Origin of the sequence: Larkinella sp. VNQ87 (assembly GCF_049445795.1) — a bacterium.
Lineage (GTDB): Bacteria > Bacteroidota > Bacteroidia > Cytophagales > Spirosomataceae > Larkinella.
The window spans coordinates 115,343-554,268 of sequence record NZ_JBMSDT010000003.1; the positions used below are offsets into that span (position 1 = coordinate 115,343).

General features: G+C 53.6%; 352 protein-coding genes and 6 tRNA genes (1 of these 358 cut by a window edge). 224 read left to right on the top strand and 134 right to left on the bottom strand.

Features of this window, described 5'->3' with window-relative positions; all coding sequences use genetic code 11:
* The 6 genes from ACO2Q8_RS05600 to ACO2Q8_RS05625 all read left to right on the top strand — a co-directional run.
* Positions 1-698, top strand: the final stretch of a protein-coding gene (locus ACO2Q8_RS05600) for a sulfatase family protein (RefSeq protein ID WP_423343807.1). It extends 769 nt beyond the left edge of the window; 698 of the gene's 1,467 nt are visible here — the last part of the coding sequence; the start codon falls outside the window, past its left edge; the stop codon is at positions 696-698.
* Positions 699-802: 104 nt separating this feature from the next.
* Positions 803-3,274 carry an alpha-L-rhamnosidase C-terminal domain-containing protein gene (locus ACO2Q8_RS05605; RefSeq protein ID WP_423343808.1) on the top strand — a complete coding sequence of 824 codons (2,472 nt, stop codon included), beginning with the start codon at positions 803-805 and terminating at the stop codon, positions 3,272-3,274.
* A 42-nt stretch (positions 3,275-3,316) separates the two neighbouring features.
* Entirely contained in the window at positions 3,317-4,558 is a 1,242-nt protein-coding gene (locus ACO2Q8_RS05610; RefSeq protein WP_423343809.1) for an MFS transporter, read from the top strand.
* Between the two features lie 135 nt (positions 4,559-4,693).
* Positions 4,694-6,343, top strand: a complete 1,650-nt coding sequence (locus ACO2Q8_RS05615; RefSeq protein WP_423343810.1) for a sulfatase-like hydrolase/transferase — start codon at positions 4,694-4,696, stop codon at positions 6,341-6,343.
* 2 nt (positions 6,344-6,345) lie between these two features.
* Entirely contained in the window at positions 6,346-7,986 is a 1,641-nt protein-coding gene (locus ACO2Q8_RS05620; protein WP_423343811.1) for a ChbG/HpnK family deacetylase, read from the top strand.
* 155 nt (positions 7,987-8,141) lie between these two features.
* Complete coding sequence (locus ACO2Q8_RS05625) at positions 8,142-9,497, top strand: NAD-dependent succinate-semialdehyde dehydrogenase (protein WP_423343812.1); 1,356 nt, start codon at positions 8,142-8,144, stop codon at positions 9,495-9,497.
* Between the two features lie 86 nt (positions 9,498-9,583).
* Here ACO2Q8_RS05625 and ACO2Q8_RS05630 read toward each other — a convergent pair whose 3' ends face one another.
* From ACO2Q8_RS05630 to rpmG, 6 genes are all read right to left on the bottom strand, one after another.
* Positions 9,584-11,533: a sensor histidine kinase gene (locus ACO2Q8_RS05630; RefSeq protein WP_423343813.1), complete on the bottom strand. Its 1,950-nt coding sequence runs from the start codon at positions 11,531-11,533 to the stop codon at positions 9,584-9,586.
* A 70-nt stretch (positions 11,534-11,603) separates the two neighbouring features.
* Positions 11,604-12,914, bottom strand: a complete 1,311-nt coding sequence (gene rimO, locus ACO2Q8_RS05635; RefSeq protein WP_423343814.1) for a 30S ribosomal protein S12 methylthiotransferase RimO — start codon at positions 12,912-12,914, stop codon at positions 11,604-11,606.
* Positions 12,915-13,121: 207 nt separating this feature from the next.
* Complete coding sequence (locus ACO2Q8_RS05640) at positions 13,122-13,610, bottom strand: hypothetical protein (protein ID WP_423343815.1); 489 nt, start codon at positions 13,608-13,610, stop codon at positions 13,122-13,124.
* A 30-nt stretch (positions 13,611-13,640) separates the two neighbouring features.
* On the bottom strand, positions 13,641-14,600 hold the full coding sequence (ftsY, locus tag ACO2Q8_RS05645) for a signal recognition particle-docking protein FtsY (RefSeq protein ID WP_423343816.1): 960 nt from the start codon (positions 14,598-14,600) through the stop codon (positions 13,641-13,643).
* Positions 14,601-14,836: 236 nt separating this feature from the next.
* Positions 14,837-14,992, bottom strand: a complete 156-nt coding sequence (locus ACO2Q8_RS05650; RefSeq protein WP_111626371.1) for a DUF4295 domain-containing protein — start codon at positions 14,990-14,992, stop codon at positions 14,837-14,839.
* Between the two features lie 33 nt (positions 14,993-15,025).
* Entirely contained in the window at positions 15,026-15,208 is a 183-nt protein-coding gene (gene rpmG / locus ACO2Q8_RS05655) for a 50S ribosomal protein L33 (protein ID WP_423343817.1), read from the bottom strand.
* A gap of 221 nt (positions 15,209-15,429) precedes the next feature.
* On the opposite strand from rpmG, the gene ACO2Q8_RS05660 reads away from it, so the two are divergent.
* Positions 15,430-16,665, top strand: a complete 1,236-nt coding sequence (locus ACO2Q8_RS05660) for an NADH-quinone oxidoreductase subunit D (RefSeq protein WP_423343818.1) — start codon at positions 15,430-15,432, stop codon at positions 16,663-16,665.
* Here the strand turns inward: ACO2Q8_RS05660 and hpt are convergent.
* On the bottom strand, positions 16,662-17,189 hold the full coding sequence (hpt, locus tag ACO2Q8_RS05665) for a hypoxanthine phosphoribosyltransferase (protein WP_423343819.1): 528 nt from the start codon (positions 17,187-17,189) through the stop codon (positions 16,662-16,664). The two genes, ACO2Q8_RS05660 and hpt, sit on opposite strands and share 4 nt — an antisense overlap.
* Before the next feature lie 122 nt (positions 17,190-17,311).
* Between hpt and ACO2Q8_RS05670 the strand changes: the two genes are divergently transcribed.
* The gene (locus tag ACO2Q8_RS05670; RefSeq protein WP_423343820.1) at positions 17,312-18,532 is read left to right on the top strand and encodes a tetratricopeptide repeat protein; all 1,221 of its coding nucleotides are present in this window, start codon (positions 17,312-17,314) and stop codon (positions 18,530-18,532) included.
* Positions 18,533-18,620: 88 nt separating this feature from the next.
* Here ACO2Q8_RS05670 and ACO2Q8_RS05675 read toward each other — a convergent pair whose 3' ends face one another.
* The gene (locus tag ACO2Q8_RS05675) at positions 18,621-19,091 is read right to left on the bottom strand and encodes an Lrp/AsnC family transcriptional regulator (RefSeq protein WP_134031615.1); all 471 of its coding nucleotides are present in this window, start codon (positions 19,089-19,091) and stop codon (positions 18,621-18,623) included.
* Positions 19,092-19,549: 458 nt separating this feature from the next.
* On the opposite strand from ACO2Q8_RS05675, the gene ACO2Q8_RS05680 reads away from it, so the two are divergent.
* On the top strand, positions 19,550-21,058 hold the full coding sequence (locus ACO2Q8_RS05680) for a glycoside hydrolase family 10 protein (RefSeq protein WP_423343821.1): 1,509 nt from the start codon (positions 19,550-19,552) through the stop codon (positions 21,056-21,058).
* A 113-nt stretch (positions 21,059-21,171) separates the two neighbouring features.
* On the opposite strand, the gene ACO2Q8_RS05685 is transcribed toward ACO2Q8_RS05680, so the two are convergent.
* The 3 genes from ACO2Q8_RS05685 to ACO2Q8_RS05695 all read right to left on the bottom strand — a co-directional run bounded on the left by ACO2Q8_RS05685 (position 21,172) and on the right by ACO2Q8_RS05695 (position 24,983).
* Positions 21,172-22,014 carry a sugar phosphate isomerase/epimerase family protein gene (locus tag ACO2Q8_RS05685; protein WP_423343822.1) on the bottom strand — a complete coding sequence of 281 codons (843 nt, stop codon included), beginning with the start codon at positions 22,012-22,014 and terminating at the stop codon, positions 21,172-21,174.
* A gap of 136 nt (positions 22,015-22,150) precedes the next feature.
* A complete protein-coding gene (locus ACO2Q8_RS05690; protein WP_423343823.1) occupies positions 22,151-23,389 on the bottom strand; it encodes a 4-hydroxy-3-methylbut-2-enyl diphosphate reductase in 1,239 nt (412 codons plus the stop codon).
* 64 nt (positions 23,390-23,453) lie between these two features.
* Positions 23,454-24,983, bottom strand: a complete 1,530-nt coding sequence (locus ACO2Q8_RS05695) for a GH3 auxin-responsive promoter family protein (RefSeq protein ID WP_423343824.1) — start codon at positions 24,981-24,983, stop codon at positions 23,454-23,456.
* A gap of 199 nt (positions 24,984-25,182) precedes the next feature.
* Here ACO2Q8_RS05695 and ACO2Q8_RS05700 point away from each other — a divergent pair, with 199 nt between their 5' ends.
* From ACO2Q8_RS05700 to rpoC, 39 genes are all read left to right on the top strand, one after another.
* On the top strand, positions 25,183-27,618 hold the full coding sequence (locus ACO2Q8_RS05700) for a penicillin acylase family protein (RefSeq protein WP_423343825.1): 2,436 nt from the start codon (positions 25,183-25,185) through the stop codon (positions 27,616-27,618).
* Between the two features lie 4 nt (positions 27,619-27,622).
* The gene (locus tag ACO2Q8_RS05705; protein ID WP_423343826.1) at positions 27,623-27,970 is read left to right on the top strand and encodes a hypothetical protein; all 348 of its coding nucleotides are present in this window, start codon (positions 27,623-27,625) and stop codon (positions 27,968-27,970) included.
* 68 nt (positions 27,971-28,038) lie between these two features.
* Positions 28,039-28,635, top strand: a complete 597-nt coding sequence (locus ACO2Q8_RS05710) for an OmpH family outer membrane protein (protein ID WP_423343827.1) — start codon at positions 28,039-28,041, stop codon at positions 28,633-28,635.
* A 534-nt stretch (positions 28,636-29,169) separates the two neighbouring features.
* Positions 29,170-29,631, top strand: coding sequence for an SsrA-binding protein SmpB (gene smpB, locus ACO2Q8_RS05715; protein WP_423343828.1), 462 nt, complete (start codon positions 29,170-29,172; stop codon positions 29,629-29,631).
* 129 nt (positions 29,632-29,760) lie between these two features.
* The gene (locus ACO2Q8_RS05720; RefSeq protein ID WP_423343829.1) at positions 29,761-30,273 is read left to right on the top strand and encodes an HNH endonuclease; all 513 of its coding nucleotides are present in this window, start codon (positions 29,761-29,763) and stop codon (positions 30,271-30,273) included.
* A gap of 193 nt (positions 30,274-30,466) precedes the next feature.
* The gene (rpsA, locus tag ACO2Q8_RS05725; protein ID WP_423343830.1) at positions 30,467-32,248 is read left to right on the top strand and encodes a 30S ribosomal protein S1; all 1,782 of its coding nucleotides are present in this window, start codon (positions 30,467-30,469) and stop codon (positions 32,246-32,248) included.
* 144 nt (positions 32,249-32,392) lie between these two features.
* A tRNA-Cys gene (locus tag ACO2Q8_RS05730) sits at positions 32,393-32,463 on the top strand.
* Between the two features lie 354 nt (positions 32,464-32,817).
* Positions 32,818-34,002, top strand: coding sequence for a cytochrome c3 family protein (locus ACO2Q8_RS05735; protein WP_423343831.1), 1,185 nt, complete (start codon positions 32,818-32,820; stop codon positions 34,000-34,002).
* A gap of 45 nt (positions 34,003-34,047) precedes the next feature.
* Positions 34,048-37,146 (top strand): TAT-variant-translocated molybdopterin oxidoreductase, encoded by a 3,099-nt coding sequence (locus ACO2Q8_RS05740; protein WP_423343832.1) that lies wholly within the window; start codon positions 34,048-34,050, stop codon positions 37,144-37,146.
* 57 nt (positions 37,147-37,203) lie between these two features.
* Positions 37,204-38,631 carry an NrfD/PsrC family molybdoenzyme membrane anchor subunit gene (gene nrfD / locus ACO2Q8_RS05745; RefSeq protein ID WP_423343833.1) on the top strand — a complete coding sequence of 476 codons (1,428 nt, stop codon included), beginning with the start codon at positions 37,204-37,206 and terminating at the stop codon, positions 38,629-38,631.
* A gap of 72 nt (positions 38,632-38,703) precedes the next feature.
* Positions 38,704-39,240 carry a DUF3341 domain-containing protein gene (locus tag ACO2Q8_RS05750; RefSeq protein ID WP_423343834.1) on the top strand — a complete coding sequence of 179 codons (537 nt, stop codon included), beginning with the start codon at positions 38,704-38,706 and terminating at the stop codon, positions 39,238-39,240.
* 14 nt (positions 39,241-39,254) lie between these two features.
* Complete coding sequence (locus ACO2Q8_RS05755) at positions 39,255-39,866, top strand: c-type cytochrome (RefSeq protein WP_423343835.1); 612 nt, start codon at positions 39,255-39,257, stop codon at positions 39,864-39,866.
* A 42-nt stretch (positions 39,867-39,908) separates the two neighbouring features.
* Positions 39,909-41,246, top strand: a complete 1,338-nt coding sequence (locus ACO2Q8_RS05760) for a quinol:cytochrome C oxidoreductase (protein ID WP_423343836.1) — start codon at positions 39,909-39,911, stop codon at positions 41,244-41,246.
* 42 nt (positions 41,247-41,288) lie between these two features.
* A complete protein-coding gene (locus ACO2Q8_RS05765; protein ID WP_423343837.1) occupies positions 41,289-42,416 on the top strand; it encodes a cytochrome c oxidase subunit II in 1,128 nt (375 codons plus the stop codon).
* A 39-nt stretch (positions 42,417-42,455) separates the two neighbouring features.
* On the top strand, positions 42,456-44,336 hold the full coding sequence (locus tag ACO2Q8_RS05770) for a cytochrome c oxidase subunit I (protein ID WP_423343838.1): 1,881 nt from the start codon (positions 42,456-42,458) through the stop codon (positions 44,334-44,336).
* Positions 44,311-45,333 (top strand): COX15/CtaA family protein, encoded by a 1,023-nt coding sequence (locus tag ACO2Q8_RS05775; RefSeq protein WP_423343839.1) that lies wholly within the window; start codon positions 44,311-44,313, stop codon positions 45,331-45,333. Before ACO2Q8_RS05770 ends, ACO2Q8_RS05775 begins: the two co-directional genes overlap by 26 nt.
* Position 45,334: 1 nt before the next feature.
* Positions 45,335-46,222 carry a heme o synthase gene (gene cyoE / locus ACO2Q8_RS05780; protein WP_423343840.1) on the top strand — a complete coding sequence of 296 codons (888 nt, stop codon included), beginning with the start codon at positions 45,335-45,337 and terminating at the stop codon, positions 46,220-46,222.
* A 6-nt stretch (positions 46,223-46,228) separates the two neighbouring features.
* Positions 46,229-46,819, top strand: a complete 591-nt coding sequence (locus ACO2Q8_RS05785; protein ID WP_423343841.1) for a cytochrome c oxidase subunit 3 — start codon at positions 46,229-46,231, stop codon at positions 46,817-46,819.
* A gap of 17 nt (positions 46,820-46,836) precedes the next feature.
* Positions 46,837-47,613, top strand: coding sequence for a cytochrome c oxidase subunit 3 (locus ACO2Q8_RS05790; RefSeq protein ID WP_423343842.1), 777 nt, complete (start codon positions 46,837-46,839; stop codon positions 47,611-47,613).
* Positions 47,614-47,630: 17 nt separating this feature from the next.
* Positions 47,631-47,960: a cytochrome C oxidase subunit IV family protein gene (locus tag ACO2Q8_RS05795; RefSeq protein WP_423343843.1), complete on the top strand. Its 330-nt coding sequence runs from the start codon at positions 47,631-47,633 to the stop codon at positions 47,958-47,960.
* Position 47,961: 1 nt separating this feature from the next.
* On the top strand, positions 47,962-48,648 hold the full coding sequence (locus tag ACO2Q8_RS05800) for an SCO family protein (protein ID WP_423343844.1): 687 nt from the start codon (positions 47,962-47,964) through the stop codon (positions 48,646-48,648).
* A gap of 15 nt (positions 48,649-48,663) precedes the next feature.
* Positions 48,664-49,206 (top strand): DUF420 domain-containing protein, encoded by a 543-nt coding sequence (locus ACO2Q8_RS05805; RefSeq protein ID WP_423343845.1) that lies wholly within the window; start codon positions 48,664-48,666, stop codon positions 49,204-49,206.
* Positions 49,207-49,446: 240 nt separating this feature from the next.
* Complete coding sequence (locus ACO2Q8_RS05810; RefSeq protein ID WP_423343846.1) at positions 49,447-49,836, top strand: DUF983 domain-containing protein; 390 nt, start codon at positions 49,447-49,449, stop codon at positions 49,834-49,836.
* 113 nt (positions 49,837-49,949) lie between these two features.
* Positions 49,950-50,537 carry an RNA polymerase sigma factor gene (locus tag ACO2Q8_RS05815; protein WP_423343847.1) on the top strand — a complete coding sequence of 196 codons (588 nt, stop codon included), beginning with the start codon at positions 49,950-49,952 and terminating at the stop codon, positions 50,535-50,537.
* Positions 50,518-51,351: a hypothetical protein gene (locus ACO2Q8_RS05820; RefSeq protein ID WP_423343848.1), complete on the top strand. Its 834-nt coding sequence runs from the start codon at positions 50,518-50,520 to the stop codon at positions 51,349-51,351. Before ACO2Q8_RS05815 ends, ACO2Q8_RS05820 begins: the two co-directional genes overlap by 20 nt.
* 4 nt (positions 51,352-51,355) lie before the next feature.
* Entirely contained in the window at positions 51,356-52,378 is a 1,023-nt protein-coding gene (locus tag ACO2Q8_RS05825) for an outer membrane beta-barrel protein (protein WP_423343849.1), read from the top strand.
* A 189-nt stretch (positions 52,379-52,567) separates the two neighbouring features.
* Positions 52,568-52,650: transfer RNA gene (locus tag ACO2Q8_RS05830), tRNA-Tyr, on the top strand.
* A gap of 74 nt (positions 52,651-52,724) precedes the next feature.
* Positions 52,725-52,800: transfer RNA gene (locus tag ACO2Q8_RS05835), tRNA-Gly, on the top strand.
* Positions 52,801-52,884: 84 nt separating this feature from the next.
* Positions 52,885-52,956: transfer RNA gene (locus ACO2Q8_RS05840), tRNA-Thr, on the top strand.
* 58 nt (positions 52,957-53,014) lie between these two features.
* Positions 53,015-54,202: an elongation factor Tu gene (tuf, locus tag ACO2Q8_RS05845; RefSeq protein ID WP_423343850.1), complete on the top strand. Its 1,188-nt coding sequence runs from the start codon at positions 53,015-53,017 to the stop codon at positions 54,200-54,202.
* 166 nt (positions 54,203-54,368) lie between these two features.
* A tRNA-Trp gene (locus ACO2Q8_RS05850) sits at positions 54,369-54,442 on the top strand.
* Positions 54,443-54,454: 12 nt separating this feature from the next.
* Positions 54,455-54,646, top strand: coding sequence for a preprotein translocase subunit SecE (gene secE / locus ACO2Q8_RS05855; RefSeq protein ID WP_423343851.1), 192 nt, complete (start codon positions 54,455-54,457; stop codon positions 54,644-54,646).
* Between the two features lie 77 nt (positions 54,647-54,723).
* The gene (gene nusG, locus ACO2Q8_RS05860; protein WP_423343852.1) at positions 54,724-55,281 is read left to right on the top strand and encodes a transcription termination/antitermination protein NusG; all 558 of its coding nucleotides are present in this window, start codon (positions 54,724-54,726) and stop codon (positions 55,279-55,281) included.
* Positions 55,282-55,367: 86 nt separating this feature from the next.
* Entirely contained in the window at positions 55,368-55,811 is a 444-nt protein-coding gene (gene rplK, locus ACO2Q8_RS05865; protein WP_423343853.1) for a 50S ribosomal protein L11, read from the top strand.
* 27 nt (positions 55,812-55,838) lie between these two features.
* Complete coding sequence (rplA, locus tag ACO2Q8_RS05870) at positions 55,839-56,537, top strand: 50S ribosomal protein L1 (protein ID WP_423343854.1); 699 nt, start codon at positions 55,839-55,841, stop codon at positions 56,535-56,537.
* Position 56,538: 1 nt separating this feature from the next.
* On the top strand, positions 56,539-57,075 hold the full coding sequence (gene rplJ / locus ACO2Q8_RS05875; protein ID WP_423343855.1) for a 50S ribosomal protein L10: 537 nt from the start codon (positions 56,539-56,541) through the stop codon (positions 57,073-57,075).
* Between the two features lie 113 nt (positions 57,076-57,188).
* Entirely contained in the window at positions 57,189-57,575 is a 387-nt protein-coding gene (rplL, locus tag ACO2Q8_RS05880) for a 50S ribosomal protein L7/L12 (RefSeq protein ID WP_423343856.1), read from the top strand.
* A 209-nt stretch (positions 57,576-57,784) separates the two neighbouring features.
* On the top strand, positions 57,785-61,648 hold the full coding sequence (rpoB, locus tag ACO2Q8_RS05885; protein ID WP_423343857.1) for a DNA-directed RNA polymerase subunit beta: 3,864 nt from the start codon (positions 57,785-57,787) through the stop codon (positions 61,646-61,648).
* Positions 61,649-61,737: 89 nt separating this feature from the next.
* Positions 61,738-66,066, top strand: a complete 4,329-nt coding sequence (rpoC, locus tag ACO2Q8_RS05890) for a DNA-directed RNA polymerase subunit beta' (RefSeq protein ID WP_423343858.1) — start codon at positions 61,738-61,740, stop codon at positions 66,064-66,066.
* 76 nt (positions 66,067-66,142) lie between these two features.
* Here the strand turns inward: rpoC and ACO2Q8_RS05895 are convergent, their stop codons facing one another.
* The 5 genes from ACO2Q8_RS05895 to ACO2Q8_RS05915 form a co-directional block, all read right to left on the bottom strand.
* Positions 66,143-67,168, bottom strand: a complete 1,026-nt coding sequence (locus ACO2Q8_RS05895) for a DUF2278 family protein (protein WP_423343859.1) — start codon at positions 67,166-67,168, stop codon at positions 66,143-66,145.
* A 133-nt stretch (positions 67,169-67,301) separates the two neighbouring features.
* Positions 67,302-68,435: a redoxin family protein gene (locus ACO2Q8_RS05900; RefSeq protein WP_423343860.1), complete on the bottom strand. Its 1,134-nt coding sequence runs from the start codon at positions 68,433-68,435 to the stop codon at positions 67,302-67,304.
* A 263-nt stretch (positions 68,436-68,698) separates the two neighbouring features.
* On the bottom strand, positions 68,699-70,000 hold the full coding sequence (locus ACO2Q8_RS05905; RefSeq protein ID WP_423343861.1) for a RagB/SusD family nutrient uptake outer membrane protein: 1,302 nt from the start codon (positions 69,998-70,000) through the stop codon (positions 68,699-68,701).
* A gap of 57 nt (positions 70,001-70,057) precedes the next feature.
* Positions 70,058-73,105, bottom strand: a complete 3,048-nt coding sequence (locus ACO2Q8_RS05910) for a SusC/RagA family TonB-linked outer membrane protein (RefSeq protein WP_423343862.1) — start codon at positions 73,103-73,105, stop codon at positions 70,058-70,060.
* A gap of 148 nt (positions 73,106-73,253) precedes the next feature.
* The gene (locus ACO2Q8_RS05915; protein WP_423343863.1) at positions 73,254-75,062 is read right to left on the bottom strand and encodes a serine hydrolase domain-containing protein; all 1,809 of its coding nucleotides are present in this window, start codon (positions 75,060-75,062) and stop codon (positions 73,254-73,256) included.
* Between the two features lie 208 nt (positions 75,063-75,270).
* Here ACO2Q8_RS05915 and ACO2Q8_RS05920 point away from each other — a divergent pair, with 208 nt between their 5' ends.
* The 3 genes from ACO2Q8_RS05920 to rpsG all read left to right on the top strand — a co-directional run bounded on the left by ACO2Q8_RS05920 (position 75,271) and on the right by rpsG (position 76,681).
* The gene (locus ACO2Q8_RS05920) at positions 75,271-75,591 is read left to right on the top strand and encodes a DUF3467 domain-containing protein (RefSeq protein WP_423343864.1); all 321 of its coding nucleotides are present in this window, start codon (positions 75,271-75,273) and stop codon (positions 75,589-75,591) included.
* Positions 75,592-75,712: 121 nt separating this feature from the next.
* Positions 75,713-76,138 carry a 30S ribosomal protein S12 gene (rpsL, locus tag ACO2Q8_RS05925; RefSeq protein ID WP_111626164.1) on the top strand — a complete coding sequence of 142 codons (426 nt, stop codon included), beginning with the start codon at positions 75,713-75,715 and terminating at the stop codon, positions 76,136-76,138.
* Between the two features lie 75 nt (positions 76,139-76,213).
* Positions 76,214-76,681 carry a 30S ribosomal protein S7 gene (gene rpsG / locus ACO2Q8_RS05930; protein ID WP_423343865.1) on the top strand — a complete coding sequence of 156 codons (468 nt, stop codon included), beginning with the start codon at positions 76,214-76,216 and terminating at the stop codon, positions 76,679-76,681.
* 54 nt (positions 76,682-76,735) lie between these two features.
* Here rpsG and ACO2Q8_RS05935 read toward each other — a convergent pair whose 3' ends face one another.
* Positions 76,736-79,519: a triple tyrosine motif-containing protein gene (locus tag ACO2Q8_RS05935; RefSeq protein WP_423343866.1), complete on the bottom strand. Its 2,784-nt coding sequence runs from the start codon at positions 79,517-79,519 to the stop codon at positions 76,736-76,738.
* Between the two features lie 199 nt (positions 79,520-79,718).
* On the opposite strand from ACO2Q8_RS05935, the gene ACO2Q8_RS05940 reads away from it, so the two are divergent.
* From ACO2Q8_RS05940 to ACO2Q8_RS05950, 3 genes are all read left to right on the top strand, one after another.
* Entirely contained in the window at positions 79,719-82,691 is a 2,973-nt protein-coding gene (locus tag ACO2Q8_RS05940) for a SusC/RagA family TonB-linked outer membrane protein (RefSeq protein WP_423343867.1), read from the top strand.
* Positions 82,692-82,710: 19 nt separating this feature from the next.
* Positions 82,711-84,189, top strand: coding sequence for a RagB/SusD family nutrient uptake outer membrane protein (locus ACO2Q8_RS05945; protein WP_423343868.1), 1,479 nt, complete (start codon positions 82,711-82,713; stop codon positions 84,187-84,189).
* A gap of 90 nt (positions 84,190-84,279) precedes the next feature.
* Entirely contained in the window at positions 84,280-85,887 is a 1,608-nt protein-coding gene (locus ACO2Q8_RS05950; protein WP_423343869.1) for a glucoamylase family protein, read from the top strand.
* Positions 85,888-85,935: 48 nt separating this feature from the next.
* Here ACO2Q8_RS05950 and ACO2Q8_RS05955 read toward each other — a convergent pair whose 3' ends face one another.
* The gene (locus ACO2Q8_RS05955; RefSeq protein ID WP_423343870.1) at positions 85,936-87,306 is read right to left on the bottom strand and encodes an enolase C-terminal domain-like protein; all 1,371 of its coding nucleotides are present in this window, start codon (positions 87,304-87,306) and stop codon (positions 85,936-85,938) included.
* 374 nt (positions 87,307-87,680) lie between these two features.
* Between ACO2Q8_RS05955 and ACO2Q8_RS05960 the strand changes: the two genes are divergently transcribed.
* The 36 genes from ACO2Q8_RS05960 (at position 87,681) to ACO2Q8_RS06135 (ending at position 116,441) form a co-directional block, all read left to right on the top strand.
* Complete coding sequence (locus tag ACO2Q8_RS05960; RefSeq protein ID WP_423343871.1) at positions 87,681-87,806, top strand: hypothetical protein; 126 nt, start codon at positions 87,681-87,683, stop codon at positions 87,804-87,806.
* A 204-nt stretch (positions 87,807-88,010) separates the two neighbouring features.
* Positions 88,011-93,080, top strand: coding sequence for a translocation/assembly module TamB domain-containing protein (locus ACO2Q8_RS05965; RefSeq protein ID WP_423343872.1), 5,070 nt, complete (start codon positions 88,011-88,013; stop codon positions 93,078-93,080).
* Positions 93,081-93,166: 86 nt separating this feature from the next.
* Positions 93,167-95,407 (top strand): BamA/TamA family outer membrane protein, encoded by a 2,241-nt coding sequence (locus ACO2Q8_RS05970; RefSeq protein WP_423343873.1) that lies wholly within the window; start codon positions 93,167-93,169, stop codon positions 95,405-95,407.
* A gap of 179 nt (positions 95,408-95,586) precedes the next feature.
* Positions 95,587-97,689: an elongation factor G gene (gene fusA / locus ACO2Q8_RS05975; RefSeq protein ID WP_423343874.1), complete on the top strand. Its 2,103-nt coding sequence runs from the start codon at positions 95,587-95,589 to the stop codon at positions 97,687-97,689.
* A gap of 182 nt (positions 97,690-97,871) precedes the next feature.
* Positions 97,872-98,177, top strand: coding sequence for a 30S ribosomal protein S10 (gene rpsJ, locus ACO2Q8_RS05980; RefSeq protein ID WP_111626176.1), 306 nt, complete (start codon positions 97,872-97,874; stop codon positions 98,175-98,177).
* Between the two features lie 326 nt (positions 98,178-98,503).
* Positions 98,504-99,124 (top strand): 50S ribosomal protein L3, encoded by a 621-nt coding sequence (rplC, locus tag ACO2Q8_RS05985; RefSeq protein WP_423343875.1) that lies wholly within the window; start codon positions 98,504-98,506, stop codon positions 99,122-99,124.
* 2 nt (positions 99,125-99,126) lie between these two features.
* Positions 99,127-99,753 carry a 50S ribosomal protein L4 gene (gene rplD, locus ACO2Q8_RS05990; protein ID WP_423343876.1) on the top strand — a complete coding sequence of 209 codons (627 nt, stop codon included), beginning with the start codon at positions 99,127-99,129 and terminating at the stop codon, positions 99,751-99,753.
* Between the two features lie 6 nt (positions 99,754-99,759).
* Positions 99,760-100,053 carry a 50S ribosomal protein L23 gene (gene rplW / locus ACO2Q8_RS05995; RefSeq protein WP_423343877.1) on the top strand — a complete coding sequence of 98 codons (294 nt, stop codon included), beginning with the start codon at positions 99,760-99,762 and terminating at the stop codon, positions 100,051-100,053.
* 37 nt (positions 100,054-100,090) lie between these two features.
* Complete coding sequence (gene rplB, locus ACO2Q8_RS06000) at positions 100,091-100,915, top strand: 50S ribosomal protein L2 (protein ID WP_423343878.1); 825 nt, start codon at positions 100,091-100,093, stop codon at positions 100,913-100,915.
* Between the two features lie 7 nt (positions 100,916-100,922).
* The gene (rpsS, locus tag ACO2Q8_RS06005; RefSeq protein ID WP_111626181.1) at positions 100,923-101,201 is read left to right on the top strand and encodes a 30S ribosomal protein S19; all 279 of its coding nucleotides are present in this window, start codon (positions 100,923-100,925) and stop codon (positions 101,199-101,201) included.
* Positions 101,202-101,277: 76 nt separating this feature from the next.
* Positions 101,278-101,667 carry a 50S ribosomal protein L22 gene (rplV, locus tag ACO2Q8_RS06010; RefSeq protein WP_423343879.1) on the top strand — a complete coding sequence of 130 codons (390 nt, stop codon included), beginning with the start codon at positions 101,278-101,280 and terminating at the stop codon, positions 101,665-101,667.
* 12 nt (positions 101,668-101,679) lie between these two features.
* On the top strand, positions 101,680-102,531 hold the full coding sequence (rpsC, locus tag ACO2Q8_RS06015; RefSeq protein WP_423343880.1) for a 30S ribosomal protein S3: 852 nt from the start codon (positions 101,680-101,682) through the stop codon (positions 102,529-102,531).
* A gap of 52 nt (positions 102,532-102,583) precedes the next feature.
* Entirely contained in the window at positions 102,584-103,012 is a 429-nt protein-coding gene (gene rplP, locus ACO2Q8_RS06020) for a 50S ribosomal protein L16 (RefSeq protein WP_423343881.1), read from the top strand.
* A 64-nt stretch (positions 103,013-103,076) separates the two neighbouring features.
* Positions 103,077-103,271: a 50S ribosomal protein L29 gene (gene rpmC / locus ACO2Q8_RS06025; RefSeq protein WP_423343882.1), complete on the top strand. Its 195-nt coding sequence runs from the start codon at positions 103,077-103,079 to the stop codon at positions 103,269-103,271.
* Positions 103,272-103,288: 17 nt separating this feature from the next.
* Positions 103,289-103,552 (top strand): 30S ribosomal protein S17, encoded by a 264-nt coding sequence (rpsQ, locus tag ACO2Q8_RS06030; RefSeq protein ID WP_111626185.1) that lies wholly within the window; start codon positions 103,289-103,291, stop codon positions 103,550-103,552.
* Between the two features lie 2 nt (positions 103,553-103,554).
* The gene (gene rplN / locus ACO2Q8_RS06035) at positions 103,555-103,923 is read left to right on the top strand and encodes a 50S ribosomal protein L14 (RefSeq protein ID WP_111626186.1); all 369 of its coding nucleotides are present in this window, start codon (positions 103,555-103,557) and stop codon (positions 103,921-103,923) included.
* A gap of 3 nt (positions 103,924-103,926) precedes the next feature.
* Complete coding sequence (gene rplX, locus ACO2Q8_RS06040) at positions 103,927-104,265, top strand: 50S ribosomal protein L24 (RefSeq protein WP_423343883.1); 339 nt, start codon at positions 103,927-103,929, stop codon at positions 104,263-104,265.
* Positions 104,266-104,301: 36 nt separating this feature from the next.
* Entirely contained in the window at positions 104,302-104,856 is a 555-nt protein-coding gene (gene rplE, locus ACO2Q8_RS06045) for a 50S ribosomal protein L5 (RefSeq protein ID WP_423343884.1), read from the top strand.
* A gap of 20 nt (positions 104,857-104,876) precedes the next feature.
* Positions 104,877-105,146 (top strand): 30S ribosomal protein S14, encoded by a 270-nt coding sequence (gene rpsN, locus ACO2Q8_RS06050; protein ID WP_423343885.1) that lies wholly within the window; start codon positions 104,877-104,879, stop codon positions 105,144-105,146.
* A 103-nt stretch (positions 105,147-105,249) separates the two neighbouring features.
* Positions 105,250-105,648: a 30S ribosomal protein S8 gene (gene rpsH, locus ACO2Q8_RS06055; protein ID WP_111626190.1), complete on the top strand. Its 399-nt coding sequence runs from the start codon at positions 105,250-105,252 to the stop codon at positions 105,646-105,648.
* A 9-nt stretch (positions 105,649-105,657) separates the two neighbouring features.
* Positions 105,658-106,215: a 50S ribosomal protein L6 gene (rplF, locus tag ACO2Q8_RS06060; RefSeq protein ID WP_423343886.1), complete on the top strand. Its 558-nt coding sequence runs from the start codon at positions 105,658-105,660 to the stop codon at positions 106,213-106,215.
* A 38-nt stretch (positions 106,216-106,253) separates the two neighbouring features.
* Complete coding sequence (rplR, locus tag ACO2Q8_RS06065) at positions 106,254-106,610, top strand: 50S ribosomal protein L18 (RefSeq protein ID WP_423343887.1); 357 nt, start codon at positions 106,254-106,256, stop codon at positions 106,608-106,610.
* Positions 106,611-106,618: 8 nt separating this feature from the next.
* Complete coding sequence (gene rpsE, locus ACO2Q8_RS06070; protein WP_423343888.1) at positions 106,619-107,134, top strand: 30S ribosomal protein S5; 516 nt, start codon at positions 106,619-106,621, stop codon at positions 107,132-107,134.
* 22 nt (positions 107,135-107,156) lie between these two features.
* Positions 107,157-107,336: a 50S ribosomal protein L30 gene (gene rpmD / locus ACO2Q8_RS06075; RefSeq protein WP_423343889.1), complete on the top strand. Its 180-nt coding sequence runs from the start codon at positions 107,157-107,159 to the stop codon at positions 107,334-107,336.
* A gap of 4 nt (positions 107,337-107,340) precedes the next feature.
* Positions 107,341-107,787 carry a 50S ribosomal protein L15 gene (gene rplO, locus ACO2Q8_RS06080; RefSeq protein WP_423343890.1) on the top strand — a complete coding sequence of 149 codons (447 nt, stop codon included), beginning with the start codon at positions 107,341-107,343 and terminating at the stop codon, positions 107,785-107,787.
* Between the two features lie 84 nt (positions 107,788-107,871).
* Complete coding sequence (gene secY / locus ACO2Q8_RS06085; RefSeq protein ID WP_423343891.1) at positions 107,872-109,185, top strand: preprotein translocase subunit SecY; 1,314 nt, start codon at positions 107,872-107,874, stop codon at positions 109,183-109,185.
* 4 nt (positions 109,186-109,189) lie between these two features.
* Entirely contained in the window at positions 109,190-110,002 is an 813-nt protein-coding gene (gene map, locus ACO2Q8_RS06090; protein WP_423343892.1) for a type I methionyl aminopeptidase, read from the top strand.
* Between the two features lie 3 nt (positions 110,003-110,005).
* Entirely contained in the window at positions 110,006-110,224 is a 219-nt protein-coding gene (infA, locus tag ACO2Q8_RS06095) for a translation initiation factor IF-1 (protein WP_038119936.1), read from the top strand.
* Between the two features lie 118 nt (positions 110,225-110,342).
* Positions 110,343-110,459, top strand: a complete 117-nt coding sequence (rpmJ, locus tag ACO2Q8_RS06100) for a 50S ribosomal protein L36 (RefSeq protein ID WP_038119933.1) — start codon at positions 110,343-110,345, stop codon at positions 110,457-110,459.
* Positions 110,460-110,468: 9 nt separating this feature from the next.
* The gene (gene rpsM / locus ACO2Q8_RS06105) at positions 110,469-110,846 is read left to right on the top strand and encodes a 30S ribosomal protein S13 (protein ID WP_423343893.1); all 378 of its coding nucleotides are present in this window, start codon (positions 110,469-110,471) and stop codon (positions 110,844-110,846) included.
* 88 nt (positions 110,847-110,934) lie between these two features.
* The gene (gene rpsK, locus ACO2Q8_RS06110; protein WP_134032152.1) at positions 110,935-111,330 is read left to right on the top strand and encodes a 30S ribosomal protein S11; all 396 of its coding nucleotides are present in this window, start codon (positions 110,935-110,937) and stop codon (positions 111,328-111,330) included.
* Between the two features lie 112 nt (positions 111,331-111,442).
* Entirely contained in the window at positions 111,443-112,048 is a 606-nt protein-coding gene (gene rpsD, locus ACO2Q8_RS06115; protein WP_423343894.1) for a 30S ribosomal protein S4, read from the top strand.
* A 111-nt stretch (positions 112,049-112,159) separates the two neighbouring features.
* Positions 112,160-113,149: a DNA-directed RNA polymerase subunit alpha gene (locus ACO2Q8_RS06120; protein ID WP_423343895.1), complete on the top strand. Its 990-nt coding sequence runs from the start codon at positions 112,160-112,162 to the stop codon at positions 113,147-113,149.
* Between the two features lie 61 nt (positions 113,150-113,210).
* Positions 113,211-113,936, top strand: a complete 726-nt coding sequence (gene rplQ, locus ACO2Q8_RS06125) for a 50S ribosomal protein L17 (protein WP_423343896.1) — start codon at positions 113,211-113,213, stop codon at positions 113,934-113,936.
* Between the two features lie 94 nt (positions 113,937-114,030).
* On the top strand, positions 114,031-115,146 hold the full coding sequence (carA, locus tag ACO2Q8_RS06130; RefSeq protein WP_423343897.1) for a glutamine-hydrolyzing carbamoyl-phosphate synthase small subunit: 1,116 nt from the start codon (positions 114,031-114,033) through the stop codon (positions 115,144-115,146).
* A gap of 98 nt (positions 115,147-115,244) precedes the next feature.
* Positions 115,245-116,441 (top strand): DUF1624 domain-containing protein, encoded by a 1,197-nt coding sequence (locus tag ACO2Q8_RS06135; RefSeq protein WP_423343898.1) that lies wholly within the window; start codon positions 115,245-115,247, stop codon positions 116,439-116,441.
* Here the strand turns inward: ACO2Q8_RS06135 and ACO2Q8_RS06140 are convergent.
* Complete coding sequence (locus ACO2Q8_RS06140) at positions 116,438-116,638, bottom strand: hypothetical protein (protein WP_423343899.1); 201 nt, start codon at positions 116,636-116,638, stop codon at positions 116,438-116,440. The genes ACO2Q8_RS06135 and ACO2Q8_RS06140 overlap by 4 nt on opposite strands.
* 134 nt (positions 116,639-116,772) lie before the next feature.
* Complete coding sequence (locus ACO2Q8_RS06145; RefSeq protein WP_423343900.1) at positions 116,773-119,685, bottom strand: hybrid sensor histidine kinase/response regulator transcription factor; 2,913 nt, start codon at positions 119,683-119,685, stop codon at positions 116,773-116,775.
* 259 nt (positions 119,686-119,944) lie between these two features.
* On the opposite strand from ACO2Q8_RS06145, the gene eno reads away from it, so the two are divergent.
* The 7 genes from eno to ACO2Q8_RS06180 all read left to right on the top strand — a co-directional run bounded on the left by eno (position 119,945) and on the right by ACO2Q8_RS06180 (position 129,032).
* The gene (eno, locus tag ACO2Q8_RS06150; protein WP_423343901.1) at positions 119,945-121,222 is read left to right on the top strand and encodes a phosphopyruvate hydratase; all 1,278 of its coding nucleotides are present in this window, start codon (positions 119,945-119,947) and stop codon (positions 121,220-121,222) included.
* A gap of 60 nt (positions 121,223-121,282) precedes the next feature.
* Positions 121,283-121,597, top strand: a complete 315-nt coding sequence (locus tag ACO2Q8_RS06155) for an FtsB family cell division protein (protein WP_423343902.1) — start codon at positions 121,283-121,285, stop codon at positions 121,595-121,597.
* 36 nt (positions 121,598-121,633) lie between these two features.
* Positions 121,634-122,161, top strand: coding sequence for a low molecular weight protein-tyrosine-phosphatase (locus ACO2Q8_RS06160; protein WP_423343903.1), 528 nt, complete (start codon positions 121,634-121,636; stop codon positions 122,159-122,161).
* A gap of 108 nt (positions 122,162-122,269) precedes the next feature.
* Positions 122,270-123,220, top strand: a complete 951-nt coding sequence (locus ACO2Q8_RS06165) for a UTP--glucose-1-phosphate uridylyltransferase (RefSeq protein WP_423343904.1) — start codon at positions 122,270-122,272, stop codon at positions 123,218-123,220.
* 3 nt (positions 123,221-123,223) lie between these two features.
* Entirely contained in the window at positions 123,224-126,562 is a 3,339-nt protein-coding gene (locus tag ACO2Q8_RS06170) for a UTP--glucose-1-phosphate uridylyltransferase (protein ID WP_423343905.1), read from the top strand.
* Positions 126,563-126,735: 173 nt separating this feature from the next.
* Entirely contained in the window at positions 126,736-128,271 is a 1,536-nt protein-coding gene (gene gpmI, locus ACO2Q8_RS06175; RefSeq protein WP_423343906.1) for a 2,3-bisphosphoglycerate-independent phosphoglycerate mutase, read from the top strand.
* 209 nt (positions 128,272-128,480) lie between these two features.
* Positions 128,481-129,032, top strand: a complete 552-nt coding sequence (locus ACO2Q8_RS06180; RefSeq protein ID WP_423343907.1) for a hypothetical protein — start codon at positions 128,481-128,483, stop codon at positions 129,030-129,032.
* Positions 129,033-129,105: 73 nt separating this feature from the next.
* Here the strand turns inward: ACO2Q8_RS06180 and ACO2Q8_RS06185 are convergent, their stop codons facing one another.
* From ACO2Q8_RS06185 to ACO2Q8_RS06195, 3 genes are all read right to left on the bottom strand, one after another.
* Positions 129,106-129,906, bottom strand: coding sequence for a TPM domain-containing protein (locus ACO2Q8_RS06185; RefSeq protein WP_423343908.1), 801 nt, complete (start codon positions 129,904-129,906; stop codon positions 129,106-129,108).
* Positions 129,907-130,341 (bottom strand): TPM domain-containing protein, encoded by a 435-nt coding sequence (locus ACO2Q8_RS06190; RefSeq protein WP_423343909.1) that lies wholly within the window; start codon positions 130,339-130,341, stop codon positions 129,907-129,909.
* 80 nt (positions 130,342-130,421) lie between these two features.
* Positions 130,422-131,003 (bottom strand): LemA family protein, encoded by a 582-nt coding sequence (locus tag ACO2Q8_RS06195; RefSeq protein ID WP_423343910.1) that lies wholly within the window; start codon positions 131,001-131,003, stop codon positions 130,422-130,424.
* Between the two features lie 218 nt (positions 131,004-131,221).
* Here ACO2Q8_RS06195 and ACO2Q8_RS06200 point away from each other — a divergent pair, with 218 nt between their 5' ends.
* The 4 genes from ACO2Q8_RS06200 (at position 131,222) to ACO2Q8_RS06215 (ending at position 134,237) form a co-directional block, all read left to right on the top strand.
* The gene (locus tag ACO2Q8_RS06200; protein WP_423343911.1) at positions 131,222-132,010 is read left to right on the top strand and encodes an SDR family oxidoreductase; all 789 of its coding nucleotides are present in this window, start codon (positions 131,222-131,224) and stop codon (positions 132,008-132,010) included.
* Between the two features lie 137 nt (positions 132,011-132,147).
* Positions 132,148-132,924 carry an SDR family oxidoreductase gene (locus ACO2Q8_RS06205; RefSeq protein ID WP_423343912.1) on the top strand — a complete coding sequence of 259 codons (777 nt, stop codon included), beginning with the start codon at positions 132,148-132,150 and terminating at the stop codon, positions 132,922-132,924.
* A gap of 47 nt (positions 132,925-132,971) precedes the next feature.
* The gene (locus tag ACO2Q8_RS06210) at positions 132,972-133,316 is read left to right on the top strand and encodes a hypothetical protein (RefSeq protein ID WP_423343913.1); all 345 of its coding nucleotides are present in this window, start codon (positions 132,972-132,974) and stop codon (positions 133,314-133,316) included.
* A gap of 12 nt (positions 133,317-133,328) precedes the next feature.
* Positions 133,329-134,237 carry a helix-turn-helix domain-containing protein gene (locus tag ACO2Q8_RS06215; RefSeq protein WP_423343914.1) on the top strand — a complete coding sequence of 303 codons (909 nt, stop codon included), beginning with the start codon at positions 133,329-133,331 and terminating at the stop codon, positions 134,235-134,237.
* Between the two features lie 17 nt (positions 134,238-134,254).
* Here the strand turns inward: ACO2Q8_RS06215 and ACO2Q8_RS06220 are convergent, their stop codons facing one another.
* From ACO2Q8_RS06220 to ACO2Q8_RS06230, 3 genes are read right to left on the bottom strand one after another with little or no spacing between them, the layout of a single operon-like run.
* Positions 134,255-134,986, bottom strand: coding sequence for a DUF4129 domain-containing protein (locus tag ACO2Q8_RS06220; protein WP_423343915.1), 732 nt, complete (start codon positions 134,984-134,986; stop codon positions 134,255-134,257).
* On the bottom strand, positions 134,970-135,851 hold the full coding sequence (locus tag ACO2Q8_RS06225; protein WP_423343916.1) for a hypothetical protein: 882 nt from the start codon (positions 135,849-135,851) through the stop codon (positions 134,970-134,972). The genes ACO2Q8_RS06220 and ACO2Q8_RS06225 overlap by 17 nt, the downstream gene beginning before the upstream one ends.
* 59 nt (positions 135,852-135,910) lie before the next feature.
* Complete coding sequence (locus ACO2Q8_RS06230) at positions 135,911-136,915, bottom strand: stage II sporulation protein M (RefSeq protein WP_423343917.1); 1,005 nt, start codon at positions 136,913-136,915, stop codon at positions 135,911-135,913.
* Between the two features lie 270 nt (positions 136,916-137,185).
* Here ACO2Q8_RS06230 and ACO2Q8_RS06235 point away from each other — a divergent pair, with 270 nt between their 5' ends.
* The 6 genes from ACO2Q8_RS06235 to ACO2Q8_RS06260 all read left to right on the top strand — a co-directional run bounded on the left by ACO2Q8_RS06235 (position 137,186) and on the right by ACO2Q8_RS06260 (position 142,602).
* Complete coding sequence (locus ACO2Q8_RS06235; RefSeq protein WP_423343918.1) at positions 137,186-138,289, top strand: glycosyltransferase family 4 protein; 1,104 nt, start codon at positions 137,186-137,188, stop codon at positions 138,287-138,289.
* A complete protein-coding gene (locus ACO2Q8_RS06240) occupies positions 138,286-139,476 on the top strand; it encodes a glycosyltransferase (protein WP_423343919.1) in 1,191 nt (396 codons plus the stop codon). The genes ACO2Q8_RS06235 and ACO2Q8_RS06240 overlap by 4 nt, the downstream gene beginning before the upstream one ends.
* A gap of 14 nt (positions 139,477-139,490) precedes the next feature.
* Entirely contained in the window at positions 139,491-140,189 is a 699-nt protein-coding gene (locus tag ACO2Q8_RS06245) for an RDD family protein (RefSeq protein ID WP_423343920.1), read from the top strand.
* Between the two features lie 104 nt (positions 140,190-140,293).
* Entirely contained in the window at positions 140,294-141,490 is a 1,197-nt protein-coding gene (locus tag ACO2Q8_RS06250) for a M20 metallopeptidase family protein (RefSeq protein WP_423343921.1), read from the top strand.
* A gap of 48 nt (positions 141,491-141,538) precedes the next feature.
* Positions 141,539-142,045 (top strand): SixA phosphatase family protein, encoded by a 507-nt coding sequence (locus tag ACO2Q8_RS06255; RefSeq protein WP_423343922.1) that lies wholly within the window; start codon positions 141,539-141,541, stop codon positions 142,043-142,045.
* A gap of 95 nt (positions 142,046-142,140) precedes the next feature.
* Positions 142,141-142,602, top strand: a complete 462-nt coding sequence (locus ACO2Q8_RS06260) for a hypothetical protein (RefSeq protein WP_423343923.1) — start codon at positions 142,141-142,143, stop codon at positions 142,600-142,602.
* A 43-nt stretch (positions 142,603-142,645) separates the two neighbouring features.
* On the opposite strand, the gene ACO2Q8_RS06265 is transcribed toward ACO2Q8_RS06260, so the two are convergent.
* Genes ACO2Q8_RS06265 through ACO2Q8_RS06275 form a run of 3 tightly spaced genes read right to left on the bottom strand, consistent with a single transcriptional unit; the run spans position 142,646 to position 145,741 of the window.
* Positions 142,646-143,557, bottom strand: a complete 912-nt coding sequence (locus ACO2Q8_RS06265; protein ID WP_423343924.1) for a TonB family protein — start codon at positions 143,555-143,557, stop codon at positions 142,646-142,648.
* Between the two features lie 7 nt (positions 143,558-143,564).
* Positions 143,565-145,373: a TonB family protein gene (locus ACO2Q8_RS06270; RefSeq protein WP_423343925.1), complete on the bottom strand. Its 1,809-nt coding sequence runs from the start codon at positions 145,371-145,373 to the stop codon at positions 143,565-143,567.
* The gene (locus ACO2Q8_RS06275) at positions 145,370-145,741 is read right to left on the bottom strand and encodes a BlaI/MecI/CopY family transcriptional regulator (protein WP_423343926.1); all 372 of its coding nucleotides are present in this window, start codon (positions 145,739-145,741) and stop codon (positions 145,370-145,372) included. Before ACO2Q8_RS06275 ends, ACO2Q8_RS06270 begins: the two co-directional genes overlap by 4 nt.
* 218 nt (positions 145,742-145,959) lie before the next feature.
* Between ACO2Q8_RS06275 and ACO2Q8_RS06280 the strand changes: the two genes are divergently transcribed.
* The gene (locus ACO2Q8_RS06280) at positions 145,960-146,562 is read left to right on the top strand and encodes a Fic/DOC family protein (RefSeq protein ID WP_423343927.1); all 603 of its coding nucleotides are present in this window, start codon (positions 145,960-145,962) and stop codon (positions 146,560-146,562) included.
* Here the strand turns inward: ACO2Q8_RS06280 and ACO2Q8_RS06285 are convergent.
* Positions 146,546-146,698 carry a hypothetical protein gene (locus ACO2Q8_RS06285; protein ID WP_423343928.1) on the bottom strand — a complete coding sequence of 51 codons (153 nt, stop codon included), beginning with the start codon at positions 146,696-146,698 and terminating at the stop codon, positions 146,546-146,548. The genes ACO2Q8_RS06280 and ACO2Q8_RS06285 overlap by 17 nt on opposite strands.
* Before the next feature lie 164 nt (positions 146,699-146,862).
* Between ACO2Q8_RS06285 and ACO2Q8_RS06290 the strand changes: the two genes are divergently transcribed.
* A complete protein-coding gene (locus tag ACO2Q8_RS06290) occupies positions 146,863-147,873 on the top strand; it encodes an LLM class flavin-dependent oxidoreductase (protein WP_423343929.1) in 1,011 nt (336 codons plus the stop codon).
* A 175-nt stretch (positions 147,874-148,048) separates the two neighbouring features.
* On the top strand, positions 148,049-148,570 hold the full coding sequence (locus ACO2Q8_RS06295; protein WP_423343930.1) for a Spy/CpxP family protein refolding chaperone: 522 nt from the start codon (positions 148,049-148,051) through the stop codon (positions 148,568-148,570).
* 243 nt (positions 148,571-148,813) lie between these two features.
* Here the strand turns inward: ACO2Q8_RS06295 and ACO2Q8_RS06300 are convergent, their stop codons facing one another.
* Positions 148,814-150,034, bottom strand: coding sequence for a PQQ-dependent sugar dehydrogenase (locus ACO2Q8_RS06300; RefSeq protein WP_423344142.1), 1,221 nt, complete (start codon positions 150,032-150,034; stop codon positions 148,814-148,816).
* Positions 150,035-150,180: 146 nt separating this feature from the next.
* On the opposite strand from ACO2Q8_RS06300, the gene ACO2Q8_RS06305 reads away from it, so the two are divergent.
* Positions 150,181-151,788 carry a serine hydrolase domain-containing protein gene (locus ACO2Q8_RS06305; RefSeq protein ID WP_423343931.1) on the top strand — a complete coding sequence of 536 codons (1,608 nt, stop codon included), beginning with the start codon at positions 150,181-150,183 and terminating at the stop codon, positions 151,786-151,788.
* Between the two features lie 90 nt (positions 151,789-151,878).
* Here the strand turns inward: ACO2Q8_RS06305 and ACO2Q8_RS06310 are convergent, their stop codons facing one another.
* Positions 151,879-152,286, bottom strand: coding sequence for an EthD family reductase (locus ACO2Q8_RS06310; RefSeq protein ID WP_423343932.1), 408 nt, complete (start codon positions 152,284-152,286; stop codon positions 151,879-151,881).
* A gap of 125 nt (positions 152,287-152,411) precedes the next feature.
* On the opposite strand from ACO2Q8_RS06310, the gene ACO2Q8_RS06315 reads away from it, so the two are divergent.
* Positions 152,412-153,278 (top strand): LysR family transcriptional regulator, encoded by an 867-nt coding sequence (locus ACO2Q8_RS06315; RefSeq protein WP_423343933.1) that lies wholly within the window; start codon positions 152,412-152,414, stop codon positions 153,276-153,278.
* Positions 153,279-153,494: 216 nt separating this feature from the next.
* The gene (locus tag ACO2Q8_RS06320; protein WP_423343934.1) at positions 153,495-154,457 is read left to right on the top strand and encodes a methylenetetrahydrofolate reductase; all 963 of its coding nucleotides are present in this window, start codon (positions 153,495-153,497) and stop codon (positions 154,455-154,457) included.
* A 20-nt stretch (positions 154,458-154,477) separates the two neighbouring features.
* Here ACO2Q8_RS06320 and ACO2Q8_RS06325 read toward each other — a convergent pair whose 3' ends face one another.
* A complete protein-coding gene (locus tag ACO2Q8_RS06325) occupies positions 154,478-154,786 on the bottom strand; it encodes a winged helix-turn-helix transcriptional regulator (protein WP_423343935.1) in 309 nt (102 codons plus the stop codon).
* A 196-nt stretch (positions 154,787-154,982) separates the two neighbouring features.
* Between ACO2Q8_RS06325 and ACO2Q8_RS06330 the strand changes: the two genes are divergently transcribed.
* The gene (locus tag ACO2Q8_RS06330) at positions 154,983-155,360 is read left to right on the top strand and encodes a DoxX family protein (RefSeq protein WP_423343936.1); all 378 of its coding nucleotides are present in this window, start codon (positions 154,983-154,985) and stop codon (positions 155,358-155,360) included.
* Between the two features lie 4 nt (positions 155,361-155,364).
* On the opposite strand, the gene ACO2Q8_RS06335 is transcribed toward ACO2Q8_RS06330, so the two are convergent.
* The 7 genes from ACO2Q8_RS06335 to ACO2Q8_RS06365 form a co-directional block, all read right to left on the bottom strand.
* On the bottom strand, positions 155,365-158,196 hold the full coding sequence (locus ACO2Q8_RS06335; RefSeq protein ID WP_423343937.1) for a T9SS type A sorting domain-containing protein: 2,832 nt from the start codon (positions 158,194-158,196) through the stop codon (positions 155,365-155,367).
* A gap of 120 nt (positions 158,197-158,316) precedes the next feature.
* Complete coding sequence (locus ACO2Q8_RS06340; protein WP_423343938.1) at positions 158,317-159,777, bottom strand: M20 family peptidase; 1,461 nt, start codon at positions 159,775-159,777, stop codon at positions 158,317-158,319.
* 4 nt (positions 159,778-159,781) lie between these two features.
* Entirely contained in the window at positions 159,782-161,122 is a 1,341-nt protein-coding gene (locus tag ACO2Q8_RS06345) for a DUF58 domain-containing protein (protein ID WP_423343939.1), read from the bottom strand.
* Entirely contained in the window at positions 161,119-162,090 is a 972-nt protein-coding gene (locus ACO2Q8_RS06350) for an AAA family ATPase (protein ID WP_423343940.1), read from the bottom strand. The genes ACO2Q8_RS06345 and ACO2Q8_RS06350 overlap by 4 nt, the downstream gene beginning before the upstream one ends.
* An 11-nt stretch (positions 162,091-162,101) precedes the next feature.
* A complete protein-coding gene (locus ACO2Q8_RS06355; RefSeq protein WP_423343941.1) occupies positions 162,102-162,764 on the bottom strand; it encodes a DUF4276 family protein in 663 nt (220 codons plus the stop codon).
* Positions 162,761-163,852 carry an AAA family ATPase gene (locus ACO2Q8_RS06360; RefSeq protein WP_423343942.1) on the bottom strand — a complete coding sequence of 364 codons (1,092 nt, stop codon included), beginning with the start codon at positions 163,850-163,852 and terminating at the stop codon, positions 162,761-162,763. Before ACO2Q8_RS06360 ends, ACO2Q8_RS06355 begins: the two co-directional genes overlap by 4 nt.
* Complete coding sequence (locus tag ACO2Q8_RS06365; RefSeq protein WP_423343943.1) at positions 163,849-165,036, bottom strand: DUF4350 domain-containing protein; 1,188 nt, start codon at positions 165,034-165,036, stop codon at positions 163,849-163,851. Before ACO2Q8_RS06365 ends, ACO2Q8_RS06360 begins: the two co-directional genes overlap by 4 nt.
* A gap of 126 nt (positions 165,037-165,162) precedes the next feature.
* On the opposite strand from ACO2Q8_RS06365, the gene ACO2Q8_RS06370 reads away from it, so the two are divergent.
* The 6 genes from ACO2Q8_RS06370 to ACO2Q8_RS06395 all read left to right on the top strand — a co-directional run bounded on the left by ACO2Q8_RS06370 (position 165,163) and on the right by ACO2Q8_RS06395 (position 172,084).
* Positions 165,163-165,699: a DUF2911 domain-containing protein gene (locus tag ACO2Q8_RS06370; RefSeq protein WP_423343944.1), complete on the top strand. Its 537-nt coding sequence runs from the start codon at positions 165,163-165,165 to the stop codon at positions 165,697-165,699.
* Positions 165,700-165,790: 91 nt separating this feature from the next.
* Positions 165,791-167,770, top strand: a complete 1,980-nt coding sequence (locus ACO2Q8_RS06375) for a M1 family metallopeptidase (RefSeq protein ID WP_423343945.1) — start codon at positions 165,791-165,793, stop codon at positions 167,768-167,770.
* A 108-nt stretch (positions 167,771-167,878) separates the two neighbouring features.
* Positions 167,879-168,706: a hypothetical protein gene (locus ACO2Q8_RS06380; RefSeq protein ID WP_423343946.1), complete on the top strand. Its 828-nt coding sequence runs from the start codon at positions 167,879-167,881 to the stop codon at positions 168,704-168,706.
* A gap of 117 nt (positions 168,707-168,823) precedes the next feature.
* Positions 168,824-170,089, top strand: a complete 1,266-nt coding sequence (locus tag ACO2Q8_RS06385; protein WP_423343947.1) for an MFS transporter — start codon at positions 168,824-168,826, stop codon at positions 170,087-170,089.
* Between the two features lie 97 nt (positions 170,090-170,186).
* Positions 170,187-171,419, top strand: coding sequence for an MFS transporter (locus tag ACO2Q8_RS06390; RefSeq protein ID WP_423343948.1), 1,233 nt, complete (start codon positions 170,187-170,189; stop codon positions 171,417-171,419).
* Positions 171,420-171,658: 239 nt separating this feature from the next.
* Positions 171,659-172,084, top strand: a complete 426-nt coding sequence (locus ACO2Q8_RS06395) for a DUF3244 domain-containing protein (protein ID WP_423343949.1) — start codon at positions 171,659-171,661, stop codon at positions 172,082-172,084.
* A gap of 10 nt (positions 172,085-172,094) precedes the next feature.
* On the opposite strand, the gene ACO2Q8_RS06400 is transcribed toward ACO2Q8_RS06395, so the two are convergent.
* On the bottom strand, positions 172,095-172,901 hold the full coding sequence (locus tag ACO2Q8_RS06400; RefSeq protein ID WP_423343950.1) for a FecR domain-containing protein: 807 nt from the start codon (positions 172,899-172,901) through the stop codon (positions 172,095-172,097).
* A 111-nt stretch (positions 172,902-173,012) separates the two neighbouring features.
* A complete protein-coding gene (locus ACO2Q8_RS06405; protein WP_423343951.1) occupies positions 173,013-173,555 on the bottom strand; it encodes an RNA polymerase sigma-70 factor in 543 nt (180 codons plus the stop codon).
* Positions 173,556-173,989: 434 nt separating this feature from the next.
* Between ACO2Q8_RS06405 and ACO2Q8_RS06410 the strand changes: the two genes are divergently transcribed.
* Positions 173,990-174,286: an SCP2 sterol-binding domain-containing protein gene (locus ACO2Q8_RS06410; RefSeq protein WP_423343952.1), complete on the top strand. Its 297-nt coding sequence runs from the start codon at positions 173,990-173,992 to the stop codon at positions 174,284-174,286.
* A 34-nt stretch (positions 174,287-174,320) separates the two neighbouring features.
* Complete coding sequence (locus ACO2Q8_RS06415; RefSeq protein WP_423343953.1) at positions 174,321-175,763, top strand: Gfo/Idh/MocA family oxidoreductase; 1,443 nt, start codon at positions 174,321-174,323, stop codon at positions 175,761-175,763.
* A gap of 106 nt (positions 175,764-175,869) precedes the next feature.
* Here the strand turns inward: ACO2Q8_RS06415 and ACO2Q8_RS06420 are convergent, their stop codons facing one another.
* A complete protein-coding gene (locus ACO2Q8_RS06420; RefSeq protein WP_423343954.1) occupies positions 175,870-176,256 on the bottom strand; it encodes a RidA family protein in 387 nt (128 codons plus the stop codon).
* Between the two features lie 98 nt (positions 176,257-176,354).
* Positions 176,355-177,068: a pyridoxine 5'-phosphate synthase gene (locus tag ACO2Q8_RS06425; protein WP_423343955.1), complete on the bottom strand. Its 714-nt coding sequence runs from the start codon at positions 177,066-177,068 to the stop codon at positions 176,355-176,357.
* A gap of 136 nt (positions 177,069-177,204) precedes the next feature.
* Between ACO2Q8_RS06425 and ACO2Q8_RS06430 the strand changes: the two genes are divergently transcribed.
* The 4 genes from ACO2Q8_RS06430 to ACO2Q8_RS06445 all read left to right on the top strand — a co-directional run bounded on the left by ACO2Q8_RS06430 (position 177,205) and on the right by ACO2Q8_RS06445 (position 180,974).
* Positions 177,205-177,657 carry a GatB/YqeY domain-containing protein gene (locus ACO2Q8_RS06430; protein WP_423343956.1) on the top strand — a complete coding sequence of 151 codons (453 nt, stop codon included), beginning with the start codon at positions 177,205-177,207 and terminating at the stop codon, positions 177,655-177,657.
* A gap of 78 nt (positions 177,658-177,735) precedes the next feature.
* Positions 177,736-178,323 (top strand): CvpA family protein, encoded by a 588-nt coding sequence (locus tag ACO2Q8_RS06435; protein WP_423343957.1) that lies wholly within the window; start codon positions 177,736-177,738, stop codon positions 178,321-178,323.
* Positions 178,320-179,375: a 23S rRNA (adenine(2503)-C(2))-methyltransferase RlmN gene (gene rlmN, locus ACO2Q8_RS06440; protein WP_423343958.1), complete on the top strand. Its 1,056-nt coding sequence runs from the start codon at positions 178,320-178,322 to the stop codon at positions 179,373-179,375. Before ACO2Q8_RS06435 ends, rlmN begins: the two co-directional genes overlap by 4 nt.
* A 183-nt stretch (positions 179,376-179,558) precedes the next feature.
* Positions 179,559-180,974, top strand: coding sequence for an inorganic phosphate transporter (locus ACO2Q8_RS06445; protein ID WP_423343959.1), 1,416 nt, complete (start codon positions 179,559-179,561; stop codon positions 180,972-180,974).
* Between the two features lie 83 nt (positions 180,975-181,057).
* Here the strand turns inward: ACO2Q8_RS06445 and ACO2Q8_RS06450 are convergent, their stop codons facing one another.
* Entirely contained in the window at positions 181,058-181,870 is an 813-nt protein-coding gene (locus ACO2Q8_RS06450) for a lysophospholipid acyltransferase family protein (protein ID WP_423343960.1), read from the bottom strand.
* A 224-nt stretch (positions 181,871-182,094) separates the two neighbouring features.
* Here ACO2Q8_RS06450 and ACO2Q8_RS06455 point away from each other — a divergent pair, with 224 nt between their 5' ends.
* Entirely contained in the window at positions 182,095-182,787 is a 693-nt protein-coding gene (locus ACO2Q8_RS06455) for a porin family protein (protein ID WP_423343961.1), read from the top strand.
* A 197-nt stretch (positions 182,788-182,984) separates the two neighbouring features.
* On the opposite strand, the gene ACO2Q8_RS06460 is transcribed toward ACO2Q8_RS06455, so the two are convergent.
* Positions 182,985-183,605, bottom strand: coding sequence for a hypothetical protein (locus tag ACO2Q8_RS06460; RefSeq protein WP_423343962.1), 621 nt, complete (start codon positions 183,603-183,605; stop codon positions 182,985-182,987).
* Between the two features lie 319 nt (positions 183,606-183,924).
* On the opposite strand from ACO2Q8_RS06460, the gene ACO2Q8_RS06465 reads away from it, so the two are divergent.
* Entirely contained in the window at positions 183,925-184,299 is a 375-nt protein-coding gene (locus ACO2Q8_RS06465) for a DUF3244 domain-containing protein (protein ID WP_423343963.1), read from the top strand.
* A 57-nt stretch (positions 184,300-184,356) separates the two neighbouring features.
* Here ACO2Q8_RS06465 and ACO2Q8_RS06470 read toward each other — a convergent pair whose 3' ends face one another.
* Positions 184,357-185,388 (bottom strand): aldo/keto reductase, encoded by a 1,032-nt coding sequence (locus tag ACO2Q8_RS06470; protein WP_423343964.1) that lies wholly within the window; start codon positions 185,386-185,388, stop codon positions 184,357-184,359.
* A gap of 176 nt (positions 185,389-185,564) precedes the next feature.
* On the opposite strand from ACO2Q8_RS06470, the gene ACO2Q8_RS06475 reads away from it, so the two are divergent.
* Complete coding sequence (locus ACO2Q8_RS06475) at positions 185,565-185,864, top strand: hypothetical protein (protein WP_423343965.1); 300 nt, start codon at positions 185,565-185,567, stop codon at positions 185,862-185,864.
* Here ACO2Q8_RS06475 and ACO2Q8_RS06480 read toward each other — a convergent pair.
* Positions 185,861-188,173: a glycosyl hydrolase family 95 catalytic domain-containing protein gene (locus ACO2Q8_RS06480; RefSeq protein ID WP_423343966.1), complete on the bottom strand. Its 2,313-nt coding sequence runs from the start codon at positions 188,171-188,173 to the stop codon at positions 185,861-185,863. The genes ACO2Q8_RS06475 and ACO2Q8_RS06480 overlap by 4 nt on opposite strands.
* Before the next feature lie 125 nt (positions 188,174-188,298).
* On the opposite strand from ACO2Q8_RS06480, the gene ACO2Q8_RS06485 reads away from it, so the two are divergent.
* From ACO2Q8_RS06485 to ACO2Q8_RS06495, 3 genes are all read left to right on the top strand, one after another.
* Positions 188,299-189,807, top strand: coding sequence for a sulfatase family protein (locus ACO2Q8_RS06485; protein ID WP_423343967.1), 1,509 nt, complete (start codon positions 188,299-188,301; stop codon positions 189,805-189,807).
* Positions 189,808-190,095: 288 nt separating this feature from the next.
* Positions 190,096-191,688, top strand: coding sequence for a Na+/H+ antiporter (locus ACO2Q8_RS06490; RefSeq protein ID WP_423343968.1), 1,593 nt, complete (start codon positions 190,096-190,098; stop codon positions 191,686-191,688).
* Positions 191,689-191,838: 150 nt separating this feature from the next.
* On the top strand, positions 191,839-192,345 hold the full coding sequence (locus tag ACO2Q8_RS06495; RefSeq protein ID WP_423343969.1) for a GNAT family N-acetyltransferase: 507 nt from the start codon (positions 191,839-191,841) through the stop codon (positions 192,343-192,345).
* Between the two features lie 103 nt (positions 192,346-192,448).
* On the opposite strand, the gene ACO2Q8_RS06500 is transcribed toward ACO2Q8_RS06495, so the two are convergent.
* The 3 genes from ACO2Q8_RS06500 to ACO2Q8_RS06510 form a co-directional block, all read right to left on the bottom strand.
* Complete coding sequence (locus ACO2Q8_RS06500) at positions 192,449-194,929, bottom strand: hypothetical protein (RefSeq protein ID WP_423343970.1); 2,481 nt, start codon at positions 194,927-194,929, stop codon at positions 192,449-192,451.
* Positions 194,930-194,993: 64 nt separating this feature from the next.
* Complete coding sequence (locus tag ACO2Q8_RS06505; RefSeq protein ID WP_423343971.1) at positions 194,994-196,676, bottom strand: RagB/SusD family nutrient uptake outer membrane protein; 1,683 nt, start codon at positions 196,674-196,676, stop codon at positions 194,994-194,996.
* A 148-nt stretch (positions 196,677-196,824) separates the two neighbouring features.
* Positions 196,825-199,848, bottom strand: a complete 3,024-nt coding sequence (locus tag ACO2Q8_RS06510; RefSeq protein ID WP_423343972.1) for a SusC/RagA family TonB-linked outer membrane protein — start codon at positions 199,846-199,848, stop codon at positions 196,825-196,827.
* Between the two features lie 174 nt (positions 199,849-200,022).
* Here ACO2Q8_RS06510 and ACO2Q8_RS06515 point away from each other — a divergent pair, with 174 nt between their 5' ends.
* A complete protein-coding gene (locus ACO2Q8_RS06515) occupies positions 200,023-201,357 on the top strand; it encodes a hypothetical protein (RefSeq protein WP_423344143.1) in 1,335 nt (444 codons plus the stop codon).
* A 14-nt stretch (positions 201,358-201,371) separates the two neighbouring features.
* On the opposite strand, the gene ACO2Q8_RS06520 is transcribed toward ACO2Q8_RS06515, so the two are convergent.
* The 3 genes from ACO2Q8_RS06520 to ACO2Q8_RS06530 are packed head-to-tail and all read right to left on the bottom strand — an operon-like array spanning position 201,372 to position 205,169.
* The gene (locus ACO2Q8_RS06520) at positions 201,372-202,472 is read right to left on the bottom strand and encodes a mevalonate kinase family protein (RefSeq protein ID WP_423343973.1); all 1,101 of its coding nucleotides are present in this window, start codon (positions 202,470-202,472) and stop codon (positions 201,372-201,374) included.
* Between the two features lie 18 nt (positions 202,473-202,490).
* Entirely contained in the window at positions 202,491-203,786 is a 1,296-nt protein-coding gene (locus tag ACO2Q8_RS06525) for a DUF3472 domain-containing protein (RefSeq protein ID WP_423343974.1), read from the bottom strand.
* 6 nt (positions 203,787-203,792) lie between these two features.
* A complete protein-coding gene (locus ACO2Q8_RS06530; protein WP_423343975.1) occupies positions 203,793-205,169 on the bottom strand; it encodes a Gfo/Idh/MocA family protein in 1,377 nt (458 codons plus the stop codon).
* Between the two features lie 337 nt (positions 205,170-205,506).
* Here ACO2Q8_RS06530 and ACO2Q8_RS06535 point away from each other — a divergent pair, with 337 nt between their 5' ends.
* The 3 genes from ACO2Q8_RS06535 (at position 205,507) to ACO2Q8_RS06545 (ending at position 208,568) form a co-directional block, all read left to right on the top strand.
* Positions 205,507-206,529 carry a LacI family DNA-binding transcriptional regulator gene (locus ACO2Q8_RS06535; protein WP_423343976.1) on the top strand — a complete coding sequence of 341 codons (1,023 nt, stop codon included), beginning with the start codon at positions 205,507-205,509 and terminating at the stop codon, positions 206,527-206,529.
* A gap of 82 nt (positions 206,530-206,611) precedes the next feature.
* A complete protein-coding gene (locus ACO2Q8_RS06540) occupies positions 206,612-207,145 on the top strand; it encodes a DUF6265 family protein (RefSeq protein ID WP_423343977.1) in 534 nt (177 codons plus the stop codon).
* A gap of 289 nt (positions 207,146-207,434) precedes the next feature.
* Positions 207,435-208,568, top strand: a complete 1,134-nt coding sequence (locus tag ACO2Q8_RS06545; protein ID WP_423343978.1) for an MBL fold metallo-hydrolase — start codon at positions 207,435-207,437, stop codon at positions 208,566-208,568.
* Here the strand turns inward: ACO2Q8_RS06545 and ACO2Q8_RS06550 are convergent.
* Entirely contained in the window at positions 208,565-210,514 is a 1,950-nt protein-coding gene (locus tag ACO2Q8_RS06550) for a sensor histidine kinase (RefSeq protein ID WP_423343979.1), read from the bottom strand. The two genes, ACO2Q8_RS06545 and ACO2Q8_RS06550, sit on opposite strands and share 4 nt — an antisense overlap.
* A gap of 181 nt (positions 210,515-210,695) precedes the next feature.
* Complete coding sequence (locus ACO2Q8_RS06555; RefSeq protein WP_423343980.1) at positions 210,696-212,045, bottom strand: neutral/alkaline non-lysosomal ceramidase N-terminal domain-containing protein; 1,350 nt, start codon at positions 212,043-212,045, stop codon at positions 210,696-210,698.
* Between the two features lie 201 nt (positions 212,046-212,246).
* On the opposite strand from ACO2Q8_RS06555, the gene ACO2Q8_RS06560 reads away from it, so the two are divergent.
* The 4 genes from ACO2Q8_RS06560 to murI all read left to right on the top strand — a co-directional run bounded on the left by ACO2Q8_RS06560 (position 212,247) and on the right by murI (position 215,870).
* A complete protein-coding gene (locus ACO2Q8_RS06560; RefSeq protein ID WP_423343981.1) occupies positions 212,247-213,062 on the top strand; it encodes an MlaE family ABC transporter permease in 816 nt (271 codons plus the stop codon).
* Positions 213,063-213,065: 3 nt separating this feature from the next.
* Positions 213,066-213,842: an ABC transporter ATP-binding protein gene (locus ACO2Q8_RS06565; protein WP_423343982.1), complete on the top strand. Its 777-nt coding sequence runs from the start codon at positions 213,066-213,068 to the stop codon at positions 213,840-213,842.
* A 144-nt stretch (positions 213,843-213,986) separates the two neighbouring features.
* A complete protein-coding gene (locus tag ACO2Q8_RS06570) occupies positions 213,987-215,030 on the top strand; it encodes an MlaD family protein (RefSeq protein ID WP_423343983.1) in 1,044 nt (347 codons plus the stop codon).
* Positions 215,031-215,051: 21 nt separating this feature from the next.
* Entirely contained in the window at positions 215,052-215,870 is an 819-nt protein-coding gene (murI, locus tag ACO2Q8_RS06575; protein WP_423343984.1) for a glutamate racemase, read from the top strand.
* A 90-nt stretch (positions 215,871-215,960) separates the two neighbouring features.
* Here the strand turns inward: murI and ACO2Q8_RS06580 are convergent, their stop codons facing one another.
* Positions 215,961-217,103 carry a hypothetical protein gene (locus tag ACO2Q8_RS06580; protein WP_423343985.1) on the bottom strand — a complete coding sequence of 381 codons (1,143 nt, stop codon included), beginning with the start codon at positions 217,101-217,103 and terminating at the stop codon, positions 215,961-215,963.
* 246 nt (positions 217,104-217,349) lie between these two features.
* Here ACO2Q8_RS06580 and ACO2Q8_RS06585 point away from each other — a divergent pair, with 246 nt between their 5' ends.
* Entirely contained in the window at positions 217,350-218,846 is a 1,497-nt protein-coding gene (locus tag ACO2Q8_RS06585) for a capsule assembly Wzi family protein (protein ID WP_423343986.1), read from the top strand.
* 304 nt (positions 218,847-219,150) lie between these two features.
* Positions 219,151-219,672, top strand: a complete 522-nt coding sequence (locus tag ACO2Q8_RS06590) for a hypothetical protein (protein WP_423343987.1) — start codon at positions 219,151-219,153, stop codon at positions 219,670-219,672.
* Between the two features lie 35 nt (positions 219,673-219,707).
* Here the strand turns inward: ACO2Q8_RS06590 and tatC are convergent, their stop codons facing one another.
* The 3 genes from tatC to ACO2Q8_RS06605 form a co-directional block, all read right to left on the bottom strand.
* Complete coding sequence (tatC, locus tag ACO2Q8_RS06595) at positions 219,708-220,583, bottom strand: twin-arginine translocase subunit TatC (protein ID WP_423343988.1); 876 nt, start codon at positions 220,581-220,583, stop codon at positions 219,708-219,710.
* 107 nt (positions 220,584-220,690) lie between these two features.
* On the bottom strand, positions 220,691-221,983 hold the full coding sequence (gene glyA, locus ACO2Q8_RS06600) for a serine hydroxymethyltransferase (protein ID WP_423343989.1): 1,293 nt from the start codon (positions 221,981-221,983) through the stop codon (positions 220,691-220,693).
* Between the two features lie 141 nt (positions 221,984-222,124).
* The gene (locus ACO2Q8_RS06605; RefSeq protein WP_423343990.1) at positions 222,125-222,994 is read right to left on the bottom strand and encodes a helix-turn-helix domain-containing protein; all 870 of its coding nucleotides are present in this window, start codon (positions 222,992-222,994) and stop codon (positions 222,125-222,127) included.
* 144 nt (positions 222,995-223,138) lie between these two features.
* Here ACO2Q8_RS06605 and ACO2Q8_RS06610 point away from each other — a divergent pair, with 144 nt between their 5' ends.
* From ACO2Q8_RS06610 to ACO2Q8_RS06625, 4 genes are all read left to right on the top strand, one after another.
* On the top strand, positions 223,139-223,975 hold the full coding sequence (locus ACO2Q8_RS06610; protein ID WP_423343991.1) for a phytanoyl-CoA dioxygenase family protein: 837 nt from the start codon (positions 223,139-223,141) through the stop codon (positions 223,973-223,975).
* A gap of 434 nt (positions 223,976-224,409) precedes the next feature.
* Positions 224,410-226,590: a protein-disulfide reductase DsbD family protein gene (locus ACO2Q8_RS06615; protein ID WP_423343992.1), complete on the top strand. Its 2,181-nt coding sequence runs from the start codon at positions 224,410-224,412 to the stop codon at positions 226,588-226,590.
* 93 nt (positions 226,591-226,683) lie between these two features.
* A complete protein-coding gene (locus ACO2Q8_RS06620) occupies positions 226,684-227,607 on the top strand; it encodes a TIGR01777 family oxidoreductase (RefSeq protein ID WP_423343993.1) in 924 nt (307 codons plus the stop codon).
* A gap of 121 nt (positions 227,608-227,728) precedes the next feature.
* Positions 227,729-229,675: a polysaccharide biosynthesis protein gene (locus ACO2Q8_RS06625; RefSeq protein WP_423343994.1), complete on the top strand. Its 1,947-nt coding sequence runs from the start codon at positions 227,729-227,731 to the stop codon at positions 229,673-229,675.
* Between the two features lie 17 nt (positions 229,676-229,692).
* Here the strand turns inward: ACO2Q8_RS06625 and ACO2Q8_RS06630 are convergent, their stop codons facing one another.
* Positions 229,693-230,115: a hypothetical protein gene (locus ACO2Q8_RS06630; RefSeq protein WP_423343995.1), complete on the bottom strand. Its 423-nt coding sequence runs from the start codon at positions 230,113-230,115 to the stop codon at positions 229,693-229,695.
* Positions 230,116-230,413: 298 nt separating this feature from the next.
* Here ACO2Q8_RS06630 and ACO2Q8_RS06635 point away from each other — a divergent pair, with 298 nt between their 5' ends.
* Both ACO2Q8_RS06635 and ACO2Q8_RS06640 read left to right on the top strand, forming a co-directional pair.
* Positions 230,414-232,567, top strand: coding sequence for a 3-hydroxyacyl-CoA dehydrogenase NAD-binding domain-containing protein (locus tag ACO2Q8_RS06635; RefSeq protein ID WP_423343996.1), 2,154 nt, complete (start codon positions 230,414-230,416; stop codon positions 232,565-232,567).
* A 30-nt stretch (positions 232,568-232,597) separates the two neighbouring features.
* The gene (locus tag ACO2Q8_RS06640; RefSeq protein ID WP_423343997.1) at positions 232,598-234,094 is read left to right on the top strand and encodes a M28 family peptidase; all 1,497 of its coding nucleotides are present in this window, start codon (positions 232,598-232,600) and stop codon (positions 234,092-234,094) included.
* Between the two features lie 115 nt (positions 234,095-234,209).
* On the opposite strand, the gene ACO2Q8_RS06645 is transcribed toward ACO2Q8_RS06640, so the two are convergent.
* The 3 genes from ACO2Q8_RS06645 to ACO2Q8_RS06655 form a co-directional block, all read right to left on the bottom strand.
* Complete coding sequence (locus ACO2Q8_RS06645; protein ID WP_423343998.1) at positions 234,210-234,848, bottom strand: porin family protein; 639 nt, start codon at positions 234,846-234,848, stop codon at positions 234,210-234,212.
* 333 nt (positions 234,849-235,181) lie between these two features.
* Positions 235,182-236,420 carry a TonB family protein gene (locus ACO2Q8_RS06650; RefSeq protein ID WP_423343999.1) on the bottom strand — a complete coding sequence of 413 codons (1,239 nt, stop codon included), beginning with the start codon at positions 236,418-236,420 and terminating at the stop codon, positions 235,182-235,184.
* Positions 236,417-237,007: an RNA polymerase sigma factor gene (locus tag ACO2Q8_RS06655; protein ID WP_423344000.1), complete on the bottom strand. Its 591-nt coding sequence runs from the start codon at positions 237,005-237,007 to the stop codon at positions 236,417-236,419. Before ACO2Q8_RS06655 ends, ACO2Q8_RS06650 begins: the two co-directional genes overlap by 4 nt.
* A gap of 111 nt (positions 237,008-237,118) precedes the next feature.
* On the opposite strand from ACO2Q8_RS06655, the gene ACO2Q8_RS06660 reads away from it, so the two are divergent.
* The gene (locus ACO2Q8_RS06660) at positions 237,119-238,978 is read left to right on the top strand and encodes a YfbK domain-containing protein (RefSeq protein WP_423344001.1); all 1,860 of its coding nucleotides are present in this window, start codon (positions 237,119-237,121) and stop codon (positions 238,976-238,978) included.
* A gap of 86 nt (positions 238,979-239,064) precedes the next feature.
* Entirely contained in the window at positions 239,065-239,769 is a 705-nt protein-coding gene (locus ACO2Q8_RS06665) for a hypothetical protein (RefSeq protein ID WP_423344002.1), read from the top strand.
* 57 nt (positions 239,770-239,826) lie between these two features.
* Here ACO2Q8_RS06665 and ACO2Q8_RS06670 read toward each other — a convergent pair whose 3' ends face one another.
* A complete protein-coding gene (locus ACO2Q8_RS06670; RefSeq protein ID WP_423344003.1) occupies positions 239,827-240,099 on the bottom strand; it encodes a helix-turn-helix domain-containing protein in 273 nt (90 codons plus the stop codon).
* Positions 240,100-240,381: 282 nt separating this feature from the next.
* Here ACO2Q8_RS06670 and ACO2Q8_RS06675 point away from each other — a divergent pair, with 282 nt between their 5' ends.
* The 6 genes from ACO2Q8_RS06675 to ACO2Q8_RS06700 all read left to right on the top strand — a co-directional run bounded on the left by ACO2Q8_RS06675 (position 240,382) and on the right by ACO2Q8_RS06700 (position 247,632).
* Positions 240,382-240,585, top strand: coding sequence for a hypothetical protein (locus tag ACO2Q8_RS06675; protein ID WP_423344004.1), 204 nt, complete (start codon positions 240,382-240,384; stop codon positions 240,583-240,585).
* A gap of 19 nt (positions 240,586-240,604) precedes the next feature.
* Positions 240,605-240,799: a hypothetical protein gene (locus ACO2Q8_RS06680; protein ID WP_423344005.1), complete on the top strand. Its 195-nt coding sequence runs from the start codon at positions 240,605-240,607 to the stop codon at positions 240,797-240,799.
* A 195-nt stretch (positions 240,800-240,994) separates the two neighbouring features.
* Positions 240,995-241,531, top strand: coding sequence for a type II CAAX prenyl endopeptidase Rce1 family protein (locus ACO2Q8_RS06685; RefSeq protein WP_423344006.1), 537 nt, complete (start codon positions 240,995-240,997; stop codon positions 241,529-241,531).
* A 26-nt stretch (positions 241,532-241,557) separates the two neighbouring features.
* Positions 241,558-242,709: an HlyD family efflux transporter periplasmic adaptor subunit gene (locus ACO2Q8_RS06690; protein WP_423344007.1), complete on the top strand. Its 1,152-nt coding sequence runs from the start codon at positions 241,558-241,560 to the stop codon at positions 242,707-242,709.
* A gap of 42 nt (positions 242,710-242,751) precedes the next feature.
* Positions 242,752-244,908 carry a peptidase domain-containing ABC transporter gene (locus tag ACO2Q8_RS06695; protein WP_423344008.1) on the top strand — a complete coding sequence of 719 codons (2,157 nt, stop codon included), beginning with the start codon at positions 242,752-242,754 and terminating at the stop codon, positions 244,906-244,908.
* Positions 244,909-245,172: 264 nt separating this feature from the next.
* Positions 245,173-247,632, top strand: a complete 2,460-nt coding sequence (locus ACO2Q8_RS06700) for an OmpA family protein (RefSeq protein ID WP_423344009.1) — start codon at positions 245,173-245,175, stop codon at positions 247,630-247,632.
* Positions 247,633-247,812: 180 nt separating this feature from the next.
* On the opposite strand, the gene ACO2Q8_RS06705 is transcribed toward ACO2Q8_RS06700, so the two are convergent.
* The gene (locus tag ACO2Q8_RS06705) at positions 247,813-255,258 is read right to left on the bottom strand and encodes a putative Ig domain-containing protein (protein WP_423344010.1); all 7,446 of its coding nucleotides are present in this window, start codon (positions 255,256-255,258) and stop codon (positions 247,813-247,815) included.
* 315 nt (positions 255,259-255,573) lie between these two features.
* On the opposite strand from ACO2Q8_RS06705, the gene ispE reads away from it, so the two are divergent.
* Positions 255,574-256,380, top strand: coding sequence for a 4-(cytidine 5'-diphospho)-2-C-methyl-D-erythritol kinase (gene ispE, locus ACO2Q8_RS06710; RefSeq protein ID WP_423344011.1), 807 nt, complete (start codon positions 255,574-255,576; stop codon positions 256,378-256,380).
* 85 nt (positions 256,381-256,465) lie between these two features.
* Here the strand turns inward: ispE and ACO2Q8_RS06715 are convergent, their stop codons facing one another.
* Positions 256,466-262,501, bottom strand: a complete 6,036-nt coding sequence (locus ACO2Q8_RS06715) for a putative Ig domain-containing protein (RefSeq protein ID WP_423344012.1) — start codon at positions 262,499-262,501, stop codon at positions 256,466-256,468.
* Positions 262,502-262,893: 392 nt separating this feature from the next.
* On the opposite strand from ACO2Q8_RS06715, the gene ACO2Q8_RS06720 reads away from it, so the two are divergent.
* Positions 262,894-263,499 (top strand): cytochrome c oxidase subunit 3, encoded by a 606-nt coding sequence (locus ACO2Q8_RS06720; RefSeq protein WP_423344013.1) that lies wholly within the window; start codon positions 262,894-262,896, stop codon positions 263,497-263,499.
* A 62-nt stretch (positions 263,500-263,561) separates the two neighbouring features.
* Here ACO2Q8_RS06720 and ACO2Q8_RS06725 read toward each other — a convergent pair whose 3' ends face one another.
* The 7 genes from ACO2Q8_RS06725 to ACO2Q8_RS06755 all read right to left on the bottom strand — a co-directional run bounded on the left by ACO2Q8_RS06725 (position 263,562) and on the right by ACO2Q8_RS06755 (position 270,052).
* Positions 263,562-264,146, bottom strand: a complete 585-nt coding sequence (locus ACO2Q8_RS06725) for a YceI family protein (RefSeq protein ID WP_423344014.1) — start codon at positions 264,144-264,146, stop codon at positions 263,562-263,564.
* 24 nt (positions 264,147-264,170) lie between these two features.
* The gene (locus ACO2Q8_RS06730; RefSeq protein WP_423344015.1) at positions 264,171-264,857 is read right to left on the bottom strand and encodes a hypothetical protein; all 687 of its coding nucleotides are present in this window, start codon (positions 264,855-264,857) and stop codon (positions 264,171-264,173) included.
* A gap of 3 nt (positions 264,858-264,860) precedes the next feature.
* Entirely contained in the window at positions 264,861-265,340 is a 480-nt protein-coding gene (locus ACO2Q8_RS06735) for a ubiquinol-cytochrome c reductase iron-sulfur subunit (protein WP_423344016.1), read from the bottom strand.
* Positions 265,341-265,436: 96 nt separating this feature from the next.
* On the bottom strand, positions 265,437-267,086 hold the full coding sequence (locus ACO2Q8_RS06740; RefSeq protein WP_423344017.1) for a hypothetical protein: 1,650 nt from the start codon (positions 267,084-267,086) through the stop codon (positions 265,437-265,439).
* Positions 267,058-267,627 (bottom strand): RNA polymerase sigma factor, encoded by a 570-nt coding sequence (locus tag ACO2Q8_RS06745; protein ID WP_423344018.1) that lies wholly within the window; start codon positions 267,625-267,627, stop codon positions 267,058-267,060. The genes ACO2Q8_RS06740 and ACO2Q8_RS06745 overlap by 29 nt, the downstream gene beginning before the upstream one ends.
* Before the next feature lie 161 nt (positions 267,628-267,788).
* Complete coding sequence (locus ACO2Q8_RS06750; RefSeq protein WP_423344019.1) at positions 267,789-268,640, bottom strand: hypothetical protein; 852 nt, start codon at positions 268,638-268,640, stop codon at positions 267,789-267,791.
* A 161-nt stretch (positions 268,641-268,801) separates the two neighbouring features.
* Complete coding sequence (locus ACO2Q8_RS06755; RefSeq protein WP_423344020.1) at positions 268,802-270,052, bottom strand: bifunctional 3,4-dihydroxy-2-butanone-4-phosphate synthase/GTP cyclohydrolase II; 1,251 nt, start codon at positions 270,050-270,052, stop codon at positions 268,802-268,804.
* A gap of 244 nt (positions 270,053-270,296) precedes the next feature.
* Between ACO2Q8_RS06755 and ACO2Q8_RS06760 the strand changes: the two genes are divergently transcribed.
* From ACO2Q8_RS06760 to ACO2Q8_RS06770, 3 genes are all read left to right on the top strand, one after another.
* Entirely contained in the window at positions 270,297-272,246 is a 1,950-nt protein-coding gene (locus tag ACO2Q8_RS06760; protein ID WP_423344021.1) for a gliding motility-associated C-terminal domain-containing protein, read from the top strand.
* A 144-nt stretch (positions 272,247-272,390) separates the two neighbouring features.
* Entirely contained in the window at positions 272,391-272,726 is a 336-nt protein-coding gene (locus tag ACO2Q8_RS06765) for a YbaB/EbfC family nucleoid-associated protein (protein WP_423344022.1), read from the top strand.
* A 3-nt stretch (positions 272,727-272,729) separates the two neighbouring features.
* Positions 272,730-273,755 (top strand): glycosyltransferase family 2 protein, encoded by a 1,026-nt coding sequence (locus ACO2Q8_RS06770; RefSeq protein WP_423344023.1) that lies wholly within the window; start codon positions 272,730-272,732, stop codon positions 273,753-273,755.
* 23 nt (positions 273,756-273,778) lie between these two features.
* Here the strand turns inward: ACO2Q8_RS06770 and ACO2Q8_RS06775 are convergent, their stop codons facing one another.
* Positions 273,779-274,000, bottom strand: coding sequence for a PspC domain-containing protein (locus ACO2Q8_RS06775; RefSeq protein ID WP_265993500.1), 222 nt, complete (start codon positions 273,998-274,000; stop codon positions 273,779-273,781).
* Positions 274,001-274,422: 422 nt separating this feature from the next.
* On the opposite strand from ACO2Q8_RS06775, the gene ACO2Q8_RS06780 reads away from it, so the two are divergent.
* Positions 274,423-274,629, top strand: a complete 207-nt coding sequence (locus ACO2Q8_RS06780; protein ID WP_114410025.1) for a cold-shock protein — start codon at positions 274,423-274,425, stop codon at positions 274,627-274,629.
* 106 nt (positions 274,630-274,735) lie between these two features.
* On the opposite strand, the gene ACO2Q8_RS06785 is transcribed toward ACO2Q8_RS06780, so the two are convergent.
* Positions 274,736-275,212: a 3-oxoacyl-ACP synthase gene (locus tag ACO2Q8_RS06785; RefSeq protein WP_423344024.1), complete on the bottom strand. Its 477-nt coding sequence runs from the start codon at positions 275,210-275,212 to the stop codon at positions 274,736-274,738.
* Positions 275,209-276,939 carry a lysine--tRNA ligase gene (gene lysS / locus ACO2Q8_RS06790; protein WP_423344025.1) on the bottom strand — a complete coding sequence of 577 codons (1,731 nt, stop codon included), beginning with the start codon at positions 276,937-276,939 and terminating at the stop codon, positions 275,209-275,211. The genes ACO2Q8_RS06785 and lysS overlap by 4 nt, the downstream gene beginning before the upstream one ends.
* A gap of 191 nt (positions 276,940-277,130) precedes the next feature.
* Between lysS and ACO2Q8_RS06795 the strand changes: the two genes are divergently transcribed.
* Both ACO2Q8_RS06795 and ACO2Q8_RS06800 read left to right on the top strand, forming a co-directional pair.
* A complete protein-coding gene (locus ACO2Q8_RS06795) occupies positions 277,131-277,982 on the top strand; it encodes an SPFH domain-containing protein (RefSeq protein WP_423344026.1) in 852 nt (283 codons plus the stop codon).
* A gap of 99 nt (positions 277,983-278,081) precedes the next feature.
* Positions 278,082-278,273 carry an Arc family DNA-binding protein gene (locus tag ACO2Q8_RS06800; protein ID WP_423344027.1) on the top strand — a complete coding sequence of 64 codons (192 nt, stop codon included), beginning with the start codon at positions 278,082-278,084 and terminating at the stop codon, positions 278,271-278,273.
* 70 nt (positions 278,274-278,343) lie between these two features.
* Here the strand turns inward: ACO2Q8_RS06800 and ACO2Q8_RS06805 are convergent, their stop codons facing one another.
* Positions 278,344-279,177 carry a type III pantothenate kinase gene (locus ACO2Q8_RS06805; RefSeq protein WP_423344028.1) on the bottom strand — a complete coding sequence of 278 codons (834 nt, stop codon included), beginning with the start codon at positions 279,175-279,177 and terminating at the stop codon, positions 278,344-278,346.
* 149 nt (positions 279,178-279,326) lie between these two features.
* Here ACO2Q8_RS06805 and ACO2Q8_RS06810 point away from each other — a divergent pair, with 149 nt between their 5' ends.
* The 3 genes from ACO2Q8_RS06810 to ACO2Q8_RS06820 all read left to right on the top strand — a co-directional run bounded on the left by ACO2Q8_RS06810 (position 279,327) and on the right by ACO2Q8_RS06820 (position 281,559).
* Positions 279,327-280,574 (top strand): serine hydrolase domain-containing protein, encoded by a 1,248-nt coding sequence (locus ACO2Q8_RS06810; protein ID WP_423344029.1) that lies wholly within the window; start codon positions 279,327-279,329, stop codon positions 280,572-280,574.
* Positions 280,575-280,733: 159 nt separating this feature from the next.
* Complete coding sequence (locus tag ACO2Q8_RS06815) at positions 280,734-281,210, top strand: Panacea domain-containing protein (RefSeq protein ID WP_423344030.1); 477 nt, start codon at positions 280,734-280,736, stop codon at positions 281,208-281,210.
* On the top strand, positions 281,197-281,559 hold the full coding sequence (locus ACO2Q8_RS06820) for a hypothetical protein (RefSeq protein ID WP_423344031.1): 363 nt from the start codon (positions 281,197-281,199) through the stop codon (positions 281,557-281,559). Before ACO2Q8_RS06815 ends, ACO2Q8_RS06820 begins: the two co-directional genes overlap by 14 nt.
* A gap of 121 nt (positions 281,560-281,680) precedes the next feature.
* Here ACO2Q8_RS06820 and ACO2Q8_RS06825 read toward each other — a convergent pair whose 3' ends face one another.
* The gene (locus ACO2Q8_RS06825) at positions 281,681-284,878 is read right to left on the bottom strand and encodes a carboxypeptidase regulatory-like domain-containing protein (protein WP_423344032.1); all 3,198 of its coding nucleotides are present in this window, start codon (positions 284,876-284,878) and stop codon (positions 281,681-281,683) included.
* Positions 284,879-285,186: 308 nt separating this feature from the next.
* Here ACO2Q8_RS06825 and ACO2Q8_RS06830 point away from each other — a divergent pair, with 308 nt between their 5' ends.
* The 3 genes from ACO2Q8_RS06830 to ACO2Q8_RS06840 are packed head-to-tail and all read left to right on the top strand — an operon-like array spanning position 285,187 to position 289,570.
* Positions 285,187-287,613, top strand: a complete 2,427-nt coding sequence (locus ACO2Q8_RS06830; RefSeq protein WP_423344033.1) for a TonB-dependent receptor domain-containing protein — start codon at positions 285,187-285,189, stop codon at positions 287,611-287,613.
* Positions 287,610-288,788 (top strand): sensor histidine kinase, encoded by a 1,179-nt coding sequence (locus ACO2Q8_RS06835; RefSeq protein ID WP_423344034.1) that lies wholly within the window; start codon positions 287,610-287,612, stop codon positions 288,786-288,788. The genes ACO2Q8_RS06830 and ACO2Q8_RS06835 overlap by 4 nt, the downstream gene beginning before the upstream one ends.
* On the top strand, positions 288,785-289,570 hold the full coding sequence (locus tag ACO2Q8_RS06840) for a LytR/AlgR family response regulator transcription factor (protein WP_423344035.1): 786 nt from the start codon (positions 288,785-288,787) through the stop codon (positions 289,568-289,570). The genes ACO2Q8_RS06835 and ACO2Q8_RS06840 overlap by 4 nt, the downstream gene beginning before the upstream one ends.
* Before the next feature lie 22 nt (positions 289,571-289,592).
* Here the strand turns inward: ACO2Q8_RS06840 and ACO2Q8_RS06845 are convergent, their stop codons facing one another.
* From ACO2Q8_RS06845 to ACO2Q8_RS06880, 8 genes are all read right to left on the bottom strand, one after another.
* On the bottom strand, positions 289,593-290,039 hold the full coding sequence (locus tag ACO2Q8_RS06845; RefSeq protein ID WP_423344036.1) for a nuclear transport factor 2 family protein: 447 nt from the start codon (positions 290,037-290,039) through the stop codon (positions 289,593-289,595).
* A gap of 125 nt (positions 290,040-290,164) precedes the next feature.
* Positions 290,165-292,798, bottom strand: a complete 2,634-nt coding sequence (locus ACO2Q8_RS06850) for a putative Ig domain-containing protein (RefSeq protein ID WP_423344037.1) — start codon at positions 292,796-292,798, stop codon at positions 290,165-290,167.
* A 415-nt stretch (positions 292,799-293,213) separates the two neighbouring features.
* Positions 293,214-294,281 (bottom strand): cytochrome-c peroxidase, encoded by a 1,068-nt coding sequence (locus ACO2Q8_RS06855; protein ID WP_423344038.1) that lies wholly within the window; start codon positions 294,279-294,281, stop codon positions 293,214-293,216.
* Positions 294,282-294,285: 4 nt separating this feature from the next.
* Positions 294,286-294,798 carry a molybdopterin-dependent oxidoreductase gene (locus tag ACO2Q8_RS06860; RefSeq protein ID WP_423344039.1) on the bottom strand — a complete coding sequence of 171 codons (513 nt, stop codon included), beginning with the start codon at positions 294,796-294,798 and terminating at the stop codon, positions 294,286-294,288.
* Entirely contained in the window at positions 294,798-296,675 is a 1,878-nt protein-coding gene (locus tag ACO2Q8_RS06865; RefSeq protein ID WP_423344040.1) for a TonB-dependent receptor plug domain-containing protein, read from the bottom strand. Before ACO2Q8_RS06865 ends, ACO2Q8_RS06860 begins: the two co-directional genes overlap by 1 nt.
* 229 nt (positions 296,676-296,904) lie before the next feature.
* Positions 296,905-297,192, bottom strand: coding sequence for a hypothetical protein (locus ACO2Q8_RS06870; RefSeq protein WP_423344041.1), 288 nt, complete (start codon positions 297,190-297,192; stop codon positions 296,905-296,907).
* Between the two features lie 150 nt (positions 297,193-297,342).
* On the bottom strand, positions 297,343-298,068 hold the full coding sequence (locus ACO2Q8_RS06875; RefSeq protein WP_423344042.1) for a DUF4386 domain-containing protein: 726 nt from the start codon (positions 298,066-298,068) through the stop codon (positions 297,343-297,345).
* Positions 298,069-298,088: 20 nt separating this feature from the next.
* Positions 298,089-299,033, bottom strand: a complete 945-nt coding sequence (locus ACO2Q8_RS06880) for a universal stress protein (RefSeq protein ID WP_423344043.1) — start codon at positions 299,031-299,033, stop codon at positions 298,089-298,091.
* A gap of 526 nt (positions 299,034-299,559) precedes the next feature.
* Here ACO2Q8_RS06880 and ACO2Q8_RS06885 point away from each other — a divergent pair.
* A complete protein-coding gene (locus tag ACO2Q8_RS06885; RefSeq protein ID WP_423344044.1) occupies positions 299,560-299,691 on the top strand; it encodes a transposase in 132 nt (43 codons plus the stop codon).
* 371 nt (positions 299,692-300,062) lie between these two features.
* Here the strand turns inward: ACO2Q8_RS06885 and ACO2Q8_RS06890 are convergent.
* Positions 300,063-300,133: transfer RNA gene (locus ACO2Q8_RS06890), tRNA-Gln, on the bottom strand.
* 129 nt (positions 300,134-300,262) lie between these two features.
* Positions 300,263-301,177: an ACP S-malonyltransferase gene (fabD, locus tag ACO2Q8_RS06895; RefSeq protein WP_423344045.1), complete on the bottom strand. Its 915-nt coding sequence runs from the start codon at positions 301,175-301,177 to the stop codon at positions 300,263-300,265.
* A gap of 468 nt (positions 301,178-301,645) precedes the next feature.
* Between fabD and ACO2Q8_RS06900 the strand changes: the two genes are divergently transcribed.
* The 5 genes from ACO2Q8_RS06900 (at position 301,646) to ACO2Q8_RS06920 (ending at position 306,418) form a co-directional block, all read left to right on the top strand.
* Complete coding sequence (locus tag ACO2Q8_RS06900; RefSeq protein ID WP_423344046.1) at positions 301,646-302,380, top strand: succinate dehydrogenase cytochrome b subunit; 735 nt, start codon at positions 301,646-301,648, stop codon at positions 302,378-302,380.
* A gap of 77 nt (positions 302,381-302,457) precedes the next feature.
* Positions 302,458-304,395 carry a fumarate reductase/succinate dehydrogenase flavoprotein subunit gene (locus ACO2Q8_RS06905; RefSeq protein WP_423344144.1) on the top strand — a complete coding sequence of 646 codons (1,938 nt, stop codon included), beginning with the start codon at positions 302,458-302,460 and terminating at the stop codon, positions 304,393-304,395.
* A 60-nt stretch (positions 304,396-304,455) separates the two neighbouring features.
* Complete coding sequence (locus tag ACO2Q8_RS06910; RefSeq protein WP_423344047.1) at positions 304,456-305,208, top strand: succinate dehydrogenase/fumarate reductase iron-sulfur subunit; 753 nt, start codon at positions 304,456-304,458, stop codon at positions 305,206-305,208.
* A 174-nt stretch (positions 305,209-305,382) separates the two neighbouring features.
* Positions 305,383-305,643 (top strand): GlsB/YeaQ/YmgE family stress response membrane protein, encoded by a 261-nt coding sequence (locus tag ACO2Q8_RS06915; protein ID WP_423344048.1) that lies wholly within the window; start codon positions 305,383-305,385, stop codon positions 305,641-305,643.
* 106 nt (positions 305,644-305,749) lie between these two features.
* Complete coding sequence (locus ACO2Q8_RS06920) at positions 305,750-306,418, top strand: TetR/AcrR family transcriptional regulator (protein ID WP_423344049.1); 669 nt, start codon at positions 305,750-305,752, stop codon at positions 306,416-306,418.
* Positions 306,419-306,507: 89 nt separating this feature from the next.
* Here the strand turns inward: ACO2Q8_RS06920 and ACO2Q8_RS06925 are convergent, their stop codons facing one another.
* The 7 genes from ACO2Q8_RS06925 to ACO2Q8_RS06955 all read right to left on the bottom strand — a co-directional run bounded on the left by ACO2Q8_RS06925 (position 306,508) and on the right by ACO2Q8_RS06955 (position 321,457).
* On the bottom strand, positions 306,508-307,599 hold the full coding sequence (locus ACO2Q8_RS06925; RefSeq protein WP_423344050.1) for a hypothetical protein: 1,092 nt from the start codon (positions 307,597-307,599) through the stop codon (positions 306,508-306,510).
* Positions 307,596-308,240 (bottom strand): ABC transporter ATP-binding protein, encoded by a 645-nt coding sequence (locus tag ACO2Q8_RS06930; protein WP_423344051.1) that lies wholly within the window; start codon positions 308,238-308,240, stop codon positions 307,596-307,598. Before ACO2Q8_RS06930 ends, ACO2Q8_RS06925 begins: the two co-directional genes overlap by 4 nt.
* Complete coding sequence (locus tag ACO2Q8_RS06935; protein ID WP_423344052.1) at positions 308,237-309,592, bottom strand: vanadium-dependent haloperoxidase; 1,356 nt, start codon at positions 309,590-309,592, stop codon at positions 308,237-308,239. The genes ACO2Q8_RS06930 and ACO2Q8_RS06935 overlap by 4 nt, the downstream gene beginning before the upstream one ends.
* Before the next feature lie 93 nt (positions 309,593-309,685).
* Positions 309,686-313,177, bottom strand: a complete 3,492-nt coding sequence (locus tag ACO2Q8_RS06940; protein WP_423344053.1) for a VCBS repeat-containing protein — start codon at positions 313,175-313,177, stop codon at positions 309,686-309,688.
* Positions 313,178-313,301: 124 nt separating this feature from the next.
* On the bottom strand, positions 313,302-316,760 hold the full coding sequence (locus ACO2Q8_RS06945) for a VCBS repeat-containing protein (protein ID WP_423344054.1): 3,459 nt from the start codon (positions 316,758-316,760) through the stop codon (positions 313,302-313,304).
* A 159-nt stretch (positions 316,761-316,919) separates the two neighbouring features.
* Complete coding sequence (locus ACO2Q8_RS06950; RefSeq protein ID WP_423344055.1) at positions 316,920-318,404, bottom strand: RagB/SusD family nutrient uptake outer membrane protein; 1,485 nt, start codon at positions 318,402-318,404, stop codon at positions 316,920-316,922.
* 29 nt (positions 318,405-318,433) lie between these two features.
* Positions 318,434-321,457 carry a SusC/RagA family TonB-linked outer membrane protein gene (locus ACO2Q8_RS06955; protein ID WP_423344056.1) on the bottom strand — a complete coding sequence of 1,008 codons (3,024 nt, stop codon included), beginning with the start codon at positions 321,455-321,457 and terminating at the stop codon, positions 318,434-318,436.
* A 654-nt stretch (positions 321,458-322,111) separates the two neighbouring features.
* Between ACO2Q8_RS06955 and ACO2Q8_RS06960 the strand changes: the two genes are divergently transcribed.
* The 4 genes from ACO2Q8_RS06960 (at position 322,112) to ACO2Q8_RS06975 (ending at position 329,044) form a co-directional block, all read left to right on the top strand.
* Positions 322,112-325,147 carry an FAD-binding and (Fe-S)-binding domain-containing protein gene (locus ACO2Q8_RS06960; protein ID WP_423344057.1) on the top strand — a complete coding sequence of 1,012 codons (3,036 nt, stop codon included), beginning with the start codon at positions 322,112-322,114 and terminating at the stop codon, positions 325,145-325,147.
* Positions 325,144-326,820, top strand: a complete 1,677-nt coding sequence (locus ACO2Q8_RS06965) for a hypothetical protein (protein ID WP_423344058.1) — start codon at positions 325,144-325,146, stop codon at positions 326,818-326,820. Before ACO2Q8_RS06960 ends, ACO2Q8_RS06965 begins: the two co-directional genes overlap by 4 nt.
* Before the next feature lies 1 nt (position 326,821).
* Complete coding sequence (locus tag ACO2Q8_RS06970; RefSeq protein ID WP_423344059.1) at positions 326,822-327,025, top strand: hypothetical protein; 204 nt, start codon at positions 326,822-326,824, stop codon at positions 327,023-327,025.
* A gap of 63 nt (positions 327,026-327,088) precedes the next feature.
* Positions 327,089-329,044: a M1 family metallopeptidase gene (locus ACO2Q8_RS06975; RefSeq protein WP_423344060.1), complete on the top strand. Its 1,956-nt coding sequence runs from the start codon at positions 327,089-327,091 to the stop codon at positions 329,042-329,044.
* A 106-nt stretch (positions 329,045-329,150) separates the two neighbouring features.
* Here the strand turns inward: ACO2Q8_RS06975 and ACO2Q8_RS06980 are convergent, their stop codons facing one another.
* The 3 genes from ACO2Q8_RS06980 to secA all read right to left on the bottom strand — a co-directional run bounded on the left by ACO2Q8_RS06980 (position 329,151) and on the right by secA (position 334,329).
* Positions 329,151-330,095, bottom strand: coding sequence for a 3-oxoacyl-ACP synthase III family protein (locus ACO2Q8_RS06980; protein ID WP_423344145.1), 945 nt, complete (start codon positions 330,093-330,095; stop codon positions 329,151-329,153).
* 176 nt (positions 330,096-330,271) lie between these two features.
* Entirely contained in the window at positions 330,272-330,853 is a 582-nt protein-coding gene (locus tag ACO2Q8_RS06985; protein WP_423344061.1) for a Uma2 family endonuclease, read from the bottom strand.
* A 101-nt stretch (positions 330,854-330,954) separates the two neighbouring features.
* The gene (secA, locus tag ACO2Q8_RS06990) at positions 330,955-334,329 is read right to left on the bottom strand and encodes a preprotein translocase subunit SecA (RefSeq protein ID WP_423344062.1); all 3,375 of its coding nucleotides are present in this window, start codon (positions 334,327-334,329) and stop codon (positions 330,955-330,957) included.
* 286 nt (positions 334,330-334,615) lie between these two features.
* On the opposite strand from secA, the gene ACO2Q8_RS06995 reads away from it, so the two are divergent.
* From ACO2Q8_RS06995 to ACO2Q8_RS07030, 8 genes are all read left to right on the top strand, one after another.
* Positions 334,616-335,659: an endonuclease/exonuclease/phosphatase family protein gene (locus tag ACO2Q8_RS06995; RefSeq protein WP_423344063.1), complete on the top strand. Its 1,044-nt coding sequence runs from the start codon at positions 334,616-334,618 to the stop codon at positions 335,657-335,659.
* An 85-nt stretch (positions 335,660-335,744) separates the two neighbouring features.
* Positions 335,745-337,070, top strand: coding sequence for a Gfo/Idh/MocA family protein (locus tag ACO2Q8_RS07000; RefSeq protein WP_423344064.1), 1,326 nt, complete (start codon positions 335,745-335,747; stop codon positions 337,068-337,070).
* A gap of 94 nt (positions 337,071-337,164) precedes the next feature.
* Positions 337,165-338,181, top strand: a complete 1,017-nt coding sequence (locus ACO2Q8_RS07005) for a T9SS type A sorting domain-containing protein (RefSeq protein WP_423344065.1) — start codon at positions 337,165-337,167, stop codon at positions 338,179-338,181.
* 221 nt (positions 338,182-338,402) lie between these two features.
* Positions 338,403-338,741, top strand: a complete 339-nt coding sequence (locus ACO2Q8_RS07010) for a PadR family transcriptional regulator (protein WP_423344066.1) — start codon at positions 338,403-338,405, stop codon at positions 338,739-338,741.
* Positions 338,738-341,455 carry an ABC transporter permease gene (locus tag ACO2Q8_RS07015; protein WP_423344067.1) on the top strand — a complete coding sequence of 906 codons (2,718 nt, stop codon included), beginning with the start codon at positions 338,738-338,740 and terminating at the stop codon, positions 341,453-341,455. Before ACO2Q8_RS07010 ends, ACO2Q8_RS07015 begins: the two co-directional genes overlap by 4 nt.
* A 119-nt stretch (positions 341,456-341,574) precedes the next feature.
* Positions 341,575-344,217, top strand: coding sequence for an ABC transporter permease (locus ACO2Q8_RS07020; protein WP_423344068.1), 2,643 nt, complete (start codon positions 341,575-341,577; stop codon positions 344,215-344,217).
* Positions 344,218-344,326: 109 nt separating this feature from the next.
* On the top strand, positions 344,327-346,966 hold the full coding sequence (locus ACO2Q8_RS07025) for an ABC transporter permease (RefSeq protein ID WP_423344069.1): 2,640 nt from the start codon (positions 344,327-344,329) through the stop codon (positions 346,964-346,966).
* Between the two features lie 116 nt (positions 346,967-347,082).
* On the top strand, positions 347,083-349,731 hold the full coding sequence (locus ACO2Q8_RS07030; protein ID WP_423344070.1) for an FtsX-like permease family protein: 2,649 nt from the start codon (positions 347,083-347,085) through the stop codon (positions 349,729-349,731).
* 104 nt (positions 349,732-349,835) lie between these two features.
* Here ACO2Q8_RS07030 and ACO2Q8_RS07035 read toward each other — a convergent pair whose 3' ends face one another.
* Positions 349,836-352,346: an ABC transporter permease gene (locus tag ACO2Q8_RS07035; protein WP_423344146.1), complete on the bottom strand. Its 2,511-nt coding sequence runs from the start codon at positions 352,344-352,346 to the stop codon at positions 349,836-349,838.
* A gap of 65 nt (positions 352,347-352,411) precedes the next feature.
* Positions 352,412-353,110, bottom strand: coding sequence for an ABC transporter ATP-binding protein (locus tag ACO2Q8_RS07040; RefSeq protein WP_423344071.1), 699 nt, complete (start codon positions 353,108-353,110; stop codon positions 352,412-352,414).
* Between the two features lie 165 nt (positions 353,111-353,275).
* Here ACO2Q8_RS07040 and ACO2Q8_RS07045 point away from each other — a divergent pair, with 165 nt between their 5' ends.
* From ACO2Q8_RS07045 to ACO2Q8_RS07055, 3 genes are all read left to right on the top strand, one after another.
* Positions 353,276-354,001 carry an arylesterase gene (locus tag ACO2Q8_RS07045; RefSeq protein WP_423344072.1) on the top strand — a complete coding sequence of 242 codons (726 nt, stop codon included), beginning with the start codon at positions 353,276-353,278 and terminating at the stop codon, positions 353,999-354,001.
* A gap of 100 nt (positions 354,002-354,101) precedes the next feature.
* Positions 354,102-355,376, top strand: coding sequence for a dicarboxylate/amino acid:cation symporter (locus tag ACO2Q8_RS07050; RefSeq protein WP_423344073.1), 1,275 nt, complete (start codon positions 354,102-354,104; stop codon positions 355,374-355,376).
* A gap of 121 nt (positions 355,377-355,497) precedes the next feature.
* The gene (locus ACO2Q8_RS07055) at positions 355,498-356,739 is read left to right on the top strand and encodes a serine hydrolase domain-containing protein (protein ID WP_423344074.1); all 1,242 of its coding nucleotides are present in this window, start codon (positions 355,498-355,500) and stop codon (positions 356,737-356,739) included.
* Here the strand turns inward: ACO2Q8_RS07055 and nadB are convergent.
* The 8 genes from nadB to nadC all read right to left on the bottom strand — a co-directional run bounded on the left by nadB (position 356,736) and on the right by nadC (position 363,339).
* Complete coding sequence (gene nadB, locus ACO2Q8_RS07060; RefSeq protein ID WP_423344075.1) at positions 356,736-358,331, bottom strand: L-aspartate oxidase; 1,596 nt, start codon at positions 358,329-358,331, stop codon at positions 356,736-356,738. The two genes, ACO2Q8_RS07055 and nadB, sit on opposite strands and share 4 nt — an antisense overlap.
* Positions 358,332-358,333: 2 nt before the next feature.
* Positions 358,334-359,086, bottom strand: coding sequence for a hypothetical protein (locus ACO2Q8_RS07065; protein WP_423344076.1), 753 nt, complete (start codon positions 359,084-359,086; stop codon positions 358,334-358,336).
* Positions 359,087-359,089: 3 nt separating this feature from the next.
* Positions 359,090-360,436, bottom strand: coding sequence for an AAA family ATPase (locus tag ACO2Q8_RS07070; RefSeq protein ID WP_423344077.1), 1,347 nt, complete (start codon positions 360,434-360,436; stop codon positions 359,090-359,092).
* Positions 360,437-360,515: 79 nt separating this feature from the next.
* Entirely contained in the window at positions 360,516-360,722 is a 207-nt protein-coding gene (locus tag ACO2Q8_RS07075) for a DUF2281 domain-containing protein (protein ID WP_423344078.1), read from the bottom strand.
* Between the two features lie 12 nt (positions 360,723-360,734).
* A complete protein-coding gene (gene nadA / locus ACO2Q8_RS07080) occupies positions 360,735-361,658 on the bottom strand; it encodes a quinolinate synthase NadA (RefSeq protein ID WP_423344147.1) in 924 nt (307 codons plus the stop codon).
* A 114-nt stretch (positions 361,659-361,772) separates the two neighbouring features.
* On the bottom strand, positions 361,773-362,204 hold the full coding sequence (locus ACO2Q8_RS07085) for a nucleotidyltransferase substrate binding protein (RefSeq protein WP_423344079.1): 432 nt from the start codon (positions 362,202-362,204) through the stop codon (positions 361,773-361,775).
* The gene (locus ACO2Q8_RS07090; RefSeq protein ID WP_423344080.1) at positions 362,156-362,503 is read right to left on the bottom strand and encodes a nucleotidyltransferase domain-containing protein; all 348 of its coding nucleotides are present in this window, start codon (positions 362,501-362,503) and stop codon (positions 362,156-362,158) included. Before ACO2Q8_RS07090 ends, ACO2Q8_RS07085 begins: the two co-directional genes overlap by 49 nt.
* 2 nt (positions 362,504-362,505) lie before the next feature.
* Positions 362,506-363,339: a carboxylating nicotinate-nucleotide diphosphorylase gene (nadC, locus tag ACO2Q8_RS07095; RefSeq protein WP_423344081.1), complete on the bottom strand. Its 834-nt coding sequence runs from the start codon at positions 363,337-363,339 to the stop codon at positions 362,506-362,508.
* A 124-nt stretch (positions 363,340-363,463) separates the two neighbouring features.
* Between nadC and ACO2Q8_RS07100 the strand changes: the two genes are divergently transcribed.
* The 5 genes from ACO2Q8_RS07100 to ACO2Q8_RS07120 all read left to right on the top strand — a co-directional run bounded on the left by ACO2Q8_RS07100 (position 363,464) and on the right by ACO2Q8_RS07120 (position 370,993).
* Positions 363,464-363,844 (top strand): hypothetical protein, encoded by a 381-nt coding sequence (locus tag ACO2Q8_RS07100; RefSeq protein WP_423344082.1) that lies wholly within the window; start codon positions 363,464-363,466, stop codon positions 363,842-363,844.
* A 144-nt stretch (positions 363,845-363,988) separates the two neighbouring features.
* A complete protein-coding gene (gene secDF / locus ACO2Q8_RS07105) occupies positions 363,989-366,994 on the top strand; it encodes a protein translocase subunit SecDF (RefSeq protein ID WP_423344083.1) in 3,006 nt (1,001 codons plus the stop codon).
* A gap of 206 nt (positions 366,995-367,200) precedes the next feature.
* Complete coding sequence (locus tag ACO2Q8_RS07110; protein WP_423344084.1) at positions 367,201-368,688, top strand: amino acid permease; 1,488 nt, start codon at positions 367,201-367,203, stop codon at positions 368,686-368,688.
* 128 nt (positions 368,689-368,816) lie between these two features.
* Positions 368,817-369,614, top strand: a complete 798-nt coding sequence (locus ACO2Q8_RS07115; RefSeq protein WP_423344085.1) for a sulfite exporter TauE/SafE family protein — start codon at positions 368,817-368,819, stop codon at positions 369,612-369,614.
* Complete coding sequence (locus ACO2Q8_RS07120; RefSeq protein ID WP_423344086.1) at positions 369,611-370,993, top strand: MBL fold metallo-hydrolase; 1,383 nt, start codon at positions 369,611-369,613, stop codon at positions 370,991-370,993. Before ACO2Q8_RS07115 ends, ACO2Q8_RS07120 begins: the two co-directional genes overlap by 4 nt.
* Positions 370,994-371,055: 62 nt before the next feature.
* Here ACO2Q8_RS07120 and nuoK read toward each other — a convergent pair whose 3' ends face one another.
* From nuoK to ACO2Q8_RS07140, 4 genes are all read right to left on the bottom strand, one after another.
* Positions 371,056-371,364 (bottom strand): NADH-quinone oxidoreductase subunit NuoK, encoded by a 309-nt coding sequence (gene nuoK, locus ACO2Q8_RS07125; protein WP_423344087.1) that lies wholly within the window; start codon positions 371,362-371,364, stop codon positions 371,056-371,058.
* A 4-nt stretch (positions 371,365-371,368) separates the two neighbouring features.
* On the bottom strand, positions 371,369-371,896 hold the full coding sequence (locus ACO2Q8_RS07130; protein WP_423344088.1) for an NADH-quinone oxidoreductase subunit J: 528 nt from the start codon (positions 371,894-371,896) through the stop codon (positions 371,369-371,371).
* A 12-nt stretch (positions 371,897-371,908) separates the two neighbouring features.
* Positions 371,909-373,261, bottom strand: coding sequence for a 4Fe-4S binding protein (locus ACO2Q8_RS07135; protein ID WP_423344089.1), 1,353 nt, complete (start codon positions 373,259-373,261; stop codon positions 371,909-371,911).
* A 75-nt stretch (positions 373,262-373,336) separates the two neighbouring features.
* Positions 373,337-375,760 carry an alpha-ketoacid dehydrogenase subunit alpha/beta gene (locus ACO2Q8_RS07140; protein ID WP_423344090.1) on the bottom strand — a complete coding sequence of 808 codons (2,424 nt, stop codon included), beginning with the start codon at positions 375,758-375,760 and terminating at the stop codon, positions 373,337-373,339.
* Between the two features lie 286 nt (positions 375,761-376,046).
* Here ACO2Q8_RS07140 and ACO2Q8_RS07145 point away from each other — a divergent pair, with 286 nt between their 5' ends.
* Complete coding sequence (locus ACO2Q8_RS07145; RefSeq protein ID WP_423344091.1) at positions 376,047-376,484, top strand: DUF1573 domain-containing protein; 438 nt, start codon at positions 376,047-376,049, stop codon at positions 376,482-376,484.
* A 297-nt stretch (positions 376,485-376,781) separates the two neighbouring features.
* Here the strand turns inward: ACO2Q8_RS07145 and ACO2Q8_RS07150 are convergent, their stop codons facing one another.
* Positions 376,782-379,715: a putative LPS assembly protein LptD gene (locus tag ACO2Q8_RS07150; protein ID WP_423344092.1), complete on the bottom strand. Its 2,934-nt coding sequence runs from the start codon at positions 379,713-379,715 to the stop codon at positions 376,782-376,784.
* Between the two features lie 225 nt (positions 379,716-379,940).
* Here ACO2Q8_RS07150 and ACO2Q8_RS07155 point away from each other — a divergent pair, with 225 nt between their 5' ends.
* From ACO2Q8_RS07155 to ACO2Q8_RS07165, 3 genes are all read left to right on the top strand, one after another.
* Positions 379,941-380,738, top strand: a complete 798-nt coding sequence (locus ACO2Q8_RS07155) for an N-acetylmuramoyl-L-alanine amidase family protein (RefSeq protein WP_423344093.1) — start codon at positions 379,941-379,943, stop codon at positions 380,736-380,738.
* A gap of 45 nt (positions 380,739-380,783) precedes the next feature.
* Positions 380,784-381,773 (top strand): MlaD family protein, encoded by a 990-nt coding sequence (locus ACO2Q8_RS07160; RefSeq protein WP_423344094.1) that lies wholly within the window; start codon positions 380,784-380,786, stop codon positions 381,771-381,773.
* 125 nt (positions 381,774-381,898) lie between these two features.
* Positions 381,899-383,524 carry an acyl-CoA carboxylase subunit beta gene (locus ACO2Q8_RS07165; protein WP_423344095.1) on the top strand — a complete coding sequence of 542 codons (1,626 nt, stop codon included), beginning with the start codon at positions 381,899-381,901 and terminating at the stop codon, positions 383,522-383,524.
* Between the two features lie 64 nt (positions 383,525-383,588).
* Here the strand turns inward: ACO2Q8_RS07165 and ACO2Q8_RS07170 are convergent, their stop codons facing one another.
* The 9 genes from ACO2Q8_RS07170 to ACO2Q8_RS07210 all read right to left on the bottom strand — a co-directional run bounded on the left by ACO2Q8_RS07170 (position 383,589) and on the right by ACO2Q8_RS07210 (position 394,242).
* On the bottom strand, positions 383,589-384,125 hold the full coding sequence (locus ACO2Q8_RS07170; protein WP_423344096.1) for an RBBP9/YdeN family alpha/beta hydrolase: 537 nt from the start codon (positions 384,123-384,125) through the stop codon (positions 383,589-383,591).
* A 2-nt stretch (positions 384,126-384,127) separates the two neighbouring features.
* Positions 384,128-385,291 (bottom strand): sensor histidine kinase, encoded by a 1,164-nt coding sequence (locus ACO2Q8_RS07175; protein WP_423344097.1) that lies wholly within the window; start codon positions 385,289-385,291, stop codon positions 384,128-384,130.
* A gap of 49 nt (positions 385,292-385,340) precedes the next feature.
* Entirely contained in the window at positions 385,341-385,778 is a 438-nt protein-coding gene (locus tag ACO2Q8_RS07180; RefSeq protein ID WP_423344098.1) for a hypothetical protein, read from the bottom strand.
* A 115-nt stretch (positions 385,779-385,893) separates the two neighbouring features.
* Positions 385,894-386,916 carry an alkaline phosphatase D family protein gene (locus ACO2Q8_RS07185; protein WP_423344099.1) on the bottom strand — a complete coding sequence of 341 codons (1,023 nt, stop codon included), beginning with the start codon at positions 386,914-386,916 and terminating at the stop codon, positions 385,894-385,896.
* A gap of 94 nt (positions 386,917-387,010) precedes the next feature.
* Complete coding sequence (locus ACO2Q8_RS07190; RefSeq protein ID WP_423344100.1) at positions 387,011-387,451, bottom strand: PIN domain-containing protein; 441 nt, start codon at positions 387,449-387,451, stop codon at positions 387,011-387,013.
* Positions 387,448-387,651 (bottom strand): hypothetical protein, encoded by a 204-nt coding sequence (locus ACO2Q8_RS07195; protein ID WP_423344101.1) that lies wholly within the window; start codon positions 387,649-387,651, stop codon positions 387,448-387,450. The genes ACO2Q8_RS07190 and ACO2Q8_RS07195 overlap by 4 nt, the downstream gene beginning before the upstream one ends.
* Positions 387,652-387,739: 88 nt before the next feature.
* Positions 387,740-388,651: a DUF1338 domain-containing protein gene (locus ACO2Q8_RS07200; protein WP_423344102.1), complete on the bottom strand. Its 912-nt coding sequence runs from the start codon at positions 388,649-388,651 to the stop codon at positions 387,740-387,742.
* Positions 388,652-388,687: 36 nt separating this feature from the next.
* Positions 388,688-391,003 (bottom strand): family 20 glycosylhydrolase, encoded by a 2,316-nt coding sequence (locus tag ACO2Q8_RS07205; protein ID WP_423344103.1) that lies wholly within the window; start codon positions 391,001-391,003, stop codon positions 388,688-388,690.
* A 77-nt stretch (positions 391,004-391,080) separates the two neighbouring features.
* On the bottom strand, positions 391,081-394,242 hold the full coding sequence (locus tag ACO2Q8_RS07210) for a sensor histidine kinase (RefSeq protein ID WP_423344104.1): 3,162 nt from the start codon (positions 394,240-394,242) through the stop codon (positions 391,081-391,083).
* A 653-nt stretch (positions 394,243-394,895) separates the two neighbouring features.
* On the opposite strand from ACO2Q8_RS07210, the gene ACO2Q8_RS07215 reads away from it, so the two are divergent.
* The 3 genes from ACO2Q8_RS07215 to ggt all read left to right on the top strand — a co-directional run bounded on the left by ACO2Q8_RS07215 (position 394,896) and on the right by ggt (position 401,205).
* The gene (locus ACO2Q8_RS07215) at positions 394,896-397,937 is read left to right on the top strand and encodes a SusC/RagA family TonB-linked outer membrane protein (RefSeq protein WP_423344105.1); all 3,042 of its coding nucleotides are present in this window, start codon (positions 394,896-394,898) and stop codon (positions 397,935-397,937) included.
* 12 nt (positions 397,938-397,949) lie between these two features.
* Positions 397,950-399,437: a SusD/RagB family nutrient-binding outer membrane lipoprotein gene (locus tag ACO2Q8_RS07220; RefSeq protein WP_423344106.1), complete on the top strand. Its 1,488-nt coding sequence runs from the start codon at positions 397,950-397,952 to the stop codon at positions 399,435-399,437.
* Positions 399,438-399,513: 76 nt separating this feature from the next.
* On the top strand, positions 399,514-401,205 hold the full coding sequence (ggt, locus tag ACO2Q8_RS07225; protein ID WP_423344107.1) for a gamma-glutamyltransferase: 1,692 nt from the start codon (positions 399,514-399,516) through the stop codon (positions 401,203-401,205).
* A 98-nt stretch (positions 401,206-401,303) separates the two neighbouring features.
* Here the strand turns inward: ggt and ACO2Q8_RS07230 are convergent, their stop codons facing one another.
* Together ACO2Q8_RS07230 and ACO2Q8_RS07235 are read right to left on the bottom strand one after the other, a co-directional pair.
* Positions 401,304-401,618, bottom strand: a complete 315-nt coding sequence (locus tag ACO2Q8_RS07230; protein WP_423344108.1) for a 2Fe-2S iron-sulfur cluster-binding protein — start codon at positions 401,616-401,618, stop codon at positions 401,304-401,306.
* Between the two features lie 179 nt (positions 401,619-401,797).
* The gene (locus tag ACO2Q8_RS07235; RefSeq protein WP_423344109.1) at positions 401,798-402,802 is read right to left on the bottom strand and encodes an NAD(P)/FAD-dependent oxidoreductase; all 1,005 of its coding nucleotides are present in this window, start codon (positions 402,800-402,802) and stop codon (positions 401,798-401,800) included.
* Positions 402,803-403,183: 381 nt separating this feature from the next.
* Here ACO2Q8_RS07235 and ACO2Q8_RS07240 point away from each other — a divergent pair, with 381 nt between their 5' ends.
* The 4 genes from ACO2Q8_RS07240 (at position 403,184) to ACO2Q8_RS07255 (ending at position 408,562) form a co-directional block, all read left to right on the top strand.
* The gene (locus tag ACO2Q8_RS07240) at positions 403,184-404,680 is read left to right on the top strand and encodes a right-handed parallel beta-helix repeat-containing protein (protein WP_423344110.1); all 1,497 of its coding nucleotides are present in this window, start codon (positions 403,184-403,186) and stop codon (positions 404,678-404,680) included.
* Between the two features lie 508 nt (positions 404,681-405,188).
* A complete protein-coding gene (locus ACO2Q8_RS07245) occupies positions 405,189-406,472 on the top strand; it encodes an O-antigen ligase family protein (protein WP_423344111.1) in 1,284 nt (427 codons plus the stop codon).
* Positions 406,473-406,588: 116 nt separating this feature from the next.
* The gene (locus tag ACO2Q8_RS07250) at positions 406,589-407,095 is read left to right on the top strand and encodes a GNAT family N-acetyltransferase (protein ID WP_423344112.1); all 507 of its coding nucleotides are present in this window, start codon (positions 406,589-406,591) and stop codon (positions 407,093-407,095) included.
* 3 nt (positions 407,096-407,098) lie between these two features.
* On the top strand, positions 407,099-408,562 hold the full coding sequence (locus tag ACO2Q8_RS07255) for a sulfatase family protein (RefSeq protein WP_423344113.1): 1,464 nt from the start codon (positions 407,099-407,101) through the stop codon (positions 408,560-408,562).
* Positions 408,563-408,582: 20 nt separating this feature from the next.
* Here ACO2Q8_RS07255 and ACO2Q8_RS07260 read toward each other — a convergent pair whose 3' ends face one another.
* From ACO2Q8_RS07260 to ACO2Q8_RS07270, 3 genes are all read right to left on the bottom strand, one after another.
* On the bottom strand, positions 408,583-409,305 hold the full coding sequence (locus ACO2Q8_RS07260) for a DUF72 domain-containing protein (protein WP_423344114.1): 723 nt from the start codon (positions 409,303-409,305) through the stop codon (positions 408,583-408,585).
* 36 nt (positions 409,306-409,341) lie between these two features.
* Positions 409,342-410,589 carry a ComEC/Rec2 family competence protein gene (locus ACO2Q8_RS07265; RefSeq protein WP_423344115.1) on the bottom strand — a complete coding sequence of 416 codons (1,248 nt, stop codon included), beginning with the start codon at positions 410,587-410,589 and terminating at the stop codon, positions 409,342-409,344.
* Positions 410,590-410,671: 82 nt separating this feature from the next.
* Positions 410,672-411,490: a glycoside hydrolase family 16 protein gene (locus ACO2Q8_RS07270; RefSeq protein ID WP_423344116.1), complete on the bottom strand. Its 819-nt coding sequence runs from the start codon at positions 411,488-411,490 to the stop codon at positions 410,672-410,674.
* A gap of 96 nt (positions 411,491-411,586) precedes the next feature.
* On the opposite strand from ACO2Q8_RS07270, the gene ACO2Q8_RS07275 reads away from it, so the two are divergent.
* The 4 genes from ACO2Q8_RS07275 (at position 411,587) to ACO2Q8_RS07290 (ending at position 415,645) form a co-directional block, all read left to right on the top strand.
* Complete coding sequence (locus ACO2Q8_RS07275; RefSeq protein WP_423344117.1) at positions 411,587-412,111, top strand: class I SAM-dependent methyltransferase; 525 nt, start codon at positions 411,587-411,589, stop codon at positions 412,109-412,111.
* 238 nt (positions 412,112-412,349) lie between these two features.
* The gene (locus ACO2Q8_RS07280; RefSeq protein ID WP_423344118.1) at positions 412,350-414,614 is read left to right on the top strand and encodes an ATP-binding protein; all 2,265 of its coding nucleotides are present in this window, start codon (positions 412,350-412,352) and stop codon (positions 414,612-414,614) included.
* Between the two features lie 15 nt (positions 414,615-414,629).
* Positions 414,630-415,055 carry a response regulator gene (locus ACO2Q8_RS07285; RefSeq protein WP_423344119.1) on the top strand — a complete coding sequence of 142 codons (426 nt, stop codon included), beginning with the start codon at positions 414,630-414,632 and terminating at the stop codon, positions 415,053-415,055.
* A 2-nt stretch (positions 415,056-415,057) separates the two neighbouring features.
* Positions 415,058-415,645 carry a biliverdin-producing heme oxygenase gene (locus tag ACO2Q8_RS07290; RefSeq protein WP_423344120.1) on the top strand — a complete coding sequence of 196 codons (588 nt, stop codon included), beginning with the start codon at positions 415,058-415,060 and terminating at the stop codon, positions 415,643-415,645.
* Here the strand turns inward: ACO2Q8_RS07290 and ACO2Q8_RS07295 are convergent.
* Positions 415,642-416,751 carry an ATP-binding protein gene (locus tag ACO2Q8_RS07295; RefSeq protein WP_423344121.1) on the bottom strand — a complete coding sequence of 370 codons (1,110 nt, stop codon included), beginning with the start codon at positions 416,749-416,751 and terminating at the stop codon, positions 415,642-415,644. The genes ACO2Q8_RS07290 and ACO2Q8_RS07295 overlap by 4 nt on opposite strands.
* A gap of 259 nt (positions 416,752-417,010) precedes the next feature.
* Between ACO2Q8_RS07295 and ACO2Q8_RS07300 the strand changes: the two genes are divergently transcribed.
* A complete protein-coding gene (locus ACO2Q8_RS07300; RefSeq protein WP_423344122.1) occupies positions 417,011-417,349 on the top strand; it encodes a cupin domain-containing protein in 339 nt (112 codons plus the stop codon).
* 87 nt (positions 417,350-417,436) lie between these two features.
* Here ACO2Q8_RS07300 and ACO2Q8_RS07305 read toward each other — a convergent pair whose 3' ends face one another.
* Positions 417,437-418,573: a redoxin family protein gene (locus tag ACO2Q8_RS07305; protein ID WP_423344123.1), complete on the bottom strand. Its 1,137-nt coding sequence runs from the start codon at positions 418,571-418,573 to the stop codon at positions 417,437-417,439.
* Between the two features lie 217 nt (positions 418,574-418,790).
* Here ACO2Q8_RS07305 and ACO2Q8_RS07310 point away from each other — a divergent pair, with 217 nt between their 5' ends.
* Positions 418,791-419,870 (top strand): sensor histidine kinase, encoded by a 1,080-nt coding sequence (locus tag ACO2Q8_RS07310; RefSeq protein WP_423344124.1) that lies wholly within the window; start codon positions 418,791-418,793, stop codon positions 419,868-419,870.
* A gap of 93 nt (positions 419,871-419,963) precedes the next feature.
* Here ACO2Q8_RS07310 and ACO2Q8_RS07315 read toward each other — a convergent pair whose 3' ends face one another.
* Positions 419,964-420,743: a phytanoyl-CoA dioxygenase family protein gene (locus ACO2Q8_RS07315; RefSeq protein WP_423344125.1), complete on the bottom strand. Its 780-nt coding sequence runs from the start codon at positions 420,741-420,743 to the stop codon at positions 419,964-419,966.
* Between the two features lie 360 nt (positions 420,744-421,103).
* On the opposite strand from ACO2Q8_RS07315, the gene ACO2Q8_RS07320 reads away from it, so the two are divergent.
* From ACO2Q8_RS07320 to ACO2Q8_RS07360, 9 genes are all read left to right on the top strand, one after another.
* Complete coding sequence (locus ACO2Q8_RS07320) at positions 421,104-421,775, top strand: hypothetical protein (RefSeq protein ID WP_423344126.1); 672 nt, start codon at positions 421,104-421,106, stop codon at positions 421,773-421,775.
* Positions 421,776-421,865: 90 nt separating this feature from the next.
* Positions 421,866-422,393 carry a hypothetical protein gene (locus ACO2Q8_RS07325; protein ID WP_423344127.1) on the top strand — a complete coding sequence of 176 codons (528 nt, stop codon included), beginning with the start codon at positions 421,866-421,868 and terminating at the stop codon, positions 422,391-422,393.
* A gap of 72 nt (positions 422,394-422,465) precedes the next feature.
* Positions 422,466-423,041: an RNA polymerase sigma factor gene (locus ACO2Q8_RS07330; RefSeq protein WP_423344128.1), complete on the top strand. Its 576-nt coding sequence runs from the start codon at positions 422,466-422,468 to the stop codon at positions 423,039-423,041.
* Positions 423,022-424,395 (top strand): porin family protein, encoded by a 1,374-nt coding sequence (locus ACO2Q8_RS07335; RefSeq protein WP_423344129.1) that lies wholly within the window; start codon positions 423,022-423,024, stop codon positions 424,393-424,395. The genes ACO2Q8_RS07330 and ACO2Q8_RS07335 overlap by 20 nt, the downstream gene beginning before the upstream one ends.
* Before the next feature lie 108 nt (positions 424,396-424,503).
* On the top strand, positions 424,504-425,718 hold the full coding sequence (locus ACO2Q8_RS07340; RefSeq protein WP_423344130.1) for an FG-GAP repeat domain-containing protein: 1,215 nt from the start codon (positions 424,504-424,506) through the stop codon (positions 425,716-425,718).
* 190 nt (positions 425,719-425,908) lie between these two features.
* Positions 425,909-427,078: a DUF4856 domain-containing protein gene (locus ACO2Q8_RS07345; protein ID WP_423344131.1), complete on the top strand. Its 1,170-nt coding sequence runs from the start codon at positions 425,909-425,911 to the stop codon at positions 427,076-427,078.
* 127 nt (positions 427,079-427,205) lie between these two features.
* Positions 427,206-428,372, top strand: a complete 1,167-nt coding sequence (locus ACO2Q8_RS07350) for an imelysin family protein (protein ID WP_423344132.1) — start codon at positions 427,206-427,208, stop codon at positions 428,370-428,372.
* Positions 428,372-429,721, top strand: coding sequence for an HTTM domain-containing protein (locus ACO2Q8_RS07355; RefSeq protein WP_423344133.1), 1,350 nt, complete (start codon positions 428,372-428,374; stop codon positions 429,719-429,721). The genes ACO2Q8_RS07350 and ACO2Q8_RS07355 overlap by 1 nt, the downstream gene beginning before the upstream one ends.
* An 85-nt stretch (positions 429,722-429,806) precedes the next feature.
* Complete coding sequence (locus tag ACO2Q8_RS07360) at positions 429,807-432,227, top strand: TonB-dependent receptor domain-containing protein (RefSeq protein WP_423344134.1); 2,421 nt, start codon at positions 429,807-429,809, stop codon at positions 432,225-432,227.
* 49 nt (positions 432,228-432,276) lie between these two features.
* Here ACO2Q8_RS07360 and ACO2Q8_RS07365 read toward each other — a convergent pair whose 3' ends face one another.
* A complete protein-coding gene (locus tag ACO2Q8_RS07365) occupies positions 432,277-432,717 on the bottom strand; it encodes a carboxymuconolactone decarboxylase family protein (RefSeq protein WP_423344135.1) in 441 nt (146 codons plus the stop codon).
* 399 nt (positions 432,718-433,116) lie between these two features.
* Here ACO2Q8_RS07365 and ACO2Q8_RS07370 point away from each other — a divergent pair, with 399 nt between their 5' ends.
* Entirely contained in the window at positions 433,117-436,137 is a 3,021-nt protein-coding gene (locus ACO2Q8_RS07370) for a putative Ig domain-containing protein (protein WP_423344136.1), read from the top strand.
* A gap of 115 nt (positions 436,138-436,252) precedes the next feature.
* On the opposite strand, the gene ACO2Q8_RS07375 is transcribed toward ACO2Q8_RS07370, so the two are convergent.
* Together ACO2Q8_RS07375 and ACO2Q8_RS07380 are read right to left on the bottom strand one after the other, a co-directional pair.
* Positions 436,253-436,828 carry a Crp/Fnr family transcriptional regulator gene (locus ACO2Q8_RS07375; RefSeq protein ID WP_423344137.1) on the bottom strand — a complete coding sequence of 192 codons (576 nt, stop codon included), beginning with the start codon at positions 436,826-436,828 and terminating at the stop codon, positions 436,253-436,255.
* A 122-nt stretch (positions 436,829-436,950) separates the two neighbouring features.
* Entirely contained in the window at positions 436,951-438,381 is a 1,431-nt protein-coding gene (locus tag ACO2Q8_RS07380) for a glycoside hydrolase family 125 protein (RefSeq protein WP_423344138.1), read from the bottom strand.
* A gap of 265 nt (positions 438,382-438,646) precedes the next feature.
* Between ACO2Q8_RS07380 and ACO2Q8_RS07385 the strand changes: the two genes are divergently transcribed.
* On the top strand, positions 438,647-438,926 hold a 280-nt coding region (locus tag ACO2Q8_RS07385), incomplete at its 3' end, for a PadR family transcriptional regulator (RefSeq protein WP_423344139.1).

The window sequence follows — 438,926 nt, forward strand, 5'->3', positions numbered from 1 at the left end:
ACAACACCATCGTGATCTATTTATCCGACAACGGCATGCCGGTGCCGGGAGCCAAGACAACCCACTACGAACCGGGGGTACGGTTGCCGCTGATTGTCTGTAATCCGTTTTCCACGCTGAAAGGGCAGGTTTGTCACGAGCTGGTGTCGTGGGTGGATGTAGCACCGACCATTCTCGACTTCGCCGGACTCAACCCGCCCGTGCTGGCGACGGCCCCGCGCCCAGCCGGAGGGGGCGAATTTGCGGAACGCGGGCCGACAAGTTTCTTCCACGGCAAATCCTGGAAACCGTATTTCGAAAAACCGGCTCAGTTTAAGGCCGATACACTCTTTTTGTCACACACCTTCCACGAAGTGACGATGTATTACCCGATGCGGTCGGTGGTGACGAAGCGGTACAAGCTCATTCACAACCTGGCCCATGCGCTGCCGTTCCCGTTTGCGGCCGATCTGTGGGCCTCGTCCACCTGGCAGGGCTTTATGCGGTCGGGCAAGACGCAGTATGGCCCCCGTTCGCGGCAGGCGTATGAACAGCGCCCGGCCTTTGAACTGTATGACCTGGAAAAAGACCCGCAGGAGCGCGTCAATCTGGCGAAAAGCAAAGCGCATCAGGCCATTTTCAACACCCTGCTGGCGTCGCTGAAGCAGTTTCAGGAACAGACCAACGACCCCTGGCGGGTCAAATGGCGACACGAGTAATTGATCAATTCCTAACGTCATACCCCACCCCAACCCCTCCCCCGTAGGGAGGGGTTGGGGTGGGGTAAAATCTGATCAACCAATACACTAAACCCTTTCTCTTTGTGAAAAAACTGCTTGCTCTTTGGCTGGCGCTGGGCTGGCTATGTCCCGGTTACGCCCAGACGGACCGGATTTCGGTCACCGAATTGAACGTGCCGACGCCCCGGTATGCGCCCACGGTCATGAAAGCCCAGTGGATTATGCACCCCGATTTGTCGGGTGGTGAGTCGGCAGTGGTTTTGTTCCGGCGGGTTTTCGAGTTGCCGGAAAAACCGGCGCGGTTTGTCGTCAACGTGTCGGCAGATAATCATTACACGCTGTATGTCAATGGCAAACAGGTCTGTTTTGGGCCGCAGTTGTCCGACATTCGGCACTGGCGCTACGAAACCGTCGATCTGGCCCCGTGGCTCGAAGCGGGCCGAAATGTCATCGCGGCAGAAGTGGTCAACTACGGCCCTGACCGGTTTTTCGGGATTCAGTCGTACCGCACGGCGTTTTTCCTGAACACGCCCGAACTGACTGAAAAAAGCCCGGTCCATACGACAGCTCAGAACGGCTGGCGGGTGTTGCACAACCGGGGCGTGGCCCACAAGGCGGTGCGCTGGCGGGTGCGGCCCGAAGACCGCGACATCATTGGCGGTCTTTACGCGGCCAATCCTACCGACAGCCTCAACACGGCGGCTTATCCCTGGGGTTGGGAGCAGGCCGGTTTTAACGATGCCGACTGGAAACCGGCCGTTTTCTGCGAAAGCGCCAGCGCGTATGGGGGCGGTTTTGCCTGGCTCCTCGAACCGCGCAACACCGCCCTGCAACACCAGCGCACCGAACGGCTGGCCCGCATTGCCCGGTTTTCCGGGGGCACCGTCGACGCCGGTTTTCTGCAAGGGAAAGCCGTCACGATCCCGGCCAAAAGCCGCCTGACGCTGTTGCTCGATAATACCGTGCTGACCATCGGCTATCCCCGGTTCCGGTTTTCGGGTGGGAAGGGCGGTTTGGTCCGGATTGGGTACGCCGAAAACCTGTTCGTTCCGAAAACACTGGTTAAAATCAACCGGAACCAGATCGAGGGGCAGCAGTTTCTGGGCCTGAAAGACATCATCGTGCCCGACGGTTCGGCCGACCGGACGTTCCGCCCGACCTGGCTGCGGGCGTTCCGGTTTGTGCAACTCGAAATCACGACCGGGACCGAGCCGTTGATCATTCACGATTTTTACAACGACTACACATCCAATCCATACCCGGTCAAAGCCAGTTTTTCGGCCAATAATCCCGATTACGCCGGTATTTTTGCCCTCTGCCGCCGAACCGCCGAAGTCTGCACCCAGGATTATTTTCTGAGCGACGCCTATTACGAAACCATGCAATACCTGGGCGACTCGAAAGTGCACGACCTAACCTGGCTGGCGCTGACCGGCAATGATCACCATGTGCGGAATGCGCTCGAACAATTTCACTACTCGCGGCTCTGGGATGGTAATCTGACGAGTTGTTACCCCTTGCGGTCGACGTTTGTTCTTCCGACGTATTCCGTTATCTGGGTCGATATGCTCTGGGATTACCTGCTCTGGTCGGGCGATAAAGCGTTTATTCGCCAATTTGTTCCCGGTATTCACCAGACGTTAGCCATGTTTGACGGGCTGATGAAACCGGACGGCATCGCCGGAGCGACCCGCTGGGCGCATTTTGTCGATTGGTACCAGGATTCGAGCCGGGGTGGGCTGGCGGGTGGGCAGGACGGGTCCAATTCGGCCGTCGTGACGCTGCATTACGTGTATGCCCTGCAAAATGCCGCCCGGATTTTTGATGCGCTGGGCGACCCGGCTTCGGCGACCACCTACCGGCAACGCGCCGACCGGATCAAAAAGCAGGTATATGCTGCCTGCTTTGATGCCCAACGAGGTCTGCTTTCCGAGCGGCCGCTCTCGGCCCAACCGGTCGGCAAGAGGTATTTCGACCAGCATACAAACATCATGGGGGTGCTGACCGACGCGCTGCCCGCTGACCGGCAAGTGGCGGCTCTGCAAACGATTTTGAGCGATACCACCATCAGCCAGGCCACGTACTACTACCGGTTTTATCTGTTTGAGGCCTTGCAGAAAGCGGGCGGTGGGGTGGCCGCTGGTCAGCAGGAGAAGGTAGCGGCCCTAATAGCACCTGCACTGGCTCCCTGGAAGAAGTTGCTGGCCGACGGGTTGACGACGACGCCTGAACGGTTTGCATCGGCGGGGAAAGCCATGCGCTCCGAGTGCCACCCCTGGAGTACGGCACCGGCTTACCATTTCTTCAGTACCATCGCCGGTGTTCGCCCGGCTGAACCCGGTTTTAAAACGCTGTCGATGCGGCCGCTGTTCGGCGAGCTGAACCAGATTGAGGGGACTTATCCGCATCCGGCGGGCGAACTGACGTTCCGCCTGGAGCAGCAAGGCCAAAAACTGACTGGTTCGGTGACGTTACCCGCTGGCGTAAGCGGAACCTTGGTCTGGAAAGGCCGCACACTGCCGTTAAAAGCCGGTCGTCAATCGGTGGGTCTTTGAGAAAAACCGTATCTTCATCACCCATTCGTAGACCCTTTTCGTATGAAATTTCGCTACCGGGTGCTGGCCGGGTTGTTTCTGCTCTCCACCATTACCTTCCTCGACCGCGTCTGCATGAATGTGGTCAGCAAATACATCAAAGCCGACCTCGGCCTCGACAACCAGCAGTTTGGGTATGTGCTGGGCGCGTTCTCGCTGGCGTATGCCTTGTTCGAAATTCCGACCGGCGTGCTGGGCGACCGAATCGGCCCGCGCCGGGTGCTGACGCGCGTGGTGCTGTGGTGGTCTGGTTTTACGGCCCTGACCGGCGCGGCCGTCAACCTGGCGTATCTGCTGGTCATGCGGTTTTTGTTCGGCGCGGGCGAAGCCGGGGCTTACCCGAATGCCTCGATTGTGATCGGGCGCTGGTTTCCGGCGGTGGAGGTTGGCCGGGCGCAGTCGGTGATCTGGGCGGCCGGGCGGCTGGGCGGGGCCTTGACGCCCCTGCTCGTGATTCCGCTGGTTCACTGGGCGGGCTGGCGCTGGGCGTTCGTGATTCTGGGGCTGGTGGGGGCGGTTTGGGCGGCTGGCTGGTTCCGCTGGTTTCGCGACGAACCCGCCGAACAACCGGGCATCCGTCCGGTCGAGGTGGACGAAATCGAAACCGGTCGCCGGATTGCGCACACCAAACACCAGCTTCCGTGGCTGTCGGTGATCCGAAACCCGGATTTGTGGGCGCTGATGCTGATGTGTCATTTATTTTTTTACGGTTCGTATTTCTTTACCAACTGGTCGTCGGTGTATTTTCAGGAAGGACGCGGATTGAACGAAGAACAAACCAAGAACTTTATTTCGCTTTCGTATTTTCTGGGGGCCATTGGCTGTGTGTTGGGGGGCGTTTTGAGCGATGTTTTGACGAAACGCTATGGGTTGAAAACCGGTCGCCGGGCGGTGGGGGTAGGTGGGCTGGGCCTGTCGGGACTGTGCTTTGCCTTCGCCGGTGCGACGACGGACAACCAACTGGCGGGGTATCTGCTGGCCACCTGCGTCCTGCTGAAAGACCTGGCGTTGCCCGTCGCATTTGCGGTTTGTATCGATATTGGACAGCGCAACGCCGGAACGGTGGCCGGCGCGATGAATTTTGCCGGGCAATTGGGCGGTTTTTTCATCACCATCCTATTCGGCATCATCGTGGAGCAGACGCAGAATTTCAATTTCCCGCTGTATCTGATCGCCGGTTGTCTGTCGGTGAGCGCCCTGCTCTGGCTGCGGATTGATCCTACGCGGGTGGTGGCGGTAAAATGAAGGTTTACGGTTTATAGTCTATAGTTTACAGTTTGCTGTAATGGGCTATAAGTCAGTACTTTATTCGAAACCATAAACTATAGATTATAAACCATAAACTATATACCCTTTCCCGACGCTTTTTAAACTTTCTTTATGAAATACCTCTTCGTCGCTTTGCTCGTCGCCGGTCTTTCGGCCTTTCTCCGCCCGGTTGGGCTTCCGGTTGCTGATCCCAAAACCGCTCCGCCGACCGCGCCTAATATTCTCTGGATTTCCTGCGAGGATATGTCGCCCCGGCTGGCTTGTTACGGCGATACCACCATTCCGACCCCAAACATCGACCGGCTGGCCCGCGAAGGCATCCGGTTCAGCAACGCTTTCTGCACAGCGGGTGTCTGCGCGCCCAGCCGCAACGCCATCATTACGGGAATGTACCAGACCAGCACGGGCGGCCACAACATGCGGACGTTGTACAGCACCTATCCGGAAAAAACCGGATTACCCAAACAGTACTCCATCGTGCCGCCCCCCGATGTGCGGGCCTTTCCGGAATACCTGCGGAAGGCGGGCTACTACACCACCAACAACGTCAAAACCGATTCCCAGTTTGAAGAGCCGTCCACGGTTTGGAACGAGGTCAGTACGAAAGCACATTGGCGCAATCGCCGGGCCGATCAGCCGTTTTTTGCGATTTTCAACAACACGGTCACGCACGAATCGCAGGTCTGGCAGCGGAAAGACTTGCCGTTGCGGGTCGATCCGGCGCGGATTAAGGTACCGCCGTATTACCCCGACACCAAAACCGTTCGGCAGGATATGGCCCGGTTTTACAGCAACATTCGCGACATGGACGATTGGGTGGGCGATTTGCTGAAGCAACTGGAAGACGATGGCTTGCTCGATAAAACGATTATCTTTTTCTGGTCGGATCACGGCGATGGCCTGCCGTTTGTGAAGCGCGAAATTTACGACCGGGGGCTCCGGGTGCCGCTCATCGTGCGGTTTCCCGACGGACAGAGGGCCGGGACGGTTCGCCCGGAACTGATTTCCATGATCGACCTGGCGCCTACGGTTTTGTCGCTGGCCGGTTTGCCGACGCCCAAACCCATGCAGGGACGGGCGTTTCTGGGAAAATTTGCCGAAAAAAAGCCCCGTTCGTATGTGTTTGCTGCCCGCGACCGGCTCGACTCCGAGTACGACCGCGTGCGAACCGTACACGACGGACGGTACCAGTACATCCGCAATTTTTACCCCGACCGACCGCTGTACATGGACATTGCGTTTCGGAAACAGCAGCCGATGATGGCCGAGATGCTTCAGATGCGCGACGAAGGAAAGCTGAACGCGGTCCAGATGAACTGGTTCCGGCCCACGAAACCGGCCGAGGAACTCTACGACCTGCAAACCGATCCGTACGAGCTGACTAACCTGGCCGACCAGCCCGCCTATTCGGAACACCTCAAACGCCTGCGCCGGGAGATGGACCGCTGGCTGACGGACACCCGCGATTTGGGCGGAGTTCCGGAGAAAGAACTGGTGCGGCAATGGTGGCAGGGCCGCGACGAACCGCCCGTGACGGCAGCACCCACGATCCGGCAGCAGGGCGGACGTCTGGTCTTCACCTGCGCGACGCCGGGCGCGTCCATCGCCTACAAAACCGCCGACAGCCCGGCTGGCAACTCATGGCAGGTGTATTCCGAACCGCTTCGGCTGGCTCAACCCACCTCGGTTACGGCGGTGGCCCAGCGCATTGGTTATTCCCGCAGCGCAGAAACCGCCTTTACTTTTCAATCTGTAAAATGACCATGAAGGTTACAAAACCGGTTTTCTTTTTCTTCGTATTCAACGTACTCGTGCTGGCGGGGACCGTTCAGGCCCAGTGGCCCATCGGAATTCAGTTGTCGAGCATGAAGGGCAGTAAGGACATTCCGAGTATGATGGCCCAACTCCGGCAATGGGGCGTTACTGAACTGGAAGGCGGTTGGCCCCGCACCATGCCGGTGAAGGAATACCGCAGACAAATGAAGGAAAACGGCCTGCGGATGGTGGGGATCGGGGCCGATTTCAAACAATTGCAAGACAGCGTGGCCCTTGTCGCCGACCGCGCCCGGCAGTTGGGGGCCGAGTACGTCGTTTGCTACTGGATTCCGCACGGGCAAACGTTTACCCTGGCCGATGCCGACAACGCCATTGCGGTTTTTACAAAGGCCGGGCGGTTTTTGCGGAAAAAAGGACTGACGCTCTGTTACCACAACCACGGTTATGAGTTTGTTCGACACGGCAGCGGAAACCTCTTCGACTACCTGGTTGAGCGAATGCCCGCCGAGGCCGTGCAGTTTGAATTGGATGTGATTTGGGCCAAAAACACGCGCCAAACCGCCCAGCCGCAGAACCCCACTGCCCTGCTCCGAAAGTATGCCGGACGGTTTCCGCTCGTGCACCTGAAAGACCGGCGGCCCGGCACGCCCTCCACCCTGGAAAACCCAGCCTTACGACCGCATCAGGTGGCGCTGGGACAGGGCGATATTGGCCTCAGCCGGTTTTTGCAGGAAGCCTGCCGGAGCGGGGTGAAGCACCTGTTTATCGAAGACGAATCCCTGAAACCGTTCGAGCAGATTCCGCAAAGCATTTCGTTTTTGCGGCAGTGGGAAGCGCACAAAGACGAAATTCGGCTGCTGGTGCGGGCCGACGATCTGGGCATGGCCCACAGCGCCAATCGCGCCTGTCTGGATGCATTGACCACCGGGATTGCCCGTTCGGCCGAGGTGATGGCCCCGACGGCCTGGCTGCCCGAAGCGCTGGGCGAACTGGCGAAGCAGCCGACAGCGGATGTGGGCGTCCACCTGACGCTGACGAGCGAATGGCCGGTGGTGAAGTGGCGTCCGCTAACCACCGCGCCCAGCCTGACGGATTCGGCAGGGTATTTTTTCCCGACCTGCTGGAAAGGAAACCCGGCCATGCCGTCTTTTCTGGACCATGAGCTGAATCTGCTCGAGGTCGAGCAGGAGTTGCGGGCGCAGATTGAGCGCGTTCGGCAGGCGCTGCCCCGGCAGGTGTCGCATCTATCGACGCATATGGCCTTCGACCGGGCGGACCCGCGTTTGCGCGAACTAGTCGAAAAACTCGCGGTCGAGTACGGACTACCCACGCTCGAACCGTCGATGGCCGAACCATTTCCGAAATTTGACGGCCAGCAGGCCACGGACCCCGCCGAACGGACGAAAGCGTTTGCCGCAGCCCTCGAAAAACTGGAACCCGGCACGTATCTGCTCGTTACGCACCCGGCCTACCACACCGACGACATGAAACCGCTGGGCGAAAAAGAGTCGGTGGCTCTCAGCCGGAATGCCGATACGGCCATGTTGAAAAGCCCGGCGGTGCAGGCTGTGATCGCGAAAAAAGGCATTCAACTGGTCAATTACCGCGACGTGCTGGGTGTAAAGTGAGTTAATAAACCCGGGTTTGAGTTCGAGAAAGCCTTGTAGAGCCATTTCTTGTTTCCATTCAAGACCGGGTTATGCCGGTCTTTTGCTTTTTTTTGTGGTTACTGGTCGCCTTCCTACAGTCAAATTTTGTTTACCAGGAAACCAAGCTAATTCCTATGCGCTTCACATCCGTCAACCCCTATACCCAAGAAAAGATCAAATCCTACCCGGTTTTAAGCACGCAATCGCTTGACCGGAAGCTCAAACAGGCCGACCGGGCATTTGCCGATTGGGCGGCCTTGTCGCTGGAAGAACGGATGGCATATTTCCGCAAGGTAGCGGCTCATCTGCGCAGCGAGAAGCAGCGGTACGGCGAACTGATCACGGCCGAAATGGGCAAAACACTCAAGGAAGCAATGGCCGAAGTGGAAAAATGCGCCGTCGGCTGTGACTATTACCTCGAACATGCTCCCCGGTTTCTGGCGGATCTGACGATCAAGACCGAGGCCCAAAAGAGTTTCGTGGCCTACCAGCCGCTGGGTACGGTGTTAGCCGTGATGCCCTGGAATTTTCCGTTCTGGCAAGTGTTCCGGTTTGCCATTCCGTCGCTGCTGGCCGGAAATGTGGGGGTGCTGAAGCACGCTACCAACGTCAGTGGCTGTTCGCTGGCGATTGAGCAGGTTTTCCGGTCCTGCGGTTTTCCGGAAGACGTTTTTCAATCGCTGCTGATGGAGTCAAAAACCGTCGAACACGTGTTGAAAGATGCCCGTGTGAAAGCCGTTACGCTAACCGGGAGCGAAAAAGCCGGAGCGTCGGTGGCGTCGATTGCCGGGAGCCAGATCAAGAAATCGGTGCTGGAACTGGGCGGGAGCGATGCGCTGATTGTGTTGGCCGACGCGGATCTGGCAAAAGCCGCCGAGGTAGCGGCTCACTCGCGGATGCAGAACGCCGGTCAAAGCTGCATTGCCGCCAAGCGGTTTATTATTGAAAAAACCGTCAAACAAGAATTTACAGAGCGGGTTTTGAGTCACATTCAAGCGATTCAGCAGGGCGACCCGAGGGCCGAAGCGACCACGATGGGGCCGGTTGCCCGGCTGGATCTGGCCGATGAGATCGAGCGGCAATGCGCCGAAACCGTTCGACAGGGCGCGCGTCTGCTGCACGGCGGAAACCGGGACGGTTGTAATATACAGCCGATTTTGCTTGATAAGGTAAAACCGGGAATGACGGCCTTTCAGGAAGAAACCTTCGGGCCGCTGGCTGTCATCATCGAAGCGAAAGACGAACAGGACGCCATCAAACTCGCCAACCAGTCGAACTACGGCCTGGGCTCGGCACTCTGGACGCAGGACCGCGAGCGGGCCGACCGGCTGGCGCGGCAGATTCAGGCGGGGTCGGTGTTTGTCAATTCGCTGATGCGCTCCGATCCGCGTGTGCCGTTCGGGGGCGTCAAACTGTCGGGCTTTGGGCGGGAACTGGCCGAGGTCGGTATGAAGGAATTCCTGAACATTAAAACCGTCTGGATCGACTAACGTACCCACGGACTTTAGTCCGTGAGTTGCTATTTACTCAATGAGGTAGCTAACTCTCACGGACTAAAGTCCGTGGGTACGGAACACTAGACGGCGACTTCGACGACGGTGCCCCGGTCGGAGTAGATGCGGAAATGACCACCCAGTTCCTCGGCCCGTTTTTTCATGTTTTGTAGGCCGTAGTGGTTGTCGAACGAATCGTTCTGGAGGGATAAGCCGTTGCCGTTGTCGCTGACACTTAATTGGAATGTGCCGTCGGGTCGGGCGCTGAGCAACACCGTTACTTCGGTCGCCTGGGCGTGCTTCACGACGTTGTGCAGCGCTTCCTGCATAATTCGGAACATGTTCAGCGCCTGCACCGAGGTCAGCGGCTGAACCAACTGGCCTTCGGTTTGAATCGTAATCCGAAGCGGCTCCATCTGCTGAAAATACCGGCTGACGTAATGCGTAATGCGCTCTTCGAATTCCTCGAGCGTAAAGCTTTCCTGGTGAATGGCCCAGATCGTGTCGCGGAGCATTTTGATGGCTTCGCGCGTATAATCGACCACCGAACGGAGTTGCGCCGAGAGTTGGTAGGGGTTCGGAATAGGCTGTTTTTCGGTCTGTCGTCCGATTTGCTGTAAGCTGTTGACAATGAACGACAACTGAGCACCCACGTTGTCGTGCAGGTCGCGGGCGATGCGCTCCTTCTCCTGCAACGACTCATTTTTCAACTGCAACGCCTGTACTTCCGCTTCATACACCAGCCGTTGCTGCTCGTTGCGTTCGTCGTTCAGTTGCTCGTTGCGGTCGCGGATGAGTTTGTAGCGGTAGGCCAGGCCGAAGGTCAAAACCAGGACTTCAAACAGCGACGCCAGCGCGTAGTTCTCGTAGCTTTCCAGAAACGGATACGTCGGGATGACGGTCAGGTTGCAGAGGATAATCAGGAAATTTAGGGCATAAAACGGGCTGACGGCCACCAGATACAACCAGGCTTCTTTCACCCGATACCGCTGAATGAGGTTGATGATGATAAAGGCCCAGATTAGCGGCATCGGGAGCCAGTAAAAGAAAATAAACAGCCGCATGATAATCTGCTCGACGGCGGGCGGGACATACAAAATCCACTCGACCAGCAACGAAATCAGGCAAAATACCCCGCCGACCAGCGCAACGGTGGCCACACGGTCCCACAGGCGGCTTGGGGTATGTTGCAGCGACAGGAACGACCGGACAAACAACAATTGGAAGAAGAACAGCAGGAGCGGAAACACGAAATAGACGTTGCGATTCGGCATCCGGAACTGCCCGTCGAAAAAGAATTGGTACAAAAAACCGTCGTTGATGAAAAAATAACCGGCCAACCCCAGCACGCACAGGATGTATTTCCCGTAAATCCGGTCGAAGGTGGTGAAATAAAAGAAAAGGCTGATTAAGGTGACAAACAGGAAAATCGAAAAAATACCGCCCCAGAAGGCGTAATCGGCCAATACAAACGTATTGAATTCCGTCTGGGCACGAATCGTAATCGGCACCACCTGCACCCCCCGGCGTTTGAGCGCCCGGACGTAGCAGGTCATCGTTTTCCCAATGGGCAAGGTAAACGGAAACCAGTAGTTGCGGTGGTAGACCATCTTCTGGTCCACGGGCGTTTTCCAGCCGTAAACCGGCGAGGTATAAACCAACTGCTGGCCGTCGCTGATAAACAGTTGGAGTTCGTCGAATGCCCAGAAATCGACCTCACAAAACAGCGCCCGGGCGTCGGGCGAGTCGGTCTGGAGTTGAAACCGCACCCAGACCGGATAAGCCTGCTGCTTGCCGCTGGTGTAGCCAACATTCGGGATCGGCGACATGCTGGCCCGAAACAACCGGTCGGCTTCGGGGCGCATAACCTGCCCGATGGTCAGCCGGTGCGTGGTGTCCTGTAACGTCCAGAGATCGTGGTCGAGAACGAGCGGAAGCCGATCCGCCGAAAGGGGTATGACGGGTTGGCTCGCTCGGGTCAGAACCGGAGACAGCAACAAGGTAAGGACAAAAAACCGGTAGAGATGGGCCATACCGTTGCGAGGTTGGGTTCCAAAGATACGTAAAAACCGGCTTGTTGATGAGGAAGTTACCGGTTTTTGTTCACAGCACAACCTCGCCGTACAGATCGAATTCGTGGGCTTCCGTGATGCGGACGTTGGCAAAGTCGCCCTGACGTACATACTGGCTGGCCGGAACCAGCACCTCGTTGTCGACTTCCGGCGAATCGAACTCCGTCCGGCCGATGAAAAAACCGCCTTCCTTCCGGTCGAAGAGCACTTTATACGTTTTGCCGAGTTTTTCCTGATTCAGTTCGGCCGAAATGCCCTGCTGAAGTTCCATGATCGCGTCGGCGCGTTCCTGTTTGATGTCGGCCGGAATATCGTCGGACATCGTGTACGAATGGGTGTTGTCTTCGTGGGAATACGTAAAAGCGCCCAGCCGGTCGAAGCGCATCCGTTCGACAAATTCGTACGTTTCGTCGAACATCGCTTCGGTTTCGCCGGGGTGGCCGACGATGAGCGTCGTCCTGAGCGCGATGTCCGGCACTTTCTCCCGAATGCTGTGAATGAGGGCCTCGGTTTTTTCGCGGGTGATGCCCCGGCGCATCAGTTTGAGCAGTTCCGTCGAGCCGGTTTGCAGCGGCATGTCGAGGTAGTTGCAGACGTTCGACCGGTCGCGCATGACGTCCAGGACGTCCATCGGAAAACCGGACGGATACGCGTATTGCAACCGAATCCAGTCGATGCCTTCGACGTCGGCCAGGCGGTTGATGAGGTCGGCCAGCGTGCGTTTTTTGTAAAGGTCTAACCCGTAATAGGTCAAATCCTGGGCAATCAGAATCAGTTCTTTCGTGCCGCGCCGGGCGAGCGACTGCGCTTCTTTGACCAGCTCCTCGGCCGGGCGCGAGACGTGGTGGCCGCGCATGAGCGGAATGGCGCAGAACGAACACGGGCGGTCGCAGCCTTCGGCAATTTTCAGGTACGCAAAATGGGCCGGAGTCGTCAGCAACCGTTCGCCCACCAGCTCGTGTTTGTAGTCGGCCTTCAGCGTTTTGAGCAGACGCGGCAGTTCGTTGGTGCCGAACCAGGCGTCGACGGTCGGGATTTCAACTTCCAGCTCGTCTTTATAGCGGTGTGACAGACAGCCGGTTACGTAGACTTTATCGACCACGCCCGCTTCCTTGGCGTCGACGTACCGCAGGATGGTATTCACCGATTCTTCCTTCGCGTTGTCGATAAAACCGCAGGTGTTGATGACCACAATGTTGGCATCGTCTTTCTTCGATTCGTGCGTCACATTGTAGCCGTTGCCTTTCAGTTGGGTAAACAGCACTTCGGAGTCGACCAGGTTTTTGGAGCAACCCAGCGTGACAATATTAATTTTATTCGAGCGTAAGCCTTTCGTTTTCAAAACAGACTAAGATTAAAAGGATTCTTCCTGATCGACAGGATGATCCGGGTGCCGGAGGGCGGTTTTAGATGAACGGAGTAAACCGTCTTGGCAGAACACTACTATTTTTTACAAAGTTCGGAAAAGTACAATTCAGGAGAAAGTTATGCAGCCACAATCCACGGAATTTTATGCGGCACGTAGCAGCAAAAAAAGCGTTCATGACGGTTAAAATACCGCCTGATACGAAATTTCAAAGGTGATCGTGGACCGGCGGTTTTTCTCAACCTTTACCGGATAAATGTTGTTTTGACCATCGGACAGGTTGGCGTACAAACCTTTTTCTTCCTGCACAAAAACCGAATAGTCGCCCGGTGGCAGGCTGACGCAAAATTGCCCGTCTTTCCCGGATTTCACTTTCTTGACAAGTCGGGTTTTGACGTTGGCGTAAAAACCGTCTTCGCCGGGCTCGGTCTGATTCATCTTTGTCAGTTCGTAAATCAGCACCTCCCGAACCACGGGCTGGCCTTTAGGCTGCGGACGGTCGGGGCCGGGCATGTGGTTGCCGGATTTGAAAATCACCGTTCCGCAAATGCCCTGCGCCAGTTTCTGATTTTCGCTGGATTTGCAGGCAATCACAAATACCAATCCATACAGCCAACTTATTAAGAAGAAAAGCCGTTGCAGAGCGTGTAGTTTGGTTCTAATGCGCATCATAAACCCGCCGTCTTTGAATCCTGAAAACAATCAGACTTTCTTAAAGAATGAATCCACGAACTCCATCTTGCTGAAGGTCTGTAAATCGTCGATTTTTTCGCCAACACCGATGTATTTCACCGGAATCTTGAACTGGTCGGAAATACCGATCACCACGCCCCCTTTGGCCGTGCCGTCGAGCTTCGTGATCGCCAGGGCCGTCACGTCCGTGGCTTTCGTAAATTCGGTGGCCTGAATAAACGCGTTCTGACCGGTCGAACCGTCGAGCACCAGCAAGACTTCGTGCGGGGCTTCAACGAGGAATTTCTGCACAACCCGCTTGATTTTCGATAGCTCGTTCATCAGGTTGACCTTCGTGTGCAACCGGCCCGCCGTGTCGATAATCACTACGTCGGCGTTCATGTCGACGGCTTTTTTGACGGCATCGAAGGCCACGGCCGAGGGGTCGGTGTTCATGCCGTGGTCGATCACCGGGACGCCTACGCGATCCCCCCAGAGTTTGAGTTGCGCCACGGCGGCCGCCCGGAAGGTATCGCCCGCGCCCAGCACCACTTTGTAGCCGCGCTTGTGGTATTGGGCCGCCAATTTGCCGATGGTGGTGGTTTTGCCCACGCCGTTGACGCCGACCACCATGATGACATACGGTTTTTTTCCGGTCGGCAGCGCAAAATCGTCATCAACATCCTCGGATTTGTTTTCGGCCAAAAGTGCGGCAATTTCTTCGCGGAGAATGCGGTCCAGTTCGCTGGTATTGACGTACTTATCGCGGGATACGCGCTCTTCGATGCGCCGGATAATCTTGACGGTTGTTCCAACGCCCACATCGGAGGTAATCAGGACTTCCTCCAACTCATCCAGCACTTCGTCATCGACGGTCGATTTACCGACGACGGCGCGGTTGAGTTTCGAAAAGAAGCTTTCCTTGGACTTTTCCAGCCCTTTATCGAGTGATTCTTTTTTTTCCTTCGAGAAGAAATCAAACAGACCCATTGCGTTGACGTTAGAACTGTGGATTTACCCCCAACCCCTGAAGGACGGTCGGCCGCTGCCGGGCTTAGAAAATCCAGGTTTTTAAGCCCGGCAGCGGCCGACCGTCCTTCAGGGGGTTGGGGGTAAAATATAAAACTGGCTGATGCACTTATTCGCTCTACTGCCTTGAGCAACAAAGATAAAAACAAAAAAGTCCCTCCGAGGGGACTTTCCATAAATGCCATAAAACGGGAAGACTAGCCTTTCAATGCGGCCTGTACTTCTTCCAGCGGGACCATTTCTTCTCTGAAGGTGTACGCACCGGTTTTCGGTGATTTCACGGCTTTGATAATCTTTGCGAAGTTCTTACCGCCACCTTCCTTCTTCAGGGTTGCAACAACTTTCTTTGCCATCTTGGATCGTCGGGAATTGTCCCGGAGTTACAATTATTTAATTTCTTTGTGTACGGTTACGCGCTTCAGATTCGGATTGTACTTTTTCAGCTCAATCCGGCTCGGCGTATTCTTACGGTTTTTGGTCGTTACGTAGCGCGAAGTACCCGGTATGTTCGTGTCCTTCTGCTCCGTACACTCCAGAATTACCTGAATTCTATTGCCTTTCTTAGCCATTGCTGTATATAGTTTCTCAAACAGGAACGCAAAGGTAAGATAAAGTCTTAAGAACCACAACGGTTAGTTGTTAAATAATTACAAACTCATACCCACGGACTTTAGTCCGTGTGAGTTAGTGTAAACAGCCAGAGTTAGTAAACTCCCAAAACACGGACTAAAGTCCGTGGGTACGATCGGGTTTTGACTTTTGCACGATCAGTCCCGACCTTTGCCGTACGATGACGACACAAACCGTTCAGTACGACTACCAGCCTGGCTTGTTTCAGGCTTCCGAGCCGAACAAATACACGCCCGAAGCCCTCGCACCGGGCGAGATGATCCTGAACATGGGGCCGCAGCACCCCTCGACGCACGGCGTTCTCCGAATGGAAGTCGTGACCGACGGGGAGATCATTGTCGATGTCGTGCCGCACCTAGGTTATCTGCACCGTTGCTTCGAGAAACACGCTGAATCGTTGCCCTACAACCAGACCCTGCCGTTTGTCGACCGGCTGGATTACATGGCCGCCATGAACAGCGAGCATGTGTTTTGCATGGGCGTGGAGCGGATGCTCGGCATTGATAAGGAGCTTTTAAGTCGGCCCGACGGTCGGCGGATTGAATACATCCGGGTGCTGGTGGCCGAATTAAACCGCCTGGCGTCGCACTTTGTCGCCATCGGCACCTACGCGCTCGACATTGGCGCGTATACGCCGTTTTTGTGGATGATGCGCGACCGCGAGCACCTGCAACGGATGCTCGAATGGGTCAGCGGGGCGCGGATGCTCTATAATTATATCTGGATTGGCGGGTTGTATTATGACCTGCCGGTCGGTTTTGAGGAGCGTTGCCGGGAGTTTTTGAACTACCTGAAGCCGAAACTGCTGGAATTGCAGCAACTCGTAGTCGACAACAAGATTTTCGTCAAACGGACGGCGGGCGTGGGTGTGTTGCCGCTGCCGGTGGCAATCAACTACGGCTGTTCGGGACCGGTGTTGCGGGCGTCGGGGTTGCGGTACGACCTGCGCCGGGTCGATGGTTACTCGGTGTATCCCGAACTGGATTTCGATATTCCGATTGGCGAAGGAACCGTCGGTAAGCTCGGCGACTGCTGGGACCGCAACTACGTCCGGGTGCTGGAATGCTGGGAGTCGGTGAAAATTGCCGAACAATGCCTGGTGCAACTGACCGGTGACCTGAAGCGGACCCGCGATTTCGATCCGCAGGCCATTGTTCCGAAGAAAATCCGTCCGAAAGCGCAGGAGTTTTACATCCGGGGTGAAATTCCGAAGGGTGAACTCGGCTTCTTTTTCCGGGCCGACGGACGCTCGGATGTGCCCTTCCGCTGCCGGGCGCGCTCGTGTTCGTACCACAACCTGTCGGTGATCAGCGAAATTTCGAAAGGCGCCATGATTGCCGACCTGGTGGCCATTATCGGCTCCATCGACGTGGTCATGGGCGAGGTCGACCGCTAGGCCAGCACCAAAATCTCTTTCGTATTGCGCCCCAGTTCGTCGTAATCCAGGCCGTAGCCGATCACAAAACGGTTTTCGATTTCAAAACCAACGTATTGAATGTTTACCGGAACCTTCAGGGCGTCCGGTTTAAACAGCATCGTAGCAATCGCCAGCGACGCGGGTTGCTGCCCGGTCAGTTGCCGCGAAACGTCCTGAATCGTCAGGCCGGTGTCGATAATGTCTTCAATCAGAATGACATCCTGCCCGGTCACAGGCTCGCCCAAACCGAGTACTTCCCGCACGACGCCCGTCGAGGCCGTTTGCTGGTACGAACTGACACGAATAAAAGTCACGCGGCACGGAATGGTCAGGTGGGTCATCAGTTCGGCGGCAAAGATGAACGCGCCGTTCAGCACCACCACCAGCAGCGGTTCCTTGTCTCGATAATCCTGGTTGATTTGCTCAGCTAATTGAAAAATGCGGTTTTTCAGCCGGTTTTCGTCGATGAACGGGACAAAGGTTTTGTCTTTGATAGTCAGCATACGGGGTCGTTGACGCAAAAACCAAAGGTACGGCATCCGGCGGGTTCCTAAAAACTTTTGATTCGGTAAACTGGAATTTCAAAAACTTCGTTGATAAGGGACAATCCCAGTATCCTGAAAAAATGAAAAAAAGCATTCTTGTTTTGATCGGCTTTCTGATGACTTTGACCGTACGCGCTCAGGTCTATTCGCTGGCTGATTTTGACAAAAAGTACGACATGTTGTTGAAGCACCCCGGCGTTCAGATCGAGTCGGCGGAGGCTATCAACAGCTTGTATAATTACAAATTTTACGAAGCCGACAAGGAGTTTCGCTGGCTGCGAACACGGTACCCGGATCACCCGATGCCGTACTTTCTGATGGCCTTGGCCGAGTGGTGGAAAATTGTGCCGAATACCGAAAATACCGACTTTGACGACAAGTGCCTGGCTTACCTGGATACGACGATCACGAAGGCGGAGAAGTTATATGATCTCAAGGAAGATAAAGTCGAAGCTTCGTTTTTCCTGGCGGCTGGCTACGGCTTTAAAGGACGGTTGTACTCGGAACGGAAAAAGTGGACTAAGGCAACCTGGGCCGGAAAAAATGCGCTGAAATACTTCGAGAAATGCAAAGGCAACGGTGATTTAACCCCGGAATTGCTGTTTGGCGACGGTTTGTATAACTATTACGCCCAGTGGATTCCGAAAAACTACCCGGCGCTGAAACCGATCCTGATGTTTTTCCCGAAAGGTAACAAAGCGCAGGGTATTCAACAGTTGGAAAAAACCGCCAACAACGCCTTTTACACCCGAACGGAGGCCCGGTATTTCCTGCTCCAGATTTACAGCATGGAAAATGAATACGGCAAGGCGTATGATCTGGCGAAATACATGTGGCAGCAATACCCGGACAACCCGTATTTTGAGCGGTATTACGCCCGGACGGCCTTTGTGCGTGGTTATACCAACGAAGCGACAGCGGCTTCCAACAGCATTTTAAACAAAATTGAGCGGGGCATGGATGGCTACGAGGGCGTCGGCGGTCGGACGGCGGCTTACATTTTAGCTTATACCAATCATCACTACACCCGCGATCTGGCGAAGGCCAAACAATATTACCAGAAAACCATCGATTTTGCGAAACAGACCAACTCGTACGATGCCGCGTATTACTGGGCCTCGGTGCTGAGTCTGGGCAAGATTGCTGCGGCTGAGAAAAACTACGATCAGGCACAAACCTACTTCAAAGAGGTCCTCGACAAAGCCGACCGCAAATCCAGCCAGCACAAAGAAGCCAAAGAAGGGCTGGATAACCTCAAAAAACAGCGGAGGGAAGAACGGAGGAAGGCGAGAAAGAGTTAAGAGTTATGAATTAAGAGTTATGAGTTGGCTGACGCATTCTATACTGCGGAGCCAACTCTTAACTCTTAATTCATAACTCTTAACTCATTTAAGGGATTGGGAGCACTTTGCTTTCCTTGAACGTCGAGAGAATCACCATCGTTTGGGTGCTGGCAACTTCCTCGATTTCGTTGATTTTTTCGAGCATCAGCACTTGGTACGAAGCAATGTCTTTTGCGATTACTTTCAGTAGAAAGTCGCCGGATCCGGTGATGTGGTGGCACTCAATAATTTCCGGAATGTTCTTTACGGCGTTGACAAACGATTCGGTCACCTGCTTTTTGTGGCCGACCAGGGATACCTGCACAAACGTGGTGACGCCCAAGCCAACCCGATCCCGGTTCAGTTGGGCGTGATAGCTCTGAATGATGCCGGATGTTTCTAATTTTTTAACGCGCTCGAGCGTCGGGGCAGGTGATAAACCGATTTCTTTCGACAGTTGAGCGTTGGTGATTTTAGCGTTTGTCTGTAAAATTTCTAATACTTTCCGATCAATCTGATCGAGTTTGATTCCTGACATGGTAGTAATGACCTTAAAACTTTATCCAACCAAGAGTAAGAGGACACAAAACTAAACACTATCCTTGTATTTTTATAAAAAAATATGGATTTTTTACTAAAAAGGAAAATAATGATTGGTTTCGTAATCCATTTATCGGCTCAAAATTACTGGAAACAATAGTTATACCAAATACTATTCGACATCAAAATAGTCCGTCCTTCCCTTTTTCTCCAAATAATATTTTGTTGCAAAATCGCCCGATTGCCAGACACAACACTAAAAATAAAACCGGGCTCTTCCTAAAATACAAAATGTTATCTCTGCTCGACATTGAACCGGGAAAATAACAACGCAATAAACCGGGTGTCAATAAAGTTTGAAAGTGGATAAGCTTGTTGCATATCTTTGACGTTCCCATTCTCTTTTTGACCAGTCGTTTGTGCATGTGCTGCTGTTACCGGACTCTTTTACTCCTTTTGCTCTGTCTTTTTGAAAAACCGCTGGCCGGAAAGGCACAGATTCCGCCAAAACGCGAGTTTCGAGCCGTCTGGATTGCCACAGTGGATAATATCGACTGGCCGAGCGTGCGCGGAATGCCCGCCGATAGCCAGCGTTCGGAGTTCGTCAAAATTCTGGACATGCACCAGCGGGCGGGGATCAACGCCGTAGTCGTGCAAATTCGGGCGGCAGCGGATGCCTTTTACGCCAAAAGCACCGAACCCTGGTCCTTCTGGCTGACGGGACAACAGGGCCGTGCACCGGAGCCGTTCTACGATCCGCTGGAGTTCATGATCCGCGAAACCCACGACCGGGGCATGGAATTTCACGCCTGGTTCAACCTCGACCGCGCTACGTTTAGTAAGCTCTCCGTCGTAACGCCCGACCACATCAGCAACCGAAAACCGGACTGGATGCTTACCTACGGCGGCCGAAAACTCTTCAACCTCGGACTGCCCGAAGTCCGGAGTTACGTAACCAGTATTGTCACCAACATCGTCCGGAATTACGACGTGGACGGGATTCATTTCGACGATTATTTTTACCCCTATGGCGTTGCCGGTCAAGTCATTCGCGACGAAGTAACGTTCCGAACCTACGGCAACGGCATGACGCTTCAGAACTGGCGACGCGAGAACATCAACCAGTTGATTCACCAGCTTCACGATTCGATTCAGGCCATCAAACCGTACGTGAAGTTTGGCGTGAGTCCATTTGGTGTCTGGAAAAACCGCAGCCAGGATCCGGAAGGCTCCGAGACAACGGGCGGTTTAACGTCGTATTTTGACTTGTATGCCGATACGCGCAAGTGGAGCCGCGAGGGCTGGGTCGATTACATGGCTCCGCAGGTGTATTTCAGCACCGATTTTCAGAAAGTGCCGTACCGCCTGCTGGTCGACTGGTGGGTGAAAAACGGTTTTAACCGGCATTTGTACATCGGGCAGGGCGCGTTCCGGATTAACCGCTCGACCCCGCGCGACCGGGCCTGGAATGATCCGAACGAAATGTCGACCCAACTGGTCTATAACCGCCAGTTTCCGCAAATTCACGGCAGCATCTTCTTCAGTTCCAAATCATTGACTGATAACCTGAACGGTGTCCGGGATACATTGCTGACCAACTTTTACCGCTATCCGGCGCTGATTCCACCCATGCCGTGGAAAGATCCCGAACCGCCCCTGGCTCCGAAAGATCTGAAAGCGCATCCGTCGCCCGAAGGCGTTGAACTGTTCTGGCAGGAACCCGACCCGGCATCCGACGGCGACAAAGCCCGCTACTACGTTGTTTATCGGTTTGAGCGAAAGGATAAAATGAACCTGGACGACCCGACCCGGATTGTTGCCATCTGCGTGGGCGAGCAAACCACGCGGTTTATCGACCGCACCGCCGAACCGGAAAAGCGCTATGTCTACGCTGTTACGGCCTTCGACCGGCTGCACAACGAAAGTACGCCCAGCCAAGTTAATGTGCGGGTGTCGGAACAATAAAACATAACCGTACCGTAGAGACGCGATTAATCGCGTCTCTATCAACGTGCGGGTGCCGAAACCATAAAAAAAAGACGCGATTAATCGCGTCTCTACCGGATACCGGACTGGAATTACACCGTTTTCAAAAATGCCAGGCCTTTCACGGCAATGTCTTCGCCGGACGATTCAATGTCGCGCCAGATGGCGGCTGCTTTGGCGATGGCTTTTACTTCCGGTGTGAACGATTCGATGACCAATTGTCCTTTGAAATCAATGTCTTTCAGCGCCTGCCGGATGGAATCCCAATCGATGTGGTCGTTGCCCGGAATGCCCCGGTCCGAGCCGCAGCTATGCAGCAATTCAAGCCGCGAACCGGCTTTGCGAATGGCGTCGGCCTGGAATTTCTCCTCAATGTTCATGTGGAACGTATCGAGATGCAGCCGTACATTGTCGTTGCCGACCAGGTCCGCTAGCTCGATCACCTGATCGCAGGTGTTGATAAAGTCGGTTTCGAAGCGGTTGAGCGGTTCGAGCGCAATTTTCAGCCCTTTGCTTTGGGCATATGCGGCCAGTTCCTTCAAATGCTTGACCACGGTTTTTTGCTGTTCTAGGTACACATCTTTGGGGGTAGCTTCGGCACGTCCGACGCTCGAATACAGCGGCCCAACGAGCATTTCGGCTCCGATAATCTCCATCACATCGAGCAAGCCTTTCAGGTACGTCATCGCGTTTTGCTGCTGTTCTTCGTCTCCCCGGAAGTCGCGGTCGGGGCCCATCGCGGCACAAACCGTTTTGCAACCCAGCCCGGCGTCGGCCAGGGCTTGTTTAACCCGTTGAGGATCAATGTTAGCGGGATCTTCCAGCCCGATTTCGACCGTGTCGAATCCCCATTCAGCAAATTTTGAAAACCACTTCACGCTTTCGTTCGTGAAGGGCGACGTAAACAGAAACGTGTTAATCCCGATGGTGTACATGCGATTGAATAGTTAAATCTAGTCTTTTGTTCCGACGAATGGTGAAAGCCGGAGCCGTTGCTTTTCGTGAAAAAAAAGAAGGCCAAGCGTTTTTTTTACTCGAAGGTATCTCCGATTACTGGAATTTAGGCGGTTTTCAGGCGTATTGTTGCCGAACATCGGCCATGACGGTATCGACTGACCGGGCCTGCGGAAAGAACGACACCACTTTCATCAGCACCCCTTCCACCACCGCATCAGGGCAGGAAGCGCCACAGGTCAGCAGGATCGTTACCGGCTCGTGGTTTGGGATAAACCGCTCCGTTACTACCTCCTGTTTGGTGTGCGGATTAAAGTGCCGGATCAACTCCGGCGACAGGATTTTCTGTTCGGTTTCGATAAAATACGTCGGCAGCTTTTCTTCGCAAAGTTCAACCAGGTGCAGCGTGTTGGAACTGTTGTAGCCACCGGCCACGAGCGCAAAATCGGCCGGATGGGTCAGCAGCGCGTAGGTCGAATCCTGGTTGTCGTTGGTGGCGTAGCAGAGCGTGTCGCGGGTGTTGGCAAAGCGGGTGTCGACTTCGTCGGGCTGAAGCTGGTAATGCTCAGTCATCACCTGTTTCAGAAAATCGGCAATCTGCTGCGTATCGGACGCCAGCATGGTCGTCTGGTTGACAACGCCGATGCGCTGTAAATCCCGCTCTGGGTCAAAACCGTCCGAAAACTGCCCCTTGAATTCGGTATAAAACTGTTCTTTGGACGATTCGCCGGTCAGGTAGGTCGCCAGCCGCCGGGTTTGGGCCATGTCGCGGACTACCACCGTCGGCGCTGATTCCTTGCTGTGCGAGAACGTCGCCCGGGTTTCTTCGTGGGTCGGTTTGCCGTGAACCACCACCGTGTACTCCTTCTGCCCGATCTGGCTGGCTTTGTTCCAGACTTTCTCGACAAACGGGCAAGTCGTGTCGTACTGTTCGACGTTCAGGCCGATGCTGGCCAGCTTTTGCTGAATTTCGAGCGTCGTTCCGAAAGCCGGAATCACCACCACATCCTCCGGTTTCAGTTCTTCCCACGGAATGATCGGTTTCCCCGAAGTTTCCAGGATAAACCGCACCCCGCGTTCCTGCAAATCCCGGTTTACATCCGGGTTATGAATCATTTCACTGAGCAGAAAAATGCGTTTGTCGGGATTTTCGGCGATGGCTTTGTAGGCAATCTCAATCGCATTTTCGACGCCGTAACAAAAACCGAAGTGCCGGGCAATCAGAAACCGGACCGGGCCGAAGTCGAGCAGCGTGGGCGTAAAATCGCGTTTCAGCTTATCGCGCTTCCGGCGAATTTCCTTGAGCGGACTAATGATCTGGCTCCGGTAATAGGCCGGGATATTGAAGGATTTCATGCAGCAAAAGTAGACAGGCTTCGTGGGAACAACAACCGTGGGAATCGCTTCGTTCAGCAGGCGATTAATCCGAAAGCGTCGTCATGCGACCCAGAATATCGTCGAGGTATTCGCGGCTGTTGCTCAAACGCGGCACTTTATGCTGCCCGCCGAGTTTGCCCCGGTTTTTCATCCACTCGTAAAAGGTGCCGCGCGGCACGGCGTGAACGATGGGCGGCTGCAACACCATGTCGTTGTAGCGCTTGGCGTCGTAGTCGGAGTTGACCTGCCGGAGCGTCTGGTCGAGAACCGTGCAAAAAGTGTCGAAATTGCGGGGTTCGTGCGAGAACTCGATCACCCATTCGTGCCGGCCGTTGGTGCCGTTACCCATGTAAACCGGCCCGGCGGTATAGTCGCTGACGGTGGCTCCGGTTTCCTCGCAGGCCCGCGTGATGGCGGTTTCGGCGTTTTCGATGATCACTTCTTCGCCGAAGGCATTAATAAAGTGCTTCGTGCGCCCACTGACTTTCAGCCGGAACGGGAACCGCGAGGTAAACCGAACCGTATCACCGACGCGGTACCGCCAAAGGCCGCCGTTGGTCGAAATGACCAGCGCGTAATTTTTATTCAACTCCACTTCTTCAATCGTCAGCGCTTTCGGGAACGGTTTTTCGGCTTCCTCTACCGGTACAAACTCATAGAACGTGCCGTAGTCAAGCATGAGGAGCATTTCGCCCACTCGTTTCAGGTCGTCCTGAATGGCAAAGAACCCTTCCGAAGCGTTATAAATTTCGAGGTATTTGATGCCGGGCGATGGAAAAATCTCGTTGGCGAACAACTCCCGATAGGGCTGGAAGGCCACCGCGCCGTGGATGAACACTTCAAAATTCGGCCAGACTTCCAGAATGTTCTGCTTACCGGTCAAGGCCAGCACGCGCTCCAGCAACACCAGCGCCCAGGTCGGCACGCCCAGAATGCTCGTCACGTTTTCGCGGGCGGTAATTTCGGCCATTCGGTCGATTTTGTCCTCCCATTTGCTCATCAGGGCGACCTCGATGGGTGGAGTCCGGATGTATTGCGCCCAGGACGGCAGGTTTTTCATCACCACCGCCGACACATCCCCGGCAAAACCGTGCTGGTTATACGGATTTTCGTGCAGGCTACCACCGATGGACAGGCCTTTGCCTTCAAACGTTTTGGTTTCCGGACGGTTGGCCACGTACAGCGCCATCATGTCCTTGCCCCCCCGAAAATGGCTCTCGTCCAGCGACTCCTGCGAAACCGGGATGAATTTGCTCCGGGCGTTGGTGGTGCCCGACGATTTGGAAAACCAGTGAATGCGCGAGGGCCAGAGAAGTTTTTGCTCGCCCTTCATCGTCCGCTCAATGTACGGAAATAGATCTTCGTAGGACGAAACCGGTACCCGTTCCTGAAAATCCCGTACTGTCCGGATCGAATCGTACTGATGTTGCCGCCCCCAATGGGTGTGACGGCCTTTGCTGATCAATTGACGAAAAACCGCCTGCTGGGTTTCACCGGGGCGCGCCATCATCGCTTCGATGCGGGGCACGCGCCGTTGCAACAGCCATTTGAGTGTCGTATTCAGCAAAGTCATACGCGAAGCGGTAAATCTGATCCAAACTTACTAAAAATGTTGTATTTAGCAGAACTTTGCTTTAGAACCTGATTAGCCGGAGATTGTTCCTTCTGTAGATCAATCAACCGGAGCAATCCGACAAGATGTAAGACGATTTTTTGGATAAAAGAAGGAATAAATTTTCTTTGTAAGCGATCCGGTTTGAAGCCCACCTTTTATGAAAATCGCAAAAGCTGTTTTATGCCTGTTGCTCGCCCTGGGCGTGACGATTACTCTGAATCAGTCCTGGGGCAGTATTCCGGCGTTGGGCCGTTTGCTGAGTCCATTTGAGGGTTTCTGGCAAAATGCTGAAACCGCCAATCAAGTGGGCGAACGAACGGTGACGGTTCAGGGCGCACGCGAAGAAGTGACGGTTTTGTACGACGACCTGCATGTGCCGCATATTTTCGCGAAGAACGATTATGATGCCTATTTTACTCAGGGCTACATAACGGCCCGCGATCGGCTCTGGCAAATGGAGTTTCAGACACACGCAGCCGCCGGGCGGGTATCCGAACTGGTCGGGGAGCGGGCGCTCGAACTTGATCGCTACAACCGGCGGCTCGGCATGGCCTACGGGGCCGAAAAATCGCTGGCAGGAATGGCGAAAGACCCGGTTTCGAAACAAGTCATCGAGGCTTATACGGCCGGGATCAACGCCTACATTCGCCAGCTAAAACCGGCCGATTATCCGCTCGAATACAAATTACTGGGTTACGCGCCCGAACCGTGGACGCCGATTAAAGTAGCTTTTCTGCTAAAGCAAATGACGCAGACGCTGGCCGCCGGGGCCGACGATCTGATGATGACCAACGTACGGAACCTGCTTGGTCCGGCGCTGACGGCCAGTCTGTTCCCCGATTATCCGTTTCAGGAAGACCCCATCATTCCGCCCGGAACACGCTGGGACTTCTCGCCCGTGAAAATACCGCCTATACCAAAGGATGTAGAAACCGACAGCAGCGTGGCTCTGAACTGGCAACCGCATGACCCGGCCATTGGCAGCAACAACTGGGCCGTCGGGGCGCAGAAAACCGCCAGCGGTTACCCAATTCTGGCCAACGATCCGCACCTGACGCTGAGTTTACCGTCGATCTGGTATCAGATTCAACTTGTAACGCCGACGATGAACGTCTACGGCGTGTCGCTGCCTGGGTCGCCCGCCGTGATCATAGGGTTTAACAAGGATGTGGCCTGGGGCGTCACGAACGTGGGGGCCGATGTGCTGGACTTCTACAAAATCCGGTTTCGGGACAACCGGCGGCAGGAATACTGGCACGACGGTCGCTGGAAACCGGTTCGTCGGCGGGTGGAAGTGATTAAAGTGAAGGGAAAACCGGATGTGGCCGATACGGTTTTGTACACGCACCACGGCCCGGTGGTATACCAGCCAAACGAAAAGCCGTTCCGCGACAACATCCCGACTGGCTATGCCGTGCGCTGGATTGCCCACGAAGCCGATAACAGTCTGAAAACGTTTTATTTACTGAACCGTGCCAAAACCTACGACGACTACGTGACAGCCTTGTCGCATTACGTGGCTCCGGCGCAGAATTTTGTTTTTGCCAACGCGTCGAAAGACATTGCCATTTCACCAAACGGCCGGTTTCCACTGAAATGGCGCGATCAGGGCAAGTTTCTGCTCGACGGGGCCAACCCGGCGCACGACTGGCAGGGCTGGATTCCGGCGGCCCAAAATCCGCGCGTCAAAAATCCGCCGAGGAATTTCGTCAGTTCGGCCAACCAGTTCCCGACCGACCCGACCTACCCGTATTACATCAATTGGGAGTTTGAAACCTCCGAACGCGGCACGCGCATCAACCAGCGGCTGGCGGCCATGCAGCGCGTGACGGTCGACAGCCTACGCCGGTTGCAAAACGACATCTACAACCTCCGGGCGGCCCGGTTCCTGCCGGTTTTACTGCCCCGGCTCCGCGAAAATGACCTGACCGACTCGCAAAAGCAGGCGTTAACGCTGATTCGTCAGTGGAATTACCAGCAGGATACGGCTTCGGTGGCCGGAACGGTTTTTACAAACTGGATTAGTCGGTTGCAGGATGCGATTTGGGCGGATGACTTCCCGGATGCAGAAAACCGGCCAATGCGTTTCCCGAACGTGGACCGAACGCTGCAACTGCTCACCGAAGAACCCACCGCCCGCTGGTTCGACGATAGCCGGACTCAAAACCGGACGGAAACGATCGGGGATGTTGTCACCGGCAGTTTCCGGGCAACGGTTGATTCGCTCACGAAGCAATACGGCGCTATTGGGAAGTCCTGGTTCTGGGGGAGTTACAAAGGCACGGCGGTGCGGCACCTGATTCCGGGGCTGGATGCCTTCAGTGCGTTGAATGTGCAGATCGGCGGGGGAAGCGCCATCGTCAACGCGGCCGGTCGGCGGGCGGGGCCGTCGTGGCGAATGATCGTGCAAACCGGGCCAGAGGTCCAGGCTTATGGCGTTTATCCCGGCGGGCAATCCGGCAACCCTGGCAGTCCCTATTACCTGAACATGCTCGAAACCTGGCGGAAAGGGGAGCTGTACGAACTGCTTTATTTGCAATCGCCAACCGAATCAAATGCCCGCGTCAAATCCAGTCTTAAACTGACTCATTAAAATCATGCTGCCCTTTTTATTGATCGCCGGGCTGAGCGCCGTAGCCCAGTTATTTTTGCCCTGGTGGAGCATTGCCCTGGTGGCTTTTGCGGTTTGCTTCTGGCGGAGCCGAACGGGCTGGCGGGCCTTTGGCAACGGTTTTCTGGGTATCGCGGTGATCTGGTTGCTCTACGCGCTGGCGATTCACCTGCAAACGGACGGGATTCTGACGGGCCGGATGGCGACGCTTTTTTTCCAAAAACCGCTATCGGGTTTATTGCTGGTGATTACACCCCTGATTGGCGGTCTGGTGGGAGGGCTGGCGGGGCTGGCCGGACAGCAAGTGCGGGCGGTTTTTGCTCCAGAGCTCTAACCGGATTGCGGGGTAAGGAGTAAATTGTACCTTTGTAAAATCATTAAACTATTAATTAACTGTTTCTTGTGAAAAACGCATCTCTTGTTTTGAATGCCGTACTGGCGGTGGCTGTCGCGGTTTTGTATTACCTGCATTTCTCGGATAAGAAGGCTACTGAACCGGTGGTAGCCGGAACGATGAAAGCAGCTCCCGTCCGCAAGACGGTTTATGTCAATGTCGATTCGCTCCTGACTAATTACGACTATTTTAAGGATACCCGGAAGGTTCTGGAAAGCAAACGCTTCCAGCTTGACAACGAATTGAACAACAAAGGCCGCTCACTGCAAAACGAAGTCGCCTTTTTTCAGCAGCGGGCACAAACCATGACCATGGAGCAGGGCCGGGCGACGGAAGCCGCTTTGCAGAAGAAGCAACAGGATTTAATAGCTTACCGCGACCGGGCCGTGCAGCAATTGGCCGAAGAAGAGCAGAAAAAAAACGAGGAACTGTATAATTTAATTTACGATTACCTGCGGAAAATGAACAAACAGAATCAGTATGATTTTGTGATGGGCTATTCCAAGGGGGGCGGTATCCTTTATGCCGACAGTACACTCGACGCCACTAAATCAATTATTGCGGGACTGAACAAAGACTATCAGCAGAAACAACCTAAGAAATAAGCGGGTTTGGCTTCAGGCTCGCCCTGATGCATTCTTGCATCAGGGCTTTTTTTTGCCGTTTACTATAATTACAGCTCCTTTTTCGCTTTTTAAAAACGGCACTCGGAATGCGGCACAGTATTTGTAAATACAAAAATGTTGTCAACTGTATGAGCAACCAAATTGATTTTTTGATGAGTTGAATCCGTTCCCTGAGGGCAAGACAGGCAGCGTTATCGTTAGCCTACACAGGTAAGCCTGCTGGGTATACGGATAAAAAATCCTGGGGAACGCCGGTGTGTACAGAAGGGTCTTGAGGCTGTGATTCGGCTGTACAGCCTGCCTTTTCGGGTACGGTAAACCACCGGCTTCACCAGGGCTCTTACTTAAATGGACGTAAACCGTTCGATACCCCAGCGTTCACTCCGGGGTATTTTTGTTTCTAAATCGGTACTTTTGACGCAAAGTTTGAGAACAAACCGGCAACGATCCAGCAGGAACCGACGTTATCGTTGGAACCGGGAAAACCGGGTTATAGCAATCGAGCGAAATAGTATGTCTGATAAAACACTGGCGAAACAGATCGAGATCCGGAATCGACGGGCGTCCTTTGAGTACTTTTTTCTGGAAACGTACGTGGCAGGAATCATGTTAACGGGCACGGAGATTAAATCCGTCCGGCAGGGGAAGGTGAATCTGGGCGATGCCTACTGTCTTTTCCTGAATGAAGAATTATATGTCCGGCAAATGCACATTTCCCAATATACGGAAGGGACCTACAATAACCACGAACCCCTCCGCGACCGGAAGCTGTTGCTGCAAAAGCGTGAACTCAAACGACTGGTCAACAAACTGACCGATCAGGGGCTGACGATCATTCCGACCCGGCTGTTTATCAACGACCGGGGATTTGCCAAGCTGGAAATTGCGCTGGCAAAAGGGAAGAAGTTGTATGACAAGCGCGATTCGATCAAGGAACGCGATGTGACTCGTGAAATGAGCCGGGAACGGTATTAATGCTTAGAAGCCTGATTGTCATGACCCTTGGGCGGGTTAAAAAAAAGTGAATAATTCGTCAAAAGGCTGTTTTTTATTGTGAAATATCGTTAACTTGCTCAGAAAAGAAAGGAGTCTGATACATTCTTTATGGGTAGGAAAGTCCTGGTGTTGAATCAAGATTACAGCGCATTAGGCATCTGTTCGGTACCAAAAGCGTTCTTGTTAGTCTACCTGAACAAAGCGGAACTGGTGGCTCAATCTCAGATGTTCGTCCTGCGCACAGTAGACGATGAATATCCGTCTCCAACCGTCATCCGGCTTCATCGCTACATCCATTTGCCCTATAAGGGCGTCATGCTGAACCGGCAAAACATCTTCAAACGCGACAGCAACCGGTGCCAGTACTGCGGCAAGCATGAAGACCTGACGCTCGATCACGTCCTTCCGAAGTCGCGGGGTGGAAAAACCAACTGGGACAACCTGATTACAGCCTGTAAGCGCTGCAACTCGCAGAAAGGCGATCTGACGCCGGAAGAAGCTGGCATGAAGTTGTTTCAAAAACCGTTCAAGCCCTCTTTCCTGGTTTTTCTGCGTGATTTTTCAGGCTCCGTCGAGGAAAGCTGGATGCCCTTCCTGGCCAAGCGGGAAAAGATGTATTGATCCCGACGGCCGCACTTCGTACTACGGGTCCACAGGACGCAAAAAAAGACACTTTTTTTGCGTAGTGAATGTATTTCCCAAAAAACTTGCTATTTTTGCACCTCCTTTTTTGGAGCAGTGTCTCCATTCGTCAACTAATTTCAGCCAGGAAGGCCCGGGGGCTGATGTATCAATGGGTCACAACCAAACATTTATGAGCAAAACGCAAACACTGCCTGATTTTGATTGGGATAAGGCAGACAACCGGGGTTTTGGCAGCGGCTACTCAGCAGCAGAACGCGATCGGCTGGCCGAGCTGTACGATAACACCCTGGCGCAAGTAAACGAGAAAGAAGTAGTGATCGGGACCGTCGTCGGGATTACCGAGCGGGAAATTATCTTGAACATTGGCTTTAAATCAGACGGTCTGGTTCCGGCATCGGAATTCCGGGATCTGCCGGATTTGAAGATTGGGGATGAGGTTGAGGTTTACGTAGAAAATCAGGAAGACCCCAACGGTCAACTGGTGTTGTCGCGCAAGAAAGCTAAAGTCATCACGGCCTGGCAGAAAATTCAGCGTGCGCTGGACGAAGACCTGGTGATCGAAGGTTTCGTTAAACGCCGGACTAAAGGTGGTTTGATTGTCGATATTTATAGCATTGAAGCGTTCTTGCCCGGTTCGCAGATCGACGTGAAGCCGATTCGCGACTTCGACGTGTTCGTTGGCAAGAAAATGGAAGTGAAAGTGGTGAAAATCAACTACGCCAACGACAACGTAGTGGTTTCGCACAAAGTCCTGATCGAGAAAGATCTGGAAGCCCAACGCCAGCAAATCCTGAACAACCTGCAAAAAGGTCAGGTTCTGGAAGGGGTGATCAAAAACATGACCAACTTCGGGGTGTTTATCGACCTCGGTGGCGTCGATGGTCTGCTGCACATTACGGATATTTCGTGGGGCCGCATCAGCCATCCGTCCGAACTGCTGCACCTCGACCAGAAAGTCAACGTGGTGGTTTTGGATTTCGACGAAGACAAGAAACGGATTTCGCTGGGTATGAAGCAATTGCAGGCTCATCCGTGGGATTCGCTGGAAGAAACCATCCAGGTTGGCTCGAAAGTAAAAGGCCGCATTGTCAATGTTGCTGATTACGGTGCATTCCTCGAAATCATGCCGGGTGTGGAAGGCTTGATCCACGTATCCGAAATGTCGTGGTCGCAGCACCTGCGCAACCCGCAGGACTTCCTGAAAGTGGGCGACGAAGTAGAAGCCGTGGTGTTGACGCTGGATCGCAACGACCGCAAGATGTCGCTCGGTATCAAACAACTGACGGCTGACCCCTGGTCACGTCCGGAACTGGTTGAGAAATATGCGGTCGGTACCAAACACAAAGGGATCGTTCGGAACCTGACGAACTTCGGTTTGTTCCTCGAACTGGAGGAAGGCATTGACGGTCTGGTACACGTATCCGACCTGTCGTGGACGAAAAAAATCAAGCACCCGTCAGACTTCATCAAAGTAGGTGAAGAACTGGAAGTGGTGGTTCTGGAACTGGACGTTGACAACCGTCGTCTGGCGCTGGGTCACAAACAACTGGAAGAAAACCCCTGGGATACGTTCGAAAGCGTATTCGTACCGGGTTCTGTTCACCGCTCAACGATCCTGTCGAAAAACGACAAACTGGCAACGCTGGAACTGCCCTACGGAATCGAAGGTTTTGCCGCGCTGAAGAGCCTGCAGAAAGAAGACGGTTCGTGGGCCGAAGTCGGCGAGACGCTGGACTTCCGCGTACAGGAGTTCTCGAAAGAAGAAAAACGCATTATGCTGTCGCATACGAAAACGTGGCAGGAGAAAGGCGAAGATCGCAAACCCGAGAAAAAACCAGCTGCTGTGAAGGCGCCGACGTCGAACAAGGAACCCGAGCGTGCAACGCTAGGTGATCTCGACGCCCTGGCTGCCCTGAAAGAGCAGATGGAAGGCCGCTCGAAAGGCGAGTAAGTTGCCGAATTTTCAAACGCCGTGCTTGCTGGAATGAAAATTGTAGTAAGTTTGCGGCACGATAAGGTGTCGGGGAGTTGGGAAGACCGGAGAAGAAGTAAGTAGATTTCTTTAAAACCGGTTTTCTCAGCTCCAGGACAAAAGGGTTCCGTGGCCGAGTGGCTAGGCAGAGGTCTGCAAAACCTTTTACAGCGGTTCGAATCCGCTCGGAACCTCTTCTGAACCGTTAGTATATATAGGTATGAAATGCCATCCGAAAAGGAGCCAGCCAGCCCGTCGGATGGCATTTTTTTTAGATTTTATTTAGGGATAAAAGGGGTAAAAAACGTATAAATCAGCACGAAAAACATAGTTGCTTAGAAAAAGTATAAATAAAAAAGTGGATTAAAATATCAAACCGCAAGTGTTTGATCGAAACCGTTCCTGTACTACTTTTGTGCGTTAATGGAAAATAATTAGTAGGTATGCATACTGATTTTGTCGGTTTCTCATTGCTTCATAAATACTCTCGAAGTATACTAAGTAGCTGCGTAATTGCACTCACGTTGCTACTTGGCAGCTATCAATCAATGGCTCAGGATGCCGCAGCAGCGGGTGGTGGAGGTGCAGGTGGCGACGCGGCAAAAGGAAAGGAATTATTCTCTACGTTGTGCCAGCAGTGCCACGCCGTTACGGACGAGAAAGTCATTGGTCCGGGATTGAAGGGCATCAACCAGCGTCGCGATGAGGCCTGGTTGATCAAGTGGATTAAAAACCCGCAGGCGATGATTTCAAGTGGGGATGCTTACGCCGTTGCGCTTTATAACAAGTTTCAGCCGGTTGTGATGCAGAGCTTCCCGGATTTGTCGGATGACGATATCCGGAATATTCTGGCGCACGTCGAAGCAGCTAATGCAGCTCCGGCACCCGCCGATAACGCGGGAGCAGCGCCCGCAGGTGGAGGACAGGTTACCGCAGGTGCCAGTGAGAGTCCATCCGGTTTGTTCATGGCGGTGCTGGTTGCGCTGCTGGTGGTGATGGTCCTGGTGCTGGTGGTTCTGCTGGTGCTGGTCACGATCTTGTCGAAAGCCGTTGGCCCCGCTACGGGTGACACAACGGGCGGAACCTCATTCGGGGAGCGTCTGAAAGCGGGTTTGGCTGCGGCCGCCGGTAACAGCACACTCCGATCGATCATCCTCTGGTTGTTTGTCTTTGTGGTTACGAAACAAACCTTCGACGGCTTGTACAGCGTTGGTATCTCACAAGGCTACGCGCCGAAGCAACCGATTGCCTTCTCGCACAAACTCCACGCCGGTCAGTATCAGATCAATTGTAACTACTGCCATACGGCGGTTTACAAAGGTAAACTGGCTACGATTCCTTCGGCGAATATCTGTATGAACTGTCACGGTGAGATCAAACGCGAATCACCGGAAATTCAGAAGATCTACAAAGCCATTGAAACAGATACCCCGATTGAGTGGGTACGGGTGCACAACCTGCCGGATCTGGCGTACTTCAACCACGCCCAGCACACCAACGTGGGCCAGGTTCAGTGCCAGAGCTGCCACGGCGAAGTCGAGAAGATGGAAGTGATGGAGCAACGGTCTTCGCTGACGATGGGCTGGTGTATCGACTGCCACCGGAAAACCGAAGTGGCTACGAAGGATAATGCTTACTACGATAAGTTAGTTACCCTCCATAAGAAGTCGAGCAAAGAGCCGTTACGTGTGGCTAATATTGGTGGCCTGGAGTGCTCGAAATGCCATTATTAATCACATCGAATCCCACTAAACAGTTGAACGAACCTTAAGGGCTGTATGGAAAGTACAAATAAACGGTATTGGAGGGGTCTGGAAGAACTGCGCAACGACGAATCTTTTGTTAAAAACGCGTATAAGGAGTTCTCAGAAGCCGATGATACCAAATCTACCGAATCAGGGAGTATTGTCGACGGTATTGGCAGTGATCGTCGGGATTTCTTAAAAGTACTAGGATTTGGCATGGCTGCCGTTTCACTGGCGGCTTGCGACACGCCCGTTCACCGGGCTATACCCTATATTAACAAACCGGAAACAACTTTTCCGGGTATTGCCGATTATTACGCATCCACTTTTACGGAAGGTGGCGAGTACGTGCCGGTGCTGGTGAAAACCCGCGAAGGGCGGCCCATTAAGATTGAAGGAAACACCTCATCGAGCGTAACGAAAGGCGGGACCTCCGCACGGGTGCAGGCATCGGTTTTAGCGTTGTATGACATCGATAAACTGAAAGGCCCGAAACGGGGAGAAGCAGATAGCGAGTGGGGTGCCGTTGATAAGGAGATCATCAGCCAGTTACAACGCGGTGGTGCCATCCGGATCGTTTCATCAACCCTGTTAAGTCCGTCTACCAAAGCGGTAATCAATCAGTTCATCGCTAAATACCCGACGGCTACGCACATTCAATACGATGCTAACTCGGCATCCGGGATCGTGCAGGCCAACCAGACGTCCTTTGGTCAGGCCGTGATTCCGTCGTATGATTTCAGCAAAGCCAGAACGATTGTCAGCATCGGTGCCGATTTCCTCGGTAGCTGGATTGCTCCGCTGGAATACACAACGCAGTACGTTGAAACGCGGAAAGTAGGAGCCATCGGTGGTGGCAAAAAAGAAATGTCGCGGCACTACCAGTTTGAAACCGGTTTGTCGATTACGGGTTCCAACGCCGACTATCGGACGCCCATCAAACCGTCGCAGGAAGGTCTGGTTGTGGCGGCACTCTACAATAAAGTAGCCGCTAAATTGGGCGGATCGCCGGTCAGCACGGCGGCTATCGACGTACCGCATCTGGACAAAGCAGCCGCTGATCTGTCGGCTTCCCGGGGCGCTGCGCTGGTAGTTTCTGGCTCCAACGATCCGAACGTCCAGATTCTGGTCAACGCGCTGAACAACCTGCTCGGCAGCTACGGTACGACGATCGACCTGACCCGGCCGGTTAATTACCGCCAGGGGAACGATGCCGCGATGAACACCTTCATCAGTGATGCCAAAGCCGGACGGATTCAGGGCGTTATCTTCTACGCTGCCAACCCGGTTTACGATCACCCCCGGGGTGCCGAACTGAAAGAAGCGTTGCCGAAAATTGGTCTGTCGGTATCCTTCTCCGATCGTGCCGACGAAACGGCTTCCCTCTGTAAATACATTTGTCCGGGTTCTCATTACCTGGAATCGTGGGACGATGCGCAGCCGAAACCCGGTTTCTACAGCCTGACGCAGCCTACGATCAATACAATCTTCAAAACCCGTCAGCCCCAGTCATCGCTGTTGACTTGGGCCGGGTTGAATCCGAATTACGAGGCTTTTATCAAGAGTTACTGGCGGACCAACATTTTCCCGCAGGCCGGAAGCGGAACCAGCTTCGAGAAGTTCTGGATTCAGTCGCTGCACGACGGTGTGCTTGAATTAGGAAATACAACGGCAGGAGCGGCTGGCAGTTTCAACGCCGGAGCGATTGCTACCGCAGCGGCTGGTATTTCGCAACGGTATAAGCCAAATTCAACCGGTCTGGAACTGGCGCTGTACGAAAAAGTGGGCGTTGGAACAGGATCAATGGCGAACAACCCCTGGTTGCAGGAGTTGCCCGATCCGGTTTCAAAAGCCTGCTGGGACAACTACGCCTGTCTTTCACAAAAAACCGCCAGTGAACTGGGTGTCAATCAACATGATTTGGTCACGGTAGAAGTAAGCGGAAAACCCGCCATCGAACTGCCGGTGCTGGTACAACCCGGACAGGCTGACAGTACGGTTTCGATCGCGATCGGCTACGGTCGGGAGAAAGCTGGAAAATCGGCCGACGGTGTTGGGAAAAACGCTTATCCGTTAGCTACAGTAGCCGGAAACTCGGTGCTGTTTATGGCTCCGGAAGTGAAAATCAGCAAAGCTGGTGGTTCACGGACGATTGCCCAGACGCAGACACACGATACCGTCATGGGTCGTCGGGCGGTGATTCAGGAAACCGTACTGGCGGCTTACAAGAAAGACCCGAAAGCGGGTCGGTTCTTCCCGAAAGTTGCTACGTCGGAAGGGCCGGTTCCGGCTACGGACCTGTCGCTCTGGAACGGATACGAAAAACCGAACCACTCGTGGGGCATGGTGATCGACCTGAACTCCTGTACGGGTTGCGCATCCTGCGTCGTTGCGTGTCAGGTTGAGAATAACATTCCGGTCGTCGGCCGTCAGGAAGTGATCAACCGGCGCGAGATGCACTGGATTCGGATCGACCGCTACTACAGCAGCGACGCTGATCCGGAAGACCGCAAAGGACTGGAAGTTGCCTCGGCAAATCCGGAGGTGGTATTCCAGCCGATGCTTTGCCAACACTGCTCGAATGCGCCCTGCGAAACCGTATGCCCGGTTTTGGCAACTACCCACAGTACGGAAGGTCTGAACCAGATGACCTACAACCGTTGCGTCGGAACCCGGTATTGCGCCAACAACTGTCCGTATAAAGTTCGCCGGTTCAACTGGTTCAAATATTTCGATAACGACAACTTCGATTATCATTTCAACAACGACCTGGGTAAGATGGTTATCAACCCGGATGTCACGGTCCGTTCGCGGGGTGTTATCGAGAAATGCTCATTCTGCGTGCAGCGGATTCAGGAAGGCAAGCTGAATGCGAAGAAAGAACGCAGAAGACCGAAACCGGATGAAATCCAGGTAGCCTGTGCGCAGGCCTGCCCGACCGGTGGTATCGTCTTTGGTGATATGAACGATCCGGAAAGCACGATTTCCAAGCTGTTGAAAGAAGAACACGACGCTCGGGCTTTCCAGGTACTGGAAGAAATCAACGTGAGACCACAGATTTCGTATCTGACCAAAATTCGGAACAAGGATGAAGTGGCCAAAACCGTTGAGCCAGCCGAGCACGGTGCGTAAGCTTACCTCCGATTGTGTATTCTAGTTCGTTAACATTCGCATTCAAAATTCAAAACCATGCACGTTACATCACCCGTGAGAACCCCACTGGTAACCGGGGGTAAGACATATGCCGACGTAACGGAGGATATCTGCAAGCAGGTCGAAGGGAAACCCACCCGCGCGTGGACCATTGCGTTTATCATCTCATTCGTCGTTCTGATTTACGGTACCTTCTGCCTGTTCTGGACCTGGTGGGAAGGTTTGGGCGTCTGGGGGTTGAACAAGACCGTCGGCTGGGCCTGGGACATCACCAACTTCGTGTGGTGGGTCGGTATCGGTCACGCCGGTACGTTGATTTCGGCCATTCTGCTGCTGTTTCGGATGAAATACCGGACGTCGATCAACCGGGCGGCTGAAGCCATGACCATCTTCGCCGTTATCTGTGCCGCCAGCTTCATCCTGATGCACATGGGCCGTCCGTGGTTGGCTTACTGGGCGCTTCCGCTGCCCAACACCTTCGGTTCGTTGTGGGTAAACTTCAACTCTCCGCTGGTCTGGGACGTATTCGCCATCAGTACGTATTTTACGGTATCACTGGTGTTCTGGTACATGGGTCTGGTGCCTGACCTGGCGACCATCCGCGACCGTGCCACGAGCAAAGTGTCCCGCTACATCTACGGCGCTTTCTCGCTCGGTTGGAACGGCGGTGCTAAAACCTGGGCGCGCTACGAATACATCAGCTTGATTCTGGCCGGTATTTCAACGCCCCTCGTTTTGTCGGTTCACACGATTGTATCCTTCGACTTTGCCACCTCGGTCATTCCGGGCTGGCACACCACCATCTTCCCACCTTACTTCGTGGCCGGTGCTATCTTCTCCGGTTTTGCGATGGTGCAGAACCTGATGCTGATTACGCGGGTCGTGTTCAAACTGGAAGATTACATCACGTACGAACACATCGAGTCGATGAATAAAATCATCACGCTGACGGGTTCCATCGTGGGTGTGGCCTATATCACCGAGTTCTTTATTGCCTGGTACTCCGGGGTTGAATACGAGCGGTATGCGTTCCTAAACCGGATGCTGGGTCCGTACTGGTGGGCTTACTGGGCGATGATGACCTGTAACGTAATTTCTCCGCAGTTGTTCTGGTCGCGGAAAATCCGCCGGAGCGTCACCTGGACGTTCGTGCTGTCGGTGGTGGTAAACATCGGGATGTGGTTCGAGCGGTTTGTAATCATCGTTACTTCCTTGCACCGTGACTACCTGCCCTCAAGCTGGGCAATGTTCTCACCGACCATGTTCGATATTGGTGATTATATCTTCTCATTTGGTTTATTCTTTACCCTGTTCCTGTTGTTTGCCAAGTTCCTGCCGGTGATTAACATGTTCGAGGTAAAAGCCATCATTCGGTCGGCGTCTGAGAAATTACCGGCGTCGGTGTCGGGCGTGGCCAAAGGAGAGCGCGTTACGAGCCCAACGTACAACAAAGACGTCGAGTAATCCGGGAGCTTTTGTAATCGTAGAATTGCCTTTAGTAACCAGTTACTCTTTTACCCATATTCACTACAAGCAATGTCAGTTCATCATAACGATAGCGCAAAATTTCTGGTGGGGGTTTACGATGACGACGAAGTCGTTCTGAAAGCCGTTACCGAAGTGAAAAGCGCTGGGGTGCGGATTCACGAAGTGTACACCCCATTTCCGATTCACGGGCTTGATGTGGCACTCGGTCACCCGCGCACCCGAATCGGTATTGCTGCCTTCCTGTTCGGTCTGACCGGTTTTCTCTGCATGGTTGCCCTGACGTATTACACGATGGGCTACGACTGGCCGATGATTATCGGGGGGAAAGACCATTACGCCTATCCGGCTTACATCCCAGTTATGTTTGAGCTGACCGTTTTGTTTACGGCTCTGGGTATGGTAGGGACATTTCTGGTTTCGAACGGCTTAGGCCCCACCGTGAAACCCTTAATGTTCGATCTTCGCAGCACGGACAACAAATTTGTGATGGCCATTGACCTGAGCAAGAATAAAAAATCGGAAGCAGAAATTGCGACGGTTTTGCGGGAGTCAGGTGCTGCCGAAGTAAATGTAAAACAATTTTAATCGACTGACGACACATGAAGTTTACGCGACTGAACCGCTCTCTTCTGGTGATGGCAGCCGCCATGCTAACGATAACCGCCTGCAAGCGGGGCCACGACAATCCGGGAACGACTTATGCCCCGAACATGTACGAGCCTGTTGGTTATGAGCCATACAAACAGGAAGACGGTTTCAAAACTCCATATACCGACAAGGGTACGAAGGGTACTGCGCTGTGGTTACCAGTAAAAGGTACCGTATCCCGCCGGAATTACAACACGAAATTTGCCGACAGTTCTTCCCGGGATTTGATGATTTACAACATCCCGGCCGATAGCATTGAAATTGCCGAACGGACGCTGGTAAATCCGATTCCGTTGAATGAGAAAACGCTGGCGGAAGGAAAAGAATACTACGCACGGTTTTGCCAACACTGCCACGGCGAAGCCGGGAAAGGTGACGGGTTGGTGGCTGCGCAGTACAAAGGGGTACCGAACTACGGCGGGATGTCGGGCATGACGGAAGGGCACATTTTCCACGTCATCACCTACGGCCGGAACCGGATGTGGCCCCACGGATCGCAGATTACGCCCGAAGACCGCTGGAAAATTGTACACTATGTTCGGAAACTGCAAACTGGCGGTTAACCAAGTCAAGTCTACTGAAGAATCATTATAGTTCAAAAAAGAATGGCTCATACACATTCAATCCCGTCGGTTGACGAACAATTTGAATTTACAGCCGAAAGCAAACGCAACCTGACCATCGGTATCGTTGCCGGCGTTGTACTCGTTGGCATTGGTGCTTTTCTGGCCGCTAAAGGTGTCGGTGGACATGAGCACGCTGCGGAAGCGGCTCACGGCGCTGCTGCACATGGTGCTGAAGCCCACGGCGGTGCGCACGAAGCGGCTGCTGGCGGACACCACTACAAATGGACAACCCGTTTGTGGGCAAATGTCTGGGTAAACAGTGTCTATTTCACCGGAGCATCCGTAATCGGTATGTTCTTCGTGGCTTATAACTACCTGGCGCAGGCTGGCTGGTCGGCGGTTTTCAAACGGATTCCGGAAGCGCTGCCCGCGTTTTTGCCCGTAACCGGCGTCATTATGCTGATTACGTTCTTTGTGGCAGGCCATGATCTGTTCCACTGGACGCACGAAGGCTTGTACGAAGTCGGTGGGCCGGAGTATGACCCAATTATTGCCGGTAAAAAAGGATTCCTGAACACGCCTTTCTTCCTAATCCGGATGGTCGTTTATTTCGCGGCCTGGTATATGCTGTGGCGGGTAGTTCGGCGATTCTCGTTGCAGGAAGATCTGGAAGGCGGTACGGAATATTACGAAAAGAGTATCAAATTTGCGACGGCTTTCCTGGTTGTTTTTGCGGTAACTTCGTCAACGTCTGCCTGGGATTTTGTGATGTCTATCGATACGCACTGGTTCAGTACGATGTTCGGCTGGTATACGCTGGCAAGCTGGCACGTAACCGGTCTGGCAATTATCACGCTGGTGATCGTTAGCCTGAAAGAAAAAGGCTATCTGAAAGCGGTGAACGCGAGCCACTTGCATGATTTAGGCAAGTTCATGTTTGCTTTTAGTATCTTCTGGGCGTATGTCTGGTTTGCACAGTTTATGCTGATCTATTACGCTAACCTTCCCGAAGAAACTATTTATTACCGCGAGCGGTTTAGTGGTTACGGGGGAATCTACAAAGCTCCGTTCTTTATCAATTTGTTTTTGTGCTTTTTCTTCCCTTTTCTGGTCTTGATGACCCGGGATGCCAAGCGGACACCCATCATTCTGAAAGTTGCCTGCTGGGGCATTATTGTGGGGCACTATTTTGATTTCTACACGAACATCATGCCCGGAACGGTTGGAGAACACGGTGGATTCGGGCCGATTGAATTCGGAATGATTCTGATTTTTGCCTGTGCGTTCATCTGGTCGGTTTCGACGCAGTTGACCAAGGCCAATCTGATTCCTAAAAATCACCCGATGTTGGAAGAGTCGTTACATCACGATATTTAACATCCAGTACGTTTTCTATTCAAAATCATTCAACCCATTCTTATGGTTTACGTTGTAGGACTGTTGTCGTTAGTATTTTTGGTACTGGCTATTCTGGTACTGACGCGATTGACCTCCGTTTTGAAAGGCGCCAATGGTGGTGACACCACGCAGGAGATCGAACGCGTAGGGACCGGTAACCGGATCAATGCGATTCTTTTTCCCACCTTTTTTGTGGTGGGTGCAGTGGCCGTAACCTGGTCATTCTTGAATGCTAGACAATACTTTTTGCCCGAAGCTTCTTCTCCGCACGGTCGGCATACGGATGGTCTGTTCTGGTTGGTTATGGCCATTATTACCATCGCGTTTGTGGTGACCAACGCGCTGCTGTTCTTCTTCGCCTATAAGTATCAGTATCGAAAAGGACATAAAGCAACCTATTATCCGGAAAATCATAAACTGGAATTGATCTGGACGGTTATTCCGGCGGTGGTCATGGCTCTGCTGGTTTTCACGGGTTGGCGGGCCTGGCGTGACATCACCAGCGAGGCACCGGCCGACGCGCAGGTGATTGAAATTGTTGGTAAGCAGTTCAACTGGGAAATGCGTTATCCGGGCGTTGATAACAATAAACTGGGTAACTACAATTACAAGCTGATCGACGCCAACAACAGCCTGGGGATTGACCTGGAAGATGAAGCATCCTTTGATGACTTTACGGTTTCTTCCGAAATGCACATCCCGGTAAATAGACCGGTTTTGTTGAAAATCCGGGCGAAAGACGTACTGCATAGTGTTTTCATTCCGCACATGCGGGTGAAAATGGATGCTGTACCGGGCATGCCGACGCGGTTCTGGTTTATCGCCGACAAAACGACGGAGGAAATGCGGAACGAAACCGGCAACCAGAATTTCAAGTACGAAATTGCCTGCACCGAAGTTTGTGGTAAAGGCCACTTTTCGATGCGTACGACGCTGGTTGTCGAAGATGAAGCTTCCTACCAGGCCTGGATGGCCAAACAGAAGCCCTGGTTGACCAATAACCCGGATTATCTGGCCCGCGTACCGGAAAAACTGAAAGCAAAAGCGGCAAAATACATTCCCGCCGAAACTCCTGAAGCATCTTCAGACAGTACACAGGCTGCTGCGCCGGAAGCCGCGGGAGCTGCCACAAGTGCTGCCCTGCGTTAATTACTAACCTAACATAGAGACCTTACAAATTTTAACACTATGGCAACCGTTGAAACGAACGCAGCAAACGTGGCTCATGTCGAAGAACATGACCACCACGAAGAGCTAAGTTTCCTGAGAAAATACGTTTTCTCGGAGGACCACAAGACGATTGCAAAACAATACATGTTTTCGGGCATTTTCTGGGCAGTGATTGGCGCTACATTGTCAATTCTGTTCCGGTTGCAATTGGGCTTTCCGAACATGAAACTGGAATGGCTCCGTCCGATCCTCGGAGGCTGGATTGATGAATCCGGTAAACTAGACCCGGAATTTTACCTGGCGCTGGTCACGATGCACGGGACTATCATGGTCTTTTTCGTGTTGACCGCTGGGTTGAGTGGAACGTTCTCAAACTTTCTCATTCCGTTGCAGGTGGGTGCCCGAGATATGGCATCCGGTTTCCTGAACATGCTTTCGTTTTGGTTCTTCTTCCTGTCGAGCGCCCTGATGTTCGCGTCGCTGTTCATTGAAACCGGTCCGGCTTCAGGTGGCTGGGTTATTTACCCGCCGTTGAGCGCCCTGCCGCAAGCCATGTCGGGTTCCGGGCTAGGGATGACGCTCTGGCTGATGAGTATGGCGATTTTTATCGTTTCGCAGTTGTTAGGTGGTATCAACTACATCACGACGGTTATTAACCTGCGGACGCGCGGCATGTCATTCAGCAAAATGCCTCTGACCATCTGGGCCTTCCTACTGACTGCCATTTTGGGTCTGATCTCCTTCCCGGTACTTTTGTCGGCGGCTCTGCTGCTGATCTTCGACCGGAGCATGGGGACCAGCTTCTATCTGTCGGAAATTTACATTGGTGGTGAGGCTCTGCCGAACGTAGGAGGTAGCCCGATCCTGTTCCAGCACTTGTTCTGGTTCTTGGGTCACCCCGAAGTATACATCGTTCTGCTGCCCGCTCTGGGGATCACGTCAGAAATTATTGCTACGAATTCGCGGAAACCGATCTTTGGGTACCGCGCCATGATTGCGTCCATGATCGGTATTGCCTTCCTGGCCTTTATCGTGTGGGCACACCATATGTTCGTGACCGGTATGAACCCATTCCTGGGCTCCATCTTCATGTTCCTGACATTGATTATTGCGGTTCCTTCGGCGGTAAAAGCGTTTAACTACATAACGACCCTGTGGCGCGGTAACATTGTGTTTACGCCTGCAATGTTGTTCTCGATCGGTCTGGTGTCCTTCTTTATATCGGGCGGTCTGACCGGTATCATTCTCGGCAACAGCGCGCTGGATATTCAGTTGCACGATACCTACTTCGTAGTTGCTCACTTCCACCTCGTAATGGGAGCGGCTTCCGCTTTCGGCTTCCTGGCCGGGGTCTACCACTGGTTCCCGAAATTTTTCGGTCGGATGATGAACAGCACGCTGGGGCACATCCACTTCTGGTTTACGTTCATCGGCATTTACCTCGTGTTCTTCCCGATGCACTATATCGGAATCGCCGGTTTCCCGCGTCGGTATTATTCGTTCACGACTTACGAAGCCTTCCGGACCTTTGGCGACCTGAACATGTTCATCAGTATTGCGGCCATCTTTACGTTCACGGCTCAGTTACTTTTCATCTGGAACTTCTTCTACAGCATTTTCAAAGGAAGAGTGGCTCCGTTGAACCCGTGGAAATCGAATACACTGGAATGGACGACCCCGCTGCATCCGGGGCATGGAAACTGGCCGGGCGAAATTCCGGCTGTGTATCGCTGGGCCTATGATTATAGCAAACCGGGAGCAAAGGACGACTTTATCCCGCAGAATGTTCCTTATTCTCAAACTCCGGAATCGAATCTGCCGCATGAGAATGCATTGATTGCGTTGGAGAAGGAGATTGAGGCACAGAACTATAATGACCAGTTTAAACAACCCCATTAATAAACGCGAACACCTATTCCGGCGTCTGGCGCTTCTGACAGTTATTACTATTTACCTGTTGGTTTTAGCGGGTGGAATTGTCAGAAGTACAGGCTCCGGGATGGGCTGTCCGGATTGGCCGCGCTGCTTTGGCCGCTGGGTTCCGCCCACCGAAGTGTCGCAGCTCCCCCCCAATTACCAGGAAATTTACGGTGCCAAGCTAAAAGGCGAAATTGAGTTTAACGCCGTCAAAACCTGGATTGAATACGTCAACCGTCTGTTAGGAGCTTTCTCCGGGCTGCTGGTTTTTGCACTGCTTGTTGTTTCAATTCCTTTCTTGCGGAAGGATAAGCGTGTTTTTTATGGAAGCTTACTCTCATTCGTATTAATCGGTCTGAATGGTTGGTTAGGCGCACGAGTGGTGGCTACCGAACTGACACCCTATGTGGTGACATTACACATGCTGCTGGCTATTCTGGTTGTTTTTGCTTTGCTGTACGTGATGGCGGTTTCTTACACCGGCCATGTTACCATCGAAGCCGTAGGCTCGAAGAAAAGTGCTTTGAATCAGATTCTGCTCTGGACTATTATTCTTTCGTTATTGCAGGTTCTAATTGGGACACAGGTCCGGGAAGCGATCGATGAAGCTATTCAGCGATTGGGGTACAGCGAGCGATACCGTTGGATTGACAGCCTGGATTACCGGTTTTACATTCACCGGTCATTTTCATTGGTAGTACTGGCGTTTCATGTGGCCGTGATTTATCAATTACGGAAATATGTAAAAAACCAGGGAATCTTATCCCAACTGGGAATTGCCATGATGGCGTTGGTCGTTGTGGAAATTTTAACAGGCATCGTTCTGGCCTATTTCGCTGTTCCGGCTGCTGCCCAGCCGGTTCACTTAACGTTGGCAGTGGTGATGTTGGGATTGCAGTTTACGGCGCTATTGATGCTGAACGCCGATCAGCTATTACATAAACCGGCAGTTGAACTGCCGCATTATTCATCAATCTAGCATGCAGGAGACCAAAACCATTGGTGCCGGTGCGTTTGCCTTAAAAAGTAAAGCGTACTTCGAGTTATTGAAATTCCGATTGTCGGCGTTTGTTGCCCTGTCGGGGATGTATGGATACAGTCTGGCGGTGAGCCGGATCGACTGGCTGAAACTGGGGGTGCTGTTCATCGCTTCCCTCGCGATGACCGGAGCCGCCAACATCATCAATCAGATTATCGAGCGGGATTATGATAAACTGATGAAACGGACGGCGGGTCGACCCCTGCCAACGGGACGGTTGAGCGTTCAGGAAGCGGCTGTTTTTGCCTTCATTTTGTTCGTGGTTGCCTGTTACCTCTTCATCGTTTTCTTTAACCTGCGGGCGTGTGCCTTGTCGGTTTTGTCGTTACTGCTCTACGGTTTTGTCTATACACCCTTGAAGCGGGTTGGCCCAATTGCGGTTTTTGTCGGGGCTTTGCCAGGTGCGTTTCCACCCATGATTGGTTGGGTTGCCGCTACAAACCACTACGGTCTTGAACCCGGTATTTTGTTTGCGATTCAATTCTTCTGGCAATTCCCGCACTTTTGGGCGATTGCCTGGGTGGCTGATAAAGATTATTCCAAAGCCGGTTTCAAACTTTTGCCTTCAACGGGTGGTAAAGATGAGCGGACGGCGTTGCAGATCATGATTTATACGCTGTGCTTGTTGCCGGTAGGCTGGCTGCCGTATGAACTGGGAATGACGGGCCTGAATTCTGCTCTGATTGCCATGGTTTGCGGAATTCTATTCCTGGCTCAAACGTTTTATTTAATGAGAAAACGCACGGACAAAGCGGCTTTGCAAATCATGTTCGGATCGTTCCTGTACTTGCCGATTGTTCAGATTGCGTTCTTGTTAGACAAAGTGTAATTGACTATGAGCGAAGCAATTAAGTTAGTGCCGGTAGCGGAAGAGCCTGAGGAAACCTTATCGATGAACCCCAAAAAGTTCATCCTGTGGCTCTTTGTGGTGAGTATCATCATGTTGTTTGCCGCCATGACCAGTGCCTACCTCGTCCGGCGGGCGGAAGGCAACTGGCTGGAGTTTGAAATACCCTCGGTTTTTTGGTATAGCACCGTCGTCTTACTCCTCAGCAGCATTTCGATGCACTGGGCGTATCGGGCGGCAAAAAAAGATGATTTCGGGGTATTGAGAACAGCAATTTCTATTACTTTTGCGTTTGGGTTGGCCTTTTTGGTGATGCAATTCATGGGCTGGAAAGACCTCGTAGCCCAAAACGTATACTTTGTCGGAAACCCTTCCGGCTCGTTTATGTACGTTTTTACCGGACTACACGGTTTTCACCTGATCAGCGGTCTGTTCGTCCTCCTGTTTGCCTTGCGGGCGGCATTCCAATTGAAAATTCACGCCAAAAACCTGACACAGATTGAAATTTGCATGACCTACTGGCATTTTCTGGATATCCTGTGGGTTTATCTGTTTGGCTTTTTATTGTATTTTAATTGATTCAATCTCCGTAAAGCATGGCTGCTACTGCAACAACCGACGCGCCAGTATTTGACAAAAAAACCTGGATGGGCGGGGTAGAACCGATGAAAGTGAGCTACGGCAAGCTAATGATGTGGTTCTTTCTTATTTCGGATACCTTCACATTCTCCGCTTTGCTGGTCACCTACGGGATGATCCGGTTTAGCTATCCGGCATATGATCCAGCCGTTCATGGTGAGTTTCATTTCTCCAACCTGTACTGGCCGATCCCGGAGAAGGTATACGAAGCGGTTCCGTTCCTGCACGGTGTTGAACTGCCACTCGTTTTCGTCGGGATCATGACCTTTATCCTGATCTTCTCGTCGGTAACGATGGTACTGGCTGTTGAAGCCGGGCACCGGATGGACCGGGCTGCGGTGGAAAAGTACATGCTTTGGACCATCCTCGGCGGCTTGACCTTCCTGGGCAGCCAGGCCTGGGAATGGACGCACTTTATCCACGGAACGGACGAAGGAACCGTCATTCGGGAGGTTGTCGACGGAAAATGGATTGAGCGGACGATCTTTGGGGCTAACCTGACCGAGAATCAGTACGGTCCTCCGGCTTTTGCCGACTTGTTTTTCTTTATCACCGGGTTCCACGGAACACACGTACTCAGCGGGGTTGTCCTGAACATCCTGATTTTCTACCGGACGGCTTTCGGCTTGTACGATCGTCGCGGGCACTACGAAATGGTGGAGAAAGTCGGTTTGTACTGGCACTTTGTCGACCTGGTATGGGTATTCGTCTTTACGTTCTTCTATCTGGTCTAAAATTTTAATCTACAATCATGGCAGATCATCATTCTCACCACCACGATACGGAAGACCGGGTTATTGCCGAACCGCAAACCAAAGCCATCTGGAGAACCTTCATTATTCTGTCGGTTCTGACGGCTTTCGAATTCTTGATTGCCTTTACGGTTCCGGCCGGTTTTTTCAAAACGTCGGTCTTTGTCATCATGACCATTGTTAAAGCCTTCTACATTGTAGGGGAGTTCATGCACTTGAAGCACGAAGTGAAATCACTGATCTGGGCGATCATCCTGCCCTGTATTTTCGTGGTTTGGCTGCTGCTTGCCCTGCTGATGGAAGGTAACTTTATTTTTATTGCCAAATAGCATGACGCGCTTTTTGAAAGCCGGAATCCTCCTGCTCGTGTTGGTGGTTCCGGCTTTTGTATTTATATTTCTCAAGGTTTTCGGCGAGAACCAGTATACGCTTCAGACGTTCTTTCCGGTGATGAATCCGAAAACCGGAAAGGTCGAAACCCGCCCCGGCCGGAGTCCGCTCTTCGGCAGTCGCACCGAGGATACGGTTTTTTACACCATTCCGCCCATCGTTGGGAAACTACCGAACCAACAGCCGTTCTCGACCGCATCGCTGCAAGGGAAAATTTACATCACCTCCTTTTTTGGCCTAAACTGCGATAGCACCTGTACGAAAGTGGCCGGTCAGCTTAACCGCGTGCAGGATATTTTTTCGCCCAAACCGGAGGTCGTGCTGGTGTCGTATGTCGACAATGATTCGACCGCGGCCAGCGTCCTGAAGTCTTTTGAGATTGAACCGAAAAAATGGTTGATAGCCAGGCCGGATTCCCTGGAAACAACATTTGTAGGGGAGCAATATTACCGGATCAAACAGCGCCCCATGACCGGTCGGAAAAACGAAACTTTTACGCTTTACGAGGGGTTGGTATTGGTAGATAAGGAAGGCCAAATTCGGGGCTTTTACAATGGCACCGACAAAGCAGATGTCGATCGCCTGGTGTTGGAAACCCGCGTTTTGCTGGATATTTATGCAAAATAATAAGCTCATCATCGTATGCTAACCTTACAACTTGAGCAAAGTAAAAAATACAATCGGCTGATCAATGTGCTGGCCATTACGATTCCGGTCGTGGTAGCAGTTTTGCTCGGCATCCGGCAAAAAGTCGATCTGGGTCACTGGACCACCTATTTACCGCACATCAACGCCGTCATTAACTCCATTACGGCTTTTCTCCTGCTTGTCGGTTTGTACTTCATCAAACAGAAAAACGTCTCGGCGCATCGGACAACGATGTTGATGGCGTTCATACTCGGTTTTGTTTTTCTGGTCAGTTATGTCTTATATCACCTATCAAACGAGTCGACGCCTTTCGGTGGGCAGGGGGTGATCCGGCCGATTTATTACTTTCTGCTGATTAGCCACATTGTGTTATCGGTGGTGGTTGTCTGGTTTGTACTACGGGCGGTTTATTTTGCGCTGAGCGGTCAGATTACCCGGCACAAGGCGGTAGTGAAATGGGCTTATCCAATCTGGCTGTATGTCAGTATTACGGGCGTCATCGTTTATTTCATGATTGCTCCTTATTACCAACATTAATTCCGAATGATATGAAGCGTTGGAAAAGTATCCTGGCGATCGGCATTCTGTACATTTTGACCATGGCCGACACCTTTGCGCAATGCGCCATGTGCCGGGGAGCCGTAGAAAGTACTATGAGCAACGGCCGGAATCAGGTAGCCGTTGGATTAAATACCGGTATTCTATATCTGTTCGTGATGCCTTATTTGCTGGTAGCGGTAGTTATATACTTATGGATCCAAACCAGCAAAAAAGAACATGGAAAGCGTCTCGAAATTGCAAGCCGTGTCCGCCGGGCTATGTCCTAGGTGCCGGGAAGGCAAGATATTTAAATATTCGGTGTACAACATCCGGCGGTTCGACGAAATGTATAAGCATTGTCCGAACTGCGGAATCCGGTACGAAATTGAACCCGGTTATTTCTGGGGAGCGATGTTCGTCAGCTACATGCTCTCCGGGGGTGTAGCGCTCGTGGCCGGTTTTCTGATTTTCTACGGATTGAATGACCCCGGCGGTTGGACGTACGTAATAATTATCTGTCCGCTGCTGGTATTGATTACACCGGTCAATTTTCGCTTATCCCGGATTCTCTGGCTGCATTACGTCTCCGGCATTGCCTATGATCCGGCCAAACGAACAGAATTTTAAAGGCCATCCGGCCCGACCCACCCCGGTCGGGCTATTTTTTTGAAAAAAAGTAAAATCGGTGCAACCTGCGGCAACCGGTTTTGCATCTTGCTATTGAAAACGGTTTAACCCGCATGATTCGACGCTTACTCGGTTTTTCTACGGAAACGCAATTGATAACGGCACTGCAACGGGCGGACAGTCGGGCGCAGAAGGTGTTGTTTGAGCGGTATTCGTCGAAAATGCTGACCATCTGCGTTCGATATGTGTCCAACCGGTACGAAGCTGAGGAAATTCTGATGGACGGTTTTATGCGGGTTTTCGAGCGAATCGATCAGTATAAGAGCGAAGGCAGTTTTGAAGGCTGGATTCGGCGAATCATGGTAAACGAGTCGTTGATGTACCTGCGCCGAAACAAGCAATGGCGGGCCGAGGTTGCGCTGGAAGAGGCCCCTCCTGAAGCCGATCCCGGTTTTGCCGATCAGGATCTCGTCGCGGAGGATCTGCTGAATCTGCTCGAACAACTTCCCGCCGGTTACAAGACGGTTTTTAACCTCTACGCTATCGAGGGCTACAGCCACGCCGAAATCGCCGACTTACTTGGTATAACGGAAAGTACATCCAAATCGCAACTGCACCGCGCCCGGGCTTTATTGCAACGGTTGCTGGCGCAGGTTGATGTAAAAAAAAAATCGATAAGTTATGAGTCAGCACCCTATTGACGATCTTTTTGCCGACAAGCTCCGAAATCACGGCCTGAAACCGGAGCGGGCTTCGTGGGACGAATTGCAGCGCCGGATAAACGCCAAAGCCGAACGCCGGGCGTCGATTGTCTGGTGGTATGCCTCGGTGGCCAGTGTCGCCGTGGTGCTGCTGGCTTCCTGGTGGCTGTGGTCGGGAAACAACGGCGATAAAACCGTACAAACCGGCCCTGCAATCGCTCGGCAAACGCCCCCAAAACCGATGCCAGCTCAGAAAGAAAGCTTGAGTCCGGCAGAAACTGATATCCTGCCTGAACAAAACAAGGCACTGGCTTACCAGAAACCGACGACGTATAGAAGCGGAAACGTGAGTCCGCAAAAAATCAGCAAGCCTATTCAGCCAATTTCTGACCAACCCGAAGAATTGGCTGCGGTTGAAATGCCCCAAAAACCAGTTTCTGAGGAATTAGCAAAACCGGATACACGGTTCGCTAATGTTAAGACACAAGAGCCGGAGCGAACACTGGTGGTGCAGATTGCCACACCGAAGCTTGAAACTAAGGAGTCTGTGGCTGTAATGGAATCGGGAACAACCTCTTTTGACGAAAGCGAAGAAGAGCAACCCCGCAAAAAACGCTTCCGCATCGGGCGCGTATTCCGGCAAATCACCAAGTTAAAAGCCGGGGAGCCCGTCGAGTGGGAAGAGGTAGGCGTCAAACCGGTGGCCTTGTTTGCCCGGGCATCCGAAAAAGTACAGGAAGGAAAAGAGAAACTGACCGAATCCTATGAAAACCTGCGCTACAACACATTCCGTAAAAATGCAAACAACAAATAGAACCATGAAAGTTGTATTAACCACCGTTCTGCTGCTGCTCGGTAGCCTGGCCTGGGCTGCTCCCGAGCATTCGAAAGCCGATTCGCTCGTAATCCTGTTCGGCAACAAAACCCGGCTCGTAATTCATTCCGAAGACAAGGAAGGAATCCGCCAGCTATCCAGTTACGACATCAACAAGATTATCCGCGATATGGGCCTGAAGCTGGATTCGGTCCGGACGGGCGAGACGTTCATCGTCATCGATCAGAACAAGGTACAGCGGTATTTGCAGGATACGGTTCTGGTCGTGACGCAGCAGGACGGTGAGGTTCGGGTAACGATCAAGGAGTCGGAGGGACGGAGCTACGACCGGTCGGAGCGGGACAACAATTCGGATTGGTCGGAGCGAAACCGCAGCCGTCGCCGGAAGAAAGATAACTGGGAAATTGGGGCCGAAGGGGGCGGTTTTGGCCTCAATACGCTGATTGAGAAAACCGCCAACGCCCGCTACCCATCTGAAACGTACCGGTTGCGGCCTCTGGGATCACGATACATTAGCCTTGCCCTGAGCCAGGCCCCGACCCTCGCCCGGAGCCAGCACGTTTCATTCAAGCTGTTTTACGGACTGGAGGTGTCGTGGAACAACTACATGTTTGATAACGAAGTCATTGCGCAAAAGGGAACGGATGGCGTGGTATTCGCCGATGCCGGACGCGACCTGCGCAAAACCAAACTGACGGTTTGTTCAATTAATCTGCCGGTAGTGCCCCGTCTGAGCTTCTACAACAACAGTGGCCGCAAGCTGGGTCACCTAGGCTTCGGCGGTTTCGCGGGCTACCGGGTAGACAGTTATACAAAGATCAAGGAGCAGGATGGCAACAAGGAACGGCAGCATTCCAATTTTTACCTGAATGATTTTCGTTATGGTCTGGTTGCGCACATCGGTATTGCCCGCACGAACTTCTTCATCAAGTATGATATGAATCCGTTGTTTCAAACGGATAAAGGGCCGGACGTTCGTGCGTTGAGTTTCGGGATCGGTTTATAAGCCGTTTTTACGAATTCGGGAAACCGCTATTGGCAGGAATCAATAGCGGTTTTTGTTTGTTACACCCTTTGGGTTTCTAAATTAATTTTAAGTGAATAGTTGACATAGCCAAAAAAGGATGTAATTTTGCAACTCCATTGGCGAACGAGCCAATCGGAGGAAAGTAAAAAGTGTTTTTTTAGGCTAAAAGGGGAGTTTCCAGAGTGGCCAAATGGATCAGACTGTAAATCTGCTGGCGAACGCCTTCGGAGGTTCGAATCCTCCACTCCCCACGGAAATATTGTTAGTTTAGAGTTTTGAGTTTATCGTTTTAACTAAAAACAATAAACTTGAAAACTAGCAACAAGCGGGAGTAGCTCATTTGGTAGAGCGGTAGCCTTCCAAGCTTCAGGTGGCGGGTTCGAGCCCCGTCTCCCGCTCCAGAAAATGAATAGGGTAGAATGAAGTGAGGAATGATTCATTTTCATTTTACGTTATTCGTTTTTGTAGTAGATGCAAGAGTATAAGCCGTTGTAGCTCAGGGGTAGAGCACTTCCTTGGTAAGGAAGAGGTCAGGGGTTCAAATCCCCTCAACGGCTCAGAAACGGCAAATTTCAAACAATCATAATAACCAGTTCATTTTAAGCTTTTCCAACAATGGCTAAAGAAAATTTTGACCGTTCCAAGCCGCACGTCAATATTGGTACGATTGGTCACGTTGACCACGGTAAAACGACCCTGACCGCTGCCATCACGAAAGTGTTGTCAGAAAAAGGTCTGGCTGAAAAACGTGATTTCTCATCAATCGACAACGCACCGGAAGAAAGAGAGCGGGGTATTACGATCAATACGTCGCACGTAGAATATCAGACGGCAAACCGTCACTATGCACACGTCGACTGTCCGGGCCACGCTGACTATGTGAAAAACATGGTTACGGGTGCTGCTCAGATGGACGGTGCTATCCTGGTTGTGGCTGCTACGGACGGCCCGATGCCTCAGACTCGTGAGCACATCCTGCTCGCTCGTCAGGTAGGTGTTCCTCAGTTGGTTGTGTTCATGAACAAAGTGGACATGGTCGATGATCCGGAGCTGCTCGAACTCGTTGAAATGGAAATCCGGGAGCTGTTGAGCTTCTACGAATATGATGGCGACAACATTCCGGTTATCCAGGGTTCTGCTCTGGGTGGTCTGAACGGCGACGCTAAATGGGTAAAAACCATCGAAGAACTGATGGACAGCGTAGACAGCTACATTCCGCTGCCTCCGCGTCAAACGGATCTGCCGTTCCTGATGCCGGTCGAAGACGTGTTCTCGATCACGGGTCGTGGTACGGTAGCAACCGGCCGGATCGAGCGGGGTATTATCAACTCAGGCGAGCCCGTCGAAATCCTGGGTATGGGTGCTGAAAACCTTAAATCCGTTGTAACGGGGGTTGAAATGTTCCGGAAAATTCTGGACCGTGGCGAAGCCGGTGACAACGTCGGTCTGCTGCTCCGGGGTATTGAGAAAACCGATATCCGTCGGGGTATGGTTATCTGCAAACCGGGTTCAGTAAAACCGCACGCTAAATTCAAAGCCGAGGTTTACGTTCTGTCGAAAGAAGAAGGAGGTCGTCACACGCCGTTCTTCAACAAATATCGCCCGCAGTTCTATTTCCGGACCACGGACGTAACGGGTGAAATCGCCCTGCCGGCCAACGTTGAGATGGTTATGCCGGGTGATAACATCACCATCGAGGTACAACTGATCAACAAGATCGCCATGGAGAAAGGTCTTCGCTTCGCTATCCGCGAAGGTGGCCGGACGGTTGGTGCTGGTCAGGTAACGGAAATCCTCGACTAATTTAGGAAAGTTAACAAGTGCATTTCTTTCGGGGAATGCACTTGTTTTTTCTGAATATTTAGTAACTTTGCAGTCCGTTTCGGCGGATAGTAAGGACAAAGAGAAAAGAGGTAAGATAAACGGTTGAAAACCAAATCTTATGTCTTTTCTCTTTCTTCTACCTAATACGGGTGTAGTTCAAGGGTAGAATAGCGGTCTCCAAAACCGTTGATGGGAGTTCGAATCTCTCCACCCGTGCCAATCACATCACAGATGGACAAGGTTACCTCATTTCTGAAAGACTCCTGGGAGGAGGTTCAGCATAATGTTACATGGCCGAAGTTCAGCGATCTGCAATCCAGCTCAACCCTGGTTTTGATTGCATCGCTGATTTTCGCACTTCTGGTAGGTGGCATCGACTTTTTGTTTGAAAACGCGCTGAATCTGTTTTACCAGTCGTTTTGATGCCGGGTTAGATTGTCTCTGTGTGATTTTTATAGTCTAATCATACAGCAGCAATTACAAATCGTAACAACTTCACGATGGAAAGCGGAATTAAATGGTATGTCGTCCGGGCCGTTTCAGGCCAGGAAAAGAAAGTCAAATCCTATCTGGAAAATGAAATTACCAGACAGGGTTTGGGTGACTTTGTTCCACAGATTCTGATTCCATCCGAAAAGGTTTACGAAATGCGCAACGGGAAAAAACGGGTTCGTGAAAAGACCTTCTTCCCGGGGTATATTTTGATTTCGGCCGATCTCTCCAACGGCGAGGTAATGCACGTCATTACGAGTATGCCGGGCGTACTGGGCTTTCTGGGCAATTCCAATGGACCAACCAAAATACCGGTGCCGCTGCGTCAGGCAGAAGTAAACCGGATTCTGGGCAAGGTCGATGAGGTAGCGCAGGAAGTGGCAACGCCGACGGTTTCGTTCCTCAAAGGAGAATCGGTTAAAGTGGTTGATGGCCCGTTCAGCGGTTTTATCGGAACCGTCGAGGAAGTGTTCGACGAACGCAAAAAGCTGAATGTTGTCGTCAAAATTTTTGGTAGGAATACCCCTGTAGAGCTGAGTTACGCACAAGTAGAAAAGGAAAATTAAACTGGCTATGCCCGAGACAATGCCGTCGTATGCTTCCCACTGGACGGCTAGTCATTTGCAGGGCTTAGCGTAACAAACCAGAAGCAATGGCAAAAGAAGTAGCTGGCTACGTGAAATTGCAGGTGAAGGGCGGCCAAGCCAACCCCTCTCCTCCGATTGGACCGGCGCTGGGTTCCAAAGGTTTGAATATCATGGAATTCTGCAAGCAGTTCAACGGACGGACGCAGGACAAGATGGGCATGGTCCTTCCGGTACTGATCACGTACTACAAAGACAAATCATTCGATTTTGTCATCAAAACACCGCCTGCACCCATCCTGTTGATGGAGGCTGCCAAAGTAAAAACCGCGTCGGCCCAGCCGAACCGGAACAAAGTTGGCTCCGTAACCTGGGATCAGGTTCAGCAAATTGCTGAAACCAAGATGCCGGATTTGAACGCCTTCACCATCGAGTCTGCGATGAAAATGATTGCCGGTACTGCCCGGAGTATGGGGATCACAGTATCGGGGAAAGCTCCCTGGGATAATTAATTTCAGCCGTCACATTCAGCGAAGATCATGGGAAAACTGACTAAAAAACAGAAAGAGGCTCTGAGCAAGTTCGAAGTTGCGAAGGAGTACTCCTTGGCGCAGGCAGCCGAGATTTTAAAGACAATCTCTTATACGAAGTTTGATGCTTCCGTCGATATCGATGTCCGTCTAGGCGTTGATCCGCGGAAAGCCGATCAAATGGTACGGGGTGTAGCTACCTTGCCGCACGGAACGGGTAAAACCGTTCGGGTACTGGTACTCTGCACGCCGGATAAAGAAGCCGAAGCGAAAGAAGCGGGTGCGGATTATGTAGGTCTGGACGAATACATTACCAAAATCGAACAAGGCTGGACGGACATCGACGTGATTATCACGATGCCGAGTGTCATGGCCAAAGTTGGTAAGCTGGGCCGGGTGCTGGGTCCGCGCGGTTTAATGCCGAACCCCAAATCGGGAACGGTAACGCCGGAAGTGGGCAAAGCGGTTCGGGAAGTGAAAGCCGGTAAAATCGACTTCAAAGTCGACAAATTCGGAATTATTCACACCAGCATCGGTAAAGTATCGTTCGAGCCGGATAAACTGGCCGAAAATGCGCAGGAAGTAATTGCTACGCTGCTTCGCTTGAAGCCTTCGTCTTCGAAAGGTACGTATGTAAGAACGATTCATTTGTCGAGCACAATGAGTCCGAGTGTAGTAATTGACAAAACGACGGTATCAGGACTGTAACATGACACGGGAAGAAAAAGGAGCGATCATTGAGGAACTGAGCGAGAAGTTCAAAACAGTTCCCTACTTCTACATCACCGATGCGAGTGGCATGACGGTTGCCGAAGTAAACAAACTGCGCCGGATGTGTTTCGACCGTGGCATCGAGTATGTCGTTGTTAAAAACACGTTGATCCGGAAAGCCCTAGAAACCCTGGACACCGATTATACCTCGTTTGACGGTACGGTTTTGAAAGGATTCTCAGGGGTGATGTTCCACGCCGAGTCGGGTAAAGTACCGGCGAAGCTGATCAAAGAATACCGCAAGGAAGCCGGTAACGATAAGCTGAAGTTGAAAGGTGCTTCGGTGGATTACAGTGTGTTCGTTGGCGCTGACCAACTGGAAACGCTGCTGACGTTGAAGACCAAAAACGAACTTATTGCCGACGTTATCGCCCTGCTGCAATCACCTGCTAAGAACGTTATTTCGGGTCTGCAAGGTGGTGGCAACAAACTGGCCGGTATCCTCAAAACACTGTCGGAGCGCGAAGCCGCCTGACGGAACGTACCCACGGACTTTAGTCCGTGTTTTTACTAACTTATGACGCTCACGGGCTAAAGCCCGTGGGTACTTTTAATCAATTTTGTAACAATCTAATCAAGAATACGAAAATGGCAGATTTGAAAGCGTTCGCGGAGCAGCTTGTCAACCTGACGGTAAAAGAAGTAAACGAACTGGCTGCTATTCTGAAAGATGAATACGGTATCGAACCGGCCGCTGCGGCTCCGGTAATGGTTGCTGGTGGTGCAGCAGGTGGTGGTGATGAAGCCGCTGCCGCTCCCGAGAAAACGTCCTTCGACGTGATCCTGAAAGCCGCCGGTGCCAGCAAACTGGCCGTTGTGAAACTGGTGAAAGACCTGACGGGTCTGGGCCTGAAAGAAGCCAAAGAATTGGTTGATACGGCTCCGAAACCGGTAAAAGAAGGTGTTGCCAAAGACGAAGCCGAAGCGCTGCGCAAGCAACTGGAAGAAGCTGGAGCCGAAGTAGAAGTAAAATAACGCTGCTTAGCGTCATACGCTCTCCCCCGGGAATAGGCCTGGCATTTGTCAGGTCTTTTCCTGTTTGGGGAGTTTTGCGCTATGCGAACGGGAAAATAAACTATTTCCCCCTATATTACGTTGTCCGTTTACGCCCTATTGTATACACTTAGTATACAGATTTAACGGACGAATTACAATCGATCACTACCACTAAACGCAACGAAGTCTTGGCTACGAAAACAACCACGCGTATAAGCTTTGCGAAAATCAAACCGGTGATCGAATATCCGGATTTTTTGGATGTTCAGATACAATCTTTCCAAGATTTTTTTCAGTTAGACACCCCTTCTGATAATCGTTCGAAAGAAGGTTTGTTTAAAGTTTTTCAAGAAAATTTTCCGATTTCAGACTCCCGCGAAAATTTCGTGCTGGAGTTCATTGACTATTCGGTTGATCCGCCCAAATACTCCGTTGACGAGTGTATCGACCGGGGCCTGACGTATTCGGTGCCGCTGAAAGCCAAGTTGCGGCTTTCCTGCAACGATGCCGACAATGAGGACTTCGAGACCATCGAACAGGAAGTATTTCTGGGCAACATTCCGTATATGACGGCGAAGGGTTCGTTTGTCATTAACGGAGCCGAGCGGGTGATTGTTTCGCAATTGCACCGTTCACCGGGCGTGTTCTTCTCCATGAGCAAGCACACCAACGGGACGAAATTGTATTCAGCACGGATTATTCCGTTTAAAGGGTCCTGGATCGAATTCTCGACCGACGTCAACAACGTCATGTACGCGTACATCGACCGGAAGAAGAAATTCCCGGTCACGACGCTGCTGCGTGCCATCGGTTTTGGCTCGGATAAAGAGATCCTGGATCTGTTCGGATTGTCTGAAGAAATACCGGCGACTCCGGCCAACCTCAAGAAGGTAGTCGGCCGTCGTCTGGCTGCCCGGGTGCTGCGGACCTGGACGGAAGACTTCGTGGATGAAGATACGGGTGAAGTCGTATCGATCAGCCGGAACGAGGTGTTGATGGAGCGCGATTCGGTCATTACGTCGGATCACCTCGATACCATCACGGATTCCGGTCAGAAATCGATCATCCTGCACAAGGAAGATATGAACGTGGCGGATTATAACATCATTTATAATACGTTGCAAAAAGACAGCTCCAACTCGGAAAAAGAGGCTGTGGAGCAAATCTACCGGCAACTCCGGAACACGGAAGCGCCGGATGAGCAAACCGCCCGCGAAATCATTCAAAGTTTGTTCTTTTCGGACAAACGCTATGATCTGGGCGATGTAGGTCGCTACCGGATCAACAAGAAACTGGGTCTGGATGTAGCGGCCGATACGAAAGTATTAACGACGGAAGACATTGTTTCCATCGTGAAATACCTGATCGGTCTGATCAACTCCAAAGCCGTTGTTGATGACATTGACCACCTGAGCAACCGGCGCGTCCGGACGGTCGGTGAGCAATTGTACGCCCAGTTTGGCGTGGGTCTGGCGCGGATGGCGCGGACCATCAAGGAGAGAATGAACGTGCGCGATAACGAAGACTTCAAACCGGTCGATCTGATCAACGCCCGGACGCTGTCGTCGGTAATCAACTCGTTCTTCGGAACAAACCAGTTGTCGCAGTTTATGGACCAGACGAACCCGCTGGCCGAGGTGACGCACAAGCGTCGGATGTCGGCACTCGGGCCCGGTGGTCTGTCGCGCGAGCGGGCCGGTTTTGAGGTTCGTGACGTTCACTACACACACTACGGTCGTCTGTGTACGATCGAAACGCCGGAAGGTCCGAACATCGGGTTGATTTCGTCGCTTTGCGTTTACGCCAAAGTAAACAGCATGGGCTTTATCGAAACGCCGTACCGGATTATTGAAAGCGGTCAGGTCGCGGAAGATCAACCGGTGAAGTATTTGACGGCGGAGGAAGAAGATACGCACTACATCGCGCAGGCCAACACGCAGGTCGATGGCCAGGGAACTATCCAGGGAGACCGGATCAAGTCGCGGTTCGAAGGTGACTTCCCGATGTCGGAGCCGACGAGTGTGACCTACATGGATATTGCGCCGAACCAGATTGTGTCGGTGGCCGCTTCGATGATTCCGTTCCTGGAGCACGATGATGCCAACCGGGCCCTGATGGGATCGAACATGCAACGGCAGGCGGTTCCGCTGCTGCGGCCGCAGGCTCCGATCGTAGGAACCGGTCTGGAAGGACGGGTGGCCATCGACTCGCGGGCACTGGTCATTGCCGAAGAAAACGGCGTGATTGAGTTCGTGGATTCGACCAAAATCGTGGTTCGCTACGACCTGGCCGACGATCAGCGGCTGGTGAGCTTCGACGATGATCTGAAAACCTACGATCTGATCAAGTTCCGCCGGACCAACCAGGATACCTGCATCAACCTGAAGCCGATGGTGCTGAAAGGTCAGAAGGTGAAAAAAGGTGAACCGCTTTGCGAAGGCTACGCAACGGAAGGTGGTGAGCTGGCCCTGGGTCGGAACATGAAAGTGGCTTTCATGCCCTGGCAGGGATATAACTTCGAGGATGCCATCGTGATTTCGGAGCGGGTTGTTCGGGAAGATATCTTCACGTCCATCCACATCGAAGAGTTTGAACTCGAAGTACGCGATACGAAACGCGGGGAAGAGGAACTGACGGCGGAAATTCCGAATGTTTCGGAAGAAACCGTGCGTAACCTCGACGAGAACGGTATCGTTCGGGTCGGTACGGAAGTGAAGGAAGGCGACATTCTGATCGGTAAGATTACGCCGAAAGGAGAGAGCGATCCGACGCCGGAAGAAAAACTGCTCCGCGCCATCTTCGGCGACAAAGCCGGTGACGTGAAGGATGCTTCCAAAAAGGCACCGCCGTCGCTGAAAGGGGTTGTGATCGATACCAAACTGTTCTCCCGCCCGAACAAAGACGAGCGTTCGAAGCACAAAGATGAAATCAAGGCGTTGATGAAACGCTACAGCCGGGAGTTGATCGGCGTTCGCGAGAAGATGATCAACAAGATGTCGACACTGCTGGAAGGCAAAACGTCACAAGGCATCAACCACAAGTTCGGCGATAACATCACGAGCAAAGGGGTGAAGTTTACCCGGAAGAACATTACGGACAACCTGTTCCCGGACAAAAACCCGTACCGCGACGAAAGCAGCTATTCGGTGCCGGAAGAGGTCAACCTGCTGGGTGATTTGCTGATTGAAGGCTGGACGGACGATCCGCACACCAACAAGCTGTTGACGCAGATGGTGAAGAACTACAACAACCGCCGGAACGAGATTACCGGACGGTTTAAACGCGAACGGTTTACGCTCGAAGTCGGTGACGAACTGCCGGCGGGTATCGTGAAACTGGCGAAAGTCTATGTGGCCAAGAAGCGGAAGCTGAAAGTAGGTGACAAGATGGCCGGTCGTCACGGAAACAAAGGGGTGGTTGCCCGGATTGTTCGGGACGAAGACATGCCGTTCCTGGAAGACGGAACGCCGGTCGACATCGTTCTAAACCCGCTGGGGGTACCTTCCCGGATGAACCTCGGTCAGATTTACGAAACCGTCCTCGGTTGGGCCGGTCTGAAGTTGGGTCGCAAGTACGCCACGCCAATTTTCGACGGAGCTACCGAAGAGCAGGTAGTTGCAGAACTGGATGCCGCCGGTTTACCGTCGTTCGGCCGGACGTTCCTGTACGACGGTTTGTCGGGCGAACGCTTCGACCAGCCGGTTACCGTTGGGGTCATCTACATGCTGAAACTGGGTCACCTGGTCGATGATAAAATGCACGCCCGTTCGATTGGGCCGTACTCGCTCATCACACAGCAACCGCTGGGTGGTAAGGCGCAGTTCGGTGGTCAGCGGTTTGGAGAGATGGAGGTTTGGGCGCTCGAAGCTTTCGGCGCGTCGCACATCCTGCAGGAAATCCTGACCGTGAAATCCGATGACGTGGTGGGCCGGGCCAAAGCCTACGAAGCCATCGTAAAAGGCGAAAACCTGCCGAAACCCAACATTCCGGAATCGTTCAACGTGTTGGTACACGAATTGCGCGGTCTGGCCCTTGAGGTTACGATGGACTAATACCGGTTGTTTTCTGCCCGGTTTTCCAAGGTTGCAAAACCGGGCAGAAGCAGCTATACAAATAATTTCACCCAATAAAACTCCATCCAATGTCATTCAAAAAGAATAAGAAGCTCAACAGCGACTTTTCCAGAGTGCTGATCAGCCTGGCCTCGCCCGAGTCCATTCTGGAGAGTTCGTATGGTGAAGTAACGCAGCCGGAGACAATCAATTACCGGACTTACAAGCCTGAAATGGGCGGTTTGTTCTGTGAGCGAATCTTCGGGCCGGTCAAAGACTGGGAGTGCCATTGTGGTAAATACAAGCGTATTCGCTACAAAGGCATTATCTGTGATCGCTGTGGGGTCGAAGTGACGGAGAAGAAAGTGCGTCGGGAGCGGATGGGTCACATTGAACTGGTTGTTCCGGTGGCACACATCTGGTATTTCCGGAGCCTTCCCAATAAAATTGGATACCTGCTCGGGCTTTCTACGAAAAAACTCGACCAGATTATCTATTACGAACGGTACGTCGTCGTTCAACCGGGCATCAAAGGCGAAGACGGTATTCAGGAACTGGACTTCCTGACGGAAGACGAATACCTGGATATTGTCGACAAACTGCCGAGTGGTAACCAATTGCTGCCGGATTCTGATCCGCAGAAATTCATTGCCAAAATGGGGGCCGAAGCCCTCGAAATGCTGCTGTCGCGGGTGAACCTCGACGAATTGTCGTACAACCTGCGCCACGCGGCTGCAACCGATACATCGCAGCAACGGAAAGCCGAAGCGCTGAAACGCCTGAAAGTCGTAGAAGCGTTTCGGGATGCCAACACCCGTGTCGAAAACCGTCCGGAGTGGATGGTGATTCGGATGGTGCCGGTGATTCCGCCGGAACTGCGTCCGCTCGTTCCCCTGGACGGTGGCCGGTTTGCAACGTCTGACCTGAACGACTTGTACCGCCGAGTGATCATCCGGAATAACCGTCTGAAGCGTCTGATCGAGATCAAAGCGCCGGAGGTGATTCTGCGGAACGAAAAACGGATGTTGCAGGAAGCCGTCGACTCGCTGTTTGACAACTCGCGGAAAGTGAACGCTGTTCGCTCCGAAGGAAACCGGGCGCTGAAATCCCTCTCAGACATGCTGAAAGGGAAACAAGGCCGGTTCCGGCAAAACCTGCTCGGGAAACGGGTCGACTACTCCGGTCGTTCGGTGATCGTGGTGGGTCCGGAATTGAAACTGCACGAATGCGGTTTGCCGAAAGACATGGCGGCTGAGTTGTTCAAGCCGTTCATTATCCGGAAGCTGATCGAACGCGGGATCGTCAAAACCGTTAAATCGGCGAAGAAAATCGTGGACCGGAAAGACCCGATCATCTGGGATATTCTGGAAAACGTTCTGAAAGGACACCCGGTTTTGCTAAACCGTGCTCCAACGCTGCACCGTCTGGGTATCCAGGCATTCCAGCCGAAGCTGATTGAAGGAAAAGCGATTCAGTTGCACCCGCTCGTCTGTACGGCTTTCAACGCCGACTTTGACGGTGACCAGATGGCCGTTCACGTTCCGCTCGGACAGGAAGCCATCCTGGAAGCGTCGATGCTGATGCTGGCGTCACACAACATTCTGAACCCGGCAAACGGAGCGCCGATCACGGTACCGTCGCAAGACATGGTATTGGGCTTGTACTACGTGACGAAAGGTCGTAAGAGCACGCCGGAATACCCAATTGCCGGGGAAAGTATGACGTTCTACGGGGCCGAAGAGGTGATTATTGCGATTAACGAGAAGAAACTTTCGAAACACGCCAATATCAAAGTTCGGGCGAAGGTTCGGAACGAGAAAGGTGAACTCGAAACCAAGTTGATCGAAACCGTGGCCGGCCGGGTACTGTTCAATCAGTCGGTTCCGGAAGAAGTAGGGTACATCAATGAACTGTTGACGAAGAAAAAACTACAGCAAATCATTGCCTACATCTTCAAGATTGCCGGTGGTTCAAAAACCGCCCAGTTCCTCGATGATATCAAGGAGCTTGGTTTCCAGATGGCCTTTAAAGGCGGTTTGTCAATCGGTCTGAGCGACGTAAAAGTCCCGGATGCGAAAGAGAAACTGATCGAAGAAGCCAAGCAGGAAGTAGAAGGCGTCTGGAACAACTACCTGATGGGTTTGATTACGGAAAACGAACGCTACAACCAGGTGATCGACATCTGGACGCGCGTCAACAGCCGGATCACGGAAACCCTGATGAAGCAGTTGGAAGCCGATCAACAAGGCTTTAACTCGATCTTCATGATGATGCACTCCGGTGCACGGGGATCGCGCGAGCAGATTCGTCAGTTGGGCGGTATGCGGGGCTTGATGGCCAAACCGCAGAAGAACCTGCAAGGTTCGGTCGGTGAAATCATCGAAAACCCGATTCTGTCAAACTTCAAAGAAGGGCTGGACGTATTGGAATACTTCATCTCGACGCACGGGGCACGGAAAGGTTTGGCGGATACGGCCTTGAAAACGGCCGATGCTGGTTACCTAACCCGCCGTCTGCACGACGTGGCGCAGGATGTGATCATTACCGAAGACGATTGTGGTACGCTGCGTGGTCTGCAAATCTCGGCGCTGAAAGACAACGAAGACATCGTTGAGCCGCTGTCGGAACGGATTCTGGGCCGGGTGTCGGTTCACGACATCTACAACCCGTTGACGAAAGAACTAATTGTGGCCGGTGGTAGTGAAATCACGGAAGAAATCGCTGCGGACATTGATGAAACAAGCATCGAAACTGTCGAAATCCGGTCGGTATTGACCTGTGAATCCAAGAAAGGGGTTTGCGCGAAATGCTACGGCCGAAATCTGGCCACGGGCCGGATGGTCGACATCGGGGAAGCCGTGGGCGTTATTGCCTCGCAATCCATCGGGGAACCGGGTACGCAGTTGACACTTCGGACCTTCCACGTGGGTGGTACAGCTTCCAACATCGCGGTCGATGCCTCGATCCGGGCGAAATTCGACGGAATTGTGCAGTTCGAAGAAATGCGGACGGTGGAATCGGTCGATAACGAAGGCAACCCGATCACGGTTGTGATGGGTCGTTCGGGTGAGATCAAGATTGTCGATCCGGCCAACCCGAATCTGGTCCTGATCAGCAACAACGTACCGTATGGTGCTTTCCTGCGCGTGAAAGAAAACACGCAAGTGAAAAAAGGCGATGAGCTTTGCGCCTGGGACCCGTACAACGCCGTGATCCTGTCGGAATTGACGGGTAAAGTGGAATTTGAAGCGATTGAAGAAGCGATTACCTACCGCGAAGAGTTTGACGAACAAACCGGCTTCCAGGAAATGGTGATCATCGAAAGCCGCGACAAGACCAAAAACCCGGCGATCATCGTCAAAGGAACGAGCACGTTGCTGGAAGACACGACCGAGAAAGGCTACAACCTGCCGGTTAGCGCGCGTCTGGTCGTGAAAAACGGTCAGGACATCAAAGCCGGTCAGCCGGTGGCGAAGATTCCGCGTAACGTCGGTAAGACCCGTGATATCACGGGTGGTCTGCCCCGGGTAACGGAATTGTTCGAAGCGCGGAACCCGTCGAACCCGGCGGTGGTCAGCGAAATCGACGGTGTGGTTACCTACGGGACGATCAAACGCGGTAACCGCGAGATCTATATCGAGTCGAAAGACGGCACGAAGAAAAAATACCTGGTGCCGCTGTCGAAACACATTCTGGTGCAGGACAACGACTTCGTTCGGGCGGGTGATCCGCTGTCGGATGGTGCCATTACGCCGTCAGACATTCTGTCGATCAAAGGGCCGACCGCCGTTCAGGAATACCTGGTGAACGAAATTCAGGAAGTATACCGTCTGCAGGGGGTGAAAATCAACGATAAGCACATCGAAGCGATTGTTCGTCAGATGATGCAGAAAGTGGAAATCATGGATGCGGGCGACACGATCTTCCTGGATATGCAATCGGTGGATAAATGGACCTTCCGGAACGAAAACGATAAGATCATGAACATGAAAGTGGTCATGGATCCGGGCGATTCGGAAACCCTGAAAGCGGGGATGATCATTTCGGTTCGTCGTCTGCGGGATGAAAACTCAAGCCTGAAACGCCGGGATATGAAACTGGTGCAGGTGCGGGATGCCATGCCGGCCGTTTCGCAACCGACGCTGCAAGGAATCACACAGGCGTCGCTGGGTACGGAAAGCTTCCTGTCGGCGGCTTCGTTCCAGGAAACGACGAAGGTGTTGAGCGAAGCGTCGATCCGGGGCAAAGCCGATTACCTCGAAGGCTTGAAAGAGAACGTGTTGGTGGGCCATCTGATCCCGGCGGGTACGGGTTCACGGCGGTACAACAACATCATCGTCAGCTCAAAAGAGGAGTACGAATCGTTCGTGGAAACGCGCGAGAAGTTCACGCGGAGCAAACGTCGCGAGACGGTGTAAAACCGTACTTGATTCAATAACAAACGGGGTCAGGCCGCAAGGTCTGACCCCGTTTGTGTTTATAGCAGGATCAACATTAGAAAACCAACCACTCATTCTCCGGCCGGGCTTGCTCCTTCGTGTAACTGACCCCGTGAATCTTCAACCCTTCCTCGTCAACCAGCGTGATGATCCCGCCTTTGTTCGACAGTTGGGCATTTCGACCGGTCAGTTGGACGGTCAGTGTCGCGCCGGATGCGAGTTGCGCCTGGAGCGGTTCTTTCTTTTTCTGACTGTCGAGCAAACCCCAGCCCTGGAGCGAAATGGGGTCAGCCAGCGGATTAAACAGCAACACTTTTTCGTGACCCACATCTTCGGGCGCTGGGTTGACCAAAGCCGCCAGAATCCGGACGCCTTTCACAATCGCGGGCTCGTTGTCCGGATCGGTCACAATGGGTCCACCGCCTGGGTTGCCGCCCGTACCTCCACCATCGTCCGTGTGAACAGCCTGTGACTGGAATTTTAGAAAATACGCTACCCAGCGGTTTTCCTCCGGAAAGTGAATTAACACCCCGCCATCCTGCCAGACGCCATTATCACCCGCAAACCGGCCGGGCGGGTTGCCCTGGTTCATATGAATATCGTGAATCCCGTTGCCGGGCAAAAAACCGAAATACCGGTCCGCTTTAGTCGGTTCAGGGCCCCATCTTTCCCCGAAGGCGTACACATCCGCCTGCCGGGTCTGGGCCTGGCTGATGTAGAAGCCGATTTTATCGTTCAGATCATTATCTGGACCGTCCTGCGACGGCGGCAGGATTTGCATCTGGCTGATATCAAAGAGGTTACCGCGAATGAAGTCCAGGGCCATCCCTCCCGGCTGGGAGGCCACCGGCGTGAACCCTTCGTTCAGGCCCTTAATCCGGTCGCAGATAGGATGCTGAAACGGATCGACAACCAGGAATTGAAGATCCCGGTTTTGCGTATCGTTGGAGTACACATTGATGGCGATGCGGTGGCTTTCGCCATTAGCCCGGATGTGAACCTGGAAGTGGTTGCTTTGAATACTGCCGGGTTGGGAGTCGATGGCTTTTCCTTTCAGGATGCCGTAGCGATGGAGTGGCATGTGTGATCGAGTTGAGAAATATCTTACCCGAAACTACACAAAAGAAAACCGGACACCTTAAAGCCTTGAGCAAACGGTTGATTAAATAATTGTTACCTGGAGGCTTCTGACAAGGGCTTTTGCACGCATTCCTCTACCGTTGCTGCTCCAGTAATTCAGCAACCTTTTTTGTAAGTGCTTCCCCTTCCAGATTCAACGCGACAATTTTCCCATCTTGCGTGAGTAGGTATGTTCGAGGAATCGAAAAAAGGGCGTACTGCTGTTTTATTTCCTCGTTTTTACTGGCCAGCAATTGTATTCCCGCTGGCTGAAGCCGCCGAAGGGCCCGCAACCAATGTTGTCGGTTATCATCGATTGACACGCCAATGATCGTTAATCCCTTGGGACCAAAAGCCGCCTGTAAGGCTTTCAACGCGGGCATTTGCTGAATGCAGGGGCCGCACCAGCTTGCCCAAAAATCGACTAAAACCGCTTTGTTCATCAAAGAGGCTAAAGAGTAAGATTTACCACTGCTATCGGGCAAACTGAAGGCGTGTGCCACCTGGTTAGGCGCAACCTTTTCGAGCATCTGTTTTCTTACTTTTAACCCTTGTTCCAGGCTTTGAAAGGAAGGATAGTTACTAAATTGTGGTCGGAGTTCACTTAGCCGGTTAGCGATGAACTCATCGCTGAATGATCGCTGCTGTAACAGGTATACATTGAAAAAGGTATACGGTTTGCGGGTAACCCAATCCAGCATTTCCCGACCAATGGCGACGCTAAGTGTGTCGTTTTGCCTTCTTAGCTTATCTACCAGAATGGAATCACCTTTCTGTTGAGCGTTGCTTTTTTCTGAAAAGAGTCGGATTAACTTATCCCTTGCTGAACCCAAAAATTTGTTTTCGTACGCGTCCCACTGCGTATGAAGCGATGAGCCGGTTACCTGGTATGTCTGATCTTTATTAAGTGTGAACCGCATGGAAGTTCCTTCCAGGAAGACTGGATACGTCATTTCGTCGTTCGCTACTTGCAAAAGATGCAAACCGGGCTCAGCTAATTGCCCCCGGAAAGAAAACCGGTTGTCGACTAGTTCGGTAGAATCGATTGGTGTTTTGTCCTGACTCAGCAGATAGACCTTGCCTTGTCTGACAGTAGACAGAGTGCCTTGTAACGAGAAGGGCTGAGGGGCGATTACCTGAGAGAATCCGATAGAGTAGAACCCGCCCGACAGCAACAGCAGATGGATGCTAAAGCGAATAAGCTTACTGGCAGTAGCTAGCTGGATCATACGTGGAGCGTGGAGATAAGACAAGCTAAGCTACGAATTTAACGGCTTATTATCCAGCGAGAAATGAGACTTTTACCAAGCAGCTACACCTTGCATTAGTTTTTCGATTCCCCAGAAATACAAGCGATTAATAACGTACCATGCACTTTCTGACAAACCTGACCAACGCAGAAAAAGAAGAATAAAAGTTCGGGAGAGGACTCATAAATCATGACATTTCCCGCCCGGTTTCAAAAAACCGGGCGGGAAACAACAAAATTTGATCAAATGGCCGGATCGGCGGGGGTATTTGGGTTGGTCAGCCGTTCCTGGTCGGGATATGGGTAGAAATTCCGGTTCCGCTCCGTCAGGTTGGCGGGTGGGGCGGGGCGGCCAAACCGGCGGCTGTCTTCCAGTCGCTGACCGGTCAGGAATAGCTCGGCTCCGCGTTGCTTGTAAATTTCCGTCAGCAGCGCTTCGGCGGTCACGGGGCCGCTGTAGGCGGGGAGTCCGGCATAGACGCCGAATGGATCGCCGGTCTGTTGCGTCCGGACGGCGTTGATGTCCGTCACAGCCGCAGTCAAACTGCCGTTGCTACGGACAAGGGCTTCGGCGCGAATCAGCCGGATTTCGTCGGGCAGATACACCGGAATGGGCCGGTCGATGGCGTCGAAGAATCCTTTCAGTGTTCTCAGGGCCTCACCCCCTACGGTTCGTTCGGGCGTGGTCAGGTAAAACGCCAGCCGACCGTCGCCCGCTTCGAGCAGGCTGGCCGGTAAACCGAGATTGGCCCGGGGGGCGTAGTTGGCCGAAATCTGAACCTGCTGGTAAACCGGGTTCGGGCTTTGCGTATTGTACACAAACTGCGACCGGGCCGTCAGATTCACCGCGTTGGCCGCCGTCAGCGCGGCCGCGTAATTCCCGGCCACCAGATTATACCGCGCCCGATACGCCTGAATCGTGTTGACCAGATCGAAATCCGCACCGGTTACCTGGCTGGTAAACGTAGCCGGAAGTGGGGTGGTCCCGATCAGTGAAGCGGCTTCGTCGAGGAGTCGGATGGCTTCGGTCAGGGCGGTTTTACGGTCCGTAAACGTTACTGAGCCAGTACGGTTGGTTTGCAGCGGCAGTTGTTCAAAGGCCGTGGCCAGCCCGCCGAGCGCCATCGCTTTGAACAGATTGGCGTGGGCCACGATGCCGTTACGGAAAGCGGGTTCATTGGCCAAAACCGTCGGGGCGTTGGCGATGATGTCCTCAGCCATCCCCATCACCCGCAACATCCGCAGCCAGAGGTTGAGCACATTCCCGTTGAACGTTGGCAGGCCTGTCCCACCCGTTTCCAGTTCAATAATGTTGGTAAACGTGGTAATGCCCTTCACTTCGCGGGCCGTGGTGCCGGTCGTCAGGATGAGCGATTCCAGCGCCGAGGTCGAATAAAATTGCCGCATCCCGATGCTCGACGTGATCATGCCGTCGCGGGTGCTGAGTACCTGCGCGTCGGTTGGGCCGTTAGGGTTGGTCAGGTCGAGCTGACAACCCGCTAGCGACAGAAAAGCGATAAAAATGAAAAGTCGTATTGGTTTCATAATCAGTATCGATAAGAAAAAATAAAAACCGTTCGGATCAAAACCGTGCGAAATCCGCTAAAAGTTGGCGTTGATTCCGAGCGTCAGTGTACGCGGGATAGGTACTTCCACGAAGTCAAAACCCCGCACAGCATTTGACTGACCGGCGGCATTGGTTTCCGGATCATAGCCGCTGTAGTTGTCGATCGACAGCAGGTTCCGGCCTGCGACGCTAAACCGCACGTTGCGAAAGCCCCAGAATTTGGGTGTGACCGTGTAAGCCGCCGACAACTCTCGAAGTTTAACGAACGAGCCGTCTTCAATCCAGTTTTCGAAAATGGCAAACAGGGCCGCACTGGTTCCTTTCGGTACTTCGCCCCGCAACTCGGGTTCGTAGCCTTTCAGACCACCGTACAGGTCGCGGTCGCCGACGCGCCGGGTGAAGTTAAACACGTCGAAATCCTGCATGGCGTCCCACTGCATCCGGAACGACCAGCGCGAACCGACCGACACCTCGTTAATCAGCGAGTAAATGGCGGTCGGGTTTGGGTTGCCAATCACCTTGCTCAAAATGGCTCCGCTCGGTTGCCCGTCGGCCGCCCGTTGAACGGTGTAGGTGCCGTTCGGTCCCTGAACACCCCGCTCCCGTTGCGGCAAACCGCCCGGCGTCAGCAACAGACTACCATCGGGATTGCGGGCGAAGAACGTCGAATAGAAAGCGCCCAACGCATACCCGTTGACAGCCGCTACCTGACCAAAACCGCCTGCGAACGGTAAAACCCCGTTGCCTTCGACGCCATCCGTAACGTTCTTGTTGCGGGTATACGTCGCCGTCAGGTTCCAGCGAAGGTTCTTGGTTTCAACCGGAATGGCGCGGACGAGCACTTCGAAACCCCGGTTGGTCATGGTTCCAATGTTCACAAAGCGGTTGTTGTAGCCACTGCTCGGCGAAAGTGTCCGGTTTAGAATCAAATCCTGTACTTCTTTATGGTAGTAGGTGAATTCAACGCCGATCCGGTTTTGAACCAGGCTGAAATCCGTCCCGATTTCCAGTTCGGTCTGGCGCTCCGGTTTTACGCTGAAGTTGCCCAACTGCGCAGGAGCCGCATAGCCGACCAGTCCCCCAACCGTTACCGGCGTATAGTTTGTAAAGCGGTCGTAGGGGCCGATGGCCGTCAGGTTACCGGCCTGCCCCCAGGCTGCCCGAACTTTAAAGTCGGGCAAAATGGTTGCGAGTGATGAGCCTTGCCAGAACGGTTCTTCCGAAATGACATACGACCCGCTGAGTTTCGGATAAAACTGCCAGCGGTTATCCACACCATACACCGAAGCCGCATCGACCCGACCGGCCGCCGTCACGAAAAACCGGTTGAACAGGCCAAACGTTTGCTGCGCGAAAACCCCGATGAAGCTCCGTTCCGAGCGGTTTTCGGAGGCAACAATGTTAGCTCCATTGTTGATGGTCTGGCCGAACACACCCAATTGCTGGGCCGTGATGCCGGTGGTAAAGCTGCGGTCATATTGCACCGTGGCCCCGACGCCGGTCGTCGATTTCAGCCATTCCGTCGGGCTGGTCTGGTAGCGGATGTTCAAATCGTTGTTGACCTGCAAAACCGTCGCTTCGCTCTTGCGCGAATACCCGGCGTTGTAGGAGGGCGTCGTGTTGTTCGGCGGAATGTAACCGGTAGCCAGTTGCGAATACGTGTCCAGCCCGAACGTAAAGTCGATGCCCAAACCGGGCAAGGGCGTCAGATTCAACTGGGCGTCGCCGATGTAGCGGCTGGTGCGTTGGCGGAAATCGAAGCGGGCGATGGCTTCCAGCGGGTTGGTACGCCGAAGCACCGAAACCGGGGCCGTCGAAGGGTAAACGCCCGTGGCCGGGTCGGGTTGCGGGTTGATGAAGTTGTTGCTGAAAATAAAACCGGTCAAGGCACCGTAGGCTTCGTTGATCCCCCCGTTCGGGATTTCCTGGCTGGTGCTGTAGGTATAGGCCGAACCGATGCTCAGCGTTGCCCATTTGGCCAGCGTTTGCTGAATCCGCATCCGGCTGGACGCCCGGCGGAAATCCGATCCGCGCACGATTCCCTGATTGGCAAACAACGAGCCGGAGAAGAAATATTGCGTCATGGGCGTTCCGCCCGAAACCGACAGGTATTGCTCGTGGCCCGTAGCGGTCCGGAAAATGTCTTTCTGGAGGTCGTAGCGCGTGACGGGCGTCTGCGTGTTGTCGGTTACCGTCGTGTTGGTAAACGTCGCAGGGTGCTCGTTGTACGGCAGCGTTTTCCGAATATCGCTGACCCGAAACTGCGTTGAGAACGTGATGGTCGGGCGGCCTTCCTGGCCACGCTTGGTGAAAATCTGCACCACACCGTTGTTGGCCCGCGACCCGTAAATGGCGGCTGCGGCTGCTCCTTTGATGATTTCGATGCGTTCGATGTCGTTCGGGTTGATATCGACCAAGCGGTTTTGCGAATATCCCCCCAAATCGATCAGTTCCCGGGAGTCATTATTCACAATTACACCGTCCACAATATAAAGCGGATCAGACGAACCAACGATGGTACTTGGTCCCCGGAGCCGGACGCTGATCCCGCCCGCCGGGTTCCCGGAGTTCTGGGTAATCTGCGCGCCGGAAAGCTTCCCGGCCAGTGCCTGATCGATGGAGGTAGCGGCTGAGAGTTGCAGATCTTTGGCCTGAACGGTGGCAATGGTGTTGCCAAGTTGTTTCCGGCTGGTAGCGCCCGACGTTCCGGTCACCACCACTTCGTCGAGTCCCAGGGCGTCGTCGGCCAGGCTGATGTTGGTCGAAACGGTCGTATTCTGCGACAGAGAAACGTTTTGCCGCTGCGTCTGGTACCCAACGGAGCTAAATTGAAGCGTGTACGAACCGGGGGCCAGGTTGGCCGTAAACCGGTACGCGCCGTTTTGGTCAGAAATGCCACCGAAGGTAGTGCCGACCAGCCCCACCGACGCACCGGGCATCGGTTTGGCGTCTGATTTAGTTGTTACGGTGCCCTGAAACGTATACGTGGTCGTTTGGGCCTGAATTTTCCATTGGAGGAAGAGAAAAAAAGCAAGCAGGAGCCAGCGAGAGCGGCTACTGACATCGAATAATTTTGGTTTCATAGAATGTTAATAAAAAAACCTTAAATAACACGAAGGACTAGCGTCCTTTTAGTAAATAAGAAATTTTTACGGATAAATGAAACCCATTTGTGACAAGTGGAACTGAACAGGCGCTGTAAATAGACACGCCCGTTCAAAAAAATCCCGGTTATTTCCCGGAAAGGACAGCTTCGTAAAACCGGTCCAGAATCAGGCCGCGCAGGTTGAAGGTCGGTTTCCCGTAGGTCTTCGAATCATCGGGGTAAACCCGGTTGGTCAAACAGATGTAAACCATGTTATACTGGGGATCGACCCAGACATAGGTGCCCGTGTAGCCGCTGTGCCCAAACGCCCGTGCCGAAGGATACGGTTTGGTGGTCGGCGGGGTGGGGGTTGCCCGGGCAAAACCGTAGCCCCGGCCGCTCGTTTTCGACTGCTCCGAGGTAAACAGTGTAACCGTTGAAGGCTCGAAGTATTTTTGCCCGCCATACGAGCCTTTGTTCAGGTATAGTTGATACAGAATAGCCAGGTCGTTCGCGTTGCCGAACAGGCCCGCGTGGCCCTGAACGCCCCCGGCCATAGCCGCGCCCGGGTCATTGACGTAACCCTGTACCCGCATGCTCCGAAGCCAGTTGTCGTTTTCGGTGGTGGGGACAATTCGGGAGCGCGGAAACCGGTTTCGGGGCAGATAACCCGTAGCCTGCATGCCCAATGGCCGGTAAAATTCATTTAGGACATACTCGTTCAGCTTCTGGTGCGAAGCCGTTTCAACGACTTCCTTCAGCATGTACATACTCACGTCGCTGTAGACATATTTGCCCCGCGTCAAAACCTCAGAGCGCAGCGTAACCGGCCACATAATATCCTCAAAGTAGCTGGCGCGCAGGTAAAAACCGTCGGCTACCGGTGTTGGAAACTGAGCGGAAGAGTCCGTGCTCAAATCGAGCGGTTTTAACTGCTCGTAGAACTTAATGTAGGGGGTATAACCGGCTTCGTGCAGCAGGGCTTCCCGAATCGTAATCGTCGCCTTGTCGGGAATGGAGCGCGTGCGGGCCACATACTTGCTGATCGGATCGGTCAGACTGATTCGCTTCTGGTCGTACAGCCGCATGATGGACGGCGTCGTAGCACTCACTTTTGTAACCGAAGCCAGATCGAATAGGTCATCTGGTTTTGTTCGCTCCTCGTTCGTGTACGTATGGTGTCCGTAGGCTTTGTGAAAAATCACCTGTCCGTCCTTCGCCAGCAGCACCACCGCGCCGGGCGTGATGTGGTCGGTGATGGCGATCTTCATCAACGAATCAATGGAAGTAAGCCGGGTACTTTGAATGTCCACTGCTTCGGGGAGTGAATAGCCCAGCCGGATTTTGGCCGTCGAAAAACCGCTGCCTTGTTTAAAAACCGGGCTAAACGTGGCTGACAGGCGGTTGTTGACGGCTATTCCGCCAAACAGGGCCTGGGCGGCTACCGAAGCGCCCTCGGCCGTGTTAGCCGGATACCAAAGGATGGGCGATCGCAGGGATTCGAGCGCGGCCAGATTTTTTCCATTTCCCGTTATGACAACCGCAACCCGATTGATGGCTTCCTGATCCTTGATGAAGTTCAACAAGCCGGGGCCAAAAGGAGAAGTATCCGAAAGGGTAACGATGACAAAATTGTATAGCTTAAGCTGATCGTGCAGCCGGTTCAGCGTCGAGTCCGCCGGTTTTGGTGGAAGCGAAAAGCTGGTGACCGGATGGTATTTCGACACCAGGCTATCAAAAACCGTCTGCTGCCCGAAAGTAGCATGAACGCTGGCGATCCGCAGGCCGTTGAGGTCACTAATTGGCAGCAATCCGGACGGGTTGGTCAGTAAAACAAGTTGTTTTTCCGCTTCCTGCATGCGACTTAATGAAAACAACGGAGTCTGGGCGAAAGCGGTCGTACTATAGAAGAAGACGAACAATTTCCACCAATACGGTTTCAGACGAAAGGACATAGACGATGAACGGAGTAAAAGGAAAACAAACGGGGTTTTCCGTACAAAAATAGCCAATTGGCAACATGTTTGCGCCGGGTAGGTACCCGGAAAGGAATCTTACCTAAAATTTTCGGACAAACGCCAGATTCTTAGTGGCCGGACTTTTAAACGTGCCCAATTCTGGGGCTTATGCCGTATATTCGTCTTAATTTATAGATCGATCTACATGGAAAACCAATCGCCCGATCAGGAAGGCCAGATCAACGTTGAATTGACGGAAGAAATTGCGGAAGGTATTTACGCCAATCTGGCGATGATTGCCCACTCCAACAGTGAATTTATCATCGATTTTATCCGACTCATGCCCGGTATTCCGAAGGCGAAGGTAAAATCCCGAATTATTTTGACGCCCGAACACGCCAAACGGCTGCTGGCTGCTCTGAAAGATAACATCCGAAAATTTGAGGATGCTTACGGCGATATAAACGGAGCAGACGAGGCATTCCGGTTTCCGACACAGTTTGGCGGACCAATAGGCGAAGCTTAAAACCGTCATGCCCAGCGCACTACTTGAAATAATTTCGGCATCTCTTTGGTTTTCCGTCAGAATTGGCTAATTTTGCACTCCTATTTTTCCAGAGGACTGTAGTAATACCCATTCTGATACAATGCCTACGATACAACAATTAGTACGCAAGGGCCGTGAAAAGCTGACTTTCAAGTCAAAATCGCCGGCGCTGGACTCTTGCCCCCAACGTCGTGGTGTCTGTACGCGCGTGTACACCACCACCCCCAAGAAGCCGAACTCGGCTTTGCGTAAAGTAGCCCGTGTGCGCTTGTCACACGGCAAAGAAGTCAACGCCTACATTCCGGGTGAAGGCCACAACCTGCAGGAACACTCGATCGTCCTGGTCCGCGGTGGCCGGGTGAAAGACCTTCCAGGGGTTCGTTACCACATTGTGCGCGGTGCACTCGATACGGCTGGTGTGAACGGCCGGAAACAAGCCCGTTCGAAATACGGTGCAAAACGTCCGAAACCGGGTCAGGTAGCGGCTCCGACGAAAGGCGGCAAAGGAGGAGGTAAAAAGAAATAAGCAACTCCTTACTAAAAAGCTGAACTGGACGATGCGTGAGGCTTTGTTCAGAGTAAGATTAATCATCTGAAGATCATGAGAAAAGCAAAACCAAAGAAAAGATACGTTCTGCCAGACCCTAAATTTAAGGAGACGCTGGTAACGAAATTCGTGAACAACCTGATGTACGAAGGCAAAAAGAGCCTGTCGTATTCTATCTTCTATGACGCCCTGGCGCTGGTTGAGAAAAAAACCAATGACAACGGGCTGGAAGTATGGAAAAAGGCGTTGAACAACGTAATGCCCTCGGTAGAGGTAAAAAGCCGCCGGGTAGGTGGTGCAACCTTCCAGGTTCCGACGGAAGTGCGTCCTGATCGCAAAGTATCAGTAGGCATGAAATGGCTGATCAAGTATGCCCGTTCGCGTGGTGAAAAAACCATGGTGGATCGGTTGGCTGCGGAAATCATAGCCGCATCAAAAGGTGAAGGCGCTGCCGTCAAGAAGAAGGATGATACCCACCGGATGGCCGAAGCCAACAAGGCGTTCTCGCACTTCCGGTTCTAATCCGAGTAGTCAGTATACTAAAAAGACCTCCCGAACAGGAGGTCTTTTTTTGTGTCAGAATGCCATCATAAACTCATTCAGGTTCGTTTCCGGGTCCAGATTCAGGCGTTTCCGGAGCCGATACCGTTTCAATTCAACCCCGCGTACTGTGATGTTGAGCAACTTGGCTACTTCCTTGCTCGACAGGTTCATGCGCAGATAGGCCGCCAGCCGGAGATCGTCGGGGGTTAAGCCCTGGTATTGACTCAACAGCCGCTTGAAAAATTGCTCGTGGACCTTGTTAAAGTTCTTTTCAAACACCTTCCAGTCGTGCTGGCTGGAGATGTTGGCGTCGATCAGTTTGACGAGCTGGTTGATGTGTCCGGTGGCCTGGTCGACGGTTTGGCGTTGGCGCACTTCGTCTTTCAATTTTTCAACTTCGCCTTTCAGTTTGAGCAGCAAATCGTTCTTATGAATCAGGTTCATCGTCGTGTTGGCGAGTTCTTCGGATTTGCCGATGATGTCCTGTTCGAGTTTTTCTTTTTGCAATTGAACCAGCTGCTGCCGGTGCCGTTCCTGTTCGCGGGCTAGCTTCTCCTCCATTTGCTGGCGAACTTTCAACTGCTGCGCCTGAACTTGCCGCCGGTGAACGAAACCGCTCACCCCAACTAGTGCGCAAGCCAGCAGGAAATAACCCCAGTAAGCCCAGTTGCTCTGGTACCAGGGCGGCAGAATTTCGAAGGAAAGCGAGGTGATGGGCCCGTCGGAAGTAGCCCGGACCTGAAACGTATACGTTCCGGGCAACAGGCTGGTGTATTCCTTTTCCGTCGTTCGGCTGAAGTCCGACCAGGGTTCGTCCAGCCCGAGCAAGCGGTAGCTGAACGAGGATTCCTGCAACGATTCGGGCAGGCTGAACTGAAAAGTCAGGTGGTTTTCTTTCGCACCAAAAACCGGCACAAACGACGTCAGCCCGGCGGCCTTCCGAAACGTGAACGACCGACTATTGCCGGTTGTGCCGATGACAAGCTGTCGAATTAGTGGTTTGCTCACCAATTGCTGGTTACTGAGCATCGCCAGCTCCGACCGGGGCAACAAGGCGTATCCTTTCTCAAAGCAGAGCAGATAAAAGGCGGAATCGAGCGGAACGATGTTCTCATAATCGTCCATCCAGGCAAAGTTGCTGATGGCGAGTTCGGCTTTGAGGCCCTGCGGATTCGTAATCAGTAAATTACCGTCCTGTCGCAAAAAGAGATGCTCATCCTGCCAGCCGGAAAACACCCGCCGGATGGGCCCTGAAACCCGAAAACTGCGTTTTAAGGCTTCTTCGTTCGGGTCGGATGAAACCCAGGTGAGCTGAGTGATTCTTCGCAAATCGGATGACAGCCGAATTTTACCGAATCCATTGTGGGCATGACGAATCCAGACCTCACCGTTCGCATCTTCCCAAACCGCTCGAATCGGTTCCGAAAAACCGGTAATCTGGTGGCTGAAGTGCCATTGCCCGGTGGCATCGCGACGGTAGACGCCCAAACCGGTATACAATCCCTGGATGGCAAAACCGGGCCGGGAGGCTAGAGGGGACAAGTGCCAGCCACCGGATTGATTCGAAACCGGTTGCCAGTCGCCCGCGGGCGTGATGCGGTAGGTTCCGGCATTGTGACCGCAGAGCAATTGCCCATCCAGGACGGCCAGATCCCAGACTTGCCCCTGTGATCCTTCAACCAGATGGTACACTGGGGGAGACGTTTTGGCCGGAAAATCGCACCAGTAAACGCCGTGATTGGTTCCCAAATACAACCGACCGTTGTAGAAAGCCGCATCATACGGCGTTCCCAATTGTCCGCTTGGGTCCGAGAAATACTTGAGCGGATAGGTGAAGGCAATGGCATCGATGCCATCGTCCAATCCGGTCCAGACGTTGCCCTGCCGGTCGGTGGTCAGGGCCAGAACCGTATTGTTTTGCAGACCTTCCCGTTGGGTGAGCGAATACAAAATGGCTCCGGTCGTGTCCGTCACAACCATTCCATTTAAAATTGTTCCAAAAGCGTATCGACCATTCGGCAACGCCAAGCCCTTGTTGCATTGATGCCGTTGCAAAAACCGGCTGGCCGCGTGTTGCAACTGGGTCAATTTGCCCGCCTGATACGTAAATAAACCGTGGTCGCGGGTGCCGATCAGCAAACCGTTACCGGAGGGCAGAATAGTGTGGACAGCCGTTGGGGCCAGTGCTTCTGTGCCAGGCAGGGCTACAAACTGGCCGTTGATAAGTTCATACAAGCCTTTGCCAATCGCCTGGAGGTAATACCGGTTATGCACGGCGTACAGAAAAAGGACGTTTCCCGGCAACCGGATTTCCCGAATCCGGTTGTGCTGATACAGAAAAGCCGTTGAAAAGGACTGAAAGAAAACAAAATCCGGCCCGGTGACGATGTTCCAGACTTCCTCCTTGGGGAAACGCGAATTGGTGATCAGCCCCGTAAGCGAATGATACTGAAGAAGGCCGGTCGGATTGGCTTGCCAGTAGCCAAACTCACCCAAACCGCCGGTAAAAATTAGACCCTTTTGATCTACGGCCACGGCCCGGACGATCTGCCGTTTGGGCAATCGGTACGTCTGCCAGCGTGAACCGTCAAACTCCAGTAATCCTTTCGAATTGGCAACATACACAAAACCGGTAGACGTATCCTGGCTGATCGCCCAGTTCTGGTTATAGGCTTGGTAATTCTGTTTCGAAAAATTGCGAATATAAGGAGTCAGGAAGGTCTGTTGGGATGTGGGTGCAGCAGCACAATTGACTACAACAAGTAACCAGATGCACGAAAAAATTAAGCGACCGGTCCAACGAGAACGATTTAACATGATGGGTGGGACGATGCAATGAAAAATTTTATAAATAACGCAACTAACTGGTTGCCAATTCATAAAATCCTTGATTTTATCTTGAAACTATTTTTTTAGTTAAAATGATGTAGTACTGATGTAGCCTATTTAAACATATTCCGAAGGTCGTCCGTTTATATTTGGGCTGAGAATAAGCAAATAATTTATCCGAAAAATTATGAAGAGGGGTGTACTAATTTTCATGTCGCTATGGCTGGCCACAACGATTGGGTGGGCGCAGCAACGGGTGAGCGGAAGGGTGACCGCTACCGACGGTTCGGCCATCCCGGGTGTGAGTATACAGATTAAGAATACCACACGGGGAACGACGACAGATGTCAATGGACAATACGGTATGGAAGCGAATCAGGGCGATGTGCTGGTGTTTAGCTTCATTGGTATGAAAACCGCCGAACGCACCGTCAGCGGTTCGACGCTGGACGTTCAACTGGAAGAGGATGTGACGACCTTAACGGAAGTAGTGGCCGTAGGTTATGGTGTGCAGCGAAAAGCAGACGTAACCGGCGCTATATCGTCGGTGAAAGCGCAGGATATTGCCAGCCGCCCGGTGGCTGCCGCTACACAGGCCTTGCAGGGAAAAGCCGCCGGGGTGTTGATCACAACCAACCAGGGCTTGCCGGGAGCCGCCCCGAACGTCCGTATTCGCGGAGTTGGTACGGTCGGGAACAGCAATCCGCTGTACGTGGTCGATGGGATGTTTGTCGACGACATCCGGTTTCTGAACCCGTCGGATATTCAAACCATTGACGTATTGAAGGACGCTTCGTCACTGGCGATTTACGGGGTACGGGGGGCCAACGGCGTGGTGCTGATCACGACAAAAGGCGGCAAATCGGGCCGGACAGCGTTCAATTACGAAGGCTTCGGTGGAGTTACGCAACTCAGCAAAAAGCTGGACATGACCAACGCCAGTGAATTTGCCACGCTGGTGAATGAGGTAGCTGTCAGTGAGGGCGGCCAACCGAAGTTCCCGAATCCGGGTTCGCTGGGAGCCGGAACCGACTGGTTCGATTACGTTTTCCGGAACGGTAGTGTGCAAAGTCACCAGATTACGGCTTCGGGCGGAAACGAGCGGGTGACCTTCAACGTCAGCGGAAGCTATTACGACGAAAAAGGCATTGTGGAAAAGTCGGCGTATAACCGTCTGACGTTCCGGGTAAACAACACTTACAAACTGACCGATAACTTCCGGATGGGGAACAACCTGGCCTTCTCGCGTTCGCAGACCAACAACGTTCCGGCGGGGATTGTGCAGACGGCCTACAATGCCGACCCGACGATTACCCCGATCAATGCCAACGGTACCTACGGTTTTTCGAGCGTGAGCACGGTCGCCAACCCGGCGGCTGTGCTGGCCTACCAGACCGACGATATTGCCACCAGCGGACAACTGGTTGGAAACATTTACGGCGAACTGGATTTCCTGAAATCCTTCACGCTCCGCTCCAGTTTCGGGGTCGACCTGGGACTGAACAACAGCAGCGTTTACCTGCCGCAATACCTGGTGTCGGCCAGCCAACGGAACGACCAGAGCAAACTAACGCGCGAGTACGGGTTAAACACAACCTGGTTGTGGGAAAACACCCTAACGTTTAACCGGACGTTCAATAAAATCCACAACATAAACGTATTGCTGGGGGCCACAGCGCAAAACAGCCGGGCGGATGTGTTGCAAGGAATTCGGTTCAACGTGCCGGGATATAACAACAACGTCAAATTCCTGTCGCTGGGAAGCACCGTGGGGGCGCAAACGACTGATAACCCGGACAACCGCAGCTACGAATTCACGTATGCGTCGTACCTGTTCCGGGTCAACTATAGCCTGCTCGACAAGTATTTGCTGACGGTCAGCATCCGGCGCGATGGGTCGTCGCGGTTTCCGACCGAAAGCCGCTGGGCCACGTTCCCGGCCGTTGGCTTAGGCTGGCGGATCATCGACGAGCCATTTATGAAAGACCAGACGCTGTTCAGCAACCTGAAACTGCGGGCGAGCTACGGGAAATTGGGGAACACCAACATTCCAAATTACCTGTATTACTCCCGGATCAGCAGCGGTTTGAACGCCATCTTTGGCTCGGGTCAGACCTTGCAGCAGGGCGCTACGCTCCAAAGCACGAACACCTCGAACCTGCTTTGGGAAACCGTTACCCAAACCGACATCGGGCTGGAAATGGGCTTCCTGGATAACCGTCTGACGGCTGAAATCGACTACTACAACCGGAACACGTCCGACATGATCCTGAACGTCAACATTGGAAATGGTCGGCAGGTGCAGGCCAATGCCGCCAGCGCCTACAACCGGGGCTTCGAATTGACGGCGGGCTGGAACGACACGGCCGGGGATTTGAAATACAGCCTGAATGCCAACCTGACGACGGTGCAAAACGAGGTGACGAACCTGGGCAACGGGGGGATTCCGATCATCGGCGGAAGCCTGGGCAACGGCCGGACGGCCACGCTGACCGACGTAGGCAGACCCATCGGAGCTTTCTTCGGCTACAACATGGTGGGCGTTTTCCAGACGGCCGACGAGGTACGGGGCAGTGCCCAGCCGAACGCCCAGCCCGGCGATTTGCGGTACGAAGACATCAACAACGACGGCGTAATCAACGGTGCCGACCGCGTATTTCTCGGCACGCCGATTCCGAAAGTATTCTGGGGTTTTAACACCAACTTTGCCTACAAAGGCTTCGATCTGGGGGTCGATTTGCAGGGGTCACACGGCAACAAAATCTACAATGGTCGGCGGGCGGTCCGCTTCGGCAACGAAAACTACGAGCGGATTGCCCTTGAACGCTGGACGCCCCAGAACCCGTCGACGACCCAGCCGCGCCTGACCAACGGCGGACAGAACTACGAAGTGTCGAACTACTTCATCGAAAGCGGCTCATTTGTCCGGATTCGGAACATTCAGATTGGCTACACGCTGCCATCGACCTTGCTGCGCTCCATCGGCGTTCGGTCGCTACGGGCCTACGTGAACGCCCTAAACCCGGTGACATTCACGAATTACTCGGGCTTCTCGCCGGAAGTGGGCGGAAATGAAAACAGCACCCTGAGCCGGGGCGTCGACCTGGATGTGGTGCCGGTGTATCGAACGACGACGGTTGGTTTACAAATTGGCTTCTAATTTTTAACGGGCAACCACCATGATTTTCCTATCGAAACCATTTTTAAGAATCGCGCTGGCGGGCTCCCTGTTGCTGGTCGGCCAGTCGTGCAGCGAGGACTTCCTGGATAAAAAACCACAGGGTGAACTGATTACCGAAGATTTTTTCAACAGCCAGGAAGGGGCCGTTCAGGCGACCAACGCTATTTACTGGCAACTCCGTCAGTGGCCGACGCACGTGTTTGCTTTCCTGGCCGTGTCGAGTATGACCTCGGATGATGCCGACAAAGGCAGCGAACCGGGCGATGCAGTTTTCCTGAGCGAATTTGATCAGTTTACCGTTACGCCCACCAACGGCGGTTTGAATGATTTCTGGAGCGGGCAATACCTCGGAATCGCCAAGGCCAATCAGGTCATCGAGCGGGTTCCGGCCATCACGATGGACGAAACGCTAAAAGCCCGGCTGATCGGCGAAGCTAAAATGCTGCGGGCGTATTTCTACTTCAACCTGGTGCGGACGTTTGGCGGGGTGCCCCTGATCACGCAGTTGCAGGACGACAATGCACCGGCCGTAGCGCGTTCCAGTGCACAGGAAATCTATCAGCAGATTGAAAAAGACCTGAACGACGCCATTGCCGTGTTGCCCGAAAAATCGCAGTACCCGGCTACCGAACTCGGACGGGCTACGAAAGGCGCGGCCAAAGGCTGGCTGGCAAAAGTGTCGATGTACCAGGGCAAATGGAACGACGTGCTCCGGCTGACGAACGAAATCATGCAGTCGGGCCAATACGATCTGAAAACGCCGTATGAGGTAATATTTACCGAAGCTGGTGAAAATACGTCCGAGTCGCTGTTCGAGGTGCAGAATGCGGCATTGCCCCAGGGCGGTGGCGGCTCGCAGTACGCGGAGGTGCAGAGCGTGCGGGGTCAATTCGGCTGGGGTTTTAATGTGCCGTCCGAAGATTTAGTCAAAGCTTACGAACCAGGTGATCCGCGCAAGGATGCCACGATTATCGAGCGGGGCGAAACCATGCCCGATGGCGTCGTCATCATTCAGAATGCCGTCAACCCGTATTATAACCAGAAAGCCTACGTAGCCCAGAACGAAACCCGGTCGCCGAACGGTCTGGGCGATTCGAACAAGAACATCCGCTTGCTGCGCTACGCCGACATCGTGCTGATGAACGCCGAAGCGGCCAACGAACTGAACCAATCGCAACAGGCCGTTACGTCGCTGAATGCGGTCCGGGCGCGGGCGCGGGGCAACCAGACCGGTATTCTGCCGAACGTGACGTTCACGAACAAGGAACAACTGAAAAACGCCATTTGGCGGGAACGCCGGGTGGAACTGGCAATGGAACACGACCGGTTTTGGGATCTGGTTCGCCAGGGACGTGCCGGGACTGTTTTGAGGGCGGTCGGCAAGCAGTTTGTTACCGGGAAAAATGAGGTGATGCCGATTCCGCAACCCCAGATCGACGCCAGCGGGGGCGTGCTGACGCAGAATCCGGGGTACTAATCCAATTAATTCAAATCAACTTAAATGAGTGTAAAAAAGGCTATGGCGCACGGTTATAGCCTTTTTTCATACCAATCAAGCGAGACAAGTATGAAAGCTTTAAAGCTCTTTCTTTTCCTTTTCCCGGTTTTAGGTTTACTGATAACCTGCTCGGCGCAGTCGGCGAAAGAAACCGTAACGCCCATTGCCAACGAATACAGCGAGTACCTTGAAACCGTTCAGAAAGCAACCTTTCGCTATTTCTGGGATTTTGCGCACCCGGTTTCGGGCCTGGCTCCTGAGCGCACGGCGACGCCCAACATTGTCACCACCGGCGGCACCGGTTTTGGCATCATGGCCCTGATCGTCGGGGCCGAGCGCCAATGGGTCAGCCGGGCGCAGGCCGTCCAGCAGATGCAGAAGATCGTCGGATTTCTGGAAAAAGCCGACCGCTTTCACGGAGCCTGGCCGCACTGGCTCGATGGCAATTCGGGCAGAGTAATTCCGTTTTCTGAACACGACAATGGCGGGGATCTGGTCGAAACCGCGTTTCTGGTCAACGGTCTGCTCAGCGCCCGGACGTATTTCGGCGGCAACGCGGCTGCGGAAAAAGACCTGCGCCAGCGCATCGACAAACTCTGGCGGGACGTAGAATGGGACTGGTATGTGCGCGACGGCAAACTGCTGTGGCACTGGTCGCCCAACTACGAATGGCGGATGAATCACCCGCTGCGGGGCCACGACGAAACACTGATTACCTATGTGCTGGCGCTGGGTTCGCCGACGCACCCGATCAAACCGGAAGTCTACCAGAATACCTACAAGCAGAGCGATCATTACGTCAACGGCCAGACCTATTTTGGCTATAAACTGCCGCTCGGTTTTCCGATGGGCGGGCCGTTGTTTTTCACCCATTATTCCTTCCTGAGCCTCGATCCGCGTCTGATGCAGGACGAGCAGACCAACTATTGGGAACAAAACCGCAACCACACGCTCATCAATCGGGCGCACTGCCTGCAACCGCGTCAGGCGATGTTTGGCTACGGACCCGGCAACTGGGGCCTGACCGCCAGCGACGATTACAACTTTTACGATGCCCACTCGCCCACGAACGACAACGGCACCATCAGCCCGACGGCAGCTTTGTCATCCTTTCCGTACACGCCGTATTATTCGATGCAGGTCTTGCGGAACCTGTATTTGCGGGAGGGCAGCCGGTTGTTCGGGCCGTACGGTTTTTACGATGCTTACAATAAAGGACTGAACTGGTATTCAAACCAATATTTAGCGATTGATCAGGGGCCGATTGTGGTGATGATGGAAAATTACCGCTCGGGCCTGCTCTGGAAATTGGGCGAAAAAACGCCGGAACTCTGGGCCGGACTGGCTAAAATGGGCATTCGGAAACCGGTTTATCCGACCGGTTTTTACGCCTACGCGCCGGATTTCCGGACTGGCTACATCGACCTCTGGAAACACCCAGACCGGGGCGCTTTCGTGCTGGATTTTGCCGTCAAAGGCACCACGCCTGTTACGCTGCTACTTCGGGACGAAACCGGCCGGGAGGTGCAAAAACTGATCGACAACAAACCGTATCCCGAAGGCATGCACCAACTAACCTACCAACTTCCCCACGGGAAATACGAGTTTGAATGGACGCAGGGCAGCGAAAAGCAGCGCGTGAAGGTTTTTCTGCATCAGGGCGTTGATAATCAGTGATTAGTTTTCCCCTGTCAGCGGTCAAAGACCCTGACAGGGGGCGACATTTTACGGCCGAATAATCGTGCCATCAGCCTTACGGACCTGCCAGCTTGATTTGGTCGTAATCGGATACTTGGCCGCTTCTTTCTCGTTGATGTCGACGCCCAGACCCGGCACTTCATTGACCGACATGTAGCCGTTTTTCATGGTCGGGCAACCGCTGAAAACCGCCTGTGTTTTTTCGGAAAACTGGACGGCCTCCTGAATCCCGAAGTTCCAGACAGCCAGATCGATGTGCGCGTGAGCCGCATGACCGACCGGCGACACGTCCCCTGGACCATGCCAGGCCGTACGGATATTGAACCACTCGCCCAGCCGTGCCACTTTCATCGCGGGCGTGATGCCGCCAATCTGTGAAACGTGAATTCGGATGTAATCGAACCACTGATTGACCATTGGTTCTTTAAATTCGTTGATGTTGTTGAACAACTCACCCATCGCAATCGGCACGGCCGTAGTCTGGCGGAGTTGGGCAAACCACTTCATATTCTCGGGCGAGAACGGGTCTTCGATGAAAAACGGGCGGTAATCTTCCAGTCGCTTAATCATGTTGATGGCCTCCATCGGTTGTACCCGCTCGTGAATGTCGTGGAGGAGTTCGACTTCCTCTCCGCAGGCTTTCCGAACCACTTCAAACATTTTGGGCACAGCCTTGAGGTAGCCAAGCACATTCATGTAGGCGTCACCTTCGTAGCCAAAACCGGCGGCTTTAAAGTCAGGTTGGTCCATGACACTGCCGACCCCGCCGTAACCGCCCTGCTGAATCCGGATGTACTTGAAGCCCTGTTCCATGAACTTCTTGACGCTTTCTGCGGCTTCTTCCGGCGTTTTGCCACCCGCGTGCGTATAACAGGGAATGGCAAACCGGACTTTCCCGCCCAGAAGCTGATACACCGGCATGTTGGCGCGCTTGCCCTTGATATCCCATAAAGCCTGATCCAGACCGGAAAGGGCGTTGTTCAAAACCGGGCCGTTGCGCCAGTACGAACTGACGTAGGCCGACTGCCACATGTCTTCGATGTTATCCACGTCCTTCCCGACGCAGAAATCGTTCAGGTACGAGTTGATGGCGGCTACTACGGCGACTGCCCGCTGGGTAAAGGTTGCGCAGCCCAAACCGTATAAACCGGGTTCGGTCGTTTCAACTTTGACCACGATTAGGTTAGAGCCCTGGGGCGCGGTCGCAATGGCCTTGACGGATTTGATTTTGACCGGTGCCAGTCCTTTGGCGTACAAGGGGGTACCCTGCCGTTCGCGGGCTTCGGCAGTGGAGATCCCCCCAAACAAGCCCAGCAAACCAGCGGAAGAACCAGCGCCGATTTTTTTCAACGTTTCGCGACGGCTGCTCAACTCCCGAGCATTTTCGTTATTTTTCATGACGACCAGATAAGGGTTTAAGGCAAATTGTATAAGGTAAGGTGTTTAATCGTTTAAGTTTATAAATTTTCGTTGAATTGTACTTATTTCGCCACTAAGTTTTCGCGAGAAAGCATGATCGTCTTGCCGGATTTCGTTGCGTGCGGACCAAATGCTGACCTTGGTCGGTCAATTGAACGCCAATTATAGTGATAATAAGACTTTGCGGGTGAATTTTATAATTTTTAGATTTTCTCTTTCTGTGGTAGTCAGCGCGGGTAGCAAAATGTACCGGATTGCTTTCAATAAATCTGTAGTTGACTAACTTTGGTAAACTATTGTATTCTTAATTTCCCGTGCCAATTTTGGTATTAATCCATGACATTAGCCACACCATGAACAATCGTTTCAAACTATGGCTCAAGCGCGTCGGTTGGCTGGGCTTTCTCTTCTTCCTGATCAAAGGCCTGCTCTGGCTGATCATTCCCTACCTGATTGCAAAAGGATTTTTTTCGAAGTAAATGTCTCCGTGAACGAGCGGAATGATAACATAATCATTTTCTGTCGGTTTAGGGTGTATGTGGTAAGCCGCTTTGAATTACCACATAAGCCTTTTTTGCACCAAAAACGACCCGGCACTCAACATTTGTCGTCTAAATATCGTAGTTAGGATTAAAGACTATCAACGGACAGGCGACACCCGGTCTGGCGACTGACAAACGAACGTGAAAAAATTTCTGACGGTTTTTCTTCTGGCTGTACTGGCGCTGATTTTTCTGGTCCTCGGATTCCTGTGGGTCGTGGGTACCACGTCGTGGGGGCAGCAATTCGTGACCCGCCAGGTCAACAATTACCTGGCCGGAAAGATTAAAAGTCCGTTCCGAATTGGCCGTATCACCTACGATATTCCGGACTACATTGGTCTGGAAGATGTGCTGTTCATCACACCCCAAGGCGATACGCTGCTGGCTGGTCAACGGCTCCGGGTTGATCTGGACATGATGGGCCTGCTGAAAAACCGGGTCGCGCTTAACCAGATCGAACTCGAAAACGTCCGGGTGAACCTCCGCCGGACGTTGCCCGATACTACCTTTAATTTCCAGTACCTCATCGATGCCTTTGACACGGGCGGTCCTCCGCAGCCGGTCGATACCACGGCCGCTCCAATGGACATTAGTCTCTCCAGAGTTATCCTGAAAAAGGTTGGCATTCGGTATAAAGATGACGTGGCCGGAGCCGATGTCAATGCGTACCTCGACAGCCTGCGGGCGAATTTCGATGAAACCGATGTGGCTAAATCCCAATACCACCTGCGGACGGTCAATGTAGACGGTTTAGTAGCCAAAACTCGGCTATACCAGGGCATCGATACGCCGGAAACGCCCGACACCTCCGCACCCGGCGATACGCTCGATTTGAAACTGGGAAGCTGGACGATCAACCGGGCACGGTGGGATGTGCAGGTGGAAACGGCTGACTTTCAAACGAAAGGCTCCGTCGGGCGGCTGGCGATGGAGTCGGATTATTTTTACCTGGACGGACAGCGAATCGGTATCAAATCCGTCGAACTCGAAAACGGCGACATTGCTGCTGTGCTGACGAAAGCAACGAAAAAAGCCAATTCAGTAACGCCAGCGGAACTCGAAACTACGGAGGAATCCGGGGGCTGGCGTGCCAGCGTCGGCCGGGTAGCGCTGGCCAAAAACCGCATCCGGTTTGACGACCAGAACCAACCGAAGCAGAAAACCGGGCTGGATTACGGCCACCTGGACCTGCAAAACTTTTCGATTACCGCCCAGTCGATTCAGTATACGCCCCAACTGATCGCTGGGAAGTTTCGCGGGGGCCAGTTCCGCGATCAGAGCGGTTTTGCGCTCCAGCGGCTTGATGCGGATGTAATCTATAGCGACACGTTGACGTCGGTGAACCGGCTGTACGTACAAACGCCCCAAACCCTGCTTCGCGATCAGCTTATTTTGCGGTACGATTCGATCGGGCAATTGAGCCGACCGCGCGAAGCCGGGCGTGTGGGCATCCGGGTCAACCTGCGACAAAGCCGGTTAGCCGTGGCCGATATTTTGCAACTGGCTCCATTTTTAGCCAATACCGCTCCCTTTGCCGGAAACCGGCAGGCTGTGATCCGGGTGAATACGCTGATGCGTGGCACGCTAGCCAATCTCAGCATCCCGACCTTCGAACTCGACATGCTGTCGGGAACGCGGCTCCGGGCCAGCGGTCGGTTGCGCAACGTGACCGACGTCGACCGGCTGGCGATGGACATTACCCTGACCGAAGGCTCAACCCAGCTCCGCGATATCCGGCAACTGGTTCCGAAAGGCACCTTGCCCGACTCCTTCAACATTCCGCCGAAGCTCCGGCTGACCGGGCGGTTTCAGGGCGAACTCGACAACCTGAACCTCAACTCGGCTTTGCAAACCGATTGGGGCAATGTGGAGTTTGACGGGAATGTACGCGGTTTTGTGGCCGGTAAAAACCAGGCCTACCGGGGAACGCTGTCGCTGGCGCGGCTGGAAGCCGGGCGCTGGCTCGGACAGCAGGGGACCATTGGCACTATCACGGCTGACGCAACGGTCGACGGACGGGGCATCGACGTAAAAACCATGCAGACGGTTTTCCGGGTCAATGTCCGGCAGGCCGAGTTGATGGACTACAACTACCAGAACTTTACGGCCGAAGGGCGTCTGGATCAGGGAATTCTGAATGTTGAGAGTACACTTGACGACCCGAATGCAAAACTGGCACTAAACTCGCGCGTGGGCTTACTGGAAGAATTTCCGAGCATCCGGGGTAGTCTGGCAATTGATAAACTAGACGTTACGCAGCTAAAATTTTACAAAGATCCGCTTAGTGTGCAGGGACAGTTGCGTTTTGATTTTGCTTCTACCGATCCGACCAAACCGATCGGTACGCTCGTGGCCCGTGAAACGGTAGTACGACTGAACGGAAAAACCTACCCGCTCGATTCGTTTTACGTAAAAACCAATGCCGAAGGTGTTCGAAAAATCGTGGAAGCCCGGTTGCCCTTTGCCCGGATGAATCTCGACGGTCAGTTTGATTACACCCGGTTGTACGACATTGCCGCCAGCGAATTCAGCAAATACATTCAACTGCCCGATCTGACCTATAATCCGGTCAATCCGCCCTACAGTTTCAACGTCAACATGGAGGTCAACCAGCATCCGCTGCTGGCGGCTTTTGTGCCCGCCCTGACGCGCATGGACCCCGTGACGTTCCGGGCGTACGTGGACAATGTGCGCGATACCACCTTTGCGGCATTCCTGAAAACCGGTTTGATCGAATACGATTCCATGCAAGTTCAGGGCGTGACCATGAACCTGGCGGGCGTGAATGAGCGGCTGGGGATCACGGGCCGGATCAACGCGGCCAATGCGAGTGGCATTCGGCTGAACGTGACAAAACTGAACGCGGAAGCCATTAAAAACCGCCTGTGGTTCGAGATTGAATCCGACGACTCAACGGGTCGGGCCTGGTACGGATTATCCGGGAATCTGGCTATCGCCGACCGGGCGTATCAGTTTCGGTTCAATCCCGACGGTTTGCTGACCAATTACCAGCGCTGGACCAGCGATACTACGGGCTATATTCAGTACAGCGAAGAAGGCATTCTGGCCGAAAATTTTTTACTCCAAACCCAGTCTGGCGAGACCCGGTCTGGCGAGACCCGGTCTGGCGAGACCCGGTCTGGCCAGACCAGACCGCAGAAAATTCTTGTCAATAGCATTGTTCAGCAGCCGAATGCTCCGCTGGAGGTCAAAATGGAAAACATCGACCTGACGAACATGGCCAGACTGGCCAATCAGGACACAACGCTCGTCGGGGGGGTGTTAAATGGCGATGTCGTGCTGCGAAACGTCCTGACCAATTTATCCTTTACAGGTAACGTAGGCGTCGATAGCCTGAAGGTGATGGCCAAACCGTTGGGGAACCTGACCGCCCAGTTTGAAAATACGACCGAACAGCGGATTTCGACGGACATCGCGCTGATCGGTTCCGGAAACCGGGCGCGGGTTACGGGTTTTTACAAAGCCTCCGATCCGGCCAATGCGCTGGATTTCAAGGTGAATCTCGAAGAATTAAGCGCCCAGACCATCGAAGCGTTCAGTTTCGGGCAGTTGCGGCAAACCAGCGGGAGTCTGCACGGTCAGATGGACGTAACCGGCTCGACAACCGCTCCCCGCATCAACGGTGCAATGTCGTTCGATTCGCTGGCGTTCAACGTGGCTTACCTGAACGCAACCTACCACATCGACAACGAAACGATCCGGTTTGATGAGAAAACCATCACGTTTCAGGATTTCAGCGTGCGGGATGCCTTAAACCGCAGCCTGACTACCAACGGCACGATTACATTGCGAGAACTGCCCGACGTGAGCTATAACCTGCGGGTGAAAGCTTCCAAATTCCAGGTTCTGAATGCGACACGGAAAGACAACGAACTCGCCTACGGTACGGCCGCGATCAGCGCAGACCTCGGGATTCGCGGAAGCGGCACCAGCCCCACCATTACCGGTTCCATCAAACTGGAGGATGAAAGTAACGTTACGCTGGTTTTGCCCGACGAAAGCGCATCCGTCAACGAAGCCCGCGAGATTGTTACGTTCATCGACCACCGGGACACGCTGGCCCTGCGAAAATACCTGGTCCGCGTAAAACCGGATACAACCTTGCCCCGCCTGGAGTTTCGGGACTTAAGTAAATCGCAGATTGATTTGAGCCTGGAAGCCAACGAAAAATCCGAAATTACCGTCATCGTCGATCCGCTCAACGGCGATAACCTCCGCATCCGGGGTAACGCCCGGCTGAACGTCGGCATCAGCCAGAGCGGAGCTATTTCGCTGTTGGGTCGGTATGATGTAACCGAAGGGGAATACTCGCTTACGTATGAAGTTCTGAAACGCAAGTTTTCGATTCAGAAGGGTAGCTACATTACCTGGACCGGCGACCCGCTGCGGGCGCAACTCGACATCACGGCCCTTTACCAGACGACCGCTACCCCCGCCAACCTGATTGCCAACGAAACCAGCCAACAGTTGCGGACAGCGGCTAAGCAGAAGATTCCGTTCAATGTCCTGCTGAAAATGAAAGGCCAACTGGCCTCGCCCGACATCAGTTTCGACATTGCCATGCCGGAAGAAGATTTTCTGGCTTCCCGGACGATCATCGACGCCGTTAACTCCAAACTAACCCAGTTGCGGCAGGACCCCTCGCAGTTGAACAAGCAGGTGTTTGGGTTGATGGTTTTGGGAAGTTTTATTGCTGAAAATACATCCAGTTCGTCGGGGGGCGGCATCAACACCGAAGAAATTGCGCGGAGCAGCGTCAGCAAGATTCTTTCGGATCAACTGGAAAAATTTGCTTCCAGCCTCTTGAAAGGGTTCGATGTCAATTTCGACCTGCTTTCGTCGAGCCAGTCGGCGGGGGCCAATAACTCGGTAGGCTCCCGGACCGACCTGAACGTAGACGTGTCCCGGAGCTTCCTGCAGGGGCGGCTGACGGTGTCGGTGGGTCGGAATTTCGTGCTGGAAAACAATACCGGAATTAACCGGAATCCGAACGAAGTCTTTGATAATTTATCGCTAAACTACAACTTGACCCGCGATGGCCGGTATATGCTGCGGGGTTACCGCAAGAGTGATTACCAGGCTGTTCTGGAAGGGTATGTGATTGAAACCGGGGTCGGATTCGTCATTACCGTCGACTATAACCTGCTGAGCGAAATATTCCGGAAATCGGCGGAAAATAAAGAGCAATGAGAAGGTGTTTACCATACATATTGGGGGGGCTTGCCCTAACGAGCTGTCACGTAGCCCGGCACATCCCGCCGGGTGAAAAACTGTACATGGGAACTGAAATCAATGTGCAGGGTGACTCGACCGTTTCCAAAAGTGAAAAAGAAGAAATTGAGACGCAACTGGCCGACCTGGCCCGCCCGAAACCGAACAAGAAACTGTTTGGCTACCCCTATAAAGTTGGCTTGTATTATCTAATGGGCGAACCCAAAAAGGAGAAAGGGTTTCGGGCCTGGTTTCGGCGCAAATTCGGCGAAGAACCGGTTTTTGCGAGTGCCAAGGCGCTGTCGTCTAACTCAGCAATCTGGATGGCCTTTCTGGAAAACGAAGGTTATTTTCGTTCGACGGTTTCGGGTAGTCTGCGGGAAAATGCCGATAGTTCGAAACGCTATCAGGCAGTTGGCGTCTATCAGGTACAGGTGCAACCGCGTTATTACATCGATTCGGTGGCTTATCTGATGGATTCGACGGCGTTACAACGGCCAATGGCGCAAATTCAGAAACGGAGTCTGCTCAAAAAAGGAAATCCGTATCGGCTGGAAGCCATCAAATTGGAGCGGGAGCGGATCAATCAGGCGCTGCAACGGCAGGGCTTCTTTTATTTTCAACCCGACTTCATTACGGTGCTGGCCGACAGCGCCCAGGGCAACCATCGAACCCGGCTGTATCTGGCCATCAAACCCGAAACGCCCCGGGCGGCTTTGTTGCCGTATTCGATCCGCGACATTTACGTATATCCGAGCTACAGCCTGGCGTCCAACTCGACGCAACTTGATACGGCCCAGCAGCAGGCGGTTCAGTTCGGGGATCTCAAGATTGTCGATCCGGCCGGTATTTACAATCCAAAACTTTTCCGGGATATCATCGCCCTGCGTCCCGGACGGCGTTACAACAGCCGGGCACAGGACCAGACGCTCTCGCGGTTTATCAACGTGGGATCGTTCAAGTTTGTCCGCAACCGCTTCGAACCCGATCAGCAGGGCGACTCGACGGTGCTGGATGTGCATTATTACCTGACGCCCTATCCGAAGAAATCGGCCCGGCTGGAGATTGCCGGGACCAGCCGCTCCAACAACCTCGTGGGGTCGCAGCTTAGCCTGAACTGGCGAAACCGGAATGTCCTGGGGCGCTCGGAGTTGTTTACGATCAATGCCAATGCCGGTTTTGAGTTCTTGATTGGTTCCCGTTCAACGGGGATAACCAACTACCGGTACGGAATACAAACCAGTCTGGCATTTCCGCGACTGGTAACACCCATTCCGATCAAACATTACGAACGGGGGCAGACACTGCCACAGACAATCGTTTCGTTAGGATATGATCTGATTGTTCGCCGGGAATATTACAATTTAAATTCATTTTTAACCACTTTTGGGTACAGTTGGCGTAGTAATCCGCAATCCGAACACGTTTTTCAGCCTATCAGCATTAACTATGTATTACCTTCCAATTATGGCGAGAAATTCTTCCAGATGGAAGAAGATCCGGCTACCCGGCAGCAATACATTAATATTCTTCGTTCAGAACAGCTTATTCTTAGTTCGTTATACACGTATAATCTGAGTTCATCGCCCCGAAGAGCCACGGCGTATACGTACCGGCTAAGCGTAAATGTCGAACCGGCCGGAAACCTGGCATCGCTGATGACCAGGAAGGTCAATGGGTTGGGGGAGGAAATTATTTTTGGCGTTCCGTATTCTCAGTTTTTCCGGATGGATATCGATAGCCGACACTTTTTTAAAGTATCACCGGGTATGACCTGGGCCAATCGTATTTTTGCCGGGTTGGGTGTTCCTTACGGGAATTCCGATCAACTGCCTTTTGTGAAGCAATATTTCGTAGGAGGTGCCAACAGTATACGTGCTTTTCGGCCCCGGGCTGTCGGTCCGGGAATTTATACCCGAAATACAGATGGATCGGTTATTTTGCAGGATGGTGGAGGAGATATTAAACTGGAGTTCAACACAGAACTCCGCCCCAAGTTCAATAAATATTTGCAGGGAGCTTTATTTTTGGACGTAGGGAACGTCTGGATGTATTCCGACGAAACAACCTACGGAATCGGGACTCAGTTTAAATCAGACTTTTACAAACAACTGGCCGTTGGAACCGGGCTGGGTCTGCGGCTTGATGTCTCCTATTTCGTCCTGCGCTTCGATCTGGCTTTTCCATTGCGCAAGCCCTGGTTACCGGAAGGCCAGCAGTGGGTTTTCGATGAGATTGCTCCCGGAAACCGGGCCTGGCGACGTGACAACCTGATTCTAAACGTGGCGGTTGGCTATCCGTTTTAAAACCGGTATGGCTTTCATTACCTGTCCATTAACTTTTGTAATAGTCTTTGCAATAGTTTTGCTTTTACACCCCTGATTTGCTATCTTTGCGCTCTGATTCGCGAAAAGTGCCTTTTTGTGGTTAAAACCGTCTTTTCGCGTACCTGCATTGTACATTAACTTCTGAATTATACTTCATTATGGCAACTGATCTTCGATACCTGCGCAACATTGGTATCGCTGCCCACATCGACGCCGGTAAAACGACTACCACCGAGCGGATTCTTTATTACTCCGGGGTCAGCCACAAAATCGGCGAAGTACACGAGGGGGCTGCTACCATGGACTGGATGGAGCAGGAGCAAGAACGGGGGATCACCATTACGTCGGCCGCTACGACCGTCAACTGGAAATACCGCGACAACAACTACCATGTGAACATTATCGACACCCCGGGTCACGTTGACTTTACGGTGGAGGTAAACCGGTCGCTACGGGTTCTGGACGGTCTGGTGTTTCTGTTCAGTGCGGTGGATGGCGTTGAACCGCAATCCGAAACCAACTGGCGGTTGGCCAACAACTACAACGTCGCTCGTCTGGGCTTCGTAAATAAAATGGACCGGGCTGGTGCCGACTTCCTGAATGTGGTCAACCAGGTGAAGGAAATGCTGGGCAGCAACGCGGTTCCCCTGCAATTGCCGATCGGTGCCGAAGATAACTTCAAAGGCGTGGTTGACCTGGTGAACTTCCGCGGTATCCAGTGGAACGAACACGACAAAGGCATGACGTTCGTCGAAGTACCCATTCCGGATGACATGATCGAGGAAGCCCGCGAATGGCGCGGTAAGCTGCTCGAAGCCGTGGCGGAATACGACGAAACGCTGATGGAGAAATACTTCGAAGACGAAAACTCCATCACGGAAGACGAAATTCTGAACGCGTTGCGTCAGGCCACCATCGAAATGAAAATCGTTCCGATGCTGTGCGGTTCATCGTTCAAGAACAAAGGCGTTCAGACGATGCTCGATTACGTGATGGCCCTGTTGCCGTCTCCGCTCGACAAACCGGAAATCAAAGGAACCAACCCGAACACCGATCAGGAAGTCGTTCGTCACCCGACGGAAACCGATCCGTTTACGGCTTTGGGCTTTAAAATTGCGACCGACCCCTACGTAGGCCGTCTGTGCTTCGTACGCGTTTACTCCGGCGCGCTGGATTCCGGTTCGTACGTGCTGAACACCCGTTCGGGTAACAAAGAGCGGATCTCGCGGATCTTCCAGATGCACGCCAACAAGCAGAACCAGATCGACAAGCTGCGGGCTGGGGACATTGGTGCCGTTGTCGGGTTTAAAGACATCAAAACCGGCGATACGCTCTGCGATGAGAAAAACCCGATCATTCTCGAATCGATGATCTTCCCCGATCCGGTTATCGGGTACGCCATCGAGCCGAAGAAAACCGCCGATCAGGACAACTTCTCGAAAGCGATTGGTAAGCTGATCGAAGAAGATCCGACCCTGAAAGTGGAAACGGATGAAGAAACCGGTCAGACCATCATCCGGGGTATGGGCGAGCTTCACCTCGAAATTATCATCGACCGGATGCGTCGGGAGTTCAAGGTAGAAGTCAACCAGGGCGCTCCGCAGGTTGCTTACAAAGAAACGCTGACGAAAAACTTCGAACACCGCGAATTGTACAAAAAGCAAACCGGTGGTCGGGGTAAATTTGCCGACATCGTTTTCGAAATTATGCCGGGCGAAGAAGGCAAAACCGGTCTGGAATTTATCAACGGTATTGTCGGTGGTGTGATTCCGCGCGAATTCATTCCGTCGATTGAAAAAGGCTTCCGCGAAGCCATGTCAACCGGTCCGCTGGCGGGTTATCCGGTCGATTCGATGAAAGTGCGCTTGTTCCACGGTTCGTTCCACGACGTCGACTCCGACTCACTCTCGTTCGAATTAGCGGCTCGTCTGGGCTTCCGCGAAGCGGCTAAAAACGCCGGTCCGAAACTGCTCGAACCGATCATGGCCGTCGAAGTCCTGACGCCGGAAGAGTACACCGGTCCGATCACAGGTGACTTAAACCGTCGTCGCGGGATCATGAAAGGGATGGACACCCGGGCGGGTTCTCAGGTCATCAAAGCCGATGTTCCGCTGTCGGAACTGTTTGGTTATGTAACCGACCTGCGGACGATGTCGTCCGGTCGTGCGACAGCCAACCTGACGTTCTCACACTACGAGCAAGTACCGGCCAACCTGGCGGAAGGCATCGTAGCGAAGGCGAAGGGAACGGTTAGAGCTTAATTTTAAATGAATAATGAACAATTAAAGAAGAGTAGAAGCGGTTTTTCTATTCATTCGGGGCCGCCCGCGCGGTTAATTGTTCATTATTCATTAATAAAAAGTCTCGTTGCTGGAGTAAATGGTTCTTTCAGCAGCGGGTTGCCGGTTTTAGATCGGTCTCATTCATCAGAACCACAAAAGTCATGAATCAAAAAATTCGGATTAAACTGAAGTCGTTCGACCACATGCTGGTCGACAAGTCGGCGGAGAAAATCGTCAAAGCCGTCAAGTCAACGGGTGCCATTGTCAGCGGCCCCATCCCCCTGCCGACGGAGAAAGAAAAGTTTACGGTGTTGCGTTCTCCGCACGTCAACAAGAAGTCACGCGAGCAATTCCAGCTCTGCACCTACAAGCGGCTGGTAGACATCTACTCGACGAGCGCCAAAACCGTCGATGCCCTGATGAAACTGGAACTGCCGAGCGGAGTTGATGTCGAAATCAAGGTGTAACCGAAATTCTTCTAAACTTTACTTCTAAAAAGTTTTAAGAAGAAAAAAAGTTACGTACCTTTGCAGTCCGAATTAGCGCAAGCAAAGACATACTCGGATGAAGGTCCTTTGGGAAACCGCATCTGACATTTAGTTCCGGTAACTCATGCCCTCATGGGTCAACCGAGCAGAAGGTCAGGTGGAAACGTCTGACCTTTTTTGTTTTTGCTTGATTTCGAACGAGTTGAAAAACAAAATACGGTTTGGAATAACAGGAAGGAATTCCTACCTTTGCACTCCGTTTTTTGGGTTTATAACTATAAATTCCTGCTTTACAACCACTTATTATGTCTGGTTTAATTGGAAAGAAGATTGGGATGACCAGTCTGTACAATGCTGACGGGCAGGCTCTGGCATGTACAGTCATTGAAGCTGGTCCCTGTGTCGTTACTCAGGTAAAAACGCAGGAGTCGGATGGCTACAAAGCCGTCCAGTTGGGTTACGGTGAAAAGAAAGAAAAACGTACCACCAAGCCGTTGCTTGGGCACTTCAAGAAGGCCGGTACGACGCCGAAACGCAAATTAGTCGAGTTCAAAACATTCGAACAAAACCTGGATCTGGGTCAAACCCTGCAGGTAGCGGATGTTTTCGTTGAAGGCGACTTTGTCGATGTCGTTGGAACCGTGAAAGGTCGCGGTTTTCAGGGCGTTGTGAAACGCCACGGTTTTGGTGGTGTCGGTGGTCAAACCCACGGTCAGCATAACCGGCAACGTCACCCGGGTTCCATTGGTGCCTGTTCGTTCCCGTCGCGCGTGTTCAAAGGCATTCGGATGGCGGGTCGGTACGGCGGCAACCGGGTGAAAGTACAGAACCTGCGCGTTCTGAAAGTTCTGCCCGAGCAGAATCTGATCGTAGTGAGCGGCTCGGTTCCGGGCGCTAAAAATTCCTTCGTCATTTTAGATAAGTAATCATGGAGGCAGCAGTTTATAACTCGAAAGGAGAGGATACGGGCAAAAAGATTAGCTTGTCTGACGATATCTTCGGAATTGAGCCGAACGAGCACGCGATCTACTTAGACGTGAAACAGTACCTGGCCAACCAGCGCCAGGGCACACACAAGGCTAAAGAGCGGGGTGAGAATGCTCACTCGACCCGTAAACTCAAGAAGCAGAAAGGAACGGGCGGTGCCCGCGCCGGTTCGATCAAATCACCGGTTTTTGTCGGTGGGGGAACTATATTCGGTCCCCGTCCGCGCGACTACTCCTTCAAGCTGAACAAGAAAGTGAAGCAACTGGCCCGCAAGTCGGCGCTGGCGGCTAAAGCTAAAGCGAATAGCGTTTCCATCCTGGAAAACTTTACGCTGGAAGCGCCCCGCACGAAGTCGTACATCGAATTTCTGAACGGTTTTCAGGCTTTGGATACTAAAACGCTGCTGATTCTGCCCGATGTAGATTCCAACGTGGTTTTGTCGAGCCGCAACCTGCAGAAAGCGAAAGTGACGACGGTGGAAAATGTGAACACCTATGATCTGATGCACGCGGATCGTTTGCTGATCGCGGAAGGGGCTTTGTCGAAACTTGAATCTCTTCTCCAGTAATTGATTATGGAAAACGTACTGAAAAGACCGATCATCACCGAGAAGGTGACGGCCCAGAATAAGAAGGGACAATACGGATTTGAGGTTTCGATGAATGCCAACAAAATCGAGATCAAAAAGGCCGTTGAGAAATTGTATGGCGTGACCGTGACGGAAGTGAACACGATGCGTTGCATTGGTCACAAAAAGTCGAAAAGCACGAAGAAAGGTGCTGTTACCTCGGGCCGTACATCAACCTGGAAAAAAGCGATCGTTACGGTTGCCGAAGGGGAGATCATCGATATTTACGCCGAAGCATAACCCAACCACGAACGACTAAACGAAGTAGTTAGGAATCATGGGAGTTAGAAAACTAAAACCAACAACCCCGAGTCAGCGTTTTCGGGTGGCCCCGGATTTTGCCGAGATCACGACCGATAAACCCGAGCGGAGCCTGCTGGTAACGATAAAAAGAACCGGTGGCCGGAACAACCAGGGCCATCGTTCGATGCGCTACATCGGTGGCGGTCACAAAAAACAATACCGGATTATCGACTTCAAACGCGATAAAAACGACATCCCGGCTACGGTGAAGACGATTGAGTACGATCCGAACCGTTCGGCCCGTATCGCGCTGTTGTTCTACGCCGATGGTGAAAAACGCTACATCCTGGCTCCGCAGGGGATCACGGTGGGTCAGCAGGTCATCTCAGGAGCTTCGGTTGCGCCGGAAGTTGGAAACGCCCTGCCGCTGTCGGCCATGCCGATCGGTACGATCGTTCACAACGTCGAGCTGAAACCGGGTCGCGGTGGTGCGATGGTCCGGAGCGCCGGAACCTACGCGCAGTTGGTAGCCCGGGAAGACAAATACGCGATCCTGCGGATGCCGTCGGGCGAACAACGGATGGTATTGGGGACCTGCATTGCTACGGTCGGTTCGGTATCCAACCCCGACCACATGAACGTCAGCATCGGGAAAGCCGGTCGGACGCGCTGGTTAGGCCGTCGTCCCCGCGTTCGTGGGGTTGCCATGAACCCGGTCGATCACCCGATGGGTGGTGGTGAAGGACGGGCATCCGGTGGTCACCCGCGTTCACGTACGGGTCTGTACGCGAAAGGTAAGAAAACCCGCCCGGTCAACAAGTATTCAGATCGTCTGATCATTAGTAAACGGAAAAAATAAGAGGTAGATGGCACGCTCACTTAAAAAGGGTCCCTACATAGATTTTCGTCTGGAGAAAAAGGTGGAAACCATGAATGATTCGGGTCGTAAATCCGTGATCAAAACCTGGTCCCGCCGTTCGATGATCTCTCCGGATTTCGTTGGCCACACGTTCGCCGTACACAACGGAAACAAGTTCATTCCGGTATACGTCACCGAGAACATGGTGGGCCACAAATTAGGCGAATTTTCACCCACCCGGAACTTCCGGGGGCACGTTGCGAAGAAAGACAAAGGCAAACGGTAGAACTAGTTTACAGTTTCTGGTTTACGGTTTTTAGTTCTCAATAAACTATAAATCATAAACTATAAACCATAAAAAAATGGAAGCAGTAGCAAAGCTAAAAAATGTGCCTTCGTCTCCTCGCAAAATGCGGCTGGTAGCCGATATGATCCGGGGCCAGAAGGTTAGCAAAGCATTGGGTATTCTGCGTTATCAACCTCAGGGTGGTGCCGCACTGCTGGAAAAGCTGTTGCTTTCGGCAGTGGCCAACTGGCAGCAGAAGAACGAAGGAGAACGCGCCGAAGACGCTGATCTGTACGTAAAGACGATCTTCGTCGATGGCGGTCGGATGCTGAAACGTCTGCGTCCTGCTCCCCAGGGTCGCGGTCACCGAATCCGGAAGCGCTCCAACCACGTGACCATCGTGATTGAAAGTGCCGCAGGCGCCCTGACGATTGCACCCGAAGTTTCAACAGAAAACGCAGCATAACCAGACAATAAAATGGGACAAAAAGTAAACCCCGTTGGTTTTCGGCTCGGTATCGTTAAAGGATGGGATTCTAGCTGGTATGGCGGCAAAGAGTTTCCGGATAAGCTGGTTGAAGACGAAAAAATCAGAAAATACATCCAGGCCCGGATTCCGAAAGGATCCATCGCCCGGGTTGTTATCGAGCGTACGCTGAAACGCATTACATTGACGATTCACACGGCCCGTCCGGGGATTGTGATCGGTAAAGGTGGTGGCGAAGTCGATAAGATCAAGGAAGAGCTGAAGAAAATTACCGGTAAAGACGTTCAGATCAACATTTTCGAGATCAAACGGCCGGAAATCGATGCCAAACTGATCGGCGAAACGATTGCTCAGCAACTTCAGGCCCGGATTTCGTATCGTCGTGCCATGAAGCAAGCCATAAGCTCGGCTATCCGGGTCGGTGCTCAGGGCATCAAGGTTCGCGTATCGGGTCGTCTGGGTGGTGCCGAGATGGCGCGTACCGAAGAATACAAAGAAGGTCGCGTACCTCTGCATACATTGCGGGCTGATATTGATTACGCCATCTCGGAAGCCCAAACCGTTTACGGTAAAATCGGGATCAAGGTATGGGTATTCAAAGGCGAATTGTACGGCAAGCGGGATCTGTCACCGGCTGCACAAATCACGGCAGCTCAGTCGGAGCGCGGTGGAGAGCGCAGCGAACGGCGTGGTGATCGCGGAGACCGTCGCGGAGAGCGCGGTGGTGATGGCGAACGCAACGATCGTCGCCGGGGCCGGAATGATCAAAACCGTGGTGGCGGACAGCGCGGTGGCCAGGGCGGTCAGCGTGGCGGCCAGGGCGGTGGCGGACGCAAAAGATAGTAAGAACATCGGGCGTCGAGCAATCGCAACGTCCTGTTAGATACGACAAAAGATGTTACAACCAAAAAGAACCAAGTTTCGTAAGCAGCAAAAAGGCCGGGTCAAAGGCGTTGCCGGACGTGGCCACCAGATCGCTTTCGGATCGTTTGCCATCAAGTCGCTGGAACCCGGCTGGATTACGGCCCGCCAGATTGAAGCGGCCCGGATTTCGGTAACCCGCGCCATGAAACGGGAAGGTCAGGTTTGGATTCGGATTTTCCCCGATAAGGTGATCACGAAAAAACCGGCCGAAGTACGGATGGGTAAAGGAAAAGGGGCTCCGGAATACTGGGTAGCTCCCGTAAAACCAGGAACGATTCTGTTCGAAGCCACCGGCGTCCCGCTGGCGGTTGCGAACGAAGCTCTGCGCCTGGCGGCTCAAAAGTTACCGATCAAAACAAGATTCGTTGTTCGTCGGGATTATCAGGAAACAGAAGACTAACTCGGGAACGGTTGCCGGTTAAGGAGTCAAAACCGGAGCAGGCAACGACCAACAACATTCAGTCATGAAAAAGAACGAGATCAAGTCGCTGACGGTTGAACAATTGAACGAGCAGGTAGCGGCTGAGAAAGATCGCTTGCAAAAAATGAAATTTGCGCACGCCATCTCGCCCATCGAAAACCCGATGCGGATTCGCACAACGCGCAAATTGATTGCTCAATTACTGACCGAGCTGACTATCAAGCAACAAGCCAGCTAATTAAACGGTATCGACTCATGGAGCAGCAAGAAAGAAATTTAAGAAAAGAAAGAATTGGTAAGGTGGTCAGCAACAAGATGGAAAAATCCATTACGGTTGCGGTCGATCGGAAAGTGAAGCACCCGATGTACGGGAAATTCATGCACCGCACGAAGAAGTTCATGGCCCACGACGAAAAAAATGAATGCGGCATCGGCGATACCGTTCGCATCATGGAAACCCGTCCGCTGAGCAAGAACAAATGTTGGCGATTAGTCGAAATCATTGAAAAAGCCAAGTAATCATGATCCAGCAAGAATCACGTTTGGGCGTAGCCGATAACAGCGGTGCCAAAGAAGTACTCTGCATTCGGGTACTGGGTGGAACCGGCAAGCGGTTCGCTACGGTTGGCGATAAAATTGTCGTAACGGTTAAACAGGCGCTTTCTTCGAGCAACATGAAGAAAGGAACTGTTTCCAAAGCGGTGGTCGTTCGGACGAAAAAGGAAATCCGCCGGAAAGACGGTTCCTACATCCGGTTTGAAGACAATGCCGCCGTCCTGCTGAACAACAACGATGAGCCGCGCGGTACCCGGATTTTCGGACCCGTTGCCCGTGAGTTGCGCGAGAAGCAGTTTATGAAAATCGTTTCCCTGGCTCCAGAAGTATTGTAACCCATGAAGAAAGTAGCAGACAAGCCTGCGAAGTTACACGTTCGGAAAGGAGATAGCGTCAAAGTTATTTCCGGTAACTCGAAAGGACAAACCGGCACAATTTTGCGCGTTCTGGTTGACAAACAACGCGCCGTGGTAGAAGGAGTCAACATGATTACGAAACATGTGAAACCTTCGGCTGCCAACCCCCAGGGAAGTTTGGAAAAACGCGAGGGAACGATTCACATCAGCAACCTGATGGTGATCGATCCGGCTACCAACGAACCCTCTCGTACTGGCCGCAAACTGAACGACAAAGGTAAGTTGCAACGGTACTCGAAAAAATCGGGCAACTTTATCTAATTGATAGGAATCAGGAACGTATAAAAAGATACGAAAGTGGCAACTCCGAGACTGAAAGAGAAATATACCAACGAGATCGTGCCCCAACTGAAGGAGAAGTTTCAGTACAAAAGCATCATGCAGGTGCCGAAACTATCCAAAATTGTTGTTAACAAGGGGATTGGGGCCGCCGTTGCCGATAAGAAATTAGTAGATGTAGGCGTCGAAGAACTGACCATGATCACGGGCCAGAAAGCTGTTCCGACGATTGCGAAGAAAGCCGTCTCTAACTTCAAACTGCGCGAAGGCATGCCGATCGGGGCAAAAGTAACCCTGCGCGGTGAGAAAATGTACGAATTCCTGGATCGTCTGACTTCGGTGGCTTTGCCCCGGGTGCGCGACTTCAAAGGAATCAGTGATAAAGGCTTCGACGGCCGTGGTAATTACACGTTCGGCGTTCAGGAGCAAATCATTTTCCCGGAAATTACGATCGATAAAGTCAATCGGATCTCAGGGATGGATATCACGTTCGTCACGACGGCGAACACGGACGAAGAAAGCTTTGCATTGCTGAAAGCGCTGGGCATGCCCTTCGCCGGAGGTAAAAAATAACGCATAACGCGAACAAGAACATGGCAAAAGAATCCATCAAAGCAAGAGAGCGTAAGCGGATTGCCTTAGTTGCGAAGTACGCTGCGAAGCGTGCCGCACTGAAAGCGGCCGGTGATTACGTCGGATTAGACAAACTGCCGAAAAATGCTTCTCCGGTGCGTCTGCACAACCGGTGTAAGCTGACAGGCCGCCCCCGTGGGTACATGCGGAAATTTGGTATCTCCCGTGTCACCTTCCGCGAAATGGCCTCGGCGGGTAAGATCCCCGGTGTAACCAAGTCAAGCTGGTAATTTACACGCCACTAGCGAATATCGAAACAATTCCCTAATTTTGCAGGCCCGTTTCAAACGGCAGTAACCGTCGGCGAGGTTTGCAGTTACTAATCAGGAGGAAATGAATACTGATCCCATAGCAGATTATCTGACTCGCATCAGAAATGCGATCCGTGCCAAGCACCGGGTTGTCGAAATTCCTGCTTCCAACATAAAGAAGGAGATCACCAAGGTACTCTTTGATAAAGGCTTCATCCAGAACTACAAGTTCGACGAAACAGGCCCGCAAGGAAGTATTAAAATTGCACTGAAGTACAATCCGGTTACGAAACAGCCTGCCATCGTTGATTTGCAGCGTGTGAGCCGCCCGGGTCTGCGTCAGTACAAGGGCGCTACGGAAATTCCGCGCATTTTCAACGGCCTGGGTGTTGCGATCGTCTCAACCTCCAAAGGGGTGATGACCGACAAGGAAGCCCGGACGCTGAACGTCGGTGGTGAGGTGTTGTGTTACGTATATTAATCAGAAACCATGTCACGCGTAGGTAATAAATCCATTGCACTGCCCGAGAAGGTCTCAGTTTCGGTCGAAAACGGTAACACGGTTACGGTGAAAGGCCCGAAAGGGACGCTGTCGCAGAGCATCAACCCGGAGATCCAGGTAGAGATCGCCGACGGTCAACTGAAAGTAGTTCGGCCGAACGACCAGAAACGCTTTAAAGCCCTGCACGGTTTGTACCGCGCTCTGGTTAATAACATGGTGACGGGTGTCAGCACGGGCTACCGGGTTGAACTTGAAATCGTTGGGGTTGGATACAAAGCTGTGGCCAACAACAACATTCTGCAATTGACGCTCGGGTATTCGCACGATATTTACGTAGCGATTCCGAAGGAGCTGAATGTAACGGCCGTTACGGAAAAAGGTCAGAACCCGAAAGTGATTCTGGAAGGAATCGACAAACAACTGATTGGCGACGTTGCCGCCAAGATTCGTTCACTGCGGAAAGTAGAACCGTACAAAGGAAAAGGGATCAAGTTTGTGGGCGAGAAAATTCGTCGCAAAGCTGGTAAATCTGCTTCCAAGAAATAAGCAGAAATAGGTGAACCATATAATAAGCACAGGCGAAAATGGCTGTCACGAAAACAAGCAGGAGACTGCGTATTAAACAACACATCCGGAATAAAGTATCCGGAACGGCCGCCCAGCCGAGGTTATCGGTATTCCGGTCCAATGCCCGCATTTACGCCCAGATCATCGACGATGAGCAAGGCCGCACCCTGGTGAGTGCTTCGTCCATCGAGATCACAGGAAAAGATAAAAAAGGTGTCAACGTCGACGTGGCCAAACAGGTCGGTCAGTCGTTGGCTCAGAAAGCCACCACCAACGGGATTTCCCGGGTTGTTTTCGACCGGAATGGCTATTTGTATCATGGTAAGGTGAAAGCTCTGGCCGACGGTGCGAGAGAAGGGGGCCTTCAATTCTAAGCAAAACAATGGTAACCAATACAAGACCTGCGAAAGTTAACGAAGCTGACCTGAAAGAACGGGTTGTGGCCATCAACCGCGTTGCCAAAGTGGTAAAAGGCGGTCGGCGCTTCAGCTTTGCTGCCATCGTTGTCGTTGGCGACAGCAACGGAGTGGTCGGCTACGGCCTGGGCAAAGCAAACGAGGTAACGGATGCGATTGCCAAAGGGATTGAAGATGCCAAGAAGAACCTCGTTCAGGTACCGCTGTTGAAACACACGGTTCCTCACGAGATGGAAGGCAAATTCAGCGGTGGCTTCGTATTGCTGAAGCCTGCTTCGGCCGGTACGGGCGTAATCGCCGGTGGTGCCATGCGTGCCGTGCTGGAAAGTGCCGGTATCCGTGACGTGTTGGCAAAATCGAAAGGTTCATCCAACCCGCACAACGTGGTAAAAGCGACGATTGACGCGCTGCTCAAAATGCGGGCCCCGCACCAGGTTGCGTTCCAGCGTGGCGTGAAGCTGAGCAAAGTTTTTAACGGATAAGCTCCTTAAAACGGCAAGAGAAATGGGACAGGTACGAATTACACAGGTTCGCAGTATCATCAAGCGACCAAAAACACAGAAGCTGGCGATCCAGTCGCTGGGTCTGGGTAAAATAAACCGTAGCGTTGAGTTGGAATACAACGACGCCGTTGGTGGAATTATCCGTAAAGTTCAACACTTGGTAAAAGTCGAAGAAATTTAATCTCATGAGTCTGAATACACTAAAACCTGCGGAAGGATCCGTCCGGGAGCGCAAGCGAGTAGGTCGGGGTACTGGTTCGGGCATGGGTGGTACGTCTACCCGTGGTCATAAAGGTGCCCAATCTCGTTCGGGTTACAGCGCGAAGAAAAACTTCGAAGGCGGTCAGATGCCGCTGCAACGCCGTGTACCGAAATTCGGCTTTAAAAACATTAACCGAGTTGAGTACAAGCCCATTAACCTTGATACGTTGCAACAACTGATCGACAAAGCCGGTGTTTCAGCCGTCGATTTGGATGTGCTGTTGCAGAACGGTCTGGTCGGCAAAAACGATAAGGTTAAGATCCTGAGCCGGGGTGAGTTGAAGGCTGCGGTCGAAGTGAAAGCGCATGGCTTTTCGCAAAAAGCGATTGAAGCGATCGAGAAAGCTGGCGGTAAAGCAATTAAGCTCTAATCGGCTTGCTCGTTCAAGCATGGGATTTCGCTAAGTATTTCGTAACTTTGGTGACTTTTTTTGGACGAGCAGCTTGATAAACCAATGAAACGATTCATCACGACCCTTCAGAATATTTTTTCGATTGAAGAGCTCAGGACCCGCATCTTAAACACCCTGTTGTTTGTGACGGTTTTCCGCTTAGGCTCTCAAATCGTACTGCCCGGTGTTGATCCGAGCAGATTGAATCTGACTCCGCAAGGGTTGCTGGGCTTGCTGGATACCTTCCTGGGAGGGGCCTACAGCAAAGCATCGATTTTTGCGTTGGGCATTATGCCTTATATCTCGGCATCGATTGCCATCCAGCTGCTGACCCTGGCGTTGCCGTATTTTCAGAAAATGCAGAAAGAAGGGGAGTCCGGCCGGAAACGGCTGAATCAGATTACCCGCGTTCTGACCATCTTTGTCACGGCAGCTCAGGCGATCACGTATTTAACGACGACTATTCCGAATGAGGCCATTCTGGTTAGTCCGACAACGTTTAAAGTGGTTTCCGTCTTTATATTGACAGCCGGAACCATTTTCTGTATGTGGCTAGGCGAACGGATTACGGATAAAGGCATTGGAAACGGGATTTCGATGCTGATTATGATCGGGATCGTTTCGCGGTTCCCGGGTGCGGTTTATGGAGAAGCACTGTCGCGTGGATCCGGTGGGGCTTTGCTGTTTGTCCTGGAGATTGTGGCCCTGTTCTTCGTCGTAATGGGTGCGGTTGTGCTGACGCAGGCCGTTCGCCGGATTCCGATCCAGTACGCCAAACAGGTAGTTGGAAATAAAGTAGTTGGCGGTCAGCGTCAATACTTACCCTTGAAGCTGAATGCGGCCGGTGTTATGCCGATTATTTTCGCCCAGGCGCTGATGTTCGTGCCGTCGTTGGTGGCTTCACTGTTTGCAGAGAAAAGTGATTTTGCCGGATCGGTGCAAACGGTTTTTGCCGACTACACCTCATGGCAGTATAATGTGTTGTTTGCAGTACTGATTATTGTCTTTACGTTCTTTTACACGGCAATTTCGGTAAACCCGAATCAGATTGCAGACGACATGAAACGGAGCGGAGGATTTATTCCGGGTGTAAAACCGGGTTTCATGACGTCCGAATACATTGGTCAGGTATTGGATCGGATTACCTTACCGGGTGCCCTGATGCTGGCGGTTGTGGCTATTTTGCCAGCCATCGCAGCATTGCTGGGTATGACCCGCAACTTCTCGCAGTTCTTCGGAGGAACTTCGCTATTGATTATGGTGGGGGTTGTTCTGGATACGTTGCAGCAAGTTGAAAGCTATCTGCTGATGCGTCGCTACGAAGGGCTGATGAAATCTGGCCGGGTGACGGGTCGGACAGAAAGCGTAACTGCTTAAGGAAATGATTTACCTGAAGTCAGACGCCGAGATTGAATTAATGCGTATCAGCGGGCAGGTTCTCGGAAAAGCCCATGCTGAAATTGCAAAACGGATTCGGCCGGGCGTTACTACGAAGGAACTGGACCAGGTGGCCGAGGAGTATATTCGTGATAATGGTGGAATTCCTTCCTTCAAAGGCTTCAATAGTTTCCCGGCAGCTTTGTGTATTTCGGTGAACGAAACCGTTGTACATGGGTTTCCAAGCAAGTATGAACTGAGGGACGGGGACATCATTTCGATCGATTGTGGCGTCAAGCTAAACGGATATCACAGCGACAGCGCCTATACCTATCCGATCGGTGAGATTAGCCCGGAAGTTCGGAATTTGTTGATTCGGACGAAACAGTCGCTCTATTGTGGCATTGAAAAGGCGATCGAAGGAAACCGGATGGGCGACATTGGGCATGCGGTGCAAAGCCATGTCGAGAAGTATGGCTACTCGGTTGTCCGGGAACTCGTGGGCCACGGTTTGGGTAAGAGCCTGCACGAAAGTCCCGAAGTCCCGAATTATGGCAAACGTGGACAAGGTATCAAGCTAAAGGAGGGTATGGTGCTGGCTATTGAACCGATGGTGAATTTAGGTAAGAAAAACATTGTTCAGGAACGCGATGGCTGGACCATTCGGACGGCCGACCGGAAACCGTCGGCGCACTATGAACACACGGTAGCCATCCGGAAGGGGAAAGCCGAAGTCCTGACTACGTTTCAGTACATCGAAGAAGTAACGGCGAATACCAGCTTAATGATTGAAGTCAACGAAGCGACCATAGCGTAACGAATGGCAAAACAGACATCCATCGAACAAGACGGTACCATTGTAGAAGCGCTTTCCAATGCGATGTTCCGGGTTCAACTCGAAAACAAGCATGAAGTGATTGCGCATATTTCCGGGAAAATGCGGATGAATTACATTAAAATTTTACCGGGCGACCGCGTAAAGCTCGAAATGTCTCCGTACGATCTCACCAAGGCAAGAATTGTTTATCGGTATAAATAAGGGTTTAAGGTTTAAAGTTTAAGGTTTAACGTTTTCAGTTGGTTGACGCAATTTCATTCACTAGCCGAAAACCGAATACCGAGAACTGAAACTGAAAACCGTAAACGGAGTTGAACTCATGAAAGTCAAAGCGTCGATTAAGAAGCGCAGCGCTGAATGTAAAGTGATTCGCCGGAAGGGCAAGCTTTACGTTATCAACAAGAAGAATCCAAGGTATAAACAAAGACAAGGTTAATCACTGAATATGGCACGTATTGCAGGGGTTGATATTCCCGACCGGAAACGCGGTGAAATTGCGTTGACCTACATTTTTGGCATTGGCCGTAGTTCAGCCCAAAGCATCCTGAACAAAGCAGGTGTTTCTGTTGACAAGAAAGTAAGCGAGTGGAACGACGAAGAGTCGAACGCCATCCGGACGATCATCAGCGCAGAACACAAAGTTGAAGGAGCGCTCAAATCAGAAGTTCAGTTGAACATCAAACGACTGATGGACATCGGTTGTTACCGGGGCCTGCGCCATCGGAAAGGTCTGCCGGTTCGCGGTCAGCACACGAAGAACAACTCGCGGACGCGGAAAGGGAAGCGTAAGACGGTAGCAAATAAGAAAAAAGCAACTAAATAATTGAGTTTAAGGTTTGAGGTTTAACGTTTAAGGATGTTTGCAAAGCGCTTTAAACCTTAGACGTTAAACGTTAAACGATCAACTAAAAATGGCTCAGGCAAAACGCAAAGATAAAGCGAAGAAGCGGGTTGTAGTGGTTGAACCCGTCGGACAGGTACACATCCGGGCTTCGTTCAACAACATCATCATTTCCATTACCAACAGTTCAGGGCAGGTGATCTCCTGGGCGTCGGCGGGTAAAATGGGCTTTAAAGGCTCCAAGAAAAACACGCCGTACGCTGCTCAGACAGCCGCTCAAAACTGTGCGGCCGTTGCTCACGATCTGGGTATGCGGAAAGCGGAAGTGTTTGTAAAAGGCCCTGGCTCCGGTCGTGAATCCGCCATCCGGACGATTCAGAACTCCGGCATCGAAGTAACGTCGATCAAAGACATTACGCCCCTGCCGCACAACGGCTGCCGCCCCCCGAAACGCCGTCGCGTGTAAGGAATTACTCAGTTATGCGGTGCACTGTGAAGAAACCGCTTCATCCCAATGAATACGGACAGGCGACATTGAGTTGTGTCTGTTCATTGTTTTATTCATTTATCCAAGTACAATGGCAAGATACACTGGCCCCAAGGCCAAAATTTCCCGCAAGTTTGGCGAGCCGATTCTCGGCCCCAGCAAAGCCCTGCAAAAGAAAGCTTACGGACCTGGCCAACACGGTCGTGGACGCAAGCGCAAACAGTCGGAATACGCGGTTCAGTTGCAGGAGAAACAAAAAGTTAAATATATCTACGGTATTCTGGAGCGCCAGTTCCGGGGCTTGTTCCACCGGGCCGTGGTAAAACAGGGCATCACGGGTGAAAACCTGCTGAAACTCTGCGAAGCTCGTCTGGACAACACGGTGTATCGCTTGGGCATTGCCCCGACTCGTCGGGCGGCTCGTCAGTTGGTATCTCACAAACACATCGTCGTCGATGGCGAAGTGGTCAATATAGCCTCTTACTCATTGAAACCCGGTCAACTGATCAGCGTTCGTGAGAAATCAAAGTCGCTGGAAGCCGTTACCACCAGCCTCTCGGCCCGCAATGCGAAGCGCTACAACTGGCTGGAATGGGATCAGCAGCAATTACAGGGTAAGTTTACCAACTACCCGGAGCGCGATCAGATTCCGGAGAACGTCAACGAGCAGTTGATCGTCGAATTGTATTCTAAGTAACAGTTTATAGTTTACGGTTTATGGTTTATGGTTATGTAAATTGTAACTATAAACCATAAACTAGAGATCATAAACTATATATCTTTTTTGAACTGTTAACAACAAAATCGTATGTCAATATTAGCGTTCCAAATGCCCGATAAAGTTGTCATGGAGCGAGCTGACGACTTTCACGGGTTGTTTGAGTTCAAGCCACTCGAAAAGGGCTATGGCGTGACCATCGGGAATGCGTTGCGGAGAATTCTGCTGTCATCGCTGGAAGGCTATGCCATCACCAGCGTACGGTTCCCCGGCGTACTGCATGAATTCTCGTCCATTGAAGGCGTCGTTGAAGATGTTACCGAAATCATTCTGAACCTGAAAATGGTTCGTTTCAAGAAGGTTTCGGACATGGTCGACAATAAAATTACCGTTACGATCAAAAATCAGTCGGTGTTAAAAGCCGGTGATATATCCAAGTTCTCGGCCTCGTTCGAAGTGCTGAATCCCGATCTCGAGATTTGCCACATTGACGATACGCGGGAACTGGAAATGGAAATTATTGTGGAAAAAGGCCGGGGATATGTACCCGCCGACGAACCACGCGCCAACGAATTGCCGTTCGGACATATTCCGATCGATGCCATTTATACCCCGATCAAGAACGTTCGGTACAGCGTTGAAAACACGCGGGTTGAGCAAAAAACCGACTATGAGCGGCTGTTGCTTGACATTGAAACCGATGGCTCGATCCACCCGGAAGAAGCGCTCAAGGGTGCTGCCACCATTCTGATTCAACACTTCATGCTGTTCTCGGATCAAACGATGACGTTTGAAACGGCGAAAGCAGAAGAAGATAACGTGGTGGATGAGGAAATGCTCCACATGCGGAAGTTGCTCAAAACTCCGCTGGCGGATCTTGACCTGTCCGTACGGGCGTATAACTGTTTGAAATCAGCCGATGTGAAATCCCTGGGCGACCTGGTGAAACTCGAGATTTCGGACATGATGAAATTTAGAAACTTCGGAAAGAAATCACTGACTGAATTGGAACAGTTGGTGGCCGAAAAGAATTTGACTTTCGGCATGGACATTACCAAATACAGATTAGACGAGGACTGATACCATGAGACACGGTAAAAAACATAATCACCTTGGCAGGACCCATTCCCACCGGACGGCAATGCTGTCGAACATGGCATCCTCGCTCATTCTGAGTAAACGCATCGAAACCACGGTTGCGAAGGCGAAAGAACTCCGGAAATACGTTGAACCCCTCCTGACCCGCGCCAAAGAGGATTCGTACCAGAACCGCCGGGTGATCTTCTCGTACCTCCAGAACAAGGAAACGATGAAGGAACTGTTCAACGTTGTATCGGACAAAATCTCGAATCGCCCCGGAGGGTATACCCGGATCATCAAGCTGGGAAACCGCATCGGTGACAACGCCGAAACCTGCATCATCGAGCTGGTTGATTTCAATGAAGCACTGCTGAATGCTGCTGAAGAACAGAAAACAACCCGTACACGTCGGAGCCGTCGCGGTGGCCGGAAAGGTGGCGAAGCTGCTGAAACAGTAGAGGCAACGCCGATAGCCGCTGCTGAAACAGTAGAAGCTGCTCCGGCAGTGGAAGAAACCACTACCGAAGCGACTGCCGATGACCTGGCCATCATTGAAGGTATTGGGCCGAAAATCGCCGAAATCCTTCAGGACGCCGGTATTACAACGTTCGCTCAACTGGCAGATACAACTCCGGAAGCCATCAAGGAAATCCTGGAGAAAGCTGGTTCGCAGTTCAACCTGCACGAGCCTGAAACATGGCCGCAGCAGGCTGCGCTGGCCCGCGACGGAAAAGTTGATGAATTAAAGGCTTTGCAGGATGAACTAAAAGGTGGCCGCGCCAGTTAATTATTCACTGTGAAGAATCGATTAAAATACCAAATAGAGGGTTAACCGTAACGGGTTAGCCCTTTTTTTTAACTGAACAACTCCAAAGTAATTCATGAAACAGGTTCAGCAGCCAGAAGCTTTATTGGTTTTGAAAGACGGTTCGGTGTTCAGAGGAACGGCCCTCGGAAAAATTGGAACGGCGGGTGGTGAAATATGCTTCAACACGGGCATGACCGGCTACCAGGAGATCTATACCGATCCCTCGTATTACGGGCAGGTGATTGTCAACACGACCTCACACATCGGGAACTACGGCGTGCAATACCAGGAAGAAGAAGAATCGGCCAGCGTCAAGATCCGGGGTATGGTCTGCAACTTCTTCTCGCAGATTCACTCGCGACATACGGCTGATACTTCGTTGCAGGAATACTTCGAACGGGCGAACATCGTCGGTATCAGCGGGATCGATACCCGGCAGGTGGTGCGCCATATCCGCGACAAGGGCGTTATGAACTGCATTATTTCCTCCGAAATCCTGGACCCGGCGGTTTTGCTCGATCGGTTGAACCAGATTCCTGACATGGAAGGGCTGGAGTTGTCGTCAGAAGTGAGTACGAAGCAGATTTACGAAGTGGGTGATCCGAACCGCTCGGAATTTAGAGTTGCCGTGCTGGATTTGGGCATCAAAAAGAGTATTCTGAACAACCTCGCGGGTCGGGGAGCCCATTGCCGCGTATTTCCGGCCCGGACGCCGTTTGAAGAAATCAAAGCCTGGAACGCGGATGGTTATTTCATTTCCAACGGCCCGGGCGACCCGGCCGCCATGCCATATGCCGTGGAAACGGTCAAGCAGGCATTGGAAACCGATAAACCGTTGTTTGGCATTTGCCTGGGCCACCAGATTCTATCATTGGCCAGCGGCATTACGACGTATAAAATGCACAACGGCCACCGGGGGCTCAATCATCCGGTGAAAAACTTGATCACCGGCCGGTGCGAAGTCACTTCTCAAAACCACGGTTTTGCCGTGAAAGCCGACGAGGTGCTGGAAAACCGGGATATTGAACTGACACACATCAACCTGAACGATAAAACGATCGAAGGAATTCGGCGGAAAGATCGTCCGGCGTTTTCGGTGCAGTATCACCCCGAAGCGTCGCCGGGTCCGCACGATTCCCGATATCTCTTCGACGACTTTGTGAAGCTGATTGAAGTGGAAGCTAAATAAACGAAAACCGGCCAGCTGGCCGGTTTTTTTATGCGTAAACCGGAGGTAAACTCTTCATGTATAATCAGTAACTTGGGACCGCACGTAGACAAACTCCTATGTCTGTAACCCTTACTCCTCCGATAAACCGGGTCGCCAGCCGCATCCAGCGCATTGATGTCGTTCGCGGGCTGGTGATGGTCATCATGGCGCTGGACCACACCCGTGAATACATCCATAAAAACGGGTTTTTCTATAACCCACTGGATTTAAATACCACAACGCCCGCCTTGTTTCTAACCCGCTGGGTCACCCACTTTTGTGCGCCCACGTTCGTATTTCTGGCCGGAACGTCGGCGTATCTGATGGGCCGCAAAAAGAGCAAACCAGAACTCAGCATTTTTCTGCTGACGCGGGGGTTGTGGCTGATGGTGCTGGAACTCACGATTGTCAATTTTAACCTCTGGTTCGACCTGACATTTTCCGTGATTGCGCTGGAGGTAATCTGGGCAACGGGCGTCAGTATGGTGGTGTTGAGCGGACTGCTGTTTTTGCCCTATCGTGTGCTGCTGGCGATTGGGTTACTGATCGTGTTCGGCCACAATGCGCTGGACCCGGTCTCGTTCCCGCCTGGAACCACAGCGGACCTGATCTGGTCGATGTTGCACCGTCCAAACATAATCCCGATTGCCGAAAACCGGCGGTTATTGACCCTGTATCCGGTGCTGGCCTGGATTGGTATTCTAATTTTGGGCTATTGTCTGGGACCGATTTTCAGCCGTGAGATCGATTCAGAGAAACGTCGGCGGTTTCTAGGTTGGTTAGGGCTGGGCGCGATCCTGGCGTTCGTCCTGATCCGGTCATTGAATGTGTATGGCGACCCCGTACCGTGGGCGGTTCAAAAATCATTCCTCTATACGATTTTCTCGTTTATAAACGTCAACAAATATCCTCCTTCACTGCTTTTTACGCTGGTCACGCTCGGACCGGGTATTTGGCTCCTGAGCCGCCTGGAAGAAAAAAAGCGAAGCTGGATGTCTTTTTTTACGGTTTACGGGCGGGTACCGCTTTTCTACTTCATCGTCCACTTCCTGCTCGTACATACGCTATCGGTGCTGCTCCTGCTGACCGATGGTGTTTCCTGGTCGGCGATCAATTTTCAGAACGGCACGGGGGGCGTGATGCCGGACCACGGTTTGTCGCTGGGCCAGACCTACGGCATGTGGATACTCGTCGTATTAATCATGTACCCGCTTTGCAAAAGATATGGCCGGGTGAAAAGCCGGAGCAGCAATCCAATCTGGAGTTACCTTTAAGCCGAGGCAATGGTAGATTCAGTCCGGTAACGTTTTCCGGGCTGTCCGGGCAGAAAACGACCGGAGAGATGCGTATATTCAAGCGCTTTAAAGTGCAGCGTCAGCAAATAATGCTGGCACATTCTTTCGGAGGAAACCGGGTCGAGCGTATTGTTGACAAAGAACCAGTTAGTAAGTTTGATAAAGGTCGGATGCATGAGGGTATATGGTTAAAGGGATGTACGGGTTTTGCGAAACCCGTACATGAAGACATGAAGAGAACAGAGAAAAAGACGTATTCAATATTGCCGAAAGTCTGACAGAAAGGCTCGCAAATTTCGGACAAATACCCTCAACTTTCAGACAGTATGCTACGGACATACTCGGAAGGGGACAACGAAAATAACTCCTTGAAACAATAGCCAAAGTAGGATGGGCTATCAAAACCAACGAGATAAGCGGTTTCTAAAACGGGGTGACCGGCTTTCAACAGATCAGTGGCTTTACGAAGCCGGTAGTTTCGGATGAATTCATTACCGGTCATGCCCAACAACGTAGACAGCTTCCGGTTGAGTGTGCGCGAACTCATACAGACCGCGCTGGACAAATCGTCGACCGAAAAATTGGTGTTGTCAATTTCCTTTTCGAGTGTCTGGTAAAGTTGATTCAAAAAACCGTTGTCAGCCTGAACAACAGGGATGTTACCTGATTGCGTAAGCGTTCGGGCGTAAAAGCTGCGCAGCAATTGCTGATGATGCAGCAGGTTTCCGACCCGCAGACGGAGTTCCTGCTGATCGAACGGTTTGGTCAGGTAATCGTTGGCTCCGGCTGTCAGTCCTTCCAGTCGGCTTGCTGTCGCCGTTTTTGCCGTCAGCAGGATAACCGCGATGTGATTGGTCTCGGGCGTGTGTTTAATGGCATAGCAAAGCTGGTATCCATCCAGCCTAGGCATCATCACATCGCTCAGAACGAGATCCGGCAATTCGGTCCGGCACAGCTCCCAGCCTTCCTGCCCGTTGGCGGCCGTAAGAATCGAATACGGTCCGGAAAGGCTGGTCGCGATCAAATGACGCAGGTCGTCGTTATCCTCCACCACCAGAATAAGCGCCCGGTTTTGGCCCGTTATTGGCTGGGGTTCGGTGCCGTTTTCCGGTGCTGGGTCAACCGGAAAATTTGCCTGAACAAGGGGAGGTGACGGAAGCAACGGATGATCGGCGTTGGGAGTCCGCACCGGGTAGTCGATGATCAGTGTCGTTCCCTGACCGACCTGGCTTTCGACTGTAATATGACCCTGCAACAAATCGGTCAGTTCTTTCACCAGCGCCAGCCCGATTCCGGTTCCTTCAAACGAGCGTGTCCGGGAATCATCGACCTGATAAAACCGGTCAAAAATGTGCGGAAGGAGGTCGGGCGGAATCCCGACGCCGGTGTCTGAAACCGTCAGGCGGAGCAGCCGTCGTGTGTCGTCCGAAGCGGATAAAACCGTTAGCCCAACCGTGACGGAACCACCCGCTTCGGTGTACTTCAGCGCATTGGAAAGAAGGTTATAAATGATTTTTTCCCACTTATCAGCATCGAATAGCAGTTCTTCCGGTACGTTTTCGGACTGAAATACAAGACTGACCGCTTTAGCTTCGGCATTTAGCCGAAAGGACGAGACTAACTCCTCCGTAAAAAGCGCAACATTGCCTTGCGATTCCTTGACTTCCAAACTTCCAGATTCCAGCTTCGATAGATCAAGCAGTTGATTAATAAGCCGGAGCAATTGCCGGGCGTTGCGATGAATCACGTTCAAGGTTGCGGGCACACCGGGGTTCGCTGCCGCCGAACCGTTGCTAAACGTCCGGAGCAGTTGCTCGACGGGCGTAATAATCAGCGTCAGTGGTGTTCGGAATTCATGCGTGATGTTGGCGAAAAACCGGTTTCGGATTTCTTCCAGTGTTTTGCGCTGTTCGGCCTCCTGCCGCTTGAGCGCCATGTATTCCAGGTTCCGGTTGGCGGTTTTTAACTGAACGGTCAGCGCTTCCGTACGGGCGAAAGCCGTGGAAAATCGGAGGGCCAGCAGGAGCGACTGACACAAGGTGAAAATCACGACCGCGCTGGAAAGCAGAAAGTAGGTATGAATGATGCCGAACTGGTGCAGGGTATCGTTGACCACACAAAGCGCCAGGAGAATCATGTCGCAAAAAAGTATAAAACTGCCCTCTTTGCGAAACCGGGCCGCCTGGATGGACACCCAGAGAAAATAACCGCATTCCAGAATGGCTAACGGACTGATCAGGGTACCCCAGGCGGCATAAACCGTAGCGGGGCTAAGCAGAATCAACGCCAGAAAAGCCAGATTGATAAAAATAACTACTTTTTTAATCAGTGGAGAAACCAGGCTCGGGAACAGACTCTGCAAATACAAAATCATGCTGATGATGCTAATCGGAAACGCTGCGTAAAAGGCTTTGAGGGTCGGTTCCCAGGGAACCTCTGGAAAAACCACGAAAAAGAGGCTTTCCGAATTGAAATGCTCCCGAAAGCCTGCGGTTAGGCAGAGAACGGCGAAGAAGAGTGGCGCCCGGTCGTTCCGGCGGAGAGCATAGAGCACAAAATGATACAGACCGATGATCAAAAGCGCGCCGATAATCAGCGAAGACGCCAGCAACCGCTTTTCCCGGACCTGGGTAATGGCTGTTGGGTTACCGAGTTGCAGCTCTTTGTAGATACCGCCGACGGCATGATGGTAGTTTGAAACCTGAAGGCGCAAAAAGGCTTCTTTCCCCGGAACCAGGAAGGATACAACTTTTACTTCTGCTCCCGGTTTCATCGAAGCGTTCGAGGCTACTTCGCCCACCTGCGCCACCAACTGCTCACTAACGTAAAGCTTATACGCCGTTCGGATGGGTGGTATTCGCAGGGACCAGATTCGGCCGGAATCCGGCAGAATGATTCGAAGTCCGTAAGTTGCAAAGCCCTGCTCCTGCGGAAACAACGCATGGCTTTCCGTATAAGCACGCCAGTTACCCGGTACCTGATGATAGGTCTGACTACTGAAAATAGTTGCTGAATCGGCCAGTTGATGCCATTGGAAAAGCCATTGACCGTTGAGCGAGACGGGTTTCGACGTTTGATAGGAATAAGTCGATAAATCAAGAACTCCCCGGTAGGCTGAGGATAAATCGGCTGATTGGGCTAAAGCCTGCCCGACCGACAGTTTTGCCCAAACGACCAGTAGAAAAACAACACAATGACATCGGAGAATCGTAAAAGTTGGCATAACCCATTCCGCTAAGACCTGAGGACTTATTGCACCAGATTATCAAATTGTTGCCTTACACGAAATCCGAAACAAGAGACGGCTTAATTAGCAGGGGATTCCTTGCAAACCGAAAAAATCACTTACTTTGTAGGGCAAAAATCGTGCTACAAGCGAATTGCCAATTAGTACAGGATGAATGGGCATTTGGCCATTCCCTGGGAAAGTTATGGCTTCTTCATCGCTTAGTTCAGAATATTAACCAACTTATTTAGACACAATGAGTATTATTCAGTCCATTCATGCCCGGCAGATTTTGGATTCCAGGGGTAATCCGACCGTAGAAGTTGATGTTCGTACCGAAAACGGTTTTCTGGGCCGGGCGGCTGTTCCGTCAGGAGCCTCCACCGGATCGCACGAAGCCGTCGAACTGCGCGACGATGATCCGAAACGGTATGTCGGCAAAGGCGTATTGAGAGCGGTTCAGAACGTCAACGAACTGATCTTCCCGGAACTCGTTGGGTCGTCGGTTTTCGATCAGACCATGATCGACCGGATTATGATCGAACTGGATGGTACTGCCAATAAAGGTCGTCTGGGCGCCAACGCCATTCTGGGGGTTTCGCTGGCCATCGCCAAAGCCGCTGCGCAGGAAGCCGGGTTGCCCTTGTACCGCTACATCGGTGGGGTGAATGCCAACACGCTGCCGGTCCCAATGATGAACATCCTGAACGGCGGTAGCCACGCCGATAACTCCATCGATTTCCAGGAATTTATGGTCATGCCGGTGGGCGCACCGACGTTTTCGGAAGCCCTGCGCTGGGGCACGGAAGTGTTCCACTCGCTGAAGAAAGTGCTGAAAGGCAAAGGCATGTCGACCAACGTGGGTGACGAAGGCGGTTTTGCGCCGAACATCCCGTCGAACGAGGAAGCTATCCAGATCATCCTGCAAGCCATCGACAAAGCTGGTTACCGCGCGGGCGAAGATATTTACATTGCGATGGATGCCGCTGCGTCGGAATTCTACGAAGCCGAAACCGGTACGTACCACTTCAAAAAATCGACCGGCGACCGCTTAAGCTCGTCCGAAATGGCGAATTACTGGAAAGAGTGGGTCGAAAAATACCCGATTATTTCCATCGAGGACGGCATGGCCGAGGACGACTGGAGCGGCTGGAAAGAGCAAACCGAACTGATCGGCAAGAAGACGCAACTCGTTGGCGATGACCTGTTTGTGACGAACGTGACGCGTCTGCAACAAGGCATCGACCAGGGCATTGCCAATGCGGTTTTGGTGAAAGTAAACCAGATCGGCTCGCTGACCGAGACGATCAACACCGTCAACCTGGCGAAACGCAATTCGTACAAAAACATCATGTCGCACCGCTCCGGCGAAACCGAAGATGCGACCATTGCCGACCTGGCCGTTGCGCTTAATACGGGCCAGATCAAAACCGGTTCGGCCTCCCGTTCCGACCGGATGGCGAAATACAACCAGTTGCTTCGCATTGAGGAGGAATTGGGCGAAACGGCGTATTTCCCCGGCCTGAAAATGTAAGCTAAGTACCCCCAACCTCACGAGGTTGGGGGCTTTTTCGTTTGTAGCCTTATGAATCCAATGGTCAACAGAATCTTCCGAATCGCCAAAAACTTTTACGTCGCAACCGGTGCGGGCGTGTTCATCTGGATGGCCTTCTTCGACACCAATGATATCATCTCGCAATTCAAAAACAGCATGAAGCTGCGGGATCTGGAAAAGGATATGGTGTACTACGACGAAAAAATCAAGGAAGTCGAAGAGCAACGCAACGCCTTGTTGGGGAACGCCCGCTTGCAGGAAAAATACGCCCGGGAGAACTACCTCATGAAAAAGCCGAACGAGGATGTGTACGTGCTGGTGGATGAGAACAACGAACCTATCGAAAAGGAATGATGAGCTTTCATCGTCCAACATTCATCACTCATTGTTATGCTTAATGTATTGTTTGTCTGTCTGGGAAATATTTGCCGTTCACCGCTGGCGGAAGGGGTTTTCCGGCAATTGGTGAAAGAACGGGGGCTGGAAAATGCCATTCGCTGCGACTCCGCCGGTACTTCTTCGTACCACATTGGCGATTTGCCCGACCGCCGAACCCGCGAAAATGCCCTTGAACACGGCTTGACGCTCACCCACCGCGCTCGCAAACTTTCGGGTGAAGATTTGTCACAATTTGATTTGCTGGTGGCTATGGATGAGTCGAATTACGAAGCCATTCAGTACTTTAGCCACCGCAGTACCGGCCTATACAGCGAAGAAAACACGGTTTTGCTGCGTGAATTTGACCCCCAGCCGGATTCGGGACCGGGCGGTATGAGTGTGCCCGACCCGTATTACGAAGATGCCGAGGTGTTCGAACAGGTGTACCAGATCGTACACCGTTGCTGCCTTAACCTGCTGAATTACTTAATCGAACAATATAAATTACAGCCGCAGGTGAAAAATCAAACGGAAAACTGAGAAATATTAACTTATTAAAATTGTCTGATAAATCTATTTAAGTTTGTTTATTCTGGTCATTAATTTGATAAGACTACGCAAGGTTAGCGTACACAACTAGTCTACCACATGATGAAAATTAAAAAAGCCGTTATCACGGCGGCTGCCCGGGGAGAACGGCTGTATCCCGTGGCCGACACGATTCAAAAAGCCATGCTGCCGGTGATTGATACCGACGGCCTTCACAAACCCGTTATCCAGATTATTGCCGAAGAAGCGTTCGCTAGTGGCATCGAAGAGCTGTGCGTGGTTTGCGCGCCCGGCGATGGCGACCGGTACCTGAAAGCCTTTGCGTCGCTGCGGGACAACCTGTTCCATTCGTTTAAAGGAGTCGACTGGGCAAAAAAAGAAGCTGAAAAAATTGATCTTCTCATTAGTCGGATTCAGTTTGCCGAACAGCGGGAACCGCTGGGCTATGGCCATGCGGTTTATTGCGCCCGCGAATTTGTCAATAATGAGCCTTTTCTGTTGCTCCTAGGCGATTATTTATACGTTTCCAATCTCCGCGAGAAGAGTTGTGTGGCGCAATTGATCGAACTAGCTTCGCAGGAAAACTGCTCGGTATCGGCCGTTAACCCAACCATCGAGCACCAGATTGGCCGGTACGGAACTCTTACCGGCAAGCAGGCACCCAACCGGTCGGGCGTTTACCAGATTGAAAAAATCATCGAAAAACCGACGCTGAGCGTAGCCGAACTGGAACTGCAAACCCCCGGTTTGCGAGCCGGTTATTACCTCTGTTTCTTCGGCATGCACGTGTTCACACCCGCTGTTTTCAACATTCTTCAAAAATACATCGATCAGAATAGCAGAAACATTTTGCTGACGCCTGCCCTCCAGGAACTAGCCGAAACCGAAAACTACCTGGCGCTGGAAGTCAAAGGAAATCGCTATGATTTAAGCCGGAAACACGGATTACTACGGGCGCAGATTGCCCTGGGTTTGGCGGGCGAAGCCCACAGCGAAGTTTTATCCACCCTGGTCGAATTACTGGCCGAAGCAAACAGCCGAACTGTCTGATATATGAATGTTTTTATCGAAACCATTATCTCGACAGATCCCGACAAACGCAACCGGTCTTTCTATGAATTAAGCCAGCGGTTTTCAACGAAAGAGTTGCTGGAACTGCTGCGGGAACTGGATGATTTTCGGAAGTCGACACCGAATTTATACGATAAAGTCCGGGCGATTCTGTTTTTGTACGCGGGATTCCGGTTTTTCCTGATGGAAACCGGCGATACGCCCCCGACCGGCAAAATTCCGTACGCCGGTTTTGAGGATTTGCTCGCCCGCCGGTTCGAACAGGCCATTGCAACGGTCTGGCATGAATTGAGCGTCCAGGGACCCAACGCGGCTTTGTTCAGCATTCTGGCCGAAAGCTATCACCACCTGTCGTTTCAGATTCTGGCCGATCAGGTGCGGAAAAGTGTGCGCTCCAGCAAAGGTAACCAGTGGATGTTTCGGGTCGGTCACCGCGAAGAACACCCGATCCGGATTCACCCGGCCTTGCTGAAACGGCAAGACGGCTCGCTGTTTTACCCGGTTTTGCACGAACAGACCTCGGTGCGGATGGACCTGACCCACAGCGGCTGGTCGGACATTTTCTTCCTCGGGATGGACTACCCGGAAGGCGCGCGGGTCATCAACATTTCCATTGACCTGGGCGTGTTCGGGCGCGACGCCGACATTCGGCCCCCGCTCAACTGCTACGTGCGCGTGATTCCGGAGCCGGTTTTGCGGCTGACGAGCATCGACCTCAACACCACCAAAGACATCGACGACCTGGCCGACTTGTTCAATTTCGGGAACGATTACCTGAGCCTGGTCAAAGCCGGGGTGATTGCGTCGGGTCTGATTCCGCCCTCGTTTGAAGGCACCAACCAGTCGCTGCCGGACATCCTGTCGCGAATAGTCGCGCCGGGCATGGGTATTGAACTGGTCACGAAAGTCAACGATATTCCGAAAGGCTCCCGGTTTGCGGTCTCGACCAACCTGCTGGGCTCGATTATCAGCCTGCTCATGCGGGCCACGGGCCAGACGCAGAAGCTGGAAGGCGGTTTGCAGGAAAGCGAACGGCGGCTGGTGGCGTCGCGGGCGATTCTGGGTGAGTGGATCGGCGGTTCGGGCGGAGGCTGGCAGGATTCGGGCGGGGTGTGGCCCGGCATCAAAGCCATTCAGGGAACGTTTGCGCAGGAAGGCGACCCCGAAGCCGGTATCAGCCGGGGGACGCTCTTACCGCGTCACCGCGTGTTGCAGGGCGAGGATATTCATCCCGAAATGGGTGAGAAAATCATGAATTCGCTCGTACTGATGCACGGCGGGATGGCGTCGAACGTTGGCCCGATCCTGGAAATGGTGACCGAAAAATACCTGCTCCGGGGCGAGAAAGAATGGAACGCGCGGCAGCAGACCAACCAGATTTTCGACAACATTCTGGCGTCGATCCGGGAAGGCGACATTCAGAAACTGGGTGCCAATACGGCCCGGAACTGGGAGGGACCGATCAAAACCATTATTCCCTGGGCGTCGACGTATTTCACGGAACAAATTATTGCCAAGGCCAAAACCGCCTTTGGCGACGATTACTACGGTTTTCTGATGCTGGGCGGTATGTCGGGGGGCGGCATGGGGATGTTTGTGAACCCGGCGGGCTACGAAGACTACAAAATGAAAGTGCTGGACATTCTGCGGAAAACGAAAGCCGAACTGTCGGCGGCTCTTCCGTTTGCAATGGAACCGGTCGTCTACAACTGGCGCATCAACCAGAAAGGAACCTGGGCCACCCTGCGCGAAGGAACCGATGCGCTGATGCCGGAGCAATATTACGGCATTCACGTCTCGGAACTGGTCCGGAAAGACCCGGCTTCGATATCCTACATCCGCCGGGCCGAGGTCGATGTGTTTACGACTTATTGCGAGAAAAATAACCTGGCGTATCCGCTGCTGCGGACCATCGTCAGCAACCTGTTCAAGGTGTCGGACCCAACTTCGCAGGGCAACCGCAGCGTCGAAAACGAAAAAGCCGACCGGATCAAGAAGGAGAACGGGTTCGATTACATCCAGCACGAAGAAATCCGGGAGGATTTGCAGAAAGGCCGGATTGGCCTCTCGCGAAACCGTTTGCCGGCCGAAACCAGCATCGAGGATGTGCAGCCCGGCGATCTGGTGCCGCTTGAGGAACTGAAACCGGCGGCAAAAACCGGCGAAGCGGCCATTGGGGGCGGGAAGGTAGCGGTGTTGAGTCTGGCTGCGGGCGTCGGAAGCCGCTGGACCAAGGGCGCGGGCGTAATCAAAGCGCTGAACCCATTCGTGGAAATCGACGGCAAACACCGGAGTTTTCTGGAAATCCATTTGGCGAAAACCCGCAAAGTGTCGGAAATGTACGGCGGGATGATTCCGCACCTGGTGGCGACGAGCTACCTGACGCACGAACCGATCCGCCGGACGCTGGAAGAAACCGGCAACTTCGGCTATTCGGGCGCTACGTACCTGTCGCCGGGCCGCTCGATCGGGCAGCGGTACGTACCGATGGAGCGCGATCTGCGGTTTATGTGGGAAGAAATGCCCCAGGAAACGCTGGATGAAAATAAGCAGAAAGTGCGGGATGCCGTGCGGCAGACAATGATCGGCTGGGCCAAGGCGAAGGGCGAAGGCTCGGATTACGTGGATAACATTGCGGCTCAGCGGTTTTCGCCCCTGGGTCACTGGTACGAAGTATCGAATATGCTCCGCAACGGTACGCTGGCGAAGGTACTGGCCGAGCATCCGCAGGTCGAAACGCTGATGCTGCACAACATCGATACGCTGGGCGCGGATGTGGACCCGGCGGTATTGGGCCACCACCTCGAATCGGGAAATATGTTGACGTTCGAAGTCGTGCCGCGCCGGATCGAAGACCGTGGGGGAGGATTGACCCGTGTTAACGGCCATCTTCGCTTGCTGGAAGGGCTGGCCCAACCCCGCGAGGAAGACGAGCTGAACCTGAGTTATTACAACTCAAACACGACCTGGATTCAGATCGATCCGTTGCTGAATCTGTTCGGCCTGACGCGGCAGGATTTGCAGGACGGCGACGAAGCCCGGTTGGCGAAAGCCGTCCGGAGCGTGGCCCACCGCATCCCGACCTACGTGACGATCAAAGACGTCAAATACCGTTGGGGCCACGGGCAGGAAGACATTTACCCGGTGGCGCAGATCGAAAAGCTCTGGAGCGATATGTCGGCACTGACGGATGTGGCCTGCGGCTATGTGGCCGTTCCGCGTCTGCGCGGGCAACAACTCAAAGACCCCGCCCAACTTGATGCCTGGGTCACCGACGGCAGCAAGGCGTACATCGAAGCGTTGGGGAAGTTTGAGAAATAGATGCTGGATGCTAGATTCTTGATACTGGATTCTTGATGACTCGCTGGTAATCGCACTCATTATCCAGCATCAAGAATCCAGAATCCAGTATCAAGAATCCAGCCCCCAGCCATTTAACCCATCTTTAACGAGAAAACAGCGGTTTTTTGCCGCTAATGTTGTTATTTCGAGCCATGAATAAGAAAGTCATTCTGATGATTCTGGACGGCTGGGGAATCGCTCGGAAGGTCGACGTGTCGGCCATCGATGCAGCCCAAACGCCATTTATCGATTCGTTGTATACAAAGTATTCGCACAGCCAACTGGAAGCTTCCGGGCTGGCCGTCGGGCTACCGGCGGGGCAGATGGGCAACTCCGAAGTGGGCCACATGAACCTCGGCGCGGGGCGCATTGTATACCAGGATCTGGTCAAAATCAACTTGGCGGTGGAAGAACATACGCTGGATAACGAGCCGGTTTTGCTGGATGCGCTGAATTACGCCAAGACCAACGGCAAGAAAGTCCACTTCATCGGGCTGGTTTCCGATGGTGGAGTACACGCCCACATCGAACACCTGAAAGGGCTTTGCTCCATTGCCCACGACCACGGCCTGACCGACGTATTCATTCATGCCTTCACCGATGGCCGCGATACCGACCCCAAAAGCGGTTACGGTTTTCTGGCCGACCTCGAACAGCATTTGAAAACGACAACGGGCCAGATTGCGACGGTGACGGGTCGGTATTACGCGATGGACCGCGACAACCGCTGGGAACGGGTCAAACTGGCCTACGACGCGATGGTGAAGGGCACCGGCCACATCACCTGCGCGCCCGATGAGGTGCTGGCGTCGATTCAGCAATCGTACGAGGAGGAGGTGACCGACGAATTCATCAAGCCGATCATTGTGACCCAACCGGACGGAAGCCCGCTGACGACCATTGAGGACGGCGATGTGGTGCTTTGCTTCAATTTCCGCACCGACCGGGGCCGGGAAATTACGCTGGCACTCAGCCAACGCGATTACCCGGAACAGGGCATGAAGAAACTGGATCTGTACTACGTCACGATGACCAATTACGACAACGAATTTGTGGGCGTGAAGGTCATTTACGACAAAGACAACCTGACCAATACGCTCGGGGAGGTCGTTTCGAAAGCCGGGAAGAAACAAATCCGGATTGCCGAAACCGAGAAATACCCGCACGTGACGTTCTTCTTTTCGGGTGGCCGCGAAGAGGTGTTCGAGGGCGAAACCCGCCTGCTGTGCCCTTCGCCGAAAGTGGCGACTTACGACCTCAAACCGGAAATGAGCGCCTTCGACATTCGGGATGCCATCATTCCGGAACTGGAACGTGGGCAGGTCGATTTTGTGTGTCTCAACTTCGCCAATACCGACATGGTAGGCCACACGGGCGTATTTGCCGCCGTGGTGAAAGCCGCCGAAACCGTTGATCAGTGCGCCAATGCCGTGATTACGACGGCACTAGCCCACGGTTACACGACGCTGGTGATTGCCGATCACGGCAACGCGGATTTCATGATCAACGACGACGGTACACCCAATACCGCCCACACGACCAACCCGGTGCCGTGCATTCTGGTCGATGACCAGTACCATCCGAAGCTCAACAACGGCGTGCTGGCTGACATCGCCCCGACGATTCTGCATCTGATGGGTATCGCGCAACCGGAGGTGATGACGGGCCACAGTTTGATTGGGGAGTAAATAACTACCCCAACCCCCTGAAGGGGGCTTAAAGTCTCTGGGTTTGAAAAGCCCCCTTCAGGGGGTTGGGGGTAGTTTCCGATGGGTAGACAAAGGTCTATTGTCTCTTGTCTTTCCAAACCAAACTTTTCGGCGCGGCCTGGTGTTCGCCCACTGAGTGATGATCAACTCCCCTGGATTTCGACAGTCCGGGGGTCTTTTTTAGGAGAATGAACTACTGTTACGCATTTGCCCTGCTGCTGGGTCTGGCGGCCTGTTCCAATCCGGCCCGGGAAGCGCCCGCCGGAACATATTATGATCTGAAAGCCTACATCGAGCAGCAGATCAACCAATTGCAAAAACAACAACCGACGGTGGTAAAGCAAGCCGGTTTTGGGGTGGAAAAAGAACAGACGACCACCAAAACCATCGACTGGAGCCGCGAACTGGATTTGTTTCTGCAAGCCGACATCAACAAACAGGCCTATCAGTCGAGTTACCGGAAAAACCGCCCGGATTCGCTGACGTACGAATACACGCTGAAAACCGGCGAAAGTATCCCGGTGCAAGTCCTGCGCATTGAGTTGGACTCGACAACCCGCCAGCCCCGGCGAGTCCGGGCGACGCTGCGCACCAAAAACTCGTTGTACGAATCCGAACGCACCGTCTGGCTGGAAGCCGACCAAGGAGCCATCAAACACTACCACATCGAAGGCTTTCAGCAACTGGCCTGGCTTGAGCCCAAGCGGTTTTTGATCGATGGGAGAGTGGGAGGGAATTAAGAGTTAAGACGGGGCCGCCCGGCGGTTGGCTGACGCGTTCTATTCCTGCGGAGCCAACTCTTAATTCATAACTCTAATAGTCTCCCCCCGCGCCACCACCGCCGAAGCTGCCCCCGCCGAAGCCGCCGAAACTGCTGCCGCCACCTCCTCCGCCCCAGCTACCGGACGAACCGCCCCAGCCGGAAAACGTCGAGGTTGGGAAGGGCACCGGAAAGAAACCGCCCCCGCGATTCCGGTTGCTGCCTCCGCCCCGGTTGCGGCTGATCCAGATGATGACAACAATCACGATGAAGATGATCAGGAAAAAGATGATGCCGTCGCCCACGTCGGCGTCGCCGGATGGGTCGGCCTGGTATTCTCCGCTGGCGCGCCGGATGATTTCATTGGTGGCTTCGTCCAGACCGGCGTACCACTGCTCGCTTTTGAAACGCGGTACAATGATCTGGCTCACAATCCGCTTGGCGATGGCGTCGGGAATGGCGCCTTCCAGCCCGTAGCCAGTGGCAATGAACACCTTGCGGGTTGAGGGTACCCAGGTCAGAACCAGCCCGTTGTTCTTGCCTTGCTGCCCGACGCCCCATTTCCGCCCGACCTGAAAACTGAAGTCGCCAATTGGGTACGGATCGGTCGTTTTGACAATCAGAATGACAATTTGGGTGGAGGTCGAGTCGTTGTAACGCCGGAGTTTTTCTTCCAGCCGTGCGCGCTCATCCGGTTGCAAAATGCCCACGAAATCGTTCACCAGCCGGGGTGGATTCGGGCGGTCCGGAATAACATCGTTCTGGCCCAACGCCCGAAGCGACGCCATCGTCAGCAGCAGCAGCAGCAACCGGATCGGTCCCACAACCTGATATGAAAAAAAGCGAAGCGTCATTTAGTGTGAAATTTCGTCGGAAAGCTCGTTGGAGTCGTTCGCCAATCGAGGGAAATACTGCCGCAACTGCTGCCCCGCCCGTTCGATTCCCAGGCAAAAACCGTCGGTAAACCGGCTCTGCCGAAAGTTCTCGCGCATAATGTTTTTGGTGGTTTCCCAGAAATCTTTCGGCACTACCCGGTCGATGCCTGCGTCGCCGATGACGGCAAACTTGTGGTCTTCCGTCGCCAGGTAAAACAGCACGCCGTTGCGCTGGGCGGTTTTTTCCATGCCTAAGTGGTGAAACACCTGCACGGCCCGGTCGAGCACGTCGGGCGTCGGACAATGCAGTTCCAGATGCACCCGGATTTCGCCCGACGTCTCCAACTCCGCCGACCGAATCGCCTGAATGATCCGCTGCTGCTCCTCCGCCGTAAAAAGATTGATGGCAGACATGGATTGAATGATGGATTATGAATGATGAATTATGAGTGAAATGGTGAAGCATTCATCATCCATAATTCATCATTCATCATTTAAAACTGGACGGTTGGGGCGTTTTGGGCGGCTTGCGAGGCTTCGAAGAAACCTTTGGGCGAGAAGCCGAAAATACCCGCGAAAATATTGGCCGGGAACGTCCGAACGGAGACGTTATAGTCTTTCACAGCGGCATTGAAGTCGTTCCGGGCGACGCTGATGCGGTTTTCGGTGCCTTCCAGTTGCGACTGCAATTCCGAGAAGTTCTGTGTGGCCCTCAACTGCGGATAATTTTCGGCAACCGCCAGCAGCCGCGACAGCGTGCCGCTCAACTGATCCTGGGCCGCCTGAAATTTCTGGACGTTTTCAGGCGTCAACTGGTCGGCGTTCAACTGGATGCCGGTGGCTCTGGAACGGGCTTCCATAACGGCGGTCAGGGTGCTTTTCTCAAAATTGGCAGCTCCTTTCACGGTATTGACCAAGTTCGGAATCAGGTCGGCCCGACGTTGGTACTGGGTTTGGACCTGTGCCCATTTTTCGCCCACGTTGGCGTCTTTGCCGACAATTCCGTTATACGTGCTGCATCCGAAGAAACCAAAAATCAGGGCTAGAACGATGACAATGATAAGTCCTTTTGACATGGTAGTTATTCGATTATTTGTGAGCAAATCTCGTTAAAAACCGATTGACGCGGTCAGAAATTACAGGATCGGACGCTTTCGACCAGAATCTTCGCACCGGGGTTGATGATCGGAAACGGTGGATACGTCGGATGAATAACTGCTGACGCGGACCAATTGATTGGTAAATTAGTAAAAAACCGCTTGGTTGCCGTTATTTCGCAAAATCCATTCTGACTATGAATCTTTCGCTGACCGGAAAAACCGCCATCGTGTGCGGCAGTACGCAGGGCATCGGCTACGCTTCGGCGGTTGAATTGGCGCTGCTGGGCGCTAACGTCATCTTGCTGGCCCGTAACGAAGAAAAACTCAGGGAAGCAGTGGCCGCTCTGGATACACAGCAGGGCCAACGCCACCACTACCGGGTGGCCGATTTTGCCAAACCGGACGAGGTCAAAACCGTTGTGGACGCGTACCTTGCCGAATTTCCGGATGTTCACATCCTGATCAACAACACCGGCGGCCCGGCGGGTGGTCCGCTGATCGATGCCCAACTGGAAGAATTTACGAAAACTTTCGCGGCTCATCTGCTGAACAACCAACTGCTGGCGCAGGCCGTCGTGCCGTCGATGAAACGGCTGGGTTACGGCCGGATTGTCAACATCATTTCTACCTCCGTTAAGCAGCCCATTGTGGGATTGGGCGTGTCGAATACGATTCGCGGGGCCGTAGCGCAGTGGGCCAAAACGCTGTCGCTCGAAATCGCGCAATTCGGTATCACGGTCAACAATGTGTTGCCGGGCTACACCCGTACGGCGCGGCTGGATTCGGTGCTGACGATGCGGGCCAGTGCGCAGGGTAAATCGCAGGCCGAAATGGAAGCCCAGATGCAGGCCGAAATCCCCAGCCGCCGGTTTGCCGAACCCGAAGAAGTGGCCGCAGCCGTCGCGTTTCTCTGCACCCCCGCAGCCGCTTCCATTAATGGCATCAACGTGCCCGTGGATGGCGGAAAAACCGGGGGGCTGTGAAACCGAAATAGCCGTTTTTGGCGGAAGAAGCAGGTCGAAACGACCACCATAGTCCCTTTTGGCTACAACACGCCGACTTTTGATTACATCGGTTTTCTGCTGGTGATGGAACTTTGCATCAACAAAAAACAGAAACCATGGAATTGACAAACAACACCATTCTGATTACGGGCGGCACCGGCGGCTTTGGCTTTGAATTTGCTTCGAAACTGCTTGCCCTGGGCAATACCGTGATTATTACGGGTCGCAATGCCCAAAAACTTCGGGAAACCAAACAAAAGCTCCCGGCCATCCGCACGGTGCAGAGCGATGTAAGCGATCCGGAAGACATCGAAACGTTATACGATCAGGTAACCCGCGAGTTTCCAGACCTGAATATCCTGATCAACAATGCCGGCGAGATGCGCAAACTGATTCTGCATGACAGCCATGAGTTACAGGACATCACCCGCGAAGTTGAAATCAACCTGATGGGGCCGATCCGGATGGTGCAGCAATTTTTGCCCCACCTGAAAACGAAAAAGGCGGCTGCCATCCTGAATGTCACGTCGGGGATTGCCCTGATGCCGTTCCCGGTCGCCCCGGTTTATGGCGCCAGCAAATCCGGACTTCGGTCCTACACCCAATCGTTGCGGGTTCAATTAAAAGACACCAATGTGAAAGTCTTTGAGCTGATTGCACCGGGTTCGCCGACATCGCTGAACGAAAAGTTTAAAGACCTGGACGGTTTTACGCCGAGGGGGCTGATGCCTGCCAATCCGTTAATTGAAGAAGCGATTCAGGGGATGAAAAAGGATAAATACGAAATTTATCCCGGACCTTTGAAAGTCGTGCGGTTTATCATCGCGTTGGCTCCCAAATTCGTACTTGCCCAGGCAAGCAAGGTCGGGGCAAAAGCCATGTCCGGAAGGTAAACAATTTAACAAAAGGTGGAAAACAAATAAAAAAATAGCGCAAACCCATGAAAATTGTCAGCATTATTCTCATTTTAGTTTCGGCATTTTTAAGCATGAAACACGGCTGGGATTCGTTTCAAACCGCCAGCCCTGAGCAAGCTAAAATGATGTCAGACCTGGGCATCAGCAAAACCGTCGTTCCGTTTGTGGGCGCGGTTTCGATACTGATTGGCTTTTTACTGCTTTTTCCGCAGACCTTTTTTATCAGCAACCTGTTGAATGCCCTCGTCATCGTAACCATCATGGCGCTGGCGCTCCAGGCTGGAAATGTACGAATGGCGTTGATCGAAATTCCTTTTCTGGCCCTGCCGTTGGTGTTGATCTGGCTGAAATACCCCTTCAAGTTTTAATGGATAGGAATCATGGTAAATTCAAAACCGTATCGAATAAAGACCATCACCGAAGGGCATCGTTTGTTTGGCTTTCCGAAACCGCATCATCCGCTGATCAGCATCATCGATTGCCAGGATTTAATCGGAGATTCGGAAATAACATCGGTTATTTTTGACTTTTATACCGTCATGATGAAGAGGGGCTGCGATAAACTCCGGTACGGTCAGCAGAAATACGATTTCGACGAAGGATTGATGGCGTTTGTCGCGCCCGGGCAGGTCTTGTGTGGTGAGCCAAACGGCGCACCGTCGACACTTCAGGGCTGGATGCTGTTCATTCACCCCGATTTTTTGTGGAACACGTCATTGGCCAAGAAAATCAGGCAGTACGAATACTTTGGTTATGCCGTGAATGAAGCCCTGTTTCTGTCTGAAAAAGAAGAAACGACGATCAATGGCCTTATTGAAAATATTAAACAGGAATACAACTCGACTATTGATAAGTTCAGTCAGGACGTCATCATCGCACAGTTGGAGTTGCTGTTTACGTATGCACACCGGTTTTACGAACGCCAGTTCATCACGCGAAAAATAACCAACAGCAAACTATTGACCCGTCTGGACGACGTATTGACGGATTACTTTAATCACGAAGATCTGATTCTAAAAGGGCTTCCGACGGTTCAATACATTGCCGGTGTTTTAAACGTTTCGACCAAATACCTGAGCAGTTTGCTGAAGCAACTGACGGGTCAGACGACCCAGCAGCACATTCACAACAAGCTGATTGAAAAAGCGAAAGAAAAACTATCGACAACCGACTTGTCCGTCAGCGAAATTGCCTACGACCTCGGATTTGAACATTCGCAGTCGTTCAGCAAATTGTTCAAAACCAAGACGAATCAATCCCCGCTGGAATTCAGGCAGGCCTTTAACTAACCAGATCGCCAGGCCCATTACCGGTTAAACCGCCGGAACGATTCCTGCAAGGGCCGAAACCGCTCCTCGCTGATCGGGAAATCGCCGTACCAAATGTATTCAAACTGCGTCGTGAGCGACTCGAACTCCGGTTTTAGGGGCGACTGCGCCAGTTCGTAGACGTAGCTGCGGTTGGTTTTGTTGGGCTTCCAGTCGATCAGGTTGCGGTTGCTGAGGTGCTTGAGTGATTGGAGGTACAGCAGCCGCACCGCCAGCCGGTAATTTCGCTGTTCGATGGCAGCCTCAATCTGCTGCTCGAAATTAATTTCGTGGATGTTCTCGGTCAGCGTTTCGTAGGGCAAGTCGGCTGGCTGCGATTTCCGGGCGAAAACCGCCCCCAGAATGTCGGCGCGGAGCAGCAGCCAGCCCACGGCGCAGGCAGCAGCCGTCAGAAAGACGTACTGCCAGAAATTCTCGTAGGACTTGCTGCTCAGAAACGTGCCAATTTTTCGCCAGAACCAGCTCCAGAACCGGGCCCACGGGCTGTTGCCGGGTCGCAAATCCTGGCCGTATTGGTAGTCGCGGTCGTTGCGGTACTTGTCGAGCCGCTCGGCCGAAGGTCGCCGGACCGTGATCGGGCTGCGGTCGTCGGGGGCAGGCTGGGCTTGCGTCGTATCCCTGGCTTGCGGGATCGAAAGCTGCCCCATCGTACCGAATTGAGATAGCAACAGGAAGAGCAATCCAATCCAAAACTTAATAGTCACCTTCATCGTTGGCGCGTGGAATGGGCGGTGGCGTCGCGGAGCCAATGCTGTCGATGGCCGACAGAATGCTGTGGCCTTCGCGCAGTTCCACCAGGTTAAAGTATTGAAACGCAATACCCAGCGCAATCAGCGCCGACACCAGCACACTGCCGATGGTGCTCAGAAGGCTGGTCAGGATGCTGACATAAACCGGTAAACTCGGCATCACTTTCAGCGACACCATCATGCCCACGGCAGCCGCCGGAACGTTGAAGGCAAAGCTCAGAATGTAAGCAATGAAGCTAACAATAATGATCAGTCCGAACGTCGACCACCATTTGTCCCGAATCAGGTCGAAACAGCGGCCGATGAACGTGCCGACCGAACCGTCTTCGAAAACCACCGTCACGAGCGCCAGCGAGAACACGACGCTCAGGTAAATCCCGGGAATGATGAAAAAGAGCATCCCGACAATCACGAGAAGCCCCACCACCAGCCAGGTCACGACAGCCCGGCCCAGAGCCGCCTGCACCTCGGCCCAAACCGCTTCGACCGTTACCGGCCCGCCCGGATTGCGGTGATACACTTTCAGGTGGCTATAAACCGTCAGACTGACCAGCAGCGGGATAAACAACCCCAATGCCAGCGCCACGATGTAATACGGACTGGACAATTGCCGGAACAGAATCCCGGTGCTGTCTGTGCCGATTGAAACCGTCGGCCGGTAAGACAGAATCGTCGCCGACGCGATGCCCGAGACAATCCCGGCGATCAGGGCGGGCGCTCCGGCGATGTAGAGCAAGGCCATGCCCAGGCTGCGAATCTGCTTGACGGCGTACTGGATCGTAGCATTGATCTTCTCGCCAAAATCGCGTTGTTGGTACAGGTTCATGTGTTAGGCTAATTTTTTGAATGCTGATAGGAATAAGGATTGAACGGATAAAATCAGTTTCAATCCGTTTTATCCGTCCAATCCGTGTTCCTATCAGCATGAGCATTTGTAAAAAATCGCTTCTCCAACTGAATCGGATACACGATAAAATACCAGATGATGAAAGCGGCCGAGGTTAGGATGATGGCCGAACTGGCGACCGGATGCAGTGGCAGGCGTGTGACGAAGCTTTCCAGAAAACCGGCCGTGATGAAAACCGGCACCAGCCCGATCACAATTTTCAGCCCCTGTTTGGCCCCCCGCTTGAACGACTCCAGCCGCGACCAGGTTCCCGGAAACAACAAACTGTTGCCCAGGGTCAGTCCGGCGCAACCCGCAATCACGATGGCCGAAATCTCCAGCGTACCGTGAATCCAGATCGTTAGCACAGACGGCAGCAGCAGACCGCGTTCGTAGAAAAAATACTGAAACGCCCCGAGCATCACGCCGTTCTGAAACATCACCGCAATCGTTCCGAAGGAAGCAAACAGCCCCAGAATGAAGGCAATGAACGAAACCCGGATGTTGTTGGTCGTGATGCTCAGAAACATATCGGCCTGCCCGCTGCCTTTGTACACCGCCAGCGGATCGCCCCGGCGGATGTTTTCGAGCGTCATGTTCACGTAGTCGTCGCCCAGAATAAGCCGGACGAACTCCTCGTCGTGGGCCGCCGACACCCAGCCCAGTGCTCCCGCGACTACAAAAACCGCAAACGAGACCAGCAGCAGCCGGTGCGACTGCCGAAACAGCAGCGGCAGTTCGAGCGTCCAGAATCGCACAAACCGGCCGCGCTCCTCGCGCTTGTTGCGCATCAACCGCCGGTGCATGGTAGCCGCCAGCCCGTTCAGGTAGCGCGTGACGGGCGCATCCGGGAAAAACGTCCGGGCGTACGACAGATCGTCGGTGAGTTCGATAAAATGGTCGGTGAGCGTGTCGGGGTCGGTGCGGTTGCTGTCTGTCAGCGGTTCGCGCTCAATTTCCTGCCACTTCTCCGTATTGCGTTTGATAAAAACCGCTTCCCGCATACTCAGTGCTCAAAGATGGTTTACAGTTTATGGTTTAAGGTTTATAGTTTATAATCAAGCGCTTGATTATAAACCATAAACTATAAACCATAAACTAGCTAACAACCCGGTTTTGGGCCGCAGCCCATTGGGTTGGAAAAGTTGCAAAGCAATTTCCAGATTTCAAAGTAAACCGTCGACCAACGGCAATCCCGTCGAATTCCGGGGCAAACTGCCGTTGGCAACCGGTTTCTCCGTAAGTTTGCAGTTTCTGGGGTAGTTGAAGTACGTATGAAGATTTTGTTTGACCATCAGGCCTTTACCGTGCGGTATGGTGGGGTTTCGCGGTATTTTTACGATCTGATGGTGACGCTTCGGCAAAAAAACGTGCCGACCAGGCTGTCGATTTTATTGTCCAATAACGTGTATTTGCAGGAAAGCGACGCGTTTCGGGTGCAATCGTTCCGGTATTTTCTGGGGTTTATGCCGACCAGTATGCTGGTTTCGCAGGTCAACCGGCTGTGGAGCATCGCGCAGTTGCGCCAAAATGACTACGATGTTTTCCACCCGACGTTTTTCCACCCCTATTTTCTGAAACACACCCGAAAACCGTACGTGCTGACCTACCACGACGCCATCAAGGATAAATTCGGCGAAAAATTCGGGCACATCGACAATGCCTCGAAGGAGTTGAAGCAGCAACTGCTCGACCGCGCGGCCCGGGTCATTGCCGTGTCGGAAAACACCAAAACCGATCTGGTGGAGCTGTTTCGGATTCAGCCGGAAAAAATTGCGGTGGTCCACCACGCGACGGCGTTTCAGCACCTGACCGTGCCCAACTCGTTTCAGATTCCGACGCCCGACGCCTATTTTCTGTACGTCGGTGCCCGCAACGATTATAAAAATTTCCTTCCGTTCCTGAAAGGGCTGGCCCCCACGTTCCATCAGCATCCGCACGTTCACCTGATTTGTGCGGGGGGCGGGGCGTTTACGCTGGAAGAAACCGGGGCCATCCGGCAAATGGGGCTCGAAAACCGGGTTAGCCAGCGCAGTATTGACAGCGATGCGGTTTTGTACCGGCTGTATCAGCGCGCGCTGGCGTTTGTGTATCCGTCGCTGTACGAGGGCTTCGGCATTCCGATTCTGGAGGCTTTTGCGGCCGGTTGTCCGGTGGTGCTCAGCCGGGCGTCGTGCTTTCCGGAGGTGGCGCAGGAAGCCGCTTTGTATTTCGACCCCGAATCGGCGGAGGAGCTTCAGCAGCAACTGCAAACGGTTATTCAGGATGAAGACCTGCGCCAGACGTTGCGGCAGAAAGGGCAGGAGCGGGGCCGCGATTTTTCCCTCGAAAAAATGGCAAGTCAAACCCTTCAGGTTTATCAACAGGTTGTTTCGTGAACAAAGCAAAAAAAATCCTGCTTTTTGACAGCATCATCGACGGGCACCACGCGGACTACCTGACGCATTTGATTCGGTATTGGGTACAAAACCGGCTGGCGGGTGAGCTGATTGTGGTCACGCAGCAGTCGTTCCAGGCCTGTTTCGACGAATTGACTACCGGGCAACCGGGTGGCCGAAATGTCCGCTTCGTGCCGCTTCCGCCCGCTGACATTGACGCCGTTCATGGCGCGTTGATGTTAACCCGCTCGTTCAAGGAGTGGAATCTGGTGCTGCGCTACATCGGGCAGCACCAGCCCGCGCATGTGTTGCTGATGTATTTCGATTTGTTTCAACTGGCGACCTGGCTGGGCCGGTCGGCGCCGTGTGCGGTTTCGGGCATTTATTTCCGACCGGATTTTCATTACAAACGCAACCCCGGTTTTAAAGCCCAACTGAACGGTTTTCGGAAAAAAGTAACGCTGAAAGGGGCCTTGCGGAAAAGTAGCCTGGCGAATGTTTTCTGCCTCGATCATTCGGCGGTAGAAGGCCTGCGGCAATTGGCACCGGCCGCTAAAGTCTGGCCGCTGGCCGATCCGGTGGAGTCATATTCCATCACACCCGCCGAGGTTCAGCAACTGCGCCACGACTTGCAAATCGACGCCAACCGCCGGGTTTTTCTGTTGTTTGGTTACCTCGACGACCGCAAAGGCATCGAACCGTTGCTCGACGCCTTGAAAGAACTGCCCAAACCGCAGCAGCAAGCCGTCTGTCTGGTGCTGGTCGGGCCGATTCAGCCCGATTACAAGCAGAAAATTGAACAGAAAATAACCGATGTTGGGGGTGAGGTACAGATCGTTCGGGTGTATCAGGAAATCAAAGGGCGGCAGATTCAACTTTATTTCGAACTGGCGGATTACGCCCTGGCCTTGTACCAGCGGCACGTCGGCATGGCGTCGGTGGTAGTGCGGGCGGCTGTTTCCCGAAAACCGGTGCTGGCGTCGGACTACGGCTATCTGGGTCATTTGGTGCAAACCGAACACCTGGGTGTGGTGGCCGACACCACGTCGCCCGCAGCCATCCGGGCGATGCTGGAGCGGGTGCTGACCACGGAAATACCATATTCCAAAACCAATCTGCAAAAGTTAGCCGACCACAATTCGGACGTTTACTTTGCGGAGACTATTTTTAAGCAGTTATTGCCCTGATTGGGCTTCGGTGTATGGCGGTTTCCATTCAGACTTCCCAAAACGTCACGCTCGAATACGAGCCCGCCAGCCTGGGCGACCGGATTCTGGCCCTGATACTGGATTACCTGATCTTTCTGGGCTGGGTGATCTTCTATTTCGTGGTGGTGAGTTATTTGTCGATCCCGACCCGCGGCAATTTTTGGGTAACGGTTTTTCTGGTGCTGCCCTTTATGCTGTACGATTTGCTGTGCGAATGGTTTCTGAACGGGCAAAGTCTGGGAAAGATTGCGATGAAAATCCGGGTGGTGATGCTCGACGGATCGCAGCCCGGTCTGGGGGCTTACCTGCTCCGCTGGCTGCTCCGGCTGATCGAGTCGCCCCTGTTTCTGGGTGGCCTGGTTCCGCTCATCACGATTGCGGCCAACGGGCGGGGGCAGCGACTGGGCGACATTGCCGCCGGAACTACAGTGGTCAAACTGACGCAGCCGGTTTCGCTGGCGCAGGTCACGTACCGGGCGGTGCCGGAAGATTACCAGGTCCGGTTTCCGGAAGTGGCCCAGCTTTCCGACCGCGACTTGACCATCATCCGGCAGGCCCTCCGACTCAACAACCCGGACGTGGCCGAACGGGCCGCCGATAAAGTAAAGCAGGTCATCGGTGTTCGCTCCGATCTGGACGATACGACATTCCTCCGGACGGTGATCACCGATTACCAGTTTTTGGCGTCCTGAGTACCCACGGACCGGGCCGCGCAGGCTTTAGTCCGTGTTTTTTGAGTTTATTTTATCCAAATGGTTGAGCCAACTCACACGGACTAAAGTCCGTGGGTACGGATATGAAAGAACAAATCAAAGCACTGGCCCGTCAGTATGCGGGCGACATGATTGCCAACCGGCGGCACCTGCACGCCAACCCGGAACTCTCGTTTCACGAATACAACACCGCCCGGTTTGTGGCCGAACAATTGAAAGCCATCGGCCTGACGCCCCAGGAAGGCGTGGCCGGTACGGGTCTGGTGGCGCTGATCGAGGGGCGGGGCGGTTCGGCGGAAAACCGGGTGGTGGGTCTGCGGGCCGACATGGACGCCTTGCCGATTCACGAAGCGAACGACGTGCCGTACAAATCGACGGTCGAGGGCGTGATGCACGCCTGCGGCCACGATGTGCATACGTCGTCGTTGCTGGGCACGGCGCGTATCCTGAACGAACTCCGCGACCAGTTCGAAGGCACCGTCAAGCTGGTGTTTCAACCGGCGGAGGAAAAAGCCCCCGGGGGCGCTTCGCTGATGATCAAAGACGGCGTGCTCGAAAACCCGGCTCCGGTCAGCATGCTCGGGCAGCACGTCGCCCCGAACGTGCCGGTGGGCAAGATCGGTTTTCGGGAAGGCATGTACATGGCCAGTACGGACGAGTTGTACCTGACGGTCATCGGCAAAGGCGGCCACGGGGCCATGCCCGACCAGTTGGTCGACCCGGTATTGATTGCCTCACACATCATCGTGGCCCTGCAACAGATCATCAGCCGAAACCGCAAACCGGCCAATCCGTCGGTGCTGTCGTTCGGGCGGTTTATTGCCGACGGCGTCACGAACGTGATTCCGAATGAAGTAAAAATTGAAGGAACGTTCCGCTGCATGGATGAAGAATGGCGGGAAGACGGCCTGCGCCGGATGCAGAAAATGGCCGAGGGCATGGCCGAAGCGATGGGCGCGCGCTGCGAATTTACGGTGGTGCGCGGTTATCCGTTCCTGAAAAATCACCCGGAACTGACCCGGCGAATGCGCGCAGCCGCCACCGACTACATGGGTGCCGACAACGTCATTAACCTCGATCTGTGGATGGCGGGCGAAGATTTTGCCTTCTACTCGCAGGTGGTCGATTCGTGCTTCTACCGGCTCGGAACCCGCAACGAAGCGCGCGGTATTGTCTCGGGCGTTCACACGCCCACGTTCGACATCGATGAGTCGGCGCTCGAAATCGGCGCGGGCCTGATGAGCTGGCTGGCTCTTGAGGAGTTAAGAATGAAGAGTTAAGAATTAAGAGTTGGGCTCCGGAGGAGCGGCATCTTATATTTTCTGGGAATGAAAAACAGATTAGCGGTTTTGGGAATGTTGGTGGCGTTGTCGGGGTGTTCGACTTCGACGGTTTTTGTTGTGCGCCATGCCGAGAAGGTGAGCGAAGCGGATACGACCAGCCTGAGCCCGGCCGGTTTTGAGCGGGCGCAGGATCTGGCCGACCGACTCGAAGACGAACGCATCAGCCTGATTCTGACCACGCCCTACCGCCGGACGCAGCAAACGGCCGCGCCCTTGTCCCGGCAACTGAATGTGTCGATTGACTCCTATCCGGCCAGCCCGGGCAGCGCGGTGGTGGAGCGGGTGCAACAGGCCAAAAACCGTAACGTGCTGGTGGTCGGGCACAGTAATACGATTCTGGACATTGTCAAAGGCCTGGGGACGACGCCCTCGAAAGCAAATATCGAATCCAGCGACTTCGACAATCTGTTCATCGTCACCCGGAAAAAGGGGCTTTTTGGGAAAACCGTCCGGTTGCAGGAAGAAACCTACGGAAAGCCCACTCTGCCGTGAGACCTGGTATGAAACGGAATGTGTTGGAAATACACAATTTTTTGACCGTTTCACGAGTTAAGAAAGAGAGTGTTAACCCAACTTTGATCCGTTTAATGAGTTCCCATCGCGTACGCTTGTTCTTCCTTTTTTGTCTGTCAGGAGTCCTTTCGGTCTGTGTGGCCAACGGCCAGCAACCTACGCCAACCGGCTCAACCTTTCCCAACCGATTTACCGGGCGGCAGATTGTGGTGGAAGTCGGTAGTGAACCCAACCGGCCCGAATACAGGCTGTTAGACAATGGCTTGCTGTATTACCGCGAAGGTTCGGAAGGCCCGTTTACGCAGTTGGGCCAGCAGCCGAAAGACACGACCCGCAAAGCGTTTACAACGCTGGAGCAGGAGTGCAAAATCAAAACGACGAAGCTGGAAAAGCCCGAAAAACCGGATGTAACCATCACCTGGAAGCGGGTTAAAACTGAGTTTGCCGTGGGTTGGGAAAAGCAGAAAGCCCCCGAAGCCTACGAAAAATTTTACGAGCAGTTTATGCAGTTGTTTCCGAAAAACCGGCGGAAATAAAACCAGAAAGGCCCCGGAACGCATCGCTCCGGGGCCTTTCTGGTTAATTCGTCTGAAAATTGATCGGGAGGTTATACCGAACCCGTACCGGTTTGCCGTCCTGTGTTCCCGGCTTCCAGCGTGGCATGGCCTGCACGACCCGAACCGCTTCTTCGTCAGTTCCAAAGCCGATGCCTTTCAGGATTTGTACATGTTGAATGCTTCCATCGGTATTGACCACAAAACTGACAAAAACCCGACCCGACACGTTAGCTCGTGATGCTGCGGGAGGGTATTGAATGTTATCACTCAGATATTCTCCCAAAGCAGGCATCCCGCCCGGGAATTCGGGATTTTTTTCAACTACGGTGAAAATATCACCTTTCTCGTCGGGGACGTATAACGGCTGCTTAAAGATGCTTTTGGGTCTGGGTGAACCAGTCCAATAGGCGGATTGTGTGCCATCGTTTGGTTGCGCCAGACGCACGTAAAGAGCTTCCCGTCCATTGACCGGAACTTCGATTTTCTGGTGGCCGACAAAGGAAACCACTAGGGTTCCATTGGCAGGGACTAGAGAAAATTGATATTCTCCGTTTGCATCGGTGCTAGTGCCTCTATGGGAGCCTTTCAACTCAATCGTGGCCCCTGGGATCGGTTTATCATTGCTCCCATAAATCTGCCCCGAAACCGTGATGGGCTCCCGGCTCGTTACGTCTTTCTTCGACTGGTCTTCGCAGGCGGCAACGAAGACGAACAGGCTGGCAATCAGCAGGGCGGCAAAACCGTATTTGGCGATGGCCCAGCGGCTGGTTTCGGATTTCTGTAACATGAGAATGCGTTGTTTAAGGGTGGAAGTTTGAAAAAAAGGCGTGACAAAAGCCGAAGGTTTCGGCCCGAAGGTGTAGGCAATCAGCCGGTTATCGAATCGCCGTTGGCAAAACCGGAGCCGGGCAGTGAGCGTGTTGGCAGGCTTCATGGCAGCATTATTTTTTGGTTGGGTTCAGCGTATTTTTGGTGGTTATTTGAATGACACCGTTTTTACCATCCTCGCCATACAGGTCCGTCGCTGAAGCTCCTTTTAGGACGTTAATGGACTCAATATCATTTGGATTTAAGTCGGAAAGAGGCTTCGGCCGCAAGGGCGTTGTCTCTATTTTTTTTCCGTCAACGATATACAGCGGTTCCGTTGCGGGATCGGTCGTTAGTACATTGCTCATTAACCCGATCGCAACTCCCTGATTCGGTTGTTCCTGAAAGACCTGCCCGGTTCGCTTCACTTTTCCATCCAACTGAAATTCAATCGGTAACACATACTGAACCGCGACCGGTTTGCCGTCCTGCATCCCCGGTTTCCAGGCTGGCATTTTGCCGACCACCCGTACCGCTTCTTCATCGCAGCCATCGCCGACGCCTTTCTGCACGCGGATGCTGTGTACCGTTCCGTTCGTACCGACCACAAACTGGACAAAAACCGTCCCGTCGGTATTGTTACGCTGGGCATCGGCGGGATAGCGGATGTTTTGGGCCAAATACTGCGCTAAAGCGGGCATCCCGCCCGGGAATTCGGGCATTTGCTCCACGACGGTATACACACCCTTCGGGGTCGATACGGTTTTCGGGGCAGGTTGGGTCGTTGCCTGCGGTTGCGACGCATAGCCAACAACCACAATGCGGTCAAGCGCTTCGGCTTTCGGTTTTAGCGTAAAATCCAGCGTCTTTTTCCCGGCGACGTCCAGCGTCTGCGTTTCAAAACCGATGTGGCTGGCAACCAGTTTGGCATCGGCGGGTACATCCTTCAGGCTGTAACGGCCCTGCGCATCTGTTTTCGCCCCCTGGTTCGTGTTCATGATCACGACGGTGGCCCCGGCCAGCGGTTCCTGACGCTCATTCCGAACGGTTCCGGAAACCGGGCCTTTCTCGTCGGAAACCGGCGCAACCAGTTGCGTGAGTTGTTCGCGGGCGGTCGTCATGGCGAGCAGGCTCAGCAGCAACGGCAACACCAGCACATACTTGCCCAGTGCCCAGCGGCTCGTGGCCCGGCGTTGCAGCATCCGGATGCGGGCCTTAAGCAGCGACGGTTTGAAAAAACCGTTGGTTAATGCCGTGGGCTGAACGCCAAAAGCGTAGTCGATCAGAAACGTGGCATACGCGTGCTTGTCGTTCGCCTGGGCGTCGGCCAGAAACTCGTGAATCTGCTGGATCGACCGCCTGTACAGGATCAAAACCGGGTTGAGCCAGAAAAACACCTGCACCAGCTCCAGCAGCAGCACGTCAAAACTATGTCCCTGCCGGATGTGAACGAGTTCGTGGGCGACGATGGGCGCGTTGTTGGTCTGGGCATCCCGGCGGCACAAGACCAGGTACCGGAAAAACGAAAACGTGGGCACGCGCTCGTCGGACGGCAACACCAGCGTGTACTCGTCCAGACGATGCCGCTCCGACCGCCGGATCAGCCGCCCGATGCCCGTGATTTGTACGAAAAGCCGCAGTAGCAACGCCAGGGCCACCGCTCCGTAGGCCCAGTACCCGATGGTTTCCCAATCCGGGCCGGTCGGTTCGGCGGGTGTGATCGTGATGGGTAAACTAAAAGCTACCACCGGCACCGGAAGGGTTTCAACGGTTTCGGTTGGGAGCTGGATCAGGGGCAGCGCCAGCGAAAGCAGCACCGACCCCAGCAGGTAAACGCGGTTGAGCCGGAAAAACGTGTGTTTCCGCAGCCAGAGCCAGTAGCAGCCATAGAACAGTGCCAGAAACAGGTTGGCTTTCAGCATGTAATCAAAAACCGGGTTCATACGTCTTTTTTGCGGTTTAGGAGTTCAATAATTTCGTCGGCTTCTTTCAGGCTCAGGTTGCGGTCTTTGACAAAAAACGACACCAGCTTTTTCAGCGAATTGTCGAAATAGCCGGACATCAACTGTTCCATTTCGAAGCGCTTGTAGTCTTCCTCCGAGATCAGCGGGTAGTACTCGTGGGTTTTGCCGTAGGCGCGGTAGCCCACCAGCCCTTTCTTTTCGAGAATGCGGATGATGGTCGAGACGGTGTTGTAGGCGGGTCTAGGCTCGGGCAGTTCGGCCAATACGTCTTTCACAAACCCTTTTTCCAGTTTCCACAACACCTTCATGATTTCTTCTTCGGCATTGGTTAGTTCGCGGACTTGCATACAAAAGCGGATTAAGCGTGTCGTTGAATCAAATGTATGACTAATGATTTAGTTTTACAACTAATGTATTAGTTTTTTTGTTTGAAAAAGATTTTGTTGGCTTATTTTGGGCACGAGAGGTTGCGTTGATAGGGTGATAAGAAAGAAAGGTCCTGAGGGCATTAAAACCTTTTTCGTATTTTCACAAAGAAGCCGGATATGACCCAAAAACCGTACGTATGAAATACCAGGTACCGTATGACCAGCACGAGCAGTTGCCAAATCGACTCGGTCTGGTAGCTGCTGAAGAAATTACGCTTTCGGAATTTGAAGGGTTTCTGCGGGCGGAAATTCAATTAACCCAAGAGTTGACCAGTCGAACCCGGTTTACGGGCCGCTATATTCAAAAAATTCACCAGTTGGCTCTTGGGCATCTTTACACCTTTGCCGGTAAATGGCGAACGGTCAACCTCTCAAAAGGCGGTTTTGTGTTCGCAGCCGCCCAGTTTCTGCCCGATTCGATGAACCTGTTTGAAAAGTCAGTTTTAAAAAAATTGCCGAATCGTTACGCTGATACCGAACAGTTGATTGACGATATCGCCGTTGTTCATGCTGAGTTGTTATTTATTCATCCTTTTCGGGAAGGAAATGGCCGAACGGCACGGTTACTGGCCAATTTAATGTGCAGGAAACAGGGGCTAAGCGCGTTGCACTGGGAGAAGATAGAGCCAAATCCCGGAGCTAAAATTCCTTTTGGAGACTACATCCAGGCTGTTCAACAAGCGACCGGACAGAATTATAAACCGATGAAACATATTATTCGAGCTATTTTTCCAGCGTAGCTTCGATTTTCTGTAGCGTTGCTGCCGCCTGTTCAGGGGAAATTTCGATTTTCTCAATCCGAAATGACGCTACTGCCGACCGCAGAATCTCTGCCCGCACGGCTGGTGTAATGACTTTTTTGCTAACCCGTTTCATACGACTAATTTACCCTTTTTTCGGGACTTTTATAAAACCCCGGTTAGAAGAAACTCCGCTTAGTTTGAAAACCTTCCTACAACTTCCTTTGTTCAAGCTGGCACCTTTTTCTAGTAGCTGAATGTTTCTAAAATCAGGAATGTAGATATAACCTGACTCAGACCATGAAATTAAGCGTATTAGACCAGTCGCCGATCCGGAAGGGCAGCACCGCCCGCGAAGCCTTGCAGGAAACCGTCGCGCTGGCAAAATTGACCGAAGAACTAGGCTACACCCGGTTTTGGGTGTCCGAACACCATAACGTTACCTCCTTGGCCGGTACGACGCCGGAAATCCTGATTGCCCACCTAGCCGGACAAACCGAATCGATTCGCGTGGGCTCGGGGGGGGTGATGTTGCCGCATTACAGCGCCCTGAAAGTGGCCGAAAACTTCCGGATGCTCGAAACGTTGTTTCCGGGTCGGATCGACCTCGGCATGGGCCGCGCGCCGGGGGGCGACCGCGTGACGGCCAGCCTGCTGAATCCGTCCAATACCTTCAGCGAGCAGGATCTGGTACAGCAACTCTTTGATTTGCAGAACTACCTCAACGACCGCTATGCACCAGGCAGCGCGCAGGCTCAGGTGCGGGCCATGCCCATTCCGCCCTCGGTGCCGGAGCAGTGGGTGCTGAGTTCGACGGGCCATAGCGGTTTGCTGGCGGCCCATTTCGGCATGGGTTTTTCGTTTGCGCACTTTATCAATCCGCACGGCGGCCCCGAAGCCGTGCAGTTTTATCGGGCACGGTTTCAGCCCTCCGAGAATCTCGAAACGCCCCAGGCCAACGTCGCGTTCTTCGTCTTTTGTTCCGATGATCCGGAAACCGTTCGGCGGCAGCAGGTCATGATCGACTACCGGTTTTTGCAGTATGAGACGCGCGGCCGGGTCGATCCGTTCGATTATGACGACATCAAGGCCGCCGATTACTCCCATGCCGAAGAAGCCCGGATCCAGCACAATCGGCAACGGGTCATTGTGGGCAATACGGAAGAAGTTAAAAACCGGCTGCTGGCGTACGCCGATCAATACCAGGTCGAGGAGTTGATGCTGGTCAATGTAGCGTCGGATTTTGAAGAACGACTGGAGTCGTACCGGTTACTGGCCGAAGCTTTTGAGCTAAAAACCGTCTCCGCCTGATCAAAAAAGGCGTAGCTTGGGCGTAAACAGGCTCAAAATCGTCTGATAAATAACGTTACGGGTTAGTCAGTGGCCGCTCGGCTGCGTCTTTTTTCCATACATCATTTTTTGCTTTAACCAATACGTACGAATTATCATATTGGTTTGTTAGCCATTACTTCCTGACAAACTATCTATGAGATTTTATGTAGTCCTTCTGATGGCGGCATCCGTTGCGGTGTCGGCTCAGGCTCAGCACGAGCACCATCACCAACTTTCTCCTTACAAAGACCAGGCTCAGCAGTCCGTCAAAGCCCTAACGGCGAAAGACGTCGACAACTATCTGAACGGTCGGGGCATGGGTCTTGCCAAACCCGGCGAACTAAACGGCTACCCCGGCCCCATGCACGTGCTGGAGCTGACCAGCGAAATGCGGCTCACGACTGAACAGAAAAACCGGATTCAGCAGATTTACGACGAAATGCACCGGAAGGCCGTCGAGTTGGGCGCGCAGATTGTCAGGAAAGAAACGGAACTGGACCAACTGTTTGCCAAACGCCAAATCACGCCGGAAGCCCTCCAGACTTTTACCGGCACGCTCGGAAGTTTGCAAGGCGAGTTGCGAAATGTCCACCTGGTTGCGCACCTGGAAACCGCCAAAATCCTCTCGCCTGAACAGGTCGCAGAGTATAATAAACGACGGGGATACGCGCATTAATCCTGTCTGGTAATATGCGCCTTGGTCAACTGCTTAAGGAGGTACTCGAAAAACCAAGTTAGCCTCCGTTGCTGTTCAAATTACGCGGGGACTGAATCGGATAATCGGTTTCGTACCCACGGACCGCCGGGCGGCCCCGTTTAGTCCGTGTGAGCCAGTATAACCTTCAAGTTGATACTAATTACTGGTTAAGAGAAGCTCACACGGACTAAACGGGGCCGCCCGGCGGTCCGTGGGTACGGATTACTTCTTGTACGCAATCCGGAAAATCGTGCCGCCGAGGTCATCCGAAACGTAGAGGGAGCCGTCGGGGCCTTGCGCCAGTCCACAGGGGCGGTGCTGGATGGGGCCGGTCGGTTTGGCAATATCGACTCCGGCAAAATTGTCGGCGAAAATTTCCCAGGGTCCGGCCGGTTTCCCGTTTTTGAACGGTACAAACGCTACAAAATAGCCCTTCTGCAATTCGGCCGACTGGCCGTGGAACGCGATGAACGCGCCGTTGCGGTATTTTTCGGGAAACATCGTTCCGGTATAAAACAGCAGGCCGTTCGGTCCGAGGTGGGCCGGGAAAGCCGCCACCGGGTCGAGCGTTTTTTCACCCCCGGTTTTCTTGCCGTCACCGCCGTATTCGGGTGCCAGGATCTTCTTTTTCTGGCGATGGTCGTAATACACATACGGCCAGCCCGCGTCGGCACCTTTTTTCAGCTCGTACATCGTTTCGGCGGGCAGTTCGGCGCTGTGCTGGGCCGTGTAATACTGCGGGTAAAAATCATGGAACTTGCCCCGGCCGTGTTGCATCACAAACAGCGAGTTGGTTTTGGGATTCCAGTCCAGCCCGACGACGTTTTTAAGGCCCGTGGCAAACCGGACGCCGTCGCCGTAAGTCTGGTTAAGCCGGTTGGCGTGGAATTGCCAGATACCGGCGGCCGAATCGAGCAAGGTGCAGGGCATCAGTCCTTTACCGGTTCCGGCTTCGCGACAGGCGTCATTGTCGGAGGCCACGTTTACGTAAATCATCGACTGGTTATCGACCGCAATCGACTTCGACTGGTCGCGTTCCTTCACCCGCAAACCGGTGACGATTTTCTCCGGCTGATCCGGCTGGATCACTTCGCCTTTGTCGTTCAGTTCATACCGAAATACCTCGCTGTTAGACGACGCGTAGAGGTACTTGTCGCGGATAAAAATGCCGGTGCCGGGGTAATCGCCAAAGCCCATCTGCTCGTCGGCTTTCCCGTCTTTGTTGGTATCGCGCAGTCGGTAAATGCCTTTGCCATCTTTCAGTTTCGCCAGCTTGACGTACACATCGCCGTTTTTGCTGACGACCAGGTGCCGAGCCGGACCGATGTCGGCGGTCAGGATGGTGGCCGAAAAACCGGCCGGTAATTTGATCGCCGACGGGTCGACGGTTTTTGGGGCAGACGTGGGCGCATCGCCGTTGGCCCACACGCTCGGGGCAATCATCAGCGCACTCATCAGACGAAGTGCCTGAATAGAGAATCGTTTCATGGAGGGTTTAGTGGTAAATTGGGAACCGTGAACCTAAAGATTGCTAATTTCTCCGTATTTTGGCAAGATCACCCGGTAAAATCATACTATTCCTAAGAAACATGACCCTGAATCGCCGAAATTTCCTGCATCAACTCGGGTTGGGCGTTGCGGGCGTTACCCTGGTTAACGCGCTGCCGCATGACCTCCTTGCCGCCCCAAACCGGGTTTTTCAGTTGCCCCGCAGCCTGCCCGAAGCGCAGGGCGTGTCGTCGGCCGGTTTGCTGAATTTTGTCAATGCCGTAGAAGCCGGTAAGCTGAACCTGCACAGCCTGATGGTGGTGCGGCACGGGAAGGTGGTGGCCGAGGGCTGGTGGGCACCTTACGCTCCGGCGCTCAAGCACACGCTGTACTCGCTGAGCAAAAGCTTTACGTCGACCGCCATCGGGCTGGCTGTGGCCGAAAAGCGGCTGACCGTCGACGATAAGGTGGTGTCGTTTTTTCCGCAAGATGTGCCCGCGACCGTGAGCGCCAACCTGGCGGCCATGCGCGTCCGGGATCTGCTGACGATGTCGACCGGCCACGACAAGGACTCGACCCCGGCCCTGTGGAACGATCCGGCGAACCCCAACTGGGTCAAATCGTTTCTGGCACAACCCGTTGAACACGAGCCGGGGACGTTCTTTGTCTACAACAGTGGGGCCACGTACATGCTGTCGGCCATCATCCAGAAAGTGACCAGCCAGAAGCTGCTGGATTACCTCAAACCCCGGTTGTTCGATCCGCTGGGCATCGAAGGTGCCGACTGGGAAACCGACCCGAACGGCATTGCCACCGGCGGTTGGGGCTTGCGCGTCCGGACGGAAGACATTGCCAAATTCGGCCAGTTATACCTGCAAAAAGGGATATGGAACGGCAAGCGGCTGTTGCCCGAAGCCTGGATTCAGGACGCGACCTGGTCGCACATTCATTCGAAAGGCGGTTCGCGGCCGAAAGAGGAAAACGACTGGCTGCAAGGCTACGGTTACCAGTTTTGGCGGTGCCGCCACGACGCCTACCGGGGCGACGGAGCTTACGGGCAATACTGCATCGTGATCCCGAACGAAGATACCGTTGTCGCCATCACGAGCGAAACGAGCGATATGCAGGCCATTCTGGATCAGGTCTGGAAGCACATTTTACCCGCCGTTCAGACCGGCGCTTCGGCCCCCACGGCTTCGGCTCCGTTGAAACAGAAACTGGCTTCGCTGGCCCTGCCGCTGCCAGCTGGCCAAGCCAACTCGCCGACAGTAGCCCGGGTGAACGGAAAACCGTACCAGCTTGCTGACAATACCTTGAAAATCAAACGGTTTTCGCTGGCGTTCCAAAAAGGTTCCTGCGTCTGCACGTTGCAGGACGAGCAGGGCGAACACCGCGTGACTTGTGGCCTGGGGCGCTGGGCCGAGGGCATCACCGATTTGTCGACCATTCCGCTGAAACTGGTGGCTACGCCGGTTCCGAACGAAACCAAAACCAAACTGGCCGCCAGCGGAGCCTGGAGCGACGAAAATACGTTTACAATGACCTGGCGGTTTATCGAAACCGCTCACTACGACACGGTTACCTGCCGGTTTTCGGGCGACGATCTGAAACTGGAGTTCCGCCGGAGTCTGGCAATTCTGACGAATGGCAAAGACCCGCGCCCGGTTTTGGAAGGCAAGTTGCTCGGGACGGTCTCGCAGGGGAAGTGAATGGAGACGCATCTCATTAACAGCCTTTTCGTGACCGCGACGACGTACCGTGCTGTTGCGGTCACGAATCTTTTTGTGGCTACCTGAGTTTTATTTGACCACCTCACTCACCAAAATGACCGGACTGATGTTGGTGTAATTGGCAAAATCGGCCCGAATGGCGTCTCGGTTTGGCCCGATAGCCGCCTGATAATCGCTTAAGCTTTTTACATAGAAAGTGCCGATCGCCATAAAAGGCAGTGGCTGGTTTGGAATACCGCTGGCAAGCCCTTTTTCAATCGTGTATTTCACCAGATTTGCTCCTAAAAATCCGGCGACCATTGGCATGTGCTTCGTTTCATAATACTCCATGTTAAAGGTTTTACCTTCAGCATACGGGTACATAATGGATACTTTAATCAAGCCTTTTTCAACAGCAGCCTTAGTCTGCTTTTCCTGACTAAAGGCAGCAGAACCTGTGATTAAAAGAAGAAGCGATACAACTAGTTTAAGTTTCATACTTGGTTTCATTAAGTGATAAAGAAGGTTCCATCTGAGTCTTATTCCGCAAATGTCTACATAGTGGCTATATTTACAAAACGCTATTTTTCGATGAGATCAATCGAAAAAACCGATTTAGAAAGATGGAATTAAGACAGCTCAGGTATTTTTTGCAAGCCAAAGAGTTATTGAATTTTACGGAAGCGGCAAAGGCGGTGAATATCAGCCAAAGCACGCTCTCTCAACAGATTAAGCAATTGGAGGATGAGTTGAATGTTCCGTTGTTTAACCGAATTGGCAAACGAATTACACTGACCGAAGCCGGGATGCTGTTTAGTGAGTACGCTGTGCAAAGCATCAATAAAGCTGCTGAAGGATTGTTGCTTTTACAGGATCTGAAAAATCTGAATACGGGCAAAATCACCATCGGGGTGATTTACTCGATGCGGATTCTTTTTGCCAAAACATTGATCCGGTTTGCACAGCAGTATCCAAAGATCAAAATCCAGGTTGTATTTGGTACTACCAAAGATTTACTCGAAAAACTTAACGCGCATCAATTTGACTTTATTTTAACTTTTCAGGAAGAAGCCAAAGAACCTCATCTGAATTATCAGACGCTTTTAAAGGCAACGATGGTATTGGTAACGGCTAAAAAATCACCGTTGGCTCAAAAGAGTACGATATCACTTCAGGAAGTGGCCGGGTTGCCCCTGGCATTGCCTTTTAGCGGTTATAGTACGATCCAGTTTTTTGAGGAGTCGTTCAGCCAACAAAATCTGAGCCCGAATATCTGTATGGAAATCAATGATATACCGACTTTATTCGAAATTGTAAAATCAGGCTATTGGTACACTATCCTGAGTGAAACCAGTGTGAACGATCCTGAGGTCGTGGGCATCCCGATTGATGGAGAAAATATGCGACGAACGATTATGATTATTTCGCTCAAAGATGCTTACGAAAAGAAAGCTGTAAAGAAATTTTATGAGATGTTAACGGAACGGTAGAGTTTTGACGACCTTATTCCCGGCCCGGTGTTACGTTTCCACCTTATCTGCCCGAAAACGGCAGCAACTGTAAACCGAGAGGAGCACCACCCACCAGGCTTCCTGACCGGTCGCTTTATAATTTGGACGGGATGTTGGCTAAGAGGTAAGGTTACCCGTATTTTTGTCGCCCCATCGGAACGTACGTTGTGTGCTTCCCATGCTCATCACTGACGTGTGCTGATCAAAGACAAAATCCTGATCATGTTTCTTAAGAAGATAAAAACCGCCGAATCAGGCATCCTGCTGTACGGCATCACCCCACCCAAAGCCAGTACTGAACCCGAACGAGTGGCCGAAATTGCCCAAAAAACCGTTGAACGACTCGCCAACCTGGATATTGATGCACTCGTGGTGTATGATGTGCAGGATGAGTCGGCCCGGACAACCGAAGAAAGACCGTTTCCATTTCTGACCGCGCTTGATCCGTTTGGGTTTGCCACCGGGTATTTAAAGGACTTACCCATTCCCAAAATAATCTATCGGCCTGCCGGTAAATTTTCTGCCGAAGCGCTGGCCGATTGGCTGGAAGTGCTGCATGCGCACAACTTCTATCCTGTTTTTGTCGGGGTACCAGCCCCTGATTTTCCCGTAAAGACCACGCTTCCGGAAGCTTACAAGCTCTGGAGCAGGCACCAGGGCACGTCGGTGATTGGGGCGGTAACGATCCCGGAAAGGCATAACTTGCTGAAGGATGAAGATGTCAGAATCCTGGATAAGATGAGCTGCGGAGTATCGTTCTTCATTTCCCAATGTGTATTCAATCTGGACTACGCCAAACAGGTCATCGATGACCTGGCCCTCCGCTGTCACCGGCAGCAGATTACGCCCCCGACGATTATTTTCACCCTTACAGCCTGTGGATCGGCCAAAACCCTTCATTTTATGGAGTGGTTAGGCATTCATATCCCGGATGAATTGAAAGAAGAGCTGAAAGCCTCAGAAGATATTCTTGGCAAATCGGTAAAGCTATGCCTTGACATTGCCTCGGCGCTCACCACCTTCTGTCTGGAACGCTCCATTCCCTTCGGTTTCAACATTGAAAGTGTGGCTATTCGCAAAGCGGAGATTGAGGCTTCCATCGATCTGGCAAGGGGAATAGGTCAGATGCTGAGAGACCAAGGGGTACGAAAGCCGTAAAACGGAAGTCCCCTTCCCGCTTATTTTCCGATAATCTCCTTACGATGGGCCAGCCCCCAATCGTGGAGCTCATTCAGGACTTTCTGCAACGACTGGCCGTGGGCGGTAATGGAGTATTCGACCGTCGGCGGGAACGTATCGTAGACCTCTCTGTTGATCAATTTAATCTCCTCCAACGCTTTCAGTTCTTTCGACAGGGTTTTATCGGTAATCCCGCTGATCTCTTTGGCGAGTTGGTTAAATCGTTTGGGGCCCGTGGCTAACGCAAACAAAATCAGTAGCTTCCACCTTCCTTCTACGGCTTCCAGTGCATCCCGGATCGAAAGCATATTTTTAGGGCATCCTTCTCCTGTCAACATTTCGTCTTGCTTTAGCTGGTTTCACGTTACGTTTGGTCAGCAACTATCCAATCAGGAAGCGCTTTCCGCTGGCAAGTAAAGGTAACTAGCTTTGTTTCATTAACGAACGAATGGAATGACAAACCAACCGAAATCTTTAAAGGCACTGCACGTGACCCTTTGGGTGGTGCAGACCGTACTGGCGGCCAGTTTAGGCTGGGCAGCCGCCGTGAAATGGATTCAACCCGTTGAAAAAGTCGCGGCCATGTGGCCCTGGGCAGGAGAAGTGCCTGCTGCTTTACTGAAATTGACCGGGATTATCGATTTCATAGGGGCCATCGGCTTGATGCTGCCTGCCCTGCTTCGCCTAAAGCCAATCCTGACGCCAATGGCTGCACTGGGCGTCATCGCGCTCATGGTGTGCGCCAGTATTTTTCACGTGGCACGGGGAGAAGCCTCGGTCATCGGGGCGAATCTGGTCTTTGCGGGAATGGCTGCTTTTATCGCCTGGGGCCGACTCAGGAAAGCACCGATCAAAGCTGTGCATTCAAACAAAGTCGGTTAACGGCTCACTCACTCCCGACCACCAGCTTCACGGTCTGCACCTGATCCGCGCTGGAAAACCGCAGGAAATACAAGCCTGGCGCGGTTTTCAGGCTGACGGGCAGCGCCCCCGACGGTGGGCGGTCGTACGAACGACGGTAAACGGTGCGGCCCAGGTTGTCGATCACCTCCAGCGTACCGGCTCGAAAACCGCCTGGCCATTCAATCCAAAATAGCTCTTTGGCGGGATTGGGGTATACCCTTAGCCGCCCGACGGCGGGTTCGATGGTCGTCAAAATCATCGGGGCCGATTCGTTGTAGCATCCTTCCTGCGTCACCCGGACGTGGTAGGTGCCCGCGCCCGGGTTGCGCAGAACTTGCCGGGTCGAATCCGGCAAGGGTTGGCCGTTGCGGTACCACTGGTTGTTAACGGGGCTGCTCGAGCGAAAACCGTCGCTTTCCAGCGTTACGGTCGGTTTGGGCGGTTTTGGTTTGAACGCCAGCGTAACATAGGCCGACGTTGGCCCCGCCAGACTACCGCGTTTCGGGCTGACGGCCACCGCTGTGTTTTGGTTGAAAGTCCGGACATTGCTGGTGGTTACCACGGTTGGCCCATCTTTCGTCAGCCAGGTGTAGGCGCTGAAATTTTCGGGCGCTTTGACCACGAGGCTGTCGCCCGCGCAGGCCGGATTGGGGCCGGTAACGGTCAAAACCGGTGTTTCGATGGCAACGGAAACCGGTTTGGAAACCACCGAACAGCCATCCTGCGTCACCCGGACGGTATACTCGCCCAGGAAAGCAGCCACGACGGTGTCGCGCGTCGTTTCGGTCCAGCGTTCGCCGTTCAAAAACCAGTTAAAGCTCGTAAACTTGCCCGTCGGTGTGACCCGCAGCCGGAAGCGGTCAGGGAATGGTTCGACGGTAATGACCGGCGTTTCCGGACCCGGTTTCAGGGTAATGGTAACGCTCTGCGGACTGCTCACTTCCTGGTCGCATTGCCGGGCTTTGGCCGAATAAAAACCGCCCTGTTTGGCAACGAGGGTGGCGGTTTGGACCCCGCTGATTTCCTGCTCATTCCGGAACCACCGGTAGTTGGTGAATGTCGCCGGAAGTCGGAGCGTAACGCTATCGCCGGGGCAGAGGGAGAGCGAGCCGGTTGACGTAATCGCCAGCGGGTCGGTGCTGGTGCAGGGCGGATCGAGGAGCAGGAGCGGGTCGCCGAAGTAAAACTGGACGATGTTGGTAGTATATCCGTATCGGTAGGCATCGCTGCTGTAACGCCCTTTGGTAAACAAATTAAATACCTGATTTTCTTTAAATTTCTCCAGGAGGGGTGACTCGTTATCATAGGAAACAATGCCGATGGGCGTAGAAAAGGCATTGACAAACAAGGTATTTCCTTTGTCGAGATACACGCCCGCCAGGTAATCCCGCGCCGTAATGTCGCCCACCGAGCAGGAAGCAAAGTCAAAAAGGAGAGTTTTGAGTTGAGGAAGCCCGTTAATTTCAGTTGGCGTTATCCCATAATAATGAAGGCCGGGCGACCCGTGACCGGTATAATACGCAATTTCGTAGGAATTGGCACCCAGTTTTTTCAGATAATCTTCTTTCCAGACTGGGTCAAAACCGTGAAAATCACCACCGTATTTTTTAGGTACATTAATGGTATCGTTGCCCGTCCAGCGGCCCGTCAGTTGCTCGATTTTTCGGGGAAGGCTGCCGTCGTAAAGCTGGGTATCGGCTAGCAGGACCTTTTTGTCAAATTTGATCTGACCGGTTTTGTAGCGATGCAGTTTATCGAAATACCGCAGAATATAGTCCTTACCTTCTTCGGGTCGGGTCGGGATGAGGGCACCGTAGGAAACGTCGACGCCGGAATACTGATAAAATCCGTTGCTTCGGTCATTCGGAATCAGGTCGTTGCCGACTAACTGGCAATCGTACCGCCGGTTGACAAAGGTGTTTTCTTGCCCATCGAACGGAAAATCCTGGACGGAAACTTTGGCGTATACGGCGATGCTGGAATGGAAATAGTGCCGTCCCGGAAGCACCTGATGGGTCTTATGATTCAGCACCTCCGACCGGATTGTTGCCGGGGCATTTCGACCGATGAAAAACAGGTAATGCAGGGGCGCATCGGCGTCGTAGTACCGGTTTTTGATTAGTTCGTAAAGCAGACCCTTTTCGGCGGGGTCGGTCGAAAGATAAACCGGCTCGAACACCAGGTTCGGATCGGCGCGGGTGGCGTCGGCTTTGTACACCGCCAGGGCCTGCTCGATCTGCGGGTCATTCTGGTACGGTTTATCCAGGACGAGCAAAACTTTCTTGGGCTTCGACGACGCGACCCCGGTTTTGTACTGCGCCTGGGCGGCTTGCTCGCCAGTACAGCCGTGCCAGTAAATCAGGTTGAAATAATATGTGGTATTTTCGTTCAATCCACTGAGCGGGATTTCTACTCGTCGCGAAATCCGGTCGATGATTTTGTTGGCAATGATGATTTCGTTGGCGGGGTCTCTCAACCCGGTTGATGACTTATACGACAACGTGAGCCACAGTCCGTCGTCCAGCGGAACGCCCTGATCGATGGAGATGGAAACCACCGCTGAGTTGGCCGGACGCCTGGGATCGGCCTTGAACGTTATTACGCCATAGTGCGCTTTTCGCGCAGCCGAAGCGCGGTTTGGGGCCGTTTTCGTCGTTTGATAAAAACCGTTCGGGTCGGTATGGACGGAAAAGGATTGGCCGAAAAGCAACGGAGCCGTGCTCAGAAGCAGGTAAATGCTAAGGAGATAGCAGTTGAAACCGCTGCGGAAGGCTACCCGGATTATCCTGTGCAGATTTAATAGAAATGTTGCCATACATACAGGATTCCGGTTTTCAGGAAAGGGTTTGACGGATTGCTTGATAAAGTTACAAATAATCTTATATTTCTATAAAATAGTAACAAACGCCAGCAACCGTAAACCGAATCCCGCTCATCACCGCTGGCTGTTCCGGATCAGCGTCGCGTAAAACCGGATCATGTTCTGGTAGTCGTTCAGGCTGATGCGCTCGTTGGTGCCGTGGACGCGCTGGGTGTCTTCGTCGTTCATGGGCGTGGGCGAAAACCGGAAAATCTGCGGACAGACGCGGGCGTAAAACCGCGAATCTGTACCGCCCAGCGTCAGGTACGGCGTGACGACGGTGCCCGGAAATACACCCTTGATCGTCTGGTGAATCCGCTCGAAGCCCAGGGCGTTCGGGTCGGACATGGGGGAGGGCTGGCTGATGAATTTTTTCAGGACGTTCACCTGAATGCGCTCATCGTCAACAATTTCCCGCACCCGTTCGGCCACCGACTCCACGGTTTCGCCCGGCAGAATCCGGAAATTGATCGTTGCCGTGGCTTCAATCGGCAGCACGTTGTCTTTGACGCCAGCCTGAAAAATGGTGGGCGCCGTCGTGGTGCGAAGCGTCGCATTCCCCGAGTTCGACTGAGCCATAATCTGCTTAATCAGGGGCGCAAACAGCCATTGGTTGGCGAACACAAGCCGCTGGCCGAGCGGCATTTCGGGGCCGATGTACGTAAACATCTGATCCAGGCCGGCATCCAGCCGGGCCGGAAACGGGTTCTTTTCCAGCTTGCTGACGGCTTCGGCCACCAGCCCGATGCTGGTTTGCTTCGGCGGCATCGACGAATGTCCTCCCTTGCTGACCGTCGTTAGCTCGATGCTGGCGTAGCCTTTTTCGCCAATGCCGATCAGCGCCACCGGCTGGTTCAGGCCCGGAATGCCGTCGGTTTTCAGCACCCCGCCTTCATCCAACACGTATTCCAGCGCGATTTTCCGCCGTTCGAGTTCGGCCGCGATGGTTTGTGCACCCCGGAACCCGGTCACTTCTTCGTCCTGACCGTACGCCAGCAGAATGGTCCGCTCGGGTTGAAAGCCGGTGCGGAGCAGCCATTCAACGGCTTCGAGTTGCGCCATCACGCTGCTTTTGTCGTCGAGCGTGCCGCGCCCGTACAGAAAACCGCCCTCGATCAGGCCCGCGAAAGGCGGTTTTTTCCACATGTTCTGCGTGCCCTGAATCACCGGAACCACATCGTAATGGCCCATCAGCAGAATCGGTTTGAGCGCCGAATTGCTCCCTTTCCATTCGTAGAGCAAACCGTACCGGTTAAACGTCTCGCGTTTCAACTGTTGATGAATCTGGGGGAACGATTGCTGCAACAACCCGAGAAACTGCTCAAACTGCGTGGTGTCCGTCAGCGCGTAGTCGGTAAACGAAACCGTGCGGAGTTGCAGGGCTTTCACGAGTCGCTGAACGGCCGAATCACCCACCGAAACGGCGGGCGGGGGCGGCACGTCGGTCAACTGCTTCGACGAAAACCGGAGCATGTTGACGAGCAGCACACTGATCAGAATGACCAGACCAAGCAGAAGCCAGCGGAGTCGTTTCATAAGCTTAAATCATGCCCCGGGCTTTCAGTTCGAGGTATTTATTGACGGTGTCGGCGGTCAGGTTCTGCGGGGCCGTCAGAATGGCCTGAATACCGTATTGCTGTAACTCTTTGACAATCTGTTTCTTCTCGTAATAAAACTTCTCGGCAATGGTTTTCTGGTAGACCTCTTCCGGGGTGTTGGCCGGATTGGTCAACAAACTTTTTAATTCGGTATTCTCAAAGAAAACGACGATCAGCAAATGCTCTTTCGCCATCCGGCGCAGGTACGGCAATTGCCGGTGCAGGGCGTTAACGGTCTCAAAATTAGTAAATAACAGCAATAAACTCCGTTGACGAATGTGCGCCCGAAGGTTGGCGTACAGGGCCTCGTAGTCCGATTCCAGAAACCGGGTTTTCTGGCGGTACAGCACTTCCAGAATCTTCTGCAAATGCCCCGGCCGACGTTCGGCCACGACCAGTTGCCCGACGCGGTCGGAGAACGTCAGCAGTCCCGCGCGGTCCTGCTTCAGCAGGGCGATGTTGCTCAACACCAGCGACGCGTTGATGGCGTAGTCGAGCAGCGTCAGGCCTTCGAACGGCGACTTCATGACGCGGCCTTTGTCGATGAGGCAGTAAATGGCCTGTGAGCGTTCGTCGCGGAAGGCGTTGACCATCAGATCACTCCGCCGGGCAGTTGCTTTCCAGTTGATCGTCCGCACATCGTCGCCCCGACTGTAGGCTCGCACCTGCTCAAACTCCATGCTGTGGCCGATGCGCCGGACCTTCTTGATACCAAGCTCCGACAAGCGGTTGGAAATCGCCAGCAACTCGTACTGCCGCATTTGCAGAAAAGACGGAAAAACCGCCACGGTTTTGTTTTGCGAAAACGGGTAGCGTCGTTTCAGCAACCGCAGCACGGTCATCACGTACACGTTCACGGCCCCGAACTGGTATTCCCCGCGTTTGGTTGGCCGCAGTTCGTAGCGCAGGGCCTTGGTTTCGTTGGGTTGCAGCGTAGTCGTAAACAAGATATCCCGCTTCTGAAACTGGAACGGGATTTCGTCGATAATCTCGAGATATGTTTGAAACGGATAGCGGTTTTCGAGATAAATCGTCACCGGGTTTTCGTCGCCGTTCGAGAGCCGGTCGGGCAGTTCGCGCCGGGCAAAAAAAGCCGCCCGCCCGGTGGGGTTTCGGAACAGCAACACGCCGTCGAGCACGCACAAAACCGCAAAAACCGCCAGCGCCAGTTTGACCAGCGGAAACAAAACCGGAAACACGTAGGCTGCTATGAACAACAGCACAAAGCCGATCAGCAGGAGCCAGACGCGAGTAGAAACGTAGAGCGCACGGGAAATTTTCATCGCGGCACGTCGATCTTCTGCACGACCTGGGCGATTACCTCATCGGCGGTGCCGCCTTCCATTTCGCGTTCGGGGGTGAGCAACACGCGGTGGCGCAGCACCGGCGCGGCCAGTTCCTGGATGTCTTCGGGTGTCACGAAATCGCGGCCCCGGAGCGTTGCCAGGGCTTTCGAGCTATTCAGCAGGGCCACCGACGCCCGGGGCGATGCGCCCAGAAAGAGCGATTTGTGGGTGCGCGTGCTCTGCACGATCTGCGCCACATATTCGAGCAGGTTGTCTTCAATGTGAACGCGGTGAACCTGTTCGCGCAGCGCCTGGAGCTGCGGGGCCGTCAGCCGAGACTGAACGGCTTCGACCGCGTCGGCCAGGTTGCGCCGTTCGTGGTGGCCCTTCAGGATGTTGACTTCCTCCAAAACCGTCGGATAACCCACGACGACTTTGAACAAAAACCGGTCGAGCTGGGCTTCGGGCAGGCGGTACGTACCTTCCTGTTCGACCGGGTTTTGCGTCGCCAGCACCAGAAATGGGTCGGTCAGGATGTACGTCGTGCCGTCGTTGGTCACCTGCCGTTCTTCCATGATTTCGAACAAAGCCGCCTGGGTTTTGGCGGGGGCGCGGTTGATTTCGTCGATCAGGACGATATTGGCGAAAATCGGTCCCCGGCGGTATTCAAATTCGGTCGTTTTGGGGTTAAAAATCGAAGTGCCGAGCACGTCGGACGGCATCAGGTCGGGCGTAAACTGAATCCGGCTGAAGTCCACCGAGATGGTTTTGGCGAGCAGCTTCGCCATCAGCGTCTTGGCCACCCCGGGAACGCCCTCGATCAGCACGTGGCCGTCGGCCAGCAGGGCCGTCAGCAGCAGATCAAGCGTTTGATGCTGTCCGACAATGACCTTCCCGATTTCGGTCCGGATGGCATCGACGGCGGTTTTTAGTTCGGTTAAATCCAGGCGGTTTTCAAAATTCATCGTTCGTTCTGTTAAGCTTGGGTAGCCATATGGGCTAATTTTTCGATCCAGGCACCAAAGCGCGGGCAGCGTTCAAGGATTTTCTCTATGCCGGTTTCAAGCGCCAGAATATTGCCCAAAGTCACTTTATTGTACTTGCTATTTTCGTATTGCCCAAAGGGTTCGAGTAAGCGGTACGACGGCGGCATGGTGTTGTTGATATCTTCCGGATTCGGAAATTCCTGAAGGATGGCTTCAAGGCGCTGACAAGCTTTAGCGGTAATGTACTTTTCATACCCATCAACGGAAGCAAACAACAGCGCTTCAAACTCATACTTTTGAATGTACGGAACAAAAAACCGGTTGTCGATAGCGTTTGTTAGTTCTCGTTCAAGACAGTCGATTCGTTCGTCGGTATTCAATTTTTTCTGACAAGCTTCAAAATGCGGAAAATCGTTGCCGAGTTTAAAATAATCGAGAAACGTAGAAATAACCAGATCAGTCTGGTGAGATAGCAGTGTAATATTCTTCTTCAAGCGTTCAAATTTAACATTGCCACCTCTGTGTTTAAATGAGCCAATTAATATAGCGGATACGGAATAAATACCGTATTTATTTGTCAGGTAAGGTTGAATTATTTGGCTAACAAATTCTTGCTCTGTTTGGCCTTCAACGACGATATCGATTCTTTTCATGGATTTCCGCCAAGCACATTCTTATTCCAAAGCTCTCCGAGTGAGTATTCGGCGAGCCAAATGTCAAGTTCTTCGCTACTTAACCGCTTAAAATGAGACTCATTCGCTGTATTATTGACCACAATGATGTCTTCGGGTTCAAAGTTGTCGATTAAACTGACCGATTGCGTTGAGATAATGATTTGTGATTTCTCGGAAGCGTTTTTCATCAAACCGGCCAAAATATTGATTGCATAAGGATGTAAACCCAACTCGGGTTCATCAACGATGATGGTTTCGGGAAGATTTGGTTGAAGAAATAAAGTACAAAGCGCAATAAAACGCAACGTACCATCGGATAAATCGGAGGCATCTAAATACATATCCGTGTTGTTCTGCCGCCATTTTAGCCGGATGAAATCGCCGTTCGGAACAAGATCAAACCGGTCGAAGTAAGGAGCAACTAGTTTTATGGTTGCTTCAATTCGGTTAAAAGCTAAAGGAGCTTCTATTTGCAAACCGAACAGAAAAGCCGCCAAATTCTCACCATCATTTCGTAGGTATCGATCGTCAGCAAGGCGCGCGGTTTTCTTTAGCGGTGCAGTTTTCGATGTATCGTGGAAATGATAAACTCGGAATGATTCAAGATAAACAACTAGGGCGTTCTTAAAATTTTCACCTGTAAGATTTGATTCAACGTGGCCTACACCATGTTCAAAATCACGCCATCCCCAATTAGAAGGGAATGAGCTATCCTGAATATTTTTGTATCCAGTAAGCTCTTTTGCAAAATATAATCCGTCTTGCTCGTTAGGCTTTAATATGAATTTATAAGACTCTAATATATCTTTATTGACACTTTGAAAGATTAAACTTCCAAGTAGATGATTACTATTTTTAAGTCCAAGATAGAGTAATTTACTAGCTCCTGCTTTATTCGCAATATACTCTCTCAATTGTTTATCGTTAATCGCATAAACAAGTCCAAAAAAATCAACAAAATTACTTTTTCCTGCCCCATTCGGGCCAATCAATATGTTGATGGGCTTTAACTCGAGCGTTAATTCCCGGATCGATTTAAAGTTTTCTATTTTGATTTCTTTGATCATAACGCTCTCGCCGTTGCGTAAAACTTCTCCATCAATTCATTCAACCGTAGCAAGTCGTATTCGCTCACCATTTGCTGCTGCGAAAAGGCAATCTGGCGGAACAGCGCCTGCACATCGGACTCCGGCACCCCGCTTTTCCGGGCCAGCGCCTGCTTGAAGTCTTCATCCGGTTTAGACGTATTCAGGCCGAATTGGTCGCGGATGTAGGCTAGAAAATACTGGATTTTCTTGTGCGCCAGGTTGTTGTGGTCTGCCTGCTGGTAATACAACCGTCCGACGGTTTGCACAAATTCCAGCGAGGTGTTTTTGGGCGGCTCCACCACCGGAATGACGCGCTGCGTGCGCTTCCCGGCAAAAATAACGTACAGCAACAGGCCCATCAGAGTCAAATAATACGCCCAGGTCAGGGGCGGCTGCGTCAGGATGTACCGAAACAGCGATTGTTCGTCTTCGTCAAACCGCCCGAGTTTCTGGTATTCGTCCCAGTAGGTGGGCCGGGCGGGCAGGTACGACAGGGCCTTGTAGGCGTAATCGCCCGTGGCCGAGTCAAGGACGTAAAAATTGGTAAAAGCCAACGGGATGTTGTGAATGTAAAAATCGCCTTGACCGTAGTGAATTTTCAGGAAAATCGGTTCGTTTCGGGCGTTTCGGCCCAGAACCGTGGTGTTCTCGGCTTTCGTCGTCACCAGAAAATTCCGGCCGTCGTCGTGCCGGAAATGGTAGTCGCCGGAGGCTTTGAGCGCCGGATTGGTAAAATTCATGCCCAGCGTGGTGTCGCGCAGGCTGGGTGCTTTCAGGTCGGCCCGAAAACCGAGTTGCCGCGCCAGCGAATCCGGAAATTCGTAGGCCGACACAAAAACCGTGTTGCCCCGCCGGACGTACGCCAGCAGCTTTTCCCGGTCAAACCGGCTTAGTTCCAGCGAATGGCAAACAAACACGTAATTGCTGCGGATGGGGAGCGTACTGTCTGATAAATGGTTGTAAACCGGCAGGCGCAGGCTCGTCACCGGTCGATTCGCTATCATCTCAGGGAGCAGTTCGAACAACACTTTCGTACCAAACGGAATTTTATCGCGGTTCGTGTACGTTGGATTCCAGTCGATGGGTTTCGGCCGGTAGTATTCAAACAGTCCGTAGGCGACGACGGTTGTAAGCAGGAAAAGAAAATACTTATTCGGTTTCAACGGACGGTGTGTTTCTTGCCGTAGGGTCAACAGGGGGCTGACGCAATTGCAAGTTATAAATTGCTCAAAAAGCTGCAACCAAACAAATTTTTATAACTTTCCCGCTTTCAACAAAATTATTCCACCATGAAAAAAATATTATGGATCATTGGTATTCTGGCTGTTGTCGTTCTGGTCGGTTTCTGGGGACTTCGTTCGTACACCAAATCGGCAAGCCCGGAGGCTACGGCCGAAATCAATCAAAATGGCGTTCAGGTCAAAGTCGAATATTGCCAGCCGTATAAAAAAGGGCGTAAAATTTTCGGTGGCCTGGTGCCGTACGGGGAAGTCTGGCGCACCGGTGCTAATGAAGCGACAGTGATCACACTCGATCAGAACGTGACGGTGGCCGGTCAGCCGCTGGATGAAGGTGAATACTCCCTCTGGACAATCCCATCGGAGGGGAACTGGATCGTGATTTTCAACCGCGAAACCGGCCAGTGGGGGACCAGCTACGATCAAACGAAGGACATTTTACGTGTGCCGGTGGTGTCGCGAAAACGCAACGCCGTCGCCGAACAGTTTTTTATCAGCTTTGCCCCGCAGTCGGGCGGAACCGACATGATCCTGGCCTGGGACCAGACGGAAGCCATCGTGCCGATTCGGGTGCGGGAGAATGAATGAGCGTGGGGCATAGGGGTAAGGGCAAGAGGGTATTAGGTCCGGGTTCCTTTTGCCCTCTGCCCTTACCCCTCTGCCTCTAACCCTCCGCCCCATGCCCTCTGCCACTGCTGTGAACTACCTCATCTGTCTTCTCGGTCTCTTCGGGCTGGTCTGGGACGGTTTTGCGCAGCCAAAAACCGCTTCCAGGGCACTGAGTCCACGTATTGCCAATTACCGGATTGGGGTACAATTAAATACGGAAACAAAGCGGCTGGAAGGCACCGAAACACTCATCTGGACCAATACCTCGAACGACGTTCTGCATGAATTGCAGTTTCATTTGTACCTGAACGCTTTTCGGAACGACCAATCGACGTTCATGCGCGAATCGGGAGGGCAGTTGCGGGGAGACTTCATCGACAAAGACGATTCGGAATCGTACGGCTGGATTGATTTGGTGTCGATGCAGGCCCGGTCGGCTGCGGGCGGTGTCGAAAACCTGACGAAAAAATACCGGTTTATCCAGCCCGATGATGGTAATTCCGATGACCGGACGGTGGTTCGGGTGCCGTTGAGCCAGCCGCTCGGCCCTGGTCAACGCATTACGCTTGACATCGCTTTTCGGGCCAAATTGCCCAAAATTTTTGCCCGGACCGGCTACAGCCGGGATTTCTTTCTGGTGGCGCAGTGGTTTCCGAAAATCGGCGTTTATGAAGCGCCCGGCACCCGGTACCAACCCACCGGGCCGAATGTCCGGGGCCATTGGAATTGCCACCAGTTTCACGCGCATTCGGAATTTTACGCGGATTATGGCACCTACGACGTAACACTGACAACGCCCACAAATTTCAAAATTGGGGCAACCGGTCGGCTGGTCAGCGAACGGCAAAACCGCAACGGCACGCAAACCCAACGCTGGCAGGCGGAGGATGTCGTCGATTTTGCCTGGACGGCTTCCCCGGATTTTGAGATTTTTAACGATCGCTGGCGGCACGTAGCCATCCGCGTCCTGATGCAACCCGATCACGCCAGTCAGGCCCGGCGGCACATCGACGCGGCTAAGGTGGCATTGGCGTATTTCGATAAACACCTCGGACGCTATCCGTTTACGACGCTTACCATCGTTGATCCGCCCATCTGGGGCCTGGGAGCTGCCGGGATGGAGTACCCAACGTTCATCACGGCCGGAACAAGTTGGGGCATGCCCACGGGCGTCCGGTTTCCGGAGCAGGTGGTCATTCACGAGTTTGGACACCAGTATTTTATGCAACTGCTGGCCACCAATGAGTTTGAGGAAGCCTGGATGGACGAAGGATTCAACCAGTACTACGAAGGCCGGATGATGGACGAAATCTACGGGCCAAAATCGTCGGTGATCGATTGGCTGGGCTTTCGGATGGGCAACCTGGAATTGTCGCGGGCTTCTTTTGTTCACCTCGATCTGCCGTCGATTGCTCCTTCGTTCGGTAACGTCTGGGAATTGCCCGATGACTATTACGGCGAACTGATCTACTCTAAACCGGCCACCTGGATGCGTACGCTCGACGGGCTGGTGGGCCGATCCGTAATGGATGAAATCATGCGGACGTATTTCAACCGCTGGCAATTCAAGCATCCCAACGCACAGAATTTCATTGCTATTGTCAACGAAGTGGTCACCAAACGGCTGGGAACACGGTTTGGGCCGAACCTGAACTGGTTTTTCGATCAGGTTTTGTACGGTACTCAGGTATGTGATTATGAGCTACATGCGGTTCGGAATACGCGGCAGGGCGAAGGCTACCGGTCGGTCATTACGGTGTATCGCCGGGGCGAAGCGCAATTGCCCGTGGAGGTGCGGGTGCATTTCGAAGACGGAAAGGAGCAGTTGTTGCGGTGGGATGGCAAAGCCCGCACCCACACGTTCACGCTCTCGCAACCGACCCGCGCCGAGTGGGCCAAAGTCGATCCGGAACAGAAAATTTACCTGGATGTGAATTTTAACAATAACAGTTACACGCTTCAACCTCCGGCCAGTCCGGCGGCCAAGTATGCGGCAAAGCTGATGTTCTGGGTGCAAAACTGGATGCAATGGCTGGCGTGGCTGGGCTGAGGTGAATGATGAGTTATGAATGATGAACGATGAATTATTGATAGACGGAGTTTCAGGGTGGTTATGCTGATCGTCAGTGCTTTTAAAGTTGTTTTACGGTCGTGGCGGATGGTCCTGTGGTTATATGGGGTTAATTTTTTGCTGGGCCTGTTGGTGCTGCTGCCGTCATATGCCGCGCTTCGGACCGAAATGGGGTCGTCACTGGAATACCTGAAGCTGCTCGACGGTTTTGACTACACGGTTTACAGCGATTTCCAGCATTGGAATGGCTCAATTATCGATCCACTATTGTCGGTAAGCTTCTGGCTGGGCGGTTTTTATTTGTTGCTGAGTATCTTCTTTTCAGGCGGTATTCTCCTGTATGTAACGCCTTCCGCAACTCGTCAGCCGCGGTTTCGTGTCAGCCAGTTTTTATCAGCCAGCGTACAGACCTTCGGGCGGTTTTTTCGCTTGTTTCTTGGTGTAATTGGGGGAATCACCTTGCTGGCGTTCCTCGGGTTGTTCATCGGAGCCTTGCTTCTAAGCGGCCTGAGTGATACCTTGAGCGAACAGGAGATGATTTACCTGCTGCTGGGCTGCCTGCTGGTATTCTCACTTTCTGCGTTGCTGGTCGTTTGTGTCGGCGATTATGCCAAAGTCAAGTTGTTTCGCCGGGATGAAAACCGGGTGATGGAAGTTTTTGGGCAGGCAATGCGGTTTATCTTCACTCATTTTCGATTAGTTTTCGGATTTTATTTGGTTCTACTAAGTATCGGAGCGGCCGGTTTTGCCATCTACCTATTGATCGACTCCCAGGTGAAAACCGGCGGTTGGGCAAGCCTGGTCGTCTGGTTCCTGATCCAGCAATGCTTTATTTTTTCGAGAGTGTTTCTGCGAGTCTGGACCCTGGCGACGGCCGTGCAGGTGGTAGCTGATCATGACCGGCAAGTCCTTTAGAAGTCTTCTGATCAAGACCCTAAGGATTCTGTTTTCCTGAAATTGATTTTTGCCAACTGTGGCTAAATCGATAAATTGCCAAGTATTATTTTATTCTGATAACTTTTTACCAAACAAATGCAGTCTACAGTTCCTCCTCCCACGAAAGTTTCTTACAAAGCGTTGTTCGGTCTTCCGGTTATTGTCGCTGCGCTGGGGTATTTCGTCGATATTTACGATCTGCTGTTGTTTGGCATTGTTCGGGTTCCGAGCCTGAAGGACCTGGGGCTTAATGACGAACAAATTTCCCGCGTGGGCGCCATGATCCTGAACTGGCAGATGGGCGGTTTGCTCATCGGCGGCATTTTGTGGGGTGTGCTGGGTGACAAACGCGGGCGGCTTTCCGTACTCTTCGGCTCCATCATCACCTATTCGTTGGCCAACATCGCCTGTGGTTTCATCGATAAAGTGACGTTCATGGATCCGATTACCTATTATGCGGCCATGCGATTTATTGCGGGCGTCGGGCTGGCCGGGGAACTGGGCGCGGGCATTACACTCGTTTCTGAAGTATTGCCGAAAAACCTGCGGGCCATCGGTACCTCGCTGGTGGCCGGAATCGGGTTGTTCGGGGCGGTTTTTGCGTATTTTACCGTTGAGCTATTCAACTGGCAGAATGCGTTTCTGATCGGGGGCGGTATGGGAATTGGCCTGTTGCTGCTGCGGGTCGGCGTGATCGAATCCGGCATGTTTACGGAAGTGTCGGAGCAGAAACACGTTCAGAAGGGTAATTTCTTCGCGTTTTTTACCAATGCGAGCCGGTTTTCGCGCTACATGAAGTGCATCGGGATCGGCCTGCCCACTTGGTTCGTCATCGGTATTTTGGCCACGTTCAGCAACGAATTCGGCAAAGCCTTCGGCATTACGGAACCCGTAAAACCCGGGCTGACGATCATGTGGTGCTACATCGGGCTGGCCTTCGGCGACCTGGCGAGCGGAGTCATTAGCCAGGGCCTGAAGTCGCGGAAGCAGGCCGTTTCGCTGCTGATGGGCTTTACACTCGTCGTCAGCCTGGTTTACATCTATATAAGACCGGGCACCGTCGATAGCCTGTATTTGTACTTCCTGGCAATGGGCTTCGGCATTGGCTACTGGGCCATGTTCGTGACCATCGGGGCCGAGCAGTTTGGGACCAACCTCCGGGCTACGGCTGCCACCACCGTGCCGAACATGGTCCGCGGAACGGTTATTCTAATGACCAGCCTGTATACGTACCTGAAACCGTCCGTCGATGTGGTCAATGCCGGGGTGGCCGTCGGCATCCTGAGTTTTGCGCTGGGTTTCTATTCGATCCTGACCATTCCGGAAACGCATGGCAAGGACCTTAATTATTTGGAGGAGTGAAGAGAAAATTATGAGTTATGAATTATGAGTTATTTGCTTTGCGATGGCTAATCCATAATTTATCATTCATAATTCATCGTTCATAATTTATCGTTTCATGCCCCCTACTTCTTCATCCACCAGCTTCCGTCCGCTGTTTACGTTGCCGGTTATTGTAGCCGCTTTGGGGTATTTTGTGGATGTGTACGATTTGCTCCTGTTCAACATCGTTCGCGTGCCGAGCCTGAAAGATCTCGGGCTGGACGAAAAACAGGTGTCGGTTATCGGCGGAACGGTTTTGAACTGGCAGCAGGCCGGTTTGTTGCTCGGCGGGATTCTATGGGGTATTCTGGGCGACAAACGCGGCCGACTTTCGGTCTTATTCGGTTCTATCATCACCTATTCCGTTGCCAACATTGCCTGCGGTTTTGTACAGGACGCCAACACCTATGCGTTGCTGCGGTTTGTGGCCGGTCTGGGTCTGGCGGGTGAGTTGGGGGCCGGAATTACACTTGTTTCCGAAATTCTGCCGAAAGAGCTCCGGGGCTACGGCACCTCGCTGATCGCGGGCGTGGGCTTGTTCGGGGCCGTCGTGGCTTATTTCACGGTCGTGCTGTTCGACTGGCGGACGACGTATTTCATCGGGGGTGGCTTAGGGTTACTGCTGTTGCTGCTGCGTGTGTCGGTTTTTGAGTCGGGTATGTTTCTCAAAATCAAGGAACAAACCGTTCAGCGGGGCAATTTCTGGTCGCTGTTTACCAATGGCAGGCGGTTGTTAACGTACCTGCGCTGCATGGGTCTGGCCGTGCCGACCTACTTCGTGATTGGTATTTTGGCGACGTTCAGCAACGAGTTTGGCAAAGCACTCCGGATTGCCGAGCCAATTGCGCCGGGCCGGGCCGTGATGTTTACGTATATCGGCATGGCGGTGGGCGATCTGGCCAGTGGCCCCCTGAGTCAATGGTTTCATTCACGCCGACGGGCCATCGGGGCGCTGATGCTGTTGAACCTGTTTTTTGTTGCGATTTATCTCTTCGGCGGTATTTCGTCGATCTCGCTGTTTCACGCCGTTTGTGTCGGACTCGGTTTTTCGATTGGGTACATTGCCCTGTTCCTGACGGTTTCGGCCGAACACTTTGGAACCAACCTGCGAGCCACGGCGACCACTTCCATCGCCAACAACGTTCGGGCAACTACGTTAGTTACTATTCCACTTTTCCAAAGCCTCAAACCGTCCCTGGGTGTCATAGGCTCGGCGTCTGTCGTCGCATTCGGCTGTTTCCTCATCAGCTTCTGGTCCCTGGCGACGCTGGACGAAACGTATGGGAAGGATTTGAACTACACGGAATAGTCAGTCTTGAACCGGTATTACGCGGATTAAAGGATTCACTACGATCTAAAAGATTGCGGTAGCCATCCTGGTTAATCCTTTAATCCGCGTAATCCAAGTTCAAGACTACTCCGTGCAATCCGGGTTCAGGACCGCTTATCCTCAATTTCGGCCATTTCTCCCAACTTTCCGCGCCCGGGGTGTGCTACAGACATCTTTTTCGTGAATTAGAACAGTAAACAACAAATCTTCTGAACACCATGAAAACGATTGTCCGCACAGCCCGTGCTCTGATGCTGGGTGCCCTTCTGATCGCCGGAACGACTGCTGTTGCCCAACTTAAATCGCAGGAGAAACCGTTCCTGGTCGCTACATATCCGTCGGCTGACCCCATGAAATTGTGGATGAACATCCAACGGAATGATACCAAAAGCAAAATCATCGTGCGGTTGCTCGACCAGCAAAACCGGGTGGTTTTTTCGGAAAGCCTGCCTAAAAATCAGGAAAAGTACCGGCAACGGTTTGACATGAGCCAGATGATGGATGGTTCGTATACACTCCAGGTAACCAATGGCAGCGAAACGGTTGAAAAAGCGTTTCAGGTAAAAACGTCCGGCATTCAGGAGCGTTTGACGGAGCGTGTGCTGACCGTCGTACCAACGGGGGAGCAATGGACGGGAATGTAAGCCCTGTTGGTCAGTTATTCCCCGGCAAAGTACGGGTATTGACCTCAGAGGCCCATCCCGTGTAAGGGGTGGGATTGACATGTCGGCGGATCAACTGTGTTGATCGTTCGTCGTATTCGACCATATCGCCCGGTTGCAGCGTGTATTTCTTTGTGTCTCCGAGCAACCTCGAATAATAAACGAGAAAGTTGGCCTGGCCTTCCTCCACCAAAACCTCGACCTTTTTATCGCGGTTGTTGACATAGATCCGGGCTTTTTGTGCTTCGATGACCACATGGTCACCCACATGAATCTGCAATCGAAAGCCGATGGGCTGCGGACTGACTTCAATGACCGCTTCGCCGTCTACCCAGATATTGCGGTTGGGCCCCGACCAGTCGGCGGAGACACGCACGCTGGCATTCTTATTCAACAGAACCGTTGACCGATCGGCCAGTTCTGCCCGCATGGCCTGCTCCGATCCAGATTGATAAATGACATCGGCGGGCAGTTGAGTTTGGCGCAGAAAACGGATGCCGAGCCCTAGAGCGATCAGACAGCCTACCCAGATGGCAATGCGGAGAACCTGTCGGCCAATTGTGTGATACAGGGGCGGCTCAGCTTCAATGGGTAAATCTTTGGTTTGTCGGGCAATCCCGTGCCACATCCGCTGCCAGTCGGGGGTTTCGATGCCAGTAATGGATGGATTGCTCCATTGTTTCCGCATCAGCCCGCGCAAATGTGCTTCATTGTCCGGATTCTGTAACCACCTGACTACCCACTGCGCTTCTTCCGGGCTGCATTCGTTCCGAACGTATTTAACCAGCAATTCATCCATTTTCAAAGAGTGAAAGAGCGAATGAGTGAAATCGGACCGCCGAAGCGGAGCGAAAGACTTACCAAGAGATAACAACCTAGCGGAGCCTTTCGCTCTTCCGCACTTTCACAATTAATACGTGTGTCGTTCAAAATAAGTGCCGAGCGTGTCGTAGGCCTGGGCCAGATGATCTTCAATGGTGCGGGTTGAAAGGTTCATGCGGTCGGCAATCTGCTCGGCAGTGTACCCTTCGTGGCGGCTGAGGAGGTAAATTTCGCGACGGCGTGGGGGAAGTTGCGCAACCGCCTGTTGATAAAGTAGTTCCAGTTCCTGATACAACACCTCTTCTTCCGTGTCGGTACCCGACTGTGTCGTCAGCCGTTGTAGAATTTCCTGGGGCTGGCATTGGCTGTGTCGTTCCCGAAAAGCAGCCAGCATCAGCCCATAGGTCATCGTGAATAAATAGCCATTCAGCGGAATATCTTCGTCCAGCGAACGCCGACGTTCCCAAAGAGACGTAAACACATCGCGCACCACCTGTTGAGCCGCTTCCGGCGATTTTAAGAAGCTGATGGAGAAGTAATAAATCCGTTGCACGTAGCGATCATACACGCGCCGGAAAGCAGTTGGGTCAGCGTTTCGTAATTGTCGGAGAAGAGTTTGTTCAGCTTGCATTCTCAATACACGTTATTCCGTCCAAACGGTTAAATTATCGGACGTCAACAATCAGGTAATGGCCCGACCCACCCCGGATTTCCTGATCTTTCTTCTCTTCTGGTGATCTGGTGACATCGTTCCTTCGCTTCTCCGGCCAAGAGCGTGTAAGAATGTCATGGAACCGATTCCTGGTAAATAAACTAGCCTGACTGTACAAATTGCGGGAATTTAAACGCACAGAACAGCCGAAAAAGCAGGGAAGGAGAGCGTCACTGCCTAAGTCGGACGTTGTGGAAGACCGTTCCATCGGTACAGAGAAAATGCAGATTAGTTTAGGAGGTAATTACCGGTTTGAACTTACTAAAATTTTCGGTATTCCGGACATATTTGACGAAAAAACCAATAGTTTTATTAGTAATTGTCCTATTTTGCCCCCTGAAACAACCAAACATATGGATTTACAGGAGTTCACAGAGGAGATTCGTCGCCGGATCGGTGCCGACAGCGGATTGAATGCTACTGTCAAACTGGCTACCGATCAGGGCGTTATTTACATCGATGGTCGCCAGACGCCGACTATCGTTTCCAACGACGATGCCGAAGCCGATAGCACCATTAAGGTCTCGCTGAGTGATTTGCAGAAGCTGGGAACCGGCGAATTGAACCCGATGACTGCCTTTATGTTTGGCAAACTGAAAGTACAGGGCGATATGGGGCTGGCCATGAAAATCGGACAGAAATTAGGTTAAGCGCAACGCACGTTCATTGCTAAATCCTGCTTCCATGAAATTTGCCTCTCTTTCCCGCCGAAAATTCCTTCAGGGCAGTACGCTGGCGGCTGCCGGTTTTACCATCGTGCCGCGTCATGTGCTGGGTGGCCCCGGTTTTGTGGCTCCCAGCGATAAACTGAACATCGCTGCTGTCGGCTGCGGGGGGAAAGCCGACGTGAACATCCGGCTCGCGTTCAACAACGGTTCGGATAACATCGTGGCCTTGTGCGATGTCGATGATCGGCAGGCCAAAAAATACCGGGCCCAGTTTGCCAACGCGCCATATTTCAAGGATTACCGGCAGTTATTCGACAAGGAAGCGAAAAACTTCGACGCGGTGATCATCTCGACGCCTGACCACATGCACGCGCCGATTGCGATGGCGGCCATGCAGTTGGGCAAACACGTTTACTGCGAAAAACCGCTCACGCACGACATTTACGAAGCCCGGATGCTGACCGAAGCCGCCCGCAACTACAAGGTAGTGACGCAAATGGGCAACCAGGGCAGCAGCGGAGACGATACGCGGAAAGTCGAAACCTGGATTCAGAAGGGCCTGATCGGTCATGTGCATACCGTCAATTGCTGGACCAACCGGCCGGTTTGGCCGCAGGGCGTGCGGTCGCCGAAAGACAAAGGCGAATCGCAGCCGGTTCCGGCGGAGGTCGATTGGGAATTGTGGCTCGGTACGGCCCCGCTTCGCGAGTATCACGAAGCTTACATGCCGACCCGCTGGCGGGGCTACTGGGACTTTGGCACCGGCGCGCTGGGCGACATGGGTTGCCACTTCATGGACGTACCGTTCCGGGCGCTGAAACTGAAATACCCGACTTCGGTCGAGTGCAGCGTGGGTTCGGTATACTCCGATTTCTTCAAAGAGGCCTTTTACGATGATGTGTGCCCGCCCTCGTCGGCCATTCACCTGACGTTTCCGTCGGACGACCGAAAGGTGAAGGAGATTAAATTTTCGTGGTACGATGGCGGTATTCGTCCGCCCCTGCCGGAAGGCATACCGTACGAAAAAGTATTTACGAATATCGACGGCGGGATTATGTTCATCGGCAGCAAAGGTATTCTGGTCGCCGAATTGTTTGGCAATAATCCGCGACTGTTTCCGGAAGAAAAATTTGGAGACAAAAAACTACCTGATCCCGAAAAACCGCTGGTGGAAGGCAAAACCGAAGGCCACCAGCAGCAATGGGTGAAAGCCTGCAAGCAAGGTTACGGCGCGTATACCAGCTCGTCGTTTGACGAAGCCGGGCCGCTGACCGAAACCGTGCTGATGGGCAACCTGGCGACGCGCAGCTACCTGTACCGCGAACCCAAAACCGGTGGGGGCTACACGTTCCCCGGCCGCAAGAAACTCTTCTGGGACGGTGCCAATATGAAAATCACCAACTTCGATTACGCCAACCAGTTTGTTAAACGGCAATACCGGGGAAGTTACACGCTTTGAATAACCCTGACAGCGGCTGAAAGCCCTGTCAGCGGTGGAAAGAGCGAATTTTCGGAGGATTGGAATAAACCCATTGAACAACCGCTGACAGGGCTTTCGGCCGCTGTCAGGGTTTGGACCGCACGGCCACGGCTTCAATTTCGATCAAAAAACCGTAGTGCAGGGCGTTGGTCGGAACCACGGATCGAGCCGGTTGATGTGCTCCGAAAAAGTCGGCATAAACCGTATTGACCTGGTCCCAGAGCGAAATGTCGGCGATATAAACCGTCGTTTTCAGCACGTGGTTTCGGTCGCTTCCGGCGGCTTTCAGAATGGCGTCGAGGTTTTCCAGCGCCTGCCGACTCTGCTCTTCAACCGAACCGGTGATTTTCTCCTTTGTCACCGGATGAATCGGCAACTGACCGGACACAAAAATCAGATCGCTCCAGACCGTAGCCTGAGCATAATGCCCGGCCGGCAGCGGGGCGTTGGGCGTTTCGATGGATTCGAGCATGGTGGAGACGAAATATGTTAGACAAGAGACGTCAGACAAAAGAATAAAAAATCGTGTTAACTGTCTTTCTTCTCTTGGCTCATGTCTCTTGTCTCTACTTATTCTAACTCTTTCAAATACAATTGAATCGTGTTTTCCAGGCCGAAGTAGAGCGCATCGCTGATGAGGGCATGGCCGATGGATACTTCGAGTAAACCGGGAATATGTTGCTGAAAAAACCGCAGATTTTCCAGACTTAGGTCGTGTCCGGCGTTCAGGCCCAGACCGAGTTCCTGCGCCAGTTTGGCCGCGCGGATGAAGGGCTCGATGGCGGCTTCGCGGTTTTCGGCGTACTGGGCGGCATACGGTTCGGTGTAGAGTTCGATCCGGTCGGCCCCGGTTTCTTTAGCGCCCCGCACCATTTGCTCGTCGGCATCGACAAAAATGGAAACCCGGGTGCCCAGGTGTTTAAACCGATTAACCAGATTTGTCAGGTACAGCCGGTGCTTTATGGTATCCCAACCGGCGTTGGACGTAATGGCGTCGACGGCATCAGGCACCAGTGTCACCTGTTCGGGCCGAACCCGCGTCACCAGCTCGATAAACCGCTCGTCGGGATTGCCTTCGAGGTTGAACTCGGTGGTCACTACTTTTTTCAGGTCCAGCACGTCCTGGTACCGAATGTGCCGTTCGTCGGGGCGCGGGTGAACCGTGATGCCCTGCGCGCCAAACCGCTCACAATCGATGGCAACGTTGACCACATTCGGATTGTTGCCGCCCCGCGAATTCCGGAGCGTGGCAATTTTATTGATATTGACACTCAAACGAGCCATCTTTTCAATGAAGAGTGAAGAGTTATGAGTTAAGAGTTGTTAACAAGCCCAACCTGTTTTCGTAACTTTGCCGAACTTTTATTGGTTCCGGGTTAAGCAACTCTTAACTCTTCACTCTTAATTCATAACTCTCAAAATGGCGCTGAAACAACAGATCGATACTGACATCAAGGAAGCGATGAAAGCCAAAGAGCAGGACCGGCTGCGGGCCTTGCGGGCTATTAAGTCGCTGATTTTGCTGGAAGAAACCAAAGACGGAGCCGCCGGTGGTGACCTCAAACCGGAAGACGAACTGAAGCTGCTGACCAAAGCCGTCAAACAGCGCCGGGATTCGGCCGACATCTACCGGACCCAGGGCCGCGAGGATCTCCTGCAGAACGAGCTGGCGGAAATTGCCGTGATCGAAAAATACCTGCCGCAGCAACTGTCGGAAGACGAACTGAAAACCCGCCTGCAGGCCATCATCGCCCGCGTTGGCGCTACTGGCCCGTCGGATTTGGGCAAAGTGATGGGCATTGCGACCAAAGAACTGGCCGGTCAGGCGGAAGGGAAAGCCATTTCGGCGATGGTCAAGAATTTGCTGAGTTAACGTACCCACGGGCTTTAGCCCGTTTGATCCTTGATAAGTAAAATGCTAAGGCACACGGGCTAAAGCCCGTGGGTACGTATGAAAATTCTCGACATCATCATTCTGATTACGCTGCTGTATGGCGCTTACAACGGCTACCGCAAGGGCTTGCTGGTGGAAATCGTCGCCATTGTGGCGTTTATCGTCGCCATGATTGTCGGGTTTAAGTTTCTGGGTTTTGGGATCGACTTGCTGGCCCCGTACATCAGCCTGGAACTGGCCCGGCGATTGCTGCCGTGGCTGGGCTTCTCCATTATTTTTTTTCCAACGGTTTTTCTGATCAACCGCATGGGGTTTTCGCTGCGCCAATCGCTGAAATACACTTTGCTGGGTACGTTCGACAGCCTGGCGGGCGCGGCCGTCGGAATTTTTACGTGGGTGTTCGGAATTAGTGTAATGCTCTGGTTGTTAACCTGGATGGGGATACGGATGCCCGCAAAACACACGCAGGAAACCTACCTTTATCCCGTGGTGAAGCCCATCGCGCCGAAAGTCATGGATGTAACGTCCGGCTGGATTCCGATCGGGACGAACTGGATTCGCAAACAAAAAGAAGAATTTTCGCGAAGCTGGTCCGACGAGCAACCGGACGAGGAGAGCGCGGAGCGTGAGGACAACGAAGGATGAGTACGACGAAGCAAGACATACGAAAACTCAACGAGGAACAACTGAAAACCTGGCTAACCGGCCACGGTGAGCAGGGTTTTCGCTCGAAACAAATTCAGGAATGGCTCTGGAAACGGTCGGTGCGGACGTTCGAGGAGATGACCAACCTGTCGTTAAAAACGCGGCAGTTGCTGGCGGAGCATTTTGAAGTCCGCACGCTGTCGGTAGCCCGGCAACAGCAAAGCGCCGACGGTACCATCAAGTCGTCGTTTCGGCTTTACGACGGTAATCTGGTCGAGGGCGTGTTGATTCCGGCGCTACGGAAAGACGAGGACAACCGGATGACGGCCTGCATCTCGTCGCAGGTGGGCTGCTCGCTGACCTGCAAATTCTGCGCGACGGGCTACATGGACCGCAAACGGAATCTGGAAGCCAGCGAAATGGTCGATCAGGTGGTGGCCATCGACCAGCAGGCCCGCGAAACCTACGGCACCGGTTTGACCAACATCGTCTACATGGGTATGGGCGAACCGCTGCTCAACTATGCCAACATGCTGGAGTCGGTGGAGCGGATTACCTCGCCGAACGGCCTGGGTATGGCGGCCAAACGCATCACGGTTTCGACGGCCGGGATTGCCAAGATGATCAAAAAACTGGGCGACGATCAGGTGAAGTTCAACCTGGCGCTGTCGCTGCACGCGGCCAATGATGAGAAGCGCAACCAGATCATGCCGATCAACGAGAGCAACTCGCTGCCCGCGCTGGCCGAAGCGCTGAACTACTTTTACAAAAAAACCGGTACGCGGGTGACGTTTGAGTATATCGTGTTCAACAACTTTAACGACTCGTTGCAGGACGCCAAAGAACTGTGGCAATTCACGAAGAAAGTACCGGCGAAAGTCAACATTATTGAGTATAACCCGATTGCTGAAGCGGACTTCCGGAATACGGAGGCTCAAAAGCTCGACCAGTTTGCCGGTTTTCTGGAAGACCGGGGCGTGGTGGTCAACATCCGCCGGAGCCGGGGTAAGGACATCGATGCCGCCTGCGGACAACTCGCCGGAAAACAGTAAGCGACCTTCGGAATGTGCAGATTTCAAGCTTATCCAAATAAAGTACAAAATGGCATAATTTTGGAAAATGGGGCGGTTATTGCTTAACATTTCCTTAACATTGCCCTCAAAAGTTTGCCGTACTTTTGAGATAAAATTGACTGAGTATTTCGACAAAGCTCAGTCTCACAGACTTGTACCTGCATGTTCGGATTAGAAACGGATATTTTTATCCTCCTCGCTCTTTGCCTCTTTGCTGCCTGCGCGTTTGAATTTGTCAATGGATTTCACGATACCGCCAACGCCGTGGCTACGGTTATTTATACAAACTCCCTGAAACCCAACGTCGCCGTGGTTTGGTCGGGGATTTGCAACTTTGTCGGCGTTTTGCTGGGCGGTATTGGCGTAGCAATGGGGATTGTGAACCTGCTGCCGGTCGAATTGCTGGTCGATCAGAACGTCTATCACAGCATTGCAATGGTGTTGGCGCTACTCTTCAGCGCCATTATCTGGAACCTCGGAACCTGGTATTTCGGGTTACCGAGTTCGAGTTCGCACACGCTGATTGGTTCCATTCTGGGCGTCGGATTGGCTTTCTCAACCATGGGTGCTGCGGGCGAACGCGGGGGCGTCAACTGGGAGGAGGCCGAAAAAATCGGGAAAGCCCTGTTACTGTCGCCATTGATTGGTTTTAGTCTCGCTATCATCCTGATGTTTTTGCTGCGCCGACTGGTGGGCAACAAAGAGTTGTTCAAAGAGCCTAAAAAAAATACCCCTCCGCCGACCTGGATTCGCTCGATTTTGATTTTAACCTGTACGGGCGTCAGCTTTTTCCACGGTTCGAACGACGGCCAGAAAGGGGTGGGGCTGATCATGCTGATCCTGATTGGAATTACACCAACGTATTTTGCGCTGAATAACACCGTCGATCCGACCATGATGCGGGGAAACCTGACACAGATCGCCCAAATCGTCAACCGAATCGATACGACGGGCTTGTCGGATACCGACCGGGGGCGGCTCGCCAGTACAAAAGCCGAACTGCTCGACTTGCAACGGGTACTGAACCTGCCGCTGGAAGACGGTAAGTTCAAAGCCAGCGAACGGTTACAGATTCGCCGGGATCTGCTGTTGATCAACAACAACGTCAAGAAGCTCACCGAAAGCGAAGATGTCGAACTGAGTGCCAGCGACATCAATACGCTTTCCTCGAATCTGAGTGAGAAAACCGGGTTGCGCCGGTTTACGGATTACGCACCACTCTGGGTTATTCTGATGATCGCGCTGTCGCTCGGGTTGGGAACGATGGTCGGCTGGAAGCGGATTGTGGTCACCATTGGCGAAAAGATCGGTAAGCAACACCTGACCTATGCCCAGGGCGCTTCGGCCGAGTTGGTAGCCGCCACGACCATTGCCCTGGCGACGCTCTACAAAGCGCCGGTCAGCACCACGCACATGTTGTCGTCGGGGATTGCCGGGAGTATGGTCGCCAGCAAAGGGATCAAAAATCTGCAGGGCGGCACCGTCCGGAACATCGCCCTCGCCTGGGTCATGACGCTGCCGGTTTCCGTCACCCTGTCGTTTACACTCTATCTCCTTTTCCGCTGGATTCTGGACTAGTACCCACGGACTTTAGTCCGTGTTTTTTAGCTGGAAACTCGAATAGTTTAGAAAAAAAACACGGACTGAAGTCCGTGGGTACGTCAGAGCCACGTCAATTTTTGCTTCGGAATTTCCTGTTCGATCGCCTGCCGCACTTTCTCGACCAGGGCTTCCACCGACTCGTCGGCATCGTAGGGCATCGGCGGTTTGAAGCGCACGCTCAGTTGCGTATTGCGTTTTTTCAGCCGTAATCCTTTCTTGTCGAACGCCCGGCGAAACCCGTTGATCACGACGGGAATGACAATCGGATGGGTATTCTTCAAAATGTGCGCCGTGCCTTTTCGAATTGGCGCGTATGGGCTGGTCGTCCCCTGCGGGAAGCTGATCACCCAGCCGTGTTCGAGGGCCAGCGCAATGCGCTCACTAGCCGTATCATCGACTTCCCGCTTCACATCCTGCCCCTTGGCTCGCCACGACCGTTCGATCTGGATCGCACCGCCCAGCGCAAACGCCCGGGGCACCAAACCGCCTTTCATCGTTTCACTGGCCGCTACGTAATAATTCCGGGCGCGGGGCCATAGCAGGTAAACCGGCGGCACAATTGAATTGCGAAAGCCCCATTTTACACTGCAAAAGATGTGGTAAAAAGCAATCACATCGGCAAAATACGTCTGATGGTTCGACAGGAAAATGACGTTGTTGACGGGCAGGTTCGCCAGATGCTCTGTGCCTTCAATCGTGAGTTTGTTGTAAAGAGTATACCGGAAATAGGTAATCCAGCCGACAACAGCCATCAGGATCCGTTTGATAAACAGAGAGTTGCCAAAAGGATCTTTCTCAAAAAAACCGGCAAAGTCCAGCCAGGCAAGTGGCCGGGGCAGAAAACTATAACAGGTTGGCTTTTTAGAAATCATCGGATCAGGGCATTGGACACTGGAAAGTAAAGCTAAATAATCAATACAATGTTTTCGGTAAAAAGTACTACAGATGCCGGATTTGGGGAAAATTTACTAAAAAAGAAAAAGCCGATTAATCCATTGCCGTCGGCGTTTGTCAAAGCATCAGCTTGCCAAACCAGAACGGCCTGACCGTACGGCCGGAGTTGGCAGGGATTGACAAACCAACCTTTTTATCGATCATGAAACGATTGACATGGGCCGCTTTTGTGGCGCTGACGTTCATTTTTATCCAAACCGCATCGGCCCAGGTACAGGTCGGGTTTCGGGCGGGTGCCAACTGGGGCGCCGTCTCGAAACCCGAATTTCTGGACCAGTTTTCTCCCACCTTTCGGTTGTCGCCCGGCCCAACGGGGGCGGTTTTTCTGGAAGTGCCGGTCAGCAACCGCGTCAGCATCCGGCCCGAGTTGGCCTACATTCAGAAGGGCTTCGTGATCGATGAAGGGTTTGACATCCCGATTGGCAATTGGGAGCTTCCGCTGGGCGCGCGCGTAGCCTACCAGACACATTACCTGGAACTGCCGGTTTTGGTAAAAATCAACCTGAATGAAGGCCCCGTGCAAGTTTATCTGCTGGCCGGGGGCGCGGCAGGCTATGCGCTCGACGGCCGGGTTCGGGCCCGAACGAGCGGTATTTTTCGCAGTCAACCGATGAATCTGGGCATGGATCTGGATGCCTTCGGCTATAACCGCTGGGATTTCAGCGCCATTGGCGGGCTGGGCCTAAGCGCCGAAGCGGGTCGGGGTAAGTTCTTCGTCGAAGCGCGTTACGAACACGGTTTTTCCCGCCAATACGATTTGCCCATCCTTCAACTCCCCATCCGCAACCGGGGTCTGAGCGCATCGATTGGGTATGCGTTTACGATTGGAGAGTGAAGCAGATATAGCAATATCGAATAATGAATATTGAATAGCGAATAATGAAGTAATTAGGCATTGTACATTTCGGTGTTCGTTATTCGATATTCATTAAAAATTCTTAAAGAGCGTTTGTGTGTGTTTAAGGGTTAGAGTTGAACTGGAAAAGCCCGGGGCGTGTGCACCGGGCTTTTTTGCGTCCGAAGATACATGGGTTATAAAACGCCCTTCACAAATCCCAGTACACTGTCGAGCTGGCCTTTGACGGCGGGTTCGGCGGCTTTGGCGAGTGGCCCGCCTTTGCTTAGCTTCGACAAACCACCCAGGGCGGAGGTGATGAGCGAATTGCCCTGGCTGGCGCTGTTGCCAGCCAGGACGGACAAGCCGGATTTGATCAGGTTCAGGTTGCTGGTCAGGCCGCTAACTTTAGAGACGAGGTTGCCGCCCCCCATCAGTTTTTCGACCTGGTTGGCTCCCAGCGCCATTTTCGCCAGGCTGACGGCTTTCTGCAATACATCCCCTTTCAATAAACCGCTCTGTGCGAGCGGCAACAGCTTTTTCAGATTGCCGACTTGGCCCAGCAGTTTGTCTTTCAGGCTCCCCGTGCTGCTTTTGGCTTCGGTTTCGAGGGCGGTCGTGCCTTCCTGCAAGGCTTTGACGGTTTCGGCTTTATCGCCTTTGGCATTCGACGCGACGGCTTTGTCGAGCAGGGAGACGATGGACTCCGCACTGATCTGAACAACTGAAGAAGTTGTTGCCGGCTGGGTGGCCGCTGTGGCAGACAACGGGCCGGATAGGGTCAGTAAAACAGCCAGACTAATCGCAATTTTTTTCATAGAACAGCATGTATGGATTTTAATGGGCTTTCAAATAGACAAGAAAGTTAATGTTTTTACAAGCATCAATGGTGCCAGAACGTACCTTCCAGTAAGAAAGGACAGACCGAAGCGGACGTACGTGTCCGCGATTTGTCCGCAACTGAACAGCCACTGTCCGGCTCCGTACACTTTTTGAAAATGGTTACATTGTTAATGCCTTGATAGATAGGCAATTAAAATTCCTGGAATGCATTGGCACGCTGTTGGCATCTATCAATGCGAACACGTAAACAACGATACTAGAAATAAACAACACTAACTGTAAACAACAAATATCATGATGACTTTACTGAGTAACCTGATCTGTGCCGCTCTTCTGAACACGACTTCTGTTGATCCTGCTGCGGCTCCCAAATCCCTGTCGTTCGATGCCAGCGCCTACGTAACCGTGAACAACCAGATTCGGGTGGCGGTCGAAAAAACGGCGGCTGAACCGGTTTTGATCGTACTGCGCGATCAGAAAAACCGGGTGCTGTTTGAACAGTTTGTGGGCAAGAAAGCACAGAAATACGCCGTCAAACTGGATGTTGCCGGACTGGCCGATGGAACCTACGAACTGGAAGTGAAATCGAAGGACGGAAGCATCCGGAAAGCCGTGAACCTGGGTTCGCAACCGGTCGAATCGCCAACGCGTCTGGTGGTGATGAAATGAGAGCAGACGGTTTTGACAAGATAAAAAAGGCCAGGGACGACCTGGCCTTTTTTAATTTCAATGCAGGTATTTTTTCCGGTCGCCGTGCTGGCGTTCGATCATCCAGCCGGGGTACTCAGGGGCCAGTTTGCTGACTTCATCGAGTTTCTGCAACTCCTCGGCGCTCAGAACCACGTCGACAGCTTTGATATTATCGTCGAGTTGGTCGGGATTCTTAGCCCCAATGATCACCGTCGTCACGGCGGGTTGGTGCAGCAGCCACGCCAGCGCGATCTGCGCGGCCGAAACGCCTTTGCCGGTCGCTATCGGTTCCATCACGTCAATGATGTCGTAGGCTTTTTCCTTATTGACAGGCGGAAAATCGAACGAGACCCGGCGCGCGTCGTCCGGTTGTTTGTTTCGGCCGTATTTGCCACTTAGCAAACCGCCCGCCAGCGGACTCCAGACCATCAAACCGACTTTCTGATCGAGCAGCAGCGGCACGAGTTCGCGTTCCAGATCCCGCCCGGCAATGGTGTAATAGGCTTGCAGGGATACAAACCGGGCCAGGTCCTTGTGGTCGGCGTAGGCCAGCGCCTTCATGAGGTGCCAGGCGGCCAGGTTGCTGCATCCGATGTAACGGACTTTCCCGCTGCGCACCAAATCATCGAGTGCCCGGAGGGTCTCTTCGAGCGGGGTCAGGGCGTCGAAACCGTGAATCTGGTAGAGGTCGATGTAGTCCGTTTTTAATCGGCGCAGGCTTTCGTCGGCCTGGTTCAGAATGTGCTTGCGGCTCAGACCGATCTGGTTCGGCCCTTCGCCCATTTTACCCCGGACTTTGGTCGCCAGCACAAGGTCATCGCGCTTCAGGCCCAGGTTATGAATGGCCTGTCCGGTCAGTTCTTCCGACCGGCCTTCGGCATACACATTGGCCGTGTCGATAAAGTTGATGCCCGCATCGACGGAGCGTTTCAGCAATTGATCGACCGGTTCCTGATCCAATTGACCAATGGACGCCCACATACTCGTTCCGCTTCCGCCGAACGTCATGGTGCCCAGACACAGTTCGGACACCAGCAAGCCGGTGTTTCCCAGGAGGTTGTACTTCATACGTTTGTGATTTTAGTGGAGGTTTTTACGGGTTACAGCTTACGGTTTTCAGTTAAGTAGTTGTTGTACAATAAGTTGTATTTGGAGTAAACTGAAAACCGTTTTCGTAAACTGCGTGTTGTGATTCTAACAAAAGCCCGCACAAATCGTTTCAATAGACAAATGATCTTTCTGTTATGCGCCCGGTTTTGGTAGTTCTTGCTTTGAGTTTGTACGCGGTGGCGGGGTATGGTCAGGATACCACCCGGCAGCAAAATCCGCAGCGTCCTACTACAATTGCCCCCGTCGTGACGCCTTCCAACAGTGTTCCGCTGACAGCCCCGGCGGCTGATCCGGTTTCAACGCCCGGAACCGTCATCAATCCGCGCGAAAACCGGGGCAAACGTAAAGTGCGCATCGTTCCGCCGAGCGAACCCAATGCGTTTGGTGTGGGTGCGGCTTTCGAAAAGAAAGACACCACTCGCCGGAAAGACTAATGGCCGCTTTGCAGCGTCACGGAGCCTCCCGATTTTAGGCTTAGCTTGACAAAACCGGTTTCGGCCAGTTCGACGGTAGCTTGCTGGGCGGTTTTTACCAAATACGAACCCGCCGGAAACTTCAGGCGCGTGGTTCCGCCTTTTTCCGACTTTACCGTAATCTCATCCGGTTTTCCGGCGCTTCGCCGGGCGCTGACCAGAAAAGCGCCTTCCGCACGTAAATCCGTAAAACCGACTTCCTGCCAGTCGGCTGGAATGGCCGGAAAGAGTTCAATAAAACCGGCGTAACTCTGCAACAGCATTTCCTGCAACCCGGCGGCAAACGCAAAATTCCCTTCCAGCGTAAACGGCCGGTACGAAAACTTCGATTTGCCCGATTTGGTCTGATCCCCGTTCAAATGAAACGAATTGACCGAGCAGAACGCGGAGGCAAACGTGCGCAGGGCGTCGGCGGCCCCCGTTCCGTCTTTGGCCCGCGCCTTCAGACTACCCAGCCAGGCGTAGGAATACCCGCACCACCAGTCCGGCCCGACGCGGTCGAGCAGCGCCAGTGAGTTCCGGATGATTTGCTGCGAGGTTTCGCCGTCTTCCCACCGGATCAGCCCCAGCGGATGGATCGCCATGACGTGCGAAAAATGCCGGTGCGATTCGTTGTAGGGCAAACTGGCCGCAAACATCAGTTCTTTCTGCTCACTCAGCGCAAACGCTCCCCACTGATTCTGAATGGTTTGCCAGTGTTGGGCATCGGCGGTGTTGCCCAAGGTTGTTGCCATTTCGGCAGCGGTTTTAAAGACAAACTTCATCAGGGCGAGGTCGTAATTGGTGTTGGTCAGAAACCAGGCTTGCAGGCTGTTGTTTTTAATCTCCGGGCTCGAACTGATGGGCAGTTTGCGTTGGCCGTTTTCGTCCAGCACCGTGAGTTGTTCGAGGTGTTGTGCGACGCCTTTTACCCATGGATACGCCCGTTGCCGCAGGAAGTTTTCGTCCTGGCTATACCGCCAGTGCAGATCATAGTGCTGGGCCAGCCAGGCCGAAACCGTGGGCGACAGCGAATACTGAATCCAGCCGCCCATTTCCTTGCCGGTCAGCGTCGTAACGCCCGGAACCGCCAGGCCGTCGGTGCCGAAATACCGCTTCGTGTACTCCTGATACGTCGCCCGGTTTTCGTCCAGGTGGTTGAGGTAGCCGATGCTTTCGTCGAGGTGGTTGCCGCTGTAGCTCGGCCAGTAGCTGAGTTGCGTGTTCAGATCGTGGTGGTAGTCGCCTTTCCAGGGCGGAATCCGGCCGTTGTCGGCGGTCCAGACGGCTTGCAGCGAAATCGGCGGAGCGTCGGCCCGGGCCGTAGCGCCGAACTTGTAGGTTTCCAGATACCACTGTTTCAGCAACAGTGAATCCGGAACCTGCACCGACGATTTTGACCAAAACCGCTGCCACCAGGATTGATGGGCCGCCAGATCATTTGCGTAGGTCCGGCTGGCTAAGGGCTGTGGTGGCGCGGTTGGCCGGTTTTTCTTGTTGGGAAAATCCGACGAGATCGTCCAGCTTCCTTCGACGCTCGTACCCTGCTGCTGCCATTGCACCGTTACTTCGTACGAAAAACCGCCCCAGCCTTCCTGCCGGTAGGTGATGCGGTTTTTTTGTTTCGTCACCTGGCCCTGTTGGTAGCCCAACCGGACCAGATCGTCGCCGTCGACCACCGCGTTTTCGGCTTTTTTCTGAATCGACTTTCCGTACGCGGGCGGAATGAGTTTAGGCGAAAACCGCCCCGGAACGTTGTCAAACCGAAACCAGCCCACCGGCTCCGTCGCGTGGACGAACGAGCGCAATACCGTGCCGTTCTGCCAGGTAACCTCGGCCACGGCATCCTGAATCAGCAGTCGGGCCGCTTTTACCGGTCCCCAGCGTTGGCTATTGAATTCCAGAGCCGCCCCCGGAATTTTGGTCGGGCCGGGTTCCTGGTCGTACGGTTTATCGAAATACTCCTGAACAATTTTGTAGTCTTTTTTGAGCACCTGTCCCTCCACCCAGCGGTAGCTGAACTCGGGCCGGTCGAGGCCCTTCATCGGCCGCAGGTCCCAGAGATCGGCGCGGTCCAGCGAAAACCGCATTCGCTGGTCTTTCTGCCAGATCAGTACGCCCAGCATGCCGTTGCCCAGCGGCAGGGCTTCGTCCCAGCGGTTGGGGAGTTGCGGAAAGCGTAAATCGTACGGCGTAGGGTGAAGGGCTTGGGCGTTTAGAGACCGGCTGATCAGCAGAAAACCGTACAGCAAGCCGGGCCAAAACCGGCGAATCCAGGAGCAATAAGTCATGTGGGGTTAGGAAAGTACGCGTTCAAAGCCGTTCTGTAGGCGGCATAAATTGGGAATTTCCAGCAAAATTTCCTCAATTAGCCGTGCATTTTTCCGCTAACCCGGCTCCTGATTTGCCATCGTCTATGAAAAACCGCCTGCTTTCATTCCTCCTGACCCTGTTGACGTGGGTTGCCCAAGCCCAGTCAAAACCGAACATTGTCCTGATTTATGCCGACGATCTCGGTTACGGTGACCTGAGTTGTTACGGAGCCACGAAACTGAAAACGCCCAACATCGACCGGGTGGCCGCCGAAGGGCTGCGCTTCACGAATGCCCACGCGACCTCGGCCACCTGCACACCCTCCCGGTTTTCGCTCCTCACCGGTCAGTATGCCTGGCGAAAAACCGGCACCGGCATTGCGCCCGGGGATGCCGCCCTGCTGATTCCGACCGACTGGCCGACCTTGCCTGCCATCCTGCAACGGGCGGGTTATCAGACGGGCGTGGTGGGTAAATGGCACCTCGGCCTGGGGCCGAAAGGCGGGCCCGACTGGAACGGCGACATCAAACCGGGGCCGCTGGAAATCGGGTTCAATTATTCATTCCTGCTCCCGGCTACGGGCGACCGTGTGCCCTGCGTGTACGTGGAGAACCGCCGGATTGTCGGACTGGACCCTGCCGATCCGGTTCGGGTCAGTTATAAAGAGCCGATTGGCAACGAGCCGACGGGCAAAGCCAATCCGGAGTTGCTGAAAATGAAGTATTCGCACGGTCACGACCAGACGATTGTGAACGGCGTCAGCCGAATTGGGTACATGAGCGGGGGTAAAACCGCCCGCTGGGTGGACGAAGACATGGCCGACGTGCTGACCGGCAAGGTGAATCAGTTTATCGAACAGCATCAGCAAAAACCGTTTTTCATTTATTTCTCGACCCATGACATTCACGTGCCCCGGATGCCACATTCGCGGTTTGTCGGAAAAAGCAGGATGGGGCCGCGCGGGGACGCCATTCTGCAACTGGACTGGTGCGTGGGCGAAGTCATGAAAACGCTGGACCGGCTGGGGCTGAAAAAGAACACACTGGTCATTATCAGCAGCGACAACGGCCCGGTGGTCGACGATGGCTACCAGGATGAGGCTGTAGCTAAACTGAACGGCCACCGACCAGCGGGGCCGTTGCGGGGCGGCAAATACAGCGCCTTCGATGCCGGAACGCGGGTGCCGTTCCTGGTTCGCTGGCCGGGGCAGGTAAAACCGGGTACGTCGGATGCGCTGCTGAGCCAGGTCGATCTGCTGGCATCGCTGGCTGCGCTGACGGGGCAAAAACCGGCTGATAACGAAGCGGTTGACAGCTTTAACAGTTTGAATGCGTTGTTGGGAAAAGACAGAAAAGGCCGGGAATACGTGATTGAACAGGCGCTGAACAACACGCTTTCCATCCTGAAAGGCGACTGGAAGTATATCGAACCGAGCAACGGTCCGAAGCGGATGGTGCAGACCAATACCGAATCTGGTTACGATCCACAACCGCAGTTGTATGACCTGAAAACCGATCTGGGTGAGACTCGCAACGTGGCCGCCCAGCACCCGGACGTGGTGAACGAACTGGCCGGCTTGCTAAAAACCGTGCGCGAAAAAGAAATCCGGTAGTGAAAAAAGAAAGCCAGACGACCGAAGTCACCTGGCCCTTTTCGTCGCTTCCTAAACGGTTATTTTTTCAATCAGGTACCTTTCACAGTATCCCCGGTTAGCAGCGACTTAATACATACATAACAAGGCTGGTGAGGAATTGTTTTTAGAGTGAGGAAAAAATAAATATTTTTTTCGCAGCCGGAAGACCGCCGACAATCCCCCGCCGAATTTGGAAGATAAGCAGCCCCGAAGTAATTTGTTGCCTTCGATAAACGAGCTTCCTGGCTTTGTTTTAAACCCATCAACATGCGTGAAGACGTTTTGCTGGGGCTAACCCTGCTGCTGGGGATGGCCATGCTGGCGACGCTGGCCCACCGCCTGCGAATTCCAACCCCGATTTTTCTGGTTCTTGGAGGCATCCTGATCAGCCTGATTCCGGGTGTACCCCGGCTGGAAATCGAACCGGACCTGATTTTTCTGGTTTTCCTGCCTCCTTTGCTCTACGAAGCGGCCTGGTTTGCGTCCTGGCGGGAACTCTGGCGCTGGCGACGCATCGTGCTGGTGATGGCCTTCGGGCTGGTCGTGCTGACGGCCACGGCGGTGGCGTATACCTCCAATGCACTGATTCCCGGTTTTACGCTGGCGCTCGGTTTTTTGCTGGGCGGCATCATTTCTCCGCCGGATGCGGTGGCGGCTACGTCGGTGCTGAAAGGCGTCAACGCGCCCAAGAGTATGGTCAATATTCTGGAAGGCGAAAGCCTGATCAACGATGCGTCCAGCCTGATTGTGTTCCGGTTTGCGCTGGCGAGCGTGGTGTCGGGCACGTTTGTCTGGCAGGATGCGGCCGTAAACTTCGTGCTGGTTTCCATCATGGGCGCCGTAGTGGGGCTGGCGGTGGCCGGGGTGTTTTACGTCATTCACCGCTGGTTGCATCTCCAGCCGCGCATCAGCATCCTGCTGACTTTTCTGGCTCCGTACATCATGTACCTGACCGCCGAGGAGTTTCATTATTCGGGCGTGATTGCCGTCGTGAGCGGGGGGCTCTTTTTGTCGAATCGGAGCCACCGGCTGCTCAATCATACCGAGCGGGTGCAGGGGCTGGCGATGTGGGGAACCGTCATTTTTATCGTCAACGGATTGGTGTTTGTCTTGATCGGGCTAGAATTGCCGGTCGTGCTGGAGGGCATGGACGGCCATTCGCTGCCCGAGGCCATTGGCTACGGCCTGGCCATCTCGGTCCTGATCATCGTGGTTCGACTGGCATTTGCCCTGTTTTCGGGTGTATTTACCGGATTTATCGGGCGGTATATTCCCGTGGCCGTTCGGCGAGTGAATTGGCGGGGGCCGTTTGTCGTGGGCTGGGCGGGGTTGCGCGGGGTCGTTTCGCTGGCGGCTGCCTTGTCTATTCCGCTGAATCTGCCATCGGGCGAGCCGTTTCCGCAACGGCCCCTGATTTTGTTTATGACGTTTGTCGTGATCATGGTGACGCTGGTGTTGCAGGGCCTGACCTTGCCGCTGGTGATCCGGTGGGTACGGCCCGAAGAGCCGATTGAACGGCTGCCGGAAGAGCGTCAGGAAGCCACCATAAACCGACAGTTGAAGGAAGTCGCGTTGCAGGAACTAACCCGGCACTACGCGCATCATTTGCCGACCAACGACTTATTGGCCAATTTAAAGAACCAGTTGGAAACCGGTTTACGGCTGAACCAGATTGTTTCTTCTGACCGCGACGGGCCGCTGCTCACCAACTACAACGAAGCCCTGACGCGCCTGCACCAGGTCAAACGCCGGGAACTGGAGCGCCTGCGGAGAAAAGAAGAATTTGACGAGGAAGTCATCCGAAAGATCGAAGCGCAACTGGATTTGGAAGAAGAAAAAAGCGACCACTCGATTCGATAGGCAGTATTCAGTTAAAGATAGTTTATGGTTTAGAGTTTATTGTCTATGGTTTATGGTTTTGAGTTAAGCTGTTAATCATCAGTGGATTGACGTTGTCTATAAACGATAGATCATAAACAATAAACTAAAAACAGTCAACCACCAATTTTCGTGAAATTTACGATTCGCAACGACCGGCCTGAGGATTTCCTGGGCGTAGTCCGGGAAGTGGGGCAGTGGCTGGCCGATACTGGCCGCGAACTGTGGGCGATCGATACGCTCACCCCCGAGAATTTATTCGATGAGTTCACCACCGGAAATGGCTACGTGGTGTACGCCCGGCACCCGGACGGACGCGAGGAACCGGCCGGAGCTTTCATTCTTCAGTGGAAAGACCCGCTTTTTTTTGGCGACGTACCGGACAACACGGCCGGTTTTATCCACAAACTGGCGATCCGGCGGGCGTTTGCCGGACAGAATCTGTTTGCGCGGATGCTGGATTTCTGCCGCGCCGAATGCCTGAAGCGCGGCATTCATGAAATTCAACTGGAAACCGACGGCACCCGCCCGGCCCTCATGCAGTTTTACGAACGCAACGGTTTTGAGCCTACGCACCGCCGGGAGGTGAGCGAGTTCGGGCAGACGTTTCTGTGTCAGTACTACGTCATGCGGTTTTGATTTAGTTGTTGCACAGCGTTTATCAGGGTTGATCAGAGGAAATCAGAGAAAACCCCTGATAAACTCTGATTCCCTCTGATAAACTCTGTGTAATAACTAAATCCTACCGATACCGCAGCCAAGCCGTCGCCGTGCAGGCCTTGTCGGTTTTGAACCGAATCCAGCGGGCCTGAAACGCTTTCGGGAACGCAAACGGAACGGTTTTTCCCGGTGCCACCGTAACGGTTTTGTACGGCATCCAGACGCCCGTACCCACCGGGTCCGCTTCGATCGTAAATGTAACCGGTTCCTTGGCTTTGTGGGAAAGTTCCAGATTCCGCTGGTCGTAAAAACCGATCAGGTAGGGGTCAGACGTTTCATTCGCGTTGACGGACGTGTTTTTCCAGGGACCGCCGTGGCCGGTGGGTTTGCCCAGCTTCCAGAGATCGTCGATGGCCCCGGCCCAAATGGCGGCTTTCTGGTCGTCCGAGACGATGATGTGCTCGTTTTTGGCGGCCTGTTGCAGATCAATCCCCGTCATGACGAGCAGGCCCCGGTACGACGCGTAGTCGTTGATCCGCAGGTTGTGCGAGGCTACGGGCCGGATTTTGGCGTAGCCGTCGGCGTTTTCAGCCGGAAGTTCGTAGAATGTGCCGTGGCAGTTAAACAGGTCGCGCTCCGTGGCCACTTCCCGACAAATCCGCAAGGCACCCTGCTTCGTGAGGTCTGAATAGGCCGCGTTGCCCAGCGGTAACCGCCAGCGTCGGCCCTTGTCGTCGACCACGAGCACGCTCGACTCCTCAATCGTCACGGCCTGCTGCGGAATCGCGAATTTCTCGTTGATGAACGACTGCGTTTGCGCGTCGTCTTTTCGCACCAGCTTCATGTCGCCGTCCAACTCGTAATAGCCCACACTCGACGCGTTTCCGCCCTGGTACCGCAACGCACTCAGGCCAAGCGCCCGGCGGTTTTTCCCCAGGCCGTACAGCAAACCGCCCGTCGTGCTGGCGGTGGTTACGGGGCTCAATCCAGCAAAAACCGGGTTGAACGTGGTGCCGCGCGGGTCGTTGGCCGAATACGAAAAATGGACGGATAAGCGGCTGGCCTGGTCTGGTTTGACCCGAATCCACTCGCCGGGCGCGTCGGCGGCAAACGTGACTTGGGCGGCCCCCCGCGCGCCGACGGTTTCGGTGCGCAGCGTGGTCCAGGTGCCGTTGCCAGTTTTGTCGACTTCAAACGTCAGCAAAACCGGTTGATCGCCGTGGTTCTGCACCCAGGCCGAGCGGTTGGCCCAGCCCGCAAACAAAAACGGTTCAGACGTTTGGTTCCCGCTAACGGCTTCGTTCAGCCAGACGGCCCCTTCGGCGGTGTTCGGCCCCAACTGATCGGGTAGGTTCAGGGAAGTAAACCAGAGGTTCGAGTTCGACTGCCCCGGTCCTTCGATATTGCCCTTGGCTTTTCGTTTGTTCAGAAACTCCTTCTGGGCCGAATCGTCGCAGCCAAAAACCAACTGGTCGTTCCAGCGGGTGTAGTCGCCGATCACTTTCAGGTAAGCCGAGCGGGGCCGGATTCCGGCGGTGCTGGCAGCGGTAAAATCGCCCGGAAACCGCCAGAACAGGCCGTGCATCGTCATGAGGTAGTCGGGTTGGTTGTCGGTGCCGACGTCCCGGATGCGGGGCCACTCGGTGTTCCAGCCGTGGGCACCGTCGTAGCTGTGGCTGGCCTTTGGGAGCCGGAAAAACCGCCAGCCAGCGGTTTTGTCACGAACGCCCAGCAACACGGATTTGTGGTCCCAGCCCGTCGCCCAGAGCGGGTCGGTGTCCGGGTTTGGGTTGCCGTAAAGACCACCCGGCCCGGTTACTTCCACGAACTGATTCCGCCGAACTACCGTCCAGTCTTTCCCATTCCACTCGGCCAGCGCGCCCGCTTCGATGTCGAACTGTTCGAGCGCTTTCGGCCCCGGTTCGCCGTTGTTGGAATACACCATGACGCCCTGCCCCGAATACAGCCCTTTGCCGTGCGCGCCGGGCAGCAGCGCGCCCTGGTGGTTGTTCGATTCGTCCGATTCTTTTTTGTGTTTTACGTTGCCGTCTTCGTACAATTGATTCGGTGTCAGGCTATTGACATCCACTTCGTAAAAGCCTTCTTCCATCGTTCCGTAGTAAATCTTGTTTTTCGGATCGGTCAGATGGCGGGCGTTTCCGGTATGGCGTCCTGGCATGGTTTTGTACGGCAACACGCGGACGTTGGCTTTGCTGTCGATGGCGTAAGGACCGATGAAAAGTTGGTTGCTTTCCGGGTGAATCAGGCGGTTGGCGGGCGTGCCGCCGACGCTTTCGGGCCGCACGATCTGCTTCAAATCCGGCGTGATTTCGTACAGTTTATCCGACGAACCGAAGGGCAGGTGCGGGCCGTACGTCACCACCCAGAGCCTTCCGGCCCAGGGCACCACCGCGCCGGTGCCGCACTCGCCTTCGTTGTTGTACATCGCCAGGTGCGGGTAAATGCCGCTGAAAGAAGGTTTTCCCTTCGTTTGAGCCAGTGACAACGGGCTCGAAACCGTCAGCCACCCCAGGAGGAAGGCCGGAAATAGGTATTTTTTCATCAAAACAGGATTATTACACAACTTGAGCAAATCATACGGTTGGAAACCGTCGGCGGGTGGGACATCAATAGCCCGGATTTTGGGTCAGGTTCGGGTTGACGCGCCGTTCGAGCGCCGGAATGGGCCAGAGGTACTGGCGGTTTTTGTCGAACGTCCGCTGCGCGACCACTTTCACGTCGGAGCCGAAGCTCGTGTAATCGGCAATGCCGTCGTCGTCGAGGGGTGTGACGCCGGGGAACGGCCACTTGGCCCGGTTTTGAACCGCCGGATCGGGCAGACCGATCACGGGTCGTGTCAGGGCTTTTTCGGCTAACTTCCACCGGATCAGGTCCATATACCGAAGCCCTTCCCGGCTAAATTCTACCCGCCGTTCGCGCCGGACAATCCGCCGGAGGTCGGCCGCGTTGGTGGTGGTCACCGCCGGATACGCCGACGTTTGGGTGACCGAAACCCCGTAGGCCCGGGCACGTACTTGGTTGATGGCGTTCAGCACGCTGGCGTCGATCTCGCCGAGTTCAATTTTCGCTTCAGCGTAGGTCAGCAGTATTTCGGCGTAGCGGAACAGAATGGCGTCGGCGTCTTCGCTGCGTTTGTCGGCCCAGGACTGGTCGATGCCTTTTTTCCAGAGAAAACCGGTAAAGCTGGCAAAAGCTGCGACGGCCCGGGTGTCGAGGTTCGAAACGCGCCGGTTTTCCTTCGAGCTAAAAACCGTCAGCGAATCCGGGTGCGGCTGGTAGCTGTAGCCGAGCCACTGCGTTCCAAACTCCACGATGCTGGCAGTCAGGCGCGGGTCGCGGTTTTTGAAAGGCGCTCTCGGATCGTACAGGGGCGATTCGTCAATCGGTTTGCCGTCGGTGCATTCGTAGGCATCCACCATTTCACGGGTCGGAATCTGGGCACCAAAGCCGCCCGTCACCCTAGGGAGCTGGTCCTGTACGTTGGTGCCCGAGGTGAACACCTTTTGCGCTTCGTCGCGGGGAATACTGAGGATGATTTCGGGACTAGTTTCTCCGGCTTTCAGAAAAAGCTGGCTGTAGCTGGGGTGCAGCGTATAGGTTCCCGCGCCCGAAAACTGCATAATCGCCTGGGTGGCTTCTTTGGCGAGCGCCCAGTTGCCGGTATACAGGGCCGTACGTGCTTTGACGGCCAGGGCGGCCCCTTTCGTCAGGCGCTTGACGGCCGAAGCCGGGTACGACTGCGGCAGATTGGCGATGGCAAAGTCGAGTTCCTCGAAAATAAACTTGAGTACGTCGGCCTGCGGGGTGCGCGCAACGCCATAGGATTCCTCCAGCGTGAGCGGTTTGGTCATCAGCGGCACATCGCCAAAGTGCGTAATCAGCCGCGAATATTCATACGCCCGAATCAGTCGCATTTCGGCTTCTAGTTGCGTCATAATTGCCGGGGACGTGTTGGCAGCCGCCCGGTCTTTGCTCGCCAGAAAGGTGTTAGCGCGGGCGATGGCTTTGTAACAAACCGTCCAGAAAGCTTGTGCAGTGGCGTCTTCGGCGTTCATGGTGCCAAACGTCACGGCATTGCCCAGTTGGCCCCGGTGCCAGTAGTTGTCGGTAAACTGTTCGTTGTCGTTGCCCCAGAAATCGAGCCGGTACAGGTCATTGACGGCCAGTTCGAGTTCGGTCTGGTTCGAATAAAACGTGGCCGTCGACGGCTCCGAAAGCGGATTCAGATCCAGGTTATTACAGGTCGAAAAGCCGGTGGTCAGCAGGAAAAGTATGGCGAGTTTTTTCATGGTTGTCAGTGAGATAGAGGGATTCCCGTATACAGTATTCCGTTTTCGGTGTTCGCTATTCGCTATTCAATATTCGTTATTATAATTCTTCATCATCGCTAGCGAGTATTACTCTTGAATAGCGAAAACCATATACTGCAAACCGGTTCTAGAATCGCAGCGTCAGGCCGCCCATCAGGGTGGTGACAATCGGGTAGGACGAACCGCCCACTTCCGGGTCCCAGTAGCGAGGGAAGCGGTGAATGGCAAACACGTCGTTGGCTGAAACATACACCCGCGTCGATTGCAGCCCGACCCGCTGGAGCAAATTGCTCTTCAGCGTGTAGCCGAGCGTGATGTTTTTGACCCGGAAATACGCCCCGCTGATGAGCCAGAAATCTGACATTTCGTAGTTGGCGCTCAGCGACCGCGTCGACAGGCGCGGATACCGGGCCTGAAGGTTCTGGTCGGCGGTGTTGGTTTTGCTCCAGAACTGCCCGACCATTTCCTGCGGCACATTCCCGAAAGCTTCGGCAAACGGGCGAACAATGTCGTCGGGCAGTCGGCTGAGTTTCTTGCCCACGCCCTGCACCACCAGCCCCAGATCAAAACCGTTGTAATCGACACGGAGCGTGCTGCCGTACTGGTAGCGGGGCAACGAACCGCCCAGCAGCATCTTGTCGTCGGGTGTAATTTTGCCGTCGTTGTTGAGGTCCACGTAGCGCACGTCGCCCGCCGTGACGTTGGTGTTCAGCCGGGGCGAGTTGGTGGCTTCGTCCTGCGTCTGGTACAGCCCCGCCGAGCGATAGCCGAACCATTCGTTGTATTCGCTGCCTTTAAACGTGGACTGGCTGCCCAGAATCTGCGTTCCTTTCAAATCCACAATCTTCGACTTGGCATCCGAGAGATTGAAGGCAATCGAGTAGTTGACCTTGCCAACGCGGTCGCGCCAGCTCGACTCCAGCTCCCAGCCTTTCACGTCCAGAATTCCGGCGTTCTGCTGCGGGCGTTCGTAACCCAGGTACAGCGGAATGTCGAGCGCGAGCAGAATGTCGTAAGTACGTTTGTGGTAATAATCCGCCGTGACCGTGAGCCGGTTTTTCAGGAAAGCCGCGTCCAGACCGGCGTCCAGCGTCCGGGTGGTTTCCCAGGAAATATTCTGAACGGCATAATCGACCTGCCCACCGCCGTTGAGCGGCACCACGACGCCATTCTGGTAAAACAGCGCATTGCTGAAGCTGATGGTGGCCTGATACGGGTAATTGCCGATGCGTTCGTTGCCCACCACGCCGTACGAACCGCGCAGTTTCAGGAACGAAATCCAGGAATTGTTCCGCAAAAAATTCTCTTCCGACACCGTCCACCCGGCCGACACCGAGGGAAACAACGCATCGCGGTACTGGCTGCTGAAGCGCGACGACTGGTCGTAGCGGAGGTTGCCCTGGAGGTAATATTTGTTCTTGTAATCGTATTTCACCCGCCCGAAAACCGACCGTAGGGCTACTTCGCTGGCATTGCCCGCATTATCGCGCAATTCCTGCGAACCGGCGTTGAGGTACGGAAAATCCGTCAGGGCAAAACCGCTGCGCGAGGCCGTCAGCGATTCGCCCCGGTTATAGATTTCCTCGTAACCGCCCAGCACGTCGATGTTGTGGCCGCCCGCAAAATCCCGGTTGTAGTTCGCCAGCAACTGCCCCGTTACGGCCAGTCCTTCGTTCCGGCCTTCGGTAAGCGTCGTGCGGGCCTGGTTGCTGAACGAACTCGGCGTGCCATCGGGATTGGTGAAGGCAATCCGCTTGGAGAACGTTTTGGTTTTGTCCAGGTCGATCGTGGGCGAAATCAGCGCCGTTAGTGTCAGACCGGACATGGGTTTGAAGTTGAACGCCAGCCGACCCAGCAATTGGTTGTAAGCGCCCCGGGACGTACCGCCTTCATTCAGTTGCGCAATCGGATTGCGGCCATCTTTCGCCAGGGCGTACCGGCCGTCCGAATAAAAATCGTCGTAAATCGCGGGCATCACCCGGGCTTCGTAAATTGGGTTGATCACCGGGGCCAGCGTGTTCGTGCGTTTGTAAGCCACGTCCAGGTTCACGCCCAGTTTGGTGTTGATTTGCAGGTCGTTATTAACCCGGAAGAGCAGCCGTTCGTAGGAGTAATTGGTGTAAAACGCATCCTGCTTCGTGTAGCCGAGCGACGCTTTGGTCTTGATTTTACCCGTTCCCATCGTGAAAACCAGGTCGTGCCGGACGCGGGGCGCGTAGGTTTTGGTCATAACGGTTTTCTGCCAGTCGGTGTTGGCAAACGGAAACCGGTCGGGCGTTTCGCGGTTGTACTTCGCAAAATTATCGATGTAATCCTGGGCATACGGCCCGGTCGAGGAACCGTCGTTGGTGGCCTGCTCGTTGAACAGCCGCATGTACTCGGGGGCGCTCACGTAGACGGGCAGGGCCGTGGCTTTCTGCACGCCGTATTCGGCGGTGTATTCCAGGCTGCTGACGCCTTCTTTGGCCCGTTTCGTGGTGACGAGCACCACCCCGGCGGCCCCGCGCGACCCGTAGATGGCGGCCGAAGCGGCATCTTTCAGCACGGTAATGTTCTCCACGTCGTTCGGATTCACGTTGTCGATGTTGCTCACCGGCACACCGTCCAGAATGATCAGCGGGCTGTTGGTGCCGAGCGTCGTGATGCCCCGAATCAGGATGCTCGAACTGGCCCCCGGCGCTCCACTGCTGCGGGTCACCGACACGCCCGCGATGCTGCCCTGCAAGGCATCCGAAACCTGGACGGTTTGTCGCCCGCCCACGTCCCGGGCCTCAATGGTCGACAGGGCGCCGGTCAGATCTTTCTTTTTCTGCGTACCGTAGCCCACCACCACCACTTCTTCCAGCGAGTTGTCGCCGGGTTTCAGGCTGATGTTCAAAACCGCCTGATCGGTGAGCGTGACTTCCTGGCTCTGGTAGCCGACAAACGAGTAGATCAGCACCACCGGACCGGCGTCGGGGACGGAGAGCCGGTATTGTCCGTCGGCGTCGGTCACGGTGCCGCGGGTGGTTCCTTTCACGACAATACTGACGCCCGGCAGGTCTTTTTCCTGCTCGTCGGTCACTTTGCCGCTGACCTGACGGCTTTGAGCCAGCAGGGCCGTCCATCCGTACAAAAACAGTCCGAGACTGAGTAGAAATTTTTGTCGCATAATTTTCCGATATTTATTGGTCAGTGCCGGTTTGGGCCGGAGTGGGTTTGAGAAAAGTTGGAGTTCACAAAGGTAAAGTTGTATTATCTGTTGATGGGAGAAGAAGCCCTGCCCATTTGGCTGACCAAAATTATGGACAAGCAAACGTTCTGAATGAGAATAGATTAGCCCGTGATGGTTACCGAAAATGGACAAGGAAAAGCGGAGTTTTACCTCGATCTGGAGCGTTGCTGCCAGCGGGTGAGCGAGGTCTATGGGAACCCCGACTGGATGGCGTGGACCAACAGCGACTACATCCGGCTGAGCCGCATTCTGTTTCGGCAGACCAACGTGCAGATCAGCCCGAACACGCTGAAACGGATTTTCGGCAAGATCAAAACCGATTCGCGTTATTACCCGCAGAAAGCCACGCGCGACGCGCTGGCGAGTTACGTCGGCTACCCGGACTGGGAGCGGTTTGTGCAGGCGCAGAAAACCGTTGAGGTGCCAATCGAAAAGAAAGTAGCCATGTCCGTGCGGCCACCTTTGCCGGTTTTGGTGGAAAATCGCCCGGAACCCTCAAGGACTGGCCGGAAAGGGCGGTTTTGGGCGTCGGCCGGTCTGGCGCTGGGGGTGATGGCGCTGGTGGTCTGGCTCCGGCAAACCGTCGAACCGGCCGGGCCCGTGCAGTTGATTTGCCGGAATCCACTGGGCGAAAATCCGCATTCGGCGGTTTTTAGCATACAACGCCCCAACCCAAATTCGTCCGAATCAGCGGTTTACGTGATTCAGTATGGCGACGGAAAACGGGAGCGCATCGACCCGGCCGACAGCCTGCACACGCACTATTACGAGCGGCCGGGGCGCTACTTTGCCATTCTTCAGCGCGACGGCAGAAATCTGGACACAGCGACGGTGTATTTGCGGACCAAAGGCTGGACGGCTACGGCGGATATGCGGCACGACACAACGCGGGTGTATCCGGTGGCGGTGGAGAACCTATTCGTCAACGGACGCTGGAGCGTTAGCCCCGTCGAACTGGCTCGGGCGGGGATCGATACGAACCGGACGTTTTTTGTGCATTTCATCAACAGCCAGCCAACCACCATCGACGGCGATAATTTTGAGCTGACGGCCCGCATAAAAACCTCGCCCGACCGCGCGGGCGTCCGGTGTTCGCAGGTTGGCCTGACGGTTTGGGGGGAATCGTCGGAACACCGTTTCGATGTCATGAAGCCCGGTTGCGTACACTGGATTGAACTGCAAACCTCGGAGCAGTGGAAGCGCGGCCAACGGGATGACCTGAGTTTTCTGGGTGCCGATCTGCGGGCGGGCGGAACCCTGAGGCTGGCCGTGATCGACCGGCGAGTCCGGATTTTTATCAACAACAAACCGGTTTACGAAACCCGATACACCCAACCGCTTCGGCGGATCTACGGCGTTCGGATTCAGTTTGCCGGGGTCGGAACGGTCGAATCGTTCGCCTTAAAGGACCGGAAAACCGGGGCGGTTTTTAACGGGAATTTTTGATCGGCCGCCCGGTTTCAGTCCTCAACCGGAAGGGTATGGGGCAAAACCGAAACGCCCTGGTCGACGTGGACGATGTAGGCTTTACCGCCCGCCCGCTCGATGGCTTCGGCCACGGCTTCCGGGTTTTCGGGTGCGTAGGCAAACATGCAGCCGCCCCCGCCCGAGCCGTTGATTTTGCCGCCGTAAGCTCCGGCCCGGAGTGCTTCGTCGATCATGCGGTCAATTTTGGGTGTCGAAACCCGCTTGGCGTTCTGCAGGCTGGTTTGGTGGATCGTCAGCAAAGCGCCCAATCGATGGTGGTCAATCGTTCCTGTTCGGAACATCGCCAGCGCTTCCCGCAGCACGTCGCGGTCGGAGAGGTTGCCTTTCAGCAAGGCCATTTCGTCCGGCGTCAGGATGGAACGGTATTCGTCGGCTGCTCCCAGTGGATGAGTGGTGAGCGAAAAACCGGGATCGTATCGCCGGATTTTCTCCATCGCGCCCAACATCCCGAATTTAACGTGCCGCAACACGCCAATGGTATCTTTCGGCTGGCGGGAATCGCCCAGCACAAACGTGCCCAGTTGAGACGGAAACGACTCGAGGTGAAGGACCGGTTTCGATTCGAGGTAAATCACACCTCCGACCGCCGTGGCGTAATGGTCCATCATGCCGCCGGGTTCGCCAAATTCCAGAATTTCCGCCGTATACGCCAGTTCGGCCAGCCGCCTGGGGGACAACGACTGCGGCTGGTTGGCGAACTGGTTGAGAATGGCCAACCAGGTGATCAGCAGGGCCGAGGAACTGGACGTGCCCGAATTGATGGGAATAGTTCCCCGGACTTCGCCCTGAATCCCGTTCGAAAACTGGAAGCCTTCCCGCAGCAATACGTTGATCGCCGAGCGGAAATAATCCCGGTCGTGCTGGTAAGGCAGGGGAAGCGTCCGGAGCGAAAACCGTTCTTCGGCGTCGATGTCGGGCAGCGACAACTGAACCTCCGGTTGAGACATCGGCTCGGCGGTTATGCGAATGCGTCGGGAGATGGCCGCGGCAATCACCGGCAATCCCAGGTAATCCTGGTGTTCCCCAAACAGGCAAATGCGGCCGGGCGTGGAAATCGAAAGGGGTATAGGCATTGTTACGTCCATCACAAATTAAGGTAATTGGGAAAAATTAACCGACGGCGCTTTGCGGAGCGGTTGTCGGGTAAACGTGGCGTTGAGCGGAACGGCGTCGTCGAAGAAGCCGCAGTTCTTCAGAAAAAACCGGTTGGAGGGCAGCAACCCGCCCGCGTAATCCTGCCGAAAAGCGGCCCGGGCTGTGGCATCGCCCGTAAACCGAGCCGTCAGCACTTCCTGCCAGACGCCGTCTTTGGTGCAAACCCACTGATTTCCAAAGGCGACCTGCCGCGCAATGTTACCAGTATTCGGAATAAAGTTTTCCAGAAAAGAATGGAATGACTTCAAATAGGTCGTGGTTTTGGGCCGCTTGAAGCTGGCGATAAGCTTCCATTGCTGGTTTTCGGCATCCGAAAAATACGCCGTGTAAGTGGTGTAACCGCCGTCGGTCGGTTGGCCCCGGAGCAAAAACCGGTACGTCCGGCCTGCTTGCCAGTTGTAGCGCAAGTAGCTTTGCCCGCCCGAGCCTTCGTTGCCGAAGTCGTTGGTCGTGACGCCCGCGCCTTTTTTCGCCAGCAAAATTTTCTGGTCGTCCGGGATGTCCTTCGGGTTATCGGTTTTGAACGGACTCCAGACCGAAAACAGAACCCGGCGCTCGGTCGGCGAATTGACCTGTATCCCGAAATAGCCTTCGGCAAACCCGTTCGCCATGAAGTAGGAGCCGATCACGTCGCTGCCTTCGGGAACCGTGATTTCGTTGTAAAACCACTCGGTATCCGAATTTTCAGGAGTGGTATACTTCAGGTGAACAGACGGGCCACGGCGTCCCCAGTAAAAGAAATTGCCTTCGTTGGTCCGCACAAAAACCGTCTTTTCATCCATCGCGTTGCCACTGATGCCCAACTCACGCAACTGCCCGAAAGCCGGGCCGGTTTTGCTTAGTCCCTGAACGTCAATCCGGACGTAACCCGGTTTCTGAACCGCCCACTCGCCGAGAAAATACTCCTTTTCCGCACTTCCGCTGGCCGAAAACTGGACCGGTTTTCCCAAAACCGTTACGCGGAGGTTGCTTTCGCCCTCCGGGACGCTCAGGACCGCCGACAGTTTCAACTTTCCGGCGCGGGCAAACCGCACGTAGGCCGAAACAACGGCTTCCGGCTGCGTCCAGTCAGTGAGGCCGTTGTTGGTGATGTTGGGGGATTGGTCAAGGGAGGTTGTCACCCAGGCGTTGCCGCCCAGCGGAACCGACAAGCGATTTGCGTCGTGCGAATCGCTTGTCGGCGTAAACAGCCAGGTACTAGCCAGGAAAAGGATGAAGGATAGGATAGTCATTCGGTCTTAATAAATTTCGTTCAGGCCGAAAATGGGCTTGTTGGTTTTCCATTTTCCCCGCGTGAAGTCGGGAATGTCAACGGGTTTGCTACCCTGCGCGATGGATTGTTCGGATAGCGGGCTGATGGCGCTCCAGGCGGCCGCGTCGTACACGTCGATCGGCGGAGCCACCTGCGCTTTGATGGATTCGATAAATGCCCGCAACACGAAGAAGTCGATGCCGCCGTGGCCGCCACTCTGGGCGGTTTTGCCGTGCTGTTTCCAGAGCGGGTGGTCGTACTTCTCCTGATACGATTGGAATGGTTCCCACTGGTGCGGTTTGGGGCTCACGCCTTCGAGGTAAATCGTTTTGCCGTCGTCCATCCAGATGCCCTGCGTTCCCTGCGCCCGGAAGCCGAGCGAATAGGGCCGGGGCGAGTTGGTGTCGTGCATAATCACGATGTTTTCGCCGTTGGCGCACTGCACCATCGTTGTGACGACATCGCCGAGTTTGAAATTGACTTTGGCGTTCGGGTGATCTTTACCGCCTTTATCAACAACATATTTGTGCAAACCGCGCGCTTGGGTGGCCATCGACGTCAGCCGGACAAACTGGTTTCCCCGGTTGATGTTGAGCCAGTGCGCTACCGGGCCAAGGCCGTGCGTGGGGTACAGATCGCCGTTGCGATCGACAGAGTGCTGCGTCCGCCAGCGGGCTTCCGAATAGCCTTTTGCCCCAAATTCGGCCCCGATACCGCTGATCGATTTACCGTCGTTGAACTTGATATTGCGCAAATCGTGCTGATACCCGCAGTGGGCGTAGAGCATTTCGCCGAACATGCCCTGCCGAATCATATTCAAAACCGCCAGCACGTCGCGCCGGTAGCAGACGTTTTCCAGGATCATGCAATGCGAGCCGGTTTTCTCAAATGTATTGACCAGATCCCAGGATTCTTTGAGCGTCACGGTGGCCGAGACTTCGACGCCCGCGTATTTCCCGGCTTTCATCGTGGCAACAGCCATCGGAACGTGCCATTCCCAGGGCGTGGCAATCACGACGCCGTCGATGTCGTCGCGCTTGAGCATGTTCAGAAAATCTTCGCTACCTTTCGTATAGGCCACCGGTGCTTTTTTGCCGCTTTTTTCGATGAGAGCGTTGGTGCGGCTGATGGCATCCGGGTCCGGGTCGCAAATGGCCGTAATGACCACATCATCGCGGAGCAACGCCTGATGGACGTGGGTGCGGCCGCGGGATCCGACCCCGATGAAGGCCAGCCGGACCTGCGACAAAGCGGTCGGCTGGGGGGCGGCTGTGGCCGGTTCGAACAAGGACGGAATCAGCGGGACGGCCGCCGTACTGAGGGCGGCCGTGCGCAGAAAGTTTCGGCGGGATGAAGTCTGCATGGGAACGGTTTACGGGTTGGAGTCGCGTTAGAAGAGACGGTTAGACAACAGAGAAAAGACAGGAGACGAACGTTCTACGTTTTAGGCAACGAGTCGCTTGTCGAGTGTCTTTCCTCCTTTGTCTGATTTTAAAAATGAAATTTGGGTTAGTTGGGTGCCGAAAATTGGAGAAAAACCAGCTGCGAATCAATCCAGGCCAGACACCATCTGGCTAAATTTGACGATTTCGGAGTGTGCAAACGTTTGTTCTGGCTTGTGCAAACGTTTGTTCTTTACCGAAGAAAATTTTGCAAGAACCGGAAAGGAAAGTACATTGTAAGGCTGATTACGACCCGTCATGAAGGATGTCATTACCATTAAGGAGATCGCCCGGAAATTGAACGTGTCGCCGTCGACGGTGTCGCGGGCGTTGCAAAACCATCCGCGCATCAGCCTCCACACTCGTGAGGCCGTGCATGCGCTGGCCGATCAGTTGAAGTATCTGCCCAGCGCAACGGCCCGGAATCTGAAGCGGGGCCGGACAGGTGTCATCGGCATGGTGTTGCCCGAAATCCGCGAGAATTTTTTCTCCGAAGTGATCAATGGCGTCGAAGAACTGGCGTTTGAACATAATGTGACGGTAGCGCTTTACCAGTCGCACGATCAGTTTGAACGCGAAAAACAGATTCTAACGGTGCTGGCTTCCAACCGGGTCGATGGCGTGCTGCTGTCGGTGGCAAAGGAAACCCAGCAGATTCACCACATTCAGGAATTGCTGGACCGGCAGATTCCATTGGTGCTGTTCGACCGGATTCCGCCCAACCTGTCGGCACACCGGGTGGAGTGCAACATGGAAAAGGGCGCTTATGAAGCTACCAAATGGCTGGCCCGGCGCGGACACCAGCTTATCGCGCTACTCAACGGCCCCCACGCGCTCGTGGCAAGTGAAGAACGCTACCGGGGCTACATCACTGCCCTGGTGGAAGAAGGCCTGCCGGTCGAAAACGCACTGATCAAACGGGTGGACCTGACGACCCCGGATGTTTTCCTGAAAATGAACCAACTGCTGTCGGCACCGACCCGGCCGGATGCAGTTTTAGCATTCAACGATTACGTGGCGCTGGATGCCATGCAGGTCTGCCGGAACCACGGGCTGGTCGTCAATCAGGACATTTCGTTCGTCAGTTTTGCTAATCTGCCGCTCACTACTTACCTCGAACACCCGCCGTTAGCCTCGGTCGAACAGCATCCGTACCAAATCGGGTTCATGGCCGCCGACATTCTGCTGAAGGTCATCAACGGCGACACGGCACCCGATGATTTTCAGAAAATTGTGCTGGAACCGGAATTGGTAGTGCGGGCACAAAATACGGTTCTGTAACCGGCCGCTTGCTCAAAAAGGCGGGTCGTTAGGTGGCATGCGTCCAATTTTAGTATCTTGCCGCCCGAAAAAACCTATTCCCATGAACCTATTTTTTCCTTCCCGCTTTGGCGTTCTGCGTCGTTTTGCCGCCCTCTCGCTGGGCGTTCTTGTTAGTGTACTGGTCGGTCTGACCGCTCAGGCCCAATCCAAAACCGGCTCCCTGGCCGACGTCAGCTTCATGGAAGGCCGTTGGCGCGGCACGTTCAACGGCGGGCCGATCGATGCCGCCTGGGCTGCTCCGGAAGGTGACAATCTCGCCGGTTTTATGCGCATGATGAAGGACAACAAGGTGACGATGTACGAGCTGCTCATTTTCGAACAAACCGAGCAGGGGCCGATCGTACTCGTCAAACACTTCAAACCGGGGCTGATCGGTTCCGAAGAAAAAGACGTGTCGGACCGGTATTCGTTCGTCGAAGCGAAAAAGAACCAGGCGTTGTTTGAAAAATCCGACGGCTCGGTTCGGATCATCTACGAAAAGCGGTCGGACAACCAGCTCGTCATCCAGCGCGGCCGCAAAGAAGGCGACAAGTGGGCGTTCGCCGATTTGTTTGTGTTTAATCGGGTGAAGTAGAACCGCCCTTAGTAAAAACGCTCGATCCTCAGAATTTTCTCTTCAACGGCGGGTGGAACGACCCGCCGGTTTTGTAACCTGAAGGGCAGGGCATTCCAATAGCCTTTGCGCACACCAGAGCGATAAGCCTACGGAGCAACCCGGGTTTGTCATACGCAGACACGGGTCAGTATTTTCGGCACGGTTCGAACCAATGAGGCTATGGCCCTTGTTTTTACGGCCCGAGCCGGAACTCCCCGGAAAATCAGGGTGTTTCCAACCGAGCGCCCGACGGGCCGCTCCCTGCCGTATGAAGAAAATCCTGAAAAGAATGGTTCTGGTCATCGTTTCCCTGTTGGGCCTGCTCACCCTGTCCGTTGTTGCTTTTGTAAACTTTAGCCCGCAGTTTGGCGCCACCCCCACCGGTGAGCGGTTGAAGCGGATGCAGGCATCGCCGAATTACAAAGACGGCACGTTTCAGAATCTGGTCCCGACCAGCATCGATATGTCAATGGGCCAGATGATTTCGGCGACCTGGAAAATGCTGACAGGCGTACCGGGCGCTGAGCCAGTCGATACTTTTCAGACCGTGCCGCTGGATGTGAAGCGGTTTGAGGGTGATGGCGGTCCGGAACACGTGGCCGTCAGTTGGTTCGGGCACTCGTCGCTGCTGATTCGGATTCAGGGGAAAACGCTGCTGACCGACCCGGTTTTTGGCGAACGGGCGTCGTTTGCGTCGTTTTCCGGGCCAAAGCGGTTTCCGTACGACCATTATATGAACGTGGACGAACTGCCGCACGTCGATGCCGTCGTCATGTCGCACGATCATTACGACCACCTGGACTACGAAACGTTTACGAAGCTGAAAGGCAAGGTCAGCCGGTTTTTTGTGCCGCTCGGTGTGGGCGTGCACCTCGAAAAATGGGGCATCGCGCCGGAGCAGATTACCGAACTCGACTGGCACGAATCGGCCAAACTGGGCAATCTGACCTTGATTTGTGCCCCCGCCCGGCACTTTTCCGGCCGTGGCCTGACCAACCGGAACGGCACGCTCTGGGCGTCGTGGGTGTTGCAGGGAACGCAAAAAAAGGTGTATTACGGGGGCGATACCGGCTACTATCCGGGCCTGAAAACCGTCGGCGAGCAGTACGGCCCGTTCGACCTGGCGATGCTCGAATGCGGGGCCTACAATGAAGCCTGGATCGACATTCACATGCTGCCCGAGCAAACCGCCCAGGCCCAACTCGACGTCAAAGCGAACGTGCTGCTGCCGATTCACTGGGCGAAATTCAACCTCGCGCTGCACACCTGGCAGGACCCCATCGAGCGATTGGTGAAGAAATCGGCCGAACTGGGCACGACGATTACCACGCCCCGGATTGGCGAAGTGGTGGTGCTGGACGCTCCGCTGCCCGCCGAACACTGGTGGGAACGTTACCACTAAACCGGCAACCGAACCATCATTTCGGTGTATTGCCCAGCCTCGGTTTCGACCTCAATGGTTCCGCCGTGCCCTTTCGTGATGATGTCGTACGAAAGCGAGAGGCCCAAACCGGTGCCTTCGCCGGTGGGTTTGGTCGTGAAAAACGGCTGGTAAATTTTGTTGATCACCTCCGGTGGGATGCCCATGCCGTTGTCGCGCACCCGCAACTCCACGGCCCCGTCGACCAGCGCGGTGCGGACGGTCACGTTGGGCGAAAACCGGGCATCCTGCCGTTGTTTCTGCTGCACGGCGTAAAAGGCGTTGTTGTACAGATTCAGCAACACACGCCCGATTTCCTGCGGCACTAGGTTCACCTTGCCCACCTTCGGGTCAAATTCGGTCGTCATTTGCGCCTGAAAGTCTTTGGAACGGGCGCGTAAACCGTGGTACGACAGGCGCAGATATTCGTCGGCCAGGGCGTTGAGGTCGGTGGGCTGCTTCTGGCCGGTGCTGGCTCGGCTGTGTTCGAGCATGGCCTTGACGATGGCGTCGGCGCGTTTGCCGTGGTGCGCAATTTTCGCCAGATTCTGGCTGATGTCGGTGGCGATTTCGGCCGCGCCGTTGACGGGCAATCCGGCCATTTCCTCTTTCAGCTCTTCCACCAGCTCGACCGAGACTTCCGAAAAATTATTGACAAAGTTGAGCGGATTCTGAATTTCATGCGCAATTCCGGCCATCAACTCGCCCAGCGAAGCCATTTTTTCGGCTTGGATCAACTGCGTCTGCGTTTGCCGGAGATCAGCGATGGTTTGCTGCAACACCTGTTTCTGTTCTTCCAGTGCCCGGTTGGCGGCCCGTTTCTGCCAGTTACTCCGAACCAGCAAGACCGACGAGAACACAAACAGCCCGAGGCAGCCCGTCAGGCCAAACAACAGCAGTTGCTGGCGTTTGTTTTCTTGTGCCTTAAGTTGCTGATCTTTTTGCAAAAGCTTTACCTCGGCTTCTTTCTGCTTCATGTTCTGTTCGTAAGTCAGCGCAGCCAGCCGCCGGGAGGTCACTTCGGCCGACAGGCTGTCCTTATAAGCTACATACCGCTGGTAATACTGGTAGGCTTTTTCGTAGTCGCCCTGTTTGGCGAAGGTGGTGCTCAAATTCTTGTTGGCATCCCGTTGTTTTTTCTGCTGGCTTAGCTGCCGGATGTCCGGTTGTTTGGGCTGATCGGAATTAATCAGGCTGTTGAGCCATTTGTCGTTGTAATGAACGTCGAACCGAAAATTCGGTACATCCGGTATTTTTACGCTGGTGACGCCGGGAGCCGTAATGTCCAGTTTGGGAGGAGCGGTTTTGAACGAAATGTTCTCGTCGGCCGGAGCAGCCGGTTTTTTTCGGCCTTCGGCTTCCGGTCGACTGCGATCTTCGGCCGGGTGATCGGTCCGGTTTCCCACGATGACTTTCGGATTCCGCAGCCGACGGATAACCACGGCCAGCGGGCTGTAAAACGGGGTCAAAAGCGGAATATGCGGAACATCCCATTTGCGCTGCATCCGACCAATGTTTTGCATCAACCAGGCCGCTTCCAGCGGATCGCTCACCTGTTTGGTCAGTTCGAGGGCTTCCCGAAGCAACTCTTTGCCCCGGGCGGTCTGCTCGTCTTCCAGGTAAAGGCCCGCCAGGTGGCACATCGCCAGCACTTCCCCCTCTTTAAAACCCGCCTGACGGGTAGCCGCGAGCAGGGCATCGGCTTCTTCCTCCGAACCGTCTCCCACAAGCTGTTCGAGCTGACGCTTTAATTGAAGGTTCGGCGACTGATCGGTCCGTTTTTCCGGTTTTTGGGGAACTTCGGGGTCCGGTATATTCACCACAGTCTGCGCCGGGGACGCGGTGATGACCAGCCAGGCCAGAAAAAAGCCAAGCAGCCGAATCGGGACAGAAAACCGACTCCATAACGGAAAGAAAGAGGAAGCCATAGGACTTTGCGTATGGATAAACCGTAACAACAACCGCGTCATGAGCCGCCGTTTGCAGACAAAAACCGGATTGAGCTGCAACGCCCTCTGAACCCAACGGAAGCGTTTTAGCAAGTTATCAAAACCGTGCGAATTTTGGACCAAAGGGCAATTGATCGGTCTTCGTTCGTTAGCTGACCGATTACAGCCGGTCGATCAAACCGTTCATTAATTCGACAAAGTACGCCCCGTTGCCCGGCCCAAACCAGTTCATCGTCTGTATTTCGTAGGATTTTCGGTGGTAATACTGGTCCGGCGTGATGTAACCGACGTAGCCACCGTTGAAACTCGTGACCATCAGGTTCAGGCCTTTTCGGTCGGTTTGTCGTTTCAGCGGAGCTACCAATTCGCCCGAAAAGTCGCAGGGTGTACCGAGCAAGACCGTCTGCCCAATCCGCAGGGCTTTCAGATCGGACGCATAATCGCCATAAACCGCATAAAACAGCCACGGACGCACCCGCCAGCCGTCGAGCACCCGGGCGTGGGGTTCGCGCAGGGCGAGCGGCAGGGTCAGGAGTTCGAGTGTGCTGTCCGGCGCGGTTTTCAGTTGCGGCAAGGCCGGAACAATTCGGGCGGTCAGGCTGTCGGCGTAGGTTCGGATGGTTTTAAAAATGTTCGGATATTCCTGCGCTTTCGCGCCGGTGCTGCCCACCGACCCGGCCATGAAAGCCACAAAACCGCCTGACTTTTTTTCGAGTTGATCGACCAGCACGCCCGGATAATCGCGGCTCAGGTAGTCGGCATCCGACGCCCGGAAAAGCGTGGCATGACCGCCATAGGTGCAAAGAAGCGCCGATTCGCCGGTTTTTTTCCGGAGCTTCAGCAACCGGATGGTACCGTCGACCTGACCGATGTTGTTCATCCGGTTATGGACCAGCTCGGGAGCCGCCACCTGCGTATACCCCACTTCGGTCGGAGCCAGGTGCTGCTGTGCCAGCGTAATCGATTTCAAAATGGCGTTGGTGATGTGATCGACGACGCGCTGGTCGAAGTCGCCCGCGAACAAACCGCCCACCAGACCGGGTGCCCAGCCGCCGAGGCTGTTATGGCTGTGAATAGCGCCCGTGAACACATTCTCCCACCGAAATCCGATTTCCGGCAATCTTTTTTTCAGTTGTTCTGTTACAGTTGGGGGCGTAATCAGCAAATCCAGCGCCACCAGCGCTACTTTGGTGCTGCCGTTGTTCAGGACGATGGTTCGGACGTAGACCGAATCGCTGACGACCGACCAGTGCTTGCCTTTGCGAACACCGTAGCCACCTGTCGAGGTTGTAAATGAGGGCGTTAGATTGACTTTGGCCCAACCGGCCTGCAAAGCGGTTTGGGGGCGGGGCGGTTTCGGAAGGTGCCCAAGCCGTTGCCGGGTCTGGGCGTAAAACTCGGTTTGTTGGTAGGGAGTGTCGCTAACAGGTGCCAGGCTGACGGCCAGGAACAGCAGCACTATCCCGACCAGGCCCAGGAATATTTTTAAGAGGATACGGAGGTATTTCATGATTTTCAACTATCAAATGTAGCAAAATCTAACCTTGTATCCTCAAATTCAGTTTATAGGAAGTCTGTTTACGGTTTATAGTTTTCAGTATACGGGTTTCAGTTGCTCCGCTAGTTGAAAACACGCAGTCAGTAAGCCGTCAACTGAATACCGTATACTGAAAACCGTAAACCAAGTACCCGTATACTGACAATCTGACTAATGCAAGCCAGCACTACTTCGTCAAAATCCGAATCGTCGCCCAAGCCGGTGGTCACCCGGCGGCTCGACCGTATGTTTCTCGCCCTGAGCGATGTGGCTTCCTTTATCGGCCAGTTTTTCAAAGAAGTCTTTGTGCCACCGTACGAAGGAAAGGAAATTCTCCGGCAGTGTTACGAAGTCGGCGTTCGCTCGCTGCCGCTGATTTCGCTGACCGGTTTCATTACGGGCATTGTGTTTACCAACCAGTCGCGGCCCTCGCTGGCGACGTTTGGCGCGACCTCCTGGTTGCCGTCGCTGATTTCGATTGCCCTGGTTCGGGCGCTGGCTCCGCTCGTGACGGCGTTGATTGCGGCCGGTCGGGTCGGTTCCAACATCGGGGCCGAGCTGGGGTCGATGCGCGTAACGGAGCAGATCGAAGCGATGGAGGTTTCGGGCACGAACCCGTTTAAGTTTCTGGTAGTCAGCCGGGTCATTGCCACCACGTTCATGATTCCGACGCTGGCGATGTTCTTCGTCTTTCTGGGCGTGCTGGGGTCGTATGTCAATGTCGCGCAGAACGAAAAAACCAGCTTCATGTCGTTTATCGAGTCCTTTTTCAGTTCCATATCATTCCTTGATATTAATTCGACGGTCATCAAAGCCATCCTGTTCGGTTTTACCATCGGAATTGTCGGTTGTTACAAAGGCTACCATTCGTCGAAGGGAACGGAGGGCGTCGGCAAAGCGGCCAATTCGTCGGTGGTGACATCGATGTTCCTGGTTTTCATCGAAGAACTGTTGTGTCTCCAGGTAATCAACGCTATCCGTGCCGCTTAAGCCATGATGACCAAACACAGGGAAAATGGATCCAAAGAGTCTGTGATCGTCATCCGGGATCTGAAAATTTCGTTCGGCGATCTGCACGTCTTACGGGGCGTCGATCTGGATTTATACCAGGGCGAAAACCTGGTGGTGCTGGGCCGTTCGGGGACAGGAAAGTCGGTTTTGATCAAAATCATTTCCGGTTTGCTCGAACCGGACGAAGGCAGCGTGACGGTGCTGGGGCAGGATGTTCGGGCGTTGAGCAATAAAGAACTGGATGCGCTGCGGCTCAAAATCGGGTTCTCGTTTCAAAGCAGCGCCCTGTACGACAGCATGACCGTGCGCGAAAACCTGGAGTTTCCGCTCATTCGGAACGTGCGGAACCTCAGTCGGGCGGACATCAATAAGGCCGTCGAGGAAGCGCTGGAAGACGTAGGTTTGAGCCAGACCATCAACCAGATGCCATCGGAGTTGTCGGGCGGGCAGCGGAAGCGGATCGGCATCGCCCGGACGTTGATTCTGAAACCGGAAATCATGCTCTACGACGAGCCAACGGCCGGTTTGGATCCCATCACCTCCAACGAAATTAACAACCTGATCAACGAGGTGCAGGAGCGGCACAATACCTCCTCGATTATCATCACGCACGACCTGACCTGCGCCAAAACCGTCGGCGACCGGATTGCCATGTTGCTCGACGGGCGGTTCGAACGGCAGGGGACGTTTGAAGAAGTTTTTGCCGACCCAAACGATGAGCGCGTAAAACAGTTTTATGAGTACAACTTTGTGGAGTAACGCCTTTAGAGTTTACGGTTTATAGTTTACAGTGTTCAGCTCACTATCAGACGCTTATTGTAAACTGTAAACCACAAACCGTAAACCATACACTAATTTCCAAAAAGAAGCCAGGAATTCCTTCCATACCAAACAGGACACACAATGAAAGCAGCAGAAAATAAAAGGGCGATTTCAGTCGGTATCTTTGTGTTTATCGGCATCGCTATTCTGGTAACCGGCATCATGGTGCTGGGGGGCCAGCAGAAGCGGTTTGTCAAAAGCATTCGGGTCAACGCCATCTTTGATAACGTGGGTGGCTTGCAGGCGGGTGCCAACGTCTGGTTTTCCGGGGTGAAAATTGGAACGGTTCGCCGGATTCAGTTTTACGGCAATTCGCAGGTCGAAGTGACGATGAACATTGAAGAATCCGCCCAGCAGTATATCCGCAAAGATGCCCTGGCCGCCCTGAGTACGGACGGGTTGATCGGAAACAAAATTGTGGAAATTGTGGGCGGCAGTATGAAAGCCGAAACCGTCGAGGACGGCGATATTCTGCACTCCAAAGCTTCGCTGAACACCGACGAAATTATGGCGACTCTTCAGGAAAACAACAACAACCTGTTGCGGGTGACGACCGACGCCAAGAAAATTCTGGACGAGGTGCTGAAAGGTAAAGGCGTTGCTGGGGCAGTTTTACGGGATTCGACCGTGGCCAGCCGGTTTAAAAATACGATGGCCAATTTACAGGCGGCTTCGAGCAGCGCGGCCCAGGTGACGAAGTCACTCAACGCGGCTTCGGGCTCGCTGAACCAGTTTGCGGCCAAACTCAATACGAAAGGCACGCTGGCGAACGATCTGGTGTCGGATACGATCATTGTCAGGGATTTGCGCACGTCGACCGCCCGGCTACGCGAAGTGTCGAACACGGCGGTGGAAGCGACCGAGAACGTCAAACGGGCTACCGATCGCCTGAACAGTAACAACAACGCCCTCGGTTCGCTGCTGACCGACGAAACCGTCAACCGGGATATGAAAAGCACGATTCACAACCTGGAAACGAGCAGCCAGAAACTGGACGAAAACCTGGAAGCCCTGCAACACAACTTCCTGTTTCGCGGTTTTTTCCGGCGTCGGGCCAAAGAGCAGGAGAAGCAGAAAAATGCCGCTACGGCCGCTTCCAGCCCGGATACCAACGTGAAGAAGTGACCAAAACCGTATCTTTGCGGGATGTCCTCCATTCAACCCATTGGTGTGTTCGACTCCGGCTACGGCGGTCTGACGGTTTTGAAATCCATTGTCCGGCAATTGCCGCAGTATGATTACATCTACCTGGGCGATAACGCCCGGACGCCCTACGGCACGCGCTCGTTTGAAACCGTGTATCACTACACCCTCGAATGCGTGCAGCAGTTGTTCGGTCTGGGGTGTCGACTGGTGATTCTGGCCTGCAACACGGCTTCGGCTAAGGCCTTACGGAATATTCAACAGCTTGATCTACCCACGATTGCGCCCGACCGGCGTGTTTTGGGCGTCATTCGGCCCACCACCGAAGTCATTGGAAACTATTCAAAAACCGGCCACGTCGGGATTCTGGCGACGCGCGGAACCGTGACCTCCGAATCGTACGTGGTCGAGATCGAGAAGTTCTTTCCGAGCTTGCACGTCTACCAGGAAGCCTGTCCAATGTGGGTGCCGCTGGTTGAAAACGGCGAACACGCCAGCCCGGGTGCGGATTATTTCGTGCAGCAACACCTCGACCGGCTGCTCAGTCGGTCGCCCGAAATTGACATCCTGCTGCTGGCTTGTACGCATTACCCGTTGCTGCTGCCCAAAATCCGGCAATTCGTTCCCGATGGCCTGACGATTCTCAGCCAGGGGGATATTGTTGCCCACAGTCTACAGGATTATCTCCATCGCCACCCGGAAATCGATGCCCAATGCACCCAAGGCCGGACGTTGCGGTTTTTTACCACCGACTCCGCCGAAGAGTTCGAGCAGAAAGCCGGTTTGTTCTGGGGGGAACCCGTGCGCGCCGAGCGGCTGTAACCGCTGACCGTACCCACGGACTTTAGTCCGTGTAAGTCTATCTAATCCAGTAGTTGATACCAATTCAAAGATAATTCTAGCACTCACGGACTAAAGTCCGTGGGTACGATCGGTGGTACGGATTTTTAACACCGTATAGGCCGCCTGGTTCGGCTGGCGGGTCTGAGCGCCTACTTTTGTTGGGGTTCGGTCGTCGTCGTGAATCACCAGCAACCGATCTGTGCCGATAAACGTCAGATCTTCGGCTTTGTGGTTGAAATGCATCGGCTGGCCTTGTGCATCCCGGACGAGCATAAACGATTGACTCCGAAAGAGTTGTTCGGGCGTCGCCGTCCACAAATAGGCATCCAGTTGGCCGTTGGCTTCAATGGAGGTGAGCAGCCAGAACAGCTTTCGTTTCGAGTCATATTCCAGGCTGGACAGGGCGAGCGGTTGCGGCAAACCCGGTACAGTAGCCGGGTTAAAGTCGGCCACAATGCGCCAGGTATTCCGTAGCGAAAGCCGGTCGCCCGAAGCGGTTTTCTCGGTAAAAAACGGCACGGCTACAATCCGGACCCGGTAGTCGAACTTATCGTATTTTTCGCCCTCCTCCCGAATACCGAACAGCAGCAGCGAATCCATCACGGCCAATCCTTCCACTTTAAAATACGGCATTCCGTTGGGGTAATTCGGCCGGTTTTGCGCCAGCAGTTTGCTGAGCGGTTGGCGGTAGGCCACAGAATTTTTAGCACCCGGCTCCGGAGCCAGTACCTGCGGATTGGCTTCCTGGCCTTTTTTCCAGTACAGAATGGTGTTATACCCGTCCCAATCTGTCGATCCGGGCTTAACGCGGTCGAAGGCCGTCGTCAGGAAGATGTACTCGCCGTTGCTGGCAAAGTCTTCGTACTTCTGGGCCGTCCGGAAGGCTTCGGCCAGCAGGGGAGTAGGCCGGGTAAGACTGTCGCTCAAGGCATTCCAGGATTTCGTAAAAACCGGGCTTAATCCGGTAGGCATGTCCTTATCGTTGGCAACGTACACCGTCCCGTTGTCGTACAAAACCGCCGACGCTTCACACGAGACTGGGCTACCATCGGGGAGTTTCAGGCCAGCATTGCAGCAGGTCAGTAGATCTTCCGACTCAATACCCGCGCTTTCGACGGCAACGGTTTTTCCGGTGACTACCCGACTCGTTTTACAGTCGGCCAGTAAAACTGCCGCCAGGAATACGCTGAACAGGCTGTAGTAGTTTCTCATGTAACTTCAAAAGCCAAACGGCCCTGAGTCGGAAATACGCTCAGAATCGCTATTTTTCACCGTTCTCTGCAACACTTTTCCGGCAGGTCGCGTACCATGAGGTATAGATAAAAAGGTTAGAATTACAGGCCCCGGTGCTTACCGGGGTTTTGTTTTTTGAAGACGGGATGCCGTTCAAAAAATCCTTCCTGCAAGTAAAGAAATTTACTCATTATATTTACAATGCCACGATGAGTAACATTCTGCATGAAGCAATTCTACCCGATTCTGCTAACCGGACTTTTTTTTGCCTCCACGCAAGTTTTCTCCCAATCCCGACACGCAAGCCAGTTGTATACCGAAATCGGAGCACTGGTTTCTTCCACGGATCGAACACCTTTCTGGTTACGGGCCAACCAATTTGGAACGGTTCCGCTCACGGCACCGGTTGGTTCGCTCCGGCTAGGGCTGGCGGGAACGATTTTGTTCAGCGACACCACCAAAGCCCGGTTTCAGGTTCATCCCCGTCGGCTCTGGAGCTTATCTTATCAGGTGGAAGCGGTGGGAAATGCGGGTAAATCGGCCCAACTGTTGCTTCCCGAAGGTTACATCAGGCTGGCTCACCGGGGCATTGAACTGGTGGCAGGGCGTCGGCGCGCGGTGATCGGGTTAGTCGATTCCACGCTTTCGTCGGGTTCGTATGCCTGGTCGGGCAACGCGCTGCCGATTCCGAAAGTCCAATTTGGAACCCGGGGTTTCGTGCCGCTCGGTCGGCGGGGCTGGCTGGCAATCAACGGTTTTCTGGCGCACGGCTGGTTTGCAAATACGTGGTACATGCGGCATTCGTTTTTACACCAAAAGTCACTGTTCTTTCGAATCGGCAAACCAACAGCAATCGTTCGGCTGTACGCTGGTATCAACCATAGTGTTCAATGGGGTGGCCAATCCGATTATATCGACCCAAAACTAGCCATCAACGGCAAACTGCCGGGTCGGCTGGCGGATTTCCCGAACGTCCTTTTTGCCATTCGCACCAATGGCCTGAACAACGACCGGATCTCGTCCTTCGACTACGTCAATCTGTACGGCAACCACCTAGGAACCATCGATTTTGGGGGAGAACTGCGGTTTTCCGGATTAAATCTCTTGCTGTATCACCAGCACGTTTTTGAGGATGTGACCGGGATATTTTTCAAAAATCTGCCCGACGGTCTGAGCGGCATTCGGCTGAGCAGCAACCGCCCGGTTTCTGCCGGTTTTCACCTGAATGAAGTGCTGCTGGAGTTTCTGACGACGTTGAGCCAGAGCGGGCCTACTCTGTATCAGGCCGATAAATCCTGGAAAGGCGCGGATAATTACTTCAACAATTCGCAATACCGCGAAGGCTGGACCTACCGGGAGCGGGTGATCGGGACGCCGTTTTTGACCCGGCGGCTCGACATTCGGGCCCCCTATCGAAACGCCAGCGACTGGGCCATTGCCGGTAACCGGGTGCAGATGTATCACGTAGCGGCCCGGGCCACGGTTGCCCGGCAAATCGATTTGCGGGTTAAGGTGTCTTACAGCCGGAATTACGGGATTCCGGAGGTTTTTCTGTCCGGCCCACCGACGCAGCTATCGGCCTGGGTGCAAGTGGGTACGCCCCTGCGCTGGCTTGGCGGAGCGGAACTGACGGCAGCTCTGGCCCTTGATCAGGGTCAACTCTACGACGATGCCGTGGGCGGTTATCTCGGCTTGCGCAAGACAATCTGGCAAAGGAGATAATTGGAGCTGGACAAGCGAGAAAAAGACGTCGCATCCCGTCTTTTTCTCGCTTGTCCAGCTCCAATTATCTCTTCCTACAATTTAATTTCGGGTTTTTCGTTGTAGGTTTGCTGCCCGGTTTGCGACAGGTGTTACCACTTAAGCACTGTTTTAGACGTTTCAGGGTTTGGTTTTCCCAATTGGTTATTTCTGCGATTGGATTTCAGTAATAGGGTTACCAGTTTTGTAATATCATGAAGGATGGCCTCTATGACCTCTCTCCTGAATAGTAAACAGCAATACCGGAAGTAACCATCTGTCTTTGGTGAAGAACACACTACCCTATATTTTCTTTTTCATTCTGGCGACTACCCCTGGCTTTTCGCAGATCGCCCGGAAAGTGGACCACATGCTCAATGTGGGTCTGGGCGTGCAATCGTACGCCCTGGGTGGGTTGTGTAATGGAGCTTCGTTTGAATTGGGTTTTACCGATCAAGTCAGCGCAGGCGGTTTTTTCGACTATGCCCTGACCGGTACCAAGGTTGGCGACCGGCGCTGGAAAGCACAATTTTTTAATGTCGGCGTTCGGGGGTCTTATCATCTGGCCCGTCTGCTGGGGATTGGCGATGACAAATTTGATCCTTATGCGGGTCTATCCGTAGGCACCCGCTCATCGCTGCATCGCGATCAGGTTGATCAGACCGGGCAGCTTCTCCCACGCCCCAAAGGTATTTTTCCGGGCGTACACCTGGGCGGTTTTTACCGCTTTAGCCAGAAGATTGGCGGTTTTGCCGAAATGGGCCTCGGCGTAGCGGCTCTCCGGCTGGGCGTCACCGGCAAGTTCTAGTACCCACGGCCCGCCCGGCGGGCCCATTTAGTCCGTTAATCGTCGTAGCCATCCTTCATCAACGCCTGCTCATCCTTCAGCCGCAACCGCTGCACGTAGCCCGACACCCAGATACTCACTTCATACAGTAAAGCCAGGGGTATTGCTACCAGAATCTGGCTGTAAATGTCCGGCGACGGAGTAATCACGGCTGCAACCACCAGTATCACCACCAGGGCGTGCCGACGGTAAGCCCGCATAAACTGCGGGGTCAGAATACCAATTTTCGACAATACAAAAGCCGCAATGGGCATTTGAAATGTCAGCCCGCAGCCCAGTGTCAGGGTAGCCAGCGTGGAGATATAGGAGGTAATGTCGAATTCGTTGACAATCCGGGGATCTAACTGGAAGTTAGCCAGGAAGTTGAGCGCCAGCGGAGATACAATATAATAGCCAAAAAGAACACCCGCGAAAAACAAGGTTGTTACAAAAAAGACGGCCCCCCGCGCAGCCCGTCGCTCCGACGGACGTAAGCCTGGCATAATAAACCGCCACAGTTCCCAGAAGGCATACGGAAAGGCAAACAACAGGCCGATCATCAGCGAAGCCGTCAGACCCATCGTAAACTGACCGCCTACTTCCCGGCTTTGAAGGGTAAAGTTGATTTTATCAACGCACAAATCAGCAAACCCGGTTTTTTCCGACAGTTTACACATCATTCGGTATGTCCAGAACGTGGGGCTTGACGGCCCCAGAATGACCAGATCGTAGATCTCACGAATGTAAATGAAAGCAAGAACAGCAAATACGGCAATAGACCCGATGGCCCGAACAAGGTGCCACCGAAGCTCCTCCAAATGCTCGAGAAAGGTCATCTCACTCCCGTCCTCAATCTCGCTCTCGCTATCAAATTCCTGATCTATGGGCTTCATTTAATTTGTAATGAGTGAATGAGTGAATGAGTGATTGAGTGAATAGCTTCGCAGAAAGCAGAAAATGGCGAAGCTATTCACTCAATCACTCATTCACTCATTCAAAATTAATTATAGAGTGGAAACGATTTCATCCAGGAATTGATTTCATCTTTTACCGTCTGAAGTTTCGCGTCGTTGTCGTGATTCATCAACACTTCGTCAATATATACGACAATCTGCTCCATATCGGATTCTTTCATGCCGCGCGTGGTGACGGCTGCCGTACCGACCCGCATGCCGGAGGTGACCATCGGCGACTTGTCGTCGAACGGAACCATGTTTTTGTTGATCGTAATATCGGCTTTGATCAGCGTGTTTTCGGCTAGTTTGCCCGACAGGCCTTTTGAGCGCAGGTCGATCAGCATCAGGTGGTTGTCGGTGCCGCCCGAAATGATCTGGTAGCCTCGTGCGACAAAAGCGGCTGCCATGGCCTGCGCGTTTTTCTGGATCTGGTTGGCGTATTCAGCAAAATCATCCGACAGCGCTTCACCGAAGGCGACAGCTTTGGCGGCAATAATGTGCTCCAGCGGACCGCCCTGCGTTCCGGGGAACACGCCCGAATCGAGCAGCGACGACATCAGCCGCAGATCACCTTTTGGGGTTTTGATCCCGAACGGGTTCTCAAAATCGTTTCGTAGCATGATCATCCCACCCCGGGGGCCACGCAGCGTTTTGTGGGTCGTGGTCGTGACGATGTGGCAATGATCGAGCGGGTCGTTCAGCAAGCCTTTGGCAATCAGACCCGCCGGGTGCGAAATATCGGCCAGCAACAGGGCACCTACCGAGTCGGCAATGGCCCGCAGACGGACGTAATCCCAGTCGCGGCTGTAGGCGGAAGCGCCACAGATCAGCAGTTTTGGGCGTTCGCGCTGGGCGGTTTCTTCTACTTTGTCGTAATTGATCACGCCGGTTTCCTGCTCAACGCCGTAGAACGTGGGCCGGAAGTATTTGCCGGAAATATTCACCGCCGAACCGTGCGTCAGGTGACCGCCGTGCGACAGGTCAAAGCCCAGGATGGTATCACCCGGTTTCAGGCAGGCCAGAAAAACCGCCGTGTTGGCCTGCGCGCCCGAGTGCGGCTGCACGTTGGCCCAGGAAGCCCCAAACAGTTCTTTGACCCGATCAATGGCAATCTGTTCGATCTCGTCCACAATTTCGCATCCTCCGTAATACCGTTTACCGGGAAGTCCTTCGGCGTATTTGTTGGTTAAGACGGTTCCGGCGGCTTCCATTACCTGTTTGGAAACAAAGTTTTCGGAAGCAATCAGTTCAATCCCGGACTCCTGACGGTGTTGCTCCCGGGCGATGAGGTCAAATACCTGTGTATCGCGGGCAACGGAGGTGGCTGTAGTCGACATAAGTATCTACGGATTTTAGTCCGTATTTCTTTGGTTCACATTACATTTAATAAACGGACTGGAGCCTGCGTGGCCCGGCCTGCGCGGCTCGACCCGTTGGTACTACAAAAGTACGGAGAAAAACAGCATTCTCGTTGTCTTCTACTTATTATGTTGAAGCGATTGGTATTTCAGGGGCGTCGTACCGTTGTGGAGCTTGAATTGGCGGTGAAAATGGGAAATATTATTGAAACCGCACTCCAGCCCAACCTGGCTGATGCTTAAATCCGACTGCACCAGCAACTTCCGGGCGTGACTGATCCGCAATTCGTTCAGGTATTCGACGAACGACTTTCGGGTTCGTTTCCGGAAATACCGGCAGAAAGCTGCCGGGGCCATCCCCGCCACGGCCGCAATGTCGTCGACCCGGATTTCGTTCCGAAAATGGGTCAGCATAAAATCCAGGACCCGCTTCATCCGCTCGGTCTCGGCTTCATTCGCCTTCAACTCGTAATTGTCGCTGGCCAGCATGATGGCATCGGGGTCGTCGGTCAGTTGGTGGAGGATATGAAGCAGCCGCAGCAGGCGCTCCAGCCCGGAACAGGCCAGTAAACTTTCCAGCGCCGGTTTTAGCCCGTATACCTTTTTCGGCCCAAACCGTAGTCCGTACCGGGCCCGCTTCAGCAATGCCGTCAAGGCCTGGGCTTCCGGGAGTTGGGGCAGAAGCGCATCACCAAGCTGCCGGTCAAACTGAACAACGATGGCTTCGGCTACCAGACTCGAACCGGGCTGGTAATAGTCGTCGTCGTTCCGCCAGAAGTGCGGCAAATCCGGACCCAGCAAAACCAGATCCCCGGCATCGAAGGACTCGACATGATCGCCGACAAACCGCTTTCCCTGACTGCGCACAATGTACGTCAGTTCATACTCGGGATGAAAATGCCAGGGTGCTTCAAAATAAGGTAACACCAGATGCATGACCCGCAGGGAGTTTTGATCTCCTAATTCAATTTTTTCCAGTAAAGCTTTCACTACATGCGCTATTTTTACTTAAAAAATGGCATAAAGATTAAATCGTATCAATAGGGTGTACAAATTGGGTTAATTATTAAATTTTTGCAAGAAATAATTGACCCAAATTTGTGTCGCAGTTTTACCATTCTTACTTTTATTTTTATGTCAGTGACCATCGATAAAACGTCGCTCGCCCAACAATTGGATCAGGAGTATGCCGTTCAGCCCGAAGCTATCGCGTTTTACCGTCGGAACGGTTACGTTAAGCTGAAAAACGTGCTCAGTCCGGAAGTCCTCGAATACTACGGTACGATCATTAGTGACTTGGTAATCAGGCTTAACACCCTGACCAAGCCCATGGAAGAGCGTACGACGTATGAACGGGCTTTTCTCCAAATCATGAACCTCTGGCGCGAAGACGAAACCGCCCGGGAATTCGTCTTTTCGCGTCGGCTGGCCAAAATTGCCGCCGATCTGATGGGCGTTGATGGCGTGAGACTGTACCACGATCAGGCGTTGTACAAAGAGCCTTCAGGCGGCATTACACCCTGGCACGCCGACCAGTTTTACTGGCCACTGGCTTCTCCCAATACCGTAACGGTCTGGATTCCGTTGCAGGAGACGCCGATGGAGATGGGGCCGCTGGCGTTTGCCGAACAGAGTCAGAACGTTGAGATCGGGCGGAATGTAGAAATCAGTGACGAAAGTGAGAAGCTGCTTGCCGAGGAACTCGCCCGGCAGAATTTTACGATCAACGACACGTCGTTCGAACTCGGTGAAGTGAGCTATCACGCAGGTTGGACGTTCCACCGCGCCGGTCCGAATACGTCCAACGCTCCACGCAAAGTGATGACGATGATTTACATGGATCAACATCAGGTGATTATGCAGCCCAGAAATTCGTACCAGCAGGCCGACTGGACCACCTGGCTGGCGAGCTTCCCGGTGGGGAGTAAACCGGAAAGTGAGTTGAATCCGGTACTCTATAAAAGAGACTAGATTCTTGATGCTGGATACTAGATATTTGATGCTGGATGCAAGACAAGAGAGGGAACTTATCCAGTATCAAGAATCAGTACTGTACGAAGGATTGGTTTTGCCCCAATATTCTTTGGTGTCGTGTGTGAAACCTTGACAAAAAACCGCCATTTTTTGCCTAAATAGAGGACGTGTCAAAAACCGTAACCAAATTTATTGTAAGCAATTTGTCTTTTAAGCAAACGTTTTCAAATCCTTCGTACAGTACTGATCAAGAATCCAATATCCAGTATCTAGCATCAAGCATCTTTTTTAAATATAGGTTGGTTGTGCAGAACACCCCGCTGGAGCTCCGGCCGGGTGTTTTTTTATGGGCAACGAGGATTTGTACAGGCTTTGGAAATATTTTTGCGGAAAACGTGTTGTTAGTCTGGGCAACGTAGTAACCCCTTGATATGAACCGAGTTGGTAAATTCCTCTTTTTTCTGACGGCTTTTTTCGCCGTGCTGACGGCATCCGCCCAAATCCAGCAGGACCCGACGCACTGGACATTCAGTGCCTCAAAAATCGAAGCGAAGATTGGCGATGTGGTGGAAATCCGGATGAATGCCACAATCGATAAAGGCTGGCATGTGTACGCATCGGATTTGAATCCGGATATTGGCCCGATCCCGACTTCGTTGAAATTGAAGGAAAACGGCAGTTTCCAAAAAGTCGGCCCATTTGCCTCCGTCAATCCAAAAGAAGAGTTTGAAGAGGTTTGGAATAGTCCTCACAAAGTACGGTTTTTCGAAAATAAGGCTTCACTGGTTCAGAAAGTCAAGATTCTTAAGGCTAACCCGGTCATTGAAGGCACCATTGAATACCAGACTTGTTCGGGCGGCAGCTGTCTACCCCCTGCGGAGCAGGAGTTTTCAGTCAGTATCAAAACCGTTGGCGTGGCGGCTGTCCCTGCGCCGGAAGCGGCCACTTTGCCCGCTGTAGCCGCCACGACTCCAACCTCCGGGTCCGTATCGGCCAACCGGGGCTCGGCGGATACGGCATCGCGCGTTGCCACGTCCCCCCCGGTCGATACGGCAACCGTCGGTACGGCCACGGTTGAACCGTCGGCGGTGCCGGAGCCGGTTGTTCCGGAGGTCGTCCAGTCGGCAGAAGCCCCCGAATCGCTGCTTGGCTTTGCGCTGGCGGCATTTTTGTCGGGGCTGCTGGCCCTGCTGACGCCCTGCGTGTTTCCCATCATCCCGATGACGGTAAGTTATTTTACCAAACAGGACAACGGGTTGTGGAAAGCCGTGCTGTACGGGGTGTCGATCATCGGGATTTACGTGCTGGTCGGCACGGTGGTTTCGCGGATCAACGGACCGGCGTTTGCCAACTTTGTCAGTACGCACTGGCTACCCAACGTGCTGTTTTTTGCCATTTTCTTCGTTTTCGGGCTGTCGTTTCTGGGCTTGTTTGAAATCGTATTGCCGAGTTCACTAGTGAATTCTATGGATGCTAAGGCCGAGAAAGGCGGAGTGCTCGGTATTTTGTTCATGGCCTTCACGCTGGTACTGGTGTCGTTTTCCTGCACTGGCCCGATTGTGGGTAGTTTGCTGGTGGCGTCGGCGGGTGGCGAGGTGCTGAAGCCGATTGTCGGGATGGCGGCTTTCTCGTCGGCTTTTGCCATCCCGTTCACGCTGTTCGCGGCTTTTCCACAGTGGCTAAAAAGTTTGCCCAAGTCGGGCGGCTGGCTCAATTCGGTGAAAGTCGTTCTCGGTTTTCTGGAACTGGCGCTGGCGCTGAAATTTCTGAGTATTGCCGACCAGGTGTACCACTGGAATCTGCTCGATCGGGAAGTCTATCTGGCGTTCTGGATTGTGATTTTTGCGCTGATCGGTTTTTACCTGCTCGGCAAAGTCCGGTTGCCGCACGACAGTGAAACCAAAACCGTCAGTGTACCGCGTCTGCTGCTGGCGATTGTTACCTTTGCGTTTGTGGTGTACATGATTCCCGGTTTGTGGGGCGCCCCCCTGAAAGCCTTGGCGGGCTATCTGCCGCCCGAAACCACGCAAGACTTCGGTTTCCGGGCAGCGAGCAATTCGGAGTCTGAGCAAAATACGCTGGGCGAAAAACCGAAGTATAGCGAATTGTTCCGGCTGCCGCACGGTCTTCAGGGCTTTTTCGATTACCAACAGGCACTGGCTTATGCCGCCAAAGTCAATAAGCCGGTTTTCATCGATTTTACGGGCCACGGTTGCGTTAACTGCCGGGAGATGGAAGCCCGGGTCTGGTCGGAGGAGCCGGTTTTGCGCCGGTTGCAGAACGATTACGTCATTCTGGCGCTGTACGTCGATGACAAAACCGAGTTGCCCGAATCACAGTGGTATACCTCACCCTATGATAAGAAGCAGAAGAAAACTATCGGGGCGCAGAACGCCGATTTGCAGATTGTTCGCTATAACAACAACGCCCAACCCCATTACTGCCTGGTCGATCACGATGGCAATTTGCTCGTCAAACCGAAGAACTACGACTTGAACGTGAACAACTTCGCGGCTTTTCTGGACGAAGGCAAGAAGTTGTTTGCGCTGCCCGCTGCCGCCCGGAATATCACACCCGTGCAGAACAGCACCGAGCTATCAGCATTAAAGTAAAACCGTTGTCGATTGCCCCGGCTTTTCCAATGCTGAAAGGTTGGGGCAACCTTTTGCTGCCACGAATAGTTAAACCGGTTTACACCCTCCGTCATGGCAACAACTGTGTTAATCACCGGTGGCACCGGAACCATCGGCCGCCGGCTCACCGAGCTACTTCTCCAACAAGGTTTTCAGGTTTCGTTACTTAGTCGTTCGGCGGCTCAAAAACCGCGTCCGAACGTTGCGGTGTACGAGTGGAACATTGAAAAAGGCCACATCGATCCGCAGGCGATCCGCACCGCCGACCACATCATTCACCTGGCCGGAGCCGGTATTGCCGATGAGCGCTGGACCGATGAACGCAAAAAACAAATCATTGAAAGCCGTACAAAATCGACGCAATTGCTGGCCAATGCCCTTCGGTCGGGCAGGTATTCCGTCAAGTCGTTCGTATCCTCGTCGGCTATCGGTTATTACGGTGGCGATACCGCTGACCGTCCGCTCACCGAAACCAGCGAGGGGGGCCACGATTTCCTGGCGCAGGTCGTGCGGGCCTGGGAGCGGTCGGTCGATGACGTAGCGGCTTCGGGTATCCGGACGGTCAAGCTACGCGTCGGTGTAGTTTTGACCATGGAGGGCGGAGCGTTACCCAAATTGGTGCAGCCGATTCGCCTGGGCGCGGGCGCTCCGCTGGGGTCAGGCCAACAATACATGTCCTGGATTCACATCGACGACCTGTGCCGAATGTACATCCAGGCGCTGACCGACGACAGTTGGCAGGGAATTTATAACGCCGTGGCTACTCCCCCTGTGACGAATGAAGCATTTACTCGTCTAATAATTGACCTGCTTGGTAAGCCCCGCTTGTTGCCTCGTGTGCCCGCCTTTGCCATCCGGCTGCTTTTTGGGGAGATGGCCATTGTGGTATTAGGCGGAAACTACGTTCTGAATAAGCGAATACGCGAAGAAACGACGTTCCGCTATCAGTTTGGCGATCTCGCAGCGGCCTTGAAAAACTTGTTGGTGTCGGGTTAAGATGTTAAGCAGAAAAAAAGGTGGGTATGGAGAAGATTATTGTAATCATATTATTGCTTTTGCAAGCAAATGTTATATTGATTGTAATTTAACGATTAAGGCCAACCGTACTCACAAAAGAATGATTGAACAGCTCCTGAAAACGAGTGCAACCCGGTTTGTGTCCAGTTACCTTGTCTTGGGCATCGATCTGGTCATTTGCCTGGGATCGTTTTCAATCGCTTATTTGTTGCGGTTCAATTTTGAAGTCTGGGGTGTGAATCGGGCTGATTTTTTGTACTGCCTGAGTATGGTGACCGGTAGTCGATTACTGGCCTTTCTGCTATTCCGTTCCTATCAGGGTATTATTCGTCATACGAGCCTCGAAGATGTAACACTTTTGGTCTATGCGGTTACATTGAGTGCGGTCGTTACGGCCCTGGGTTCTTTTCTGGTTTGGCAGTGGACGAATCAGGTTTACTTCTACGTTCCGGTATCCATTTTACTAATCGATTTATTTTGCTGCCTGGTCCTGTTATCATGTAGCCGGTTTATGGCTAAAGCCTTCTACTGGTCGCTGCGGGCGGGCAGCGGTGGGGTGCGGCAACCGGTGTTGATCTATGGCGCGGGTGAAACCGGGTTGCTCACCCGCAAGGCCTTGACTCAGGATTCAGCCCAGCGTTACGTGATTCTGGCCTTTATCGACGACAATCCGTACAAAATTCAGAAAGTCATTCAGGGGCTCAAAGTCATTTCCCGGCAGGAAGCCTATGACCGGTTTATTCGAAACCAGGCTGTTCTACCCCAGGTCATTCTGGCAATGGAAGACGCGAGTCCGGACCAGAAGAACGAAATCGCGGAGTTTTTTCTGCAACATCATGTCAGTATCAAAACCATTCCGAGCGTTGAGCAGTGGATCGACGGCGAATTGAAGTCATCCCAAATCCGTGACATTCGGATTGAGGATTTGCTGGAACGAGACCCAATTCAGGTGGCCAATCCCCTGATCGGGGACCAACTGCGGAGCCAGGTGGTGCTGGTAACCGGAGCAGCCGGGTCCATTGGCAGCGAACTGGTGCGGCAGGTGCTGCACCACCATCCCCGGACGATTGTATTGCTCGATCAGGCTGAGTCAGCCCTGTTTGACCTGGAATTTAACCTGCAACGCGATTGCAAAACCGCCCTCAGCTACACCAATCTGGTGCTGAAAATTGGCGATGTAGCGGATGAAACCCGAATGCGGCACATTTTTCACGACACCAGACCTGATTTTGTCTTCCATGCGGCTGCCTACAAGCATGTTCCACTCATGGAACAGCATCCGTACGAAGCGGTGCGCGTCAACGTGCTGGGAACTCAGATCGTGGCTGATCTGGCGGTGCAGAGTGGTGTGCGAAAATTTGTGATGATCTCAACCGATAAAGCCGTTAATCCGACGAATGTGATGGGAGCCACCAAACGCTTGGCCGAAATGTATGTACAGAGCCTCAACCGTTCGGATGAATCTTTGTGTTCTACGCGGTTTATAGCGACCCGGTTTGGCAATGTGCTTGGCTCCAACGGCTCGGTGGTGACCGTATTTCGCCAGCAGATTCAGGCTGGCGGGCCGGTCACGGTCACGCATCCGGACATTATCCGGTATTTCATGACCATCCCCGAAGCTTGCCAGTTGGTGCTGGAAGCGGGTACGATGGGCAATGGCGGAGAGGTCTTCGTATTCGATATGGGCGAACCGGTAAAGATTGCCGAACTGGCCCGGAAAATGATTCACCTCTCCGGGTATACCGTGAACAAGGAGATTTCACTGATCTATACCGGCTTGCGACCGGGTGAGAAGCTCTTTGAAGAACTTTTGAATACCAATGAGAAAACTTTGCCGACCCACCATCCCAAAATCATGATTGCCCGCGTGAACTCGCTGGAACACCATGAGGTGAAAGCCGTTTTTGACGAGCTGCGCTACCGGCTGGCCGATGGAGACGCAAACCGACTGGTGCGAATCATTAAAATGGTTATCCCGGAATACATCAGCAAAAATTCGGTCTTTACCGCCCTGGACGCGCCGGAATCCGCGCCTGTCGAGTTGTAGGAGCCTGCTGCGGTTAGTTAGTTGGCCGTGTCCATCCATTTTTTCAACAGATTGATCTCCTGAAGAATAGCCGCCCGTTTTTGAGTATCGTAGGTTGGAAAACAAAGGTTGTACAGCGTTTGAAGGCTGTCGGCGGGCCGGTGCTGCGCCTGAAGGGTTGGGTTACGGGTCGATCCGGCTATGACATCGGTCAGGAGCCACTCCTGCCGTAATTCCAGCAACGAGTTTTGAATAACATATCCCTCTCGTGATAACTGAACTTGACGGTCAAGTTCATGCAGTAGCGTTTTCAAACGACGTAACTGCTCCTTGTATTTTCGAACCTGCCCGGTCTGAACGGCTTGCCCCGAAGGACTATACCGGTGTAGACGACTCCATAGCGAAGCAAGTCCCAGCAGGAGCAGAACGATAAGCAGGAAAGGACGCCATCGAAAGTGCATAAATCAGAAATTATCCGGCCGAAAAACCGATGTAAGGGCTAATCCGGAACTCATTCCGGCTGTGTAATTCTGTAAAAATGGCCGATTCGAACCCTGTATAAAACATGCCAGGAGTAAACCGTCGAAATACCGGGGACGAAGCGTCCTATTGTGACGGTCAACCGATGGAGGAGAACCAACTCGTCCTGATGACAAATTTCCTCTTTGATAAGACTCGTTTTTGGAGCAAATTGTTGCAGTCCCGCCGACATACCGGTAAGTTTGCTTTCTCGTGAACGCATTAGCTAAGCCCTTGATTATGATTGATTACAGCCTTGAGCGAAACGTCGCGGTGCTAAGTTGGAACATGAGCAGCACCCCGATGAACGTCCTGAACGACGAGTCCATCCCGGCTTTTGAAGCGGCTTTGACGAAAGCCTGCGACGATCCGGCCGTGAAGGGCATCATTGTCACGTCGGCCAAAAACGAGTTCATTGCCGGAGCCGACCTGAAAATGATTCTTCGGAACAACGACAAAGACCCGGCCGATATGCTGAAGGTATCGGCCGAACTGAACCGGATTTTTCGGGCCATCGAAACCGCAGGAAAACCGGTCGTGGCCGCCATCAACGGTACGGCACTGGGTGGAGGCTACGAAGCTTGCCTGGGTTGTCACCACCGTGTCGCGCTCGACAATCCGAAAGCCGTGATTGGTTTGCCGGAAGTGACACTAGGGCTTTTGCCCGGTGGGGGAGGCACGCAACGTTTGCCCCGGATGCTCGGCCTGGAAGCCGCCCTGCCGTTGCTGCTGGAAGGTCGACGGGTGAGTCCGAAACAGGCCCTGGCGCTGGGCATGATTGATGAACTGGCGGGTTCACGCGAAGAAATGCTGGAAAAAGCATTCGCCTGGATTGAAGCAAACCCGGCTCCGCTTCAGCCCTGGGATGAGCGGGACCGGGAAACCGGTCAGATTATCGCTAAAGAAGAGTTCATCCCGCCCGGTGGAACCGTGCAAAGTCCGGCCGGAGCGCGGATTTTTAGTACAGCGACGGCGATGATCCTGGAAAAAACGCATGGCAATTACCCGGCTCCAACCGCCATTCTGTCGTGTGTGAACGAAGGCTTGCCCGTCAACATCGACCGGGGGCTGGCGATCGAAGGGCGGTATTTTGTGCAGGTCGCTACGTCGAAAGTGGCCAAAGGGTTGATTCAGACGATGTTTCTGGGGCTGAATGAAGCCAACAAAGGAATCCATCGCCCAAAAACCGTTCCGCCCACGGAGGTCCGAAAGCTCGGCATCCTGGGCGCTGGCATGATGGGTTCAGGTATTGCCTACGCAGTCGCCGTGGCCGGAATTCCGGTTATTTTGAAGGATCAGTCGGTTGAACTGGCCGAAAAAGGAAAAGCGTATTCGCGTAGCTTGCTGAGCAAAGCCGTCGAACGGGGGAAAACTACGCCGGAGAAAGCCGAAGCAACGCTCAATCTGATCAATCCTACTGCTGACACCGCCGAATTGTCCGGCTGCGATCTGATCATTGAAGCGGTTTTTGAAAACCGGGCGTTGAAAGCACAGGTCACGCAGGAAGCCGAACCGATGCTGGCCGAATCGGGCGTGTTTGCGTCGAATACATCGACCTTGCCCATCAGCGGCCTGGCGCAAGCATCGGCCCAGCCCGAAAATTTCATCGGATTGCATTTTTTCTCACCAGTCGATAAAATGCAACTGGTTGAGGTAATTTGCGGCAAACAAACCTCAGAGTATGCGCTGGCCGTGGCGCTGGATTTTGTGAAAAAACTTCGCAAAACGCCGATTGTGGTCAACGATGCACGAGGCTTTTTTACCTCCCGCGTTTTTATGAATTACACCGCCGAAAGCATGGAATTGCTGCGGGAGGGCGTCGACCCGGTTTTGATCGAACATGCGGCCGTGCAGGTCGGAATGCCCGTTGGCCCGCTGGCTGTGACGGATGAGGTATCGCTCGAACTGGTGTACACCATTGCGGCCCAGGCCGTTCAGGACGGCGTTTTAGACGAAAACGATACAGCTTATCAGGTGTCCCGGACGTTTGTTGAACAGGGTCGGTTGGGCAAAAAAGCCAAAGCCGGTTTTTACGATTACCCGGAAAATGCCGCCAAATCGCTCTGGCCCGGTTTGGCAGACTTGTTTCCACTCGCTGAACAACAACCTGAAAGTGAAGAAATTAAAAAACGGCTACTCTACCGCCAGGCGCTCGAAACGGTGCGGTGTTTTGAAGAGGGTGTAATCCAAACGCAGCTCGACGCCGACATCGGCTCGATTCTGGCCTGGGGCTTTCCGACCTACACCGGTGGGGCTCTGTCGTTTGTGGATTACGTCGGAATCACGAACTTCGTGTCGGAAGCTGACCGGCTGGCCGATGCGTACGGCAAACGGTTTCGTCCGACGCAACGGCTGCGCGAAATGGCCGAACGCGGAGAAACCCGATTTCAATAAATTTTATCACCAATCGTTTCATCAACGCGAATGTTCAGATTATCTCTTTTTGCAGGAATTACCTTGCTGGCGGTTACCACGGCGGTGGCCCAACCGGTTTCCAAATTGCCCGAATCAAAACTTAGCCGTGCTGAGGTGGAAGCGCAACTGCGGTTTCTGGCCGCTGACGAATTACAGGGTCGTCGCACGGGCGAACCAGGCAACTGGGTGGCTGCGCGTTACATCGCCGAACAATTCCGGGCGCTGGGCCTGAAACCGGCGGCCGGACAAACCGATTATTTTCAGCGGATACCGTTCCTTCAGGCAAAACCGGCTACCTATGGCAGTCTGCGGCTTGGGTCCGATTCGCTGCAACTGGGTAGTCAATTTGTGGTGATTAGCGGAAAACCGACCGATCTGAAAACCGAAACCGTGTATGCGGGCTACGGCCTGACCGACGGAGCCGATGGCTACAACGGGCGCGACGTGCGGGGGAAAGTGGTGGTGGCGCAGGTCGGTTCGCCGGAAGCCACGACCAACCGGGCCTTGCTGACGGCTTCGGAACAAAAGCGAAAACTGGCGGCTGATAAAGGGGCTGTTGGCTTGATCGAACTCTACACGAGCGGAACCTATCCCTGGCCGATCGTGACCCGGGCGTTTCAGGGCGAACAACTCGCGTTGGCGTCGTCGACTGAACTGCCGACCTTACTGCACCTTTGGGTCGATAATGGCAAAAACCAATTGGCGACCTTGAAAGAGAGCAGCCAGCCGGTCAGCATTCGGACCTCGGGCCGGGTGCAGCGGATTGTCGAAGCCGCCAACGTGGTGGGCGTGATTGAAGGAACTGATCCGAAGCTGAAAAATGAGTACGTGCTGCTCTCGGCCCACTTCGACCATGTGGGTGTCGGCAAGCAAGGCGGTCAGCTGTACACCGCGTCGGATAGCATCTTCAACGGTGCACGCGACAATGCCTTCGGAACGGTGGCGCTGCTGGCGTCGGCCAAGGCGTTGCAAGCCCAGCGGCCGAAGCGGTCGATTTTGGTGGTAGCGCTGACCGGCGAAGAAATTGGTCTGTTGGGAAGTCGCTATTATGCCGAACACCCGCTGATTCCGCTGAATCAGACGGTTTTTAACCTCAACAGCGACGGGGCGGGTTACAACGACACCACGCTGGTGTCGGTCATCGGCTTGAACCGAACGGGTGCGAAAGCCGAAATCGAAGCGGCCAGCAAGGCGTTCGGCCTGAGCGTTTTTGCCGACCCGGCTCCGGAGCAGAACCTGTTCGACCGGTCGGACAACGTCAACTTTGCGGCCAAAGGCGTTCCGGCTCCTACGTTTTCCGCCGGTTTCAAAACGTTTGATGCCGATTTGTTCAAGTATTATCACCAGGCCGCCGACAACCCGGATACGATTAATTTCGGGTATTTGCTGAAATTCTGCCAGGCGTTTTCGTACGCGGCCCGGTTGATTGCCGACAAACAAAACCGCCCGCAGTGGGTTGCGGGCGATAAATACGAAGCAGCCGCCAAAGCGCTCTATGCAAAATAGTACCCCGAGCGAAAATGTACCCCGGACCGCCGGGTCCGGGGAGTTTTTCTAATCTGGCGTGGGTACCAACTGAGGGATTGCACAGGCTGACCGGACCCGGCGGTCCGGGGTACATTTAATACCGTCGGCCGACGCCGAAGCTGTAGCCGAGCGTGAAGGAGAACGTCGAGTTGCCGAGCCAGGGCGATGAATTGACGCGCACGTTGGTCAGGCCGAGCGTGTAGCGCGCATCGATCAGGAAACGCTGGGTGTTTTTCACTTTGAAGTTAGCCTGAAAACCGCCCGTAGCGCCCAGATCAACGGGTTCAAACTCGTCATCTGTGTTCGAATCCGGGAATTCCCGGCCCTGATAAATGGACTCGGTGCGTTTGGAGTTTAATAAAATGCCCAATGATGGGCCAATGAAGAAATTCGGCCGGAAATTACCGCTCAGATTCAGGTAATAACGGGCAACGACCGGAATTTCAAGGTAATTGAGGTGCTGGATGTGGCTGCTTCGGTCGGCTGCATTATCGTATTTGCCGCCCCGCTGCGAATACAGCACATCGGCGGAAATGCCAAAATGGTTGATCGCACTGTAGCTAACAAAGGCACCGGCCACCAGGCCAGCCTTCGCGTTGTAATAACTACTCTTTCCGTACAAACTTGAAACATTGACGCCCAAACGCGGCCCCGCGCTCCAGCGTTGTTGTGCGAAAAGGGCTGAAGAACTGGTCAGAAAAAGCAGCAGACCGAAGATAAGAACTCTTTTCATTGTGCAATTTAGTTGAGTCATCGTTGGGATGTGGGTTTGATTTGCATTCATAACAACTGTTCCGTTTACGAAATGTTTCAACAGACGTTAAAGGGCGCAAAGATAATGGTTTCGCCCAACCTGTGAAGCCCAAATTGGGTTCGTCGGGAAAAAAGCAGGAAATCCTATTAGTAGCATTCAGCCGGTTTTTGGCTAAGAGTAGGTTCTGAAAGTACAATTTTCGAACAAAAACCAATCGAACGGAAGCCATAAACGTTTCCGGTTTTCCGGCGCTGTGCTTTCAAACGACAGCGTGCATCGGTCAAGGCTTTCTTTTCAGGAAAGACGAGTGCGTCAAAACACAATGTCCTGTTCCACAACCTGGGCAAACGGTTTTCCGTGACGGTGGATGGGTTGCCAGCGGGGGCCTTCCCGGAGCAACCGAACGGCTTCTTCGTCATAGCCGTAACCCAGCGACTTTACCACCTTGAATTGGCTCAGTGCTCCGTCGGTATTGACCAGAAACCGTACACGCACGGTGCCCGAAATGCCTTTCCCTTGTGCTTGGGGCGGTGTCCGGCGGTTTTGAGCCAGGTAGGTCAGAAAGTTTGCGGGGGCCAGCGCATGGGGGCGGTTGTCCGGTTTTGTCCGGGCTACACTACCTGTCAGCTCTCGTTTCGCCTGGGCCCCATAGCCCACCACGACCACCTCAGCCAGCCCTTTGACATCCGGAGCCAGTCGAATTGAATCAAGCGATTGTTGGCCAGGCTGAATTTCGGTTTTGAGGTAACCAACGGAACTAAGCTGAAGAACGTCATTTTTCGAAACCTCCGGCAACTGAAACCGCCCGAGCGAATCAGTCGTCGTACCGCGCGGGGTGTTTTTAAGCACAACCGAAACACCGGCCAGCGGCTCGTTATTTTCACCCACCACCCGACCGCTGAGGGTCCGCCCGTTTAACTTAGCTGCCGGGGCAGCCGCCAGAGCTTGTTCATAGACGCGTTTAGGCCGGGGTGTTGCCGGCTCCGATACAACAAAAAGCTCTTCTCCTTGCGGAGCATTGGCGACCCGCTCGCTTTTCGACAGAACTAAACTATCCGGCGGTGCCGTCTTTTTCCGAGCCGCGAGCGGTTCGCCGGGCGTCGTTGGTACTTCCACTGGACGGGCTGGAGAGGATAGTTCGACAGGCGGGGCGGGTTTTTCAGGAGGTTTTTGGGCGTCAGACGATTGAACAGGGCGTTGCATCGCCTGCTCAGTGGGCGGTTTTTGGGGTAACCAGACCAACCAGCCGATCCCGAGAGCCAGTACCACCGTGGCCGCCGTAGCAACCGGGAGCCAGAACGGCCACCGGCGGTTTTTTGATTCACCCTGAATCCGCGTTTGCAAGCGACCCCGCAGCTCGGTCGAAACTTGTTTTAGTGGAAGCCCTTGCTGCTCAATGGCTTCCAGGCCCTCCAGCGCGTCGGCATACAGCGGGTTTTCCAGCAACAGCCGTTCGACCCGATGTTGTTCCGGGGCCGAAAGCAAACCGGCCCGGTACCGTTGCAGGTCATCGGCGGTCAGGAAGTCTTTCGGTGGGTTCGGGTCATTCATGGTGTCGCTTCAGGGTTTCGTTTTTCCAGGCAGATTTTCAGGTTACGGCGACCGTTTTGCAACTGACTTTTCACCTGTTTCAGGTCCGAACCGGTCAGTTCGGCAATTTCGGCGTAGGTCTTCTGGTTGAGGTAAAACAGCGAAATGCTGGTACGCTGTTCGTCGGACAAGGTTTTCAGGCAGTCGTCCAGGTGAGAAAGTCGGTTTTCCAGTTCAAAACCGTCGGTTTCGGGCCAGGCCGTCGCGGGCAGGTCGATGGCGTCCGGTTCTTCGCCGAGGTTGCCCGCCAGTCGTTTCCGGTGCCGGAGCTGCATCAGGCAGTAGTTCCGGGCGGTCGAATGCAGCCAACTCTTAAAATTCTGAATCTCATAGCGTTGCAAATCGGTAATCAACTGTTCGAACAACTGCATCACGGCATCCTTGCTTTCGTCCTCATCGCGCAGGTAGCGGTAACAAACCGCATACACCAACTCCATATACCGCTCGTACAACGCCCCGAGAACCTCCAGGTCGCCCGTGGCCTGGTAGGTCGACACGTAGTCGGCATCGGTAACGGGTTTCGGGGTTCGGAATCGCTTCAAAAACATACGAGGAGCGCGGTTGCCGGATGAACTTACAAAAAATGTTTCGGTACCGTATGGAATTCAACCCGGCGCTGCATCCAATGGAGAAAAAAGCTCCACCAATTCCATACGATCATGCGCACTTTTTTTTCACTGATCATCCTTGGGCTGCTGTTTGTCTCGACCATTCGGGGCAACCGAACCGTTACTGGTCGCGTCACCGACGCCATCACGAGCCAGCCATTGCCGGGTGTCACTGTCAAAGTTAAAGGGACATCGACCGGTACGACCACCGACGCCGACGGCCATTACCGCATCACTCTTCCAAATGGCCTTCAAACGCTGGTTTTTGGGCATATCGGTTTTCAGACAATGGAAGTAAAGGTACTTAAACAAAGGGTGGTCGATGTGCAACTTAATACCGATATCAAACAATTGCAGGAAGTAGTGGTGGTCGGGTATGGCGCGCAGCAGAAACGAAGTCTGACGGGCGCGGTGCCGACCATGCCGCTCGGGGTGGCTCACGAAGCCTGGGTAACCGCTCCTGACAACACCGAAGATTATAGCAAAATTGACGAACCCGGTTTTCGGAGGGTACAAAATCAGCCGGTCACGACGTTTTCGGTGGATGTCGACCGGGCCGCCTACGGCAACATTCGGCGGTTTCTGAATGGCGGTAACCTGCCGCCGAAAGATGCGGTGCGGATCGAGGAAATGGTGAATTATTTTGAATACGACGATCCGCAGCCGACGGGCAACGATCCGGTCGCGGTCCGAACCGAGTTGTCCGAATCACCCTGGAATCCGGGGTTGCAACTGCTGCGGATTGGGTTGCAGGCCAAAACCATCCCGACCGATAACCTGCCCGCGTCAAATCTGGTGTTTTTGATCGATGTTTCGGGTTCGATGGATGCCGAAAACAAATTGCCGCTCGTCAAAGCCGCGTTGAATTTGCTCGTCGATCAGCTTCGGCCGCAGGACCGGGTAGCAATGGTCGTTTACGCCGGAGCCGCTGGGTTGGTGTTACCGTCGACGCCGGGCAACGAGCGGCAAAAAATTAAGGAGGCCATCAGCCAGTTGTCGGCGGGTGGCTCGACGGCGGGTGGGGCCGGTATTCGGCTGGCGTACCAGGTGGCGCAGGAAAACTTCCGGAAAGACGGCAACAACCGCGTCATTCTAGCCACCGACGGCGATTTCAACGTGGGCGTTTCGAGCGACGCCGAGATGCAGCGGTTGATTGAGGAGAAGCGTGAATCGGGCGTTTTCCTGAGCGTGCTGGGCTTCGGCATGGGTAATTACAAAGACAACAAACTGGAAATCTTGTCGGATAAAGGCAACGGCAACTATGCCTACATCGACAATTTGCAGGAAGCACAGAAAGTGTTCGGGAAGGAGTTCGGCGGGACGTTGTTCACGGTGGCGAAGGATGTAAAGCTACAACTCGAATTTAACCCTGCGCGGGTGCGGGCCTACCGGCTGATCGGTTACGAAAACCGGATGCTCAACAACGAAGATTTCCACAACGACCGCAAGGATGCGGGCGAAATGGGGTCGGGGCATACCGTTACGGCCTTGTACGAGCTTATCCCGGCGGGCGTCGAAAGCCGGTATTTGCCCAAGGTCGATCCGCTGAAATACCAGCGGGAACCCAGGTTGGCGGCCGGGTCGGACGAACTGCTGACGTTGAAAATCCGCTATAAAAAACCAGACAGTGACAAAAGTCAGCTCTTCAGCCATGTCGTAAACAACCAGCCTCAATCCTGGAACAATACCTCGGCCGACTTCCGGTTTGCAGCCTCGGTGGCCGGGTTTGGCCTGTTGCTGCGCGATTCGGAGTTCAAGGGAAACGCCCGGTACGAGCAGGTTGAAACGCTGGCCCGGCAGGCGCTGGGCCGTGATCCGGAAGGCTACCGCAGCGAGTTTATCCGGCTGGTAAAACTGGCTCATTCGCTGGCCGAAGGCTCGGCGGTGGCAAAAAAATCCGGCGAAAAGTAAACGGTATTCCAACGGTATTTCCAAAACCGGGGTCATAAATTCGGTAGCGCTGCCACACACTTTGTTAAAAACGAAAAACAACGAGAATGAAGTTTGTAAAATGGACGTTTGCCGCTGTCTGGTTATTCGTGGGCGCGGCTTGTCAGGACAGTGAAGTTGACCCCGGAGGACCGGTGACAATTGTCAATTCCGATTTTCAGGCCAATACCGATGGCTGGGCGGCCGAAATTACCGATTATGCCACCACGCAGGAGGAGATCATCGAGTTTCAGTCGGGTCATAAGGCTTTACCAGCTCCGCTGGATGCCAACAAGAAGTCGTTCATGCTTTCGAGCCATAACCGGAGCGATGATCTGTTTATGTTTCTGAAAAAGAAGGTGACGGGTCTGGAGCCGAACCAAACGTACCGGGTGACGTTTGATGTCGAACTGGCTTCGCAGTATGCCACCAACAGCGTCGGCATCGGCGGGTCGCCGGGCGGGAGCGTTTTTCTGAAAGCCGGGGCCTCAGTTACTGAACCGAAAAAGGTGAAAGAAGGCGACGAATACCGCCTGAACATCCCGAAAGGTAACCAGGCCGAAGGGACCGAGACGGTGCCGGTTTTGGGGAACATCGGCATTGGCGACGATGCGACGGGCTACAAGCTGATCCAGCGCTCGAACGAGCAACCGATCACGATCAAAACCAACGACGCGGGTGAACTCTGGCTGCTGGTCGGCACCGACTCCGGTTTTGAAGGGCTGACGACCTTGTACTACAACAAGATCAAGGTGGTGGCCGAAAAAGAGTAAGAATGAGTAATTAGGATCGAAAACCGCCCGGTTGTTACGCCGGGCGGTTTTTTTGGTTTATAGGCTAGCCCATTTCTGCCGGAAGGGTTGCGTTCGCACAGCCTGATTCAACAAATCCGGACTGTTTTGGGTCAGAAAGTCACTCGGGCTGAGCCCGTACACGGCCACTAATTTCTTCATCCTTTTCAGCGACAGCTTACTTTTCCCATTTTCCAATTGGGAATACGCCGATTGGGTAATGCCCAGTTGAAGCGCCAGAAATTCCTGCGAGTAGCCGAAGAGGTGGCGCAGGCGCAGCATTTTGTCGGTCAAGTCGGTTTCAGTTTCCATAAGTTTAGAATAGGTTACCTGTTTGTGAGTGACTTTCTCTGCTCAGACGCGTCTAATGCTTAAAAGTCACCCTGTTTGTTCGATTATTTTTTGCTCACCGGTAGAAACAGGCTTCAGATGCTTGCTACTGATAAATTGATAAGTACAAATTATTCTTTTATAAGTATTGCTAATCAGGATCAATAAAGCTATTGTCCATCTTTGTACCAACCAATCACCGCTGCTCACCGGCCCGGGAAGAGGAGATGGCGGGAGGTTGGGAGATCTAAACTTTTAATTGACATGGTTAAGGAATTTAGTGTAAGTCCTGAATGGCAGGAGATTGACAAAAAAGACCTGCGGGAAATCAATGGCGGATATGGTTATTGGGAAGGGCATTCTCAAGGTGCTGCTATCGCCGGGAAAATGTTTTGGAGTGGAGTTAAGGTTTTAGTCGATGGGATAAAGACCGGAATTAAAAACACCTTAGATCATTGTGCCTGTTAATTTAAATTATTCAAAACATATGAAAGGTATAGAAAGGTTTGAAGATTATGGTGTTACAGAGCTGACAAATGTTCAGATGAAAAATTTCAACGGAGGAGGCTTTTTAAGAGATGCTGTCAGCTTTGTTGGGGAATGCATTGGAACGGCTATTGGTGGTGTTATATGCGCATTTAAATGTCTTTCGAATCACCTTGGTGCTACTCAGGCTAAATAGCAACTAATAAAACTATACCTGCTGCTGTTATTTTTATAGTACAGGTATAGTTTTTGTAAATGATTCACTAATAAAATGTATTCTGCTAATTTAAATATAAGACTATTAATTGTTCTTAGATTTTACTTAATTACCTTTTTTGGAAGTTTATTATTGTTTTTTTTAGGACGATTTACGAGTGAAATTCTCTCAAAAATGTCTTCAGAATTATTAGTAGGTAATCCTAAAAATAGTAGTGACTTTATTAAGAACTATGGAGCCTTGGGAGCATTTGTTATTCTTGTTTTAAAAGCTCCATTAATAGAGGAAGTCTTATTTCGCAGTTGGGTTATACCCAGTAAATTAAATATTTTCTCGAGTATTTTAATATTTTCCTACTTTCTTATTGTGTACTTGTTTAATGAAAAAATACATAATAATATTATCCTTGTTAATATCTGGTTAGTTATAAACGGTTTGTTTATCTCTAGCTTTTTGGATAGGGAAATGTGTTCAAGGGCTTGTAATTATTCAAATATATTTATTATTATATCTGGGATTATATTTGGCGTATCTCACCTTATTAATTTCGATTTGTCAAAATGTCAGTGGTATATTTGTGTTCCTTATATATTCCCGCAAATATTTTCTGGTATAATATTCGGTATTGTTCGTTATAAATATGGATTCTGGTATGTTGTCGCTGTTCATAGTATGATTAATCTAACGTCTTTTCTTGCTGGATTTTTCTGAAAAATAGCAATTTAAAGAGATATAGGATGCATAATTATGAATTTATAGAGTACTTAACTCTTTCCTACCTCCCCCGCATTACCGTCCGCAGCCAGCTTTTATACACTACGGTTCTGCTGGCCGTCACGGCGGCAATCGTCGCGCTGCCGTTTGTTTACGTAGATATGTCGGTGCAGGCATCCGGGTTGATTCGGCCGGTGGCCGAACGGAGCGAGGTGAAAACGACGGTGGGCGGCACCGTGGCGGCTTTGTGGGTGGGCGAAAATCAGCCGGTTCGGGCGGGCCAGCCCCTGCTGCGGCTGCAAACCGATATACTGGATACCAAACTCCGGCTACTAACGACTCAGCAAACCGAAAAACGGGCCTATATCCGTGATCTGGAACGATTGACTACGGTAACGGACAGTGAACTGCTATCGGTCAAGGGCTTGGTTTCCCCGCTCTATCGGCAACAGTACGAGCAGTTTCGCTACATGGCGCAGGAAAACCGGCAGACCCAGCAAAAACGGAAACGCGAACTGGACGTCAGTCAGCACTTATACAACGACAAAGTAATTCCCCGGGTGGAGTTTGAAGACAACGAGTTTGCCTACCAAACCGCTTTGGCCCAATACCAGACGCTGGTCGAGCGCCAGCGCAGCGAGTGGCAAACCGCCCTGACCGAACACCGCCTGGCCCTGACGGAACTGCTGGCGCAGGAACGGCAACTCCGGCAGGAGCGGGACCTGGCAACCATCAAAGCGCCCGTTGGCGGCACCATCAGCCAGTTGTCAGGGCGTTACGTCGGCAGCACGGTGCAGGCCGGTGAAGTTATGGGGCTGATCTCACCCGATTCTACGCTGGTGGTCGAATGTTACGTCCGCCCGAAAGACATCGGGTTGTTGCAAACCGGGCAAAAAGCGCGTTTCCAGATCGACGCCTTCAACTACAACCAATGGGGCTTGCTGGACGGGCAGGTGCTGGAGGTGGCTAACGACTTTGTTCTGGTTGAGAATCAGCCGGTTTTTAAAGTCCGTTGCCGGTTGGACCGGGCTTATCTGACCCTGAAAAACGGTTATCGGGGACATCTGAAGAAAGGCATGACGATTCAGGCCCGGTTTCTCGTGGCACGACGATCCCTCTTTGAACTCCTTTACGACCAGGCCGACGACTGGCTGAACCCCGTCGCGAAGTCCTGACCTTGCCGAATTCTTATTTTCTTTGTCTGAAAACACACCACCATGAACGCCCGCGTGAACGTCAAACAGCGCGACATAACCGACTGCGGAGCAGCCTGTCTGGCTTCCGTGGCCGCGCATTACCGGTTGCTGATGCCCGTGGCCCGGATTCGGCAGATGGCTTCTACCGATCAGAAAGGAACCAACGTGCTGGGGTTGATCGAAGCGGCCCAAAAACTCGGTTTTCAGGCCAAAGGCGTAAAAGGACCCTTTGAAAGTCTCGCTAAAATCCCGAAACCGGCCATTGCGCACGTAGTCCTGAAAGGCGTTTTGCAGCATTACGTGGTCATTTATGCGGTGACTGCCAAACATGTGGCGGTGATGGACCCGGCGGATGGCCGCATCCACAAAAAAACACACGACGAATTTAAGGAAGAATGGACGGGCGTGCTGGTGTTGTTGCTGCCCGACGAGACGTTTAAAACCGGCGATGCCAAAACATCCGTTCTGCAACGGTTTGGGCAATTGCTCCGTCCGCACCGGGCGGTATTGGCACAGGCGTTGTTCGGGGCGGTTGTGTACACGTTGCTGGGCCTGACCACCTCGATTTATGTGCAGAAAATTGTGGATCATGTGCTGCCGGAAGCCAATCAGAATCTGCTGAATCTGCTCAGTGTGGTGATGATTGTGTTGCTGCTGTTGCAGTTGTTTATCGGCACGGTCAAAAGTATCTTCAATTTCAAGACGGGTCAGCGGATGGATGCGGCCCTGATTCTGGGCTATTATAAACACCTGCTCAAACTCCCGCAGACGTTCTTCGATACGATGCGGGTGGGCGAAATTGTATCGCGAATCAACGATGCCGTCAAAATCCGGGCTTTTATCAACGATACCGCGCTGAACCTGATCGTCAATGCGTTGATCATTGTTTTCTCGTTTGGGTTGATGTTTACCTATTACTGGAAACTGGCGTTGGTGATGCTGCTGGTCATTCCGATGTATGCCGCGCTTTACTGGATAACCAACCGGATCAACCGAAAAAATCAACGGCGGTTGATGGAAGATGCCGCTGAACTGGAGTCGCAACTGGTCGAATCGCTCAACGCCATGTCGACAATCAAGCGGTTTGGCCTGGAAGACTACGCGGGCTACAAAACCGAAACCCGGTTTGTCAAACTGCTACAAACCATTTTTCAATCGGGCAGCAGCGCCATTTATGTCGGAAGCGTTTCTGAATTGATTTCCCGGTTATTCACGATTATTCTGCTGTGGGTCGGAGGCTGGTTTGTGCTGCATCACGAAATTACGCCCGGCGAATTGCTTTCCTTTTATGCCTTGATCGGCTACTTCACGGGTCCGGCGGCCAGCCTGGTCAGTGCCAACCAGACTCTTCAGGATGCGTTGATTGCCGCCGACCGCTTGTTCGAAATTATGGACCTCGAACGCGAGACCTCCGAAAACCGAATCCGGTTGACTAAAGAAATGATCGGTGCTATTACCTTTCGGAACATCTCGTTCCGCTATGGCTCAAGGGTTATGGTTTTTGAGAATCTAACCGTCACGATTCCCGTCGGGACCATCACGGCGGTGGTGGGCGAAAGCGGCTCCGGCAAATCGACCTTGCTATCGCTGTTACAAGGGCTCTATCCGCTCCAAAACGGCAGTATTCATATCGGGGAGTACGACATCAAGCACATTCATCCGGCGAGTTTGCGGCAAATTGTTGGCGTTGTGCCCCAAAAGATTGATCTATTCGCGGGCAACGTGCTTGAGAATATTGCCCTGGGAGAGCCAGAGCCGGATATGCAGCGAATCATTACGATCTGTCAACAGCTCGGCATTGCTGATTTTATTGAGAAGCTCCCCAACGGTTTTCATACCTATCTGGGTGAAAACGGGGTTATGTTGTCGGGCGGCCAGAAGCAACGGCTTGCCATTGCGCGGGCGTTATACCGAAAACCGGAAATCCTGGTTTTTGACGAAGCTACGTCGGCGCTCGACTCGATTTCCGAGCAATTCGTCCAGCAAACAATTCAGGCGCTTCGCGACACCGGGACAACCATTATCCTGATCGCCCACCGGCTGAGCACCGTCCGACAGGCCGATAAAATTCTGGTCCTGGCAAATGGGCAACTGATTGAAGAAGGTACCCATTACGAACTACTGAATGAAGGAAAAGCGTACCGCTATTTCTGGCAGCAACAAACCGGGTATAATTAATCTCCATAATTTTTGAACAGCGTCGGACCGGCTTGCCGGTCCGACGCTGTTGTTTTTGCGCCATCCTTCGCGTGGCCGGTTTCTTCGCTGGCATGATTTATGCACCGGGTTTTGTTACTGGAATTGAAAGTTGTACGCTTCCTTTTAGAATTTTGCTTGTAAAAGCAATAAAGAAAACGTTCGTCGGATCATCAGAATCTGTTTCAACGCTAATATCGACTTAACCGGTTTAAATGGTTTCGGTCTCTTGCTCCATTGTGGAAAATGAGTACTTGTCTACGGAAATACGGGTGCAAACTGGTGATCACGGGCGGGCTTTGGCTGGGGATAATGACTTGCCTTTATGCGCAGTCAGATACACTTTGGCAACACGCCAATCGCCAGTATACGTTGAAAGCGTACGGATTGGCGATTGAGTTGTATACCAAACTGTTGGCGGAGTCGTCGGGCAAGCTACCAACCGAACAGCGGATTACGGCCAAGGCTAACCTAGCCCATGCGTATCAGTTGTCCGGCAATCTGAAAAAAGCAGAGGAGGTTTACCGCGATTTAACAGCGCATGTAGAACTGACCGGCACGCAGGCCGAGAGTTACCTGCATTTTGCCCAGACGCTGGCCAGTAATGGAAAATACAGCGAGGCACAAGTTCAATATGATAAGTACAAAAAGCTAAAGGAGAAAGCCGAAGCGCCCCCGTTTGTCAATCCGGAAACCAGCGTGATCGGGAAGAAAACGCCGACGCGCTACCGGCTGGAAGTGTTGTCGCTCAACACCTCGAATGCGGAGTTTAGTCCGATGTTTTACCGTGACGGGCTGGTTTTTGTGTCTGGGAAAAAAGCCAGTGCCGCTATCGAAACCGCCAGCAAGGGCGGAGGGAACACCTACCTTGATTTGTATTATATTCAGGACCGGCAACAACTGAAAGCCAGCCAAATCATCAACGCCGATGGCTCGGTAACAAAACCGGTCGCCGTTAGCAGCAAAGATCGCCGGGCCAGCAGCCTGCGCAGCCGGGCAACTGCCAACGACTCCCGCACGCTGGGAGGGTACACGGGGGGCGTTAACATCTCGGACGGTTTGCGGTTTTCAAAAGGCGCTCAGCCGTTCAGCCGGTCGATCAACAGCCGGTATCACGAAGGCCCGGTAACCTTCTTCAGCGACGGGTACCGGATTGTGTTTACCCGGAACAACTACGACGGTCGGCGGGTGCGGCAAAGTGCAGAGGGGGTTACGAATCTAAAACTCTACACGGCTACCCAGCAAAACGGAACATGGACCAACATTGAAGAACTGCCCTTCAACAGCGATGATTACTCGGTAGGGCATCCGGCCCTGAGCAAAGACGACCGGCTGCTGTTTTTTGCGTCCGACATGCCGGGCGGTTTTGGCGGAACCGATTTATACGTTTCCCAAAACGAAAATGGCAAGTGGACAAAACCGGTCAATCTGGGTAAAGAGATCAATACCAAAGGCAATGATTTATTCCCGTTCGTCGACGAGCGGGGCAATCTCTACTTTGCTTCCGACGGCCGCAAGGGTTTGGGCGGGTTGGATATTTTTTACGTTCCGCTGGCGAAAGGGGCGGTGGCCGGACCGGTCGAACACCTCGACGCGCCAATCAACTCGGACCTGGATGACTTTGGGATGATTACCGATGGCAACCGGAAAGGCGGCTATTTCAGTACGAACCGGCTGAAAGGCAACGACGATATTTTCCGGTTTGTCCGGCAAAGTTCGCTCTATGGTTGCCGGAACCTGACGGTGCGGTTTTTCGATGAAGGAACGAAACAACCCCTCGACAGCGTCCGGATCGAAATCAAAGCGCGGGGTGAGGGGCAAAAAGACCGCACCGTCATGACCAAAAAAGACGGGCTGATGCAGTTGTGTCTGGAAACCAACAACGACTTTATTTTTCGGGCATCCAGAGACAGTTACATTACCTCCACGGTCGGTTTTTCGACCCACGGCCTGACCGACGATTCGCCCTCGCGGCTGGAAATTTCGCTCGTACAACCACCCCGCGTGATCGATACGGTTCAGTACGTGCCGCTCGACACCACCAATGACGGCTGGGATATTGTGGATTCGAAGAAAGCGCGGGTTCGGGGCGTGGTCATGAGCGAAAAAGACCGAAAGCCGATTGAAGGGGTAACCGTTAACCTTAAAAACGACTGCGATGGGGCCATTCGGCAATTCATCACCGGGGCCGATGGCCGGTACGAATTTGAATTGACCGAAGGGTGCGATTACACCCTCAGTGCCTCAAAGGAACGGTACGGAACCAACACCAGCCGGATCAAGAAAATCGCCCACAAAAGTACCGCCAAGGTGCTTTCGGCCGATTTGAATATGCTTCGGGTGGGCGACATCGTTCAACTGGACAATATTTATTACGATCTGGACAAATGGACCATTCGGGAAGAAGCGTTCCGGGAACTGGATAAACTGGTCGCCACGATGCAGAAATATCCGTCGCTGACGGTAGAAATCCGATCGCATACCGATAGCCGGGGTGATGCTGTCTACAACCGGTATCTGTCGGCGCAACGGGCCAACTCCGTGGTGAGCTACCTGGCATCGAAGGGAGTTAGCCGCAAGCGCCTGATTGCCGCCGGGTATGGCGAATCGCTGCCCCTGAATAAGTGCACCAATGATGTAGACTGCACGGAAGCTGAACACCAGCGCAATCGCCGGACCGAGTTTAAAGTCTTGTCAATTAAATAGTTGATAGTTTTTAGTTTGTTGTTTATGGTTGAATTAACTAGTTAACTTTCAGTACCTTATTTAAACTATAAACCATAAACTGTAAACTTATTTTAACGGAGTACTTCAGTAAATTTGGGTTGAGATAATTAAAAAAGCCGCAGATGGTTCGTCTGCGGCTTTTTGTATTCAGGGCAGAAATTACCGGTTGATCAACAGGCGTTTGATAAGCTGCTGGCCGTCGGTTTTAATCTGAATGAAGTGCAGGCCAGTTCCGCCTTCGCGCAGGTCGACGGTTTCCCGCTGCGGCTGGCCGGTTCCAATTACCCCTTTCTGCCAGAGCACGCGGCCCAGGACATCAACCACCTGCAACTGGGCTTTCTGCTGGTCAGCCAGTCGATAATCAACCGTAAACCGTCCCGTACTCGGGTTCGGACTGACGCTGAGATCGGTCGTTAGCTCGGCAGTGGGCGCAGCCTCCCGACTCCCAGCGGGGCAGGTGAGGGTTTTGGGCGACCATTTGAGTACGAACGTGCTGTTAGGCACCCGGCCGCTGATCGAGTGCGCCTTGCCATCCTTCAGTGAAGCCGGAACTGCGAAGCTATAGCCATGTACACCATTGCCTTTGTTGGCATTCTTCAGGTCCTGCCGGAAGATGTTGGCATCGGTGCTGCCAATGACGGTGTTGCCATCCAGGAATTCGACCGCAATTACGGTATTGGGTTTATCACGGTCCCAAATCCAGCCCTGAATGCTGCTGCAATTGACCACATCCAGGTAGCCTTCGTAATTACCCGGGCCACTGCTGCCGCTGGTTGGCGGGTTATTGCTCTCGCTAACGGTTAGGGCCAGATTAACCGAAACCGGGTCACTCTTGCCGTCGGTGGCCGAGTAGGTCAGGTTGAAGCTGCCCGTTTGGGTGGGCGTGCCCGAGATGACCCGCGAACCGGTGTTGAACGATAAGCCGTTGGGCAAACCACTCAGGGCATACGTCAAGGCATCATTGTTCGGATCGGTGAACACCGGCAAGGCCGCTGAGCTGTAAGCCGTGTTGACCGTGGCCGTCAGGTTCGAGACCGTAGGCGCTACCGGCGGCTGGTTCGTTGGCGGGTTACTGCTTTCTTCGTTAACCGTCAGCGTCAGCCCTGCAGTGACTGGCTCGCTCTTGCCATCGGTGGCCGAGTAGGTCAGGTTGAAGCTGCCCGTTTGGGTGGGCGTGCCCGAGATGACCCGCGAACCGGTGTTGAACGACAAGCCGTTGGGCAAACCGCTCAGCGCATACGTCAGGGCATCGTTGTTGGGATCGGTGAACACCGGCAAAGCCGCTGAGCTGTAAGCGGTATTGACCGTGGCCGTCAGGTTCGAGACCGTTGGCGCTACCGGCGGCTGGTTGACCGTTGGGGTACCGCTTCCGGCGCAGTTGATGGTCTTAGGGGCCCACTTGAGAATGAACTCCGAGCCCTGCACTCTGGCCCAGATGGTGTGGTTCTGCCCGTCCTTGAGGCTTTCGGGGATGGGAAAGTCGTACCAGTGTTCGCCATTGCCCTTGCCCGCATCTTTCAGGTGCTGACGGAAAGCGCTGGCCACGATGGAACCGATGGGGGTTCCGGCGGCAATGGAGGGGCCGTCGAAGAACTCGACGGTGACATGGCGGTTGACGCTGGTGCGGTCGTAGGCCCATCCTGAGAGGGTGTTGCAATTGACCTCCTGGGTGAGGTAGCCATCGAAGTTGGCCGCCGGTAAGGGCGGGGTAGAGGTGGCCGGGTTAACCGTCAAGGTCAGCGTGAGGGTGACCGGCTCACTCTTGCCGTCGGTGGCCGAATAGGTCAGGTTGAAGCTGCCGGTTTGGGGGGGTGTTCCGGAAATCACTCGCGAACCGGTGTTGAACGACAGACCGTTAGGCAAACCACTCAGGGCATAGGTCAACGCATCGTTATTCGGATCAGTGAACACCGGCAGAGCGGCTGAGCTGTAAGCGGTATTGACCGTGGCCGTCAGGTTCGAGACCGAAGGTGCCACCGGCGGCTGGTTGACCGGCGGGGTACCGCTTCCTTCGTTGACCGTCAGGGTGATGGTAACCGTCACGGGCGAACTTTTGCCATCGGTCGCCGAGTAGGTCAGGTTGAAGGTGCCGGTTTGGGTGGGCGTTCCCGAGATCACCCGTGAACCAGTGTTGAACGATAAGCCATTGGGCAGACCGCTCAGGGCGTAGGTCAAGGCATCGTTGTTGGGATCGGTGAACACCGGCAGAGCGGCAGAGGTGTAAGCGGTATTGACCGTGGCCGTCAGGTTGGACACCGAGGGCGCTACCGGCGGCTGGTTGGCGGGCGGAGTGCCGGTGCCAACGCAGTTGATGATCTTGGGTGCCCATTTCAGTACGTAGGCAGTTCCCTGCACCCTTGCCCAGATGGTATGGTTCTGCCCATCCTTGAGGCTTTCGGGAATGGGGAAGTCATACCAGTGTTCGCCGTTGCCCTTGCCCGCATCTTTCAGGTGCTGACGGAAGGCACTGGCCAGAATGGAACCGATGGGGGTTCCGGCGGCAATGGAGGGTCCGTCGAAGAACTCAATGGTCAGGGCCGCATTGGGTTTGGTGCGGTCGTAAGCCCATCCTGACAAGGTATTGCAGTTGACCTCCTGCGTCAGGTACCCTTCAAAATTATCGTTGGAGGGAACTGAAGCACTGATGGTCAGCGTAACAGCCAGATCGGTTTTCAGCGAACCATCGGTGGCCGAATAGGTCAGGTTGAAAGAGCCCTGCTGGGTAGGCGTTCCCGAGATGACCCTTGAATCGGTGTTGAAAGACAAGCCATTGGGCAGGCCGATCAGCGAGTAAGTCAGCGGATCATTGTTCGGATCAGTAAACACCGGCAGGGCACCGGAGTTGTAAGCCACATTGAGGGTTGCCGATAAAGCCGCCAGTGTTGGGGCTACCGGCGCCTGATTGGTCGGCGGGTTGCTGTTTCCCTCGTTAACCGTCAGCGTCAGCCCTACAGTGACCGGCTCGCTCTTGCCATCGGTGGCCGAGTACACCAGACTGAAGGTGCCCGTTTGGGTCGGTGTTCCCGAGATGACCCGCGAACCAGTGGTGAACGACAGGCCATTGGGCAGGCCGGTCAGCGAGTACGTCAAGGCATCGTTGTTGGGATCAGTGAACACGGGCAAGGCGGCCGAGGTGTAAGCGGTATTGACCGTGGCCGTCAGGTTGGACACCGAGGGCGCTACCGGGGGCTGGTTAACCGGCGGGGTTCCGGTTCCTTCACAGGTAAGGGTTTTGGGCGACCACATCAACACATAGGTTGACCCCTGTACGCGGGCCCAGATGGTCTGTTGCTGGTTGTTCTTGATACTGTTGGGAACCGTGAAGCTGTAACCATGAGCACCGTTGCCTTTGCCCGCATTGAGCAGATCCTGCCGGAAGATGTTGGCAACGGTCGTCCCAATCACTGTTGCGGAGGTGATGGCCGGATTGGCACCGGTGGCAGCCAGGAATTCGACGGTGTAGGGCGCATTGGGGCTGTCGTAGTTGAATACCCAACCCGACATATTATTGCAATTGACGCCGTCCAGATAACCCTCAAAATTACCGGTAATGACAGGCGGATTTCCTCCCGCAGCCACGGTCAGCGTAAGCGAAATATCTGTTCTGCTGGTACCATCATTGGCTGAATAAGTCAGGTTGAAAGTGCCCTGCTGGGTTGGTGTACCACTAATAGTCCGATTGCCGGCATTGAAATTTAAGCCGTTGGGCAAACCCGTCAGCGTGTAAATCAGCGGTTGCGCATCGGAAAATGCCGGTAATTGCATCGTGTACGCGATATTGACGGTGGCCGACAGGGGCAATATCGCTGGTGGAACCGGAGCCGGATTGGTGGTTCCGCCTGCTGCTACGGCCAGCGTAACGGTCAAATCGGTTTTGGTCTGGCTGTCAGTGGCCGAATAAACCAGATTAAAGTTACCGGTTTGAGTCGGGGTACCGCTGATGGTGCGGGTAGAGGTATTGAAACTCAGGCCCTCCGGCAAACCCGTCAGCGAGTAGGTGAGCGGTTCAGTATCCGTGAAGGCCGGTAATTGCATCGTGTAAGCCACATTGAGCGTAGCCGTCAGGTTCGAGACCGTCGGGGCCACTGGTGGCTGGTTGGTGGGTGTGCCGGTTCCCTGACAGGTCAGGGTTTTGGGCGACCACATCAAGACATAGGTTGAACCCTGCACCCGGGCCCAGATCGTCTGCTGCTGGTTGTTTTTGATGGTTTCGGGTACGATGAAACTGTAGCCGTGGGCACCGTTGCCCTTCCCCGCGTTGAGCAAATCCTGCCGGAAGATGTTGGCGACGGTGGTTCCGACCACGGTCGCGGAGGTAATGGCTGGATTGGCACCGGTAGCCGCCAGGAACTCGACGGTGTAGGGCGCATTCGGGCTGTCATAGTTGAATACCCAGCCGGAAATCGTGCTGCAATTAACCACATCCAGGTACCCTTCAAAGTTGCCGGTTATGACTCCACCCGCACCGACCGTCAGCGTCAGGGTGACGGTGACCGGCTCGCTCTTGCCATCGGTAGCCGAGTAGGTCAGGTTGAAACTGCCGGACTGTGTGGGTGTTCCCGAAATGACCCGCGAACCGGTGTTGAACGACAGGCCGTTAGGCAAACCACTCAGGGCGTAGGTCAGCGCATCGTTGTTGGGATCGGTGAATACTGGCAGGGCACCCGAGTTGTACGGTACGTTGAGGGTTGCCAAGAGTGCGAAGGCTGCCGGTGCCACTGGTGGCTGGTTAACCGGCGGGGTACCGCTTCCTTCGTTAACCGCCAGGGTGAGGGTAACCGTCACGGGCGAGCTTTTACCATCGGTGGCCGAGTAGGTCAGGTTGAAGGTGCCGGTTTGGGTGGGCGTTCCCGAGATGACCCGCGAACCGGTGTTGAACGACAGACCGTTAGGCAAACCACTCAGGGCGTAGGTCAGGGCATCGTTATTCGGGTCGGTAAAGACCGGCAAAGCCGCTGAGGTGTAGGCGGTATTGATCGTCGCCGTCAGGTTGGAGACCGTCGGGGCCACCGGAGGCTGGTTCGTTGGCGTTGAAGAACCCGTGGTGGTCTCTGTGGCTGTGTTACTGTTTGCGGAGACGTTTCCGGTCGCATCGACGGCCCGGACAAAGAAATAATATTCCGTACCGGGCGACAGCCCCGTGACATTGTAGGCCGTTCCGGAGGTTACGTCGGCAATCTTGGTGTTGTTTTGGTAGACTTCGTACCCGGTTACACCCACGTTATCCGTCGATCCATTCCAGGTAAGCCGCATCGAATTCTGAGTGACGTTGCTGATCGCCAGATTTGTTGGGGTGCTGGGTGGTTGCTTGTCGGATGCGTCGGAAACGACGTTGAACGACCGTTCGACCGGACGGGCCGGTTTGAAGCCGTCGCCCCCGTGCTGAGCGGCCCGAACCGTTACCTTGCCCAGGCGGCCGGTCAGGAAGATTTTCCCTTCGGCAATAACCGCCGGTCCTTCAATTACGTAGAAAACCACCGGTTTGCCGGATGTTGCCGAAGCTTCGGGCGTAAAGGCCGCTGCGTTGGGCGCCCGGTCGCCGATCGGGTTGAAATTAATGGTCTGGGAATTTCCGGAGCAGTTGGGATAAATATACCGGATGGTCTCGGTTTTCAGCCCCCCGGCGTCGGTCACTTCCAGTTTCACGCCATACCAGTAGGTGAGTGTTCCGTCGCAGCCAATGGGCGGAAGCGATGCCGTAGCCGTGCGGCTGGTGGTGATAAAATCATCGTGCTGGTGGTCGTTGTGAAACAGCGACACCGTCCATTTGTAGCTCAACTGATCGGCCGGGGTTTCGTCTGTAATGTTGGCCGAGAGGTTGATGTTACGAATGTCGGTCAGGTCCATCTCGGTCTGATTGTCGACGCTGGTGCTGACAATGACCGGGGCGCTGTTGCTGGCGCTGCTGACGGTGATTACCTTTTCGGCGGTGGCGGTTTTTCCGTCGGCATCCGTTACGGTCAGTTTAACCGTGAAATTGGTCGACGTTGAAGAGTTAGTCGTGAATGTTTTTTCGGGATTAGCCGCCGTACTCGTGGTGTTATCCCCAAAACTCCAGGCATAGGTGAGCGGTTTTCCTTCCGGGTCGTAGGACGTGTTGCCGGTAAATTTGACGGTCAGCGGACTGGCGCCATTGGTTTTATCGGAAACAATGATGGCGACCGGCGGACTGCCTCCTCCACCGTTGTAGACAACCCGCCGAACGCGTTCGCCCCCGTTTTCCGGGTAGCGGAGGTAGTACATGTTTTTGTCGACCGGGTTAAAGGCAATGCAGGTGATATACTGGTACGAGCTACCGCCATCGAGTAGTTTGGCAATCGTTTCGGGCTGGGGCTGGTTATCGCCGTCGAAGGCCATTTTCGAAATCCAGCCGCCGTTGAAGTCGGCAAAATAATAGGCATTCTGGTATTCAGTCGGGTAGTTTCCTCCGCCCGGATGCCAGCTACCCCCAATGGCGCAATACCCCGGAAGTGCTCCGGATGGTGAGTTCCGAACATCGGTCAGGGTACCGTTTCGGTTGATTTGCCCCGGTCCTGACCGCCAGGCAATAACCGGTTTCGTGAACGTTACGCCGGCCGGTTTGTATTCGGTTTTGTTGTAAGGGCGGGTCGACGGGTTTTGGCCTTCTTCGTACGGCCATCCGTAGTTGGCTCCTTTTTTGATGACATTGATCTCTTCCCAATCCGTAAAACCGACTTCGCCCACATAAATGGCCCCCGGATTACCGGCGTTGATGTCGGTGCTACCGCTATTGGGTCGAACCGCACCGCGGAAGGGTTGACGCATCCCCGAGGCATAAATCCGGCTTTTGATCGAACGCGGAGCCCCCGCATCAAAATTGGGGTTGCCGGGTAAGCCATCCCCATTTTCGGGATTGATCCGCAGAATCTTACCAGATAGCGAGTAATCGACCTGTGACCGGTAGCTACCGATGTTCTCGGCCGCCGTCATAAAACCGTTCTGAATCGACTGGTTATAATACGATTCGGAATAGGAGCCCTGGTCGAAGGCCGCAGCGGCTCCGTCGCCGGTCGGAATGATCAGCGAACCGTCGGTTCCCATGACGATTCCCCCGCCCGCGTGGGAGTTGGAGGTCAGCGGAATACAATCACCGGGAACTCCTTTGCTTGGGTTGTTCGGGTCTGGTGCCCCAATCAGGATTTTCCGGCTATCGGCCTTAATCGAGCGAAAGTTGTCGTTTTTATTGGCTTCGTAGCGTGTTACCCGGGCGTAAGTTCCCTGCCATTTGACGGAAGCGTACTTGATCACGTAAAAGAGGTAAAACCGGCCGTTGTCGAGAAAGTTGTTGTCAAGGGTCATACCCAATAACCCAAAATCATCGTATCGTCCGATTTCTCCCGAAATATCCAGCAACTGTGAGCGCTGCTTGGTTTGCGGATCAATCCGGTGGACCCGGCCATCAATGGTCCAGACGTACATAGCACCGTTTTTGTCGAAGGTGAACCCAACCGCACCGGATAAATCATTGGCATAGACCTCTTCGGAAAAGCCGGGTTTATATTGGCCGTAAGTGGATGAAAACCAGCCTAGGGTCAGGGCAAAGGCAAGAACAAGTGATCTGAGTAGCGTAGAGAAATTTGTCATAAAAAAAGATTACTGGATGTGGTCGCGCAGCGCAGGTCATACTTCACAAACTTGAAACGAGACAGGTAGCAATTGCATTCAATTCAAGCGGAAACAGGCTCAACGTACAAGGATCTCGTATATTTGAACCTGGGAACTAAAAATTTTGCTGCGAAATTTCGCCAAAAATATAGGAAAAATACAAATGCCATAAAGCCCAAAGGAACATTTTTTACTAAACGGTAACAGTTAAGTTACTGTATGCCAGAAAAATAGCTTATAAATGGTCTTTTTATTGTCCAAATAAAATTAGCTAAAGGTCTTAAATAGTTTTTAATGATTACATTTCCAAATGTTAAAATAAACATCGGTTTGACTATCACCGAAAAGCGGCCGGACGGATTTCACAACATCGAATCCTGCTTTTATCCGGTACCTTTGAATGATGTTCTGGAGATCATTCCTGCGCCGAAAACCTCCTTTGAAACGAGTGGACTGGCAATTCCGGGCCCTGCCAGCACCAACCTGTGTCTTCGGGCATATGAACACTTAAAACAGGACTTTGATCTGCCGCCCGTTCAGATGTACCTGCATAAGCTGGCTCCGATCGGCGCTGGTCTGGGCGGAGGCTCTGCCGACGCAGCTTTTACGCTACGGCAGCTTAACGAACAATTCAACCTCGGTTTATCCGTCGAACAATTGGAGGAGTATGCGCGGTTGTTGGGAAGTGATTGTGCTTTTTTCATCCGGAACTTACCCATGTATTGCGTTGAAAAAGGTGACCGGTTTGAAGAAATTGATGTTTCATTGCATGGACATACCATCGTACTGGTCTACCCTAACCTGGCTATTTCAACGGCGGAAGCGTACGCAAACGTTCGGCCACAAAAACCGTCCACACCGCTTCGGGTCTTACTTCAGGCCCCGCTTTCTGCCTGGCGGGAAACCATCCGAAACGACTTCGAAAGCAGCTTATTTCCTATGTATCCGATTTTGCAAAAGATTAAACAAGAACTATACCAGTCGGGGGCAATCTATGCCAGTATGAGTGGCTCAGGCTCAACTATCTACGGTATTTTTGAGCAAGCGGTACAAATACCGGCCAGCTTTCGGGACTATCAGGTCTGGCAGTTCCCTTTATAAGCAATACGTCAAAAGCCGGATAAAGGACTATCAAAAAAAGAAACCGCCGGTATTCGCTGGCGGTTTCTTTTTTTGGATAAGCAGATTACCGGTTGATCAACAGGCGTTTAAAGACCAGTTGCCGGGCCGTTTGCAGTTGAATCAGGTACAGATCCGCCCCGGAGTTCCGGAGATCGATGGTTTCCCGCTCGGTCCGACCAGTACCGATCACAGATTTCTGCCAAACCGACCGGCCCATCAGATCCACGATCTGCAAGCTGGCCCGTTGGTTTGCTCCAACGCGGTAAGTTACTTCAACCGGCCCACGGCTTGGGTTCGGGCTCACGTTCAGTTCCAGACTGATTTCCGGGCTTTCACTTGCGCCCTGGCGGCTACCGGCGGGGCAAGTGAGGGTTTTGGGCGACCATTTGAGTACGAACGTGCTGTTAGGCACCCGGCCGCTGATCGAGTGCGCCTTGCCATCCTTCAGTGAATTTGGTACCTGGAAGCTATAACCATGTTCCCCGTTGCCTTTGTTGGCATTCTTCAGATCCTGCCGGAAGATGTTGGCATCGGTGCTGCCGACAACCGTGTTACCGTCGAGGAACTCGACGGTAATGTGGGTGTTGGGTTTGTCACGATTCCAGATCCAGCCCTGAATGCTGCTGCAATTGACCACATCCAGGTAGCCTTCGTAATTACCCGGACCACTGCTGCCGCTGGTTGGCGGGTTATTGCTCTCGCTAACGGTTAGGGTCAGATTCACCAAAACCGGGTCACTCTTGCCGTCGGTGGCCGAGTAGGTCAGGTTGAAGCTGCCCGTTTGGGTGGGCGTTCCTGAGATCACCCGTGAACCCGTGCTGAACGACAAGCCGTTGGGCAGACCACTCAGGGCGTAGGTCAAGGCATCGTTGTTCGGATCGGTGAACACCGGCAAGGCCGCCGAGCTGTAAGCGGTATTGACGGTAGCTGTCAGGTTCGAAATAGTTGGCGCTACCGGCGGCTGGTTGACCGGTGGGGTACCGCTTCCGGCGCAGTTGATGGTCTTGGGGGCCCACTTGAGAATGAACTCCGAGCCTTGTACCCTTGCCCAGATGGTATGGTTCTGCCCGTCCTTGAGCGTTTCGGGGATGGGAAAGTCGTACCAGTGCTCGCCATTGCCCTTGCCCGCATCTTTCAGGTGCTGGCGGAAATCATCTGCCAGAATCGAGCCGATGGGGGTTCCGGCGGCAATGGAGGGGCCGTCGAAGAACTCGATGGTCAGGGCGGCATTGGGTCTGGTGCGATCGTAAGCCCATCCCGAGAGGGTGTTGCAATTGACCTCCTGGGTGAGGTAGCCATCGAAGTTGGCCGCCGGTAAGGGCGGGGTAGAGGTGGCCGGGTTAACCGTCAGCGTCAGGGCGACGGTGACCGGCTCACTCTTGCCATCGGTGGCCGAGTAGGTCAGGTTGAAGCTACCCTGCTGGGTGGGCGTTCCTGAGATGACGCGTGAGCCGGTGTTGAACGACAAGCCGTTGGGCAGACCGCTCAGGGCGTAGGTCAAGGCATCGTTGTTCGGATCGGTGAACACCGGTAAAGCCGCTGAGCTGTAAGCGGTATTGACCGTGGCCGTCAGGTTCGAAACCGTAGGCGCTACTGGGGGTTGGTTCGTCGGGGTGCTGGGGTTAATAGTCAGGGTCAGATTAACCAAAACCGGATCACTTTTGCCATCGGTGGCTGAGTAGGTCAGGTTGAAGCTGCCCGTTTGGGTGGGCGTGCCCGAGATGACCCGCGAACCAGTGCTGAACGACAAGCCGTTGGGCAAACCGCTCAGCGCATACGTCAGGGCATCGTTGTTGGGATCGGTGAACACCGGCAAAGCCGCTGAGGTGTAGGCTGTGTTGACCGTAGCCGTCAGGTTCGAGACCGTTGGCGCTACTGGCGGCTGGTTGACCGGTGGGGTACCGCTTCCGGCGCAGTTGATGGTCTTGGGGGCCCACTTGAGAATGAACTCCGAGCCTTGTACCCTTGCCCAGATGGTGTGGTTCTGCCCGTCCTTGAGGCTTTCGGGGATGGGAAAGTCGTACCAGTGTTCGCCATTGCCCTTGCCCGCATCTTTCAGGTGCTGACGGAAGGCGCTGGCCACGATGGAACCGATGGGGGTTCCACCGGCAATGGAGGGACCGTCGAAGAACTCGACGGTGACATGGCGGTTGACGCTGGTGCGGTCGTAGGCCCATCCCGAGAGGGTGTTGCAATTGACCTCCTGGGTGAGGTAGCCATCGAAGTTGGCCGCCGGTAAGGGCGGGGTAGAGGTGGCTGGGTTAACCGTCAGCGTCAGGGCGACGGTGACCGGCTCACTCTTGCCATCGGTGGCCGAGTAGGTCAGGTTGAAGCTACCCTGCTGGGTGGGCGTTCCTGAGATGACGCGTGAGCCGGTGTTGAACGACAAGCCGTTGGGCAGACCGCTCAGGGCGTAGGTCAAGGCATCGCTATTCGGATCAGTGAACACCGGCAGAGCGGCAGAGGTGTAAGCGGTATTGACCGTGGCCGTCAGGTTCGAGACCGTTGGTGCTACCGGCGGCTGGTTGACCGGCGGGGTACCGCTTCCTTCGTTGACCGTCAGGGTGATGGTAACCGTCACGGGCGAACTTTTGCCATCGGTCGCCGAATAGGTCAGGTTGAAGGGGCCGGTTTGCGTGGGCGTGCCGGAGATCACCCTCGAACCGGCGTTGAAGGACAGGCCATTGGGCAAACCGCTCAAGGCATACGTCAGCGCATCGTTATTCGGGTCGGTGAACACGGGCAAAGCCGCCGAGGTGTAAGCGGAATTGATCGTGGCTGTCAGATTGGAGACCGAAGGTGCCACCGGCGGCTGATTGGTCGGGGTGCCGGTTCCGGCGCAGGTAATGTTTTTCGGCGACCAGGTCAGGATGAACGTCGAGCCCTGGACCCGTCCCCAAATCGTATGACTTTGGTTGTCTTTTACACGTTCAGGAACGGTGAAGCTATATCCGTGAGCTCCGTTGCCTTTGTTGGCGTTCTTCAGATCCTGCCGGAAAATATCGGCCAGCGTCGAACCGATCGGAACGGCTGTGGCCGCCGTGGCTCCGTCCAGAAACTCAACGGTGATCGGCGTATTGGGCTTGTCGCGATCCCAAACCCAGCCGGAAATGCTGCTGCAATTGACCACATCCAGGTACCCTTCAAAATTACCCGTCACGACGATACCGCCGGTAGCGACTGTCAGTGTAACGGCCAAGTCGGTTTTCAATGAACCGTCGGTGGCCGAGTAGGTTAAGTTGAATGTACCCGATTGCGTCGGCGTTCCCGTAATGACGCGGGTACCGGCATTGAACGACAAACCGTTGGGTAGACCCGTCAGCGAGTAAGTCAGCGGATCATTGTTCGGATCGGTGAAAACCGCTAAGGCCCCCGAATTATAGGCTACGTTGATCGTTGCCGAAAGTGCGAACGTCGCCGGAGCCACCGGAGCCTGGTTCCCGACCGGTGCTTCCAGGGTTTTCGGCGTAGCGGTGTTGCTGTTTCCGGATGAATTCGACGCGGCATCCCGGGCCACCACCACGAAGGAATACGTCGTATTGGGGCTTAAGCCCGAAACCGCAAAGGTCGTACTACTGACCAGGTTCGGGTTAATCTTATTGCCGTTCTGGTAAACATCATAACCGGTCACACCCACATTGTCCGTCGAAGCGTTCCAATTAAGCTGAAGTGAAGTCGCCGTAATGTTGGAAGCTGCCAGCCCCGAAGGTGCCGTTGGAGCCTGCGTGTCGGGGGTTGAAGGGGCGTTGTTGGTCACCATAAACGACCGCTCGACCGGCTGCGCGTACCGGTACTGCCCGTTGCCGTGCTGGGTAGCCCGGATTGTTACCAGACCAATACCGCCCGTCAGCTTGACCTGCCCGTTTTCAATCGTGGCCGGGCCGTCGACGGAAAATAACGTAACTGGCAAGCCCGACGAGGAGGAAACCGGGGGGCGGAAGGCCGGAGCGGTCGGGGATTTGTCACTGATCGGATCAAACGAAATCGTTTGCTGCTGCCCTCCGCAACTCAGGTAAATGTATTTGGTGTACGTCGTGGTCAAACCGCCTGCATCAGTAACATCAAGTACCATACCATACCAGTAACTGGCTTCACCATCACAGTTTCCTTCTGAAAGTTCCACGGTTCCTGTACGACCGTTGATAACCGATACGGCGTGACGGTGGTCGTTGTGGTACAAATAAACCGTCCACTGGTATTTCAACTGATCGGCGGGTGTTTGGGCGTCCGAAGCCGTGGCGTTCAGGCTGATCGTTTGCGGTAAGGCGATTTGGCTATAGCTATCCACACTCGTCGACTCAACAACAGGGGGCGTGTTATTCACCGAGATAACCGTTTGAGCGGTATTACTTTTGCCCTGGCTATCCGTCACTTTAAGCGTGACGTTGAAGGTCTTGGCTCCGGTAGCCGTAAAGGTTTTGGCCGGTGGGGTCATGGTTCGGTTGACCGAACTCCCATCGTTGAAATTCCACTCATACGTCAACGCGCCCCCTTCCGGATCGTACGAATCTTTCGCGGAGAAGTTAACGACCAGCGGATTGCTACCGAACGATTTGTCCTTGGAAATGACGGCTGTAGGTGGCTGGTTAGTTGTGAAGGCAAACTGACGTACCAGTGATTTTTCGCCGAGCGTCACGTAGTAGAGGTTGCGGTCGTACGGGTTGAAGGCCATGCCTACAATCCGGTCGGAATTCTCTGTCACGGTCATTTTGGCGGCCAACTTGAAAATGCTGTTTGACTCCGGATTTTCATCGTGGCCGAAGCGGGCACCCGCAATCCAGCCGCTGCCATAATCGGCAAAGTAGTAAGCGTTCTGAAACTCTTTCGGATAGTTTCCTCCACCTTCGTGCCAGACGCCACCAACGATGCAGTTTCCTTCGAGCGGGCGTTTGTCGGCACTCGTCACAGCATCGCCCTGAATGACCTCCGTATTTTTGTTTTCCCGGTACTGAATCCGGGGCTTGGTGTGGACAGCCGGTTTGAAAACCTCGGTTTTCCAATACCCATCGCGGCCTTTGGCGTGCCCTTCGTAATACGGCCAGCCGAAATTCTGACCGGGGGCCGATACCACGTTCAACTCTTCCCAGGATGAAAAACCGACATCACCCACGTAGAGGACGCCCGGATTGCCATTTGCCGGGTTGGGATCGCCGGTATTCGGGCGAATCGAAAGCCGGAAGGCCTGCCGGAAACCCAGCGCGTAAATCAGGTTCTGGGCTTCTCTCAGATTGGAGCCACTTCCTTTGTAAAACGGGTTCGATGGATAGCCTTCACCGGTTTCCGGATTGATCCGCAGGATTTTGCCGCACAGCGAAAACAACGCCTGCGACTTGTAGGCACCGATGTTCTCCGAAATGCGACTCGTGCTGTAGGTGTTACAACCGCTAACACCGTCATGCTTGAGAATTTTTTTGTTGATCCCTTCCTGAAACCAGGTCATTGTGCCGTTACAGCCTACGTCTACCTCGATAAAGCTCGACGCGTCGCCTGTTCCCAGTAAAATACTACCATCGACACCGGTTGCCAACCCGCCACCTGCGTGCGAAGGGGTCACGATCGGAACCCCGTTTTCCAGGGTTTCACCCAGCAGAGTTTTCCGACTGTTCGGGTCGGCTTTGTAATTATTGTTGGGATCGACTGTGTAGCGGGTGACACGCCCGATGGTGGCCCCGGTTTCGGCGGACTTATTGGGCAGGTAACCTGGTTTGCCGAAGTTCTCGTACCAGTACATGTCCACCACATAATAAACATAAAACCGCCCGTTCGTCAGAAAGTCGCGGTCGAGCGTCAGGCCCAGCAGGCCATGATCGCCGTAGCCGGCTACTTCTTCTCCAATGTTCAGAATCAGTGTTGGTTGGGATTCGCCCCGCTTGATGCGATACACCTGGCCGTAGCGACAGGCGATGTACAAATTGCCACCTTTATCGAAAATGATGCTGGTAGCGGCTTTGAAGGTAACGGCAGGATTAGGGGCCGGGGTAACAGAATTGATGTAATCCTTGTCTTCCATATTAATTCCCACCTGCCCGTATCCTATCAGCGACAGGAAAACAGACAATACCAAAGCCACACACATTCGTGAAGTAAAGGAGTTGATCATAGAAAGAGATTTTGATGAACAGAAATAGCACGTAGCCGCGCAAGAACCAGGGAGGAACTTGTAAATGTCGGAAAGATAGTTAACAAAAATTGGGCCGCAAAACTTGAAGTAACTGGAAATTAGTATCCGGTTAGTTACTACGAGTCAGGGATTGTCCAATTTTATAGTGAAATTGTCTGTTAAATAGCTGTTTTTGTGAAAAAATCAATTACTCTTCATGTAAAAAACGGAATAAGCCACGTCCGAGAAATAGACGCGTGGTGACCCCAAAAAGGCTGAAAAACCATTGCCCTGATAGCCGGTATTTTTTGTCGAACGGTCCAATCGGCAAACCATTTTTGGCCGGATTGCGTTTGGCAAGCAAACCTTACCATCCAGCACTCATTTGCCCCATGGAAACCCGTCGCAGGAATAACTTCATCACGCGTCGCCGGGAGCCCAAGCGCTTCATGCTTTGGTTGTGCATTGCGGGCAGTGTGCTGACCTTTACGGTGGTGTTGCTGGCTTACATGGTCCGTAAGGGGGGGGGCGACTGGCGGGCGGTGTCGCTGCCGACGGTGTTTCTGGCCAGTACGGGCGTGATCGTTGCCAGCAGCCTGACACTACACATCGCCAACGGGGCGTTCCGGCACGAGCGGTTTATGCAATACCGGCTGTATCTGGGTACGACGCTGTTTCTGGGGGCGTTGTTCGTGGTACTACAGGTGCTGGGTTGGGAGGAACTTATGTCGCGGGGGGTATACCTGAAGACGACGCCCTCGGGTAGCTTTCTGTTTCTGCTGTCGGGGCTTCACTTGCTGCACATTGTCCTGGGCCTGGTTTTGCTGGCCATCGCCTTTGCCGAAGCCCTGCGCCGGATTCCGTACGTGGAAGCGTTTGTGTATAGTGTCAATCCGCCAAATCGGTTGAAAATCAGCTTATTTACGCTGTACTGGCACTTTGTCGATGTGCTGTGGCTGTACATTTTCTGCTTTCTGCTGTACCACCACGGCCTATAAAAATGGCCACGGCAGCAAAACCGGTGTTCTGCTGCCGTGGGTTGCGTTAGGTTGGCGATGAATCAGGATTCGGTACTCTTGAAAACCATCAGCATTCGCAGCTTTACTTCCTCATCGACCGGGACCATCATTAACGACGGTTTTTCGACTTTGTAATCCGATAAACGAATCTGAAAATCACCTTTGATCGTGAGCTGCCCTCCGTCATCCTGACGTGTCGCCTGAATAACAACGGGTTTGGTCACGCCGTGAAATGTTAGATTGCCCTTCACCGTCAGTTTGTTTCCTTCCTGATCGATCTCGTTACTGGTAAAGGTAACTTTAGGATACTTCAGCGCTTCGAGTTTTTCCAGTGCGTGCGAATCGCGGTTGGTGTTATCACTGTCGAAACTCGACACTTTGGTGGCCGCGGCCACACTCTCGATCTTGTTGGCATCGTCGAGCACGATCACGCAGGCAACATCCCGGCTGACGCCCTCGAAGCTGTGCATCGGATGGCTCATGGCGTACGTAATCGTCGATTTGGTCCGGTCGGCCATCAACTTCCGTTTGGCGGGCGCCGTTGGGTTCGGTTGGTGAAACGACAGCAGCCCGGCGCTGAAGAGCACTACCCAGCCCCTCAGCTTTTGGTACGAAAAAGCAGTCATAGCAAGCGGTGTGAAAAAGTGGACTTACTTGATTTTGATCGCAATAATAGCGGCAGCGTAGGCACCGAACGTGGTGTAGGCGGCCGCCCGGTGGTAAGGCTTCAAATCCGGGTTGCTATCGACCCGACGCGCCAGAATGTTGGTGGCTACCATGCCGGTCAGGTGGACAATCGCCAGCGCGCGGTGCAGCCTGATCGAACTGAAACCGCGTCTCCGGCTACTCGTCGGCAAACCGGGGGGCGAGGTCAGCGACAGCAGGGCCGTGGTGCCGTACGAGAAATTGATCAGCGTGGCCATGGTGCTGTGCTGGTCCTTGATTCGAATGTAGTCGGCCCCTTTCGCATTATACAACCGCGAGCCCAGAATACCCTGCGCCACAAAACCGGCCAGCGTTACAAAACCCAGCACCTGGTGCGTGACCAGAAACGTCCGGCGGATTTTCAATTCCTTCTCCCGGCCTTCGGGCGTCAGCGGAGCGATGTTGGTGAGCCGAAGGAGTCCCTTCGGCCCCCAGAAGGCCCGCTGCGTGAAAACCATCTTTTTCGGCAACAATTCCTGTGCATCCATCGAACTGTCGGCCAGTTCGGCCAGCAGGTCGTTGGCATCGGCTTTGATGGTCGTATCGGAACCGGTTTTCACGCGGGTTGAATCCTGCGCCCAAACCGACCGGGTGCAGAACAGGAGCAGGCAGACAAGGATGATGTACTTCATGAATCAGCTTTGGGTTACGCGCAAACTCGTGCCGTTCAGCGTCGTTTTATAGACGGTCAAATTCCGTTGTCCCGACTGAGCGGCCACTTTCACCACCCCGCCCGTAGTATATTCGGAGCCGTGGGTCGCGCAATAGACATCGTCGGTGGCGGCCCGGTACGTAACAGTCGACGACTGGTGCGTGCAGATTTTTGAGAGGGCAATGTAATCACCGCTCTTGACGCGCGCAACCAATATATCGTCTTTGTAGGCAAACCCACCTACGGTTTGCAGGACCTTGTAGTCGTTGCTGTTCAGGTCCAGCGTAAAATCGACGGTTCCGCCGGTGCCCGGGTCCGGATCCGGGTCGTCCGAATCTTTCGAGCAGGATGTCAGCGTACCCATGCAATAAAAAGCCATTAAGGCGGCACCGCTCAGTCCCAGGCTCCGTAAAAACTCGCCCCGCTTGATGGGCTCCTGCTGGTTGGTTTCCTTGGTTTCCATAAATTTTGATGAGTAGGTTATAAATACAGGTTGATTGAAAATTAATGTATCTACACTATTTATCCCTAACGGAAGACGGTCACGGAAACGTATGGGTCAAAGCCGGTAGCGGATCGAGAAAAAGATACCAGCGCTTGTCAGCCGGATTTTACCGTAACCCAGGTTGGCCCCCCTGGGGTTCTTCAAAAATGGTTCTACCTGCCACGAGAACCGGCGCAGGGGGCCGTCAGGCCGGAAATTGCGTTCATATCCCAGCGAAACGTTCAGGTGACTGAATTCGTGAAAACCGGTTTTGCCAGACCACCGCTTGTACTGCGGATAGGCCGGATTGGGATAAACGCCTTTCGGATACTTGTACTCGTAATATTCTTTCTGCATGATAAAGGACGAAACTCCCGCACTCACAAACCACCGCTGGCGCTCGTTCAACACCACATCGTACCGCAGGTTGACCGGAATATCCAGCACCGTACACTCGGCGTCGACACTTTCGTATTTAGGGCCGTACCAATGGGGCGGTTTGGTATAATCCGCTGCCGCTGCCCGGTATTTTTTCACCGACCGTAAGACACCACTCTGAACGGTCAGTCGTCGTAAAAACCGGTATTCACCCAGAACGCCGATCTGCAAATCGCGCGCAGCCTGTTTGCTGCTGCCTACAAAATTGAAATCCGGTGCGGCCACCACCCGAATCGACAGCGCCGGGTACCCAATCACCGGCACAGCGGTCGGCGAGCGGTTCGGAACCACAGGGGGGCGCATGGGCTCCGGATCCGGTTCGGGCAGGGCCGGAAGCCGGGGCTGAGTGGGCCGTCGAAACGCGATAGGCGTCAGGTTGCCGGGCAGTTCAATCGGCGTCGTTTCGGTCGCATCCGAAACCGGCGGTTCGGCCCCGGGACTGTTGGACGGACGCGTAACTGTTTCAGAAACAGCATCGGACGACCCCAAACTACGACGGTTCGGGCGGTTTCTTTGAACTGGTTTTCCGGCCATGTCCTCCGCGTACCCCGCGGTGCCGGTTGGGTTCAGGTTCACCGCCGTTTCCGGCGACTTCCCGAATCGATTCCGGTTCGGAGCGGCTGCAACCACCGGGCGGGCGGGCGCTTTCGTCCGGTTAACGGTTTTCCGTAAACGACTGCCGGTTTCCGGCGTTATCACTTCGTTCGTGGCATTCCGCCGGTTGGTGCTAACGGCCGGGCCGATGTTGTCGTTCAAGCCCGTGCCGGACCGGGCGGGCCGCTTCGTTTCGGCGGTTTGGTCCGAAACCCGGTTTGGGTCGACGCTCCCAGCCGGGCTCATCCGGTCTGTCCGGGCCGAAACGTCGGCGGTTTCGGCTGTTCTGATACCTTTTTTTGCGTCGGTATCCTCGGGCGCATCGCCGGTTTCGTTTTCGGGCGTCGGATGGGTCTGTTCAGCCGGGGCGGTTTCTAGCGCTGGCCCGGCCTTCGCCCGTCGGTCAGGTGCCAGGTCTTTGACCGACGCCGACTTCGTGTTTTCGGCCACGATCCGGACCGCTGAGCTGCCTTCTTCCGGTTTTACGAAAAGCGAGACGGCGCTCAGAATCAGCAGCAAGACCGGAATTCCCCAATAAATAAACCGATCCAGAAACCGCGACCGGTCCGCGTCGTCGAGTCGACGGCGCAGGCTGTTCCAGTCGTCCGGGTTGTACGGCGGCTCAAACTCCTCGGCTGACGACCGGAAGAGCTTGTCCAGTTCGTCATCGGGAAGTTCTTGCAAACTCGCCATGGCATCTACGGTTTAATAAGTTTTTCAATTGTTCACGGGCCCGGGCCAGGTTCGATTTCGAGGTTCCGACCGAGATGTTCAACTGGCTGGCGATTTCTTCGTGGGTATACCCATCGATCGCGTACAGGTTGAAAACCATGCGGTAAGCTGGCGTCAGCATCTGAACGACTTCCATCAGTTCCTCATGGCTCAGTTGGTCGAGGGCGCTGGCATCCACGTCCGGAATCTGGACGGCCTGTTCGATGTCCTCGTGGTACCGGTGTTTCAGGTTTTGCCGGTAATAATCCAGGGCGGTATTGATCATGATCCGGCGCAACCAGAGCTTGAACGGCACCTCCGATCGGTACAGATTCGCCCGGGTGAAAACCTTCATAAATCCATCGTTGACAATTTCCACCGCTTCGTCCCGGTTGTGTGAATACCGCAGGCAAATTCCCATCGCATAGCCGTAGAACTGCCGGTAAAGCTGTTCCTGGCTTCGGCGGTTGCCATTCTGGCATTCCTGTAACAGTCCGGCGATATCGGGGGAGGGAACGGTCATACGTCGGGTTTCAATCGTCAGTACGGCAATCGGCACCAACAGGTTGCGTCAACCGGGCAAAAATTGTTTACGGTTTTCGGTGAGCGGCTTTCTATAAAACATAAAACGGGGTAGTTCAGAGAAAAAAATGGAAAACCGGCTCACCGAAAACCGAAAACCGGTCAGGGGGCCGGCGCTTCCGGCGTATCTTTGTTGATAATCGGCCAGACACCGGGTTGCGGAAAACTGATGCCTTTGTTCAGACCCCGTTTGCCGTTGTCCTGCTGAAAATAATACAGCGGCCAGCCTTTGTACGTCAATTGCTGCCGACCCGCCACGGTAATCGTCCCGAAAAGCGTTTTGTCGATGGTCGACGGCACTTCCTTCAACGTTTCTTCAAACATCGGCCAGACGGCGTTGTTGCTCAGGTCGGCGCGGGTAAAGTTATTCTTATTTTTCTTATCATTCCGAAAACCGTACAGCGTCCGGCCCTGCCCGTCGGTGAAGTAGACGGTTTTTCCGGTTCCTTCCTTGTAATCCGCCGTGTACGATTTTCCATTGTGCCCGATCAACTGCGCGCTGACGATCATGATGGAGTAATTCGGTTTGGCGACAAACCAGATGCCGCCCACGTTCTCGCCTTTGACATCCCCGGTTTTGGCGTCGTCTTTGTAATAATACAGCGGCCAGCCTTTGTAGGTGGTTTGTTTGGCACCGTCGGCGCGGGTAATCGTTTTGAAGTCAGCCGCAGTCAGACCGGCGGCCAGTTTGGGAGTTTCCCGGTAGAAAACCGGCCAGTTGGTCAGGCAGTTGCCCGTGCAAGTCGATGCACTCGTGCTGTCGTAATCGTTGGAAAAAAAGTAGAGTGTCCGACCGGTTTCGTCGGTCATGACAGTTCCCAGGGACGTGTTGGTGAGGGTAATAGCCGGATCGGGGGTGGGTGTATCGTCGTCGGAATCGTTATTGCAGGATTGGAAACTTCCGGCAATAAGCAGCAGGGCGGCCACGGGGGTCGCAATCCAGTTGGTTTTCATGACAGATTGATAAAAAGGTTAGAATTATCGGCCGCGTGCCTGCTGAATCGATTCGTAAGTCAGTACGGATTTGGCGGAAAAAGGGTTGCGTGGGGCGTAAAAAAGAACAAAAAAAGCCCGTCCGGACCGGACGGGCTTCTATAAACGACGCTTCAGTGGAATTAACCAACCTGATCGGTAAAATGCTTGAGAATGTGACCCATTTTATCCCGCTTAGTCCGCAAATAGTATTCATTGTGCGGGTTGGGTTTAATCTCAATGGGTACGGTTTCCACGATTTCCAGGCCGTAACCCATCAGCCCCGCCCGTTTTTTAGGATTGTTGGAAATCAGCCGGAGTTTGGTGATGCCCAGGTCTCGCAGGATTTGCGCTCCGACGCCGTAATCGCGGGCGTCCATCGGCAAGCCGAGTTCCAGATTGGCTTCGACGGTATCGCGGCCCATTTCCTGTAATTTATAGGCTTTCAGTTTGTTCATCAGCCCGATGCCCCGGCCTTCCTGGAACATATACAATACCACGCCCTTGCCTTCCTGTTCGACCAGACGCATGGCGGCATGAAGCTGCTCCCCGCAGTCGCAACGGCACGAGCCAAAAATATCGCCCGTGACGCAGGACGAATGGACCCGCACCAAAACCGGCTCATTCTTCTCCCAGGTTCCTTTAATGAGCGCCAGGTGCGTATCGTCGGTATTGATCTGTTTGTAGGCAATCAGTTCAAAATCACCGTATTCGGTGGGCATCTGAACGCCGATCTCGCGTTTGATCAGGCTCTCCTGTCTTAGACGGTACTCGATCAGATCCTGAATGCTGACGAGTTTCATGCCAAATTTGTCGGCAATTTCGCGCAGTTGCGGCAAGCGGGCCATCGTGCCGTCTTCGTTCAGTACCTCGATCAACACCCCGGCGGGCTGCAAACCGGCCAGTTTGGCAAAATCGATGGCGGCTTCCGTATGTCCGGCCCGGCGGATGACACCTCCGTCGACGGCCCGCAACGGGAAGATGTGGCCCGGTCGGCCGAGGTCTTCCGGTGTCGTTTCGGGATCGACCAGCGCGCGGATGGTTTTGGCGCGGTCGCTGGCTGAAATGCCGGTCGTGCAACCGTGGCCGAGCAGATCGACCGAAACCGTAAAGGGCGTCGTATGCACGGAAGTATTATTCCCGACCATCATTTCCAGGCCCAACTCCTGGCAGCGGGCTTCAGTCAGGGGGGCGCACATCAGGCCCCGGCCTTCTTTCACCATGAAATTGACCATTTCAGGGGTGATTTTTTCGGCCGCGCAGATCATGTCACCCTCATTTTCCCGGTCTTCGTCATCCACGACGATGATGATTTTTCCGTCGCGAATATCCTGAATCGCGTCTTCGATCCGATCCAGCAGACTCCCGGTATTGGTATTATTATTGCTCAGCATATGTGTTAGAGAAAAGACAACAGACAAGAGATAAAAGACGGTCAATCGGTCGGTTCTTTGGGAAGAAAGTTTTTCCTCTCCTGTCTTTTCTCTCTTGTCTGTGTCAACATTGTTCGGCAAAGATACGTTCGACACGCTAAATTTGTGTTTTGGTCGTTCTAATCCAAAATTGTAGTTATACGCTCGAAAATCATTACCTCCCGTGAATGTCATCAGGCAGTGGTCAGCCGGTTTTAGGTGGTTTGTGCGATATCCGATCCGGGTTTTGCTGCTCGGGATGTGTTTTGTATTGAGTCAAATAACGTTTGCTCAAACAATCGTTGATTGGTGCGTCACCCCCCCGCCAAATGCGGAAAAGGGCGGTTTTGGCGTTTCGACGACAAGAGGTTGCACACCCCTGACAATTACGGTAAAAAACACGACGACCAGCCCGGATGACATTTTTCTTTACGTGTATGATTACAGAGGAGGAGACCCAGTTGCGACCAGAGCAGGTGTAACCGCAACGACATTCACCTACACCCGGCCGGGAAAATATAAAATCCTTCAAATTGGCAGCGTTAATACCGGTTCGGTCGCCTGCCAGGAAGTGGAAGTACTCGACGCGACGGCCCCTAATTTCCGGGCGTATAGCTGCGCTGACATGAAGGTGGTGGTCGATATTGTCAACGATGCGGTCGCCAGCCAGTACGACGAATTCATCGTCGACTGGAACGACGGCAGCCCGTTGCAGACGGTGCCGAAAACCGCCCTGGCCAATATTACCCATACGTACCAAACCAAACGAACCTACACCCTGAAAGTATCCGGCAATTACCGGGGCCTCAACTGCGGGGGCGGCTCGTTCCAGCAGGTGACGCCGAATCTGAGCACAGATCTTGTAAAACCGGTCATCACGCGGCTGGCCACCTCCGGCTCGACGGTCACGTTGCAGGTGCAGGCCGGGGCCAACCAGTCGGTGACGTTGTACCAGAAAGGGGCTTCCGGAACGTTCACAGCCACGGCCGTTACCCGCGTTGGCAACGGATCGCTGGTGATTGCCAACATCACCGCCCACCCGACCTGCTTCAAGGTCGTTTCGCAGGATGCCTGCGGACAACTCTTCGAATCCGACGAAGTGTGCAGCATCGGGCTGGAAGTCGAAGCGCGCGAAAAACAGAATGAGGTGGTCTGGACGGCTCCCGGCAATCCGGCTAATTTTCGGCAATATTCTGTGACGAAAAACGATGCGGCTTTTCGAACGATCAACAGCGTCGGAACCACCTCGGTCAGCGATGCGGCTGCGCTCACGTGCAACGAAGAATACTGTTATCAGGTGACGGCGCAGGCCGGTCCGACCGAAATTGTCTCCGATCGCGTGTGCGTCACGGCCCAATCTTCGGCGGTTCCTCCGCCGTTTTCGACGGTGCAGGTGTCGGTCAATGGCGACAACCGCGTCGATCTACGGGGACTTCCGCCGGTTCCGACCTCGACCAGCCCCCGCTACAAAATGCTCGTTTTTCGGGCCGATCCGTCGGGCGGTTTTGGGCAGACCGGCGAGGAAATCGACCGGAACATTCACCAGGATGGCGGGGTGCAGCCGCAGCAGCAATCGTATTGCTATCAGGTCGTTTACCAGAATGCCTGCGGGGTTTCGTCGGAACCTTCCAAAACTGTTTGCACCATTCATTTGGGATCGAATTGGTCCGGAACCATCGACTGGACCGCCGGTTCGCCCTTTGCCGACGAAGCCATTGACCGGTATATAGTCGAAAAAATTGACGAGAGCGGGGTCGTTTGGGAAGAAGTGTCGGTTGGTACCCGAACGTCGTACCAACCCGCGCAGAACGATCCCGACAACCAGCGATTCCGGTTTCGGGTCAAGGCTATTTCCAAATCCGGTGCCGTCAGTTATTCCAACTTCTACACGTTTCTGCAAGCCGCCCGGCTTTTTGTCCCCGATGCCTTTACGCCCAATGGCGACGGCATCAATGACCTGCTGGAAATCAAGGGCAGTACGTATTTCGATACTGTTCAACTGACCATCTACAACCGCTGGGGCGAAGTCGTGTTCCGAACCGAAAGCCGTGAAGGCTGGGATGGAACGATCGGCGGGCAGGCGGCTCAACCGGGCAGCTATACGTATCGGATTCTGGCCCAGGACCCGAACGGCGTGAAAACAGAAAAACGAGGCTCGGTGTTATTGATTAAATAACCGTCTCGACGGCCCGGCGCTGACAGGGAAAGCAGTTAGCAACAAAACCGGTGGGTTTGGCGTTTCGTGGCTACCTTTGTGCGCCGATTACAACGTTTCGGGCTTATTGGTTGTCTATAAAGAAGACTATTTTTTTCGCAGACTATGTTCAACATGATGGATATGTTCGGGAAGGTGAAGGAATTTCAGTCCCGGATGAAAGAGGCCCAGGGGAATCTGAATACACTGACCGAATCAGGCGAATCGGGTGCCGGGATGGTGCGGGTGACTGTCAACGGCCTCAAGCAAGTCATCCGGCTGGAGATTGATCCGGATCTGATTCGGCCCGACGACCGCGAGATGTTGCAGGATCTGGTGGTGGCCGCCACCAACAAAGCGCTGGAAAATATTGAACCCCAAATCAAGGCACACCTTCAAAAAGCGACCGAGGGCCTACTGCCCAACATTCCCGGGTTCGACTTGGGCAGCATGATGTCGTAAGGCATGGATCAGATTGCCATCGTCATTTTAAATTACAACGGAAGATCCTTTTTAGAGCGGTTTTTGCCGTCGGTGTTATTGCATGCCGACGGTTGCCCGGTATACGTGGCCGATAATCATTCAACGGACGATTCGGTAGCGTTGCTTCGGGAAAAATTTCCGGCAGTTCGGCTGATTCAATTGTCCATCAATTTCGGCTACGCGGGTGGCTACAATGCGGCTCTCAAAGAAGTCGACGCACGGTATTACCTGCTGCTAAACTCCGACGTGGAGGTGAGTGAAGGTTGGCTAAGACCTTTGCGGGAGCTGATGGAACGCAATGAGCGGATCGCGGCCTGTCAGCCCAAAATTCGGTCCCATGCCCACCCGCATCTGTTTGAATACGCCGGAGCGGCTGGGGGCTACATCGATTACCTGGGTTATCCGTTTTGTCGGGGTCGGCTTTTCGATACCGTCGAAGAAGACCGGCAGCAGTACGACGATGCCCGGGAAATTTTCTGGGCGACGGGGGCCTGCATGTTGGTGCAGGCCGAGGTATTTCATCGTCTGGACGGTTTTGATCCCCGGTTTTTTGCGCACATGGAAGAAATCGACTGGTGCTGGCGGGCCAAAAACGCCGGTTACCAGATCTGGTATTGCCCGGATTCGACGGTGTATCACGTCGGGGGCGGGACGCTACACAAATCCAATCCCCGGAAAACGTTTCTGAATTACCGCAACAGCCTGGCAATGCTGTATAAGAATCTGCCAACCGGGCACGTCTTTCTCAATATCCTAATTCGGCTGGTGTTGGATGGCCTGTCGGGCGTCCGGTTGCTGGCGTCGGGGCAATGGCGCGATACGCTGGCGATTCTACAGGCACATTTTGCCTTTTACGGCTGGATGCCTTTTCTGCGTCGGCAGCGAAACGCCCTGGCCGAACTGCGCAACAACCGCATCACGCACCCGCAGATTTACCCGCACAGCATCATCTGGCAGTATTTCGGCAAAAACCGGAAAACCTACCGGGAACTGCGAAACAATAAGTAACAATTTGGAAAACCGCAGGGAGATTATAACTCCCAAATGGTCGGATGGTTATGACGCCGGAGGTGTTTGTTCATCTCCATCCAGAACGCCATGATCAGGTATAGCACCACCGGTGACCCCAGCGTTAGGCAGGAGGTATAGATAAAATACAGGCGGATGCTGCTGGCCGAAATATTCATCATTTCACCCAACCGCGTGCAGACGCCAAATGCCTGACTTTCGACGAAATACCGGAGCTTATTCATCGTAGTAACGTTCCTGATTATCAGTACATGCGCTTAAAATGGGCAATGGGACGTCACAAATCCGCATCGGCAGAGTTGTTGGACTACCAAAGATACACCGAACAAATTGTATCAACAATCCCAGCAACGAATTGTTTCGACAAAGTATTTGAAAAAAAGATTGTTTTGTATAATTATGTCGTCAAATAAGACAATTATTTTCGCAGCGGAGTATTTACAAATTCGTAACTATTTTTGTTACTTTGTGTTTACTAAAGCGTTGTCTTACAAAATTTAAGATATTTTACGATTCAACAAAGTCAATGCATAGACGGCCAGTTCCATCCGTATCGCCCATTTCGTGTGTTAACCTGGAACCTGTTTGACGACTTTTGTTAGAAATACCCCAGTCAGTAATGTTTTATTTTTAATTTTTAAGTTTTATGCAAACAGGTGTTGTCAAATTTTTCAACGAAAGTAAAGGCTACGGATTCATCGTCGAAGATGATACAAACCGTGACATTTTTGTCCACATTACTGGTCTGAATGGCACGACTATTCGGGAAACAGACCGGGTTTCTTTCGAAGTGATCGAAGGGAAAAAAGGCCTCAATGCCGTAAAAGTGAAAAAAATTGAAGGAGCTTATTAAGAAAATCTCCTTCCTGAACATAAAAACCCCGGCCGCAACGACCGGGGTTTTTAATTTTTCGGTTAAATTACCCCCAACCCCTTCTGGGGGTTGGGGGTGTTGCTAGTTAATGCACCGCCAGCACCCGGATAAGCTTGCCGTTGAACGTCAGTTCTTCGCCGGTTTTGACCTGGCTCAACCGTGCACCGATGGGCGAAGCGGCCGAAACCGCAAAATAGTCGATGGTGCCGACGGTCAGCTTTCCGGCGCTGATGGCGATGAAGTAATGGCCCTGGCTGGTCAGCACCAGACTCCCCGGTTGCCCACTCACGTACTCCTTACCCACATCGATCCGGTCCAGTTCCTGCCGGAGTTTCAGCGCTTCGGCCAGTTGCTGGGCGTGCCGGTCGCGCTCCAACTGTGCCATCGCCCGACCGGTTTCGTACTTATCGCCCGCGCTGCTTTTCGATTCCTCGTTGGCCGCAGCCTGGGCCGCTTCCATCGCGGTTCTGGCGGTTTCGATGCGCTGCGTCACGTACTGCTGGCACCGTTCGAACAACGCCAGTTTCACGGCTGTGTAGTCGATTTTGGCCGCAGGGTTCATTGCCCCGTCCAGCTTTTGACCTGGTCGAGCGTCGGCATGGCTACATCCAGCTTTAGCTTCTTGCGCATGCCGCCCAGATCGTTGAAAATCTTGTTGGCGTTCGCGCCGTCCAACTGGTTGACATGCCCGTACCCCATTTTCTGCAAGGCCGGTATCCAACCCGCCGGAATGCCCCGTTGCTCATAGTCGGCGTCGGTCGATAGTTCCAGTTTCTTTTCGGGCCGCATTTGCGGGAAGAACAACACATCCTGAATGGATGGCTGGTTGGTCATGATCATCGTCAGTCGGTCGATGCCCAAACCGACGCCCGCCGTGGGCGGCATGCCGTATTCGAGCGCCCGCAGGAAGTCTTCGTCCATCGCCATCGCTTCCTCGTCGCCCCGCTTGGCCAGTTCAAGTTGTTCCTCAAACCGGGTGCGCTGGTCGAGCGGATCGTTCAGCTCCGAATAGGCGTTGGCAATTTCCTTACCGTTGCAAATGGCCTCAAACCGCTCCACCAGCCCCGGTTTGCTCCGGTGTTTCTTGGTCAGTGGCGACATTTCGACCGGGTAATCCGTGATGAAGGTCGGTTGAATCAGGTTGCCTTCGACGGCTTCGCCAAACAGTTCGTCGATGAGCTTCGATTTGCCCATCGTGCTGTCGGTTTTGATACCCCGGCTTTCGGCCACGGTGCGCAGTTCGTCCTCGCCCATCGCTGACACATCCACGCCGGTATATTCCTGAATCGCTTCAAACATCGTAAACCGCTTCCAGGGCCGCTGAAAATTGATGATCTTGTCGCCCACCGGCACCTCGGTTTTGCCGTGGAGATCCAGCGCAATTTTCTCGACCATCTCCTCGATCAGGTCCATCATCCAGTTGTAGTCTTTGTAAGCCACGTACAACTCGACTTGCGTAAATTCCGGGTTGTGAAACCGGCTCATGCCTTCGTTACGGAAATCCTTGGCAAACTCGAACACGCCGTCGTAGCCACCCACGATCAACCGTTTCAGATACAACTCGTTGGCAATCCGCAGATACAGCGTCATGTCGAGCGTGTTGTGGTGCGTTCGGAACGGCCGGGCAGCCGCGCCCCCGTGGATCGGTTGCAGAATCGGCGTTTCGACTTCCAGGTAGCCGCGATTGGCCAGAAACGTCCGGATCGAGTTGACCAGTTGGGTCCGTTGCACGAAGGTTTTGCGGACTTCCGGGTTCACGATCAAATCGACATAACGCTGGCGGTACCGTTGCTCGGGGTCCGAGAAGGCGTCGTAGGTTTGCTTGTTGCCCTGCTCATCGACGACTTCTTTCACGACCGGCAGCGGCCGCAGCGATTTGGTGAGCAGCCGGAATTCGGTGACGTGGATAGAAATTTCGCCGGTTTGGGTCGTGAAGACATAGCCCTTGACGCCGATGATGTCGCCGATGTCGAGCAGCTTTTTAAAAACCGTGTTGTAGAGCGTTTTGTCGTCGCCGGGGCAGAGGTCGTCGCGCCGGAAGTAGAGCTGAATCCGGCCGGTAGCGTCCTGCAATTCGGCGAAGGAGGCCGAGCCCATGATGCGGAAACTCATCAGACGACCCGCGATGGAAATGCTTTTGTAGTCGGTTTTGTTGCGTTCGTAATTTTTATGAATGTCGGCCGCCGTCACGTTGACCTCGAATAAATCGGCGGGGTAGGGGTCAATGCCCATCCGCATCAGTTCCTCGCGCTTGTTGCGCCGGTTGATCTCCTGTTCGCTCAGTATCATCTTATTGTAAAAAGAGTTGCAAATATAAGGGATAGGAACACGGATTTAACCGATTAGACGGATCGGAACGGATTACTTTATCCGGCATCCGAGCACGTTTCCGGAAAAATTTTACCGTACATCCCAAATTCCTTGGTGGAAAACTAAATTTATTGCTACTATTGTGATATCAAAATACTATCACAAACGCCATGAATGAAAAGAACCTTACCTCCCTTTCCGGCTATATTCTGTTGCTGATCGCCCTGCTGCTGCTTGGAGCATCCTTTTATGGTTTTGTCTCCAAAGCCGTTGTGCTTGGAGTAGCGTCCTCCTTTGTTTCCATCGTTATCCTGAAGGGCCTTGTTGTCATCAATCCAAAAGAAGGCGTGGTGACTACATTTTTCGGTGATTACATGGGTACGATGCGTAAAACCGGCCTTTGGTGGGTCAATCCACTCTACCGCAAGCGGAAAATCAGCCTTCGGGCCCGCAACCTGAACGGCCAGACGCTCAAGGTGAACGACAAAATGGGCAACCCGATCGAGATTGCCGCCGTGGTGGTCTGGCAGGTTGCCGATACGGCCAAGGCGCTGTTCGAAGTCGACGATTACACCCTGTTTGTGCAGATTCAGTCGGAAGCGGCCGTGCGGCACCTGGCGAGCACCTGCGCCTACGACAGCATGGAGGACGAAGATGCCACGGTTACGCTCCGCGACAGCACCGGCCAGATCAATGCTCTGCTGGAAAAAGAGTTAAACGAACGGCTGGAGCGCGCCGGGGTTGATGTGATCGAAGCCCGGATCAGCCACCTGGCCTACGCCCCCGAAATTGCCGGAGCCATGCTGCAACGTCAGCAAGCCACCGCCGTGGTTTCGGCCCGGAAACAGATTGTGGAAGGTGCCGTCGGGATGGTTGAAATGGCCCTGGCCCGGCTGGCCGAAAAAGACGTTGTCGAACTCGACGAGGAACGCAAAGCCGCGATGGTCAGCAACCTGCTGGTCGTCCTCTGCGGAGAAAAATCCGTCAGCCCTGTCGTCAACGCCGGAACCCTTTACAGTTAAAAGTTAAAAATTAAAAGTTAAAAATAGGCTGAGTAGATGTCCTTTCGACCGGTCTATTGGCAACTTTTAATTTTTAACTTTTAATTTTTAACTGAATAAATGGCTGCGGAAAAAAAAGCGTTTGTGCTTCGGATCAATCCCGAGACGCTGAAGGAACTCGAGCGCTGGGCGCAGGAGGAGTTTCGCAGCGTCAACGGGCAGATTGAGTTTGTACTCCACGAAGCGTTGAAAAAACGGAAGAAGAATTCGGGTGGTAAATCGACGCCGGATGCTGAAAACCCGGCTGATTAACGTACCCACGGACTTTAGTCCGTGTGAGCTAGTATGATCGTCTAGATGATATAAACACCCAAAACACGGACTAAAGTCCGTGGGTACGGACGCGCTGGCCGATTTCCTGGATTCCGTCGAGGGTGAGCGTCGGAATGATGTCGGTAAACTCTGCATGCAGCGAAGGAATGGCGGTGACCATACCGCCGGTCGCAATCGCCAGGCAGTCGCCTTTCAATTCCTGCCGGATGCGTTGGATCAGCGACCGGACCAACCCCTCATAGCCCAGCACAACACCGGCCTGAATGGCGTGGGCTGTGCTGGTGCCGAGCGCCGATTCGGGCATTACCAGTGGCACTTCGGGCAACTGGGCGGTATTGGCAAACAACGAACGGACGGCGGTTTTCAGGCCGGGCGCAATCGCAATGCCCAGCATTTGTCCTTCGCCCGAAACGGTCGTAAAGGTCAGGGCCGTCCCGAAGTCAACGACAACGCAGTTTTGTTTATACCGCACGTAAGCCGCCAGCGCGTTGGCGACCAGGTCGGTGCCGATGGCGTAGGGGCGCAAAATTTGCAGCGGTAAAGCCGGATAAATCGCCGGGCCGACCACCACGGGTTCAAAGCCGAAAAGCCGGGCGAGCGTGGTCCGCAAGGTTGGGGTAAGTTCGGGTACAACACTACTGATGACGACGGATGTGACTGCACTCAGCGGAATATTGGCTTCCAGCAGCCAGAGTCGCAGCAAGCGTTCGTACCGATCGCGATCGGCGGGCATCACGTCCGGGTCGCCGGGTAATTGATCCGTCAGATGAAAAGCCATCGGTTCTTCGAGCAACGTGCGTGTCCGCCAGATGTGTTGCCATTTCTCCTGATTGTATAAACCAAAAACCGTATCGGAATTGCCTGCGTCGACGGCGAGGAACATAAAGGGAAAGATAAGTCCGTAAAGGGTGCAAAGATAACACGAAACACGGGTTTGAAAATCAAGTCACTGCGCAAAATCATCGGGTTGCTACCCGGATTAGTGAGCGGTTCGCAGGAACTATTAACTTTGGTGACCTGATTCGGCAAGACATGGTGAAGCGAACGAACATACGGCCCCGGTTTTGGGCGATTGGCTGGCTGTTGGTGCTGAGCTGGTCGATCACGAGTTGCCAGCAGCGCGAACCGGACGTGACGCCGGATAAACCGCTGACTTGGTTTGATTACTTCGCGAAGGCACTTGATGACTCGCTGAAGACCAAAAACATTGGTTACGGTTTCGTGATCCTGGAAAAAGGCGAGGTACGGGCGTCGGGCCGTGGCGGACTGAAATCCCGGACGACCGAACCGGAAGGCGAAAAACCGTTTACGCTCAACACCAAATTGCACCTGGCCAGTATGAGCAAAACGATTACAGCGATGGCATTTCTGCATCTGGCCGCCGAAAAGGGCATCAAAACAACCGATAAAATTGAGCCCTATCTGCCGCCAGGTTGGGCGAAAGGCCCGAACATCGACCAGCTTACGTTCCGGGATCTGATGACACACCGCAGTGGGATGGTTGGCCTGGGAAATAACTGTGCCAACGGAGCGTATGCCGAAAACACCTGGTGGGGGCTGAAACGGTTGGTGGAGAAAGGCGTCAAAACCGCCAATCGGGGGAGTTATTGCTACCAGAATGCTAATTTTGGCTTGTTTCGGGTATTAATTCCCGGTCTATTAGGGTACGCATTTACCGGAAATGACGCCGTGGACGACCCGCAAACGCAGCAACGGTATCTTGACTATGTGCGGAAAACCGTCTTTGAAAAAGTAGGCATTACGGACGCTATCGCCAGTCAGCCTCCGGGTGATCCGACGTATGCCTATACGTACCCTATTGCCGGAACCGTGGGCTGGAATCCCGGCGATTTTACCAACACCGTCGGGGCTTACGGCTGGTATTTGACGCCCACGGAAGCCGGAAAGCTGTTCGCTACGGTTTTTTCAACGGACGACCAGCACATTCTGACAACGGCCTGGAAGGATACGCTGCGAACAAACCGCCTGGCCCATTTTTCGGGAATGGCGGGCAGCGATCCGATCCGGTATCACGACGGCTGGTGGTACCTGAAACTGAACCAGTACCAGGGCGTCCGGACCATCTGGATGACCTTCCCGAACGACGTAACAGCGGTTTTGGTTGTCAACGCCTTACACGGCACGCGGGGCTTTTTCCCGAGCGACGACGGAACGGACATCGTGCCCTACCTGGGCCGGGCCTACACCCAGGCCCGATTGCGGAAAACCGGCCGGAAGCAGCCCGGAACGGTGACACTCGAACACCCCGAACCGCACTGATTCAACCGGCCGGATGGTGGAAATTAATCCCGTTCGTTGTATCTTTACTACTTGATTTTCAGGAGCTGCGAAGCTTGTTTGCAATCTCCTAATTGCCGGACTGATTGCAGACATATTGGCTTTGTTAGCCCGGCATCCAGTAAACAATAGATACGAACTATGTACCCGGCATTGCTCATTGCCAGACAGTTTATCAATAAGGGCATCGCCGAAGGCCGACCCCTGACGCCGATGAAGCTCCAAAAGCTCATCTACATGGCGCATGGCCTGCACCTGGCCCGGCACGAAAAACCGCTCATTGCCGAAAAAATACAGGCCTGGTCGTATGGACCGGTCATTCCGGACGTCTACGCCCGCTTCAAGCGGTACGGCAACAACCCGATCACTACCCCGATTCCGACCAGCGGTTGGGACGACGAACTCGACCGGCAGGCGCAGGATTCCATCAATTTGACCTGGGACATTGCCAAAGATTACAACGCCATTCAGCTTTCCAACTGGACGCACGTCGAAGGCTCCCCCTGGTACCAGTCGGTGAGCCGCAACGAGAGCGGAACCATCGAACAGGAACCCATCGATAATGAATTGATCAAAGACTATTTCACCGAAATTATCAGACGCGATGTCGGAGAGTGAAGACAGCGAAAAAGCGAAAGAAAACTTCCGGAAGCTGATCGAAGCGTCTTCTACCGACCCGCGCAACAGCGGTCTTTCCCGCAATGAATTCGATCAGTATGATCAGGAAGAACGCCGGACCCGGTTGCAGGGACTGGCGCAGGACATTCAGGAGCGGAAAAAGTTTGCCCAGTGGATTTTCTGGATGGTGGTAATGTGGTTGGTCGTGATTCTGGGCATCATCATTGCCGAAGGACTTCATTTTCTGGACATTCCGCAGGCCGTGACCATCGCCCTGATTGGCTCAACGACCGTCAATGTCACGGCTTTTTTCGTCATTGTAACTAAGTATCTCTTTCCGGGAAAATAACGGTTTGGGTGACTCTGGACTTACATTAGTTACCCCTAAATCCCCTAAAGAGGACTTGGAATCCGAATTAATCAGCGTCCAAGTCCCCTTTAGGGGATTTAGGGGTAATTTGCTAGCATAATCAGAAACTATATCGCGCTCCGATCTGCACCTGATACGGATCACCCGAGGGCGTCACGATTCCGGCCGTATTCACGCGGTAGACAAACCGCTGGTTGTCGCGGTCAAAACCGGGAACGGCGGCTGAGGTAGACGTAGCCGGAATACCGAGGGCATACAAAGCCTGCGTACCCAACGACTGGTTAGCCCCCCAGCTTTTCTTCAGGAAGTTGGCAAAATTGAAGATGTCGGCCGATACTTCCAGCGTATGGGTCTTGTACAGGCGGAACTTCTTGCTGGCCCGCACATCGAACACGCCGTAAAAACCGTTGATACCGCCGTTGCGCTCGGCAATCCGGCCCGAGTACTTCGTAATGTAATCCTTGATGCTCTGGCTGGCGTTCGGGTTGTCGAGAATGGCCTGCAAGCCTGTCCGGACATTGGCCGGGACGCTTTCGTTGTTGCGGTCGAAGATAAACGCCAGGTCATTGGTTCCGGCTACGAAATCAGCATTGCTGTTGGCTCCTGACAGCAGCGAATACCGGGTTCCGCCGATGCCTGAATACCGCACCCCAATCGTGACGCCGTAGAACGAAGGTAACGTTCCGTAGAACACCACTTTATGCCGGAACTGGTTGTCGGAGTACGTCATCCGGCTCAGATCGCGCGGATCATCTTTGACCGGCAAGACCAGCGTGGCCGTGTTGGCGACGTTCCCGTTGTACGAGGTGTTGTCGCGGGTGTCGTTCCAGGTGTAGCTGGCCGAAAACTCGCCATCCCGGAAATACTGGTACGTGGCATCCAACACAACGGCAAACTGGTTGATTTTGCCTTCGCTATTCAGCTCAAGCACGCGGCCGAGTTTCTGGCTGATCCGACCCTGCAACCAGTCGCCCGCACCGTTGGCAGGCATCGAAGCCAGCGGGACATACACGCCCCGGTTGTCTTCGTTCGCCAGGCGAAAAAACGGTTGAGCCACCATGTTCCGGTCGACGTACATATAATTGTTGCGGCCCAGGGAGGCAAACCCGGCAATCCCGACTTTCAGCTTATCGGACAGATATCGCGTATACGAGAGGTTGGCTTTGTATAAAACCGGCACGCGGGCGTCCGGCCCCGTCATGTTGATGGTCGGTAACTGGAATGCGGACAGCGTCGGGATGCTGGCGTAATTGTTCCGGTAAGCGATGAAATCCGGCGTTGGCACGTTGGCGCCCCGTACATCCACCGTCGCCAGGTGTTTCCCGTCGAACGTCAGGTTGTTGATCAGCATATAGTTGTTGATGTCCGAAGCGAAGACACCACCCCCAAACCGCACGTAATTGGTATGCGTTCCGTTCACATCCCAGGTCAGTTGCAGCCGGGGCTGGACGACAAACGAGCGTAGTTTGTTGTCGGTCCGCAGGCCCAGTTCGTCGAGCACCAACTGGTTCAGCGGGGCCGACGGGTAGGTGGCGTAATCAAGCCGTAACCCGGCGGTCATGTCGAGCCCCCGGGCGAGTCGGGTGCTTAATTGGCCGTACAGCCCTGCATTCAGGGTTTTGCCGATGACATTCAGATCATTGACCAGCGGTACTTCGCGGTAATACCGGTACGGTTGCAGCGCGTCGAATTTCTGCAACGCCGTCTGGTTGCCGTCGACCGTATAGTGAAACCGGCCGTTTACCTCGCTGCCGTACAGCGACTTCGCGTGGGTGTACATCAGGTCCAGCCCGAACGTATACTGGATTTTGTCGGTATTGTAGTACAGGTTATCGACCAGTTGGAACACGTTGTTGGTGAAGCCTTCCTGTGCAAACCGGTGACCGCCCATCTGAATGTTGGTCGAGCGGTTGGCTCCGTCGATGACCGAGTTAACGTTTTCCACGATGGCGCGCGGAATGTTGGCGGCCGGAAGCTGATCGCCGGGGCTGCTTTTCTGGTAGGTGTACAAATGCTGTACTTTCAACTCATTGGTTACCTGCGGGGTCAGCGACGTGCGCAGGGTAGCCAGCAGGCTGTTGTCCATGTTGTAGTCGTTTCCGTACGATTCGTAGAGGTTGATGGAGGTGTTGTCCTGCAAGCCCAGTTTGTTGCGGTCGCTGGTGAAGTTGTTCCGAATCGTCAGCAGGTTTTTCGCGTCAAGCTGCCAGTCGATCCGGCCAAAAACCGCATCCGACCCCCGGGTTTTGTCGAATGTTCCGTACTGGGGTGTGTTGGCGACGCCGTATTTGTTGCGGGCGATGGCGACAAACTGATCCAGCGTAGTCCGCGTTACGTTAAACCGGTTTTCATCGGCTGGCGACTGTACATCGGCAATGATCAGCGGGCGCGAGTCCTGCTGGTGATCCCAGACCAGAAAGAAGTGCAATTTATCCTTAATCAGCGGACCGCCCAGCGAAAAACCGTACTGGTTGGTCGAAAACTTGTTGTTGCGTTTATTGCCCCGAATGTCGTACGGACTGGAGAGCCAGTTGGCGCGGGTATAATTGAACACGCTTCCGGTCAGTTTGTTGGTACCGGCTTTCGTGACCGCACTGACGGTTCCGCCACCGCTCCGGCCGAAGGTAACATCGTACTGGTTGGTTACCACTTTGAATTCCCGCACGGCTTCGATGGAAATCGAGTAGGGCGCTCCGCTTCGGCTGGTGGTCGAGCCCGCCGAGGTCGGGTTTTTGGCATTCATCCCGTCGATGGTGTAGTTGGTCGACGAGCCAAGCTGGCCCGAGAGGTTACCACCCCGGCTCAGGGGAGAAAGATCCATCAGCGACGTGAAATTCCGGCCGTTGACCGGGAGCGCAGCAATCGATTTGGCCGAAACCGCCGTGGCCGCGCCCAGGTTCTCGATTTTGTTTTTCAGCCCTGAAGCTACCACCTGCACTACTTCGAGCGTCTGGCTGTCTTGCTGCATCGTCAGGTTGATCCGAACCGCATCACCCTGGTTGAGCGCATAACCGGTTCGCTTTTGTTCCCCAAAACCGATGAACGTAACCCGGATGGTATACGGACCACCCAAGGGCAATTCCTTGAACGAATACTCGCCCTGAGCATTGGTGACCGTCCCGGTGGTAAAACCGGTCGATTCGTTGCGCACCTGGACGGTCGCGCCCGGCAGCGGTTTTTTCTGGTCTTCCAGAATGATCCCGGAAATGGACGCCTGCGTTGTCTGGGCCACGGTTTTACCGACTGTGAATCCCAGCAAAACAAGCCCGAAAAGGAGAGAAAATAGAGCGTTTTTCATGAACAGGTTGTCTAAATTTTTCCGGTGCAAAGAGAGCAGATCGGCGTTAATTGGCGGTTAACGGACTGTTACCAATGAGACCGGATTTATTAACATATTATGAAAAATGGAGGTATCGGTGGGCCTTCGATCCTTGTTGGGCGTAATGATAAATTAAGCCGTTCGTTGCGCATTGTTCGGAGTCACTCGCTAACCTGCACAGGCTAAACGGATTTCGGCACAGCTCAGACAAAAAACCGGATCGCGGGCGGAAGGCGGTCTACTTTTGATCGGTTTTCAACAAATACGGATCAAAAGTGAAGGTTCTCATGGCCGTTCTGGTCTTTATCTGGTTAGAAAAGACACAAGCAACCGCACAGCCGGTTTCGACCGGGCAAATCAATGGCCGCGTGGAAGAAGCGCCGGGCCAGCCGCTGCCGCTGGTGACGGTCCGGCTGCACAACATGGCCGATTCGACCCTATTGAAAGGCGTCGTGGCCGACGAACGGGGCGCTTTCGTGCTGAGCAGCGTACCGCCCGATACCTATTACGTCGTGCTGTCGCTGCTCGGCTACGAAACGTACACTTCCCGGCCCCTGACGGTGCTGGCAAACCGCAATCCGATTGATCTGGGTGTGATTCGGCTGGTGCCTGAAGTGCGGCAGGTGGCGGAGGTGCAGGTGGTGGCCCGGCGGCCGTTCATTGAGCAGGATGCCGAAAAAACCATCCTGAATGTGAGCAACAGCCTGGTTTCGACGGGCGGAACGGCTTTGGAAGTGCTGGAAAAAGCGCCCGGCGTGGAGATCGATTACCAGAGCAACCAGATTAGTCTGCGCGGGAAACAGGGGCTGCTGATTCTGATCAACGGCAAACCGACCAACCTGTCGGCCCAGGAACTGGCGAGTTTCCTGCAAGCCCTGAGCAGCGCCACCATCGACCGAATTGAAATCATGCCAAATCCACCGGCCCGCTTCGACGCGTCGGGCAATGCGGGCGTCATTAACATCCGGTTGAAAAAGGAACAGGGCGCGGGCCTGAACGGCAGCCTGACCGGGGGCGTGGGCTACGGCGAAACCGCCAAGTACAACGCGGCCGGTACGTTTAACTACCGAAACCGGACCCTCAACGTCTACGCCAATGCCGACTGGAATCACAATCCGTGGCATATTTACACCAACTTCCGTAGGCTAATCAATCACCCGCGTGGGCTGGTGGTCGTCGATCAATACAATGACTGGTACCTGGAAAATGCGTCGCGCTCGGCCAACGCGGGCCTCGACTGGACACTCAGCCGCCGGACCACGCTGGGCACGCTTGTCACCTGGACGAGCCTCGGGTCGGATCAGCTTTCGAAAAACCGCACGTTGATGCAAAGCCAGAACCGGACGGATTCAGTCCTCACAAACCGGGGCGACATCAACGGCGGCACTGATCGGTACCTGTTCAATCTGAATGTAAAACACGTTTTCGATTCCACCAACCGCCCCCGCCCCCCCGCCGAGCTGACCTTCGACGCCGATTATTCGCCGTATCAGTTTACCCGCCGGAACACCTACGAAGGCAACTACGCCAAACCGGACGGCACCGTGCTGACTCCGTTTGAGTACCGCAGCTACGCACCGACGACGATTACGCTGGCGTCGGTCCGGGCCGATTTCCTGCGACCGCTGACGAAATCGACCACCGTCGAGCTGGGTTACAAAAGTACCTGGCTGCAAAGCCGGAGCGATGTGCTTTTTGAGGAACTCAAGGGAGAACGCTGGAAACCCGACCCCCGGTTTAGCCTGAATTTCCGGTACCGGGAAACGACGCAGGCCGGTTATGTCAACTTCCGGACCCGCTCGCGGGGGTGGGAAATCCAGGCCGGGCTGCGTGCCGAACACACCCAGTCGGTGGCCGAAGCCCTGGAGACCGAAAACCGGGTGGTGCGGGATTACCTGAACTTGTTTCCGAGCCTGTTCATTACCCGGAAACTGTCCGATAAACAGCAGGTGCAGGTGTCGTACAGCCGACGCATTGACCGGCCTACCTACCAGGAAATGAACCCGAACGTCGAGTTTCAGACGCCTATTCTGTTTCACCAGGGCAATCCGTTTCTGGTGCCGCAGTATACGAAAAACGCCCTGCTGACCCATACGTACGGCAGCGTGGTGACGAGCCTGGGCTACAGCGATGCGACCGACGCGTTCGTGTGGGTGGCGGAGCAAAACGATCTGACGTTTGAACAACGCAACAGCTACACCAACGCCCGGCGGTTTCAGAATGTGAGCCTGACGACTACCGTGCCCTGGTCGCCGGTTCGCGGGTGGACTACCTCCAACAGCCTGAGCCTGTACCAAAACCGCTACGCCATCGAGCTTTCGGCGGGCTTGTTTCAAAGCGTGCAGAACTCGCTGACCGTGCGCTCAACGCACACGTTTAGCCTGCCGGACAACTGGACGCTGGAGCTTTCCGGTTTTTACAATTCACCCCGGACCAACGGTTTTTTCCAGGTCAAACACCAGTCGCAGGTGAGTGTGGCCGTTCAACACCAGTTCTGGCAGAAAAGAGCGACGTTTCGCTTAAATTTGACCGATTTGTTTTACGGAAATGTGTTTCGGAATACGATTCGCTACGAGAACCTGCACGTGAACAATTACGCCCGGCGCGAAACCCGTCAGATTCGGGCCACGCTCAGCTACCGGTTTGGTAGTCAGCAGGTAAAAGCCGCCCGGAGCCGAACCACCAGTTCCACCGAAGACCAGCAACGACTATGATGGGAGCCATTCCCTCCGACGCAAAAACCGCCTTGACCCTGCCCTTCAGCGAGCGGGCCATCCGGCGGTACACGTTTGGCTTTTTCGGCGCTTTTCTGATCGTTTCGCTGCTGGAAATTTTCGTGTCGACGGCGCTCCGGCGCGATTTCCGGTATCCGGCGCTCGATGTGACCTATTTTGCCGTGCAGTGGACCATCTGGACGCTGCTTAGCCCCGTCATCGTTCACCTGGCGTTCCGGTATCCGCTGGGGCGGTTTCCGTTGCCGCAGTGGGCCGGGCTGCACCTGGTGCTCGGAACGCTGTTTATTTCCCTCGAATTTCTGGTCGAAATCCCGACGGCCCGGCTGGTCAAAACCTGGTTGTGCCACCGCCCGACCGACACCATCGCGCAGTACCTCTCGCAGTATATCACCCGGTTTAACTTTTTCCTGCTCATTTATTTGTTCGTCGTGGTCTGCATCAACGTCTACCTGTACGTCGTGCGGTACCACCAGGCCACCACCAACCGCCAGGACATCGAACTGAAAGCCGAGCAACTCCGGACCCAACTAGCCGACGCCCAGCTTCAGGCCCTGAAAATGCAGCTCGATCCGCATTTTCTGTTCAACACGCACAACGCCATCACGGCCCTCATGTTGGTAGGTGACAGTGAGCGGGCCATTCGGATGATCAACGGCCTGAGTAATCTGCTGCGGGCTATGCTCGACCGGAAGGACGAACAACTGGTGCTGCTGGAAGAGGAAATGGCCCTTTCACGAATGTACCTGGATATTCAGCAGATCCGGTTTCGCGACCGGCTGAGTCTGCACGTCGAGCAGGCTCCCGAGACGGCCCGGTGCCTCGTGCCGCACTTCATTCTGCAACCGCTGATCGAAAATGCCATCATTCACGGTGTGGAAGCCTCGCTGGGTCGGAAGTTTATCCACGTTACGACCCAATTGGTGGATAATCAACTGGAACTCGTCGTGACCAATAGCTACAACCCGGCCGCCGTCCCCCGAACTGGCACCGGCATCGGCCTGACCAACACCCGGCAGCGTTTGCAGTATTTGTACGGAGAACAGGCCAGTTTGCGGTTTTTGCCGGGCCCGTCGACCGTCACGGTGGTGGTGACGGTTCCGGTGCAGTACGCCGATAAACCGGCGGCAACGGAACCCAGACTGGTGACCGCATGACGACGTACCGAACGCTGCTGATCGACGACGAGGAACTGTCGCGGGAAGTGCTGAAAACCTTTCTGGCCGATTGGCCCCAAATCCGGATCGTGGGAGAGTGTGCCGATGGGTATGCGGCCGTGGAGCAGATTACGGCTTTACGGCCCGACTTCATTTTTCTGGATGTGCAGATGCCCGAACTGGACGGCTTTGAGGTCGTTCGGCGGGTGCAGCCGGTTTTTCTGCCGTACATCATTTTTGCCACCGCCTACGACCAATACGCGCTGAAAGCCTTCGAATTGAAGGCGCTGGATTACTTGCTGAAACCGTTTGATCGCCAGCGGTTTGGGCAGGCGTTGCAGCGGACGCTCGAACAACTGGCGCTCCAACGCGCGTCGGATTTTAACGCCCGCATCGAAGCCTTGCTCGAAACCGGGCTAACCGACCGGCCCGTGCGGCAACCCGAGTACCTGACCCGACTGATGATCAAAGAAAGCAAGCGGATTTTCTTTTTGCCGGTGGAAGAGGTGCAGTACATCGAAGCCGATGGCAATTATCTCTGGATTCACGCCGGAAACCGGCGACATCTGCTGAACGAGTCGATTAGTATGCTGGAACAGAAACTCCCGCCCGCGCAGTTTATCCGGATCAATCGCTCGTACATTATTAATCAGTACGCGATTCAGGAAATGGAGCCGTATTTCAACGGGGAATACAACGTCAAACTGACGAATGGGGCGGTTTTGCGCTGGAGCCGTTCCTACCGCGACCGGCTGGGGCAACTCGCCGGGTGGACACCCTGACCCGGCGAGTTCGGCACCAACGTTACTTGCTAGGCGTGTCCTGACGGGACACAATCTTGCTGACAATCTTCCACTCATTATTGATTTTGAGCAGGTTAAAGAAATCGATAAACCGGAATGTCGGGTAATCGATCTCGACCCGCGCCTGAGCCGCCGTTCCGGCGTATTCGTACCGGACAATGTGGGTGGTCCGCTCAGATTTCTGCCCGGCGGTTTTCCGGGCGTTGTTCAGGTAATCGGCAATCGGCACATCCCGGAACTGCCCGGTTTTGAAATCCACGAGCTTCATCGACGCCGACGGATGAAAGGCTTTGATCAGGCGCGTGGTGTCGCCGTTGGTGCCGCCTTCGAGGTAATTCAGCAAGGTTTCCTGAATCAGGGCATCGTCGGTGCGGGCGGTTTGGGCCTGCGCGCCGAGCGACAGCGCCAGAACGGCGGTGATGGTCAAAAGCATCGGACGGATTGGCATACGTTGTTTACGTTGTTCGGACAAACGTAACGGTTGGTAAGCCCGGATGCGACCGTATTCTTGCAGCTTGTTCGGAACCGTTCACCAAACGCCCCAAAGCACTTGCAGGCTGAGTAAATCGGGGCTCAGGGTTTGAGCAGTTTCACCGTCACCGACTGCAACCCGCTGGTCGCCCGGAGCAGCAACAGCCCCGCCGATTGCTGACCGATCGGCAAGGTTTGCCGCTCAACGGTTTCGGCCCGTTCCAGAAACCGTTCGCTGATTGGCCGTCCGCTGGCATCGCTGAGTTGCAGCCGAAGGGCTTGTCCGGATGCCCCGCGTACCTCAAACTCCACGGCATCGCCCGTAACCGGGTTGCCAAAAACCGTAAGCTGCAAGTCGTTGGCCCCTTCGGCCGACAGCCGGGCTGAGCCGCATTGGTAGGTTTTGGGCGACCCTTTCAGCACGAATGTACTGCCCAGCACCCGGGCTTTGACCACCGTACCACTGGTTAAACCGATGGGGGGCGTAAAATTATAGGCGTGTACGCCGTTGCCTTTGTTGGCGTCTTTCAAATCCTGGCGGTAGATGTTGGCGAGCGCACTGCCCCAGATGGTTTCGTTGCCCGGACTGATTTCGGTGTAAAACTCGACTGTTAGCGGGGTATTCGGTTTGTCCCGGTCCCAGACCCAGCCCCGGATACCGCCACAATCGAGCTTGTCAAGATAACCGTCGAAATTGCCCGAAACCGGGTCGCTACCCGCCGGACTAACCGTCAGGTTAAAACTTACGCTGTTGGTGGCCCCCGGTTCGTCTTTCGCCGAATACGTCAGCACGAAGGTTCCGGTTCCGGTGGGCGTGCCGCTGATGACCCGGCTGGCCGCGTGCAGGGACAGGCCCGCCGGGAGCCCGCTCAGCGTGTAGGTCAAAAGACCACCTTCGGGGTCGGTGAAAGCCACCAGTGTACCGGAAAATGGAACACCCTCTTTGGCCGCGACCGGCGCAATCAGCACAGTGGGGGTGGGCGGCACCGGCGGTTTGTTGCCGGGCGGAACGGTACTGTTCTGGCAAATAAGTGCTTTGGGGGAGTCTTTGAGCGTAAAATTGCTGCCCGTTACTTTGGCCGAGAGGGTGTGTGGCAAACCGTCTTTGAGCGATTCGGGCAGGACGAACTGAAACGCGTGTTTTCCATTGCCTTTTCCGGCGTTGAGCAGATCCAGTCGGAAATCGCCCGCAGGCAGGGTAGCGATCAGGTTCCCGTTGTCGAAAATATCGACCGAAACGACCGCGTTCGGTTTGTTCCGATCCCAGGCCCAACCCCGGAAGCTGCCGCAGTCGGCTCCGTAAATATAACCGTCGAAGCTGCCGCTGACGGGCGCGCAGTTGGAAACCGTGTGCAATTCAAACGCCCCGATGTCGATCCGGCCGCTGTTGAAAAACCGGGGATTTCCGGCCAGGTCGGTGGTGCCGCTGGTCTGGTCGGTGCTGGCGGGGTCGCCCGCGTCGATGGCGGGGGTGCAGGTTTTCAGTTGCAGGTCCGAATCACTCACGAATGGGGAGGTGGGAGTGGTCAGGTTGTTGGCTCCTTCGTAGCCGGTTGCCTGCGTATCGAACAGGCTGTAGTAGGCGTAAATTTTGGAACCGTTGGAATTGAAAAAGGTATCGTTCCCGTCGTTGTTCCAGATAATGCAGTTTTTAAACGTCGTGGAGCCCCCGGTCTGGTGCGACAGGCCCGCGCCATCGGTGGCCGTGTTGCCCACAAATGTGCAATTTGTGAACAATTGCACGGAATAATTAACTGAGATGCCGCCCCGAAAGGCCGAGTTGCCCACGAAGCTACAGTTGGTAACGACCGGACTGCCGCCGTCGTTGGCGATCACGCCACTGTTGCCTGATGATGAATTATTGGTAAAACTCGACCGCGTAATCACCGGACTGCACGTCCCTCCGCCCGTAATGCCATTGAACATCGCACCCCCGTTCGTACTCGTGTTCTGGCTAAAGAGGCAGTTGGTAATCACCGGTTTACACTGGCCGGAAAAGTCGACGTAATTGTAAAGCGCCCCGCCCGAACTGGCTGAATTGCCGGTAAAAACGCAGTTGGTCAGCACGGGACTGCAAACCCCGCCCGAATTCGCCAGACTCCGTATGGCCCCGCCGGACGTGGCCGCGTTACCGGTGAAGAAGCAGTTGCGAATCGTGGGGCTGCTATTTTGGAGGACGATCGCGCCCCCGGTCCGGTCGGTCTCGTCGCTGATGTCGTTGGCATTCCCGCCCGTGATCACAAAACCGTCCAGAATGGCGCTGTTATCCACCTGCATGGACGCATTATCAATGATGTGGTACGAATTGTCATCGTTGCCCGGACCGCCGATGTCTCCGCTGAGCGTGGTGCTGGAGGGCGTACTCAGATTGATCGGAGGGCGGTCGCTCAACAGGGTTTCGGTACCCGAAAAACCGCCGTAGAGGGCCACGTTATTCAGGAGAGAAAAACTCAGGGTGCGGTCGGCTGCGCCATAAGCGGGTTTGTAAACACCGGCGGCTACCCACACCTGTACTTCCTGGTTGCCATTCGTTTGCGAATACTCGAGGGCGGTTTCCAGGGCAATCCGTAACTGGGTTTCTTTAAAGGCGTTTTCCCAGGACGAACCATCTTGGGAGCCGCCCCCCGTCGGGGTGACGTAATAGATTTTCTGGCTGTAAACCGTCAGGCTGGCCAGTAGCAGGCCTGCCAGCAGGAGACAACGGTTTAATCGGTACATCGGTAAAAATCGTTTCATAAACGCCGGGCGGTTTGTGGTGTGACGAGTCGGTTTTGCGAAGCAAAGAAAGCGATTTACAAAGTATTCGGCCAGCCGGAATCGATACCTGGCGGACGCGGGTCAATACCTGGTGGAAACGCGGGGGTAGCCGGGAACGGAACGACCGGGCGAAAGCAACTCAAAAGCTTGCTGACGGTTCGTCGTCAGTGGACCAAAGTGGAGTCAGTTGCCGGGCATGTTGGATGATAAGTAGCTCGATAGCCCAGTAGAAAGGTAATAGGTGCCAGTCGAAAATAAGTCAAAAGTTGGAATGCCCAGGCTGAATTGGTAAACCGAATGTTATTCTTCTGTTTAACCCGATCAAAGGTACAAGAAAGGCGTCATTCCTTTGACTAATCCTCAATCTTTGACCGGTACGCTTTTCGGGAGCACCTCACTGTTTATGAGGATCTGCAAATAAGGGGTTGTGGATAAACGTACTGTCGGTCAGCAAATGCAGAAAAGCCAGCAGATCCTTCTTTTCTTGATTGGTCAGTCGCAAACCTCCCGCCTGAGCCGGAGCCAATTCGGCCCCTAGATTAGGACTATGCTGCACATGATCGCTGTAATGGTCGATTACCGCTGACAAGGTGGCAAACCGGCCGTCGTGCATGTAGGGAGCCGTTAGGGCAATGTTGCGCAGTGTCGGCACCCGAAACCGCCCCAGGTCGAGAGCAAGGCCTGTCACAGTCTGCCGCCCTGAATCAGCAGGGATGGCGTCCAGACCGTTGTTGTGAAATAACTCCTGCATCAGCTTTGGACCACCGTGGCAATGGGCGCAGTTGCCCCCGCGAATGTCTTTAGTAGCATTGGGGGCCGTAGTAAACAAGTCCAGGCCCCGCTTTTCTGAAGCCGTTGGGGTATATTGCCCCCGCAAGTACCGGTCATACGGTGAGTCGGAAGAAATTAACGTCCGCTCAAACTGGGCAATGGCCTTGGCAATCCGTTGGTCAGTAATGGTATCCGAACCAAACACATGCCGGAATAAGGCAGGATATGGAGCAATTTTCCTTAATGCGAGAGCGGCTTCACCCGGTTTTCGACCCATTTCATCGGCATGAGTCAGTGGAATCAGCGCCTGTTCTTCCAGACCCGTCGAGCGGCCATCCCAAAAGAACTGTCGCACCCACAGGAGATTGACTAAAGACATAGAATTTCGACGGGTCGGGTTGCCGCTCACGCCTACGCTGACCGCCAGCCCGTCGGTGAAGGCCCGCGCCTGCTGGTGGCAACTTGCGCAGGAAACCGTTCCGGTTTTGGATAGACGTGGTTCGTAAAACAAAAGCCGGCCTAGATAGACCCCCTCCTGTGTCATCGGGTTATCAGCCGGAATGCTGAACCGCCCGCCGAACGAAACCGGGTATTGCAGGGAATACGGACCAGTCGGCACCGGATTATCGGCGGTTTTCCAGGCTATCAACCCGGTTACGAGTAACAGTACAGAAAACCCCAGGCGGAACATCTTTTTATTTGGCAAATCGGACTTCAACGCTTTTTACTTCCCGGACCCAGCGGGCCGGTTTCTTCTCCCCGGGAACCACGATCCGGTACGGTCCCACACCCGCAGGTAACGGCGTTCCGTCAACACTGTCAGCCAGCACAATGGTTCGCGTAGTAAACTCAGGGTCCAGTTCAGGCAGGGCATACAGAGCTTCGTAACCGTCGGCGGCTTTCACGACTACGTATTTCATCAGATTTTCGCCCCTTAACTCTCCGCCCAGTGTAACCCCAGCCTGCTTAAGCAAGTGGGCCAGCGGTACGCCCGAATAACGGTGTTCTTTACCGTCGCGGTCCTGACCCGTTACCTCTGTGTGCGGCATCGCTTTCAGTTCTGCGGACTGAATGACCAGCGGCTTGGTAACTTCCCCGGAAATCGTCAGTTGCCCGTAGCCTTTCCCAGCCAGCAAGGTAAGGAGTAGACTCAAAAACAATGGCCCTACATAAATAGAGATACGGAAATGGGCTTGGATTGGGTTCATCACAGGTTGGTTATTAAAAGGTTGATAAAGTAGTTGCGACCCGGCTCGGGGAACCCTTCAACCAGGGCGTAGTTGCGATCCAACAGATTATTCACCCCGCCTTCCAGGCTCACGTAACGCCACACCCGGACTGACGCCTTAGCATAGGCTACCATAAATCCGCCCACCTGGGTGCCGTAGCTGGTGCTATACCGGCGTGAATTGTATTCTACGTTCCCGATCAGCGTTGCCCGGCGCAGCAATTGAGCCTGCGCAAAGACAAGAATTTTGTGATCAGGCACATCGATGAATTTCACTTCCGGATTGTTCAGGTTATGGCGATGGATGTACGAATACTGTGCCCCCGTCTGAAGGGCTTTCCCAATCGGCACTTTTACGGACACATCACCCCCGTAGAACTCGGCTCGACCCGTATTCTGAAACTGGTACACGTTCGGTTGTACATTGTTGACCTGCTGAATGGCGTCGGTCAAGCGGCTATAAAACAGGCTACTCTGCACGGTCAGATTTTGACCTAAGGCGCCGAGCTTTATCAGATCGTTGTACGTGGTCTCAAGGTGGAGGGCTGATTCAGCTTTTAGGTCGGGATTCGGAATGGCGGCACCCATGCGGTACGAATATCGGTCTTTGATGGTTGCGAATCGGGTTTTTCGCGCGACACTCAGGCTCAACTGCCGCCCGGCAGAAGGCCGAAAAAATAGCCCGGCCTGTGCATTGAATGCAGAACTGTTGTTTCCCGCAAAGGGCGTAATTTGTTTGGTTGTACTTTCGTAATTTTCAGCCCGCAAGCTCCGGCGGGAATTATAGCTGACACCCGGTACCAGTGACAACCGGTTTGTCAGCCGGTACACCTCTTCCACCGCCACCGACAATGTCTGATCAGTGAACGTTCGCACCGGCTCACCGAGGTTGTTTTCACGGTGCTGATCGTGTTTGTAATGAAAGGAGGCTTTCAGGTCGTGCCTGTTAGCTAACCGGTTCCCGTATTCAACCGATCCTCCCTGGGTGTCGTCATTGTAGTAGCTGTTGAAGGAGGAGCCGCGTGTCTGGGTTGAGTAGGTGTTATTATCAAAGGTGCTCAGCAGGTTTTTAAAGCGGTCGTAGAACAGCCGAACTTTTACGTAGCTGCCAACTGATAGCGCCGTACGGGAAATAAAATACCAGCTTTCCTTGTTCCAGTAGGGCCACTTCCAAAAGCGAGGATTCTGTCGGGGATCAGTTCCGGCGTAAGGCGGTGTGCCTTTGGTACCCCGTTGATTAACGTAGCTAATCGTATATTCGTCGGTGGCATTCGGTGTGAACCCTACTTTCAGGCTGTATTTCCGGTCGTTGCGATAGGCATTTTCCCGGTCACCGCCATCTTCCTGTGGACGGGCTTCAAACTGTTTCGACAAGGGAAACGTCTCCTGTCTGAGCTGCGAAGCTGAAGCCTGGAGGTAGAATTTCCCCAGGTTGCTGCCGAGGTTCAGGTTGAGTCGGTGCCCCGGTCCGCTCATCAAACCCGCCCGGCCTTCAAATTCCAGGCGTTGCCCGGGTCGGCGAGAGACCAGATTGATAGCTCCGCCCATGGTATTGGGTCCATGGATCACCGATGAAAAGCCCTTAGCTACATTAACTTCAGCCAGATCGAAGGTAGTAAACCGGCCCAGGTCCACGTAGCCGTCATAGGGTACATAGACCGGAATCCCATCGATGAAGACGGGTACCTGTCGCAGATCAAAGCCGCGCACATAGACCATTGTTTCGTTGCGTGCGCCCACGCTGGAAAGCGTAACACCTGGCAGCAGGTTTAACGCCCGACTGACATCCAGTCGATTGAAGGCTTCCATCCCATCCTTATTCGCTGTCTGCAGGGAGTCGATTGATCGGCGTCCCATAACCGACACTTCACCCAACAAGAAGACTTGGTTCTGTCGTATGGAGTCAGGATATTGGGCAAAGCAAACAGAGGTAAAAAATAGGAGGGTCGTCAAATATCCGAAAAATGGAGTATGGCTTGTAGAGTTCATCCAAATGAGACAGCGTAAAAGGGTCGTTATGTTCTGTCAAATATAACGACAGTTTGAATACCACTGCCAGGTTCGTACTATATTAAAGATTATGCGACTAGATTTTGTTGATTGTCGCGCTCAGGCGCGAGGTAGGCCCGATGATGACTGGCAACCCGCAGGTCACGACCATCACCGTGTCACGAAACCAACCGCTAGGTACACGTAACGTATCTTTGATGATTCGTAAGCGTTTGATGCCACTGTTGGTGTGTTCGATCACCACTCGCAACGGACTTAGCATCTGATTATACAAGAGTTGACTAAATGTCAGTGCGCCGTTTTTGGGCTTTTTGCGAGCCATTTCCACCAGTACACCCGGTGGATGATTCCCTACGAATCTCAAGCCCTGTCGTAGCACGCTGCCAACGGGTAGTAGTCAACATCCAGGTAGGCCGTTTGGCTTCGGTCAATGAGGATAACCCCTGTCACAACCAAAATCACGATCAGGATAAAAACGCCACTAACCAGGACAATCCTTTTCAATATTTTCATACTAGCGGTGTTCTGGGGTTACTACATCCGTTTTTCCCCCTTTCAGGATCAGCCACAAAGCAAACCCAAGCTCGGCCAGGGCCATAGGCAGGCTAAGTACCATTTCAATCTTCACGATTTGATCCTGGTACGTCGGTGCCACTTCCCTGGCCAGATGAATTCCGGAATAGCACAGGCCAGCAAAGAGGAGTAAACCGCCAATAATATTGGGAATAGATTTCGCCTGTATGGTCAGGACGCCTAATCCGAACAAATGGACTCCAAAGAGAATTAACCCTTTCGACCATATGGATTCAAACGCCTTCAATTCATTCATCAGCTGAGTGGACGGCGCGGTGCTTTTCGCCAGGCCCACCACCGTAAAGAGGTGTAAGATGGCCGCTCCTAAAATGAAAGCATAAACAATCCTAACCACGGCGGTGGCGAGCGCAACACCCGGATTGACTTCTCTGAGAAACCAGTATAACCCCCAGGCAGTTAGGATGTCGAGGAAAAAAATGGTAATCCAACCGATAAGGCCGCCAACAAAAACACCCATTGACGACTGGATATGGTCAAGAGTAACTTCTGGACTGTCCTGAACAACCAGGGAACTAAATACATAACCGTAAGCATACCCGGCTGCTAAGGCCATGGCGATAAGCGACAGACCGGCTAGGAGTGCATATGACCTGTACGTTTTAAGTTTAATTAATTTAAAATTCAGTAATTCATGAATGGAGTTCATAAAGGCAACGGTTAGATCAATCATCCAGGAAGAGCAGGTAAAAACGGCCTGAACGTAGGTAGCATGGTGAGCGGTTTGTTCTGAGCATTGGCTTTCGGCATCGTCTCCCGAGGCTTAATCGATAATACAGGTATCGGTGATCGGTTGACTAACTGCTTATAAAAAGGGCCACTGAACAGCCGATGATCGCTGGTTGCGTTGTCGGCGGTGACAATAATTAGGTCTGCGTCACGCTCTTCTGCCTGTTTCAACACGGCTTTAACCGCCGAGTCTGTTTGCCAAAGCAACACCTCGGCGTCGATGGTGTCACTCACGAGTTGCTTATTGAGTGATAAGACGGTCGTTCCAATCAATTTGATTTCTTCAGAGTCTTCCTGACTAAATAGTCCCAGTACCGTTAAATGAGCCCGGTTTCGCTGAGCAATTGTACGGGCTAAATCATATTTGGTCATCGCACCGGGAACAGGGCGTACTGGAAACAGAATTTCGCGAAAAGCGTTGATCTGGGCTTTTTCGGGTACGGTTAGTACCAGACACGGAGCTTCTTTGATAGCGTGGTACGCAGTTGAACCAAATACGTATTGAAGAAGCCCGGACGTCGTTTGGGCGTCCATCACAATCAGGTCAGCGCTGAACTCTTCGGCGGCTTCGGCAAGGCGGTCAATGGCTGCACCAGCCCGGCATTCTACCGAATAGCGGATGGATTGATCGCGTAGCCTGTCTTCGGCCCATTGGTGCAGCTGCCGATTGTCGGCTTCAACGGCTTCTTCCAGCGAAACGGAGGCCCACAAATTTGCACCAAGGGCGACTGAATTGAAGGAGTAGCGGTGAGGGTTGATAACGTGCAGCAACCTGAGTTGGGCCTCATGCCGCTGGCACATGGCTATAGCCAGACTGAGGGCGTTGGTCGAAGCCTCGCTGTAATCGACAGGAACAAGAATTTTATGAATGATTGACTTCTTCATTGGTTGTAAGCTGGTTTAGGTAAACGGATTGACTGGACTGAATCTTCGGACTGTGCTTCCCAGATAAGTAAGGTTGCAAACTCCCTAGATTACTGGTCACCTTTCAAATAGTACGGTAAGATGGAACCTCCGGAAATGACTGAAGCAGTTGAAGGAACCGTTCTTTACGCCAATAGGGACTGCCGATGGTGCTGTATGATTCGATCATGGCTATTTTATGCAGATCGTAATCAGTAAACGTTAAAGGTCGGATCGCAATAGTCATAATTATTGATGGATTTAGGTGAGAAAATAAAGCTATATCGGCTACCATGGACCTCGTGATGATTCCGGCTAGAGGGGCTTTGTGGATGTCCGAAAAGTCGCCCGGATTGCTTAGGGGCTACTTAAGCAAATATTAGAATTTACTTATAGCCAGAAAGACGCCTTCGGTAAGGGGTTCTTTTAGTAAATGCACAAAGTGTAATACTCTTCAAAGTTAGGACCACTAATTAAGTTGAAAAACAAGCTGTAGACTAGTGGTGAAATGAGCACAAAACGTAAACAGTATTCTCCCAACTTCAAATCCAAGGTGGCACTGAAAGCCCTTAAAGAAAAGCAAACGCTAGTCGAACTGGCCAAGAGGTTTGAGGTCCATCCGACCATGATCGGCAAGTGAAAATAAGAGTTTGTAGAACGGGCTCCAGCAGTCTTCTCTAAGTCGGTTGAAGCACCCGAGTTGATCGATCCCGAGCCGCTATATGCCAAAATCAACCGATTGGAGCTAGATAACAATTATTTAAAAAAGTTTGAAAAGCTGAGCTAGTCCGCCTGCGCACCCTGATCGACTGCCAGAGCCGGGTAAGTATTCAGGCTCAGTCTCTGCCATTTTGCCATGCTGGTTACGATTAAAACGGAAGCAGATAGAATATCTAAAGATATTTAAAAAAGCAGCGGATGAGACAATCTGAAATAGCCAACCATTTCGTCAACGTATAAAAAAATAGGCTACTAACTCGTTGAGAATCAGTAGCCTACAAGTGTTGTCAGTTGCCGGAGAAGGATTCGAACCCTCACAAACAGAACCAAAATCTGTCGTCCTACCCTTAGACGATCCGGCAATTGCGAGTGCAAAGATAGCGGTTTTGCGCTCAAAAAAGCAAACAAACAAGGAAAAAAGTTAAGAGTTAAGAATTAAGAGTTAAGAGTTGGCTCTGCCTCAATGAGATGCGTCAGCCAACTCTTAACTCTTAATTCTTAACTCCCTCCGTTTCGGCGGTGGGGAGAATTTTTTTGACTAATCCCTGAAGAACCTTGCCGGGGCCACATTCCACAAAAACCGTCGCGCCGTCGGCACCCATCGCTTCCACTGACTGCGTCCAGCGAACCGGCGCGGTAAGTTGGGCGATCAGGTTCGTTTTGATCGTATTGACGTCCGTGGCCGGTTTGGCGTTGACGTTCTGGTAAATCGGGCAACGCGGCTGACTGAACGGCGTTGTTTCAATGGCTTTGGCCAGTTCTTCCCGTGCCGGTTCCATCAGGGGCGAGTGAAACGCACCGCCGACCTGCAACGGCAACACCCGTTTGGCACCGGCTTCTTTCAGCTTTTCACCCGCCAGCCGAACGCCTTCGAGCGAACCCGAAATGACCACCTGACCCGGGCAGTTATAGTTGGCCGGAATGACGACTTCCTGGTAATTCGTGCTGGCGGCAATTGCCAGGCAAACCCGTTCGATGGTTTCGTCGGGCAACCCCAGCACGGCCGCCATCGTCGAGGGAGTCAGTTCGCAGGCCCGTTGCATGGCGCTGGCCCGTTGGGCCACCAGCCGCAGCCCATCCTCGAACGATAATGCACCGGCGGCTACCAGGGCCGAAAATTCACCCAGCGAGTGACCGGCCACCATCGAAACGTCGAACCGATCGGGGGCAAAATCCCCGACGGTTTGCGCCAGCACGACCGAATGCAGGAAAATGGCAGGTTGCGTCACGTTCGTCTGTTTCAACTCCTCGTCGGTGCCTTCAAACATCACTTTCGTGATCTCGAAGCCGAGAATGTGGTTGGCCTGCTCGAACAGGTATTTGGCCTTGTCGGATTGCTGGTACAAATCCAACCCCATGCCGCTAAACTGGGCACCCTGTCCCGGGAAGATATATGCTTTGCTCATGATCGGTAAAATTGCTGTCTTGAACCCGGATTACGCGGATTAAAGGATGAACTAGGATTGCTACCGCAATCTTTATCATCTTTTATATCCTGTTCATCCTTTAATCCGCGTAATCCGGGTTCAGACTGTTCTGACAAAATAACGGGCTTCCGGGAAGGAATCCAAAAATCGGTTTTTGATTGAGGGGCAATTGTGGAAAATCCGGGTATGCGAGTGAGCCGCTGTCCTGAATGAGCAGGTGGTGAGAAGTGCTTAAAAAAATCCTATTATAACCAGCTTCGGACCGAACAAAAATTGGTCACAACGAGTTACCCGAGCGGTTTGATTACACACCTTTTATTGATTCCAAATAAGTGTAAAAAAACGGGGTTTTTTTGGTTCGAATTGCTTTGTACTGTAGTTTTGACGTTTGCAAATCGGTTAATTTTCAAGCCGGTTTCATTAAACAAAAATTTCTGATTACACGATATGTCTTGGGTAACCACAACACTTTCCAGCACCCTCGGTCGCAAGGTTGTCATGTCGCTGACGGGGCTGTTTTTGTGCACGTTCCTGGTGGTCCATTTAATCGGGAACCTCCAATTGTTCAAGGGCGATGAAGGCCAGGCGTTCAATGAGTACAGCTACTTCATGACGCACAATCCGCTGATCAAAACGATCTCTTACCTGCTTTACACCTCCATCATCGTTCACGCCATTATGGCGCTGGTGCTGACGCGGCATAACCAGGCATCGCGGCCCGTCAAATATGCCTATGCTCGTCCGGAGGCCAACAGCCACTGGACCTCGCGAAACATGGGTATTTTGGGCACTATCCTGCTCATTTTTATTGTTATTCACATGCGGACCTTCTGGTACACCATGCACTTTGGACCCGTAGCATTGAGTGGCGAAACCATTACGGCCGGGACGATTCCGGAAGTAACCTACGACGGCGAACCCATCAAGGATTTGTACTCGGTGGTCGAGTTTGCCTTCTCCCACGCTTGGTATGTCATTCTGTATGTGTTGTCGATGGCAGCGTTGTCGTTTCACCTCGTACACGGTTTTCAGAGCGGTTTTCAGACATTGGGTCTGCGCCACAAGAAATATTCTCCGCTGATCGAATGGGTTGGGACCTACGTCTTCGGCATTGTCATCCCCGCGTTGTTTGCTGCCATGCCGGTTTATATGTACCTGAAAGTACACCACATCCTTTTTTAATCAGAACAGGGTTTTATTGAACAAGAATTGAACCGTATCTGTCTATGATCGACGTAGTAGAAGAACAGGAAACCGGAATCAAACTCGATTCGAAAATTCCGGAAGGCCCGCTGGCCGAAAAGTGGGCAAAACATAAATTTAGTCTGAAGTTGGTCAACCCGGCCAACAAACGGAAATATGAGGTCATCGTGGTTGGAACCGGTCTGGCAGGGGCCTCGGCGGCTGCCTCCCTGGCCGAACTGGGGTACAACGTCAAGGCGTTCTGCTTCCAGGACAGCCCGCGCCGGGCGCACAGTATTGCGGCCCAGGGCGGGATTAATGCCGCTAAAAACTACCAGAACGATGGCGACAGCGTGTTCCGGCTGTTTTACGACACCATCAAAGGGGGCGACTACCGTGCCCGCGAAGGCAACGTCTACCGGCTGGCCGAAGTGAGTGTCAACATCATCGACCAGTGCGTGGCACAAGGAGTACCCTTTGCCCGCGAATACGGCGGGGCGCTGGCCAACCGCTCGTTCGGGGGTGCGCAGGTGTCGCGGACGTTCTACGCCCGGGGCCAAACCGGACAACAATTGCTGCTCGGTGCTTACAGCGCCCTGAGCCGTCAGGTGGCCAACGGGAAAGTGAAGCTTTACCCGCGCACTGAAATGCTTGACCTGGTGGTTGAAGGCGGCAAAGCGCGCGGCATCATCACCCGCAACCTGGTTACGGGTAAAATTGAATCCCATTCGGCCCATGCGGTGTTGCTTTGCACGGGTGGGTATGGCAACGTGTTCTACCTGTCGACCAATGCAATGGGGTCGAATGCCACGGCGGCCTGGCGGGCGCACAAAAAAGGCGCCTTGTTTGGCAACCCTTGCTTCACCCAGATTCACCCGACCTGCATTCCCGTCAAAGGAAACTACCAGTCGAAACTGACGCTGATGTCGGAGTCGCTGCGGAACGACGGCCGGGTCTGGGTACCGAAAACGAAAGAACTGGCCGAGCGCGTCCGGAAGGGCGAAATCAAAGCCAAGGATATCAAAGACGAAGACCGCGACTACTTCCTGGAGCGCCGGTATCCGTCGTTCGGGAACCTGGTTCCCCGCGACGTGGCTTCGCGCAACGCTAAGATGGTGTGCGACGAAGGCCGGGGGGTAGCGCCGACCGGGCTGGCGGTTTACCTGGATTTTGCCGACGCGATCAAACGCGACGGGAAGAAGGTGATCGAGGCCAAATACGGCAACCTCTTCGAGATGTACGAGAAAATCGTGGACGACGATCCGTACGAAACGCCGATGAAAATTTACCCGGCCGTTCACTACACGATGGGCGGTTTGTGGGTGGATTATAACCTGATGACCAACATTCCGGGGCTGTACGCACTCGGTGAGGCCAACTTCTCCGATCACGGTGCCAACCGGCTGGGGGCTTCGGCGCTCATGCAGGGGCTGGCCGACGGCTACTTCGTGATTCCGTACACGCTGGGCGATTATCTGGCAACGATTGGTTCGGCCGACAAAATTCCGACCGACCACCCGGCGTTCAAACAGGCCGAGAGCGAAGTGAAGGACTCGATCAACCGGATGCTGTCGATTAAAGGCGAAAAAACCGCCGAGGAACTCCACCGGCAACTGGGCCACATCATGTGGGAATATTGCGGCATGGCCCGGAACGAGCAGGGGCTGCTGAAAGCCCGGAAACTGATTGAGGATTTGCGCCAGGAATTCTGGACCAACTTGCGGGTGACTGGTACGGATCAGGAACTGAACCCGGCGCTCGAACAGGCGTCGCGCGTGGCCGACTTCATCGAACTCGGCGCGCTGATGGTGGAAGACGCTCTGAACCGGAACGAATCCTGCGGAGGTCACTTCCGGGAAGAATACTCGACGGAGGATGGCGAAGCCCGGCGCGACGATACCAATTACACCTACGTGGCCGCCTGGGAATACCGGGGACCAAATCAGCCCGAAAAGCTGCACAAGGAGCAACTGGTGTTTGAGAACGTCAAACTGACCCAGCGGAGTTATAAATAAGGTTTAAGGTTTACCGTTCAAGGTGCTTCTTAAACTTTGAACGCTCAGACGTCTGACAAAATGAACGTTAAAGTAAAAGTCTGGAGACAAAAAAATAGTGATACACCAGGTAAAATGGTGGAGTATCAGGTATCCGATGTTTCGCCGGATATGTCGTTTCTGGAAATGTTCGACGTGTTGAACGACGAACTGATTCATAAAGGTGAGGAACCGGTAGCCTTCGACCACGACTGTCGGGAGGGTATCTGCGGGATGTGCTCGATGTACATCAACGGTCGGCCGCACGGTCCGGAAACCGGAACGACTACCTGCCAGTTGCACATGCGGAAATTCAACGATGGCGATACTATTGTGGTGGAACCCTGGCGGGCGCGTGCTTTTCCGGTCATCAAAGACCTGGTCGTCGACCGGGGCGCTTTTGACCGGATCGTTCAGGCCGGGGGGTACGTTTCCGTTAATACCGGTTCGGCGCCGGACGCCAACGAGATTCTGGTGCCACGCGAAGTGGCCGACGAAGCGATGGATGCCGCTCAGTGCATTGGTTGTGGGGCTTGTGTAGCGGCCTGCAAAAATGCTTCAGCCATGCTGTTTGTGGCGGCTAAGGTTTCGCACCTGGCGGTCTTGCCACAAGGCAAAGCTGAGCAGAAGCTGCGCGCCGAGCGTATGGTAGCGCAGATGGATGCCGAAGGGTTCGGAGCCTGTTCGTTCACGGGAGCGTGTTCGGTCGAATGTCCGAAGTCGATTTCCCTCGACCATATTGCCCGGTTGAACCGTGAATACCTCGGTGCGAAGCTGACTTCGACAAACGCATAACAACCGATTAATTACTGATTTTATAAAAGAGCCCGGCCAGCAGGTCGGGCTCTTTTGTCTCTGGACCAGCGAAAAATCTCCTTCCCATGTGACTTTCCGGATACTTCTGCGTCATGATAACGTGATCGTACCACGACCGCATCATTCTATCGCTGTTTGATCCATCGCTTACACATGGGAATCCTCGTTTCAATTTTTGTCGGGGCCGTCGCGGGCTGGCTGGCCGACCTGGTTTTTAAACGGTTTTCATTTTCCATCTGGATACAAATTCTGCTCGGTATTGCTGGTGGATTTGTCGGCAACTGGCTGTTGGGAAACGATTTGCAGCAAATTTTCGGGCTTTCTGAGCTGCCTGCCCGCATTCTGACGTCTTTTCTGGGCGCGCTGGTGATCCTGGGTATTGTAGCGCTGGTCAAAAGTCGCCAACAGACCTGATCGAACAATTTAAAGAATTGGCAGAAGATTTTTGTAACGTCTATGTGACTTTTGCCAATGCCTTGCGTCTGATTAGTGACTGAAAGCAACTAATCTCTCCCTACCAATGGAAAAATTAAAACGCAATCGAGTACAAACTTCGCAACGAATAGTCGATGCGCTGGAAGAAGTTATTGCGGAAAAAGGCATTGATGGCATCGGCATCAACCGGATTTCCGAAAAAGCGGGCGTTAGTAAGGTGCTCATCTACCGCTACTTTGGTGGACTGGATGGCTTGTTGACGCACTACATCAGAATGGGACGATTGTTTCCGTTATTAAGCCCATCTACACTTGAGCAATTGCGGCCCGTTCACGAAAATGATTTATCCAAACTTTGGTATAAACAACTTGTCCATACGTACCGGTTTTTCCGGCAATTTCCGGCGGCCTATCAGGTTCTGAAAGCAACTGTGACCGAAGATAGCCCAATGGCCGGCGAAGCCAGTAAAGCTTATGACGCCGAACTAACCCGGATCGTAGACCAGCTTTCCTACATAAAAGGTGCTGATTTTCAGGCCATCTCAGCCATTATGACGGGAGCAATGTCGTACCTGACGCTGCTGTCAAGAAATGGCCGGACCGCTGTCGGGATTAACTTAACGACGGAAGAAGGCTGGCAGCGGATCGAAGAAGCGGTACGGGTTATCTACACGGCTTTGAATAAAATGGCGGTTCAATCGCCGGACGTAACCATAGAAATTCATCCGTCCGGCATTCCAGCCACATACTGGTAAAACCGTGCTTACGGACCACCGGACGCGGTTCGCCATTGTCGCCCCGTTTAGTCCGTATAAGTTAGGTCTGATTAAAACTACTGACTAAGTTACCAGGAGGAGCGGTAAAAATACCGCATAAATAAGGTCGTTGCCGCGATACAGCTCATAAAAGCTAGTGCCCAAATCGGAAGCTGGTACATAATCAGGAAGAAATAGACGATGGTGGGCCAAAACAGCCGGGCCATAAAACGATCCCGGTCCTGATGGCGAAACAGTAGTAACGTGTATTGCAGCAGCAGTAAGCTAAGTGCGAAAGCTCCAACGCCCAACGCTTCCCAGGTTGATACATCATTCGGATGCCGGAAAAGAAGCAAAATAACTTCCGGACTCAGCAACAGACCACTGATGCCAATATAAGTTACCCATCGTTTGGACAATGCTACGGGTAGATTCCGCAACAAAAACAGTTGTGTGGCTTCGAAGTGGTACAATTCATACACAAGCCCGGCGTGAAAAACCCCCGACAGCAGGGCTCCCAGCGAAAGCAACCGAATGTCGTAGTCGTCGGTAGGATAAATAGCCAGCAGGCCAATCGTAACCAGACAGGAGCCGGTTTTGGTCAGAAACAAGGTGGCGGCTTGTTCGCGGAAAAGGTAGCGGATGTAGAAAAAAACATAGGGTGTGGTTAATCGCTGCCGTATCCAGGCACCCAGACCACTAGTAAACGGCTCGGGATTTGGCCGATGCAAGGCTCGTTCGGCAAACGGCAGTGGGATGACTGTCAGCAGTAAAACCACCAAAGCGACTACGGTGTTGGCGGTTGTTGTACCACGCTGGCTACCGACCCAGCCTACAAAACCGGCATAGGCAATCACCGGCAGCAACAATTGCAGGTAAAGCAGATATAGGAGAAAAAGCCGTTGGGTGGTTGGAAGAAGCCGGAAGAGCTGCAATAGATCGGTGGTCTGCAACACTTGTATACTGAAGCGAAGCACGTAAACCGTATAAAGAAGCCAGAGCGCAAAGTAACCACTCAGAAAAAACCAGTCGTGCAGCGCGTACGTGGCGAGAGCAATGTGCTCGTTCGAACTCAGAAAGCCAAAACCGACCATCAATCCAACCATAAATAAGCCCGTATTTTGCAGGTAAAACTGTCGAACAATTACCTTCTCCGGTAGGGTCCACAGGCCATCCATCATACCGGTTGTGTCAGCGGGGCCAGGGTTTGGTTTTGAATAATACAGGTCGAATCCACCGGAAGCTCCGTCGGATCAATATCCTGGTGGGTTGACAGCAGAAAACTCACTCCCTGATGGCGGTTTTTACGGATGTGTTCGATGACTACGTTGGTTGTAACCTGATCGAGCGTAATCAGTGGTTCGTCGAGCAAAATCAGGGTTGGCTCGCCCAGAAACGCCAGGACCAGCGAGGTTTTCTTGAGCATCCCGCTCGAATACGTGCCGACCGGCGTTTTAACGAACTCCCGAATCCCAAATAGATCGATTAATTCGTCGACCTGTTGCTTAGGAGCACGTTTGGTGGCGGCCACCCAGCGAATCAATTCCCAGGCTGTCAGAAAAGCGGGATAAACGGGTTCGGCTTCGCCGTAATTGACCCGCAGCCGGTAATCGAGAGGGTGCTTCCGAATGTCGTAGTGGTCGGCCAGCACCAGACTTCCTTCAAAGGGCACCAAACCGGCCACTGATCGGAAAAACGTAGTTTTGCCGGACCCATTACGGCCTTTAATCCAATGGATTCCTTGCGAAAAAACCGCTTGCGGGATGGTCAGGACGGGCCGGTCATCGTACGTTTTCCGAAAATCCTGGATTGTCAGCATCATTTGGAGGCAATCACTGCGGCTTTCTGTCCGGCGAGTTTTTCCACCACATATTCACCTACTTTTCGCCCCTGCGTGTTTCCCAGTTCGAGTGCATCCCGGAAGTGAATGCCGCCGTATAACCGGCTGTAGGATGCTTCAAGAGCTGCTTCCCGAAATGATTTGAACGAACGGACGCCATGACCGTAAGGATGTTCGGTCGAATCCGTGAAAGCGATGTTGTCGCCGTATAACTTTGTCAGGACTTCGGCGGCAGCGGCCGAAATAACGCTGTGCCCGCTGGTGTACTCCGGGAAAGGCGGGGTTTGCAGGTAGGGCGTCCACTTCGGATCGATGAACTTGTTGATGACGGTTTCGGGTCGGATGCGGTTGCTGCGGTATTTTTCGTCCCAGCAACTGATAAAACCGTCGGCCAGTGCAAAGGACGTTAAGGTATAGGCCTGTACACTTTTTGGGAAATCCGCTTTTTGTTTGCGGGCAATTGTGGCGGCAATCGCGAGCCAGTGACCACCCGGCGTCATTTTCTTGGAAGCGTACGAAACGTGCCCGGCAACATTCATCACAAAGGCATTGTCGTCCCAAAAAAAGGCAATTTTGCGTTGTTCTTCGGTATTGTTGTTCCCGATCTGATAAACTTCCTCGGTCAGCTTGTAAAACGGACTGCCCTTGGTCATGTTATACGGAATGGCCTTGGGAGGCATAAACTGCGAACAGGTATCCATCACCCAGCACCGAATCTGCATCCATTTCGGCTCGGCGGCTTCCATGTAGGCCGGGGGCGTCGGCACCCAGGTTCCTTCGGCGTTCGTCACGGTATGCTTGAAACCGCGCGTCTGCTTGTACGAATCCTTTCCGGCAAACTCCATGATGTGCTTGGCAACCGCTTCGCCGTAGGCCATCGAACGCTCAATGACCTCGTCCGGAATACCCATTTTGCTGTATTGTTCGTAAAAATCCTTCTCAAAAGCATCAAACATGTCAGCCGAAAACGTCAGATTTCGGCTAACGGTTAGGAAAGCCCGGGCGCTGGCCAACGGAAAACAGTACTCCTGACCCGGTTGCGGTTTGGGCGGGGCCGTAAATTTCCGGAGCTTTCCGGCCAGCGACTCGTAGCCGGGATAACCGGGCACCATCGCTTCGTAACCCGCTAAGTTAGCATACCCGTAAATCCGGCTGGCGACTGGCGGAGAAAAAATGTCGTGGATGATCACGTCGGTCAATTGCTTGACACACTGATGGTAACACTCGGGTTCGGCGGCTTTGGCGTTGTATTCTTCGGGCGTTGCTTTGGGCTGGCAACTCGCAAAAAACCAGAGTCCAACCACCCCTACGATCCAAGTTATCGGATTCTTCATGCGTATTTCCGGTCAACTAACGTACAAGAGGACTACAAATTTACCTTAAAATAAGCATATCTGCTGCAAACAGCGTATGATTTCCATCAGGATTTACGGTTTTTGCGCGACGATAACGGCCGGTGATCCGGCTTTCCGAAATACTTGAAATGTCGTGTCGTTACGCGCTATTAACCAGGCCGGTACATTAGCAACCCGAATCGGCTTGATATCGCGTACCTGACCGTCGAGCAGAAACCCACTGGCAAAGGGAGAAAGAGCCGAAAACCGGTTTTCAACAGTCGCTTGTTTGCCGTTATTTTTCAGCACAAGGCCATAATTAGCATCGTAACGGCCCTGGTAGGTGCTGGCTCCGTAGAAATTTCCGCCCGCCAGCACATCCGGAAAACCGTCGTTGTCAACATCATCCGTGCACAAAGCAAACAGTTTGGAAACCTGCGCCAGCATCGGTAAGGCGAGAACTACAAACCGCCCATTCCCCTGATTTTCCAGGTATACCGAAGCAAACTGGTCAATCGTGCGTTCGTCGGCACCCTCAAGCTCTTCCTCTTCGAATAATTCGTCTATCGGTTTTCCGGCAAAGGATTGATAATCCGTAAACCGCTTGTTAATAATGCCCGGCATCTGTTTCCCCAATTCATCTTTAAAATTGACCGGATACCACTTCTTTCCGTCGCGCTGGTAGGCCAGGATTTGGTCCACGCTGCCGTTTTTATCGAAATCCTTCACCCACATTTTCATGCGTGGATTGGCTTGCTTAATGAATTTCGTGTTTAGCCCCAGATTGCCCGCCACCAGATCGAGGTCGCCGTCGCGGTCGAAGTCGGCGGCTGTCAGGCATTGCCAGAAACCGCTCAGGGGCGCGTTGTCGTCCGTTATGTTTTCAACCGCCTGGAGTCTGCCGTTTTGTTTGGCGAAAACCCGGATCGGCATCCAGTCGCCCGCCAGCACCAGATCGAGGTCTTTGTCCTGATCGTAATCGAGCCAGAGCGCATCGGTAATCATACCTGCTTTCCGAAGTTCGGGGGCCAGCCGGTCGGTCTGGTCCGAAAACCGGCCTTTGCCGTCGTTGATCAGCAGGTACGAATTCGGAAGGGTGCCGTAAGCGAAAGCCACCACCCGCCCACCGACAAACAAATCGAGGTCACCATCGCCGTCGAAATCCACCGGCCGGACGCAACTTTTGTTGTCGTACATCGGCGGCAAACCGGTCGAGCGGGTGAAGTTGCCTTTGCCATCGTTCAGATACAGCCGATCGAACTGTTCGGGCATTTTTTCAAAAAACTCATTCCCCCCCGATACCACATACAAATCCAGATCCCTGTCGCCATCGGCATCGAAGAAAACCGCATCCACATCCTCGTAGGTCGAATCGACCCGGAAAACCGGTTGCGGTTTGGGCAAAAACCGCCCATTGGGCTGCTGAATCTGTAAACTGCCAGCTTGCCATTTCGCTCCGCCGACGTAAAAATCCTCCAGGCCATCGCCATTGACATCGCCGACCGCCAGCTTCGGCCCTTCCATCGAAACCTCGAACGGCATCAGCGACTCCCGCACAAAATCAAAATACGTATTCTCCTGATGCTGGTAGGCGATCGGTGTCTGATTCGTTATGTCTTCGAACAATGGCTGAGGGTCCGGGGCCGTAAACCGGAAATCGCCCAAATCCTGTTGAGCTGCCGATTGCTTCAGCGTCAGCATCTGGTCGGTTTTGACACCGGTTTGAATCTCCATTCGTTGGTTCGGCCAGATCACGATCAGCGAATCGACGGTCGCGGTTTCGCCCAGCCCGAAGGTCAACACCGGTTCCACGGCCGACTGAAAACCGCGCGTCGGCATCAGTTGCTGGAGTTGCAGGCCGGTTTTGGTTTTCAACACCACCTTCGCGCCAACTCCGAACGGATTGCCGCCCTCGCCCTGGAGCTTGATTTTCAGGTAATGATGGTTTGGGTACAAGGTGTTGGCCTGATTCTGGTAAATCCCGGCCGGGTCGTTGATATCGTTGGTCACCAGTTCGAGGTCGCCGTCGTTGTCAAGGTCGGCATACACCGCCCCGCTCGAAAAGGTTGGTTTTTCGAAACCCCAGGCCAGCGATTGATCCGCAAACTTTAAATCCGACGACCCTTTGAAGAGGTAATTATGCACTTTCCCTTCGGGCATCATCGACATAGCTTTTTCGTCCAGTGCCTTGGACGTTTCGATGGCGTACCGCAGCGAATCGTCGGACGCGTATTTGACGTAATCAAGGTCGTTGGGACGCCGGACGATGCCGTTAGAAATAAACAAATCCTTGATGCCGTCGTTGTCGTAATCGGCCAGCAGTGGTGCCCAGCTCCAGTCGGTGGCGGCCACGCCCGCCATCGCGCCGACCTCCATAAATTTTTTACCCGATAAGCTGATTTGTAGACAGTTGCGGCTGTACTGATTCATGTAGCCGAAACTGAGTTTGTAGAGATAAATGTCCAGCGGATCTTCACCCAGCGACATTTTCTCCACGGTTTCGTCTTCCGGATACATGTCGAGCGTGATTACGTCCGGGTAGCCATCGTTGTTCACATCGGCTACGTCGTTGCCCATCGAAAACCGGCTGACGTGCGCAAAGGCTTTCCGGACGCTTTCCGTAAAACCGCCCTTGCCGTTGTTGAAGTAATAATAATCGTCCTCGTGGAAGTCGTTCGATACGTAAATATCTTCCCAACCGTCGCCGTTCAGGTCGGCCACTGAAAGGCCCAGCCCGTAGCCCATAGCCGCCCCGAAAATCCCGGCCTGCTCGCTGACATTGGTGAATTTGGCATGGGGCATGGGGCTTGGGGCAGAGGGCAGAGGGGTCGGGGCATGGGGTAGAGGATTCGGGGTAGCGGAATTCTTAGTTACCCTCTGCCCTCTGCCCTCTGCCCTCTGCCCCATGCTCTCCGCCAGATTATTCCGAAACAAGTAATCCCCCGACTCATTCTGACGCAGGTTGCGGGCCGAAACGCGGTCGTAACTGCGGGACGTATGGACGGCGTGGTTGAGCAGGTAACAGTCGAGATCGCCGTCGTGGTCGTAATCGAAGAAAGCCGCCTGGGTCGAAAAACCGGTAAAGTCCAGGCCGTAGTCGGCGGCTTTTTCGGTAAACGTGCCGTCCTGGTTGTTGATGTAGAGTTCGTTGGAGCCTTCGAGCCCTTTGAAGTTGCCCACGGCACAAACGTAAATATCCAGCCAGCCGTCGGCGTTGACATCCGCCATCGTGACCCCGGTTTGCCAGTCCGAAAAACCTTCGACCCCGGCTTTTTCGGTAATGTCTTCAAACTTCATCCCGCCTTTGTTCAGGTACAGCTTGTTTTTGCCCTGATTCGAGACAAAATACAGGTCCGTCAACCCGTCGTTGTTGATGTCACCGGCCGCAACGCCCGCGCCGTTGTAAAAGTACAGGTAGTCGATGATGTTGAACTTCTCGGTACTCTGCACCCGGTTGACAAACCCGATGCCGGTCTGCGTCGAGTCGAGTGACTGAAAAAGGGCGTCTTCGGACGACCGGCCGGACGATTTACAGCCAGCAACCCACGTTAGTATCGTTATAAAAAAAAGACTGATTCGTTTCATGGTAAATTTCTGAACCGTCTTGAACCCGGATTACGCAGATTAAAGGATTAAGAGGATATCAAAGATGGATTGCGGTAGCCATCCTAGTTAATCTTTGAATCCGCGTAATCCGGGTTCAAGACGGTTAATCTTTTAATCTGCGTAATCCGAGTTCAGGACGATTTAATTCAAAAACCTGTGCCTGATCTTTATTCTTCGCCAGGACAAATTGCCCCTGTTTGAGCCGTTTCAAATGCCGAACTTGCCCGTGGACGATAAAGCCGGATGCCATCGGGTCTAGCGGTTGCCAGACGCCCCCGCCTTTGTTCAGCAAAACCAGTCCGTAACTGGCGTCGTAGCGGCCAATTTCGGGCAGCACATCGTAAAAATTACCGGTCAGGACCAAATCCGGTTTCTGGTCGTTGTTGACATCAGCCATTGAAATGCCACAGACCGGCGACAACTGCGCTTCTTTGGGCAAAGGCTGGTACGTCAGTTGTCCTTTGCCATCGTTCAGAAACACCGTCGATTCGCCCGTGTAGGCCCGTTGCACGACCGCGCCCTGCAACTGTTTTTCGTCCAGGATTTCGGTCAGTTTCTTGCCCGCATAGTCCGTAAACTTGATGTATTTCTTCTTAATGCTGGGCATTTCTTTTTGCAAATCCTGCTTCAACACCATCGGGTATAAGGTGCCGGTTTCGTCGGCGCAGTTGATGATCTGCTCCACGTTGCCGTTCTGGTCGAAATCGGCGGTATAGAGTTCCGCCGGGATTTGTGCCGTCGCCTTGATGCGGGAGTTGAGCCCGAGGTTTCCGGCCACCAGATCCAGATCGCCATCGCCGTCCAGATCCCCGGCTTCCAGGCAATTCCACCAGCCAGCCGCCGGAGTTGTCGAATTCGGAAGCTTGACAGATTGCGGGTTAACCAATTTTCCGCGTTGGTTTTGAAAAACCGTCACCGGCATCCAGTCGCCCACGACGATCAGTTCGGGGTAACCATCGCCGTTTAGGTCGGCCCAACTCGCGTCGGTTACCATGCCCAGTTGGTCAACGTCGGGCAAATACCGCTTCGTGTAATTCTTGAAATTGCCGGTGCCGTCGTTGGTCAGCAGGTAACTGGCCGGATTAAAACCGTACTGCCCCGGCACCAGCCGCGTCCCGACGAACAGATCCAGATCACCGTCGCGGTCGAAGTCGGCCGCCGTGACGCAGGAGCCGCTGGCTTTCAGGTTGGGCAAACGATCATCGCGGACAAAACCGCCTTTGCCGTCGTTCAGGTACAGCCGGTCGAGCAATTCGTCGGCATCCGGTTCAAATTCGTTGCTGCCCGACACCACGTACAAATCGAGGTCCTGATCGCCGTCGGCATCGAAGAAAACCGCATCGACGGCTTCGTAGGTCTGATCCTGTTGAAAAACCGCCGGAGTTTTGTCCGCAAACCGACCACCGGGTTGCTGCATGAACAGCCGATGCGGTTTTCCGAATGCTCCTCCGAAAAATACATCGTCCAGCCCGTCGCCGTTCACATCTCCGGTTGCCAAAGCCGGGCCGCTGGTCGAAAGCATCTGCTTCAGCAACGGATCGCGGTTGTAATCGACAAACGGACTTTCCTCGTGTCGGTAAGTCAACCCGGAGACTTTCGTGATGTCAAGAAATAACGGTTTGGAAGCGGTTTTTGCCAGCTTCCATAAACCGCTGGCATCGCGTTGGTTCAACGTTAGCAACTGGTCGGCTTTGGGTTGGCGGAGCGTTTGCATCCGGTCGTCGGGCCAGATCACCGTGAGCGAGTCTATCTGCGGGTTAGCACCCAGGCCAAACAGTAAATTCAGGTCAATGGAGGATTGAAAGCCCCGATTGGGCATTTGCTGTAAGACCTGCATTTGATCTTTTTGGTAAAGAAAAACGCGGGTGCCGATGGCATTCCGGTTTTGGCCTTCACCCACCAGTTTGATGCGCAGAAAGTGGGTTTTGTATTTCTCGACGGATTCATTCTGGAACACCGAAACCGGCGAATTGACATTGTTCACGACCAGGTCCAGATCACCGTCGTTGTCGAGATCGCCGTAAGCGGCACCGTTCGAAAAACTAGGCTGGCCCAGGCCCCAAGCGGCTGCCTGATTGGAAAATTGGAGGTTTCCGTCGTTGCGGAACGCGTAATTTGGAATCGGTTCGGAGGGTGCTTTGTCCAGAAACTCCTTGAAGTTGAAGGCCCGCTGCCGGGCAATCTGGGCCATGTTTTCGCGGTCGGCCAGGAAGTGAATAAAATCCTGATCGGTCACTTCTTTGGCGATGCCGTTGGCGACGAAAATATCTTTCCGACCGTCGTTGTCCATGTCAAAAATCAGCGCCCCCCAACTCCAGTCCGTCGCCTGAACGCCCGAAAACCGGGCGATATCGCTGAACAGGGGCGTGACGGTTTTCCCGCTGGCCGTCAACTCATTGCCCTGGTTGAGATGCAGCATGTTCTGCATGTATTGGTAATGGAAATCCCGCGAGAGCTTGATTTCCTGAAGGTCGTAGTTTTCAAACGCGCCGTTTTTCTTCAACCGAACGTCGTTGCCCGGCAGCATGTCGGTCACGAAAATATCCAACCGGCCATCGTTGTTGATGTCGGCCACGTCGGCACCCATCGAAGACAGACTCAGGTGCGGCATGGACTCCTTGACCGCTTCCCGAAACGTACCGTCGTGGTTGTTCAGGTACAGGTAATCCCGCTCGTAAAAGTCGTTGGAGATGTAGATGTCGAGCCAGTTGTCGTCGTTCACGTCACCGATGGTAATGCCCAGCCCAAAACCGATCAGACTCCCGTAAATCCCGGCCTGCTCGCTGACGTCGGTGAAGGGGGCATAGGGCATAGGGCTCGGGGCAGAGGGTTTGTTCGTAACCCCCTTCCCCATGCCCTCTGCCCTCTGCCCCGAGCCCTCCGCCAGATTATTCCGAAACAACTTGTGTCCCCCGAGCGAATCGCGTTCGGCGCGGAGGTTGGCGTAACCGAGTTTGCCGACGGGCAGAAAGCTGTTGTTGAGCAGGTACATGTCCAGGTCGCCGTCGCGGTCGTAGTCGAAAAAAGCCGCGTGGGTCGAATAGCCGTGATCGTCCAGACCGTATTCTTTGGCCCGTTCGGTAAAGGTGACGGAGCCGTCTTTTCCGATGCCGTTGTTGATGAAGAGTTCATTGCCCCGGTCGTCGCCCGACCGGATTCCGGCGTTGCAGACGTAGAGGTCGAGTAGTCCGTCGCCGTTCACGTCGGCAAAGGTGGCTCCGGTACTCCAGGCGCGTTTTCCAGCCACACCTGCCTGCGTGGTTACATCCGTAAACCGCATACCACCCCGGTTCAGATACAGGCGGTTGTCGCCCATATTGGCAATCAGAAACAGATCGGGCAAGCCGTCGTTGTTGACATCGCCGATGGCCACGCCCCCGCCGTTGTAGAAATTTCGGTAATTGAAAATGTTAAAATCCGCGTCGTCGACGACCGTATTGGTGAAGGTGATGCCGGTTTTTTCCGAAGATAAGGATTCAAAAAGCGCGTCGGCTGGGGGTTGGTCTGAAGAACGACAACCCAGCAGAGCCGTGACTAAAAAAAAGAAAATCCAACAACGCATGGACGGTGGGGCCAGTCAAATCAAGCCTTAAAGATACTCAAAAAATGGCAATACTCTGGCGGTTTTATCCAGTTTGGCAAACCGCCGGGTAGGGGTGAAGGTGCGCGATAAAAAGGAAAAAGCCCGGAAACCCGGGCTTTTTCAGGAAGGTTCATCGCATTAATTATACCCGGGATTTTGCTTCAACTTCGGATTGAGCGAAATCTGGTCTTTCGGAATTGGGAACAACTCGCGGAATTTCTCCGAAGCCGGTTTGAAGCGCCAGGCTTTGGTGAACTGACCGAACCGGATCAAATCCTGACGACGGTGGTATTCCCAGGCCAGCTCACGGCCCCGCTCGGCCAGGATTTCATCCAGCGTCAGTTGGGCCGCCGTGTATTCCGGTACGCCCGCCCGCCGACGGATGATGTTGAAATCCGGCAGCGCATCGGCGGTTTTACCCAGCCGGAAGTTCGCTTCTCCGCGCATCAGGTACACATCGCCCAACCGGAAAACCACAAAGTCGTTGCTCTGGTCATTGGTCGTGTTATTCCGCTGAATTTCGTATTTCTGGCTCCGGGCACCGGCCAGACGACCCGCCGGACCGGCGGGCATTTCAAAGGCCGGAATTTCGGGCGTGATGACCATCGGGATGCCGTCGTCGTCCAGCGGTTTGCCGCTGGCGTCGTACTGCTGGCCTACAATCCACATCCGTTTCCGGCTGTCCTGATTCGAAAACGAATTGTAGAACTCTACCACCGTCGCAAAACCGTTCCAGGGTGCGGCCGGGAGGTTATAGGTTAGCTGGTGCTTGTAGTGCAGCGTCGCCATCTGGATGTTAAAACCGCCCCGTTTGGAGTTATCGAACGGTGTTGCCAGAATGATCTCGGGCGACGCTTGATTCTGCACTTTGAAGTTGTCCAATTGATCAGCCGTTAGCGAGAATTTGCCCGAACTGATGATGTTGGTGCAACGATCAACGGCTTTCTGCCACTGCGGAGTACCCGTGTAGACCTGGGCGTTGAGGTACATTTTCGCCAGAATCATGTCGACCACGTACTTGTTGAACCGGCCGTAATAGGCACCGCCCACGGTTTCGCTGAGTTGGGGATACACTTCCAGCAACTCCTTCTCGATCCAGGCATAGACATCCGCCCGGGATTTTTGGTCGGGTGTCGTGGCTCCGACCTGATCGGCAATGATCACATTACCAAACATGTCCATCGCCTTGTAATGGAAGAAAGCCCGCAACGCCCGTAACTCGGCTTTCAGGGCTTCGTCGGTGATGGAGCCCAACTGCTGGTTGATGGATGTGATGTTGTTATAACACCAGGTCCAGGGGCCGTTAAACTGGCCGTTGTCGGTCGTAGCATCCCAGGTGTGGGTGTACAGCCGCTTCCAGTTATCACCGTCTTTCCAGTCACCCCCGCGGGTCGGTACGATTTGCTCGTCCGTCACGGCATTCAGGTTGGTGCTGTTACCGTAGTAGTCGCCCAAACCGCTGTACAGCGGGCCGATCAGGGCGGCCTGTTGCTGGGACGTGTTTCCGAACTGATCCGTTGGAATAACGTCGTAGGTCGTTTCGGTCAGGTCGGTACAGGATTGCCCCGCGAGCAGTAGCCCCAGGCACCCGGCCAACACTTTTATGTTTGAATTGAATAGCATTGTAGTTGATAGTTAGTTGATTACGCCGGTCAGAAGGTCAGGTTAACACCCAACTGGAACGAACGGGTTTTCGGATAAATGTTGCTGAAGTCCATCCCGATATTGTTGGGAGCCTGGCTTTCGTTTTGCAAATCGGCCTTCACCTGAAGTTCCGGATCGACACCCTTATACTGCGTCAGCGTAAACAGGTTGTTACCGCCGATGTAAATCCGGGCCGCCGACAGGTACTTGCTCTTCGTCGGGACGTTGTAGCCAATTTGCCAGTTGTCCAGCCGGACATACGTACCATTTTCCAGCCAGTACGTCGACAACACGTTCGTACCGTATTCGTTCGGCAGGTCCGTTACGCCCTGCAACATGTTGGTTTCCAGGATGGAACCCGGAATCAGCAGGTTGGAGCGCAAGTTGTTCAGGATTTTATTGCCAAACGAACCGCGAAGCTGGAAGTTAAGGTCGAAACCTTTGTACGTAAATGTATTGATAAACGAACCCGTCAGGAACGGCTGCGGATTACCCTGTGCAACCGGATTGCCAGCCGCAATTCCGGCGGCAGCATCGGACTGGCTCACATCGGTTGTCGGCTGATCACCCGAACCCGGTTTCAACAGCGGTTTTCCGTCAGCGCCATAGCCTACAAACGTGGGCACGTTGTTGAACTCACCCAGCGGACGACCCGGCCACAGGTACGACGCAAACACATCTGACAGACCCCGACCACCAAAGGCATTGAAACGGATCAGACCCGAGTCGAAATCCTCGCTTTTCAGGTTGACGATGGTGTTTTTGTTGTAAGCACCTACGATACGCGAGTTCCAGGCGAAATCGCCTTTCTGGATGATGTCCCCGCCGAACGAGAGTTCGACACCCCGGTTCCGCATGGTTCCGACGTTGGCCCAGATGAAGTTGGTAAAGTAATTTACCCCATCCGCCGGTACCGAATACCGGTACAGCATGTCTTTGGTCGTTTTGTTATAATACTCAAGCGTTCCGGAGAAGCGACCGTTCAGCAATTGGAAATCGAGACCGACGTTCGAGGTCGTCAGTACCTCCCATTTCAGGTTCGGGTTGGCGTTTTGGGAAATACCGTAACCCGGCAGGAAGTCGCCTAGGCTACCATCGTAATAGGTTCCTTTCTGGCCGTACAACTGAAGTGATTGGTACGGTTTCAAACCTTCGGAGTTTCCGGTTTGTCCCCAGCCCAGCCGCAGTTTCAGGTAGTTCAGCGTCGTCGATTTCGGGAAGAAATCTTCGTTGGACAGCGTCCAGCCCGCACCCACTGACGGGAAAAGACCCCATTTGTTGTTGGCCCCGAACTTCGAGCTACCGTCGCGACGCAGCGTCGCGGTCAGGTTATACTTGTCGTTCATGTTCACCGTGGCCCGGCCGAAGAAAGATACCAGCGTGGTCCGGTTGCGGTAGGACGTCGCGTAGTTGGACGCGGGACTTACCAGCGTTCCAGAACCAAGGCCCAGGTTATCGTACGACAGCGAGCTGGTCAGGAACTGCGTGTTCCGGGCCTGAAAACCGTCATAAATGATGTCCTGGTACGAATAACCGCCCAACACCGAGAAGTTGCTGTTGTTTTGACCAAACTGCTTGGTATAGGTAGCCGTCAGTTCGAGCAGTTTGTTGTTGTTCTGATCCATTTTCCGGTACGCTTCGCCGTTGGTACCCTGGAACGCCTTGATATTGCGGTCGCGGGAACGGCTTTCGTCGGTGTTTTCGTTCTGGAAAGCCCCGTTCACGCCTAGTGTCAGTCCGTCGATGACTTCGTACCGCAGGTTAAGACCCCCAATCAGCAGGCGTTTCTGCTGATCGAATTTCTGGTTGTTCAGCATGGCGACCGGGTTGAACAAATCGAAGCTACCCCCCACTTCGTAATAACCGCCGATGTTGTTGGCTCCAGTGGGGTCAACCACCGGCAGCGTCGGCAGGAAGGTCACGGCGCGGGCAATGATACCGTCGTCGTTCAGTTTTGAATTCGTGTTGGTCACGGTTAAATTGTACTGGATGTTCAGCCGGTTGTCGAGGGCTTTCTGATCCAGGTTGATCCGGGCTGTCAACCGGTCGAAACCGGTATTTTTGATAATCCCATCGCGACCGATGTAGTTGACCGACCCCCGGTAGCTAAAGGCTGGTGAACCGCCCGAAATCGCCAGGTCGTGGTTGGTCGTGAAACCGGTTCTTGTAATCTCGTCTACCCAGTCGGTATCGTAATTACCCGCCGGAAAGCGAATCCGGTCGGAAGTCAGGGCCGAAGCGCCTTTGATCTTCGTAACCGCATCCCGGTATCCCTGCGCATCCAGCAGTTCCAGGCGACGTGAGATGGTTTCGACCCCGACGTAGTTGTTAAACGTTACCGTGGCCCGGCCGGATTTTCCGCGACGGGTCGTTACGATGATGACCCCGTTGGCGGCCCGTGAACCGTAAATGGCCGCAGCCGACGCATCTTTCAACACATCCATCGACTCGATATCGGTCGGCGAAACCGTCTGGATCGGGACGCCGATGACGCCGTCGACCACATAGAGCGGATCGCTTCCACCCGCCAGCGACGTATAGCCCCGCAAGCGGACCGTCGGAGCCTGGTTCGGGTCACCCGAAGGCAGCGTAATAACCAAACCGGCGACCTTCCCCTGGATGGCCTGCAACGGGTTCGGAACAATACCGGGGTTAAATTCTTTGGCTGTCACCTGCTGTACCGAGCCGGTCAGGTCTTTGCGTTTGGCCGTACCGTACCCCACGACAACCACCTCCTCCAGTGATTTGGTGTCCGATGTCAGGGAGGCATCCACAACGGAACGGTTTCCCACGGCAATTTCCTGGTTTTGCAACCCAATAAAGCTAAACACCAATGTTGCATTATCGGGCACGTTGCTGAGCGTATACTTCCCGTCGGCATCGGTCGTCGTACCACGCGTCGTTCCCTTGATTTGAACGGTAACACCCGGTAGACCTACTTTCTCTTCGGCTGATGTAACCGTCCCTGTTACGGTACGATCCTGAGCAAAGGCCTCGGACTGAGCCAGGCAAAAAATGAACGCAAGAGTCAAAAGAAGAGAGGGTAGTCCACCTTTCCGGCGGCTTTGGTAAGCCGCAGAATCGCCCGGACGGTTAACTCCCCTGCGTTCATGATTGAATCGGATAAAAGGATTCATCATAGGTTCACTAATTTGGATTGAATGGTTAGAAGAAAGTACTAGGATTCAGATTTAAGAATATGGCAACAAAACGTTTAGAGAGTCGCTGTGATAAACCAACAGTTAATCAATGTATTAACTGATTTTTGGGTCGAATAAATTTAGTTGTTCAGTGTATACGTTAGAATCTTCCTTACATTTTATAGAACATATTTTTGATCTGATTGAGCAAATTACAATAAATAATCTGTATAATACAATAATAGGGCAGGTAAAATTATTCTGGGAATTATTTTATTTACTAATTGTCAGAAAACGATTGGGCATATCGGAAATAAAAATACCACACGGTGGGGTAGAAGGGCGATAATATGCTGATACATCAGCCGGTTTTATGCGGGATGGATGCATGAAAACTTTTCCTGCGTAAATTGGATTATTTAAATATTAGAATTGTCGATCTCTTTCCCGGCTTCGGTCAGCATACCGGAAAAATTCGTACCTTTACGGGCAAAAACCGGTAAAATTCTGGCAGACCACCCACCCTTGGTTCTGATTGAGGCTATTATGATTAGTCAGGAGACGTTACAACAACTTGCTGCCCAGTTAGACGGTGAGTTTCATACGGATACTACGCACCGCACCTTATATGCTACCGATGCGTCGGCTTACCGGGAGATGCCACTGGCCGTGGCCGTTCCCAAGTCGCTCGGTGATCTGAAGAAACTGATTGCGTTTGCCCGGGAAAACCGCACATCGCTGATTCCCCGGACGGCCGGGACCTCGCTGGCCGGGCAGGTCGTCGGCAATGGGATCATTGTGGATGTATCGAAATACTTCACCAAAATCCTGGAATTGAATGAGCAGCAGCGTTGGGTGCGGGTGCAGCCGGGTGTGGTGCGCGATGAACTGAACCTGTTCCTGAAACCGTACGGTTTGTTTTTTGGGCCGGAAACCTCGACTGCCAACCGCGCTATGATCGGCGGAATGGTGGGGAATAACTCCTGCGGTTCCAACTCGGTCGTCTATCGGTCGACGCGGGAACATCTGCTGTCGGTGAAGGCTCTGCTGGCCGATGGGAGCGAAGCCGAATTTGGTCCCCTGCCTACCAGCCAATTCCATCAATTGATCAATACGGGCACACAGAAAAACGGTAGTGCTTCGTTGCTGGACAAAATTTACCTGAAAACCAACGAGATTCTGGCGAATCCGGCCAATCAGGCCGAAATTCGGCGGCAGTTTCCGAAACGAAGCATCGAACGGCGCAATACCGGCTACGCGCTGGACGAGCTGCTCGAAACCGAACCGTTTACCGAGGGCGCCGATCCGTTTAACTTCTGTAAACTGATTGCCGGTTCGGAGGGAACACTTTGTTTCCTGACCGAGATCAAACTGAACGTCGTGCCGCTGCCGCCGAAAGAACTTGGGTTGGTATGCGTGCATTTTCACGACGTAGACGAGTCGCTGCGGGCCAATCTGATTGCGCTCAACTACCAGCCCCGGGCCGTCGAGCTAATCGACCACTATATTCTGGAATGTACGAAAGACAACATCGAACAGCGCAAAAATCGCTTCTTCGTCCAGGGCGATCCGGGCGCTATTCTGGTGGTGGAACTGGGTGCCGACAACCGGGCCGAGATTGAACAGCGGGCGGCCAATATGGAAGCCGAAATGCGGGCGGCTGGTCTGGGCTACCACTTTCCGATTCTGTTCGGCGAGGACACCAAAAAAATCTGGACTCTCAGAAAAGCCGGTTTGGGGCTGCTGGCGAACCTGCCCGGCGACGCCAAAGCCGTCGCCGTAATTGAGGATACCGCCATCGATGTCCATGATTTGCCCGATTATATTCGCGAGTTCAACCAGATTCTGACCAAACACGGGATGTCGGCGGTGCATTACGCCCACGCGGGGTCGGGCGAGATTCACCTGCGGCCGATCATTAACCTGAAAACCGAGGAAGGCCACCAGCAATACCGGCTGATTGCCGAAGAAATTGCCCGGTTGGTCAAAAAATACGATGGTTCGCTCTCGGGCGAACACGGCGACGGGCGGCTGCGGGGTGAATTTATTCCGCTGATGGTGGGGCCAAAAAATTACGAACTGATGCGGGAACTCAAGCAGGCCTGGGACCCGTACGGTATTTTTAATCCCGGAAAAATCGTGGAAACGCCCCCGATGGACACGTTTCTGCGGTACGAAGCCGGGCAGCAAACGCCCGCGTTTAAGACGTTTTTCCGCTACCACGATCAGAACATCCTGCAACACGCCGAACAGTGCAACGGTTCCGGCGACTGCCGCAAAACGCATTTGTCGGGCGGCACGATGTGCCCGAGCTACATGGCAACCCGCAACGAGAAGGAAACCACGCGGGCGCGGGCCAACATTCTGCGCGAGATGCTGACGCTGTCGACGAAAGAAAACCGCTTCGATAATCACGAAATTAAGGAGGTTTACGACCTCTGCCTGGCCTGTAAAGGCTGCAAGGCCGAATGCCCGTCGAATGTCGATGTGGCGAAGTTGAAAATGGAGTTTTTGCAGCATTACCAGGATGCCAACGGCGTCCCGGTGCGTAGCCGGTTGATTGCCAACTTTGCGAGCCTGTCGGGCTTGGCGTCGGTGGTTCCGTGGGCGTACAACGCCGTGCTGGGCACCGAGTCGCTCCGGCGCGTTGCCAACCGCGTCATCGGTTTTCACCCCGACCGCACCATGCCGCTGCTGCAGTCGACGACCTTGCGGAAGTGGGCGAAGGGGCGCGGGGCAGAGGGCAGAGGGCAGAGGGCAGAGGGCATGGGGCGTGGGGGAGAGGGAGCGTCACCCTTTGCCACAAACCCTTTGCCCCATGCCCCGCGCCCTCTGCCCTCTGCCCAAAAAGTCTACCTGTTCTGCGACGAGTTCACCAACTTCAACGACGTGGAAGTGGGGCAGAAAGCGATTCTTTTGCTGGAAAGGCTCGGTTATGAGGTGATCCTTCCGGAGCACGGCGAAAGCGGGCGGGCGGCTTTGTCGAAGGGCTTGCTGCGGCAGGCTAAACGACTGGCGGAGAAGAACATCCGGATGTTGAAAGACCTGATTACGACCGAAACGCCGTTGGTGGGTATCGAGCCGTCGGCCATTCTGGCGTTCCGCGATGAGTACCCGGATCTGGTCGATGAGTCGCTGCTGCCCGACGCCCGGCGGATTGCCGAAAGCGCCCTGACGTTTGAAGAGTTTATGGCCCGTGAAATCGATAAGGAGGCGATTCCGAAAACCGCCTTTACGACCGAAAAACGCTTGATCAAACTGCACGGCCATTGCCAGCAGAAAGCCGTCTCGTCGCTGGTGCCGTCGAAGAAATTGCTGTCGTTGCCTGAAAACTATGAAGTCCACCTGATTCCGTCGGGCTGCTGCGGCATGGCCGGGTCGTTCGGCTACGAAGCAGAGCATTATGAAGTATCCATGAAAATCGGCGAACTGGTGTTGTTCCCGACGGTGCGTCAGCAGCCGGAGGAGGTGATCATTGCGGCCGCCGGAACCAGTTGCCGCCACCAGATCAAGGATGGTACCGGGCGCAAAGCCAAACACCCGGCCGAAATTCTCTACGAAGCGCTAGCCACCGACGCATGAAAAACCGACTGATGGGGTCGCTGGCGGGCGTCGGGCTACTGATCGTGGCCGGGCTGGCCCTGACCCACAACCTGCCGGGACGGTACGACGTCGTCTTTGGCGACGAAATGACCTACCTGGCTTCGGGGCTGGCCTACACCTTTCCACCTGATCCGTATTTGGCGCAATGGGGCTCGCTGTATGCCGCCTGGCTGTGGTTTCTGCACTTGTTTACGCCCGACACGCTCGACCTGTTTTACCTAAACTGGCGGCTTTTGATCATCCTGACGGGCGCGTTGCTGTTTTTGTACCTGTATCTGCGAAAGTCCGGTTTTTCCGTCAGCCTGTTTTGCGCGCTCTGTTTTCAGTTTTCAACGCTCAACGTACTGCTCGACCCGCGCATCTCGGCGTTTACGCTTTGCCTGATGCTGGCGGGTTTGTGCGTTATTCAGGCCCGGAGCTGGTCGGCGCGCAGTGTGCTGTTGATCACGGCGTTGACGTCCTTGTTCTGTGCCTACGTCCGGCCGGAGTTTTACGTCACGATGCTCATTGCACTGGGGCTGGCCCTCGGCACATTCCTGCTGCCAAAACTGCGGGGCAATTACCGTTCTGCCAGCGCCTGGTCGGGCCTTGTGGGTGTCATTGTCTGCATCGTAGTGATGCGGTTTTTGTTTGGTAACCCGCTGGCGCAGCGTGAACAGGGCAGCGACCGGAGCTTCGATGCTTTCGTGCAGCATTTCAGCATCAACTATAACACCTGGAATAACCGCCCGATCGACATTCCCATCATCCAACAGTTCGAGCTGATTGCCGCGGTGTTCGGACCGGAGGTGAAGTCCATGCGCGACGCGTTTCGAGTGCATCCGGACCTTGTACTCCGGCATTTCTGGATGAATATCACCAACACCACCAAAGCCGAATTTCGGGTGTTAGGTAGTCTTTTTTTCGAAACGCCGTTGAATCATCTCAACTCGCCGTACCGCAAATGGATTCTGGCGGCTTTGCTGGCCGGTATTGTTTTCGGGCTGATCGACTGGCGGGGAACTATCCGGCAACTGACTCGGAAAGGCATTCGGCTGACGGTCCGGGAACTGGCTTTCCTGATTCTGCTGCTGCCGTCGCTCGGGTCCGTGGTGCTGGTTTTTCCGCGAACGCATTACTTATATTTCCACGCGGTCGCCCTGGTGACCATCATCGCTTTTTTCCTGGGGCACATTAAGTTGCGCGTGATGCAATCGCCGGTTTGGCTCGGTACGCTGGCGAGTCTGATGATGGTTTGGGTGATCTACCAGGCTTCGCAGCAGCAAAAAGAAATCCGCCCGACGCCCGTGGCCGACAACATTCGGTTTATTCGTTCCCTGGAGCTCACTGGGCCGGTAACTTCGCTGGAGCGGGAGTGGTACCGGGTGTTTCTGTACGGTCGCGAACAAAAACCGCACTGGATTCAGGTCGAATTGTACCAACCAAATACCGACTTTGGTCGTTTTCTGGAGGAGAAGAAAGTGAACTTCATCCTGATGACCCGCGACATGCAACGGTATTTTGCACAGGATCGCGGTTTTGCCGCGTTTTTGCCTAAAGCTGAAGCGGGCGGTTTTGTGCGGCTGAAAGCACCGGAACCGAACGGCTATTTGCTGATTCGGCCGGAACTGTTGGCCAATCCGTCCGGCGTTACCTTGCGGTCGGACCCGTGAGATGGTGAAATTTTTGAAAGCGTTCCTGGCGGTTCTGATGGTGGTTACCTGGCTCGGAACCGCCGTATTGTTTTTTATGGCTCCCACCCGGTGGGGTAGAATTGCTATAATTGGTAGCGGAATTCTGATCAACATCCTGCTGGCAATTGGTCACAGTTGCCTCGGCCGACGACCGGCTACCTGGCGCGACTGGTTCAAAATGTAAGCCGAAAACAGGTAGGACAACCCGGTTTCAACGTTATATGAACAAGTACTACTAATCAACTTCATGAATAAACTGTTTTTGGGAATTAGCCTCGTTTGCGTACTTACGCAGGTTCGGGCACAATCGAAATACGATCCGCACGAGTTATTTCATCCGTTGTTCAACATGCAGCCAGGGAATGATTATCGGACAGGCAGTGGATCGCCCGGACCGCGCTACTGGCAAAACCGTGCCGATTATAAAATCAACGTCAGTCTGGACGAGGAGAATAATGTGTTGAGTGGTGATGTCGAAATTACGTACAAAAACAACAGTCCCGAAGCCCTGCCGTTTTTGTGGCTTCAACTGGATCAGAATGCCTTTGCCGACACATCACGGGCGGCCAAAACGACGCCGGTGCGTGGTGGTCGCTACGGAAATGCCGGTTTTGCGGGTGGGTACGCCATTCAGTCCGTAACGGTCGATCAGGGCAAAAACAAAGCCGCTGATTTTCTGGTGACCGACACCCGGATGCAGGTCCGGCTGGCCGAACCGCTCAAAACCGGGGGCGAAATCAAACTGAAAATCGAGTATTCGTTCAAGATACCGGCTTACGGCTCCGACCGGATGGGAACCTCGCAAACTCGCAATGGGCTGATTTACGAGATGGCGCAGTGGTATCCGCGCATGTGCGTATACGACGACATTGAGGGCTGGAACGTGTTGCCTTACCTGGGCGCGGGTGAGTTTTACCTCGAATACGGCGATTTTGAGTACGCCATCGATGTGCCCTGGAACCACCTAGTGGTCGGTTCCGGCGAATTGCTGAACCCGCAGGATGTCTTGACCGCCGAGCAGCAACGGCGGCTCGCGCAGGCCCGCACCAGCGATAAAACCGTGTTGCTCCGGGCCAAAGACGAAGTAAACGATCCGCAAAGCCGCCCGAAGCAGTCGGGTCGACTGACCTGGCGGTTTCGGTGCCAGAACGCCCGCGATGTGGCCTGGGCGACTTCGAAAGCCTTCGTCTGGGATGCGGCCCGCATTAACCTGCCGAGCGGCAAAAAGGCGCTGGCGATGTCGGCCTACCCGGTCGAAAGCGCGACCGACGACTCCTGGAACCGCTCAACGGAATACGTCAAAGGCTGCATTGAATTTTACTCGAACTACCTGTTTGAATACTCATATCCGGTTGCAACCAACGTGGCCGGGATTGTGGGCGGCATGGAATACCCGGGCATCGTGTTCTGCGACCGGCGCGACAAGAAAGATGCGCTCTGGGGCGTTACCGACCACGAATTCGGGCACAACTGGTTCCCGATGATTGTGGGCAATAACGAACGGAAGTTCGCCTGGATGGACGAAGGCTTCGATACGTTCATCAATATTTTATCCACCGAAAACTTCAACAAAGGTGAATACAACCGCCCGAAAGGTACGATGCACGACCTGGCTCCGGCCCTGTTCAACAACGACGAACCGATCATGACCACGCCCGACGTGCTGCAACCGCTTAGTTTGGGCATCATGGGCTACTACAAACCGGGGATGGGTCTGAAACTCCTGCGCGACGTGGTGCTGGGACCGAAGCGGTTCGATTATGCGTTCAAGACCTACGTAAACCGCTGGGCGTTCAAACACCCGACGCCGTACGACTTTTTCCGGACGATGGAAGACGCGGCCGGGGAAGACCTGGGCTGGTTCTGGCGCGGTTATTTCTACGAAACCTGGAAACTGGATCAGGCCGTGAAAGACGTGCGCTACGTCGAGCAGGACCCGCAAAAAGGCTCGGTGATTACCATCGAAAACCTGGAGAAATGGGCGATGCCCGTGATTATCGAGGTGGAAGAAGTAGGCGGTAAGAAAACGCGGGTCAACCTGCCGGTCGAGGTATGGCAGCGGGGCGGCACCTGGAGCTTCAAGCAGCCGACCACCGCGCCAATTCGGTCCGTCACCATCGATCCGGATGAACAACTTCCGGATATCAATCCGAAAAACAACACCTGGCGCAACAACGCCCCGTCGTCATCGACAGCAAACTAGAAAGCAATTATGAAGTATGAATGATGGATTATGAGTGGGCTACCGCAGCGCATTAATTCATAACTCATCATTCATAATCGCACGGGCGACCCCGTCATCATTCTTTTCACGCTTCAACGAGCATCGCGCCGAAGGAATAGCCGCCCCCGAATACCGTCAGCACAATTTTGTCGCCCTTTTGGAAGATCGACCGGTTTTCGGAGAGCGCGATGGCGCAGCCTGCGCAGCCGGTGTTGCCCAACTTTTGAATATTGGAAAGCAACTTGGATTCGGGCAGTTTCAGCGTGTTGATTACATTCATGCTGATCCGCAGGTTGGCCTGGTGCGGAATCAGGTAGGCCACATCGTCGATCGTCAGGTTGTGCTTTTCGAGCACCTGCATGCTCACCTTGGGCATGTACTGGCAGGCGTTGATGAACACATCGCGGCCGTGGGGCATACTCACGCCTTGTTCCAGCGGTTTCAACATCACGCCGGTGGTAGCTTTGCCACTGGTGGCGGCTCCACCCGTAATAATCGTGTGGATGGTCATGTCGCCGTCGCTGATTCGCTCTTTTGAAATCAGCAACGCCGAAGCGCCGTCTCCCCACAAATGACCCGAGATGGTATCGGTTTCGTTGTTATACGCCGTGTTGTGTTCCGAAACGACGACCACCGCCAGCGAGGCTTTGTTCATCGCAAAATACCCTTCGACCACTTCGATGGCGTTGATCAGGGAGGAGCAAGCCGTCGAGATGGAAACCACCGGAATGTCGGGAACGCCCAGGTTGTGCTGAACCACGTGAGCCAGGGTAACGATGGTATCGTATGGGGTGTAGGTGGCGCCGACGATCAGATCGATTTGGGAAGGAGCAAGGGTCGTTTGGTCGAACAGACGCCGGACGGCTTCCAGCGCCATGGTGTTTGTATTTTCGTCAGGAGCTGCTTTGCGTCGCTCGCGAATCCCGGTACGTTCGATAATCCATTCGCTCGATAATCCATTGAGCTTGGTAAAGTGTTCGTTACCAACTACTTCACTGGGCAGGTAGTGGCTAACTGCATGAATATACATCATACGAAATGAAAGAAAGGAACCACCCAAGTGGATTCCACACCGAAAATTAAGTATTTCCGGGAAAGCGTAGTATTGAAAATTGGAACAATACTACAAAATCTTTCTTTCTTTATGGGGTAAATGTCGTTACCTATTTTGCGGTGAAAACAAGGCGGATTCGCCTTCACATGATGCTATGGAAGCAAACCGACCGTCTGGTCATACATGTCCCGGAGCGGGAGCGTGAAATCGAGCGTCTGAATCGTTAGCGAATCCTCAATCTGCCCGGTTTCCTGCCGAAGTGTCCAGAAACCGTCCTCCGGTTTGAACCAGGCTTCGGCCCGGACCGCTTCTGAATCGATGAGAAGGTATTCCCGGAAAGACGGAAGCTGGCGATACAGCGCAAACTTCTCGCCCCGGTCGTAATTCTTGGTACTTTCCGATAAGACTTCAACAATAATCGTTGGATTCAGCAGCGTGTCGAAGGCGGCATCCAGCATTTGCGGCTCTCCGCAAACTACTACCAGATCGGGATACGTGTATAATCCGTTGGAAGGAATGTGAAGCCGCATGTCAGAGGAAAAACTCTGACAGCGTTTCCCTTTTAAATAAGAGCCAATTCCAATGGAAAGATTTTCCTTGATCCGGTTATGGTTCCGGGAGGCCCCGGCCGTCGCGAAGATTTCGCCCCGGAAATATTCGCTCTTGTGCGCGGCTTGGCGCTCAAGTTCCAGGTAAACTTCCGGGTTGTAGTAAGGTTTCGGTTGGGCAGACATAGTTTTGTTTTTGCAGAGGGCAGAGGGGTAAGGGCAGAGGGTGGCTGACGCGTTCTATTGTTGCGAAGCACCCTCTGCCCTTACCCCTCTGCCCAAACCCTTTAGTCAATCAACACCGCCCGGCCGCTTTGCACGTCGTTTTCAACGACTTTGTATTTGACATCCCGCTTGATGGTGCCGTCCATGTACTGAACGTTCACCTTCTCGTTGCGGTTGGCCACTTTCACCGCCCGAACCGGAGCTTGTTTCTCGGCCGTCGCCATCTTCCGGGCGTATTCCTGCGGACCACCGGCCACGGGCTCGTCGTGTTCCTCTTTGTTGGTATGCAGTTGGGGCTGCGGCTCCGGACGACGCTGGGGCGGAGCCTGCCGGACTTCCTGCTGCACCTCTTCGGCTTCCTGGCCCGGAATATCCGTTTTGGTCAGGAAACTGATCGTATCGAAATTGACTTTGCTCAAAAACCGCTTGAACAGTTCCACCGACTCGAACTTGTAGACCAGCAACGGATCTTTCTGTTCAAAAACCGCATTCTGCACCGACTGCTTCAGGTCGTCCATCTCGCGCAGGTGCTCTTTCCACTCCTGATCGATGACCGAGAGCGAGACGGCTTTTTCCATCTCCGTGATCAGCTCGCGGCCTTCGGTCTCGACGGTTTTGCGGAGGTTGGCCACCACCGTCAGTTCGCGGAGTCCGTCGGAGAACGGGACCACAATGTCCTGAATCGTCGCGCCCCGCTCGGCCAGGATGGCCTGCAAAATCGGCGCTGATTTTTCCCGGATGGCGTTGTTCTTCGCGTGATAATGCCGGTCGGCTTCTTCGTACAGCTTCTGCGTAAGGTCTTTCGGCTTCAGGCGGCCAAATTCGTCGCGGCTCAGGCTCAGTTCAAAACCGAGCGCCGTCAGCGTTTGCAGGGCCAGTTCGTCGTAATTGCCTTCCGAGTTGTTGACCAGGTCTTCGCAGACATCGTACATCGTGTTGGCGATGTCGAGCGCCAGCCGGTCGCCAAACAGGGCGTTTCGACGGCGTTTGTAGATGGCCTCGCGCTGGTAGTTCATCACGTCATCGTATTCGAGCAGTCGCTTCCGGATGCCGAAGTTGTTTTCTTCGACTTTCTTCTGCGCCCGTTCGATGGACTTCGTAATCATCGAGTGCTGAATCACTTCGCCTTCTTCCAGCCCCATCCGGTCCATGACTTTGGCAATCCGGTCGGAACCGAACAACCGCATCAGGCTGTCTTCCAGCGACACGAAGAACTGCGTCGTACCGGGGTCGCCCTGCCGACCCGACCGGCCGCGCAACTGGCGGTCGACGCGCCGGGATTCGTGCCGTTCCGTCCCGACGATGGCCAGACCTCCGGCCGCCTTCGATTCCGGCGTCAGCTTGATGTCGGTTCCCCGACCAGCCATGTTCGTCGCAATCGTCACCGTACCCGGTTTTCCGGCTTCGGCCACAATTTCGGCTTCCCGCTGGTGTTGCTTGGCGTTCAGAACCTGGTGCGCGATTTTACGCAGCGACAGCATCCGGCTGAGCAGTTCCGAGTTTTCGACCGAAGTCGTACCGACCAGCACCGGACGGCCTTTCTCGACCAGACTCACAATTTCGTCTACGACGGCGTTGTATTTCTCCCGTACTGAACGGTAGACTTTATCTTCTTCGTCTTTCCGAATGATGCTCCGGTTGGTCGGAATCACGACGACATCGAGTTTGTAGATCGTCCAGAACTCCGACGCTTCGGTTTCGGCCGTACCGGTCATCCCGGCCAGCTTGTGGTACATCCGGAAGTAGTTTTGCAGCGTCACCGTCGCGTAGGTCTGCGTGGCGTCTTCCACTTTCACGCCTTCTTTGGCTTCCACGGCCTGGTGCAAACCGTCGGACCACCGGCGGCCTTCCATGATCCGGCCCGTCTGCTCGTCAACAATCTTGATTTTGCCGTCCATGATGACGTAATCGACGTTGATCTCGAACAAGCAGTACGCTTTCAGCAACTGGTTGACGGTATTGATCCGTTGCGTTTTGACCGAGTAATCCCGGATCAGCGCTTCCTTGTGCAGAATTTTTTCTTTCTCGTCCAGCTCCGGATTTTTGTCGATCGCGTTCATGTCAATCGACAGGTCGGGCAGGATAAAGAAGTTGGGGTCTTCGCCGGAACCGGTGATGTAGTCGATTCCTTTTTCGGTCAGGTCGATGCTGTTGTGCCGCTCGTCGATCGTGAAATACAGCGGTTTGTCGGCTTCGGGCATCAGCTTCTGGTTCTCGGCCAGGTAAATAGCTTCGGTTTTCTGCATGATGGCCTTGATTCCGGTTTCACTGAGATACTTGATCAGCGGTTTGTATTTCGGCAACCCCCGATGGGCGCGGAAGAGGGCCAAACCGCCTTCTTTCTCGTCGCCAGCGGCAATTTTCTTCTTCGCTTCGTTCAGCAGGTCCTGCACGAGTTTCCGCTGTACTTCGGCCACGCGGGACACGCGCGGTTTCAGTTCGGCAAATTCCTGTTCATCACCGCGCGGCACGGGGCCGGAGATAATCAAGGGTGTCCGGGCGTCGTCGATCAACACGGAGTCGACCTCATCGACCATTGCGTAGTGATGCTTGCGTTGCACGAGTTCATCGACACCCCGCGCCATGTTGTCGCGCAGGTAGTCGAAACCGAATTCGTTGTTGGTTCCGTAGGTAATATCGGCCAGGTACGCCTGTTTACGCGAAAACGAGTTCGGCTGGTGTTTATCGATGCAATCGACGCGCAGGCCGTGGAACTCAAACAGCGGAGCCATCCATTCGGAGTCGCGTTTGGCCAGGTAGTCGTTGACCGTAACGATGTGTACACCACGTCCGGCCAGGGCGTTCAAATACGCCGGGAACGTTGCCACCAGCGTTTTCCCTTCCCCGGTGGCCATTTCCGAAATTTTTCCCTGGTGCAAAACCGTACCCCCGATGATCTGCACGTCGTAGTGGACCATGTCCCATTTGATCTGGGTTCCGGCCGCATCCCAGCTATTGGCCCAGTACGCTTTGTCGCCGGTGATGGTGATGTGCCTCTTACGGGCGGCTAGTTCGTGATCGAAGTCAGTGGCTGTCACTTCGAGTTGTTCGTTTTCCTTGAAGCGTTTGGCGGTTTCTTTCACGACGGCAAACGCCTGCGGGAGAATATCGAGCAAGACCACTTCCAGTTCCTTGTTCCGGTCGGCTTCGAGTTTATCCACCTGGTTGAAGATGCGTTGTTTGGCATCCACGTCCAGATCGGGTTGTTCGGCCACCTGCCGTTGGAGGTCGGCAAGCTGCATATCGATGGGTTGCAACCGCTGAGCGATGGTTTGCTTCAGTTCAGCCGTCACATGCCGGAGTTCGTCGTTGGAAAGAGACTGTAATTTTTGAAACTCCGCGTTCACCTTATCGACGTACGGAAGCAGGTCGCGCATGTCCCGGTCCGACTTGGTGCCGAAGAGCTTCGTAATGCCCTTGGTTATGAGGTTAATCATTCTAAAGTCAATTAAGCTTTAATAAAGTTCTGCAAAATTAGGGGTTTGTGCCATAGTATAGTAACATTTTCTGAATCAGTTTCATTGCGGCAGACCCGGAGATTTTGGATAAATGGCTCAAGGCCGGGAGAAAGTGTCGTCCGGGGGGATTTACCTTTCGCTAAATGCCACGAAAACTTAACGGTACATCTTCGTCCGGCTACCTAAAAAATAGGTATTTATGCATGACCACTTCCTGTTCGGAAGCGAACTCCTAAACAACTGATAACCAATTTTTTCCAAGTCTATGGAAACGTTCAACGTGTTACTCTGGAATGTCGAATGGATGAATGACCTGTTCGACGCCAACGGCAACTTCCGGCCGGATAATGCCGTTCCGCAACATGCCTCCGATGCGACCGTTCGCATCCGGCGGGATCACCTCTCGGGTGTCATCCGGGAAATCGACCCGGATTTGGTCATCGTCGTCGAAGGCCCCAACAGCGACCGGGAATTGAAACTCTTTTTCGATACCGATGTGCCCGGAACCTGGGTGACGAAACTACAACCGACGAAAGGATCGACCCAACTCGTCGGCTGTGCCATTCGCACGGATCGCGGCAAATTTGATGCCGCCAATCCGTTGAAGTTTTTCGACACCGTGAATCCGGACCAGTTTCCCGAATTTCAGCCTTTTGACATCGATACGGAAGACGACGGCGTAATCGAACGCTACCGCTTCGAACGCTCTCCGCTGTATGTCGAAGTCCGAACGGCGGGAGGCCAGGCAGTGCGTTTTTTAGGCCTGCACCTGAAAAGCAAAGGGATTTTCGATGCTTATGAGTGGAGCAAATGGTGGGAGGTAGCCGACGCCAACCGGCGGAAACTGCTGGCCCAGGCAACCCAGATTCGGCTGAAGTTTTTGAATAAGTACCTGACCGACGACACCACCAAAAACATCCCGTTGTTAGTATGTGGCGACATCAACGACGGCCCCGGCCTGGACGCTAGCGAGAAGCGTATTCTGGGCAGCGGCATCGAGCGGTTGATGGGCACGGTCTGGTCTCCGAATCTCTGCCTGGGCAATGCGCTGTTCGACCATTGCCTGAGTCCGGCTGATCAGAAGAATCTGCGGTTTGAAAAGATTTACACCACTTCGTTCCGCGACCCGATTTTCAACAACACCTGGCACAAAGAGTGGATCGACCACGTGCTGTATTCCCGAAACCGCCCGCAACCTTGGGTGACCAGTGCCCGCGTTTTTACGGAAATGCCCGACGGCCAGAAGATCTGGGATAAGTATAAACATGCCTCCGACCACATGCCGGTGCAGGTCGGGATTAGTTTGTGAGGCTAATAAAACAAAAAATACCTGGAAGAATAAGAAGATTTTGTAGGATTATACTACTTTGTCGTTTCATTCTTCCTACGCCCCTATGGCAACTTCGCGCCGAACCTTTCTGCACCATTCTGCCCAACTGGCGACCGGCCTGGGCTTAAGCACCGCGCTCCCCGCTGATCTGCTGGCCGATTCGAGTAAAACCGCCCCGTCCGACGAGGTGGTCGTCGGGCTGATTGGCTGCCACAGCATGGGCTGGGCCGACCTGACCTCCATGCTCAAACAGCCGGGCGTTCGCTGCGCGGCCTTGTGCGATGTTGACAGCAACGTATTGAACAAACGCGCCGGGGAATTGGAGAAAAACACCGGGAAAAAACCGGTTCTGTACAGCGATTTTCGAAAATTACTGGAAAACAAGGAAATCAATGCGGTGATTATCGGCACGCCTGACCACTGGCATTGCCTGCAAACCGTCCTGGCCTGCCAGGCCGGGAAGGACGTGTACGTCGAAAAACCGCTGGCAAATTCCATTGAGGAATGCAACCTGATGGTCGAAGCGGCCCGCAAACACAACCGCATCGTGCAGGTGGGGCAGTGGCAACGGAGCGGTCCGCACTGGAACGCGGCCCTGGATTTTGTGCGCTCCGGGAAGATTGGCCGCATCCGTTCCATCAAAACCTGGGCGTTTATGCCTTATGGGAAAATATTTCCGGCCAAACCCGATGAACCGGCTCCGGCGGGTGTCGATTACGATTTCTGGCTGGGTCCGGCCCCAAAACGACCGTTTAATCCGAACCGATTTCACGGCAGCTTTCGCTATTTCTGGGATTACGCCGGGGGACTGATGACCGACTGGGGGGCCCACATGATCGACATTGCGCTGGCGGGCATGAACGTGACGGCTCCTAAATCCGTCGTTGCGCTGGGCGGAAAATACGGTTTTCCGGATCACGCCAGCGAAACACCCGACACGATGCAGGTGGTGTATGACTACGGAAATTTTACGCTGCTCTGGGAGCAGTCGCTCGGCACCGGGCGCGGCCCGTTCGACCGGGAGCACGGGGTCGCTTTCATTGGTAACCTGGGTACGGTGGTGATCGACCGCTCCAAGTGGGAGTTGTTTCCGGAAGTGGAAGCGGGCAATTACCTCGTTCCGGCGCAGCCGCCGAAATTTGGGAGTGGCCGGGATCTGGATTTGCATACACTCAACTTTGTAACCTGTGTCCGAAACCGGCAGCGACCCAACTGCCCGGTTGAGGTGGGACGGGATGTAGCGCTGCACGCCCATCTGGGCAACATCGCTTACCGGACAGGGCAGAAACTTTTCTGGGACTCGGCCCAAAACCGGCTTGTGGATAACGAAGAAGCCAATCGTCTGGTGAAAGCGCATTACCACGGCACCTGGACGCTCCCGAAAGTGTAACGATCCGCTCATTTTTATCGCCGGAATGGTGACTTTCGGGACTTAAAAACTTCTAAAGTAAAATGTTTGTGCAAAAGAATATTGGTTAAAACTTATGAGAACCATAACAAGCCTGACGGCAGTCCTGCGAAACGTGGCATTGATAGCGGGGTGCGGATTCCTGGGAATTGGGTTTGCCGTAGCGCAATGCACCGTAAAAACTGCTAAGGATCAGACCGTTGATTTTCGTCTGACGTATGATAAAACCACCCAACGGATTACTGCCTGGTATATTCCGTCCGTATCGAGTACGCATCGGTTGGTAACCGGGCAATTCAGCATCCTGACACCCAACGGATTTACAATGCCCGAAGCCGGTTCGGGGCGGGATTCTAAACTGGAAATTACCAACATCAACGGATCCTGGCAGGATTTTGTGTTCGATAATGACTTGTTTACATCAAAAGCAATGTCTCCGCTGGCCGCGATGGAGGGCGTGGCGGTTCATCAGGTCGGGATGGCACCCCAAGCGGTTGAGGTCGGTGCCGTAACGGCGGGCGTTCCCGTTCCGTTGTTTTCTTTTCCGTCGACCGGGCAGGAGGGCGTTATCCGGATTGTGGAAAGTGGCGAGAAGATTCAGAAAGAAATTCTGAATAAGTTTGGCAGCAATATCAACAACGAAATTTCCATTCAATCGCCGGTTAAAGCGTTCGTCCGGGCCGAATCGCGCTATTGCAAAAACGATTCTCAGAATAGCATTGAATTTAAAAAACCGGGTTTGGTTGACCCGAACGCTGTCACAACGGCTCCGTCCAAAAGTACAATAGCCGGGCAAACCGTTGGTCTTTCGACCACCGATGAGGAAATCGGGAACGAGCAACTGTTGGTAACACCGAATCCGGCGACGACCGAACTGACGGTACGATACCAACTGCTGACGGCTGGCAACGCAGGCATCGATCTGGTGGATGCCCAGGGCCGCACCGTGCAAACACTGGTTCCGCGCAAACACCACGGCATTGGCACCTACCAACTCAAAATAACCTTGCAGGAGGTAGCCGCCGGGATGTATTTCTGTTCGCTCAAAGGCGAGGACGTGCAGAAAGCCGTGAAAGTAATGATCGCCAAGTAGTCAGAAAACAAGTGGACGTCAAAAGCCGGAGATCCGATGATTTCCGGCTTTTTTGTTTTTGGAAAAACCGGTTTTGGCCGGTAGCGTGTCCGTTTCCGAAAAACCGGGTGTCCGTATCTGGACACCTGACTGACGGCAAACCCCTCAAAATGAAACAAAACGCCACTTCTTTAGTTTGGCCACAGATTTGTACGATAAAATAGAGACTAATCCTAAGTGCTATGCGTCGTACCTATTTAGGTGAATTTGAAGAGGTGGTTTTGTTGATGGTGGCTATTCTGGATGGCGAAGCGTACGGCGCGACGGTCAGTCAGGAACTTGAAGAACATACGGGACGACTGGTGACATTCGGAACCGTTCATAACACGCTCATCCGGCTGGAAGAAAAAGGCTTTGTGCAGTCGGAACTGGGCGGGGCTACGGCCGAGCGCGGAGGACGGCGGAAGCGGCTGTTCAAAGTGACCGCGCTGGGAAGTCGGGCTTTGCAGGACATTCAGCAACTTCGGAACCAGCTCTGGCAACTGATACCACCGAGTGCGTTAAAGGTAAGCGGGTTATGAAACCGCCTGAAAACCATTCCGAAAAACCGGGTTCCCCGCCCCGCTGGGCGCAACGGTTTCTAACCTGGCTTCATCCGTCGGAAACGCTGGAGGAAGTCGAGGGGGATCTGGAAGAACTATACACGTACTGGCACCAGCGCGCCGGAAAAACGCAGGCGACGCTGCGCTATGTGCTCAATGTGGTGTCGGTGTTGCCGCCGTTCGTGCGCCGACGATCTCGTACAAAAGACTACCGCCAACCCTCAACCCTGCATCCCGTCATGATTCGTAATTATCTCAAAATCGCTTTTCGAAACCTCTTGAAACACAAGGTTTTTTCGGGGGTCAACCTGCTGGGGCTGGTGGTTGGAATGACGGCCTGCCTGATGATTCTGGAATACGTCAGCTTTGAACTGAATTTCGACCAGTTTCAGAAAGACGCCGACCGAATTTACCGCGTCACCAACGATCGGTTTCAGCAGGGAAAACTGATTCAGCACGGGACCATCACGTACCCGACCATCGGCAAAACGATGGCGAATGATTATCAAGAAGTGGATGCCTATACGACAATGGCGAACGGTGGAACGATCAAGTTGCGAAAAGATAAATCGATTTTCCAGGAACAACAACTCTTTTATGTGGACAATCATTTCCTGACTTTTTTCACCTTTCCCCTGCTGGTGGGTGATCCGAAAACGGCGATGAAAGCCCCGAACAGTCTGGTGTTGTCGGAGAGCAATGCCCAACGGATTTTCGGCGCCCAGCCGAACGATTACGCCCGGCTGATTGGTCAATCCCTGTACATCGATCTGGATACGGAACCGTACCAAATCACGGGAATTATGCAAGACGTTCCGGCCACATCGCACCTGCAATTCGGGGCGCTGGCTTCGTACGAAACGCTGGTCCGGTTGTGGGGCGACTGGGTGAAAACCAGTTGGGACGGTTCGGATATGTGGCATTACCTGAAACTAAAACCGGGTGCGGATGCCGCTAGTCTGGCGAGCAAATTCCCGGCGTTCAGCGAGCGGTATTTCAAAGGCGATCAGGTATCGGGCAGCGTGGAGAAATTCTACCTGCAACCCCTGCAAAAGGCGCATTTGGATTCCGATTATGAGTACGAAATCGGCGTGGTCAACAACGGCAAGGCGGTTTGGACGATGTTGATCATTGCGGCTTTTATCCTACTCATTGCCTGGGTCAACTACATCAACCTGGCCACGGCGCGGTCGCTGGAGCGGGCCAAAGAAGTGGGCGTGCGTAAAGTCGCCGGGGCAAGCTCGGGGCAATTGATCGGGCAGTTTCTATCAGAGTCGGTTTTGCTGAATCTGTTCGCGCTGCTGCTGGCGCTGCTACTGACGGTTTTATTCCAACCCATTCTGAATCAATTGGTTGATAAGCCGCTGTCGCTGTCGTTACTAACGGGCCAGGGTTACGGCGGAAGCTGGATGACGCTGGCGCTGGTGGCGGTTTTTGTGCTGGGCCTGTTTCTATCCGGTTTTTATCCGGCGTTTGCCTTGTCGGCTTTTCAGGCCATTCAGGTCTTGAAAGGGAGCTTCAAACGGTCGGCGAAAGGCGTCTGGGTGCGCCAGTCGCTGGTGGTGTTTCAGTATACCGCTTCGGTAGTGCTGATCATCGGGACGTTTATTGTGTTTCGGCAGCTCGAATACATGCGGAAAGAAAACCTCGGCTTTAACATGGAGCAGATGCTGGTCGTCTCCGGCCCCGCACTGACCCGCTGGGATTCGACGGCCATTGAACGGATTAATAGTTTTAAAATGGAAGTAAAACGGTATACGGGCATTAAAGCCGCAACGGCGTCCCTGAGCTTGTTTGGTAACCGACTTCCGCGTTCGTTCAACGTAAAACGGGTAGGGGCAAATGAAACCAAGGGCGTAACCGTCAGCCGGATGGGTGTTGACCTTGATTTTTTCGGTGCGTACGAGATCAAAATGCTGGCGGGTCGGAATTTCCTCCCTACCGATGCCGATCCGGATGGCCGGAAAGTGAAAAATATAATTATCAATCGCTCGACTGTGCGGTTGCTGGGACTAAAGGATGCGGCTTCGGCGGTGGGTCAGAAAATCTCGTTCTTTGGTCGGGACTGGGAGGTTGTTGGTGTGGTGAGCGATTTTCACCAGCAGTCGCTGCGGCACCCAATCGAACCGATTGTTTTTCAACCGTTTTACACCAATGGCGGTTTTTATTCCTTCAAAATCAAAACGACGGATCTGGACAAAACCATCGACCAGGTTCAGCAGAAATACCAGGCGTTTTTCCCCGGCAACGATTTCTCGTATTTCTTCATGGATGAGCAGTTTAACCGGCAATACCGGGATGATCAGGTGTTTGGTAAAATTACCACGTTCTTTTCGTTCCTCGTCGTACTGATCGCATCGCTGGGGCTGTTCGGGTTGTCGTCGTATACAACTGCACAGCGGAGCAAAGAAATCGGGGTTCGGAAGGTGCTGGGGGCGTCGGTCGCCAGCATTGTCGCCCTGTTGTCGAAAGATTTCCTGAAACTGGTGCTGATCGCCATTGTCATTGCCTCGCCGATTGCCTGGTACGCCGTCAACCAGTGGCTCGACGACTTTGCCTACAAAATTGACATTTCTTGGTGGATTTTTGCCGTCGCCGGGATACTAGCGGTCGGCATCGCCCTGCTGACGGTCAGTTTCCAGAGTATCAAAGCCGCCCTGATGAATCCGGTGAAAACGTTGCGAAGCGAGTGAGATTAATGAATAATGAATATTGAACAATGAATAGCGAATCAAGAAAGCAGGCTGCGCTCTTTCAACATTTGTTGTTCGCTATTCGATAGTTCAAAAATTACCCTTCCGCACTTACCCCTATGCAACAAAAACCGTCTCCACCCCGCTGGGCGCACTGGCTGCTGACCCGGCTGCATCCGGCCGAAACGCTGGAGGAAGTCGAGGGTGATCTGGACGAATTATACGCTTACTGGCATCAGCGGACCGGAAAAACCCAGGCCACGCTGCGCTACGTGCTGAATGTGGTGTCGGTGTTGCCGCCCTGGGTGCGCCGACGCCAACGTAACGAAGAATACCATCACCCGTTTTTCCTTCATCCGGCTATGCTACGCAACTACTTCAAAATCGCGGTTCGGACGCTTAACAAGCACCGCCTGTACAGTTTTCTCAACATCGGTGGACTGGCGATCGGGCTGGCTTGCTGCCTGCTGATTGCCCTGTATGTGTATGATGAGTTGAGTTACGACCGCTTCAACGCGAATTACAAAGACATCTACCGGGTCGTCGAGAAACAGAAACAGGCAGACGGCATTTATGACGTGGCGGTTACGCCCGGTCCGCTGGCGGCTTCGCTGGCGAACGATTTTCCGGAAATCCGGCAAACCACGCGCGTAGGCCGGTGGTCGGGCCTGCTGTCGCAGGGCAGGCAGGCCGTCGAAGCACAGGACATGCTCATCGTTGACCCTTCCTTTTTTACATTGTTCAGCTTCCCGCTGCTTGCCGGAAATCCGGCTACGGTTTTGCGAGGACCCGACGAGGTGATTTTTTCGGAAGCCATGGCAGAGCGGTTTTTCGGGGCCGACTGGGCGCGCCGGAACGTGGTCGGGCAGGTGGTTCAGCTCAATGCGCAACAAAATTTGAAGCTGGTAGGAATCGCCCAAAACCCGCCGACCCGCTCAAACCTTCAGTTCGATGTCTTGCTGCCCTTCAAATGGCTGGAGAAAAACGACGAGTGGAGCATGAAGTGGAACAGCAACAGCTACCACACCTACGTTCAGTTACGCCCGGATGCGGCCGACCTTCCGGGTGATCCGGCGCTATTTGCGGATAAAATTCGGGATAGGCTCAAGCAATACAACAACCAGGTGGAAACCCAGTTGCTCCTTCAACCCTTATCGGAGATCTATCTGTACTCTGACTTTGCCTTTAATACAGATTTCGGAAAACGGAGCGCCATTGCCTACGTCCGCATTTTTGTGGCGGTGGGCCTGATTGTGTTGCTCATTGCCGCCATCAATTTCATCAACCTCACCACGGCGCGGGCGTCCGGGCGGGCCAGAGAAGTGGGCGTACGGAAAACCGTCGGGGCGCAACGCCTGAGCCTGATCGGGCAGTTTATGAGTGAAGTGTTTCTCATGACGACCCTGGCCGTTGTCGTCGCCCTGTTGCTGGCTGAAGGGTTCCTGCCGGTTTTTAACGACCTGGCCGATAAAACCATCCAAATCCCGTATCAGGAGCCGGTTTTTTGGGCGGCTCTGGCTGGCTTGATGGGGATTGTCAGTTTGCTCACGGGGTTGTATCCGGCCTTTTTCCTGTCGTCGTTCCGACCGGCGGTCGTCCTGAAGGGGCTGTTCAATGTGCCGACGGGGCGCAACTTCCGGCAGTCGCTGGTCGTGGGGCAATTTGTGTTAGCCATCGTGATGGTCATCGGTACGACGTTTGTTTACAAGCAGTTGACCTACATGCAAACGGCGAAGCTCGGCTTTGACCAATCTCAGTTGCTGCACGTTCGGCTGAAGGGTGAACTGCGGGGCAAGGCGTGGCTATTCAAAAAACAGGTCGAGCAACTGCCCGGTGTGGCGCGGGCCTCGCTGACGACGGGCAACCTGGTCGATATGATGAACTCGGCGTTTATCGAGTGGGAAGGGCAGGCACCGAAGGATGAGGTTTTGATTACCAACATGAATATCGATACTGATTTTCTGGCAACGACCGGCATGAAAATCAGCGCGGGCCGGAATTTTTCGACCCGGATGTCGTCGGATACCTCGGGTGTGCTGGGCGCGTACCTGATCAACGAGACAGCGGTAAAACGGATGGGCTGGACGCCCGCTTCGGCCCTCGGCAAACGGCTGAAACACTGGGGCCAGGAGGGTCGGGTGATCGGCGTCGTGCAGGATTTCCATTTCCGGCCATTGCGGATTGCCATCGAGCCGTTCATTTTCCGGTTTCAGCCCTCGAATCCCTATTTCAACCTGCTGATTAAAACAGAACCGGGAGCGGTTTCGACCACCTTATCGAAGATTGCGGCTCTGTACAAAAAACTGGAACCCGGCAACCCGATCTCGTACGGTTTTGTCGATCAGGACCTGGACGCCCAATACCGGGCCGAACACCGTGTGGGGCGCATCATTCTGTATTTTTCCGTCCTGACCATTCTGATTGCCTGCCTGGGGCTGTTCGGGCTGGCGACGTTCACGGCCGAGCAGCGCACGAAAGAAATCGGAATTCGGAAAGTGCTGGGCGCATCCGTGGCCGGTATTGTCGCCCTGTTGTCGAAAGACTTTCTGAAATTGGTGCTGATGGCCCTGTTGATTGCTTCGCCGGTGGCCTGGTACGCCGTGAATGAATGGCTGAAGAACTTCGCCTACAAAACCGACCTTTCCTGGTGGGTGTTTGCGCTGGCCGGTTTGCTGGCCGTTGCAATTGCACTGCTAACGGTGAGTTTTCAGAGTATCAAAGCTGCGCTGATGAACCCGGTGAAGACGCTGCGGAGTGAATAGAAGGAAATATCGAATACTGAATATTGAATAACGAATAACGAAATCAGGCAGCGGGCCTTCAATATTCGTTGTTCGTTATTCAGTATTCGATATTTCAAGAATTACCCCCATGCAAACAAACCCAAAACCGAATCGTCGGACCGCGCCCCGCTGGGCACACTGGCTGCTAACCCGGCTGCATCCTTCGGAAACGCTGGAGGAAGTCGAAGGGGATCTGGAAGAACTGTATGGATACTGGTATCGCCGATCCGGAAAAACCCAGGCCACCCTGCGCTATGGGCTGAGCGTTCTGTCGGTGCTTCCGCCGTGGGTACGCCGACGAAACTATAGCAACGAAAACCGTACGCCTTTTTTTCTTCATCCGACTATGCTAAAAAACTACCTCAAAATCGCTTTTCGTACGATCGGGAAGCACAAAGTGCCCGCTTTCATCAATGTGCTGGGCCTGACGCTGGGGCTGACCAGTTGTCTGCTGATTGCCGCTTACGTGGTCAACGAGTTTACCTACGACCGTTTTCACCAGCAGGCCGACCGCATTGTTCTGTTTCAACAGTTTGAAAATACAGCGGGCAGCGGGGGCAAATTCGCCACGGACCTCAAAAAACGCTTCTCTACCGTAGCCGACGCTGTTCGGCTTACCCGACTCCGGCCCCTGATCAGTCGGCCGGAAACCGCCTTTTACGAACCGAATTTTTGGTTTGCAGATAGCAGCGTCTTCTCGGTCTTTACGTTACCACTCGTGCAGGGGAATCCAAAAACGGCCTTGTCGGAGCAATACGGCGTGGTTTTGTCGGAAACGATGGCCCGAAAGTATTTTGGATCGGCCAACCCGATGGGAAAACCGCTGCGTATCAACAACAAAGCCACGCTGCACGTAACGGGCGTGTTGAAAGACCTGCCTACCAACTCGCACCAACCTATCGACTTTCTGGCTACGTACCTCAATGCCAATGAACTGGTTGGGTACGATGTAACGACCAATTACTGGGGTGGTTCAGATACGTGGACGTACCTGCTGCTGACGCCCGGTACGGATAAAACCGCCTTGCAGGCCCAACTACTGGCATACATCGCTCAATTGGGCGATCCGAACTCGGGTATCTGGAAACCGAATCTGGTGCCGCTGACCGACATCTACCTCCGTACGAATTTAGTCGCCAGCAATCGGCTGATGTATGCTTACGTTTTTACCGTCGTTGCGCTCCTGATCCTGGGCCTGGCTTGTTTCAACTATGTCAACCTGACGACCGCGCAGGCGACGCAGCGGGCAAAGGAAGTGGGCGTACGGAAAGTGATGGGCTCCTCGTTCGGGCAGCTTTGCGGGCAATTCCTGAGCGAAACCGCCGTCTTTATGGCCGTGGCCGTACTGCTGTCGGGGGCTCTTTTGCCAGCGGTTTTGCCCGCTTTCAGCCAATTGACGGATAAGCCGTTAGCGCTGACATCGGTTTGGGCTGGCGCACGAATCGGCTGGCTGGTACTCGGTTTACTGGCCGTGGTGATCGGGGCGGGAAGCTATCCGGCTTTTGTGCTGTCCTCTTTTCAGCCTATCACTGTTTTGAAAGGCGGAAGGCTACTATCGGGCCGGACGTGGCTGCGTAAAATCCTGATTGTCGGCCAGTTCGCCGTTTCCATCGGGATGATGGTGGCTACGGTGGTGGTCTATGAGCAGTTGACGTTTGTTCGCAATCACAACGTGGGCTACCAGCGCGATCAGGTGCTGACGCTGGATTTGCAGGATGCGTCCGCTGCGGTGAAAGACCGGATTAAACAACAGATTACGAGCTTGCCGGGCGTTGAGGCTGCGACGCGGGCATTCAGCCTGCCGGGAAGCGGGAGTCTTCGGGGGCAGAAACTGGTGAGTGAGTTTGTGCCGAAAGGAGCCAAAGACGCCAGCATCGGTCACCTGAACCTGGACGGGGATTTTCTGCGGACGTTCGGCATTAAGCTCGTGGCCGGGCGTAATCTGGACCCCAATCGCCCCGCCGATCAGCAGGCTTTTCTGGTTAACCGGGCGGCCATGCAGTATTTTGGCTGGAAAACAATAACCGGCAAGACGACCGGTTTTTACACGTATACCTACGATACCGGTGCTTCTGGCGGGTACCGCGAGGTGCCCCGGCGGGGCGAGGTGGTCGGCGTCATCGACGATTACAACCATGCCGACCTGAAACAGACCGTGGCGCCGATGATTTTTTCACTCAACGAAGGCTTTGAGAGTCAACTGGCGGTTCGGATTCGGGCCGGAGCCATTCCGGAAACCGTCCGGCAACTTGGTCAGCTCTGGCGGCAGCAATTCCCGGAAAAACCGTTCACGTATGATTTCCTCGACGATACGTTCAACCGGACCTACCAGGTCGAGACCCGGACGGGCCAGGTTTTTGCCTGGTTTGCGGGGCTGGCGATTTTGATTTCCTGCCTGGGCTTATACGGGCTGGCCATGTTCACCGCTGAGCAGCGTACGAAGGAAATCGGAATTCGAAAAGTGCTGGGAGCCAGTCTATTCAGTATCACCCGGCTGGTGTCTGCTGATTTTGTTAAACTGGTTATCATCGCCCTCTTTGTGGCTACCCCGCTGGCCTGGTATGCCATGCGTCGGTGGTTGGAGGACTTCGCCTACCGGATCAGCGTTGAGTGGTGGGTGTTTGCCCTATCCGGTTTGCTAGCCGTCGGAATTGCCCTGATTACCGTCAGTTTCCAAAGCGTAAAAGCCGCCCTGATGAATCCGGTGAAAACACTGCGGAGCGAGTGAAACGAAGAAGGAAATATCGAATACTGAATATCGAATAGCGAAATCAGGCAGCGCCACTTCAACATTCGTTATTCGTTATTCAATATTTTAAAAATTGCTTTTTCGCTCTTACCTCCATGCAAACAAACCCAAAACCGAATCGTCGGACCGCGCCCCGCTGGGCACATTGGCTGCTAAACTGGCTGCATCCGGCCGAAACGCTGGAAGAAGTCGAGGGCGACTTAGACGAGTTGTATGCCTATTGGTACAACCGGGCGGGTAAAACCCAGGCTATGCTGCGCCATTTGTTGAATGTCGTGTCGGTGTTGCCGCCATTTGTGCGTCGGCGGCAACGGAAAGAAGAACACCATCAAACCTCTTTGTTTCATCCGGAAATGATTCGTAGCTATTTCAAAACCGCCTGGCGAAATCTCGCCAAAAACAAGGTTTATACCTTCATCAACGTCGGTGGATTGGCTGTTGGAATGACCGTAGCCATGCTCATTGGTTTATGGATTTACGACGAATTGTCCTTTAATCAGTCTCATCAACAGTATGACCGCATTGCGCAGGTGATGCGGCATGAATGGTTTGAGGGGAAAAAAGAAACCGGTGGACAATCCAGCCCAATGCCACTCGGTCCAGCACTTCGCTCTTCGTTCGGGGATGATTTTACCCACGTCGTGCTGTCGACCAAAACCGTGAATTTCATCGTCGCTAGGAAGGATCGGAAATTCACCCAGGCGGGCCGATTCATGGAGGCAGGTGCGCCCGAACTGCTGACACTGAACATGGTACACGGTAGCCGATCCGGGCTTCAGGACGTGAACGCCATTCTGTTGTCCCAAACCCTCGCCCAAAAACTCTTTGGCGATGTCGATCCGGTCAACCAAATGGTTACGATCGATACGCAGGTACACGCAAAAGTGACGGGAGTCTATCAGGATTTACCCAACAACTCCGAGTTCCGGGAGGTGTCCTATATCGCTCCATTCGACCTGTACCTTTCCATTACGCCGTGGGCGAAAGACGCCCGGAATAATTGGGGAGACAATTCGTTCCCGATTTACGTGCAGATCGCGCCCAACCGGACTTTCGAGCAGGTATCGGCCCGGATAAAAAACAGCATGCTGCCCCATTTGAATCCGGAAAAGGCGGCCCGCAAGCCCGAAGTTTTCCTGCATCCGATGCGTCGCTGGCATTTGTTTTCGGAGTTTGAAAACGGCGCAAATGTAACGAGCAAACGGCTTACGTACCTTTTATTTTACGGTATTATTGGTGTGTTCGTTCTATTATTGGCCTGTGTCAACTTCACAAACCTGTCGACTGCGCGCTCGAAAAAACGGGCGAAAGAAGTGGGCGTCCGGAAAGTGATGGGTTCGGAACGGGCTCAGTTGGCAAACCAGTTCTTGTGTGAATCTGCCCTGGTTTCCAGCCTTGCGTTTTGTCTGGGACTCGGATCTGTTCAGTTCGTTTTGCCCTGGTTCAACCAGGTGGCTGATAAAGAAATACGTATTCTGTGGGCCAGTCCTTTCTTCTGGCTGGCAGGCATCACGTTCACCCTCGTAACGGCTTTGCTGGCGGGAAGCTATCCGGCCTTCTATTTATCCGCTCTTCAACCTGTTAAAACGCTGAAAGGAATTTTTTCTGGAGGCCGTTCAGCGGTTATTTCCCGTAAAGTGCTGGTTGTGTTCCAGTTTACGATCTCGATGGCCTTGATCATTGGTTCCTGGATTGTTTATCAGCAGCTTCAACTGGCCAAAAACCGTCCGGTCGGTTATGATCGCGAGGGATTACTAGGTTTTCCTAAAAATGGTTTTCTGGGCAAAGAGGAGGTACTTCGCAACGAACTGCTACAAACCGGCGTGGTTACGGAAGTGGCCGAATCCGCCTACCTGCCCACTGACAAAGGTTCTAACAATACCGGTTTTGACTGGCGGGGGAAAACTCCGGGAATGGAAGATGATTTTGGTACAATCCGGGTTTCGTATGAGTACGGAAAAACGGTCGGTTGGCAATTTGTCGCCGGACGGGATTTCTCGCGAAGATTTCCGGGTGATTCGTCGGGTCTGATTATCAATGAAGCCGCAGCGAAACGGATGGGCCTGAAAAAACCGGTTGGCGAATTCGTTCGGTCTGAGCATTGGCAAAAAGGCGCGTTCAAAATTCTGGGCGTTGTCAAAGACATGGTGATGGAGTCGCCGTTCGAGCGGGTTCGCCCGACGATTTTTTCACTTCAGGGGAAAAAACAGTGGCTACTGGTCAAATTAGACCCCCAGACTAATTTACATGAAGCTATCCCCAAACTCGAAGCGGCTTTTAAATTGGTTGTTCCTGCCGTGCCTTTTGAGTACAAATTTGTCGATGACGAATACGCCACCAAGTTTGCCGCTGAGGAACGAATTGGTAAACTGGCTGCGGTTTTTGCCGGACTGGCTATTTTAATTTCGTGTCTGGGGTTGTTTGGACTGGCTACGTTTATGGCCGAGCAACGCACCAAAGAAATCGGTGTTCGGAAAGTGATGGGTGCATCCGTATTTACTATCTGGCGTTTATTATCAAAAGATTACGTTCTCCTGGTCGCCATCGCATTTTGTGTTGCTACGCCCATCACCTGGTATTTTCTCAATCATTGGCTCCGAAATTATGAATACCGCACCGCGTTGTCGTGGTGGGTTTTTGCGGGAACCGGTTTCGGCGCTTTAGTGATAACGTTGCTGACCATCAGTTTCCAAAGCGTAAAAGCTGCCCTGATGAATCCGGTCAGAACGCTGCGGAGCGAATAGGGCTAACAAATAATGAATATCGAATATTGAATAACGAATATTGAATGGGCGCTGCCTGATTTCGCTATTTGTTATTCAATATTCAGTATTCGATATTTCAAGCATCACCCTTCCGCCCGCAGCACTTCCAACGGTGGACGCACCAGCACTCCCCGGCTGTTGAACAAACCGATGAGAATGGTCAGGCTGGTGACCACGCCAACGACCGCGAGTAAGGGGGCAAAGTCGGGTGTAAAAGGCACGTCAAAGACAAAATACGCCAGCCCCCAGGTGCTGAACAGCGAGAGCACGATGCCTGAAAACGCGGCCAGCATCCCCAGGAACAGGTATTCGATCAGCGTAATGAGCAAAATCTGACGGCGGTTGGCGCCCAGGGTCCGCAGCAGAACACTCTCCTGAATCCGCTGGTATTTGCTGATAATGACCGAACTGCTCAGGACCAGCAAACCGGTGATGATGCTGAACAGGGCCATAAACCGGATCACGAACGACACTTTGGCGAGTACGTCGTCGATGGTTTGCAGGATCAGCCCCAGGTCGATGGCCGAAACGTTCGGATAGCGCATCACCAGATCGCGCTGGAAGCGGGCCGATTGCTGGGTGTTGCCGACGCGCGTCATCAGGACGTGAAATTGCGGAGCCTGTTCGAGCAGACCGGTCGGAAAAACGATCAGGAAGTTGGTCTGAACGCGGTTCCAGTCGACCTCGCGCGTACCGCCCACGATGGTCGGAATCAGCAGTCCCTGCACGTTGAACGTCAGCGTGTCGCCCAGTTTCAGTTTCATCCGGTCCAGGTACCCTTTTTCGACGGAGATGTAATTCGTTTGGCCCGACTGATAGGGCGCTTTTCCGGCGGTCAATTTTTCGGAGCTGATTAGCGAGTCCCGGTACGTCACGCGGTATTCGCGGGTCAGCGCCCAGTCGGGTATTTTCGCACTGGTATCTTTCTGGATGGCTTCGACCGTCCGGCCGTTGATTTCGGCCAGCCGCATTGTCACCACCGGCACATTTTGCAAAACCGGCAGCCGGTGTTGCCGAACTAGTTGCTGAACCCCGGCTTTCTGTTCGTTCTGAATATCAAACAGCACCATATTGGCCTGATTTCCACTCGCCGAGAGTTGCACCCGGCTCAGTAACAGGTTCTGCGTCAGATACAGCGTGGCAATCAGGAAGGCGCCCAGGCCAATGGAAATGACCAGAATCAGCGTCTGGTTATGCGGTCGGTAGAGGTTGGCCAGACTCTGCCGCCAGACGTAGCTCCACGAAACCGGGAAAAACCGGCGGACCAGAAACATGAGCAATTGCCCGATGGCGGTCAGGATGCCGAAAGCCACCGCCAGCCCAACTGTAAAACCGAGAGCGGTTTTCCAGTCTCGAATCTGCCAGTAGGCAAAACCGGTAATGGCAACCAAAATCAGCCCATAGACGACCCACTGAAGCGGATCGCGGCCCGTCACGTCGTCGTCGTACGAACTGCGGAGGGTGCGCAGGGGCGCAATTTTCCGAATGACCAGCAATGGCAGCAGCGCAAACAGCGTAGCAATGACCAGTCCCGCGCCAATGCCCTGCGCCACGGCCTGCCACGATACTTCCGTCACGACCTCGACCGGCAGGAAACTCCCGAAAACCTGGGGCAGCACCAACTGCACCACCGACCCTAGCGCGGCACCGATCAGCGCTCCCAGAAAGCCCATCAGCGACGTTTGAATCAGGTAAATCAGAAACGCCTGCCGACCGCTGGCACCGAGGCACCGCAAAATAGCTACCGAAGCGACTTTTTCCTTGACGTACAGATGCACGGCGCTGGCCACGCCCACGCAGCCCAGCAGCAAGGCCACAAACGCCACCAGATTCAGAAACTTGGTCAGATCGGCGAACGCCCGGCCGGTTTGCTCCTTCCGCTGGGCGACGGTATCCGAATTGATGCCTAGTTTGTCGAGCCGGGCGTCCATGCCTTTGAGCAGTTTCTCCACGTCCGTGCCCGGTTCAAACTGGTAGTACGAACGGTACGTCGCCCGGCTGCCCCGCTGCATCAGCCCGGTTTCGGCCAGAAAGGTGTAGGGAATGAAAACCGTCGGAGCCACCGTCGTGGTGACGGCCGTCTGGCCCGGAATTTTCATAACCCGCCCCGCCACGTAGAACATCAGGTTGCCGACTTTCACCGAATCGCCGGGCTGGGCGTTCAACTGAACCAGCAGCGCATCATCGACCAGGGCGATCCGCTGGCGGTTTTGATTGGCGTTCCGGAACTGCGCGACGGCCGTTGTCGGTTGCGTGTCCCAATCGCCATAATACGGGAAATTACCCTGTACGGCTTTGATTTGCGCCAGCCGAACGCCGGACGAACGCGGAAACAGCACCATCGACGGAAAGGCCACTTCCTGGCTGCGTTCGGGGCTGATGCCCGCCAGAAACTGCTCGGTTTTAGGGCTGACTTCCTTGTTGGTGGTCAGCACCAGATCCGCGCCGATGAGTTCCTTGGCCTGTTCATCGATGCTCCGGGCGAGGTTATCGCCGAAGGAGTTGATGGCTACCAGGGCTGCAATGCCAAGCACGATGGCCGACATGAACAAAAAAAGCCGCTGGCGACTCCGGCGACTGTCGCGCCAGGCCATTTTCCACAGCCACGGATCGAACAGCGACGCGCGTTGCGGTTTCAGGGTGGGAAGTTGCCGGTCCATCAGTTCGTCGCGATGCGGTTTTCGGTGAGCGTATCCGAGACGAGGTTGCCGCCTTTGATCCGGATGATGCGCTGGGTGCGGGAGGCCAGTTCGAGGTCGTGCGTGACAAGCACGAGGGTGGTTCCAGCTTCACGGTTCAATTCAAAAATCAGATCGACCACCGTGGCGCTGGTGTCGGCGTCGAGGTTGCCGGTGGGTTCGTCGGCAAACAGGATTTTGGGCCGGTTGGCAAACGCCCGGGCCAGCGAAACCCGCTGCTGTTCTCCGCCCGAAAGCTGGGTGGGGTAGTGGTGGCCGCGTTGGCCCAGCCCGACGCGTTCGAGCAACTCCTGGGCGGTTTTGCCCGCCCGTTTTTCGCCCCGCAATTCAAGCGGCACCATCACGTTTTCCAGCGCCGTGAGCGTCGGCAGCAATTGGAAGTTTTGGAAGATAAACCCTACGTACTGGTTTCGAACGGCGGCCCGTTCGTCTTCACTGAGGGTGTCTAACCGGATGTTGTTCAGGTAAATACTGCCCGAGGATGCCCGGTCGAGACCGGCGCAAAGGCCGAGCAGCGTGGTTTTGCCGCTCCCCGACGGCCCCACAATGGAAAAAGTGTCACCGGCCTGGATATCGAAACTCACGGAGTTCAGGACAGTTAACGTTCGACCTCCGCTTTGGTAGGTTTTGGTCAGGTTTTCGGCACGCAGCATACTCATACGATCACAGCTTAACGGAATGGCTAGATAACCCATTCAAAGCCTTTTTCTTCTCCCGAGAGAACGGATTATTTGATAAAGGGCAGGAAATGGGGGTAAATGGATAAAATCCCCTTATTTTTGTTGGTAGTCGGCGCTGATTTGGGCCCAAAAATTTTGTAAACAATGAATTTACTAAAAAGTACGATGAGTTACAAGGCCTGGGCGTTCGGATGCCTGCTGGTCGCGGGGATGATGGGCTGTAATTCAAAAACGGAAACCACGCAGACGCAAGCCGAAAAACCGGCAACAACGGCTGAAAAGGCCGAAAAACCGGTCGGCGATACGAAGAAAACGATTCTGTTTTTCGGCAACAGCCTCACGGCGGGCTACGGTCTGGACCCTTCGGAAGCGTTTCCGGCCCTGATCGGGAAGAAAGCGGAGGAAGCCGGTTTTGATTATCAGGTGGTAAATGGCGGACTGAGTGGCGAAACCACGGCGGGCGGCAAAAGCCGGATCAGTTGGGTACTGCGGAAACCGGTCGATGTGTTTGTGCTCGAACTGGGCGGCAACGACGGCCTGCGGGGCATTCCGCTTGATGATTCACGGAAAAACCTGCAGGCCATCATCGACACGGTCCGGCAGAAAAGCCCGCAGGCGCAGATTGTGCTGGCCGGGATGCGCATTCCGCCGAACCTCGGCCCCGACTATTCGGAGCAGTTCCAGAAGCTATTTACCGATCTGGCCCAAAAAAATAACCTGGTCCTGATTCCCTTTCTGCTCGAAAACGTCGGCGGCATCCGGAAACTGAACCTCCCGGACGGTATCCACCCTACGGCTGAGGGCCACAAAATCGTGGCCGAGAACGTCTGGAAAGTGCTGAAACCGGTTTTGGAAAAACAGAGCAGTTGATCGGTTTACGGTTTATGATTCATAGTTGCAGAAATGTAGTGAGTTGAATAGCAGGCTTTTAACTGAAAACTTTAAACCAAAAACTCTTTTTCCAACCCCTGTGCGTAAACTCCTCAACAACCTGACCTTCCGCGTCCTCGTCGCGATCACGCTCGGTATCCTTGTCGGCCATTTTTTTCCGGCGACGGCGGCTAAGCTCAAACCGCTCGGCGACCTGTTCATCAACCTGATCAAAATGGTGATTGCGCCCATTATTTTCCTGACCATCGTGTTGGGAATCAGCAATATGGGCGATCTGAAAAAAGTGGGCCGGGTCGGCGGGAAGGCGCTGCTGTACTTCGAAATCGTGACGACGCTGGCGCTGATTATCGGGATTGTGATTGCAAATGTGGTCAAACCGGGGGCGGGCGTCCAGGCCACGGCCTTGCAGGGGGGCGATGTGTCGGCGTATACTTCACAGGGGAAGGAGATGGATTGGGTCAAGTTCTTCCTGCACATCGTGCCTGATAACGCCATCAAATCGTTTGCCGAGGGTGAAATTCTGCAAGTGCTCGTCTTTTCGGTGCTGTTCGGCATTGGGCTCACCCGCATGGGTGAGCGCGGCCACTCGCTGATTTTGACCTTTGAAAAGCTGTCGCGGGTGTTTTTCAACATCCTGAATGTGGTCATGATTCTGGCTCCGCTGGGCGCGTTCGGCGGGATGGCGTTTACGATTGGTAAATACGGGTTGAGCACGCTGCTGCCGCTGGCGAAGCTGATGGGGACGGTTTACACCACGATGTTTCTGTTCATTTTTGTGGTTCTGAACCTGATTCTGCGCTATTACCGCGTCAGTTTGTGGTCGGTTTTGAAATACATCAAGGAAGAACTGCTGATTGTGCTGGGCACGTCGTCGTCGGAGTCGGCCTTGCCGCAGGTGATGGACAAGCTCGAAAACATGGGCTGTTCGCGCTCAGTGGTCGGGCTGGTGATTCCGGCGGGCTATTCCTTCAACCTCGACGGCACGACGATTTACCTCTCGATGGCGACGATCTTTCTGGCGCAGGTGTTCAACGTCGACCTCACGCTGGGTCAGGAACTGACCATCATCGGGATTCTGATGATCACGTCGAAAGGCGCTGCGGGCGTCACCGGCAGCGGTTTTATCGTGCTGGCGTCTACGCTGACGGCCGTCCGGGTGATTCCCGTCGAGGGGCTGGCGTTGCTGCTGGGCGTCGACCGGTTTATGTCGGAAGCCCGCTCGATCACGAACATCATTGGCAATACGGTTGCAACGATTTTTATTGCCAACAACGAAAACGAGTTCGACCGGCAAAAAATGCGGAAGGCATTCGGGAAGTTGGAAAAAGAGGAATTGACCAATTATAAATACTGATAGGAACGCGGCCGGGTCGCGTTCCTATCCCTAAAAATTCCTTTGCGGTCAGCGTAAAAAATGTACTTTTGTTTTGGTAGCCGTAAGTCGGATTGGAGTTAGTGCATATCAACGTCGAGGAATGAGAGTTTCGGGCATTTGGGCAGGAATTATTGCGATTTGTATCATCGTCGGGTGCGATTGGAGTGAAGAAAAAAAACTGAAGCGTTCGGCGAAAGCCATGCACAACTGCGCCGAAGACCAGATCCTGACGCCCGCGCAGGAACAGGCCATCCGGCGGGAAATTGGCGCTGACGCTAAGATTGAGAAGATTGACGCGCTGATTCGGAGCAAGGTCCGGGCCGGTTTCAACGGCAACGTGCTGATTGCCCAGAAAGGCGTTGTACTTTACAAAAAATCGTTCGGCCTGGGGCATCTCGAACGGTCTTCCCGCGATTCGCTCAACGAAAACTCCAAGTTCCAACTGGCGTCGCTTTCCAAAACGTTTACGGCGGTGGCAACGCTCAAGCTCATTGAAGCCAACAAATTAAGCCTGACCGATACCATCCAGAAGTTCTTCCCGGATTTCCCCTACCACGGCATTACGATTGAAAACCTGCTGTCGCACCGGAGCGGTTTGCCCAACTACGCCTATGCGTTTGAAGACAGCATGCGGATCAACTTCTACAAGTTTGAAAAACCGTATCCGACCAACGCCGAAATCATGCATTGGTTCGCGAATGTCAAGCCGACTCCCCAGCGCTACAACATTCCGGGCCGCACGTTCAGCTACAGCAACACGAACTATTGTGTGCTGGCGGCTATTATCGAGAAAATCACGGGAATGCCGTTCGACCAGTTTGCCCGAAAAAACCTTTTCGAACCACTCGGCATGAAAAATACGTGGGTGGCGACAACCCGCAACGATTCGATCAACCAGGACCGTACGGCGGGTTACCAGTGGAACCGCCGGATTCCGAAGGATTATTACGACAACGTGGTGGGTGACAAGGGCGTATACTCCACCGTGGGCGATTTGTTCAGGTGGTACCGGGCGCTCAACGGCGACTGTCTGCTCCGGAAAACCTTGCTGGCGGAAGCCTTTCTGCCCCGCAGCTTCGAGCGCAAAGGCACCAAAAACTACGGGTACGGTTTTCGGATGTACGTCAACAACCAGAATCAGCCCGAATACATCTACCACACGGGTTGGTGGAAAGGCTACAACAGCCTGTTCTGGTTTAGCCCGAAAGACGATTTTGTGATCATTCTGCTCGGAAACCGCTACAACAAGTCGGTGTATCAGGTCAAAGAGTTACTCGAAGTGCTGCACGGCCACCCGTCGAATGCCGAACCGGAAGCCGAAACGGGCGAGGTCGACATTTAACTGGCTTCCTGCTTCTCAATGTCCAGGTTAAAATGCAAACCCCGGTTGTCGTGCCGGGCCATCGCGGCTTTGATCACCAGATACGCCACTTCAATCATATTCCGCAGTTCGCAAATCCGGTTCGATACCTTCGACTGCCGGTAGAGTTCTTCGTGTTCTAAGTAAATGAGTTCCAGCCGGTCGAGCGCCCGCTTCATCCGGCGGTTTGTCCGAACGATGCCGACGTAGTTCGACATGATCGATTCCAGTTCCCGCTGCATTTCCGTCACCAGCACCAACTCTTCCGGATGCGTGGTCCCGGCGTCGTTCCATTCCGGCAGATTGTCGGGAATGGCGGCTTCGTGGAAATGTTCGACGGTTTTCAGAAACGCCCGGTGGCCGAAGACGACCGCTTCCAGCAGCGAGTTGGAAGCCAGTCGGTTCGCACCGTGTAAGCCCGTGCAGGAACACTCTCCGGCGGCATACAGGAAGTTGATGTTGGTCTGGCCGTACTCGTTGACTTTGATGCCTCCGCACAAATAATGTTGTGCCGGAACCACGGGGATGTAATCTTTCCGGATGTCGATGCCTAAGTTGTCGCGGCAATAGGCGGTGATGTTCGGAAAATGCTCGACAAATTTCTCGAAATCGCAGTGCGTCACGTCCAGGTAGACGTGCGGATCACCGGATTTTTTCATTTCGGAGTCGATGGCGCGGGCTACAATGTCGCGCGGGGCCAGCGACAGGCGCGGGTCGTAGTGCTCCATGAACGTCTCGCCCTTCATGTTTTTCAGAATACCGCCAAAACCGCGCACGGCTTCCGAAATCAGGAAACTCGGTTTTTTGCCCGGTTCGTACAAGGCCGTCGGGTGGAACTGGATGAATTCCATGTCCTTGCAGATCGACTTGGCGCGGTAGGCCATCGCAATCCCGTCGCCGGTGGCAATGGTCGGGTTGGTCGTGCTTTGGTAAACGTTGCCGATGCCGCCCGTGGCCAGCAGCGTCGTTTTCGCCAGAAACATTTCGACGCGCCCGGTTTGCGTGTCCAGCACGTAGGCCCCGAAGCAGCGGTTGTCGGTGTCGTAGCGGTGGACGGTTTCGCCGAGGTGGTGGCGCGTAATGAGGTCGACGGCGTAATAGTGCGTAAACATCTCGATGGCCGGCAGCGACTGCGCCTTTTCGAGCAGCGCCCGCTCGATTTCAGCCCCGGTAATGTCCTTGAAATGCAGAATCCGGTGGTCGGAGTGCCCGCCTTCCTTCGCCAGATCGTAGTCGCCGTCGTCTTCCTTGTCGAAGCGCGTACCGTATTCGATCAGCTCGCGGATGCGTTCGGGCGCTTCCCGCACCACAATTTCGACCACCTCGCGTTTGCTCAGGAAGTCGCCCGCGATCATCGTGTCCTCAATGTGCTTCTCGAACGAGTCTTCCTCGGCCCACACGGCGGCAATCCCGCCCTGGGCGTACTTGGTGTTCGTTTCGTCGGCCCGGACTTTGGTAATGACGGCAATGCGGACGGGCTGGCCGGTTTCTTCAAAATGAATCGCCAGCTTGGTGGCGTAGCTTAATCCGGCGATGCCGGAACCGATCACAAGGAAATCGAAGTGTTGGGGCATGATTAAGGGGCGGTGTCTAATCGTACAAGGGTAAGTTTCTGTTCCAAAAGCTGTAGGTCTTCGGACCAGAGATCGTTACCTAACAGGAAGTTCTTGATAAATAAAAAATGTGGGTCATCCAGCAAAACTGTGGCTATTGTAGCACTATATGGCTCTTTAACCTGGCCTTGAGACATCAAATTTTCAAGGGAAGAACTAATTTTAAGCTCTTCATCAGACGTAAAACCGTCAGCAGACATTTTGATAATTTGCTCATATTGTTTATATATCTCTGCCCGAACGGCAAGGCCTACTTTACGGCGAGGTTCTACAAGTTGTTCTTCATCATTTAGCTTTAAAACAATAACCGCATTTCTTCCTTTTACTGTCCGCCCAAATAACATATAATCAAGCATGTAAAAATGCTCTCTAGGATTATCATTGATTGGATGTACGATCTGAAATTTATTTGGATCACGTTCTAACTTAGCGTTATTGCAATGACGACTGGAAGGTAAAAGATTATTCCAATCCAGAACTTGGTTCGGATAGATTGATTTGGGAAGGAAGTGTTCTACTTCCATAATCTTTCCTTCTTCTTGTAAGCGGATTTCAGAGTAGCAACACTTGTAGCTACTCATTTGCAGCAAGGCTTTTTTAAGAAAGACTTCATTCCAAACCCTTAATTCTCGATTGGCAAGAAACCGAGCTGTTTGCTTTTCAACCCATTCAGCAGTCATTTCGGCGGGTGGTTCTGTCCGTACTAATTGGACCATACGTTAGGCAGGAATCAGAGACGACATTTGAATTTGTAACACCTTCCGTTGGTGACTGGAAGGAGAGAGGATTTTGTCCAGTTCATCGTAAGCGGTTTTTGCACCAGCGTAATTCTCTGCCAGCAAAGCATCTTCGAATTGCCGCATTAATTCCAGGTAACGATCCGACCGGGTTTTTTCACCCAAGTCCATCAATTCCCTTAGAATCTCTTCGACCGTCCAGCCCTGAAAGGAGCCAAACTGCTGGCGAATGTTAATGCTGCCCGTTGCTTCATCTTTTTCCAACATGACCAAATTGACATTCTCTGCCGACTGGACAATAAGCGGACTGTGAGCGGTTACGATAAACTGCGTATTCGGAAATAAATCACTGAGGTATTTGATGATTTTTCGTTGCCATTCCGGATGGAGGTGCAAATCTATCTCATCAATTAAAACGATGGCTGGGCCATGAAGCGGATTTTCTAAGTCTGGATAGCGGTCAAACATTCGTTTGGCTAAATCAGCAAGCCAAGCCATAGTTGCCTGATATCCATAACCTAGATCTTTAAATCTAATCCAGTTAGATCCAACATTAATTTCAATAAAAGATTGAAGATTTTCCGTGGAGTTAACTCTAATGTTTTTTATGTCTGGAAATATTTTACTTACAAGAAGAGATTTAAGTCTCTTTAATTGGATTTCAGCTTTTTTACGATTTGCTTCCACCCCTACTTTAGTTGCATAATCTGTTTGTAAAAGCCATTCTTCAAAATTTAACAACTCTGTTCCTCTAAATAGGTTAGCAGTAGGATGCTTTGACTTAAAATCTAGAATACTTGCTTCAGATGTTTTTCTATTTATGCCATAACCGTATATAATTAAATCATCTCGGTATTCATTTAAAACATCATATCTAAATATTGATTCTGGTTTAATACCTCTTTTATTAAAATCATCTAAGTCAATGATTTTGTATTTGTTTTTTACACGGTTTATAAAAAAGCTATAATCATAAAATGGGAAAAATAGATTTGGGCCAATCATAGGTCTTTCCTTATTAGTGATTAGCCAATTGAAGAAGTCCTGTGATTCCACCGCTTCTTGTTTTTTTTTATTTATATAAGACTTCTTGAATATGTTGCGATATTTATTAGTATATTCTGATAAAACTTCTGCGTATGAGATAGCTCCTAATATTCTAAGCGTTGTTGTTTTGCCAGTATTATTATTTCCTAACAAAACAGTCCATTGAGCTGGTTTTTCAAATTTGTCCTTAAAACTAATCTCAAAATTCCCTGAAAATCCCTTTATATCTCTTATATAAAGGGATCTGAAATATACTGCTGTTTTATCGCTATTTATTAGCATAACTATTGGAGCTACAGAGGATTTTAGCAACAAGTTAATGACGAATCTTACATTAAATAATGTAATTTTAGTTCATTATTTAATCATCTAAAGGCGCGTCAAAGTCATCGGCCATATACGTAACAAGGCCTTTCATGGTACCTAACTTCCGTTCTATAGCCGGTTCCGGCCTCTCCTTTAACGTTTCCGTAGCCAATACGACCTGCAACGCTTTCTTTTCCTCAGGCGACAACTTTTCAACGGCTTGAAGTAACTCCTCAAAGCCGACTTGTACGGTCAGTTCCATGACGGTGCGGTTTTACAACCCCTTGCTCATCTCCAGCATCCGCAGTACCGAGGCTTCGGCTTTGACCCGAATGTCTTCCGGGACAAAAATTTCCGGTTTTTCGTAATACAACGTATTGTACAACTTTTCGAGCGTGTTCATTTTCATGTACGGGCACTCGGAGCAGGCGCAGGTGTTGTTTTCGCTGGCCGGGGCCGGAATGATTTTCTTGTTCGGAACGGCCTGCTTCATCTTGTGCAGAATCCCGGCTTCGGTGCCGACAATGAACACCTCGTCGGGCTGGTCGACGACGTATTTCAGCAAAGCCGTCGTGGAGCCCACGTAGTCGGCCTGGCTCAGAATGTGTTCCTGGCATTCGGGATGGGCGATGAACTTGGCGTTCGGGTATTTTTGCCGCAGGGCCGTCAGTTTTTCCTGCGAAATGTCGATGTGGACGATGCAGGCACCATCCCAGAGCACCAAATCCCGACCGGTTTTCTTCGCCACAAACCGCCCCAGGTTGGCATCCGGCGCAAAGATGATCTTCTGGTCCTTCGGCAGGCTTTCGACAATCTTCACGGCGTTGGACGACGTACAGATGATGTCCGACAAGGCTTTGATTTCCGCCGAGCAGTTGATGTAGCTGATCACGAGGTGATCCGGGTACTTCGCCTTGAAAGCCGCAAATTCGTCCGCCGGGGCCGAATCGGCCAGCGAGCAACCGGCGTTCATGTCCGGGATGACCACTTTCTTGTCGGGCGAGAGAATCTTGGCGGTTTCGCCCATGAAATGCACCCCGCAGAACACGATCATCTCGGCGTCGGTGGCGGCAGCCTGCTGCGACAACCCCAGGCTGTCGCCGATGTAGTCGGCCAGGTCCTGAATGTCGGAATCAACGTAGTAGTGGGCCAGAATCACGGCGTTTTTCTCTTTTTTCATCCGCCGGATTTCGTCCATCAATACCTGTTTATCTTTCGGCGTCGAGCGGCTGATGTAGCCAATCTGCCGGATCTCTTCGTCTAATGTCAGTGGAATCGTTGCCATAGTGAGTAAACAAATTCAAACGCAAAATTATTCGCCAAGCGCTTTTTGAACCATCGAAACCAGTTGTTTCAAGGTAGATAAATGCTTGGGTAAGCGGTCATACACCTCATCGAAGACCGACTCTTTGTAAACGTGACTCAACAGATTTCGGTCGTTGATGGTTTGAAACAGGGCTTCGGTCAATTCTTCGTCACTGAAAAAATTCAGAAAATAATGCCGATAAACCAATTTTGGCGCTGCGGGTGATTCGCCACCCTGTTCGTCCAGAATTCGTTTTACCGTTTTCCAGCCTAATTCGGTACAATATTCAAATTTCTGGATACAGGCGTTTTTATAAATGTCCAGTTCGATGGCGTTTCGCCCGCTGTAGTCATACTGCACGACCTGCTCAAAGCCATCAACGGCGCGTTTTAATTCCGCAACTTTTCTGCGGAGAGGTTCGCTGGGTTGTTCCACCATTGTACGGATTGTGAGGCAATACGTTTAAAATCAGGGTCCCGGATTTGAAAAAAATCGATCAAATCAACCTTGTACAGTAAATCGCTTTCGTCAAAAATTTCCTGTAACTGATTCAACAGCGCCGGATTGACGGGTTCCGGACCAATAATGCCGATGTCGATGTCTGAACGGCGACGTGCTTTGCCGGTAGCCTGGCTTCCAAACAGGAAAAAACCGAATCGGGTGGTGTCGAGGAATCTCAATAGCACCTCCCGACAATACGCCAGGGCTTCTTGCTGCCGTTCAACAACTGTTTTCATCATCAGTAAGCTTTTAAGCTCATGTCCAGGCTTTTAACCTGGTGGGTCAGGGCGCCGGACGAGATGTAATCGACCCCGGTTTCGGCGTAGGCCCGCAGGTTGGTTTCGTCAATGCCGCCGGAGGCTTCCGTAACGATGCGCCCGCCGATCAACGCGACTACCTCCTTCAACTCCGCCGGTTCGAAATTATCGAGCAACATCCGGTCAATGTGGTCCAGGCTCAACACTTCCTCTACTTCCTGCCGGTTTCGGACTTCCACCTCAATCGGTAACGACCGGCCGGTGGTTTTCAGGTACTCAATGGCTTTGGTAACGGCAGCCGTAATACCCCCCGCGTAGTCGATGTGGTTGTCTTTGATCAGAATCATGTCGAACAGACCAAAGCGGTGGTTGATTGCGCCCCCGATTTTGACCGCCATTTTTTCGCAAATCCGAAAATTGGGCGTCGTCTTGCGCGTGTCGAGCAATTTCGTGTGGGTGCCTTCCAGCAGGTTCACCATCGTCCGGGTGTGGGTGGCAATCCCGCTCATGCGTTGCATGCAATTGAGCACGAGCCGCTCGGCTTTCAGAATCGACTGCGCCCGGCCGCTGACCGTCAGTACGATGTCGCCGTAATGAATAGCTGAACCATCCGGGATGTTAACGTGGACGGCCAAATCCGGGTCTACTTCCCGAAAAACCGCTTCGGCTACCTCAACACCAGCCAGAATACCATCCTGTTTGACGAGAAGCCTTGCCCGACGCTGGGCGTCAGCCGGAATGGTTGCAAGGGAGGTGTGATCGCCATCGCCAACATCCTCGGCTAAGGCCAATTGTATGAATTCCAGTAATGTCATTGTCACGTATTTCGGCGAAAGTTAGTAGACTTCTTGAAAAATGCCTTAAAAAAAGCAATTTGCTTTCTTGCCGAACTATTGCGAAATTTGTTCCCCTCGTTCCGGCGAGTCGCTTTACAAAGTTATGAAGCAACAACAACCCAAAGACTTGATTCGTTTGATGAGCCTCTTTCTGACCGGGTTGCTCCTGCTGGTAGCATCCGGTGGCTTGTCGTGGTTGTCTGTTGAACAACTACCGGCGAAGCAAACAGTTCAATCAGCGGCTAAAAACGAGAAAAAAGCGAAGGATACGCAGCAGGCTACCGTTCAGGCGGCTTCGTTCGATGCCGTCGTCACACCTGCACTGACGTTTGGTTTCTCGCAACCGGTTTACCTGCTGCCACCGCCCGTGCTGTTTTTTGTCTTGAAACAGACGGTAATTCCACGTTTTTTTGAAATTCCCTACTTTTATTTTTCGTTTTTTCGCTACGTTTTCGGGCATCATATTGCCATTAATGCGCCCTGATTGCTGTTGCAGAGGTGAGAAGTTAGACAAGAGATAAAAGACAAAACCGCTGCTTACACGGTTTCAGACACTCTCTCTTATCTGCTCACGCTGCGATTCTTTTCTATTGTCTCACATCTTTTCTCTTTATTCTTACAATTACCAATGCAAAACCGAGTCGGAATACTCATTCTGACGGGGGTAATTGCGCTGCTGTGCATTTACTACCTGTCATTCACCTTCGTGTCGAACAGCATCAAGCAGGACGCGACCAACTACGCTACCTTGGCCGATGGGAGCATCGATTACGGCAAAAAACAGCGTTACCTGGATTCGCTCTGGAAAGAGCCGGTTTACCTGGGCAACACGCTGGAAGAAGTAACCGCCCGCGAACTGGGCCTTGGTCTTGATTTACAGGGCGGTATGCACGTTGTGCTGGAAGTTTCGCCCGCCGAGATCCTGCGAGGCCTGGCCGGTGGCACGCGTGACCCCAAATTTGAGCAGGCGTTGAAAAAGGCGGTTGAAGCCCAGAAATCAAGCCAGTCGAGCTTTGTGGATCTTTTTATTGATGCCTACAAAGACATTGCGCCGAACACCAAACTGGCGACGATCTTTGCCAACAGTGCCAATCGGGGTAAAATCAACTTCCAGTCGTCGGATGCCGAAGTTCGGAAACTGATCAACGATGAGGTCGACGGTTCCATCAGCCGGGCGTTCCAGATCATTCAGGCGCGGGTCGATAAGTTTGGGGTTGCCAACCCGAACATCCAGCGGCTGCCGGGTTCAGGCCGGATTCTGATTGAATTGCCGGGCGTCGACAATCCCGAGCGGGTTCGCCGACTGCTGTCGGGTGCGGCCAAGCTGGAGTTTGCTGAAGTTTATACGCTGAACGACGTAGCCGGTGGGCTGGATCAACTCGGTGCGTACCTGGTTCAACTGGAAGCTGAACGCAAACAGGCGGCTGCGCAAAAACCGGGCAGCACGACGGCCACGGCTTCGACCGATACGACCCAAAAAGACAACTCGCTGGCGGCTCAGTTGGCGCAGAAAAATCAACCCGCCAAAGGGGATACGGCAAAAACCGATACTTCGGCCACGGCCGCGCAAAATGCCGCTTTGACGAGCCTGTTTGTGCCGATTTCGCAGAATCAACTGGGCGTTTACCTGAAAGATACCGCCCGCGCCAACGACATTCTGGGCCGTCCGGCTGTGAAAGCCCTATTCCCGGTCGATGCCGAATTGCTCTGGGATCGGAAAGCGATCGTCACCAATGACAACAAGGAAATTCTGCCGTTGTATTTCATCCGCAAACCGGCGGGTAAAGCACCCCTGGAAGGCGATGTCATTGTGGATGCCACGAACGACTACGACGATCGCGGCCGTCCGGAAGTAACCATGCGTATGAACGCCGAAGGTGCCCGCAAATGGCGTGCGCTGACGGCCGCCAACATCAACCGGCCCGTCGCCATCATTCTCGATAACCTGGTGTACACGGCACCGACGGTTCAGAACGAAATTCCGAACGGTAGCTCCAGCATCTCGGGTAACTTCACGGTGGAAGAAACCAAAGACATGGCCAACATCCTGAAAGCCGGGAAGTTGCCAGCGCCGACGAACATCGTGGAAGAAGCCGTTGTCGGGGCCACGCTGGGTTCCGAAGCGGTTAATGCCGGAGTTATTTCCTCGCTGGTTGGTCTGGCGATTGTCCTGGTTTTCGTGGTAGCCTACTACGGGCGCGCCGGTTTCATTGCCGACCTGGCCCTGTTTGTCAACCTGTTTTTCCTGCTGGGAATCATGGCCTCGCTGGGTGCAGTTTTGACCATGCCCGGTATTGCCGGTATCGTGTTAACGATCGGGATGGCTGTTGATGCCAACGTGTTGATTTTCGAACGGATCAAGGAGGAACTGGCGCTCGGTAAGCCGTTCAAACAGGCCATTGCCGACGGTTTTACGAATGCTTATTCGTCGATCATCGACTCGAACGTGACGACGCTGTTAACTGGTGTCATTCTGTTCATCTTCGGAACGGGTCTGATTCTCGGTTTTGCCACGACGCTCGTCATCGGTATCCTGACCTCGCTGTTTGCGGCCATTTTCATTACCCGGATCATTCTGGAGCAATACGTAAAAAATGGCAAGACGCTGGCATTTGGCACGAGCTGGTCGAAAAATCTTTTCAAAGACTCGGCATTTGACTTTGTATCGCGCCGTCGGTTGTATTATACGATTTCGTCGGTTGTGATCGCTTTGGGGATTATCTCCGTGATCGTTAAGGGCTTCGGTCTGGGCGTTGACTTCAAAGGCGGGCGTTCGTACGTCGTTCGGTTTGAAAAAAGCGTTAGTACCGAAGACGTTCGCAGTTCGCTGGAAAATGAACTGCCGGGTTCGCTGGAAGTAAAAACCTACGGCGGTACGGGTGTTGGCGGGGGTAACCAGGTTCGGGTAACGACCAGCTATCTGGCCGATGCGACGACGCCGGACTCCGACAAAGAAGCTGAATCGAAGTTGCTGGCCGGTATTGCCAAAATTCAGGGTAATAAAGGCAGTATCGAAAGCTCGCAGAAAGTAGGCCCGACGATTGCCAATGACCTAATTTACTCCGCCCTCTGGTCGATTTTGCTGGCCGTGGCGGTGGTGTTCTGCTATATTTTGATCCGGTTTAAGAAACTAGCCTTCGGCTACGGTGCGGTGGTGGCCTTGTTCCACGACGTGCTGATCATCCTGGCGATTTTCTCAATTGGCAACGGTTTCCTGCCGTTCTCGCTCGATATCGACCAGGCTTTTGTCGGCGCTTTGCTGACCATCATGGGGTACTCGATGAACGACACTGTCGTCGTTTTTGACCGCGTGCGGGAGTACCTGAACGATTCGAAAGGCCGAAAAGAAAGTATCCCGGTTGTGATCAACAACGCCTTGAACAGTACCCTCAGCCGGACCGCCGTCACCGGTCTTTCGACGATGCTGGTACTGATTGTTCTGTTCATCTTCGGGGGCGAAACCATCCGGGGCTTCTCGTTCGCGATGCTGATCGGGGTGATCGTCGGGACGTACTCATCGCTGTTTGTGGCAACGCCGATTGTAGTCGATGCCCTGAGTCGTGACCAGCTTAACGAGGTTACCGCTACGCCGGAAACACCGGCCCCTGGCAAAGCTGCCCGCGCCAAGGCGTAAGGCAAACAAACAGGAAAAGGGATAAAGGCAAAACCGTCTTTATCCCTTTTTTATTTTTCGCTTTCCTTTTATTGACTAAGGCACCAAAAGCGTTATTTTGCAAAACATTTATTTCGAAAAATTTTATTCGGGCCTCTATGGAGTCTACCAAATCATCGACACAAACACAAAGTTCACTCTGGGCGAAGAAATCGATCTCAAAACTCATGGCCGAAACGGAGGCCGATCCGACTGGTCATGAAGGTGGTACCTTAAAACGAACCCTGACAGCAACGAACCTCGTGGCGTTGGGGATCGGCGCCATCATCGGGGCCGGTCTGTTTGTCCGGACAGCGGCCGCAGCCGGTGGGCATGCCGGGCCGGGGGTTACGATTTCGTTCGCGATTGCAGCTTTTGCCTGTGCGCTGGCGGGTTTGTGCTATGCTGAGTTTGCGTCGATGATCCCGATTGCCGGAAGTGCCTACACCTACAGTTATACCACGATGGGCGAGTTTATCGCCTGGATCATTGGCTGGGATCTGGTGCTGGAATACGCCCTGGGAGCCGCTACGGTTTCCATCGGCTGGTCGCAGTACCTGAACGCGCTTCTCTACGACTTTTTCCAGTTTCACATACCCTACCGATGGTGTCACTCGCCGTTTCAAATCAGCGATGGATTGGGCATGTACGCCGGAGAAGCAGGGGTGCGGGGACTCATCAACCTGCCTGCGGTTTTTATCCTGTTGATGTTGAGCTTATTGCTGATTCGGGGCACGCAGGAGTCAGCCGCGTTTAACAACTTTATCGTTATCGTCAAGGTCAGCATTGTGCTACTGATCATCGGTTGCGCCTGGAAATACATCAACCCGGCCAACCACGTACCGTACTTGATTCCGGCCGATGCCGGAACGGCCCGGCTCAGCACCGGCCAGGTTCACGATTACTCCGATCCGCTCAACCACGGCTGGCTCGGCGTTCTGCGGGGAGCCGGGATTGTGTTCTTTGCCTTCATCGGTTTTGATGCCGTCTCGACAGCCGCGCAGGAAGCCAAGAATCCGCAGAAAGACATGCCCGTTGGGATTCTGGTATCGCTCGCGATCTGTACTGGTTTGTACATTCTGTTTTCCCACGTGCTGACGGGGCTGGCCCCTTACAAAGAATTCATGGGACACGGCGGAGAAGCCTCGGTAGTGTATGCTATCAATACCTACATGCCCGGCTATGAATGGCTGGCTTCCATGGTGACAGTGGCTATTCTGGCCGGTTTTTCGTCGGTGATTCTGGTGATGTTGCTGGGCCAGACCCGCGTATTTTACACCATGAGCAAAGACGGTCTGGTGCCGGCTATTTTCTCGAAACTGCACCCGACTTACAAAACACCATACCGGTCACAATGGGTATTCTTTGTCTTTGTTTCGCTGTTTGCCGCTTTCATTCCGGATAGCGTCGTGGGCGATATGACCAGCATCGGAACACTGTTTGCCTTCGTACTCGTCTGTATTGGCATCATGATTCTTCGGAAAACCGACCCGCACCTGCCCCGGCCGTTCAAAACCCCGCTGTATTTGATTGTGTGTCCGATTGGGGCCCTCGTCTGCCTGTCGATGATTTTGAGCTTGGGTTGGGAAAACTGGACGCGGCTGATTATCTGGATGGGTATTGGTCTGTTGATTTATTTCGTATACGGACGGTACCATAGCAAGTTGCGTGGTTAATTCGTTTAAGGTTGACGTATACTTTCAATTGGGGTCATCAGACCGTAGTAAAACTCCTAAACTCTACCGGGTTTAGGAGTTTCTCGTTTCGAGCCTTTTCTTTGCAAAAAGATTTGGCAATCGGAGGTATGGAGAGCGCAGAACTGATCGGCTATGTAGCGGCTATTGTGGCCGGACTGGTAATCGGGCTGGCGGGTGGGGGCGGTTCGATCCTGACCGTACCGATTTTCGTTTACCTGTTTCAGATTCCCCCGGTTTTAGCGACGGCTTATTCGTTGTTTGTGGTCGGAACGACTTCGCTGGTGGGTTCCATCGGCTATGCGGTCAAAAAACAGATTGACTTTACAGTTACGGCCGCTTTTGCCATTCCGTCGTTTCTGTCGGTTTTTCTGTCCCGGCGGTTTCTGGTTCCGGCCCTGCCCGATCCGTTGCTTCAGATTGGTTCCTGGGCGCTGCCCCGCAACGAAGCTATTTTGTATTTTTTTGCCTTTGTGATGATCATGGCGGCTCAGGCCATGCTTCGCCAACCGGTTCTGGAACAGCCGGAGACCGTTCGGCCCCGCTTCGGGTTGCTGGCCCTTGACGGCCTGGGCGTTGGCTTGCTGACGGGAACTATCGGGGCCGGGGGTGGGTTCCTGATTGTGCCGATGCTGGTGTTGCTGGCCGGTTTGCCCATGCACCGGGCCGTGGCGACCTCGGTGCTGATCATTGCCGTCAATTCGTTCGTGGGTTTTTCGGGCGACCTGCACCGCACGGATCTCGATTGGCGGTTTCTGATTGAATTTACAGCCTTTTCGGTCAGTGGAATCATACTCGGTATTTATCTCGCACGGTTTGTTCCGCCTGCCCAGTTAAAACGTGGCTTCGGTGGCCTGGTGCTGGCCGTGGCGGTGTATATGTTGATCAACGAACTTATAAAATCATGATCATCGAGCAATTATATACGGGATGTCTGGCTCAAGGAGCCTATTACCTCGAAAGTGAAGGCGAAGCGGCCGTGATCGACCCTCTGCGCGAAACCGCGCCGTATCTGAAAAAAGCTGAACGCAACAGCGCCCGGATCAAGTATGTTTTTGAAACCCATTTCCACGCCGATTTTGTGTCGGGGCATTTGGATCTGGCAAAAAAAACCGGGGCCACCATCGTGTACGGCCCCAACGCGCAAACCAGTTTCGACGCCCACCACGCGCAGGATGGAGAGGAATTTAAGCTGGGGAAACTGACCATCAAAGTACTGCATACACCCGGTCATACGCTGGAATCGACGACCTACCTGCTCATTGACGCCAACGGGAGAAACCACGCCATTTTCACGGGCGATACGCTGTTCATCGGCGACGTAGGCCGTCCGGATCTGGCCATCAAAGGCAATCTGACCGAACACGACCTGGCCGGAATGCTCTACGAGAGCCTGCATCACAAAATCATGCCGCTGGAAGATGATGTGATCGTGTATCCGGCCCACGGTGCCGGTTCGGCCTGCGGCAAGAACATGAGCAAGGAGACGACCGATACGCTGGGCAACCAGAAGCGGTTCAACTACGCGTTGCAAACGAAATCCAAAGAAGAATTTATCGAGGCTGTTTTGAGTGGACTTACCAAAGCGCCTGCCTATTTTGCCGAAAATGCCCGGTTGAACAAAGAAGGCTACGAAGCTATCGATCAGGTGATGGCGCGCGGACAACAGGCGCTTTCGCCGGCCGCTTTCGAAGCCGCCGTGAACGAAACCGGGGCGCTGTTGCTCGACGTACGCGAGGCTGCCGAATTTGCGAAAGGTTTCATTCCTAATTCCATTAATATTGGCTTAAATGGCCAGTTTGCGCCCTGGGTCGGGGCATTGATTCCGGATCTGAAACAGCCGATTGCCTTAGTGACGCCGTTGGGGCAGGAAAAAGAAACCGTACTGCGGCTCGCCCGGGTAGGCTACGACCATAGTATTGGCTACCTGGAGGGCGGTTTTGCGGCCTGGCAGCAAGCCGGGAAAGAAGTAGACACCGTGCCGTCGATTTCGGCGGAAGAATTTGCCAGACAGTACACACAAGGCCAGGTGGTGGATGTGCGCCGACCCGACGAATTTGCGACCGAACACGTCAACGATGCGGACAATTTTCCGCTCGACAACCTGAACGACCACATGGCGGAAATCAGCAAAACCAAACCGGTTTTTGTCCACTGCGCCGGGGGCTACCGCTCGATGGTAGCGGCTTCCATCCTGAAAGCACGCGGTTTCGACAACCTGATCAACGTAGAAGGTGGTATCGCGGCTATTAAAAAAACCGGCGAGGTAAGTACCGCCGGACTTTAGTCCGGTTGAGTTTATATACCAGTTGGATAGAACAAACTCAGCCGGACTAAAGTCCGGCGGTACTATTTCTTCAACTCGTTGAGTTCATCGAGCTGCACGGTGTTGAAATGCCGGTAGACCTGCAGGATGATCGCCAGCGCAATGGCGGCTTCGGCGGCTGCCACAATCATCACGAACAGGCTGAACAACTGCCCCTGCAACCGAATCGGGTCATTCTGACTAAAGGCAATCAGGTTCAGGTTGACCGCGTTCAGCATCAATTCAATGCCCATCAACACCATGATGGCGTGGCGCTTGAGCAATACAATCGCCAGCCCGATGCTGAACAGGGCGGCTCCGACAAGCAGAAAAATACCGGTGTTGATTTCCATTCGTTTATCCTTTTTTTCGGACCGCAGCCGCAATGGTCGTAGCACCAATCAGCGCAGCCAGCAGTAAAACCCCCGCGATTTCAAACGGGATCAGGTATTCCGTCATCAGTTGCCGACCAATCGTATCGACGGTCGGGCGGTATACCGGTTCGCCCGGCTGGAGCAGGACAAAATTCGCCCGAACCAGCGCGCTGTACAACACGCAGAAAATGCCCCCGGCCACCAGCAATGCCCAGAACCAGCCCCGGTTCTGAGTCAGAATGTGGTTCGGTTGCGTAAAGTCGGTCGGGGCGGTTTGCGATTTGTGCGTCAGCATCACGCCGAAAATAATCAGCACCAGCACCCCGCCGACATAAATCATGATCTGTGAAACGGCCAGAAAATCTGCCCCCGCCAGCACGAACAAACCCGCCATACCGAGTAAGGTCAGCAAGAGGAAAAAGGCTGCGTACAGCACATTTTTCGTGAGCAAAACGGCCAGGGCCGATCCGAGGGTGAAGAGAATGAACAAATAAAAAACAACCTGGACCACGGATTTCGCTGATTAGTTGGATGCTTCTGATTCGCCCGGGGGCGGAGTCTTGGGTTTCATCGTAGGCCGGAACGCCGGACGAGGTTTAGGCGCTTCGGGCATTGTTTCCGGAGCAACCGGTATTTCAGCAGCCGGTTCCACGGGCTCTGTCTCATCCGTCGGTGGAGCGGTTTTAGGCCGCATGGTAGGCCGAAAAGCTGGCTTGGGAGGAGCGGGTTTAGGCGCTTCGACTGGCTCTGATGCCGTGGGTTCCGTTGGCTTGGGATCTTCCAATGATGGAGTCCCTTTGGGCTTCATTGTGGGTCGGAAGGCCGGTTTGGCCGTGGCCGGTTTTGGTTCTTCCGCAACGGGTTGCTCCGAAGGACTCGATTTCGTCTCCTCGGCAGGGGGCGCGGTTTTCGGTTTTAGGGTAGGCCGAAAAACCGGGCGCGGTTTGGGCGCTTCCACCGATTTTTCCAGGCCTTCCATCGCAATTTTCTCGGCTTTGTCGGGGGGCACGTCCGTCAGCGGATGTTCGGCTGCCGAACCCGCCGAATTCTGTTCCGTCAGCGGTTTTTCTTTGTTGGTTGGCTGGCTGGCTGGTGGTTTCTGCGTCGGCCGGAAAACCGGACGCGGTTTGGGGACCGGAGTCTCAGAAACCGGGTTGTTTTCGGCGGGTTCCGCCGAAGTTGGTGGCAGTATCGACGCATCGGCTGTTTGCGGCTCGATCGGTTTGGATGCCGGTTTCATGCCGGGGCGGAAAACCGGTTTTTTGGGCGCTTCCGGTGCTGTGGCCGGAGCCGCTTTAGCAGCCGCCTGCTGGGCTTTCAACTCTTCTTTTTCGCGAACGAACTGCTCGTACAGCCGCCGTTTTTCGTCGGCCTGGTCGGGCGAGAGATTCGCGTAATGGTAGGTCATGTTGCCCAACTCATATTCGCTGAAGTCGTAGGTCTTCGTCATCGTCAGGCACTCGGTGGGGCAGACGGTCGTGCAGAGGCCGCAGTAGCAGCACTTGGCCATATCGATGTCAAACTTACCCGCATACAGCCGGATGGGCGATCCGTCGGAAGCTTTGCCGACTTCTTCCGTGGCCTTGATAGCGTCGATGGTGATGCAGTCGACCGGGCAAACCTTGGCGCACTTATCGCAGACGATGCAGTCGTCCATTTCATTGTGCAGCCGGTAGCGCCCGTTGTCGGGCAACGGAATGGTTTCGAAGGGGTACTGAAGTGTGACGATACCGGTGTCCTGCCCAAAGTAGTCGGCCTGCTGGACGTTGATCGGTTTTCGGCTCTGGCGGGCACCCCACAAATGCCGGAACGTAAGCTTTAGTCCCGTCAACGTCGTTTGGATGCCTTCCTTTATATCGTTGAAATACTGATTCATTTTTTAACAGAAGATAGACAGGAGAGGAAAGACAAAGAGCGGTTCTCTCACCGAAATAGGTCTTTCCTCTCTTGTCTAACCTCTTTTCTCTCCATATAATTTCGGGAAGCGGGTCGGATTTGATTCATTCATGATTTCATACACCGCATCGAACACATCTTCAACACTCGGTTTGGAGAAATAATCGCCGTCCGAACCATAAGCAGGGCGGTGGGCTTTGGCCGTCAGGGTGCGCGGGGCCGAATCGAGGTAACGATAGGCATTCTGACCTTCCACAACCTGCTGCATCATGTAGGCCGAGCCGCCACCCGGAAAGTCTTCGTCGGCAAACAACACCCGGTTTGTTTTTTTAACGGATTCCACAATGGAATGGGAGAGGTCGAAGGGCAGCAAGGTCTGCACATCGATCACTTCGGCCTGAATGTCGAACTGCGTGAGTTGATCGGCAGCTTCGAGGACGATCCGGCACATGGAACCGTACGTCACAATCGTAATATCAGTGCCTTCGCGCAGCACGTCGGGTACGCCCAGGGGCAGGCAGAACTCATCCAGATTTTCCGGCAGTCGTTCTTTCAGCCGGTAGCCGTTCAGGCATTCAACCAGCAGTGCGGGGTCGTCGCCTTTGATGAGGGTGTTGTAAAAACCGGTCGCCTGGGTCATGTTGCGGGGCACCAGAATGTGTAACCCGCGCAGGCTGTTGATCATCGCGCTCATTGGCGAACCAGAGTGCCAGATGCCTTCCAGCCGGTGGCCCCGGGTCCGAATGATGACCGGTGCTTTTTGCCCGCCTTTGGTGCGGTAATGAAGGGTAGCCAGGTCGTCGGTCAGCGTCGCCAGGGCGTAATAAATATAGTCAAAGTATTGAATTTCAACAATCGGCTTCAGGCCGCGCATGGCCAATCCGATGCCCTGCCCGACGATGGTCGTCTCACGAATCCCGGTATCGGTAATGCGCAGGTCGCCGTATTTTTCCTGTAAACCGGCAAAACCCTGGTTCACATCGCCGATGAAGCCCACATCTTCACCCAGCGCTACCACACGCGGGTCGCGGCTGAACAGGCTGTCGAAATACCGCTGCATGAGCTGGTAGCCGTCGATCAGCGGGCTATCTTCGACATAGCGGGCCGGTACGGGGGTAACTTTCAGCGGTGAATCCGGCGATTGGCTGTAAAGATGGGAGCTATAGCGTTCTTCATTCTCGGCAGAGGTGCGGTTCAGCCACGCCAGCAAACCCTGTTTGGCCTCCGATTCGTCGGTTCGTAAATACCGCAAAGCGCGTTTTACGGCGGCCACGGCATCCCGGCGAATGGGGGTGTAAGTGGTGCGTAGTTGTTCCCGAATTTGGTTAATAAACCGACCTTCGCGGGCGGTTTCAGCGGCCTGTTTCAGCAGTGACATGGTCTCGTCATAATCACCTTTGAGCGAATCGAGGTAGGCACTCCAGGCTTCCTGCCGGGCGGTTTTGGCCGTTTTCGACGCTTCCCGCTCAATGGCGTCCAGGTCGTCGTCCGAAGCATAGCCATTTTCCAGAATCCATTGCCGGAATTGCCGGTTGCAGTCGTGCTGGCGTTCCCATTCCAGGCGCTCGGGTGATTTATAACGTTCGTGCGAACCGGAGGTGGAGTGGCCCTGTGGCTGCGTCACTTCCTGCACATGGACCAAAACCGGAACGTGTTCTTCCCGGCAAATCCGGGCAGCTTTCTGATACGTTTCGATCAGGGCCGGATAATCCCAGCCCCGTACTGTAAGGATTTCGATGCCTTTTTCGGTATCGGTGCGCTGTAAACCGGCGAGTGCTTTCGAAATACTGGCTTTGGTGGTCTGGTATTCAACGGGAACCGAAATCCCGTAGCCATCATCCCAAACCGACATCAGCAGCGGGACCTGCAAAACCCCGGCCGCATTCATGGTTTCCCAGAACATTCCCTGGGACGTTGACGAATCGCCGATGGTTCCGAAAATAATTTCGTTACCATTTCGGGAGAACGTCGTCAAAAGATGTAGATGGGGGTTCTGACGATACAGCCGCGATGCGTAGGCCAGCCCGATCGATCTGGGAATCTGGCCTGCCGTCGGGGCAATGTCACCTACGGAGTTGTAAAGTTCGGTTTGGTTGCGCCACCGTCCGTTGTCGTCAAGCCAGCGGGTGGCATAATGGCCGTTCATCTGACGACCCGCTGAATTGGGATCGGCTTCGAGGTCGGTATGGGCGTAAAGTTGGGCAAAAAACTCGTTCCAGGTTAGTTCACCGAGGGCGGCTACAAACGTCTGGTCGCGGTAGTAACCGGAGCGAAAGTCACCGGGTTGAAAAGCGTAAGCGGCTGCTAGCTGGGCCAGTTCCTTGCCGTCACCGAAAATGCCGAACTTGGCGCGCCCCCCCATCACCTCACGTCGGCCCAACAGGCTGGCCGACCGGCTTTCGCAGGCCAGTCGATAGTCCTGCAGGATTTTTTCCTGCGTCAGTGTACCGGTTCTATTTAATGGTTCGTTTGCAATCACAGAACAGCCACAGTTTTAGAGGTTTTGTTTACTCGATTCATTGCCTGTTCAACGGTTTCGTTTGTAAGTCAGAAAGATATCGAAAACGAACGATCCTTGAACAAACAAAGAAACTCCGGCGATCGGAGTAAAAATAATATAAAGTTTGGCAGCTTTCAAAAAAACGATTTTTTGAGTTTCTTTGTTAAGCGAACAACTGCCAAATAAATGCTGGCAAACCTTTTGTACCCTAATAGGATTGTAACGTAGTCTACCCGTTTATTTGTAACTAAATTTTTTACACGAAATGAAAAAGGCGTTTTCACTAATCTTGGTTTTTTTGGCAGTTTCGACCATTGCTTTTGCTCAGAAAGGCGTTATCAAGTTTACCAAAGAGTCGCATGACTTCGGTAAGGTTCCGCAGGGCTCGCCCGTCACGTACACCTTTGAATTTACCAACGTCGGTACGGACCCGGTCGTCATCTCCAATGCGCAGCCTTCCTGCGGTTGTACGACGCCTGACTGGACCAAAAGCGCGGTTTTGCCGGGCCAGAAAGGTTTCGTGAAAGCCACGTACAATGCGGCTGCAATGGGTGCCTTCAACAAGAATGTGACGGTGGTCAGCAACGCTGAACGGTCATCGATTGCGTTGAACCTGACTGGGGAAGTGGTAGCGAAAGAGGCACAGTCGACGGCAGCAACCACGCCGGCCGCTGATAAAAGCAAGAAAAAAGGTACGCGTTAATTCCAACCCGGAGGAACGGCTACTTACTCCAAAAAGCAAACCGTCAACGCGGTTTGCTTTTTTTGTTGCCGAATGGTAAACCGTAACGTTTGCAAAGCCGGATAGAGCTGTAAGCCGGGCCGTTGACTAACTCCTGTACTCGAAGTCGGTAAGGAGGATTTAAACAAAAATTTAAAATGTAGAATGATGAACGCCAAATGTAAAAGTGCTGGCCCCGGAGGGACCAAAACAACCTGATTGGATGAGTAAGCCAATCCTTCGTACACTCCTAATTATGAACTGCTTCGGCTGTCAGAATCAATAACCGTATCCGTACCCACCGGTCGACCGTCGGCGGCTGATTTTCAAATCCTGCAAAATCGACGACCGCACGCGTAGATCGAACGAGTAGAAGTTGGAGCGGAACCGGTTGCCCGAGAACGGCGTGTAGCTGAAATTCATGTCCCAGCAGTGCAGATCGCGGTGGACCGTGATGGTCGTGAGCGAGGGGGCACCGGCCGAAAAGTCAAAACCGGTCTGGAGCGAGATTTTCCATTTCGGCGTCAGGCTCAGGTCGCCCGTCACCTGGAGCGTCTGGATGATCTGGCTCTCGATGGGCGTAAACTTGGTCAGGCTGAAGGTATAGCTGAGGTTGACGCTCCAGGGAATGTTGAAATCGACGTATTCATCCGGGTTTTTGTTGATGTTCCGCAGTTCGGCCGCATCCGCCGGGGTGTTGGCTGTGTTGGGGTTGGGGGCGGTTTTGGGCTTCTGGGCTCCCTTCGGCGCGAATTGCGTGCTGACAAAAAAGTTCATGTTCTGCAAGTGCGCCAGCCCCTGGCCTTCCGAAATCGCCAGTTTATCGATTTTGTTCAGCCGGAAAGCATTGGCATAAGGACCGCTCTGAAAGTACTCCGATTGCTCCGGTACGAAGTAGACACCCGTTGGGTTGGTGGCTTCGCTCGAATACGCATATGGATCGAAAACCGCCGAAAAGTTGAAGCTGATCTTCTTCAAAATCTGGGTGTTGGCGCTCAGGTTGACCTGCGAAAACTTGAATTTGGTGGCGTAGGGATTGTAGGAACCCGCCAGACTGATGTTATCGAACAACGAAATCTTCTCGAACTCGCTCTTGGCCGAATCACTCCGGGCGCGCATCTTCATTTCAAGCTGGTTCACAAGGCTGTAGCTAATGGCCGCCGACCGGGGCGTATAGGTGGACGAACCCGCCGTTCCGCCCAAGCCCCGAAACTTCGACACCCGGACCGGCCGGGAGCGGTCGGTGGGGTCCGTGTATTGAATAATTTCCTGCGTAAAGGCGCTCGACAGGTCCGGCGTATAACTGACCGAAATAGAGGGCGCGATGGTGTGCCGAATGGCTTCCACCCGCCCGGCCCGGATAAAGAAGGTTCCGTAGGCCCGGGTATTCATCGAGGCACTGAAGGAAAGAAAATAAGTGGCAAAAATACCGGGTATGGTGTCGATTTCGACGGCTTGCCGTGCCTGGTTATACCGGTAGTCCAACTGTTTGGTGTACACATCCCCGCTCAGCGATACGCCCGGCGTGAAGTTCAGGTACCGGGCAAGTTTGAAGTTGGGCAGCGAGATGGGTAAGCTGTACCGGCTGATAATCTGGGCGTTGTTCAAAATCGCAGGCAGGTTTTCAAGCGTAAACGGCAGCAGGTTGGAATTGACGTATTGTTGCTGGTTGGCCACAGCCGCCAGACTGTCGCGCAGCCGTTGCGTGGTATCGCCCCGCAGCGCCACCGTGGTGATAATCGGAAAGCCAAGACCGGTGGTATCGGCCTGCCGGATCGTATTATTGACCGTTGCCTGGGCATTGAAATCCAGTCCGAGCCGGAAACTTTCGTACCAGCGCCCGGTGCCCCCTTTGAGCGCGAAAGGCGCAATCTGGGTGACGGCGAAGTTAAAGCCCGACGAAATATTAGTTTGCCCACTCTCGCGGAGGCCGGTGGTCGGGTTGAGCCGCCCGAAGTTCTGGCTGACATTCAGGTTGGCCGAACTCGTCACGTACTGACCGAATTTGCGGCTATAGTTTACCCCCGAATTGGCCGCATTGGAAACGTAGTTCCGCGAACCGAGGGACGTATTCAATTGGTTGTAACTGTTGCTGCTCACGTTGACGTTGGCCGAAAACTGCGAGTTGCCGCGTGGCCGGGGCGCGTGTGACCAGACGATGCTGAAATCGTTCCGGGGTTTCGAGGCTGTATCGACCAGCGAGGTGGTGCGGTTTCGGGCGTAGGTCAGGGCAAAGTTACCGCCGTAGCGATACCGCTTGATGTATTCCGACGACAGCCCGAGTCCCCAGCTTCCGTTCGAGTAAATCTGGCCCCGCACGCTCATGTTGAGGTACTGGCTGATGGCAAAGTAATAACCGCCCTCGCGGAGGTAAAAACCGCGTCCGTTGGGCTCCTCGCCGTATTGCGGAAAAATGATCCCCGAGGTTCCAATTTCGTTTTTCTTCGGAACCGGAAAAAAACCAAACGGCAGTGCCAGCGGGGTCGGAATGTCGTTAATCACGAGGTTGAACGGCCCCGAAATGAGTTGTTTGTTATGAACAACCTTGATCTTGCTGGCGTTGATGTGGAAGTGTGGGGTGGTCAGGTTGCAGGTGGTGTAAATGGCGTTTCGAATGTAGAGGTTGTCTTCGGCGTCTTTTTTGACGGTTTTTCCGCGCACATTGCCTTCGCCCTGAGCCGTGATGACGCTTTTGATAAAACCTTTCCGGGTTTTGAAATTGTAGCGGATTTCCTGCGTATCGTACCGGCCGCTATTGTCCTGGAAGACAGGCAATCCTACGGTTTTTCGGGCCGTCGAATCGTAGCGGCCTCTGGCAAATACTTCATTGGTGGTCCAGTTGAGTTTGATGTAAGCTGCCGTCAGGTGAATGTCGCCGTAATCAACTTTGGCGTCACCGAAAAGTTCAACAATCTGGCCCGTTGCGTCGAAGAGCGTCGAATCTTTCGCGGAATAGTTGACAGTTGTTTGTAAATTACCATTGTTATTGGCCGTGTCGGGCCTGGCAACCGTGAGTGAATCCCGGCGGGTGGTATCCACAATCACCGAATTGCCGGAAACTGTCGCCGAAGTTGGCGTGGCCGACCGGGGCGTAAAAGCCGGAACCGTCCGACGCACCGGTTGTTGCTGCGCGTGCAGTACCAGCGGAAAGCAGATAATCAGGCAACTGACCAGGTTCCGTAAAATAAAGTATGTATTTTTCAGTTGTATCAAAAAAATTATATTTGCTCGTAAGACAGCGCTGGCGTACGCTGTGAATCGGTCAGGTCGAATTGCCAGTCGGATTCCGGCCGGAGCCAGTTCACAAAGTTAGTCGCTAACTTCATTCCAATCACTGCCTTGAAACGGTTAAACCTGTTAAAAATTATTAAATCAACCGAGCGAACTGCCGAGACCGCTCCCCGGACAATCTGGCTTGGGGCGTTATGTCTGCTGGCTATGCTGAGTCTTGTGGCACTACCCGGGATGCGGCCGGTTTTGCCGCAGGATAATCCGAAGCAGGACCAGGCTGCGGCCGAAACCCGGCCCGGTCGGCTGCGGACGGTGGTGCTGGACCCCGGCCACGGTGGCAAAGATCCCGGCACGATGACCAAACGGAACCGCGAATCGCGCATCGTCTTAAAGATCGCCCTCGAATTAGGTCGGCGGATCAAGGAAGAATTACCGGACGTTAAAGTGATTTTCACCCGCTCGACGGACGTATTTATCGAATTGAACGAGCGTTCGGCGATTGCCAACCGGAACAAGGCGGATCTGTTTATTTCCATCCACGTCAACGCCAGTCCGTCGTCGAGCCGGGTCAACGGGACGGAGACCTACACGATGGGTTTGCACAAAACCAACGGCAACCTGGATGTTGCCAAACGCGAGAATGCGGTTATTTTGAAAGAGAGCAACTACCGCGAAAACTACCAGGGCTTTGATCCGGACTCGCCCCTGGCGCACATCATGCTGGCCAATTACCAGCACGCGTTCATGAACAACAGCATTGATTTTGCCCAGAAAGTGGAGTGGAGCTTCCGGAAAAACGCCGAGCGGCCCAGCCGCGGGGTGAAGCAGGCGGGCTTCATCGTTCTCTGGCGGACCACCATGCCCAGTGTGCTGATTGAAACCGGATATATTACCAACCCGGACGAAGAACGGTACTTAGCATCCGAAGAAGGGCAACACGAGCTGGCCAACGCTATTTTCCGGGCTTTTAAGGCGTACAAAGACGAAGTCGATGCAGAAGAGTAGACAAGTTGTTGTTACCTTCGCACCGTTCCTCTATTCACACTCCGCATGAAACTTTCAAAAGAAGCTAAAGTGGGCATTTTGGCCGTGGTGACACTGGTGATGCTCTATTTCGGATTTAATTTCCTCAAAGGCTCCGATATTTTTTCCCGGTCAAATAAGTACCTCGTCGTGTATGATAATGTGGACGGACTGACGGCTTCCAACCCGGTTTTGCTCAATGGGCTGAGCGTCGGGCGGGTGGAGCGAATCGACATCATGCAAGAGCGCAACAACCAACTCCTCGTCACCCTGGATATCGATAAAAAGATTCAGGTTGGGCGAGGCTCAAAGGCGATTCTGGGCGATGCCGGGGTATTGGGTGGCAAACAGATTGTGCTGCAAATCAATCAAACCGGAACGGCGCTCGAAAACGGCGATACGCTGGTGAGCGGCAAGGAAGAAGGCCTGACCGCGCTGATCAAAGAGAAAACGCTACCGGTTTTGAACAACGCCGATTCACTGATGCTGAACCTCAACCGGATCGTGAAGCAGTTCGACCGGACGGGCCTGATTCTGAACAAAACCCTGGAAGGAGCACAAGCTACTACCGGTGCCCTGCAACTGACCATCGGCGAAAACCGCGAGAACATCCGGAAACTGATGGCAAATTTGAGCAGCCTGTCGGCGTCGCTGGCCGAAACCGAAAAGGAAATAAAACCGTTGCTGACCAAAGCCGGCACGTTTGCCGATTCGCTCAACGCCCTTAAACTGAGCCAGACGCTGGCGACGGTCAACCGCTCCGTTAGTACGCTGCAACAGATGCTGGCCGACATCAACAGCGGCAAAGGCACGCTGGGCAAGCTGAAGGGCGACGAAGCGCTGTACCGGAACGTGAACAGCGCCACCGCCAGCCTGGACAAACTGCTGACCGACTTCCGCGAAAACCCCAAACGCTACGTCCACTTCTCGTTGTTTGGGCGGAAAGACAAGAAACCGGCTACCACCCCGGCCCAGAGCGCTACGGTGGTAGCACCCGCGCCGGATTCAACGCAATAGAGTTTAACTACGGTTTATCGTTTATGGTTTATAGTGACTAACGCGCTCGTTCATCAGGTGTCAGCCACTTTAAACCATAAACCATAAACCATAAACGATAAACTATACCAACCCGCCTGACAACAATGACCCCACTCCTGGATGAACTCAGCCGGAAAACCGCCCAGACGCAGCTTGGGGGTGGTTCGAAGAAAATCGACGACCAGCACCGCAAAGGCAAGTTAACGGCCCGCGAACGGATTGATTACCTGGTCGATCCGGGTACGGCGTTCATCGAAATCGGTTTGTTTGTGGGCGAAGGCATGTACGCCGAGCACGGCGGTTGCCCGTCCGGGGGCGTGGTGGTAGGCATTGGATACGTTTCCGGGCGGCAGTGCGTGATTGTCGCCAACGATGCGACGGTGAAAGCCGGGGCCTGGTTTCCGATTACGGCTAAAAAGAACCTGCGGGCGCAGGAAATTGCGATGGAAAACCGCCTGCCGATCATTTACCTGGTCGATAGCGCGGGCGTTTACCTGCCCTTGCAGGATGAAGTGTTTGCCGATAAAGAGCACTTCGGGCGGATTTTTCGGAACAACGCCCAGATGTCGGCGATGGGCATTGTGCAGGTAGCCGCCATCATGGGAAGCTGCGTGGCCGGCGGGGCTTATCTGCCGATTATGTCCGACGAAGCGCTGATTGTGGAAGGCACCGGGTCCATTTTTCTGGCGGGGCCGTACCTGGTCAAAGCGTCGATTGGCGAGGAGGTCGATGCCGAAACGCTCGGCGGGGCCAGCACCCACAGCGAGATTTCGGGCGTAACGGACAACAAATATCCCGACGACAAAAGCTGCCTGGACGCCATTCGGAACATCTTCGATAAAATGGGCGCGCCGGACCAGGCCGGTTTTAACCGCTCGGCTCCGCAAGTACCGGCCCGGAATCCGCAGGAAATTTACGAGTTGCTACCGACCGACCGTGTCAAACCGTACGACATGCGCGAGGTGATTGCCCGGCTGGTCGACAATTCTGAGTTTGAGGAATACAAGGAACTCTATGGCCAGACAATTCTGTGCGGGTATACGCGCATCGACGGCTGGGCGGTCGGGATTGTGGCCAACCAGCGCAAAGTCGTCAAGGCGAAGGGCAAAACTGGCGCGGGCGGCACGGCGGGCCCCGGCGAGATGCAGATGGGCGGAGTGATTTACTCCGATTCGGCCGACAAGGCCGCCCGGTTTATCATGAATTGCAATCAGAAGAAAATACCGCTGGTGTTTTTGCAGGACGTGACCGGTTTTATGGTCGGCAGCCGGTCGGAGCAAGGCGGCATTATCAAAGACGGCGCCAAGATGGTGAACGCGATGGCCAACTCGGTGGTGCCAAAATTTACGGTGATTGTCGGTAACTCGTACGGCGCGGGCAACTACGCCATGTGCGGCAAGGCGTACGACCCCCGGTTGATCGTGGCCTGGCCGACGGCGCAGATGGCCGTTATGAGCGGAGCGTCGGCGGCCAAAACCCTGTTGCAGATTCAGGTGGCTTCGTTGAAGGCCAAAGGCGAAACCATTACGCCGGAAAAAGAGCAGGAGTTGCTGCAAAAAATCACGAATCAATACAACGAACAACTTTCGCCCTATTACGCGGCTGCCCGGCTTTGGGTCGATGCCGTGATTGATCCGCTCGAAACCCGCACCTGGATTTCGATGGGCATCGAAGCAGCCAACCACGCACCAATCACGAAACCGTTCAACGTGGGCGTGATTCAAACGTAGTGCCGACCGCAAACCGTAGTAAACTTTTACCCCTGTCCGAAGCGACCCCTCGCCACAGGGGTTTCTAGTCTAGTGTTTTCAACAACCGTAGCCCCTCAGGCCAGTCGCCGTACCCGGCACCGACGTTAATGTGCCCGGCTTCACCAAGTTGAATGAACTGACTACCCCAGGCATCGGCGAAGAAGGTTGCCCGTTCTAAGGTGACGTAATAATCGTTCGTGCTGGCCACGACGATGGATGGAAACGGAAGTTTGAGTAGCGGGACCGGGGCAAAACCGGTTGTGCCGGTCGGGTAAGTAGCGGCTTCGGTATCGCTCGGAGCCACGAGAAAAGCGCCTTTGATCGGTCGTTGGTGGGCTTGTGCCCAGAAGACAATTGTTGCGCAGGCCAGGCTGTGGCCCACAAGCAGCACATTCGAGGAACCCGCCGTCAACACGGCGCGGTCGATCTGTTCGACCCAGTCAGAACAAACCGGCGTATCCCAGTCGCGCTGGTTGACGCGCTGAAACGAGGGGTACTGTTGTTCCCACAGCGTTTGCCAGTGGCCTTCGCCGGAATTACCCAACCCGGGGACAATGAGCACGTTAGAGGTAAACTGCATAATCAATTCAGGTTGTTTATTAAATCGGAATGGGTGTAGTGGTGCAACGTCCGGATTTGCTTCGGAATGGTAAACGAAAACGTGCTGCCAACACCCACCGTGCTATCAATCCAGATCTGACCACCGTAAATATCGACGACTTTTTTGCAGGTAGCCAGACCAATGCCAGTGCCCGAATATTCTTTCCGTCCGTGTAGTCGCTGGAAGATTTGGAAAACCCGGTCGAAATATTGCTGTTCGATGCCAATGCCGTTGTCGCTGATCGAAAACCGGTATTGGTGCTTTTCTTCCGTTGCCCGGATCGCAATGGTTGGTGTAACGTCCGGTTTTCGGTATTTCAGGGCATTCGACAGTAAGTTTTGAAAGAGTTGTTTGAGGTCCGTTCGGTGGCCCCGGATCGTAGGTAGTAGATCAAGGTGGATGACGGCTCCGGTAGCCTGAATTTCGCCTTGTTGTTCTTCCAGGATTTCGGCCATCAATTCGTTGAGGTCGATCTGTGTCAAGGCAACGTCACTGCCAATTCGTGAGAAATCGAGCAGATCGTTGATCAGGTTGCGCATCCGGTCGGCTGCCGCCGTTGACTTACCAATGATCCGGAGAGCTTCTTCGTCCAGATGATTGCCGTGATTGGCTTCCAGTAAGGATAAATACCCCGTGATGGTTTTTAGGGGCGATTGCAGGTCATGGGAGGCAATGTAGGCAAACTGCTGCAACTCCTGGTTCGAGCGGCTCAGTTCCTGCATGGCCAGTTGGCGGTAGGATAACTCCCGATCGTATTCTTTGGACGTTCGCAGCCCGACGGCTTCGTGGAAATACCGGATCAGTGCGATGACCGTGGCTACGGACACCACCGCCGTCAAAAACCGGATCAGGGCATTGATGCGGTACGCCGGGATCCAGAACATGGCGGCATCAATGAGGTGCGTCAGGCCACAAAACAGAATGAACGCGCCGAACAGCCAGAAAACGCCTGCCAACGGAACCCCTTTTTTGATGAAGATAAACCGGATCAAAATCATCGGAATGGCCATATAAGCCAGCCAGATGGTCAGGTCGGAGATGATGTAGAGCCAACCGTGAAAGTCGGTCCAGCGGCCGCAGTACCAACGGGGAGGCCAGTCGCTGGTATCGCCCAGCCGTCGAAAAAAATCCAGTATTTCCTGCATTATGCGACGAAAACGAATAGAACGGTAACCATTTTCGAGACAAGCCCCTTCAAACTTGTAGCAACTGTCTGGTCCCCAGAATTGTTCGAACGGCGTCGGGCCGCTGGGTTCCAATCAGTAAAAACCGTTTTTTCCCTTTCCGATTGATTTGAATACCCCAATTGCCGGACGTCGTCTGGGCATTTCCCTGCCAGCCGATCCGCATGCCCCAGCCGCCAAATTCGCCGAGTCCGGAGTACTTTCGGACGGTTATTTGCTCCATATCGGTCCAGGGAATGCGGTAAAACCGGGGCTGAAACGGAAACCAGCGGAAGGCAATCCCCTCGTGATCGATAACCGTTTCCAGTTTCAAAAACCAGAACAGGGCGATGACGGCCAGCACGATCAGGATACCACCAAGTTGCCCGGCATACAGCACAACGCCCAGGCAAGCCAGTAGCAAGACCCAAGCCCAGGGCTGGCGAAATTTCTGCGTTTCTGTGTACATGACACACTTCGTTTTCGACGGTGAGACTGCGTACTTTCCAGCTTTTGAAGTTAACGTATATTGTGCTTATTTTCAGGATGACAGGACTATTTTTTGTAAAAATCGGTAGGGCTCGTCAAAACCGGATTTCCTGCGTCAGGTAGGTGGCCTGGTTGTCGCCGTTGATGCGGGCCGTCACGGTTAGCGGTTTTTCGTTCCAGTTGATCGTAAAGTGGCCGTAATTCAGTTCAAAAATCACCGGGCCTACGCGCAGGTTGTTTGTTTCTTCGCGGGGCTTGCTGACGTGCGTCAGGCCACTGCTGGTAATGTCGTACAGGTCGTAGCCCAACCCCGGTACGCTCGTTTTGGAAACTTCGGCCATGTGCCGGTCACCACTGATCAGAATGGCTCCTTTGGGTTTAGTTTTACCCAGTAAGGCCAGCAGCCGCTGGCGGGCCGTGGGGAAGTTGCCCCATTTTTCATAGATGTGGTCGTTGGCCAGAAACTGGATGCCGCAGCCAATGACGTGTACGTCGGCATCGGAGTTGGTCAACTGCCGTTCCAGCCACTGCCACTGCGCTTCACCCAGAATGTCGCCCGATGGATCGGGCACGTTGATCTTGTTTTCTGTCTTCAGCGGATCGCGAAAATACCGCCCATCCAGCAGAATCACTTTGACGCGCTGACCTTTCGGGCCGTACACATGGGCCGAATATGCCCCTTCCTGCTTCCGAAGCGGGTCGTTGGCGGGTACGTCCAGAAAGTCGAGCAGCAACTGCTGGCTCTCTTTCCGGCGCGGGTATTCTTTGCCACCATCGTTGACGCCATAATCGTGATCGTCCCAGATGCCGATGATCTTGGTGGATTGCCGCAATTGTGCGTAGCCCGGATTGGCTTTTTGCTTCTCGTACTTGGCCTTCAGCGTATCCATGCTTTCCGAATCGCCGTAGATGTTGTCGCCGAGCCAGATCCAGACATCCGGTTTCTGGGCCACAATGTCGTCCCAGAGGGGCGTCGGGCGTTTCTGATGGCTGCACGACCCGAAAGCGATGGTGGTTATCGGTTTCTGGCGGTCGGAAGACGCGGTTTCGGTTTTGGGCGTCCGGCAAGCGGCCAGTGCCGTGCCAAGGAGCAGGGAAAGGAAAGCGGTTTTTTTCATGGGGCAAGAAAACGTGGAAACACAAAAGTAAAAAGTCCGCGCGGTTTCGGCACGGACGTCATGGTTTGTTAATGGAAGAAAACTGGGCTTTCGATCATCTAATCTTAAGCATATCGTAGAGATCATTCGTATTTACAACACGCTCAAACCCCATCTTGCGTAGATGAGTTGTTAGTTTTTTGTCACCCGTCCATAGCCATCCGTCTTTTTGTAAAGCCATTGCAACATAACTGATATCAAAACTGTCAATGTATGCTGTGAGACGGTCTGCTTCCTGCCAGAAACGGGGTTTAATTAAGGCTTCATTTTCAAAATTTATTTGTTGTACAATGGAATATAAAGTCGAAATAATATTTTCGATAGGTTGTTTGGAAAGCTTAATAATTTTAGACTGATGTTTGAAAAGTTCAATAAAGGCATAATAGCAACTAATCCTCTCATACGTTGGTAATGGGCTAAAAAGTAGTTCAGAAATTTTACCGTTTGGAGAAATTGCGGCACTGAACAGAATAATGCTATCAATAATGACGATCATGGGAGAAAACGGTGTTTGTTTGATTTCCACCAATTGGCTTCGACCTCACGCGCCAGTTCCGCAGCCTGTTCTTCTGTCCCTTGATTTTGGGCGGTAATTTCCAAAATATTTATGTAGTCAATTACCTTTTGAACGGCTTCCGTATTAATAGAATCGTTCGCTTCGATAATAATACTTCGATCTTGTCGGGTGATGACCATAGTCTTAGCATTTATTCAAATATACCATTCTTTCAGCTCCAATTCAAATCGGCTAAAATCCTGAAACACACGAAGCGGAATAAAAAGTTTACTTCCCCGTCTGCGCCGTAAACGTGCTTTCAAAAATCTTGTCGGCGTTACCGGCTTCAAAACCGTCGCGCCGGTGTTCGCGCCCGATCTGGTCGGCGGGCAGGTGCTGAAACTCCGGCAACACGCGCCGTTCGGCAAACTCGACGTATGAACCGGCGATGCGGTGGCTCTGGCCATTGGCAAACTCCGCGTTGATCATCTGGGCCACCGTCGACGCCTGCAACAACCCACCGTCCGGGCTGGTTTTGATGGTGCCGCCCGCCGTGTTGAGCTTGAACCCGCGCCGTTCCAAAAACGCCACGAATTCCTGAATGGTGTTGTAACCCGGTTTCAGGTTATGGACGCTGATCGTGAAATGATTCAGGTAATACCGGTTGTAGATTACCCAGGCGGCATACTCGCTTTCACTCAACAGCGTCCGGTAGTCGTCCAATGTGGGAATGTCCCAGAGCGGCTGGTGCAAAAACCGGTCGACGGCCTGCGCATCGTCCAGGTCCAGGCTATCGACCGGATCAAAGACGACAGTATCGGTGTACTGGTAAATGATGTGTTGTGCCTGGTCCGACAAATCCCGTACGCGCAGTTCGCTGACGAAAATGCGCGGGTAATGCGGTTTGGGCGGGCTGTACCAATACGCATTCAGTTTCTTCTCTTTAAAATCGTACGCTTCCCGTTTTTCGTAGCCGTAGTGCAGGAAAATCTTCTCAAACGACTGAATCCCGAGGCTCGGTACGCCCATCGTCCGGAACGCAATGTGGTCATTTTCAATATCGTCCGGTTTCTGAATAACCGTCTCGTCGATCAGGGCGTTGACGATGCCCGACACGTCCGGCACCCGTTCGCGGTAGCGGCTCATCAGACCGTCCAGAACGGCGTCGAGGGTTTTGAGTTTGCTGGATGATGTGGTCATGGCGCAATCGGTCTTTTTGTAAAGATACCGATTTTGTCATTCCACCACCACTTCATCCACTGATACCGAAGTCGGCAGCCCGGCGCGGGGCAAACCCGCCGGGGCCGGACCCGCGTTTTTGGCCCGAATCCGCACGTACCGCGCCCGGGCGGTTTTGAAATCGGCCACGACGGGCAACATTCCCCATTGTCCTTCGAGCGGATACTTCACCGGCTGGCTGATGGCGTCTTTATAGGTGTTGCCGTCCTGCGACAACCCGATTTCGACCGCCGAGGGCGGGAAGTCGTTGTACGAAATACGCTTCAGAAAGTTGGCCGACACCTTTGTCACCGGCCGGACTTCGCCCAGGTCAATGGTCACTTCCAGATCGTCGCCCGACACGCTGACCCATTCCGACTTGTTGCGCGGACTTTGGGCCACCTGCCCGTCGGTGAGTTTTTTCCGGTTTGGGTCCGATTTTTCGGCCGCCGTGTTGGCATACGTATACGGTTTTCCCTTGGCCCGGTGGATGTAAAACGTTTCCTCGAACTTCGCTCCGGCGGTGGTGATCGCCTTGATCGTCGTCGTTTTTTTCAGCGCAATCGGCATGGTGTACTCGGTGGAGGCCGTGTTGGGCTGTTTTCCGTTGGTCGTGTAATAAATCTTGCTGTCGGAGTCGAGCTTTTCCAGCCGCACCTGCAATTGGTCGGCGTCCGTAAACTGCGTGACGGCCCGGACATCGAGCAGCCGTTTGGAATAATTGACGTTCAGGTACGCAAGCCGCTTCAGGTGTTCTTTCAACCGCATGGCGAAATCTTCGAAATTGCGCGGTCCTTTCGGCATCCAGCCCACTTCGGCCAGCGCCGATGCGCGCGGATAAACCATGTATTCGACGTGCTGGGTGGTCGGGATGTACTCGGTCCAGAGGTTGCCCTGCACACCGAGGATGTATTTTTGCTGCTCGGGCGTCAACTCAGTCGGCGTGGGTTCGTAGCTGTATACTTTCTCGATGGGCAGAAAACCGCCCCCCGCCAGCGGTTCCTGCGCCGGACTGGCCTGGTATTGATCCAGGTAGCAAAACTCGCCGGGCGTCATCACGACGTTGTGCTTTTGTTTAGCCGCTTCGATACCGCCCTCCGTACCGCGCCAGCTCATGACGGTTGCGTTCGGAGCAAGACCGCCTTCCAGAATCTCATCCCAGCCAATGATGGCCCTTCCTTTCGAGTTGACAAATTTTTCGATGCGCTGAATGAAATAGCTCTGCAAGGCATCCTCGTCTTTCAGCTTCATTTTTTTGATCAGATCCTGACAAAACGCGCTGGCTTTCCAGGCATCTTTCGGACATTCGTCGCCCCCGATGTGGATGTATTTGCCGGGAAACAGCGCCATCACTTCTGTCAACACATTTTGCAGAAAGGCAAACGTGGGTTCGCTGGGGCAATAGACTTCCTTGAAAATGCCCCAGCGTGTTGCTACGGCGTATTTTTGGGCCGGATCGCACGAATACTCCGGGTACGAAGCCAGGGCCGCCAGCGCATGGCCGGGCATCTCGATTTCCGGCACAATTGTAATATGCCGCGCAGCCGCATACCGAACCACGTCTTTGATTTGTTCCTGCGTATAAAAACCGCCGTATTCCTTGCCATCGTACTGAAACGGATAATTTTCGGCGTTATGCCCCACCACGGTTTCCTTCCGTTTGGAGCCAATTTGCGTCAGTTTGGGGTATTTTTTGATTTCGACCCGCCAGCCCTGGTCATCAGTCAGGTGCCAGTGGAAGGTGTTGAATTTATGCAGCGCCATCAGGTCGATAAACCGCTTCACGAACGAAACCGGCATGAAATGGCGGCTCACGTCGAGCATCAGACCCCGGTAGGCGTAACGCGGCCGGTCGAGAATCTGGCAGGCCGGGATGGTCCAGGCGGTATTTTCTACTTTCGCCGGACTGAAAACCGCCGTGGGCAGCAGTTGCAACAAGGTCTGAACGGCGTAAAAATAGCCCTTCGGCGTTTCGGCTTCCACCAAAACCCGTTCCGGTGCGACAGTCAGCATATAGCCTTCCGGACCGCAGCGACCGGCTTTATGCGCCTGAAAGACAATGTGTTTCCCTTTTGCCAGGGCGGGCGTTGCCGGAGCGAGGGCAATCGACAAACCGCTGGCGGTTTTTAGCTGACTGACCAGCGTCTGAGCAGCCGCCCGTTGCCCGGCATCTTTGGCGGCAATGACAATGCGCGTGGTGGCTGAAACCGTAAATTGGCCGTCTTTTCCCGCAAACTGGGCCGGAAAGGGAAGGAGATTATACGCGTTGTCGGATTGGGCAAAAACGGAAAGCGAAAGGAGCAGGCTGCCGAGAACGGCCAGAAGGTTTTTCATGGAACAGGAAACGGTGGTTGCAAAATTCAAAGGTAGACAAAAAGCCCTTTTACACCCGGAAATTACGAGCAACCGGCTTAGGCAGGCTGCTGGAATGTTAGCGGAATCCGGATGATCACACGTGTTCCGGCGGGTTCGCCATTGTCGTGGTATTTATCGACAATCCGGACGCCTGCTTCCTTTCCGCTGCGCTGGTGGATGAGTTGCAGCCGTTCTTCGGTCACTTTCAGGCCTACACTTTGGTGCGAGGTGGCCGAATTTTTCTTGAGCGCAGCCGCTTTTTCCCGCCCAACGCCGTCGTCGTCGACCAAACATTCGAGGTGTCCGTCGACGGGTTTGATGCAAACCTGAATCCGACCCCGGTCGCGTTTGTGCGCCATGCCGTGCAAAATCGCGTTTTCGATGTAGGGCTGAATGATCATGGGCGGAATGGCAACCCGTTCCTGATCCAGCGAGGGGTCGGTGTCGATGGAAAAATCAAATTTGTGTCCAAACCGCAGTTGTTCCAGTTCGAGATACAACTGAAGTTGCTCGATTTCGCTGGCGAGTGTGACCCATTCCTGCCGCGAATTGCCCAGAATGAGCCGCATCAGGCGGGCAAACTTAACGAGGTAACGGTCGGCATTGTCGCTATCGTTCTGCAACACAAACAACCGCACGGCATTCAGCGAATTGTACAAGAAGTGCGGGTTCATCTGCGACCGCAACGCCTTCATCTCCGACATAGCAATCCGCTCGCGGAGGTCGCTCTTTTCTTTAGCCTCCTGCGCCAGTTTACGGGCTTGCCATTGGGCAATCACCACGCCCAGCGCAATCAGCGCGGCTGCCAAGGCGGTTCGGAACCACCAGGTTTCCCAAAACGGCGTTCGGATCATGATGCGCAGCCGGTAGCCGTTGCGGTTCCAGATGCCATCATTGTTGGCCGCGATAATGTGCAAAACGTAGTCGCCCGAGGGTACGTTGGTATAACTCGCGAAAGGTCGGTTTCCGGCCTGGTTGTATCGATCTTCAAACCCTTCCAGCCGGTAGGCATACCGGTTGGCACCAGGATTGTCGAAGTTGAGCGCGGCCATGTCAAAACTAAACTGGTTCTGGTCGTGGTCAAGGACAATGACAGGCGGGTTGGCTGTGGGACCGGGCAGGTATTCGCGCCCATTGACTTTGAAGGACGTGAGGTAAACCGGGGGCGCAAACCGGTTGATCCGCACCCGGCCCGGCTGGATATACACCAGCCCCCGCATGGCACCAAAATACAGCCGCCCTTTCTTGTCGCGTTCGCTTGAACCGGATTCGAATTCGATCGTGGGCAGACCGTCGGCTTCGTCGAAAGCGACAAACCGTATCTGGCGCACGTTGGTGACGGCGGCTCCGTTGCTGGTACTAATCCAGAGCGTGTCGCCGGTATGCCGCAGGGCGGCAATGTCGTTGTTGGGCAAACCGTGTTTAGTGGTGTACACGTCGAACCGCTTCGTGCGTTCATCAAGCCGGGCCAGGCCGTTGTCAGTGCTCAGCCATAATCGCCCGTCGCTGTCCTGGGAGAAGTCGGTCACGCCATCGTCGGGTAAGCTGTGCGGGTCGTTTTCGTCGTGAACGTATTCTGCGAGCAACTTCAGATCCGGGCTGATTTTGTACACCGGTCCAAAACCGCCCACCCAGAGATTATTCGATTTATCGATATACAGGGTATTGTAATTCTTACCGGGCAGCTTTCGGATGCGCTCGTCGTTGAACTGGTTGAGGTAGGTGTTCGTTCGCGGGTCGTAGATTGTCAGTTTTTCATTGGTACCGATAAAAATTCGCCCATCGCGGGCCTGCGTACAGTAAAAAACCTGAAAACCGGCGACAAAATCCTGGCGTTTCGGATCGAAAGGCGGGTAGTTGGCCGGATCATCGGCGGTCGGCAGGCAGCGAATCTGCACAAACCGCTTCGTCAGGGTATCGAGCCGACTCAATCCCGTAAAATGGCCCACCCAAATTTTGCCATCACGGTCGGCCAGGACGTTGTACGTCAGGTTATTGCCCATGCTGGTGGGATCCTTCGGATTGTGGCGATAAATTCGGTACGACTGAGCCTGCGGGTCGATCATCACCAGACCGTCGCGGCTGGCGACCCAGAGCCGGTCGGCCCGGTCGAAGGAGAGCGAACCTGCATCCAGCCCCAGCGTCGAAGCGGGCCGGTACCCCACATCGTCGTAGAGCGACCGAAACTTATCAATTTTGGGGTTGAACCAACTTACTCCGGCATCGTCGGAGCCAATCCAGATAATCCCCGAGCGGTCTTCAAACAGCGCCCGGAGCGAATTGGAAACCAAACTCCGGAGGTTATTTTCGTCGTTTTTATACCCCAAAAATCGGTTTTTAGCCGCATCGTATTGGTATAACCCTTCACTGGCGGTGGCGACCCACAACGTACCATCACTGGTAAACAGTAACGACGCAATGCCCTGACGAGCATCGATGGGCATACGTTGAAACGGCCCGTTGACCGTGTTGAGGATGGCAATGTGTCCTTTACGGGTGCCTACATATAGAGCACCCGTACGCGGATGCCGGGCCAGGGTCATGACGTGATCTTCGGGAAGGGAGGTAACTACCGACGCCTGATGCCGAAACCGGCGAAACTGTCTGGTTTTGAGGTCGTAAGCGTAAAGGCCGGCCTGTGTGCCAATCCAAAGCGTTGGGCCATCGAGCAACAGTTTGCGGATAAAATTGGCGGTGGTGTGCTCGGCCGCATCCGCTGGCATGGTTAGTAGGCTCGATTTACCGGTTGCCGGATTAAAGCGGATGAGGCCCCCGCTGGTGCCCAGCCAGAGCTGGCTGTCGGGAGTCTGGACGATCGTTCGGATCAGGTTACAACCAGCCCCGAAACTGGCAAACAAATACCGCCGGAAAGTCTGGCTTTGCGGATCGACCCGGGCCATGCCTTTCTGCGTCCCAACCCATAAAATACCGTCTTTGTCTTTGAAAACCGTACGAACCGTTCGGTGAGGCAGCGATTGGGGATTGCCGATCTGGGGAACGTAATTGACGCAGCGCAGGCCATCGAAGCGCGTCAACCCGTTAACCGTCCCGATCCAGATAAAGCCCAGATCGTCTTGCGTAATGGCCGACGTGTAATTGGTTGCCAGTCCCTGCCGCAACGACAGCCGTTGAAACGAGAGCGTGGGCGACTGGGCCAGCGCCGGTGAAACCAGTAGCCATAAAATCAGCAGCCACGCCGGGCGTCGTTGGGTACGCATTTAACAAAGAAGGGAATAGGCCGTCAAAGCTCCTTTCAGGCTTTCCGGTTTTCAAACGACGCAAAAATACACGTAAAATGTATCTGTTAAGATACTTCCAGATACAAGTACGTAGTTAGAAATTGTTTGAGCAAGTGCATAAACAGGTCAGATGCACCCACCCGTGGTTTGAGTACCTAAAAATTTTTGAAAGGAACCCGATTAAAGGCGTAAAAATTAGATGATTCACTGTTCGTCTTGGCAGCAAAAAAGGCTTTAGCACATCATTGAACTGCATTCAAGTGAGCGAGCAGACTCAGGTCGTAACATAATCAGATTTTTAAAGGTCATTCGTTCACTATTCCTTAATATTTACGGAATCTGCTGGTAACAACCCTCCCATACATTTGCTCATCTTTCGATCAGCCCACCATACCGGGTTGATTACGATCCATCTCTTCCGGTTACGTACCCCACAACGAACTTTTCCAGACCGGCTACCTGATGTGGTTCATCAGGACTATCCTGCTTTGCTTTCACAACCCTACTCATAAACTCAGATTTACCGTATGCAATCTATTCTATCACCTATCCATCCTGGCGAAAGAAAGCCGGTTTTCCGATCCTGTTTTCTCGCTTTTTTACTGCTTCTTCTGCAAACAAGCCTGATGCCCATGCGGGTTTTGGCTTTCCAGTCGGAGGCCACCCTCCGTGGAAAAGTCGTCAATGAACAGGGCGAAGCCATGCCCGGTGTCAGTATTCTCGCCAAAGGCACCACCACCGGTACACTCTCCAACGAAAAAGGAGAGTTCACGCTGGCGGTTCCGGCGGGTGTTCGTACCCTGATATTTTCCTTTATTGGCTATCTTTCCCAGGAAGTTGCTGTTACGGGATCCGCCGTCCTCGACATTCGGATGAACGCCGTGGCCGGACAACTCAATGAGGTGGTCGTCACGGCGCTGGGTGTCACCCGCGAAAAACGGGCATTGGGCTACGCCGTGCAGGAAGTAAAGGGCGATAACCTGACCCAGGCCCGGGAAACCAACCTCGTCAGTGCGCTCGCCGGGAAAGTGGCCGGGGTCAACGTAACGGCAGGTTCCAATTCCATCGGCGGCTCGTCCCGCATTGTCATCCGGGGCGAAACCTCCCTGGCGGGCGACAACCAGCCACTTTTTGTCGTCGACGGCATGCCGATCAACAATGCCGTTAGTGCATCCGATCAGCGTCAAAACATCGATTACGGCAACGGGGCCGCCGAAATCAACCCGGACGACATCGAGACGATTTCGGTGCTCAAGGGCCCGAATGCGGCCGCGCTCTACGGTTCACGGGCGGCCAACGGCGTCATTCTGATCACGACCAAATCCGGCAAAGGGAAAAAGGGTCTGGGCATTTCCGTCAATTCCACCACCTCCTTCGAATCGGCCCTGCGGTTGCCCGACTACCAGAATGAATACGGCCAGGGGCGCGGAGGACAGTACAACATCGGCGACGGCGGTCGTAGCTGGGGGCCGCCCCTCGACGGTCGGATGATTGCGGTCCCGGTCAATACCGAGTGGCCGCCCAAGGTAGGCGAAACCGTCCCCTGGGTGCCGTATCCCGACAATGTCAAGGAGTTTTACGAAGTTGGCCGGACCTTATCCAACAACATTTCCCTCGCCAGCAGCAACGACAACGGCAATTTCCGGATTTCCTACACCAACCTCGACCAAACCGGGATCGTTCCCAATACCGATCAGCGTCGACACACGTTTGCCATCAACGGAGCGTATTCGCTGACCGACAAACTGAAGGTCAATACGTCCGTCAATTACATCTACACCAACAGCAAAAACCGCCCCGTCGTCAGCTACGGCAACGAATCGGTGGTGTATACCTGGATCTGGGAAGGGCGGCAAGTGCGTACCGATAAAATGCGTGATTACTGGGTGAAAGGCCTCGAAGGCATTCAGCCGTTTACGTACAACTACCAGTTCAACGACAACCCGTACTATACGATGTACGAAAACCTGAACGGGCTGGTAAAAAACCGGACCACGGGTCAGGTGAACCTCACCTATCAATTTACGCCCGCGCTGAGCCTGCTCGTTCGGACGGGGATGGACATCAGCAACGAGCGCGCCGACCGTCGCCGAACGCCGGGTAGCACGGCTTTTCCGCTGGGGATGTACAGCCAGGACAAGGACTATTTTGAAGAGCGTAACTCGGATTTTTTGCTGGCCTACGACAAAGCCATCGGAAAAGAACTGCAACTAAAGTTGTCCGTTGGCGGAAATCAGATGCGGCAGCGCCGGGACGAACTGAGCAGCCGGGCCAATGCGCTGAGTGTTCCGGGTATTTACAACCTGGGCAATTCGCAGGTTCCGCTCGTGGTCATTCAACGCGATTTTAATTACCGGATCAACAGCCTTTATGCGTTTGGCCAGTTTGCCTATCGCAACGCCTTGTTCCTCGACGTGAGCGCCCGCAACGACTGGTCGAGCACGCTTCCCTCCAACAACAACAGTTATTTCTATCCTTCCGTATCGGCAAGTGCGGTTCTGTCGGACCTTTTCGACAAGGTGAACTGGGGCGTTCTGAGCTTTGCCAAGGTCCGGGCGGGCTGGGCGCGGGTCGGCAATGACACCGATCCCTACCGGTTGCGGAATGTCTACAACTACGGGTCGCCCTGGCAAAGCAGCCAGGCGGTTTCCGAATCGGCGACGATTAATAACGCCAACCTCAAACCGGAAACCCTCGACACCTATGAACTGGGCGCCGATGTGCGGCTGTTCAGCGGACGGCTTGGGCTGGATCTGACCTATTATAATACCGTCAGCCGGAACCAGATCCTGAACATTCCCATCGACCTGACCAGCGGGTACACGTCCCGGTTTTTCAACGCGGGCGTCATCCGCAGCCGGGGTGTTGAAGCCGTGCTCACCGCGACGCCCATCAAAACAAGCAGCGGTTTCAAATGGGATCTCAGCGTAAACTGGTCGACCAACCGGGCAAAGGTAGAAGAACTGGGCGATGGACTTACTACCTACGAATTGCCGAGCCGCTACGTGTCGGTTCAGGCCCGCGTCGGCGAGCGGATGGGCGACATGTATGGCCGGGGTTTTCAGCGCGATCCGCAGGGCAATATCATCCACAGTCAGGGCCTGCCGTTGTTTACCAACGAGCTGATCAAGGTGGGCAATTACAATCCTGACTGGATGGCCGGACTTTACAACACGTTCAGTTTCAAAGGTTTTACGTTGGGCGGCTTACTGGATTATCGCAAAGGCGGCAGTATCTACTCGTACATGTACGTTCGTGGGAACGAAGCCGGTCAGTTGGTCGAATCCCTGCCGGGCCGGAAAGACGGCTACGTCGGCCCCGGCGTGATCAAAAACCCGGATGGCACGTTTCGGCCCAACGATGTCAACGTAACGGCCGAGCGCTACTGGGGTTCCGGGTATTTCAACCCCGAACAGTCCACCTTCGACGCCACCTACCTTAAACTCCGGGAGTTGAAATTTGGGTATATGCTGCCCAATCAACTGGTTCGCAACACGCCGTTCCGCGACATCACCGTGTCGGTGGTGGGCCGTAACCTGGCCCTCTGGACCAACGTGCCGCACATCGATCCGGATGCCACCGGCATCAGCGGCAGCACCATTCTGCCCGGCATCGAGGACATGTCGCTGCCTACGCCCCGCAGCATTGGTTTCAACGTCAACTTCCGGCTCTAATCTTCAGAAATCATGTTTTCGATCCAAAAAACCAGCTTCGTTTCGCTCGTTGCCTTCCTGATCGTTTTGCTGACGGGCTGCGAAAAGGACTTTGAACAGGTCAATTCCAACCCCAATAACCCGGAAACCGTCAATCCGGAACTGCTGATGGTCACCATCATCCGGGGAACCGTCAATCAAATGGTCAACGAGGCCTTTTCCACCGGGAATATGGTGGCCCAGTATGCCGCCGAAATCCGTGAACCCAATACCGATCGCTACATCTGGGGCTCGTTTGACACCTGGAATAACGGCTACACGATCCTGCGGGACGTCAATAACCTGAAGAAAATTGCGGAAGAACGCAACCTGGCCAATTACAAGGGCATCGCGCTGGTGATGAAGTCGCTGATCTATTCTCGGATGACGGATGCCTACGGCGATTTGCCCTATGCGGAGGCTCTGAAAGGCAAAGAAACGCAGGCGGTTTATTCTCCGGCGTACGATTCGCAGGAAGTCGTTTATCAGGGTTTGCTGAAAGATCTTGCTGAAGCCAACACGTTGCTGACGACCGCCGGCGGGGCCATCCGCAACGACATTCTGTTCAATGGGGACATTTCGAAATGGAAAAAACTGGCCAATTCGCTCCGGATTCGGTTGCTGGTTCGGCAGTCAAAGCGCGTTGATCCTTCGTCGGCCCTCCGCGAAATCCTGGCCAGCCCGACCAACTTCCCCATCATGCAGACCAATGCCGACAATGCTGCGCTGAAATACGTGGAGGCTCCCAACCTGTTTCCGATCACGAGCCAGCGTTCCGGTTTTTTCTTTGACCGCCGGATGAGCAAAACATTCATCGACCTGTTGAACGCGAGCAAAGATCCGCGCTTGCCGGTATTTGCGGCTCCCACCGCCGAATCGCAGGAAGCCCTGGCGGCTGGCAAAGGCCCGCTGCAATGGGTGGGCGTCCGCAACGGAGAAACCGATCAGAACCTGGGTAGTAATCTGGACAAAAAAGTGTCGGCGCTCAGTGACCAGTATTACCGGGGGCTCCAGACGCCCGTACCGGCTCAGGGCCTGATCATGACGGTCGCCGAAGTAAAATTCCTGTTGGCCGAAGCCGCCCAGCGAGGCTGGATTACCGGTTCGGCCGAAACCTATTATTATGACGGCATCAAGGCATCCGTCGAACAGTACCAGTTGGTTTCCGGCACAGCCCTCATGGCGTCGGCGGAGTTTCTGGCCCGGCCCGGGGTTGCCTTTAACCCCGCCAATGCCCTGGCACTGATTGGTACGCAAAAATGGATTGCGCTCTATTTTACGGACTTACAGGGTTGGCACGAGTGGAAACGGACCGGTTTTCCAGATCTAAAACCGGCTTTCGTCAATAACAACAACGACAAAATCCCGGTCCGTTTCCGTTACCCCACCGCCCAGCAGGTAACCAACCGGGCCAGCTACACCGAAGCCGTCCAGCGGCAAGGTCCCGACGATATTAACACCCGCTCCTGGTGGGCTAAATAAAACTAGTTGGTTGAACGCCCGCTCCGGCTATCGATTGGAGCGGGCGTCCCAGTTTCCGCTACTAAAACCGTATTCCATGAAAGCACCTATTCTCCTACTGACGTTTTTATTGAGCACGACCTTCGTTCAGGCTCAGTTTCGCTATTCCGGGCGTAGTTTTGCCAGCCGTTCGGAGGTCATTGCCCGGCACGGTATGGCCGCAACCAGCCAGCCCTTAGCCACGCAGGTCGCCCTCGATGTCTTGAAAAAAGGCGGTAGCGCCGTCGATGCGGCCATTGCCGCCAATGCCCTCCTGGGGCTGGTCGAACCCACCGGCAACGGAATTGGTGGTGACCTTTTTGCCATTGTCTGGGATGCCAAAACCAAAAAATTGTACGGTTTTAACGGCAGCGGCCGTTCGCCCAAATCGCTTTCGCTGGCGTATTTTGAGCAACAGCAAATGAAGCAAATTCCCGGTTCCGGTGCGCTTTCGGTGTCTGTGCCGGGTTGTGTCGATGGCTGGTATACACTGCACGAGCGGTTTGGAAAACTGCCGATGAAAGACTTGCTGCAACCGACCGTAAACTACGCCCGGGAGGGCTTTCCTGTTACCGAAGTCATCGCGTTTTTGTGGCAGGGATACGCCCGCTCGCTGCAAAAATTCCCCAATTACCGCCAGCTTTACATGCCTGGTGGGCAGGCTCCGCAAAAAGGCGACATTTTTAAGAATGAAGACCTGGCTGCTACGCTGGAAAAAATCATCAAAGGGGGGCGCGATGCTTTTTACAAAGGCGACATCGCCCGCACGATCGCGGCTACTGTGAAACGCGATGGCGGGTTTCTGAGTTACGAAGACCTGGCCACGCACCGCTCCAATTGGGTTGATCCGGTTTCGACGAATTACCGGGGCTACGACGTCTGGGAACTGCCGCCGAACGGGCAGGGAGTTGCGGTGCTTCAGATGCTGAATATTCTGGAAGGTTTCGACCTTAAAAAGATGGGTTTTGGTAGTCCGGCGCACCTGCACGCGATGATCGAAGCCAAAAAACTTGTTTTTGAAGACCGTGCCGTCTATTACGCTGATCCCGATTTTTATAAGGCTCCCACGGCCCAGTTGATTGCCAAACCGTACGCAGCCGAACGCCGGAAACTTATCGACTCCCTGCGGGCCGGGCGGAACTACAAAGCAGGTTTGCTGGAGGGCGCCAGCAATACCATTTACCTGACAACGGCCGACCAGGAAGGCAACATGGTCTCGCTGATCCAGAGTAATTATGCCGGTATGGGTTCAGGCATCGTCCCCGATGGCCTGGGATTCAGCCTGCAAAATCGTGGAACGTCGTTTACGCTGGAAAAAGGCAAATCCAACACGTTCGAACCGGGAAAACGTCCTTTTCACACGCTGATACCGGCTTTTATTACCAAAGACGGTCAACCCTACGTGAGTTTCGGCGTAATGGGCGCTGATTTTCAGGCTCAAGGTCACATTCAGATCATTACCAACCTCATTGATTTCGGGATGAATCTGCAGGAAGCCGGGGACGCTCCCCGCTTTAGCCACTCCGGTTCTTCCGGTCCGACAGGTTCCAAAGCACAGAGCGGAGGTCAGGTAAGTCTGGAAAACGGCTTTCCCGCCGAAACCGTACTCCAGTTGATGCGCATGGGGCATGAGGTTGGCTACGACCTGCGTGGCTACGGCGGTTATCAGGGAATTATGTATGATGCAAAAAACAAGGTGTATTATGGCGCTTCCGAATCCCGCAAGGACGGCCATGCTGCCGGGTATTGATTCTGGATTGACTTGATGTAAGTGTAGATCAGATACCCCGGTCTGAACATTTTGCAGCCGGTGATGAAGCGAGGGCGACCACTGATTTCCTTCTATTTTTAGTCGGCAGCCAGTTGGAAAACCGCCCCCTCCATCGTCTCGTTGACGCGCAACTGGCAGGCCAGGCGACTGTCGGAATTTGCATCGGGCAGGGTGTCGAGCATGGCCCCTTCGGCGTCGTTGATGGGCGGGAGGTTGTCAGCTCCTTCCAGCACATGAACGTGGCAGGTGGCGCAAAGAGCCATGCCCCCGCAGGTGGCTAAAATCGGGTAGTCCGAACCTTTCAGCACTTCCATCAGGCTCAGGCTGATGCCTTCCGGGATTTCGAGCGGCTGCCGGTTGCCGTTGCGATCTTCTACAGTGATGTGGATCATGGGAGAGAAGTGATAATTAGATTCTGCCCCTAGATCCCTAAAGGGCAGGGCTGTTAAGTGCTTGAATCATGACCATACAAATTGAAAAATTCCGGGCTCTTTTTACCCCCAACCCCCTAAAGGGGGCTGGAACATCCGGATTGCAAAAGCTCCCTCTAGGGGGTTGGGGGTAAAACCGCTTAAAAACTAGGTATTCCGTTAACCGTCGTGTATTTAAAGCTCAGTTTCTGGTCGGGATACACGTATTTGAACGCGCTCTGGCACATCAGGGCGGCTTCGTGAAAACCGCACAGAATCAGTTTCAACTTGCCCGGATAGGTATTGATGTCGCCGATAGCGTAGATCCGCTCCACGTTGGTCGAATAATCGGTGGTGTCGACCTGGATGGCGGATTTATCGATATGGAGTCCCCAGTCGGCGATCGGACCGAGCTTGGGCGTCAGGCCAAAAAGCGGAATCAGGTGATCGGCGGCCCGGTTCGTTACGGTTTTGTCTTTGGCCGTGATCGTTACTTCCTGCAAATGGCCGTTGCCCGAAATGCGGGTGATGTTCGATTGCAGGACAAGGTTGATCCGACCTTCTTTCGCCAGTTCGAACACTTTTTCGGCCGAATCGGGCGCACCCCGGAAGCTATCGCTCCGGTGGACGAGTGTCACCTCGCTGGCGATGTTAGCCAGAAAAATCGTCCAGTCGAGGGCCGAGTCACCCCCACCGGCCAGCACCACGCGCCGGTCGCGGAGCAGTTCCGGATTTTTCACCATGTAAGCTACGCCTTTCCCTTCAAATTCTTCCAGACCGGCAATTTCCGGTTTTCGGGGTTCGAAGCAGCCCAAACCGCCCGCAATCACCACGACCTGGCAGTGGACGACGGTGTTTTCGTTGGTCGTTACCTGAAACGAGCCATCGGGCTGGCGTTCCAGCCCTTCTACCCGCTCGCCGAGCGTAAAGGTGGGATGAAATGGGTTGATCTGCTCCATCAGGTTATCCACCAACTCCTGCGCTTTCACGTCCGGAAAACCGGGAATGTCGTAGATCGGTTTCTGCGGATAAATTTCGGACAACTGCCCGCCCACCTGCGGCAAGGCGTCGATCAGGTGGCAGCGCATTTTCAGTAATCCGGCTTCAAAAACGGCAAACAGGCCTACCGGCCCCGCGCCTATAATGCAAATGTCGGTCGTAATCATGGTCTTTTGGTCACTTGTTCGTTCGGGTGTGGTGGCAAATCGGCTGCCTAACAGGATCTCTGTCACCGTGTAGCTTTTTGAACCCTTCGGAAGTTTGGTACTACTACTTCACTCACAAACTTCCGGTCGATAGCTTGATCGCCCTTGCAAAAATAGAAGTTGATCATTGATTTGCTATAACTAAATATATGAATTATAGGAATTAATAATAACCAAAAGTAATGAAAAATTTTGATCAGATGCTTACTGAGTGAATGGTCATGCGTTGTCGCATAAAGCCGCTTTTTCGGCGGGAAATGCGACAGAGCGGACCGTCAAAAACCTGCAATTTTGTACCCGTAGTTGAACGCTACTTGCCAAAACAGTAAACAACATCAAATCATGAAAAAACTAGTCAGTCCTTCCGCGAGGATCTTCGCGGCAAAATCGTTTGCCATTCTGCTTTCGGCCACTTTTCTGATGACGGGCTGTAAAAAAGACCCGGAAGTCGAGCCGACCCCCACGAACACCGTCACCGCCAACGCTGGCCCCGATCAGGAAGTGCAGGTTGGCGAAACCGTCAAGCTCGACGGCAGTGCCTCCACCGATACCAAAGGCGCCCCGCTGACGTTCCAATGGAGCATTGCTTCTAAACCGGCCAAAAGTACGGCGGTTATTTCGTCAGCCACGACAGCCAAACCGACCTTCGTACCGGATGAAGTTGGGGATTATGAACTGGAACTGACCGCTTCGAACGCCAACGGCACCAGCAAGGATAAAGTAAAACTGACCGCTTCGGTAGCGCAACCGGTGGCCATCGATAAAAGCATCACCGTCAAAACCGTCCTAACGGATCGCATTGCCAACCCGGATTACCCGGATTATATCGTGACGAAAAGTATTGCCGTATCGCACGAACTGACCATCAACCCCGGCGTCGTGATTGCTTTCGAACGGGATACACGCCTGGACATCAACGACGGCGGTGGTCTGGTAGTCGCCAAAGGCACGCCCGAGAAGAAAATCCGTTTTATCGGCGTTGAGAAAAACAAAGGGTATTGGGCGGGTATCGTACTCTACTCGGGCAGCAACGCCAATGTTTTTGAAAACGTTGAAGTGATGCACGCCGGAAGCCGGACCCTCATGAGCTCGACCAAAGCCGGTATGGCTTTCTTTGGGGCCAACAAAGCGCAGATTGCCCTGAGAAACTGCTCGTTCTCCGAAAACGATGGCTACGGGCTGTACGTACAGGACGGCTCGATTCTGCGGGAGTTTGCCGAGAACAGCTTTACAAAAAATACGGAAGCCGGTATTCTGCTCGATCCGGCCAACGTACAAAAACTGGATGCTGCTTCGGTCTTCACGGGGGGCAACGGCCGGAATGTGGTTGAAATCAGAGGCTATTACCTGCGGGAAGGCGACGACATTACTTGGGGCGGTTTTAAAGATAAAACGCCGTACCGCCTGATGGGTGACTTCGCCGTGGAAGCAGGCCTGACGCTAAGCCCGGGCGTAACGGTGGAAGCCGCCCGCGACGTGGTCATCATGATCAACAGCAAAGGCTACCTGATCGCCAAAGGGACCGCTACCGAAAAAGTAACGATTACGGGCGCTGATCGCACTTCGGCTTCCTGGAAAGGGCTGATGATCTACTCGAACAATTCCCGGAACGTGATTGAGAATGCGGAAATCAGCAACGGTGGTAGTCTGGCGATCGTTTCGGGTAAAAAAGCCAACCTGGCACTATACGGTGGTAATCTGACGATCAAAAATTCGACGCTGGCCAAAAGTGGCGGGTATGGAATCTTTGTTAGCTACGCATCGAAACTGAACGCAGATGCCTCCACGACGAACACCTTCACGGCCAACGCCCAGGATAATGTTCTGCTGGAAAAATAATTGAGAGTAAGGGTTAGGGATAGTCAATACAGCCCGGCGCGAATGGTGCCGGGCTGTTTTTATTGGCGTAATTTCAAATGTTAAATGATGAATGTTAAATGTAAAAGTGCCGGACTAAGAACAGCTTTTACATTTAACATTTGAAATTTTTGACTTGGCTATGCCATAAATTACAAGACAAGCCGGGGCCGCTCCGTCAATTTTTTTCAGGACGGTATTGGGCCGGGTGCTGCAAAACGAAAGGTCGATCAATCAGCGGTTTGTCCATTTCTTACGCTTCATTTCACACCGCTAATCGGGGCTACAGGATAAGTTTAGGCAAACAATTACAACTACTCCCCGGTCGTTAGGGTCTTATTACCAAACGGTGGGATCGCATGCAGGGTAAGTGATCGGTTCTTGAAGTGCCTATTTTCTTTCTAACACTTTGATAGTTAGCCCGGAACAAACCGACGAATTGGTCGGGAGACAGGCTTGCATGACGCGCCCGCCATAACTTCAACACCACATGGATAGCTTGATTGCGTTCGACAAGCACATCGCTCGGCTTGTGATGATTTCGTTCTTACTGCCCAATCGGGTACAAGTTCTGTTGCTGATCGGAATTTGTCTGTATTGGATTATCCGGGACAATTTTTTTCGTGCCAGCCACCATTTCAAGCCGTATGGCGGTGCTTTGCTGCTAGGCAGTATGTATCTGCTCTACGTCATTGCTCTTCCGTTTACCGATCCGGAAAACCGGTCCGGCGTCTTATTTGATCTTGAACAGAAAGCCAGTTTGTTCGTCGTGCCGTTTGCACTGTTATTACTGCAGCCGCAAACCCGTAAAATAATCGCCAACGAAATTATTTATTTCGTGTATGCTTGTTTCATCTCCTGTCTGCTCGGCAATCTGTTTTACCTCTTTGAATACGGTTTGCAAATTACGGGTCCGGAAGCGCACATTCAATACCGTCTATATTTCTCAAAAATAACCGGAATGCACCCGACGTACATGGGTATTTACCTCTGTTTTGCTACGGCCATTCTGCTGTTTTCGCCGGTGCAGCGGCAGAAACTCAAAGGCTGGAAGCTGGGAGCGGTGCTGTTTCCGCTGTTCTTGTTTCTGATGGCGCTAATGCCCAAAACGCCGGTTATTGCGCTGGTGGTAATGTTGGGTTATTACGGCTGGATTCACCGGGCGCAAAAACGCCGGTTTGTGCCGGTTCTGGTGGTTTTGTTGCTCTCGGTGTCGGTGGCCTGCATTTCCATTCCCTTTAGCAGCCAACGGATCGGGGAGTTTTCGGAAGTGATGAAAGCGAAACCGAACGACAATCCGATGGACAATTCGGTGCAAATGCGTCAGGTGATCTGGTCAGTCGACTTGGATGTTCTGAAAGAAAACTGGCTGACGGGCGTTGGCCCTGGCGATCTCGATGAAGCGCTGGGGGAACAGTATGCCAAATACGCCCGAATGCTGAATGTGCCGCTGGTCGCCTACGATACCCACAACGAGTACCTCAATCAGTGGCTCAGTTTCGGTCTGCTCGGGATCGGGTTAATGCTTTTAATCCTGATAATCCAGTTTACCAATGCTTTCCGTCGGCGAGATCACCTGTACGCGCTTCTGCTGCTGGCCGTAACAATCACGTTTTTTACCGAAAATGTCTGGTCGCACCAAAAAGGCGTCGTCTTTTATTCGTTCTTTTCTTCCCTGTTTTTCTTCGCGGGTATGAAACTTCAGGCCAACCCGGTCGAAGCCGTACCGCAAACGACCAACCGTGAAGCCGAACTGGTCGAAGAAGTCAGTTAAGAATTAAGAGTTAAGAATTAAGAGTGAGGAGTTGTCAGTAACTTGCGGCAGCAACCGCCGGGCGTCGGACGGCCGATGCCGCCCCGTCTTAATTCTTAACTCATAACTCTTAACTGATGAATGTTCGATTGGCGACGTTGAATGATGTTCCGGTTTTGCTGCAACTGATCCGGCGGGTGGTGCCGCTGATGCAGGCAGCCGGAAATTTTCAGTGGGATGATCAGTATCCGAACGCCACTGTTTTCGGGAAGGATATTGAACACGGGCAACTTTGGGTCGCCGACCTGGACGGGCAAGTCGTGGGCGTGGCCGCCATTACGACCGATCAGGAGCCGGAATACGCGCAGGTGGGCTGGGACCTGACCGAAACCGCTGTCGTGGTCCATCGCTTGGCTGTCGATCCGGATGTGCGGGGGCGCGGGATTGCGGCCCGCTTGATGGAACAGGCCGAAACGGTGGCCCGGCAGCGCGGCATCCCGGTTCTTCGGATCGATACCAATACGCAGAATGAAGCCACGCAACGGCTTTTTCCAAAACTGGGCTACGAATTTGCGGGCGAAATCGACCTGGGCTTCCGGCCGGGTCTGCGGTTTTATTGCTACGAAAAGCGGTTGACCCTCTGACGCATGACACGCCTTCTGTTCGCTCTGACGGTTACGCTGCTGTCGTTTGTCGCCCTTCGACCCATTCCCCAAAACCGGAAAGACACGCGGCCCAACATCGTCCTGATTGTGGCCGACGACCACGGGCGCGAAGCCCTGGGCTGTTACGGCAATCCGGTCATTAAAACGCCCCACCTGGATCAGCTAGCCGCCGAAGGAACCCGGTTTACGAATGCATTCTGCACCACGGCCAGTTGCAGCCCCAGCCGGTCGGTGCTGCTGACGGGCCTGCACAATCACGCCAACGGGATGTATGGACTGGAGCACCGCGAACACCATTTCGATTCCTTTGACGCGGTTCAGTCGTTGCCGGTTTTGCTCGAAAAGGCCGGTTATCAGACAGTCAGGGTCGGAAAATTTCACGTCGCGCCCGAACGGGTCTATCATTTTCAGAACGTCCTTCAGGCTGGCGGCACCAACGATCCGGCGTCGATTGGCCGCAGCCCTGTGGCAATGGCCGACCTATGTTATCCGCTCTTTTCCGACGCTTCCGACAAACCGTTTTTCCTCTATTTTGCCACTGATGACCCGCACCGCAGCAATGCCGTTGCGCTGGACGGTTCACCGGTTTTTATGAGCGATAAGCCTAATTTGTTCGGAAACCGACCCGGCGGGTATCCGCAGGTACACGATGTTTTTTACCAACCCTTTCAGGTTGTGGTGCCGCCGTATCTGCCCAACACGCGGGCGACCCGGATGGAGTTGGCGCAGTATTACGAATCGATCAGTCGGCTGGACCAGGGCGTCGAACGACTGGTGGCGCTGCTGAAAGAAACCGGGCACTACGACAACACGCTGATCGTTTATTTGTCGGACAATGGAGCGCCTTTTCCCGGCTCCAAAACAACCTTGTATGAACCGGGTATGCGTCTGCCGTTGATCGTGAAACTTCCAAAACCGCAAAAACCGGGTTTTGTGCAGGATGCGATGGTTTCGTGGGTCGATCTAACGCCGACGCTGCTGGATTTTGCCGGTGTCTCGATCGATCAGCCGGTTTTTCAGGGCCGGAGTTTCAAAGCCATCATCGAACAGGAGCGGGTAACGGGTTGGAACGAGGTATACGGGTCGCATTCGCTGCACGAGGTGACGATGTACTACCCGATGCGGGTGCTGCGCGAACGGCGGTACAAGCTGATTTTCAACCTTGCCCACGCGCTGCCGTTTCCGATGGCGCTGGATCTGTACCACTCGTTTACCTGGCAGGATGTTCTGCAGAAAAACCGTAACCTATTCGGCAAGCGCACCGTCGAAGCCTACCTGCACCGCCCGCGCTTCGAGCTGTATGACCTGCAAACCGACCCCGACGAAGTAAAAAATCTGGCGAACGACTCGCGTTATCGGGCAGAATTGAAGCGGATGCAGGAAAAACTGAAGCGGTTTCAGCAGGAAACGAAGGATGTTTGGGTAAGTAAGTGGGAGTTTGAGTGAAGGAGCATTCACGGCTCTCCCTAAACCATCCCTTTCAGCGTCAGCGCGTTTCGGACGGCGTGGCCTCCGCCGTCGTTGTTGAAATAGACATACACTTCTTTGCCCATCGCGGTCCATTCCCGGATGCGGTCGGCCCACCAGCCGAGGTCGGCGTCGGAATACGAACCACCATACAAATGCTGGGGGTCGGGGCCGTGCATCCGGACGTAGACAAAGGGTGCCGTGGCCCGCAAAATGCAGGGCAGATTAGCCCCGCTCATGATGCAATAAGCGGCCTGATGTTGCTCCAACAACCGGAAAGTATCTTCGTTGTGCCAGCTCAAATGCCGGAATTCGACGCTGACGGGCATCCAGTCGGGTACCTGTTCCAGAAAGTAGGCCAACCGATCGTAATCGTACCCCAGGTGCGGGGAAAGCTGCACGAGTAAAACCGCCCGTTTTTCGCGCAATGCATGCCAGCCGGTTTTGATCCGTTCGAGCCAGGCTTCGGGTTCGTAGAGTTTTTTGGCGTGAGTAAGCCCGCGCGGGGCCTTGACGGTCAGCCGAAAACCGTCGGGTAAGCGGCTGCGCCAGCCCGCAAAGGTGCTGACCTGGGGCCAGCGGTAAAAGCTGGCGTTCAGCTCGACGGTTTGGAAATGCTGTACGTAGTAGCCCAGCCGGTCGTGAACCGCCGTGGGGTACGGATATAACACGCCCTGCCAATGGTCGTAACTCCAGCCCGATGTACCGATGTGGATGCTCATAAAACGATGCAAAACCGGGTCTGAAACCCGCTCGAATCAGCGCGACTGGTACGGCCCGTGGACGGCCTTCACCCGAAACGACTCGTCATTGTCTTCCAGAATAATAACGCGGTAGGTGTCTCCGCCCGGATCGACCCGCACCAGCACGTGCCCCGAATCGCTTTTCAGACGGTTTAATAACTCGCCAATCACCAGTTTGTTCGCTTCCAGCATGTGCGTGGCAAACACGTCGCGCTCGCCGGGGTAGACCTGCTGTGAGTAGATTCGGGCCAAAACGTCATGACCCGGATGGTCGGACGACCAGACCGGAATGACCAGCACGCGGGGGCGCAAACTGCCGAGCAGAAAACCGTTCTGCGAATCCCGGTTTCCGTGGTGGTCGAGCAGTTGCACCTCCACCGGCCCCACCGACCGCGCCACGGGCGTTTCGACATCGTGCCACATCGGTGCCCCGAATTGCAGCACGCCCGGAATGTCGCCCCCCGAGAAGTAGTCGAACTTGCCGTAACTGAGCCGCAGGGCCATGCTGCACATGTTTTCGTTCGGGTACTGGTTCGGCGGCAGCGATTTGAGTTCCGGAAAGTGCTGCCGCGTGACCGAGCCGACGCCCGTCCAAATTTCGCCGTTGACCGCCAGATTGCGGATTTCAAACCGGTCCTTGTATTTCGCGGGTTGTTTCAGCAACTGAATCTGATCGTTGCGTCCGGCCTGAAACCGCTCTACGGTCAGGCCTTTGTTTTGCACCTGCCAGGTTAGGAATTTCCGGTAATTCTGCACCAGCGGGTCCTGCTCGAACGAGCGTGGGTAGTTATAATCCGGCCAACCCCGGTCGATTACCTTTCGGATCGGAATAAACTCACCGACTTCCGTCACGCCCGTTAACACATAATCGCCAGCCGGTGCCTTCTTCGACACCGACGAGGGCGTGCCCATGTGGTCGTCGTGAAAATGGGTCATGATGGCGTAGTCGATGGCAGGATCGTTCCGAAAACTGAGCGCCTTCCGGGCGTAGCGGGCAATCCACTCCCCGGCCTGGCGCTCGCCGTTCGGCTTGGCGGGGGTGTTGCGGGGGCTTTGCGTACGCGGGTCGGTGGGGTCGAGTTGTCCGGCGTCGATCAGGGCGGTGGTGCCGTCAGGCAGGATCAGCAGGGCCGCATTGCCGCGTCCGGTATTGATCTGGTGAATGTCGAGATAGCCTTCCCGCCAAACCGGCAGCGGCTGCCCCACCTGCTGGGCGATGGCAGGAGCGTTGGAGAGGAGTAGAAGGAGTAGAATTCGCTTCATAAAGGTTATTACACAGGGTTTATCAGAGTTAATCAGAGGTGATCAGGGTTTCTCTGATTAACTCTGTGTAGCAATTGAATTTTCACTGTTGATAAACCCGCACGTAGTCGACTTCGAACCGGGCGGGGAAGGTCGTGGCCGAGGGATCACCGCCGTTTTGCCCACCGACGGCCAGGTTGAGCAGCAGGTAGTGCGGCTGGTGGAACGGATTTTTGCCGCTGCCGTCGCCGTTGATGGTTCGGGTTAGATCGACGGCGTTGAGAAGTTGATCATCGACATACAGCTTGATCGAATCCTGATCCCAATCCATCCGCCAGACGTGGAATTTTTCGGCCCACTGCGGGTCCGCAAACGTGTTGAGCGGTTTTTTGGTGGTGCTCCATTCGGCGATGTATCGTCGGTTGGTTCCCCAGGCCACATTTGCCAGGAGCATGTCGCGGTAGTACTCCATGATGTCGATTTCGCCGTTGGACGGCCACTCGCCGGATACGCCCAGCGTCCAGAACGCGGGCCACATGCCCGGCCGGACGTCAATTCGTCCGCGCATTTCGAACCGGCCGTACTGCCATTGGTGCAGCCCTTTCGTCATTAGGCTGGCGGCCGTGTACCGGATCGAGTCGCGGCTGGTTCGCCAGTCAGTACTGTTGAACTGGTAGGTGGGATTCGGGCGGTTCTCCCGGCTGGTTTCGATGATGAGCAAGCCGTTTTCGCAGCGGGCGTTGTCGGGCTGGTACCACTGCAATTCGTTGTTGCGGACAAAACCGGTTTCAAACACCCAGTTTTTCGGATCGGGCGGGCCGGGCGTGTTAAACTCGTCGGCCCATACGAGCTTCCAGTCGGCGGTTGGAGCCGCTGGTTGGTGGGTCATCATCCAGAGCAGCAAAACAGGGAGAAAATTCATGCCGGAACAGGTTTGGAATAGGAGAGCGAAGGTACGAGATTTGGAAACGTTTACGAGCGACCGCCCACCCGGTTTGGGTTAAACAATCGTTAAATCATGGAACTTCAGGAAGCCATCGAACTCATTCAATATGACCGATTACCGCAATCCAATCCGGCAACCTGGGCCGATCTGGGATGCGGGAGCGGATTGTTTACCTTCGCCCTGGCGGCCCGGTTGACACACCCGGGGACGATTTACGCTGTCGATCAGCAACCGGTCCGGTTGCTGCCACTTCCTGTTTCGGACTCGGTGACGATCGAAACAAGGCAGTGCAATTTTGTGACCGATGAGTTGGGACTAACGGGGCTGGACGGTATTTTGATGGCAAACTCACTCCATTTTGTGGCCGACAAACCGGCGCTGATTCGGAAATTGGAACGATACCTGAACCCTAAAGGCGGTTTTTTACTGGTTGAGTATGACACCGATAAGGCCAATTCCTGGGTACCTTTTCCGACCAGTTATCGATCGTTGAAAAAACTTTTTGAAACCGTTGGATATACTTCAGTTACTTGGCTGAACGAGCGGCCTTCCCGATACGGCCGGGCTAACTTGTATGCGGCTTTTGTGCAAAAGTAACAAGCCGTACCGGGGAATTTTTGTGAAGCGTCGTCGGGTTGCCGGGCTAATTTTCAGTACCTTTGCCCTCTTTTACCCGAAGCAGGTAACCTTCACGAATAGGCCGGTAAACCATTGCTAAGTTTTTGATGTTTTGTTTGTTTCGTTACAACTTTCTATTGTAACTTTTAAGATTTGTTGTCGGAGACTTGTCTCCTGGCATAAGAACGTGGCCCCTGCTGGTCTTCAATCCCTGAAAATGACTATACCTACAGCCGACCTACAGTCTTCAGAAATCAATCTGACCAATTGCGAGACGGAGCCAATCCATATTCCGGGCTACATTCAGGCCCACGGCTGTCTGGCTGCGATTGATGCGGATGATTTCAGTATTCAGTACGTCAGTGAAACAATTGATGGGTTGGCTAACCAACCCGCTAAGGAGTTGCTGGGCAAACCGTTGGATGCATTACTGGCTAAAACCGACCTGCCAGGGGATGACGTAAAGGCGTTGTTGTCCCTCGGAATCCGGGACAATGCCTGGTCGCGGATCAATCCGCACCGGTTTCGGGTCAACGGGAAAGAATGGAATCTGATTGCGCATGAGCACGATGGCCTGATCCTGCTTGAGTGGGAACCGGCCATTTCGGCCCAAAGCAACCTGGATCAACAATTGATTGCCGAAGCGCTGACCGAAGTACAGTCGAACCGAACCCTGACCGAATTGATTCAGAATACCGCCCGGCGGGTGAAGCAGATTATCGGGTACGACCGCGTGATGGTCTACCGGTTTGGCGCCGACTGGCACGGTGAGGTCATTGCCGAAGAAATAAACCCGGGTGTCGATTCATACCTGGGCCTACATTACCCAGCTTCGGATATTCCGCGGCAGGCCCGCGACTTGTACAAAACCAACCTCGTGCGCATCATTGCCGATGTGAACAGCTCGCCATCGCCGATTTATTCAGTCGCCGATTCGGTTCAAAACCGGCCGCTCGATCTGACGCATTCGGTGCTGCGGGCGGTATCGCCGATTCATATCGAGTACCTGAAAAACATGGGCGTTCGAGCTTCCTTCAGTATTTCGCTTTTGTATCGGGGCGAGCTTTGGGGGCTGATTTCCTGCCATCACTCCACGCCCAAGTTTGTCGATTACCCGGCGCGTCAGGCCGCCAAGTTTGTGAGTCAACTGCTGTCGTCAGCGCTGGAGTTTCGGCGGAATGAAGAAGAGCAGTTATTCCTGTTCCAGATTCAGCAGAACGAACAGAAACTCAACAGCCACATTCTGAAAGACTGGGATATCGTTGCCGGTCTGACACAGCACCCCATTACGGCGATGCACGTCACCGAAGCAACCGGGGCGGTGCTGGCGTTCGATAATAAGTTTTATCCGATGGGCCAAACGCCAACGGAGTCGGCTATGGCCGGGATTACCAACTGGCTCAACACGGAGTCGTTCGATACGGTTTTTGAAACCGACCGGCTGCCTGAACTGTATCCGCCCGCCGAAGGCTTCCGCGATGTGGCTTCCGGTCTGCTGGCGGTGGCTTTGTCGAAAGAACTGGGCGAATACCTGATGTGGTTTAAACCGGAACAAGTCCGACAGGTGACCTGGGCCGGTAACCCTGACAAACCGGTGACGATTTCGGAGAACGGCCAGCAACACCTGCATCCCCGCAAGAGCTTCGAAGCCTGGTCGCAAACCGTCCGGAACACGGCCGAACCCTGGAAAGAAGCCGAGGTTTCGGTGGCCTTAAAGCTACGCGAAGATGTGTTGCAGGTGGTGGCCCGCAAGGCCAACGAAGTCCGGCAACTGAATGAGCGCTTGCGAATTGCCTACGAAGAACTGGACGCCTTCAGCTACACGGTTTCGCACGATTTGCGCACACCCTTGTCTTCCATTCGGTGTTACGCCGAAATCATCATGGAAGAGCAGGGGGGCGGCATGGACGACGATACGCGGGTGATGTTCCAGAAGATCATGGATTCGACGGAACGGATGCGATCGCTGATCCGGCACATCCTTTACTATTCGCGGATGGGCCGTACGGAGCTGAATTTCAAGCATCTTGATATTCTGAAGATGCTGGACGTAATTCGGGATGAAATTCTGATTACCGAGAAAAAGAAAAACCGGAACATCCGGATCGAATTTGGCGATACCCCTTCGATTTACGGTGATCCAACGATGGTCAATCAGGTGTTTACCAACCTGATTTCCAATGCGACCAAATACACCCAACCGGCGGCCGAAGCCGTGGTTTGGATTGAAGGCCGTGAAACCCCCAGGGAAGTGATTTATTCCGTGAAAGATAACGGAATCGGCTTCGATATGCGGCACGCCAATAAAATGTTTGAGTTATTCAAACGTTTGGACAATGCAGCCAGTTACGAAGGAACCGGCGTTGGACTGGCGATTGTGAAACGGATTATCAGTCGGCACAATGGCAAGATCTGGTTCCGCAGCGAACCGAATCGGGAAACCGTCTTTTCGGTATCATTTCCGAAAGAGTCTCATAATTAGCAAACTTGTACGACAATGTTGGATGTATTGTATGTAGAAGACAACCCGGATGACGCCGACTTATTCGGCAGGGTCATCCGAAAGATGGAGAAAGGCATCTCCTATAAAGTCATCAACGTGGGTTCCGAAGCCCTCGACTACCTGACGGCGCAGGGAAAATACCAGGGCGAAACCGCCCCCCTGCCCAAACTGCTCCTGCTCGACCTGGATTTGTCGGAATACAGCGGGTTCGAGATTATTCAGAAAGCGCGGTCGGTGGCCCGGACGCGGTTGCTGCCCATCGTTGTCTTCAGCACGTCGGACAGCCCGCAGGACATCAGCCAGTCGTTTAACCTGGGGGCCAATGCGTACGTCGTTAAACCGGGTAGTTATCAATCCATCAATCAATTGTTGCGTCGGCTGTGTGATTTCTGGCTGATCGACAACAACGTAGTCAATTGAGCATGACGTTAGCGGAACGGCTGCGGAACGAAACCCGGGCGCTGCACGAAGAAACCGAAGCGCTTCTGTATACGGAACCGCTCCGGGCCGGTACCCTGACACGGGAGCAGTACGGGCATTTGTTGCAGATTCACTGGTTGTTTCACGAAGCCCTGGAAACCGCCATTGACCAGAATCCGGCGTTTTTTCAGGCCTATAATCCCGACGACCGCCGGAAAGCGCCCTGGCTGGAGGCTGATCTGGCCGAACTCGATGTTTCGCTGCCCGATGCCCGGCCCGGTCTGTTTGCCGACTGGTCGCCGAGCGAATTACTCGGTGCGGCTTACGTTGGCGAAGGGTCAATGCTGGGCGGGAAGGTGGTCATGCACCTGCTGCACAAAAGTCCGGAGGTGGAACCCTTGCTGACAAACGCGCGATTTTACCAGGGATACGGGGTAGATGCGATGACGAAATGGGCGGGTTTCAAGGCAATCCTGGCCGATCAAACGGAGGACAGCCACGATACGATTGTGGAAGCCGCATACCAGACTTTCCGGGCTTATCACGATATTTTTCGGACTACGAAACGGGAAAAACCGCCCGTTTGCTAGGCGTTATGCCCGTAAATGGGCAGATACACTTTGAACGTCGAACCGTGCCCCACCTGGCTGCTCACGTCCACCGTGCCGCCGTGAATCTCCGCTACTTTCTTGCAAATCGCCAAACCAATACCGGTGCCACTGTAGGCCGACCGACTTTCCAGCCGCTGGAAGGGCTGAAAAATCCGTGCTTTATACTTCTCATCGAACCCGATTCCGTTGTCGGTTACCTCGACCAACACATACAGTCGTTGGGATTGCTCGCGCAGTTCCTCCGGTAGTTCAGTGGGTTCGGGATGGCGGGCCGTCACCTGAATCAGCGGTTTTTGATCCGGTTTCTGAAACTTAATGGCATTGCCGATCAGGTTCTGAAACAACTGCCGCAACCGGAGCGGATTACCCAGCACGTTGGGGAGTGCAGCCACGCGAACGGTTGCGTGTTTCTCGTTGATGGCCACTTCCAGATCGCCCAGCACTTCCTTGATCAGCCGCGCAAGCGACACGGTTTCAAACGGTTCGGTCTGTGTGGAGAGCCGTGAATACGTCAGCAGATCCCGCACCAGCACCTGCATCCGTTTGGCCGAATTCTGAATTCGGCGGACGAGATCGACTTCGCCGTCGACCAGGCTGTCGGCAAACTGGCTCTGCAGGACATCGCCGAACGCCTGGAGTTTCCGCAGCGGTTCCTGCAAGTCGTGTGATGCGATGTAGGCGAATTGTTCCAGGTTCTCGTTTGAGCTCCGGATCTGGTGAATGGTTGCTTCGAGTTGGTGCTGAATGCGCTTGTTTTCGGTAATGTCCAGAAAGGTGACACGCAAGTCGTTGCCGAAACGGTCGGCCACCAGCGTCAGCCAGCGGTCGGCACCGTCGTTTTGGTAATGGTGTTCCAGTTCCAGGGGTTTATGCTGGCTCAGTGCCCGGCAGTAATGCTCGAAAATACCGTTGGATTTGTAATCCGGCCACCAGCGGCTGTGCAGTTCGCCGAGAAGTACGTCCGGTTCCTGACCGACAAAAGCCGCCACGGTTTTATTGGCAACGACAATCCGAAAATCGGTTATTTGTTCCTGCTCATCGCGCACGGGGTGTAGCAGGAGCAGAGCCGATTGTGAACTGTCCATCAGCGCTCGAAGCCGGGAAATTTCGGTCAATAAGGAATCTACTCGTGAATCCAAGGGTGGGTTTCGTTATTTCAACTAATTCGAACGGGGCGGACAGATGCCTGATCAATCAACTAAGATAGGCGTTAATTTGTTGTTATTGCCTGACGCAAAATGAAAAACTATTCACTGGTTTAGCCCGGTTAATTTTTTCTCTGGCGGAATCAGGTACTTTTGTCCTGCGGGTTTCGCATTTATTCCTTACTGAACCGATCCTGTCATGCAGACACAAAACCGCCTTTTTATTCACGATCAGGAAATAGCCTGGCAAGACGTCGGGCCGGGCGTCCGGCGAAAAATCATGGCGTACGATGCCAACCTGATGCTGGTGAAGGTAGCGTTTGAAACGGGCGGTATCGGTGCCATTCATCACCATTACCACACGCAGATGAGCTACGTGGAGAGTGGGCGGTTTGCCATCACTATCGGGGAGGAAACGCAGGAACTGAAAGCGGGTGATGTGTATCACCTGCCGCCCAACGTTCCGCACGGAGCCGTCGCGCTCGAAGCAGGCGTGCTGGTGGATGTGTTTACTCCCGTGCGGGAGGATTTTTTATAGGGTTACGGTATTCGGTTTTCAGTATCCAGTTTACAAATTCGTTATTCGGTGTTCGTTATTCATTATTTAAAAACCGAATACCGAACACTAGTAATACCGCCCCAGCAATCGGTTTTCGACAATCCGGCGCTTCATTTCCAACACGTCGATGGTGCCCTGCTTGCTGTAGACGATCTTTCCGCCCGGTTCGACCAGGATGGTGTACGGCAAGGCGCCCTGCCATTTCGGGTCGATGGCTTCGATCAGGGCGTATTTGTCCTCCGAATTGAACAGGTAGTTCTTGTTCGAGGCTTCTTTTTTTTTCAGGAATTCGAGCGCTTTGGCCTTTTTGTCGGGCTTGTCGGCCGAAACCGAGACGAATTCAAAATCCCGTTCGCGGTACATCCGGTCGATGCTGACAAAATCCGGAAACTCCTGTACACAGGGGCCGCACCAGGTCGCCCAGACGTTGATCAGCCGCAATTTGTCGGAATCGTTCCGGAGCAGTTTTTTCAGTCCGGCCACGTCGATGTCTTCCAGCGAAACCGGGCGTCGGGCCCATTCGGCCTGCTGTTTCTGGATGTAATCCTCTTTCTCCATCCACTTCACCGAACAGCCAAACGTTTTGGTCGTCGGCACCGGTACTTTCTGACCAGCCAGCACGGCATCCAGCGCGGCCCGGGCGTCTTCGGCATTGGCGGTACCCGGTTTTTCCTTCGCATCAAACCGTCCGGCGTATTGCAGTTTGCGGCTTTTGTCGAAAATGAAAACGTGGGGTGTTGCCACCGGGCCGTATTTCTGGGCCGTAGCCTGTGTGTCGCCGTCGTACAGATATGGGAAATTGTATCCCTTGGCTTTGGCCCGGATTTTCATTTCCTCGAAGCTGTCGCTGAGATCGGTGTAGCCCAGTTCGGCCAGGCTGACGGTTTTGGGATTGTTGGGCGAAATCACGACGAAGTTCACCTGCTTCGGTTTGTAATCGTTCACGAGCTGGATGAGCCGGTCTTCGTAAGCCTGGGCGGTGGGGCAGTGGTTGCAACTGAACACGATCACCAGCGCGGCCGAACCGGCAAAACTCTTGAGCGTGTACTGTTTACCATCGATTCCGGGCAAGGAGAAGTCCGGGGCCGATGCGCCGATTTCCAGCGTTTTGTGCTCCTCGTTCGGGCTGAAAGCCACGCTGCCGACCAGCATCAACGAGATTGTCAGTCGCTGGAGTTGTTTTGTTAAAAGGTTGGTTATCATAGGGCTAAAAAAAAGAGTGTAGGAATACTATAAAACTACCTGAAAATAATGAAAGAAAACCGTAGCGGGAATTTTCAGTCGAGATTCTTATACGCTGGCCCGAAAAAAGGCGGATTCGACCCGCAATTTTTTGAAACGAAAGTCCGGACTACTACTTTTAAGAACCGTTAACCGCTTCACCAAGAGCGAACTGCGGAACCTGAAACCCGTATCGTGTGTGAATAAACTGACGACGGCCCTATCGATTAAAGGGGCGGAGCCAATTCATGATAAATGGCTGCAAATCATCGGCATTCCGCTGGCGGTGCTGCCCTTCGTTTTCTTTTACCAGTATGAATACGGCTACGACTGGGGGCTATTTGCCCAAACGTTCATCTGGGGGGTGATTTCAACAGCCGTAACCTGGCAGGTGCTCCGCTGGTGGGTTATTCGGGTACGGATGGAATACGGCCAACGGACGCAGTTCCGGCAGCGGGTCTGGAAAACCTTTGTGGGGTACACACTGTTGACGATCTGCCTGCAACCCGCCGAAACCTGGGTGATCAGCCACCTGGACCTGACCGGCCTGATCGCTCCGGCCGAATTTCCGCGCGTTTACCTGCTGCACATCGCAATGGCCCTGTTGTTTGCGCTCCTGGTGGGTGTGATTTACGAAAGTATGTATTACCTGAAAAAAAGCCAGGAAGCGATCCGGGAAGCCGAATCCTTGAAAAAAGCAACCTTGCAGAGCCAGTACGACAGCCTGAAAAATCAGGTGAACCCGCATTTTCTGTTCAATTCACTCAATTCGCTGTCGTCGCTCATTACGGAAGACAAGCAACTGGCGGGCGAATTCCTGGACGAACTGGCGAGCGTTTACCGGTATTTGTTGCAGGAGGGCGACCGCGAGCTGACCACGCTTCGGAGCGAGGTAAATTTTATCCGGTCGTACCTGTTTCTGATCGATAAGCGGTTTGGCTCGGCCATTTCGGTCGATGTGAAGGTCGAAGAGCGGTTTCTGGACGACTCGTTGCCCCCGCTGACACTCCAGACGCTGGTTGAAAATGCCATCCGGTACAACGTCGTTTTGCCCGAAAAACCGCTCCGGGTTTCCATCCGGACGCAGGCCGATGCGTCCGTCCTGGTGACCAACACCATTCAGCGCAAACCGCTACGCGTAGCGGCTTCGCCCATTGGCCTCGGCACGCTCACCGACCGTTTTCACCGGCTGAACTTTCCCCCCCTCGTGATCAAGGACGACGGCGAGGAGTTCCGGGTGACGGTTCCGCTGCTGCGTGTTGATAGGAACACGGATTGAACGGATTAAACAGATCAAAACAGATTTTATCCGTTAAAATCTATTCGATCCGTTCAATCGCATCGGCGACCCGGCCGTGTTCCTATCAGTCAGTCATTTTAGCGCCTGCCGAATGGCTTCGGCAACCGGGGAGTAACCGCCCTCGTTGCCCTCAATCCGGAATTCTTCCCGAATCAACAACGGCGGCTGGGCCAGAAACCGGGGTTCCGTGCCGTGGTGGGGCTGGGCCGCGTGGACCAGAAACGGGTGGCAGAGATAGACGGTTCCGGCGTTTCCGGTTGCCAGTTGTTCCGGTCGTTCGGGCAGATCGGCCAGCTTTTCGGCCACTTCCATAAAGGACAAACCGGCTTCGCCCGCAGGCTGCAGCAAGCGGGCCACATCCTGGTGAGAACCGGTGCGAATGCGGGTCGGGGCATCGGCTTCACTGACATCCGAGAAAAGAAACAGCATGAGCAGTCCCCGGCCTTTCGACCAGACATTAACGCGCCACTCCCAGAAGTTGCCCGGATCGGCCCCGGGGAAACCGGCGTCGACATGCCAACCGGTATCGCCGGGATCGGTGTCGGAAGGAAAACGAACCGGAAACGTGCCCATACTCCGGCACGGAATCCACTGGCCTGGACCGACGAGCTGGTCGAACGCCCGGTGCAGCACCGGCGTATTGGCCGCTTCGACAAACGGCGGCTGGCTGTACATCCCGAGCCGAATAATGGGTTGGTTCCAGGTGGTCCGGTCATTCGGGTCAAGCTTCAGATCCTGCCAGAGAATGGCGCGGGCTTGCCGGGCTGTGTCGGCTGAAAAGGCATTATTGATGCGAACAAATCCCTCCCGGATAAACTGTTCGAGTTGCGCTTTAGTGAGAGCGTCTTGCATGATTTTTCGTCATTAAAAAGGAATGGAAGGTCTTTTTCGGAAATGACAAAAACCGGAATGCCAGCGCAAAGCAGATGGCTGGGCTAAGGTGATTCGTTCGAAAAAGACAAAGAAAAAGTGGGCCTTACCGAAAAGGCGGTTTGTCGGAGCGACAAAGGGAGGGAGTCTTAAAGCATTGGAGCCATTCTCATGCTCGCAAAGCTAACGGAAATGCCGTCGTTGTCAAATTTTCCGGCTTCAGATTTAGTAAAAGCGATCCGGCGATCAACGGTTTGGCGGCTTTTTATACCGTTTATCCAAAATTTTTCAGGGCCAATCAACCGGTCGCCTATTTTTGGGGTCAGGTAAACAACAAATACGATGAAAACCCTGAAAATTAGCTTCTTAGTGGCTCTGTTGAGCCCGCTTCTTGGCGCTGCCCAATACGCGCCCCTCGGTGCCATTACGTCCTGGACGGACGGGTATGTGGTCACCACCGACAACGATACCATCCGGGGAAAAGTCCGGGTGGGCATGATGGTGAACGACGCCCCGGCCAACGCCATCGTCCGCACCGCCGACGACAAAAAAGTAACTTTCAAAAGCGACAAGCTCCGGCTGATTGCGCAGGACATTCCGAAGTTTGCCTACGCCACCGGCGCCATTCCGCGCGAACGCGAACAGGTAATTTTTGAGCGGGTTCCGAATCCGCGTCGCGACCACAAAACCGCCCTGCTTGAACGGCTGAGCCATCCGGGTAAGCTGGTGCTTTATTTCGACGCCAACGGCTGGAAGAAAAACATGGAGTATACCTTCGGCAACTTTACGATCGGCACCAATCCGAAAGACCTCAGCTTTGTGGTGGTGAAAGACCAGACCAACGCCCGGATTGTGAAAAAAGGCACCATCGACGACGAACACGAAGCCCTTTTTGGTGATTGCCCGGCCTTTGTGCGCCAGTATCCGGCCGCTACCCGCCGGGACTGGAACCGCTTCGGCGAAATCGTGGAAGCTTACAACCAGACCTGCGTGGTCGGGAGCGTCGCCAACTGACATTTTTCAAAAATTTTTCGGGGAGCTGTAGCGTTCCGGTTGGCGGGCTCGTCATGGTTGTAAAGAACACTTAAACATCTCTTTACAACCATGAAAAGTAACTTCCATCCAGCCACCCTTTTGACGTATCGAAAACTTTCCGCCGTCTTCAGTTTCGTACTGTTGCTGACGCTGGGTGCCTGTAACCAGGATTCGGGCAACGATCCGGCGCCGTCGGACAAGAACCTGACGCCCATCGTGACGAGCGCCGACGAATATAACCGCGCCATGAACGCCCGGGCCAATGCGGAGGGCACCCAGTTTACGATTGAGAACGTGTCGCGCGAGGGTAACATCCTGACCGTGAAAGTAAAAGGCGGTTGTTCGCCCGAAGCATTCAAGGCGGTTTGGAACGGCATCGAGATCATGATTTATCCGCCGACCATCCACATCGCCCTGACGCACGATGCCGGTGAGGTATCGGGCTGCCCGACGGATCTGGAGCACACCCTGAAAATCGACGTAACGAAACTGGTAGGCGAAGGCGATCACTCGAATACAACCTTTGTGGTCTACAACGGATCGAAAGTGCAGGACACGACGCTGAACCCCGACGGTACGGTGACCAATAAGCAATAACCAACTACTCATCTCTGGAACGGTGGGGCTGCCTGCGGCTCGCCGTTCTTTATTCTGCCCGTAGCCAGTGGCATGGCACTCGATTGTACCCCGTTTGAGCGACAACTGATCGAAGGATGCCGAAAAGGTAATCCGAAGCACCAGGAAATGTTTTACAAGCATTTTTACGGGTTTGCAATGGCCATTGCGTTGCGGTATCACCCCACCCGGCAGGAAGCGGGCAGCGTGGTAAACGACAGTTTTCTGAAGATTTTCGACCACATCGGGCGGTATTCATTCGAGCAGACCTTTCGGGGCTGGCTGCGCCGGATTGTGATCAACACGGCCCTCGATCACTACCGCCGACTGGTTCGGCATACCCAGCCGCTCGACCTGGATCATCCGGAGAGCCAAACCGTTGAGGTGGAAGACTCTATAGTGAGCCAACTGACGGCGGAGGACATCCTGAGCCTGCTGCAACACCTGCCCGACCACTACCGCATGGTTTTTAATCTCTACGAAATTGAGGGCTATTCGCACGAAGAAATTGCCCGGCAACTCAACCTCTCGGTCAGCTCGTCGCGGGTATATTTGACGAGGGCGAAAGAAAAGCTGGCCCGGTTGGTGAAATTCTATTTTCCGAAGCACAATGAACGATTCTTTCCATAAACGGCTCACCGACCACATTCGGAAAACCGTCGTACGGCATGAAGTGCCGTACGAACCCGGCTCGTGGGAAGAGTTCCAGCGGCTCCGACACCGACGGCGGCAACGACAGCCCGTGGTCTGGTTCCGGTATGCGATGGCGGCCTGTCTGCTGCTTGGGGTGCTGGGCGTGCCCGTATGGCTGTATACCCCGGTTTTCGATGCAGCAGAACAGGCTGTCCATACGAAAACAACCGATCGTTCAGGAAAACCGTCTGAACAACCGATGGCCGAAAACCGCTCAACTTCCAAAACCGCAAAACCGGTCCAGCCTTTCGAACAGTCGGCAAGACAAAAACCAGTTCAGGAGTTGATTACTAAATCACCCCAAACCCCGTCTGCATGGGAAAAACCGCTACCGAACCTGCCGGACGAGCGTATTTCGTCCCTAAAAAACCGACGGCCTAATCCTTCAAAAAGCCGTTTTGCAAAACCGGAAAACCGGCTCCCGGATGCGTTGAATTCGCCTTCGGGGTTAGCAACGTCCACGGTACTGCCCAAATCCGGTTCGGTATCCGGGCCCTCTTTTCCGGAAGTTGGCACGCCGTTGCTGTCGTTCGAAACCATCAAACCCCGGCACAAAAGCTTCTACCGCTGGTCGCTTCGGCCCCTGGGCTTGCCGTTGAAAACGCAGGTCGACGGACCGGCCCTAGCACAAACGGAACGCGAAAAAACCGCCATCCGGCCCATTTGGGGGCTGAGCGTGGGGCCACAATCGGTGCGCGTGAGCGAGTACGAACCCTCGACCGGATTGAGTGGGGGCGTGTTTTCCGAAATCCCCATCAGCCGCCGGTTTAGCCTTTCGACCGGTTTGTCGATGGCGGGTCAACACGCCGGTAAAACGTCGGATCTGGTTCCGATGACGACAACGCCCACGCTGGTAGCTACCGATATCCGGTTGCTGGCGGTCGACTTTCCGCTCAATCTGCGCTTTCGACCGCTGAAATCGTCAAAAACCGGGATATATGCCGAAGCTGGTGTGTCGTCCCTCGCGTTTTTGAACGAGCGGTATGTGTATACCTACCGACTGATTCGAGAAACCGTCATTTACGTGACGGGTTCGGACGGACAGCCTAAACCGCAAACCAGTTTTGCAGAAGCACAGGAAACTACCATTCGTTCGGAACCGGCTTTCCGCCGGATTTACTGGGGGCGGCTGATCAATCTCTCAGTTGGCGTCGAGCGTCAACTGGGCGACCGCTTCCGGCTCTCGGCTGAGCCTTACCTGAAATACCCGATTGGGCCACTTACCCGGGAAAATCTGTCACTCGGGTCGGGCGGGGTGATTCTGCGGCTCGGTTTTCAATCGGGCCGGTAGTTCGTACAACCGGGTGCCAATCAATCAGATTTCAAGTTCCTAAAGCTGTACCAAGTAGCTTGAACCGGCTTTTCGCTTTCTTTTGTGTACTATTCCAACACAAGACCAATGAAAAGCATAGCGAAAAAAACGACAGAATGGCGTACTGTCAGGACGGTCCTTTTCGGCTGTCTGACAATGGGTGTTCTGGTCGGGAATGCTCAGAATACCGCGAAAAAAGGCAATGACATCCCTTTCAAAAAGAGCGTATTAACCCGTGAGTTCATTGCCGAAGGGGCTACCGTTGCCGATGTCAACAAAGATGGTAAAAAAGACGTGGTGTCCGGTGCTTACTGGTTCGAAGCGCCCAACTGGACCCGGCATGAACTCGATAAACCCCAGAAATTTACCTACAATACGGGTTACAGCAATTCCTTCCTGAACTTCACCCTGGATGTCAACAAGGATGGCTGGCCCGACATCATTCGCATCGACTTCCCCGGAAAAGCTGCCGTCTGGCACGAAAATCCCAAAAACCAGCCGGGCTACTGGAAAATTCACCCGATTCATCCATCGGTGGGCAACGAGTCGCCCCTGTTTGTCGATGTCGACGGCGACGGGCGACAGGATTTAGTCTGCAATGACCCAACCGCCAAGGAAATCATCTGGCTGCGGTCACCCGACAAGGATTTTGATCAGGAGTGGGAGCGAACCGTGATCAGCAAAGGCGAGAGCACACCCGGCACGCACATGTACACGCACGGGCTCGGTTTTGGTGATGTCAACGGTGATAAAAAACCGGATGTGCTGATTCACATCGGTTGGTGGGAAGGCCCAACCGACCCGAAACGCAGCAACTGGACCTTCCATTCGGCTAAACTCGGGGAAGAATGCGCCCAGATGTACGTCTACGATGTAAACGGCGACGGATTGAACGATGTCATTTCGTCGTCGGCGCACAAATACGGCATCTGGTGGCACGAGCAGGGCAAAGATGCTCAGAGTAACCCAAGCTGGCAGACCCACGAAATTTACAAAGGCTTTTCGCAAAGCCACGGACTGGCGTTTGTGGATATGAACGGCGATAAAAAACCGGATCTTGTCACGGGCAAGCGGTATTATGCCCACAACGGTCACGATCCCGGTGCCGAAGAACCGGCGGTTTTGTACTGGTTCGAGTTTCAGCCCGGTAAAAATCCGTCCTGGATTCCGCACGAAGTAGATAGCGATTCCGGCGTTGGTCTCCACGTAATGGTAGAAGACATCAACAACGACAAACGACCGGATATTATCGTTGGAAACAAGAAAGGCGTCCACGTTTTCGAACAACAAAAGCGCCGGTAACAGGGATACTGCACAAAGTCTTCTTCGAAAAAAGTTATCTTAGGCTTGGTAGAAGAAGACTTTTTAGGTGTAAATCGCTATTTTTTAGCGGTTTGTGTCCTTATTTAAAAACATTCTCAGTAGAATTTTTATAATCAGTCTAAATAGTGTTTACCTTTACAGCGGAATCTTACTTTTTTATCTAGCCGCTATGTTTAAACCCCGTTTACTCGTCCGAATCCTTCCCGTTATAGCGCTGGTAGCCAGCTTGACGGCCTGTAATGATGACGACGATGATTTTGAGATTACGCCACCGGAAAATCTGCGTTCAAAAATTGATTATTCCAAGTTGACGGATACCACGGCCTATGCCAACTTTTTCGCCGATAACAAAGGCACCAAAACCGTCGATTTGACGCCCGGCAGCACCCGCTTGCTGATGTTCCGCGCCATCAACACCTACAACGGCACGGCGGTTGGAACGGGCGCGAAGCTGGATTCGACGGTCCTGAAAAACATGTTTGCCAATACCGGAAACGCCTTCACGGATGCCGCATTGAATACGTCCGGTGTTAACCTGCGGTCGGTGTATGCCTCATCGCTGTCGGCAACTGATGCCGAGAATGAGCGTAAAAGGCTCGAAGCCGGTTTTGGGGCTGTTGCCACGGCCAGCCTGTCGGTGTCGGCCACGGCGGCAGATGGAAAAGCCGGAAAGCTGGGCAACTACCTGGTTGATGCGAAAGGCATTGAATGGGCGCAGGTCATCCAGAAATCGATGATTGGCGGTTTGCAACTCGACTATATCAGCAACGTCCTGTTGAGCGATAAAAACCTGGCGCTGGACAACTCGAAAGTGGTGAGCGGAAAACCGTATACCGAACTCGAACACAACTGGGATCAGATTTTTGGTCTGCTGACGGCCAACCCGGTGTACGGCGGAAAAGCGACCGCTACTTCGTCAGGCGAGAGCTTTATGGGGTCGTATCTCTGGGAGTACAATAAAGAGGATTTTCCCAAAATCCACATGGCGCTGTTGAAAGGCCGGGCGGCCATTGTCAACAACGACCCGACGACGCTGAAAGCACAGGTGGCCATTCTGCGCCCGGCGATGGAAAAAGCCGTAGCCGCTGCGGCCCTCGGGTATCTGGGTAAATGGAAAACGAATGCGACGAACGACGCAGCCCGGGCGCACGCCATCGGCGAAGGGCTCGGTTTCATCTACTCCCTGCGGTTTGCCAAACTGGCCGGTGCCGATGCGGCTTTCTCCGACACCATTCTGGCGGGCCTGACCTCCGCACCAAACGGTTTCTGGGGCCTGACCAATACTAAAATCGACGCAGCCGCAGCCGCCATCCGAACGAAGTTCAATATCACGAATTAACCGTAAGTACCCACGGACCGGGCCGCGCAGGCTTTAGTCCGTGTAAGCTTCTATGACCCAGTAGTTAATATTAACTTATAGGTTATTCTGGCTTACACGGACTAAAGTCCGTGGGTACGTAGTAACTATGGCACAATTTTACTGGAAAACCGCTGTATTCATTGGCATCACCGCCGGACTGATCTGGGCCTGTTCAAGCGGCTCGGACTCGCCCGACCCCGATCCCGGCACCAATCCGAATCCCACCAATCCGGTCGGAACCGATCGCAAGGCGATGCTAACGCACCTGGCTGACAACATCATTTTGCCCAGCTACGCGAATTTCAAGACGAAGTTCGACCTGATGCTGACGAAATCGGACGCCTTTGTGGCCAAGCCCGACCAAACCACGCTGACCGAATTCCGGCAAGCTTGGGCCGATGCCTATACCGAGTGGCAGAAGGTCGAGCTGTTCGATGTTGGCCCCGCCGAGTCGCACACGCTGCGGTATTTTTTCAACATTTATCCGGCCAATACCACCGGGATTGAAGACAACATTAAAGCGACCTCCGTCACGCTGGATTTACCCTCGGCTTATCCCCGGCAGGGTTTTCCGGCGATCGACTACCTGATCAACGGTCTGGCTGCGACCGACGATGCGATTATTCAACGCTACACCACGGCGGCCGACGCGGCCAAGCGGATTGCGTACCTGAAGCTGATCACGAACCAGATGAAGACGGTTTTCACGACGGTGCTGACCGAATGGACAACGGGCGGTTACCGCGACCGGTTTGTGAACAGTACGGGCATCGACGCCAGCAGTTCGCTGTCGAAACTCGTCAACGGCTACGTGCTGCACTACGAGCGGTACATCCGTTCGGGCAAGTTCGGCATTCCGTCGGGCGCGATGACCAACGGCACCACCGCCCCCGACAAAGTAGAGGCTTTTTACAAAAAAGACCTGTCGCTGACGCTGGCGAAAACCGCCCACCAGGCTGCTATCGATTTCTTCAACGGCAAAGACGTAAAAACCGGGCAAGAGGGACCCGGCCTGAAAAGCTACCTGAACGCCCTCGGCGCGAAGGATAGCCAGACCGGCAAGTCACTGACGGAGGTGATCAACGCCCAGTTTGAGTCAACCAACGCAAAGTTGAATGCGCTGAAAACCAGTCTGTACGACGAGGTCAAAACAAACAACGCGGCCGTGCTGGCAGTCTACACCGAAATGCAGAAAGCCGTGCGGATGCTGAAAGTGGACATGACCTCGGCGATGAGCATTACGATTTCCTACGTCGACACGGATGGCGATTGATGCGGACGTATTTTCGGACATACACGTCGGCGGCTCCCCTGGCGGTTTTTCGGCTGGCGTTTGGGCTGATGCTTTTCGGCAGTGTAGTTCGGTTCTGGTCGAAAGGCTGGATTGACGAGCTTTACATCAAACCCTCGTTTTTCTTTTCGTATTACGGTTTTGAATTCGTCAAACCGCTGGGCAACTACACCTATCTGCTGTTTGTTACCTGCGGTTTGAGTGCGTTCCTGGTGGCGCTCGGCTGGTTCTACCGGCTGGCGTCGGTGGGCTTGTTTCTGAGCTTTACGTACATCGAGCTGATGGACAAAAGTACCTACCTGAATCACTACTATTTTGTGAGTCTGGTGGCTTTTCTGCTCATTTTCCTGCCCGCCAACGCCTGTTTTTCGGTCGACGCGGCCCAAAACCGTCGGATGTTGCACGACCAGGTGCCCCGCTGGACGATCGATAGTTTACGCTTGCTGATGACCATTGTGTACTTCTACGCCGGATTGGCTAAAATCAATTCCGACTGGCTGCTCGAAGCGCAACCGCTCCGGATCTGGCTGCCGGGTCGCAACGATCTGCCTATCATCGGTTTTCTGTTCAACTACCGCGAAACGGCGTTTGCGTTCAGTTGGCTGGGTCTGTTGTATGACCTGAGCATTCCGTTTTTGTTACTCAATCGCTTCACGCGGCCGTACGCGTACGTCGCCGTGGTGATTTTCCACGTCCTGACGGCGGTCTTGTTTCCGATCGGGATGTTTCCGTACATCATGATCGTGGCGGCTCTCGTCTTTTTCCCGGCCGGTTTTCACCAGCGACTGCTGGCGGGTCTCAGCCGCTTGCTGCGCCTTCCGGATAACCTATTAGAAGGTAGCAAGATATTACTTTACAGGAGATCGCAGCACCGGTTTCTGGTATCAATTTTCATCATTTTTTTCATCCTGCAAATCCTGGTCCCGTTTCGTTACCTGCTCTATCCCAACGAGTTATTCTGGTCGGAAGAGGGCTACCGGTTTTCGTGGCGCGTGATGCTGATGGAAAAAATGGGCTATGTGCAATTTAAAGTGACGGACGACGCGGGTCGGCAGGTGATCGTCAACAACGAAAAACACCTGACGCGCTTGCAGGAAAAAATGATGGCAACGCAACCGGATATGCTGGTTCAGTTCGCGAATTACCTCCGGGATTATTACGTCCGGCAGGGTTTCCAAAACCCGAAAGTGTACGCCGATACCTACGTCAGCCTGAACGGGCGGCTGGGAAAACCGTACATCGATCCGACGATCAATCTGGCGCAGGAAACCGACTCGTTCCGGCCTAAACAGTGGATTTTACCGTTTGACGATGACATTAAAGGGTTATAGATTCACCGCCCCTAAATCCCCTAAAGGGGACTTTTTGCATCCGGACTCTTCTGTGTCCAAGTCCCCTTTAGGGGATTTAGGGGCGGTGAAGTATCTAGTTTCTTGTATCCTGCTTTGTCTTTTTTCCTATTCCGGCTTTGCCCAGCACACCTTGCAAGGCATTGTTCGGGAAAAAGAAAGCAGCGCACCCATCGATGGGTGCAGCGTGTACCTGAAAGGCTCCCGGACCATTTTCACCACCGACAGCCTGGGGCGGTTTATGATCCCAAACCTGAAAACCGGGACATATCAGCTCCAGTTTTTCTCGCTGAACCACAAACCGCTGAAGACGGAAGTTACCGTAGATTCAGGAACCGCATTGCTGGAATTTACGCTCGAAAATACCGAAAAGACGCTCAGCGAAGTCACCGTGACGGCCCCGCAGGGCAGTTTCGGCCAGACGCGGCTGCGCGAAGTGGAAGGCACGGCCATTTTTGCGGCTAAAAAATCGGAGGTGATTTTACCCGAAAACCTGGTCGCTAATTTGGCCACCAACAACGCCCGGCAGGTCTACGCGCGCGTCGCCGGGCTGAACATCTGGGAGAACGACGGGGGCGGTTTGCAATTGAGCATCGGCGGGCGGGGCCTCGACCCCAACCGGACTTCCAATTTTAATGTTCGACAAAACGGCTACGACATCAGCGCCGATGCGCTGGGCTATCCCGAAAGTTATTACACCCCGCCGACGGAGGCCCTGAAACGCATCAAGATTGTGCGCGGGGCGGCCTCGCTGCAATACGGAACGCAGTTTGGTGGTTTGTTGAATTTCGAAATGCGTCAGCCCGTCACCGATCGGACGTTTGAAGTAACTTCAAGGCAAACCGTGGGTTCGTTCGGCTTTTTCAATTCGTTCAACAGCGTGAGCGGCACGGCCAAAAAGCTGAGTTATTACGCCTTTTTCCAGTACAAAAAAGCGGACGGCTGGCGGCCCAATTCGCATTTTGACAGCAAAACCGCCTATGCCGACATTCATTATCAACTGACCGATGAGGCCAAAATCGGGCTGGAAGTGACGCACATGGATTACCTGGCGCAGCAACCGGGCGGTTTGAGCGACGAGATGTTCCGGGCCAATCCGCGTCAGTCGAACCGCGAACGCAACTGGTTTAAGGTGGATTGGAACCTGTTCAATGTGCATTACGACTGGAAACTGAACGCCCGCTCGGAGATTAATCTGATTAGTTTTGGCGTTATTGCATCACGCTATTCGCTCGGTTTTCGGCCCAACCGCGTGGCGACGGTCGACAATGAAGCCATCGAGCGCGACCTGATTGCCGGGAATTTCCGGAACTGGGGGTTTGAAGGACGGTTTCTGAATCGCTACAAACTGGGCCGGAAAGACGGCGTTTTCCTGGTTGGCACCCGGTTTTACCACGGCTTCAACCACAGCCAGCAGGGTATCGGACCAACGGGCAAAGGAGCGGATTTTACGTTTGTCGAACCCGATCAACTGATGTCGTCCGACTACCGGTTTCCGAACCGGAACGTGTCGCTGTTTGCCGAGAATGTACTGTTTCTCAGTTCCAAGTTTTCCGTAACGCCCGGTTTGCGGTACGAATACATCCGCACGACTGCCGACGGTTTTTACGGTAACATCGTCCGCGACCTGGCCGGTAACATCATCACAATCACCAAAACCAACGAGAAACGCGTCAATCCGCGCGGTTTTGTGATTGCCGGTTTAGGCCTGAGTTACAAACCGTCGGCGTCCGTGGAATTTTACGGCAATATTTCGCAGAACTACCGGTCGATCACGTTCAGTGACATGCGGATTGCGAACCCCTCGGCGGTGATCGACCCCAATTTGCAGGACGAACGCGGTTTTTCCGCCGATCTGGGTGTGCGGGGCGAGAAAAACCAGGTGCTGAATTACGACCTGAGCCTGTTTGCGCTCAACTACGGAAACCGCATCGGCGAAGTACAGTTTTACGACGAAAACGACCGCGTTTTGCGCAAGCGAGCGAACGTGGGCCGGGCGTTGATCCTCGGGCTGGAGTCGTACGGCGAAGCGGAACTGCTGCGCTTGTGGCAACCGTCTTCCGATCGCTGGTCGTGGTCGATTTTTGGCAATATGGCGCTGATTCGCTCGGAATACGTGAAGAGCCAGATTCCGGGTGTGCAGGGCAACGAAGTCGAGTTTGCTCCGGCGGTTAACCTGAAGTCGGGGATGCGCGGGGGCTACCGCAACCTGAAGGCATCGTTCCAGTTTACGTACCTGACGGATCAGTTTTCCGACGCTACCAATGCCATTGATGGCGGTTTTTCGGCGGTCGTTGGCCGGATTCCGGCGTACCACATCCTGGATTTTTCGCTGTCGTGGAATTACCGCTGGCTGAAACTGGAAGGCAGCGTCAACAACCTGGCGAACGAATTTTACTACACGCGCCGGGCCACGGGCTACCCTGGTCCCGGTATCTTGCCCTCCGACGGCCGGGCTTTCTTTTTGACGGTGGGGGTGAAGTGGTGAATTGTGGATGGAACACGGATCAAGAATCCGTGTTCCTATCAATCCTCCATTATTTCCCCGGTTCCAACTGCGTGGAAATGGCAATCCGGTTCCAGGCGTTGATGGTGACGATGGCCATAATCAATTGCGCCAGGTAGTTTTTGCCAAACGCTTTTTCGGCCTGTTGATAAACCGCATCCGTCACCCCCTGGGCGTGAATCAGCGTGATTTGCTCGGTCAGCGCCAGAATGATTTTCTCTTCTTCCGTAAATAAATCGGTTTCTTTCCAGGCGTTGAGCAGGTAAATCCGCTGTTCGGTTTCGCCCGCTTTTCGGGCTTCCTGAGTATGCATATCAATGCAATACGCACAACCGTTGATTTGCGAGGCCCGAATTTTAATCAGGTTTTTATGAGCTTTCGTAATCTGGGCGGTTTGCAGATAACCCTCTAATCCGAACATGGCTTTATAGGCCTGTGGTTCAGTTATTTGGATGTTGATTCGCTTTTCCATTGTCTCGTGGTTTATTTGTCGAGACAAAGCTAGGTACCGGTTTTCGGGAAAAACTTAAACGGGTTTAAGAAGAGAAGAACTGTTTTGCGAAAATAGAGCAGACAGATGCAACGAGTCGTAAAAACTCACAAATACAACCTATATTTTTGCCTGATAAATAGCAGATTATTTGTCAAATAACTTTAAATTAGGACAATGATTTCGTGAAAAAATCCGGTTTCCGTAAAATATCTCATTTAAACATTGCGATTATTTACATAACCCTCCGGTTGGGTTAATGTCTGCTTATTGGCTCACTTTAAAACCGTTTACGGATAGGGATTCCACTGCAATTCTAGTGCTATTAGCGGTTTAATATCTTTTGCTCACTTTTCTTTTCACCTTATAATCAACGATCCGATGTCGAAATGTTTACGAGTAAGAAGCCTACTACCGGGCAGGCTTTGGAAAGGTTTATGGATTTTTCTATTCATTCAGGTATTTACTCATTTTGCAAAAGCCCAATCGCAGCCTGGTAAGCTATGGGATAAAACCTTTGGGGGAGAGGATAATGAATACTTAAACGATGTCCTGGCTACTTCAGATGGTGGGTATTTACTCGGTGGAACTTCGTGGTCGGACAAAGGTGCTGATAAAACGGAGAATTCAAGAGGCCCTGCTGGTTTCAGGGGAGAAACCGACATTTGGCTAGTCAAAGTAAAGGCCGATGGCACCAAACAGTGGGATAAAACGATTGGTAGCAACCCGAGTGAATCACTTACTTCCCTGGTGGCGACGGCGGATGGCGGTTACTTACTGGGTGGATCGGCCAATACCTCTATTTACGAACATGTAGGCGACAAAACTGCGACTGGAAAAGGCGGGAGTGATTACTGGCTGGTCAAGATTAACGCAAATGGCGCGATTCAATGGGATAAAACATTCGGGGGTGGATCGAATGACGTCCTCGTGTCGCTGTTGAAGACAGCTGATGGGGGCTACTTGTTGGCGGGGTATTCAGCTTCTTCCACGGGTGACGATAAAACCGAAGCTTCAAAAGGAGGGACAGATTACTGGCTGGTTAAATTAAAGGCCGATGGGACCAGGCAATGGGATAAAACGTATGGAGGGCTTTACAGTGATCGACTTTCGGCCATCGTTGCGACGACCGATGGTGGGTATTTACTCGGCGGCTACTTTTCTACCGAGCAGACGCCAATCTCAGGTCTGAGTGAGTATTGGCTCACCAAACTGGATGCCAATGGCGCAAAACAGTGGGATAAAAAAGTTGGCGAAAACCCGAATTCGATGGCGACGAAACTATTGGTAGCCAATGACGGCGGTTATTTATTAGGGTGGACGTCAGGCCTTAATCCTGACGGGGGGCAAACGGAACCTTCAAAGGGGGGCTATGATTTCTGGCTTTTCAAATTCGGTAGTGATGGCACCAAACAATGGGATAAAATATATGGGGGAAGTAAAAATGATAATTTATACATCCTGACGACTACCGCTGACAAAGGGTATCTGCTCGGAGGGGTATCCGTTTCAGGGATAAGCCATGACAAGACGGAGGATTCCTACCGGAATAGCTTCGACTACTGGATCGTTAAGATTGATGAGAAGGGAGCCAGGCAGTGGGACAAAAGGTTTGGCGGGGTGTACAACGATGCGTTGACCAACATTGTGCCAACGCAGGATGGAAATTATTTACTGGGAGGATATTCGAGTTCAGTATTGAGTGGTGATAAAACAGAAGATAACAGAGGAATAGACCACGATTACTGGATTCTAAAAGCTAAATCAAATGATTGCGCTTTTCCCGTCAGTATACAAACTACTTCGGATGGGTTGAGCTGTACGAATCAATCCGTGACACTGACCGCCAAAAACGCTGGCCCGGCGCAGTCTTATCGCTGGAGCACCGGTGCGACCACGGCAACGATCCTCGTTTCGACAGCGGGAAGCTACTGGGTTCAGGGAACGGCGTCTAATGGCTGCATGACTCAGGCGACAAAGACGATTGGCGGCAGCACTACCGCCCCTTCCGTGCCCCAGTTATCTGCCAGTTCACTTTTGACTACGAACCAGCCAATTTCTGTAACGGCTGCCGGATGCTCAGGCCAACTCAACTGGACCGTGAAAGGCGGAACCGGGGTCGCCAATGGTCCTATCTACACCCTTTCTGCACCCGGGCAGTACACGGTAGCCGCTACCTGTACACTGAATAGCTGTACAAGTCCTTCTGCATCTTTAACGGTCAGGATTCAGCCTGCAGTCAGCCCCCTAAAGCTTGTGGCTCCCACTTATAATTGCCAGACCGGTGCCATTACTTTCAACACCCAGGGTGGGAATGGATCGCTGATTGAATACATGGCCGCTGGGATTACCCGCTGGAGTTCCAGCCGAAACCATACCGTAGAGGCCGGTCTTCGACAGGATCCCAAAGTGCTTTTGCTTCAGGCCCGACAGAGTGGGGTACTGGTTAGCTATAACTTTGACCTGCCCGCAGCCTGTTCGCCATCCTCTCCCACCAATACACCGCCCCAACCACCCGCTCCACCACTCCTAATTTCTGCGCAGGTGGCCCAGGTGGATATACCGTTCTCAGGAACGTTGGTAACCTTCACTGATAAAGAAACACCGTCCTCATTAACCTATACGCTGCGCGGGTTGCCCGGTGGCCTAAGTTTTAATCAAACAGGGCGGGTTATTAGTGGTAAGCCAACGCAGGCTGGTTCATTTGTGATTACCTACCGGGCCACTGATGCACAGGGAGCTTCCAACAGCATCGATTTCATCCTCACGGTCAACTCCGCATCCCCGACTCCCGTAACGGGCAACTTCGATGGTTATCTGGATAAAGTTGAATGCGGAACCATCCGTGGTTGGGCCTGGGATCGCAACAAGCCCAATACACCGGTTACTATCGAGTTCTATACAGGAAATACAGTCTGGGGGAGTGCAGAAGCCACTATCTACCGGGATGACCTGAAGAATGCGGGAAAAGGCAACGGGGCTCACGCATACAGCTTTGAGGTGCCCAATACGTTGAAAGACGGCACACCGCGAATCATCTACGCCCGGGTTCAGGGGTCAAGCTATGAGCTAAAGTGGTCGGGAAAGCCTTTGCATTGTCCGTCATCAGTCCGTTTGCCTTTTAATAGCCGGGAGTCAAATTCCGACTTAAGCGTCGTAGTACTAGGTAATCCGGTTACGAATGGAGAAGTTTTGGTTGAAATTAAAGGTGCTAAAGATCAGGTGATTACACTGACTCTTGTGGATACCGAGGGGCGAATTGTCAATCAAACTCAGGTAAAGATGACCCAACATGAAGAACGGCACCGATTGTCTCTGAATCAAAAGCTATCAGGGTTCCTGTTGCTTCGGGCGAGCACCAAAAGCTTTTCAAAAACATTGAAATTGATTCATGAAAATTAGGTTCCTGGAAAACTTTCGATAAATCGAAACAACTAGCCCCGGATAGTTAGGGGCTAGCTGTTTAAATTAAATGGCTTCAATCTTCCCGGTAGTCTATAGGCCGGTTTTAACCAGTTTAAGGACGCTTTTTCTTCCGGATTTCGCTCAAATATTCGGGCGTAAATCCCAGAAACGAAGCCAGCAGATACTGCGGAATGCGCTGAATAAAGTCGGGATAATGATCACTAAAGTGGTAATATAATTCTTCCCGCGACAAGTCAAACAGGTATTTGACCCGCAATTGTGTGGCTGCGTACGCGCGCTGGTAAATCAGCCGGAAATACCGTTCCAGTTGAGGAAATTCTTCAAAAAGCCGTTCCTGTGTCGGATAATCAATCGCCCGCACTTCGGTGTTTTCAACGGCCTGAATATAAAAATCGGTCGTTTTTTGACTCTGAAAAGCCATATAATCCGACAACCACCAGTTTTCGATCGCAAACTGCAGGGTTTGCTCTACACCTTTGTCATTGACAAAGAATAACCGCAAACAACCTTTCACCACGAAATAATGGAATTTAGCCATGTCGCCTTCTTCAACCAGATTTTCTTTCTTTTTGAACGATTTTGCCTGAAAAAAACGCAGAATCGCCGGACCATCTTCGTCCTTGAGCGAGACGAATTTTTGGAGGTGCTGGATGAGTTGTTCAGCCATATGACTAATTGAAAAATAGTGATTACACAGGGTTGATCAGAGATGATCAGGGTTTATCAGCGAAATTCCCTGATAACCTCTGATAACCCCTGATTAACTCTGTATAACAATCCATGATCCCACTACAGCGGTTTGCTCAGCAACTGCGGTTTTTCGTCGACCATTTTCAGCACCAGCTCCCCGAACAGCGTATTGGCCCAGGCAAACCATTTGCGTGTGAACTTCGCCGGGTCGTCTTTGTCGAACGATTCGTGCATGAAACCGGTGTTGGCGTGGTTTTTTTTCAACTGCCGGAGTTGCGTCAGAATTTCCTGGTCATCGGTGGAGGTCAGCGCCCGCATCGTCAGGCTCATCGGCCAGATGTTGTTGACCAACGTGTGCGGACTGCCGATGCCTTCGGCGGCTTTTCCCCGGAAATAATACGGATTGTCGGCGCTGAGTGAAAACCGGCGGGTATTGCGGTAAATCGGATCGCTGGCCGAAACCGCGCCCAGGTATGGCAACGAAATCAGGTTGGGCACGTTGGCGTCGTCCTGCAACAGGTGATTGCCAAAACCGTCTACTTCCAGCGCGTAGATTTTCCCGTATTTCGGATGGGTATAGACGGCGTATTGTTTCAGGGCTTTTTCCACCTCATCGGCCAGCGCCCGGCATTCGGCGGCAAAAGCCGCGTCGGGCCGGATTTTATCGGTCATCGTCGCCACCTGGCGGAGCGACACCACGGCAAACCAGTTGGAAGGGACCAGAAACGGAAAAACCGTCGCGTCGTCGGAGGGTCGGAAAATGCTGTGAATGAGCCCGATCGGTCGGGTCGGATTGCCGTAGCCGTTGCCCGGAACCGTGTCCGTCGACCAGGCGGTTTCGCGGCCAAACTTGTACGGTCCCGGCCCGGTTTTGCGTTGCTGTTCGCGGCACGTTTTCAGAACGTGCCGCATCGCGTCGGCCCAGTCGGCATCGAACGGACTGGTATCGCCGGTGGTTTGCCAGTAGTGATAGGCCAACCGGATCGGGTAGCACAGCGAATCCAGCTCCCATTTTCGTTCGTGCAGACCCGGTTTCATGGCGGTGATGTCTTTCTTCCATTCGCCTTCCTTGGTCGGGTCAGAATAAAACGCGTTGGCGTACGGATCGAGCCGGATGCATTGCGTCTGGCGCCGAATCACGCCCGCAATCAACTTCCGGAGCGGCTCATCTTCCTTTGTGAGTGGTAAATAGGGCCAAACCTGGGCGGTGCTGTCGCGGAGCCACATGGCGTCGATGTCGCCCGTGATGACAAAGGTGTCGGGTTGGCCTGCTGCTTCCCGAAATTGAACGGTGGTATCGAGCGTGTTTGGAAAGCAGTTTTCGAACAGCCAGACAAGCTCAGGATCTTTGACGGTTTTCCGGACCTTCTCGATGGCCCGTTCGACGGCGACACTGGCAAAGTTGCGCTTCTCGGGCGCGACGCGGACGGTCGGGAAGCCGGCATCGCGGGTGGCAAAAACCGGGGATACGCCCAGGCTCAGCCCGGCGCTGGTAGCGGCTGCTTGTTGAATGAAATGACGACGGTTCATAAGCGGGTTTTGATGGGAACACGGATTGGTTCCTATCTTTCAAATCGACCTAAAAGTAGCAAATTAATCACTGGCGATCATCAGGCTCTCCGCACTGTCCAGATGCGTACAGGAATTGTCCAGAAACGGACAAATTCGCGTTCGACAGTTTTCAAAAACGCCCTCATACTCGCAAAAACCGCCTGTCTGCCGAATTGGCAACAGATTTGATATACGGAAATAGAAGAAATAAACCGGGTACTTAACCTTACGAACTACGCAACACATGCGACGGAGCGATCTGGGTGAATTTGAAGAAGTTGTGCTACTGACGGTGGCCGTGCTGGTACCAAAAGCCTACTCGGTAGTCATTGCCGAGGAACTGGAGCGCGAAACCGGGCAACCCGTCAGCACCGGGGCGGTTCATGCGGCTTTGCAGCGGCTGGAGCAGAAAGGCTACGTCAGTTCGGTGCTGGGCGACGCCACGGCCGAGCGCGGTGGTCGCCGGAAGCGGCTGGTTACCGTCACGGCCCTGGGCGGACGGGTGTTGCAGGAAGTTCGTTCGG

Excerpts from the sequence above, each read along its gene's own strand:
- ACO2Q8_RS05610 (WP_423343809.1), top strand. The coding sequence starts at position 3,317 with ATGAAATTTCGCTACCGGGTGCTGGCCGGGTTGTTTCTGCTCTCCACC.
- ACO2Q8_RS05615 (WP_423343810.1), top strand. The coding sequence starts at position 4,694 with ATGAAATACCTCTTCGTCGCTTTGCTCGTCGCCGGTCTTTCGGCCTTT.
- ACO2Q8_RS05620 (WP_423343811.1), top strand. The coding sequence starts at position 6,346 with ATGAAGGTTACAAAACCGGTTTTCTTTTTCTTCGTATTCAACGTACTC.
- ACO2Q8_RS05625 (WP_423343812.1), top strand. The coding sequence starts at position 8,142 with ATGCGCTTCACATCCGTCAACCCCTATACCCAAGAAAAGATCAAATCC.
- ACO2Q8_RS05630 (WP_423343813.1), bottom strand. The coding sequence starts at position 11,533 with ATGGCCCATCTCTACCGGTTTTTTGTCCTTACCTTGTTGCTGTCTCCG.
- ACO2Q8_RS05640 (WP_423343815.1), bottom strand. The coding sequence starts at position 13,610 with ATGATGCGCATTAGAACCAAACTACACGCTCTGCAACGGCTTTTCTTC.
- ftsY (WP_423343816.1), bottom strand. The coding sequence starts at position 14,600 with ATGGGTCTGTTTGATTTCTTCTCGAAGGAAAAAAAAGAATCACTCGAT.
- ACO2Q8_RS05650 (WP_111626371.1), bottom strand. The coding sequence starts at position 14,992 with ATGGCAAAGAAAGTTGTTGCAACCCTGAAGAAGGAAGGTGGCGGTAAG.
- rpmG (WP_423343817.1), bottom strand. The coding sequence starts at position 15,208 with ATGGCTAAGAAAGGCAATAGAATTCAGGTAATTCTGGAGTGTACGGAG.
- ACO2Q8_RS05660 (WP_423343818.1), top strand. The coding sequence starts at position 15,430 with ATGACGACACAAACCGTTCAGTACGACTACCAGCCTGGCTTGTTTCAG.
- hpt (WP_423343819.1), bottom strand. The coding sequence starts at position 17,189 with ATGCTGACTATCAAAGACAAAACCTTTGTCCCGTTCATCGACGAAAAC.
- ACO2Q8_RS05670 (WP_423343820.1), top strand. The coding sequence starts at position 17,312 with ATGAAAAAAAGCATTCTTGTTTTGATCGGCTTTCTGATGACTTTGACC.
- ACO2Q8_RS05675 (WP_134031615.1), bottom strand. The coding sequence starts at position 19,091 with ATGTCAGGAATCAAACTCGATCAGATTGATCGGAAAGTATTAGAAATT.
- ACO2Q8_RS05685 (WP_423343822.1), bottom strand. The coding sequence starts at position 22,014 with ATGTACACCATCGGGATTAACACGTTTCTGTTTACGTCGCCCTTCACG.
- ACO2Q8_RS05690 (WP_423343823.1), bottom strand. The coding sequence starts at position 23,389 with ATGAAATCCTTCAATATCCCGGCCTATTACCGGAGCCAGATCATTAGT.
- ACO2Q8_RS05695 (WP_423343824.1), bottom strand. The coding sequence starts at position 24,983 with ATGACTTTGCTGAATACGACACTCAAATGGCTGTTGCAACGGCGCGTG.
- ACO2Q8_RS05700 (WP_423343825.1), top strand. The coding sequence starts at position 25,183 with ATGAAAATCGCAAAAGCTGTTTTATGCCTGTTGCTCGCCCTGGGCGTG.
- ACO2Q8_RS05705 (WP_423343826.1), top strand. The coding sequence starts at position 27,623 with ATGCTGCCCTTTTTATTGATCGCCGGGCTGAGCGCCGTAGCCCAGTTA.
- smpB (WP_423343828.1), top strand. The coding sequence starts at position 29,170 with ATGTCTGATAAAACACTGGCGAAACAGATCGAGATCCGGAATCGACGG.
- ACO2Q8_RS05720 (WP_423343829.1), top strand. The coding sequence starts at position 29,761 with ATGGGTAGGAAAGTCCTGGTGTTGAATCAAGATTACAGCGCATTAGGC.
- rpsA (WP_423343830.1), top strand. The coding sequence starts at position 30,467 with ATGAGCAAAACGCAAACACTGCCTGATTTTGATTGGGATAAGGCAGAC.
- ACO2Q8_RS05735 (WP_423343831.1), top strand. The coding sequence starts at position 32,818 with ATGGCTCAGGATGCCGCAGCAGCGGGTGGTGGAGGTGCAGGTGGCGAC.
- ACO2Q8_RS05740 (WP_423343832.1), top strand. The coding sequence starts at position 34,048 with ATGGAAAGTACAAATAAACGGTATTGGAGGGGTCTGGAAGAACTGCGC.
- nrfD (WP_423343833.1), top strand. The coding sequence starts at position 37,204 with ATGCACGTTACATCACCCGTGAGAACCCCACTGGTAACCGGGGGTAAG.
- ACO2Q8_RS05750 (WP_423343834.1), top strand. The coding sequence starts at position 38,704 with ATGTCAGTTCATCATAACGATAGCGCAAAATTTCTGGTGGGGGTTTAC.
- ACO2Q8_RS05755 (WP_423343835.1), top strand. The coding sequence starts at position 39,255 with ATGAAGTTTACGCGACTGAACCGCTCTCTTCTGGTGATGGCAGCCGCC.
- ACO2Q8_RS05760 (WP_423343836.1), top strand. The coding sequence starts at position 39,909 with ATGGCTCATACACATTCAATCCCGTCGGTTGACGAACAATTTGAATTT.
- ACO2Q8_RS05765 (WP_423343837.1), top strand. The coding sequence starts at position 41,289 with ATGGTTTACGTTGTAGGACTGTTGTCGTTAGTATTTTTGGTACTGGCT.
- ACO2Q8_RS05770 (WP_423343838.1), top strand. The coding sequence starts at position 42,456 with ATGGCAACCGTTGAAACGAACGCAGCAAACGTGGCTCATGTCGAAGAA.
- ACO2Q8_RS05775 (WP_423343839.1), top strand. The coding sequence starts at position 44,311 with ATGACCAGTTTAAACAACCCCATTAATAAACGCGAACACCTATTCCGG.
- cyoE (WP_423343840.1), top strand. The coding sequence starts at position 45,335 with ATGCAGGAGACCAAAACCATTGGTGCCGGTGCGTTTGCCTTAAAAAGT.
- ACO2Q8_RS05785 (WP_423343841.1), top strand. The coding sequence starts at position 46,229 with ATGAGCGAAGCAATTAAGTTAGTGCCGGTAGCGGAAGAGCCTGAGGAA.
- ACO2Q8_RS05790 (WP_423343842.1), top strand. The coding sequence starts at position 46,837 with ATGGCTGCTACTGCAACAACCGACGCGCCAGTATTTGACAAAAAAACC.
- ACO2Q8_RS05795 (WP_423343843.1), top strand. The coding sequence starts at position 47,631 with ATGGCAGATCATCATTCTCACCACCACGATACGGAAGACCGGGTTATT.
- ACO2Q8_RS05800 (WP_423343844.1), top strand. The coding sequence starts at position 47,962 with ATGACGCGCTTTTTGAAAGCCGGAATCCTCCTGCTCGTGTTGGTGGTT.
- ACO2Q8_RS05805 (WP_423343845.1), top strand. The coding sequence starts at position 48,664 with ATGCTAACCTTACAACTTGAGCAAAGTAAAAAATACAATCGGCTGATC.
- ACO2Q8_RS05810 (WP_423343846.1), top strand. The coding sequence starts at position 49,447 with ATGGAAAGCGTCTCGAAATTGCAAGCCGTGTCCGCCGGGCTATGTCCT.
- ACO2Q8_RS05815 (WP_423343847.1), top strand. The coding sequence starts at position 49,950 with ATGATTCGACGCTTACTCGGTTTTTCTACGGAAACGCAATTGATAACG.
- ACO2Q8_RS05820 (WP_423343848.1), top strand. The coding sequence starts at position 50,518 with ATGAGTCAGCACCCTATTGACGATCTTTTTGCCGACAAGCTCCGAAAT.
- ACO2Q8_RS05825 (WP_423343849.1), top strand. The coding sequence starts at position 51,356 with ATGAAAGTTGTATTAACCACCGTTCTGCTGCTGCTCGGTAGCCTGGCC.
- tuf (WP_423343850.1), top strand. The coding sequence starts at position 53,015 with ATGGCTAAAGAAAATTTTGACCGTTCCAAGCCGCACGTCAATATTGGT.
- secE (WP_423343851.1), top strand. The coding sequence starts at position 54,455 with ATGGACAAGGTTACCTCATTTCTGAAAGACTCCTGGGAGGAGGTTCAG.
- nusG (WP_423343852.1), top strand. The coding sequence starts at position 54,724 with ATGGAAAGCGGAATTAAATGGTATGTCGTCCGGGCCGTTTCAGGCCAG.
- rplK (WP_423343853.1), top strand. The coding sequence starts at position 55,368 with ATGGCAAAAGAAGTAGCTGGCTACGTGAAATTGCAGGTGAAGGGCGGC.
- rplA (WP_423343854.1), top strand. The coding sequence starts at position 55,839 with ATGGGAAAACTGACTAAAAAACAGAAAGAGGCTCTGAGCAAGTTCGAA.
- rplJ (WP_423343855.1), top strand. The coding sequence starts at position 56,539 with ATGACACGGGAAGAAAAAGGAGCGATCATTGAGGAACTGAGCGAGAAG.
- rplL (WP_423343856.1), top strand. The coding sequence starts at position 57,189 with ATGGCAGATTTGAAAGCGTTCGCGGAGCAGCTTGTCAACCTGACGGTA.
- rpoC (WP_423343858.1), top strand. The coding sequence starts at position 61,738 with ATGTCATTCAAAAAGAATAAGAAGCTCAACAGCGACTTTTCCAGAGTG.
- ACO2Q8_RS05895 (WP_423343859.1), bottom strand. The coding sequence starts at position 67,168 with ATGCCACTCCATCGCTACGGCATCCTGAAAGGAAAAGCCATCGACTCC.
- ACO2Q8_RS05900 (WP_423343860.1), bottom strand. The coding sequence starts at position 68,435 with ATGATCCAGCTAGCTACTGCCAGTAAGCTTATTCGCTTTAGCATCCAT.
- ACO2Q8_RS05905 (WP_423343861.1), bottom strand. The coding sequence starts at position 70,000 with ATGAAACCAATACGACTTTTCATTTTTATCGCTTTTCTGTCGCTAGCG.
- ACO2Q8_RS05910 (WP_423343862.1), bottom strand. The coding sequence starts at position 73,105 with ATGAAACCAAAATTATTCGATGTCAGTAGCCGCTCTCGCTGGCTCCTG.
- ACO2Q8_RS05915 (WP_423343863.1), bottom strand. The coding sequence starts at position 75,062 with ATGTCCTTTCGTCTGAAACCGTATTGGTGGAAATTGTTCGTCTTCTTC.
- ACO2Q8_RS05920 (WP_423343864.1), top strand. The coding sequence starts at position 75,271 with ATGGAAAACCAATCGCCCGATCAGGAAGGCCAGATCAACGTTGAATTG.
- rpsL (WP_111626164.1), top strand. The coding sequence starts at position 75,713 with ATGCCTACGATACAACAATTAGTACGCAAGGGCCGTGAAAAGCTGACT.
- rpsG (WP_423343865.1), top strand. The coding sequence starts at position 76,214 with ATGAGAAAAGCAAAACCAAAGAAAAGATACGTTCTGCCAGACCCTAAA.
- ACO2Q8_RS05935 (WP_423343866.1), bottom strand. The coding sequence starts at position 79,519 with ATGTTAAATCGTTCTCGTTGGACCGGTCGCTTAATTTTTTCGTGCATC.
- ACO2Q8_RS05940 (WP_423343867.1), top strand. The coding sequence starts at position 79,719 with ATGAAGAGGGGTGTACTAATTTTCATGTCGCTATGGCTGGCCACAACG.
- ACO2Q8_RS05945 (WP_423343868.1), top strand. The coding sequence starts at position 82,711 with ATGATTTTCCTATCGAAACCATTTTTAAGAATCGCGCTGGCGGGCTCC.
- ACO2Q8_RS05950 (WP_423343869.1), top strand. The coding sequence starts at position 84,280 with ATGAAAGCTTTAAAGCTCTTTCTTTTCCTTTTCCCGGTTTTAGGTTTA.
- ACO2Q8_RS05955 (WP_423343870.1), bottom strand. The coding sequence starts at position 87,306 with ATGAAAAATAACGAAAATGCTCGGGAGTTGAGCAGCCGTCGCGAAACG.
- ACO2Q8_RS05960 (WP_423343871.1), top strand. The coding sequence starts at position 87,681 with ATGAACAATCGTTTCAAACTATGGCTCAAGCGCGTCGGTTGGCTGGGC.
- ACO2Q8_RS05970 (WP_423343873.1), top strand. The coding sequence starts at position 93,167 with ATGGGAACTGAAATCAATGTGCAGGGTGACTCGACCGTTTCCAAAAGT.
- fusA (WP_423343874.1), top strand. The coding sequence starts at position 95,587 with ATGGCAACTGATCTTCGATACCTGCGCAACATTGGTATCGCTGCCCAC.
- rpsJ (WP_111626176.1), top strand. The coding sequence starts at position 97,872 with ATGAATCAAAAAATTCGGATTAAACTGAAGTCGTTCGACCACATGCTG.
- rplC (WP_423343875.1), top strand. The coding sequence starts at position 98,504 with ATGTCTGGTTTAATTGGAAAGAAGATTGGGATGACCAGTCTGTACAAT.
- rplD (WP_423343876.1), top strand. The coding sequence starts at position 99,127 with ATGGAGGCAGCAGTTTATAACTCGAAAGGAGAGGATACGGGCAAAAAG.
- rplW (WP_423343877.1), top strand. The coding sequence starts at position 99,760 with ATGGAAAACGTACTGAAAAGACCGATCATCACCGAGAAGGTGACGGCC.
- rplB (WP_423343878.1), top strand. The coding sequence starts at position 100,091 with ATGGGAGTTAGAAAACTAAAACCAACAACCCCGAGTCAGCGTTTTCGG.
- rpsS (WP_111626181.1), top strand. The coding sequence starts at position 100,923 with ATGGCACGCTCACTTAAAAAGGGTCCCTACATAGATTTTCGTCTGGAG.
- rplV (WP_423343879.1), top strand. The coding sequence starts at position 101,278 with ATGGAAGCAGTAGCAAAGCTAAAAAATGTGCCTTCGTCTCCTCGCAAA.
- rpsC (WP_423343880.1), top strand. The coding sequence starts at position 101,680 with ATGGGACAAAAAGTAAACCCCGTTGGTTTTCGGCTCGGTATCGTTAAA.
- rplP (WP_423343881.1), top strand. The coding sequence starts at position 102,584 with ATGTTACAACCAAAAAGAACCAAGTTTCGTAAGCAGCAAAAAGGCCGG.
- rpmC (WP_423343882.1), top strand. The coding sequence starts at position 103,077 with ATGAAAAAGAACGAGATCAAGTCGCTGACGGTTGAACAATTGAACGAG.
- rpsQ (WP_111626185.1), top strand. The coding sequence starts at position 103,289 with ATGGAGCAGCAAGAAAGAAATTTAAGAAAAGAAAGAATTGGTAAGGTG.
- rplN (WP_111626186.1), top strand. The coding sequence starts at position 103,555 with ATGATCCAGCAAGAATCACGTTTGGGCGTAGCCGATAACAGCGGTGCC.
- rplX (WP_423343883.1), top strand. The coding sequence starts at position 103,927 with ATGAAGAAAGTAGCAGACAAGCCTGCGAAGTTACACGTTCGGAAAGGA.
- rpsN (WP_423343885.1), top strand. The coding sequence starts at position 104,877 with ATGGCAAAAGAATCCATCAAAGCAAGAGAGCGTAAGCGGATTGCCTTA.
- rpsH (WP_111626190.1), top strand. The coding sequence starts at position 105,250 with ATGAATACTGATCCCATAGCAGATTATCTGACTCGCATCAGAAATGCG.
- rplF (WP_423343886.1), top strand. The coding sequence starts at position 105,658 with ATGTCACGCGTAGGTAATAAATCCATTGCACTGCCCGAGAAGGTCTCA.
- rplR (WP_423343887.1), top strand. The coding sequence starts at position 106,254 with ATGGCTGTCACGAAAACAAGCAGGAGACTGCGTATTAAACAACACATC.
- rpsE (WP_423343888.1), top strand. The coding sequence starts at position 106,619 with ATGGTAACCAATACAAGACCTGCGAAAGTTAACGAAGCTGACCTGAAA.
- rpmD (WP_423343889.1), top strand. The coding sequence starts at position 107,157 with ATGGGACAGGTACGAATTACACAGGTTCGCAGTATCATCAAGCGACCA.
- rplO (WP_423343890.1), top strand. The coding sequence starts at position 107,341 with ATGAGTCTGAATACACTAAAACCTGCGGAAGGATCCGTCCGGGAGCGC.
- secY (WP_423343891.1), top strand. The coding sequence starts at position 107,872 with ATGAAACGATTCATCACGACCCTTCAGAATATTTTTTCGATTGAAGAG.
- map (WP_423343892.1), top strand. The coding sequence starts at position 109,190 with ATGATTTACCTGAAGTCAGACGCCGAGATTGAATTAATGCGTATCAGC.
- infA (WP_038119936.1), top strand. The coding sequence starts at position 110,006 with ATGGCAAAACAGACATCCATCGAACAAGACGGTACCATTGTAGAAGCG.
- rpmJ (WP_038119933.1), top strand. The coding sequence starts at position 110,343 with ATGAAAGTCAAAGCGTCGATTAAGAAGCGCAGCGCTGAATGTAAAGTG.
- rpsM (WP_423343893.1), top strand. The coding sequence starts at position 110,469 with ATGGCACGTATTGCAGGGGTTGATATTCCCGACCGGAAACGCGGTGAA.
- rpsK (WP_134032152.1), top strand. The coding sequence starts at position 110,935 with ATGGCTCAGGCAAAACGCAAAGATAAAGCGAAGAAGCGGGTTGTAGTG.
- rpsD (WP_423343894.1), top strand. The coding sequence starts at position 111,443 with ATGGCAAGATACACTGGCCCCAAGGCCAAAATTTCCCGCAAGTTTGGC.
- ACO2Q8_RS06120 (WP_423343895.1), top strand. The coding sequence starts at position 112,160 with ATGTCAATATTAGCGTTCCAAATGCCCGATAAAGTTGTCATGGAGCGA.
- rplQ (WP_423343896.1), top strand. The coding sequence starts at position 113,211 with ATGCTGTCGAACATGGCATCCTCGCTCATTCTGAGTAAACGCATCGAA.
- carA (WP_423343897.1), top strand. The coding sequence starts at position 114,031 with ATGAAACAGGTTCAGCAGCCAGAAGCTTTATTGGTTTTGAAAGACGGT.
- ACO2Q8_RS06135 (WP_423343898.1), top strand. The coding sequence starts at position 115,245 with ATGTCTGTAACCCTTACTCCTCCGATAAACCGGGTCGCCAGCCGCATC.
- ACO2Q8_RS06140 (WP_423343899.1), bottom strand. The coding sequence starts at position 116,638 with ATGCATCCGACCTTTATCAAACTTACTAACTGGTTCTTTGTCAACAAT.
- ACO2Q8_RS06145 (WP_423343900.1), bottom strand. The coding sequence starts at position 119,685 with ATGCCAACTTTTACGATTCTCCGATGTCATTGTGTTGTTTTTCTACTG.
- eno (WP_423343901.1), top strand. The coding sequence starts at position 119,945 with ATGAGTATTATTCAGTCCATTCATGCCCGGCAGATTTTGGATTCCAGG.
- ACO2Q8_RS06155 (WP_423343902.1), top strand. The coding sequence starts at position 121,283 with ATGGTCAACAGAATCTTCCGAATCGCCAAAAACTTTTACGTCGCAACC.
- ACO2Q8_RS06160 (WP_423343903.1), top strand. The coding sequence starts at position 121,634 with ATGCTTAATGTATTGTTTGTCTGTCTGGGAAATATTTGCCGTTCACCG.
- ACO2Q8_RS06165 (WP_423343904.1), top strand. The coding sequence starts at position 122,270 with ATGATGAAAATTAAAAAAGCCGTTATCACGGCGGCTGCCCGGGGAGAA.
- ACO2Q8_RS06170 (WP_423343905.1), top strand. The coding sequence starts at position 123,224 with ATGAATGTTTTTATCGAAACCATTATCTCGACAGATCCCGACAAACGC.
- gpmI (WP_423343906.1), top strand. The coding sequence starts at position 126,736 with ATGAATAAGAAAGTCATTCTGATGATTCTGGACGGCTGGGGAATCGCT.
- ACO2Q8_RS06180 (WP_423343907.1), top strand. The coding sequence starts at position 128,481 with ATGAACTACTGTTACGCATTTGCCCTGCTGCTGGGTCTGGCGGCCTGT.
- ACO2Q8_RS06185 (WP_423343908.1), bottom strand. The coding sequence starts at position 129,906 with ATGACGCTTCGCTTTTTTTCATATCAGGTTGTGGGACCGATCCGGTTG.
- ACO2Q8_RS06190 (WP_423343909.1), bottom strand. The coding sequence starts at position 130,341 with ATGTCTGCCATCAATCTTTTTACGGCGGAGGAGCAGCAGCGGATCATT.
- ACO2Q8_RS06195 (WP_423343910.1), bottom strand. The coding sequence starts at position 131,003 with ATGTCAAAAGGACTTATCATTGTCATCGTTCTAGCCCTGATTTTTGGT.
- ACO2Q8_RS06200 (WP_423343911.1), top strand. The coding sequence starts at position 131,222 with ATGAATCTTTCGCTGACCGGAAAAACCGCCATCGTGTGCGGCAGTACG.
- ACO2Q8_RS06205 (WP_423343912.1), top strand. The coding sequence starts at position 132,148 with ATGGAATTGACAAACAACACCATTCTGATTACGGGCGGCACCGGCGGC.
- ACO2Q8_RS06210 (WP_423343913.1), top strand. The coding sequence starts at position 132,972 with ATGAAAATTGTCAGCATTATTCTCATTTTAGTTTCGGCATTTTTAAGC.
- ACO2Q8_RS06215 (WP_423343914.1), top strand. The coding sequence starts at position 133,329 with ATGGTAAATTCAAAACCGTATCGAATAAAGACCATCACCGAAGGGCAT.
- ACO2Q8_RS06220 (WP_423343915.1), bottom strand. The coding sequence starts at position 134,986 with ATGAAGGTGACTATTAAGTTTTGGATTGGATTGCTCTTCCTGTTGCTA.
- ACO2Q8_RS06225 (WP_423343916.1), bottom strand. The coding sequence starts at position 135,851 with ATGAACCTGTACCAACAACGCGATTTTGGCGAGAAGATCAATGCTACG.
- ACO2Q8_RS06230 (WP_423343917.1), bottom strand. The coding sequence starts at position 136,915 with ATGCGGGAAGCGGTTTTTATCAAACGCAATACGGAGAAGTGGCAGGAA.
- ACO2Q8_RS06235 (WP_423343918.1), top strand. The coding sequence starts at position 137,186 with ATGAAGATTTTGTTTGACCATCAGGCCTTTACCGTGCGGTATGGTGGG.
- ACO2Q8_RS06245 (WP_423343920.1), top strand. The coding sequence starts at position 139,491 with ATGGCGGTTTCCATTCAGACTTCCCAAAACGTCACGCTCGAATACGAG.
- ACO2Q8_RS06250 (WP_423343921.1), top strand. The coding sequence starts at position 140,294 with ATGAAAGAACAAATCAAAGCACTGGCCCGTCAGTATGCGGGCGACATG.
- ACO2Q8_RS06255 (WP_423343922.1), top strand. The coding sequence starts at position 141,539 with ATGAAAAACAGATTAGCGGTTTTGGGAATGTTGGTGGCGTTGTCGGGG.
- ACO2Q8_RS06260 (WP_423343923.1), top strand. The coding sequence starts at position 142,141 with ATGAGTTCCCATCGCGTACGCTTGTTCTTCCTTTTTTGTCTGTCAGGA.
- ACO2Q8_RS06265 (WP_423343924.1), bottom strand. The coding sequence starts at position 143,557 with ATGAAGCCTGCCAACACGCTCACTGCCCGGCTCCGGTTTTGCCAACGG.
- ACO2Q8_RS06270 (WP_423343925.1), bottom strand. The coding sequence starts at position 145,373 with ATGAACCCGGTTTTTGATTACATGCTGAAAGCCAACCTGTTTCTGGCA.
- ACO2Q8_RS06275 (WP_423343926.1), bottom strand. The coding sequence starts at position 145,741 with ATGCAAGTCCGCGAACTAACCAATGCCGAAGAAGAAATCATGAAGGTG.
- ACO2Q8_RS06280 (WP_423343927.1), top strand. The coding sequence starts at position 145,960 with ATGAAATACCAGGTACCGTATGACCAGCACGAGCAGTTGCCAAATCGA.
- ACO2Q8_RS06285 (WP_423343928.1), bottom strand. The coding sequence starts at position 146,698 with ATGAAACGGGTTAGCAAAAAAGTCATTACACCAGCCGTGCGGGCAGAG.
- ACO2Q8_RS06290 (WP_423343929.1), top strand. The coding sequence starts at position 146,863 with ATGAAATTAAGCGTATTAGACCAGTCGCCGATCCGGAAGGGCAGCACC.
- ACO2Q8_RS06295 (WP_423343930.1), top strand. The coding sequence starts at position 148,049 with ATGAGATTTTATGTAGTCCTTCTGATGGCGGCATCCGTTGCGGTGTCG.
- ACO2Q8_RS06300 (WP_423344142.1), bottom strand. The coding sequence starts at position 150,034 with ATGATTGCCCCGAGCGTGTGGGCCAACGGCGATGCGCCCACGTCTGCC.
- ACO2Q8_RS06305 (WP_423343931.1), top strand. The coding sequence starts at position 150,181 with ATGACCCTGAATCGCCGAAATTTCCTGCATCAACTCGGGTTGGGCGTT.
- ACO2Q8_RS06310 (WP_423343932.1), bottom strand. The coding sequence starts at position 152,286 with ATGAAACTTAAACTAGTTGTATCGCTTCTTCTTTTAATCACAGGTTCT.
- ACO2Q8_RS06315 (WP_423343933.1), top strand. The coding sequence starts at position 152,412 with ATGGAATTAAGACAGCTCAGGTATTTTTTGCAAGCCAAAGAGTTATTG.
- ACO2Q8_RS06325 (WP_423343935.1), bottom strand. The coding sequence starts at position 154,786 with ATGCTTTCGATCCGGGATGCACTGGAAGCCGTAGAAGGAAGGTGGAAG.
- ACO2Q8_RS06335 (WP_423343937.1), bottom strand. The coding sequence starts at position 158,196 with ATGGCAACATTTCTATTAAATCTGCACAGGATAATCCGGGTAGCCTTC.
- ACO2Q8_RS06340 (WP_423343938.1), bottom strand. The coding sequence starts at position 159,777 with ATGAAACGACTCCGCTGGCTTCTGCTTGGTCTGGTCATTCTGATCAGT.
- ACO2Q8_RS06345 (WP_423343939.1), bottom strand. The coding sequence starts at position 161,122 with ATGAAAATTTCCCGTGCGCTCTACGTTTCTACTCGCGTCTGGCTCCTG.
- ACO2Q8_RS06350 (WP_423343940.1), bottom strand. The coding sequence starts at position 162,090 with ATGAATTTTGAAAACCGCCTGGATTTAACCGAACTAAAAACCGCCGTC.
- ACO2Q8_RS06355 (WP_423343941.1), bottom strand. The coding sequence starts at position 162,764 with ATGAAAAGAATCGATATCGTCGTTGAAGGCCAAACAGAGCAAGAATTT.
- ACO2Q8_RS06360 (WP_423343942.1), bottom strand. The coding sequence starts at position 163,852 with ATGATCAAAGAAATCAAAATAGAAAACTTTAAATCGATCCGGGAATTA.
- ACO2Q8_RS06370 (WP_423343944.1), top strand. The coding sequence starts at position 165,163 with ATGAAAAAAATATTATGGATCATTGGTATTCTGGCTGTTGTCGTTCTG.
- ACO2Q8_RS06375 (WP_423343945.1), top strand. The coding sequence starts at position 165,791 with ATGCCCTCTGCCACTGCTGTGAACTACCTCATCTGTCTTCTCGGTCTC.
- ACO2Q8_RS06380 (WP_423343946.1), top strand. The coding sequence starts at position 167,879 with ATGGTCCTGTGGTTATATGGGGTTAATTTTTTGCTGGGCCTGTTGGTG.
- ACO2Q8_RS06385 (WP_423343947.1), top strand. The coding sequence starts at position 168,824 with ATGCAGTCTACAGTTCCTCCTCCCACGAAAGTTTCTTACAAAGCGTTG.
- ACO2Q8_RS06390 (WP_423343948.1), top strand. The coding sequence starts at position 170,187 with ATGCCCCCTACTTCTTCATCCACCAGCTTCCGTCCGCTGTTTACGTTG.
- ACO2Q8_RS06395 (WP_423343949.1), top strand. The coding sequence starts at position 171,659 with ATGAAAACGATTGTCCGCACAGCCCGTGCTCTGATGCTGGGTGCCCTT.
- ACO2Q8_RS06400 (WP_423343950.1), bottom strand. The coding sequence starts at position 172,901 with ATGGATGAATTGCTGGTTAAATACGTTCGGAACGAATGCAGCCCGGAA.
- ACO2Q8_RS06405 (WP_423343951.1), bottom strand. The coding sequence starts at position 173,555 with ATGCAAGCTGAACAAACTCTTCTCCGACAATTACGAAACGCTGACCCA.
- ACO2Q8_RS06410 (WP_423343952.1), top strand. The coding sequence starts at position 173,990 with ATGGATTTACAGGAGTTCACAGAGGAGATTCGTCGCCGGATCGGTGCC.
- ACO2Q8_RS06415 (WP_423343953.1), top strand. The coding sequence starts at position 174,321 with ATGAAATTTGCCTCTCTTTCCCGCCGAAAATTCCTTCAGGGCAGTACG.
- ACO2Q8_RS06420 (WP_423343954.1), bottom strand. The coding sequence starts at position 176,256 with ATGCTCGAATCCATCGAAACGCCCAACGCCCCGCTGCCGGCCGGGCAT.
- ACO2Q8_RS06425 (WP_423343955.1), bottom strand. The coding sequence starts at position 177,068 with ATGGCTCGTTTGAGTGTCAATATCAATAAAATTGCCACGCTCCGGAAT.
- ACO2Q8_RS06430 (WP_423343956.1), top strand. The coding sequence starts at position 177,205 with ATGGCGCTGAAACAACAGATCGATACTGACATCAAGGAAGCGATGAAA.
- ACO2Q8_RS06435 (WP_423343957.1), top strand. The coding sequence starts at position 177,736 with ATGAAAATTCTCGACATCATCATTCTGATTACGCTGCTGTATGGCGCT.
- rlmN (WP_423343958.1), top strand. The coding sequence starts at position 178,320 with ATGAGTACGACGAAGCAAGACATACGAAAACTCAACGAGGAACAACTG.
- ACO2Q8_RS06445 (WP_423343959.1), top strand. The coding sequence starts at position 179,559 with ATGTTCGGATTAGAAACGGATATTTTTATCCTCCTCGCTCTTTGCCTC.
- ACO2Q8_RS06450 (WP_423343960.1), bottom strand. The coding sequence starts at position 181,870 with ATGATTTCTAAAAAGCCAACCTGTTATAGTTTTCTGCCCCGGCCACTT.
- ACO2Q8_RS06455 (WP_423343961.1), top strand. The coding sequence starts at position 182,095 with ATGAAACGATTGACATGGGCCGCTTTTGTGGCGCTGACGTTCATTTTT.
- ACO2Q8_RS06460 (WP_423343962.1), bottom strand. The coding sequence starts at position 183,605 with ATGAAAAAAATTGCGATTAGTCTGGCTGTTTTACTGACCCTATCCGGC.
- ACO2Q8_RS06465 (WP_423343963.1), top strand. The coding sequence starts at position 183,925 with ATGATGACTTTACTGAGTAACCTGATCTGTGCCGCTCTTCTGAACACG.
- ACO2Q8_RS06470 (WP_423343964.1), bottom strand. The coding sequence starts at position 185,388 with ATGAAGTACAACCTCCTGGGAAACACCGGCTTGCTGGTGTCCGAACTG.
- ACO2Q8_RS06475 (WP_423343965.1), top strand. The coding sequence starts at position 185,565 with ATGCGCCCGGTTTTGGTAGTTCTTGCTTTGAGTTTGTACGCGGTGGCG.
- ACO2Q8_RS06480 (WP_423343966.1), bottom strand. The coding sequence starts at position 188,173 with ATGACTTATTGCTCCTGGATTCGCCGGTTTTGGCCCGGCTTGCTGTAC.
- ACO2Q8_RS06485 (WP_423343967.1), top strand. The coding sequence starts at position 188,299 with ATGAAAAACCGCCTGCTTTCATTCCTCCTGACCCTGTTGACGTGGGTT.
- ACO2Q8_RS06490 (WP_423343968.1), top strand. The coding sequence starts at position 190,096 with ATGCGTGAAGACGTTTTGCTGGGGCTAACCCTGCTGCTGGGGATGGCC.
- ACO2Q8_RS06500 (WP_423343970.1), bottom strand. The coding sequence starts at position 194,929 with ATGAAAAAATACCTATTTCCGGCCTTCCTCCTGGGGTGGCTGACGGTT.
- ACO2Q8_RS06505 (WP_423343971.1), bottom strand. The coding sequence starts at position 196,676 with ATGAAAAAACTCGCCATACTTTTCCTGCTGACCACCGGCTTTTCGACC.
- ACO2Q8_RS06510 (WP_423343972.1), bottom strand. The coding sequence starts at position 199,848 with ATGCGACAAAAATTTCTACTCAGTCTCGGACTGTTTTTGTACGGATGG.
- ACO2Q8_RS06515 (WP_423344143.1), top strand. The coding sequence starts at position 200,023 with ATGGTTACCGAAAATGGACAAGGAAAAGCGGAGTTTTACCTCGATCTG.
- ACO2Q8_RS06520 (WP_423343973.1), bottom strand. The coding sequence starts at position 202,472 with ATGCCTATACCCCTTTCGATTTCCACGCCCGGCCGCATTTGCCTGTTT.
- ACO2Q8_RS06525 (WP_423343974.1), bottom strand. The coding sequence starts at position 203,786 with ATGACTATCCTATCCTTCATCCTTTTCCTGGCTAGTACCTGGCTGTTT.
- ACO2Q8_RS06530 (WP_423343975.1), bottom strand. The coding sequence starts at position 205,169 with ATGCAGACTTCATCCCGCCGAAACTTTCTGCGCACGGCCGCCCTCAGT.
- ACO2Q8_RS06535 (WP_423343976.1), top strand. The coding sequence starts at position 205,507 with ATGAAGGATGTCATTACCATTAAGGAGATCGCCCGGAAATTGAACGTG.
- ACO2Q8_RS06540 (WP_423343977.1), top strand. The coding sequence starts at position 206,612 with ATGAACCTATTTTTTCCTTCCCGCTTTGGCGTTCTGCGTCGTTTTGCC.
- ACO2Q8_RS06545 (WP_423343978.1), top strand. The coding sequence starts at position 207,435 with ATGAAGAAAATCCTGAAAAGAATGGTTCTGGTCATCGTTTCCCTGTTG.
- ACO2Q8_RS06550 (WP_423343979.1), bottom strand. The coding sequence starts at position 210,514 with ATGGCTTCCTCTTTCTTTCCGTTATGGAGTCGGTTTTCTGTCCCGATT.
- ACO2Q8_RS06555 (WP_423343980.1), bottom strand. The coding sequence starts at position 212,045 with ATGAAATACCTCCGTATCCTCTTAAAAATATTCCTGGGCCTGGTCGGG.
- ACO2Q8_RS06560 (WP_423343981.1), top strand. The coding sequence starts at position 212,247 with ATGCAAGCCAGCACTACTTCGTCAAAATCCGAATCGTCGCCCAAGCCG.
- ACO2Q8_RS06565 (WP_423343982.1), top strand. The coding sequence starts at position 213,066 with ATGATGACCAAACACAGGGAAAATGGATCCAAAGAGTCTGTGATCGTC.
- ACO2Q8_RS06570 (WP_423343983.1), top strand. The coding sequence starts at position 213,987 with ATGAAAGCAGCAGAAAATAAAAGGGCGATTTCAGTCGGTATCTTTGTG.
- murI (WP_423343984.1), top strand. The coding sequence starts at position 215,052 with ATGTCCTCCATTCAACCCATTGGTGTGTTCGACTCCGGCTACGGCGGT.
- ACO2Q8_RS06580 (WP_423343985.1), bottom strand. The coding sequence starts at position 217,103 with ATGAGAAACTACTACAGCCTGTTCAGCGTATTCCTGGCGGCAGTTTTA.
- ACO2Q8_RS06585 (WP_423343986.1), top strand. The coding sequence starts at position 217,350 with ATGAAGCAATTCTACCCGATTCTGCTAACCGGACTTTTTTTTGCCTCC.
- tatC (WP_423343988.1), bottom strand. The coding sequence starts at position 220,583 with ATGAAGCCCATAGATCAGGAATTTGATAGCGAGAGCGAGATTGAGGAC.
- glyA (WP_423343989.1), bottom strand. The coding sequence starts at position 221,983 with ATGTCGACTACAGCCACCTCCGTTGCCCGCGATACACAGGTATTTGAC.
- ACO2Q8_RS06610 (WP_423343991.1), top strand. The coding sequence starts at position 223,139 with ATGTCAGTGACCATCGATAAAACGTCGCTCGCCCAACAATTGGATCAG.
- ACO2Q8_RS06615 (WP_423343992.1), top strand. The coding sequence starts at position 224,410 with ATGAACCGAGTTGGTAAATTCCTCTTTTTTCTGACGGCTTTTTTCGCC.
- ACO2Q8_RS06620 (WP_423343993.1), top strand. The coding sequence starts at position 226,684 with ATGGCAACAACTGTGTTAATCACCGGTGGCACCGGAACCATCGGCCGC.
- ACO2Q8_RS06625 (WP_423343994.1), top strand. The coding sequence starts at position 227,729 with ATGATTGAACAGCTCCTGAAAACGAGTGCAACCCGGTTTGTGTCCAGT.
- ACO2Q8_RS06630 (WP_423343995.1), bottom strand. The coding sequence starts at position 230,115 with ATGCACTTTCGATGGCGTCCTTTCCTGCTTATCGTTCTGCTCCTGCTG.
- ACO2Q8_RS06635 (WP_423343996.1), top strand. The coding sequence starts at position 230,414 with ATGATTGATTACAGCCTTGAGCGAAACGTCGCGGTGCTAAGTTGGAAC.
- ACO2Q8_RS06640 (WP_423343997.1), top strand. The coding sequence starts at position 232,598 with ATGTTCAGATTATCTCTTTTTGCAGGAATTACCTTGCTGGCGGTTACC.
- ACO2Q8_RS06645 (WP_423343998.1), bottom strand. The coding sequence starts at position 234,848 with ATGAAAAGAGTTCTTATCTTCGGTCTGCTGCTTTTTCTGACCAGTTCT.
- ACO2Q8_RS06650 (WP_423343999.1), bottom strand. The coding sequence starts at position 236,420 with ATGAATGACCCGAACCCACCGAAAGACTTCCTGACCGCCGATGACCTG.
- ACO2Q8_RS06655 (WP_423344000.1), bottom strand. The coding sequence starts at position 237,007 with ATGTTTTTGAAGCGATTCCGAACCCCGAAACCCGTTACCGATGCCGAC.
- ACO2Q8_RS06660 (WP_423344001.1), top strand. The coding sequence starts at position 237,119 with ATGCGCACTTTTTTTTCACTGATCATCCTTGGGCTGCTGTTTGTCTCG.
- ACO2Q8_RS06665 (WP_423344002.1), top strand. The coding sequence starts at position 239,065 with ATGAAGTTTGTAAAATGGACGTTTGCCGCTGTCTGGTTATTCGTGGGC.
- ACO2Q8_RS06670 (WP_423344003.1), bottom strand. The coding sequence starts at position 240,099 with ATGGAAACTGAAACCGACTTGACCGACAAAATGCTGCGCCTGCGCCAC.
- ACO2Q8_RS06675 (WP_423344004.1), top strand. The coding sequence starts at position 240,382 with ATGGTTAAGGAATTTAGTGTAAGTCCTGAATGGCAGGAGATTGACAAA.
- ACO2Q8_RS06680 (WP_423344005.1), top strand. The coding sequence starts at position 240,605 with ATGAAAGGTATAGAAAGGTTTGAAGATTATGGTGTTACAGAGCTGACA.
- ACO2Q8_RS06685 (WP_423344006.1), top strand. The coding sequence starts at position 240,995 with ATGTCTTCAGAATTATTAGTAGGTAATCCTAAAAATAGTAGTGACTTT.
- ACO2Q8_RS06690 (WP_423344007.1), top strand. The coding sequence starts at position 241,558 with ATGCATAATTATGAATTTATAGAGTACTTAACTCTTTCCTACCTCCCC.
- ACO2Q8_RS06695 (WP_423344008.1), top strand. The coding sequence starts at position 242,752 with ATGAACGCCCGCGTGAACGTCAAACAGCGCGACATAACCGACTGCGGA.
- ACO2Q8_RS06700 (WP_423344009.1), top strand. The coding sequence starts at position 245,173 with ATGAGTACTTGTCTACGGAAATACGGGTGCAAACTGGTGATCACGGGC.
- ACO2Q8_RS06705 (WP_423344010.1), bottom strand. The coding sequence starts at position 255,258 with ATGACAAATTTCTCTACGCTACTCAGATCACTTGTTCTTGCCTTTGCC.
- ispE (WP_423344011.1), top strand. The coding sequence starts at position 255,574 with ATGATTACATTTCCAAATGTTAAAATAAACATCGGTTTGACTATCACC.
- ACO2Q8_RS06715 (WP_423344012.1), bottom strand. The coding sequence starts at position 262,501 with ATGATCAACTCCTTTACTTCACGAATGTGTGTGGCTTTGGTATTGTCT.
- ACO2Q8_RS06720 (WP_423344013.1), top strand. The coding sequence starts at position 262,894 with ATGGAAACCCGTCGCAGGAATAACTTCATCACGCGTCGCCGGGAGCCC.
- ACO2Q8_RS06725 (WP_423344014.1), bottom strand. The coding sequence starts at position 264,146 with ATGACTGCTTTTTCGTACCAAAAGCTGAGGGGCTGGGTAGTGCTCTTC.
- ACO2Q8_RS06730 (WP_423344015.1), bottom strand. The coding sequence starts at position 264,857 with ATGAAGTACATCATCCTTGTCTGCCTGCTCCTGTTCTGCACCCGGTCG.
- ACO2Q8_RS06735 (WP_423344016.1), bottom strand. The coding sequence starts at position 265,340 with ATGGAAACCAAGGAAACCAACCAGCAGGAGCCCATCAAGCGGGGCGAG.
- ACO2Q8_RS06740 (WP_423344017.1), bottom strand. The coding sequence starts at position 267,086 with ATGGCGAGTTTGCAAGAACTTCCCGATGACGAACTGGACAAGCTCTTC.
- ACO2Q8_RS06745 (WP_423344018.1), bottom strand. The coding sequence starts at position 267,627 with ATGACCGTTCCCTCCCCCGATATCGCCGGACTGTTACAGGAATGCCAG.
- ACO2Q8_RS06750 (WP_423344019.1), bottom strand. The coding sequence starts at position 268,640 with ATGAAAACCAACTGGATTGCGACCCCCGTGGCCGCCCTGCTGCTTATT.
- ACO2Q8_RS06755 (WP_423344020.1), bottom strand. The coding sequence starts at position 270,052 with ATGCTGAGCAATAATAATACCAATACCGGGAGTCTGCTGGATCGGATC.
- ACO2Q8_RS06765 (WP_423344022.1), top strand. The coding sequence starts at position 272,391 with ATGTTCAACATGATGGATATGTTCGGGAAGGTGAAGGAATTTCAGTCC.
- ACO2Q8_RS06770 (WP_423344023.1), top strand. The coding sequence starts at position 272,730 with ATGGATCAGATTGCCATCGTCATTTTAAATTACAACGGAAGATCCTTT.
- ACO2Q8_RS06775 (WP_265993500.1), bottom strand. The coding sequence starts at position 274,000 with ATGAATAAGCTCCGGTATTTCGTCGAAAGTCAGGCATTTGGCGTCTGC.
- ACO2Q8_RS06780 (WP_114410025.1), top strand. The coding sequence starts at position 274,423 with ATGCAAACAGGTGTTGTCAAATTTTTCAACGAAAGTAAAGGCTACGGA.
- ACO2Q8_RS06785 (WP_423344024.1), bottom strand. The coding sequence starts at position 275,212 with ATGAACCCTGCGGCCAAAATCGACTACACAGCCGTGAAACTGGCGTTG.
- lysS (WP_423344025.1), bottom strand. The coding sequence starts at position 276,939 with ATGATACTGAGCGAACAGGAGATCAACCGGCGCAACAAGCGCGAGGAA.
- ACO2Q8_RS06795 (WP_423344026.1), top strand. The coding sequence starts at position 277,131 with ATGAATGAAAAGAACCTTACCTCCCTTTCCGGCTATATTCTGTTGCTG.
- ACO2Q8_RS06800 (WP_423344027.1), top strand. The coding sequence starts at position 278,082 with ATGGCTGCGGAAAAAAAAGCGTTTGTGCTTCGGATCAATCCCGAGACG.
- ACO2Q8_RS06805 (WP_423344028.1), bottom strand. The coding sequence starts at position 279,177 with ATGTTCCTCGCCGTCGACGCAGGCAATTCCGATACGGTTTTTGGTTTA.
- ACO2Q8_RS06810 (WP_423344029.1), top strand. The coding sequence starts at position 279,327 with ATGGTGAAGCGAACGAACATACGGCCCCGGTTTTGGGCGATTGGCTGG.
- ACO2Q8_RS06815 (WP_423344030.1), top strand. The coding sequence starts at position 280,734 with ATGTACCCGGCATTGCTCATTGCCAGACAGTTTATCAATAAGGGCATC.
- ACO2Q8_RS06820 (WP_423344031.1), top strand. The coding sequence starts at position 281,197 with ATGTCGGAGAGTGAAGACAGCGAAAAAGCGAAAGAAAACTTCCGGAAG.
- ACO2Q8_RS06825 (WP_423344032.1), bottom strand. The coding sequence starts at position 284,878 with ATGAAAAACGCTCTATTTTCTCTCCTTTTCGGGCTTGTTTTGCTGGGA.
- ACO2Q8_RS06830 (WP_423344033.1), top strand. The coding sequence starts at position 285,187 with ATGGCCGTTCTGGTCTTTATCTGGTTAGAAAAGACACAAGCAACCGCA.
- ACO2Q8_RS06835 (WP_423344034.1), top strand. The coding sequence starts at position 287,610 with ATGATGGGAGCCATTCCCTCCGACGCAAAAACCGCCTTGACCCTGCCC.
- ACO2Q8_RS06840 (WP_423344035.1), top strand. The coding sequence starts at position 288,785 with ATGACGACGTACCGAACGCTGCTGATCGACGACGAGGAACTGTCGCGG.
- ACO2Q8_RS06845 (WP_423344036.1), bottom strand. The coding sequence starts at position 290,039 with ATGCCAATCCGTCCGATGCTTTTGACCATCACCGCCGTTCTGGCGCTG.
- ACO2Q8_RS06850 (WP_423344037.1), bottom strand. The coding sequence starts at position 292,798 with ATGAAACGATTTTTACCGATGTACCGATTAAACCGTTGTCTCCTGCTG.
- ACO2Q8_RS06855 (WP_423344038.1), bottom strand. The coding sequence starts at position 294,281 with ATGTTCCGCCTGGGGTTTTCTGTACTGTTACTCGTAACCGGGTTGATA.
- ACO2Q8_RS06860 (WP_423344039.1), bottom strand. The coding sequence starts at position 294,798 with ATGAACCCAATCCAAGCCCATTTCCGTATCTCTATTTATGTAGGGCCA.
- ACO2Q8_RS06865 (WP_423344040.1), bottom strand. The coding sequence starts at position 296,675 with ATGGGACGCCGATCAATCGACTCCCTGCAGACAGCGAATAAGGATGGG.
- ACO2Q8_RS06875 (WP_423344042.1), bottom strand. The coding sequence starts at position 298,068 with ATGAACTCCATTCATGAATTACTGAATTTTAAATTAATTAAACTTAAA.
- ACO2Q8_RS06880 (WP_423344043.1), bottom strand. The coding sequence starts at position 299,033 with ATGAAGAAGTCAATCATTCATAAAATTCTTGTTCCTGTCGATTACAGC.
- ACO2Q8_RS06885 (WP_423344044.1), top strand. The coding sequence starts at position 299,560 with ATGAGCACAAAACGTAAACAGTATTCTCCCAACTTCAAATCCAAGGTG.
- fabD (WP_423344045.1), bottom strand. The coding sequence starts at position 301,177 with ATGAGCAAAGCATATATCTTCCCGGGACAGGGTGCCCAGTTTAGCGGC.
- ACO2Q8_RS06900 (WP_423344046.1), top strand. The coding sequence starts at position 301,646 with ATGTCTTGGGTAACCACAACACTTTCCAGCACCCTCGGTCGCAAGGTT.
- ACO2Q8_RS06910 (WP_423344047.1), top strand. The coding sequence starts at position 304,456 with ATGAACGTTAAAGTAAAAGTCTGGAGACAAAAAAATAGTGATACACCA.
- ACO2Q8_RS06915 (WP_423344048.1), top strand. The coding sequence starts at position 305,383 with ATGGGAATCCTCGTTTCAATTTTTGTCGGGGCCGTCGCGGGCTGGCTG.
- ACO2Q8_RS06920 (WP_423344049.1), top strand. The coding sequence starts at position 305,750 with ATGGAAAAATTAAAACGCAATCGAGTACAAACTTCGCAACGAATAGTC.
- ACO2Q8_RS06925 (WP_423344050.1), bottom strand. The coding sequence starts at position 307,599 with ATGATGGATGGCCTGTGGACCCTACCGGAGAAGGTAATTGTTCGACAG.
- ACO2Q8_RS06930 (WP_423344051.1), bottom strand. The coding sequence starts at position 308,240 with ATGATGCTGACAATCCAGGATTTTCGGAAAACGTACGATGACCGGCCC.
- ACO2Q8_RS06935 (WP_423344052.1), bottom strand. The coding sequence starts at position 309,592 with ATGAAGAATCCGATAACTTGGATCGTAGGGGTGGTTGGACTCTGGTTT.
- ACO2Q8_RS06940 (WP_423344053.1), bottom strand. The coding sequence starts at position 313,177 with ATGAAACGAATCAGTCTTTTTTTTATAACGATACTAACGTGGGTTGCT.
- ACO2Q8_RS06945 (WP_423344054.1), bottom strand. The coding sequence starts at position 316,760 with ATGCGTTGTTGGATTTTCTTTTTTTTAGTCACGGCTCTGCTGGGTTGT.
- ACO2Q8_RS06950 (WP_423344055.1), bottom strand. The coding sequence starts at position 318,404 with ATGCTATTCAATTCAAACATAAAAGTGTTGGCCGGGTGCCTGGGGCTA.
- ACO2Q8_RS06960 (WP_423344057.1), top strand. The coding sequence starts at position 322,112 with ATGATTAGTCAGGAGACGTTACAACAACTTGCTGCCCAGTTAGACGGT.
- ACO2Q8_RS06965 (WP_423344058.1), top strand. The coding sequence starts at position 325,144 with ATGAAAAACCGACTGATGGGGTCGCTGGCGGGCGTCGGGCTACTGATC.
- ACO2Q8_RS06970 (WP_423344059.1), top strand. The coding sequence starts at position 326,822 with ATGGTGAAATTTTTGAAAGCGTTCCTGGCGGTTCTGATGGTGGTTACC.
- ACO2Q8_RS06975 (WP_423344060.1), top strand. The coding sequence starts at position 327,089 with ATGAATAAACTGTTTTTGGGAATTAGCCTCGTTTGCGTACTTACGCAG.
- ACO2Q8_RS06980 (WP_423344145.1), bottom strand. The coding sequence starts at position 330,095 with ATGTATATTCATGCAGTTAGCCACTACCTGCCCAGTGAAGTAGTTGGT.
- ACO2Q8_RS06985 (WP_423344061.1), bottom strand. The coding sequence starts at position 330,853 with ATGTCTGCCCAACCGAAACCTTACTACAACCCGGAAGTTTACCTGGAA.
- secA (WP_423344062.1), bottom strand. The coding sequence starts at position 334,329 with ATGATTAACCTCATAACCAAGGGCATTACGAAGCTCTTCGGCACCAAG.
- ACO2Q8_RS06995 (WP_423344063.1), top strand. The coding sequence starts at position 334,616 with ATGGAAACGTTCAACGTGTTACTCTGGAATGTCGAATGGATGAATGAC.
- ACO2Q8_RS07000 (WP_423344064.1), top strand. The coding sequence starts at position 335,745 with ATGGCAACTTCGCGCCGAACCTTTCTGCACCATTCTGCCCAACTGGCG.
- ACO2Q8_RS07005 (WP_423344065.1), top strand. The coding sequence starts at position 337,165 with ATGAGAACCATAACAAGCCTGACGGCAGTCCTGCGAAACGTGGCATTG.
- ACO2Q8_RS07010 (WP_423344066.1), top strand. The coding sequence starts at position 338,403 with ATGCGTCGTACCTATTTAGGTGAATTTGAAGAGGTGGTTTTGTTGATG.
- ACO2Q8_RS07015 (WP_423344067.1), top strand. The coding sequence starts at position 338,738 with ATGAAACCGCCTGAAAACCATTCCGAAAAACCGGGTTCCCCGCCCCGC.
- ACO2Q8_RS07020 (WP_423344068.1), top strand. The coding sequence starts at position 341,575 with ATGCAACAAAAACCGTCTCCACCCCGCTGGGCGCACTGGCTGCTGACC.
- ACO2Q8_RS07025 (WP_423344069.1), top strand. The coding sequence starts at position 344,327 with ATGCAAACAAACCCAAAACCGAATCGTCGGACCGCGCCCCGCTGGGCA.
- ACO2Q8_RS07030 (WP_423344070.1), top strand. The coding sequence starts at position 347,083 with ATGCAAACAAACCCAAAACCGAATCGTCGGACCGCGCCCCGCTGGGCA.
- ACO2Q8_RS07035 (WP_423344146.1), bottom strand. The coding sequence starts at position 352,346 with ATGGCCTGGCGCGACAGTCGCCGGAGTCGCCAGCGGCTTTTTTTGTTC.
- ACO2Q8_RS07040 (WP_423344071.1), bottom strand. The coding sequence starts at position 353,110 with ATGAGTATGCTGCGTGCCGAAAACCTGACCAAAACCTACCAAAGCGGA.
- ACO2Q8_RS07045 (WP_423344072.1), top strand. The coding sequence starts at position 353,276 with ATGAATTTACTAAAAAGTACGATGAGTTACAAGGCCTGGGCGTTCGGA.
- ACO2Q8_RS07055 (WP_423344074.1), top strand. The coding sequence starts at position 355,498 with ATGAGAGTTTCGGGCATTTGGGCAGGAATTATTGCGATTTGTATCATC.
- nadB (WP_423344075.1), bottom strand. The coding sequence starts at position 358,331 with ATGCCCCAACACTTCGATTTCCTTGTGATCGGTTCCGGCATCGCCGGA.
- ACO2Q8_RS07065 (WP_423344076.1), bottom strand. The coding sequence starts at position 359,086 with ATGGTCCAATTAGTACGGACAGAACCACCCGCCGAAATGACTGCTGAA.
- ACO2Q8_RS07070 (WP_423344077.1), bottom strand. The coding sequence starts at position 360,436 with ATGCTAATAAATAGCGATAAAACAGCAGTATATTTCAGATCCCTTTAT.
- ACO2Q8_RS07075 (WP_423344078.1), bottom strand. The coding sequence starts at position 360,722 with ATGGAACTGACCGTACAAGTCGGCTTTGAGGAGTTACTTCAAGCCGTT.
- nadA (WP_423344147.1), bottom strand. The coding sequence starts at position 361,658 with ATGGACGAAATCCGGCGGATGAAAAAAGAGAAAAACGCCGTGATTCTG.
- ACO2Q8_RS07085 (WP_423344079.1), bottom strand. The coding sequence starts at position 362,204 with ATGGTGGAACAACCCAGCGAACCTCTCCGCAGAAAAGTTGCGGAATTA.
- ACO2Q8_RS07090 (WP_423344080.1), bottom strand. The coding sequence starts at position 362,503 with ATGAAAACAGTTGTTGAACGGCAGCAAGAAGCCCTGGCGTATTGTCGG.
- nadC (WP_423344081.1), bottom strand. The coding sequence starts at position 363,339 with ATGACATTACTGGAATTCATACAATTGGCCTTAGCCGAGGATGTTGGC.
- ACO2Q8_RS07100 (WP_423344082.1), top strand. The coding sequence starts at position 363,464 with ATGAAGCAACAACAACCCAAAGACTTGATTCGTTTGATGAGCCTCTTT.
- secDF (WP_423344083.1), top strand. The coding sequence starts at position 363,989 with ATGCAAAACCGAGTCGGAATACTCATTCTGACGGGGGTAATTGCGCTG.
- ACO2Q8_RS07110 (WP_423344084.1), top strand. The coding sequence starts at position 367,201 with ATGGCCGAAACGGAGGCCGATCCGACTGGTCATGAAGGTGGTACCTTA.
- ACO2Q8_RS07115 (WP_423344085.1), top strand. The coding sequence starts at position 368,817 with ATGGAGAGCGCAGAACTGATCGGCTATGTAGCGGCTATTGTGGCCGGA.
- ACO2Q8_RS07120 (WP_423344086.1), top strand. The coding sequence starts at position 369,611 with ATGATCATCGAGCAATTATATACGGGATGTCTGGCTCAAGGAGCCTAT.
- nuoK (WP_423344087.1), bottom strand. The coding sequence starts at position 371,364 with ATGGAAATCAACACCGGTATTTTTCTGCTTGTCGGAGCCGCCCTGTTC.
- ACO2Q8_RS07135 (WP_423344089.1), bottom strand. The coding sequence starts at position 373,261 with ATGAATCAGTATTTCAACGATATAAAGGAAGGCATCCAAACGACGTTG.
- ACO2Q8_RS07145 (WP_423344091.1), top strand. The coding sequence starts at position 376,047 with ATGAAAAAGGCGTTTTCACTAATCTTGGTTTTTTTGGCAGTTTCGACC.
- ACO2Q8_RS07155 (WP_423344093.1), top strand. The coding sequence starts at position 379,941 with ATGCTGAGTCTTGTGGCACTACCCGGGATGCGGCCGGTTTTGCCGCAG.
- ACO2Q8_RS07160 (WP_423344094.1), top strand. The coding sequence starts at position 380,784 with ATGAAACTTTCAAAAGAAGCTAAAGTGGGCATTTTGGCCGTGGTGACA.
- ACO2Q8_RS07165 (WP_423344095.1), top strand. The coding sequence starts at position 381,899 with ATGACCCCACTCCTGGATGAACTCAGCCGGAAAACCGCCCAGACGCAG.
- ACO2Q8_RS07170 (WP_423344096.1), bottom strand. The coding sequence starts at position 384,125 with ATGCAGTTTACCTCTAACGTGCTCATTGTCCCCGGGTTGGGTAATTCC.
- ACO2Q8_RS07175 (WP_423344097.1), bottom strand. The coding sequence starts at position 385,291 with ATGCAGGAAATACTGGATTTTTTTCGACGGCTGGGCGATACCAGCGAC.
- ACO2Q8_RS07180 (WP_423344098.1), bottom strand. The coding sequence starts at position 385,778 with ATGTACACAGAAACGCAGAAATTTCGCCAGCCCTGGGCTTGGGTCTTG.
- ACO2Q8_RS07185 (WP_423344099.1), bottom strand. The coding sequence starts at position 386,916 with ATGAAAAAAACCGCTTTCCTTTCCCTGCTCCTTGGCACGGCACTGGCC.
- ACO2Q8_RS07190 (WP_423344100.1), bottom strand. The coding sequence starts at position 387,451 with ATGATCGTCATTATTGATAGCATTATTCTGTTCAGTGCCGCAATTTCT.
- ACO2Q8_RS07195 (WP_423344101.1), bottom strand. The coding sequence starts at position 387,651 with ATGGTCATCACCCGACAAGATCGAAGTATTATTATCGAAGCGAACGAT.
- ACO2Q8_RS07200 (WP_423344102.1), bottom strand. The coding sequence starts at position 388,651 with ATGACCACATCATCCAGCAAACTCAAAACCCTCGACGCCGTTCTGGAC.
- ACO2Q8_RS07205 (WP_423344103.1), bottom strand. The coding sequence starts at position 391,003 with ATGAAAAACCTTCTGGCCGTTCTCGGCAGCCTGCTCCTTTCGCTTTCC.
- ACO2Q8_RS07210 (WP_423344104.1), bottom strand. The coding sequence starts at position 394,242 with ATGCGTACCCAACGACGCCCGGCGTGGCTGCTGATTTTATGGCTACTG.
- ACO2Q8_RS07215 (WP_423344105.1), top strand. The coding sequence starts at position 394,896 with ATGCGGGTTTTGGCTTTCCAGTCGGAGGCCACCCTCCGTGGAAAAGTC.
- ACO2Q8_RS07220 (WP_423344106.1), top strand. The coding sequence starts at position 397,950 with ATGTTTTCGATCCAAAAAACCAGCTTCGTTTCGCTCGTTGCCTTCCTG.
- ggt (WP_423344107.1), top strand. The coding sequence starts at position 399,514 with ATGAAAGCACCTATTCTCCTACTGACGTTTTTATTGAGCACGACCTTC.
- ACO2Q8_RS07230 (WP_423344108.1), bottom strand. The coding sequence starts at position 401,618 with ATGATCCACATCACTGTAGAAGATCGCAACGGCAACCGGCAGCCGCTC.
- ACO2Q8_RS07235 (WP_423344109.1), bottom strand. The coding sequence starts at position 402,802 with ATGATTACGACCGACATTTGCATTATAGGCGCGGGGCCGGTAGGCCTG.
- ACO2Q8_RS07240 (WP_423344110.1), top strand. The coding sequence starts at position 403,184 with ATGAAAAAACTAGTCAGTCCTTCCGCGAGGATCTTCGCGGCAAAATCG.
- ACO2Q8_RS07245 (WP_423344111.1), top strand. The coding sequence starts at position 405,189 with ATGGATAGCTTGATTGCGTTCGACAAGCACATCGCTCGGCTTGTGATG.
- ACO2Q8_RS07250 (WP_423344112.1), top strand. The coding sequence starts at position 406,589 with ATGAATGTTCGATTGGCGACGTTGAATGATGTTCCGGTTTTGCTGCAA.
- ACO2Q8_RS07255 (WP_423344113.1), top strand. The coding sequence starts at position 407,099 with ATGACACGCCTTCTGTTCGCTCTGACGGTTACGCTGCTGTCGTTTGTC.
- ACO2Q8_RS07260 (WP_423344114.1), bottom strand. The coding sequence starts at position 409,305 with ATGAGCATCCACATCGGTACATCGGGCTGGAGTTACGACCATTGGCAG.
- ACO2Q8_RS07265 (WP_423344115.1), bottom strand. The coding sequence starts at position 410,589 with ATGAAGCGAATTCTACTCCTTCTACTCCTCTCCAACGCTCCTGCCATC.
- ACO2Q8_RS07270 (WP_423344116.1), bottom strand. The coding sequence starts at position 411,490 with ATGAATTTTCTCCCTGTTTTGCTGCTCTGGATGATGACCCACCAACCA.
- ACO2Q8_RS07275 (WP_423344117.1), top strand. The coding sequence starts at position 411,587 with ATGGAACTTCAGGAAGCCATCGAACTCATTCAATATGACCGATTACCG.
- ACO2Q8_RS07280 (WP_423344118.1), top strand. The coding sequence starts at position 412,350 with ATGACTATACCTACAGCCGACCTACAGTCTTCAGAAATCAATCTGACC.
- ACO2Q8_RS07285 (WP_423344119.1), top strand. The coding sequence starts at position 414,630 with ATGTTGGATGTATTGTATGTAGAAGACAACCCGGATGACGCCGACTTA.
- ACO2Q8_RS07290 (WP_423344120.1), top strand. The coding sequence starts at position 415,058 with ATGACGTTAGCGGAACGGCTGCGGAACGAAACCCGGGCGCTGCACGAA.
- ACO2Q8_RS07295 (WP_423344121.1), bottom strand. The coding sequence starts at position 416,751 with ATGGACAGTTCACAATCGGCTCTGCTCCTGCTACACCCCGTGCGCGAT.
- ACO2Q8_RS07300 (WP_423344122.1), top strand. The coding sequence starts at position 417,011 with ATGCAGACACAAAACCGCCTTTTTATTCACGATCAGGAAATAGCCTGG.
- ACO2Q8_RS07305 (WP_423344123.1), bottom strand. The coding sequence starts at position 418,573 with ATGATAACCAACCTTTTAACAAAACAACTCCAGCGACTGACAATCTCG.
- ACO2Q8_RS07315 (WP_423344125.1), bottom strand. The coding sequence starts at position 420,743 with ATGCAAGACGCTCTCACTAAAGCGCAACTCGAACAGTTTATCCGGGAG.
- ACO2Q8_RS07320 (WP_423344126.1), top strand. The coding sequence starts at position 421,104 with ATGAAAACCCTGAAAATTAGCTTCTTAGTGGCTCTGTTGAGCCCGCTT.
- ACO2Q8_RS07325 (WP_423344127.1), top strand. The coding sequence starts at position 421,866 with ATGAAAAGTAACTTCCATCCAGCCACCCTTTTGACGTATCGAAAACTT.
- ACO2Q8_RS07330 (WP_423344128.1), top strand. The coding sequence starts at position 422,466 with ATGGCACTCGATTGTACCCCGTTTGAGCGACAACTGATCGAAGGATGC.
- ACO2Q8_RS07335 (WP_423344129.1), top strand. The coding sequence starts at position 423,022 with ATGAACGATTCTTTCCATAAACGGCTCACCGACCACATTCGGAAAACC.
- ACO2Q8_RS07340 (WP_423344130.1), top strand. The coding sequence starts at position 424,504 with ATGAAAAGCATAGCGAAAAAAACGACAGAATGGCGTACTGTCAGGACG.
- ACO2Q8_RS07345 (WP_423344131.1), top strand. The coding sequence starts at position 425,909 with ATGTTTAAACCCCGTTTACTCGTCCGAATCCTTCCCGTTATAGCGCTG.
- ACO2Q8_RS07350 (WP_423344132.1), top strand. The coding sequence starts at position 427,206 with ATGGCACAATTTTACTGGAAAACCGCTGTATTCATTGGCATCACCGCC.
- ACO2Q8_RS07355 (WP_423344133.1), top strand. The coding sequence starts at position 428,372 with ATGCGGACGTATTTTCGGACATACACGTCGGCGGCTCCCCTGGCGGTT.
- ACO2Q8_RS07365 (WP_423344135.1), bottom strand. The coding sequence starts at position 432,717 with ATGGAAAAGCGAATCAACATCCAAATAACTGAACCACAGGCCTATAAA.
- ACO2Q8_RS07370 (WP_423344136.1), top strand. The coding sequence starts at position 433,117 with ATGTCGAAATGTTTACGAGTAAGAAGCCTACTACCGGGCAGGCTTTGG.
- ACO2Q8_RS07375 (WP_423344137.1), bottom strand. The coding sequence starts at position 436,828 with ATGGCTGAACAACTCATCCAGCACCTCCAAAAATTCGTCTCGCTCAAG.
- ACO2Q8_RS07380 (WP_423344138.1), bottom strand. The coding sequence starts at position 438,381 with ATGAACCGTCGTCATTTCATTCAACAAGCAGCCGCTACCAGCGCCGGG.